This is a genomic window from Pseudoduganella sp. GCM10020061 (genome assembly GCF_042683405.1).
Lineage (GTDB): Bacteria > Pseudomonadota > Gammaproteobacteria > Burkholderiales > Burkholderiaceae_D > Telluria.
The window spans coordinates 456,898-862,620 of sequence record NZ_JBHUJS010000001.1 but is presented as its reverse complement, the minus strand read 5'-3'; the positions used below and the strand labels follow the sequence as shown (position 1 = coordinate 862,620).

The window sequence follows — 405,723 nt, the reverse complement described above, 5'->3', positions numbered from 1 at the left end:
GTCACGTTTATTTCTTGTGCGAGCGTTTGAAACAATAATTTGAGTATTCGCGGACCGAAATCCGCGGCATCTATCGTCAAACGCCCACACTTATCGACTGTTGATTGTTAAAGAACGCTGGCCCATCCGGGCTTCGGTGCTAACTTTGCTGTTTGTCGACAAAGCGTTGTGTTTGTCAGCAACAGAGAGGCGAGATTATGCGGTGTTTCGTGCAGCTCGTCAACCCCTTCTTTTCTACCGTGTCGCTGTTGCGTGTGCATCAGTTTTCGCGGCAGGGACGAGACTATAGCCCAGATTGTTGCGGTGCGCAAGGCATGAAAATGCGCGGGAGGTGCGCGGGATGAAGACCGAGGGACAGTCCCCTGCGGGGACAGTCCCTTCCTGTGTTTACAGGCCTTCGAAGTTCGGCTTGCGCTTTTCAAGGAAGGCGGTCATGCCTTCGCGCTGGGCCGGGGTGCCGAAGCCGGCGTGGAAGTAGCGGCGCTCATAGCGCACGCCGTCGGTCAGCGTCATGTCGTACGCCTTGTTGACGCAATCCTTGATCTGCATCGCGACCGATACCGGCATCTCCGCGATTTGCTGTGCAATGCCGACCACTTCTTCCATCAGCTTATCGGCCGGGAACACGCGCGATACCAGGCCGGTGCGCTCGGCCTCGGCCGCGTCGATCATGCGGGTGGTCAGCAGCATGTCCATGGCTTTCGATTTCGAGATCGCACGCGGCAGGCGCTGGGTGCCGCCGGCGCCCGGGGTCACACCCACCTTGATTTCAGGCTGGCCGAACCTGGCGCTGTCGGCAGCGACCAGGAAGTCGCACATCATCGCCAGCTCGCAACCGCCGCCCAGGCAGTAGCCAGCCACCGCGCCGATGACCGGCTTGCGGATGTCCAGGATGTGTTCCCAGTTGCGGCCGATATAGTCGGTGGTGTAGGTGTCGGGGTAGCTGTAGTTGACCATCGCGGCAATGTCGGCGCCGGCCGCGAACGCCTTTTCCGAGCCGGTCAGCACGATCACGTTGATGGCAGGGTCGGCGTCGAACTTGCGCAGCGCGTCGCCCAGTTCGTTCATCATGTTGTCGTTCAGCGCGTTCATCGCTTTCGGGCGGTTCAGCCGGATGACGGCGACTTTGCCCTGGGTCTCGATCAGCAGATCGGCGTATTGCATGGGATACCCCTTCTTATTAGTTAGGAACTGGAACCGGGAATTGTAGCCTGAGGGCGGCCCGGCATCACTGCGCCGGCGCAGCGCCCTTCGGCAGCAGCACCCAGACAGTGCCCGGCTGCTTCATGCGGCCTGCCTTGTCCGCGGCCTCCGGACCGAAGCCATAAAAGAAATCGGCGCGCACTTCGCCCCGGATCGCCCCGCCGGTGTCCTGCCCCATCACCAGCCGGCGCATCGGCACGTCGCTGCCCGCCTCGGTGGTGGCCAGGTAGATCGGCGCGCCCAGCGGAAGGAAGCTCGGGTCGATCGCAACCGAGCGGGCCGGCGTGAGCGGGACATTCAGCGCGCCCTTCGGCCCTACGGATGGATCGGCGATGCGTTCTTCGCGGAAGAAGATGAAGCTCGGGTTCGCGTTGAACAGTTCCTGGCGGCGGTGCGGATTGGCGGCGATCCATGCCTTGATCGACTGCGCCGATACCTGGTTGGCTGGCAGCTCGCCCTTCTCGATCAGCCAGCGGCCGATCGCCTTGTAGGGATGGCCGTTCTGGTCCGCGTATGAAATGCGAACGGTCTCGCCGTTATCCAGCTGGACGCGTCCCGATCCTTGCACCTCCAGGAAAAAGGCCTCGACCGGATCGTCCACCCAGAGCAGCTCGTTACCGGCCAGTTTGCCCGAGTCGATCTGTTCGCGCGCGTCGTACGGCACCACCTTCTTGCCGACCACGCGGCCGCGCAGGCGCATGTTCTTCAATTGCGGGTACACGGATGCCAGATCGATCGTTAGCAGGTCGTCGGGCACGCGGTACAACGGGGTCTGGTAGATGTCGCTGCGGATGCGCGAGCCGCGCAGCATTGCCTCGTAATAGCCGGTAATCAGGCCGCTTTGCGATCCGTCGGCGGCGCGCACCAGGTTCGGGACGAAGTTCGATTCGAAGAAGGCGCGTACCGCCGCCAGGTCCGTCGCGTTGACGCCGCGGGCGAGCGTGCACGCCTCGGCCCACTGCGCGCGCCGTCCGAGCACGCTGCACGACGCGGTGAAGGCGCTCCAGGCTTCGCGCTGGTCGTCCTCGGCCCAGCCGGGCAGTTCGGCAAAGGTCGCGGGCGTGAACAGCGGCGCGGGCGCGGGCTTGACCGGCTCCGGCTGCGGCAACGGCAGCACTTCCTTGACAGGCGGCGGCATCAGGACTGGCGGCCTCGCGGGGGCTTTCTCCGGCGCGGTGGTACAGCCGGCGACGATCAACGCCACGGCTGCCGCCGATACGAGTAAACTGCTGCGCTTAACGTTCATAGGATGAAAAGTATGTGGCTGTTGATGATCGAAGCTGCGGTGGCGCTGTTCCTGCTGGTGTTCATCGTCTGGTGGACCGCGGCGGGACGCAAGCCGGACGAGGACCCCGAGGACAAGCAGGACAAGGAATAATCAGTGCAGCGCGCGCGGCAGCGTCAGGATGAATTCCGGGATCCTGGCCTCGAACTGGTGGCCGTCCTCGGCCACGCAGAAGTATTCGCCATACATTGAACCCTGCGGGGTCGCCAGCTGCGTGCCGCTGGTGTATTCGAATTCCTCGCCGGGCTGCAGCAGGGGCTGGTGCCCCACGACGCCGAGGCCGCGCACTTCCTGCTTGTGATTGTTGGCGTCGGTGATGACCCAGTGGCGCGAGATCAGCTGCGCGCCGACGGTGCCGGTGTTCTTGATCGTGATCGAGTACGTGAACACATAGGAAGTACGCGACGGGTCGGACTGCTCCGGCAGGTACTGGGTGCGTACGGACACGGTAAATTCGTATTTGGCCATCTCGTCCCTTGGTATGAAATGCCATGATACCTGCGTTGGCGGGGACTGTCCGCAACGGGGACAAGCGGGCGCCGCGACCCGGGAAGCCAGGGCCGCCCAACGCCCCCCGATAGAGACAGTCCCCTTCCCTCGCGTAAAATAGCGGTTTTACAGTTATACGGCCGGACTTTACACAATGACCACCTACCGCATCGCTCCCAGCATCCTTTCCGCCGACTTCGCCCGCCTGGGCGAGGAAGTACGCAACGTCGTCGCGGCAGGCGCCGACATCATCCACTTCGATGTCATGGACAACCACTATGTGCCGAACCTGACGATCGGACCGCTGGTATGCCAGGCAATCCGCCCGCACGTGGATGTGCCGATCGACGTGCACCTGATGGTCAAGCCGGTAGACCGCATCATCCCCGACTTTGCCAAAGCCGGCGCCAACATCATCACCTTCCACCCTGAAGCGTCGGAACACATCGACCGCACGCTGCAGCTGATCCGCGACCACGGCTGCAAGGCCGGCCTGGTGTTCAACCCGGCCACGCCGATGCACTACCTGGAGCACGTGATGGACAAGATCGACATGATCCTGATCATGTCGGTGAACCCGGGCTTCGGCGGCCAGTCCTTCATCCCCGAAGCGCTGAAAAAGATCGCGATCGCGCGCCGCATGATCGACGAATCGGGCCGCGACATCATGCTGGAAGTGGACGGCGGCATCAAAGCCGACAATATCGCCGCCGCAGCGGCTGCTGGCGCCGACACCTTCGTGGCCGGTTCGGCCATCTTCGGCAAGCCTGACTACAAGGCGGTGATCGACGCCATGCGCAGCGAACTGGCGAAAATCTGATCATCCGGGCCGGCGGCCCGGTTTTTTTTTGGCACACAGGGCGCAAGCAATGTCGAAACCCATGTCGCAGTCCGAAGTGAGCATCACCTCCACGCTGGCGCCCTCCCCCGCGATCCGCCGCAGCCAGACCCTGGCGCTGGCCCTGCTGGTCGTCACCGGCGTCATCAACTATCTCGACCGGGCCACGCTGGCGGTGGCCAACGAGTTCATTCGCGCGGACATGGGTCTCTCGCTCGGCGAAATGGGCGTGCTGCTGTCGGCGTTTTCGTGGAGCTATGCGCTCTGCCAGCTGCCGGTCGGCGCGCTGGTGGACAAGATCGGGCCGCGCTGGCTGCTGGGTATCGGGCTGGTCGTGTGGTCGCTGGCGCAGGCGGCGGGCGGGCTGGTGTCGACCTTCGGCTACTTCGTCATCGCGCGCATCATCCTTGGCATTGGCGAGGCGCCGCAGTTCCCCGCTGCGGCACGTGTCGTCAGCAACTGGTTCCCGCTGCGCGCACGCGGCACGCCGACCGGCATCTACAACTCGGCCTCGCCGCTGGGCGTCGCGCTCGCGCCACTGTGCCTGGCGCCGCTGATCGCGGCGACCAGCTGGCACTGGGCGTTCTTCGTCACCGGCGCGATGGGGCTGGTCGCTGCCGTCATCTGGGTAGCGCTGTATCGCGATCCGGTCCACGCCAAAATGACGCCGGCCGAACGCGCCTACCTGGAAGCCGGCGAGGCGGGCGAAGCACCGCCGAAAGCGGATTTCGCATCGTGGCGCGCGCTGTTCCGCCACCGCACCACCTGGGGCATGATGATCGGCTTCTTCGGTTCCGTGTACCTCAACTGGGTGTACCTGACCTGGCTGCCAGGTTACCTGCGGGCCGAGCGCCACATGGACCTGGCCTACGCAGGGATTGCGGCATCGATCCCGTTCATGTGCGGCTTTGCGGGCGCACTGATCGCCGGCTGGGCCACCGACCGGGTCACGCGCAATGCGGCCTCGCCGGTATCGGCGCGCCGCAACGCCGTGGTGGTGGCGACGCTGGGCATGGTGGCGTTCACGATCCCCGCTGCGCTGGTGGACAGCAATGCCGTGGCAGTGGCCTGCATCTCGATCGTCATCTTCCTCGCCAACGCGTCGTCGGCGTGCGCATGGTCGCTTGCGACGGCCGCGGCGCCGCGCAACAGCATCGCCTCGCTGGGCGCGATCCAGAACTTCGCCGGCTTCCTCGGCGGTGCGCTGGCGCCGATCCTGACCGGCTACATCGCGCAGACCTGGTCTTTCGTACCGGCGCTGCTGACCGGCGCGGCCATCGCCTTCGTCGGCGCCATGTCCTACCTGTTCCTGGTGGTCCGCCCCATCCCCGAGCGCCATGAAGCCGCAGCATAAGCCGATCCGCGGCGTCATCGTCGACCTGGACGGCACGATGCTCGACACCGTGCCGGACTTCGAGGTGGCCATCAACCGCATGCGCGCCGAATTCGGGCTCGGCCCGGTCGCGGCCGAGCAGATCGCGCGCATGGTCGGCAAGGGCTCCGAAAACCTGATCCGCGGCGTGCTCGCGCTGGACTTCGACCAGGCGGGCGTCGAGCAGCGCATCGGCGAGGCGATGGCGTCCTACCACCGGCATTACATCGCCATCAACGGCGATTACAGCACCATGTACCCGGAGGTGACCGAAGGCCTGGCTGCCATGCGCGAGATGGGCCTGGCGCTCGCCTGCGTCACCAACAAGCCGATGGCGTTCGCCCAGCCGCTGCTGGCAAGGAAGGGCCTGTCGCACTTCTTCGACGTGCTGTACGGCGGCGACTCGTTCGAGCGCAGGAAGCCCGATCCGATGCCGCTGCTGGGCGCCTGCGCCAGCTTTGCGCTGCATCCGGATGAGGTGGTGGCGATCGGCGACTCGTCCAACGATGCGGAAGCTGCGCGCGCGGCCGGCTGTTTCGTGCTGACGGTCCCTTACGGTTACAACCACGGCCGCCCTGTACACGAAATCGAATCCGATGGTATAGTGACCACGCTGCTGGACGCTGCACACCGCATCCGCGAGCACAACGAACAAGCCAAAGCACACCGCTAAACGAATGTTTTTCATCAAAAAACTCAATGTCAACCAGACCGGCGCCCTTGAGGCCTGGCTGTGGCGACGCTGGCAATCCTGGGCAAACTGACCCGCTGATTGCTGTCGCCGCTCGCATGCGCGACAGGTTTTTTGAAACAAGCCACCGCCCCCCTCTATCCATCGGGCGGACCGGAGAAGAACATGACCGAACTCGAATTCAAATCGCTGGCCGCGCAGGGCTATAACCGCATTCCGCTGATCGCCGAGGCGTTTGCCGACCTCGAGACGCCGCTGACGCTGTACCTGAAGCTGGCGCAGACGCAGCGCGCGGGCGCGAACACCTTCCTGCTCGAGTCGGTCGTGGGCGGCGAGCGCTTCGGCCGCTACTCCTTCATCGGCCTGCCCGCATCGACGCTGCTGCGCAATGCCGGCAACCGCACCGAAGTCGTGCGCCACGGCGAAGTGATCGAAACGCACGAGGGCAATCCGCTCGAATTCATCGAGGCCTACCAGGCGCGCTTCAAGGTCGCGCTGCGCCCCGGCATGCCGCGCTTCTGCGGCGGGCTGGCCGGCTACTTCGGCTACGACACCGTGCGCCACATCGAGAAAAAGCTGGCGCACTCGCAGCCGAAAGACGACCTGGGCGTACCGGACATCCAGCTGATGGTGACCGAGGAACTGGCGGTCATCGACAACCTGTCGGGCAAGCTGTACCTGATCGTGTACGCCGATCCCTCGCATCCGGAAGCGTTCTCGAAAGCGCAGCAGCGCCTGAAGGACCTGCGCATGATGCTGCGCCGTGGCGTGGACGCACCGGTCACCTCTAGTTCCGTGCGGACCGAGGCGGTGCGGGAGTTTGCGAAAGAGGATTACCTGAAGGCGGTCGCCAGGGCGCACGAGTACGTGATGGCGGGCGACCTGATGCAGGTGCAGATCGGCCAGCGCATCCGCAAGCCCTACGTCGACTCGCCGCTGACGCTGTACCGCGCGCTGCGCTCGCTCAATCCGTCGCCGTACATGTACTACTACAACTTCGGCGACATGCAGATTGTCGGCGCCTCGCCCGAAATCCTGGTGCGCAACGAAAGCACGCCGGACGGCGGCAAGAAGGTCACGTTGCGCCCTATCGCGGGCACGCGTCCGCGCGGCGCCACCCCCGAGCGCGACGCGGCGCTGGCCGAGGAACTGCTGAACGACCCCAAGGAAGTGGCCGAGCACGTGATGTTGATCGACCTGGCCCGCAACGACATCGGACGGATCTCCGAGACCGGCAGCGTCGCCGTCACGGACCGGATGGTCATCGAGAAGTACTCGCACGTCCAGCACATCGTCTCGAATGTCGAAGGCCGCCTGCGCGAGGGCATGTCCAACCTGGACGTGCTGCGCGCCACCTTCCCGGCCGGGACCCTGACCGGCGCGCCGAAAGTGCGCGCGATGGAGGTGATCGACGAGCTGGAGCCCACCAAGCGCGGCATCTACGGCGGCGCCTGCGGCTACCTGTCGTTCGGCGGCGAGATGGACGTGGCGATCGCGATCCGGACCGGCGTCATTAAGGACGGCAACCTGTACGTGCAGGCAGCCGCCGGCATCGTGGCCGATTCGGTGCCCGAAATGGAATGGCAGGAGACCGAGAACAAGGCGCGCGCGGTGCTGCGCGCCGCCGAGCAGGTCCAGGACGGCCTGGACGGGGCCTACTGACATGGCCTGCGCTCTCACCGATCGTTATCGCAGATCGAAGAGCCCGTTCACTTCTGGCGGTAGCATGCGAGGGAAGCGGGCCTCCCGCGGGGCGGAGCGCCCCGGATCGCTGCGGCCCGCATCCCGTGCATCGTTCACCGGAGCGGCCATGAGCAGACTACACGCAAGCCAGGACGGATGGATCAGGATCTCGGCGGGCGCCGGCGCGGCGCCTGCCGTATCCGGCCAGGCCAGGTTCTTCAAAGGATATGCCGTGGACGGCGGCGATGGCGTGTTCGCCAAGTGGGACTGGGACGGCGAACGGCTCAGGGCCAGCACCTGCGCCACCGGCTTCCTGCCGCTGTACTACTACGCCGACGGGCAGCAGGCCGTGCTGGCGACCAGCATCGCCGGCCTGTTCGCCGCGTCCGGAAAGGCGCCGCGCATCTGCCCCGCTTCGCTCGGGGTGCTGCTGCGGCTGGGCTTCCTGGTCGGTGACCACACGCCGTTCGAAGGGGTGCGGCTGCTTGGACCGCAAGGCACGCTGACGTGGCGTCCCGGCGGCGGTCCCGAGGTCAGCTCCTCCTACCTGCAGGTGCAGGAGACACGCGCCGACCATGCCCGGGAATCCTATGCCGCGCTGTTCCGTGCCTCGATGGAGCGCATTGCGGCGGTGATGGCTGGCGATTTCGCCGTCCCGCTCAGCGGCGGGCGCGACTCGCGCCATATCGCACTGGAGCTGTACCGCATGGGCTGCACGCCCCGCTTCGCCCTCACCGCGCGCCACCTACCGCCCCGCAACGACGAAGACGTTCGCGTCGCGTCCGAACTGTGCGGCACGATGCGCTGGCCTCACCGTGTGGTGCGCCAGCCGGTGCTGGGCCAGTATGCGCAGGAATGCGCACACGCGCAGGCGGTCGACTTCATGACCTACGAACACGCCTGGACGATGCCGGTGCGCGCGGCCTTGCACGACAGCGGCGTGGCCGGGGTGTTCGACGGCGTCGGCGGCGACGTTCTTTCGGCCGGCCTGTTCCAGGACGAGCAGCTGCTCGGCCGCTACCTCGACGGCGACATCGAGTCTGTCCGGCGCGGCCTGCTGGCCAGCTGGAGCCAGCTCGGTGGCGAGGACGCGCTCGAAGACACGCTCGGACCGCTGCTCGCCGGCGCTTGCACGCCCGGCGCTGCGGAGGAACTGATCGACGCGGAACTCAGGCGCCACCTCGGGCAGCCAAACCCGCTGAAGTCCTTCTACTTCTGGAACCGCAGCCGCCGCGGTACCGGGCTGCTGCCTTTCCGGATCCTGTCGCGGCATGTGGCGTACGCGCCCTACCTCGACCGGACGCTGCTCGCTTTCCTGCTTGGCCTGCCGCCCGGCGCGACACGCGACAAGCGCCTGCACACCGACGCGATCGCGATCGCGGACCCGGTCATCGGCGCAATCCCGTACGAGGACAAGCATGCGCGCGCGCCCCGGCAGCGCCTGTCGGATAGAGTGGCCTTCTACGCGCCAATGATCGCCCGCTCGATGACATCGGGCGGCTACGTGAACGGGCGTTTCGTGGCGCCGCGCGCGGCCCGCGCCTGCCTGCTGGGCGGCGACCTGCAATCGACATGGTGGAAACCCCGCCGCGTGGCCTACCTGGCCAGCCTGGCGCGCTTCGTCCACCAATTTAACCCTGACACCCGAACGCAAGGGACGGCGAATTATGCTTTTAATGATCGATAACTACGACTCGTTCACCTACAACATCGTCCAGTACTTCGGCGAACTTGGCGAAGAGGTGGTCACGGTGCGCAACGACGAACTGACCATCGCCGATATTGAGGCGATGAAGCCGGACCGCATCTGCATCTCCCCCGGACCGAAAGCGCCGGCCGACGCGGGCATCTCAGTCGCCGTGCTGCAGCACTTCAAGGGCAAGATCCCGATCCTGGGCGTGTGCCTCGGCCACCAGGCCATCGGCGCGGCCTTCGGCGGCAATGTGATCCGCGCCAAACAGGTCATGCACGGCAAGACCTCGCCGGTCGCGCATACGGGCGTGGGCGTGTTCAAGGGACTGCCCAGCCCCTTCACCGTGATCCGCTACCACTCGCTGGCGATCGAACGCTCGTCCCTGCCGGACTGCCTGGAAGTGACCGCGTGGACCGACGACGGCGAAATCATGGGCGTACGCCACAAGGAGTACGACATCGAAGGCGTGCAGTTCCACCCCGAATCCATCCTGTCCGAACACGGGCACGCGTTGCTGAAGAACTTCCTGCAGCGCTGAATTTTTCTGATAAAGGCAAACCATGTCGATCACCCCACAAGAGGCGCTGCTGCGCTGTATCGAACACCGCGAGATCTTCCATGACGAGATGCTGCACCTGTTCCGGCAGATCATGTCGGGCGAGATGTCGCCCGTGATGGTGGCTGCGATCACGATGGGCCTGCGCGTCAAGAAGGAGACCATCGGCGAGATCACTGCGGCCGCGCAGGTCATGCGCGAATTCTCGACCAAGGTGCCGATGGCCGACACCACCAACCTGCTCGACATTGTCGGCACCGGCGGCGACAGCGCGCACACCTTCAATATCTCGACGGCCACGATGTTCGTCGCCGCGGCGGCCGGCGCGCGCGTGGCCAAGCACGGCGGACGCAGCGTGTCCTCGTCGTCCGGCAGCGCGGATGCGCTCGAATCGCTGGGCGCGAACATCAACCTGACGCCCGAACAGATCGCGCAGTCGATCGCGCAGACCGGCATCGGCTTCATGTTCGCGCCGAACCACCATGCGGCCATGAAGCATGCCGCGCCGGTGCGCCGCGAACTGGGCGTGCGCACGATCTTCAACATCCTCGGCCCGCTGACCAATCCGGCCGGGGCGCCGAACATCCTGATGGGCGTGTTCCACCCGGACCTGGTCGGCATCCAGGTGCGCGTGCTGCAGCGCCTGGGCGCGCAGCATGCGATGGTGGTATGGGGCCGCGACAACATGGACGAAGTCTCGCTCGGCGCCGGCACCCTGGTCGGGGAACTGGTGAACGGCGAGATCCGCGAATATGAAATCCATCCGGAGGACTTTGGCCTGCAGATGGTCGCCACGCGCAACCTCAAGGTGGGCAACCCGGCGGAATCGATCGCGCGCGTGATGGAAGCGCTGCGCGGCGAGCCGGGTCCGGCGGCGGACATCGTCGCACTGAATGCAGGCGTCGCCCTCTATGCGGCCGGCGTCGCACCCTCGATCGAAGCAGGCCTGGCCAGGGCTCGCGAAGCGGTGGCGTCCGGCGCCGCGCTGCGCAAGCTGGAGCAGTTCGTCCAGGTCACCCGGCAGTTGGGAGGCTGAGCGGCATGGCGGATATTCTCGACAAAATCATTGCCGTGAAACGCGACGAGGTCGCAGCGGCAAAGCAGCGGCGCGATTTCAACAGCCTGCGGCGCGACGTGGAAAGCGACAGCGCGGCGCGCGCGTCCATCCGCGGCTTCGAGCAGAGCCTGCGCAACCGGATCACGGCCGGCCACGCGGGCGTGATTGCGGAAGTGAAGAAGGCGTCGCCTTCAAAGGGCGTCCTGCGCGCGGACTTCCGGCCCGCGCAGATTGCATACAGCTACGCCACGCATGGCGCGGCGTGCCTGTCGGTGCTCACCGACGAACGCTTCTTCCAGGGTGCGGCAAGCTACCTCGTTGAGGCGCGTGCGGCATGCTCGATCCCGGTGCTGCGCAAGGATTTCATGATCGACCCGTACCAGGTGTACGAAGCAAGGGCGATGGGCGCGGACTGCATCCTGCTGATCGTGTCTGCGCTGGACCACGGCTTGATGGCGGAGCTGGAGGCCTGTGCGCACGCCCTGGGCATGGATGTGCTGGTGGAGGTGCACGACGGGGATGAGCTCACCGCGGCGCTCCGCTTGAAGACGCCGCTGGTGGGAATCAATAACCGTAACCTGCGCACGTTCGAGGTGTCGCTGGAGACCACCATCGGGCTGCTGCCGCGCATTCCGCAGGAGCGGCTGGTGGTGACGGAGTCCGGCATTCTCGGGCCGGCGGACGTGAAGCGCATGCGCGAACATGACGTGCATGCGTTCCTGGTTGGCGAGGCGTTCATGCGCGCGCCGGAGCCGGGGGTGGAGCTGGAGAGGCTGTTCGGCTGACCGGCTGCGAAGCCGGGGGCGGTCCCCTGCGGGGACAGTCCCCCGTGCCTATTCGTAGAGTTCGGCGGATGCGAGGGCGAGGCCGTTGGCGCCGGTGCCGCCGATGATCAGGACCTTGCCGTTCGAGAGCCGCGTCGCCGTGTGGTAGGCACGCGCCTGGGTCATCGCGGGTCCCGCAACCGAAACGCGGCCGGACGGGGTGTACAGCTCCGAACTCGCCAGGGTCGTTCCGAGCGTTGCGGAGCCGCCTGTTACCAGCACCCGTCCGTCGACCAGGGCGGCCGCCGCGTGCAGTGTGCGTGGAGAGAGCAGCTGCCCGCCGTCGTTGAACGCCACGGTGCCGCCCGCGATCAGCGCGACCTTCGATGCCGCCGCGCTGTCGAACGGACTCTCGCCGCCGATGACCGCAAAGTCTCCTGCCGAGGTCTTGACGACCGCCGCCGCAAGGCGTGCAGCGGCATCGAACTGCGGCAGCGTGGAAGCGCTGCTTGCCATGGTCTGCACGTCGAAGACTTCAGGCGCCGCAGCCTGGCCGGACACCGTGGAGCCACCGTAGATCACCAGCTTGTCCGCCGTTACGCGCACGGTTGCATGGCCGTAGCGCGTGGCGGCCAACGTGCCCGGCAGGCGCGTGAACTGTTCGGTTGCGGGATCGAACACATCGACCGTATTCGCAGCCGCGTTGCCGCCGCTGCTCAATCCTCCGACAAACAGTACCCGGCCATCGGCCAGCAGCGTGGCCGTGTGCAGGCTGCGCGAATGCAGCGGCTGCGTGGCCGTGGCGCGCGAGGTGCCGGTCGCCGGATCGAAGCGCTCCGCCACTGGCGTGCCCTGTAGCGTGCGGCTGCCGCCGACGATCAGCACCGTGCCGTCGGCCAGTGCGGTGGCGCTGTGGTGCATCCGGCCTGTCAAAACCGTGCCGGCCTGCGCGAAGGTGTTCGCCTGCGGGTCGTACGACATCACCGTTACCGGCGCCGCATTGGCGGCACCGTCGCCGCCGATGACCAGCACGCGGCCGTTCGGCAGTTCGACTGCCTGGTGCTGCGAGCGGGCGAAGTTCATCGCGACGGGCGTGAACCGGTTGCGGTAGGCGGTCGGCAGTGCGAGGTCGCGCGTGACTTGCGTTTGTCCCGACGTGACGACCAGGCGGTAGGTGGTCGTCGCGAGCAGCGGGCCGACTGCGACAGGCACGCCACTGGTCACCGCGATCGCGCCGGGCTCGATGCGGCCGGTGCCACCACTGAAGGTGGCTGTCAGGCTGGCCTGGTCGCCCACGAAGTAACTGGTTTTGTCGCTCGCCAGGCCGTCGATGCGGGGGCCGTTCGGGGCGGGTGGCGTAGGCGCGGACGTGGAGCCGCCGCCGCAGGCGGCAAGGGTCGCGGTCAGGCACAGCGCGGCAGTGGCGCGCAGCAGTTCTCGTCGGTTCATGGCAGCCATGTGCAGGTTGGATGGGGAGAACCGCGAGTGTAGCCAAAAAAACAGGCGCAGATTTCGGTGATTTGTCACCGAAAGGACGAAAATATGTAGCGCCGGGCGGGGCATGCATATGGCGGAATCGGCTAAAACATGGCCGATTCCGCCAAAATACTGAGCACGCAAGGGCCACGCCGGAGGTCGCAGGTGGAAGCGGGTCCGCCTGAGGGGACGTTCAGCATGGATCCCCGCGTGCGCGGGGATGATGGGAGTTAGCGGACGGCGCTGGGGCGGCGCAGGGCGGCGGACTTCTTGTCGTCGGCGAGGGTCAGCGTGATGCGCGGGATGCGCTCGCCCTGCAACGTGACCGAGAACGCCATCAGCTCGTCGCGGCGGAACACGTGCACGCTGACCGCGTCGCCGACGGCGTAGCGCGCCAGCATGGCGTCCAGGTTGCCGCCCACGCGCAGGCCGTCCAGCGCGATCAGCACGTCGCCCGCCGAGATGCCGGCAGCATGCGCGGCGCCGCCTTCCAGCACATGGGTGAACTTGACGTCGGCGCCATCGCGGGCCGTCGAGACGTCCAGCGACGGGCGGCCCGGCTTGCGCTCGTCCGCCATGCGCACGCCGAAGGCCGCATACAGGCGCGCCAGCGGCAGTTCGTCTGTGCCGCGCACATAGCGGTCGAACAGGGGCTTGAGCCGCAAGCCGGTGACTTCGTCGAAGATCGCTTCCACCTCGGCCTCGGTAATGCCCCGGCCGCCGTCCGGATAGAAGTCGCGGCCGTAGCGCTGCCAGATCGCCACCATCACGTCGTCCAGCGACTTCGCGCCGCCGGTCTTGCTCCGGATGGTCAGGTCGAACACGAGCGCGATCAGCGAGCCCTTGGTGTAGTAGCTGACGATGGAGTTCGGCGCGTTCTCGTCCTGGCGGTAGTACTTGGTCCACGCGTCGAAGCTCGATTCGGCCACGCTCTGCTTGGTGCGCCCGCTGCCGCGCAGGACGCTGGCGATGGTTTTACCGAGCAGCTTCATATAGGCCGGCTCGTCGATCAGGCCGGAGCGCAGCAGGAGCAGGTCGTCGTAGTAGCTGGTGAAGCCTTCGAACAGCCACAGGAGGCGGCTGTAGTTCTCCACCTGCAGGTCGTAAGGCGCAAACTCCGCCGGCTTCATGCGCTTGACGTTCCAGGTGTGGAAGTACTCGTGGCTGCACAGGCCCAGGTATTTGATGTAGCCGTCGCTCGGCGTGCGGCCCTGGTCGGCGATGGTCGGCAGGTCGGCGCGGTTGCACACCAGCGCGGTCGAGGCGCGGTGTTCCAGGCCGCCGTAGCCGTCGCCCACCGCCATCGTCATGAAGACGTAGCGGTCCATCGGCGCGCGCCGGGTCTTCGGTTCGAAAAAGGCGATATGGCGTTCGCACAGCACCTTCAGGTCGCGCTCCAGGCGCTCCATGTCCAGGTTGGGCACGCGTCCCGTGATCACGATGTCGTGCTCCACGCCGCAGGCGGTGAAGCTGCCGAGCGCGAAGTCGCCCATCTCCACCGGGTGGTCGATCAGTTCATCGTAGTTCGCCGCCGCATAGGTGCCGAAGCCGTAGCGCTTCGCTCCCAGTTCCGGCAGCGAGGTCGCCACGCGCCAGTAGCGCGCCGCCGCGTCCTGCGGCTTGAGCAGGTCGACCTGGTGCGTTTTTTCCTCCTGCCCGGCCACGCGCAGGTACATGCTGGTGCCGTTGAAGAAGGCGTGGGTCTGGTCCACGTGCGCCGCGCGCACCGACATGTCCCATGCGTACACCTCGTACACCACGGTCAGCGCGCCCTGCACCGGCGCAGCGCGCCAGGTGTGCTTGTCCAGCTTGTCCAGCGCGACGGGCTGCCCGTCGGACTCGGCGCGGATCTGCACGATATTGCGCGCGAATTCCCGGATCATGTAGCTGCCGGGGATCCAGGCAGGCAGCGCCAGCACCTGGCCCTCGGGCGCCGGCGCGTCCACGCGCAGCGTCACTTCGAACAGGTGCCCGGACAGGTCCTTGGGGTTGACGGTATAGAGGATGGAGGGGAGTCGTTTGGAAGCGGTCTTTTTCATGTGCGGCTGGGCCTTTCTTGTGCAGCGCACAGTGTACTTCAAACCGCCCGCAAGTCGCCGGGCGCGTCGATGTCCCTGAATATGCCCGCGTCAGGCACTTCCACCAGCGTGACCGGCCCCTCCAGCAGCAGGCTGCGCGCTCCCTCGTCGCCGCCCAGCGCCAGCAGCGCGTCGCGCCGGGACGGGCCGAACGCCACGGGGTTGCCGCGCCTTCCGTGCATCGAGGGGGCCGCGATCTGCGCGCCGTCGGCCAGCGCATCGCACAGGGCTTCGATGGTGGACGGCAGCACGTCGGGCATGTCGCCCAGCGCGATGACCCAGCCCAGCGGCGCCGGCAGCGAGGCGCGCACCGCGTGGACCAGCGACACGCCCATGCCCTGCGCCGCATCCGGGCATACGGTGACGATGCAGCCGGCCTGCTCAAGCTCGCGCGCGACAGCGGTCGCTCCGGGCGCCACTACTGCGATCACATGGGGAACCGCCGCAAGCAGGTGGCGGGCGCTCGCCCCCACCACCGTGCCGCCCGCACCGTAGGGTGCAAGCAGCTTGTCGCTGGCGCCGGTCGGGTCGAAGCGCGTGCCCCTGCCCGCGGCGAGCAGGATCCCGACCGGCGTCATGGCCTCAGGCCGAAGCGAGGTCGAACGGCAGCTTGCGCAGCCGCTTGCCGGTCAGGCGCGCGAGCGCATTGGCGAATGCCGGCGCCAGCGGCGGCAGGCCAGGCTCGCCGATGCCGGTCGGCGGCTCGGTCGAAGGCACGATGAACACATCGACCTGCGGCATGTCCACCATGCGCGCCACGGTGTAGCGGTCGAAATTCCACTGCTCCACCACGCCATCCTTGAGCGTGATCTCCGCGCCGGGCAGCGTGGTGCCGAGCGCCATCAGCGCCGCGCCCTCCACCTGTGCCGCCACCGACATCGGGTTCACCGCCAGGTTGCAGTGCACGCCGGCCGTCACCTTGTGCAGCTTGGGCGTGCCGTCCACCACCGATGCCTCGACCACGTACGCGACCACCGAATTGAACGATTCGTGCATCGCCACGCCCCAGGCGCGCCCCTTCGGCAGCGCCTTCTTGCCGTAGCCTGACTTGGCCACGGCCAATTCGAGCGCCGCCAGGTGGCGCGGATGGTCCGTGCCCACCAGCTTGCGGCGGTATTCCACCGGGTCCATCTTCGCCGCCTGCGCCGCCTCGTCGATCAGCGTCTCCATCACAAATGCAGTGTGGGTCGAGCCGACCGAGCGCCACCACAGCACCGGCACGTTGGCCTGCTCGATGTGCGTGGTGAGGTTGAGCGGCACCTTGTACGGCTTGCCCATCCCTTCGGTCATGGTGCCGTCCACGCCGTTGCGCACGCCGAACTTCTCGAACGGCGTGCCGGCCAGGATCGACTGGCCGACGATGGCATGGTCCCAGGCGACGATATTGCCCCGCGCGTCCATGCCTATGTCGGCGCGGTGCACGTACGACGGGCGGTAGTAGCCGCCGCGGATGTCGTCCTCACGGCTCCACACCAGCTTGACCGGCCCCGTGTGGCCGCCGGCGCGGTACGCCATGGCGATGTTCACCGCCTCGACGATGTAGTCCGACGAGGGCACCGCGCGGCGGCCGAAACCGCCGCCCGCCATCATCGTGTTCAGCGTCACCTTGTCCGCCGCCAGGCCGGTGGTCTTGGCAACCGCCGCATGGTCCACGGTCTGGAACTGCGAACCCACCCATACCGCGCAGCTGTCGGCCTTGAGGTCGACCAGGCAGTTGAGTGGCTCCATCGGCGCATGCGCCAGGTAAGGGAACTCGTAGACGGCCGAAATCTTCACCGGCGCGCTGGCCAGCGCCGACGTATCGGCCTTCTGCGCCACCGCGCCCGGCGCCTTCGCACGCTCGCGGAATGCCGCCATCTGCGCCGCCGTATCGACCTTGCCGACCGAGGCGGTATCCCACTCCACGACCAGCGCATCGCGTCCGACCTTGGCCGGCCAATAGCCGTCCGCAATCACCGCCACGCCGCTGCCGCCGCGATCGACGGGCACCTGCACCACTGCGACCACGCCCTTGACCGCCATCGCCCTGGACGCGTCGAAGCTCGCCACCTTGCCGCCGAAGACAGGCGGATGCGCCACCACGGCCACCTTCGTGCCCGGCAGCGTGAAATCGATGCCGAACTGCTGCTTGCCGGTGGACTTGGCGCGCGCGTCGATGCGGCGGGTCGGCTTGCCGATCACCTTGAACTGCTTGGGATCCTTGAGCGTGACGGCCAGCGGCACCGGCAGCTTCATCGCCGCATCGGCCAGCGAGCCATAGGAAGCCTTCTGCCCTGCCGGGCCGTACACGACGCCGTTCTCCGTGCGGCACTGCTCCGGCGCGACCTTCCACTGCTGCGCGGCGGCCGCGACGAGCATGAGGCGCGCACGTGCGCCGATCTCGCGGTACTGCATGAACGAGTTTTTCACCGATCCGGAGCCGCCGGTCATCTGCAAGCCCATGCCGGGATCCTTGTACGCGTCGCCGGCGGGCGCCAGTTCCGCGCGCACCTTCGACCAGTCCGCGTCCAGCTCCTCGGCGATCAGCATCGGCAGGCTGGTGTGCACGCCCTGCCCGAACTCGAGGCGGTTGACCGCCACCGTGACCACGCCGTCGGGCGTGATGTGCAGGAAGGCGTTCGGCTGCGAGATCTTGCGGGCACCGGCCTGCGCGGCGGCGAACTTGTTCGAATCCGGGATCGTGAAGCCGAGCACCAGCCCTGCCACCGCCGACGCTTTCAGGAAACCGCGGCGCGACACGCCCTCGCCTGCTGCCTGTTCTTCGGCGCCCGCGTCGCCATGCATCCATTCGTTGCGCATGACGGCTCCTTAAGCGAGGGTTTTGGCCGCGTCCTTGATGGCCGCGCGGATCCGTTGGTAGGTGCCGCAGCGGCAGACATTGCCGCTCATGGCGTTGTCGATGTCGGCGTCGGTGGGACGCTTGTTGGTGCGCAGCAGGGCCGCCGCGCTCATCACCTGGCCGCTCTGGCAGTAGCCGCACTGCGGCACATCGTGGCGCACCCACGCTTCCTGCACAGCCTTGCCGACCGTGTCGTTTTCCATCGCCTCGATGGTCGTGATCTTCTGTCCCGCAGCCGCCGAGATCGGCGTCACGCACGAGCGGACCGCCTGCCCGTTCATGTGCACCGTGCAGGCACCGCACATGGCCGCACCGCAGCCGAACTTGGTGCCGGTCATATTGAGGTTATCGCGCAGCGCCCACAGGATCGGGGTCGATGGATCGGCGTCGACCTGCATGTCGCGCCCGTTGATATTCAGTGTCGGCACCAGTCTCTCCCAGTAAAAATGGGGACAGACCCCATTTCGAAAATGGGGTCTGTCCCCATTTTTAGGACCGCGTTTCGGAAATGGGGTCTGTCCCCATTTTGATTATTTTTTGATCGAGGCGAGCTTCGCTTCGAGGGTCTTCAGGTCGATCATTCCGGAGACACGGGAGCCGTCCGCAAAGAAGATCGCGGGCGTTCCTTCGATCCGAAGCTTCTGCCCCAGCTCGACCACCTTGTCGTTCGGGTTGTCGCATTTTTTGGTGACGGTTGGCGGGACCTTGCCGTTGACCATCCAGTCGTCCCAGGTCCTGTTGCGGTCGGCAGCGCACCACACATTGGCCGACTTGACGAAGGAATCGGGCGACAGGATGTTGTACATGAAGGTGTACACGGTGATGTTGTCGGCCTGCTTGAGCGTGGTCTGGCGGAAGCGCTTGCAGTAGCCGCAGTTCGGGTCCTCGAAGATCGCGATCACGCGCTCGCCATTGCCCTTGACGGTCTTGAGCGCGAGGCCGAGCGGCAGCTCGGAGAATTTGATCCGGTTGATCTCGTCCGTGCGCGCCTTGGTCAGGTTCTGCGAGGTCTTCGCGTTGAAGATGTTGCCGATGAACAGGTACTCGGCGTTCTTGTCGGTGTAGATGATCTCGTTGCCGATGCGGACTTCATACAGCCCGGAATACGGCGTCGCCGTGATCGACTCCACCTTGGCAGTCGCGCCCAGGCGCTCCTCGATCGCCTTGCGGATCGTTACCTCTGCAGGCTGCTCTGCACCCACGCAGCCCGCGAACAGCACTGAGGCGAACGCCAGCGCTACCTTTGCTTTAACCATGACATCTCCGGATCAAACCGCTGAAAAAATTACTTTCCCATCGCCTGCGCGATCAGCTTACGCTTGATAAAGGGAAACTTATCCAGCAAGTTTAATCCGAAATTGCGAACTACGCGCAAGGGTTCGAGGTCGGTTCCGAACAAACGCTCCAGCCCGTCGGTCGCAACTTGCATAAGTAGCACGTCTTCCTTGCGCTCACGTGCATACCTTGCCAGCACCCGGCTGTCGCCGATGCTGCGGTGCGGCTCGCGGTCGGCGACCACCTTGAGCAGGTCCTGGATATCGCCAAAGCCGAGGTTCATGCCATGCCCGGCCAGCGGATGCACCGCGTGCGCGGCATCGCCTGCCAGCGCCACCCGCGGCGCCACGATCGTATGCGGGCGGATCAGCGCCAGCGGCACGGCTGCCACATCTTCCGGCGTCAGCGGACGCAGCGCGCCCAGCACCGGCTCCGCGTACTGCGCCAGGCGCACCGCCAGTTCCGACAGCGTTTCGGTCAGCAGCGTATCGGCCAGCGCATCCGGCGCCGACCAGACCAGCGATACGCGGTTGCCCGGCAGCGGCAGCAGCGCGATGATGCCTTCGGCGCAGGTGAACCACTGGTACGCCACGCCATGGTGCGGCGTGGTGCACGAAAAATTGGTGACGATCGCCCGCTGGTGGTAATTGCGGTAGTCGTAGCCGATATCGCACTGGCCGCGCACCCAGGAGTGCTTGCCGTCCGCGCCGACCACCAGGTCCGCCTCCACCTGCGCGCCATCCTCGAGCGTAATGCGGGCATGCTCGGTGGTCGTATCCAGTCGGGCCGCCCGGCCGTGCAGCATCTTGACGTTGGCCGCGAACTTGAGCGCCGCGTCCAGCGCCTGGTTGAGGTTGCTGTCTTCGACGATCCAGGCCAGCGATTCCACATGCGCGCCGAACGAATCGAAGGCCAGCCCGCCGCCGTCTTTGCCGTCGCCGCTGACTTTCATTGCCTCGACAGGGGCGATGCGGTCGTGCTCGAGCGCGCCCCACACCTTCAGCGAGGTCAGCAGCTTGTGCGCCGTGTGGTTCAGCGCATACACGCGCACGTCCCACGGCTTGGTCACGCCGGACGCAGCAGGCGGAGGCGCGCTCCCGACCATCGGGCACAGCAGCGTGACGCTGTGGCCGGCCTGCGAGAACCCGAGCGCGGCCGTCTTGGCGATCGGGCCATTGCCCACGATGCAGACGTCGCTACGGTGACGCGCTGCCAAAGATGTTGATTTGCTCATGAAAAGCATTATAAAGCCAAGCGCGTAGCGGACGCTGCACGTCCGGAGCGCTAGCTGGCCCCAAGAATTTGCGCGATGCGCTCTTGCAATATCGATTTGGCCTGACTATAATCATGCCTCTTGGCCTGGTAGCTCAGTTGGTAGAGCAGAGGATTGAAAATCCTTGTGTCGGTGGTTCGATTCCGCCCCGGGCCACCAAGAATTCAGCAAAACGCCACCTTCGGGTGGCGTTTTGCTTTTGCGCCGCCGTCCCTGGCATCCGCTGGGTCAATGCCCGCCACCCGCGGCACCGGCCTTGCCCGGCCCGCCCGACGGGACCCTCAGGTATGTGAGACTGAGGAACGCATAAAAAATCACCGTCGCAGTCAGCCCGAGCAGGATGTAATTCGTGGCGGGCAACAGCAGGGAACACCCGGCCAATACAAAGACGACCAGTGTGTTGACCAACAGGTAGAAGCGGAGTTCGGGTACCTCCATGAAGTACGCGTATTGCTTCCCAAGGAAGAAGCAGACCAGGCCGACGACCGACAGCACGCGAAAATCGTGGATGGCCAGGTCGCCCAGGATGGCATGCCGGATCAGGCTGGCAAGGATCGACAGGCCGATGAAGACGAACAAGTGCGAGTACACGACCGAATGACCGGTCGTGAGCTTTTGCCTGGTCAGCAGGTGGAAGCTGTCAAAGTAGACCCACCAGATGCTCGATATCATGACGAAGCCGGTCGCGGCGGTCAGCATCCTCTCCGCGGTCCAGCTGATGTCGGCCAGCCCGGCGGACAGGCTGTAGACGGACTCTCCCAGCATGATGATCGTGAGCAGGCCCACGCGCTCGATCAGGTGTTCGGTATGCACCGGGATCTCCTGGAGCCGGCGCGGCAGGAACAGCATGAACGCGACCAGGTCGAACACGATCCCAAGATAGAACACGGCATATCGCTGTGGCGCCGGGAACAGGATCGAAGCAAGGCTGATGGTCGCGCCTGCGAGGATTACCCAGCCAACCGCCGTGGTAAGTCCGACGCTTTCCTTATGCCGGTGTTTGGACACGAAATACATGAAGGCGATGACGTATTTCGAACCCGCGTAGCAGACGACGATGGCGTCGAATCCTGCCACGAATCGCCGGTCGATCAGGCCCGAGATGATAATCAGCAGGAACATGATGACCAGCGTGGCCAGCCGATGCTTCCGGTCGTCCGCGTCGAACCGGTTGGCATACATGGTGTGGCTGGCCCAGATCCACCACAAGGGAACGAATATCAGGATGAACTTCCAGAACTGCTGCGGATCGAGATGACCGTCGTGCGCATGGCTCAGGATATGGGTGACATCGCCGATCGTGACTACAAAAATCAGGTCGAAGAACAACTCCAGCCAAGTGGCATGGCGATGGGCATCGAAATATTTTGTGTTGTGCATATCAGCCCATCGCGCGAGATGCGCCGGGCTGGCGGTGGACGGTATGCCCATCGTTAGGGCTGACCGGGGCAGTGCCAGGGTCGGGGCCGCGCAAGCAATCGATACGAGTCTCCATCCCTGCTCCTTCGCGTGGCGGGCCGACGCGTCGATACTAGCAAAGGCTGGCGCTTGCCCGCGCACGGGCCGCCGGAGGCAGCGTGCCCCGGGCGCCGCGCGGGTGGTCCGGCTCCTTGGGCCCTCCACCTGCGTGTGCTAGATTGAATGAGCGAAGGAGGATGTCGCCATGGCTCTCTACTTGACCCGCTTTAGCTATACACCGGAGACCTGGGCCCGGTTGATGACACGGCCCGAAGACCGCCGTGAGGCCGCGCGAAAATACATTGAGTCCGTCGGCGGCAAACTGCATGGCTTCTGGTACGCGTTGGGGCCCTGCGACGGCTACAACGTGTGGGAAGCACCCGACGATGTGTCGATGGCTGCGGTCGCGATCGCGATCGGTGGAGGCGGCGCCGTGTCAAAGTTCGAGACGATCCCGCTACTCTCCGTCGAGGACACGCTGGACGCCCTGGCCAAGGCGCGCACCATCGCATACCGTCCGCCTGGCGCCACCTGATCGCACGCGTTCTTGCCGCAGCTATCGACTGTCATCGCGGCCGGATACACGCGCTAGCTGCCCATGCCCGCCAACGGCAGCCCTTCCGCGCGGGCAAGGCGCTCCATTGCCGCCTCGAGCACGGTACGCGCCAGCCCTGCTGCGTGCTCGAGGTCACGGTGCAACTGGGCATCGGCTTCGTTCCGGCTGGCGCATTGCGCACTGTAGCGCTCGAAACTGCCCGTGATCAACAGCAATTCTGCCAAATGGCGCGGGCATTCGCATTGCAGCACGTAGCTGGCGCGGGTAATCGATGCCAGCGCCTCGTCATTGAATCGCACCGGCGCGACGACCGGCGCGGGCGCGGTGTCGGGCAGCATGGGCTTGCCCGCCAGCGCGCTGCGGCACAACAGCATCAGTTCCCCCAGTTCGGCGGGCACCCGCGCGACGACGCACCCCTCCTCGCGCAGCCGCCGCACCGAAGCGCTCGGGCAGAAGCGGTACAGCACGATGACCGCGCTGATCGCAAGCACATCGCGCGCTGCCAGGATCTGGGGCACGTCCGCGTCGTTGAGTTCTGACAGCTCCACAATCAGCACATCCACCGCGGCACCCTGGAGCGCAGTACCTGCCTGAGCCAGGTTGTCGCAATGGCACTGGACATTCAGGCCGGCACCGTCGCGTTGATCGGATGCGATGCGGCGGTACAGGCTGCGGCCCACGATCGCAGCGCGCACACGCGCGGCGGCCACCACGGCACCGGCGGCGCCCGCGGCTGCCAGCTCCTCCAGTTGCTCCATCGCCAGGCCAGCCAGCACGCCAATCGGATGACCCTGGTCGACCAGTTGCTTGAGCAGCCCGAGCCGGCGCACCTGAATGGCTGAATACAAACGCTGGCCCCGCTCGGAGCGCGGTGTGTCCGAGAGACCATACCGGCGCTCCCATACACGCAAGGTTTCGACCGGGAGCCCTGCCAGCCGGGCCGCGACACCGCTGCGATAGGAAGCTGCGGGCCGGCCGGCCGGCGCCGTGGTGTCGCCTGAAGTATCATCCATGATTGAACCGTTATTGAACCGTAATTGATTCGATTTTACCGGTTCTCGCGTGATTTTTCGAGCGACATTCACGCATAATCCGTTCACACCACGGTTCAACATCTGTTCAACCCGCTGTGTGGAACTGATTACCTCACCCTACAGGAGCTCGCCATGAAAAAAGTTTTGACCGCACTCTCGCTCACGTTCGCCCTCGGCGCCGCGCAGGCTGCCGACATCGTCGATACCGCCAAGTCGGCGGGCTCGTTCAACACGCTGGTCGCAGCAGTGCAGGCTGCGGGACTGGTCGACACACTCAAGGGACCAGGCCCGTTCACCGTGTTCGCACCCACCGACGAAGCCTTCGCCAAGATTCCGAAGGCTAAACTGGATGCACTGCTCAAGGACAAGGCCGCACTGACCAAAGTGCTGACCTATCACGTCGTGCCAGGCAAGGTGATGGCCGCCGACGTCAAGCCTGGCGCCGTGAAGTCCGTCCAGGGCAGCAACCTGACCGTCAGTGCGAAGGGTGGCAAGGTCTGGGTCGACAAGGCCGCCGTGATCAAGACCGACATCGCCGCCGACAATGGCGTCATCCATGTGATCGACACGGTGGTGATGCCATAAACGACGGACGATGCGTGCACCGCATACCCTCTGATCGCATGCCAGCACAATAAAACGCCACCTTCGGGTGGCGTTTTGCAGCGGCGCGTCGCTTCATCGTTGAAACGCAGCACCCGCTAAGGAGTCGTCGACCTACGACTCGACGTTTGCTATAATCGCCCGCCTTGGCCTGGTAGCTCAGTTGGTAGAGCAGAGGATTGAAAATCCTTGTGTCGGTGGTTCGATTCCGCCCCGGGCCACCAAGAATATTCCTTACAAAACGCCAATCCATACGGATTGGCGTTTTTGTTTTCTGGACTGAAAGTCTTCGGCTCCGGTCCATTTCCGGATGCAGTAAGTATTAGCAAGCCCAATCGACCAAATTGTCCAATCGTCCGCAGAGCTGCTTAACGAGACGAATCATGAAAGCGAAAGGTAAAGACTGAAGCTTCCGCACAAACCACTCATTCCGTTGCCCAGCCAGCTTCGCTCGCGATAAAGGATATGCAATGCACAGCCAGTTCCGCGTCGCCATCGGCAATCTTCCGCTGGTCAAGCTCCGCTCGCTCGTGTCTTTTCCCGAGGATGCAATAGGCGGATGGTGTCAAGCGTGGACAATAAAGCTCTTCGATCAGGGAACTGCTTTTCGACCACGCTGCCCCATTTTGCCGAAGTCTCTTTCTTCCTGTGCGCCAATCAGAGACGAACCACTCGACGATTGCACTAGACTACTCAACCCGCGCCCGGGATAGTCCACTATAATTTACGCTGGTAGACTGATAACGATTTTGAACGACTTTGAGGCTTAAAAAGAGCGCCAATGCTATGAATTCCGAGCCGTGGGTCACAGCAATCGATGTCGCTAAGCATTTGGGCGTCGTAAAGGATACCGTTTATCGCTGGCGGGAGCGCAAGGGTTTGCCAGCGCACAAGATAGGTCGGCTATGGAAGTTTCAGCTCTCCGAAGTTGATAAATGGGTGTGAGCGGGAGGAGCTGACGAAGACGATGCGCACGACAAGCTAGATACCGACCGCCACACATCAGGGGGATAAATGGACAAGCACCAGCTCAGTGAGCGTGATATCTGCACCAAGTTTATCACGCCTGCGATTGTGCGGGCGGGCTGGCAGCAGCGTCAGTTTCGCGAGGAAGTAAATCTCACGGACGGTCGCGTCATGGTGCGCGGCAAACTTGCGGCACGTATTAAAAATCCCGATGCCAAAGGTGGCCCTAAGCGTGCGGACTTCGTTTTGTACGCCAGGTCAAACGTACCGATTGCGGTAGTCGAGGCCAAGCAAGCGCGCTTCTCGGTCGGCCACGGCATGCAGCAGGCATTGGCCTATGCGGAGATGATAGATGCCCCCTTTGCCATCAGCAGTAATGGCGACGGCTTCCTGCTGCACGACCGCACTGGCCTGACGCAGCCCAGCGAGCGCGAGCTCTCACTCAGCGAGTTTCCATCGCTGGACGATCTTTGGCCGCTTTATCAGCGATGGAAAGGCCTTGTTGAGCCTGCCGCAGTTAAGCTAATTGAGCAGCCGTTCTACACCGACGGCAGCGGCAAGGAGCCACGCTATTACCAGCGCGTCGCAATCAACCGGGCCATCCAAGCCATCGCCAAAGGACAGCAGCGCGTGCTGCTGGTAATGGCCACCGGCACCGGTAAAACCTACACCGCATTCCAGATCATCTGGCGTATGTGGAAAGCCAAAGCGAAAAAACGCATCTTGTTTTTGGCCGATCGCAACATTCTGGTCGATCAAACCATGCAGCAAGACTTCGCCCCCTTTGGCGAGGTCATGCACAAGGTCTCCAACCGCGAGGTCAAGAAAAATTATGAGATCTATCTTGCCCTTTATCAGGCGGTCACAGGCAAGGAAGAATGGAAGCAAATTTACAAGCAGTTTCCGGCCGATTTCTTCGATCTCGTCGTTGTTGATGAATGCCATCGTGGCAGTGCTGCCGATGATTCAGCCTGGCGCGATGTGCTCGAATACTTCAGCGTCGCCACACACTTGGGCCTGACGGCTACGCCGAAGGAAACCAAGGAGGTAAGCAACATCACCTACTTTGGCGACCCAATCTACACTTACTCGCTGAAGCAAGGTATCGAAGATGGCTTCCTCGCGCCCTACAAAGTGATCCGAATCGCCACTGATGTCGATGCCGTGGGTTACACCCCCGAAAAAAACAAGATCGACAAACTCGGCCAGGCAGTGGAACAGCGCCAATACAACACGAAAGATTTTGACCGCACACTGGTGCTGGAAAGACGCACCAAACTGGTAGCCAGCAAAGTATGGGAATACCTCAAGGCCACCGACCCAATGGCCAAAACCATCGTGTTTTGTGATGACCAGGACCACGCCGAACGCATGCGGCAAGAGCTGGTCAAGCTCATCCCGGCCGCTGCCAGCAACCGTCGCTACGTCATGCGCATCACGGGCGACGACAATGAAGGCAAAGCGCAGCTTTCCTACTTCATCGACAACGACGAGCCTTACCCCGTCATCGCGACCACCTCCAAACTGCTGACCACCGGTGTGGATGCCAAGACCTGCAAACTCATCGTGCTGGACCAAAACATCAACTCGATGACTGAGTTCAAGCAAATCATTGGTCGTGGCACCCGTCTGCGCGAGGACTACCAAAAGCTGTACTTCAACATCATGGATTTCAAGGGTGCGACACGACTGTTCGCGGACCCAGATTTCGACGGTGAACCGGTGGTGATATACGAGCCAAAGCCCGATGAACCCGTAGTGCCGCCTGACATCACCAACCCGCCCGGCATCAGCGAACCCGAGCCCCCACCCTATGGCCCTGGTCCGAGTGGCGGCGATGACACGCCACCCGGCGACATTACGGGCGGAGGCGGAGGCGGTGGCGGCGAAGGCCGCGTCAAATACGTGATCGACGACGTCAACGTGCGCGTGGCGGTGGAGCGCTCGCAGTACCTCAATGCCGATGGCAAGCTCATCACCGAGGATTACCGCGTTCTTTTGAAGGACGACATCAAGAAAGCGCTTCAGGCCGAGTTCGGCAGCATGACTGACTTCCTGCGCCGGTGGAACAGTGCTGAACGCAAGCAGGCCGTATTGGAAGAGCTCGCCGATCAAGGTGTGCCGATCGAAATCCTGCAACAGGCTGTGGCCAACGGCAGCGAGCTGGATGTGTTTGATCTGGTCGCCCATGTTGCCTTCGACCAAAAACCGCTCACCCGTCGCGAGCGCGCCAACAACGTGAAGAAGCGCGATGTATTTGGCAAATATGGCGAGCAGGCCCGTGCCGTGCTCGAAGCCCTGCTCGATAAGTTCGCCGACCACGGCGTGCAGGACATCGAAGATGCCAAGGTACTGGAATTGCCGCCGTTCGACCAGTTTGGCAGCAAAACCCACATCCGGCGCGGCATCTTCGGCAGCGTCGAGCAATATACCCGGGCCGTACAAGAGCTTGAACAAGCGCTCTACGACCAGAATGAACTGAAACAGGCCTGAGCCTGTAAATCGAGAACCACAAGATGAATCTTAGCAGCACCATCAAATCCATCCAGGACATCATGCGCAAGGACGACGGCGTCGACGGCGATGCCCAGCGCCTTGGTCAGCTCACCTGGATGCTCTTTCTTAAAGTGTTCGATCAGCGTGAGGAAGAATGGGAAGACGATAACCCCGCCTACAAATCATCCTTGCCAGAGCGTTTCCGCTGGCGCAACTGGGCGGCTTACAAGGCCGATGCCGACGGCAAGAAGAAGCCGCAGATCGCAGGCAGCGAATTGATCGGCTTCGTCAATAACGAACTGTTTCCCACGCTCAAGGATCAGATCGACGCGGACCGCAGCCCCCAGCATAAGGTCATCCGCGAAGTATTCCGCGATGCCAACAACTATATGAAATCCGGTCCGCAGATGCTGGCCGTGATCGAAAAGCTAGAAGAAGCCATCAACTTCCACGACTTCAAAACCCGCGCCAGTCTAGGCGATGTCTACGAGCAGATGCTCAATGATCTGCGCGGTGCGGGCAATGCTGGCGAGTTCTACACCCCACGGGCCATCACCGCCTTCATGGCCGACCGCGTGAACGCGCGGCTGGACAAACGCGAAACCGTGATGGACCCGGCTTGCGGCACTGGCGGCTTCTTGACGGCTGCCATTGACCACTTCCGCAATCAGCTTGCGACGATGAAGTCACCGCGTCCAGAAGACAAGCGCGCCATCGAGGAGCTGATCCACGGCATCGAGAAAAAGCAACTGCCTCACCTGCTGTGCACCACCAATATGCTGTTGCACGGCATCGACGTGCCCAGCCAGATCGAACACAAAAACACGCTGGGCATAGGCTGGAACGAATGGAGCGCCACCGACAAGGTCGATTGCATCATCACCAACCCGCCCTTCGGCGGTTATGAAGATGACGGTGTGGGCAGCGACTACCCGACCGATTTGCGTACGCGCGAAACCGCCGACATGTTCATGGCGCTCATCATCAAAAAGCTGCTGAAAGAGAACGGCCGTGCTGCCGTGGTGCTACCCGATGGTTTTCTGTTCGGCGATGGCATCAAAGGCACACTGAAAAAATTGCTGCTACGCGACTGCAAGCTACACACCATCATCCGCCTGCCAAAAGGCGTGTTTGCGCCTTACACCACCATCAAGACCAACCTGCTTTTTTTCACCAAGGGCGGCCCAGTCGATGACGGCACCGAACACTTCCACACCGACAACATCTGGTTTTATGAACACCGGTACCCACCGGGCTACAAGAGCTATTCCAAAACCAAACCCATCCGGCTGGAAGAGTTCAAGCCCGAGCAGGACTGGTGGGGCAGCGAGGCCAACGACTTTGCCGACCGCGTGGAAAACGAATTCGCCTGGAAAGTGGATTTCAAAACTAAACGCGAACAGGCCGAAGCCGCCGCAAAGCCACACTGGCAACGCGCCGAAGACCTGAACAACCAGGCCGTCGCGCTGGAGACCGAGGCCAAAGACCTGCGCAACAGCCTGGTCGGCACTACCGATGCCGCCTACCGCGAAAAAATCGAAGCGCAGATTGCCGAGCTACGTGCCCAAGCCGAACCCCTGCGGCTCCAAGCACGCGATGCCCAGGCAGCGGGAGACCGCCTCTATTGGCCGATTTTTAACCTCGACATCAAAAACCCCAACGCGCCAGAAGAAGAGACGCACGACCCAGACGAGCTGCTGAGGAAGTACAAAACGCTATTGGGCCAAATCGAAGAAACCGAAAACCAGCTCAAGAGTGAATTAGCTGCCGCGCTGGCGCATCACTTTGTAGGTGAGGATGCCTGATGGATGCACAGCAATTTTTGGCGGAGTTTGGTCACATTACGAACGCGCCAGGAGGTATTCGAAAGCTCCGTGCATTGATTCTGCAATTGGCCGTTCAAGGAAGATTAATAGCCTTTACGACGTCAGATGCTTCGTCTCGGGTTTTGCTTAGCGAGGTCCGCTCAATTAAAGCCGGCCTAATTTCCGATAAGAAACTTCCACGCGAGAAACCGTTTCCGGAGGTGTCGCAGCAAGAGATCGCCGCTGATGCTCCGCCGCATTGGGAATGGGCTCGTTTCGGTGAGGTCTGGCAACTATTGTCTGGCCGTGATTTGGCACCTAGCCAATACAACGATTCAAATCATGGAATCCCGTACATAACTGGTGCAAGCAATTTTGAGTGCGGGGTCATAAGCATTAACAGGTGGACGTCAGCTCCCGTTGTAGTTTCAATCACTGGTGACCTATTGATCACATGCAAAGGCACTATTGGAAAAACGGCATTCAACACTCTTGGAGAGATTCATATAGCCCGTCAAATCATGGCGATAAGGAATTTCTCTGGGAAGTTGAATACGGGATTTCTAAAGATTTGGCTTGATGGCTTCGTTGGTCAACTGGTTGAAAAATCCAAAAGCATGATTCCAGGATTTTCGAGGGATGATCTTATTTTGGCGGCTTATCCTGTGCTTCCTGTCGAAGAACAATCCCGCATCGTCGTTAAAGTCGATGAGCTAATGAGCTTGTGCGACAAGCTGGAGGCGCAACAGCAAGACCGCCGCAAGCTGCAAAACAATCTGCGCCAGACCACCCTGCAAGCTGTCTCTAGCGCCACCAGCCCGCACGAATTGCAAACCACTTGGGCGCGCCTGGCCGAAAACTTAGGAAAGTTGCTTTATGTGCCGGAGGATGTTTCAGAAATCAAGGCGCTGATCTTAGATTTGGCAATTCAGGGGCTACTGACTGATCGACAGCTCAATGACCAACCTGCTGAGGCATTGATTAGCCGATCTTTGGAAGCTAAACGTATGCGCCTCGCCTCTGGCGAAATGAAGAACAAAAAGCCTTCGGCTACTGATATCGTTGATGTAGAAATAAATATTCCGGCGCATTGGAAGAGGGTGAGCTTGGATGAGCTTTTTCAGTTTATTGACTATCGCGGAAAAACACCGGTCAAAACAAGCAGCGGTGTTGTACTTGTAACTGCAAAGAACGTGCGCCCTGGATTCATTGCGGTTGAGCCGGTGGAGTATCTGTCAGAATCCTCATATCAAGCATGGATGACCCGAGGTTTTCCTCGTGTTGGCGATCTACTAATTACCACCGAAGCTCCACTTGGGAATGTGGCGCGCATTGAAGAGCAACCTAGTTTTGCGCTCGCGCAACGCGTTATTGATCTTCAACCCTTTGCCGACCTAAATACGAAGTGCGCCATGTACTTCATGATGTCTCCACTCTTTCAGTCATTGCTAGAAGAGAACTCAACGGGGATGACTGCAAAAGGCATTAAAGCAGGGAAGCTTAAGCAGTTACTTTTGCCAGTCCCCCCAAAAGAAGAGCAGCAACGAATCGTTCAGCGGGTCGAGGAACTAATGAATATATGTTCGGTGCTGTCGTCACAGCTCGAAGCAGCCAGAAATCAATCTACTCGGCTTGCTGCTGCTTCCGTGTCCAGCCTAACCGGCATCGCCATCGAACAAGAAGAGGAGTCCATGAAAGCCCCACAAACTGAATTGATCGCGCTACTGCGGCTGGGCACCACGCCCGACATCAAAGCCCAAGCGCCGCTGGCCACTATTCTGGCTCGTCACAATGGCGAAATGAGTGCCAAGGATTTGTGGCAGCGCTTCGGCAGCGAGATCGATGCCTTTTACGCGCAACTGAAAGCTGAGGTGGCCCACGGCTGGATTCTGGAACCGGTTCCCGCTGAAATGCGCGAAAAAGCGGCCGATACGGCGAGCGCTTGATATGCAACTGCTACGTATCCGTATCCCGTCCTTTCGCAATCTACGTGATCTCGACATCGCTTTCGATACGCACTTGCAAGCCGCGGCGAGTGCGCATGGTGATGCACAGCCCAAGCCCATCCGCAGTCATGCGCTAATCGGCCAGAACGGCACCGGCAAATCCAACCTGATCGAGGCGCTGATCACCATTTTCCGCGATGTGGATCTGGACCGCGAGGCGGCCTTCGACTACACGCTGGAATACAGCATTCGCGGACACGCTGTGCGCATTGAGGCGGACACCTCCAAGCAGAAGCGTCCTTATGTATGGGTGGATAGTGACCGTGTTAGCCAAGAGTACCTGACCAAAAACGACACGCCAGGCAAAGAACCGCCTGATCATCGTCGCGGCCCCCGCTTACTGCCAACACATATTTTTGCTTACTACTCGGGCCGCAACGAACGCATTGAGGTGTTGTTTCAGGAGCATCAGCGCCGTTTCAACCAGCGCCAAGAAATCACCACGGACGAAGTGCTTTCCGAGCAGTTGCTGGAAAACTTTACTGGCTCCGAGGCGGATATTCGTGCCGTCGAAGATGCCAAACGCCGCCGCGATGCGCGGCTGAAGCAAGCGGGCGACGACCGGCTGCGCCGTCTGTTTTACTGCCGTGGCGGGCATAGCCAACTAGTGCTGCTGGCGTGTTTATTGTCCGACGACCCGGTATTCAAAAAGGTACTAAAAAATCTGCACATCGAGTCGCTGGAGTCGGCTTTGTTTGTGTTAAAAGAACCACACCGTCTGCGTGAAAAGCGTCGTAACGGCAAGTTTGACGAACAAGAACTCAACGAAGGCGACCCGCGTTTCTGGTATGCACGCGGCAATGTGGTGAGCGAGTTTCTCAACAAACTGTGGCAGGTGGCTTGGGCGCCGATTGAGCAAGAAGCCACAAAGCAAATCGACTTTCGTGGTCGCAGCGAAAAACAGAAGCAGCTTTACTTGTTCGTCCCCAGCCAGGAAAAACTCAGGGAGTTGGGCGAACTGGTCGGCGGCACCGATAGCTTCTTCCGCTACGCCGAGGGCGCCTATATTGGCGACTTGATCGACGAGGTCCGAATCACTGTTAAGAAACGCGATGAGCATGGCGGCAACGTGAGCTTCACCCAGCTCTCCGAAGGCGAGCTGCAAATGCTCACCGTGCTGGGCCTGATGCGCATCACCCGCGAAGACCATTGCCTGTTCCTGCTCGACGAACCGGACACCCACCTCAACCCGATCTGGAAGCTGCGCTACTTCGACGATATCGAAGGCGTATTGAGTGATAGTCATGTCGGTGGGTTCGACAGCGGTGCTTTTGATACATCCCTAGGGCAATCTCAAATCCTCATCACCACCCACGACCCGATGATGGTGGGCAGTCTCAAGCGAGAGCAAGTGCACATCCTTCGCCGTGATGATGGCCGCACGGTGGTAGACGTACCCGACGAACATCCGCAGGGGATGGGCGTGACTGGGCTACTTAAGAGTGAGCTGTTTGGCCTCTCGTCCACACTCGACATCGAAACTGAGCGGCGCTTGTTCCGCCGAAATGAACTTTTTGTGAAATCACCGCGCACTCCGGAGGAGGATGCTGAGTTGAGCCGTCTGTCAGCCGAGTTGTCCGATCTTGGCTTTTCGACGGCTGACTTCCGGGACCCGGATTACGCGCTGTTTGTACGAAGGATGGCGCAACACCGCCGCTTCCGCAAACCCGTGCTCGCGCCCGAGGAGCAGGCCGAGCAAGATGCGATTGCTGATTCGATCATCGAAGAAATCTTGCGAGAGGAGGATGGCCAGTGATCTGGATCGACCTGGAGCACAAGCGACCTACCGATACCGACATCCCCAATTGGGTGCCTTGGACAAAAGCGCAGTGGGATGCCTGGCTGGCGAAGTCTGCCCAACTGGTGGCCGAATTGGCTGCCCTCGAAGCGGCGGGAAAACGTGATGAACGCAATGCACTGATTGATGCCAACAGCACTCACTGGGGTGCTTTGAAGGAATGGCTGTTAGCGTTGTCTGCGGGCAAATGCTGGTTCTCAGAAGTGCGAGAGCTGTACTCACACTACGACGTGGAACACTTTCGCCCCAAAAAAGAAGCCAAGGCACTAGATACCAGTCTGCGCGACGGCTACTGGTGGCTGGCTTTCGACTACATGAATTTCCGCGTGTGCGGCAATGTCGGAAACCGCAAGAAGGGGGGCTGGTTTCCCCTCAAAGATGGCTCTCTATGCTCCACCTACGCCGCGCCCTGTGAGGAATCAGAAACGCGCTATCTGCTTGACCCGATTGATGACGATGACGTTGCGCTGGTCGCTTTTGACGAGGAAGGTAAGGTCATTCCCATGCCGGGTTCCTCCCCTTGGGAGCAGGAGCGTGTCATCGAGACCGTAAAGCGGTTCAAACTCAATGAGCACGCGCCTTTGGCAGAGGCTCGCCGCAAGGTATGGCAACAGGTGGACCGCTTGATAAACGACTTTGCGATAGCTAAAGCCCGTATTGGTGCAGGCAATAACCCAGCTGCCAAGGCTAAGTTGACCGAGGTCCGCGCGCGCATACGCGAAATGACCAATCCAACGGCTGAACTATCGGCAGTCGCTCGATGGTGCTTATTGATGCGAAACGATCCGCAGCTTTTCCGGCTGGTTTGTTAATACTTCGACATGAGTGAACTACAAGCACGGTGCCATCCATGGCGAATCGACTTCGCCACAGAAACAGAGATTTTTTGGAATATGTAAAATTGGTGAAGCAGTTTTTCCCAAACTGGGGAAGCAAGATTGGCCGATTGGGATTTACCCGCTTGTGTCGGTGGTTCGATTCCGCCCCGGGCACCAGGAACATGCAGTTCACGAGACGCCAACCCATGCAGGTTGGCGTTTTGGTTTTCAGGACGTCCGACTCTTTCCGGCATCAACCCCTCGCCCTTTGTTAAGGGTCCCGTTCTGGCGAATCGCGCTTGCGCCGGGGTGCCGCGTACCCCTTAGTGAATGAAGTCGAACGCCTGCCATGCCCGCATTGCACACCCATTTTTCCGCACCACGTATCGCTTCATCGCCAGGAGGAGGCAATCCAATGGAACAAGAAGTGAGCGCCCAAGCTGCCGCGAGGCGCTGTGGACTGGCCATACCTGCTCAAATCATTTCTAATGGCACTTTGTGCTTGGGCGGCGGAAATGCGCGGCCCAGTACTGCAAGCTCGTCTGTCGTCAGATGAATGTCCAGCGCGATCCGGTTTTGCTTGACATGCCCTGGCGTGCTGGCCTTCGGGACCGCGATCAGGTGTGCCTTGCGCAGCACCCAGGCCAGGGCGATTTGGGCCGGGGTGGCGGAATGTTCATCGGCAATGCGCCGAATGTCAGGGTCCCCTAACAGGCGGCCTTGCTCCAGCGGCGAATAGGCCATGATCGGGATGTGTCGCTGCTCGCACCATGGCATCAGGTCGAATTCAATGCCGCGCCGCATCAGATTGTAGAGCACCTGATCCGTTGCAACCGCGGCCCCGTCCGGTAGCCCGGCGACTTCCTCCATATCCGGCACGTTGAAATTACTCACGCCCCAATAGCGGATCTTGCCGGGGCGTAGCAGGTCGTCGAAACCCGCCAGCGTCTCCACCAGCGGTACCGGGCCGCGCCAGTGCAACAGGTACAGGTCAATGTGGTCGGTCCTGAGGCGGCGCAGGCTGTTCTCGCAGGCGGCGACTGTTCGTCTTCGGGCCGCATTCTGTGGAAGCACTTGTCGACGATAAAGGTCTTCTCCCTGCGTCCCTCGATCGCCTTGCCAATCATTCCTCGGCCGCGCCGTCGCCATACATTTCTGCCGTGTCGATCAGTGTCATGCCGATGTCGATGCCGAACCGCAGTGCGTCGATTTCGTCCTGGCGTTCGCCGAAACCCCAGGTCCCCTGCCCCAGCACGGGCACTTCCTCGCCCGAGGGAAGTTTGGTCTTGCGCATGATTGCTCCCTCGGCTCAATGGTGAACATCCGCGCGGCGAAGCATGCCGAAGCACGCAACCGGCAGCAGGCATCGCTCCTGGACAAGCACCAGGAGTCGATCCGGGTTTCCAGCATCGATTGATGATCGCCCACTGGACTTGGGTGCCGGACGCCTGTCCGGCTGATCTGGGAGCGGAGAATGGAAGCAGGCGATCACCAGTTCATGGCGCCTGCCGGGATCATCACCAGCCCCCCGTGCTTACGCCGCGGCGGAAGCGCGCAGCATCAGCGGCTCGCGCAGCCGGATGATCTGGCGCACATCGTCGGCGTCGATCACTTCGATGCTGACCAGTCCCATGGCGCCTTGATCGACCCAGACTTCACGCGGCTTGGGAATCAGGTGATCGAGACCCTCGACGAGAACTTCGATGAGATCGCCCTTGGGGTCGTAGGTAACGCCCAGCAATTGAATCCACTTCTGCTCGATCTGGGCGCCGATACTTAGTCCGATCACCTCAATTTCGACCTGCTTGCCGACCAGCAGCGATTTCGACATCTGATCAAACGTTTTTTGCCATGCCGCTTTTTCAAGTTTTGCCGTAGCCATGATGTTTGCCTGCCCCGTAATTTAGATCTTAATCATCCGCACAACTGGTGGCACAGGGAGCCTGCCACCATCGTCCGCATACCCAGTCGTGAGTGTGCGTTGTAATCAGTGTGTGCACGCAGCGCCGGCCCTGCCCAGTGTGGCTCGGGGCTGGGGTTCCGCCAGCTGCGGCAGGATCTCGTTGCCGATCTCTTCGAGCACGTCTCCGGCGTTGCGCGCGCCGTACTTGAAGTTAAGGATGACGTGGTCGGCCGCGGTTCGGTATCAGCATGCCGGCCATGATCTCACTCCGCGCGTTAACGTCCTTTCACGATATTCCCGTTCCGTGGCCGGTGCAAGCGCGCTCAAACGAACGCACCCCGGGCCACCAGGAATTCATTACGCAAAAACGCCAACCCATGAGGTTGGCGTTTTTCTTTCATGCTGGTCCGACGCAACCGGCGCTCCTGTTCATTGCCCGGCCACTTTCCGCAGCGCGGAGGGCTTGTGCGCCGCCTCCGCCCCCGTCTTGTCGCTGACCACCAGGTACTCGGGATTGTCCGGGGAGGCCGCCACATGATGGCCCTTGATATCGATGGGCGAAGTCAGTTTCCTTTTAACGGTGCCACGCACAGCGCCCTGCGCGGACTCCCATTCCACCTTGTCCCCTGCCTTGAACGTGACAGTCATGATCGGTCCTTTCGCGAAGTGCCGGACGGCGCTTTGCATTGTAAGTACAGGCGGCCGGGGGTGCTTGTTCCGTTGACGTTGCCGGTTTCCACGGCGATACTTCCTGCTCTGCGATAGCTGAGCTGCACACTGCATTCGGCCCTGCGCGTCAACCTGGAGTCCGCATGCAAACCGTGTCATCCCCCATGATTACCAACGATGCCGTCATTCTCGGCATGCTCATCTCCATCCTCGGCGGCGTGCTCTGGACCGCCTCGCGCCAGGATGGGTTCTGGAAGAAGTTCTACAGCTATGTGCCGGCCCTTCTGCTGTGCTACCTGCTGCCCTCGCTGCTGAACACGCTGGGCGTGATCGATGGCTCGGCCTCGAAGCTGTATCCGATGGCGCGCGACTACCTGCTGCCAAGTTCGCTGGTGCTGCTGTGCGTCGCCATCGACTTCAAGGCCATCGTCCGGCTGGGACCGAAAGCGATCATCATGTTCCTCACCGGGACGGTGGGCGTCATGCTCGGCGCGCTGGTGTCGTTCGAGGCGATGCGCGTGATCCATCCCGAAACGGTGGCGGGCGACACCTGGCGCGGCATGACCACGGTAGCAGGCGCGTGGATCGGCGGCGGCGCCAACCAGGCCGCCATGCGCGAAGTCTTCAGTGTGGACGCCACGCTGTTCGGCCAGTTCGTCGCCGTCGATGTCCTGGTGGGCAACCTGTGGACTGCGGTGCTGCTGTTCCTGGCCAGCCGCGCCAGGGCCTTCGACCGCTGGACCGGCGCCGACCTGACCGCGCTGAACAACCTGCGCGACAGTATCGAGCAGTACCAGGCGCAGCACGCCCGCATCCCGAACCTGACCGACCTGATGGTGATCCTGGCCATCGGCCTGGGCGCGACCGGCCTGTCGCATTTCCTGGCGCAGCCGCTGGTCGAATGGATCGCCTCGCTGCCAGCCGACTGGCGCCTGCAGGATTACAGCCTGACGTCCAGCTTCTTCTGGATCGTCGTGATCGCCACGACCATCGGCCTGCTGCTCAGCTTTACCAAGGCGCGCACGCTGGAAGGCGCCGGTGCATCGCGGATCGGCGCGGTGATGCTCTACGTGCTGGTCGCCACCATCGGCATGCAGATGGACCTGGCCGCCCTGCTCGACCGTCCGTGGCTGTTCCTGCTCGGCCTGATCTGGATCCTGTTCCACGGCGGATTGATGATCCTGATGGCGAAACTGATCCGGGCACCGCTGTTCATGATGGCGGTCGGCTCGCAGGCGAATATCGGTGCTGCCGCGTCGGCGCCGGTCGTGGCCAGCGCGTTCCACCCGGCGCTGGCGCCCGTCGGCGTGCTGCTCGCGGTGCTGGGCTATGCGCTCGGCACCTACTGCGCCTACATCACCGGCATCACCCTGCGCACCATTGCCGGCGGCTGATTCACACGCCGCCGGGAAGCTCCTGCACGCCACCTTCGGGTGGCGTTGTTGCGTTGGCGGTGCCTGCCGCACGACGTTCGACGTGCTCCAGCGCGAGCAGGGCCAGCGCGTGCGCGCCCTCGTATGACCTGGCGGCAGCGATGAACAGGCCGTTATGGCAGAAGGTGGCGTCGGGTACTCCCGTCACCGCTGCCAGCTCGGCATCGCGCAATCCCGCCCAGGGCTCGGGCAGGTCGGCACGGGCATCGAAATTCTCCGGACTGGCCGGGATGGTGTGGAGCAGGTAGCGCTGTTCGCCAATGCTGTGGCTGATCACGAACAGGACCTTCGGCATCTCCTTGCGTACCACCTGCGTCCAAGGCAACGCGCTGTTCTTCAGGAACAGCAGCTTGCCGCCTTGCAGGACCTCGGACTGGCGCACGTGCGAAGCTGCCAGCATCGCGCCCACACGGTACTTGACCGAATTGATCATGATGTCGGTCAGCAGCGCCATCGCGCGCTTGAATTGTTCAAGCCGGAACTCCTCCGTCGCCGCCCCGTACCCGAGCCGCTGCTCGTCCAGCCAGTTCGGATTGAAGCCGGAAACCACTGCCGACAGCCCGTACCCGCCGGGCGCGTTCTTGGCCGCACCCACATCGGACAGGTCGAGATACTGGACGATGTCGGCGTCGATCGCGTAGGCGATCTCGCGAGCCTTGTCGTCCGGCAGCGCATAGCCCATGTGCGCGGAAGACAGCGCACTGACGCAGCGCCCGCCGTATTCCCGCCAGACCAAGCCGGCGCTGGCGTAGGGAACCCCGGTGGGCCGGCACACGTCGAACCCTTTCTGGTGATGATCGAAGCGTCCTGCCGCCGGATCCCAGATGCCGCCCACGTCGACAGCGAAATCGGCCTCCTCGATGACGGCCGGGTCACGCGTGCGCACCAGCTCGCAGCCGGGGAACAGGATGTTGAGGGTGGCGGCCGCCCATGCGTCGTCTGCGTGGAACTTGCCGTTGTGCGTCACGATCATCATAAGTATTCAGTCTGCGATGGTAGTGAGCGCATGCTACGGCAAAAGCCGCTTTCATGTCCTACGGCAGCGTCCCACCCGGGTCATCGATCCGCGCCCGGTTGCTGCTACTTTGGCGTGGTTTCGACGAGTATGGCGTCGACAGGCTGCTCGAAAGCGATGAACAGGACGCATGGCTTCGCGCTGGCGCAGACCGCCTTGTGCGGCATTTTTGCGGGGCCGTAGGCGTACGAGCCGGGCTTGAGCACGGAGACCTTTTGTCCTTCATAGGTGAGGTGCAGTTCACCCTGCGTCAGGATCATGCGTTCCGCCGAGGTGTGGATGTGCATCGGCACGGACGACTTCCCCGGAACGCGGAGGAACACATCCGCGTTTGCTTTGGCAGGGTCGCCATGCAGGACGGCGAGCTGGCAGCCTTTCGGCATGAAGTCCGGGCAGGCGCCCCATTTCAGCGTGGAGTCGGCGGAGGCGATCGCCAGCGCCGGTTCGGCGGCAACCGGGCCGGATGCGAAGTACAGCATGCAGGCCGACAGCAATACGCATGGCATGGACAGGTGCTTGTGCATGATCTTCTCCTTTTGGACGACAGGTGAACGCAAGGGCTCAGGAAAGCCGTGTCGGGCAATCCAGTTACGCATTCTGCTCCTCGCTGGTGTGCGCCGGCGCGTCGTTGCGGCAGGACGAAAAAAATGCCGTTCAGTCGGAACTGAACGGCATTGCCAACAGAATGGGTCCCCGCTTTCGACGGGACGACGATTATTTGCGGGCGGAGGCGGACTTGTCGCGCGCTGCGCGGAACTCCGACTCGATCGACCAGTTCGGCCAGGTCTTCGAGTTGGCCAGGTCTGCGCCGAGCGAATACAGCACTTCGAGGTCGCGCGCCATGCCGGTAAAGGTCCAGGACGGGTCGAACTCGTCTGCCGGCTGGTGATACGCCTTTTCGTTGTATGCCGCCTCTGCCGCCTTGCCAGCTTCCACGCCGCCCTCGGCCCAGTCGTTACCCGAGCCGAACGAGATCGCAGGCACGCCGCGCTTGGCGAACGGGAAGTGGTCGGAGCGGAAGAAGTAGCCCGCTTCCGGCTTCGGATCCGGCGAGAAGCTCATATTCCACCGCTGGGCTTTGGCAACCAGTTGATCCAGCAATTCCAGCTTGGCGTTGCCGGAGATGTTGAAGTCGCGCGCCGGGCCGCGTGGGCTCAGCGCATCGAGGTTGATCACGCCCACCGTGGAGGCCAGCGGGTAGAGCGGATTCGACGCATAGTACTCGGAGCCGAGCAGGCCCTTTTCCTCCGCCGTCACCGCCAGGAAGACCACGCTGCGTGCCGGCGCGGGCGCCTTGGCATAGGCGCGCGCCAGCTCCAGGATTGCCGCGATGCCGGTGGCGTTGTCGACCGCGCCGTTGTAGATCTTGTCGCCGGTCGCGTCAGGCTGGCCCACGCCCAGGTGGTCCCAGTGGCCGCTGTAGATGACGTATTCCTTCGGCTGTTTGGCGCCCTCGCGGATCGCCACCACGTTCTTCGATTTGATGACCTGCGCATCGACCGCGTAGTTGGCAGACAGGGTCACGCCCTTCAGCTCCACCGGCTTGAACGCACGCGTCCGGGCCTGCTTTTTGAGGGCCTCGAAATCCACGCCAGCGCTCTTGAAGATGCTGGCGGCCAGGTCGCGCTGGATCCACGCTTCCATCGGCGCGTGCGACTTGCGCGGCTCCTTGCGCACGATGTCGTACATGACGTTGGTGTTGGAGTTCTTCACGGTCGGCCAGCCATACGAGGCCGGCTCGGTTTCGTGCACGATGATCGTGCCCAGTGCGCCGCGGCGCGCCATCTCTTCATACTTGTAGGTCCAGCGGCCGTAGTAGGTCATCGCCTTGCCGCCGAAGTCGCCCTGCCCGGTCTCGAAGTCCGGGTCGTTGATGAGCACCACGGCCAGCTTGCCCTTCATGTCCATGCCCTTGAAGTCGTCCCACTTGCGCTCGGGCGCGGTGACGCCATAGCCGACAAAGACCAGCGGCGCATTCTTGAAGTCGACGCTCTTGGCGCCGGTCATCGCGGCGCGCACGGCCATATCGTCGCCCTGCGACAGGCTGCGGCTTTCCTTACCGGTGTTGAGCGTCAGCTTGACCGGGCCCTTGATCTCGAAGCGGCCGAGCGGGACGTCCTGGGTCCAGCTGCGCTTGCCGCCTGCCAGGTCGCCGCCGGGCTGCACGCCGGCCGCCTTGAACTGTTCGATCAGGTAGTTGACCGTCCGGGTTTCGCCCGCGGTGTTGGGGCCACGGCCCTCGAACTCATCCGACGAGAGCACTTTGACATCCTGTGCCAGGCGTTGCGGATCGAATTTCGGCGCGTCAGCGGCATGCGCTGCTGCGGCTGCCAATCCCAGCAGTAGTAAAGTAGCGTTCTTCAATGCAGGTCTCCCATTTTCCGAAAATAGCAAGGCGGTAACAGTAGCACAAGGCGGCCGGCAGATGCGCATTCCGGCAAGCCGGAGCGCTGATAGAATGGGCTGGATATTCCCCGACCGCGCCCTCAGCTTGCAGTAATGCACCTCGTCAAATCCCTCTCCCTGGCTGCCCTCCTGTCCTGCAACGGCATCGCCTGCGCGGCGCCGCAGCCTGACCTCGTCCATCTGGTGAATGCGTACCGGGCGACGCCGGCCGGCTGCCAAGGCCAGCCTGCCCGCAGCGCGCCCCCGCTCAAGCTGGAGAAAGCGCTGTCCGATGTGCGCCTGCGGCCCGGCACGATCCTGGTAGCGGCGCTCGATGCCGCAGGCTACGAGGCGGAACAGGTCGACGCCATCCAGGTCAGCGGGCCGGAGGAAGTGCACGGTGCCTTCGACGCGCTGCTGGGCGCGCATTGCGGCACGCTGCTGCGCGCGGACTACAGCGCGATCGGCACCAGCCGCAGCGGGAATACGTGGACGGTCGTGCTGGCCCGGCCGGTGCCGGACCTTGCCCGGCTGTTGCCGGAGTGGGAAGACGCGGGGCGCGAAGTGCTGGCCGCGACCAATGCCGCGCGCGCGGTGCCGCGCATGTGCGGCAATGTGCGCTATGGCGCGGCTCCCCCGCTGGTGTGGAATGGCGCGCTGGCCCGGGCCGCGCGCGCGCACAGCGAGGACATGGCGGACACCCGCACCTTCAGCCACCGCGGCAGCGACAACAGCGATGTCGGCACGCGCGCGCTCCGGATGGGCTACGGCTGGCGCGCCATCGGGGAGAACATCTCGTTCGGGCAGCGCGCGGCAAGCGAAGCCGTGGCCGGCTGGATCGACAGCCCCGGGCATTGCGCCAACCTGATGAACCCGGCCATGGTGGAGATGGGCGCGGCGTTTGCGCTGCGTGGCGCGCCGCGGCAGGCCGCCTACTGGACCCAGGTGTTCGGCAAGCGCTAGCGGCCAGGGTGGTTCCCGCGGTCGCGGGGTGGCGGAATCCGCCATAAAAGGGGCGATTCCGCCAAAACAACGCCGAGACCTGGCGAAACGGTATTCCGGGGACCGTCCCCCTTTACCACATCAGGTCGTCGGGGATCTGGAATGCCGCGTACGGATCGTCCGGATCGATCTCGTTGCTGGTCTTGTTGACCCGCACCACCAGCAAAGGATCGCGCTCGGCGATCTTGTCGGCGATCACCCGCGGCACCAGCTCGGTGGCGCCGTTCAGGCACACGATGACCAGGCGCCCGGCGATCAGGTGCGCCTGCACATCGGCCGACACATGGATGCGGTCGATCTTGGTCCCGTGCGTGAAGTTGTACGGAATGTCACCCTTGCCCTTGGGCTGCTTGTTCTTCTGCACCAGGTCCGCGATCTGCGCGGCAATCGCCTTCTGCCTGGCCGCCGCCTCGCGCTGGGCGTTCGCCTCGCGCGCCTTCTCGGCGTTCTTGCGCTGTACTTCCAGCGCCGCCTCGCGCGCTTCGTCCACGCTCTGCGTGCCGGTGCGGCGCTCGATCTTGCGCTGTTTGTTCTTGTCCTGGCTGACCAGTTTCGCCTTGGTCTTGTCGACCAGGCCCGCCTTCAAAAATTGATCTTGCAACGAGGCCATGCCTGCTTCTCCGTGAATCGCGCACACCGCCATGGGTCCGGCGCATAATGAAGCCGCTAGCATAGCAAACCGCGGCGCCGGCAGGCCGCTTCTGCGCATGGACGAGGGAACTTCTGCCCTGCCGGCAGCTCTAAAACCGAACACTTCGATATCGCTGGCTCTTACACGAACGGGTGACGTATGGGACGCAGAACTGTCGCGCTGGCGCTCGCCGGCGGAGCAATCGTGGGCACGACGGCCATTGCGCCGTCGCTGGCAGGGCGGCAAGCCGCGGGCTTCGATCCCTTGTTCGACAACGGCGCCATCTGCGGCACGCGGCAGGCACCTCCGCCCGTGCTGCGCCAGCTGATGCTCGCGCAGGCGGAAACCGCGCCGTTCAAGCCCGGACAGCAGCTGCGCGCCCCGTCCAGCCAGGACCTCCCGCCCCTGTACCGCAACCTCGGCAACCTGCATGTGCCGGTCACCACCACCAATCCGCGCGCGCAGGCCTTCTTCAACCAGGGCATGCGGCTGGCGTTCGCGTTCAACCACGCGGAGGCGGCGCGCTCGTTCCGCGCCGCGCAGCAGCTCGATCCAAAGTGCGCGATGTGCCACTGGGGCGAGGCGCTGGTGCTGGGGCCGAACATCAATGCGCCGATGTTCCCGGAAGCGGTGGCGCCTGCGGCTGCCGCTGCGGCACGCGCGGCCGCGCTGGCCCCCACGGCCACGCCGGTCGAGCAGGCGCTGATCCGCGCGGTCTCGCGCCGCTATTCCGCCACGCCCGGCGCCGACCGTGCGCCGCTCGATGTGGCGTATGCGGACGCCATGGCCGACGCGGCGCGCGCCTTCCCGAACGACGATACGGTGCAGGTGCTGTACGCGGAATCGCTGATGGACCTGTCGCCCTGGAATTACTGGGAAGCGGGCGGCGCACGCCCGAAAGGCCGCACCGCGGACATGGTCGCGGCGCTGGAGCGGGTACTGGAACGCAATCCCACCCACCCGGGCGCGGCGCACTACTACATCCATGCCGTGGAAGCGTCCACCCATCCGGACAAGGCCCTGCCCGCTGCGCGCGTGCTGGCGCGGCAGATTCCAGGCGCGGGCCATATCGTGCACATGCCATCGCACATCTACTACCGCGTGGGCATGTACAAGGACGCGCTGCAGTCGAACCTGGATGCGATCGCGGTCGACGAGGAGTACTTCCGCCGCTCCGCGAGCGATCCTGTCTACAAGGGCGCCTACTATCCGCACAACATCCACTTCGTCATGGTCTCGGCCCTGATGGGCGGGGACGGCAGGACGGCGCTGGAATCGGCCGCCAAGCTCGATGCAGCCCTGCCGGCCGAACTCGTCAGGAACTTCAGCGGGCTGCAGCCGGTCAAGGCGGCGCCCTACTTCTCGCACGTCCAGTTCAGCAGTCCGGACACGCTGGTCGCGCTGCCCGATCCGGGACCGGAGTTCGTGCTGGTGCGCGCCATGTGGCATTACGCACGCGCTGTCGGGTTCGCACGCAAGCACGACTTCGAGCGTGCTCAGCGCGACATCCAGGCCCTCGCCAGGCTCGAGCGCGACGGGAACTTCCAGCCCATCATCGAGTGGGGTATTCCCGCGAAGGAGATCGTGCAAACGGCACAGGCGGTTGCGCGCGGCCGGCTCGCCGATGCGCGCGGCGACCTGCCGGGCGCCATCGCCGCCTACCGGCAGGCCGTCGACATCCAGGACACGCTGCCCTACACCGAGCCGCCGCACTGGTACTACCCGGTGCGGCAGTCGCTCGGCGCGGCGCTGCTCCGCGCCGGGCAGCTGGACGCTGCCGAACAGGTGTTCCGCGAATCGCTGGTGCGCACGCCCAGCAATGGCTGGGCGCTGAGCGGCCTGATGGAGGTGTACCGCAAGCGTGGCGATACTGCCGCGCTCAAGGCCGCACAACAACGCTTCGAAACGACCTGGCTGGGCAAGCAGGGGCCGCCCAGGCTGTCACTGCTATAGCCCGCGGTCCCGGTTTTCCGTCGGCAGGCCAGCCTCCAGCCATCCGGCGATCCCGGCGGACATGACGCGCACGTCGGCATATCCCATTGCCCTGGCGCGGCGTGCCGCTTGCGGCGCCTTGCGGCACAGCGGATTGGAGCAATAGAAGACCAGCCTTGCCAGCTGGTCCTGTGGCAAGTCGCTTGCGGCAAACGTGTGCGGATCCAGATTGATTGCACCCGGCACGTGCGCCGCCTGCCAGCGCTGCGGCGCGTTCACGTCGAGCACCGTGACGCGCCGGTCGTCCACCTCGCGCAGCAGTTCCGCAGGCGAAACCGATTTGACTCCCATGAGCAGGGCGAACATGGCCCTAGTCCTGCGTCCGCGCGGTGGCCGCCAGCACGCAACGGAGCGCAACCAGCGCCATCGCACTGCCCAGGACGGCGATGCCAAGCAGGGCCGCCGACGCGAGCGGCGCGAACATCCACACCAGCATGTAGCCAAGACCGCCGAGCACCATGCTCATGCCTGCAAAACGGCGCAGGGCCTGCTCGGTGGCTGGATTGCAGCGCATGGCCGCCAGCGGGACCAGCTTCTTGGGCACGTAGTTGGAATAGAACACGACCAGCGCCCCGCTCATGACCCCGACGATGCGGCGCACGAGATCGCCCTCGACCGGGCTGTACTTCAGGGCGGCGACCACGCCGAGGAAGGCGGCCGCCAACAGCAGCGGACGGACGAGCGGGTGTTTGGCGGGTGCGTCAGTCATGTTGTTGTTCTCCGTTGTGCTGCCTGGTTGGGGGATCGCCGGCGGGCCGCGAGACCTGCAAGCCGAAGGTTTGCGCGAAGCTGAGCAGGGCTTCTTCCAGCACCGACATGCGCAGCCGGTAGGTAACCGTGCGGCCCTGCTTTTCCGCCTCGACCAGTCCCGCAGCGACCAGCACCGCGAAGTGCGCGGACATGGTCGGCTTGGACACATCGAACTGGTCCGCAAGCTCACCGGCGCCGACCGGACCGGCACGCAAGAGTTCCAGGACCTTGCGGCGGGTGGGGTCGGACAATGCTTTGAAGACGCTGCTCATGGATTCGATTATTAGCTAATCATCTAACTATTGCAAGGACTTTCGACGCCACCGTTTCCCGCCGCTTCCGGCGCCGCTGGCTTGCCTGTCCCGCACGCCCCTTACAATAGATGTTTTGAAAGGTCTGTCATGCACGCTCTCCCTCCCTGCCCGCAATGCCATTCCGGGCTGACTTACGAAGACGGTTCGGGCAATTACGTCTGTCCCGAATGCGCCCACGAATGGCCGGTGCAGGCTGCCGAGGCGGCAGGCGAAAGCGCGCGCGTGTACCGCGACGCCTCTGGCAACGTGCTGCAGGATGGCGACACGGTCACCGTGATCAAGGACCTGAAGCCCAAGGGTTCGGGTGGCGTCATCAAGCAGGGCACCAAGGTGCGCAATATCCGCCTGGTCGACAGCGACCACGACATCGACTGCAAGATCGAGGGTTTCGGCGCGATGAGCCTGAAGTCCGAATTCGTCCGCAAGGCCTGACCGCGTATCTAGGCTTCCTCGTCGGCGAATCCCAGCGCCGCGAAATGCAGCACCCACTCGCGGCGCAGGTCGACGCCGATCAGCGCCGCGGCTTCGTCGTCGTAGAACGCGCCCACCGGACAGGCGGCCAGGCCGCGCGCCACCGCACCAAGCAGCCAGCGCTCGCCCACCATCCCGGCTTCGATGAAGCCGTGCCGGTATCCGCGCGCGCCCTCGGCCAGCATCGGCTCGCGTTCGGCCGACAGCACCAGCACCGCCGGCGCGTCTGCGATCACATCCTGCGACAGCGCCGCCGTTCCCGCCGCGGCCTGGAAATCGCCGCTGCGCACACGCACCAGGAAATGGCGCGGGTCGTAGCGGTACACGCCCGGCGCCAGCCCGGCCACACGGCTGGCCACCACGTTGATGCGTACCGCATCCGATAGCTGTGCCGCCTGGACCATGTCTGCCAGGATCGAGGAGAGCGATTCGAGCGGTACGGGTTGCGCGGTAAAGCGGCGCTTGCTGCGCCGCTCCGCGATCACCCGGCGCAGTTCCATGGACGCGGCTTGCGGTGACGGCAGGCGCACGATTTCGCCGGTTGGCTGCTGCGCCTGCAGCGATGTGCTTTGGTGGATGATGCCGGTCACGCCCATCGCGTTGGCGCGCACGGGTACGGCCGCATAGCGCGCCGGAGTCCGCGCAGCCGGCGGCGCAGGCCCTTGCCGGCGCAGTTCCATCACCGCCAGCACGCCCTCCTCCACACCGTCCACGCCCAGCGTGCGTGCGAATGACGCTTCGTCGAAGCGGGGCAGCAGCACCGGGCTGAATCCCGCCGCATGCGCGCCCGCGCGCAGGTTTTCCAGCAGGTGTCCGGCATCGGCCGTGACGTAGCGGTAGGCGCGGTTGCGGTATTTGTAGCCGGTGCGGCGGAACACCGAGGTCAGCACCACGGTGGCATCCGCCTCCTGCGCCACGTCTTTCGGCAAGGGGCCCAGCAGGTCCAGCCGCGCCTTGTCCGGATCGAAGTGGTAGATGCCCGGTTCCAATCCATCCACCGCATGTGCCAGCACGTACAGTTCGCTCGGGAACAGCGCGCCCGACGACGGTGCGGCGCGCAGCGCATTGCCGCCCCGGCGCAGGGTGACGCCGGCGGCCAGTTGCAGGATGTCGCCCAGTTCCGGAAGCGCCATCGCTTGCGCGCGCGGCGCCGGGCCACGCAGCGCCGCGCTCAGCCCGGCCGTGCCGACGCTGCCCCGCCCCAGCGGGATGTGGCGCGCATCCGGATAGCTCTTGAAGGGTGGCGGCGCATCGCCCCAGTCGATCCCCGGCGTGCGCCGGAACGCTTTGCCGCGCGACTCGGACGAGTACTCGTGGAAGCTGACCACGGCCGCCACGCCGTCCACCGCCCCTGCAACGGGAGCCGCCGGCCCCTGCTCCCGGCCGCCGCCTGCAAAGTACGCGGCGGTGACGGCAGCCACTACCAGCGCGCCCTTCGCCCAGGCCCGCGCGCCTCCGGCCGCCGACGGCGCCGCGTGCGGCGCGGCGCGCGGACCGCGCAGCCAGCGCACCACGATCGGAAGGTTGAACCACAGGTGCAGGCCCACCAGCAGCAGGGTCGCATAGCCGAACAGGTAGTGCCAGTCGAACACCGGCAGCTGCTGGTTGGCGACCCAGAAAATGCCCAGTCCGGCCGTCGTTAGCAGGTAGGCCATCAGGAACAGGCTGAACTGGATGTTCAGCGCGTGCCGCGCAGGCATGCGGGAGCGCACCGCCGCGGCGGCCAGCCAGGCCCCATACAGCGCCAATGGCAGCAGCACCCACGCAAGCTTTGGCATCGCCTCCCCCGGATCGGACACGTGTCGATTCTACACACGAGCGCTGCCCGCGCCGCCGCGCATCTCCCCTATACCGCGCAGAGGAAGCTTGCTACTATTGCCTTACATCAAGCGTCCATACTGCGGCCACGCCCCATGCTACCCAGCACCCTGAGCTCCACCACGAGTTTCATCGACCTCCTGCTCGACGCCGTCTGCGTGGTCGACGTGGACGGCCGCTTCGTGTATGTCAGCGCAGCGTGCGAGCAGATCTTCGGCTACACCCAGCAGGAGATGGAGGGCATGCAGATGATCGACCTGGTCGCGCCGGACGACCGCGAACGCACGCTCGCTGCCGCGAACCGCATCATGGACGGGCACCCGATGCCGCACTTCGAGAACCGCTACGTGCGCAAGGATGGGCGCATCGCGCACATCATGTGGTCCGCGCGCTGGTCCGAGGATGCGCAGGTGCGCATTGCGGTGGCGCGCGACATTACCGCCAGCAAGCGCAACGAAGCGCTGCAGGCGGCCCTGTTCGCGATTTCGGAGGCGGCGCACGCATCGAGCGACGTGCCGGCCCTGGTCCGCCAGGTCCACGCCACGGTCAGCGCACTGCTGCCGGCCGCCGGCTTCACGGTCGCGCTGTGCGGCGCCGGCGGCGCGCTCGAATTCACCTACCACGCCGGGCATACCGGGGCGGCATCGACCGGACCGGGGGACGAGGCGCGCGCGCTCTGCGCCGAGGTGGTCGACACGCGCAAGCCCATCATGCTCGGGCCGGGACAGGCGCCCGCGCCCGACGACCTGTGTTCCTGGCTCGGGGTGCCGCTGGAAACGCAGCAGGAGGCCATCGGCGTGCTGGCCGTCCACAGCGGTCCCGGCTGCACGCCGTTCTCCGACGGCGACACGGAACTGCTGCAGTTCGTATCGACCCAGGTTGCCACTGCCATCCAGCGCAAGCAGTTGCACGCGCGCCTGTCGCATATGGCGCAGTACGACGAACTGACCGGGCTGCCCAACCGGCGGCTGCTGTACGACCGCATCGCCACCGCCATCACGCGCGCGCGCCGCCAGCAGGGCCAGCTCGCACTGCTGTACCTGGACCTGGACGGATTCAAGAAGGTCAACGACATGTTCGGCCACGCGGTGGGCGACCAGGTGCTGCAGGCCTTCGCGCTGCGGACCATGCAGTGCGTGCGCGGCGTGGATACCGTCGCGCGCCTGGGCGGCGACGAGTTCGTCGTCCTGCTCGACAGCGTCACGCTGCCCGAGCATGCGGAGCTGGTCGCCGACAAGATCCGCGCCACCGTGCGCCAGCCGATCGACATCGGCCAGGGCCGTATCCTGCGCATGGTCACCAGTGTCGGCATTGCGCTGTTCCCCCAGCACGGCGACACGCTGGACCAGCTGCTGCAGCATGCCGACGGCGCCATGTACGAGGCCAAGCCGCACCGCGCCGCTGGCGAGCAGCGGTAAGCGCAGACACAACGCCCTCCCGGAGCGGGGCGGGACGACCGGGGTGCGTTAACAGCTCAGGAGGGCAGCTTTGCCATCGCCCGCTCGAGCGCGGCGAAGCAGTCGGGGTCGAGCGCGGTGCCGACGGTCTTGGACATCATCTCGAGCGCGCGCGGCACCGGAATCGCGGCGCGGTAGGGCCGCTCGGCGGTGATGGCGTCGAAAATGTCCGCGGTGGTGATGATGCGGGTCTCGATCGAGATGTCCGCCGCCGACAGGCCGCGCGGATAGCCGCCGCCGTCGAGGCGTTCATGGTGCGCCCCGGCTACCCGTCCCAGCTCGGCAAAGGCGCCGATGCGCGACAGGATGGTCTCGGTATGAATCGCATGCTGCTTGACCGCATCCCACTCGTCGCGGTCGAGCGCGCCGGGCTTGTCCAGCACGCTGTTGCTGACGCCCAGCTTGCCCACATCGTGCAGCAGCGCGCCGCGGCGCAGCCAGCGGCGCCGCTGTTCCGGCAAGCCCAGCGCCTCGGCGATCATGTCGGTGTACAGCGCAACGCGCGCGCTGTGGCCGCTGGTGTACGGGCTCTTGGAGTCGACCACCTGGCCGAAAGCGGTCGCGATGTCATCCAGGTAGTCCTCGTCCACCGGCACCTCGTGTCCTGCCGGTTCGAGCGCAAGCACGGCCGCATCGACGCCGGTGGAAGCCAGCATGGACCAGAAGCCGTCCTGCTCCGCAGCCGCCTCGAATGCCTGCACCAGCGCAGGATCGAACCAGCTGCCGGCGCGGGCGCGCGCCTCGGCCAGCGCCGCTTGCGGACCGCTCGCCGTGTGGAATACATCGATCACCTGCGACAGCAGCGCGATGCGCGCATATACGGGGATCGCATCGCCGGCCAGCCGGGCGGGCTTGCCCTTGCCGTTAAAGTGCTCGTCGAGGCTGTAGATACCGTCCGATACGCCGGCCGGAAAGCGCAGCAGGCGCGCGATCTCGGCGCCACGCTGGCAGCGCGTCGCGATCAGCTCCTGCGCGATGTTGGGGCCGTCGCGCAGGATCGTCATCACGCTGCGGAAGCGTTCCGCCAGCCCTGCCTTCAGCCCGGTGTGCGTCAGCACGAACGCCAGCACCTGCGGCAGGCTGTCGCCCACTGTCTTGAAGTCGCGCTTGAACTGGAGGTCGTCGGTCAGGTACAGCTCGCAGATGCGCGCGGCATTGCTGCTGCAGCCCAGGTCCTTGAGCAGCAGGGTGTAATACAGCTCCCACAGCGCCGCCTCCGACAGCCCGGCCTGGCGGCCGATATGCATGCCGATCCAGCACACGCGCACGCAATGGCCCGGCGGCTGCCCTTCGGTGATGTCGAGCGCATAGCTGAGCGCGCTGATCAGCTCGGAGAGGCGGATCGCGCGTGTGCGGGGCGGATGTTCCGGCGTGCGGGCGAGTGTTTCCATCATAGTAATGTGTCGGCCTTAGACGGGGCCGCCCTGATGAGGTATCAATTTTCTTCAGGAACATTATAGGCTTGCTTACCGGCACAAAACTGCCGCGAGGCATTTACGCCACGCTTGAATCGCGGAATGAAGAAAACGCACCGCCGGCAATCGGTTCATAATTGCCGATATGATTCCATTTTCCGTCCTCGACCTCGCCCCCATCAACGAAGGCAGCGATGCCGCGGCCTCGTTTCGCAATTCGCTCGATCTGGCGCGCCATGCAGAACGCCTGGGCTACCAGCGCTTCTGGATGGCCGAACACCACGGCATGCCCGGCATCGCCAGCGCGGCCACGGCCGTGCTGCTGTGCCATATCGCCGGCGGCACCTCGACCATCCGCGTCGGCGCCGGGGGGATCATGCTGCCGAACCACTCGCCGCTGCTGATCGCGGAGCAGTTCGGGACGCTCGAGTCGCTGTTCCCCGGCCGCGTCGATCTCGGACTGGGCCGCGCACCCGGTTCCGACCATGCCACCGCGCGTGCGTTGCGGCGCAACCTGGCCTCCGGCGCGGACGAATTCCCGCAGGACGTGGCGGAGCTGATCGACTACTTCTCGGACTCGCCCCGCAGTGCGGTGCGCGCGGTGCCGGGCAACGGCCTCAAGGTGCCAATCTGGATCCTGGGGTCGAGCCTGTTCGGCGCCCAGCTTGCGGCGGCATACGGCCTGCCGTATGCGTTCGCTTCGCACTTCGCGCCGCAGCAGATGATGGATGCGATCCGCCTGTACCGCGCGAACTTCCGCCCTTCCGCGCATCTGCAGCAGCCGTACGTCATGCTGGGATACAACGTGTTTGCCGCGGACACGGACGAGCAGGGGCAACTGATCGCCAGTTCCATGCAGCAGGCGTTCGTGAACCTGCGCAGCGGGCGCCCGTCGCGCCTGCAGCCGCCCGTCCCGGGCTACCTCGACAGCCTGGGCCCGGCCGAGCGGCACATGCTCGACAGCGTGCTGTCGTGCAGCGCCATCGGTTCGCCGGACACGGTGGCACGGCAGATGCAGGCCTTCATCGCGGCGACCGGCGCGGACGAGCTGATGCTCACCTCGCAAGTATTCGACCACGGGGCGCGGCTTACCTCCTACGAAATCGCGATGCGGGTGCGCAGCGCCGGCAAGGCCTGAGTCTCAGCCGGACGGCGTGCAGCGCTTGCCTTCGTACTCATGGCGGTGCAACACATAGGCCTTGCCGTTCCACCGTTCGACCGGAAAGCAGAAGCCGGGGCCGCCGACCTCGATGTCGGGCCAGCCGCCGGTGCCCTTGGTCGCCAGGAAGCGCACCATGCCTGTGCCGCCGGTCACCAGCTTCCAGCGCCCGTTTGCCTGCCGTGTCACTACGCTGTATCCCGCCGCCGTATGCCCGTAACAGAAGGTACCGCCCTCGGTAATGAGGGCTTCCGGCCGGCCGTCGCCGTTCAGGTCACGCACCTCGGCAATCTCGCCGGGCGTGTAAGAAGGCGTGGGGTCGTCGCATTTTTTCCAGTGGCTGCCGGACTTCTTGAAGCCGGCGCCCTGGAACGCGGCGGCCTGGTCGGATGCGGACAGGCCGGGCGGCGCCGCCACGGCGATGGCGCAGCAGGATAGTGCGGCGACGGCAAGCGTCGTTCGTGCGGATGTCATTGCACACCTCCGTTCCGGGCGCGGGCGGTCCCGCAGGGTCTGTCACCGTCCATGCTACGCCCTTGCTCCGCGCACGCACATGGCGCGCACGCCACACACGGCAATCGACGTCAATGTTCGCTCAATCACAGACGGCGGCGCAGGCTGCGTGCGATGCTTCATCCAGCCGACCGGCCACAGGAGTGTTGCATGCGTCCCAACCACGAATTCAAACGTCTTCCCGCCGCCCGTCCCCTCAGCCTGACCGTCAATGGCCGCCCTGCCCGGCTCAACGTCGAGCCCTGGGTCACGCTGCTCGATCTCTTGCGCGAACGCATGGGCCTGACCGGCACCAAGAAAGGCTGCGACCACGGCCAGTGCGGCGCGTGCACGGTGCTGGTGGACGGCCGCCGCATCAATTCCTGCCTGGCACTGGCGCTGATGCAGGAAGGCCGCGCCATCACGACAATCGAGGGACTGGCCGACGGTGAGCGCCTGCACCCGCTGCAGCAGGCGTTCATCGAGCACGACGCGTTCCAGTGCGGTTATTGCACGCCCGGCCAGCTGTGCTCCGCCGCCGGCCTCATCGCGGAAGGCCAGGCGCACAGCGCCGACGAAGTGCGCGAGCTCATGAGCGGCAACATCTGCCGCTGCGGCGCCTATCCGCAGATCGTGCGTGCGGTGACGCAGGTGATGGGCTTGCCGCCGGAATCCGAACGGGCGCATGCCCCGATCGTGACCGGGACGGTGCCCGGATGAGTCCGTTCGAACTGAGCACCGCCGCGGACGCCGCCGCCGCCATCCATGCCTGCAGCGGAAACCCGGCCGCACGCTTCATCGCCGGCGGCACCAACCTGCTCGACCTGATGAAGGAAGGCGTGATGCGCCCCGCACATCTGGTCGACATCAACACCCTGCCGCTCGACTTCATTCGCCCGGGCGAGTCCGGCGGACTGCTGCTCGGCGCGCTGGCGCGCAACGCCGACACCGCCTGGCATCCGCTGGTGCGCGAGCGCTATCCCCTGCTCTCATCGGCGATCCTGGCGGGCGCCTCTCCGCAGCTGCGCAACATGGCGAGCAATGGCGGCAACCTGCTGCAGCGCACCCGCTGCATGTACTTCTACGACCTGGCCACGCCCTGCAACAAGCGCGAGCCCGGCAGCGGCTGTTCGGCCATCGGCGGCTTGACCCGGCAGCACGCCATCCTGGGCGCCAGCCGCTGCTGCATTGCCACCCATCCCTCCGACATGTGCGTGGCGCTGGCAGCCTTGGACGCCGTGGTGCACGTGCAGAACGCCGGCGGCAACCGCGCCATTCCGCTGCGCGAGCTGCACCGGCTGCCGGGCGAGCATCCCGAGCACGATACCGTCCTGGAACCGGGCGACTTGGTCACCCACATCGCGCTGCCGGATGCCGCGCAGTTCGCCGCGCACAGCGTCTACCTCAAGCTGCGCGACCGCCTGTCTTACGCGTTCGCGCTGGTGTCGGTGGCTGCGGCGCTCGACCTCGACGAGGACGGCACCGTGCGCGAAGCGCGCCTGGCGCTGGGCGGCGTTGCGCACAAGCCCTGGCGCGTGCCGGCAGCGGAGGATGCGCTGCGCGGCCGCCTGCCCGACGACGACGCCGGCGCACGCGCGGCGGAGATCCTGCTGGAAGGCGCGGCCGGCCAGGGCGACAACGATTTCAAGATCGAGCTGGCGCGCCGCGCGATCTTGCGCGCGCTGAAGGTGGCGCGCACCGGCACCGTCACCAACTCGGGCGACAACACGCGCAGGCAGCAGCGCAGCGCGGCCCCTCAGCAGCGGCCCTACCCCAACGACCGGAGAGCGCCATGAGCGGGCTGATACCCGAGCTGCGCGCGCCGCGCGCGGATGCCGGGACCGGCCCGGTGCGCATCGGCGACCCGGTCGCACGCGTGGACGGCCGCGCCAAGGTCACCGGCCAGGCGCGCTACGCCGCCGAGCATCCCGCCGAAGGGCTGGTCTACGGCCTGGTTGTCAGCAGCACGATCGCGCGGGGCCGGATCGATGGCTTCGATCTTGACGAGGCACTGTCGGTGCCAGGCGTGATCGACATCGTCACGCACCTGAACCGGCCGTCCATGCGCTCGTTCAAGCTGGCGCACAAGGACATGGTGGCTCCGCCTGGAACGCCGTTCCGCCCGCTGTACGACGAGCAGGTGATGTTCAGCGGCCAGCCGGTGGCGCTCGTGCTGGCGGAGAGCTTCGAAGCGGCGCGCCACGCGTGCGCGCTGGTCCGCGTGCTCTATACGCAGGAGCAGCACAGCACCGATTTCCGCGCGGACCTTAACCGCAGCCACCCGCCGAAAAAGTCGAACACGCCGCCGGAGCGGGGCGACGCCCGCACGGCCTTCAACCGCGCGCCGGTCTTTGTCGACGTCACCGTGCACAGCGGCGTCGAGCACCACAATCCGATGGAGATGTTCGGCGCCACCGCGATCCGCGCCGCGGACGGGCACCTCACGGTTTACGACAAGACCCAGAGCTCGCAGAACAACAAGTGGTACCTGGTGAACGCGTTCGGCATTTCGCCGCGCAAGATCACCGTGCGCAATCCGTATGTCGGCGGCGCCTTCGGTTCCGGCCTGCGGCCGCAGTATTCGGTAACGCTGGCCGTGATGGGCGCGCTGCACCTGCAACGCTCGGTGCGCGTGACGCTGACGCGCCAGCAGATGTTCTCGTTCGGGCACCGGCCCGAGACCCTGGCAGCGCGTGCGGCTGGCCGCGAACGAACAGGGCACGCTGCAGGCCATACTGCACCACGCGCGCACCGAGACCTCGCGCTTCGAGGAATATGTCGAGGATGTGGTGAACTGGTCCGGCCAGTCCTATGCGTGCGACAACATCCGGCTGGAGCACGAGCTGGTGGACCTCGACGTATTCACGCCGCAGGACATGCGCGCGCCGGGCGCCGCCCATGGCGTGCACGCGCTCGAAGTGGCCATGGACGAACTGGCGTATGCGCTGCAGCTCGACCCGGTGGCGCTCCGCCTGCGCAACTACGCCAACATCGCGCCGGTGGACCAGCTGCCCTTCTCTTCCAAGATGCTGCACTCCTGCTACGAGCAGGGCGCCGGGCGCTTCGGATGGTCGCGCCGGCCCAGGGAGCCGCGCGCGATGTCGGTCGGCGATGAACTGATCGGCTGGGGCATGGCGGGCGGCACCTGGGAGGCGATGCAGCTGGTCGCGCGCGCCGAGGCGGTGCTGCACGCCGACGGCAGCCTGGTGGTCAGCAGTGCCGCCAGCGACATCGGCACCGGCACCTACACCGTGATGGCGACCATCGCCGCAGACGCGCTGGGCCTGCCGCTCGAACGCGTGACGTTCCAGCTCGGCGACTCGTCGCTGCCGCTGGCGCCGGTCGAAGGCGGCTCGTCGCACGTGGCCACTGTGGGCTCGGCGGTGTCAGGCGCCTGCGACAAGCTGCGCCGGCGCCTGTTCCGGATTGCGCAGGGCATGCCGCGCTCGCCCTTCTCGCGCCTCTCGTTCGGCCAGGTCGAATTCGCGGACGGCATGCTGCGGGCGTTCGGCGCGGGCGGGCCGGGCGTCACGCTGCAGGAACTGCTCGCGCAGGCGGGCAAGCAGGAGATCTCCGAAAAGTACCTGCTCACGCCCGACATCAGGCGCCGCCGCAAGTACGTGCGCGCCGTGCACTCGGCCGTGTTCTGCGAGGTGCGCGTGGACGAGGCGCTGGGCAGCGTGCGCGTGACACGCGTGGTCAGCGCCATCGATGCAGGCCGCATCATCAACCCGCGCACCGCGCGCAGCCAGATCATCGGCGGCGTGGTGTGGGGGATCAGCCAGGCCCTGCACGAAGAGACGCTGGCGGACCACCGCTTCGGCCGATTCATGACCCACAACCTGGCCGACTACCACGTGGCCGTCAACGCGGACATCCACGACATCGACGTCGTCTTCGTGGAACAGCACGACGATATCGTCAGCAGCCTGGGCGCAAAAGGCGTGGGCGAGATCGGCCAGGTCGGGGTCGCAGCCGCGGTATGCAATGCGATCTGGCATGCGACCGGCCGCCGCATCTACTCCACGCCGGCCACGCCGGACAAGGTGATGGCGCCGCGCTGAAGCTCGGGCCGGCTACATCGCCACCACCACCTCGAAACCGCCGTAGATCAGGCGCTTGCCGTCGAACGGATAGGTGGCGGGATCCATGTACTCGGCCAGCTGCGGATCCTTCATCACCTTGTCCATGATCGCGTCGCGGTCGGCGCGCGATGCGTACTCGATCCAGGAAAAAAAGACGATCTCGTCGTCCTTCAGATCGACGGCCTGCGGGAACGAGGTGAGCTTGCCGGGCTTGACGTCGTCGGCCATGCATTCGCGGTAGCTGATTGCGCCGTATTCCATCCAGGCTTTCCCGAACTTTTCGGACATGCGCAGGTAGGCGTCGAGTTTATCCTTCGGCACCGGGGTCACAAAGCCATCAATGTATGCCATTCCCATTCTCCTTAAGGTTCATTGCTACGGACGACCGCTCCCAGCTTGTTGACTAGCTGCCTTGTGCGGCCGCGATACGGTTCTCGCGCAACAGGCGCGGCACGTCGGCCGCTTCCACCGCCCTGCTGAACAGGAAGCCCTGGTACTCGTCGCACTTCATCGCGCGCAGCATCTCCAGCTGCTCGGCAGTCTCCACCCCTTCCGCCACCACCTTGAGGTTCAGGCCGTGGGCCAGGCTGACGATGGTCATGGCGATTGCCGCGCTGTCGTTGTCGATGCCCAGGTCGCGCACGAAGGCCGCGTCGATCTTCAGCCGCTGCACCGGGAACCGCTTTAGATAGGCGAGGCTCGAATAGCCGGTGCCGAAATCGTCGATCGACAGCCCCACGCGCAAGCGGCGGATGTCGCGCATCAGCACGTCCACCTCCTGCTCGCGGCTCATCAGCGCGGTCTCGGTGATTTCCAGCTCCAGGCTGCCGGGCGCGATGGCGTGGCGCTGCACGACGTCGGAGATCAGCCTGAGCAGGTTCTTCTGGTGGAACTGGCGCGGCGACAGGTTGACCGCCACGCTGACAGGCTCGCCCAGCTCCGCCTCCCAGGCTTGCATCTGGCTGCAGGTCCGCTCCAGCACCCAGGCGCCGATCGGGATGATCAGGCTCGTGCGCTCGGCGATCGGGATGAAGCGCGTCGGCGAAATCTCGCCCAGCAGGCCATTCGACCAGCGCACCAGTGCTTCGAATCCCATGATCCGGCCGCTGTGGATGCTGACCTTGGGCTGGTAGACGATGCGCAGCTCGTTGCGTTCCAGCGCGCGCCGCAGCTGCGCTTCCACGGTCAGGCGCTGCTCCAGGTCGCTGTGCGTGGTGGACGAGAAGAATTGCACGGTATCGCCGCCCTCGTCGCGCGCGCGGTTGCGGGCGCTGTGGGCCCGGCCATACAGCTCGTCGGCGCTGTCGCCATCGGACGGGAACACCGACACGCCGATCACCGGCCCCAGGTAGAAGTCGCGCCCCTCCAGCGTGATCGGCTCCGACAGGCGCGCCATCAGCGTGTCCGCGAGCTCCTGCATGGTGGCGCCGCAGGCGTGGGCGTCGGCATGCATGGCCGCAGCGAACTCGGCGCCGCGCACGCGCGCCACGCAAGCCGCGCGCGGCACCAGTTCGCGGAAGATCTCGCCGATCTTGCGCAGTGCCGCCTCGCCCGGCTCGTGGCCCAGCAGGTCCGTGATCTCGTGGGCGCGCTCGAGCGACACGACAAAGGTGCCCAGGCAGGCGCGGCGCGTGCGCGCGACGGCCAGCTCCGCTTCCAGGATCTGCCTGAACTGGGTCAGGTTGGGCAGGCCGGTGAGCACGTCGAAATTGGCCAGGTAGGCCAGGTGTTCCTCGGCCTTGTGGCGCTCGGTGATATCGGTCAGGACCGAGACCAGCTGGGTTTCGCCGTCCGCGTCCACCAGCCGCGAGGTCAGCTGGATGGCCGTGCGCAGCTCGCCGCGCCCGTCGCGGACCTCGGTCACGGCCTCGTTCGAGCGCGACCCTTCCAGCACCGCCTGGTAGCGCCGTTCGCGTTCGCGCGCGGTCTCCGGGTCGAGCACCTCGGCTTCGCGCTCGCCCACCAGTTTGGCGTCCCTGGTGCCGATGAAGCGCGCGAACGCCTCGTTGTACATGACCAGCCGGCGCTCCCCGTCGAGCACCCAGATGGGGGACAGCACGGCGTTGAGGATGGTCGCCAGGTAGTCCGCGCTCCTGCCGGCGCGGCGCTCGCTCGCCTCCAGCCGGCCGATCAGGTCGGACTGGCTGGCACTGTGGCGCGCCACCCGCCACGCCAGGTAAATCAGGATGGCCGAGATCAAGGCCAGCGCGGCGCCGGCGGTCCACAGCAGGTCGTACCACGAACCCAGCGCTTCAGCCTTGTTTGCGCCGGTGATGATGACCAGCGGGTAGTCGCTGACTGCGTCGTATCCATAGATGCGGCGCACGCCGTCCAGCGGGCTGACGATATCCATCACCCCGCGGCTGGCCACCGGCAGCGCCTCGCGGAACAGCGGGGTGTGCGCAAACGAACGTCCGATACCGGACGGGAATGGCGGTCCGCGCACCAGCATGGTGCCGTCGCGGTGGAACAGCGTGACCGAACCGCCCTTGCCCAGTTCCAGCAGCGTATAGATGCGTTCGAAGCGCTCGGAGTCGACCTGCGCCAGGATGGTGCCCATGCGCCGCCCGGACGCATCCGTCACCGTGCGCGCCACATTGATGATGCCCCGTCCCGTATCGGGATCGATATCGCTGATGGTGATCAGGGGCATGACGGCGCCGCGCACGGCGGGAGCGGCCGCTTGGTGCTGGCCGGCGCCCGGCGGCGCCCTGGAACCGTGCGGCCCGGCGCTCGCGGCCAGCCGGCCGGAGGCGTCGAACAGGTGCAAACCGATGATGTATTCCTGCGCCGCGCGCGCGTCGTCGAAATAATCGATCACCGGGCGCTCGGGGGTCTTGCGGTAGGCGCGCTCGGCCTGCAGCATGGCCTGGTCGATGGCCTGCATCACGCCGGAAGTCTGGGCTGCGAACGCGATCGAAATATTGCGCAGGCCGACCATCTCCAGGCGCTGCGTCTCGCGGTAGCTGACCGTCAGCATGCCGGCGGTGGCGGCGGCCAGGAATGCGATCAGCAAGGCAGCCACGGTGACCAGGCGCGCGGCGGAATAAGGCCGCAAGCCCCTGGTTCGATCCTGGTCGCCGGGAGAACGCATCATTGTGTAGTTGCAATACCTTGGGCCATGTGCCGGATGGCTGGACGATTCTACTACCCCGTCCTGAACGGTGCCGCAGCCGTGCAGCACAGCACGGGCGCGGCGGCGGCTTGCGCGACTTGTCCGTCTGCCACTACATTATCCTACCTGCCCGGCCTCCCGCCGGCCCTTGCCCGCGCGCCAATACCATGACCGACATCCTGCTGACACCCATCGTCTTCCTGCTCACTGCGGTACTTCTGGTGCCGCTGGCCCAGCGCCTGGGGCTGGGCTCCGTGCTCGGCTACCTGATCGGCGGCTGCCTGATCGGGCCCTGGGGGCTGGGGCTGGTCGCGGACGTGGACAAGATCAGCCATGTGGCGGAAATCGGCGTGGTGCTGATGCTGTTCCTGATCGGACTGGAACTGCAGCCGCGCAAGCTGGTCGAAATGCGCACCACCGTGCTGGGCGGGGGAACGCTGCAGATGGCCGCGTGCGGCGGCGTGCTGGCGGGCGGTGCATGGCTGCTGGGCATGGGCATCGCGGCCGCCGCGGTCGCCGGCCTGGCGCTGGCCCTGTCGTCTACCGCCATCGTGGTGCAGAACATGGCCGAACGCCACATCAGCAATACCGCGGCCGGCAAGTCCGCGTTTGCCGTGCTGCTGTTCCAGGACATGGCAGCGATACCGCTGCTGGTGGCCGTGCCGCTGCTGGGCGCGGCCAAAGGGGGAGCGGAATTCAACTGGCTGCTGGCGGTGGCGGTGCTCGCCGCGGTGCTCGTCGCGGGGCGCTATGCGATGCCCGCCGCGCTGCGCCTGATGGCGCGCACCCGCCTGCCCGAGATCTTCACCGCGTTCGCGCTGCTGCTGGTGCTGGGCATTGCGCAGCTGATGACGCTGGCCAGCCTGTCGATGGGCCTGGGCGCTTTCCTGGCGGGCGTGCTGCTGGCCGGATCGGAATACCGCAAGGCGCTCGAAGCCGACCTCGAACCGTTCAAGGGACTGCTGCTCGGCCTGTTCTTCACCTCGGTCGGGATGGCGATGAACCTGGGACTCCTTGCCAGCTCGCCCTGGCGCATCGCCCTGCTGACGCTGGGCTACATGGTGGTCAAGATGCTGCTGCTGGCACTGGTGGCGCGCGCGATGCCGGTGCCGGCGCTGCAGCGCTGGACCTTTGCCGGCCTGCTCGCGCAGGGAAGCGAATTCGCGTTCGTGGTGTTCGCCGCGGCGCAGGCGGCAGGCGTCATGCCGGCGCCGTGGGACGAGTTGCTGGTGCTGGTGGTGGCGGTGTCGATGGCGCTGACGCCGCTCGCCCTGATGGCTGCACAGCGGCTCACGGCTTTGCTGCACAAGGCCCCGCCGCGCCCGCCGGACCATATCGAGCCGGAGGGAGCGCGCGTCATCATCGCCGGGTTCGGGCGCGTCGGCCAGATCGCCGGGCGCCTGCTGGCCGCCGCCGGGACCAAGGTGACGGTGCTGGACAACGACCCTGACCTGATCGACATGCTGCGGCGCTTCGGGTTTCGCGTGTTCTACGGCGACGCCACGCGGCTCGACCTGCTGCATGCCGCGGGCGCGCACGAAGCCGATATCCTGATCAACGCCATCGACGACATGCAGGGCAGCCTGGCGCTGACCGATCTCGCACGCCAGCATTTCCCCAACCTGCAGATCGTGGCGCGTGCGCGCAATGTGACGCATGTGTTCGAGCTGCGCAGCCGCGGCGTGCAGGACATCGAACGCGAAACCTTCGAGTCGTCGCTGCTGCTGGGCCGCCATGCACTGCTGCGGCTGGGCGTGGCGCCGGACGAGGTGGCGCGGCTGGCCGCGCGCTTCCGCGACCACAACCTGTCCACGCTGGATGCGATCTTCCCGCACTACCGCGACGAGGCGACCATGATCTCGATCGCGCAGGCAGCGCGCAATGAGCTGGAACAGTCGATCGAACAGGACAGGTTGCGGCTGTCCGGCGATGCCGGTCACTGACACCGCCGGCAGGGGACCGCGCCCAGTCCCCCGCCTCGCGACTTACTTGACGCGCGGCGCCGGACGCTCGCGGCCGCCCTGCTTCCACAGGATGCGCTCGATCTTGCCGTCCGCGCCCTTCTCGAAGCGCACCGACGCCGAGTCGATCTGCTTGACGAAGAATTCGCCTTCGCCCAGCGCCAGCAGGTTCAGCGCCGGCTGGCCGGTGGCCTGGCCAAGCAGCTGCTCGCCGTCGCGGCGCACCTCCAGCACGAAATTCGGCGCCATCTGGTAGCTGCCCACATAGGTGTCGAGCAGCGCCGCCGGCAGTACCACGGCCTTGCGCTCGGCCGGCAGGTCGCCGGCGCGCGGGAATACGTGCGCAATGCCGTCCTGGTGGATGGTCATCTGGTTGACCTTGCCCTGCGCATCGCGGCCGAACTCGATATGCACCAGCGATTTGTCGACGAAGAAGGCGTTGTCCGCGTGCGGCAGCAGCGCCATGCGCGGGCGGCCCGGACGCTGCATCACGAGCTTGCCGTCGGCCACGGCGACCAGGCGCGGCTCCTTGGCGCCGGCTGCCTGGTAGGTGCCGGTGAACGCCTCCAGCGCCTTCGCATCCATGGCAATCTCGCGGTATTCCGGCAGCGGCTTGCCCATCGCGATGGCGGCGGCCTTGCTCGCGACGACGTCCGGCTGCACCACGCCGTATTCGGCGTTGCTCAGCACCGCGACGAACAGCTGTTCGCCGGGGATGCGCATCGTGTAGGTCGAGAAGCCGTTGGTATTGCCGCCGTGCGCCACCATCGGCGCGCCCTGCAGCTTGCCGGTCTCCCAGCCGTAGCCATAGTTGGTGCTGGCGCCGCCCTCCAGCGTGTAGGGCGTGAACATGCGCTGCCAGCTGGCCGCCTTGAGCAGCTTGCCGGACGCGATTGCGGCGTCCCAGCGGGCCAGGTCATCGACGGTCGACACCAGCGCGCCGGCCGCATAGGTCTTGCTCGGGCTGAGCGGCGCGCTCGGCGCCAGCTTGCCTTGCGCCGCCGAGTAGCCGGTGGCCTGCGCCACGCGCCCGCCCGCGCCCTCGTAGGCGGTGTGCGTCATCTTCAGCGGCGACAGGATGCGCTTCTGGACGAAGTCCGCGTAGGTCTGTCCCGACACCTTCTCGATGATCGCGCCCAGCAGGTAGTAGCCGGAGTTGTTGTACGCCCAGCGCGTGCCCGGCGCAAAGTCGAGCGGCTCGTCGCGGAAGGTCGCGATCATCTCGGCGACGCTGGCGTCCAGGTGCTGCGTGTTCCTGAAGTCGTGCTTGCGGGTATAGCTGTAGATGCCCGAGGTGTGCGTCAGCAGGTGCTCGATGGTGATCTTCTGCCCGTGCGTGGGGAAGTCCGGCAGGTGCCGGGTGATGTCGTCGGTGACATTGAGCTTGCCCTCCTCCTGCAGCATCAGGATCGCGGCAGCCGTGAACTGCTTGGTGACCGAGCCGATGCGCAGCACCATGCCGGGATCGAGCGGCTTGCCCTGCTCCAGGTTGGCCATGCCATAGGCGCGGCGGAACACCACCTTGCCGTTACGCGTCACGATCACCGCGGCGCCCGGCTCGCCGGCCTGGTAGTAGGGGGAAATGGCCGCGTCGATGCGTTGGGCCAGCGCGCTGTCCTGCGCCAGCGCCGCAGGTGCGTGCATGGCCAGCAGGGAGGCCGCGCACAGGAGGGAAGGTTTGAACATGGTCTTGTCTCTCTCGTTAGTCGTGTTGGGATGTGCCGCTGAGTGAAGCCGCGACATTACCCGCGCATGGCGGGGCGGACAACGCAGAGTTGGATAAGCGGTGGGTTTGGACGGATGAATGGTTGCGTTGCGGGGGCGAACGTCCCGGGACGGGCCGGCCCGAAGTCGGGCTGTCGGGGAAACGTCCCGTGCTAGCGGCGCAGGCCGAAGCGCTGGCGGTATTCGCGCGGGGTGGCGTGCGCCCAGCGCTTGAAGATCTTGCCGAAGGTGGAGACGTCCTCGTAGCCGCAGCGGCTGGTGATCTCCTCCATCGGCAGGGTGGTCGACTCGAGCAGCGCCTTGGCCCGCTCGACCCGCAGCTGCTGCGCGTACTGCACGGGCGTAAGGCCGACGGCGTCCTGGAAGCGGCGCAGCAGCGTGCGTTCGCTGCTGTGGCAGTGATGCGCCAGCTCCGCCATCGTCCATGCCTTGTCGAGGCGCTGGTTCAGCCAGCGGCGCGCGCGCTCGACGATGGCATTGCGGTCGCCCTGCACCAGGGCCGACGCGATGTACGGCGCCTGGCTGGCGCGGGTCGCGTCCGTGACCAGCACCTTGGCGGTGAGCTGGCGCAGCTCGTCGCCGCCGAAGTGCCCGACCAGCCACAGGGCCAGGTCGAGCGAGGACGTCACGCCGCCCGAGGACAGCAGGCCGCCGTCGCTCACCACCATCTCGCTGGTGTCGACCTGCACCTCCGGGAAGGTGCGCGCGAACCATGGCGCCAGCCACCAGCTGGTTGTGCAGCGGCGCCCGTCCAGCAGCCCCGCGCTGGCGACCAGGCAGGTGCCGGAGCAGGTCGATGCGAGCGGCCGGCCGGTGGCGGCGAAGTCCGCCAGCGCCTCGCGCTCGCGCTCCAGCGTGGCCAGCACCGTGCCGATGTCGTCGGTGGTGCGGTGGTCGATGCCGGGAACGATCAGCGCGTGGGTCGAGGCGCGCGACAGCGCCGCCGGCCGCAGCGACAGGCCGCCCACGGTGATCGGGCGCGCGCCGCGCGGGCTCACCAGGCGCCCTTCGAAGCGCACGCGCAGCGAGGCCGGCCGCAATGCGGCGATGGTGTTCGCGATGCGCAGGACATCGAGCGGAATGACCGCGCTGCTGGCCAGGCAGCCGGGATAGGCGAGGACGCCGATCGAGATGGTGGGGGTGCTCATGTTGGCGGATTTGACCATGTTTTTGTCGATTCCGCCACTGGCCGGATCATGCGCCGGAGCCCAGAATGCGCTACATCAAACCCACGTTTCGGGCAGACGATGCCCAAAGCGGACCTTGGGTCCCGTCACCCGCCGGGACGACCTCAATTGAACATGGAGCCATGAAATGAACGCCTTCCCCGCCTGGCCGGCCTTTGTCGCCGCCCTCCTCGCACTGTTTGCCAAGACCAGCGCCACCAGCGTGCTGCAGGTCGCAAGCCGCCTGCGCGCACGCACCTTCCTGCTGCCGGAAGACGCGCGCATGCTTGGGGTGAAACCGGTGGACGAGGAGGCGGAGATCGTGCGCCGCTTTGCGGGCGTGTGGCGCAACGACGTGGAAAACCTGCCGCTGTTCCTGGCGCTGGCACTGGCCTATGTGCTGGCCGGCGCGCCGGCGTCGGTCGCGTGGTGGCTGTTCGGCGCCTACGTGGCCTTGCGCTATCTGCACTCGGGCGCCTACCTGGCCAGTCTGCAGCCGGGCCGCGCCCTGTGCTACCTCGGCAGCCTGGCGGTGTGCTGGATCATCGCGGTCAGGACGCTGCTGCTGGTGCTCGCGGCCTGACGGCCATCAGGCTGCCAGCAGCGCCGCGTGCCGGCGGGCCACCGGCGCCGATGCGCGCTGGTGCGGCTCGGCGGCGACCGTGAAGGTCCCCACCAGCTGCTCGAGGCGGTCGGCCTGCTCGCGCAGCGAGGCTGCGGCGGCAGCGGCCTGCTCGACCAGGGCGGCATTCTGCTGGGTCGCGTCGTCCATCTCCACGATGGCGGCGTTGACCTGATCGATGCCGACGCTCTGCTCCGCGCTGGCGGAGGTAATTTCGCCCATCACATCGGTCACGCGCGCAATGCTGGCCACGATGTCGTCCATGGTGGCGCCGGCCTGCTGCACCAGCTTGCCCCCGGCGTCCACGCGGGCCACCGAGTCGTTGATCAGGTCCTTGATTTCGCGCGCGGCCGCAGCGCTGCGCTGCGCCAGGTTGCGCACTTCCGACGCCACCACCGCAAAGCCGCGTCCCTGCTCGCCGGCGCGCGCCGCTTCCACTGCCGCATTCAGCGCCAGGATATTGGTCTGGAATGCGATGCCGTCGATGACGCCGATGATGTCCGCAATCTTCTTCGAGGACTGGTTGATCGCATCCATGGTGGACACCACCTCGGTGACCACCGCGCCGCCGCGCACCGCAGTGGCCGATGCCGCCTGCGCCAGCGCATTGGCCTGGCGCGCGTTGTCCGCAGTCTGGCGGATGGTGGAGGTGAGTTCTTCCATCGACGACGCGGTTTCTTCCAGCGCGCCGGCCTGCTGCTCGGTGCGCGCGGACAGGTCCAGGTTGCCGCCTGCGACTTCGGTCGAGGCACCGGCGATCTCGCGCGTGCTGTGGCGCACCTCGCCGACGATCGTGGACAGGCTGTCGCGCATGCGGCTCATCGAGAACAGCAGGCTCGATGTATCGTCCGGTCCAAGCGTCACCTGCTGCGACAGGTCGCCCGAGGCAATGCGGTCCGCCACTTCAGCCGCGTAGGAAGGCTCGCCGCCCAGCTGGCTGCGGATGCTGCGCGCAATCGCCAGGGCCACGCCCACCGACAGCAGCGTCGCAACGCCTGCGAGGATCATCATCAGGCGCGAGGAGCGCTCGGCCGTTGCGCCGATCTCGTCGCGCATGGCGGCAATCGCGCTGGACTGGTGCTGCTGCATCTTCGCCAGCGCTCCCACATAGGCGTGAAGCGCCGGCTCCATGCGGGTGCGCACCTGCGTCGCTGCTTCCTCCGGGCTCGATTCCTTCAACTTGAACGCCAGGTCGCGCGCCTGCGAGTAGTCCTTGCGGCGCCGCGCCACTTCGTCCAGAAGCGCGTCTTCGGCCGCGTCCAGCGCATAGCCGTCGAGCGCCTTCTGCAGCTCGGTGATGCGCGCGCTGGTGGCCTTGATGGCCTGCTGCAGCTGGTGCACGCGCTCCGGGTTCGTCAGCTCGGTGACGGCGATGGTGCGCGCGCCGTTGATGCTGACGCTGGAACCCCATTCGGCCACCAGGCGCTCCTTGGCCATCACCACGTTGGCCATGCGTTCCGCGGTGGCGCGTCCGCTGCGCACCTGCCATTCGCTCAGCGCGACGCAGGCGAACAACATCAGCAGGATGAACGAGAAACCGATGGCGAGGCGGACGCCGACCGTGAGCGAGCGAAGGGTGTTCATGGGAGGATGGGAAACTAGGCTGAAAAGACCGCCGCTCAGCTGGCGGCGAACAGATAACTCATTGATAAAAAAGATAAAAGGCCAGGAACGAACTGCCGAACCAGTCTAGCACCGGTGTTTCCGTAAGTCACTTTTCCGCCCGCGGAGTGTTGTATTGCGGAATCAGGTCCGCGCCAGCGTGGCGCGCTGGTCGAGCAGTTCGCGCACCCTGTAGGCCAGCATTTCGCGCGGATACGGCTTGCTGAGCAGGGGCGCGTCCGGCACCAGGTCGCGCGGGCGCGACAGCAGGTTGCGCGCATAGCCGGACGTGAACAGGACGGCCAGTCCGGGCTGGCGCTCGGTGGCCATCTTCACCAGGTCGGTGCTGCTCACCGGGCCGGGCATCACCACATCGGTGAACAACAGGTCGATGCTGCCGGCCTGCTCCAGCACCTTGAGCGCCGATTCGCCATCGTCCGCGCGCAGCACCCGGTAGCCGAGGTCTTCGAGGATCTCGACCGCCATCTCCTGCACGGCGCGGTCGTCGTCCACCACCAGGATGGTCTCGCCGCGCCCGCCGGCAGCCTGGCGCCGGAACGGTGCACCGTTGTCCTCGCGCGGGGCTTCGCGCGAGCGCGGCAGCCAGATGGTGATCGTGGTGCCGCCACCCATCACGCTGTCGATCTCGATATGCCCGCCACTCTGCTTGGCAAAGCCGTACGCCATCGACAGTCCCAGGCCGCTGCCCAACCCTTCGGCCTTGGTGGTGAAGAAGGGCTCGAAGGCGCGGGCGCGCACCTCCGCCGGCATGCCGGACCCGGTATCGCGCGCCGCGATGCACACGTAGTCGCCCGGTTCCAGCTCCGCGCTGCGGGCCGAACCCGCCTCCAGCGTGACATTCGACAGCGCCAGCTCGAAGTTGCCGCGTCCACGCATCGCATCGCGCGCATTGATGGCCAGGTTGAGGATAACGTTCTCCAGCTGGCCCGCGTCGGCCATCACGTCCCACAAGTCCTGCTGCGCCAGCACGCCCAGCGTGACGCCATCGCCGACCGCGCGCTTGAGCAGGTCGTCGATATTCACCAGCAGTACCGGCAGGTTGATCGCCTGCGGCCGCAGCTGCTGGCGGCGCGCGAACGACAGCAATTGCGAGGACAGCCGCGCGCCCCGCTCCACCGCGTCGGCAATGCTGCGCAGGCGCTTGTCGCGGTCGGTGCCGATGTTGTGCATCATGAGCTGCACATTGCCGGAGATGATCTGCAGGACGTTGTTGAAGTCGTGCGCCACGCCGCCGGTCAGCATGCCGATCGATTCGAGCCGCTGCGCGCTCTCGAGCGCGCGCCGGGCCTGTTCCAGCGACTGCTGCTGCGCGCGCTCGCGCTCCTCGGCCTCGTGCCGCTCGGTCAGGTCGCGGATGAAGGCGTTGAACGACGCGCCGCTGCCGTCATCGAGCACCACCACCGACATCTCGACGAAGATCGTGCGCCCGTCGCGGTGCTGCGCCTCCATCTCGAAGCGGCGCGTGTGCAGCGGCGCGTCGTCGGCATCCAGACCGGCGATGGCCTCGTGCCATGCCGCATGCCGCGCCGGCGCGACCAGCAGCGCGGCAACCTCGCGCCCCAGCGCTTCGCCGGCGCTCCAGCCGAAGGTGTGCGCGGCCTGCTCGTTCCAGTACGTGATCCTGCCGTGCGCGTCGAAGGCGACGAAGGCGTCGTACGAATTGGAGAGGATCAGTTCCAGCCGCTTGCGCTCGGCCTGGGTACGCTCGGTGGAGGCGCGCAGCTCGCTGGTCATGTCGGTGGCCAGCATCAGCGCGCGCTGGCGCCCGCTGCCCAGCACCCACACCAGCGCCGCCAGCAGCAGGCTGGTGACGATACCGCCCGCGGCGATCAGGACCGAAGTGGCGTTGGCCGCGCGCTCCAGGAACGCCGGGTTGGCGCGGACATCGAGCAGCCACGGCCGGCCGGCGACCGTGACCGTGCTCAGGGTCGCCAGCTCATGCCGGGCCGGCTGCATCGCCGCTGCCGTGCAGCCGTACAGGCAGGCGTCGGACGAGCGTTCCGTCCCGTCGAAGATCGACAACGAGAAATCGTCCGAGCGCTCGTTGCGCAGCGCGCCGACCAGGTCGCCGATGCGGAACGGCGCATAGACCCAGCCGATCAGCGCCTGCCGGCGCTGCGCGACCGACCCGGCCGGCGCGCCCTCGCGGTAGACCGGCAGGTACATCAGCACGCCGGCCTGGTGCCCGGTCGAGCCTTCCTGCACCAGCTTCACCTTGCCCGAGAGGGCAGCGCGGCCGGTGTCGCGCGCGGTGTCCATCGCCGCACGCCGGGTCGGCTCGCTGTACATATCGAAGCCCAGCGCGCGCTGGTTCATGATGTTGAAGGGTTCGATCCGGGTAATCGCCGTGACCACCGGGCGATCGCCCAGCGGCCACACGCGGTAGGCCTCGTACCCTTCACTGCGCAGGCGCTGGATGTGCTGCTGCAACTGCCCCGGCGGCACGATCTCGGCCACGGCGATGCCCTGGATGCCGGGGTAGTTGTCGGCGATTTCCAGCGTCGAGACGTAATCGCGGAATTCCGACGGCTCCACCGCGACCGAGCCGCGGATCAGCCCCTTCGCACCGCGCAGCACCTGCTCGTAGGTCTTCATGCGGCGCGCGATCAGGATCCCGTGGGCCCGCGCCTGGAACTCGAATTCGGAGCGTACCTGGGCCTTCTTCGAGGATTGGGCGTGGTACCAGAAGCTGCCGGTGATCAGCAGCGATACCAGCAAGGTGGCGAGTGCGAGGACGCGCGGCGAAAACCGTTCCCGTACCTGCGCCGGGGCGGGGAGCGGTGCGGCAGGTGGCGGTGAAGGGTTGGGGTCGGGCATCGGCGGATCGGCAATCGATTAGCGTCCGGCGAGATTGCGGCGGTCAGGCTGCCACGGTTGAGCCGGGCTCAGGAGTAAAAAAATTATACCCGAGACGGCTTGCGCGGCATTCCCGTTTGAATGGGAGCAATAAGCGTCGTCCCTGCGGCGCGGGGACGACGGGTCCGAAATTACTTCTTGAGGTACTGGTTCAGCCAGCCGATCACGTTATGGTGCCACTGCACCGAGTTGGCCGGCTTGAGGACCCAGTGGTTCTCGTCCGGGAACACCAGCAGCTTGCTCTCGATGCCGCGGCGCTGCAGCGCCGTGAACGTGCCCAGCGCCTGCGTGGTCGGCACGCGGAAGTCGAGGTCGCCCTGGATCACCAGCATCGGTGTCTTCCATTTGCCGACATGGTGCACCGGATTATGCTTCTCGTAGGCGTTGGCCACGTTGAAGTAGGTGCCGCCGGCTTCCCATTCGGTGAACCACAGTTCCTCGGTCGAATACGCCATGCCGCGCGTGTCGAAGATGCCGTCGTGGTTGACGATGCACTTGAAGCCGTCGGACCAGTTACCCGCGATCCAGTTCATCATGTAGCCGCCGTACGATGCGCCCAGCGCGCAGCTGTTGGCGGTGTCGAGCCATGGGAACTTCTTGCCGGCCGCAGCGAGGCCCTTCTTCAGGTCTTCCAGCGGCTTGCCGCCCCAGTCGCCGCTGATCGAGTCGGTGAACTTCTGGCCGTAGCCGGTGGAACCGTGGAAGTCGATGAACACGGTGGCGTAGCCGGCGCCCGCGTACACCTGCGGGTTCCAGCGGTAGCTCCAGCCGTTGCCGAAGCTGCCCTGCGGGCCGCCGTGCACCAGGAAGGCCACCGGGTACTTGCCGCCCGGCGCCGCATTCCACGGCTTCATCACGTAGCCGTACACCGTGTCGCCGTTGGCGCCGGCGAACGAGAACTGCTCGTACTCGCCCCAGCGCACGTCCGCCAGGCGGGCCGCGTTCTGGTTGGTGAGCTGCACCGGCTGGCCGCCCAGCTTCTGCTTGAACAGCTGCGCGTCGGACTTAAGCGTGGACAGGGTGTAGGCGATGGTGTCGCCGGCGACATCGAAGGCCGCGATCGAGCCGGCGCCGGTGATCGGGGTGACCTTGCCGCTGGCGACATCGACCGCGAACAGGCGGTGCTGGCCGACGTCCTGCGCGTCGACGATCAGGGTCTTGCCGTCCGCGCTCCAGCGGATGTCCTGGGCCGAACGGTCCCAGTTCGGCGCCAGCCTGGTCTTCTTGCCGGTGGCCGCATCCATCAGCATCAGCTGGTAGCGGTCAGCCTCGAAGCCGGGACGGGCCATGGCCAGGTAGGCGATGGTCTTGCCGTCAGGGGAATAGGTGCCCTTGGCGTCCCATGCCTTGTTCTCGGGCGTGAGGTTGCGCGGCTGGCCGCCTGCGGCCGGCACGCTGTACAGGTCGAAGTTGGTGGACCAGGCTTCGCTCTTGCCTGCCACGCGCAGCGAGAACACTACCGTCTTGCCGTCCGGGCTGAAACGGTATTCCTCCTGGTCGCCAAACGGCTTGGATGGCGCATCGCCGTCGAGGGAGCCGGACAGGCTGACCGGCGTTTCGCTCACGCGGCCGTCGGCGCCAACCGGCGCGGAGAACAGCACGTTGTTGCGGCCGTCGCCCCAGCTGTCCCAGTGGCGCACGAACAGGCGGTCGTACACGCGGCCGCTGGACTTGTCCTTCACGTCCGCGTCGAGGCGGGACTTGGTGCAGGCCAGGTCCGGGCAGTCGCGGAACACGGCCATGCTCATCGCGATGCGGTCGCCGGCCGGCGACATGCGGAAGTTGTCGATGTCGAGCGGCAGGCTGGTGACCTGGACCGGGTCGCCGCCGGCTGCCGGCACGCGCCATACCTGCGAAGAGCCCGAGCGGCTCGACAGGAAGTAGACGGCATCGCCCTTCGGCGACCACTGCGGATTGCTGCTGGACGATTCGCTGAAGGTCAGGCGCTTCGGCTCGGCCTTGTCGGCGCGCAGGTCCACCAGCCACAGTTCGGTCTGGCCGCGGTTCTTGTCCATATTGGTCGAGCGCACGGTGTAGACGGCGAAGGCGGCATCCGGCGAGACGACGGGTGCGCCGACGCGCTCCATGGTGACCAGGTCTTCCACCGTCAGTCCGCGCGGCGGCGCGGCGAACGCGGTGGCGCTGGCGATGGCCGATGCCAGCAGCAGCATACGTAGTTTCATACTGTCCTCTTGGTGTATTGATGGATGGGCGCGGCCAGGCGCGCAAGGCAGCAATTTACCACGAGGCAACCGCGGAGGGATCGTCCGAGAGGGATTGACGATCGGAGGGGCCGTCGTTCCCTTGTTTTTTACCTGGATGCGGGCTGAAGATCAGGGCCGCCGAATCATGCGTGGCCTATCTCGTGCACGAAAGGCTGGCGCGTCAGCATGGCTTCGAACTCGTTGGCGGTCGACGGCTGCCCGAACAGGAAGCCCTGCATGTAGTCGCAGTCATGCTGCGCCAGCCAGTCGCGCTGCTCGCGCGATTCGACACCCTCGGCGATCACCTTCAGGCCCAGCTTGTGCGCCATGACGATGATGGTCTCGGTGATGGCCTGGCTGTCCGCGTCGCCCAGCATGCCGGACACGAACGAGCGATCGATCTTGAGGTAGTCGATGTCCAGGCTCTTCAGGTGCGTCATCGACGAATAGCCGGTGCCGAAATCGTCGATCGCCACCTCGATGCCGCCATCGTGCAGCTCGCGCAGCGTGTCGGTGGCGGCCTGGTTGAGCAGCACGCCCTCCCCGATCTCGACCGCCACGCTGTTGCGCGCCATGCCGCGCTGGCTCAGGTACTCGACCCAGCTGGCCGCAGGCAGGCCGTGCCCCTGGAACTGCACCGGCGACTTATTGATACTGATCTGGAACGGCCGCCCGAGCATCGCGCTCCAGCGCTGCGACCAGTTGGCCGCCTCGAAGAACACCCAGTTGCCCAGGTCGTGGATCATGCCGGTCTCCTCGGCGATCTCGACGAACTCGGGAGGCAGCGCCACGTTGGCGCCCTTGCGGTGCCAGCGCAGCAGCGCCTCGGCCTTGCAGATGCGGCCGGTGGCGGCGTCGATGATCGGGTGGAAGTACAGCTCCATCTGGTGCCCGGTGAGCGCGTCGCGCAGCTCGTCGGTGACCTTGAGCCGGCGCATCGCCGCCTCCTGCATGGAGGATTCGAAGAAGGTGAGCTGGTCGCGTCCCGCCCCTTTGGAGCGGTACATCGCCTGGTCCGCATTGCGCATCAGCTCCTCCGACGTGGTGGCGTCGCCGGGGTACAGTGCGATGCCGATGCTGCCTGACACGCTGACTTTCTTGATCCCGAGCGTGAACGGCACCCGCAGCGCGTCGACGATGCGCTGCGCGGTGTTTTCCACGTGCGCGACCTCCGCGGTGCTGGTCAGGATCACGGTGAACTCGTCGCCGCCCAGCCGCGCCACCGTGTCGCCCGGCTGAAGACAGGCTTCGATGCGGCGCGCCGCCTGCACCAGCAGGTTGTCGCCGGCATCGTGGCCCAGCAAGTCGTTGACTTCCTTGAAGCGGTCCAGGTCGATGAAGAACAGCGCCATCGCGCCGCCGGAAGCGCGCGCGTGCTTCATGTCCTGCTCCAGCCGGTCGCGGAACAGCACGCGGTTGGGCAGCCCGGTCAGCGTGTCGAAGTGGGCGCGCTTTTCCAGCTTGTCCTGGAACTGGCGGATGGTCTGCTCGGTGTTCTTGCGCTCGGTGATGTCGTTGGTGAAGCCGTGCCATACCACGCTGCCGTCGCGCGAGCGGGTCGGGATCGCGCTCAGCTCGCGCCAGCACTCGCCCATGCGCGGCAGGTTCACCCTGTACTCCGCGCGCCACGGCGACAGGTTCTCGGCCGAATGCAGCATGGCGCGACGCATGCGGGCCCGGTCGCGCTCATTTATGCGCGGCAGCACGCAGCGGAAATCGGCCTCGATCTCGATTGGCGAGCGGCCGAGCAGCTCGGACGCCATCGCGCTCACGTACGGGCAGCTCATGCGCCCGTCCGGATACATCACCAGCTCGAACAGCACGCCCGGCACATGCTGGGTGAGCTTGGTGAGCAGGCGCCGGCTGCGTTCCAGGTCGTGGCGCAGCTCCGTGGTGGCGGTGGTGTCCGCAATGGTGCCGACCATGCGCAGGGCATTGCCGTTCATGTCGCGCGCCACCACGCTGCCGCGTGCGTGCACCCAGATCCAGCGCCCGGACTCGTGCCACAGCCGGTGCTCGTCCACGCACAGCGTGCGGGTGCCGCGCAGGCAGCTGCGCAGCGATTCCTCCACGCGCGGCATGTCGTCCGGATGCATGCGCTCGAACCACAGGCTGAACTCGTCCTTGACGTGGCCGGACAGGCCGAGAATCTCCTTCCAGCGACGCGAGTAATGGACCTTTTCGTTGAGGATGTCCCAGTCCCAAATGCCCTCTCCCGAGCTTTCCAGCGCAAAGCCGAGCCGCTCCTCGCTGGCGCGCAAGTCGCTCGCCAGCCGGCCCTGCTCCGCCAGCGACTGGGCCAGCTCCGCGTTGGCGGCGCGCAGGACTTCCTTGGTCTGCTTGATTTCGGTGATGTCGTACACCGTGCCGATCAGGTCCGAGCAGCGGCCGTGCCGGTCCAGCACGGGCGTGAGGGACACGACGCCGTACTTGCGGCCGTTGGGGAAGTCGCGCGTCTCGGTCCACTGCACCGGCTTGCCGCTCAGCGCCGCCTGGCGGTAGTAGGCCAGCACTTCGCTGCGGCGCTCGGGCGGCATCACGTCTTCGACATCCTTGCCGATCAGGTCGGCCTGCGCCATGCCGGTCTGCGCGAGGAAGGCGCTGTTCACCGAACGCACGCGGAAGCGGCCGTCGGTGTCGCACGACAGGTGGAACACCGCCTCTTTCATCTTCGAGTACAGCACCGCCAGTTCGCTGGACTGGGCGCTGGCTTCGCGCTGGGCTTCCTCGACCCGGCGCAGCGCCTGCACCAGCGAGGTGGTCTCGATCACGACGCACAGCACGCCCACCACGGCGCCGTACTCGTCGCGCACCGGCGTCAGCGACAGCGTGCACCAGTGTTCTGTGGAGCGCTCGTTGGGCGCTGCGAAACGGCGATCGATGCTGTGGCACTCGCCGTCCTGCAGGCAAGCGCGGATCGGAACTGCCAATGCCTGCAGCAGCGAGGACCAGCTGGACGCATCGGGAGCATCCTGCACGCGCCGGCCCAGCTGCAGGCAGGCTTCGTTCATGCGATGACTCTGCCCGCCATCCCAGGCGAGCAGCATCGGCAGCGTGGACGCGGCGACGAAGTCCGCGATCACGCGCAAGGTCCCACGCAACGCTGCTTCCGTCTCCCCCGCGAATTCTGCCGCCATGAAAATGGTCCTTGCACTAAAAATTAGTACAGCGCTTTTTGCCTAGTCTATTACTTCTTTTCGTATTTGCAGGGTGGTGTCGTCAACCGTGCGACACATTCTTTTTCCCTAGAAAGCCAATAACGGCGGGCCTTCCGAGGGCGCAAGCGAGGGCAACAGTAGATATGTACTACAAGCCGTCCACGCAAATGTGCTACCCGCGCAGGACAAATCCATCCCGCATTTCAGTACGTCGGAAGGATGCGGCGTGCAGGTCCGCTCCCTACACTGGATTCCAGATCGAAGCAGTCTCCTCCAACCCAGAACCGAGCCTGGCTCAGACAGGAACACCGATGTGTAACTGGCAGCCCCTGCAAAGCGAACTACGGAACTTCCTGGCGGATGACTGTGGCGGATCGTTAATGGAATACACGCTGGTTGCTGCGCTCGTCATTGTCGTCGGCACGCTGATCGTGCTGGCGGTACGCAAGGTCACTGTTGCGCCCGTTTAACTGAACAACACGTGGAACTATGAATACCTCATCCGAATTCGCAGCATTCCTCGATCTGGCTGCCATGCTCGTCACCGATCCGCGTACCGGCGTCCTGCTTGCACTGCTGACTACCGCCGCCGTCATCGATTACCGCACGTTCAAGATCCCCAACTGGCTGACCGGCGGCGGACTGGCCTTCGCGCTGGCGTACAACATTCTGGTACCGCCGCAGTACAACGCCGCCTGGTACTTCGCCCCCGCGGGAATGATGGTTGGCCTGCTGCTGACGCTGCCAATGTACGTGATGCGGATCATGGGTGCCGGCGACGTCAAGCTGATGGCAATGGTTGGCGCCTTCCTGGGACCGGGCGAAGCAGTGTTCGCCCTCCTCTACAGCTTCATCGCCGCCGGAATTGCCGCACTGGCATTCGGCATGAACAACGGCGTGATGGGCAGGATGCTTGGCAACCTGCGCTATATCGCCACTGGCACCTGGCTGCCCGTCGCAACTTCCGGCAAGCCCTCCGCACGCACTGCATCGGTCGGTCACCTGGCTTTCGGCCTGAGCATTGCCGTGGGCACCACCGTGCTGGTGGTTGGGCGCCACTTCAACTTCATCTGAACATAGCGAGGCCATCATGCGAAACCTGAAAGCCATCATCCTGATCCTGATTGCCCTGGCGACAGGCCTGGCCGCCGCGGCGTACGCCACCGGCTGGGTCTCACGCCAGACCGGCAGCGCGAACAAGATCGTTGTTGCCGCCGTCGATGTCGAACTCGGCACTCGACTCAACTCACAAATGCTGACTACCGCCGACTGGCCCAGCGGATCCGTGCCCGCCGGCGCATTCAAGGAACTCAAGCAACTAGAAGGCCGCACGGTTAAAGCCAGCCTGACTCGTGGCGAACCGCTGCTGGAGCCGAAGCTGGCGCCAGTCGGCACGCAAGGAGGCCTGTCGGCCATCATCGCCGAAGGCAAGCGGGCGATGACCGTGCGCGTGAACGACGTGGTGGGCGTGGCAGGGTTCGCACTGCCCGGGACCTACGTTGACGTGATGGTTCACGCCCAACAAGACGAACAGGGTAACCAAGGCAAACCCATTAGTAAAACGGTCCTGGAAAAAGTCCTGGTGCTTGCCGTCGCGCAGGAGGCAAGCCGCGACGACACTAAACCTAAGGTAGTAAGCGCGGTCACGCTCGAACTGACCCCAGAAGACTCCGAGAAACTGGACCTGGCTCGCAGCGTGGGCACCCTTTCGCTAGTCCTGCGTAATCAGGTCGATAAGCAGACAGTTGCGACCAAGGGCATGACCAAAGCAGAGCTGTTTGGCTTAGTTCGCCCTGTTCCCACAGCCCCGGCCGCCACACCTCGTCCCACTGCTCGAAAAGTAGCAATGTCCAATTCCCAGTGCGTCGAAGTCATCCAGAACGGCGCCCGCATCATGAGCTGTTTCTAACCCAGGATCATTAGAGAGGAGCGGAGCCGTGAATAACAAAAATATGATGATGGCGATTGGCTTGTTGATTGCGGCAGTGTCGGTGAAGCCCGCACCAGCTGCAGCGCCGAAGTCCGCGGCGAACCAGGTTCGCAAACAATGCACTTCGGTGGTAACGCGTGACACAGTGTTTGTCACATTGGGCAAGTCAGCCATCATTCCGCTCGACGGGCTCAAGAGGCCGATCACGCGCGTCGTGGTCGATGGGCCAACCGGGATGATCGCCCCGAGCTCATCACCGGCCCCCGGAGCACCAGCCACAACGGAAAATGCCCCAATCGTCGGGGATACAGACGTCATTGTGCTGAGCCAGAACGACCTCGTCTTTCGCGGCAAGAAAGCTGGGGCGACAAATGTGATTCTCCAGGACTCAACCGGTGCATGTTTTGTACAGGACATCCTGGTCTCACTCGACTATCGCACTGTTCAGTCAAAGATTTCTGAACTAATGCCTGAAGAAAAAGACGTCCAGGTAAAAAGTGCGGAAAACGCCATTGTCTTGACCGGCAAGGTGGAGGATTCGACCAGGTTAGACGAGGTCATGCGCATTGCCACAGCCTACGGCGACGGCAAACGCGTGGTCAATCTGCTGCGTGTGAATGCCAATCAACAGGTAATGCTGGAAGTCAAGATTGCGGAAGTTAGCAAAACCCTTCTGGATAAATTCGGCATTGACTTCGCCCGCCTATTTACCACTGCCGACGGAATGACCTCGCGCGTTATCTCGGGCATCTTTGGAGGCGGTCCAGCCGTCTTTGGGCGGTTTCATCCAAATGCCGGCGGCGGGACAGTGATCGGCAACGTGGGGAGTTCCGTCTCGGGAGGCAACACGGGTGCCGGTACGTCCATGAGCACGGCCGGGAACGCTGCCACGCTGATTGGCATCGACGCTGAGAAGAAGGACGGCCTGGTCCGTGTGCTGGCAGAGCCTAACATCATGGCGATCAGTGGCCAATCAGCCAGTTTCCTCTCCGGCGGCAAGATTTTCATCCCAGTCGCACAGAGCAACCTCGGCGGTGGCGTGACGATAACGCTGGAGGAAAAAGAATTTGGCGTCGGCCTCAAATTTACCCCCACGGTGTTAGGCGGCAATCGTGTGAACCTCAAACTCGTATCCGAAGTATCGGAGCTGTCGCAAACCGGCTCCCCTTTCACGACCAATAACGGTGTGACGTCGGTGCTGCCTTCGATCACGACCCGGCGCGTGGACACGACCGTGCAGCTGAAAGATGGCCAGAGCTTCGCTGTCGCCGGACTAATCCGCAACAACGTCACAGAAACTATCAAGCGCTTTCCGGGTTTAGGTGAGGTGCCGATCCTCGGAATGCTGTTCCGCTCAAGCGAATTCCAGAAGGACCAGACCGAACTGGTATTCATCGTAACCCCACGTATGGTCAAGCCACTAGCCGAACCGGTGATGTTACCGACCGACTCGCATGTCGAACCCAATCGTGCAGACGCAGTGCTGATGGGGCGTACGGAGGGAAGCCGCACGGCGCCACCAGCCCCCAAAAAATAAGGAGAACGACGTGAAATCACAGATGATCTGCCTTCTACTCGGGCTATGCGCAGGATGTTCCACGACGCCAAATTACGACGCCCGATTCGGCGACTCCATCCGCATGACTAGATCCGCAATGATCGCGAACGCGGACGCTCCGATTGACCGCGATCCAGTTGTCGGTGTCGATAACCAGGCAGCGCGCGAGAGCTTCACGCGTTACCTCAACACCTTCAAAGAGCCACCCCCAATCGTCAACGTCATCAATATTGGTGGCGCGGTAGGCGGCGGCGCTTCGAAGTAGTCCAGCCTCGCCTGGACACATAAGAAGCCGGCACAGCCAGGCTCTTGCAGTACCCGCCAAAGCTACGCGGGAAGACAAAAGTAGCAAAGGGCAGCAGTGTAGTACGTGTAATTCACTAACCACAAAGGAAACTGAAATGAAAAACCTCGTACAGAAAGCATCGGGCGCTATTTCCACGTTCGCTAAGGAAGAAGACGGCGCGCAAGTCATCGAATATTCACTGATCATCGCCGTGATTTCGATTGCACTCGTGTTGGGCATCCAAGGCCTCAACGGCAACTTCGACGCCTTCATTACGCGCGTCGGTAACTGCCTTACCGGTGCCGGCTGCGTGGCTTAAGCAGCGACCTCGTTGGACGACGCGGCCCGGCCGCGTTGTCCGTTACCCCTGAACTTAGCGAGGCATTGTGTGTAACAAGTCCGATTTCAAGCGCTTTCTGAAGCGCTTCCTGGCTGGAAACGACGGGGCGCAAGTGATCGAATACGCGCTTCTCCTCGCGACCCTTGCGGTAGCACTCATCGTTTCATTGCAAGGCCTCGAGGGCCACTTCGATTTGCTGTTGACCCGAGTAGCCACCTGTCTTAACAACCCGTCGGCGTGCTTCTGACAAGCCACTATTCGGAAAATTGCCTGAGGAGTGCAGAATGAAACCAATGCCTGGGCGCACACTTTCACAGCCGGTCAACACCCCCGCACAGCGCGGCGCAGTGATACTTCTCGTGTGCTTCGTCCTCATTTTCCTTCTGGGGTTCGCCGGCATCGCACTTGACTTCGGACGGCTTTTCGTCGTGCGCACCGAGCTACAGACCGCTATGGATAGCTGTGCCCTCGCCGCTGCGCAAGAGCTGGACGGACAGCCGACTGCTTTGGACCGAGCACGTAGTGCTGGCCTTACGGCGGGTAACCTCAACCGTGTCAATCTTCAATCGGTCGACTGGGATGCCAAAGGCAAAATTACGAACGATGACATTGTGTTTCTCGATGCTGGTTTCAACGAAACCGCCGACTGGGCAGATGCAAAATACGCTGCGTGTGAACATTCACAGCCAGATGTTCGAATGTGGATTCTTCATGCGATGAGCGGATTCATGGGCGATGCCGCAACGAATCCGGCTGCCCGGTCTGTCTGGGCTCGCGCTGTCGCTACGCGCGGGAGTTCACAAACCACTTGCCCCATTCCCGTCGGCATGCGACCGAAGGTGGGGGGCACCGCCCCAGACTACGGCTTCCAAGTTGGAGAATGGGTAACAATTTACAGTAAAAACCTTGGAGCCGGGCCTGGCGAGATGGGGTGGTACAACCTGGACGGGAGTACCAATGCAGCCGAAACGGCGAAGGAGCTGGGCGAAGGAGGCTCCTGCGGCACGCGGATAGGCGATGTGCTTGGGACACCGGGCGCCCAGACGAGTGCGCACGGTCCGTGGAACTACCGTTTCGGGATATACAAAAACAATGAAGGACCATCGGAGCATCATCCTGACGAGACTGGCTATGCCTACACGGCCCACAACTGGAAGAACCCCGTGCCCCAAAACGCGTTTGCCGGGCAGCCCGCAATCGGTTCCCACCCGACAGCAGAAAATTACATCGCCAAGCGCGCTGCGTATGCATCGTTTGCCGATACCGGCACCGACCTCAAAGCCGGCTCGCTGATCGCTTTTGGCGACAAGAACAAGCTAAATAGTTTCAAGACTATCGCGACCCCAGGCGCGAGCGGGGAACACAAGGCCCACGGGTATAACCGGCGCCTGGCCGTGGTACCAGTACTGGACGGCGGGTCGAGGGTGATTGACTATGCGTGTGTGTTCATGCTCGCGCCAATGTCGGGCCCGAATGACGACGTCCAGCTGGAGTACCGTGGAAATGCAGGCAACGTCGACTCGCCTTGCAAGACAAATGGTCTTCCCGGCGGCTCTGCAGGGCCACTGATCCCAGTATTGGTGAGGTGATGACATGAACAGGAAACCCCAACGCGGCGTTGCACTGATTGAGTTCGCTCTGATTCTTCCACTGCTGCTTATTCTGGCCATGATTGTCACCGAATTCGGTCGAGCCCTTTATCTCTACAACAGCGCGGCAAAATCGGTACGCGATGCGGTCCGATACCTTTCATTGCAGACGCCAAAGACCCACATCACCGAGGCGAGCAATCTGGTCGTGTACGGAAATATTCATGGAGATGGCGAACCGCTGGACAATAACCTGAACACTTCCCATGTCGTGATTAATGACGACTCGTGGAAATTCGAAGGGACTGCGCCCGCCATTAATACGGTGACCGTACGCGTTACAGGCTATCAATTCCGTCCCATGTTGTCGGGCATGTTCGGCGTGACGTTCGGGACGCTGACCTTCAGCGACATCACCGCGACCATGAGGAGCCAGATATGAACCGCCCTCAGTCCGGTGCGACACTTATCGAATTTTGCCTGGTCCTACTGACTTTCCTGATGTTCATGATGGGGTTGACGGATCTGAGTCGCCTCATGTTCATCTGGAACGCCGCCACCGAAGCTACCCGGCTCGGCGCACGATACGCAGTCGTGTGTGACGACACAACCCAGAAGGACGCCGTCCTCGGGCGCATGCAGCAAGTGCTGCCAGAGATTACCGATATCGCAGTGACGTGGGAACCTGCCGGCTGTGTTGTAACCACATGCGAAGGTGTACGCGTAACCATTACAGACCTCGACTTTCAGTGGGTAACCCCGATACCCGGCTTCGTGGCGCCGAACTGGTCAGTACCGGACTTCAATAAATTTAATACCTACCTGTCGCGCGAGATCATGCGGCAGGACGATAACTCGGCAACGATCTGTAATTAAAGGATGAGTTGAAATGAAAATCGCCCTTGTATCACCAAGCCGCCAAAACCTCGACGAAATGGCACAGGTTCTAAAGGCGCACTCACCTGTCCTACTACAGGGCGGCAAAACGCGTATGCGCGAGATAGTCGAAACCGAAGGGCCAGACATCATGATTGTGGAAGGCATGTGCTGCGATATTGCCGAACTAGCCCATGTTGAATACATCACCACGCATTTCCCGCGCACGGCCGTGGTACTTGTTTGCGCTAGTGCTACTCCGGAATTCCTGATCAATTCGATGCGCGCGGGGGTACGGGAAGTACTGACCTCGCCAGTGACTCCGCCAGCATTATTCGCAGCAGTCGAAAGGATTGGCGCGAAAGTGGTGGCGGTTGCCAAGAGCCATAATGCGGACGTCCTGGCATTTCTGCCGTGCAAGGGCGGGAGCGGAGCTACCTTTCTAGCAACCAATCTTGGCGCCCAATTAGCAGAGACGCGCTCCGTCATGCTAATCGACCTGAATCTGCAGTTCGGTGACGCACTTTCTTTCGTTTACGACAGTGCGCCAGCGTCGACCATCGCCGATGTGGCCCGCGAAATTGACAGGCTCGACGCTTCGTTCCTAACGGCGAGTGCGGTGAAAATATCCGACAACTTCAGCATTCTCGCCGCACCAGAAGATCCAGCGCAGGCAATCGAAATCAAACCCGAGCACGTGGACGCGATCATTGAGCTCGCTGCTTTGCACTTCGATTACGTGTTGCTCGACTTGCCGCGACATATTGACACCATCGGAGTCAAGGCGCTTGACCGCGCAACGAAGCTTTACCCGGTACTGCAGGCCTCGTTGCCAGCAATTCGCAACACCAAAAAAATTCTCGCGGTATTCAAGACGCTCGGCTACCAGGCCGACAAGCTCGAACTAATCATTAACCGGTTCGAACGCACTGGCGAGATTGGTATCCCAGAGATTGAACGCTCGCTCGGAAAGTATCCAATCCACACCGTGCCCAACTCATACAAGCAGGTTAACGCGGCGATTAATCATGGCGATCCATTGCTGGTAAGCGCACGGAGCAATCCGGTATCGAAAAACCTAGCGGAATTCGCGCGTTCAATCAGCCCACAGCTCGAGCATGCCCCCGGGCTGTTTCAACGCTTGCTCGGCCGGCAAGGCCAACCCGTGCGTGCCGTTCGCGCTTAAGGAGGCTCCATGTCATTCCGTGAAAAACTGATCAGCCGTGAGACCGCCGCGACTTCAGCGCCGCCGAGCGCACCATCCGGAGACGGATACAAAATACTAAAGACACGGATTCACATCAAGCTGCTCGAGAAATTCGACCTATCTGCGCTGGAAGCACTGGCTCCGGACGTATTGCGATCAGAAATCGGTGCGATGGTCGAACGGCTGCTGGATGAAGAACAGGCACCGGTCAACGACCTCGAGCGCCGCTGGCTAATCCGAGACATCCAGCATGAAATGCTGGGATTCGGCCCGCTGGAGCTGCTGATGGCCGACCCGACGGTGTCCGATATCCTGGTCAATGGCTACGACAACATTTATGTGGAGCGTAAGGGCCGACTGGAACCGACCAGCGTGACCTTCACGGATGAAAAGCACCTGCTGCGCATCATCGACAAGATTGTGTCGCTGGTGGGCCGCCGAATCGACGAATCCAGCCCGATGGTCGATGCCAGGCTCCCGGACGGCTCGCGCGTCAATGCCGTGATACCGCCGATTGCCCTCGACGGGGCGATGATGTCGATCCGCCGCTTCGCACACATTCCGCTCAAGATGTCGAACCTGGTGGGCAGCGAACTGCGCAGCCTGACCCCCGAGATGGCCTACCTGCTGGAAGGCTTGTGCAAGTCCAAGGTCAACATGATCATTTCGGGCGGCACCGGGGCGGGAAAGACCACGCTGCTGAACATCCTCTCCGGCTACATTCCCCCGGAAGAGCGCATCGTCACGATCGAGGATGCAGCCGAACTGCAGCTGCAGCAGCCGCACGTGGTGCGGCTGGAGACGCGTCCGATGAACATCGAAGGAAAAGGCGAAGTCAGCCAACGCGCCCTGGTGCGCAATGCGCTGCGCATGCGCCCGGACCGCATCGTGATCGGCGAGGTCCGCGGCGCGGAAGCGGTCGACATGCTGCAGGCGATGAACACCGGCCACGAGGGATCGCTCACGACGATCCACGCCAACAATCCGCGTGATGCGCTGTCGCGCCTGGAGAACATGATCGGCATGGCCAACCTTAACCTCCCGCACAAGGCCGCGCGCCAGCAGATCGCCTCGGCGATCACGGTCATCATCCAGGGCCTGCGCCTGATCGATGGCCGGCGCAAGATCACCAGCATCCAGGAAATCACCGGCATGGAGGGAGACGTCATCACCATGCAGGAGCTGTTCGCGTTCAGACAGACGGGCGTCGCGGCAGACGGCACGGTCGAGGGCTATTTCCACGCGACCGGCGTACGTCCCAAATTTGCCGACCGGCTGCGTGCGTTCGGCGTCGCCTTGCCCGATGCGATGTTCGATCCGAGCCGCCATTATCATTGAGGAGACCGGCCATGTTTTACGAAAAAATCGGGGGCGAATCCTTTCTTGTGCTGTCGGTACTCGCTTGCGTTGCGGTGTTGCTGATGTTCGAAGGGTGCTACCTGCTCTGGAAGGGCTATCGCGGCCCGGAAGCGAAGAAGATCGACCGGCGCCTGCAAGCCATCTCGGCGGCGTCGGACATGTCGGCGCAAACCGCCCTGCTGCGCCAGAAAATGCTCAGCGAGCTACCGCTGCACGAGCGCCTGATGCGGGCCCTGCCGCAGATGCACCGGATCGACCGGTTGTTGCTGCAGGCCGATCTGCGCTGGAGCTCGGGACGCCTGATGCTGACCTGCCTTGGCGCGGGGGCCTTGGGTATGTTCGTGGCCCGTGGCATCCTGGCGCAGCCGGCGACCGTGACGCTGGGCGCGGGCGCGCTAATGGCGGCCCTGCCGGTGGCGTACGTGTTGCGGCGCCGTGCTAAGCGCCTACAACGTCTAGAGCGCCAGTTGCCGGACGCGCTGGACCTGCTCACCCGTGCGCTGCGCGCCGGACACGCGTTTTCGGCGGGGCTGCAGATGATCGGGGACGAAATGCCCCAGCCGATCGCGTCCGAGTTCAACTTCACCCATGACGAGATCAATTTCGGCGTATCGATGGAGCAGGCGCTGATCAACCTGTCGGAGCGCGTGCCCCTGACCGACCTGCGCTACTTCGTCGTTTCGGTGGTCATCCAGCGCGACTCCGGCGGCAACCTGACTGAAGTCCTGAGTAACCTGAGCCGGTTGATCCGTGAGCGCCTGAAACTGATGGGCCGCGTACGCGTACTGTCGGCCGAAGGACGGATGTCGGCTTGGATACTGGCCGTAATGCCGTTCGCGCTGGCCGGCCTGCTCCAGGCCTTCAACCCCGAATTCATGAAGCCGATGTGGAGCGATCCGATCGGAATCACCATCCTTCAGTACCTGAGCGCCATGATGGTGCTGGGTATTCTGCTCCTGCGTAAGATCACGCGTATACATGTCTGAGGTGCCGCCATGACCGTGCTACCAATTCTCGTCTTCGTCGCCGTCGCATCGCTGGTCGGTGCGCTGGCCTTCATATTGATACCGACCAGAGTTGGCGAGCGCTTGCGCAACATGTCGCCGGCGGCGCGTGCTACCGGTCCGGCATGGACCACGACGGTCGTCAGCCTAGTCGGACCGTTCGCTAACCTGTCCGCGCCGGAGGGAAAATGGGATCAGTCGCCACTGCGGCTGCGCTTCCTGAATGCCGGGCTGCGCCGCGACGACGCCCGCCTGATCTATTTCGGCCTCAAGACGCTGCTGCCCATCAGCTTCGCCTTCTGCACCTGGCTGGTGCTGCGCGGTTCGCCAATGAGCCCGATGGCACTGCTGATGAACATACTATTGGCGGCCCTGGTCGGCTGCTACCTGCCGAACTTCGCGCTGTCGATCAAACTCCGCGCGCGCAAGCGCGAATTGTTCGAAAACTTCCCGGATGCAGCCGACCTGATGCTTGTATGTGTCGAAGCAGGCCAGGGCCTGGACGCGGCGCTCGTGCGCGTCACCGAAGAGCTGAAGATGAAGAGCCGGGCCTTGGCCGAGGAACTCCACCTGACCAATCTCGAGATGCGGGCCGGCGCCAGCCGCGAGCAGTCGCTGCGCCACTTGGCGCTGCGGACGGGACTCGATGAAATCGCCACCTTCGCCACGATGCTGACTCAGTCGGACCGCTTCGGCACGAGCATCGGCGAGTCGCTGCGGGTGTTCTCGGACGACTTGCGCCACAAGCGCCAGATCTTGGCGGAAGAACTGGCGGCGAAAATACCGACCAAAATGCTGCTGCCGCTGGTGTTGTTTGTCTTCCCGTCGATCATCATGATCATCCTGGGACCGGCGATCATCCGTATCGTGCGCACGGTGATCCCGATGATCGGCCAGAGTTGAGCGCCGGCCGCGCCGGCGAAAAAAGAGGGGCGCCGGAGCGCCCCTGTTTCGTTGGGTGGCACGCGCCTAATGCACTTCCGCTTTGGCCGGCGTCGCCAGCTTGTGCTTGAGCGCATACACGTACAGCTCCAGCCGCGTCTTCACCCCCAGCTTGTGATAGATGGCAGTCAGGTGGTTGCGCAGCGTGTGTTCCGAGATGAACAGGTGCGTCGCCAGCGTCTTGTTCAGGCAGTCGCTGTGCTCGACCACGGCCTTGACGATCTTGCGTTCGCGCTCGGTCAGCGTGTCGATCTTGCCCTGCTCGGGATCCTGCGGTTGTGAAGAGCGCGGCTCCAGCATGCCGCCGAACATGCGGCTCATCGACTCGCGGTCAAGCCAGATCTCGCCGGCGTGCGTCTTTTCGATCGCCTTGAGCAGGGTCTCGGCCGGCGCGTCCTTGCCCACGATGCCGCGCGCGCCGCGCCGCACGGCGGCGTCCAGCACGGCGGTGCGGCGTTCGCCGGTCAGCACCAGCGCGCGCGATTTCTGGTTCCCCAGCATGCCAGGGAGGTATTCCACGCTGCTGTCACCGTTCAAATCCAGGTCGACCAGGATCACGTCCGGCACCAGGCTGGCGGCCATCGCCACCGCGTCGTGGCCCGTGCGCGCCACGCCCACGACCTGCATGCGCGGCCGCTCGCCCTCGATCAGCCGCTCCAGCCCCCACGACATGGTCAGGTGATCCTCGACCAGCATCACGCGGATCGGGCTCCCGTAGTTGTTATAGCCATCGCTCATATCGGTATCTCCACACAAATGGCGGTACTGTCGACCGCTCCCTGTTTGACGTACGCCCTGCCGCCCAGTGCGGCCGCGCGTTCGCAGATTGACCGGGGCGTAAAGGGCTCGGCTTTGCGCCCCCCGTTATCGTTATCGATCTCGATGTGCAGCACCGAATCGTCGCAGCGCATCTTGACGTTGCCGCGCCGCGCAGTGGTGTGACGGCAGATGTTGCTCAGGCCTTCGCGCACGATCTGCACTACTTCCGCAGAGATGCGATCGCCGAAGGCCATGCGGCCCTGCACGTCCACCGAGACGCTGACGCCGTAGCAGCGCTCGATCTGTTCGGCCTGGCGCAACAGGGCCGAGATGCACACCGGCTCGCTGCCCGCAGGTGCCCCGCGCACGCTGCCGGCAAAGGCGCGCAGTTCGGCGATGACGCCGTCCGCCATTTTCGCCAGCCGCTCCAGGTCGGCGGCCAGCGGATTGTCCGAGCCGGCCTTTTTGCGCAATGCCGCCAGGCCGAGAGTGAGTCCGATGTAAGGCTGCACCGCAGTGTCGTGCAGGTTGAGCGCGAACTTCTTGCGCTCGTCGGACGCCGCATTCGAGGCGATCCGGTCCACCAGCGCCATGTTCTCGACGATCGGGACGGCCTGGGCCACCACGTGCGACAGGAATACCGCGTCGGCGCGCGACAGGTTGGCGTCGCTGCGCACCACGTACACCCGGCCGAAGCCGTTGCGCAGCTTAACCGGCGCGCCGATCACCGAACAGGCATCGAGCAGTTCGGCGGTGCGCTCGAAGCTGTCGTCGGGCTGGCGCAGCCAGCGGCAGCGGCGCAGCTCCGCTTCCTGCCACGATGGCTCCAGCCGGAAGCGCCAGCCGTGCCGGTACAGCAGCAGCGTGTCGTCCGGCTCGGGCAGCAGCAGCTCGGCCAGATGGTCGTCGATGCTTTCTGGCGGCACCGACAACGGGCTGTCGGCAGCCACGGTCCGCACGAACGTGTGGCCATCGATGCGCACTACCGACACGCAACGCACGGCGCCGAAGAACTGGCGCGTCTTTTCCAGCATGGCAGTGATCGCGCGGTCCACGCCAAAGTGCGGATTGGCGACCTGGGTTAGCGAATGCAGCAGGTCCAGGCGGCGCCTGAGCTGGCGGCGGTTTTCGCCCAGCCGCGCCATCAGGTAGCCCAGCGCCATCAGCGCGCTGCTGCGGAACAGCAATGGCGGCAGCTCCGGTGTGCTGTCCGCGACGTGCGCGGCGGCCACGAACATGGCTGTTGCCGTCAGCGTCACCACGGCGCCGGCATCGAAGCCGCCGCGCAGCGAGGACACCAGGATGGGGAATACATACAGCATGACGAAATAACTGTCGCTGCCCCCCGATGACGCCGTAATCAGGAAATACCAGACGCAGTCGAGCCAGAACATTCCATTATGCAAGGCGATGGGGATGTGCATCTCCGCCGCGTAATAAAGAAGCGCGCTCGATAATGCGTAGCAGGCGAATATTGACGGCGCGTAATCATTCTCACTGAACAATTCACCCGGCGCCAGATACACGGCCAGCAAACCCGACATCGCCAACAGCAGCCTGACCCTGCTTGCGATGAGGATATCGCGCAGGTCCGTCGATTCGAACGCTGTCGAGAGGTTTCCGTTGAGTGAATAAGTCGGCATAGTATTATCAGATCGCAATATTTACGCGCCCTTTTCGTATTACCGAACTACCTACATCGCGTCAGACAGGACCTACAGTTGATAACCCAATGTATTGCGGATGAGACTGCTTGTTTGTCGCATTATATGTGACGATTTCCTGTAAATATCGCAAAGATGGCAATCGTGCACGAAAAAAGGTGAAAAAAATGCGACACGCGTAATTATTTGATTTTATTGGGAAATATTAAGAGCCAAAGCATTCGCGCGCAGCAATTTTTGGTTTGATTTTATGATGGGGGCATGCGACGCCGAATCCTACTGCTCACCCTGACCTTGTCAGTATTTTCCTATGCGTTTGCCCAGGAGAAACCCGCTCCCGGCGCCGCCACGGTGCACGTGACGACGACCAGGGACCCGGTCGACAAGTCCTACCGCCGGATGCTCAAGGGCATGGATCTGTTCGAACGCGAGCGGCGGCTCGCGCCGGCCGCCACGCTGCGTTTCCGCGTGCTGCCGCGGGTGCCGGGCACCAAAATGGATGGCGTCACGCTGCGGGTGGCGGGCGATACGGTATCGCTGCCGGTCGCGATCGCGCCCGATCACAGCTTTACGTTGGAGCGCAACGCGCTGGCCGCGCGCGAGGACGCCGCCGTGCTGGCCAACCGCAAGACCAGCAGCATGACCTGGCGGGCGTGGGTGCAGACCCCGGGCCTGCCTCCCGGCACGCGCCGCCTGGGCGACTTGCGGCTGGAGTGCCGGGTTGGCATGGAGGCCGGGCTGGTATCGGAAACCGCGCCGATGTTCGCGTGGCTGGACCGCATGCTCACCAGTATCGACTCCGTGTGCGGCACGCATGACGGGCGCTACCTGTTCTTTGCCGAGCGGCCGGTCTTCAATGTCATCCTCACGCATGGGGAGCGGCGCGAAGTGCTGCCGTTCCGCCAGCTGTATGCGGGCGGGCGCGAGACGCCCGAGACCCTGCCCTACTGCGACTGCCAGTCGATGCTGGACCGCGCCTACTTCGCGCCGATCTGGGACCCGTCGTGGCCGGACGACACCCTGCTCCACTTCGAATACATGGACGACGCGCCGAAGGAGCAGCCATGAGGGCGCTGATCGCCGCATTGCTGCTGGCCGGCTGCGCCAGCGCGCCGCAGCAGGAAATCCGCACCGTGCCGCTCGATGCGCTGACCGGGCAGATCGTCGCCGGGCACACCACCCGCGAGCAGGCGCGCGCGCTGGGCGAACCGGTGCAGCGCATCCGGTTCGACAGCGGCTACGAAGCCTGGCTATATAACTATCCCGGCCCGGCGGGCGCCATAGGCGAGTACGTCATCCTGTTCGCCCCGTCCGGCGTAGTGCACAAGACCCGCACCGCCATCGTCCCGCTGCCGCCGCCCTAGCGAAACCGAAATGGGGACAGACCCCGAAATGGGGACAGACCCCATTTCGAAAATGGGGTCTGTCCCCATTTTTCTTTTCCCCGGGTGCCCGAAATGGGGTCTGTCCCCATTTTGAAAATGGGGTCTGTCCCCATTTGGCGATCCGGTGTAGAGTGGGCGCATGTTTCCACAGAGAACTTTTTTTATGTTCACATTCTCCCGCGCCCTGTGCGCACTCGGCGTGGCCTGCGCCGTGGGCACGGCACACGCCGACAACCTCAGCCCGGCCGAGGAGCGCATCGTCGCCTCGGTCCGCGCCAACGCCCCGCAGGCGATGGACCTGCTGGAGCGCACCGTCAACATCAATAGCGGCACCATGAACCACGCCGGCGTGCGCGAAGTGGGCAAGATCTTTGCGCAGGAGCTGGACAAGCTCGGCTTCAAGACGCGCTGGATCGAGATGCCTGCGTCGATGCAGCGCGCCGGCCACCTGGAAGCCACCCGCACCGGCAAGCAGGGCAAGCGCCTCTTGCTGCTGGGGCACCTGGACACCGTGTTCGAACCTGACGATCCGGTGCAGAAGTTCGAGCGGCGCGGCGACCGCATCCGCGGCCAGGGCATCAGCGACATGAAGGGCGGCGACGTGGTCGTGATCGAAGCCCTGCGCGCGCTGCACAAGGAAGGCGCGCTGGACAACACCACCATCACCGTCATGTTCACCGGCGACGAGGAGGACGCGGGCGACCCGAAGTCGATCTCGCGCCGCGACATGGTGGACGCGGCCAAGCGCAGCGACATCGCGCTCGCCTTCGAGGGCACGGTGGTCGTCGACGGCAACGCCACCGGCACGGTGGGCCGCCGCTCCTCGTCGTCGTGGACGCTGGAAGTCAAGGGCCGGCAAGGCCACTCGTCGGGCATTTTCGGCCAGGGCACCGGCTACGGCGCCATCTACGAGGCGGCGCGCATCCTGGACGCGTTCCGCCGCGAGCTGCCGGAAGCGAACCTGACCTACAACCCGGGCGTGATCCTGGGCGGCACCACCACCTCCTTCTCCGAGTCGAACATGACCGGTACCGCCTACGGCAAGGAGAACATCATCGCCAACACCACGCTGGTCAAGGGCGACCTGCGCTTCCTGACCATGGAGCAGGCCGTGCGCGTGCGCGCGCAGATGCGCGAGATCGTCGCGCAGAGCCTGCCGGGCACCAGCGCCAGCATCACGTTCCAGGATTCGTATCCGCCGATGGCGCCGACGCCGGGCAACATGAAACTGCTCGACATCTATTCCAAAGCCAGCGCGGACGCCGGCCTGGGGACGGTCGCGGCCTACCCGCCGGGCAAGCGCGGCGCGGGCGACATCCAGTTCGTCTCCTCGTACGTGGACAGCCTGGACGGGCTGGGCGTGAGCGGGCGCGGCGCCCATTCGCCGAACGAGGACCTGGAACCGGCCTCTCTGGAAAAGGCCGCGGTCCGCACCGCCCTGCTGATCTACCGCCTGACGCGATGAAAGGAAGGGGCAAGGCCCCCTCCATGCGTGCGCCGGCCTGCGCAAAAGCGGCGTAGCGTCACCGGGCAGGCCGCCTTGTCTGCGGCCGACGGAGGACGCCATGCCACACGCGAGCAAACGTTTCCTCGGCGCGATTCTTGCCGCCCTCGCGCTGCTGTCCACCCTTGCCAGCTGCGGAGGGAGCACCGAAATCCGCTTCGGCAATCCACCGGTTGCCAGCACCGGCATCCTCATCGTGCGCATCACCCAGGCGCCCACGGGCACGATCCTGGTCATCCGTATCGCCGGCCCGAACGGCTTTTCCCGCACGCTCAACCAGGGCGAGAGCCTCACGGGCCTCACACCCGGCAGCTACCGCATCAGCGCCGACCCGGTGGTCTCCGGCGGCTCCACCTTCTTTCCCATCCTCACGCCCGACACGGTCAACGTCGTGGCCGGCGCCACAGCCCAGGTCGAAGTACGCTACCGCGCCGATTTCGCCAACCTGATCACCACCCACGTGTTCCTCAGCGGACTCGAGTTCCCTACTTTCCTCATCAGTCCGCCCGGCGACGCGCGCCAGTTCATCACCGAACGGCCGGGACGGATCCGCGTCGTGCGCAATGGCGCGCTGCTGGCGCTGCCATTCCTCGACATCAGCGCGCGCGTCTCCACGGCCGGCGAAGGCGGGCTGCTGTCGATGGCCTTCGCGCCCGACTACGCGAGCAGCGGCGTGTTCTACATCTACTACACGGACACGGGCAACAATATCGTGGTCGAGCGCCATACCGTGTCCACCAATCCCGACCGCGCCGACGTCACCGGCTACCTCGAGATCATCCGCATCCCCCACCCTGGCTTCACCAACCATTACGGTGGCCTGGTGGCCTTCGGCACCGATGGCTACCTCTACCTCGGCACCGGCGACGGCGGCGGTGCCGGCGACCCACCGGGCAACGCCCAGAACCGCAACGTCCTGCTGGGCAAGCTGTTGCGGCTGGATGTCAGCCAGTCCCGCATCGGCGAGCCCTACCGCATCCCCACCGGCAATCCGTTTGCCGGCCAGGCCGGCGCACGCGGCGAAATCTGGGCGCTTGGCCTGCGCAACCCGTGGCGCTTCGCCTTCGACGGGAACAGCCTGGTGATCGCGGACGTCGGCGAGAGCCGGGCCGAGGAAATCAATATCGTCAGCGCCACGCGGCCAGGCGTCAACTATGGCTGGGACATCCTCGAAGGCAGCGAATGCTTCGGCGCCGCCTCGTGCGACAAGACCGGGCTGGAGACGCCGTGGATCGAGTACACGCACGCCAACGGGGCCTGTTCGATCACCGGCGGCCTGGTCTACCGCGGCGCCGCGCTGCCGGAACTGGCCGGGCACTACTTCTACTCCGATTTCTGCAGTGGCTTCCTCAAGAGCTTCATGCTGGACGGGATCAGCCCGACGCCCCAGGTCAACTGGAACACCCCCGCGCTCGGCGGCATCGTCTCGTTCGGCCGCGACGGCGCCGGCGAGTTGTACCTGCTCCGCTCGAACGGTACCATCCACAAGATCGTCCGCGCCGCAGCGCCCTGACCCGGACGCAGCTGCCGTTCAGTTCAGCCCCGGCCGTTTGTTTTTGGCGGAATCGCCATACTTATGGCGGATTCCGCCATCCCGGGGACCGTCCCCCGATCCTTCGTCCGCCTGGGACGAAGGGTCTCCTGACGTGATTCGTTGACGACATAAAAATAATTGGAACTTTCCGGTCCCGGACCGGGAATACCATCAAAGAGCATAACGATGACCACCGAGACCGCCACCACCGATATCGAACTGCTGCGCCAGCTGCGCGACGGCTCCAGCGCCGCCTTTCAGGCGCTGTACCGGCGCCACCAGGGGCCGCTGTACCGCTTCGCGCTGCTGCGTTGCGGCTCGCCCGACACCGCCGCCGACGTGGTGCAGGAAGTCTTCCTGGGCCTGCTGTCGGGCAGTTTCGGCTACGACCCGCTGCGCGGCCAGCTGCAGAACTTCCTGTTCGGCGTGGCGCGCAACGTGGTGATGAAACTGGAAGAGACGCGCCGCCGTACCGACAGCCTGAGCTGCGCCGAAGACGAAGACGGCGAACTCGACCTGGGAGGCGACGACAGCGCCGAGCCCCTCAAGCGCATGCTCGGCAACGAACAGGCCGAGCAGGTCCGGCTGGCGCTGTCGAAACTGCCGCCGCATTACCGCGACGCAGTGATTTTGTATGAGCTGCACGACATGTCCTACCTGGAGATCGCCGACATCTGCCAGGTCGACATCGGCACGGTGCGCTCGCGGCTATCGCGCGGCCGCGCCGCACTGGCGAAAAAGTTCGCCGGCGCCGCACTGGACGCAGCCTGAAAGGCAGGAACGACATGAACACGACTGACCAACACGACGACATCCTCCAGCCCCGCTTCGCGCAATTGCGCGGCGCACTGCAGGCGCACAACGCGCCGCCGGGCGTGGAAAAAGAACTGATGGACGTCTTCCGCAAGCAGCACGCGCGGCGCCGCTGGTACCAGCGCCTGTCGCCGGGCAGTTGGGGCCTGGCCGGGGTGGGCAGCGCCTGCGCCGCCGTCCTGGTATTGATGGTCACCTTGCAGGGCGCACGCCCGGGCGCCGACGAGGCGCTGCCGCTGGTGTACCGCGACGGCGGCACCGCCTTCATCGCGCTCGACTCGCTCGAACGCATCGAAGCCGAACCGTCGCCGCGCCTGGTCGAGGCCGAGCTGCCCGGCAGCGCGCTGGCCGAAGCGGGCGTGCCGGTCTCGCCCGAAACCGCGGGCCGCACCGTGCGCGCCGAAATGCTGGTGACCGGCGACGGCGAACCGCTGGCCGTGCGCCTGACATCCGAATCACAGTAAAACCAACCGAAGAGGAACACCATGATGACCCGACAGATCCTTCTGACTGTACTGCTGGCGGCAGCGCTGGCCCCGGCGATGGCCGAAGAGACCGTGGACGCAGGCCAGGAAGTGCGCCGCGAAGTGCGCGTGGAACGCGTCGAGCGCGCCCCGCACGCCGTCCATGCCGAGGCGGCCGAGCGCTTCCGCGTGCACGCCCACGAATATGCCTTCGCCACGCACGGCGGCCACATCGCCGGCGCCTTCCGCGGCCCGCGCGGCCCGGTAAAGAACGCGCCGTACAGTGCGGAGGCGGTGTCCGAGCGCGTGCAGGTCCTCCCGGACGGCAACCAGATCGTGAAGAAGCATTCGACCATGAGCTACCGCGACAGCCAGGGCCGCACCCGCCAGGAGATCCGCGGCGAGGACGGCGACATGCGCACCATCCTGATCCAGGACGGCCCGGTCACCTTCGTCCTGAATCCGGAAAAGAAGACCGGCACCCGCATCAGCCCGGAGATCAACGAACGGGCGCGCGCACTGGCGTCGGAGGCGCGCGAACGCGCACGCGTCCACGTCGAGCGCATCCGCAAGGAGCGCAGTAAAGATGGCGAGGGCGAAGCGACCGTGGTGCGCCGCTTCGAGCACGGCATGCCGGAAGGCGCCAAGCGCGCCGAGGAAGTGAGCGTGCGCGTGGTCAAGGAAATGGAAGGCAAGGCGGAACAGCTGCGCCGCCTGGCTCCTGCGATCGCGCGCGCCTCGGCGGACAGCAAGTTTGCCCGCAACGCCACCGTCAAGGACCTGGGCACCCGCAACTTCGAAGGCGTCAAGGCCGAGGGCAAGATGAGCAGCTACGAAATCCCGGCCGGCGAAGTAGGCAATGTGCGCCCGATCGTCGTCACCGACGAGACCTGGTATTCGCCCGATCTGCAGGTGACGGTGTACTCCAAGCACAGCGACCCGCGCTACGGCGACCGCATCTACCGCCTGGAGAACATCCGCCGCGCCGAACCCTCTGCCGAGCTGTTCGCCGCGCCGTCGGACTTCGACATCAAGGACCCGGCCGAGCGCCTGAAGAAGAAGCTGGAAGAAAAAGCGGCGAAGAAGAAGGAACAGCAGTAAGAAAAAAGGACAGTCCCTCGCGGACTGTCCTTCATCGGATTCAGCACCTCGACCCGGCATGCGCCGGGTCTTTTTTTGCCGTCGTCACCGGCGCGAGACGCCGAAGCGCTCGCGGAACCACTCTTCCACCATCTGCTTCTCGTAGCGCAGCGGATCGCCCGAGAAGTAGCGGTTGATGTGGTTCAGGTACGCCATGTCGCGGATGCGCTCCTCGCCCTGCTTGATGACCTGGCCGTTTTCCGTCAGCGTGTAGCGCACGTTCATGCTCGGCCAGTCCGCGCGCCCCTTCAGGATGCGGAAGTCGTGCAGGTAGGCGTAGCCGATCTTGCGGTCGCCGGCAAGGTCGTAGTCGAGCACCTCGATCTTCAGGTCCTGGCCGGCAGGCAGGCGCGCGGCCAGCTTGATGAAGTGGTCTGCCGTTTCCTTCAGCAGCCAGTCGCGGTCCACTTCCGAGTAGGGGAAGTCGGAATAGTTCTCCGGATGCGTGAACGTCACCGTCGCGCCGCCCGCCATTGCAGTGGCGGAGGTAAGCGCGGCCAGCCCAGCAAGGGTAAGGGAACGAATCAGCGTGTTCATGGCAGTATTCCTTTCAAGGATAGGACACCAATATACTCCGGCGAGCGACAAACAATATAACAGCGGATGCCTACTTTGTATCCAAATGTTAGCCTCCGCACAGCCCGGTTCCAGGCGCCGCGCCAGAATGCAGGCATGCCTGAAGGACCATCCCTCGTCATCCTGCGCGAAGAGGCCGCCCGCTTCGAAGGACGCACCGTCGCCCGTGCCGGCGGCAACGTCCGCGCCATCGACGCCGGCGCGCTCGAAGGGCAGCGCATCGTCTCCCTGCGCAGCTGGGGCAAGCACTTCCTGATCGAACTGGACGAGGTCACGCTGCGCATCCACTTCCTCCTGTTCGGCAGTTACCGCATCGACGAGCGCAAGGAGACGCCGCCGCGCCTCTCGCTGGGCTTCGACGACGGCAGCGAACTGAACTTCTACGCCTGCGCCATCCGCTATGCCAACCTGGCCGACTACGACTGGAGCGTTGACGTCATGTCGGACGAATGGAACCCGGCCGCCGCGCGCAAGAAGCTGCGGGCCGAGCCCGGCATGCTGGCCTGCGACGCCCTGCTCGACCAGCAGCTGTTCTCGGGCGTGGGCAACATCATCAAGAACGAAGTCCTGTTCCGCATCCGCGTGCATCCGCTGTCGGCGGTCGGCGCCCTGCCCGCGCCCAAGCTGCGCGCGCTGGTCGAACAGGCCCGGGTTTACAGCTTCGACTTCCTGGAATGGAAAAAGCAGTTCGTGCTCAAGAAGCACTGGCTGGCGCACCGCCAGACAAGTTGTCCGCGTTGCCACATCCCTTTCAAAAAAGCCAATCTTGGCCGCACCCGGCGCGCCAGCTACTACTGCGAACGTTGCCAGAAGCTGTACGCATAAATACAGGGTTGGCTCTCCCCAGCAACACAAGCTTCCATAAATCTCCCCAATTATTGTTAAGTGGAAAGAGGCGTACTACAATCGATCACGCTTGCGCTAGTTGCGCCAACTCAATTTGCAGGTTCATTCCCACCCTATGTCATTCCTGTCCAAAGGCGCACCAAAAGTCATTCCCTGGAAAGTCCTGCTCGTCGACGACGAACCGGACATCCACGACATCACCAAACTCACGCTGAGCCGCTTCCGCCTCGACGGCCGCCCGCTCACCTTCCTGCACGCGTACAACACCGCGCAGGCCAAGGAAATCCTGGGCAGCGAGAGCGACATCGCGCTGGTGTTCCTGGACGTGGTGATGGACACGGAAGACAGTGGCCTGGAAGTGGCGCGCTGGATGCGCCAGGACCTGGACAACCAGTTCACCCGCATCGTGCTGCGCACCGGCCAGCCGGGACAGGCGCCGGAAGAGCGCGTGATCGTCGACTACGACATCAACGACTACAAGGAAAAGACCGAGCTCGACCGCACCAAGCTGTTCACCACCACCTTTGCCGCGCTGCGCGCCTACCGCGACATCATGAAAGTGGAAGAAGCGCGGCGCACCCAGATGTCGTACCGCGAAGGCCTGGAGCGCGTGATCGAAGCGTCGGCGCACATCTTCCAGCAGCGTAACCTGAAGGACTTCGCCAGCGGCCTGCTGCAGCAGGTGGTCGCGTTGCTGCGCCTGGAGCAAAGCGCGCTGCTGCGCCTGCGCGGCGCCTCCGTCATCCGCGGCCAGGACGAATACGAAGTGCTGGCGCAGATCGGCGACATGAACGACGTGCTGGGCGAGCAGGACCTCATCGCCCAGCTGAACGAAGCGCACCAGAACCGCATCTCGCGCCTGCATGGCGACACCTTCGTCGGCTACTTCCCGAACAGCAGCAGCGGCAAGGCTTCCCTGCTGGTACTGAAGGGCGTGGAATCCGTGTCCGAGCTGGACGAAAAGCTGCTGGAAGTGTTCTGCTCCGGCGTCGCCATCGCCTTCGACAACATCCTGCTCAACCAGGAAATCACCGACACCCAGGCCGAACTGATCCTGCGCCTGGGCGACGTGGTCGAATCGCGCTCGAACGAAGCGGGCAACCACGTGCGCCGCATGGCGCAGGTCTGCCAGCTGCTGGGCCGCAAGGCCGGCATGCCGGAAGAAGAGACGGCCATCCTCATGCACGCCTCGCCGATGCACGACATCGGCAAGATCGCCACGCCGGACGCCGTCCTGCTCAAGCCGGGCAAGCTCACTCCGGACGAATGGGAGATCATGAAGCAGCACCCCGAGGTCGGCATGTCGATCCTGGACGGCTCCTCGCGCCCGATCCTGAAAGCGGCGGCCGTGATCGCCCACCAGCACCACGAAAAATTCGACGGCAGCGGCTACCCGCAGGGCCTCAAGGGCGAGCAGATCCACCCGTATGCGCGCATCGTCGCCGTGGCCGACGTGTTCGACGCCCTCATGCACAAGCGCGTGTACAAGGACGCGTGGCCGGTGGAACAAGTCACCGACTATATGCGCGAAATCGCCGGCAAGCACCTCGATCCGAACATCGTCGGCCTCCTGATCGAGAACATGGACGCCGCCCTGGACATCACCCGCCGCTTCCCCGACTGACATCGCTCCTAGGGGACTGTCGCTACGGGACTGTCCCCTGTCTTTTGGCGGAATCCGCCATGAATTAGTCAAATCCGCCAACAGACGGGGGACAGTCCATCAGGACAGTCCCCGGGACGGCTCACGCCGTGGCGGCGCTGCGGCGGTTGCGCGGGAAGCGCAGCTGGTAGTGTAGGCCCGCGCCGGGCGCGCTGTCGACACGCACGGTGCCGCCCAGGGCGCCAGTGGCCAGGTTGTAGAGGATGTGAGCGCCAAGGCCGCTGCCGCCGGTGCCGCGCTTGGTGGTGAAGAAGGGGTCGAACAGCTGCGCGAGCGTGGCCTCGTCCATGCCGGCGCCATCGTCGCGGTAGTCGAAGGCGACGCTGTCGTCCGCCTCCGCCCGCGCGATGATCGTGATGGTGCCCGGCTGGTCGCGCTCGTAGGCGTGCAGCAGGGAGTTGACGATCATGTTGGTGACGATCTGCGAGACGGCGCCAGGGAAGCTTTCAAGCTCGATGTCGGCCGGGCAGTCGAGCTCCACTTTCACGGAACGCCCCTTGAACTTGGGCTGCAGCGACAGCAGCACTTCGTCCAGGTAGCGCTTCAGGTTGAAGCGGCGCAGGTCGTCCGAGGACTGGTCGACCGCCACCTGCTTGAAGCTGCGCACCAGCGCGGCGGCGCGCTGGGTGTTGGTGGTCATGATCCGCAGCGACTGGTCGAGGATGTCGAAGAACTGCACCAGGCTGTCCTCGGTCATCTCGCCGTTGGCCAGTTCTTCGCGCGTGAGCTTGAGTTCCTGCACGAGGTGGCTGGTGGCCGTGACGCAGATGCCCAGCGGGGTGTTGATCTCGTGCGCGACGCCTGCCACCAGACGTCCCAGCGAGGCGAGCTTTTCCTGCCGTACCAGTTCGCTCTGGGCTTCCTTCAGCGCCGCGTTCTGCTGCTCCAGCAGCGCGGTGCGCTCGGCAACGGCGCGCTCCAGGCGGTCCATGCTCTGCAGGCCCTGCAGGGCGGTGGCGACGTGGCGGGCGATGACCGCGAACAGCTGCTGGTCCTCGTCGCTGAACGTATGCCGGGTGTCGTAACTCTGGATGACGATCGCGCCCAGCGCGCGCCCATGCTGGTCGAGCAGCGGGCAGCCCATCCAGTGTTCGGCGATGCTCCCGATGCCCCACTCGGCGCCGTCGGCGCCGCCTGCGCTCTGCTCGTCGCGCGTCATCACCAGGCGCTTGCGGTTGTGGATCACCCAGTTGGTCGGCGATTCGTCCGGCGACGCCAGCCGCACCGGCACGGCCGGATCGGGCGTCTCGTCCAGCTCGTCCACGAAATACGGGAAGCGCACGGTGCCGTCCTCGCTGTCGGCCAGCGCGACGTAGAAGTTGGCCGCATACATGATGCGGCCCAGCTCGCGGTGCACGGCCCGGACGAACTCGGTGATGTCGCCTCCCGTGGTCGTCATCTGCCCGATCGCGAGCAGCATGGACTGGACGGCTTCGAGGCGGGTGAGGCGGCTTTCCATTCAGTATTCCCTCAAATGCAATGAGGAAATACTAGCAGGAGGCAGCGGCAGCGTGTTCGAAAGTTATCGCCAGGACAATCAAATAGCGGCGCTTTGCCACATTCTCATGGCAGGCAGGCCGGGCGGACGCACCGGCGGCCTGGGCAGGTCGATGCGCGGGTCGATCGCAGGTGCGGGCTGTTCGTGGCGGAACGGGTTGATGATGATGGGAGGGACAGTCGGCGGCGCGGATGGCGGGTTCTTGCCCCCCGTACTCCGGGGACGTCGTGCAGTGTACGGCATGGTCGGTGCTCCAGCTTCAACGGCAAGCATCCAGTATAGGCCGCCCTCCCTGCAATTCAAGGCAAACCGGTCCGTTGGGCGGCGGCCGCAATGCGTGCTACGCACCGACTCATCGCCGCAAACGCACACTGGACCTGCAAAAAATGCAGTCTGTCGCATTCCGATGGCACGGCAGCGCGCACAAATTTACAGTGAGCCCATACCAACTACACTTGTCACGGAGTCTCATCATGAAAAAGTTTGCTGCCGTTGCCATCCTGGTCCTGCTCGCGATGGCTGTCTGGAGCCTGGCGTTCGACGCGGGCGATGTGCACGTCGTATTCGGCGATGAGCAACTCGAAGGCCCGCTGGCCGCATTCGTCGGCGTCGTTGCCGGCGGCATCGGCATGCTGGTGGCGGGCGTGGTGCTGGTGTTTGTCGGCGTGGTTCTTGCGCTGGTGTTCGCGGGTGTCGGCGTGATGGCGATCTTCGGCCTGGCCGTCGGCGCGGTGGCGCTGGCAGTTGCGGTCTCGCCGCTGATGCTGCCGCTGCTGATCCCGGCCGCGATCGTGTGGTACGTGATGAAGCGCCGCAAGGAGCGCGCGGCGCGCGAGATCGCCGCGCCTGCAGTCGCCGCCTGAGCTGGCGGATGAATGAAAAAAACCGGCGCATGCGCCGGTTTTTTTTTCGGGGACTATCCGCCGGCTACAGCCCTTCGATCAGCCGCATCGCGAAGACCAGCGGCAGCCCCGCCGCAATCACGCGCCTGGCCGCCGCCCCGTGGTCATACGGCACCCGGAAATACGACACCTCGCGCGTCTCGTCATCGTAGATCGCGTAGCAGGCGGCGCAGTTGCCGTCGCGCGGCTGCCCCACCGATCCTGGCAGCACGAGGTACTGGTGCTGCGGACGCAGGGCGATCGGCGCGTCGTCCTCCGGCACGTGCTTGCCCATGCGCCCGTCGTCCGCGCGCCGGTACAGCGCGGGCGCGTGCACGTGGCCGGAAAAGACGACGCGGGCATGGGTCGCGCGCAAGCTGCGCTCGGCCTGCTCCACGCCCTTCACGTATTCCCACTTCGCCGGCTCGTGCGCGCTGGCGTGCACGAACATCAGCTTGTCCATCTCGGCCACCAGCGGCAGCCCGGCCAGGTAGGCGGCGTGGCTGCTACCGAGCTGGCTGCGCGTCCATTCGAGCGCTTCGCGCGCCTCGGGGTGCATCTGGGGCCGCACCGGCTGCGTGGCAAAGTAGTCATGGTTCCCCTGCACCACCACCGCGCCGCGGCTGGCGTAGTCCATCACCGTATCCACCACCCAGCCCGGGTCCGCGCCATAGCCCACCAGGTCGCCGGTGAACGCGAACTGGTCGGCGTTCTGCGCGTGCGCGTGCGCGAGGCACGCTTCCAGCGCCTCGCGGTTCGCATGCAGGTCGGTCAGCAGGGCGATGCGCATGCAGCTCCTCAGCCCTGGCGGCGCGCCGCGAATTCGCGGTAGCCGCGCGCGCGCAGTTCGCACGCCGGGCACTTGCCGCAGCCGTAGCCCCAGTCATGCAGCTCGCCGCGCTCGCCCAGGTAACAGGTGTGGGTGCCGGAGCGGATCAGGTCCACCAGCGTATCGCCGCCCAGCGCCAGCGCCAGTTCCCAGGTCTGGGCCTTGTCGATCCACATGAGCGGGGTTTCGAGGCGGGTGCGGGTCGCCATGCCGAGGTTGAGCGCGACCTGCAGCGCCTTCATGGTGTCGTCGCGGCAGTCCGGGTAGCCGGAAAAGTCGGTCTCGCACATGCCGCCCACCAGCACATCCAGGCCGCGGCGGTATGCCAGCGTGGCCGCCACCGTCATGAACAGCAGGTTGCGGCCCGGGACGAAGGTATTCGGCAGGCCGTTGTCCTGCATGGCGATGGCAACATCGCTGGTCAGGGCGGTATCGGAGATCTGCGAGATCAGCGACAGGTCCACCACGTGGTCTTCGCCCAGGCGCTCGCCCCAGGCCGGTTTCACCGCGCGCATGCTGGCCAGCAGCTGCGGCCGCACGGTCATTTCGATCGCGTGGCGCTGTCCGTAGTCGAAGCCAATGGTTTCCACCCGCTCGAAGCGCTCCAACGCCCAGGCCAGGCAGGTGGCGGAGTCCTGGCCGCCGGAAAACAGCACCAGGGCGGCATTGTGAGCTTGCATGTCTTTCTTTCAGTGTTAGCCGTTCGCCATCTTCCCAGCCGTTCCGGTAACATCCGGACGGATACTTCAGAGTGGAGCGACATGTATTTCGACCGATTCGCGGACCGGCTTGCAGTCCCGCTGCGGGGAACCAGAATTCTGGCACAAATTGCCATGACCGTGGCCGCCCTTCTGCCGGCAGCTGGCGCTTTTGCACAACCAGTCAGCTATTCCGTGGCGATCGAGGCGCCAGGCGACATCGAGGAGCTGCTGCGCGATAACCTGGACCTGGTGCGCTGGCAGGGCAACGCGCGCGTGGACCAGGAGCAGCTGGCGCGCCTGGTACGCGCCGCACCCGCGCAGGCGCGTACGCTGGTCGAGACCGAGGGCTATTACTCCGCCCAGATCACCGCGCAGCTGGACACCGGGGCCGCCCAGCCGGTGGCGCGCGTTCGCGTGGAACCGGGCGAGCCGGTGCGGGTGGCGGACGTGGATGTCGCGCTGCGCGGCTTCACGCCTTCCGAGGGCGCCACCCCGTTCGACGCGGACGCGCTGCGCGCCGGCTGGACCCTGCCGCCCGGCCGCATCTTCCGCCAGGCCGACTGGGAAGCGGCCAAGCGCAACCTGCTGCGCCAGGTCATGCTGACCCGCTATCCGCGCGCCCGCCTGGCCGCCTCCAGCGCGACCGTCGATCCGGACACGCGCCGCGCGACGCTTGCGGTCACAGTGGACAGCGGCCCGGAGATGCGCTTCGACGGCCTGAAGATCGAGGGCCTGTCGCGCTACCCCGCCAGCATCATCGAGAACCTGAATCCGATCAATCCGGGCGACGAATACAGCGAGGCGCAGCTGCAGGCCTTCCAGGCGCGCCTGCAGGACACCGGCTACTTCAGCGGCGTGGAGGTGGTCGCGGACATGTCCGGCGTGGTCGAGGCGGAAGTCGAGGAGCTGGAAGAAGGCCAGCGCCAGCCCGCGCCGCCCGTCACCTCGGTGCCGGTGATCGTGCGCGTCACCGAGAACAAATACAAGAACGTCAGCGTCGGCCTGGGTTTCTCGACCAATACCGGCTACCGCTCGCAGCTCAATTACGACGACCTGGATGTGTACGGCCTGCGCATGAAGAGCGCGCTGACGCTGGAGTCGCGCCGCCAGACCGCGATGGCGGACTTCTTCCTGCCGACTTCCGCGCGCGGCTACAACGACAGCTTCGGCACCTCCATCGAGCGCAATGACCTGAACGGCGAGGTGACCACGGCCGCCACGGTCGCGCTGCGCCGCAGCTGGGGCACGCCGCTGCTGGAGCGCTCGCTCACGCTCGAGCTGATGACCGAGAAGAAGCAGGTCGGCGACCAGGTCCGCTCGCGCAGCAAGAGCCTGCCGCTCATGTTCAGCTGGACCAAGCGCGAGCTGGACAACCTGGTATTGCCGTCGAAAGGCTACGTCCTGAACGCGCAGCTGGGCGGCGCCGTGCTGCCCATCCTGACCGACGAGCGCTTCGTGCGCGCGCTGGTGCGCGGCATCTACTACCGGCCGCTCTCGCCGCAATCGACCCTGGTGCTGCGCGGCGAGTTCGGCGCACTCGCCTCGCGCCAGAAGGACGGCGTGCCTTCCGCCTACCTGTTCCGCGCCGGCGGCGACCAGTCGGTGCGCGGCTACGGCTACCAGGACCTGGGCGTGCGCGAGGGCGAGGCTATCGTCGGGGGCCGCTACCTGGCCACCGGCAGCGCCGAGTACCAGTACTGGTTCAAGCCGCGCTGGGGCGCGGCGGTCTTCGTCGACGCGGGCAATGCCGCCGACAAGCTGCGCGACCTCAAGCCCGAGGTCGGCGTCGGCGTCGGCGCACGCTGGCGCAGCCCGGTCGGTCCGATCAACGTGGACGTCGCGTACGGGGAAGCCGCGCGCGAAGTCAGGCTGCACTTCTCGCTGGGATTCACCTTCTGATGGACGCCAACCCGACACCCGCCCCCGCTCCCGTACCGCGCCGCCGCTGGCTGCGCCGGACCGGCATCGCCGTCGCCGTGCTGGCGGCCCTGGCCGCCGGGGCCTACTGGTATGGCGGCCGCGAAACCACGCTGCAGACGGTGATGGAGCGCATCGTGCGCGCCAGCGGCGGCCAGCTCACCACCAGGGGCGTGACCGGCTCGCTCTACGGACGCATGCACATCGACCGGATCGAGCACCGCACGCCGCTGCGCATCATCGTGGCCCGGGACGTGACGATCGACTGGTCGCCGTTCCAGTATTTCTCAGGCGGCGTGGCGATCAATGCGCTGCACGCGGCGAACATCCATGTGCAGTCGCTGGGCACGGCCCCGCCCTCGCCCATGCCAAAGAGCCTGGCCGCGCCATTCGAACTGCATGTGGACGACGCGCGCGTGACGCGCCTGACCTACGCGCAGGCCAACGCGACTCCCGTGCAGGTGGACGATATTCGCTTCAAGCTGGCGGGCGGGCGCACCCGCTGGGAACTGCGCGACGCGTCCGCGCGCACGCCATGGGGCGCGCTGGCAGCGAACGGCACGCTGGGCGCGCAACTCCCGTTCAAGCTCGATGCCAGCGCCAGCCTCGCCCAGGCGCAACCGCCTGCGGGACGGCCCGCCGCAAAGCTGGCATTGCGCGCGAGCGGCAGCCTGGCGCTGGCGCAGATCGATGCGACCGGCACGGCGGGCCAGGCGCGCGGCAACGCGCACCTGACACTGGCGCCCTACGACGCGGTGCCGCTACGTGCGCTCTCGGTCAACGCGAGCGGTGTCGATCCCGGCCTGTTCAACCCGGCGCTGCCGCGCGCAGACATGAAGGTCGCCGTCGATGCCCGGGTAGATCCCGCCACGCGCAGCGTGCGCGGCACGCTCCGGCTGGATAACGAAGCGGAACCGGGCGCCATCGACCACCAGCGACTGCCGCTGCGCAGCGTGGCGGGCCGCCTGGGCGGCAGCCTCGCACGGCTGGAACTGGAGGGGATGCTGATCGACCTTGGCGCAGCCGGCAAGTTCACCGGCGGCGGCGCCATCGAACGTGGGCAGGCGTCGCGCGGCCCCGGCAGCGCCGTGTTCGCGCTGCGCACCAACGGCATCGACCTGAAGGCGATCCACTCGAAACTCAGGCAGACCAATATCGCGGGCACGATCGAGGTGGCCAGCGAAGGCGCGCAGCAAACGGTGCGCGCCGGCCTGCGCGACGCGCGCCTGAGCCTCGATGCCGTGGCGCGGCTGGAGGCCGGCGTGCTGCACCTGGAACGCGCGCTGCTCGCCGCCGGCCGCAGCCGCGTGCTGCTCACCGGCGAGGCCGGGATCTCGGGCAACCAGTCGTTTGCGGTGGACGCCGCGGTGTCGCACTTCAGCCCCGCCTCGTTCGGCGACTACATGGACGCAGACATCAACGCCAACGCCAGCGCGCGCGGCACCTACGCCCCGGCGCCTGCCGCCGAGGTGGCGTTCACGCTCAGGCCGAGCCGCCTGTTCGACCAGCCGCTGTCGGGCAACGGCAAGTTCCGCATCGACCGCGAACGCATCGCCAACGCCGACGCGGCGCTGGCACTGGGACGCAACAATGCGCGCATCCGGGGCAGCTTCGGCCGCCCGTCCGACCGCCTGGAATGGAACGTGGACGGACGCGACCTGGGCGCGCTGCGCGCCGGGATGATGGGCGCGGTGACGGCGAGCGGCGTCGCCAGCGGCAGCTTCGCCAGCCCGCAGACCACGTTCGAGGCGCGGGCGCAGGGACTGGGCTGGGCGAAGCAGGCGCGCGCCAGCGATGGCGTGCTTGCGGCCTCCGGGACTGCGCGCTACGACGGCGCCGGCCGCGCGGTCGAGGTCCGGGCGGCCGGCACCGCCAGCCGCTTCGATCCGTCCGCATTCGGCTTTGCGCTGGGCGGCAGCATCAATGGCGGCTTCGACGTGACGGCGCGCACCGGTGAGGCATGGCGCGCGCACGCGAACGTGAACATCAAGGATTCCACCCTGTCCGGCTCGCCGTTGTGGGGACATGCGCGCTTTGACGCGGACCGCCGGCGCATCTCCGGGGCGGACGTCGAGCTGCACGTCGGCGCCAACGTCGCCGCCGCCAGGGGCGGCTTCGGCACGGCCGGCGAGCGGCTGGACTGGCGCATCGACGCGCCGCAGCTGGCAGCGCTGGGGAAGGACTACGCCGGCGTGCTGCGCGGCGCCGGCAGCCTGTCGGGAACGATGGCCGCTCCTTCGCTGGCCGGCTCGCTGGAAGGAGCCAGCCTGCGCATGGCCGGGCAGCGCATCGCATCGCTGCGCGCCAGCGCCAACCTCGGCTCAGGCCGCGGCGCGCAGGACCCGCTGGCCATCGACGTGCAGGCCGCCGGGATCGAAAGCGCCGGGCTGTCGCTGGCCGAGGCGCGCCTGCAGAGCAGTGGCACGCGCGGCGCGCACACGCTGCGAGCCTCCGCGCGCGGCGACACCATGGACGCGCTGGCCGAGCTGCGCGGCGGCTGGGACGGCGCTGCCTGGACCGGCACCATCGCAGCCCTGCAGAACAAGGGCCGCTACGCATTCACGCTGCAGGCGCCGGCGGCGCTGCGCATCGGCACAGCGGGCGGCATCGCCAGCCTCGTCAATCCGGACTCACTGCAGCTGGGGAACGCCGTGATCGCCCTTCCGGCCGGATCGGTCAACCTGCAGATGCTGGACAAGTCCGCCGCGCGCTGGCGCAGCACCGGGTCCGCGACCGGCGTTCCACTGACCTACCTCGCGCAGTTCTCCGATGCGATCAGGGAGAACATGTCGGGCGACCTGGCGCTGGGCGCGCGCTGGTCGGTGGACATGCAGGCGCCGCCGGCGCAGGGCGTTCCGCCCGCACTGGCGGGCAGCGTCCACGTGTTCCGCGAACGCGGCGACCTGGTGGCAGGCGCGCTGGTGCCGGTCGCAATGGGATTGCGCACGCTCGATGCGCGCGCGGAGGTGGCCGGCAACTCGCTGCGCCTGCAGCTGGAGCTGGACGGCGAGCGCGCCGGCAGGACCCGCGTGGACTCCACCGTGCAGATGATCGGCGGACGCGTCTCGCGCGACAGCGCACTGCGCCTGAGCGCGCAGGCCGACATGAATTCGATCGCGTGGCTGGCGCCATTGGCGCGCCAGCCGGGCCTGGAGCTGGACGGCGCGCTGCGGATGGCGCTGTCCGGCGCCGGCACCATCGGCAGCCCTACCCTGACCGGCACCATCAGCGGCGACAACCTCGCGGCACGCTGGCCCGAACAGGGCGTGCGGCTGCAGCGCGGCGTGCTGCGCGCGCGCATGGCCGGGGACCAGCTGCTGCTGGAGCAGCTGGCGTTCGAAGGACTGGAGGGGCGCGCCACCGCCACCGGCAATGTGCGCTTTGCCGGCGGCGAGGCGACCGCCAACCTGCGCCTGGTCGCCGACCGGCTGGAAGTGCTGTCGCGCCCCGACCGCACGGTGGTCGTGAGCGGCGAAGCCGCCCTGCTGCGCACCGCCGACCAGTTCTCGATCACCGGCAAATTCCGCGCCAACCGCGCGCGCATCGAACTGGCGCCGCTGGAGCGCCCGACGCTCTCGGACGACGTGATCGTGCTCGGACGCGCCAAGCCGGCCAAGGCCAGCGCGCGCCGCGACGGAACGCCGCTGAACATCGACATCGAGGCCGACCTGGGCAACGACTTCTACCTCAAGGGCATGGGCCTGGACGCCCAGCTGGCGGGCGTGCTGAACCTGCGCATGACGGAGAACCGGCCCCCGCGCATCACCGGCACGGTTCGCGCGATCAACGGCACCTATGCCGCCTACGGCCAGCGGCTGGCGATCGAGCGCGGCATCATCACCTTCTCCGGCCCCTACGACAACCCGTCGCTGAACATCCGCGCGGTGCGCAAGCGCCCGGAGGGCGAGCAGCTTTCCGCGACCAATGTGGAGGCAGGCGTGGAGGTCCGCGGCACCGCGCTGGCGCCCTCGGCGCGGCTGGTGTCGACGCCCAACGTGCCCGACAGCGACAAGCTCTCGTGGCTGGTGCTGGGACACGGCATGGACCAACTGGAAGGACAGGAAGCGGGCGTACTCAGTGCCGCGGCCGGTGCGCTGCTGGGCGGACGCGGCGGCGGCCTGCAATCGCGCATCGCCAACTCGCTGGGCGTGGATGAACTGGGGCTGTCGCAGGCGAAGGGGCTGGAGAGCACGGTGCTCACGGTGGGCAAGCGGATCTCGCAGCGCGCCTACCTGTCGTTCGAGCAGGGGGCGACCAGCGCGACCAGCCTGGTCAAGCTGCGCTACCGGCTGAACGAACGCATCACGCTGCAGGTGCAGACCGGCGCGAACACCGCGTTCGACGTCCTCTACTCCTGGGCGTTCGACTGAGCCGGGGAACCGTCGCTGCCCTAATCGAAGATCGTGGGATTGTGGTCGGGGACGGGATGTTCGTCCTCCGGATCCGGCACCGGCGGATGGTGCGGGTGGGCCGGCTCCGGCATGGGATCGTCCATCGGGGCGGGTTCGGGCGCGCGGTGCGCGATCAGCGGTTCTGGCGTGTGCATGCATTCCTCCAAATCAGGATAAAACCTTACCACGCCGCCCGCCGCGCCCGCGCACGCTGGGCCGGCACCGCCATTCCTCCTGCATCGCGCTTACAATGTCACACTCTTTCCACGCCAACACATTCGTATGAATTTCGACTCGCTCAACATCGGCACGATTGCCCTGCTCGTCCTCGGTCCCCTTCTGGTCTGGCGGATTTACTCCCGCGTCAACAAGCTGATGCTGCGCCAGCAGTCGATCATGGCGCGGCACTGGACCGGGATGCTGGTGTTCCTGGCCATGATCCTGGTCACGCTGAGCGAAGTGATCGGGCGCGATGTCATGCTGATGGGGAGCTGGGCGGTGGGCACCGCGTTCGGCATCGGCTGGGCGCTGTTCGCGTTCCGGCGCTTCCGCCTGGAGATCACGCCGGAGGGCTACTTCTTCACGCCGTTCAAACCGCTGGGACTGCTGATTGCGATGCTGTTCGCGGCGCGCGTGCTGTACCTGCTGCTGGAGGTGTACATGAACCAGGGCAGCATGCCGCTGCAGCGGCTGAGCGATTCGCCGCTGACGGTGCTGGCGATTACGCTGATGGCGGGCTACTTCGGCACGATCTCGGCCGGCCTGGTGCGCTGGCGCATGCAGCACGACGTGTGAGCGGCTTGGGGCGGTCCCTTCCGGGGACGGCCCCTTTCCTTACGCGGCTTGCGCGTCGGTGCGGCGCTGCAGGACGAAGATCGGCTGCGCCCACGGCGAGTCCTTCTTCTTCTTGCTGGTGATGAGCGTCAGCTCGGACGGGTCGTAGACGTCGGTGTTGTGCGTCAGCGGCGTCGTCATCAGGTACTGCGCATCCGTGTTCTTGAGGAACTCGCCCACCAGCTGGATGTTGCGGATGTCCAGGTGCGCGAACGGTTCGTCGATGAACACGAAGCCGCCGGAGCCATCTTCCGACTTCAGCAAACCGATCAGCAGCACCAGCGACTTCATCACCTGCTGGCCGCCTGACGCCTCGCCGTCGTTCATCCCGATCTGGTCCTTGCCGTCGAACTTGAAGCGCACGTGCAGGCCGGCCTGCGCCAGCTGCACGTCGTCGTTCTCCAGCCGCACCGGATCGGCATGCACGTCGATGCCCGCCAGCTCGCCCAGCTCGCGGATGTTCTTCGCGTAGGTGCGGATGGTGTAGCGCAGGCGCTCGATGTAGGCGCCGCGCGCGTTGGCCGTCGCTTCGATCGCGCGGTTGTTCTGGTAGCGCCGCTCGTCGGTCTCGGCCTGGCGGTTGGACAGCTGATCGTTCAGGCGGTGGAACTGGTCGATGACGGTGGCGTCGAGCTCCCAGTCGTCGCGCGCCAGCGCGTGCTGCAGCCAGGTGACGCGCAGGTCGACCTGGTGGGTGTTCTTGTGCTCGGCCACCAGCGCCGCGCGGCGCGCCGGACGGCGCCAGCTGTGCGGCAGGTGGCGCCAGGTGCGGCGCAGTTCGGCCAGCGCCCTGGCATGCTCGTGGCGCTGCTCGATCTGGCGCTTGTGGCCCAGGCGCATGCCCGCTTCCCCTTCAGACAGCGCCATGCGGGCGTTGGTCAGCGCGGTGTCGGCGCGGGTGCGCGCGACGGTGGCATTCTTGGTCAGGCCCTGCAGCTCGCCCAGGCGGCCACCCACTTCCAGGCGCTCGGCCTTGAGCGGAGCGATCGCGCGCGCGGCTTCTTCGAATTCCTCGTGGCGGGCCGACAGCTCCTTGGCCGCGTCCACGCCGGCGATGCGGGCCTTGAGCGCGCCCACTTCCGATGCCAGCTTGCTGATCGCGAGCGTGAGCGTGTCTTCCTGCGCTTCCAGCGACGGCAGCGCCTTCTGCAGCGCGGCCAGGCGCTGGGTGCGTCCGGCGTCGCCGAAGCGGTAGCGCGACGCTTCCACGAACAGCGAGCGGCCGCCGCGGCGTTCGCGGTGGTACGCGTCCGGCGTGATCCATTCGTCGTCGCCGGTCTTGAAGCCTTCGTCCACCGAGTCGACGCGTGTGATGCGCGCCAGCTGGTCGATCAGCCACGCCGGCGCCGGCGCCGAGAAGCGCACCACCGACAGCAGGCTGTCATCCTTGACGCTCGGCGCGTCCACGCAGTCGGGCACGATGAAGTGGCGATAGCGTTCCTTCTCCGCCAGGCGGTAGGCCGCCGCCGCATCCCTGGCGCGTTCCAGCAGCACCACCGATGCGTAGCCGCCCAGCACGCCTTCGACGGCGCCCTGCCACTTCGCATCCGTCACTTCGACGATATCGGACAGCATCGCATGCGGAATGTTCGCGTCGTTCAGCGCGCGGCGCATCTGCCGCACGGCGTCCGGTTCCGGCATGGCGCTCTTGCCCTGCAGCGCCGAGATGGTCGACTGGTGCTCCGCAATCTTGGTGGAGATGGCTTCGCGCGCGGCGCGCTGCTTCGACAGCTCGGCCGACTTCTCGTCCAGCTGGGCCGACACTTCCGCGATGTCCGCGCCGGCATCGGCCGCCAGCTTCTGCAGGCGCTCCTTCTGTTCCAGCAGGCTGTCCAGCGGCTTGAGCTTGGTATTGACCGATGCCAGGCGCGAAGCCAGCGCGGTCGCTTCCTGCTCCAGCAGGGTTTCCTGTTCCTGCGCGTCGGTCAGGGCCTTGGCGCTGCTGGCCACCTGCGCGCGCTTCTCGGACAGCTGCGCGTCGGCTTGCGCCAGCGGCTTCCTCGCTTCGCGCAGCGCCTTCGAGGTGGCCGCCGCCTTCTCGCGCGCCTCGTGGTACTCGAGGCTCGGCATGACTTCTTCCAGCAGGTTGCGGCGTTCCTTGTTCAGGTCCTCCCACTGGTGGTAGTTGGCTACGCGCAGGCGCAGGCCTTCCAGGTTGGTCTTGGAGGCGTCCAGCTCCGCTTCGAAGCGCTTGAGCTCCGTCTCGGTGTCCTTCTGGTGGCGCTTGGCTTCGTCGTAGGCGTCCAGCACTTCCTTGTCGCCGAAGACCTGGAACACCAGGTCGAGCAGCTGGCGCGGCGCGTATTCGCACAGCTTGTCGGTTTCGCCCTGCTCCAGCGCCAGCACTTTGGACATGGCGGGCGACAGGCCCGCCATTGCCAGGCGCTTGCGGTAGTTCTCGACGCCCAGCCAGTCGGCCGCTTCCGTCACTTCCTCGATTTCGACGCGGCCCGGGCGCATCAGGTACTGGCGCTTCCAGTCGCCGCCGTTCTTCTGGATCTGGCAGAACAGCGTCACCTCGTCGTCGGAGAAGAAGCCGGAGCCGCGGAACGGCCGGTTCGACAGCTGCGAGCCGCTGGCGCGGTTGTCCACCACGGCGCGCAGCCAGGCGGTCTGCTGGCCGGAGTGGCGCGCGTAGTGCTTGTAGGTGCGGCCCATCGAGCAGTCGAGGCCGAACAGGGTGCGCAGCGCGTCCAGCAGCGTGGTCTTGCCGGAGCCGTTCTGGCCGGCGATGGTGATGATCTTCGCATCCAGCGGGATGTTCTTGATCCGCTGCCAGTAGTCCCAGTGAACCAGTTCGAGCGATTTAATGTGGAACATGGGTGAGCCTTATTCGGTATCGGATTGCGGGCTGTCGGCAGCAGCTTCCACTGCCGCTTCCGGCGCCGCTTCGGCAGGCGCTTCGGCCTGCGCATCGTTGGCGGGCGCGCGCGCCGGGCGCGGCACCACGACCTGCAGGTTCGGCGAAGCGCGGAACACGTCGGCCAGCGCGCCGTTGATGATGCGCTCCTTGAGCAGGTCGGTGTCCATCATCAGGTCCAGCAGCGGGCCTTCCAGGATCAGGTCCCCGCGCCGTTCGATGAAGCCGAGCTTGGACAGCACGCCCAGGTTCATGTCCATGCGGGTCTTCTTGCCGAGCTTTTCGCCAAAGTCGGCCAGCAGCGCGGTGTACGAGATGCCGATCGAGGTGTCCTCGGCGCGCGGCAGCGGCTTTTCCTTGCCGAAGAAATCGGTCTGGTCGTCGTCCTTGTGCTGGTGCGTCTCCTGGCGTTCGCGCTTGGGCAGGATGATCTGCGCCCAGAGCACGACCAGCAGCGCCACGCCGTCGCGCGTGAGGCCGAAGTTATTGTTCTGCCAGATGTCCTTGGCGCCGAAGATCTTCGGCTCCACCGCGCGATGCAGCGCCAGCGTGACGTGGTCGGCGTAGACGTTGTCGAGCAGCTTGAGGCCGGATTCGAGCAGGCGCTTGTCGACTTCCTCGCGGAAGGACTCGTCGGACAGCGCGCGCTTGACCAGCTTGTCGTCGCGGCGCAAGGTCTGGTGCGTGAGCAGGCGCGCGATCAGGATTTGGGAATCGTCATTCATCGGGCTGGCCGTTGTCTGGTACTTCAGTTGCGATGGAAAGGGTGGCGCGCGAAATGGCGGCGACGTGCGGATCGTCCAGCTGCACCATCTCGTCTTCCGGCGTGAACACGACCGGCAGGCGTGCCAGTTCGGCGGTGGCGCCCTGCAGGCTGGCCTCGGCGGCATCGCCCAGCAGCGGCAGCATCGACGCGCGGTAGGAGGCGACGGCAAAGCTGGCCGGCAGCAGCGAGTCCTGGATCGGCACCGACTTCGGCGCTTCTTCGCCGATCGATGGGAACACGCCGATGTTGGCGAAGTCGGACAGGCGCGACAGCCACGTATCCAGCTCCACCATGATGGCCGGGGTGTCGTTGACGGTGAGCGGCGCGTCCATGCCGGCCGGCAGGCCGCCGTCGGCGACGACGGCGCTGCGCTCGGCCATCAGTTCGGTTTCCGCCACGTCGATCATTTCGGCCGGCGTGATAAACAGCGGCACCACGGGGCGGTCGATCGCGCCCACCGCCAGCGAGGACAGGTCCTCGTGGTTCAGCAGCCAGCGCTTGACGTCGGTGGTGGACAGGCCGGACTGGCCCAGGTGCACGCGCTGGCGCTCGATCTGGTTGAGCGCGCGCGAGAACATGCCCTGCATGTTCAGCAGCGCCGACTGCGCGCGGCCGATCGCCTGCGCGGCCTTGTGGGTCGCCGCATCGGCTTTCTCGTCGGTGGTGATGGCGCGCAGGATCTCGGAACCCTTCTCGACCCAGTCGCAGGCCATGTGCCATTTGGCCTGCGAGGTGCGCAGGCGGAATTCGGAGCCGGAGGCGATCGCGTCGCGGAATTCTTCGGTCAGGTCGACCAGGCGTCCCAGCAGGTGCTTGAGCTGGTCGACGGTGACGCCGCCCACCGCCTGGGCGCCGGCGACCTGCGACAGCAGGAAGCCCATTTCGGCCTCGTCGTCGGCCTGCCCCATCGACAGCAGCGTATCGAGCGCGGACAGCACGTTGCGCGCCATCGGCGTGATGCGGTACACGCCGGCCGACGCATCCCACGCCAGCAGGCCGTGCGAGCGCAGGCGCTGCAGCACGGTCTCCAGGCTTTCGGAAGTCAGGTAGCCGAGGCGGGTATTGATGTCGGCGCGGGTGAAGCCGGCCGCGCTGGTGTCCGAGGCGAGTTCGCGCAGCACCAGCAGGCGCACGGTGACGGCGTCGCCGCCGCCGTGGAACAGCGCGGTAAACGCCTGCAGCGTCGGCTGCGCGCGCTTGAGGTGGAATACCTGCTCGATCTCGTCGGGAGCGATGCCCGGCTGGAAGTGGGCCTGGAGCGAGTCCGGGTCTTCCTGCAATGAGGGCGGTAAGTCGGCGGCAAAGGCCGCTGCTGCCAATATGTCGGTCATCGTGTTCCGGTTGCCAGTCTGTACACGCGGCGCAAGGCACGCGGGGCGACAGTATAACAGGCAGGCTGGGCAGCTATTTCCTAATTAGTTATTTCTTTGTTAACTTTGCCAGCGTTTGCTCGACATATTCGCCGTCCTTGTCGCTGAAGCGCAACTTGACGGGATACCAACCCAGGCTTGGCGCGAACCACAAATCGATGGCCTGCTCGCCCGGCTCCGGATTCGACTTGGCCAGGTGGACCGTCTCGAGCGTGCCCGCGCCGGTGGCCAGCGTCTCCTTGCCGGCGACCTTGAAGCGCCACATCTTCGCGTCGGTGCGGCCAGCCACCACGAAACTGACTTCCGCGCCCGGCGCGAACTTGCCCGGGGTGGCGCGCGCCATCGACGCCAGCTGCCACTGCGCGCTGGCGCGGTCCTGCTCGCCGCCGCGGATCTGGTAGCGCTTCTTCTTGTCCTCGCTGAACGCGACGGTGTTCGCCTCGCGGTCGAAGGTGGTGGTGAAGGGCGACTTGCGCATGCGCTTTTCGTAGAACTGGTCCGGCGCCAGCCCCGTGGCGACGATCGCGCCTTCGCTGCGGTTCTCGATGATCTGGCCCAGCAGCATGGCGCGCGTGTTGGCCACCAGCGAATAGCGGCCGTCGGCCACGCGCCAGTTCACGACCGATTCCCCGGCCAGCGAAAAACCCTTCTGCAACGCCTGGACCGTGTAGGTCAGGTCGGCGGAAGGCGGTACGTCGGCCTTGCCGTCCTGCGCCATCGCCAGGGACGACGCCTGCAGCGCCGCCAGCGCGGCGCCGGCCATCAAATGCTTCAAACCCATCTTATTTCCCTGCGCTTGTGTCGATCTTGGTAACGGCCTGGGTAGTCACAGCGCCGTTGGCTTCCGTATTGCGGATGAGGACAGGATACCAGCCAAGGGAAGGGGCGAACCAGATATCCAGTCTCGAATTGTAACTACCCGGTTTGGGCAGGCGCGCCAGGTGCACGGTCCTGAGGACGCCGAAGGCCGGGGTGTCGAGGTCTTCTTCGCCGATCATGACGAAACGGTAAATGACCGCGTCCTTTTCGCCGCCGACCTGGATGTCGACCTCTCCTGCCAGCTGCGACGGGTCCGCGCGGCCGATGGCGGCCAGCTGGAATGGCACGCTGGCCTTGTCCTGCGCGCCTGGCGACAGCGGGTCGGTGCGTTCGGACGCGGAGAAAGTGATCTTGTTCTCGTCGCGGCGGAAGTGGGTGGCGGTGAGCGCGCGGGTCAGGCGCTTCTCGGTGAACCTGAGCGGCTGGAGGCCGCCCTCGCCCACCGTTCCCTCGGAAGTGGAGACCAGCAGGTTCAGGCGCGTGACCAGCATCGAGATGCCAGCTTCCACGGTGACCTGGTAACGGGCGCCGTCGGTGCTCCAGGCGAGCGTGCCGGTGCCGGTGCGTTCGACGCCGTGCTTGTCGGTGCGCGCAACATCCATCGCCAGCCGGGCCGATGGCAGCAGCTCCACCTTGTACAGGCGCGCCTCGGGCGCCGGCGCTTCCTCCGGCGTGGCTTCAGGGGCTGGCTCCGCTGCGGGCGCGGGTTCGGGCTGCACCGGCTCCTGCACCGGTTCCTGCACCGCTTCCGGCGCCATCTCCCCGACCGGTTCCGGCGCCGCAGGCTCGGCGGCCGGCCCGGACTTTGCAGGCGCAGGCTTGGGCGCCGGCCTGGCCTTGCGCGGCTGTCGCGCCTTGCGCGGGGGCGGCGCCTCGGCCGCTGGCGCCTGCACGGGCGGCTTCCACAGCTGCGCCATGATGGCCGCCGGCTGTGCCGCCACCGGTTCGCCCAATGGCCGCACGTTCGCACTCACCCAGCCATAGGCGGCAACGTGCAGCCATAGCGTCAGGGCGGCGGCCAGGAGGATCTGTGGCCGCCTCAGGCTCGAGAGGAAAGTCGACATGCCTAAGTGTAACTGGAGTAGCAGCAATATGCCTTTCCGATAGGCATTTGCCCGCCGTTGGCGCTAGGGTCGTGCTTCCAGCTCCTGGATATAGGCCTTCATTTCGCCAATTTCCTTCCGTTGCGCAGCGATGATCTTATCGGCCAGCGCACGTACCTTCGGATCCGAGATGCCGGCGCGCTCGCTGGTGAGGATGGCAACCGAATGATGGGGAATCATGGCCCGCATGTAAGACACATCGTCGACGGTCGCCTGGCTGCGCACGAGCCACAGGGTGAGGCCGAATACGATCACGCTGCCAGCGACGATGGCTGCATTGAGCCCCTTCCTGGGGTACATCTTCCACATGAAGGCCATCATCACCGCCGCCATGGCCGCTCCCATCAGGATGGCCATGTAGGCCCGTGTCTCGCTGAAGTAGACGTGATCGATCGAATACACGTTCAGGTACATCAGGCCGAACATGACAATGGTGCCGGCGCCGATCATCTGGGCGAAGGTCGAGTATTTCATGGACGACATACCTGCACCGCCCTCGCGGTGTTCATCAGTATTCATGCGAAGCTCCTTGTTTGTCTGTCAAGATTAACAAATCACAGACAAAGTCGGCGCGCCGAAAGATAATGCAAGCATGCCAGCAAGGCAATCGACCAAACATAAGGAGGCGCGATCATGCAGAACCCGCAAATGCCAAACATGCCCGGCGCAGGATCGATGAGCGATTCGCTGGAGTTCGTGAAGAACCTGTGGGGGAACATGGGCGTGCCCGGCATCGCCGCGCCGACCTTGTCGGTGGACGACCTGGACAAGAAGATCAAGGACCTGAAGGCCGTCGAGATCTGGCTGAACGTGAACACATCCATGGTCCGCGGCAGCATCCAGGCGCTGGAAGTGCAGCGCGCCACGCTCACCGCGCTCAAGTCGATGAGCGAGGCGATGGCGAGCCAGGGCAATCCGTTTGCGGCCTTCGCGCAGCAGCAGCAGCAGCAGCAGCAGCAGGAGGCGGCGCAGCCGGCGGCGGTTGCGCCCGAGGGCGAGGCTGGCGCGGCGCAGGGCGCGCCTGGCGCTGGCGCTTCCGGTGACGCGGCGGCAGCCGCCGCCATGGGCATGGCGAATCCGGCGCTGTGGTGGGGCATGATGCAGGAGCAGTTCCAGCAGGCGCTGGCGCAGGCAGTGCAGGCGAATGCGGCCGCTGCGGCGCCGTCCCCCGCGCAGGATGGCGGCGCCGACGAGAAGCCGTCCGGCGGCGCGTCCCGGCCGCCCAAGCCGCACGCAAAGCGCAAGGCCGACTAAGGCCCTCTTACGCGGCGGCTTCGGCTTCGGCCACGGCCGGCTGGTTGAACGGGGCGAGCGCGGCCAGCTGCTCCATCAGCTGCGCAAAGCGCGGCTGCCCCGGCGCCACCTGGTCCACATGCATCAGCACCTGCAGCGCTTCGTCCGACAGTTCCGGGTCGTAGCCGTGCTGCTGCATCGCCGAGACGAGGATCTGCGCGGCGTTGAACAGGATGCGCATATTGTTCGGCAGCGCCGCGCGCGCGTCGCGCATCCACGAAATCGCTTCCCGTATCTTCCCGGTCTTCCACAGCAGCACGCCCTGGTTCATCAGGTCGGTCGCTTCGCGGCGGTTGGCCTGGATCAGCTCCTTGCCCTCGTCGCCCATGCGCGCCTTGTCGAAGATGCCCTGGATTTCTTCCAGCAGCAGCGTGTTGTCGTGGTTGTTCTTGATGAGGTAGCACAGCAGGTCGACCGGCGACTCCTTCACGCCGACGGCGAACAGCAGCGTGGCCAGTTCGATGCAGATGCGCGTCTCTGGCCGCTCGGGATTCGAGGCCAGCATCTCTTCCAGCTCGTCGCCCGCCTTGCGCGCACGGCGGTAGTCGCCGCTCTCGTGATACACCAGCCCTTCGGTGATCTTGGCGCGCAGCGGCATCTGCGCATCGGTGAATTCCTTCTGCGCGGTCGCGAGCAGCTGCAGCGCTTCCTTGGTCTCGTTCTTCATGCCGCACACGCGCGCCAGGCCAAGATAGGCGTCGCCGGTCTTGCGCACCGAGTACTCGCCGATTGCGATGCACTTGCGGTACGCGCGCTCGGCCATGCCGATATTGCCCAGCTTGAGGCAGACGTCGCCGAAGTGGCGCTGGCGTGGCACTGAATTGGGCGACAGGCGGGTGGCGCGTTCGAGGATCGAGCAGGCTTCGTCGTGCATGCCCATGCCCTGGTAGGCCAGCGCCAGCTGGTCGTAGGCGTCGATGTAGTAGCGGTTCTCGGCGATCACGGACTGGAACACCTGGCGCGCCGCCTCGAACTCGCCGTTCGCCATGCGGATCTTGGCCACGCCGGTGCGCGCCCACTGGTACTCGCGCTGCGCCAGCACCGCCTCGTAAGTCTCGCGCGCCTTGTGCAGCTCGCCGCTCTTCTCGAGCAGCTTCGCCTTCATGCGCAGCAGTTCGATCTCGTGCACGCGATTCTTTTCCATCTGCTCGTCGCACAGGCGCGCGGCGCGCAGGTAGTCCTTTTCGCCGAAGGCCTGGTCGATCTCGCGGAACACCTGCTTCTTGTGCCAGACGCGGTTCAGGCGCGTCAGCAGCACGCCCTCGGTGATCGGCTTGATCAGGTAGGCGTCGGGCTGGTGCTCGGCGGCGCCCATCACCGACTCGACGCTCTTCTCGGCCGACACCATCAGCCACACCGAGGAGGGCATCAGCAGGTTGCGCACGCGCGCTTCCTCCAGCACCTGCTGGCCGTTCTTGCCTTCGCCAAGGTTGTAGTCGCACAGGATCACGTCGTAGCGCTTGCTGGCGATCAGCCCCATCGCCTCGCCGCCGGATGCGGCCTGGTCGATGTTCCGTGCGCCCAGGTTGCGCAGGCTCTCGCGCAGCAGCTGGCGCACACCGGCAAAGTCGTCCACCACCAGGTAGTGCTTGGAGGCCCAGTCGACGCTGTCGTTCTTGTTGGGCAGCCCGTTCGGGAGATCGAACATGGTGGCCCCCTACGGCAGCGTGAGGACGAAGCAGCCGCCCCCGTAGGCCCCGCCGTTCTCCAGGCGCAGGTGGCCGGCGCGTCCGCGGTGCTTGTGCATCTTGGCCACTTCGCTGGAAAAATGCAGGCCCAGGCCCGTGCTGTTGGTCAGGAAGTTCACGCCGCAGCGGTTGCCGCTCATCGCGGAGGCGCCGGCTTCCAGCATCGCGGCCGGGTAGCCGCCGCCGTTATCCTCCACGCGGATCTCCAGGCAGCCGTCCACCACCGCGATCGCCAGGCGCACGCGGTCATGGGTGTAGTTGATGGCGTTGTTGATGGCATGGCCGATCACGCCCACGATCAGGTCTTCGTCGAAGTGCCAGACCAGCTCGGGGTCGTAGGACGTCTCCAGCGCGATGTTCTTCGAGCGCAGCAGCACCGCCCCGGACAGGATCACCTGGTCCACCAGGTGCTGCATCTCGAGCGGCTGCACGTCGAACGGGTAGTCGGGCTGGCCGATCTGCTTGTACAGCGCCAGCAGCTGGATCAAGTTGTCGTTCAGGCGCTTGGTCTGGTACAGCATGTGCGCCATCTGCGGATACGCGGCGTTGGCCTCGCCGGACGGCGGCGTTTGCGCGAGCAGCTTCTCCAGCGTCCCGCTCAGGACACTGATGGAGTTCTTCATGTCGTGCGCGGTCGAGGCGAGGAACAGCGACAGGTCGTTGGAGGTGACTGGATCGTCCATGGGGTTGGCAGTACGGAGGTTGCCGTATGGCAATTATAGCCCAGTTGCAGGCGTGGCGCTGTCGGTGTTTGCATGACCGGGGTCATGAACGGAAATGGCGGAATCGGCCCAGTTATGGCCGATTCCGCCAAAAAACCGGCAGTTCCTCCCCGGATTCTGCTAGCGCTTGCGGCCAGCGAGCAGGAAGCGGGCGGGGTCGAGCGCGCGCGCCAGCTTGTTTTCGAGCGGGACCGGTTCGCCCTCCAGCATCGCGGCCAGCACTTCGGCGGCATACGGCGCCCAGATCAGGCCGCGCGAGGCGTAGCCGAGCAGCCCGAACAAGCCTTCGTGCCGCGGCACGTCGCGCAGCCGCTCCATGCCGTCCCCTGCGCCATAGTCTGGCAGTGCACCCACCAGCGGCAGGCGGTCCGGCGGAATGCAGCGGAAGCCCACCCGTCCCGCCAGCGGCGCGTCCGAGCCCAGTTGCGGATCGCCCAGCAGCGAGCGCGCCTTGCGGATGTTTTCGTGGTGGCTGGAAGGGAGCAGGAGCGGATCGGCGATGTCGTCGTAGGTCGCCCCGGTGCTCACCACGCCCTCCACCGCCGGTGTCATGTACGCCTCGCGGCACAGCACGAACGGCAGGTTCGGCGCCGTCTTCGCTTCGAGGTGCGTGACCTGGCCGCGCACGCGTGCCAGCGGCAGCGGCGCGGTCTGCTCCATCTCCAGCGCCCCCGCACCGCTGGCGAGGACCAGGGTTGGCGCCTGCGCCACCACCGCGCCCTGCGCATCGGTGACTGTCCACTCGCCGCCGCGGCGGTCGATCCTGACGCTGCCGGTATTGAAGCGGCGCGTCAGGCGCTCGCCGCATTTTTCCAGCATCGCCTCGCACACCGAGGAGGGACGCGCCCACCCGGCCTGCGGGAACAGCCAGCCGCCTTCGGCCGCGGCAAAGCCGAGCATCGCGGCCAGTTCGTCGCGCTCGATCCAGCGCGCGAAGTCCGACGGATACGCGAATTTTGCAGCGATCTCGCGCTGCACGCGGGCGTGCGCGGCATCGCGCGCGACCTGGAGCACGCCGCAACGCCCGCCGAGGAAGCCGTTCCCCAGGTAGTCGAAGTAGCGCAGCGCGAACAGGTAAGCCGCTCGCGTCAGGCGCGTCGGGATATTGTCGTCCCTGGACAGCAGCGGCATGAAGATGCCCGCCAGGTTGCCGGACGCCTCGGATGCCGGCAGCGGATGCCGCTCCACCAGCGTGACGTCCCAGCCGCGCGCAACCAGGCGCTCGCAGGCGGCCGATCCGGCAAGCCCCGCGCCAACCACCACGGCGCGGCGCTCGCGGGCGGGCGGCGCGGGCGGCTGCGGCTTGCGGCTCGCAAAGGTGGCGCTGCGCTGGGCTTCGTCGAAGCGGAAGCCCACTTCGGTCACCGCGCGCACCTGGCCCGGGGTGAGTCCTCCGGTTGCCAGCTGGGCCCCGGGCACGCACAGCTTGGACAGCTGGCGCGCCCAGCCCTCGCCCTCCTCGCCGATGCCGTCGAGGCAGAGCGCATCGATGCGCAGCGACAGTTCGGGCACCGCCTGCGCCAGCCGCGCCGACAGCAGGTCGACGGTGACGCCGTCGCCGCGCAGCATGCGGTGCCAGCCCGGCAGCAGGTGCGGCGCCAGCGCGACGACGTGCAGCCGCTCGGCGCGCGACCGGTAGGTGTCAATCAGGCGCTGCAGGCGCTCTTCGCTGAACGCCGTGTCGAGGACGGTGAAGTGGGCCGGCGCCGTCATGCCCCGGCGCCGCGCCGGAAGCAGGCGTGGTCATGGTCGTTCACGACACCGACGCCCTGCAGGTAGGCGTAGATGATGGTGGAGCCGACGAACTTGAATCCGCGCTTGGACAGGTCCCTGGAGATGCGGTCCGACAGATCGGTCGTGGTCGGCCGGGTATGGTCATCCGGGCGGCGCACCAGCGGCTGGCCGCCGACGTGGTCCCACAGGTACTTGTCCAGCGTGAGCCCTTCCTCGCGCATGCGCAGGTAGGCCCTGGCATTGGTGATGGCCGCGTTGACCTTGAGCTTGTTGCGCACGATGCCGGGGTTCGCCAGCAGCTGCGCGATCTTGTCCTCGCCGTAGGCGGCGATTGCGTGCGCGTCCCAGCCGTCGAAGGCGGCGCGGTAGTTTTCGCGCTTGTTGAGGATGGTCTCCCACGACAGGCCGGCCTGCGCCCCTTCCAGGTTCAGCATCTCGAACAGGCGCACCTCGTCGTGGCACGGAACGCCCCATTCATGGTCGTGGTAGGCGAGGTAGAGGGGATTGGCGGGATTGGCCCAGCTGCAGCGTGTTTCGGTCATCGGATGGATCGGTGATGGGAACAGGGTGCAGTATAGATGATCGCGGCGGCCGCGATGCGGGACTCCCCGCTTGCCACTGGTGGCCTGCGGGGTCAGTCCCTTTGCTGCATCACTGCTAGCGGTTGCCGCTTTCGGTATCGGGCTTGCTGGTGGTCTTGGCCTTGCTCATCTGCTGCGCCGAGTTCAGGTGCTGCTGCACCACCGGCTTCATCTTGCCGGCCATCGCCTTCACGTCCGGATCTTTGGCGGACGATTCGATCTTGTTCAGCATGCCGTGCACGGTCCGGTGATCCTTGACGCCCGCGCGGTCCATGTAGGCCTTGTCGAAGGCGGCGCCGGACAGCGCATTGAGTTTCGCCGCTTCCTTGCGGTGCTTGTCGTCGAGCGCGGTGGGCAGCGTCACGCCTTTGGCCTGCGCCAGCGCCTGCACTTCGGCCAGCGCCTTGCCGTGGTCGTCGATCATCTGCTGGCCGAAGGTCTTGACCTGCTCGCTGGTCCCCTTGGACTGTGCCATCTTGCCCATTTCGACTTCCGCCATGTTGGCCATTGCCATATCCATGATCGCCTTGCTGTCGGCCTTGCCCAGCGCGCCGCCCGAAGCTGCCGTGCCGGCGGCGCCGGAGCGCCCGCTCATGGACTCCGGCGTGATGCCGGAGCGCGCATCCTGCGCGGCGCGCGAGCGATCGGTGGGTGCGGGAACATTCGACGGATCGCCGCGCTGCGCGCTCGACTGGCCGCTGCCGGACTGGGTCATGCCCGCCTGCGAAGACCCTGCCTGGGTCGTGCCGGCACGTGTCACCGACTGGTCCGTTTCCGATTGCGCGACGCCCGACTCCACAGTGCCTTTGTCGAAGCGGCCATTCTCCATGCCGGTCTGCTGGGTACCCGACTGGCGCGTACTCGATTGCATGACACCTTGCTGGAGCCGCGCCGCATTCGCTGCGGTGCTCGACTGCATGGTCGAGCCGGCGGTGCTGGCGCCCGATTGCGTGGTGTTGCTGGAGTCGTCGCGGGTGGTGGTCGGGGTGGTCCCGTCACGCTGGGAGTCGGTGCGGGTATCCGTTTGAAGTACCTGGGCGTGGACGGCGACCGCGGCGAACAGCACCGATACGCCAGCGATACCACGGATGAATTTGCTGTTGACCATATCTTCTCCTCGTCTTTACATGAATCGACGAGCGAGTGTATGCGCCCATGAATTGGAACAGCGCGCGGTAGCCCGGCGGAAAAAACCGCCGGTCACACAGCGATAGGCAATAGCCTACTGCTTGCGGAAAACGGAGACGACGATATCGCTTTCGAACATGCGCACCAGCGGCAGCGACACCAGTGCGGCCACATACTGGACGTAGACGCCGGCCGTGCTGGACGTGCCCGCGCAGCGGATGCGTTCGAGCAGGCCCTGCGCCCGCACCGACGGCAGGTCGATCGACAGCACCTGCTCGAAGCCATGGGATGCGACCAGCCGGGCCAGGTTCCTGCGGTCGAAATAATGCACATGCGGCGATGGCAGGTCCTTCTGCCACAGGCGCTCGAAGGGTGCCGTCCAGCCCAGGCGCGACAGCAGTTTGGCGGTGCGGTAGAAGAAGCCGCGGCTATTGGGCAGGTTCAGCACCAGCAGCCCGCCGGCGCCGAGATGCCGGTGCACCGCAGCGATGGCCGCGCGGATGTCCGGGATGTGCTCGATCACGTCGTTGAACACCACCACGTCGAATTGTTCGGCATCGTCCAGGACGGACGGGAAGAACCCCACGCGCACCGGCAGCCCCCTGGACTTGGTACGCCCGGCTACAAACTCGTCCGGCTCGATGCCGAGCACGTCGAAGCGCTGCTGCGCCGTTTCCAGGAACCAGCCGTGTGCGCACCCGACGTCGAGGAGCTTGCGCTGGGACGGCGTGCACAAGCGGTCGATGTGGTCGAGCAGATCGCGGAAATTTTCCATGCGGATCTGGCGCAAGCCGATTTCGCGCGCATCCTCGTCCACCTTTGCTTCGACCGACGCGTTGATGCACGGCTCCAGTGCGGCGCCCTCGTACGAGCATGCGGTACAGACCGAATGCCATCCGGCATGGCCACCGACAAGCTTGCTCTCGCACACGACGCAATTGCCCGACATTACTGCAGCCATCCAGTCCCCCTCTACGCTGATCCATCGAACACGCCGAGCGGTTCTGCTCCACCCGGTTATCGGACGACTGTAACAAAAAAGGCCACATTGTGCTACCGATCACCTTAAAATGTGCGCACGCATCTCATGGTATGGGCCGGACCGATGGCAGAGGAAATGGACGACAGGAAAAGTATGTACGACATCACGAGCGTCGAGGCGCTGCAGCGCCTGTATGGGGAACCGACGGAGGCGTCGGTGCGCAAGGTCGCCACGTCGATCCATCGCGTGTACCGGCCCTTCATTGACGCGGCGCGCTTCGTCGCGCTGGCGACCTCGGGCCCGCATGGACTGGACGTCTCGCCGCGTGGCGACCCGGCCGGATTCGTGCACGTGGAGGACGAGCGCACGCTGCTGCTGCCGGACCGCCGCGGCAATAACCGGATCGACAGCCTGCGCAACGTCCTGCATGATCCGCGCGTGGCGCTGCTGTTCCTCATCCCCGGCGTGGGCGAGACCCTGCGCGTGAACGGACGCGCCCGCATCCTCGCAGATCCGGAGCTGCTCGAACGCTTTGCAATGGATGGCAAGCTGCCACGTTCCATCCTGCGCATCGATGTGGAGACAGTGTTCTTCCAATGCTCGCGCGCTGTGGTGCGCGCCAGCCTGTGGGATGCGCAGCAGCATGTGCCGCGCTCCGCCCTGCCGAGCGGCGGGCAGATCCTGTCCGCACTGAGTGAAGGCGCGATGGACGGCGAGCAGTACGACCGCGAACTGCCCGCCCGTCTCAAGACGACGCTCTACTGAGCAGGGCTAGGTGTTCGCCGGCGCAGGCCCTGCGCGCACCGTCAGCTCCAGCGTGAACGCCTTGTCCGGGTCGCCTACCTTGATCGTGCCCTTCTCGTTGAGGCGGACCAGGATGCCCGGCTTCGACACCACCTGCCCGTTTGCGCTCAGCGTACTGCTCACGAACACGGTATCGCTGCCGGCCGGCGTGAGCTTCATCGTCACGCCCCACTCCGTCGTGTCGTTGCCGACCCTGAGCGTGGCCTCCTGTCCTGCGTGGACCACCATGCGCGGCGTCGAGGTGGCGCCATCGGCCGTCACCACCATCGCGATGTCGTAGGCCACCGCCGCGCCGTGCGCATCTGCCGCGCCTTGTGCGGCCCAGGCGGACCAGGCGCCGCCCGCCATGAGCAGCGTGACGGCGGCGCGGCCGGCGAAGCGGCGCAGGAGGCTTTGATGCGGGCGTTGCAGGTTCAAGATTCTCTCCTTGAGGGGATGGTGGGACTGCCATTGGCACGCGAACGGCGCTCGCGCATCGGATAACTGTGTCTTCAGCATGGCCTGCGCATACGTGCGTGCGCGGCCCGGATACGCGCGCATCACCGCCTGGTCGCAGGCCAGCTCCTGGTCCATGCGGAAGCGCCGCGCCGCGTAATGGATAACCGGGTTGAACCACCAGACGCATTGCGCCAGCGCGCAGGCGGCGTTGGCGAGCGGGTCGCGGCGCAGGGCGTGCCTGCGCTCGTGGGCCAGGATCAACTCACGTTCCGGCGCCGTGTAGCGCGTTTGGAAATCGGCAGGCAGCACCACCAGCGGGCGCAGTAGGCCCAGCAGCAGCGGACCTTCCCTGGCGCTCTCCGCGAACGCGACGCCGGCTTCACCGGCCAGAACGCCGAGGCCGCGCACGAAACGCCGGTAGCACAGCACTTGCCATCCGGCGGCCAGCATCGCAGATGCCGCCCACAAGGCAAGGATGGCGCCGGCCACCGGCGCCGGTGCCTCTGCGGCAGGCGCCCGCACCACGGTCGCCGCGGAGGCGAGCGGCACCGACAAGACCGCCACCTGCCGCGCCACCGGAGCGGCCGGCAGCGAAGCGGCGGCAATGGCGACCGGCAGCAGCAGCCATGCGGCGTAGGCCGCGCCTGCGCCGGACCAGCGGCGCAAGGCAGGGCCCACCGCGATCACGGCAAGCGCCGCGACCGACACACAGGCGGTCAGCGCCAGCAGGCAGGCGAGGATTTCATTTGCCATGGTCGTCCAGCTCCTTCACCAGGCGTTTCAATTCCTCGAGATCGCGCTTGCCGAGTTTGCGGTGGCGGCTGAAGTGCGCGACCAGCGGTGCCACGCGGCCGTCGAACAAGCGGTCGAGGAATCCCCTGCTTTCGCTATCGAGCCACTGCTCGCGGGTGAGGATGGGCGAATACAGGTAGCGCCTGCCGTCCTTCTCCGCGCGCACCGCGCCCTTTTTGAGCAGGCGGTTGAGCAGGGTCTTCACGGTGGCTTCCTGCCAGTCGCGATCGGGACGAATGGCGGCGGCGACTTCGTCGGCGGTCCTGGGACTGGCGGACCACAGCGCCTCCATGACGACGGATTCGGCTTCGCTGATGGGAATGGAAGGTGTCTTCATTGAATTCATTTACACATGTAATCGCAACTGATGATTACACGTGTAATTGTTCGTGTCAAGCGGTGGCCGGCGAACCTTGGCGGCAGCCCCGGACGAAAAAAAACCCGCCTGGCGGGCGGGTGTCCTGGCGGGCGGCTGCGGATCAGCCTTCCCATTCCTCCGGCGCCGGCGCACGGGCTGCCGGATGCGCACTGGCGATGGCCAGGCGCGCCGAGCGGCCGATACGCTGGCTTGCGCCGGCGTTGTCGAGCTTGAAGATGCTGACGATGTCCGCCAGTTCCGCGGCCTGCGCACGCATCGCTTCCGCGGCGGCTGCGGCCTGTTCGACCAGCGCCGCATTCTGCTGCGTCACCGTGTCGATCTGCGTCACCGCATGGTTGACCTGTTCGATACCCGACTCCTGCTCGTGGCTGGCGGCGGAGATCTCGCTCATGATGTCGGTCACGCGGCGCACGCTGTCGACGATCTCCTGCATCGTGGTGCCGGCTTCGTCGACCAGCTTCGCGCCCTGGTCCACGTGTTCGGCGGAGGTCGAGATCAGCTGCTTGATCTCCTTGGCCGCGGTATTCGAGCGCTGCGCCAGGTTGCGCACTTCGGATGCCACCACCGCAAAGCCGCGGCCCTGCTCGCCCGCGCGCGCCGCTTCCACCGCTGCGTTCAGCGCGAGGATATTGGTCTGGAACGCGATGCCTTCGATGACACCGGTAATGTCCGCGATCTTGCGCGACGCGTCGTCGATCGAATCCATCGCGGTGACGACTTTCGCCACCACGCTGCCGCCCTTGACGGCGACGCCGGATGCCGACAGCGCCAGCTGGTTGGCCTGGCGCGCATTGTCCGCGTTCTGCTTGACGGTCGTGGTCAGTTCCTCGACGGTCGATGCCGTCTCCTGCAGCGAGCTGGCCTGGGTTTCGGTGCGCACCGACAGGTCCTGATTGCCGGCCGCGATCTCCTGCGAGGCGGTGGCGATGCTGTCGGTACCGGCGCGCACGCGCGATACGATCTGGTGCAGGTTGCCGCGCATGCTGCTCAGCGCATGCTTCAGGCGGCCCGTTTCAGTGTGGTCGTCCTTGTCGGCGTCGAGGTCGAAGCCAAGGTCGCCCGACGATACGCGCGACGCGAAATCGATGACTTCGTCGAGCGGCCGGATGATCGCATTCTTGGTCAGCACGCCCAGCACGAGCGTGACCAGCACGGCCAGGCCGGCTACGATCGCCAGCTGGATGCGTGCGGCTGCCACCACCTCGTCGGCCCGCTGGGCGGTGGCGGTCGAATGCGCCTCCATGCGCTCGCTCAGGCCTTCCATGCTGGTTCCGAACCTGGAGAAATGCTTCTGGAAGGCCTCGAACTTCTCCTGGGCCGTGTACGGCTCGTCCCAGTTGACCGCTGCCACACCGGCGGCGCTCTTGAGGAACGCCTCCGCGTCCGGCTTGACCTGCGCGATGCCGCGCTTGAGTTCGGGATCGGTGGTGCGCGCCTCCATCGCGGCCAGCAGCTTTTGCAGGCTGTCGGCATGCTCGCGGATCTGCCTGGTCACTTCCGCGCGCTGCGCCTGGTCGCCCGAGGCCATGGCCAGCTGGGAAGCCAGCGCATCGGCGCGCAGCGCATCGTGGGCCTGATCGGCCTGCAGCTGATCCTTCATCGCCAGCGAGTTGGAGCTGATGTCGGCCATGGCGTTGTCGAGCCGGCGCACGGCGTCGAAACCGATCAACCCGACGATGGTCAGGAAGACCAGCGACAGGACGTTCGACAGGATAAGGCGGTTCTTGATGGTCAGTTTCATGATCCGGTCCGGGAGGTTAGAACTTCATCGAGAGGCCGAACGTCCAGCTGGCGTCGGCGGTACGGCTATTCAATCCGCGTGATACCGCGGTATCCACCTGCACGAGCGGCGTGAGCAGGTAGGCGACACCGCCGTTCAGGGACACTTCGGAACCGCCGTTGCGGGAAGACGCAATCGCGGGCGCGGCGATTTCGGCGAAACCGCGCAGCCGCTCGGTCAGGGCCTTGCCGAGCACGATCCCCAGGCTGCCGTTGACGTAGCGGTCGCCGTCATCGTTCTTCTCGTAGCTCACGCCCGGCATCACGCCGAACGACATCCCGTGCGGCAGCTCCCACTCGGCGACCACGCGCAGCGATGGACGGATGCCCGATCCGCGCAGTTCGGACGAGCCGGAATCGAGGTCGGCGTGCAGCAGCCAGCCGATCGAAGGCGAGCCGCCTTCGCCATCGGCGGTGTGCCATTTCAGGCCGATCGCGGTATCGGCAAAGCCGGAAGACCGGACACTGCCGGCGCCGGGTGCCCATGCTTTCGCGCGCACCCTGCCGTCGGTCTCCAGGCGCAGCTCGACCGTGTCGCTCACGCCCAGGCGCAGCAGGGTCGGCGTGCTCCAGGCAGTGGCCTTGAACCCCTTGTCGCCGAAGCGCTCATACGCGACGCTGGTCTCGAACTGGAAACGGCCTGCCCCGACCACGTTGCTTGATTCCACGTAGTCCGGACGATCCGTGACGATGGGATCGACCGTTTGCGCATAGGCCACCGGGGCGGCGACCAGGAGGGATAACAGAAGACGGCGAGGCGAGCGAAGACCAGGCATGGCGACGGAAAATGAAAAGTTGATTACAGCTGAATGGTTACCCGATGTTGCAGTCTACCCGCAGCATGTAGGAAAGCAATATCTACCATGTATCAACGGCAGAAGAAGCCGAAACATGACGTGGATGTGTGGTATCCGCGGCAGCGACGGGGGCTACGGCAATGCGTTCCTCGCCGGGGGACGCGTTAGCGTGATTGCCATCTGTGCAATTTGGGCCTACGATAAGTTACCGTCAACTATCCTTCGGCACCCCATGAAACCTGCACTCCTGATGCTGGCACTGGCCTGCGCCCCGGCCTTCGCGCTAGCCACAGATGAAACCCCAGCCCGCAGCGACGCCGGCGCCTGCGCGGTCCCGCAGATTCCCGCCGTGTCCACCTCGCAGGCGGGCGCGAACCGCATCAAGAAGGTCCTGAAAAAATGGGATGCATGCGTTGCCGCGCATCCGGGCACCGATCCGGCCGTCGTGGCGGCGGTCTCCCAGCAGGCAGCCGAGTGGAGCCGGGCCACGGTGGATTACTCGACGGGCCAGGGCAACAGCAACGTCGCCGCCCGGCACCACTCGAACGCAAAGCGCGAATTCGAGAAGGATATCCGGAACGCTGCGACCGAGCGCATGCAGGGCCGCATGCAGTAACGCATCCTCCCACGGCCGTCGCCAGCGACCCGCGCGGGCGCGCCGGCGGCCGAGATCAGTCCTGCCCGTCGGGCGGCGGCAGTCGCGTGGCCAGCACCTTGTCTATACGCAGGCCGTCGAGGTCGAGCACTTCGAACTCCCAGTGGGCCCAGGTGCATTTGTCGCCAGTGTGCGGGATGTTCCCGAACAGCAGGAGCAGCATGCCGCTCAGGGTGTTGTAGCGGCCGCGGTCTTCTTCCGGCACCTCGGCGATGCCCAGGCGGTCTTTCAGTTCGGGCGTCGGGATCAGGCCGTCGAGCAGCCACGACCCATCCTCGCGCTGCACCGCCCATGAGTCGTCCGGACGCGCCGTCTTGATCTCACCCGTGATGGCCTCCATCACATCCTGCAGCGTCACGATGCCTTGCACCTCGCCGTATTCGTCGACGATGAACGCGAGCTGCACGCCGGTACTCTTGAAGTTCTCCAGCAGCTCCATGCCTGTCAGCGATTCAGGCACGAACACGGGCGGCTGCAGGTGCTCGGTCAGGCTCAGCTGCTCCCCGCGCAACGTTTGCGCCAGCATCTTCCGCGCGTCCATGACGCCGAGGATATGGCCCCAGCCGCCCTGCAGCACCGGGAAGCGCGAGTGCTGGGTCAATTCGAAACGCTCCAGGTTGGCCTCCAGGCTGTCGTTCGCGTCGAAGAACACCACTTCGCCGCGCGGCACCATGAACGATCCGATCTGACGGTCGTCGAGGCGGAACACATTGCGCACCATCTGGTGCTCGTGGTGCTCGATGATGCCGGACTCCGAGCCCTCCTCCAGCAGCAGGTGCAGGTCTTCCTCGGTCATCATCTGGCTGGACGTCACCTTCACGCCAAGTGCGCGCAGCACCAGTTGCGTGGAAGTGGAGAGCAACCGCACGAAGGGCTTCGCCAGCAACGCGAGCAGTTGCATCGGCCGCGCGACCATGCGCGCCAGCGGCTCGGGATTGATCTGGCCCAGCCGCTTGGGAACCAGCTCGCCCAGCACGATCGAGAAGTACGTGATCGTGACCACCACCAGGCCGGTGGCGATGTACTGCGAGGCCACGACTTCGGTGCCGAGCGACTGCAGCCACAGGGCGAACGGGCGGGCCAGTGTCGCTTCGCCCACGATACCGTTCAGGATGCTGATGGACGTAATGCCGATCTGGATGGTCGAGAGGAACTTGTCCGGATCTTCGCCAAGGTGCAGCGCCGCCTGCGCCGCCTTGTCGCCCGCGTCCGCGAGCTTTTGCAGGCGCACCCGTCGCGCGGTCATCAGCGCAATCTCCGACATCGCAAAGACGCCGTTCAGGACGATCAGGCCAAACAGTAAGGCAATTTCCATATTGTCGAGCGCACTGCGCCCCAGCGTTACAAAGATGACATTCTATCCCCCCAGGCGCCCCCGTGCGTGCGGCGAACCGGCCGCGCATCGGCCGATTGCTGTGCGCCGGACGATCGCTGGCGGGAATACACTCCGGTCACCGGTGCGCGTCAATACGCAACGGCCGGCATTCTTTGTTCGCTGTTCAAGCCAAAAAAGGAGTCGAAATGAAAAAGCTTGCGATCGTTATCACCGCCGTCCTGTGTGCAGCGGCCGCACCCGCCTTTGCGGGCGGCGACAAGCACATGGGCGACAAGCACATGAGCGAGATGCACATGCAGAACATGAAAATGATGGACACCAACAAGGACGGCATGATCTCGCGCGACGAGTTCATGCGCTTTCACGAGACGAAGTGGAACGAGATGAAGAAGAACTCGTCGGGCATGGTGGACATGAAGGACATGCACATGATGCACGACAAGATGATGAAAGACGACAAGTCCGCGAAGGACAAAACCCGCTAGCGCCAGAGGGGGACTGTCCTGCGGGACAGTCCCTCGACGCGCGGCTCAGGAAAAACGCGAGAAGTCCGGTTTGCGCTTTTCGAAGAACGCGGTGAACGCCTCCTTGGCCTCGCCGGCCTGCAGCATCGAGAAGAACAGCTCGTTCTCGGTCTTCATGGTCAGGTTGATCGCCTCGTTGCGCGAGCGCTTCATCAGCGCCTTGGTGGTGCGGATCGACGCCGCCGGCAGCGCGACCAGCTTGGCGGCCTGTGCCTGCGCGTGCGGGAGCAGCTCCTCTACCGGCAGCACTTTCGAGACCAGGCCCATCTGGGCGGCTTCGGCTGCGCCAAAGGCTTCGCCGAGCAGCAGCTTCTCGGCGGCGCGCGGGTAGCCCGCCAGCTGCGGCAGCAGCAGGCTTGATGCGAACTCGGGGCACAGGCCCAGCTGCGAGAACGGCAGCGAGAATTTGGCGTTGTCGGCCGCGTAGACCAGGTCGCAGTGCATCAGCATGGTGGTGCCGATGCCGATGGCAGCGCCGGACACGGCGGCCACAACCGGCTTGTGCGCGCCGGACAACGCGCGCATGAACTGGAACACGCCGCGGTCGTCGCCGGCTTTGCCTTCCACCGGCGCGGAGTTCTTCAGGAAGTCCTCGAGGTCGTTACCGGCGGTGAAAATCTCGGGTTTGCCGGTGATGAGGATGGCGCGCACCGCAGGGTCGGATTCGGCGTCCAGGATCGCCTGCGCCATGCTGATGTACATGGCGTTGGTGATCGCGTTCTTGCGCTCGGGGCGGTTGAATTCGAGGGTAAGGATGCCGGCGGACTTGGTGCTGAGGATTTCCATTTACGTCTTCTCCAGATGTGGGAAAGGCGCTGGGGTGTGGGTTCCCAACGCCTTTTCTTCGTGCTTATTTTACCGGGGTTGCGGCTCGGTATGGGTCCCTGCTTTCGCAGGGACGACCTGCCTGATTACACGCGTTCGAAGATGCCGGCGGCGCCCATGCCGGTGCCGACGCACATCGTCACCATGCCGTACTTCAGGTTGTTGCGGCGCAGGGCGTGGATGGTGGTTGCCGCGCGGATCGCGCCGGTCGCGCCGAGCGGGTGGCCCAGTGCGATCGCGCCGCCCAGCGGGTTGACCTTGGCCGGATCCAGGCCCAGGTCGCCGATCACGGCCAGCGCCTGCGCCGCGAACGCTTCGTTCAGCTCGATCCAGTCCAGCTGGTCCTGGGTGATGCCGGCAGCCGCGCAGGCCGCAGGGATCGCGAATTTCGGACCGATGCCCATGATCTCCGGCGGCACGCCCTTGACCGCGAACGAGGAGAACTTCGCCAGCGGGGTCAGGTTATGCTCGCGCAGGATCTTCTCGCTGACGATCAGCAGCGCACCGGCGCCGTCCGACATCTGGGAGCTGTTACCCGCTGTGACCGTGCCCTTGGCCGCGAACACCGGCTTGAGCTTGCCCAGCGACTCCATGGTGGAATCGGCGCGCGCGCCTTCGTCGGTGTCGACGGTGCGGGTCTTCACGTCGATCTCGCCGGTCAGCACGTTCGGCGTGCGGGTGATGATCTCGACCGGCGTGGTCTCGTCCTTGAAGTGGCCGGCCTGCTGGCCGGCGATTGCGCGGCGGTGCGATTCGACCGAGAACGCGTCCTGCGCTTCGCGGCTGACCTTCCACTGCTCGGCAACCTTTTCCGCGGTCAGGCCCATGCCGTAGGCCATGCCGATGTTCTCGTCGGTGAACATGTTCATGTTCATCGACGGGTGGTGGCCCATCATCGGCACCATCGACATCGATTCCACGCCGGCAGCGATCATCACGTCCGCTTCGCCCACGCGAATGCGGTCCGCCGCCATCGCGATGGCAGTGATGCCCGATGCGCAGTAGCGGTTGACGGTCACGCCGCCCACCGTCTTCGGCAGGCCGGCCATCAGCACCGCCATGCGGGCGATGTTGAAGCCCTGCTCCGCTTCCGGGAACGAGCAGCCGACGATCGCGTCGGTGATCAGGTTCGGGTCCAGGCCGGGCGCCTGCTGCATGGCGGACTGGATCACGCGCACCAGCAGGTCGTCCGGGCGGGTGGTCTTGAACATGCCGCGCGGCGCCTTGCCAATCGGGGTGCGGGTCGCGCTGACGATGTATGCGTCTTGAAGTTGTTTGCTCATATCGATCTCTCTTGAGAATTCGGTTCGATCAGTTGCGCACCGGCTTACCGGTTTGCAGCATGCCCATGATCCGTTCCTGCGTCTTCGGATTGTTGAGCAGCTCGAGGAAGGCCTTGCGTTCCATGTCGAGCAGCCACTGTTCCGAGACCAGGCTGCCCTGGTCGACGTCGCCGCCGGACACGATCGTTGCGATCATCTCGCCCAGCTTGAAGTCGTGCGCGGAGATGAAGCCGCCGTCGCGCATGTTGACCAGCTGCGCCTTGATGGTGCCGAGCGTGTAGCGGCCGCCTACGGGGATCAGCTTCTTCACCGGTGGACGGTAGCCTGCGTCGGCCATCGCGCGGGCCTGCGACTTGGCCACGTGCAGCAGCTCGTAGGCGTTGAACACGATGACGTCGTCTTCCTTCAGGTAGCCCATCGCTTTCGCTTCCAGCGCCGACTTGGACACGTTGGCCATGGCCGCATTGGTAAAGCCGGTTTTGAGGAACTGGAGGATGTCGGTGCCCTTGGCATCGTTCGCCGCGCGCACCGCCGCTTCCTTCAGGCCGCCGCCCGCAGGCACCAGGCCCACGCCGACTTCGACCAGGCCGATGTACGACTCGAGCGCAGCGACGCGCTTCGATGCGTGCAGCGCCAGCTCGCAACCGCCGCCCAGCGCGATGCCGGCCACTGCAGCCACTACCGGAACGTTGGCGTACTTGAGCGACATGAACGCATCCTGCAGCTGGCGCACCGACGGGTCGATCGCCTTGGCGCCGCCCTGCATGAAGGCCGGCAGCGCTTCTTCCAGGTTCGCGCCTGCGGAGAACGGGCCGCCTTCGGCTGCATCCGTATTCCAGATCACCAGGCCCTTGAAGTTCTTTTCGGCTTCCGCCAGCGCCAGCTTCAGGCCGTCGATGACGCCCTGGCCGATGGTGTGCATCTTCGACTTGAGCGAGACGATCAGCACGTCGTCGTTCATGTGCCAGACGCGGATGTTGGCGTCTTCGTGCACGGTCACGCCGGCGGTCTTCGGATCGGCTGCGCCTTCGCCCAGTACCGGCGCGCGGAAGGCCTGGCGCTGGTACACCGGCAGGTCCGATCGCGGAACGAAGCTGTTGGACGCTGCGGAGTACGAACCCTCAGGGGTATGGACGCCGCCCTTTTGCGCCGGCAGGCCGTCGGTGACCCACGATGGCAGCGGCTCGCTGCACAGGGCCTTGCCTTCTGCGATGTCCTGCGCCACCCATTCGGCGATCTGCTGCCAGCCGGATGCCTGCCAGGTTTCGAACGGGCCGACGTTCCAGCCGAAGCCCCAACGCATCGCGAAGTCGATGTCGCGGGCATTGTCGGCGATGTCCTTCAGGTGCACCGCGATGTAGTGGAACGCGTCGCGGAAGATCGCCCACAGGAACTGCGCCTGCGGGTTGGTCGATTCGCGCATCGCCTTCATCTTCTTGACCGGGTCCTTCTCCTTCAGGATGCGGCCCACGATGTCGGCTGCCTTGGCGCCGCCCGCCACGTACTGGCCGGTGGCGAAGTCGAGGCGCTTGATCTCCTTGCCTTCCTTCTTGTAGAAGCCCGCGCCGCTCTTCTGGCCGAGCGCGCCGGCTTCGATCAGCTTGGTCAGCACCTCGGGCGTCTTGTAGACGGCGAAGAACGGATCGCCTTGCAGGTTGTCCTGCATGGTCTTGATCACGTGGCCCATCGTGTCCAGGCCGACCACGTCCGCGGTGCGGAAGGTGCCGGACTTGGCGCGGCCCAGCTTGGCGCCGGTCAGGTCGTCCACCACGTCCACGGACAGGCCGAACTTTTCGGCCTCGTGGATGGTGGCCAGCATGCCGAAGATGCCGACGCGGTTGGCGATGAAGTTCGGGGTGTCCTTGGCGCGCACGACGCCCTTGCCCAGCGTGGAGGTCAGGAAGGTCTCGAGCTGGTCGAGGATCTGCGGATTGGTCGCCGTGGTCGGGATCAGTTCGACCAGGTGCATGTAGCGCGGCGGGTTGAAGAAGTGGACGCCGCAGAAGCGCGCCTTGAGGTTGTCGTCGAAGCCTTCGGCCAGCTTGTTGATCGACAGGCCGGAAGTGTTCGAGGCGAAGATCGCGTTGGCGGAGATGTGCGGCGCGACCTTCTTGTACAGGTCGTGCTTCCAGTCCATGCGCTCGGCAATGGCTTCGATGATCAGGTCGCAGCCGGCCAGCACGTCGAGATTGTCCTCGTAGTTGGCCACTTCGATCAGCGCGGCGTCGTCCTTGTTGCCGAGGGGCGCAGGGCTGAGCTTTTTCAGGTTCTCGATCGCGCGCAGCACGATCCCGTTCTTCGGGCCTTCCTTGGCCGGCAGGTCGAACAGCACGACCGGCACCTTCGCGTTGACGCAGTGCGCAGCGATCTGCGCGCCCATCACGCCTGCGCCGAGGACGGCAACTTTCTTCACGATGAAATTGGTCATTGTTTATCCTATGTTTGGTAGGGCCGGCGCCACCCCCGTCATCCCAGCGCAGGTTCGCTGGGGCGACGGTGGCATACGCCGTGTCGTGTGTCTTAGAACAGGTCTGCGTCCAGCGCCATCAGGTTTGCCGATCCGGAGCGCGCCTGGCGGATCAGCATTGCGGTTTCCGGATACAGGCGCGCGAAGTAGAAGCGGGTGGTGGCCAGCTTCGCCTTGTAGAAGTTATCGCCCGAGTCCTCCTTGGCCAGCGCGATCTTCGCCATCTGCGCGAAGAAGTAGCTGAACACCAGGTGGCCGACCACGCGCAGGTAAGGCACCGCCGCCGCGCCGACTTCCTCAGGATTCTGGAACGCCTTCATGCCGATTTCCATGGTCAGCTTGGTGACCTTGTCGCCCAGGTCGCCCAGCGGCGTGATGAACTCGGACATGTTCTCGTCCAGGCCATTCTCTTCCACGAAGGCCTTGATCTTCTCGCCGAACTTGCGCAGCTTGGCGCCGTTGTCCATCAGGATCTTGCGGCCCAGGAGGTCCAGCGACTGGACGGTGTTGGTGCCTTCGTAGATCATGTTGATGCGCGAATCGCGCACGTACTGCTCCATGCCCCACTCGGAGATGTAGCCGTGGCCGCCGTATACCTGCAGCGCTTCGGAGGTGGCGATCCAGCCGTTATCGGTCAGGAAGGCCTTGATGATCGGGGTCAGCAGCGCGACTTCGTCGGCTGCTTCCTTGCGCACTTCTTCGTCCGGGTGGTGCAGTTCGCGGTCGATCTGCAGCGCCATGTACGACGAGAATGCGCGGCCGCCTTCGGCGAACGCCTTCGCGGTCAGCAGCATGCGGCGCACGTCCGGGTGCACGATGATCGGATCGGCCGGCTTGTCCGGCGCCTTCGGGCCGGACAGGCTGCGCATCTGGATGCGGTCCTTGGCGTAGGTGAGCGCGTTCTGGTACGCGACTTCGGTCAGGCCGAGCGACTGCATGCCCACGCCCAGGCGGGCCGCGTTCATGAACACGAACATCGCCTGCAGGCCCTTGTTCGGCTGGCCGATGATCCAGCCCTTGGCGCCGTCAAGGTTCATCTGGCAGGTGGCGTTGCCGTGGATGCCCATCTTTTCTTCGATCGCGCCGCAGAAGATCGGATTGCGTTCGCCCAGCGAGCCATCGGCGTTCGGCAGGAATTTCGGCACCAGGAACAGCGAGATGCCCTTCGAGCCTTCCGGCGCGTCCGGCACGCGTGCCAACACCAGGTGCACGATGTTCTCGGACATGTCATGTTCGCCCGCCGAGATGAAGATCTTGGAGCCGGTGATCGACCACGAGCCGTCGGCTTGCGGCACGGCTTTCGAACGCAGCAAGCCCAGGTCGGTGCCGCAGTGCGCTTCGGTCAGGCACATGGTGCCGGTCCACTCGCCGCTCGCCAGCTTGGGCAGGTAGACGGACTTCTGTTCGTCGGTGCCGTGCTCCTTCAGGCACTCGTAGGCGCCGTGCGACAGGCCCGGGTACATCGACCATGCCTGGTTGGAGGAGTTGAGCATCTCGTAGAACGAGTTGTTCAGCGCGATAGGCAGGCCCTGGCCGCCATACTGCTCGTCGCATGCCAGCGCGGCCCAGCCGCCTTCGACGTACTGCTTGTACGCTTCCTTGAAGCCCTTCGGCGTGGTGACGGTCTTGGTCGCCGCATCGTAGTGGCAGCCCTCGCGGTCGCCGGAGTGGTTCAGGGGGAACAGCACATCCTGCGTGAACTTCGCACCCTCTTCCAATACCTGGTTGATGATGTCGGCGTCGATCTCTGCGAAGTCAGGCATCGCTTTCAATTCATCGGTGACGTTCAGCAGCTCATGCAGCACGAACTGCATGTCCCTGATCGGTGCGACGTATTGACCCATAATTTATCTCCTGGCGGCTAAACGGTTAATGGCGGCGGTGGCCGTGGCGTTACTGTTTCTGGTAATTCTGTACAAGGCGTTCGAAGCCGGCGCGCGCGCGGTCCACGCTGCCGGGCATGCGCAGGAAGCGCGCATCGTGATGCAGGGCGAGGATCAGGCCGTACATCTCGAAGACCATCTGCTGCGCATCGGTGTCCGCTTTCAAGTCGCCGGTGTCGATCGCCTGCTGGACCGCGCGCAGCAGCGCGTTCTGCCAGGCTTGCACCATCGAGACCAGCTGCTCGCGGATCGGACCCGGGCGGTCGTCGTATTCGACTGCACCGCTGATGTAGATGCAGCCGGAGGCGATCTCCACGCTCACCTGCTTGATCCAGCGGGCGAACATCGATTTCAGGCGGGGCATGCCGCGCGTTTCGCGGATACTCGGGAAGAACACTTCCTGCTCGAAGCGGTGGTGGTACAGCTTGATGACTTCAAGCTGCAGGTCCTCGCGCGAGCCGAAGTGGGCGAACACACCGGACTTGCTCATGCTCATGCGGTCGGCGAGCAGGCCGATGGTGAGGCCTTCCAGGCCGTCGCGGCTGGCGATCTCGAGCGCAACGTCGAGGATGGCGGCCCGCGTCATTTCGCCCTTGCGCATGAATTTGGCAGATGTATTGATATCGATCACCCAACGTGGAAAAAATCCGAACGCTCGTACTATTATCCACCACAGTGTAAATGTCAAACGGGAAGTTTAGAGGTGCCGTTCTATTGATGTAGCGCAATTGAAGGCGACGACGCCCAGCCACCGTCATCCCCGCGAAGGCGGGGATCCATGCGGAGGAAGCAAGGTGGTTGAATGAAGCTCGCCGATACCGGGAGCTCAGTATGGATCCCGCGTCCGCGGGGATGAAGGGCTAGCTGCCGGCCTTGTCGATGAGGCGGCGGTCGCGCTTTGTGGGACGGCCGCGGATGCTGCTGCCCGGCTCGGGGAACAGGCGGCGCGCTTCGGCATTGCGCTCGCGCCGTACGATGCTTTCTTCCGTTTCGTCGTAGAGCTGGCGCGCGATGGTGGCCGAGCCGCGCGTGCCCGAGATGCCCTTGACCACCACTTCCCAACGGTCCGAGCCGTTGTCGACGTCGATCACATCGCCCTCTTTCACCGCACGCGCGGGCTTGACCGGCTGCCCTTCGATGCGCACGCGGCCGCGGTCCACCGCGTCCGCCGCCAGCGAGCGCGTCTTGAAGAAGCGCGCCGCCCACAGCCATTTGTCGATCCGTACGTTATCGTTGTCCATAATCCTCATGCGTAGCCGATGGCGAAAACGCGCATCGTCGTCTTGTAGGCAGTGTAGGCGAGACCGTATCCAAGCCTGCGCACCCAGCCGATGTTGGCGTAATCCTCAGCCCTGATGTGGACGCCCTCCGCGATCGCGGCCTCGATGTAGCCGCGCAGGGTGCGCGCAAACGCGGCATCCTTCACCACCACATTGGCTTCCTGGTTGAGGAACAGCGACAGGCCGTCGCAGTTGGACGAGCCGACCGTGGCCCAGTCGTCGTCCACCACCGCGACCTTGGCATGCAGCTGCGTCTTGCGGTATTCGATCACCTGCACGCCCGCCTCCAGCAGCTTGGGATAGAAGGAGTGGGCGACCGCGTCCTGCAGCGCGAACTCGCCCACGCCGATCAGCAGCTTGACGTCCACGCCGCGCTGCGCGGCTTTCGCCAGCGCCCGGCGGAACTTGTGCCCCGGCGCAAAATACGGGTTCGCCAGCAGCACGCTTTTTTTCGCGCGGCCCAGCGCCAGCAGGTAGGCGCGCTGGATCGTGCGCCGGTTGCGCCAGTTGTCGCGCACGACAAAGGCGGCCAGCACCGGGTTCTCCGCGATGGCTTTGGAGCTGCGCCGCATCTCGCGCAACAGGCGGATGCGGTTCACCAGGCCAATGCGGCCCGTGCGCGCCCACTGCACCTGCATCTCGTGGTGGATCTGCGCCACCAGCGGCCCCTCCACCTGCACCGCGAAATCCCAGCGTGGCGCGGCCAGCGGGCGGTCCGGGTGGTGCTCGCAGAACAGATCGTCGGTGATGTTGATGCCGCCGACGAAAGCCACGCTGCGGTCCACCACGCAGATCTTCCGGTGGCTGCGCGTGACGCCGCGCTTGAACCAGGGGTTGAAGACGCGGTAGTGCACGTTCGCCTCGGCCAGCTGCGCTTCCATCTTTGCGCACTGGCGCTGGCCCGTGCCGAACCAGTCGGTAATCACGCGTACGTGCACGCCGCGCCGAGCCGCCCTGGCCAGCGCGTCGGTGACGGCGTCGCCGACCTGGTCGCAGGCATAGATATACGTCTCGAAATAGATGTCGTACTGCGCCGCGTCGATCGCGGCGATCAAGGCGGGGAAGTAGTCGGTGCCGCAACAAAGCAGCTTGACTTCATTCTGGGCGACGAAATTTACAGTACGCATGCGGTGACGATGGTTGGGCCACACGAAGATGGTGGCGAGCTGCCGTTTATCAACGCTACGGAGCCAATTCCAGATTGGCAACGATCGGGGAATGGTCGGACAACTTTGCCCACATTGGACCATGCAGCACCTGGGCCGATTCGACCTTGAAGCCGCGCACATAAATGCGGTCCAGCTGGAACACGGGCAGCGCGGACGGGAAGGTACGGGCAGGCACCGGGCCGACCGGCGCGGGACGGCCACCCAGCGTGCGCACCAGGAAGCCCAGGCGCGGCTTGGCATTGAGCTCGTCGAACACTTCACGCACGCCCAGTTCCTTGCGCAGCCGGTCCGACAGCGTATTGCGCCAGTCGTTGAAGTCCCCGGCGATGATCACCGGCTCGCCATCGCCTGCGGACTTGTTGACCGCTTCGATCAGCGACGAAGTCTGGCGCACCCGGCCCGCCTCGAACAGGCCCAGGTGGACCACGTAGCAGTGGATGCGGCCGATTTCCGTCATCAGTTCGCAGTGCAGGATGCCGCGTTGCTCATAGGCATGGTCGGACACGTCCTGGTTGTGGGAGCGGTCGATTTCAAAGCGCGACAGCAGTGCGTTGCCGTGGTGGCCATGGTCGTACTGGGCGTTGAGGCCGTAGGCGCAGTGGTGGGAATCGTCGGCGAAGAACTCATGTTGCGCCACCTCGGGCCAGTGCCGATGGGCGCGGCTGGGATCGCCATAGCGGGCAGCCTTGATGTCGTGGCGGCCCTGCACTTCCTGCAGAAACACGATGTCCGCGCAGAACTCCTTGATCGCATTCTTCAGGGCAACCACCCGCGGAGTGCTGCGGAGGGATGAGACGCCCTTGTGGATGTTGTAGGTGGCTACGCGAATCTTCATGGGAACAATTCTAACCGCTTCAGCTAGCGTGGTCGGTTATCCAGGCCACTATTGTGCGCGGGAATGGGAACTGTCCCCTGCCGGCTGGGCGACTAACGGGGACAGTTCCCGGCGTAATTCGGCAATTGCAGGATCGCTTCGGCGTTCGATGGGGAGAAGCAGCGGTCGGCCGCTTCCAGCCATGGATGCCAGGCAAAGCGCGTGTGTTCGCGCGGGCTGAGGATGACGGGGGTGTTGTCGGGGACGCAGACGGAGAACACGTGCTCGGTGTTGCGCGTCACGCCGGGGGCGTAACGGTGGCGCCAGACGGGATAGATGTCGTAGGTGTTGGTGAGCTGCCAGTCGAGCAGGCGGATCGCTTCGCCATCGGCAATGATGCCGGTTTCCTCGAACAGTTCGCGGGTCGCGGCCTGGATCAGGGGCTCGTCCTCGGCATCGAGGGAGCCGGTGACGGACTGCCAGTAGCCGGCCTTGTCGGCGCGTTCGATCAGCAATACCTCGAGGTTCGCGGTGTGGACCACGACCAGGACGGATTGCGGGATCTTGTGCATGTGCGGGGGAGCGGGGACTGTCCCTCCGGGGACCGTCCCCTGATCTTTAGCCAAAGAGCTGGGGACAGCCCCCGTTGGGGACAGTCCCCTTCTTGATTACGCGACCTTCGGTTCGGCCGAACGCAGGCGGATGTGCAGCTCGCGCAGCTGCTTCTCGTCCACTTCCGACGGTGCGTTGGTCAGCAGGCACTGCGCGCGCTGGGTCTTCGGGAACGCGATCACGTCGCGGATCGAATCGGAACCGGTCATCATGGTCACGATGCGGTCCAGGCCGAACGCCAGGCCGCCGTGCGGAGGCGCGCCGTACTGCAGCGCGTCCAGCAGGAAGCCAAACTTCAGCTGCGCTTCTTCGGCGTCGATCTTCAGCGCGCGGAACACCTTCGACTGCACTTCTTCGCGGTGGATACGGATCGAGCCGCCGCCCAGTTCCCAGCCGTTCAGGACCATGTCGTAGGCCTTGGCGATACATGCGCCAGGGTTCGTCTCGAGCATGTCTTCGTGGCCGTCCTTCGGTGCGGTGAACGGGTGGTGGGTCGCGGTCCACCGGCCCGACTCTTCGTCGTAGTCGAACATCGGGAAGTCGACCACCCACAGCGGCGCCCACACGTCGTCGAACAGGCCGGCCTTCTTGCCGAAGTCCGAATGGCCGATCTTGATGCGCAGCGCGCCGATCGCGTCGTTCACGACCTTGGCCTTGTCCGCGCCGAAGAAGATCAGGTCGCCGTCTTCGGCGCCGGTCAGCTCCAGCACCTTGGCCAGCGCGTCGTCGGACAGGTTCTTGACGATCGGCGACTGCAGGCCGTCACGGCCCTTGGCTTTTTCATTGACCTTGATGTAGGCCAGGCCCTTGGCGCCGTAGATGCCGACGAACTGGGTGTACGCGTCGATCTCGGAACGCGGCATCGAGCCGCCCTGCGGCACGCGCAGGCCGACGACGCGGCCGCCCGTCATGTTGGCCGCTGCGTTGAAGACCTTGAATTCGACGTCCTTCATCACTTCGGTCAGTTCGGTGAACTGCAGCTTGACGCGCATGTCAGGCTTGTCCGAACCGTACATGCCCATCGCGGTGGCGAAGTCCATCACCGGGAACGGGTTTGGCAGGTCGATGTCCAGCGTGTTCTTGAAGACGACGCGGATCATGTCTTCGAACAGGTCGCGGATCTCCTGCTCGGTCAGGAACGAGGTCTCGCAGTCGATCTGGGTGAATTCAGGCTGGCGGTCGGCGCGCAGGTCTTCGTCGCGGAAGCATTTGGTGATCTGGTAGTAGCGGTCGAAGTTCGACACCATCAGCAGCTGCTTGAACAGCTGCGGCGACTGCGGCAGCGCGAAGAAGTTGCCCGCGTTGACGCGCGACGGCACCAGGTAGTCGCGTGCGCCTTCCGGGGTCGACTTGGTCAGCATCGGGGTCTCGATGTCGATGAAGCCCAGGTTGTCGAGGTACTTGCGCACTTCCATCGACACCTTGTAGCGCAGGCGCAGGTTGTTCTGCATTTGCGGACGGCGCAGGTCCAGCACGCGGTGGGTCAGGCGGGTGGTTTCCGACAGGTTGTCGTCGTCCAGCTGGAACGGCACCGGCACCGATGCGTTCAGCACTTCGACGGCGGTCGCCACGACTTCGATCTTGCCCGACTTGAGGTTGGCGTTGGTCGTGCCTTCCAGGCGGTTGTTGACGGTGCCGGTGATGCGCAGGCAGTACTCGTTGCGCACGTGCTCGGCGGCCTTGAACACTTCCGCGTTGTCCGGATGGCAGACCACCTGCACCAGGCCCTCGCGGTCGCGCAGGTCGATAAAGATCACACCACCGTGGTCGCGGCGGCGATGGACCCAGCCGCACAGGCTCACGGTTTTGCCGAGCAGCTCTTCGGTGACGAGGCCGCAGTATTCAGTACGCATCGAGGACATAGTGTTTCTCATTCGGGTTGGATTTAATCGGATTATTCTTTTGGAGCCGTTTCGTCCGGGGCGACCACGCCCATCGAGACGATGTACTTGAGCGCCGCATCGACGCTCATGTCCAGCTCCTGCACGCGGCTGCGTTCCATCATCAGGAAGAAGCCGGAAGTCGGGTTCGGCGTGGTCGGAACGTACACGCTCACGAAGTCGCCGGACAGGTAGGTCTTGACGTCGCCGCCCGGCACGCCGGTCAGGAAGCCGATGGTGTGCGAGTTCTCGTGCGGGTACGGCACCAGCACGGCCTTGCGGAACGCGTTGCCGGACGAGGAAAACAGCGTGTCCGACACCTGCTTTACGCTGCCGTACAGCGAGTTCACCACGGGGATGCGCTTGAGCAGCTTCTCCCACTGGCGCAGCAGGAAATTGCCGACCAGGTTATTGGTCAGCAGGCCGGTCAGGAAGATGATCGCGAGCGTAAGCACCGCGCCCAGGCCCGGGATGTCGAAGCCGAACATCGTGCGCGGCTGGTACTGCTCCGGCACGAACAGCAGCGACTGGTCCAGCGTGCTGATGATGATGTTCAGCACCCAGGCGGTAATCGCGAGGGGTACCAGGACCAGCAGGCCGGTGATGAAATATTTGCGCATCGGTTCCTCAGGTGCCCGTGGCCGGGGTAGCGGCCGGAGCGGGGGCCGATTCGGCCGGCTTGGATTCGGCAGCGGGCGCGCTCGCGGTGCCGGTGGACGGCGCACTGCCGCCGCGGAAATCGGTCACGTACCAGCCGGTACCTTTCAGTTGGAAGCCTGCTGCGGTCAGCTGCTTGCGGAACGACGGCTGTTGGCACGACTCGCACACCGTCAGCGGTGCGTCCGAGATCTTCTGCAACACGTCCCTGGCAAAACCGCAGGCGTCGCAGCGGTAAGCGTAAATTGGCATACTGGATTACTCCGCAAAAATCTTCAAAACCCTGAATTATAAAGCTTTTTGACCGACTTTTGCTGGCCCGCCCCCACCCAAAAATGGGGACAGACCCCATTTCCCGCCCAAAAATGGGGACAGACCCCATTTCCACGCCCTCCCCCGCGGACCGGTGGGTGGGTGGATGACTTACTGGGTCTGGTCATACTGTCCACTCAGCCAACGCGACGCAGAAAATTCCCTAAAAATGGGGTCTGTCCCCATTTTCGAAATGGGGTCTGTCCCCATTTTATGGAATCCAGCGTTCGCTGGAATGACGGGTCAGGAGCGCCGTTGCCAGAGCTGCCAGCGCTCAAAGCCGTCGAAGACCGGTATGGAGTCGGTGACCGCCATGTCTTCCAGCCGCTCGAAGTACGGAGAGAGCATTGCTTCCAGCTGGGCGGCTCCGATCCCGAATGGCGGCCCGCGCTCGGTGTCGGCGATATAGAAGAAGCCGCCGAGGAAGGCGCCCGGAGGAAGCAAGGCAGCCCAGCGCTCAACGACCGCGGGCCGCATCGCCGGCGGCAGCGCACACAGGAATGCCCTCTCATAGATGAAGTCCAGGCTGCGGCGGGGCTGCCAGGTGAAAAAGTCGGCCTGTTCGATCCGGTCGGCCCATTGACCCGCTACGGCGCGCGCGGCGGCGACTGCCGCCGGCGAAAAGTCGATGGCGGTCACCGGCCAGCCCGCATCGGACAGGTACGCCAGTTCGTAGGCCGCGCCGCAGCCGGGAATCAGGGTGGACAGCGGACGGTCGACGCGGGCGACGAAGCCGCGCAGCGCTTCCGGCACGCCTCCGCGGTCCCACGGCGTGAAGCCGCGCTCGAAGCGCTCGTCCCAGAACGCGCTGGTGTTGGGGTCGCGGCTGTCGAACTCCGGCATCGTACTTACATCCGGTCCAGCGGCACGTATTCAGCCACCAGGTAGCCGATGCCCAGCAGGCTGATCACGAGGACGAGCGCGGTCATCCGGCGGTTGGTGCGGCGCTGCTCCAGGATCAGCATTTGCAGCAGGATCGAGTCGTCCTTGCGCTCGGCCTGGTTATGCAGGGTCTGGTGCAGCAGGCGCGGGATCTGCGGGACGATGTGGGCGAAGCGCGGCGCCTCTTCCTTCAGGCGCTCGACAAAGCCGCGCCAGCCGATCTGCTCGGCCATCCAGCGCTCCAGGTGCGGCTTGGCGGTCTTCCACAGGTCCAGGTCCGGGTCGAGCTGGCGGCCCAGGCCCTCGATATTCAGCAGGGTCTTTTGCAGCAGCACCAGCTGCGGCTGGACTTCGACATTGAAACGGCGCGAGGTCTGGAACAGGCGCAGCAGCACCTGGCCGAACGAGATGTCCTTGAGCGGCCGGTCGAAGATCGGTTCGCAGCAGGCGCGCACCGCCGACTCCAGTTCGTCGACCCGGGTGTCTTTCGGCGCCCAGCCCGATTCGATGTGCGCTTCGGCCACGCGCTTGTAGTCGCGCCGGAAGAAGGCCAGGAAGTTCTGCGACAGGTAGTCCTTGTCGTAGTCGTTGAGCGTGCCGACGATGCCGAAGTCGAGTGCGATATAGCGCCCGAACGTGGCCGGCTCGACCGACACGAGGATATTCCCGGGGTGCATATCGGCGTGGAAGAAGCCGTCCCGGAACACCTGCGTGAAGAAGATCTCGACGCCGTCGCGCGACAGCTTGGCCAGGTCCACGCCTTCTGCCACCAGGCGCTCGGTCTGCGAGACCGGAATTCCGTTCATGCGCTCCATCGTGATCACGCTGGAGGAGCAGTAGTCCCAGTACATCTCGGGCACCATCAGCAGCGAGGAACCGGCGAAGTTGCGGCGCAGCTGGGCGGCGTTGGCCGCCTCGCGCATCAGGTCCAGCTCGTCGTGCAGGTATTTGTCGAATTCGGCGACGACTTCCTTCGGCTTGAGGCGGCGCGCGTCCGCCCACAGGCGCGACAGCAGGTCGGCGGCATCGTGCATCAGCGCGACGTCCTCGTCGATGAATTGCTTCATCCCGGGGCGCAGCACCTTCACCGCGACTTCGGTGCCGTCCTTGAGCGTGGCGAAGTGCACCTGCGCGATCGAGGCCGAGGCGACCGGCTCGCGCTCGAAGCTGGCGAACAGCAGGTCCGGGTGCGCGCCCAGCGAGCGGGTGATCTGGGCCACGGCGAGGTCGGACGGGAACGGCGGCACGCGGTCCTGCAGCAGCGCCAGCTCGTCGGCCAGGTCGGCCGGCACCAGGTCGCGGCGGGTGGACAGCACCTGGCCGAACTTGACGAAGATCGGGCCCAGCTCCTCCAGCGCGCGGCGCAGGCGCACGCCGCGCGGGGCGCTGATATCCCGCCAGAAGAACAGGCGGTCGATGAACTTGGCGGTGCGCGGGACGGAAAATCCGGAAATGGCAATCTCGTCGAGACCGTACTTGATCGCGACACGGAAGATTTTAAGCAGTCGTACGAATTTCCAGATCATTCAAGGTCCAGGTGTTGTTGTCCGGCGCGCGGCGCGGGCTTGGCCAGCTTCTGCTCCAGTTTGGCGATGCGCTTGGCGGCGCGCTCGACGTCGTCGCGCAGTTCGCGCACGTCCTCTCCGAAGGCTTCGGCCGCGTGGCGGTGGACCAGCACGGGCCGCTCCTCCACGAGGAACTCGGCCATATTCTCGGTCAGCTTGCGGTGCGTGGTGCGCACGCCTTCCGCCACGCTGCGGGCGCCGCCGACCACGCGGCGCGCGCCGATCGGGCCCAGGAAGGGTTCCAGGTCGTGTTCGGCCTCCCAGCGCAGGGCCTTGGACAGCTGCGAGATGGCGTTGGCGAATTCGGCGTCGCCCTCGATCTTGACATACGAAAAGGCGCGGTCGCGGTTCTGCAGGATCAGCGGCACGTCCGACACCTTGACCCGGATGGTGACGCTGGCGGGCGCCTCGGTGTTGCTGGCCTGGACCATGCCGTCGCGCGCGACCCGCAGGCGTACCGAGAAGGCGCCGGCATCCACCAGTGCTTCCTTGCCCGCGTGCAGCGCGAGCGAGTCGCGCGCCCAGGCCTCCTGGGCGAGCAGGTGGTTGATGGCGGCCGCGGCGGTGCCGGCCAGGCCGGTGAATGGCGAGGGGAAGAACATAGTGACACTGGACCCGAAAAAAAACCGCCCGGAAAGCGGGCGGTTCGATCTTACCAGACTGGCATCATATTTCGGGGACTGTCCCAACGGGGACTGTCCCTGCTGCATCAGAGCTGCTGGATGCCGGCGAGCAGCCAGCCAGCCGAACCGTTCTTCGGCTTGGTGAGGTTCCACACCTCGGCGATCGGGGTCGGCTGCGCGGTCGGCGATTCCTTGATCATGCCGGAGAAGCGCACGCTGGCCATGTGGTCGCTGCCCAGGTCTTCGATGCCCAGCATCTGCGCGTCGATCTGCACCACGTCGGTGTAGTCGTTGTCGGTGCGCTCGGACATCTGCATCTTCAGTTCGGCGAACACTTCCGGCGTGGTGAACTCACGCAGGTCGTTCACGTCGCCCTTGTCCCATGCAGCCTGCATGCGGATGAACATCGACTTGGCCTGGCGCAGGAACGCTTCCTTGTCGAAGTCGCCCGGCACGTACCAGGTCCCCTCGTTGGTCGCCTGGGTGCCAGGCACCGGCTGCACCGGCTGGAAGGCCGACGGCTGCTGGTTGAACGCACCCTGGTTCAGGCCGGAGCCGATTTCAGGCGTGGTCGAACGCGGCGCGCCAGCCGGAACCGGCTTGCTGAAGCCTTCGAACGGCGCGTTGGCCGGCGTGTCCTTGCGGCGGAACATGCGGACGATGAACATCACAGCCATGACCAGCAGGAGGATCATGAGGATCGAACCGATGGCGTTGCCCAGCGCGGACGACAGGCCCAGGCTGGAGAACAGCGCGCCGAGGCCCAGGCCCAGCAGTGCGCCGCCGAGGATGCCTTTCCACATGCTTGGCTTGGCGGCGGCGGCTGCTGCACCTGCGGCGCCAGCGGCGGCCGGCGCTGCGGCAGGACGCGTCGCGCCAGGCGCTGCGGCCGGGGCGGTCGGCGCCGCTGGCGGCGCCTTCTGGGTCACGTTAGCGGACTGGCGGCCGAACGAACGACGGCCACCCATCGGGCGCGCGATCGCGTCTGCCACCAGCGACGTCATCGTGATCGCAAGCATCAGAGTAACCAAAGACTTTTTCATTCTTAACCTCACAGTTTGATACCGGTGTGCAATGCAGCCACGCCGGCAGTTAAATTAAAGTACTCGACGCGTTCGAGGCCCGCGTCCTGCATCATGGTCTTGAGCGTTTCCTGATCCGGATGCATGCGGATGGATTCCGCCAGGTAGCGATAGCTTTCCGCATCGCCCGCGATCTTTTGTCCCAGCCACGGCAGCACCGAGAACGAATACACGTCATACGGTTTCTGCAGCGGCGCCGCGACTTTCGAGAATTCCAGTACGAGCAGCTTGCCGCCCGGTTTGAGGACGCGGCGCATTTCCGACAGCGCGGCGTCCTTGTGCGTCATGTTGCGCAGGCCAAAGGCCACGCTGACGCGGTCGAAGTGGTTGTCCGGGAACGGCAGCTTTTCTGCGTCACAGAGCAAGGTGGGGGTCGACAATCCCTTGTTCAATAGACGGTCGCGGCCCACGCGCAGCATCGATTCGTTGATGTCCGTGAGCCAGACTTCGCCATTCGGGCCCGCCTGCCTGGCGAAGGCTTTTGCCAGGTCGCCGGTGCCGCCTGCGATGTCCAGCACTTTCATGCCGGGACGCACGCCTGCCTGCGCGATCGTGAAGGTTTTCCACAGGCGGTGCAGGCCTGCCGACATCAAGTCGTTCATGACGTCGTACTTGCCGGCGACGGAGTGGAAGACCTTGGCGACTTCTTTGACTTTCTCGTCTTCGGCGACGGTCTTGTAGCCGAAATGGGTGGTGTTGGTCATGGTATGTGGCCAGTTGGTATAGGCGCAATTATACAGTCCGGCAGGCGCGCAAACCGGTGCGAAACTTCGGAAAAACCGAACCCCATATCAGGTTTTAGGGGAGGTTTTCGCCTTTGCCGGGAGGGTAAAGATCCGGAGACGGCCCCCTGCGGGACGGTCCCCTCGGGCTTTAGTGGCTGCAGCCGCGGTGGTGGGTGTGGCCGTCCGTGCCGGGGAGGACGGCGCCCGGGTCGCGGCCCGTATCGCCTTCGAAGCCGGCGGCGTGCAGGCGGTCCAGGTACTGCTGCCAGAGCTGCGCCTGTTCGGCGCCGAGCTTGTAGAGGTAGTCCCAGGTGTACAGGCCGGTGTTGTGGCCATCGGTGAACTGCGGCTGGATCGCGTAGTTGCCGACCGGCGCAACGGAGGTGATGCCGACGTCGCGCTTGCCGACCTGGAGCACCTCCTGCCCCGTTCCGTGTCCGCGCACTTCGGCGGACGGCGAATAGACGCGCAGGTATTCGAACGGGAGCGAGAACGCGCTGCCGTCCTCGAATGCGATGTCGAAGGTGCGGGACTTCTGGTGGACGGTGATGTCGGTCGGGTTCATGGTTTCTGGAGCCGGGTCACGAGTTCGTTGGCGAGCCGTGCGACCAGCGCGCGGCGCAGGTCGATCACGGCCGGATCGGGCACGCGCACGGCAGCGGCCCACACGGGGTTCGGGAAGTGCGCGTCATCGCGGTAGCGCGGAATGACGTGCCAGTGCAGGTGCGGGACCACGTTGCCGAGACTCGCGACGTTGATCTTGTCCGGACCCATTACCTCGCGCACGGCTTCCTCGACGCGCCACACCACGTCCATCAGGTGCCTGCGGTCGGTTGGCACCAGGTCCGTCATCTCCCTGACATGCTCGTTCCAGACCACGCGGCAGAAGCCGGGATAGTTCTGGTCGTCGACCATGATCACCTTGAGCTTGTCGTCGCGCCAGACCGGGTGGTACGGGCCGGACGTTTCCAGCCCCGGTTCCGCGGTCAGTTCGCACAGTTCGCAATCGCTCATACGAGTACCCTTTCGATGCCGCCGTCGTTGGCGCGCTTGACGTAGTCCGGCATCCAGTCCTCGCCAAGCAGATGGCGCGCGATTTCGACCACGATGTAGTCGGCGGTGGTGCCGGAGTCTTCATTGTAGCGCGACAGCCCCTGCAGGCAGGACGGGCAGCTGGTCAGCACCTTGACGTCGCCCTTGAAGCCGTCGCTGCGCAGCGCGTCGCTGGCCTTGACCATTTCTTCTTCCTTGCGGAAGCGGACCTGGGTCGAGATGTCGGGACGCGTGATCGCGAGCGTGCCGGACTCGCCGCAGCAGCGGTCGTTCTTTTCGATCTTTACCGCATCGGCGGTGGTGATCAACGCGTTCACGGTCTTGACGCCATCCTGCAGTTTCATCGGCGTGTGGCAGGGGTCGTGGTACATGTAGCGCACGCCGCCCACACCTTCCAGCTTGACGCCCTTCTCCAGCAGGTACTCGTGGATGTCCATGATGCGGCAGCCGGGGAAGATCTTGTCGAACTCGTAGGTCGACAGCTGGTCGTAGCAGGTGCCGCACGAGACCAGCACAGTCTTGATGTCGAGGTAGTTCAGCGTGTTGGCCATGCGGTGGAACAGCACGCGGTTATCGGTCATCATCTTGGCGGCCTTGTCGTACTGGCCGGCGCCGCGCTGGGGATAGCCGCAGCACAGGTAGCCCGGCGGCAGCACGGTCTGCACGCCCACCTCCCACAACATCGCCTGCGTGGCCAGGCCCACCTGCGAAAACAGGCGCTCGGAGCCGCAGCCGGGGAAGTAGAACACCGCTTCCGTATCGGCGGTCGTCACTTTGGGGTTGCGGATGATCGGCACGAACTTGTCGTCCTCGATGTCGAGCAGCGCGCGCGCCGTCTTCTTGGGCAGGTTGCCCGGCATCTTGCGGTTGACGAAGTGGATCACCTGCTCGCGCACGGGCGGCTTGCCGGTGGTCGGCGGCGGCGCCTTTGCCTGCTTGCGCGCGAACTTCTTGAGCACGTCGTTGCCGAGGCGCTGCGCCTTGTAGCCCCAGTCGATCATCACCTTGCGCGTGGCGTTGATGGTGGTCGGGTCGGTCGCGTTCAGGAAGAACATCGAGGCCGCGGTACCGGGGTTGAAGGACTTCTTGTCCATCTTGCGCAGCAGGTTCCGCATATTCATCGACACGTCGCCGAAGTCGATGTTGACCGGGCATGGCGATTCGCACTTGTGGCAGATCGTGCAGTGGTCGGCCACGTCCTCGAATTCCTCCCAGTGGCGGATCGAGATGCCGCGGCGGGTCTGCTCTTCGTACAGGAAGGCTTCGATCAGCGCGGAGGTGGCGAGGATCTTGTCGCGTGGCGAATACAGCAGGTTGGCGCGCGGGATGTGCGTGTTGCAGACCGGCTTGCATTTCCCGCAGCGCAGGCAGTCCTTGATGCTGTTCGCGATCTCGCCGATGTCGCTTTGCTGCATGATCAGCGATTCATGGCCCATCAGTCCGAACGAGGGCGTGTAGGCGTTGCGCAGGTCCGCGAACAGTTCCGGGTGGTTGAGCAGCTTGCCCTTGTTGAAGCGGCCTTCCGGGTCGATGCGCTGCTTGTAGTCGCGGAATTCGCCGATCTCGTCCTCGGTCAGGAATTCGAGCTTGGTGATGCCGATGCCATGCTCGCCCGAGATCACGCCGTCCAGCGAGCGTGCCAGCTTCATGATGCGCGCGACCGAGCGGTGCGCGTCCTGCAGCATCGCGTAATCGTCCGAATTGACCGGGATGTTGGTGTGCACGTTGCCGTCGCCGGCGTGCATGTGCAGCGCGACGAACACGCGGCCGTGCAGCACGCGCTGGTGGATCTCCGTGACTTCGTCGAGGATCGGCTTGAACGCGGCGCCGTTGAAGATATTGCGCAGTTCCGCGCGCAGCTCGCGCTTCCACGACACCCGTACGCTGTGGTCCTGGATGATGTCGAACACGTTGGTGGCCGGATGGCGCGCGATGCGCTGCGCCGCAAAGCCGGTGTCGACGCCGTGGCTCTCCAGCGCCTCCTGCGCCTCGGCCAGCGGCGTGTCCAGGTGCTGGAGAAGCCACTGCCAGCGCGCCCGCGTCTGCGTCAGCAGCGCCATCGCATGCGGCACGCGGTCTTCGAGGATCACCGATGCGTCCAGCCGTTCGCCGTGCGCATCGTCGCTCTTCCCGATCGGCAGGTTGCCGCCTGCGAAAAATTCGATCAGCCGGTCGGCCAGTTTCAGCTTGTTTTCGATCGACAGTTCGACGTTGATGCGCTCGATGCCATCGGTGTACTCGCCCATGCGGTTGAGCGGGATCACCACGTCCTCGTTGATCTTGAAGGCGTTGGTGTGCTTGGCGATGGCGGCGGTGCGGGCGCGGTCGAGCCAGAATTTCTTGCGCGCTTCCGGGCTGACCGCGACGAAGCCTTCGCCCACGCGGGTGTTCGCGATGCGCACCACCTCGGAGGCGGCCAGCGCCACCGCGTTCTCGTCGTCGCCGACGATGTCGCCGAACAGCGCCATCTTGGGAAGCACGCCGCGGCGCGACTTGGTGGTGTAGCCGACCGCGCGCAGGTAGCGCTCGTCCAGGTGCTCCAGGCCCGCGAGCCGCAGCGTGGCGAACTGCTCGCCCTGCGCCGGCAGGCCGTCGAGGTAGTCCTTGATCTCGACGATCGACGGGATCGCGTCGCGCGCCTGGCCGAAGAACTCCAGGCAGACCGTGCGCGCAAACTTGGGCATGCGGTGCAGGATCCAGCGCGCGGACGTGATCAGGCCGTCGCAGCCCTCCTTCTGGATGCCCGGCAGGCCGGCCAGGAACTTGTCGGTGACGTCCTTGCCCAGGCCCGCCTTGCGGAATTTGCGGCCCTCGATCTCCAGCACCTCGGTCTTGAACGGCTTGCCCCTGGCTTCGCCGCGCGAGGCCGGGTGCGTCCACTCCAGCTTGAAGCGCGCGAGCGGGGTATCGTGGATCTTCGACAGGTTGTGGTCGATGCGGGTGACGTCCAGCCAGTCCCCGTTCGGGTCCACCATGCGCCAGGAGGCCAGGTTGTCGAGCGCAGTGCCCCACAGGACCGCCTTCTTGCCACCCGCGTTCATGGCGATGTTCCCGCCGATGCAGGACGCATGCGCGGAGGTCGGGTCGACCGCGAACACGAAGCCGGCGGCTTCCGCGGCCTTGGCGACGCTGTTGGTGATGACGCCGGCGCCGGTCCAGATAGTGGCGTATTCGTGCTCGAGGCCCGGCAGCGTGACCATTTCGACCGGGCCGATCGCGATCAGCTTTTCGGTGTTGATCACGGCAGACAGCGGCGTGAGCGGGATCGCGCCGCCGGTGTAGCCGGTGCCGCCGCCGCGCGGGATGATGGTCAGGCCAAGCTCGATGCAGCCCTTGACCAGGCCGGCCATCTCGTCCTCGCTGTCGGGCGTGAGCACGACGAACGGATATTCGACACGCCAGTCGGTGGCGTCGGTCACGTGCGAGACGCGCTTCATGCCATCGAAACGGATGTTCTGCTTGTCCGTGTAGCGGCCCAGCACCTTCATCGCACGGCGGCGCAGGTCGTACATCTGGCGGAACTCGTTGCCGAAGTCTTCGACCGCCTTGCGCGCCGCAGCGAGCAGCAGTTCGACGCTGTCGCTGCGTGCCTGGGCGTCGTCGCCTGCCGCGTCCACCGCGATGCGGCGCTTGTCCACTTCCGACAGGCGGTGGTTCAGCGCGTCGATCAGGTTCTGGCGGCGCTTGGGGTTGTCGAGCAGGTCGTCCTGCAGGTAGGGATTGCGGCGCACCACCCAGATGTCGCCCAGCACCTCGTACAGCATGCGCGCGGAGCGGCCGGTCTGGCGCGCCGCGCGCAGCTGGTCCAGCAGCCGCCATGCGGGCTCGCCCAGCAGCCGGATCACGATCTCGCGGTCCGAGAACGACGTGTAGTTGTAGGGGATCTCGCGCAGGCGCGGCGCGGTGCCGTCGGGATTCTCGGCCAGCAGTGCCTGGATGTGTGCAGGGGCGTTCATTGGAATGGTTGCCAGACGCTTAAGGAAATTCATTCTAGCTTATTGCGCTGCACCATGCTGAAGAGGCAAATCTTATTTGCCAAATCTTGTCTTCGTGCAAATATTCTTTGCAGGCGGACGGTCCCCTGCGGGGACAGTCCCTACCCCAGCAATTGGCCGAGCTGCTTCCAGAACGAGTCGGGCACGTAGAGCAGCGCGGTGGTCATGGTGAGGTAGCGCATGAACTTGCCGATCGCCATGTACCCGATGCTCGGCCAGTACGGCATGTGCAGCCACCCCGCCATCGTGCACAGCGGATCGCCGATGCCCGGCACCCACGACAGCAGCATGGTCTTGGGCCCGTGCTTTTCCAGCCAGTGGAACCAGCGCGTGCTGCGCTCCTTCGCGAACGCGCGCTTGGCGGTGTAGCCGAGCCAGTAGTCGACCGCGCCGCCCAGGGTATTGCCCAGCGTGGCGACCAGGATTGCCGGCCAGAACATCGCCTCGTTGGCCTTGATCACCGCGAACACGGCGGGCTCCGAACCCATCGGCACCAGCGTGGCGGAAACGAAACTGATCAGGAATACCGATCCCAGGCCGACCGTCGGCACCGCGAGGACTTTGAGCAGCCAGAGGACAAACGATTCGATCATCGGCAGGGTCGGCTAAGGGATGAGCCATTATAATGATCCCGAGCCACTCGCTCCGTCCGGTTCGCCCCGCCCACCCTGCGGCCAGCGTACCCGCTGCTTATCCGTCGGTCACCACCGCCAAGCCAGTCCAGCGCCAACTTTCATTTCAATTGTTTGCACGATGACGACCGACTACCTCAAGAAAATCCTGACCGCGCGCGTCTACGACGTGGCCGAAGAGACCCCGCTGGAACTCGCGCCCACGCTGTCCGAACGGATCGGCAACCGCCTGTACTTCAAGCGCGAGGACATGCAGTGCGTGTTCAGCTTCAAGGTGCGCGGCGCCTACAACAAGATGGCCAACCTGTCGCAGGCGCAGCTGCGGCGCGGCGTGGTGTGCGCCTCGGCCGGCAACCACGCGCAGGGCGTGGCGCTGTCGGCTGCGCGCCTGGGCGGGCGCGCGCTGATCGTGATGCCGACCACCACGCCGCCCCTGAAAGTGGATGCGGTCAAGGCGCAGGGGGGCGCCAGCGTCGAGATCGTGCAGCACGGCGACTCGTACACGGACGCCTACAACCACGCGCTCACGCTGGGCCGCGAGCAGGGCCTGACCTTCGTCCACCCGTTCGACGACCCGGACGTGATCGCGGGCCAGGGCACGATCGGCATGGAGATCCTGCGCCAGCATTCAGGGCCGATCCACGCGATCTTCGTCCCGATCGGCGGGGGCGGACTGGCCGCCGGCATCTGCGCCTACGTCAAGCAGGTGCGGCCCGACATCCGCGTGATCGGCGTGCAGACGCTGGACTCGGACGCGATGGCGCGCAGCCTCAAGGCGCGCGAGCGGGTCACGCTGCCGGACGTCGGCCTGTTCTCGGACGGCACCGCGGTGCGCCTGGTGGGCGAAGAAACCTTCCGCCTCGCGCAGCAGTACCTGGACGACGTGATCCTGGTCGACAACGACGCCATCTGCGCCGCGATCAAGGACGTGTTCCAGGACACGCGCAGCATCCTGGAGCCGGCCGGCGCGCTGGCGGTGGCAGGGGCCAAGGCCTACGTCGAGCGTTCCGCCAGCGCCAAGATCCCGGTGCGCGGCGAGACCCTGGTGGCCGTCGCCAGCGGCGCCAACATGAACTTCGATCGCCTGCGCTTCGTTGCCGAGCGCGCGGAACTGGGCGAGCACCGCGAAGCCGTGTTCGCCGTCACGATCCCGGAGCAGCGCGGCAGCTTCCGCCGCTTCTGCGAATTGGTGGGGCCGCGCAACGTCACCGAATTCAACTACCGCATCAGCGGCGAAGATGTCGCCCACGTGTTCGTCGGCGTGCAAACCGCGGTTGTGGGAGAATCCAGCCTGCTCAAGAGAACGTTCGACCAGCACGGCTTTTCCACGCTCGACCTGACGCACGACGAACTGGCCAAGCTGCACATCCGCCACCTCGTCGGCGGCAAGAGCGCGCTGGCGCACGACGAACTGCTGTACCGCTTCGAATTCCCCGAGCGGCCCGGCGCGCTGATGCGCTTCCTGAACTCGATGGCGCCGAACTGGAACATCTCCCTGTTCCACTACCGGAACCAGGGCGGCGACGTGGGCCGCATCCTGGTCGGGCTGCAGGTGCCGCAGGCCGAGATGGACGCCTTCCGCGACTTCCTCAACACGCTGGGTTACCGTCATTGGGACGAAACCGACAACCCGGTGTACAAGCTATTTTTGTGACATGAACAATACCGCAGACCAATCGCCGCTTGGCAAGACCTCCGCCTACCAGACCCAGTACGCCCCGGACCTGCTGTTCCCGATCCCGCGCCAGTCCAAGCGCGACGAACTCGGCATCAGCGGCACCCTGCCCTTCTTCGGCGTCGACATCTGGAACGCCTACGAAATCTCGTGGCTGAACATGCGCGGCAAGCCGCAGGTGGCGATCGCCACGATCACCGCGCCGGCCGACTCGCCCAACATCATCGAATCGAAGTCGTTCAAGCTGTACCTGAACTCCTTCAACCAGACGCGCCTGGCCAATCACGAAGCGCTGCTGGCCCTGCTGCGCGACGACCTCTCGGCCGGCTTCGGCGCGCCGGTGCACATCGCCCTGACGCTGCCGGAAGACTTCGGCACGCTCAAGATGGGCGAACTGGACGGCATCCTGCTCGACCGGCTCGACATCGAAGTCGACAGCTACAGCCCTGCCCCGGCGCTGCTGAAAGCCGCCAAGGACGAGCCGCCGGTCCAGGAAACGCTGGTCTCGCACCTGCTCAAATCGAACTGCCTGGTGACCGGCCAGCCCGACTGGGCGAGCGTCCAGATCCAGTACGCCGGGCCGCAGATCGACCAGGAAATGCTCCTGAAATACCTGATCGGTTTCCGCGAGCACAACGAATTCCACGAGCAGTGCGTCGAGCGCATCTTTACCGACATCCTGCGCCAGTGCGCCCCGCACAAGCTGGCGGTCTACGCCCGCTACACCCGCCGCGGCGGCCTCGACATCAACCCCTACCGCACCAACTACACCGGCCAGCGCCCGCCCAACCTGCGTACCGCCCGGCAATAACAGCCCTATCGGTATCACCTCCGCGCGGGGTCCGGCACCCATTCCCTCGAGGATCAGGCACCTTTTCCCCTGGGGTCTGGCACCACGCCGTTCGGCGCATTTGACAGTATCGGAATACGATACCTCGTGAGGAAGCGTGGAAGTGCGTCACTTAACCGTGCTCGGGCGGGAAACGGGAAATACTGGCAGTGGCAAACAAACGGACCTGCCGGAGAGCTTGGATGTTTGGCATTTCATTGTGGTAACGCAAAACCGCCCACTTACAGATGCTTGCGAAATCGAATTACACGGGTTCAAAACAAGCCTATAATTCTGGCTCGCAAGCCCCCCTTTGTGCTTTGCAGCACCAAATTTGTCATGACGAACCTGAGCAAAATCCTGTCGCCCGAGAACGTGCTTCTCGACCTGGAAGTCTCCAGCAAGAAGCGCGCATTCGAGCAGGCAGGGCTGATTTTTGAGAATAACTGCGGTATCGCGCGTTCGACCGTGTCCGACAACCTGTTCGCGCGCGAGCGCCTCGGTTCGACCGGCCTGGGTCACGGCGTGGCGGTTCCGCACGGCCGCATCAAGGGTTCGAAGAACCTGAAGGCGCCGATCGGCGCATTCGTGCGCCTGGCCGAACCGATTCCGTTCGAGTCGCCCGACGGCGTGCCGGTCAACCTGCTGTTCTTCCTGCTCATTCCGGAGCACGTCACGCAGCAGCACCTCGAGATCCTGTCCGAGATCGCCGAGATGTTCTCGGACGAGTCGGTGCGCCAGGCACTGTCCACCGATCCGGATCCGGCATCGGTCCATGCCCGCATCACCCACTGGCAGCCCAGCCTGCACGCGCTGGGTTAAGCAATGCTCCAGACGCCGCTCACGATCCAACGCCTGTACGACGACAACCGCGAGAGCCTGGAACTCGGGTGGTTTGCAGGCTTTCCGGGCGGCGAGCGCCTGATCTCGGGCGATGTGGCGTCCGCGGCCGACCAGGTCGGCCACCTGAACCTGATCCACCCGGGCCGCATCCAGGTCTTCGGCCACCAGGAACTGACCTATTACCAGCGCCTGAAGTCCGGCTCGCGCAGCCACGTGATCGGCGAGCTGATCGCCGGCGCCCCGCCCGCGCTGATCATCGCGCAGGGCCTCGAGACGCCGCCGGACATCCTCGCCATCTGCGACGAGCAGAATATCCCGCTGTTCTCCACGCCGCTGCCGGCCGCGCAGGTGATCGACTTCCTGCGCGTGTACCTGTCCAAGAAACTCGCGCAGCGCATCATCATGCACGGCGTGTTCATGGACGTGCTGGGCGTGGGCGTGCTCATTACCGGCGACTCGGGCCTGGGCAAGAGCGAACTTGGCCTGGAGCTGATCTCGCGTTCGCACGGCCTGGTTGCCGACGACGCGGTCGAATTCTCGCGCATCGCGCCGAACATGGTGGAGGGCCGCTGCCCGCCACTGCTGCAGAACCTGCTCGAAGTCCGCGGCCTCGGCCTGCTCGACATCAAGGCGATCTTTGGCGAGACCGCGGTGCGCCGCAAGATGCGCCTGAAGCTGATTGTGCATCTCGTGCGCCGCTCGGCGCTGGAAGAGGAAGTCGAGCGCCTGCCATTCAATTTCCCGACCGAAGATGTGCTCGGCCTGCCGATCCGTAAAGTCGTGATCCCGGTTGCTGCCGGCCGCAACATCGCGGTGCTGCTGGAGGCGGCGGTGCGCAACACCATCCTGCAGCTGCGCGGCATCGACACGCTGTCCGAGTTCATGGAGCGCCAGCGCCAGGCCATGAGCGGCGACTGAGCGACGGTCCCGTTGGGACAGTCACCTCCCCTGCTGCGGCTTACGGTATCATCGCGGCTATGCGCATCGTACTCATCACCGGTATCTCAGGCTCCGGCAAATCAGTAGCCCTGAACGTTCTCGAAGACGCAGGGTTCTACTGCGTCGACAACCTTCCCCCTGCCCTGCTGCCCCAGTTGGTCGAGGCCCTGCATGAGCAGGGCGCGGAACGCGCGGCCATTGCCGTCGACGCGCGCAGCGCGGAGTCGCTGGCCGAACTGCCGCTGGTGGTGAAGGCGCTGCGCGAGCAAAGCCACGACGTGAAGGCGATATTCCTGACGGCGAACACGCATTCGCTGGTGGCGCGCTTTTCCGAGACCCGCCGCAGCCATCCGCTGTCGCACGAATTGCGTCCCGGCGAGAACCCTGCCGCGCGCCGCACGCTGATCGAGTGTATCGCCGAAGAGCGCGACCGCCTTGGCGCAATCGAAAAGCTCGGGCTGGTCATCGACACCTCCGAACTGTCGGCCAGCAAGCTGCGCGTGTGGATCAAGGAGCTGGTGGAGCTCGAGCGCGCGCCGCTGACGCTGTTCTTCGAGTCGTTCGCGTTCAAGCTGGGCGTGCCGCTGGATGCGGATTTCGTGTTCGATGTGCGCGCGATCCCGAACCCCTACTACGACCTGGCGCTGCGCCCGCTGACGGGCATGGACGAGCCGGTGATCAAGTTCCTCGAAGCGCAGCCCAACGCGAACGAGATGCTGGAAGATATCCGCAAGTTCATCGAGAAGTGGCTACCCGCGTTCAAGACGGATAACCGCAGCTACCTCACGGTCGCGCTAGGATGCACCGGTGGCCAGCACCGCTCGGTGTACATGGCCGAGCGGCTGGCTAAGCACTTCTCATCGACGGAGCGGGTGCTGCTGCGCCACCGCGAGCAGTCCTGAGGGGGGCGGCCCCCTCCCATCTCAGAGGTGGCGGAGGGGATGGGCCCAGGTAGGCCAGGCGGGCTCGAAGAAGCGATCCACCATCTCGTCGGTCACCGAATCGAGCGACGGCGGATTCCATACCGGCTGGTTGTCCTTGTCGATCACGAGCGCACGCACACCCTCCAGCACTTCGCCATGCTCGAAGTTGCGGCGCACGAGGTTGCGCTCCATGCGCAGGCAGTCGGCCACGTCCAGCGATGCGCCGCGCTTCAGCAGTTCGAAGGTTACGCGCATCATCAATGGCGAACGCTGGCGCATCGCGCCCAGCGCTTTCTGCGCGAACGGGCTGGCATCCTGCTCCAGCGAGTCCATGATGGCCTGCACCGACGCCAGCGAGAAGTGGCGGTCGATGGTGGCGCGCTCCGCCTCCAGCTGCGACGCACCGGCAGCGGCGCCGAACGATGCAATCACCTCGCGCACCCTGCTTCCATCCGCCGCAGCCAGCGCCGCCTTCAGTTCCGCCATGCGCTCGCCTGGCACGAACACGTCCGCCAGGTCCAGGTAGATGGAATCGGCCGCGCCGACGGTAAGTCCCGTCAGGCCAAGGTAGTTGCCCAGCGCGCCCGCCGCACGCGAGAGGAAGTAGCTGCCGCCCACATCCGGGAACAGGCCGATGTTCACCTCCGGCATGGCCATTTTCGTGCGTTCCGTGACGACGCGCACGCGTGCCTGCGGGCCGGCCTGCGCTATGCCCATGCCGCCGCCCATCACCACGCCATCCATCAGTGCGACGTAGGGCTTTTCGTAGTAGTGGATCAGGTGATTCAGCGCGTATTCTTCGGTGAAGAAGTCTTCCAGCAGCGCCGAGCCGCCCATCGGCGTGGCCTTGCCGGCTTCGAAGAAGAAGCGGATGTCGCCGCCCGCGCACAGCGCCTTCTCGCTGCTCGAACCCAGCACCACGGCCTGCACGCCGGGGTCGGCCTGCCACTGCAACAGCACGTCGGTCAGCGCGCGCACCATGTCGAGCGACAGCGAATTGAGGGCCTTGGGGCGGTCGAGCGTGATGAAGCCGATGCCGTTGGAGACGCGGGTCTGGACGTATTCAGTCATGGCGTGTAGTCGAAAAGGAAAGCGCTATTCTAGCGCAGCCCCACATTGAAAAAGGCACCCGGGGGTGCCTTCGGGAGCGCTCACGGCGCCCCATGCGCGGATGTTGTTATTCTGGTTTTCAGGCCGCGGACCTCTCGCCTTCCGGGATGTACTTGATGGACTCGTTATTGTGGTCCTGCACCCGGTCCTTATGCTTCATCACTTGCCTGTCCAGCTTATCCATCAAGGTGTCGATCGCTGCGTACAGGTCCTGCGCCTGGCTTTCCACGTGCACGGTCTTGCCGGACATGCGCAGGTTGACCTCCGCCTTCTGGCGTTTTTCCTTTTCGGTGAGGTTGTCGACGGAGAGGATGACGGCGATGTCGATCACATGATCGAAATGTCTGGTGATTCGCTCGAGCTTGCTTTGAACGTAGTCACGGATGGCGGAAGTTACTTCGAGATGGTGTCCACTGATGGTGAGATTCATACACACTCCTTGAAAGTTCACTTGCTCGTTCGTGCGCCCGGTGCGTAGAGGAACGCCCTGCTTACAGCTGCTACAGAGACTTTACAAAGATTTGCGCAGGCTGACGGGTGGGATCTTGAGTGCTTCGCGGTACTTGGCAACGGTGCGCCGCGCGATGACCATGCCCTGCTCCCCCAGCATCTCCGCAATCTTACTGTCGGATAAAGGATTTTTCGGGTCTTCTGCTCCCGTCAGTTGCACGATCAGAGCACGTATCGCCGTGGAGGAGGCTTCACCGCCTGCCTCGGTGGCGACATGGCTACCGAAGAAATATTTCAACTCAAACATGCCGTGCGGTGTCAGCATGAATTTCTGCGTTGTGACACGAGAAATAGTGCTCTCGTGTAAACCTAGTGTATCAGCTATTTCACGCAACACAAGGGGACGCATGGCGACCGCACCGTGCGAGAAAAAGTTCTTCTGCCGCTCCACGATGGCCTGCGCAACGCGCAGGATCGTATCGAAGCGCTGGCGCATGTTCTTGATCAGCCAGCGCGCCTCCTGGAGCTGCGCACCCATCTGCGCCTCGCCCTTGGCCTGCTTGAGCATGCTCGCGTAGACCTGGTTGATGCGCAGGCGCGGCATGACGTCCGGATTCAGTGTGACCGACCACCCGCCCTTGGCGCGCCGCACGATCACGTCCGGTACGACATAGTCTGACGCATCCGCGGCAAACGCGGCGCCCGGATGAGGATTGCACTGGCGGATGACGGCCTGCGCCTCGCGCAGGTCTTCGTCGTCGCAATCGAGGGCTTTTTTCAGCTTGCCGAAATCGCGCTGCGCGAACCAGGCCAGGTGCTGTTCGACGATCGTCAACGCCATGCGCCGCGTGACCATCGGCACGCGCTCCATGCGGCGGATCTGCAGCGCCAGGCATTCGGACGCACTGCGCGCGCCCACGCCAGGCGGATCGAAACTCTGCAGCAGCGCGAGCGCGGTGCGCAGTTCGCAGATGTCGATGTCCGCTTCCTGCGGGAGGCGCGCATGGATGTCCTCCAGCGCTTCGTCCAGGTAGCCATTGTCGTCGAGCGCATCGACGACCAGCTCCACCAGGACGCGGTCGCGCCCTTCCGGCACCGTCACGCGCGCCTGCTCCAGCAGGTGTTCGCGCAGCGTGGTCGCGCACGCTTCGAGCTGCATGCGTCCGTCGTCGTCCTCGGGGGCCTTGCCGCGCCCCGCGTCGCCCCAGTCGTCGCCGGAACTGTCGCTGTCGGCGGGCGCTTCGTAATCGTCGCCGGCGCCTTCCTGCGAGGCTTCCTGCCGCTCTCCCTGCGGCTCGCTGTTTTCCGTGGCGGTGGACGGCGTGCTGCTGGCAATGGCGCCATCGGCCAGCAGGCGCACCGAATGGTCGAGCGGATCGTCGAGGCGCTCGAGCAGGGGATTGTCGGCCAGCGCCTGCTCGAGCTCCTGGTGCAGCTCGAGCGTGGACAACTGCAGCAGGCGAATGGACTGCTGCAGTTGCGGCGTGAGCGCGAGATGCTGCGAAGTGCGCAGCTGCAGGCTTTGTTTCATGCGGCGGCGAGCTTACATGCGGAAGTGTTCACCCAGGTAGACGCGGCGTACCGACTCGTTCGAGATGATGTCGTCGGGACGACCCGACGCCAATACCGAACCCTGGTTGATGATATACGCCCGGTCGCAGATGCCAAGCGTTTCGCGCACATTGTGGTCGGTGATGAGCACTCCGATGCCGCGCTCCTTGAGGAATCGCACAATTCGTTGAATTTCAATGACCGCAATCGGGTCCACGCCGGCGAACGGCTCGTCCAGCAGCACGAAGCGCGGATTGGTCGCCAGCGCGCGTGCGATTTCGACCCGGCGGCGCTCGCCGCCGGACAGGGACAGCGCCGGATTCTCGCGCAGCTTTTCGATCTGCAATTCCGCCAGCAGGGTGTCGAGCCGCTCGTCGATGGCGTCGCCCTTGAGAGGCTTGCCGTGTTCGTCCTTCTGCAGTTCCAGCACGGCGCGGATGTTCTCCTCCACCGTGAGCTTGCGGAACACCGACGCTTCCTGCGGCAGGTAGGACAGGCCGAGCGTGGCGCGGCGGTGGATCGGCAGGCTGGAGATGTCCACGCCCGCCACTTCGATCGTTCCCGCGTCCGACGGCACCAGGCCGACGATCATGTAGAACGAGGTCGTCTTGCCGGCGCCGTTCGGGCCGAGCAGGCCGACCACTTCGCCGCATTCCACCTGCAGCGACACGTCGTGCACGACCATGCGCTTGCCGTAGGATTTCTGCAGGCCGCGTGCAATCAGGGTGCAGCCGCTGTTTTGTTCATCCATTACTTTTTATCCTGTGCTGCTGGCTGGGCCGGCTGGGCCGCCGGTGCCGGTTGCGCCGGCTGTGCCGCTTGCGTTTTGCGCGGCGCCAGGATCAGCGTTACGCGGCCCTTGCCGGGCTTGTTCTCGCCGCTGGCGTCGTTACGCACTGCGAAGACTTCCTTGCGGCTGTCGTAGGAAATGTATTCGCCATTGACCTCGTCGGTCACGCGCTTGCCGTCCAGCTGCGTAATGTTCGCTTTCGAGAACAGCTTGGCGACTTCGGTACGCTGGTCGTACTCGATGCGTTCGGCGCGGCCCTCGACCCACAGGTCGGCGCCGCCGTCGCGCTTCTGGCGGAAGGTGGCCAGCTTGCCGTTACCGCCGACCAGTGTGGCGATCTGCCAGCCGTCCGGCGTCTCGCGCACGGTCGCGCGTTCCGAGCGCATGACCAGGGTGCCGCGCTGCAGCTCGACGCTGCCGGTCAGCACGTGCGACTGGGTCACGTCGTCGAAGTCCGCCGTCTCGGCCGTGATGGTGGTCGGCTTGTTCGAGTCCGCCTTCTCGGCCCACGCCGCGGTCGCGAAGAGGCAAAGGCTGGCGATGATCAGGTGTCGTTTCATGGGCGAATTCCCGTTCTGTTAGGGTTCATGTGCAGGCAGTTCGATGCGTGCCTTGTTGATCTTGACCTGGCGGGTGGCGTTGTTGGCGCTCATGCCGACTCCGCGCACCACGGTGGCGCCGCTGGTCATCACCACCGGCAGCGCCGTTTGCATCTGGTCCTCGTCCACCAGCACCGTCAGCGCCTCGGTGCGCATCGTCATCGGCTTGGCGGTCGGCGATGCGGCGCGGCGGATGTCCACGTTACCGGACAGTTCCACCGTGTTGTTGACGTGGTCCAGGCGCGCGGTCTTCGAGTTGATGTACATCGGCGGCTTGCCGGGCGCGAAGCTTTGCAGCGCGGGCGACTCCACCGTCGAACTGTCGGTCAGCGGCAGGTGCGTCATGCGCGCGCCCGAGATGATGTAGCGCGGCGTGCCGTCCGGGGACATGCGCACTGCGCTGAAATTCTCGACGATGTAGTCCGGCTCGCCCTTGTGCGCGTCCGACAGCATCTCCATGTCTTGCACGTGCATCAGCTGGACCAGGTAGAAGCTGCCCAGCGCCAGCGCCAGGCACACGCCGAAGATGGCGCCGAAGCGCCACCGGTGTGCTGTCCGTTTCCTGTACTGGCGCGCCATGCTTATGCGAAGTACTGCGCGAGTGCGGATTCGTACGTGCCCTGCGCGCGCATCAGCATGTCGCACACTTCACGCACGGCGCCGCGCCCGCCCGGGTTTTTCGTCACGTAGTGCACGCGCTCCTGCACTTCCGGATGGCCGGTCGGCACGGTCACGGCAAAGCCCACCTGCAGCAGCAGCGGCAGGTCGATCACGTCGTCGCCGATATAGCCGCACTGCTCGCGCGTGGCGCCGGTTTCTTCCAGCAGCTTGGCGAAGGCGATGCGCTTGTCGTGGATGCCCTGGTACACGTGCTTGATGCCCAGGTCGTGCGCGCGCCTGACCACGATCGGCGAGTTGCGCGCGCTGATGATCGCGGTGGCCACGCCGGTCTTGTTCAGCAGCTGGATGCCGAGGCCGTCCAGCACATAGAAGGTCTTGGTGATTTCGCCGTCGGCCGCGTAGGTCAGGCTGCCGTCGGTCAGCACGCCGTCCACGTCGAAGATCATGACCTTGACGTTGGCGGCGCGGTTGGTGGCGTCGGTCGGGCGCACCATCAGATCACCTTGGCGCGGGTGAGGTCGTGGATGTGCAGCGCGCCGACCAGCTTGTCGTCGGCGTCGGTCACCAGCATCTGGTTGATGCGGAATTCTTCCATGATCGCGACGGCATCGACCGCCAGCTGGTCCGGGTGCACGCGGCGCGGATTCGCGTGCATCACGTCGCGGATCATCACCTTGGTAAAGTCCTGGGTGCGCTCCAGCATGCGGCGCAGGTCGCCGTCGGTGAACACGCCGACCGGGCGGCCGTCGCCATCGACGATGGCGGTCATGCCCATGCCCTTCTGCGTGATTTCCATCAGCGCGTCCTGCAGGCGCGCGTCCAGGCCGACCTTCGGCACCGCGTCGCCACTGCGCATCACGTCGCGCACATGGGTCAGCAGGCGGCGGCCCAGCGCACCGCCCGGGTGCGAGCGCGCGAAGTCTTCTTCCTTGAAGCCGCGTGCGTCCAGCAGCGCCACGGCAATCGCGTCGCCCAGCGCCAGCGTCACGGTGGTGCTGGCGGTTGGCGCCAGGTTGAGCGGGCAGGCCTCCTTGGCTACCGAGATGTCCAGGTGGACGTCAGCCAGCTTGCCCAGGCCGGAATTCGGATTGCCGGTCATCGAGATCAGCGGCGCGCCCATGCGCTTGATGATGCCGACGATCGACAGCAGCTCGGCCGCCTCGCCGGAGTACGAGATTGCAATGAAGGCATCGTTTTCGGTGATCATGCCCAGGTCGCCGTGCGCGGCTTCGGCCGGGTGCACGAACATGGCCGGGGTGCCGGTCGAGGCCAGCGTCGCCGCGATCTTGCGCGCGATATGGCCGGACTTGCCGATCCCGGAGATGACCACGCGGCCGCTGCAGCCCAGCAGCAGCTGCACCGCGCGGGCGACGGAATGGTCGGTGTCGAGGCGCGCGTTGAGCGCGGCGATCGCATCGGCTTCGATCGTCAGCGTCTCGCGCGCCAGTTGCATTGCACGCGTTATCGCGCTGTCATCAAAAGCTTTCTGCATTGTTTTTTCATCGGTTACACTCATGGCAGCAGTATAAACGATCTGGCCAAGCAAAAAACTTGCCAGACCCAACAATCCACAAGCACTGCAAGGAACCCCGCTTATATGTTTTCCGGACTAGAACTCACCCTCCTGTTGCTGGGTTGTGCAGTGTTGGGGGTGGTGGCTTTCCGGATGATGCATTTGCCGCCGATGCTCGGCTACCTCGCCGTCGGCGTGCTGCTTGGCCCGCACGCGATGGCGCTGGCCGAAAACAGCGCCATCACCCACATGCTGGGCGAGATGGGCATCGTGTTCCTGATGTTCTCGATCGGCCTTGAATTCTCCATGCCGCAGCTGGTGGCGATGCGGCGCATCGTATTTGGCCTGGGCCTGGCGCAGGTGCTGGTCACCATCGGCGGCACCATGGCGCTGGCCACGCTGATCGCATTCAGCGCGCAGGGCATGTTCAACATCAGCTGGCAGGCGGCGTTCGCACTGGGCGGCGCGGTTTCCATGTCGTCCACCGCGATCGTTTCCAAGATGCTGACCGAGCGCCTGGAGCTGGAAAGCCAGCACGGGCGCCGCATCATCGGCGTCCTGCTGTTCCAGGACCTGGCCGTGGTGCCGCTCCTGATCCTGATTCCGGCACTGGCGCGCGACACCGGCAGCCTGGCGCCGACGCTGGCGTGGGCCGCAGTCAAGGCGGCCGTGGTGCTGCTGCTCCTGTTCTTCATTGGCCACAAGCTGATGCGCCGCTGGTTCACCGTGGTGGTCAAGCGCCAGTCGCAGGAACTGTTCATGCTGAACATCCTGCTGGTGACGCTGGGCGCCGCCTGGATCACGGAGCAGGCCGGCCTGTCGCTCGCGCTGGGCGCGTTCGTGGCCGGCATGCTGATTTCCGAAACGCCGTTCAAGTACCAGGTGGAAGAGGACATCAAGCCGTTCCGCGACGTGCTGCTCGGCCTGTTCTTCATCACGATCGGCATGCTGCTGGACGTGAACCTGGTGATCGCGCACTGGTGGGTGGTGCTTGCGCTGCTGGCCGCGATCGTCTTGGTGAAGTTCGCAATCATCGCCGGCCTCGCCAAGCTGTTCGGCGCGCCGGACGGCACGGCCATCCGCACCGGCCTGGCGCTTGCGCAGGCGGGCGAATTCGGTTTCGTGCTGCTGAACGAGATCACCGGACTGCGGCTGGTGGAGCCGGCCATCCTGCAGCCGGTGCTGGCGGCGATGGTGCTGTCGATGCTGCTCGCCCCGCTGATCATCACCAAGTCCGACGAAATCGTCATGAAGATCTCGTCCAACGAATGGATGAACCGCTCGCTCCAGCTCACGCAGATCGCCACGCGCACCATGTCGGCGCAAAAGCACGTGATCCTGGCCGGTTTCGGCCGTACCGGCCAGAGCCTGGCCACGCTGCTGACCGAGGAAAAGATCGCCTACCAGGCGCTGGACATGGACCCGGAACGCGTGGCCGAAGCGCATGCCGCCGGCGCCAACGTGTCCTACGGCGACGCTGCGCGGCGCGAGGCGCTGGTTGCGGCGGGCGTGCATCGCGCCGCCGCGATGGTGATCACCTACGCCAGCACGCCATCCGCGCTCAAGGTGCTGCGGCTGGTGCGCGAGCTGGCGCCCACGCTGCCGGTGATCGTGCGCAGCCACGACGACTCCGACCTCGAACGCCTGAAGGCCGAGGGCGCGGCCGAAGTGGTGCCGGAACTGCTGGAAGGCAGCCTGATGCTCGCCTCCCACGCGCTGGTCATGCTGGGCGTACCGCTGCGTCGCGTCGTGCACCGGGTGCAGGCGGCGCGCGACCAGCGCTACTCCTCGCTGCGCGGCTACTTCGCCGGTTCCAGCGACACGGCAGAGGAAGACCTGTTCGAGCGCCTGCACTCCGTCACGCTGCCGGAAGGCGCGAGCTCGGTGGGCATGAAATTGGGAGCGCTGCAGCTGGACGAATTTGCGGCGGAAGCGACGGCGGTACGGCGCGCCGGCCAGCGCATCGACCTCTCGCCGGATACGGTGCTGCAGGCGGGCGACGTCGTGGTGCTGCGCGGATCGGCCGAAGCGGTCGCGCACGCCGAATATCACCTGCTGCGGTAAATAGGGACTGTCTTCGGATCTCAACCGCGCTTATCTGCGCCCATCTGCGCCCATCTGCGCCGGCCCGCGGCGATCCGCAGCGATCCGCAGCGATCCGCAGCGATCATGGCCGAACGTTGGCTAACTCGACGGTATTGCACGCATTTTCGGCGAATTGCCGCGAAATGGCTACGCTACAGCCTCGCTGAAGCCGACCACGCGATTGCGGCCGCCTTCCTTGGCGCGATACAGCGCCGTATCGGCTTGCGACAGCAGCTGACGCGCGCAGGCGTCGATCGCCTGGTCCTTGCTGCACAGGTCCAGCGTGGCGGCGCCGATCGACACGGTCGAATCGACCTTGAAACCGGTGGCCAGCGTCACCGGCGCGGCGCCCACGGCGGCGCGAATGCGCTCCGCCACATGGAGCGCCGAGTCCAGGTCCGCATCGATCAGCAGTGCGACGAACTCCTCGCCGCCGAAGCGTCCCAGCGCATCCGACAGGCGCAGCTCGTCCTTGATGCGGCCCGCGACCTCGCGCAGCACCTCGTCGCCGCCCTGGTGGCCGACGCTGTCGTTCACATGCTTGAAGTGGTCCAGGTCGATGTACAGGCACGAGACGGGATAGCCCTGGCGGCGGGCGCGCGCGATCTCCTCCATGAAGCGGCGGTCCATGTAGCGCCGGTTGTATACCCCGGTGAGCGAATCGGTCAGGCCGATATATTTGAGCATCTCGTTCGAGATCACGTTCTCGAGGCAGATCGCGATGATCGACGCCATGTGCTCGATGAAGTCCGTGCCCAGCGCCGGCGTGAAACGCGAGGGATCGTTGCTGCCCAGGTTCAGGCTGCCGATCACGCGCTTGTTGCGCATCAGCGGCACCAGCGCCACGCTGGCCAGGCCTTGCGGCGGCGACGGGAAGGCATGCATGTGCGCCGCGTGCTCGAAGCGGCCCATGATCGGCTTGGGGCTATGGGCGCCATCGTGCGGGAAGCGCAGGCCGTCGGCGTCCTGCGCGAACAGCAGGTCCGGGAACAGCGCCAGGTCCACGCCCAGCTTTTCCATCACGGTACGGATGTCGGCATCGACATCGACCAGCGTCAGCGTGACGGCGTCGAGTTCGGAGATGACCGGCAGGACGCGGAAGATCGTGCCGATCAGCTCCGGAAAGCCGGACGAGCCGACGATGGCCAGGTCGAACTGCTGGTGACGGCACATGATCTCGTGATTGCGTTCCGCCTGCTCGACCAGGTACGCCATACGCGCGCGCAGGCTCGCATTCTCGGCCTGGAGCGAGTCCAGCGCCACACTTGTATCGTCCGTCATCCCTTGCAAAATCCTTAACTCTGCTGTTATTTTGTGCAACAGCCGCTACCTTAGCCCAAGAAGGCCGGCTTGCATACAAAAAGCGCAAGTCCTGTGGCGCGGATACCGACGGCCTGTCAGAAGTTAAGTTGGAAGGGCAGCTGCTGGCCGGCGGTGACGGTGACTTCCTCGGCACCCTCGAGCACCGCGTTCATGCCGAAGCCTGCAGCACCTTCAAGCCTGGGATTGCTGCGGTACGTGTTGAGGATATCGAGGGGATCGGGTCCGCGCTCCCCGGTGCTCTGGTCGACCGACGGAATCGGACAGCGCGCGCACGGCTTGCACGGCCGCAGTTGCGCGTCCCCGCCCAGCGCGAACGCCGCCACGTAGTCTTCCTCGTAGGCCTCCAGCCCGTCCACGACGAGGTTCGGACGGAAGCGGTCCATCGGAAGCGCCTCGCGCCCTGCCGCCGCCAGCCGTCCGTTCAGGTCCGCGAGCGAGGCGGAACCGATCACCAGCACCGGATAGCCGTCCGCGAACATCGTCGGCCACTGCGCGCCTCCCGTCCACTTGCCGCTGGTGCAGCGCGTGGCATCCGGGTGGTAGCGCACCAGCCGGCATGGCGCGCCAATCACGTTCGCGAACCAGGTCGCAGCAAGATCGCCGCAGTCGTAGGCGAGCACCGTGTCGTCCCAGATGCGTACTGTGCGCGTGACTTCTTCATCGGGGTGCGGCAGGCCGAGCGGCAGTTCGAGGCGCAGCATGCCTGGGGCGCGCAGCTCCAGCGTCGCGGACTTCAAGCGCGGGACGACCAGCGCCAGCCTGGGGTGCTCGCGCTGGGTGAGGAACTGGCCGTCCTCCGTCACCAGCATCCACTCGCGGTCGTAGACCTGGTTCACGGCGAGACCATAGCGGGTCATGGTGGCGCTGTGGACGGAAATGCCCGCGCAGGATTTAACGGGGTAGATAACGAGGTCGGAAACGGTTGGCATAAGTTTGTGGGCGGCTGGAGCGTCATCCCCGGCCTTCGCGGGGATCCATGGGGAATCAACCAGGGAGATTACTTTATCGCACCCGGATGCTCAGCATGGATCCCCGCCTTCGCGGGGATGACGGGTTAGCGGCGTTCGTTGGCGAGGCGCTCTTCGAAGCGCTTGAGCGAGCTGGCCGCATACTCCGCACAGCCACCGCCGAGGAAGGCGTTATGCGACGGCGTCGTCGCGGCCAGCTTCTTCAAGGTGTCGGTAAAGCCCGGATGGGTCGACACGATGACGTCGCACTTCAGCTTGCCGACGCGTTCGATGGTCGAACGGAAGCTGCCCGAGACATCCGGCCTCCCGCCGCCGCCCGTGAAGCGGAAGCCATCCATCGACACTGCGGTCAGGCTGTCGGCGTACACCACGTCGTAGCACTTGCCGCCTTCGCACGACTTCCAGGTCCACGAGGTGCTGCCCGGCGTATGCCCCGGCGTCATCAGCGCGGTGATTGCCACGTCGCCGATGCGGATCACTTCGTTGTCCTTCACGGCGCGAACGTTCGCGACTTTCGGGAAATGCACCGGCTCCTTGGCGTCGTACTGCGGATCGTCCTTCTCGACGGTACCGGCTCGCATGACGCGCGCGCCCCACTCGCTCGCCAGCACCGTCGCGCCGCTCGCCTTCTGCAGCGCCGAGATGCCGCCGGCGTGGTCCCAGTGCGCGTGCGAGTTCAGGATGTACTTCACGTCCTGAATGCGGAAGCCGAGCGCCTTGATGTTCGCTTCGATCTGCGCTGCGGACTGCGGCAGCGCGCCGTCGAGCAGCACATGGCCTTGCGGCGTCGTCACCAGCATCGCGGACAGCTCCTTGGTGCCGACGTAGTAGGTGTTCCCGACGATCTTGAAAGGCTTCTGCGCGACGTTCCATGCTTCGCACGAGTTGCAGTGAATGTGGCCGGGGTCACCCGCGTTCGCGCCGAACGGCAGCCCCAATGCGATGGCAGCGGTAGCAAGTCTCTTCATTTCTTATTCTCGCTTTACATAAGAAAAGCGCCCGGACGAGGCGCTTCCTTGTTGACTGTCCCCGTCAAATCAGACGTTGAACAGGAAGTTACCGATCAAGAGCCTCCATCCATGCGGACTTTCACATCAACACCGACGTTTCATACCCGGTTCCGTACCCGGTTTGGCTCAACTACGCGATCCCCTCATATTCCGGGAACCGTTCTTTCAGTCTTTCCACGGTGGTACGCCATTTCGGCGCGCTCGGTTTGCAGACGGAGTTCTGGTTGCCGAACATACCGACCTCCTGGACCGCTTGCGTGACGGCACTGTCTTCCACCACTGCATGGAAACAAAGTACTCGCAACCGTCCGGCACCATGGCGAGCAGGTCAATAATTCCGCCGACGCCCGTGCTCTCCTGCCGGCCGATCAGCATCCACTCGTCCGAAAGCATTTTCGGCGCGGCGACAATCATGTTTTCGAGTAGCTTCTCGCTTGGCAGCTGCGCTTCAGTGAGCGCTTGAGGTTGGGCGGATACCTTCCAGAGTGCGGTGCGGATGGCCATAGCGGTTTTCTTAGGCAGCGTCGAGCGCTGTTTCTATCAAGGTTGAGGCCAGACGCGCCTGACGATTGCGCGACTGGGCGAGGTCGCCCTTGAGGCGGTCGCAGAGGGCCATCAGTTCATCGACTTTGGCGACAATGCGGTGTTGCTCTGCGAGAGGCGGAATTGCGAGAGCAAACAGCGTGACACTGTTTGCCGAAAGATTTGGCTGTGCTGATCCGTTGTCAAAGCGGAAGATTTGTGACCGACCGAAAGGACTGGTCAGATATAGGAACAAGAATCTCCTGAGCGCCGGTAGATACGGTCTCACGATGACTAACGAAGACGCAATAGCGCCTTCGGAATACGGGGTGACAAATGCCGTTTTTCCGAACGTCGCACCGCGCAAACAATACACGAGGTCATGCTGCTCAATTTTTCCGCTTCGGAGAGAATCGAATTTTTCTCTAGTAATGTAGTGCATCCCTACCGTCGCGAGTGTGCCATCGGGCTGAATATGCCCAGTATTGATCCACGGTACGCCAGTGGGAACGTACTCCTCACGATTGGGGTAATTTTTGCTTCTGTCGCCGTTGATAAGTTCGACAACCGAACCGAGTTTTACCCACTCCCAACCTGCAGGAGCAGAAAAAGTAGTCTCGCTTGCCGAAATACGGTCCAGGCTTTTTGGTGCTCGGATTTTTCCAATATGTACTAACTGAGCACGCTCCTGCGCAATTTGCTTGAGCAGGTCAATCGCTGGTTCGTCGTTCGAGTCTTGTGGCACAAGCTTGCCCATGATGGCCAGTTGCAGGATTGTCTGCTTGAGGGCTTCAAGGCTGGACTCGGTGGTAAAGAGAATATCGAAGTGTTGGGCGAGGCGTTGCCAGTTGGCGACGAGGTCAGCAGCATCGGTACTTTGGGTGAGCGTACCGAGCAGGGTATCGACGAGTTTGGCCTGAGCGGACTCGGCGTGGGCTTGCTCTGCTTCCAGCCGGTCACACAGGGCCATCAGTTCATCGGCTTTGGCGACGATACGGCGTTGTTCGGCGAGGGGGGGTAATGGGAATGGATTTGACTCCAGAAAGTCCTTGGGCAAACGTTTCTGACCAGCTGTTCCAGTCATTTTCGTTTCTCCGGCCGCTAGGAACATCGGTGCCTTGAGATACGCGAGCACGTACCTCGGCTCAAGCGTTTGCGCAAATGGTCGGATTATATGTAGCTCCGTGGTCCCTGCACCAATACCGTTTTGCAGGCCAGCGAACACACACGCCTTGCTATTTTCAAAGCACGGCGTAATCTTGGCGACACCGATATCGCCCTCGGCGAAATGAGTAAAACCTTGCTTTACCTCCCCCCACTTGCGGAGTTCTTGCTGATGCGAACCGTCAAACCGATTCCCGATCATCGCCATCGGAACAAAGGAAGCGCCAACCGAATCGTCAGCTGCATTCCTCGGGTTGATTAGGGCGATACTAGCCAAATTGGTCAGAGCCCACCCTCTCGGCAGTTCAAAAGGCTCTGCATCACTGTCTGAAAGCAACGTTTCCTTATTTTTTTTGCGTACCCCATTCGCCTCTAATCGGGCACGTTCCCGCGCAATCCGCTTGAGTAAATCGCTCGCGGGTTCGTCTTGTGGGTCTTGCAGCGCAAGCTTGCCCCGTACTGCGAGTTCCAGAATGAGACCACGCAGTTTCTGTACGCCGTCCGGTGCTGTGGAGAGCAGCGGCAGATGTTCGCTCAACACGACACTCACGCCTGGCCCTCCAGCGCAGCGGCGAGTACCGCCTTGAGCGCGTCCCGTGTCTCGCTGATCTGCGCTTGAAACTGCGCATAATCGGCAAGCAGTTCGTCCGGATCATGGCTGACTTGATCCGGGCTATGCGGATTCTTGATGTCGAGGTTGTAGTTCCGTGCCTTGATGTCGCCAACGCTGACCTTCCAAGCGAATTCGTTTTCGACACGATCGTCCCACCACGCCTTCTCCGCCGCGAATTCCTCGATGCGTATTGGCCTGGTCTTGGAGTAGTTTTTGTACCCCTCCGGGTAGGGGTGCTCGTAGAACCAGACGTCTTGCGTCGGCGTCCCCTTGGTGAAGAACAGCAGGTTGGTCTTGATTCCCGTGTAGGGGCTGAAGACGCCATTGGGCAGACGGACGACCGTGTGCAGGTTGCAGGTCTCCAGCAGTTGTTCCTTGATGCGCGTCTTGATGCCTTCGCCGAACAGCGTGCCATCCGGCAGCACAACGGCGGCACGGCCGCCGTCCTTCAGCAAATGCATGATGAAGACAAGGAACAGGTCGGCGGTTTCGCGGGTGCGGAAGGTGGCCGGAAAGTTGCTCTCGATGCCATCTTCTTCCACGCCACCAAAGGGCGGGTTGGTGACGATAACATCGACGCGGTCACGCTGTCCGTAGTCGCGCAGAGGGCGCGATAGGGTATTGTCGTGTCGCACATTGGTCGGCACGTCGATGCCGTGCAGGATCATGTTGGTAGTGCACAGGAGGTGCGGCAGGGGCTTCTTCTCAACGCCGAAGATGGATTGCTGCAGCAGTTGTTCCTGCTCGACGGTCTTAACGTGATACTTGCGCACGTATTCGATGGCGCAGGTCAGGAAACCGCCAGTGCCGCAGGCCGGGTCCATAATCTTTTCGCCGAGCTGCGGCGCAGTCATGTCGACCATGAACTGCGTAACCGGGCGCGGGGTGTAATACTCACCGGCGTTACCGGCGTTTTGAAGGTCGCGGAGGATTTGTTCGTACAGATCACCAAACAGATGGCGGTCCTGCGCCTTGTTGAAGTCGATGCCTTCAACGATCTTGTTGATAACCTGGCGCATCAGGTGGCCGGACTTCATGTAGTTGTAGGCGTCCTCGAACACGCCGCGAATCACGAAGCCGCGCTTGTCGTCACCCTTAGGTTGCAGGTTCTTCAGCGTGGGGAAGAGCTGCTTGTCCACGAAGTCGAGCAGTTCGTCCCCGGTCATGCCTTCGGCGTTGGCCGCCCAGTTACGCCAGCGCAGATGCTCGGGAATCGGCGACCGGTAATCGTCATCGAGCAGTTCATACTCGGTTTCCTTGTCGTCGTAGATCTTCAGGAAGAACATCCAGACCAGCTGGCCGATGCGCTGCGCGTCGCCATCGACGCCGACGTCCTTGCGCATGATGTCTTGGATGGATTTAATGGTGGTGCTGATGGACATAAAGCAGGTGCTTGAATTTATTGACTGATGATGGGAAGACAATCGGCAAAGTCGGCGTGCAGCGCACGGGCCGAGTCCATGGTTTCCTGGTCGCCGGTGGCTATCGCGGCAAGTTGCGACGCGAGTGCCGTGATGGCATTTGAGTTGCCTAACACGTCATAGGAAAGCTGTCGAGGATAACCCGTCGTGAAACGCGCGAGTGGGTGAAAGTCGCCATGATTATAGCTGTTGAGCGCTTTCCACATCACATCCCGGCAAGCCTCCAACTGGTCCAGCAACGCCCGTGGGGCAGACTCGGACGATCTCAAACTTTTCAACATGTCGGCGACCATCAGGACATCTTTCCCCGCTTCTGCCGCTTCTGCAGTCAGAGCCCGGCTGAGCTTTTCAATCCAGATGTCGCTGGCGGCGTACATGAACCAGATGCCGCGGACCAGCGTCTCGAACTGGGTACGCAGCAGCGTATAGCCAGGGGCGTAAAACTGATTAGCAATGAGAACAAAGGCCGCCGCGCCATGTTCCGTTGAGAGCAGCGCCGACCTCAGGGCGAGGTCATAGCGTTGCTCAGGAAACGGGGCCAACCCAACGAGGTGTTTAGCGACCCGTTCATGGAATCGGCCGTTCGTTTCCAAAAACGCGGCAAACTTCTGTTCCGTCATGTCCTGCAAAGACTGATTTTCCCGATCAACCATACAACTGGTCTTCCAACTCCCGGATCGCAGACAAGTATGCAGGCTTCCCGCCGAAAGATTGGATCAGTTCCCCCGCCGTACCCAACCGGGTGAAAGGATCGAGGGTCAGGATCTTGATGTCCTCAATAGTCTCGATGCCGGAGTCGGCATATTTCTCGACCAGGGCTTCCAGCACCGCTCTCGCCTTGTCGCCGTACTTAGCAAAGGCGTCGCGTTTCTTGACCTGTTCGGCCCGCTCCCTCCGCGTCAGCGCCGGGCGGTCAAAGGCAACGTGGCAAACGAGATCGAATGGATCGAATTCGCGTCCATCCTTCTTCGCGACCTCCTCGGCCAAGGCGTCGAGGATCACACCGTGGGCTTCCAGTTCCTCGATGACCGCCTTCTTGCGGTCGGCGCTGGTCCAGCGACGCAGGAAGTCGTCAAGCGAGGCGTACTCCTTGCGCACCGCCTGGCGGGTATAGTCCTTGAGCGATTCAGTGATCAGCTTGCCATCCGGGCCGTAGTACTGGACGCGCTCGGCAACGACATACACCGTGACTTCACCGCCCAGAACATACTTGATCCGCTTTTCACCCTCATCATCTGGCGGCAAAGGCGGCTCCGGTTGGACGGGCGGCCCAGGCTGATCGGTTTCGTCTTCAGGGGCCGCGTCATCGGGTGGCACGGGTGGCTGATCGTCTTCGGGTTCATAGACCTGTTCTGGCGGTCCGTCGAAGTCGGGATCGGCGAAGAGCTCGGTGGCCTTCTTGAAGTCCATAATAGAGAACCAGAACTTGCCGAATTCCTCGTTGATGCGGGTGCCGCGACCAATGATCTGCTTGAATTCGGTCATCGACGTGATGCGCTGGTCGAGCACAACGAGTTTACAGGTTTGCGCATCGACACCGGTAGTCATCAGCTTGCTGGTCGTGGCAATGACCGGGTAACGGCTTTCTGGGTTGATGAAGTTGTCGAGCTCAGCCTTGCCCTCGGCCTCGTCGCCGGTGATCCGCATAATGTATTTGCGGTTTTCCTTGACGCGCGCCGGGTTGAGGTTGACCAGCGCTTGCCGCATCCGTTCAGCGTGGTCGATATCTTCGCAAAAGACGATGGTCTTGGCCCAGGGATCGGTGGCGCTGAGGAATTCGGTAATCTTTCTGGCAACCAGTTCGGTGCGCTTTTCCAGCACTAGCGTTCGGTCGAAGTCTTTCTGGTTGTAGATTCGATCTTCGATCAAGTTGCCGTGCTTGTCGGTCTGCCCCTTGGCGGGACGCCAGCCTTGCAGGTCCTTGTCGATGTCGATGCGAATGACCTTGTAGGGAGCGAGAAAGCCATCGTCGATGCCTTGCTTCAGTGAGTAGGTATAGACCGCCTCGCCGAAGTAATGGATGTTGGATACTTCCTTGGTTTCCTTGGGCGTGGCGGTGAGGCCGATGTGCGTGGCACCGGAGAAGTAGTCAAGGATTTCGCGCCATGCCGAATCTTCGGCGGCGCTGCCCCGGTGGCATTCGTCGATCACGATAAGGTCGAAAAAATCCGGTGAGAACTGCTTGTAGATGTTCTTCTCTTCCTCGTTACTGGTAACGGCTTGGTAGAGCGATAGGTAAATTTCAAACGCCTTGTTGGCCTGTCGCTTCTCGATTTTGGTCATCGCCTGACCGAACGGTTTGAAGTCGTTGGTGCGGGTCTGATCGACAAGGATGTTGCGGTCCGCCAGAAAGAGAATGCGTTTTTTGGTCTTCGATTTCCACAGTCGCCAGATGATCTGGAAGGCGGTGTAGGTCTTGCCCGTACCGGTAGCCATTACCAGCAGAATGCGTTGCCGGCCCCGCGCTATCGCCTCGATGGTACGGTTGATGGCATTAACCTGATAATAGCGTGGCGTCTTGCCGCTGCCGTCATCGTAATACGGCGTTTCGACAGTTTCACGGCTCTCTTGGGTAGCAAGTCCCTTCCATGCGCAGTAACGCTGCCAGAGCTCTTGTGGTGAGGGGAACTCGGCGAGCGTGAGGCTCGTTTCTACCTGTTGCGCGTGGCCAGTGCGATCATGGAAGAGAAAGCCGTCGCCGTTGCTGCTAAAGACAAAGGGCAGATCGAGCGTTTCGGCATAACTCAAGCCCTGCTGCATGCCATCGCCGAGACCGTGCTTGTTGTCCTTGGCTTCGATGACAGCGATGGGCAGATTTGGCTTGAAGTACAGGAGATAGTCTGCGCGCTTCTTGGTGCCCCGGCTGTGCAGCTTGCCGCGGACGATGATTCGCCCGGCCGTGAAAGTGACTTCTTCGCGTATTTGCCCCGCAAAGTCCCAGCCGGCGTTCTGCACGGCAGGGGTGATGAACTGGGTGCAGATGTCGCGCTCGGAGAGGTTTTTCTTTGACATTGATTTCTCGCGGACGGAAGTTAAGCCAATAACGACATCTGTGCCGTTGTTGAGCTGGCAGTGGGAGCCACCACTGGTTCTCGCGCGACAAGCGCGACAACAGCTTCTTCATTTCCTGTGGTGATCAATGTCCACAAGGCCCGGCACTTGGCCTGTGCGTCGCACGTCACGGCCTCAAGTTGCTTGATCATTTCCAATTCCAGCTGGGCGCGTTGCGCGGCCTTGCGGCCGCCATACTCTTCGACGAGATAGTCGCCCGCCACGTTCATGGCATTGACCAGAGCGTTTTCATTGGTCTTGATTCCACGCCAGAAGAACCGGTCAGTCATGGCTTGGCGCGGGAACTCTGCGATTCCCTTCAGGAGAGCAAATGCCTGGCCCCACGGCGATGACCACTCTGACTTCTGCGACGGATTGAATGCTACGGGTGAGTACGCAACTTTGGGAATTAGCTGGTCAGCCTTCGTCTTCTCAAGTCGCAAACTGAGTTCGCTGACAATGTTCGTAACGGCGTCTTCCGGGATCTTTCCGCCAGGATGATAGGCAGCGTACATGCGCTGGGCGTCGTCGCGGATTCGGTCGCGCTGCGCCGTCAGAAAAGCTTGGATGTCATTCCCCACGGCCTCGCCGAGGAGCTTTTTTGCATCGCAGTTTGCGGCTGTCAGTGCCGCCTCGAAAAGCGGAATAGCCTGTTTGGGAATCCATCGAATACCGTCAGCAAGTGCAAACGAATAACTCGGCAATACTTCACCAGATACACGGCGTAACCTGTCGATTTTCTTGAGTGTGGTCTCGTCGAAAGGGGCAACCTTGATCGACGTCTGCGCCGTGACCATACCGGTTTGACGAAAGCTCTCCACGTCGAACCAGGATGGCTTAACAGGCGCCTCCAACGGCGGAATCCGACTCAATTTATCGACGGATACCAGCACGCCGAGCTCGAAGATGCGAGCCACATGCTCGGATAGTGGGTCGAGCTTCGGCACGCCGATAGCTTCAGTTGGCGAGGGAATCGCTTCGTCGTTGTGGTCAACAAGTACAACCTCCCCCGATTCGGGGTTGACGACGGCTCGCACGGGCGGTTCAGCAGCTGATTCCTGGGCAAGACAGCGGTGTCGGTAGTCCGCCCACAATCGCGCGGCCTCTCGATCCCCTTCAGGTAGCACCAGGTGCGGCATCGAAGACACGATATCGGGCCGCAGCGGCCCTGCGATGCCCCACAGGTAGTCGAACCATTTTCGACAAGCTTCAAGGGCCGCAGCCGTCACCGTCGAAGCCAGGTTCGCGTGCGAAGGCGACACGGGCGCAAAGCCCAGGTTTTCGGTTGGGCCGACCGAGACTGCCACATGACCGTCCGCACCGCATAAGCATAAGAGGTTCGATGACCGATCGAGCAAGGACGCCTCGGGGAAAACCCTGAAGTCAGCCCGATCGGCGTGGCGTTCGGCCAACCGAAGCAAGTGTTGGAGGTCGGACTGCGAGGTCCTGCAAGTTGGGTGAATGCTGATGACCAGCCGGAGCTTGGCTTCGGGGTGATCTCCGAGATAGCCCTCCATCCAGTTGACAGCCATAGCGTCGATTGCAGACACAACACCGAACACGCTCAACGCCGCCCGTGCGTCTGCTTCGAAAGGAAGCGCCGCCTCGTACCTGCTGAATCCTGAGCTAACGCGAGGCTCAGGCCAGACGAAGGGCATTTGTGGGATAAGTGGACTGCTCATGAATCCTCAGGTTGTCGATCCAGAAGGTGGCGCAACTGACCATGACCGTTTGCCTCCAGCAGATAGAGCGCAGTCTGTCCGCCCACTCCACGAGCATGAGGGTCTGCCCCCAATTGAAGAAGCGATGAAATCATTGCGCAGTCACCCCAAATACACGCCCACATGAGAGGGGAAAAGCCACGTTCATCAGGTCTCGAAAAGTCTAACTGAAAGGGCTTGAACAATGGTAAAACCGCGTACCGCTTTGCCTTAACGGCAGCCAACACCGGGTTAATACTTCGGAACTCCCTCCGCCCGTCGCTCTCCCAGCGATCAAGAAACTCTACCAAGTCTCCTTCTGCGCCCCGAACAACGGCATTTTCAATCGATTTTTCAAGAGCCAACTGCCGTTCTGAATGCTGCAGCTTTCCTGCAATGTCAAGATGGCTGGCATCAGCACCACAATCCAGCAGCAAAGCAGTTATGTCGTCATGCAAATTAACACAAGCAAAGTAGACGGCAGTTTGACCAAAGCTGTCTTTCGCCTCAATGTCAGCTCCAGATCTGATCAAAAAACGCACAACATCTAACTGACCACGGATCGCCGCCCATATCAGCGCGGAGTATCCCCGATCGTCGCGTTCATCGATGGCCGCGCCTGCATAGACAGCTTCGGTAACAGTTGACAATGAGAATGAGCGAATATGTCGCCACCATGGATTCCCACTCCACGTGGTCCTAGGGAAGTCCGTAGAGGTGATGACCTGTGACTGTACGTCCCACCCACAGCGGCAGTCTGGAGGATGATTAGCTGCGGTACACATGACACCTTTTCTCTATCGGCTTTCCTTCTATAACTTACGGCCACCCGCCAGAGAAGTAGCATAGTTGCCACTTCCGTTGCAAAAACTTACACCAACAATCTTAACTTGAGGTATTGTTTATTACTAGAAATTTTTCCTCTATGCGGCTTCATTTCTCCTGACGCCTGCCCACGAGTATTTACATGCCCTACTTTCTCCAAACCCCTACGGCGTTGATCGCTCCGGCGATAGTTTTGGCGCTACTTATCTTTCTATCTTGGCGCTTTAGACAACGTTACTTGCTCCCTTCACGAACACTGGCTCGTGACCTGGATAAGTGCACGAACCATATTTCGGCGATCAAGAACCAAACGCCAGCCGGACGGCGCACCGCCGCTGGTGATGTGTTTCGGGACACGCCGTTCGCCCACCACTGGAGCGAGTTCCAGGAGACGCTGCACGATCAAAACACGATCATCGATGGTGAGCCTGTGGTCGTTCGTAGTCGTGCCACCATATCCGCCTCGCATTATTTTTCGCCGCAAAGCATCGTCGACACGCCACTGCATACCGAGTACTTCAAGCATCTCCCGGGCATCCTCACTGGCCTCGGTATTATCGGCACTTTTTTTGGCCTGATGCTGGGATTGAGTGAGTTTGACCCAGGTGCGCCTGAGAAAGTACAGGCGAGCGTTAGCGGCCTTATTCGCGACGTTTTCTTCGCATTCATCGGTTCATTGGCTTCAATTGCGTGCGCCATGGTCGTTACCCATGTAGAAAAGGACCGGCTGCGCATCTGCTACGAGCACCTGGAAAAGCTTACGGATGCAATCGATCGTCTGTTCGATGCTGGCGTAGGTGAAGAGTATCTGGCAGAGCTGGTTCGGACGAGCCAGGAGAGTTCAGTGCAGACCAGGATGCTCAAGGACAGTCTGGTAACGGACTTGCGCGAAATGCTGCAAAACCTGGTCGAAACCCAAGTCCGCGAAAGCCTTAAGCTGGCGGAAACCCTGAGCGGCAGCTATCGTGAGTCGGGCGACGTGCTCGCGAACCAGATTAGCCATAGTATTGAATCGAGTTTCCGCGAGCCGTTGGAAAAGATTGCGCAGTCCGTTTCCTCGGTTAGTGGCGACCAGTCCAAGATGGTCGGCTCCATGCTGCAAGAAGTACTCGTCGCTTTCATGGCCAAGCTCGAAGGAACCTTCGGTCAGCAATTCCAGGGCCTGTCCACGATGCTGGAGCAATCCGTCACCGCAATGCAGCAGATGCAGAATGGCTTCGCTGCACTGGTGAGCGATCTACGTAGTGCAAGCGAAGCTTCCAGTCAGACGATTTCACAGCAGCTGGCCAGGACACTGCAAGACTTGCATAGCAGCCAGAAAGTCATGCAATCCGCCCTGAACAATATGGTCGAGACAATGCAGTCAGCAGTCGAAAACATGGGAAGTCAAGGTGTGGAAGCCGGAGGGAAGATTGCTGCGCAGCTTGAACGCATGTTTGCCGACGGAGAGGCTCGTCAGCAAAAGATGACGGACCAAATGGAAGCTTTTGTCCAGCACATGCAGGACAGCGTTGGCCGCGGCCAAGCCGAGACAATTAGCCAGATTGCCGGTACGATCAGCCAGCTCGAGCAGCAGATGCAAACTATGGTCAGCGGCATTGGCGTATCAATTACGAAGGCCCAGGAAGACGGGCTAAGCAGCGTATCGCAGGCATCCGAAGCACTCACCGCCCGCATAACAGATATGTTCGCAACGTTTGACCGGGGCCGCCAGGACATGGATCAGCAGGCACAATCAGCGCTCAAGCAGTTCCAGCAAGAGGCAGCATCCGCGCTGGGCGAGTTGGGCAATCAGGTGAAATCACTGGTTGGACTGGTCGAAACCGAACGTCACGCGATGCGCCAAACAGTCGACGCGCTGGGCGGCCAGACCGAGCGCAGCCTTCAGAGCATGCAAGTCGGCGCCGACAAGATGCGAGTTGCCGCCGAGCGCTTCGACAGCGCGGGTAGTAACGTCCAGACCCTCCTCCAGTCCAGCGGCGAGTTGATTTCGTCACTACGTACCAGCTCTTCCGAAATTTCCTTGTCAATGCGTGACCTGTCCTCAGTCGTTGCGGACTATCGCGTCAACCGTGACGTGACTGCACAGAGTATGGTGTCTCTGCAATCGATGATCGAAAGGGCGCAGCACGAGGCGGGCATTCGCGAGAAGACGGCCACGGATTTGATGCGCCTGAGCGAGCAGATTCACAGCCTGAACAAGGAAACCGAGGAGTACCTTCAGCAGATTTCAACAGTTGTAGGTCGCAGCTTCGACGAGTTCGGACACGGTGTTGAACGCGCCCTAATGAAGACCATGGGATCGCTCGATTCCGAGCTGGACAAGGCAGTAAAGTCGCTCGCGGGTGGTGTCGAGACGGTCGCCGAAAACATCGAAGATTTATCGGATGTTCTGGGCAAGGCCGCCGTGCGAGCAGCGAGGGTGTAACACATGTTTAGCATGCGAGCACCTGCAGCACAACGTGCAAAATCCGAGGGCGAAAAACCGTTCTGGATCTCCTATGCGGACTTGATGACTGCCCTGATGATCTTGTTCCTTGTCGTGATGGTGGCATCTCTCGTGATGATGACCAAGCGCATTGCGGACATCGAGAACGGCGAGAAAGCAAGGACCTCCGACATCTCGAATCTCTGCAACCGGCTCAAGCTAAAGGCAGGTAAACTCAACGGCAATATCATTGTTGACTGCCGTGACAACCGCATTAACTTCGGCGAAGCTGGGCGTTTCGGCTTCAACGAATACAAGTTGGGACCAAGCGGGCAAACAGCGTTGCGTCAGGTCGTGCCGCTGGTGATCGACGCAGCGATGAGTGACGAGGGCAAAAGATGGTTCAAACAAGTACTGATCGAAGGCTTTACCGATACCGACGGGTCGTACTTGTATAACCTGCACCTGAGTCTGCAACGCTCGGAGTGGGTGATGTGCGCGATGCTGGATGACCGTTTTTCTGCAACCACGGGACTCTCCCAGGTACAGAAGCAACAGGTCCGGGAATTGTTCCTAGCTGGCGGCGTTTCATTCAACAATGCAAAAGACAGCGCGGAAGCTAGCCGCCGGGTAGAGCTACGGCTACAGTTTTACGGACTGAAGGACAACGTCGCCGCGAGCCATCCTACTGTCTTCAATGTTGACGGCCCCGAGAAGTGCCTCTTGATATGATGCCGGATCGTCTCCCATTGCTGGCAGCCCTGTCGCGAGAACTAAGCCTTTCGCTGAGCCGGCTTGGCAGAGACAGCCAGGGCGTCATTCTCGACATGGCCCCTCCCTTCAAACTCAGGCAGGAGGCGGATCGGATCGCGCTGCTGTTTGAACAAGGTGCGCCGCCGGAACCTCCCCTGCAGCAACGCATCAACGCGCTCGCCCGGCTGCGCCAGGGCGAGGCCGACCTGTCGCGGCGGGAGTGGATCTTGATCACATGGGGGCTATGCGACGATTGCGGCGCCAGTGGCAAGCCGATAGAGGAGCAACCACTCTTCGATGCGGTGATGCTACACACGGCTGAATGGATCGTTCGCAGGGATGTGCCGCGCAAGGGTTGGTTCGGACTGCTGAACAGCTATTTTTCGTATAACGTCGACGAGTCTTCGCAGAAAACGAATTGGCTGCGCCTTCGTGGGCGCTTGGCCGAAACGATGCCTATCCTGCTCGGCAGTCTTAGCCGGCCGAAATTGTGGTCGCGGATCCTGGAGGAGCATCGTGACATCCTCACGGACGAGGCTGGCAGCTCACTGCGTCATCTCATATTCAATGGCTCAGCTAGCGAGCGGGAACAGCTCAAGAACGGATTGCCAATACCGCAGTCCAGCTGGCTGTGGCGAAGAGTGATTACTCGGCAGATCGAGCATCTGAATGCCGTGGACGACGGCGAGTTCATCGAAGCACTTCCGCATCTCATCGACTTCCTTAAATTGATGCCTCTGTACGCCGACGATGTGCTGGCAGCTTTACTCACGCGATATTGCCAGTCAGTGCATCGGGCTGAACCGCACGAGCTACTAAAGAGCGAATCGTTTTCCCGATGGGGTAATCCGCAACTGCGTGGCGCGACGCGATGGACCATGGTGGAACAACCAGTACGAAGCATGGTGCTGCGCTGGTTTGCCAAGGAAGACCTCGAGCATTTCTTTAGCCTGCTTCAGGGATCGGGCCAGGTTGACAAAGCGCGGCTCCGCTATTGGCTGCGCTTTGTCGACCAAATCTCGTACACGCGCATCCTGCTGGGTGCCGACGCGATGAATAGCCAGGACCCGGAATTTCGGAATTTCCGTGAAAAGAATGCATCCCGTTGCGGGAGTTTGATCGGTGGACAAAGTTATAACAACGCCTTTGTGATGCGAATCGGCGACCAGTATCTGGTTGAGTTTTCCGGAACCGGTAATGCCTGCTATGCATATCAAGAAAAGGAATTGCCATTCGACCCGGCAGCTAAGTTCCTCAATGCCAACTACGGGCTGAAGAAAGTGCTCTACGATAGGCAGCGACATGCTGACAATCGCATACTGCACATGAGCGGCTGGGAACCGAAGGCTGACCATTTCCTTCAGAATCGGGGAATACGCCCGGGCGAAGCTGCCCCTGCCGCGGCGAGCAAGGTGAAGAACTACCAGGCGCAGTTCCCGAGGGCGCACGAGCAGGCGACGCTACCTGCCCCGCCGCAGTCGACGATGCAGGTGCCACCACAACCAACCCGGCTGCGGACCGCCGACTCAGCAAATCATTCCCCTCAGCTTGGCTCATCTGTGGCCGCACTCACGATCGCCCCATCAACACAGCGCGCTATCACCATAGCTACCGAGCTTGCGCGGATCAACCAGGTCAAGATAGAGAACAATCTTCATAAGGGCGGCGCCTTCTGGCTACTCTCTGTCGGGTTCAATACGGTGCTTGGCAATGAGCTCACTAAGCTCGGAATGACATTCCACCCTGCCAAAGGATTTTGGATCAAGTGAAACTCTGGAACTTGCTTCGTGGCGAAGCATCACCCTCAGCCGCCCCGGTTATTCCTGAACCGCAAGCGATCACACCGCAATTTGACGAGAATGGTGCACTGTACCCACCCGTTACCGACGCCGACATTGCGCGGGCGCGCGGCGCCGAGCGGGAGTCGCTTGCGTACTTCAAGCAACTCGAAGAAGAGGGGTACATCACTCCGCTCGTCGAAGAATGGCTGCTGCCGTGGGATCAGGTTTATCAACTCTTGGGTTCGCAGGAACATCAGGCAAGCATTTCTCTGCTGATGCTGCCAGCGTTGCGCGCACTTCGACCGGTCGTCGCAAGCGCGGGAAGTCTTTCCGATGTCGACTTCAAGGTATTGATTCAGGGCTGGGAAACACCCGACGGCACGTTTATTCGTGGTGGCTTGGCACGCCAAGGTGCATCTTTCGCGATAGATGGGCAACGTTTCCTACTAACCGAAGCGGTTTGGAAATTCGTCAAGGCAGTCCAGGATTTGCACCGAAGCCAGAAAGACGAACCGAGCGAGAGGACGAATCAGCTTGGCTGGGCGACCGTGCGCAAGCTGGCCAAACGCGCGGAGGCCAAGATGGACGGTTTCCTCGACCGCACGGTCGTATTGCGCCCCGAATCATTGAAACTCAAACTCGACAAGCAGATGGTCGGTGATGAGCAGGTCATCGAAGTCACGCCGCAGTTCGCGGAACAGCCCGACGGTTGGCTGTCGGCCTTCGAACGCAACCAGGTTGTGCCGGACAGGTACGTGATCCCAGCGCCGAATGGGGGCCTCACGCATGTGCTTATTACGCGTGAAGTCAAGGCGGTCCTGGACGAGGTGCGCGCGATGCCCGGCCGTCGCGTCTCCGGCGACAAGGCGTCGCTGTTCCTGAAAAATCCGTACGCATTCCTTGGGCCGGAAGCTGCCCAGGTGCTCGATCCTGACGAGTACGATCACTCGCTGGAAGAAGCTGGCATCCACTTCTACACCTTTACGATCAGGCCACAGCTGAATCCCGACGGTACCATCGACACGGTCTTGCTGTGGCTGACAGCTCCCGCCGAAGCGGCCCCAGTCGAACTCGATTTCGCAGAGCCTGTGACAATGGATCGCTTCGTCCACGAAGTGGGCAGCAAGTTATTCGCTGGCTTACCATGCGCATGCTGGAAGGGATACGAACTGGAACTGGCAGGTTTCGGCAACCGCGACCTGTCTGATCTTGAGAGCCTGCAGCAGCGCTGGGTGCAGGAACGAGCCGGGCATGAGCTCGACAGTGTCCTCGACCTGAGCCAGTACGGCGACCGGGTAATCGGCATCGGTGTGGCAGAGAAGATCAGCTCGCCGTACTTGCAGAAGGCGTCAAAGGAAAATTGGCTGCCGAAGGAACTACTCAACCAGCTCGGCCTGGACGGCGAATTACTCAGCAAGTGGGATACGTCGAACCACGAGCACTACGAACAGTTCCTGAAAAACATCGCGCAAGCCAAGGCGGACGACGAGGCAACGGCGTGTCTACCCGGCCCCGATCTCGAGATCGAACTGCGAACCGCCGAGCGTATCGCCGGCATGTGGGGTGAAAAATTCATACAAAGACCGCCCGCCGATCCGAAACAACAGCAAGAACGCGAAGTCCTGCTCGTCGCGGGCAATATTGATGAAGTCGGCTTCGCACTGAACCGGGGCGACATAATCCGCCGCGGTTTGGCTGCCAACGCCGATCTGCCAGTGTCTCTACTTCCTGAGACCGTGTTGCGCGAGCATCAGCTCAAGGGCGTGGGCTGGCTGCAGCACTTGTACTCGCTGGCGCCGGACATTACATCCGGTTGCGTGCTAGCCGACGACATGGGTCTTGGTAAGACCATCCAGCTGCTCACCTTCATCGCTTGGTGCATCGAAAATGAACCGGACGGGCTTCCAATCCTTATTGTGGCTCCGGTCTCCCTCCTGGATAACTGGGAGCGAGAAATGCGCAATTTCCTGCATCCTAAGGTCGCTGAGGATGCACTGAAACTGTACGGCCGCTCGCTCATGGAAGCAAGGATGCACAAGGCAGACATCCCGCCAGCAATACGGGAGCACGGCATTCAAAACCTGCTACGTTTTGGCTGGCGTCAGAACCGGCGTGTAGTACTAACGACGTACGAGACCTTACGTGACCAAGAATTCTCGCTCGCGCGACAGGAATGGAGCATTGTGATCTGCGATGAAGCTCAGAAGATCAAGAACCCGGCCGCGCGAGTGACTCAAGCAACAAAAGCGATTCAGGCACGATTTCGGATTGCCTGCACGGGCACGCCCGTAGAGAACTCCCTTACCGACTTATGGTGCCTGTACGACTGGATCCAGCCTGGCTTGCTCGGCTCGCTAAACGACTTCGGGCGTGATTTCAGGCGGCCCATCGAAGCAAAGACTGGCGAAGACGAAGCGGCGCTTGCCCGTCTTAGGGCGATCATCGAGCCGCAACTTTTGCGCCGGACTAAGCAGGATGTCGCGAAAGATCTTCCAGCCAAGATCGAAGATAGCTCCTGCAAGTCGCTCACGATGAGTAACACCCAGAGTCGGCTGTACCGTTCCGAAATCACGGCCTACCATGACAAGCGCACAGTTCAGGAAAAGCTCGGCAACCAGAGTGCAGCCATGTTGGGACTTCTGCACACCTTGAAGTTGATCTGCGCAAACCCGCATTCAATTCGACCAGAAGGTAGTGCGGTCGAGGCATCACCAAAGCTGCGTTGGACCTTGCGAAAGCTCGGGGAAATTCGCGCACTTGGCGAAAAGGTAATTATTTTTACCGAGCTCCGGGATATTCAGCGGATGCTTCAGCTTGCAATTCTCGACGAATTTGGCTTCAAGCCTGAAGTTATTAACGGCGACACGAACTCGACCAGTGAACGAGGCCCCAGCCGTCAGACTCTCATTGACGCATTCCAATCAAAACCCGGCTTTGGGGTGATCATCCTTTCGACCACAGCTGTAGGCTTTGGTGTCAATGTTCAGGGTGCAAACCACGTTATTCACTTCACTCGCCCATGGAACCCGGCAAAAGAAGATCAAGCGACTGATCGTGCCTACCGAATCGGCCAACAGCGAGACGTGTACGTTTACTACCCAACTGTGGTCACTGATGGAATTAAAACGTTTGAACAAACACTCGATGAACTGTTGACCCGCAAACGAGTGCTCGCCACCGATATGCTGAACGGGAGTGGCGATATTGAACTGGCAGAATTTTCATCACACCTATAGTAATTCGTCGAACCATAAGCCATGAGTCTTCCCGAAATTAGAAGAGCATCAATGCTAGTGTTGTAAAACTTTATTCAGCTTGACAAAGTCTATTGAACAATAAAATCTCGACCAACCTATCTCCAGCGTTGTTTCGATAGCACTGGCGCCCCCAGCTGTAGGGCTTTTCCTTGGGCTTCGCGTTGCGGCATTGAGTATCGGTCAGCATGGCCACCCTCCGAAGGTCGAGCCGTACCCGGTTTTTGATTCCGGGCCCATGACTCCGTACTCGGTATCGTACCCGGTGCTTAAGAGTATGGCAACGGCCTCAGCCGGACAAGTGTGGCGAAAAAAAGCCCCGGCACCACAGCGGCGCCGGGGCTTTAGTTGTCCGCCAGAATCCGCCGGATTCCGACCTCATGCTTAGACGTTAAAGAGGAAGTTCAGGACGTCGCCATCTTTCACGACGTATTCCTTGCCTTCGGCGCGCATTTTGCCCGCTTCCTTCGCGCCGGCTTCACCCTTGTAGGTGATGAAGTCCTCAAACGCGATGGTCTGCGCGCGGATGAAGCCACGCTCGAAGTCGGTGTGGATCACGCCAGCCGCTTGCGGCGCGGTGTCGCCCACGTGGATGGTCCACGCGCGCACTTCCTTGACGCCGGCGGTGAAGTAGGTCTGCAGGCCGAGCAGCTTGAAGCCGGCGCGGATCAGGCGGTCGAGGCCCGGCTCGTCCATGCCCATGTCGGACAGGAAGGCTTCCTTGTCTTCGTCTTCGAGGTCGGCGATTTCCGCTTCGATCGCGGCGCAGATGGCGACGATCGGCGCGTTCTGCTCGGCGGCGTAGGCGGTCAGCTGGTCCAGCAGAGGATTGTCCTTGAAGCCGGTGTCCGACACGTTCGCCACGTACATCGCAGGCTTGGCGGTGATCAGGCACATCGGCTTGAGCAGCTCCATCTCTTCGGCGGACAGGCCGAGTGCGCGCACCGGCTTGGCGTCGTTCAGCGCAGGCATGATCTTCTCGAGCAGCGCGACCAGCTTGGCGGCGTCCTTGTCGCCCGAGCGTGCCTTCTTCTGCTCGCGGTGGATCGCCTTTTCGACGGTGCCCATGTCGGCCAGCGCCAGTTCGGTCTGGATCACGGCGATGTCGTCGAGCGGGCTGACCTTGCCGGCCACGTGCACGACGTTCTCGTCCTCGAAGCAGCGCACCACGTTGACGATTGCGTCGGTCTCGCGGATGTGGGCCAGGAACTGGTTGCCCAGGCCTTCGCCCTGCGACGCGCCGGCCACCAGGCCCGCGATGTCGACGAATTCGACGATGGCGTTGACGATGCGCTCAGGCTTGACGATTTCCGCCAGCTGCTTGAGGCGCGGATCCGGCACTTCGACCACGCCGACGTTTGGCTCGATCGTGCAGAACGGGTAGTTCTCGGCCGGGATGCCAGCTTTGGTCAGGGCGTTGAACAGGGTGGACTTGCCGACGTTAGGCAGGCCGACGATGCCGCATTTGAGACTCATGGGGGAACCTTGGAAAAATTGCGCTTAAACCCTGCATTTTACCTTAGTCAGCTGGGTGCCTGCCGCGCGAGCATCACCCTTGCGCTTGCCGATGGCTATTTGACACGAGTTATCGCGCGCCTGGCCGGGCCATTGTAGGGCGGCCGGATTTGAGACACGCGACCTGACTGCGAATCCAGGTGATAGGGCTGATGGATGTGGACCGTAAGGTCTTTGAAGTCTCGCGCATTTCTAGTGATAATCGCAATTCCCCATACTTCAGCGGTCGCTCCAATGATCGCGTCAGGGAGCTTGACCTTAGGGGGATGAAGAAGGCTCCTTCCGCGTATTTCGATCGCGACTTCCGTAATCCTCTCATCGATCGGAAGCACGACGAACGTCTCCAGAAAAGGATCCAGCCTGGATTTGTCATCAGGTCTTAAAGCCTGTCCGGCCCGGAGTTCCATCAACGTGATTACGCTGACCGCCGGCTCATCATAAGAATTGAGCTCAACAGCGGCTTGATGACAGCCGCCGAGCATATCAATGAAAATATTTGTATCGAAGAGGATCAAGGCCACTCGTTCCTGATCTGCTCCTGATATTCGACGCCATCCAGTGGAATGTCTGTGCGTTCTTTCCACATCCCTTCGACGGCTTTTAGTGCCTCGGCACGACGACGCTTTTGCTCCTCAAGGGTGCCTGTCGGTCGCCGGATGGGTACGGTCAAGTCTTTCTTCACATCAGGTTTCGCGCCCATGACGGGTCTCCGTAGACATTTCTGATGACAGAATGAGTGTACCTCAGTCGATTATGAATGTCGTCACCAGGCGAAGTGCATTTGCTTAGATCGGGGTGACGCGCGAGAGGTCGGGGTTGGCGACGAAGGCGGCGAATTCGTCGCGCAGCTGTTGTCCTTGCGATATCGCCTTTTGCCACTGGCGCGTGCGTTCGTCCTGGTCCAGCCCATAGAACTTGAAGTCCTTCCGGTCCGGCAGCTTGCCGCGCGGGAGCGTGCGCAGGAACTGCGGGGTCGGCGCGGCGATGATCACGTTGTCCAGCCAGTGGCGGTTGGGGCCCTTGTGCGCGCGGCGCCAGGGCAGCGATTTGTCCAGCCAGCCGGGCACGATCTCCGACGTGAAGTGCGGGTAGATCACCAGCTCGCCCGGTGCGAGGCGCGAATACGGCAGTGCGAGGTGGTAGTCGATGATGCCGCCGTCCCAGTACGCGCCTTCCGGCGCTTCTTCCAGTGCGCGCACGGCGGGCATGATCAACGGCAGCGTGCCCGAAGCGAGCAGTCCGGCTGCCAGGTTGCGCGGCGTGAGACTGGCGAAGTGGGTGGTGAAGACGTCCCAGCGCTCGCGCAGCCACGGCGCGGTGTCGCGCGCGTCGCCCAGCACCACGCGCTCCAGCATGGGCGCGAGGCGTTCGCGCGAGGCGAGGTTACGCAGCGCCGCTCCGGCGAAGCCCCTGATCTCGTGCAGGCGGTGCGACGGCGACGCCAGCGCGCCGCGTCCGCGGTTGGTAAGCAGGTGCAGCCGGTAGTGCGGGTGCGCGAGGATGTCTTCCTCGTGGCCGGTGACGAATTCGGCCAGCATCTTGCGGCAGACGGAATCGATTTCGGCCTGGTCGGGCCTGGCGGTATATCGCTGGCCGGCATACAGGTCGCCAAGGCGCTTGAAGCTGGCGGCGGGATCGCGCTGGCAGGCTGCGGCCATGCGCCACGCGCCGATGGACGAGCCGATCAGGGTGCGTTCGCGCGCTTCTGAAGGCAGCCACTCACCGAACATCCACTGGTCCAGGGACTGGAAGACAAGGCCCTTGGGCCCGCCCGCGGCGGCGGGAATGACGGCGACATCGCGGGCGCGCAGGCCGTGCGCGCGCAGCTGCTCCAGTGCGCGCGGACCGGCGTAGAAGTTCAGTGCACTCATGCCTGAATTATGTCGCAAACGGCGAGACGCCGCTTGCGCCCTGGCTACGAGCGGGCTGCGCTTGCCGTCGCCAGCTCCGCCAGCAATGCGGAGAGCTGCGGGATGTCGACCGGCTTGACGAAATGATGGTCGAAGCCGACTTCGGCGGTCGCGCGACGGTCCTGTTCCTGGCCATAACCCGTCACGGCAATGAGCGTGGCGCCTGCGGTTTCCGGTTGCGCGCGCAAACGGCGCGCGAGCTCGTTGCCATCCATGCCTGGCAGCCCGATGTCGAGCAGCATCACGTCCGGGCGCTCTTCGCGCGCACGCTCCAGCGCGCGCCGGGAGTCGTATTCGACCGCCACGGAATGGCCGGTCGATTCGAGGAACATGGCCAGCATGGCCGCCGCATCGACGTTGTCGTCCACGACCATCAGGCGCAGGCCGCCGCCGTGCACGCTGGCCAGCGGCCGCTCCGGTGCGCGCTCCTGTGGAGCGGGCGCCGCCACGCGCGGCAGGCGCACGATGAATTCGCTGCCCTGCCCCAGGCCTGCGCTATGCGCCGTGACCGAACCCCGATGCAGCTCCACCAGGCTCCTGACCAGGGCCAGGCCGATGCCCAGGCCCCCCTGCGAGCGGTCCGCGGTCCTCTGCGCCTGGCTGAACATGTCGAACACGCCTTCCAGGAAATCGGGCGCCAGGCCGATGCCGTTGTCCTTCACGGCGATCAGCACCTGACCGCCCTGCACCTCGATGCGCAGGCCGATATTGCCGCCCTCGGGCGTGTACTTGGCCGCGTTGTTGAGCAGGTTGGCGACCACCTGCACGAGACGGTTGGCGTCGCCCTCGATCCATGCGGGCTGCGGCGGCATATGCAATCCGATGTGGTGGCGTCGCGCCTCGATCAGCGGCCGCGCCTGTTCGACAGCGTCCGCGACGATCTTCTTGGCGTCCAGCGCGGCCGTCTCCAGCACGATGCGGCCCGTGGTCACGCGCGATACGTCGAGCAGGTCGTCGACCAGGCTGCTCATGTGGCGCACCTGGCGCGCGATCACGTCGCTGGTCTGGCGCACGTGCGCCTCGTCGATCCGGCCCAGGCGCAGCAGGTCGGCGGCAGCGCCGATCGGCGCCAGCGGGTTGCGCAGCTCGTGCGCCAGCATGGCGAGGAATTCATCCTTCCTGCGCGCAGAACGCTGCATGTCCTGTTCAAGGCGCTTGCGTTCGGTGATGTCCTTGAACAGGACCGCCACCAGCCTGGTATCCGACTCATCCGGGCGGAACGCATACAAGTCGTACCAGCGTTTCAGGTCGCGCGCCTCGTTCTCGAAGCGGACCGGCTCACCGGTGCGGGCGACGCTGCCGTAGATCTCGAACCAACGGCTCTCGTGTTCGGGCAACAGTTCGCGCACGCGCTTGCCCTCGACGTTATGCAGGCCGGTCTGCTCAACGAACATGGCGTTGACTTCGCAGTAGCGGTAATCGACCGCCCTGCCAGCCTCGTCGAAGATCATTTCGATGGTGCAGAAGCCTTCGTCGATGGAGTTGAACAGCTTGCGGTAGCGCTCTTCGCGCTGGCGCAACGAGGCTTCGAGGCGCTTCGATTCGTGCACGTCGGTCGAGGTGCCGAACCAGCGCACGATGGCGCCGGACGCGGGGTCGCGGTGCGGCTCCGCACGCACGAGGAACCAGCGGTAGTCGCCGGCGGCGGAGCGGATGCGGTGCTCGGTGATGAAGGTGCGCCCTTCGCGCGCAGCGTCCTGCCAGGCCTGCATGGTGGAAGCGCGGTCATCCGGGTGGACGAACTGCGCGGCGATTTCCGCAGCGTTCTCCTGGTTGGGCGATGCCCCGGTGTAGCGGTGCCACTGCGCATTGAAGAACTCGTGCCTGCCCTCGGAATCCGTGATCCAGACGATTTGCGGGATCGAGTCGGCCATCAGGCGAAAGCGCACCTCGCTTTCGCGCAGGCGCTGCTCGGACTTGACCTGCTCGGTCGAATCCCTGAAATACACGGCGAGGCCGGCCGGGGCCGGATAGGCATGCACCTCGTACCAGCGCGCCAGCCCGGGATAGAGGGCATTAAACGTGACGGGACGCTGATCGGCGACTGCGCGCCGGTACATGGATTCGAAGATGCTGTCGTTCGCGTCCGGGAACTCCGTCCACAAATTTTTTCCGATCAGCTCCCCGGGGTGCCGGTCGAGCGCGATTTCAGCGTGGCGGTTCAGGTAGGTAAAGCGCCACTCGCGGTCCAGCAGGAAGAACGCATCCGTGATGCTCTCCAGGATCGAGAGGGGATCTCCGACAGGCGGCTGTTCCCATTCGGTATTCCGGTCCAAGCTACCCCTCCGCGACATTGCACAATTTAACCGTGCAGTATAAAGCGCCGGCTGGAAGCGCGGCGCACGTCAGGCGCTGTGCAGCTGCATGGTTGCGATATCCATCTTGCCTTCGATGGCAAGCGGGATGATGCGCAGGCCCTTGTCGATGGTTTCCTCGATGAGGGCCTGCTCTTCCTTGCGCGGGCGGTGCAGCACGAAGTCGGCCACGGGCTGGGCCAGGCCGAGCGCGCGCGGGTGTCCGATCCCGATGCGCATGCGCCAGTAATCCTGGGTGCCGAGGGCGGCGGTGATGTCCTTCAGGCCGTTGTGGCCGCCGGAGGAACCGCCTTTCTTCATCTTGATGACGCCGGGCGCCAGGTCGAGTTCGTCGTGCACGACCAGGATCTCGTCGGGCGCGATCTTGAAGAAGCGCGCCAGTGCGCCGACCGACTGGCCGGAACGGTTCATGTAGGTCTGGGGTTCGAGCAGCCAGACTTCGCGGCCGGAGATGGTGGTTTTGGCGGCCAGGGCATTGAAGCGCGACTCGCGCTGCAGGCGGCAGCCGGGCTGCGAATTGGCGAGGTTGTCGACCAGCCAGAAGCCGGCGTTGTGGCGGGTTTGTTCGTATTCGGGGCCGGGATTGCCCAGGCCGACGATCAGGCGGATTGCCATGGAGTGCTTTGGTTCGGGAAAACGAGCATTATATGCGGGCGCGCGGGCTGCATCACGGCCATCCCCGGGCAAGCGCCAGCTCGAAATAAAAAAACCGGGCATGGCCCGGTTCTTCATTTCCCGCAAAAAGCGGGGGACGGTCCCCGATGGGGACAGTCCCCTGGACCTTAGAAGGCGACGCGCAGGCCGACGGAGACCTGGTCCACCTTCAGGCTGTCGCCTTCGCCCTTGGCGACTTTGCCGAAGTTCTCGTACTCGGCGACCAGTTTGACCGCGTCGGTGAACGCGTAGGCTGCACCCAGGCCGATGACGGCGCTGGTGTCCTTCTCTTTGGCGGTCTGGGTCACGCCGCCAATGCTGCCGCCGATTTCGGTACTGGAGCGGGCGACGCCCAGCTTGCCCAGCACGGAGAACTTGTCAGCGACCGGCACTTCGCCGACGACTGCTGCGTACAGCGACTTTGGCTTGGCCCATGCGGTGGCGCCGCCGCCCGAAACGCGGGTCTCGCCGAAGTTGACGTAGCCCAGCTCAACGCCAACGCCAGGCATGAAGTTGTGGCCGACGGCTGCCTTGAACGAGGTGTCCTTTTCCGACATCTTGGCGCCGTCCGCTTCCAGCTTGTGCTTGGCGCGGCCGACGGATGCGGAAACGTAGTTATCAGCTGCAAAAGCTGGGGCCGCGAATGCGGTTGCGATCAGTGCGATGAGTACTTTTTTCATGGGTTCTCTTTATTCGTTGTTAAAGGGAACTTGAATTATTGACCAGCTCGTCAGTTATTCAACACATAATTACACCTTGTTACGTTGTTGACAAAGTTCAACAGCAGGGCCAGGCCCCGGCCCCGAGGCACCAGCCCCGACGGAAATTGCCGGGCAAATGCAAAAAGCCCCTTGGCGCAAGGCGCACAAGGGGCTTCTCCGTCACAGGGGCGCAAGCCCCGGAACGATTACTTCTTTTCTTCTGCAGCAGCTTCAGCCGACACCTGGCCTGCCGGTACCGATGCGGTAGCGACGGTCTGGTCCATGCCGTGGGCAACAGCGGTCACGCCAGCTGGCAGGGTCAGGTTCGATACGTGGATCGACTGGCCTGCGTCCAGCTTGGACAGGTCGACTTCGATGAACTCTGGCAGGTCTTTCGGCAGGCACGACACGTCCAGCTCGTTCAGCACGTGCGAGATGGTGGCGCTGTGCAGCTTGACTGCTGGCGAGATCTCGGCGTTGACGAAGTGCAGGGCGACTTTCTTGTGCACTGGCTTCGATGCGTCGACGCGCTGGAAGTCAGCGTGCAGGACCAGCTGCTTGAATGCGTGCATCTGGAAGTCGCGCAGCAGGACTTGCTGGACGGCGCCGTCGATTTCCATGTCGAGGATCGACGAGTGGAACGCTTCTTTCTTCAGCGCGTGGAACAGCGCGTTGCCGTCGAGGGCGATCAGCACCGGGGCTTCTGCGCCGCCGTAGATGATGCCTGGGGTCTGGCCAGCATTGCGCAGGCGGCGGCTCGCTCCGGTCCCCTGCTCTTTGCGGTTGTATGCGACTACTTTCATGGTATTACTCCAAAAATGGCGGGCGGTAGGCCCGCGTTATAGAGTCCCCGCGACCAGGGACTCCTGAAAAGACGCTTGCGCGTCCAAAAACGGTAAAACCGTCACCCCAGCGTTCGCCGGGATGACGGTAGTGTGCTTCTAACTGACGTTGAACGATTACTCGTTGAACATCGAGATGACCGAGTCACCCTTGGTAATGCGTTTGAACGTTTCTGCCAGCAGCGGTGCGCAGGTCAGCTGGCGGATCTTGCCGCAGGCTGCCGCAGCGTCCGACAGCGGGATCGTGTCGGTGACGACCAGTTCGTCCAGCGGCGACGAGGCGATGCGCTCGATGGCCGGGCCGGACAGCACCGGGTGCGTGCAGTACGCGACGACTTTCTTGGCGCCGCGCTCTTTCAGTACTTCGGCTGCCTTGGTCAGCGTGCCTGCGGTGTCGACCATGTCGTCCATGATCACGCAGTTGCGGCCTTCCACTTCGCCGATGATGTTCATGACTTCCGACACGTTCGCCTTCGGGCGGCGCTTGTCGATGATCGCCAGGTCGCAGCCGAGGCGCTTTGCCAGCGCACGGGCGCGCACCACGCCGCCGACGTCCGGCGAAACCACCAGCAGGTCGTCGTAGTTGCGCTTCTGCAGGTCGCCCAGCAGGATCGGCGATGCGTAGATGTTATCGACCGGGATGTCGAAGAAGCCCTGGATCTGGTCCGCGTGCAGGTCCATGATCAGGACGCGCTCGACGCCGGCTTCTTCCAGCATGTTGGCAACCACCTTGGCCGAGATCGCGACGCGCGCCGAGCGCGGGCGGCGGTCCTGGCGGGCATAGCCGAAATAGGGAATCGCTGCGGTGATGCGGCCGGCGGAAGCGCGCTTGAGCGCGTCGACCATCAGCATGATTTCCATCAGGTTGTCGTTGGTCGGTGCGCAGGTGGACTGCAAGACGAAGACATCCTTGCCGCGAACGTTCTCGTTGATCTCGACCATGACTTCGCCGTCCGAGAATTTGGACACGACTGCCTTGCCGAGGGGAATACCGAGATTCTTTGCGACTCCTTCTGCCAGCGCCGGGTTTGCGTTACCGGTAAAAACCATCAGGTTTTCGTAAGCCATGGGAGTCCCAATGAAGAAGTGATTTTGAAAAAGCTTGAACTGGAGGGCGCGCTTGCGGCGCCTGCTTGCCGGGCCGGACACGTCGTATCGACGGCCCCGGGAAACGAATGGCAGGGGAACAAGGATTCGAACCTTGGTATGCCGGAATCAAAATCCGGTGCCTTAACCAGCTTGGCGATTCCCCTACGCAACCTACTGCTTGCTGCTGAGCCTGCTATTTTAACGTCATTCGCAGCAACAAGCCAAATTTTATTCTACAACCTGTTCACCCTGCAAGAGCGCCACCATTGGGTGCCGCTCGAGTGACCGGGCTTTCCAGGCGGTCCAGACACCGGTTGCTTTTTCAAGCACCGCATCGGCCTCGCCTTCCGTGGCAAACGCGCAGAACACGCACGCTCCGGAGCCGGTCATCCTTGCATCGCCAAACTGCCTGAGCCATTCAACCGCTTGTGCTACTGGCGGGAACAACCTGGTGGCGACGGGTTGCAAGTCGTTTTTTCCGAACTGCTCAAGCGCCTTGCGTTGCCCGATGTGTCTGGAAAAGTCCGATATTGTGACGGGTTTGGTGTCCCTTGTCAAATCCTGCGCGGAAAATACGGGACCAGTCGGCACGTGCACGCCTGGCTCGATGACAACATACCAGCACGGCGGCACGTCCACCGCCTGCATCGCCTCGCCCACGCCCTCCACGAACGCGGTGCGCCCGAACAGGAAGAACGGGATGTCGGCGCCCAGCGGCAGGCCAAGCGCGGCCAGCTCGGTACGTTCGAGCCCCGAGCCCCACAGGTGGTTGGCCGCCATCAGCGCGGTGGCCGCATCGGACGAACCGCCGCCAAGGCCGCCGCCCATAGGCAGGCGCTTGTCGACGGTGACGGAGATGCCCGGCGCTTTGCCGTGGCGGCGCACATGCTCTTCCTGCAGGCGGAGCAATGCGCGCACGGTCAGGTCCTGCTCTTCCGGCACGCCGGGCACGTCGTTCAGGCGGCGGATGTCGCCGTCGTCGCGCAGGTCGAAGTGCAGCAGGTCGGCACGATCGATCAGCGTGAACACCGATTGCAGCAAATGGTAGCCGTCCGCGCGGCGGCCGGTCACGTGCAGGAACAGGTTGAGCTTTGCCGGCGCGGGGCAGTTGTGCAGCGAACGCACGCTCATGCAGGATCGATAACGATGCGGATTTCAAGCGCCTCCGACTGCAGCGTGGCCGGACGCGACACGTCGATGCGCTTGGGGCGCACGCGCGTGGTGGCGTCGTCCTGCCAGGTGACGTAGCGCAGGCGCCAGCCGTCGCGGGTGGTGACTTCGCTGTTCGCCGGCGAGGCGACGAAGCGGCTGCCGTCCTGCGCGGTCGCATAGCCCTGCAGCCAGTCGCGCAGGCCCGACACCGGCAGGCGCCAGCCCAGCGCCTCGTTGGTCAGCGTGTCGATGTCTGGCGCGCTGCGTGCGACCTGGTCGGATTGCACGAGCGTCGCCTGCTGCGGCGTCACCGTGATCCTGGCGATGGTCTGGCCAAGCGGCGATGCCAGGCCCACGTCGACGCGCTCGCCCGCCTGTACCCAGTTGAATTTGCCGGACAGGGTTTCGGGGTTGCCGTCCTTGGTGTAGTTCACTGACAGGCGGCCATTCAGTTCGATGTTGTCGCTGTACGCAGCGACCGGGACGTCCGGCAGCCTGGCCGGAGCGGCGCAGGCCGACAGCAGCGCGGCCAGCGCAAGGGGGATCAGTGGATGAATTTTCATGCCTGCATTATCGCCCAAACATCAGAGCCTGACTTTCAGGCGGGCGAGCATGCGGCGCAGCGCCTCGTTCTTCGGGTCTCCGGTTCGCACTTCGCGCAGGATCTTGCGGGCTTCTTCCTTTTTACCGGCGTGCCACAGCACGTCGGCAAGGTGGACGCCGATCTCGGGGTCCTTGCGGCGCGACCAGGCGCCGCGCAGAAGGCGCTCGGCCTCGGCTTTTTTCCCGAGGCGGTATTCGACCCAGCCCATGCTGTCCATGATGAACGGGTCTTCCGGCGCCATCGCCATCGCCTTGGCGATCAGGCCGCGCGCTTCGCGCAGGCGAACGCCGCGTTCGGCCAGCGAATAGCCCAGGGCGTTGTAGGCATGGTGGGCGTCCGGCGCTTTCTGGATCACGGTGCGCAGCGACTTTTCCATCTCCGCGTGATGCCCTGCCCGTTCGGCCGCCAGGGCAAAGTCGTACAGCACGTCCATCTCGGCCGGGAAGCGCGCTACGGCGCCGCGCAGCAGTTCGTACGCTTCCTTGTGCATGTTTGCGTCGCGCAGGACCTGGCCTTCGGTCAGCGCCACCTGCACCTGGCCCTCCACGCCCAGCGGCTTGAGGGTCGCCAGCAGTGCGCGCGCGCCCTTGATGTCGCCCTTGCGGGCCAGCAGTTGCGCGCGCCGCAGCTGCGCCATCAGCACGGCCTCGGCATCCTCGCCATCGACCTTGTCCAGCCAGCTCTCGGCCTTGGCGAAGTCGCCGCGCTCCTCGGCTGCCTGCGCCAGCATCAGGTAGACGCGCGTGAGGTCGCGGCCTTCGTTCGGCTGGTACGACAGCGCTTCGACAAAGCGCGTCAGGTGCTTCTCGGCGGCGACGTGGTCGCCGAGGTGCATCTCCAGCATGCCAAGTGCGTACAGGGCGGCCGGGTCGTCCGGCTTGTCCTCGACGGCCTTGGCGAGTTCCGTGCGCGCCTTCGCATAGTCCTTGCGCTCGACCAGCGCGCGCGAATAGGCAATGCGCACTTCGCGCGCGTTCGGATGGGCCTTCAGGAAGCGCTCCAGCACCGCGATCGACGCCTCGTCGCCGCCGGCGGATTGCGCCAGCGCGAGCGCTGCCAGCTGCGAGTCGGGCTTCATCTCGAGCGCCCTGTTCGCATGCGTGACCGCCACTTCCCGCTCGCCCATGGTGTGCATGGCTTGCGACAGCACGATCTGGCCTTCGAAGGTGGCCGCGTAAGGCTGGGCCAGGCGCTCCATCACGCGCGCGCCGGCCTTCTTGTCGCGGCTGCGCGACATCAGCTGCTGCGCTTCGAACAGGGCCCGTCCGCGCGCGTCGCCATCGGCCCTGGCGATGCGGTCGCGCAGGAGCTGTTCGACCACGTCCAGTTCGTTCCCCTGCAGCGCCAGCGCGAGCTGGTACTGCTCCGCCTCCTCCGATGCGGGATCGAGTTCGCGCCACAGGCGCACGGCAGCCATCGTGTCGTCGAGGCGGCGCACCGCCAGCGCCATCTCGGCGGCGCGCTTGGCCAGGCGCGCGTCGCGCGACTGTTGCGCGGCGGCGTACATGGACAGGTAGGCGGCCTCGTAGCGGCCTTCGCGGAATTCCATTTCCGCCTTGGTGACGCGGTACATCAGGTCGCTGTTGGCGGCGGGTGCTGCGGGCGCGGCCTGCTTGGGCGCGGCGGCTTCAGGCGCCTGCGGGGCGACGGCGCAGGCGGACACCAGCGCGGACAGGGTTACAATGGCGAGGGCGGTTTTCAAGGCGGTTGTCGAATGAATAAAACTTGATTCTACGCCCATCGGCGCGCGCGTGTCCCCACCGGAAGCGCGGCCTAATATCCGTTTAAGAATGCACCGCGGACGGTAGCCGCCCTGGCGGCCTTATCGTCCCCCATTCCTTCACATCCAATGCCAGAACTTCCAGAAGTCGAAGTCACCCGGCGCGGTGTCGCGCCACATATCGAAGGCCGCACGGTCGACCGTGTGGAGATGCGCCGCGAAGGCTTGCGCTGGCCGTTCCCTGAGGAGCTGGACCAGTTGCTCGCCGGCCGGACGGTCCTGCACACGGCGCGCCGTGGGAAGTACCTGCTGATCGTGTTCGAGCATGGCACGCTGATCGTCCACCTGGGCATGAGCGGCCACCTGCGCGTGCTGCCCGAAGGGACGCCCGCGAACAAGCACGATCATTTCGACCTGGTGGTGCGCGATGCGCAAGGCGTGCAGGTGCTGCGCCTGACCGATCCGCGCCGCTTCGGCGCGGTGCTGTGGCATCCGGCCGGCGAAGGCCCGGTCGACGCCCACCTGCTGCTGCGCGGCCTTGGCGTCGAGCCCCTCGGCGAAGCCTTCTCCGGCGAGCTGCTGTTCCGCGCCACGCGGCGCCGCAACGCGCCCATCAAGCAGGTGCTGCTGGCGGGCGACATCGTGGTCGGCGTGGGCAATATCTACGCCTGCGAGAGCCTGTTCCGCGCCGGGATCAACCCGAAAACCGCCGCCGGGCGCATCAGCCGCGCGCGCTACGACCGGCTGGCAGAGGCCATCCGCGCCATCCTGGCGCAGGCAATCGAGCGCGGCGGCAGCACATTGCGTGACTTTATTAACGTAAACGGTCAATCAGGATATTTCCAGCAGGAATATTTCGTCTATGATCGTGCTGGTGTGCCATGCCGCGTCTGCGGCGCCCCCGTGCGCCAGATAAAGCAGGGGCAGCGCTCCACTTTTTATTGTGTAAATTGCCAGAAATAAGACGAACGAGGGCACCGTGAGCAGAATGGTCCAGGATTTTCAGGAATACGGCGCGTGGCGCGACAATGTCGCCCAGGCCCTGTCCCGCTACCAGGCGTGGGTGCAGCGCGAGGAACTCGCCGACGGCGCGTCGCAGCAGCGCATCGAGCGTGCGCTGGCGCGGCTGGCCGACGACAAGCTGTCGGTCGCCTTCGTCGCCGAATTCTCGCGCGGGAAATCGGAACTGATCAACGCGATCTTCTTTGCCGATTACGGCCAGCGCATCCTGCCCTCGGCCGCGGGCCGCACCACGATGTGCCCGACGGAGCTGATGTACGACCCGGCCTACCCGCCCAGCATCCGCCTGCTGCCGATTGAGACGCGCGCCGAGAACCTGTCCACCGGCGACTACCGCGATACGCCGGAAGCCTGGACCGTGTTCGGCCTGGACCTGAACGCGGGCGAGGCGATGCACGAGACCTTCAAGCAGGTGTCGCGTACCCGCCGCGTGCCGGTTGAAGAGGCGCGCAGCTACGGCCTGCTGGACGAAAACGATCCGCACGCGGGCGAGTCCGACGATGGCATGGTCGAGATCTCGCTGTGGCGCCATGCGATCATCAACTTCCCGCACCCGCTGCTCAAGCAGGGGCTGGTGATCCTCGACACGCCGGGCCTGAACGCGATCGGCACCGAGCCGGAACTGACGCTGAACCTGATCCCGAACGCGCACGCCGTGCTGTTCATCCTGGCTGCCGAAACCGGCGTGACCAAGAGCGACATCGATGTCTGGCGCACGCACATCGGCGCGGGTCCCGGCCGCGTGGTGGTCCTCAACAAGATCGACGCGATGTGGGACGAGCTCAAGACCGACGGCGAGAACGAGGCCGAGATCGAGCGGCAGGCCGGCAGCGTGGCGGGCCTGCTCGGCCTGGCGCGCGAGCAGGTATTCCCGGTATCGGCGCAGAAGGCGCTGGTGGCCAAGATCAACGGCGACATGCCGCTGCTGGAAAAGAGCCGCATCGCCGAACTGGAAGCGGCGCTGTTCAACGAGCTGATTCCGGCGCGGCGCGACATCATCCGCGAGCAACTGGCAGTCGAGATGGACCAGCTGGTGGCGGCGCAGAACGCGGCCCTGACCACGCGCGTGCGCGACATCGTCGAGCAGCTGCAGGAACTCAAGGGCCTGCGCGGCAAGAACCAGAACGTCATCGCGCACATGATGAAGCGCGTGGACGCGGAGAAGAAGGAGTTCGACGGCAGCCTGTTCAAGCTGCAGGGCACGCGCGCGGTGTTCACCCGCCTGTCGACGGAGCTGTACACCACGCTCGGCATGGACCTGGCCAAGCAGGAAATCGCGGCCGTGCGCGAGCAGATGGAAAGCAAGCGCTTTGGCTTCAACGCCGGCATGCGCGAATCGGTGCGCGACTTCTTCGACCAGATGAAGGCCAACCTGGACGCGTCGAACGCCAAGACCATCGAGATCTCCTCGATGATGGAATCGATGTACCGCAAGTTCAGCAGCGAGCATGGCCTGCAACTGGCCGTGCCGATGGCGTTTTCGCTGGACCGCTACCGCCGCGAGATCGACCGCATCGAAGCGGCTTACCACAAGCAGTTCGGCACGGCGACGATGCTGATGACCAGCCGCGGCGTGCTGATCGACCGCTTCTTCGACACCATCGCGTCCAGCGTGCGCAAGGTCTTCCGCAGCGCGAACGCGGATGTGGAAGCGTGGCTCAAGGTCATCATGGCGCCGCTGGAAGCGCAGATCCGCCAGCACAAGGAACAGCTCAAGCACCGCCTGGCATCGATCCAGCGCATCCACGATGCGACCGACTCGCTGGAGCAGAAGATCGCCTCCTTCGAAGCGAGCCAGGCCGAGCTCGAGGCGATGCGCGCCACCCTGTCCGACCTGGCAGGCGGCGTCTCGCTGGCGATGGATTCGCAAATGACGGCGTGGGAAGCGGCTGCGTGAAAAAAGTCGTGCTGCCCGGCGACGATGCCGCGCTGGTGGATCCCTCGTTTTCGTCCGCCGTCATCGCATGGCAGAAGCAGCACGGCCGGCACGCGCTGCCGTGGCAGAACACCCGCGACGCCTACCGCGTCTGGCTTTCCGAGATCATGCTGCAGCAGACCCAGGTCGCTGCGGTGCTCGGCTACTACGCGCGCTTCCTGGAGCGCTTCCCTACCGTGTTCGACCTCGCCGCAGCCCCATCGGAAGACGTGATGGCGCAATGGAGCGGGCTTGGCTACTACACCCGCGCGCGCAACCTGCATGCGTGCGCGAAGCGCGTGGTGGACGAATACGGCGGCGAGTTCCCGAGCGACCCCGGCCTGCTCGCGCAGCTGCCCGGCATCGGGCGCTCCACCGCTGCGGCAATCGCCGCGTTTTCCGCCGGCGTGCGCGCCGCGATCCTCGACGGGAACGTGAAGCGGGTGTTCGCGCGCGTGTTCGAGGTCGACGCCTATCCGGGCGAGAAGAAGGTCGAGGACGCGCTGTGGCGGCGGGCCGAAGCGCTGCTGCCTGGCGAAGGCATCGAAGCGTACACGCAGGGACTGATGGACCTGGGCGCGACGCTGTGCATGCGCAGCAGCCCGGATTGCGTGCGCTGCCCGCTGAAGGACCGCTGCGGCGCGCATGCGTCGGGCCGCACGGCGGAACTGCCGGTGCGCAAACCGAAGAAGGCCAGTCCGGAGAAGCAGGCTGCCATGATGATCGTGATCGACAGCGGCGAAGTGCTGCTCGAGCAGCGCGCCGATAGCGGCATCTGGGGCGGCCTGCTATCGCTGCCGGAGCTGGCGGGGCACGGTGCGCTGGACGAGGCGGCCGGCATCGATGACGTTGTCGGCGGCGCGCGGCGCTTCGGCGAAGTGGAAGAAGTCGAACCGCTGCTGCCGCTGGTGCACGTGTTCACGCACTACAAGCTGCACATCGCGCCGTACCGCGTGGCGCTCTCCCGGCGCGCCGACACGCCTGCCTCGCACGTGTGGTGGAGGCTGTCCGAGACGGATGCCGCCCCCCTCCCCGCTCCCGTGAAGAAGCTGCTCGCCCAGTTCGGCAGCGCCCGCCTGTTCTAAGGCGACGGCCCGGAGTTGGCCGTATTTGCATGCAGATCGCCGCTATACCGTCGCGTTAGCATCAATTCGGCCCAATAAAGCGGCGACATGCACCGATCCGCGCAGATCGCCACGGATCGCCGCAGATCGGCAAAGAAAGGCACAGTTAGCGACGGTCGTCGGGGGATAGCCCCCTTCGCTGCTCAAAGATCGTCGAGGGAATAGATGCGGCGGTGCTCGCGGATCGCAAAACGGTCGGTCATGCCGGCGATGTAGTCGGCGATCTTGCGCGCCTGCTTCGTTTCGTCGCCGCCCACCACGTAGTCCGGCGGCAGCAGGTCGTGGTCTTCCATGAAGGCGTCGTACAGCTCGCGCACGATGCGGCTCGCCTTCACGCGCATCCGGTTCACCATGTAGTGCCGGTACAGGTTCTTGCGCAGGAAGCGCTTGAGCTCCGTCGCGTCCTTGCGCATCGGGTCGGAAAAGCGGATCAGCGGCGGCGCCGCGCGCACGGCGTCCACGTCCTTCGGCGCGGCGTCGGCCAGCAGGCCCGCCGAGGTGTGAATCAGGTCGTCGGCCAGCGCCGTAATGATGCGGCGCAGGGTCTCGTAGATGGCGCGCCGTCCGGACAGCCCGGGATACGTGCGCTGCGTGTCCAGCCAGTGCCGCGCGAAGAAATCCACTTCCTCCAGCTGCGCGATCGTGATCAGCCCCGAGCGCAGGCCGTCGTCGATGTCGTGGCTGTTGTACGCGATTTCGTCGGCCAGGTTGGTCAGCTGCGCTTCCAGCGTCGGCTGGGTGCGGTCGATGAAGCGCTGCGCCACCGGCCCCAGTTGCTGCGCGTTGGTCAGCGAACAGTGCTTGAGGATGCCCTCGCGCGTCTCGAACAGCAGGTTCAGGCCGTCGAACGCGCCGTAGTGCTCTTCCAGCGTGTCGACCACGCGCAGGCTTTGCAGGTTATGCTCGAAGCCGCCGTGGTCCTTCATGCATTCGTTCAGCACGTCCTGGCCCACATGGCCGAACGGCGTATGCCCGAGGTCGTGCGCCAGCGCGATCGCTTCGACCAGGTCCTCGTTCAGGCGCAGGTTGCGCGCCAGCGAACGGCCGATCTGCGCGACTTCCAGGCTGTGCGTCAGGCGCGTGCGGAACATGTCGCCTTCGTGGTTGAGGAAGACCTGGGTCTTGTACTCGAGCCGGCGGAAGGCGGAACTGTGGATGATGCGGTCGCGGTCGCGCTGGAATTCGCTGCGCGATGCGTGCGACGGTTCGTTGAAGCTGCGGCCGCGGCTCGTTTCCGAATGCGCGGCGTAAGGTGCGAGATGCTGTTCGGGTCCCATCATGCTGTACATGCCTCGATCGTGGCGGTGAGCAGTTCCTGCGGCACCGGCTCGATCACTGCCTTGCCGAGCGGCTTGAGCAGGATGAAGCGGATCGCACCGCCTTCGTTTTTCTTGTCCACTTCCATCAGTTCGATCCAGCGCGCCAGCGGCATCGCCGGGGCTGCGACCGGCAGCCCGCTGGCGGCGACCAGAGCCTTGATGCGTCCGGCCTGCTGCTCGTCGATGTAGCCGAGCCGGCGCGACAGGTCGGCCGCCATCACCATGCCGCAGCCCACCGCTTCGCCATGCAGCCAGGCGCCGTAGCCCATGCCCGCTTCGATCGCGTGGCCGAAGGTATGGCCGAAATTGAGGATGGCGCGCAGGCCGCCTTCGCGCTCGTCCTGGCGCACGATGTCGGCCTTGATCTCGCAGGAGCGCGCAATCGCGTGGGTCAGCGCCGCATGGTCGTGCGCGCGGATGGCGGCAACGTTGGCCTCAAGCCAGGCGAACAGTTCAGGGTCGGCGATGGCGCCGTGCTTGATGATCTCGGCCAGCCCGGCGGACAGCTCGCGCGCAGGCAGCGTGGCCAGCGACGCGGTATCGGCCAGCACCGCCTGCGGCTGGTAGAACGCGCCGATCATGTTCTTGCCGAGCGGGTGGTTGATGCCGGTCTTGCCGCCCACCGAGGAATCGACCTGCGACAGCAGCGTGGTCGGCACCTGCACGAAGGGCACGCCGCGCATGTAGCTCGACGCGGCGAATCCGGCCAGGTCGCCGATCACCCCACCGCCCAGCGCCACCACGGTGGTCTTGCGGTCGCATTTGTTGGCAAGCAGCGCGTCGTACACCTGCATCAGGGACTGCCAGTTCTTGTGTTGCTCGCCGTCCGGCAGCACCACCTGAATCACCTGCTTGCCGGCAGCGCGCAGCGCGCCGGCGACGGCATCGAGGTACAGCGGCGCGACCTTGTCGTTGGTGACGATGGCGGCGCTGCGGCCCTTGACGTAGCGCGCGGCCAGGCCGGCGACGCCCTCCCCGATCAGGATCGGATAGCTGCGTTCGCCCAGTTCGACGGTGATGGTCTTGCTCGGTTCTTCGGTCATCTGCTTCGCCGCAGGCCGGGCCGCGCGGGCTTTCTCGTGCGCGGCCAGCTGCGTGAGTATGGTCTGGACCATCGATTGTACGTTAGGGCGGCCGGTATCGACCACGACGTGCGCAACCTCGCGGTAGAGCGGCTCGCGCTGCGAGGACAGCTCTTCCAGCCGGCGGCGCGGGTCGGCCGTCTGCAGCAGCGGACGGTTCTTGTCGTGCGCGGTGCGGGTGAGAATGGAATTGATGGAGGAGCGCAGGTACACCACGGTGCCGCGCTCGCGCAGCAGGGCGCGCGTGCCCGGATCGAGGATGGCGCCGCCGCCGGTCGCCAGCACGATGCCGTCCTGCTCGGTGAGCGAACGGATCACATCGGCTTCGCGGCGCCGGAAGCTCGCCTCGCCTTCTATTTCGAAGATCCAGGGGATCGAGGCGCCGGTGCGGGCCTCGATCTCGTGGTCGGAATCGACGAAGCGCTTGTTCAGTTTGCGGGCGAGCAGGCGACCGATGGTCGTCTTGCCCGCCCCCATGAGGCCTACCAGGAAGATGTTCCCGGTCACTCGGAGCGGAAGTTAAACGAGGTCACGACCTTGCGTGGCGTCTCCAGGGTCACCGCGAACGAGCCGGATTCGCAGGTGTCGTCCGGGGTCACGACGACCGAATGGAAGGTGCCGCCGATGGCCGACGTCGATGGAATACGGCTCGGCGCAGGCGACTTCGGCTGCAGCTTGGACGCGCCGGCAATGCCGACCACGCTATCGGCGGGCATTGGATTGTTTCTGTCGTCGAACAGGCGGAACACGATCGTTTGCTCCTTGCATGAGGTGCCAGCCACGCCGAGGATCAGGGACGGATCGCCGTCGCCACCAGTCCAGTCACGGCACACGCCGTTGCTGCAGACCTGGCGCACGAGATGCGCGTCCGAGCCGCTGAAGACCATTTCCATAGACTGGCGGATGTAGTTGATGCCCCACTTGCCGTCGCCCGCGTTGCTGTAAGTCTGGCGATTATACGGGAACGGCAGGTCGTGCTTGACCGGATCGAGCACGCCATCCAGGGTGCCGCCGGAGCGCACGCCGCTGGTGATCGCGTGGTCGCCCGTGTCGAGGAAGGCATCGGCCTGGTCGGCGAACGGCTCGCCGCCGGACGCGCAGGAATCGACCAGTGGGCGGTACACGGTGCCGCTGCCGATGACCGGATTGGCGCACGAGTACATGCCGTCGCCGTTCATGTCGGTGAAGTTCTCGATGCCTTGTGCATAAGCCAGCACGGTCACGCGGCCGTTGAGCGGACGGAATTCCTGGCTGCGCAGGGTGACCGAGCAGCCGCCGTCCAGCGTGGTGCAAGCGCCCTGCGCCGACGAGCCGATCGAGCCGCCTTCGGTGACGAAGTTGATCGCGGTGCCGTCCGAAATCGGGTTGCCGTACTGGTCCGCCATCATGACGGTGACAGTGGCGGTCGTGCCGTCGTAGTTCGCGCCTTCGATGTTGAGTGCGTTGGTGCTCATCGACATCGACTTCTGGATCGGCAGGCCGGTAGAGATGGTCAGGGTATCGGACAGGCCGCTGATGGTCGAGCCGCCGCGCGTCGCTTCCGCGACCACGCGCACCGGAGTCGGAATGGTGCCCGACGAGACCACGGTGGCCACGTTGCCCTGCGCGTCGGTAGTCGCCTTGAGCGGCGACACGGTCAGGCCGCCGGTATTGGTGGTGGCCTTGAAGTTGACGTCCACGCCGGCCAGGCCGTTGTTATGCTGGTCGACGACCTTGAAGGTGACTTGCGCCGACTCGGAGCGTCCGAGGCCGCCCGAACCGCGCAGCACGATCGACGAATTGGACACGCTGGAGCCGACGAAGTTGATCGCGCCGATCGAGGCCGGGCTGACGTCGAGCTGGATGGTCTGGACCGAGTTGCCGATCGAGGCGGTGATGGTGTCGCGGCCGCGCAGGCAACCCTTGTTCGTATAGGTCGCGGTCTGCACGCCGTTGGCGAGCGAGCCCTGGACCAGGGTCGCGGTACCGTCGCCCGCGCACAGCGAGGACAGGTTCAGGCCGGAGACGCTGTTGGCAGGCTGGCCGCCGCTGGTCACGGGCACGTTCAGCTGCACGGTGCTAAAGGCAGGCAGCGGGCCGGTCGGCACCGGCGACAGCGACAGCGCGCCCAGCGTGAGCGGAGCGGCGCCAACGGCCATGTTGACCGACGCGGAGCCGGTCAGGCCATCGATGACGGAAGTGGCACTGATCGACAGCGCGCCTGCCGCCTGGACGGAGGCCGGCGTCACCGAGGTGACCGCCACGCCGTTCGCATCGGTCAGCGCGGACGGCGGAGTGATGGAGACCAGGCCGGAGGTGGACGGGGCGAAGGTGACGACTGCGTTCGGCACCAGTGCGCCGGTGCCGGTCTTGACGGTCGCGCGCAGCGTGCCGGTCTGTGCGCCGGACAGGCTGTTGATCGCGGCGCCGGTGCCGTCGACCAGCGCCAGCGTGACGACCGGGTTGGCCGGCGTCGGGTTGGTGGTGCCGCCGCCAGGGTTGCTGCCGCCGCCGCCCGGATTGGGGACGACGCCGGTGGAGCCGGGATTGCCGCCGCCACCGCCGCAGGCGGTCAGCAGCGCGGCCAGCGCGAGGCAGGAGTAGAAGGCTGGACGGGCGAACATCGGTTTTTTCTTGGACTGCATTTTCTTATCCCTGGTTTTTCGGCTGCGGTGACTTGTTCTTCTTGATCCAGCTAACAAGCTGGGGACGGTCCCCGCCGGGGACAGTCCCCCTCCACTTTACCGGTTGGAGATGCTGTCGGTGACGATCTTCGGCGTGATGAAGATCAGCAGTTCGGTCTTGTCGTTCAGGCGGCCTTCGGTCTTGAACAGGCGGCCCAGCACAGGCACGTCGCCAAGGAACGGCACCTTGGTTTCGGTGTTGCGCTCGGACTGCTGGTAGATGCCGCCCAGGACCACGGTGCCGCCGTTTTCGACCATCACTTTGGTCTTCACGTGCTGCGTGTTGATCGCGAAGCCGGCCCGGGTGTCTTCGCCGCGCGAGTCCTTGTTCACGTCCACTTCCAGCACCACGTTGCCGTCCGGCGTAATCTGCGGCGTCACTTCCATGCGCAGGTTGGCCTTCTTGAAGGTGATCGAGGTGGCGCCGCTCGAGGTGGCGACCTGGTACGGCAGTTCGATACCCTGCTCGATCACGGCCACGGCCTTGTCTTCGGTGACCACGCGCGGGCTGGAGATGATCTTGCCCTTGCCGTCCGCTTCCAGCGCCGACAGTTCCAGGTTCAGGAAGCGGTTGGACGCGGCCGAGAACAGCGAGAACGCGACGGTGGCCGGCGGGATGGTGCCGATCGACGCGGCCGGCAAGTTCACCAGCTGGGTGTTGTTGAACGAGTTGGTGTCGAGCGCCAGCTGGTTGGTGGTCTGCCCGACGCCGTTCATGTTGCCGCCGAGGGCCAGGCGGTTGCTGTCGCTGACGCTGTAGCCCGCATCGCCGCCACGGATGGCGCGCATGTCGGCGAAGCCCAGCTTGGCGCCGAGGTTACGCGAGAAGGTGTCCGATGCTTCCACCAGGCGCGCTTCGATCAGCACCTGGCGCGACGGGATGTCGGTCTTGAGGATCAGCTTGCGGATGTCTTCCAGCTTGGAGGCGATGTCGGTCACGAACAGCTGGTTGGTGCGCGGATCGACCACGGCGCTGCCGCGCTTGGACAGCACGCTGCCGTTGCTGCCGCCAGTGCCCGGTGTGGTGGCGCCGCTCGCATCCAGGCCGAACACGGAGCGGAACGCTTCCACTTTCTGGTAGTTCAGCTGGAAGATCTCGGAGCGCAGCGGCTCCAGGTCGGCGATCTGGGCGCGCTGCTCCAGCTCCAGCTTTTCCTTGGTCAGCAGTTCTTCCTTCGGCGCGATCCACAGCACGTTGCCGTTCTTGCGCATGTCCAGGCCCTTGGCCTGCAGGACCACGTCCAGCGCCTGGTCCCACGGCACGTCCTTCAGGCGCAGGGTCAGGTTGCCGCTGACGCTGTCGCTGGTGATGATGTTCAGGCCCGAGATGTCGGCGATCGCCTGCAGCGCGGCGCGCACTTCCACGTTCTGGAAGTTGAACGAGAGCTTCTCGCCGCGGTAGCCCTGGGTGCCCTGGGTCAGGCGGTTCGGGTCTTCCTTGATCGGCTTGACGTCGATGACCAGCTGGGTGTCGCTCTGGTACACGGTCTGTTCCCACAGGCCCTGCGCGTCGATCGTCATGCGCACGTTATCGCCTTGCGGGACGGTGGTGATCGATGCTACCGGGGTGCCGAAGTCGGTCACGTCCAGGCGGCGGCGCAACGTCTCCGGCAGCGAGGTCTTGAGGAAGTCCACCAGCACCTTGTCGCCCTGCTGGCGCACGTCCACGGCCACCTGGCTGTTCGGCAGGTCGACCACGATACGGCCCTCGCCGTTGGCGCCGCGGCGGAAGTCGAGGTTCTTGAGCGCCTGGCGCGACGGCACCGGCGCCGCCTGGGCGATCGGCATGCCGCGCGAATCGACCGCCTGGGCCACGCCGCCAGATCCGTCCACGGTCACGATCACGGCGTTGCCGTCGATCGCGGTGGCGAAATTGAGCGGACGCTTCAGGTTCAGCACCAGGCGCGAGCGCTCGCCCGCTTCGACCACGTTGATGCTGCGCAGGTCGCCGAGGTTGAGCTCGCGGGTGGTGCTGCCGGTCGCGTTGACGGTCTTGCCGAAGTCAAGCGCGATGCGGGCCGGGTTGGTGATCGAGAAGCCGATCGGCAGCTTGGCCGGCGGGTTCTTCATCTGCACCTTGAGGATCACGTTGGAACCCTGCTGGTTCGCGGTGATCGATTCGATCGCGTTGTCCTGCGCCGCGACGGCGCCGCTTGCGACGGCCAGCATCACCAGCGCGCCGTAGCGGAGCGCGCGCTGTACCAGGCCATGCCCTGCGTTGAGAGTTGTTGCGATCATCAGTTCTTCTCCTTGCCTTCTAACAGCTCAAGCTTCGTCATGCGTTCGACCCAGTCGCCTGTGGCGTCCTGCACGGTTTCGCGGATATCGACCGCAGTTTCCGACACGGACGTCACGACGCCGTAGTTTTGTCCGATGCGCTGGCCCACCCGCACCTGGAACACCTGGCGGTCGATCTGCAGCAGCGCGTAGTTCACGCCGCTCTTGCGGATCGCGCCGACCATGCGCACGGTATCGAGCGGGAAGTATTCGAGCGGCTCTTTCGGCCGGTCCTGGTCGGGGCGGTTGGCGCCGCCGGAACGGGCCAGTTCGACCAGCAGCTTCTCCTGGCTGAACGGATCGACCACGTCGGTGTGCATGTAGGCGAACGGGATGAACGTCTTCGGTTCCGACAGCGGCTCCACCGAGAGCTTGGTCTGCTTCTCGGTCTTGGCCATCCACTGGCGCACTTCGGCGACGTCGCTGTCGCTGCAACCGGCCAGCAGCGCGCACGCCATCAGCGGGGCTGCGAATAATCGTGCGGTCCTGGTCATTTGGCCGCTCCCTTCTTGGTGCTCTTCTTGCCCTTCTTGCCCTTCTTGCCCTTGCCGCTCTTCTCCTCGGCCACCTTCTGCTGCGCGGCAGCTTCTTCAGGATCGAGGTAGCGGAAGGTCTTGGCGGTGGCGTCCAGCGTCAGCACGCCGTCGCGGCTCACCAGCGCCAGGTTGTTGAGCGTGACGATGCGCGGCAGGTTGGCCATGTCGCTCGCGAACGAGCCCAGGGCGTGGTAGCTGCCGGTGACGCGGATCTCGATCGGCAGCTCGGCGTAGTAGTCGCGCAGCACGACCGCGCCCGGCTTGAACAGCTGGAACTGCAGGCCGCGGCCGATGCCGGCCTGGTTGATGTCCGACAGCAGCGCGGCCATCTCGGCCTTGCTCGGCAACTGCTTCTCGAGGCGCTCGACGTAGCGGTCGACCTGGATGCGCTGCTTCTTCAGTTCTTCCAGGTTGATGGCCTGGCCGATCTTCAGCTGGTATTCCTGGCGCAGCTTGGTTTCCTTGCGCACCAGCGCCTCCAGCTCTTCGAACTGCGAATTCCAGTACAGGAAATAGCCGGCCACGGTGACCGCGGCGACGATGCCGGCGGCGATCAGCAGGCGCGGGGCCAGCGGCCACTGGCCGGGATGGCGGCCGCCCAGGTCCCGGAACTGGGACGCGAGCGATTCGCCGAGGTTCTTGAAATCGATATTCATTTGTCCTTACCTCCCCGCCGCAGTGGTGGTCGCAGCGGTAGCGGCGGTCGAGACGGCGGCCGCACCGGTCGCGGTGCCGGGCGCGCCTGCGGCGTCCTTGTCGCGCGGGCGCTTGACCGCGACGGCGAGCGTGAATTCGACCACCTTGCGGCCGGCCTTGGCGCCGCCGGGCAGGTCGATCGCCTTCACTTCGGACAGGTCCGGGCGCTCCAGCCACGGCGAGCCCGAGGACAGGTTGCGCAGCAGTTCCGCCACGCGCTCCTGAGACTGGGCCACGCCCGTCATGACGACGCGCTGGCCGTCCTGGCGGAAGTTCTTGAGGTAGACGCCGTCCGGGGTCTGGCGCACCAGCTCGTCGAGCAGGTAGACCGGCTGGTTGCGGTCGCCCTGCAGGTCTTCCACGGCCTGCTGGCGTGCCTTCAGGCCTTCGATCTCCTGCATCAGGGTCTCGATTTCGGCGATCTTCTTGTCCAGTTCAGCGTTCGCTTCGACCAGCACGCGGTTGCGCTCTTCCTGGATCGAGACGCGGCTGGCGTTGTAGGCGCCCACCAGCAGCACGATGGCCAGGCCAAGCACGCCGCCGGCGGCCAGCAGCGCGACGAAGGCCGCCTGCTTCTGCTTGCGCCGCGCCTCGCGGTGCGGCAGGAGGTTAATACGGATCATCAGTCAAACCTCCTGAGCGCCAGGCCGCATGCGACCAGGTAGGCGCTGGCTTCGGCGCGCAGCTGCGATTCACGCACGGTCGGCGCCAGCTGCATGCCTTTGAATGGTGAAACGACCGCGCTAGAAATCTTGGTGCGCCCGGCCACGATGTCCAGCAGGCCTGGCAGCATGGCGCAGCCGCCGGCCAGGTACAGCTGGTCGACGCGGGTGTACGGGGTCGAGGTGTAGAAGAACTGGATCGCGCGCGTCACTTCCAGCGCCGCATTCTCAAGGAAGGGCTGGAGCAGGTCGGCGCGGTAGTTTTCGGGCAGGTCGCCGGAGCGCTTCCTGGCTTCCGCTTCCTCGAAGGTCAGGCCGTAGGCGCGCACGATGTCCTGAGTCAGCTGGTTGCCGCCGAACGGCTGCTCGCGCTCGTAGATGGTCTCGCCGTCCAGCATTACCGAGATGTGGGTCACTTGGGCGCCGATCTGGAACAGCGCCACGATCTGGCCGGCGCCGGACTGCGGCAGCTGCGCGGTCACGCGGTCCAGCGCGGCGCGGGCGGCGTAGGATTCGATATCCATCACGACCGGCTTGAGGCCGGCCGCTTCGGCAATCGCCACGCGGTCCTCGACCTTTTCGCGGCGCGACGCGGCCAGCATCACTTCCACATCGTCCGGCGAACTGGCGGCCGGGCCGATCACGTCGAAGTCCAGGCTCACCTCGTCCAGCGCGAACGGAATGTACTGGCTGGCTTCGGATTCGACCTGCACTTCGAGCTGGTCTTCCGACATGCCGGCCGGGAGGATGATTTTCTTGGTGATCACGGACGCGGGCGGCATGCCCATCGCCACGTTCTTGATGCGCGTGCCGCTCTTCTTCCAGACGCGGCGCACCGCCTCGGAAACCTGCTCGATGCTTTCGATATTGCCGTCAACCACGGCTCCGCGCGGCAGCGGCTCGCTGGCATAGCGCTCCAGCCGCACGTCGCGGCCTTCCATGGACAGCTCGACCAGGCGGACGCTGGACGTGCTGATATCCACCCCTACCAGGGGCGGACTCTTTTGGCCGAATAATGTTCCCAGATCGACATTCACGCGCGCACTCCCTCGCTACCCGTTCCAACAGCTTGAATCCTGCAAGTATTGCCATGCAGAACTATTAAATAAAAGCCGAAATGGGGGAATTCGTTTATAAAACCGCCATTTAGACAGCATACGTAAGACACTACGTTAAATCGTAGCAATAAGCGTGCGGCAATGTAAAGGTATTTCGCTGAGGGAATATTCACCGTGGTGCCGCATTCACCACACTATATTTGCCTATCGACATGTAAGTTGTCGGTAAATTCATGCAAGTGGAAAACCGGGTGGATAGCAGGCAAGCTGTGCGCGCGGCACTGCCTTATAATGAATTTCTTCAATTTGTTTCGCAAAGCTTCACATGACTTCCAGCCCGCAGGACACCGCAACGCCCCAGCAGCCCGCAAGCCGGCGCTCGCCCAAGCGCATCGCCCTCCTTATCCTGGGCGCCATTACCGGCACCCTGATGGTGATCGTGCTCGTGATCGTATTCGCGCTGGCGATGGCCTACCCCAACCTGCCCTCGCTCGACACGCTGACCGACTACCGGCCCAAGATGCCGCTGCGCGTGTTCTCGGCCGATAACGTCCTGATTGGCGAATTCGGCGAAGAGCGCCGCACCCTGGTGCGCATCCAGGACATCCCGCCGCTGATGAAGAAGGCGGTGCTGGCGATCGAGGACGCCAGCTTCTACGAGCATGGCGGCGTCGACTACCTCGGCATCATGCGCGCGGCCGCGCGCAACCTGACCGGCGGCGCGCGCCAGGGCGCCTCCACCATCACGCAGCAGGTCGCGCGCAACTTCTTCCTGTCGTCCGAGCAGACCTACAAGCGCAAGGCCTACGAGGTGCTGCTGGCCTGGAAGATCGAAAAGAACATGACCAAGGACCAGATCCTCGAGGTCTACATGAACCAGATCTACCTGGGCCAGCGCGCATTCGGCTTCTCGTCGGCCGCGCAGATCTACTTTGGCAAGGAGCTCAAGGACATCTCGATCGCGGAAGCGGCGATGCTGGCCGGCCTGCCGAAGGCGCCATCCGCGTACAACCCGGTGGTGAACCCGAAGCGCGCGCGCATCCGCCAGCAATACATCCTGCAGCGCATGCACGAACTGGGCTACATCACCCCGGCCCAGTACGAGCAGGCCAGGAACGAGGAAATCAAGATCAAGACCGACTCCAGCGAATTCGGCGTGCACGCCGAGTACGTGGCGGAGATGGCGCGCCAGCTGGTGTACGAGCAGTTCAAGGAAGACACCTACACGCGCGGCCTGAACGTGTTTACCACGATCACCAAGGCCGACCAGGACGCGGCCTACCTCGCGCTGCGCAAGGGCGTGATGGACTACGAGCGCCGCCAGCCTTACCGCGGCCCGGAAGGCTACATCGAAATCCCCGAGAACAAGGAAGAAGCCGACGAGGCGATCGAGACCGAGCTGGCCGACCATCCGGACAGCGACAACATCGCCGCGGCGATGGTGCTGAAGGCCTCGCCGACCTCGGTGACGGCGGTGACCGCGTCCGGCGAAGAAATCAAGATCACGGGCAAGGGCCTGGACTTCGCCAAGAACTGGCTGTCGGCCAAGGCGGCGGCGAACCGCCGCATTACGCGCGGCGCGGTGATCCGCGTGATGCAGGATGCCAAAGCGGATTGGGCGATCACCCAGCTGCCGCAGATCGAATCCGCGTTTATTGCGATCGATACGCACGACGGCGCGATCCGCGCGCTGGTGGGCGGCTTCGATTACAACCGCAACAAGTTCAACCACGTCACGCAGGCGTGGCGCCAGCCGGGTTCCGCGTTCAAGCCCTTCATCTACTCGGCTTCGCTGGAGCGCGGCCTGTCGCCCGCGACCATCGTGGACGACTCCCCGATCTCGTTCGACGCCGGCCAGACGGGCGGCCAGGCCTGGGCGCCGAAAAACTACGATAACGAGTACGAGGGCCCGATCACCATGCGCCGCGCGCTGGCGCGCTCGAAGAACATGGTCTCGATCCGCATCCTGCACAAGATCGGCGCCAACTACGGCCAGGAATACGCGACCCGCTTCGGCTTCGACGCCGACAAGAACCCGCCGTACCTGACCCTGGCGCTGGGCGCGGGCGCGACCACCCCGCTGCAGATGGCGGGCGCCTACGCGGTGTTCGCGAACGGCGGCTACCGCGTCAACCCCTACCTGATCTCCAAAGTGACGGACGCGAACGGCAAGGTGCTGTCGCAGGCCGTGCCGGAGAAAGCGGGCGTGCCGGGCAACCGCGTGATCGACGAGCGCAATGCCTTCCTGGTCGACAGCATGCTGCGCGACGTGGTCCGCTACGGCACCGCGACGCGCGCGCTGCAGCTCAAGCGGCCGGACCTGGCCGGCAAGACCGGCACCACCAACGACTCGATGGACGCATGGTTCGCGGGCTACCATCCGCGCGTGGCGGCGATCGCGTGGATCGGCTACGACCAGCCCAAGCCGCTGGGCAGCCGCGAAACCGGTGGCGGCCTGGCGCTGCCGATCTGGATCGGCTACATGCAGCAGGCTCTCAAGGGCGAGCCGGTAGCGGAGCGCCAGGCGCCGGCCGGAATGCTGAATGTGGATGGTGAATGGTATTACCAGGAGAATCCGCCGGGAACCGGCGTAACGGCCCTGATCAATGGCGGCACCACGCCCGCGGCGCCGGCGCCCAAGCCGCCCGAAGCGGTCAAGAACGAGCTGTTCTAACCCGAAAATGGGGACAGACCCCATTTCCGGCCCCCGAAATGGGGACAGACCCCATTTCGAAAATGGGGTCTGTCCCCATTTTTGTTAGAGGCTGACCGGGGTGCCGGACTGGTCCTCGACCAGGTGCGACAACGCGGCAAACAGTTCGTCGCCGCTGCGCGTGTCGGTCCACTTGCCGCCTTCCATCCGGTAGTGGAAGCCGCCGGAGCGCGCCGCTACCCACATCTCCTGCATCGGCGCCTGGCTGTTGACGATGATTTTCGAGCCGTTGCGGATGAATTCGATCTCCAGCACATTGCCGCTGCGCTTGCACTCGCAGTCGACGATGTCGTCGTCGCACAGCTTGTCCATCTTGGCCTCGATGGCGTCGAGAACGGTTTCTGCCTGCACCAAAAATTCTGATTCGGTCATGCTACACTCCGGATGTCATTTATTAATACATGATTCTAAACGTGAAGCCCTCCAACGCGCTTAAATCTGCCGTAGCGTTCGTGGCGGCCGGGGTGCTCGCCGCATGCGGCCAGACCGGCGCCCTGTACCTGCCGCAGAAGCCCGCCAAGCCCGTGCAGCCCAGCGGCGCGACCGCGATTGCGCCGACCACCACGGTCACCCCTCCTCCTTCGAACTAAGCTTTATGTCGCACTTCTCCTACCAAGACGGCGTCCTGCACGCCGACCAGGTCGCGCTCGACCGCATCGCAGAACAATTCGGCACGCCCACCTATGTGTATTCCAAATCGGCGCTGCTCGAGAACTTCAACTCATATGCCGGCGCCTGCAAGGGCCGCGACGCGCTGGTCTGCTACGCGATGAAGGCGAACTCGAACCTGGCGATCCTCGACCTGCTGGCGCGCGAAGGCGCGGGCTTCGACATCGTCTCAGGCGGCGAACTGCTGCGCGTGATCGCCGCCGGCGGCGATCCGTCCAAGGTGATCTTCTCGGGCGTCGGCAAGACCGTCGACGAGATGCGCCTGGCGCTGGACAAGGGCATCCTGTGCTTTAACGTCGAGTCGATCCCCGAGCTGCACCGCCTGAACGAAGTGGCGGGCCAGATGGGCAAGAAGGCGCCGGTATCGCTGCGCGTGAACCCGAACGTGGATGCGAAGACGCACCCGTACATCGCAACGGGCCTGAAGGCGAACAAGTTCGGCGTGGCGTTCGACGACGCGCTCGACACCTACCGCACCGCGGCCTCGCTGCCTCACCTGGACGTTGTCGGCATCGACTGCCATATCGGCTCGCAGCTGCTGGACGACGCGCCGCTGCTGGAAGCGCTGGACAAGTTGATCGAGCTGATCGACACGCTGCACGGCGAGGGCATCGTGCTGCACCACCTCGACATCGGCGGCGGCATCGGCATCTCCTACGGCGAAGCCGGTGAAGCGCAGCCGGTGCCGGTGGGCGACTACGTGGCGCGCCTGTACGAGCGCATCGACGCGTGGCGCACGGAACGCCATGGCGGCAAGCCGATCAAGCTGATCTTCGAACCGGGCCGCTCGATCGTGGGCGATACCGGCGTGCTGCTGACCACCATCGAATTCCTCAAGCCTGGACAGGAGAAGAACTTCTGCGTGGTCGACGCCGCGATGAACGACCTGATGCGCCCTGCCCTGTACCAGGCCTGGATGGACGTCAAGCCGGTGCGCCCGCGCAGCGGCGAGGCGCACAGCTACGACGTGGTAGGTCCGGTGTGCGAGTCGGGCGACTGGCTGGCGCGCGATCGCGCACTGGCTGTGGAACCCGGCGACCTGCTGGCGGTGATGCAGGCCGGTGCCTATGGCTTCACCATGTCCTCCAACTACAACACGCGCGGCCGTGCGGCGGAAGTCATCGTGGATGGCGACCAGGTGCACCTCGTGCGCAGGCGCGAGAATCCGGCCGACCTGTTCGCCCTCGAATCCACCATTCGCTAAAAATACGTCATCCCCGCCTTCGCGGGGATGACGACTCAGCGGCGCGACCAGTAGATGCGCACCCCAAGCAGCACGACCACGATCACCGCAAACAGCGTCGGCTCGGCAAAGTCGTTCTTCCCCGCCTTCATCCACCAGAAGTGCAGCACGCCGAGCGGCGCCACCACGTAGATCAGCCGGTGCAGCCATTGCCAGCGCTTGCCGCCGAGGCGCCGCATCATTGCATTGGTGCTGGTCAGCGCCAGCGGAATCAGCAGCACGAACGCCGTGAAGCCGACCGTGATGAACGGGCGCTTGAGCACGTCGCGCCACATCGACGCAATATCGAAGAAGTGGTCGAACCAGATGAACGCGGTGAAGTGCAGCAGCGCGTAGAAAAACGCGAACAGCCCGATCATGCGGCGCATGCGCGCCAGCCAGTTCCAGCCGCTCAGCCGGCGCAGCGGTGTCACCGCGAGCGTGATGCACAGCATGTAGAGCGTCCAGTCGCCCGTGGCGCGGGTAATGTATTCGATCGGCTCGACCAAATCCCCTTCCAGCACGCGCCAGGCGATGACCAGGAAGGGCGCCAGCGCCAGCACGAACAGCACCCCTTTGACGGTACTGACCTGGCGCGGCGCCAGCGCGGCCAGGGAAGCTGCGCCGTTCGCCATCAGTAGTACTTCCTGAGGTCCATGCCTCCGTACAGGCGCGCGACGTCAGGATAGCCGTTGAACATGAGCGTTTCGCGCTTGCGCTTGAAGAAGCCGTCCTCGCCGATGCGCCGTTCGGTCGCCTGCGACCAGCGCGGGTGATCCACCTTCGGGTTCACGTTGGCGTAGAAGCCGTATTCGTCCGGCGCGGAGACGTTCCACGAGGTGCGCGGCTGGTCCCTGACGAAGCGGATCTTCACGATCGACTTGCCGGACTTGAACCCGTATTTCCACGGCACGATGACGCGCACGGGCGCGCCATTCTGGTTGGGCAGCACCTGGCCGTACATGCCGACGGTGAGCAGCGCGAGCGGGTGCATGGCCTCGTCCATGCGCAGGCCCTCGGTGTAAGGCCACTGCAGGATGCGGCTGCGCACACCGGGCATCTGCTTCGGGTCGGCCAGCGTGATGAATTCGACGTATTTGGCGTTGCTGGTCGGTTCGACGCGCTTGATCAGTTCCGACAGCGAATAGCCGACCCAGGGGATCACCATCGACCAGCCTTCGACGCAGCGCAGGCGGTAGATGCGTTCTTCCAGCGGGGCCATCTTGCGCAGGCTGTCGATGTCGAGCGTTTGCGGCTTTTTCACTTCGCCTTCGATCGAGACGGTCCAGGGGCGCGGGCGCAGCGTGTGCGCGTTGGCGGCCGGGTCTTCCTTGTCGGTGCCGAACTCGTAGAAGTTGTTGTAGTGGGTGGCGTCGTGGAATTCGGTCACCTTGTCCGGGGCGACGTAGGCGGCGTTGCGGCGCGCTGCGAGCCTGGTGCCGGCCTGGGCAAAGGCTTCGCGGTTGGCCATCTCCCAGAGGGCGCTGCCGGCGGCGGCGGTGGCGGCGATGCGCGCAATGAACTGGCGGCGGTTGAGGTAGACGTGCTCCGGGGTGATCTCGGAGGGAGACGGCTGAACGATGCCGTCGGGGTTCAGTTTGATCAGCATGAGGTGCTCCGGTAGTCGCTGTCGGGGACATGACTACCTTACACCATACGGCCCGGCTGAGTTGTTCGGCTACCGGAAACCCAAAAATGGGGACAGACCCCATTTATTCTTCCCAAAAAATGGGGTCTGTCCCCATTTTGAAAATGGGGTCTGTCCCCATTTTGGGGGTTACAGTTCGCCGTAGGAGTGGAGGCCGGAGAGGAACATGTTGACGCCGAGGAAGGCGAACGTCGTGACCAGCAGGCCGACCAGCGCCCACCAGGCGGCGATGTTGCCGCGCAGGCCGGACACGAGGCGCATGTGCAGCCAGGCGGCGTAGTTCAGCCAGACGATCAGCGCCCAGGTCTCCTTCGGGTCCCACGACCAGTAGCCGCCCCACGCTTCGGCGGCCCACAGGGCGCCCAGGATGGTGGCCACGGTGAAGAACGCGAAGCCGACCGAGATCGATTTGTACATCACGTCTTCCAGTACTTCCAGCGACGGCAGGCGGTCCACCAGCTTGCCGTGCGACTTGAGCAGGTAGGCGGAAGCGACCATCGCCGCCAGTGCGAAGGTGCCGTAGCCGATGAAGTTGGCCGGGACGTGGATCTTCATCCACCAGCTCTGCAGCGCAGGCACCAGCGGCTGGATCTCGGAGGCGCCGCGCGCGACCGTGTACCACAGCAGGAAGGCCACCGACGCGGTAATGATCAGCATGACGAACGGGCCGAGCTGGCGCGTCTGGTAGCGGTATTCGTAGTAGACGTAGAACATCGCAGTGATCAGCGCGAACAGCACGAACACTTCGTACAGGTTCGATACCGGGATGTGGCCGACGTCCGGACCGATCAGGTAGGACTCGAACCAGCGCACCATCATGCCGGTCCAGCCCATGACGATGGCGGCCCATGCGAGCTTGCTGCCGACCGCGCCGCCGAACGGGGAGCGCGCGACGAGGCCGATCCAGTAGAACACGGTGGAGAACACGAACAGGGTGCTCATCCACAGGATCGCGGACTGCGAGGACAGCATGTACTTGAGGAAGAAGCGCGTGTTGGCGTTATCCAGGCTGCCGTCGTACAGCGAGATGCCGAACAGCGACAGCGCGGCAACCAGCGGCACCAGCCAGCGCACCGGCTTCCAGTGCCAGCCCAGCGCGGCGAACACCGGCGCGGCGGCCAGCAGGATCACCTCTTCGTAGATGTCCATGAAGTGGCCGTAGCGCTGCAGCGCGAACAGGCTGGCGCCCACCAGCGCCAGCGCGTACAGCCAGTCGAATGCGGTCAGGCGCTTGAAGTAGCCGGGCGCCTGGGAATAGGTTTGGGTTTGGGACAGTTCCATTTGGTTCTCCAGCTTCGGCTTATGCCGTCTGCGGCAGCTTTGCCTTGATGTCGTTGAATTCCTGCTCGAAGTCGAGCGTCTTGCGCTGGGTGCTCATCGCCATCAGCGCGTGGCTGCCTTGCGCGTCGTCGCGCAGCCAGACCCAGATGCGTCGTTCGCGGATGTAGAACATGGCGAACACGCCCAGCGTCAGCAGCAGGCAGCCGATGTAGACCACGGTCTTGCCCGGCGACCGAGTGATCTGGAGCACCGAGGCCTTGACCTCGGTGAACTCTTCCAGCTTCAAGTATACCGGTGCGCCGTAAAACACGCTGTCGGCCAGTGCATTGGTGGCCAGTTGCAGGAATTGGGCGTGTTTCTGGTCGGCCGGCACCGGCGGCAGCCCATCCTTGGCGCGCGCGGCCTGCCACAGCTCCCACATGGTGCCGTTGAGGATCTTCATGTAGATGCGGGCGGCGTTCTCGCGGTCCGCTTCCGGCAGCTGGTCGAGGAAGCGCGCGACGGCGATGAAGCCGCCCTGGTCGCCCTCGACACCTGCAAAGATGTTAATGCCCTTGAGCGCCGATTGCGCGAGCTGGCCTGCCAGTTGGTCGGACGGGCCGGCGTTCGGCATGGCGCGCTCGGCGTAGCGGCGCGCGGCCTGTTCGCGCATCTCCGGCGTGTGCAGGGCGGCGCGCAGGCGCATCCAGTCGCGCACGGAGTATTCGTCGTCGGCGGGAATGCGCAGGTAGCTGAAGTTGTCCGCCGGCGAGCTGCGCATCCCGGACAGGAACATCTGGACGCCGTCCAGCGTGACCGGCTGCATGTAGTTCTGGTATTCGCGCGCCTGCCCGGTCTTGTCGCGCAGCTTGTACTGCACGCTCGGGCCGACGTTCTGCAGGTCCTTGTTGTTGGCGGTCTTGCCGGCCGAGCCGGTGGCCTGGCCCAGCGTGCGCGCCAGCTGTTCGTTGAGCGACTCGCCCTGCGTCACGGCGCGCGGGTCGTTGCCGGTCACGTTCTCCACGTTGAACGGGCGGAAGCCGGTCCATTCGATGGTGTACTCGTCGCCCGCCTGCTTGAGCGGCGTGCTTTCATGGACCACGCCGTCGATGTCGAACGGCGCGCTGGCGCTGCCGGTGAGCGGGTAGCCGGACACTTTCAGCTTGGTGCCGCCGTCCTCGAAGCTGGACTGGTACACCGCCAGCCCCTTGTAGAGCAGCGGCTGGTTGACCTTGATGGTGGCCGGGAAGGTCTTGCCGGTTTCCTTGTCGCGCACCACCACGTCGCTGGCGAACAGCTTGGGCATGCCGGTCGAGTAGAAGTCGATGTGGAATTTCTTCAGCTGGATCGTGATCGGCAGCTCCTGCAGCATCACGCCTTCGCCCTGCGGGATGATGGCGACGTCGCTGGCCTGCCCTTCCGAGATCTGGGTATTGCCGCGGAAGGTCGGGTTCTGCACGCCCAGGCGGTGCTTTTCGGGGATGGCCGAGATCAGGCCGCTGCCGGAGAACGGGGTCTTGTCGAAGGCCCACTGCTGGAAGCGGATCGGCAGCTCGGAATCGAGCATCCCGCCCAGCATGATGATGACGATGGCGCTGTGCGCGAAGATGTACCCATAGCGCGAGCCGGCGCCCTTCTTGGCCGTGACCAGGGTGGCGCCATCCTTCTCGACGATGCGGGTGGCGTAGCCGGAATGCGCCAGGCGCTCCGCGGTCTGCTGCGCCAGCGCGGGACGCGCCAGCGGGGCGACCCACTCGGCCTGGTGGTGGAAATTGCGCAGCGAGATCTCGCGGATGTTTTCGCGCCAGCTGCGCATGTCCTTCAGCAGCTTGGGCGTGGTGCGCACGATGCACAGCGAGGTGGACACCACCAGGAACGCCATGATCAGCAGAAACCACCACGCCGAATACACGGTGTACAGGTCCAGCTTGCCGAACACCTCGAACCAGAACGGACCGAACTGGTTCACGTAGTTCGGCATCGGCTCGTTCTGCTTGAGGACCGTGCCGATGACCGATGCGATCGAGATCACGGTCAGCAGGCTGATGGCAAAACGCATCGACGACAGCAGCTCGACGATGTCGGCCGACAGGCGGCTGCGCTGCCGTGCCGTTTCCTTCCCGGGGATACTACTCATAACTTGCACAACCTCTTAACAAAAAGGGCAGCACGCCTTCCAGCTGCCGCCCCTTGCGATGCTTTGAACAACGCGCCCGCGACGGGCGCCGCTGCTTACTTCAAACCGGCGATGTAGTCCGCGACGGCTTTCATCTCTTCGTCCGACATGCGCTTGGCCAGGGTGGTCATTTGCACGCTGTTGGAGCGCGCGCCTGCCTTGAAGGCCTGCAGGGTCGATACGGTGTAGTCGGCGTTCTGGCCGGCGATGCGCGGGAACAGAGCCGGGACGCCGCCGCCTGCAGGGCCGTGGCAGCTGGCGCATGCAGCAACGCCGGTGCCGGCGATGCCGCCGCGGTAGATCTTCTTGCCCAGTTCCAGGGTGTCCTTGTTGCGCGCTGCGTTCGGCTTGGCCTTCTGGGTTTCCAGGTAGGCGGCGACGTTGCGCTTTTCCTCGTCCGTCATCATCTTGGCGTACGTGGTCATGATCGGGTTCTGGCGCGCAGGCGTGGTGAAGTCGATCAGCTGCTTGTGCGTGTAGTTCGCGATCTGGCCCGACAGGCGCGGGTTGACGGCGATGGTGGAGTTGCCGCCCGCGCCGTGGCACGATACGCAAGCTGGCAGGCCGCGCGCCGCGTCGCCGGTGTCGTACAGGCTCGCGCCCTTGGCAGGATCAGCCTTGGCCGCCGGTGCCGGCGCCGTAGCGGAAGCGAAGCCGGAAACAGCCAGGGTTGCAACCAGCAAGGATTTCATAAACGGGGAAAACGCACGATTCATTCAAACACCCTGAGACAAAGTAGTAAATTAGTTTTATTCAGGCCTGCGCAGCGGGGGCGCGGCATTGCGTTGCAGCAAGTCGTAACCCCTTATTGTACAATAGCTTTCTCGGGTTAAGCCCACTTGTTGCAATTTCTGCCCCCTCCCATGTCCCTACTCTGGCAAGCCCGCTTTTTCACGACCGTCAACCACCTGCGCGACCTTCCCGACACGCAGGTGCCGGAAATCGCGTTCGCGGGGCGCTCCAACGCGGGCAAATCGTCCGCCATCAATGTCCTGACCAACCAGAAGGGACTGGCGTTCGCGTCCAAGACGCCTGGGCGCACCCAGCACATCAACTATTTCTCGATCGGCGGGGCGCACGTGGCGCAGCACCGCAAGGATCCGACCATCGTGGAAGAGATCCGCGCGCTGCTGGTCGACCTGCCCGGCTACGGCTACGCGGAGGTGTCCGGCAACGCCAAGCTGCACTGGCAGCGCCTGCTGGGCGACTACGTGCAGCGCCGCGAGCAGCTGGCCGCGCTGGTGCTGATCATGGATTCGCGCCGCCCGTTCACGGACCTGGACATCCAGATGCTGGAGTGGTTCGCGCCGACCGGCAAGCCGATCCACTGCATCCTCACCAAGGTCGATAAGCTGAACCGAAACGAAGCGACCAACGCGCTGCGCCAGGCGCAGCAGGTGCTCGACAGCTATGTGGACGAGGAAGGCAAGGGCTTCCCGTTCACGGTGCAGCTGTTCTCCTCGCTCAAGCGGATCGGGCTGGAGGAGGCCAACGACAAAATCCTGGAACTGCTCGGCCTGAACGAACCGCAGCAGCCTGACACACAAGAGGAACCTAGCGAATGACTTCTTACCCAGCTATCCGCATGCGCCGCATGCGCCGCGACGCCTTCTCCCGCGCGATGATGCGCGAGAACACGATCACGGCCTCGGACCTGATCTACCCCGTATTCATCCTGGACGGCGCGGGCAAGCGCCAGCAGGTGGGTTCGATGCCGGGCGTGGAGCGCCTGTCGGTCGACAACCTGCTGCCGGTGGCGGAGGAATGCGTGCAGCTGGGGATTCCCGTGATGGCGCTGTTCCCGCTGATCGAGGGGAACAAGACCCACAACGGCGAAGAAGCGGCCAACCCGGACGGCCTGGTGCCGCGCGCGGTGCGCGAACTGAAGAAGCGCTTCCCGGAGCTGGGCATCCTCACCGACGTCGCGCTCGACCCGTACACCAGCCACGGCCAGGACGGCCCGATCGACGAGACCGGCTATGTGCTGAACGACGAAACCATCGAGATGCTGGTGCGCCAGACGCTGGCGCATGCCGAAGCGGGCGCCGACATCGTGGCGCCGTCGGACATGATGGACGGCCGCGTGGGCGCCATGCGCCGCGCGCTCGAATCGAGCGGGCATATCCACACCCGTATCATGGCCTATTCGGCCAAGTATTCGTCCTCGTTCTACGGTCCGTTCCGCGATGCCGTGGGCTCGTCGGGCAACCTCGGCAAGAGCAACAAGCACAACTACCAGATGGATCCGGCCAACAGCGACGAAGCGCTGCGCGAAGTCGCGCTCGACATCGCCGAGGGCGCGGACATGGTCATGGTCAAGCCGGGCATGCCCTACCTGGACATCGTGCGCCGCGTGAAGGACGAGTTCCGCGTGCCGACCTTCGCCTACCAGGTGAGCGGCGAGTACGCCATGCTCAAGGCCGCCGCGCAGAACGGCTGGCTGGACCACGACAAGGTGATGATGGAATCGATGATGGCGTTCAAGCGCGCCGGCGCCGATGGCGTGCTCACCTACTTCGCGCGCGACATCGCCCGCCTGCTCAAAGCGTAATCGCTGCCGGGGACAGTCCCCCCTGCGGGGACGTCCCCTTGCCGCTTGCGTTTTCGCTATACTTCGATTATTCTGGAAGTATCGTATGGAGGTAATTATGGATGACAAGGACGTCGTAGCCGCACTGGCCGCCCTCGCGCAGGACTCGCGCCTGGCCGTGTACCGCCTGCTCGTGCAAGCCGGCCCCGAAGGCATGCCTGCAACGAAAATCGCCGATCAGCTGGCGATCCCGCCCTCCTCCCTGTCTTTCCACCTGAAGGAGCTGACGCACGCCGGCCTGGTCACGCAAACCAAGGCCGGCCGCTCGCTCATCTACGCGGCCAACTTCGCCACGATGAATGGCCTGGTCGGCTTTTTGACTGAAAACTGCTGCGGCGGGAACGCATGTTCTCCCGTCCGCGTCCCCACCTGCACAACCGAAGGAGCCTGCTCATGAAACGCATGCACGTACATGTCTCGGTCGACAACCTCGCCGAGAGCATCAAGTTCTATTCCGGGATGTTCGCCAGCGAGCCGACCATCGTCAAGCCGGACTACGCCAAATGGCAGCTGGAAGACCCGCGCGTGAACTTTGCGATTTCCAGCCGCGGCGCGGAAGCCGGCGTCAACCACCTGGGCATCCAGGTCGAAACCGCGGCGGAACTGGGCGAGATGCAGTCGCGCCTCGGGCAGCTGGACGGCGAGATCGAGACCGAAGAAAACACGGCCTGCTGCTACGCCAAGTCGGACAAGCACTGGATCAGCGATCCGTCCGGCATCGCGTGGGAGACCTTCCACACGCTCGATTCGATCCCGGTCTATGGCGGCGCGCCGGAAGAAGCCGCAGCCGATGCGGCCTGCTGCGTCCCGCTGGCCAAACCGCGCATCAAGCTCGGCGAGAAAGCGCCGTGCTGCGTCCCGACCTCCGCCGCCCAAGGCGCGAGCTGCTGCTGAACTGGAGAGAAACGCATGTCCGACAAGATCTATAACGTCCTGTTCCTTTGCACCGGCAACTCGGCCCGCTCGATCATGGCCGAGGCCCTGGTCAGCACCATGGGCAAGGGCCGCTTCCGCGGCTTCAGCGCAGGCAGCAAGCCGGGCGGACGGGTGAATCCGTTCGCGGTCGAGCAGGTGCAAAAGACCGGCTACCCGGTCGAGGCGCTGCGCAGCAAGAGCTGGGACGAGTTCGCGGGACCGGATGCGCCGCAGATGGACTTCATCATCACCGTGTGCGACAACGCGGCCGGCGAGACCTGCCCGTACTGGCCGGGCCATCCGGCCACCGCGCACTGGGGCTTCGAAGATCCGGCTGCGGTGGAAGGCAGCGACGAGGAGAAGCGGGCTGCGTTCGAGAAGATCTTCCGCCAGATCGCCGCGCGGATGCATACCTTCGTGAACCTGCCGATCGCAACGCTGGACAAGCACGCGATCCAGCGCGAGATCAAGCAGATCGGCGAGACGCCGGTGGTGGCCGGCTGATGTCGGCCCATACCACCGAAGTCGCCGGCGGCGCGGCGCCGGCCATCGGATTCTTCGAGCGCTACCTGACGTTGTGGGTCACGCTGTGCATCGTGGCGGGCATCCTGCTGGGCAGGACCTTCCCGGATGGGTTCGCGGCGATCGCGCAAATGGAAGTGGCGCGCGTGAACCTGCCGGTCGGTGTGCTGATCTGGTGCATGGTGCTGCCGATGCTGGTCAAGATCGACTTCGGCGCGCTCGGCCAGGTCAAGAGCCAGTGGCGCGGAATCGGCGTGACCCTGTTCGTCAACTGGTTCGTCAAGCCGTTCTCGATGGCGCTGCTGGGCTGGATCTTCATCCGCCACGTATTCGCGGACCTGCTGCCGGCCGACCAGCACGACAGCTATATCGCGGGCCTGATCCTGCTGGCGGCGGCGCCCTGCACGGCGATGGTGTTCGTGTGGAGCCAGCTGTGCAAGGGCGATCCCTACTTCACGCTGTCGCAGGTGGCGCTGAACGATTCGATCATGGTGGTCGCGTTCGGGCCGCTGGTGGCGCTGCTGCTGGGACTCGCGTCGATCACGGTGCCGTGGGATACGCTGGTCACGTCGGTCGTGCTGTACATCGTGATTCCGGTGATCCTGTCGCAAGTGATTCGGGCGGCCCTGCTCAGGCGCGGGCCGGCACACCTGGAGCGCGCGGTCAGGCAGTTCGGGCCGCTGTCGATCTCGGCGCTGCTGCTCACGCTGGTGCTGCTGTTCGCGTTCCAGGGCGAGGCAATCACCACGCAGCCGGCGATCATTGCGATGCTGGCGGTGCCGATCCTGATCCAGGTGATTTTCAATTCCGGCCTGGCGTACCTGCTGAACCGCAAGCTGAAAGTGCCGCATTGCGTGGCGGGGCCATCGAGCCTGATCGGCGCGTCGAACTTCTTCGAGCTGGCGGTGGCGACGGCGATCAGCCTGTTCGGCTTCCAGTCCGGGGCGGCGCTGGCCACGGTGGTGGGTGTGCTGATCGAGGTGCCGGTCATGCTGCTGGTCGTGGCGGTAGTGAACCGCTCGCAGCACTGGTACGAGTCGCGATAGAAGAGGGACGGGTCCCGGTAGGGACTGTCCCCCCTCCTTATTCGCGCGGCGGGGTGTAGTCGCGGAACATCTCTTTGTAGAGGAAGGCCATCAGCGCCTCCGTATCCTGCGGCCGCGCTGACAGCGTGACGTTCCGGTTCAGGCGGTGCGATTCCCACTCGAAGTCGCCGCTCTTTTCCTTGCGGATGATCTCGATCATCTTCTTGACGATCGCGGTCTCGATATCGCGCTCCTTGCCCACTTCAACCGTCTCCTGGCGCAGCGTGTTGCGCTTGAAGGTCTGGTTCCATCCGTTAAACTTGACCACGGCACTGTTGAAGGTCTTGTTGCTGATGCTGAAGATGCCGCCGCCGCCATCGTCGCGCGAAGCGGCGTTGGCGCGGGCGATGTTCGCCTTGATGTTGCGCATCGCCTTTTCGTTTTCGCCTTCGGACGGGGTTTCTTCCCGCGCGCCGCGCTGCTTCTTGCGTGCGGCGACGTAGGCGGCCATGTCCATTTCGGGCGTGATCTCGACCTGCGGCTTTTCCGGCGGGGTTTCGGCCGGCTTTTCATCGGGGAGCGTGATGGTGTCGGGCAGGCGCTCGATTTCGACGCGCGGCAGTGCCGGCGTGACCTGCTTGGGCAGCGGGCGCGGCGCCTGCTCGCGGGGCTTGGCCGCCTGCGGCGTTTGCACCATGACCATTACGCCGCCGGGCGGCGTGAGCGGCAGGTCCTCCTGCTTGGGCTTGACCAGGTAGGCCAGCACCAGCAGCAGGTGCAGGCCGATGGTGACCGCGATCGCGGTCTTGTTGGTGCGCTGTTCCCCATACGCGTACACCGGCCGCTCCGCAGGCAGCGGCTGGCCGCAGTGCTCGCAGACACCGGATTCGTTCATGGTATGGGAATGGTCACGCAAGGCAACAGCTTTCAGGAACGGCAGAACATCCCGCAGTTTGCCAGACTCCGCCTGGTTTGCAAAATCGTTGACTTCTGATTAAGCATCGCCTCAGTTTGCGCTACCGTCACTCAGCCGCTCGCGTCATCCCAGCGAAGGCCGGGATCCATGCCGAGTTTCATGGCCGCCGGCTCGTGCATCGCTGCAGAGCCGGCGTTCCCGGGACGACGCCCTAGCGGGCGCCGGCGCGCAGTTCGTCGTGCCCCCTGCGCTTCTTGAGCTTTTCGACTTTTTCCATCTGTTCCAGGTGGTCGTCGGTCATCGGACCGGACCCACTGTACTTGTCGAGGTAGAGGTAGATCACCGGGGTAATGTACAGCGTCACGACCTGCGAGAAGATCAGGCCGCCCACCACCGCCAGGCCGAGCGGCTGGCGCAGTTCCGCGCCGGCGCCGATGCCCAGCGCGATCGGCAGCGCGCCCATCATCGCCGCCAGCGTGGTCATCAGGATCGGGCGGAAGCGCAGCACGCAGGCTTCGCGGATCGCTTCGGCGGGCGCCATGCCGCGCTCGCGCTGCGCGTGCAGCGCGAAGTCGATCATCATGATCGCGTTCTTCTTCACGATACCGATCAGCATGAGGATGCCGATGATGGCGATGATGGTCAGCTCCATGTTGAACAGTTCCAGCGTGAGCAGCGCGCCCACCGCCGCCGACGGCAGGCCGGCCAGGATGGTGATCGGGTGGATGTAGCTCTCGTACAGCACGCCCAGCAGCACGTAGATCACGCCCAGCGCCGCCAGGATCAGGATCAGCTGCGAGGACTGCGAGCTTTCGAACACCGCCGCATCGCCGCCGTAGCTGGTGATGATCGATGCCGGCAGCTTCATGTCGATGCCCATCGCTTCGATGCGGTCGGTCGCCGCGCCCAGCGGCACGCCCGGCGCGAGGTTGAACGACACCGTGATCGCCTGCAGCTGGCCCTGGTGGTTGACCGCGGTCGGCCCGACCGTCCGCTCGACCGAGGCAAAGCTCGACAGCGGCACCAGCTTGCCGGAGCTGCTGCGCACCGAGATGCGCGATATCGAATCCTCGAAGCGGCGGTCTTCCTCGGCCGCCTCCAGGATCACGTTGTAGGTTGCTGCCGACGAGTAGATCGAGGTGACCTGGCGCTCGCCGTAGGCGGCGTACAGCGCGGTACGCAGGTCGGACAGCTGCACGCCCAGCATGTTGGCCTTGTCGCGGTCGACCCGCAGCGATGCCTGCAGCGCGCTGTTCTGCGCGTCGCTGGTAACGTCGCGGAACAGCGGATCGGCGCGCATGCGCTCCTGGAACTCGGTCGCCCACTTGTTCAGCGATCCCGGGCTCACGCTTTGCAGCGTGTACTGGTAGCGGCTCTTGGACGGACGCCCGCCCATCTGCAGGTTCTGGATCGGGCTGAAGAACACCTGCACGCCGGCCACCTGGCGGGTCGCCTTGCGCAACCCGTCGACCACCTGCGGCATCTTTTCGCGTTCGGACGCAGGCTTGAGGGTGATGAACATGCGGCCGCTGTTACCGCCGCCCGTGAACGAGGTCACGTTCTTCACGTTCGGGTCCTTGCGCACGATCTCGGCGACGCGGTTGTGCAGGATCGCCGTCGCGTAGCTGGACGTGTCTTCCGACGCCTCGACCGTGACGCGCAGCTGGCCGATGTCTTCCTCGGGGAAGAAGCCCTTCGGGATCGTGATGTACATGACGGCGGTGGCGACGAAGGTGCCGATCGCGACCAGCAGCACGATGCCGCGGTGGAGCAGCGCCTTGTCGAGCGTGCGCGCGTAGGCGTCGCGCAGCTTGCCGAACCAGCGTTCGAACACGCGCCCGATGCGGGTGGTCTCGCCATGCGCGTGCGCCGAGTGCGCCGGCATCAGGCGCGCCGCCATCATCGGCACCAGGGTCAGCGAAATGACCGCGGAGACCAGCACGGCGAGCGAGACCACCACAGCGAACTCGCGGAACAGCAGGCCGATCACGCCGGGCATGAAGAAGATCGGGATGAACACGGCCACCAGCGAGATCGAGATCGAGACGATGGTAAAGCCCATCTCGCGCGAGCCGATCAGCGATGCCTGCAGCGGACTCTTGCCCTCTTCGATATGCCGGACGATATTCTCGAGCACCACGATCGCGTCGTCGACCACCAGGCCGACCGCCAGCGTAATGCCGAGCAGCGAGATGTTGTCGAGGCTATAGCCCAGGTAGTACAGCAGCGTGAGCGCGCCCAGCAGCGAGATCGGCATGGTCACGGCCGGGATCAGCGTCGCAGACAGGCGGTGCAGGAACAGGAAGATCACCAGCACCACCAGCACCACGGTGCCGGCAAGGGTCAGGTTGACGTCATGGATCGCCTCGCGGATCGAGACCGAGCGGTCGTTCATGAGGTTGATGTCGATCGAGCCCGGGAGCTGGGCCTGGAACTGCGGCAGCAGCTTCTTGACGCCGTCGACCACCTGCACGGTATTGGCGTTCGGCTGGCGCTGCACCATCAGGACGATCGAGCGCTCGCCATTGAAGCTGCCGGCGGCCTTGACCGACTGGTAGCTGTCCTGCACGTCCGCCACGTCCTTCAGGCGCACCGGTTCGCCGTTGCGGGTGGCGATGATCAGTTCACGGAAGTGCGCGGCGTTCTCCAGCTGCGCGCTGCCCTGGATCACGAGGGTCTGGTTGGGACCGTCGATGCTGCCGAGTGGCGCATTCGAATTGGCCGAGCGCACCGATGCCGCCAGCTCGGCCAGCGTCAGGTCGCGCGCATTGAGCTGGTCCAGCTTGGCGCGCACGCGCACCGCGAAGCGCTTCTGGCCGTTGACCTGCACCTGCGCCACGCCGGGCAGGGTGGACAGGGCCGGCGCGACCAGGTTTTCCGCGTAATCGTTCAGTTCCGACAGGTCCATCGACGGCGAGGTCATGGCCAGGAACAGCACCGGCGAGTCGGCCGGGTTGACCTTGCGGTAGGACGGCAGGTCGGTCATCTCTTCCGGCAGCGCGCGCTGCACGCTGAGCAGCGCGGCCTGCACGTCCACCGCCGCTTCGTTGACGTCGACGGAGGGGTTGAACTCCAGCGTCACCGAGGTGTTGCCGCGGGTGCTGGTGGAGGTGATCACGTCGATCCCGGCCACGGTGGAGAAAGCCTTTTCCAGCGGCAGCGCGACCGAGGACGCCATGGTCTCGGGACTGGCGCCGGGCAGGTTGGCGTTGACGTTGATGACCGGCGTGTTGTAGCTCGGAAGTGCCGCCACGGGGATGGCGCGGTATGCCAGCAAGCCCGCCAGGATCAGCGAGATCGACAGCAGCACCACCATCACCGGACGGCGGATGGAGAGTTCGGAGATGTTCATGCTGGCGCGCCTTTCGCACCGCGGGCGCCCTTGCCGCGGCCTTCACCGCCGCCCTGCCCCGGCAGCATCACCTTGCCGCCGGCACGCAGGTTCTGTTTGCCCTCGGTGATTACCTGTTCGGTCCCGGCCAGGCCGGTCACGGCGGCATTGTTGCCGAACGCGTACAGGCGCTGGATCTTGACTTCCCTGGCGGTCATGTCCTTGTCCACCACGTAGACAAAGGTGCCGTTCACGCTGTTGATGATAGCAGTCTGGGGAATGACCAGCGCATCCTTCAGCATGCGGATGGTGACGCGGGTGCGCACGAACTGGCCGGGCCACAGCTGCGCGCCCGGGTTGGCGAATTCGCCCTTGACCTTGATGGTGCCGGCGACCGGGTCGACGGTGTTGTCGACGAAGCTCAGGCGGCCGGTCGCGGGCTTGCCGCCCTCCGGCGTTGCCTCGACCTCGACCGCGCCGCTGCGCTGCGCGGCCAGCAGTTCGGACAGCACCGATTCCGGCAGCGTGAACGCGACATGGATCGGGTCGAGCTGGGTGATGGTGGTGAGCGATACCGTCGGCTGCACCAGGCTGCCCGGATAGACGGTGATGGCGCCCACGCGGCCGCTCATCGGGGCGTGGATCGCGGTGTAGCTGGCCGCGACGCGGCTGGCCTGTGCCTCCGCGTTGGCCGCGCCGACCAGCGCGCGCGCCGCTTCGACCTGGCTGCGCAGGGTGTCGACCTGGCTTTGCGAAATATAGTTTTGCGCCGCCAGTTCCTGGCTGCGCTTGTACTGGCGTTCGAGGTCGGCCAGCGAAGCACGGTCGCGCGCGATCTGCGCTTCGGCGCGCTGGACGCTGGCGCGGTCGGCACGGTCGTCGAGCGAGAACATCAGCTGGCCCTTCTTCACGAACTGGCCTTCCTTGATGTGCACCGTGCGGATGGTGGAGGTAGTCTGCGGACGCAGGTCGACCGTGCTGACCGGCGTGACGGTGCCGTTCGACTGCTGGACCACCGGCACGTCCTCGCGCACCGGCTTGACCACGTTGACGACGGTCGGGCCGCCGCCGCCACGGCCGCCGCCCGGGCCGCCCTTGCCTCCGGGCGCCGCGTCACCGCCGCGATTCACGAACCACACCCCTGCCGCGACGATCGCCACGGCGCCAACGATTACTCCAATAGTGTTCTTTTTCATGCTGTCCAGCGGGCGCCCTCGGCCCCGCTTCCTGTTCAATTGTTGTGATGTCCTGTGCGCGGCGCGGCGCCGGCGCTATTTTCCGCCGTAGTACTCGGGCAGGACCAGGGTGGCCACCAGGCCGCCCTCGGGGTGGTTCGCCAGCGAGATCGATCCGCCGTGCTGTTCCACGATATTGCGTGCGATCGGCAGCCCGAGCCCGGTGCCGCCGGATTCGCGCGAGCGCGAGCCCTCGACGCGGTAGAACGGCTCGAACACGCGCGCCAGCTCGGCCTCCGGGATGCCCGGACCGCGGTCGCGCACGCGCACCACCGCGCTGCCGTCCTGGCGCTCCACGGTCACGCTGGCCTGGCGGCCGTACTTCACCGCGTTGTCGATCACGTTGCCGAAGCAGCGCCGCAGCGCGCCCGGACGGCCCATCATCGCCATGTTGGCGCGGCCCTTGAGCGTGACGTTTTGGCCGCTATCGGAGGCATCCGAGCACACCGAGTCGAGCAGCGAATCGAGGTCGAGCGAGCACATGGCCTCGCTGGTGTCGGTGCTGCGGGCCAGCTCCAGCCCTTCGCGCACCATCGCCTGCATCGCATCGAGGTCGCCGCGCAGGCGTTCCTGCAGCTCGCGGTCCTGCACTTTTTCGAGGCGCAGGCGCAGCCGCGTCAGCGGCGTTTGCAGGTCATGCGTGATCGCGGCCAGCATCTGGGTGCGCTGCGCGATGTGCTGGCGGATGCGCGCCTGCATCGCGTTGAAGGCGGCGGTAGCCTGGCGGATCTCGCTCGCGCCGGCCGGCTTGAGCGGGTCGCGGTTGATGTCCTCGCCCAGCGCGCGCGCAGCCTGCGCCAGGCGCTTGAGCGGACGGGTCGACATGCGCGCGACCACGTAGGCCACCAGCGCAATGGACAAGGTAAACAGCGTGATCGTGATGCTGTAGTCGGTTTGCGCGGACTTCGGCGGCACGCGCGGGGGCAGCACTTCGAGGCGCACCAGGTCGCCGTCGCGCAGGCGCACATTGACGCTTTCGCAGGTGCCGGTCCAGCGCGTCGGCGCGAACAGCGCGCTTTGCTCGCGCGGCGCATCGCACGCAGGCGGACGATCCCTCACCTGCTCCAGCGCATAGGCCGGTCCGAGGCGCGTGGCCAGCTGCCGCATGAACGGCGTGTGGGCGGGCGAGACAACCTTCGATGCGTCGTACGGCTCGATCCGGATTGCCGGACGGTTGGCCACCGACAGGTAGGCCTTGCGCGAGGAGGATGGCACCGTGTCCACCGCCATGATCAGCTGCTCGGCGCGTTCCAGCGCGTAGTAGTCGCGGTAGGCTTCGATCGCGCTCTGGCGCTCGTTGACCGCCACCCACTGCGCCACCGCCGCCGACATGCCGATGCCCAGTACCAGGGTCGCGAACACGCGTCCCGTCATCGATCCGAAGAAGCCTTTCACGCGGAAGGCTCCACGGTGACCTGGCCGGCCAGCACGTAACCGCCGTTACGCACGGTCTTGATGATCTGCGGGACGCGCGCATCCTCGCCCAGCTTCTGGCGCAGGCGGCTGATCTGGATGTCGATCGAGCGGTCGAACGGATCGGCGTCGCGGCCCTGGGTCAGGTTCAGCAGCTGGTCGCGGTTCAGCACGCGGTTGGGGTGTTCGAGGAACACGCGCAGCAGGCGGAATTCGGCGCCGGACAGCATAATCACCATGCCGTCGGGATTGACCAGGTGGCGCGCGGTGAGGTCCAGGGTCCAGCCGGAAAACTTCATCTGCTGGGCTTTTTCGGCCGGCGAATTCGAGGGCATCGCGTGGCTGCGGCGCAGGACGCTGCGGATGCGCGCCAGCAGCTCGCGCGGCTCAAACGGCTTGGGCAGGTAGTCGTCGGCGCCCATTTCCAGGCCGAGGATGCGGTCCAGCGGCTCGCTGCGCGCGGTCAGCATGACCACCGGCAGCGAGGACGTGGCGCGCAGCTTGCGGCACAGCGTCAGGCCGTCGTCGCCGGGCATGTTCAGGTCGAGTACGATCAGGTCGGGGCGCGCTTCGTCCAGCGTCTTCCACATGGCCTGGCCGTCGGCCGCGACCAGGGTGCGGTAGCCGTTCGTCTCCAGGTAATCGGCGAGCAGGGTGCGGATTTCGCGGTCGTCGTCGACAATGAGGATGGTAGAGGGAGTATCCATGACTGCCATTATCTACGCTAACGGTGGGCAGTGATAGCCAGATTGTATCGGCATGTATATACCGTTTTGGTCGAAACAAATTGATACAAAGAGCAGGCGCAGGGACACGGTGCGTTAACACGGCGGGCGCAAGATACGTCCCATGTGCAGTGCTTCGCTAACGAGGCGGCGCACACCACCTGAACTTGAAAAGGAACGCAAATGAACTCCATCCGCAAATCCATCCTCATCGGCCTGGCCGTCATCGGCATGGGCAGCGCGAGCCTGTCGGCATACGCCCAGGCGCCGGCGGCGCAGGAAGGCCGTGCGCAGCTGACGCAGGAACAGCGCGCAGCCAAGTTCGCCGAGCGTAAAGCGAAGCGCGCCGAACGCATGGCGCAGCGCCAGGCCAAGCTGCACGACTCGCTGCGACTGACCTCGGCACAGGAAGGCGCATGGCGCGACTACCTGGCTGCGATCAAGCCGGAGCAGCGCGGCGAGCGTCCGCGCATGGACCGCGAGGCATTCCGTTCGATGTCGGCGCCGCAGCGCATGGAAATGCGCATCGCAATGCAGAAGCAACGCACCGCCCGCATGGAATCGCGCCTGGCAGCGACCAAGGCATTCTATGCACAGCTGACCGCGGAACAGCGCAAGACCTTCGATGACGCGATGAAGATGAAGCGCCATCACGGCAAGCGCGGCCACTTTGGCCACCGCGGCGGCCATCATGGCCAACACGGCATGAAGCACGACGCAGCAAAGCAGAACTAAGCAGTTCCGGGGCGGCCCACGCGTGGGCCGCCCCCTATCCTGGCGCATCTGGAGCGATCTGCGCCGATCCCCCGTCTTCTTGCGCGAACATAGCTATTTGGCCGCGATCCCGGCCTATCCGGGCCAATCTGCGCCCAATTCTCATTTCTGCCACACATCTACATGGATCTGTGCGCATCCGCCGCAAACCGGTGTATTCTCGGTGATGCCGTGCAGCAACTGAAAGTTGCCGAAGTCTTCAACAATAAAAAAGCATCAAGAGTGCGAGGGGAAGAAATGAACACGAGTATCTACGACAAGACGGAAAAAGGACGCGAGGAGATCGCGACCCGCAAGAACCAGTTGCCGGCGCGCCTGCGCACGCTGCTGGTGATGATCGACGGGCACAAGCCTGCCGCGACGCTGCTGGCCAATACCGCAGCGCTGGGCGTGGACGAGGAATGCCTGAATGCGCTGGTAGCGGACGGCTATATCGTCCGCACCGGGCCTGAAGAGGTGGAGGCGCCGCCGGAAGCCGTGCGCCGCCCGCCCGCGCTGCGCCGCACCGCCGGCGGCTTGCGCCGCATGGCGCCTTAGCGCAGCTTTTCCAGCGAACCCAGGAACTTGTTGGCCGACTGGTAGCCGATCACGCGGCTATCGGGGATCTCTTTGCCCGCGCCGTCGAACATGATCAGCGCCGGAGGGCCGAACAGTTCAAAGCGGCGCATCATCGCCTTGTCGGCGTCGTCGTTGGCCGTCACGTCCACTTGCAGCAGCAATGCCTGGTTCATGCGCGCCTGCACGCGGGCGTCGGTGAACGTCAGCTTTTCCATCTCCTTGCAGGACACGCACCAGTCGGCGTAGAAGTCGAGGATTGCCGGACGTCCGTTTAGCTGCGCCAGTTGCGCGTCCAGGTCGGCGGTGGTCTTGATGCGCTTGAAGGTGACGCCATGGCTGGCGACCGCGCCGCCGCGCAGGTGCGCGAGCGGTTGCAGCGGGTCGCTGCCGCCGCTGGCCAGGCCCACCAGCTGGATCGCGCCCAGCACGGTGAACACCGCCCCTGCGGTCAGCGCCGCCCAGTGGCCGGAGCGGCGCAGCAGGTAGGCGCCATACCCGAGCAGCAGCACCGCCCACGCGGCCATCTGCAGCGCCACCGGCAGCACCGGCGACACCAGCCACAAGGCCATCCCCAGCATCAGCACGCCGAAGAAGCGCTTCACGGAATCCATCCAGGCGCCCGCGCGCGGCAGCAAGGAGCCCGCCGACAAGCCGACCAGCAGCAGCGGCACGCTCATGCCGACCGCCATGGCGAACAGTGCGGCGCCGCCGATCACTACGTCGCGCGTCTGGCTGATGTAGACCAGCGCGCCGGCGAGCGGCGCCGCCACGCACGGCCCGACGATCAGCGCGGACAGCGCGCCCATGACGAAGACCCCGGACAGCTTACCGCCCTGCTGGCGGCTGGAAACGCCGGACAGCCTGGTCTGCAGCGCGGCCGGCAGCTGCAGCTCGTAGTAGCCGAACATCGACAGGGCCATGCCCACCACCAGCAGCGCAAACGCGCCCAGCACCCACGGATTCTGCAAGGCGGCGGCCAGTCCCTCGCCGGCCAGGCCTGCCGCGATGCCGAGCGCCGTGTAGACGATGGCCATGCCCAGCGAGTACGCGATCGACAGCACCAAGCCACGCATGCGGGAGGCGTGCGCTCCTTCGCCCAGGATGATCGAGGACAGGATTGGCACCATCGGCAGCACGCACGGGGTGAATGCCAGGCCAAGTCCCAGCAGCATGAAGGCGGGAACGATGGCAAGCAGGCTGCCTCCGGAGAGTACGCCGCCGATGCGGGACAGGTCGGATTGCTCCGCTGCGGAAGGTGCCGCGGCGACCGGCGCGGCGGGTGGCACGGCGGCGTTGGAGGTGCTCGCGGGCGGTACGCTTTCGGCTTGCGCAGGCGCCGCTGGCTGGCCCTGCGTGGCGGCCGCTACAACCGCTGGCGCGCTTGCCGGCGGCGGCGCGGCGGAGGTGGGCGCAGGGGTCGACACCGCGGGCTCAGGGCGGTCTTCTCCGCCGATCAGGCCTTTCAGCAGTGACGTGATGCCCTTCGGTTCCGGCTCTTCCGGCGTGATGACGGCGGGGTCGAGTTTTGCGGTGTGTTGCTGCGGCGGATAGCACAGGCCTGCATCGGCGCAGCCCTGGCTGTTGGCGGTCAGCGTGAACGGGCCGCTCGCCGTGACCGGGATGCGCACGGTGACGGTGCCGCGGTGCGTCTCGACGTTCTTCTCGAAGGTCTGGTCGTATTTGACCTTGCCGGGCGGGATGACAGGGGTACCGAGCGTGGCGCCCTGCGCGGAAAACCTGAACTGCTCTCTGTACATGTAGTACTTGTCCGCGACCTTCCAGGTGACGGCGATCGTGTGCGGGTCGGCCATGCGGGCCGAGAAGCGGAAGGCGTCGGCGGGGTCGAGGTACTCCTCGTCGGCGTGCGCTGCGGTGAAGGCCGCGGCAAGGGCGAGGAGCAGGAACGCGGCGAGCGCGTACAGGGGACGAGTAGTGAGTGTTCGGAACATGGGTGCCTTGGAGCCGGCAGTTTGCGGCAAGCGAATGGTACACCGTGGCAAGGAAGCGTGCCTTATCCGGGACTTATTTTTGGCGGCCCCCGGCACGTCCCTTTCCCTTGCGAATGCGCGGCGTCCGCGCATAAAAAAAGCCGGACGCTAGTCCGGCTCTCCTTAGGTCGACTAGCGATTACTCGCCGGTGACTTCGACAGCTTCTTCGGTCGTCTCTGGACGGTCCAGCAGTTCGACGTAGGCCATCGGTGCGTTGTCGCCAACGCGGAAGCCCATCTTCAGGATACGCAGGTAACCGCCGTTGCGGTTAGCGTAGCGCGGGCCCAGTTCGTTGAACAGCTTCAGGACCATTTCGCGGTCGCGCAGGCGGGAGAATGCCAGGCGCTTGTTTGCCAGCGTGTCCACTTTGCCCAGGGTCAGGATCGGCTCGATCACGCGACGCAGTTCTTTTGCCTTTGGCAGGGTGGTTTTGATCGCTTCGTGGCGCAGCAGGGAAACGGTCATGTTGCGCAGCATCGCGAGGCGGTGTGCGGAGGTACGGTTCAGCTTACGGAGACCATGACGGTGACGCATGATGTATTACCTTTCAAGTTTTAGTCCAGCTCTTCGATCGCAAATGCGCGGGCCGGTTCTTAGGTTGGTCGGGACGGGGCAACATGCCCCGGCCTTTTTTCATCCAAAAAGGATCTGGCTCTGCCAGGCCTTTTTGGCTAATTCCACCCGAAAGCAGGTTTGTACTTTCGGGTGAACTGTCTTACTTCTCGAGGCCTGCAGGCGGCCAGTTCTCGAGCTTCATGCCCAGGGTCAGGCCGCGGGAAGCCAGGACTTCCTTGATTTCGTTCAGCGACTTGCGGCCCAGGTTCGGCGTCTTGAGCAGTTCGTTTTCCGAACGCTGGATCAGGTCGCCGATGTAGTAGATGTTTTCCGCTTTCAGGCAGTTTGCGGAACGGACGGTCAGTTCCAGGTCGTCCACTGGACGCAGCAGGATCGGATCGACCAGCGGTGCGCGCGATGGCGCTTCTGCCGCTGCCTCGGTGCCTTCCAGCGCCGCGAACACGGTCAGCTGGTCCACCAGGACGCGGGCCGACTGGCGGATCGCTTCTTCCGGGGTGATGACGCCGTTGGTTTCGATGTTGATGATCAGCTTGTCCAGGTCGGTACGCTGTTCGACACGCGCCGATTCCACTGCGTACGACACGCGGCGCACTGGCGAGAACGATGCGTCCAGGATGATGCGGCCGATGGTCTTGTTGGTGTCTTCCGACAGGCGGCGCACGTTACCAGGAACGTAGCCACGGCCCTTCTCGACCTTGATCTGCATGTCCAGCTTGCCGCCAGCGGTCAGGTGGGCGATCACGTGGTCCGGGTTGATCAGTTCGACGTCATGCGGCAGGTCGATGTCCGATGCCAGGACGGCGCCTTCGCCTTCCTTCTTCAGGGTCAGGGTCACGGAGTCACGGTTGTGCACCTTGAACACGACACCCTTCAGGTTCAGCAGCAGGTCGACCACGTCTTCCTGCACGCCGTCCAGCGAGGAGTACTCGTGCACGACGCCGGCGATGGTGACTTCGGTTGGCGCAAAGCCGACCATGGACGACAGCAGCACGCGGCGCAGCGCGTTACCGAGGGTGTGGCCATAGCCACGCTCGAACGGCTCCATCACGACTTTTGCGTTACCTGGGCCGATTGCTTCTACGTCGATGATACGTGGCTTCAACAAACTGTTTTGCATGAAATGTCCTTTTCATTACCCTCGGCTCGTTACACCGATAAGGCTGATGGCATTAGTGAAAACGCCCGCTCGTGAAAATGAGCGGGCGATGCTGCTTCTTTTACTACCGAACTACGAATTAACGCGAGTACAGTTCGACGATCAGCGATTCGTTGACGTCGTTGGCGATCTCGTTGCGCTCTGGGAAGGTCTTGAACGTGCCTTCCATCTTCTTCGCGTCAACCGAGACCCACGACGGCATGCCGCCCTGCTCTGCCAGCGACAGCGCTTCGACGATACGTGCCTGCTTCTTGGCCTTTTCGCGAACGGCGATGATGTCGCCCTTCTTGACGGAGTAGGAAGCGATGTTCACGACGTTGCCGTTCACGGTGAATGCCTTGTGCGATACCAGCTGGCGCGCTTCTGCGCGGGTCGAGCCGAAGCCCATGCGGTATGCGACGTTGTCCAGGCGGCACTCCAGCAGTTGCAGGAGGGTCTCACCGGTGTTGCCCTTGCGGCGGTCGGCTTCGGCGAAGTAGCGGCGGAACTGGCGCTCCAGGATGCCGTACATGCGCTTGACCTTCTGCTTTTCGCGCAGCTGGTTGCCGTAGTCCGAGGTACGCTGGCCCGACTTGACGCCGTGCTGGCCTGGCTTGACGTCCAGTTTGCACTTGGAGTCGAGCGAGCGGCGTGCGCTCTTGAGGAACAGGTCCGTGCCTTCGCGGCGGGACAGTTTTGCTTTTGGTCCGATATAACGTGCCACAGTAAATCCTTTTTTTAAAATCGATGACGCCCCGACTGCGGTAACCCGCACCAGGCGCTAGTTTGTGTTCGCCCCCGCGTATTCACCCGGGCGGAACCAAACGTGGCTGAATGCCTACCGAAATGGCAGGCGACAATAGCCGGGCAGTATAACCCAATTCGGGCCACGCTGCACCGGCATTTTCCTGACGCTGCCGGCCAATGCCGGCAAGTCCATTAGATACGACGACGCTTCGGAGGACGGCAGCCGTTGTGCGGCACTGGCGTCACGTCCTGGATCTCGGTGATCTTGATGCCGAGGTTGTTCAGCGCGCGGACAGCCGATTCACGGCCTGGGCCTGGGCCCTTGATGCGCACTTCCAGGTTCTTCACGCCGTATTCCACCGCGACCTTGCCAGCCGCTTCAGCCGCAACCTGCGCTGCGAACGGGGTCGACTTACGCGAGCCCTTGAAGCCAGCACCGCCGGAAGTCGCCCACGACAGGGCATTGCCCTGGCGGTCGGTGATCGTGATGATGGTGTTGTTGAAAGAAGCGTGCACGTGGGCGATGCCCTCGGCAACGTTCTTCTTCACTTTTTTGCGTACGCGAGCTGCTGCTGCGCTGCTTTGTTGCTTGGCCATGGTGTCTTCCTAAGGATTATTTCTTGAGCGACTGGGCTGCCTTGCGCGGACCTTTACGGGTACGAGCATTGGTGCGGGTACGCTGACCGCGCACTGGCAGGCCTTTGCGGTGACGCATGCCACGGTAGCAGCCCAGGTCCATCAGACGCTTGATGTTCATGGACAGCTCACGGCGCAGGTCGCCTTCGACGACAAACTTCGCGACTTCGTCACGCAGTTTCTCGAGTTCGTTGTCGTCCAGGTCCTTGACCTTCTTGTTGGTCGCGATACCGGTCGCGTCGCAGATCTTCTGCGAACGTGGACGGCCAATACCGTAGATGGCGGTCAGGCCGATCACGGTGTGCTGGTGGTTGGGGATGTTAACCCCTGCAATACGTGCCATTCGTTATTCCTCGATCAATGTAAGGTCAATTAACCTTGACGCTGCTTGTGACGTGGTTCGACGCAGATGACGCGGACGACGCCCTTGCGCTTGATGATCTTGCAGTTGCGGCAGATGCGCTTGACTGAAGCGTTAACTTTCATTTTGCACTCTCTTTTTGGTTCGTTTACTTAAATTACTTGGTCCGGAACACGATGCGGGCCCGGCTCAAATCGTAAGGCGTCAGTTCCACCGTCACCTTGTCGCCAGGGAGGATGCGGATATAGTTCATCCGCATCTTGCCGCTGATGTGGCCGAGTACCACGTGGCCGTTTTCCAGCTTTACTCGAAATGTTGCGTTGGGCAGGTTCTCGAGGATCTCACCCTGCATTTGTATGACGTCGTCTTTTGCCATTCGCTCTCCGTTGCCTGTCGCGTTACCGCGTCGGCATGCCGCCCTTGAAATTTGCCTTGCGCAGCAGCGATTCATATTGCTGCGACATCACGTAGTTCTGTACCTGGGACATGAAGTCCATGGTCACCACCACGAGAATCAGCAGGGAAGTACCGCCGAAATAGAAAGGCACTTTCCACTGGGCCTGCATGAACTCAGGCACGAGGCAAACCAGCGTAATGTACACGGCGCCAGCCAGCGTCAACCGCATCAGGATCTTGTCGATGTAGCGTGCCGTCTGCTCGCCCGGACGGATGCCCGGAACAAACGCACCGCTCTTCTTCAAGTTCTCGGCCGTCTCCTTGCTGTTAAATACCAGAGCGGTATAGAAGAAGCAGAAGAAGATGATCGCCACCGCCAGCAACAGCGCATGGATCGGCTCACCCGGTGCCATCGATGCGGACAGGTCCCGGAGGAAGCCCACCACACGATTGCTCGGATCGGCGCCCTGCGCGAACCAGTCGAGGATCGTCGCCGGGAACAGGATGATCGACGATGCGAAGATCGGCGGGATCACGCCGGCCATGTTGAGCTTGAGGGGCAGGTGCGACGCTTGTCCACCGTACACCTTGTTGCCCACCTGGCGCTTCGCGTAATTGACCAGGATCTTGCGCTGGCCACGTTCGACGAACACGACGAAGAAGGTCACGACCGCCACGATCGCCACGATGAACAGTGCCGATGCAGGGTGGATCGAGCCAGTCGACACCTGGGTAAACAAGCCGCCCAGAGCACTTGGCAGACCGGCTGCGATACCGGCAAAGATGATGATCGAGATGCCGTTGCCCAGGCCACGCTCGGTGATCTGCTCGCCGAGCCACATCACGAACATGGTACCGGTCAGCAGCGACACGACCGTCACGAAGCGGAACGTCATGCCCGGATCGATCACCAGTCCCGGCTGCGACTCCAGCATCACGGCAATGCCGAATGCCTGGAACAGCGCCAGCGCCACCGTCAGGTAGCGGGTGTACTGGGTCATCTTGCGGCGGCCCGCTTCACCTTCCTTCTTCAGCGTCTCCAGTGCCGGCACCACGATCGCAGCGAGCTGCATGATGATCGAGGCCGAAATGTACGGCGTGATGCCGAGTGCAAACACGGAGAAGCGTTCCAGCGCGCCACCGGAGAACATGTTGAACATGCCTACGATGCCGTCGGCGTTCTGATTGAACAGCGACGCCAGCTGGATCTTGTCGATCCCCGGTACCGGCACGTGAGTGCCGATACGGTACACGACCAACGCGCCAAGCAGGAACCAGAGACGGTTCCACGGGAAGCCCGCTGCCGCGCTCTTGCCAAGTTGTGAATTAGTCGCCAATTTTTGCTCCGATCAAGCGGTCAGCCAACTTACGCGACCGAGCCGCCAGCAGCTTCGATTGCCGCTTTCGCGCCAGCCGTAGCCTTGATGCCTTTGAGGTTCACCGCTTTGGTGACTTCGCCGGACAGGATCACGCGCACGTCTTTCGCCAGCACAGGCAGGATGCCCGCTTGCTTCAGGACCAGCACGTCGACGTCGCCGACTGGCAGGTTGTTCAGGTCGGACAGGCGCACTTCAGCTTTGAAGGTGGCGTTGAGCGACTTGAAACCGCGCTTCGGCAGACGGCGCTGCAGAGGCATCTGACCGCCTTCGAAGCCGACTTTGTGGAAGCCGCCCGAACGCGATTTCTGACCCTTGTGACCGCGACCGGCGGTCTTGCCCAGGCCGGAGCCGATGCCACGGCCGACGCGACGCTTAGCGTGCTTGGCGCCTTCGGCTGGTTGAATGGTATTCAGTTCCATGTATTTCTCCGTAACGTAAGCCCTAAGGCTTACGCAACAACTTTAACGAGGTACGAGACTTTGTTGATCATGCCGCGCACGGATGGGGTGTCGACGAGCTCGGAGACCGAGTTCACGCGACGCAGGCCCAGGCCGCGTACGGTTGCACGGTGGTCTTGACGCGTGCCGATCAGGCCCTTGACCAGTTTCACTTTGATAGTGTTTGCCATAGTCTTCACCTTAGCCCAGGATTTCTTCAACCGACTTGCCGCGCTTGGCAGCGATGTCAGCCGGAGTGCTCATTTTCGCGAGGCCGTTCAGGGTAGCACGCACCAGGTTGTACGGGTTCGACGAACCGGTGGACTTTGCCACCACGTCGGTCACGCCCATCACTTCGAAGATCGCGCGCATTGCACCGCCGGCGATGACGCCGGTACCCGGCTTGGCTGGCGACATCATGACGCGCGAGGCGCCGTGACGGCCTTCCACCGTGTGCTGCAGGGTGCCGTTCTTGAGCGGTACCTTGATCAGGTTGCGGCGCGCTTCTTCCATTGCCTTTTGCACGCCGACCGGAACTTCCTTCGACTTGCCCTTGCCCATGCCGATGCGGCCATCGCCGTCACCAACCACGGTCAGTGCTGCAAAGCCCATGATACGACCACCCTTGACCACTTTGGTCACGCGGTTGATCGCGATCATTTTTTCGCGCATGCCATCATCCGGCTTGTCGCTGGCCATTTTCGCTTGCATTTTTGCCATGACGATTCTTCCTTAGAACTTCAGACCGGCTTCGCGCGCGGCTTCCGCCAGCGCCTTCACACGGCCGTGGTAACGGAAACCGGAGCGGTCGAACGCTACTTCGGTGATTCCTGCTTTCAGTGCTTTCTCTGCGACGCGCTTGCCAACGATGGCAGCGGCGGCGGCGTTGCCGCCCTTGCCGGTCTTGCCAGCCAGTTCGGCGCGCACTTCCGCTTCGAGGGTCGAAGCCGAAACCAGCACTTTGGCGTCCGGGGAGATCAGGTTCGCATAGATGTGCAGGTTGGTGCGGTGTACCGACAGGCGGTTCACGCCAAGCTGCGCGATCTTGATGCGGGTCTGACGACCACGGCGCAGACGGGATTCTTTCTTGTCCATGTCGGCCCCTATTATTTCTTCTTGGTTTCTTTAAGCTTGACCACTTCGTCCACATAGCGGACGCCCTTGCCCTTGTAAGGCTCAGGGGAGCGGTAAGCACGAACTTCAGCAGCCACCTGGCCGACCTTCTGGCGATCGATACCGCTGATCACGATTTCGGTCGGGGTCGGGGTTGCGACCTTGACGCCTTCCGGCATCTGGTGCGCGACCGGGTGGGAGAAGCCGAGCGACAGGTTCAGCTTGTCGCCTGCAGCCTGGGCCTTGTAGCCCACGCCGACCAGCGACAGCTTCTTCTCGAAGCCCTTGGTTACGCCGGTCACCATGTTGTTGACCAGGGCGCGCAGCGTGCCGGACATCGCGTTCGACTCGCGGCTGTCGTCGATCACGTCGAACGTCAGCGTACCGTTGTTGTTTTCTACCTTGACCAGGCCGTTCAGCGCTTGGGTCATGGTGCCCAGCGGGCCCTTGACCGTGATCGCTGCGGCGCTGATTGCCACGTCGGTACCGGCTGGTACCGCGATTGGCATCTTAGCTACTCGAGACATCGTCTACTCCTTAAGCCACGTAGCAAATCACTTCGCCACCAACACCGGCGGTACGTGCTTTGCGGTCGGTCATGACGCCTTGTGGGGTGGACACGATCGCCACGCCCAGGCCGTTCATGACGGTCGGGATTTCATCCTTGCCTTTGTAGATGCGCAGGCCAGGACGGGACACGCGCTCGAGGCGCTCGATGACCGGACGGCCAACGTAATACTTCAAACCGATCTTCAGTTCCGCCTTGCCACCTTCGGTGGTCACTGCGAAATCTTCAATGTAACCCTCGTCTTTCAGGACGTTGGCAATCGCAACCTTGACCTTGGACGATGGCATTGCCACGGTGGTCTTTTGCACGCCTTGTGCGTTGCGAATGCGGGTCAGCATATCGGCGATAGGATCGCTCATACTCATTGCTTATTCTCCTATTACCAGCTAGCTTTGGTCATGCCCGGAATTTCGCCCTTCATGGCGAATTCGCGGAGCTTCGTACGGGCCAGGCCGAACTTGCGGAAGGTGCCACGTGGGCGGCCGGTGATCGCGCAGCGGTTACGCTGGCGGGTCGGCGCCGAGTTACGCGGCAGTGCTTGCAGTTTCAGGCGGGCTTCGTAGCGTTCTTCTTCCGTTTTGGACTGGTCATCGATGATGGCCTTCAGAGCGGCACGCTTTGCGGCGAATTTCTCCACCAGGTCTGCACGCTTCTGTTCACGGTTAATCAGTGCGAGTTTTGCCATGATCTATTAGTTCCTGAACGGGAATTTAAAGGCGGCGAGCAGAGCTTTCGCTTCGTCGTCGGTCTTTGCGGTCGTGGTGATCGAGATGTTCATGCCACGCAGAGCGTCGATCTTGTCGTACTCGATTTCCGGGAAGATGATCTGCTCTTTCACGCCGATGTTGTAGTTGCCACGGCCGTCGAACGAGCGGCCATTGACGCCGCGGAAGTCACGCACGCGCGGCAGGGCCACGGTGATGAAACGGTCCAGGAACTCATACATACGGGCGCCGCGCAGGGTCACCATCGTACCGATCGGGTAGCCTTCGCGGATCTTGAAACCTGCGATTGCCTTGCGTGCCTTGGTCACGACTGGCTTCTGGCCAGCGATCTTCGACAGGTCGCCGGTAGCGTGCTCGATGACTTTCTTGTCAGCGACTGCTTCCGACAGGCCCATGTTCAGGGTGATCTTGGTCAGGCGTGGAACTTCCATCACCGACTTGTAGCCAAACTTGGCGATCAGGTCAGCGACGACTTTGTCTTTGTAGAATTGTTGAAGACGTGCCATGTCAATTACACCTTCACTGCTTCGCCGTTGGACTTGAAGACGCGGACTTTTTTGCCGTCCACATCTTTGAAGCCCACGCGATCTGCCTTGCCCGTGGCTGCATTGAACAATGCAACGTTGGACACGTGGATTGGCATCGCCTTGTCAACGATACCGCCAGTTACGCCAGTCATCGGGTTTGGCTTCACGGCCTTCTTGGCCATGTTGATGCCGTCAACCACGACGTGCTCCGCATCGACGCGACGGGAAACGACACCGCGCTTGCCCTTGTCTTTGCCGGTCAGAACGATGACTTCGTCGTTTTTACGAATCTTATCCATTACGACTCCTTACAGAACTTCAGGTGCCAGGGACACGATCTTCATGAACTTTTCAGTACGCAGTTCGCGCGTGACTGGTCCGAAAATACGGGTACCGATCGGTTCCAGCTTGCTGTTCAGCAGCACGGCGGCATTGCCGTCGAACTTGACCAGGGAACCATCCTGGCGGCGCACACCTTTAGCGGTACGCACGACCACGGCGTTATAAATTTCACCTTTTTTGACACGGCCGCGTGGAGCTGCCACCTTCACGGTGACTTTGATCACGTCGCCAATGCCAGCATAACGGCGCTTGGAACCGCCCAATACCTTGATGCACAGTACTTCTTTCGCACCGGTATTGTCGGCCACTTCGAGCCGGCTCTCAGTTTGAATCATAGTTATCTCTTTCCCAACTTAAGCCGAAGAATTCCCACAAATGTGGGCCTGCGGTCAGTCTTGGTCCCGCCGGAGCGCCCCTGCTGGAGCACACGATTGGGTGATTGACTTACCAAAAACTACTAAATTACTGTCGTCTTCGATGACCGCAGCCACCTGGGTGACCACTTGCGGCAATACATGAACGAAGCCCGCTAGTATTACACAATACCAGCGGGCCTGCAACTTCTTTGTGCACCCCGATGTTTTTACACACCAGGGCAGCTTTTTACTGCTTTAGAGGACCTGCGCGACTTGCACCACGCGGGTCAGGGTCCATGCCTTCGTCTTCGAGATCGGGCGGCCTTCGGCGATTTCGACGGTGTCGCCGATCTTCGCCTGGTTCGCTTCGTCGTGCGCGTGGTACTTGTTGCTGCGCACGATGATCTTGCCGTACAGAGGATGTTTAACGTGGCGCTCGATCAGAACGGTAACGGTCTTGTCCATCTTGTCGGACACAACTTTACCGATCAGCGTACGCTTCAGCTTTACTTGATCAGTCATTTTGCTTCCTTCGAGTTCATTACCGTTTTCACACGTGCGATATCGCGGCGCACCTTCTTGAGCTGGGCGGTGTTGTTCAGCTGTTGCGTAGCGATTTGCATACGCAGGCCGAACTGTGCCTTCAGCAGCTCGTTGAGCTCTTTTTGCAGAGCGTCCTGGTCTTTGCCGCGGAGTTCAGATGCTTTCATATTTCACTCCTGTTATTGGCCGACCTGGCGCACCACGAAGGTGGTAGCCAGTGGCAGTTTGGCAGCGGCCAGGCGGAATGCTTCGCGCGCCAGTTCTTCGGCGACGCCGTCCATCTCGTACAGGACCTTGCCCGGACGGATTTCAGCGACGTAGTATTCCGGATTACCTTTACCGTTACCCATACGAACTTCTGCCGGCTTGTTCGAAATCGGCTTGTCCGGGAAAACGCGGATCCAGATACGGCCGCCACGCTTGATGTGACGGGTCATCGCACGACGAGCGGACTCGATCTGGCGTGCGGTGATACGGCCGCGGGCAACTGCCTTCAGGCCGAACTCGCCGAACGACACATTGGTGCCGGCGGTGTGCGAAATGCCGGTGTTACGGCCTTTCTGCTCTTTACGATACTTCCTGCGTGCTGGTTGCAGCATGATTATTCTCCTGCTTTCTCAGGTGCGGCTGCAGCAGCGGCCGGCTTGGCAGCACGGCGAGCGGCTGGAGCAGCTGCTGGCTTGGCGCCGCCTGGGCCTGGACGACGTCCAGCGCCTGGCTTGCCGTCATCGCGACGTGGGCCACGTGGCTTCTTCTCGTCCGGTGGCGTGTCGATCACTGGCGCTTCGCCCGTTGCCGAACGGTCGCCCTTGTAGACCCACACCTTGACGCCGATGATGCCGTAGGTGGTCGAAGCTTCGCTGGTGCCGTAGTCGATATCGGCGCGCAGGGTGTGCAGAGGCACACGGCCTTCGCGGTACCATTCGGTACGTGCGATTTCGATGCCGTTCAGACGGCCCGACGACATGATCTTGATACCGACCGCGCCCAGGCGCATTGCATTTTGCATTGCGCGCTTCATCGCGCGGCGGAACATGATGCGCTTTTCCAGCTGCTGCGAAATCGAATCGGCGATCAGCTGCGAATCGATTTCCGGCTTGCGGATTTCTTCGATGTTCACGTGCACCGGCACGCCCATGATCTTGGTCAGGGAAGACTTCAGTACTTCGATGTCTTCGCCCTTCTTGCCGATCACGACGCCAGGACGCGAGCTGTAGATCGTGAAGCGTGCGTTCTTGGCTGGACGCTCGATGACGATGCGGCCAACCGAAGCATTCTTCAGTTTCTTTTTCAGGAACGCGCGTGCCTTCAGGTCTTCGTTCAGCATGGCGGCAAAGTTGCCATTGCCGGCGTACCAACGCGAAGCCCAGTTACGGGTTACTGCCAGGCGGAAGCCTGTTGGATGAATCTTCTGTCCCATCGTGACCCCTTAGTTACCGACAGTCACGTAGATGTGACAGGATTGTTTGGAGATACGATCACCGCGGCCTTTGGCACGTGCCGTAAAGCGCTTCAGGATCGGGCCCTTTTCGACATAGATCTCGACAACTTTCAGCTCGTCGATGTCGGCGCCATCGTTGTGCTCGGCGTTCGCGATTGCGGACTCCAGCACCTTCTTGATGATGGTCGCGCCCTTCTTCGGGCTGAACTGAAGAATGTTGAGTGCTGCGTCAACTTTCTTGCCACGGATCATATCGGCTACAAGGCGGCCCTTCTGGTCCGACAGGCGCACGCCTTTGAGGATAGCTTTAGTTTCCATTATTTCTTCGCCTTCTTGTCAGCGGCATGACCCTTGAACGTACGGGTCAGTGCGAATTCACCGAGCTTGTGGCCGACCATGTTCTCGGAAACATACACAGGCACGTGCAGTTTGCCGTTGTGAACCGCGATCGTCAGGCCGATGAAGTCAGGCGAGATCGTCGAGCGGCGCGACCAGGTTTTGACTGGCTTCTTGTCTTTGGTCGCTTGCGCGGCTTCGACTTTTTTCACCAGGTGGGCGTCAATGAACGGCCCTTTTTTCAATGAACGAGTCATGTTTTATCCCTTATTTCTTGCCGCGGCGCGAGACGATCATCGAAGAAGTGCGCTTGTTCGAACGCGTCTTCTTGCCCTTCGTCTGTTGACCCCATGGCGACACTGGATGGCGACCAGCTGCCGTACGACCTTCACCACCACCGTGCGGGTGATCGATCGGGTTCATGACCACACCGCGGACGGTAGGACGAACACCGCGCCAGCGCATCGCGCCAGCCTTACCGATCTTGCGCAGGTTGTGCTCGCCGTTGCCGACTTCACCGATGGTGGCGCGGCACTCGATGTGCACGCGGCGCACTTCACCGGAACGCAGGCGGACCTGGGCGTAGGTGCCTTCGCGTGCCATCAGCACGACGCCGGCGCCGGCGGTACGCGCCATCTGCGCGCCTTTGCCTGGCAGCATTTCGACGCAGTGCATCGTGGTGCCGACCGGGATGTTGCGGATTGGCAGGCAGTTACCGGCCTTGATCGGCGCTTCCGAACCGTTCATCAGCGAATCGCCGACGGACAGGCCCTTGGACGCGATCACGTACTGGCGCTCGCCATCGGCGTAGCACAGCAGCGCGATGTGCGCGGTGCGGTTTGGATCGTATTCGATACGTTCCACTTTCGCAGGGATACCATCTTTCTGGCGCTTGAAGTCGACCAGGCGATAGTGCTGCTTGTGACCACCGCCGATGTGGCGGGTGGTGATGTGGCCGTTGTTGTTACGGCCAGCAGTCTTCGACTTTTTCTCAACCAGGGCTGCGAACGGACGGCCTTTGAACAGGCCCTCGGTCACAACCTTCACCATGCCGCGACGGCCTGGCGAGGTTGGTTTCATCTTAACGAGTGCCATTATTTAGCCTCCTCGGTGAAGTTGATTTCCTGGCCTGGCTTCAGGCACACGAAAGCACGCTTGGTATGGTTGCGGCGGCCGGTGAAACGGCCAGCGCGCTTCTGCTTACCTTCGCGGTTCACGGTTTGTACCGATTCCACTTCGACCTTGAACAGCAGTTCAACGGCGGCCTTGATTTCCGGCTTGGTCGCGTCAGGCAGGACCTTGAACACGATCTGCTCGTTCTTTTCCGCGACCATGGTGGCCTTTTCGGAAATGACCGGCGCCAGCAGCACCTTCATCAGGCGCTCTTCGCTATGTTTTACGACGGCGTTCATGCGAACATCTCCTCAATCTTAGCCAGTGCCGGCTTGGTGACCAGGATCTTCTTGTAGAACACCAGCGACATCGGATCTGCGTGACGCGGCTCGACCACGAGCACGTTCGGCAGGTTGCGCGATGCCAGCAGCAGGTTCTCGTCCAGGGTGTCAGTGATCACCAGGACCGAATCCAGGCCCATGCCCTGCAGCTTTTGCGACAGCAGCTTGGTTTTTGGCGCTTCGATCGACAGGTTTTCGATCACGTTCAGGCGGCCTTCGCGGGCCAGCTGCGACAGGATCGAGCAGATACCTGCGCGATACATCTTCTTGTTCACCTTGTGGGTGAAGTTCTCGTCAGGCGAGTTCGGGAAGATACGGCCACCGCCGCGCCACAGTGGCGACGACGACATACCAGCACGAGCGCGGCCGGTGCCTTTTTGGCGCCATGGCTTCTTGGTGGTGTGGCTGACTTCTTCGCGGTCCTTCTGCTTGCGGTTACCCGAGCGGGCGTTGGCAGCATAGGCGACGACGATCTGGTGGATCAGGGCTTCGTTGTAATCGCGGCCGAAAACGGTATCGGCTGCGGCGACGTTCGCGCCAGCTTGACCTTGCTCATTCAGAAGCTTGAGTTCCATCGTTTAAGCTCCCTTCTGTGCTTTAACTTTGACAGCAGGCGAAACAACAACCTGGCCATTTTTCGCGCCTGGTACGGCACCTTTAACCATCAGCAGCTGACGGTCGGCATCGATACGGGCGATTTCGAGGTTCTGGGTGGTCACGGTGACGTCACCCATGTGGCCGGTCATGCGCTTGCCTGGGAAAACGCGACCTGGATCCTGCGCCATACCGATCGAACCCGGCACGTTGTGCGAACGCGAGTTACCGTGGGTTTGACGGCCAGATGCGAAGTTGTGACGCTTGATGGTACCGGCGTAGCCTTTACCGATCGAGGTGCCTTGCACGTCGATTTTCTGGCCAACTTCGAACAGGGAAACAGCGATGGTGTCACCTGCCTTGAATTCAGCAGCTTTAGCTTCGTCGACGCGGAACTCACGGAGGAGGGTACCGGCTTCGACGCCTGCTTTAGCGAAGTGACCTGCAGCAGCTTTGTTCACGCGGGAAGCGCGACGCTGGCCGAATGCAACCTGAACAGCGGAATAACCATCCGTGTCAGGAGTTTTGATTTGCGCAACACGGTTGTTCGACACGTCCAGCACGGTGACTGGGATCGAATCCCCGTCATCCGTGAAGATGCGCATCATGCCAACCTTGCGACCGAGAAGGCCTAGGCTCATTTTTTCTCCATTCCCACCTACGATTGGGCGGGGCTGATGTTTAACTACAAAATAACGCATGGATCCAGGAAAAAGACGAATCCATACCGAAGCCGGCTAGTGTATCGCGAAAAGGGGCTTGACGCAACAAGATAGTTGGAGGTATGTCGCCTTGTTGTGCGAATGCGGCTGTACAATTAACTGTACAAGCGAGGAGGAAGTTATGGATGCAACCACCTATTCCACGGCCCGCGCCAACCTGGCGAGCCTGATGGACCGCGTATGCGACGACCATGAGCCCGTCATTATCACCCGGAATGGCCAGCAGTCGGTGGTCATGCTGTCCCTGGAGGACTACAAGGCGCTCGAAGAAACCGCCTACCTGCTGGGCAGTGCTGCCAACGCGAAACGGCTGTATGCCGCACTCGAGGAAGCGAAAGAAGGCAAGGCTGCCGAGCGCGAACTGCTGCCGTGAGACTCTGTTTCGTGAGCAGCGCCTGGCAGGATTGCCTGTATTGGCAGCAACACGACCGCAAGATGCTTGAGCGCATCAATGCACTGGTGAAGGAGACGATGCGGGAACCATTCGCCGGCCCTGGCAAGCCCGAGGCGCTCAGGCATGCGCTGGCCGGTTGCTGGTCGCGTCGCCTCGATCGGGAGCATCGGATGGTGTATCGCGTAGAGAATGACACGCTCACCATACTGCAGCTGCGCTTTCACTACGAATAGATAGCCGGCGCAAGGCCGGCGGGGAAACTGGTGGGCGGTGCAGAATTCGAATCTGCGACCCCCTGGATGTCGACCAGGTATTCTAACCAGCTGAACTAACCGCCCGGGGAGCGGCATTATAGCCACCCCTTGCCCGGACAGCAAGGAATTCAGCGTCGCCGGGGCCGTACCGCGAACCAGCTCCACAGCACCAGCAGGCCGAACGCCGTGTAGACCGCCACGAACACCCACGGCGGCGCCTGGTAGAACAGGAAGCGGCCCAGCCAGTGGGCAATGAAGTCCTCGCCTGTCACCTGCTGGCCGGCCCGCAAGCGGAAGTCCTGCTCCAGCGTCGTCAGGGCGCAGTCGACGCCGAACCAGGTCGTGAACACGACATAGGCGATGGCGGCCAGGTGCAGCAGGCGAAAGTGCCGGTTGCGGACCCACGCCCAGTGAAGGTAGCCGCCCGCGAGTATCAGGGCCAGCCCGCCCACGATGAACAGCACCACTCCGACGTGCAGCACGAGGACTGCATCGGCAAGCAGGCGGTAGGTGGAAGGGTCGCTCATGGGCGTGATCGTGGCATTGCCGAATCAGTGTAGGCCCCGCTCCACGGCTGCGCAATTGTGAACCGCGGCGCCGGCGACAGTCATACAATTGGTACTTCAAGCGGAGGCTGCCATGACTGAGGTGCAACTGTCGTTGAAGCTGGAAGATGATGCGCTGACCATCTGGCGCATCGATAACGATGCCGAGGGCGGGCACCTGCTGGGCGAGTACCTGTACCCCGAGCTGGTGTGCGCCACCGTGGATGAATGCTACGTCAAGATAGGCCGCGTGATCGTGGAAGGCCTGCGCGACGAGATCTTCAACAAAATCGCGACGCCCGGCGCCGAGCCGGTGGCGCGCGGCCTGACCGATGCCGACGTCGCCTCCTACCTGATCGACATCTCGATCAAGACCCAGACCCGGGCACATGTGGATACCATCGCCGCGCTGCTGGACGAAGACAGCGACGATCCGCAGCTGGCCCACCTGCGCGCATCATGGCCGACGGTGCGCGACCGCCTGGAGTCGTTCCCGGAATAGCGGCACGGCAGACCTGCTCTTCAAGGAAGCATGGGGGCGGCCCAGCATGGGGAGTGCACTCTGCGGCAAATGCCTCGTTTCTGCTCGTTTGTCCTCATTTTTCCACGCTCGTCACAATCGTCTGCTCCCGCTTTTCATTCGGGAGATCGTCATTTGCCGGGAAGTGGCACGAGGTTAAACGAGCAAATGCCGGGTTAAACGAGGCATTTGCTCACAGGGAGCACCTCCCTCCCCTCGCAGGCGCTGCGGGAGAGGAAGGATGAGTGACGCGGCCGGGACGCCGCGCCGGATCATTTCAGGTTACGGGCAGCCTGAACGTACGGTGCGGTTTTCTTGTTGGCTTCGTTCCACTTTGGCGCGGTGGTGCTGTTTGCGAGCGTGGCGATGCCGGCTGCGACCATGCGCGTCACGCGGGTCATGTTGTCGTAGTCGATCTTGTCCCAGGTGTCGTCCTTGCCGTGGTAGTCCGCGAAGGCGTAAGCGACCGACATGGTGTGCGACGGGATGCCTTGGTCCGCCAGCGCCTGGTTGTCGCTGCGGCCGAAGAACTCGTCGCTGAACTTCTCGTGCTTGAAGACTTTGATGCCCATCGATTCGCCGGTCTGTTGCATGATTGCGCCCATGTCGGTGAAGTCGAAGCCGGTCATGGCGGCGCGATCGATCTGCGGGCCTTCCATATCGTCGGTGCGGCCCATCTGCTCGAGGTTCAGGTTGGCGACCGTTTTCGCCAGCGGGAACACCGGGTTGCGGCCATAGTAGTTGGAGCCGACCATGCCCAGCTCTTCGCCCCACAGTGCGAGGAAGACGACGCTGCGCTTCGGACGCTGCTTCGATTGCATCAGGGCGCTGGCGACTTCGATCATGGATGCGACGCCGCTGGCATTATCGTTGGCGCCGTTGAACACTTCGCCGTTGGTGGTGCCGACGTGGTCGTAGTGGGCGCTCAGGATGACGTAGGTGTCCTTGAGGGCAGGATCGGAGCCCGGCAGCACGCCGATCACGTTGCGCAGCTTGACCGGCTTCTCGGCGCCAGCCGGGATCGCAAAGCTGACGCGCGCGCCGGCGGATTCGATGGCGGCTTTCGCCTCCGCTCCATGGACGGAGATCACCGGTGGACGCGGTGCGGCGGGCTTGGCGGCCGGATCGACCAGCCAGCCGTCGGCGCCGCCGTTGCCGGTAGCGCGCTTGCTGTCGACCAGGACCACCGCTGCCGGCTTGGCGCCTGCGGCCATCATCTTTTGCAGGGTGCTGTACGGCGAGGTGTTCGGCGCGGCCTCGAGGAACAGGACCTTGCCGTCGGCGTTCTTCGGGTTGGCCAGGGCGGCAGCTGCATCCATGCGCACGACTGGCGTGGCCGGCAGCTGGTGCGCGGATTTGTAGGTATAGCTGACGTGCGTGTGCGGGACCGTGACGGTCTTGCCGCCAGCCTCGATCGCCATCCTGAAATCGGCCGCATTGCGCTGCGCGTAGTTCCAGTTTGCGGTCTGGAAGTAGCCGTCGTCACCCGCCGGGGTCAGGCCGGCGCGGCGGAACTGGGCTGCGATGTATTCGGCGGCGACGTCGTGGCCGCGCGATGGCGTGGCGCGGCCTTCCAGCGCGTCGGAAGCGAGGAACGAGACGTGCGCGCGCAAGGCGTCAGGCTTGATCGACTGGAGGTCCGCGCTTGCCGACGGGTTGGCGAAGGCGATGGCTGGAGCGGCGGCGAAGAGCAGTACGGCAGTCAGTCTGGTCACGATCAGCTTTCTGTGCAGTGTAAAAGGATGCACAGTTTGCATCGTCAGGACTGCCGGGTCAACGCATCCGTAATGCATATACCCTGCCCTGCTACCGCACCATCGCGGTCGTTTTCGACGGGGACCGGGCGGTTTCGACCATCTTCACCTGGAGCATCGGCACCAGGGGGACATCGCTACCGAACACTTCTGCGAGCACGTCATCGGTAGCGTGGCGGCGGTTGACCTCGCAGTGTCCGTCGAAGAAGGGTGCGTAAGCTCTGGCAAAGTCCGCGCCATGCGGGCCGCCTCGTCCCGCGCAGACCAGATGCCGTCCCGGGCAGTGCGGTCGCCGCTCATCCCATTATCGTTCAAGGTGATCGTCTGCTCCCCGGATGTGAGCGTGACGTCGCCGGTGACGGTGCCGGCGATTGCCACCTCGTACAGCGCCAGCTCCTTAGGTGGCGATTGATGCGTGCTGCTCCCGGAGGCGCCGCATGCTGCGACCGCAGCCATCAACAGCGCTGCAGCCCCAGTACGGAAACGTGTCATTCCCATCCGACTGGCCATCTGTAACTCTCGGTAGTCTGAAAGCCACCGACTTTACACGGATGCGCGTCCGAAAACTGTCCAAAAATTGTCCCAAGCCTTGTTCAGCGCGCGACAAAGTGCATGAGCAGCGGGCGATCGATTGGGGGAAATGACTATCTTGTCCCGCAGCGCGAGCCGTTCTTGCGGCACATCAAGGTTCGCCGTCGCCCTGGAAGCCGCCAGCGCGCCAGGTCAGCACGAGCGTGTCGCGGTGGCCGGCTTCGCCCAGCGGCTGGATCGGAGTCGATTCGTGGATCACGCGTGCGTCGTCGAGCAACAGCAGGGTCCACGGTTCGTCCATCGTGAAGCGTTTGCCGTTGGGTCCGTCGGCCTCGAACACGCGCGTCTCGCCGCCCTTGATGCCGGTGCGGCTGACCAGCAGCACAGCCACGAAGTCCACGCCGTCACGGTGCGCGCCTTCCGGTGTCGGCCTGCCGATGCCGCCCGCGGTATCGATGCGGAACTGGTGCGCCTCGACGTACCAGTGCGGCACCCCGGCCACTTGCGAGCAAATGCGTCCCAGCGAAACGATCAGGTGCTGCCACGCCGCTTGCGCCACCGTCTCCCCCGCGACCGGGGCGAACAAGCGGTGCATGCCGCCGTGCAGCGCGTTGTATTCGACCGGCTGCCAGTGCGGCCGATGCGGGGCCTGTTCGAGCTGTTCGCCGTTCTGGATGAAGCAGGCGTGGCGACGGCGGCGATAGCGTCCTCCGTCCTTGAGGTAGTTATCCGGTTCCAGCTGGTCCCAGGTCTGCGCCAGCCGCGCGAGTTCCGCATCGCTGACGCTGGCGAGCGCGCGCACGTCGGCGGGCTGGAGAACCACGTAACCGTCCGTCTTTAATGCTTCTGCAAGACGGGCGGGATCGGTGTAAGGCGGTTGTGCATGTGTCATGGCAGCAGCGTAACACCTGGCATGGCCCCTGAGAAGGCGGCAGCTGGAATGAGCGATATCACTGCAGGAAATGAGGAGGACGACCCTGCGGCCGTCCGCCCTCGCCTGTTCACGGTGCCGCTGCAGGGGCTCCGACCCGGTACCAGTTGATATTCCGGGTGGTGACCATTACCGCCGCAAGTACTGCAAACAACAGCAGGCTTCCAAGCATCAGTGCCATGTCCTCCGAGACCAGGAGGCCGTACAGGGCGCCGTACAGCACGGACAGCGCCGCGCCGAAGCCGAGCGCGCGCAGCCAGTGCCCCATGACGAAGCGCAAGTAGAAAGTGATGAGCGCGATGCAGCCTGTGCTTGCGATGAGGTAGGCGCTCGCGAAAGGAATCTTCTCGGACAGGCTGACCAGCAGCAGGAAGAATAATGCAAGCGCCAGTCCCACGAGCGCGTACTGCACTGGGTGGATCTGGAGCTGCCGGAGCATTTCGAAGACGAAGAAGGCGGCAAACGTCAGCGCCACGAACATCAGGCCATACTTGGTCGCGCGGTCGGCGAGCGAATACACGTTGACCGGCTCAACGAAGCCCACTGCGAACCGGTCCACTGCCCCACGGGCAGCCGCCACGTCGTTCGGGTTTGCCGACTCGGCATTGAGGAACTGCTGTTGTGCGTTCGACGCCAGCGACGATACGCGCCACGTGGCGGCAAAGCCGTCCGCGCTGATGGTCCGGTCGCGCGGCGATGGCAGGAAGCGGCCCGTGAACTGCGGATGCGGCCATGGTGAGCTGACGGTCACTTCGGTGTTTTTCGCAATCGGTACGAATTCCTGGCGCTCGATTCCGTCGAGGTTGACGCTAAAGGCGAACCTGGCGCGGCGCGCGGTAACGAGATCGAAATCCGGGAGTGGCGCATGCACGCCGCTGCTGTAGGTCCGCAGGTTGGCGCCCTGCTGGAATTCGGCCTTGCGCCCGTCGAGCGTGAGCACCGGCGAGTTGCGCAGGCCGCGTACGTCACCCACATGCACAGCCACGAATGGCTGGCCGAACGTAAGCACCGAGTTCGGATATTTCGCCTTCAGCTGCGCCGCCGAGGGCACGTCGATGTCGCCGGAGACAGCGTACTGGCCCGAGTAGACCAGCACCTCGTGGATGCCACGGTAGCGGCGGTCGGTATCGACCGCACCTTTAACCTTCAGCTCATTCGGGAACACGATATGCCGGCGCTGCACCGAACGCTTTTCCATCGAGACCTGCCTGCCGCCCGGTGTATCGACTTCGCGCTTCTCCTGGAACTCCTCGGTGAACGGGATGACCAGCACCGGTCCGGCCAGCGCCTGCGGGCCAACCGAATCCTCCGCGATGCTCCTGACCGCCATCGCATGGAACTCGCTGCGCTCCTCGATGACCGCGTTGATCATGATGAGGGAAATCCCGATCAGCACGAGGACTGCGGCGATCATGCCGAACTTCAGAAACAGTGATTTTTGCATTGGCAGCTCCTTGATGATGAGCCGCCAGTGTAGGAATCCCGTGTGCGCGGACGATGCAGTCAGTGTGAAGTCAGCACGCCAATCAGTCCCGGTCCGGCGCCCCTAGCGGGAACAGATGCCGATACGGCCGCGCCTCGTTGACCGCCCGGGCAAAGGCGGGGCGGTTCAGCAAGCGCGCCCGGAAGGCGCGCAGGACGGGACAGGACGCCGGAATCGGGTGCGTCCAGTCGGCATAGAACAAGGAGGGAGCGGCGGCGCAGTCCGCCATCGTGAAGTCTTCGCCAGCGCACCACGTCTCCGTGCCCAGCCGCGTTTCCAGCCACTGGTAGGCCAGATCGAGTTTCGCCCGCGCGAAGGCAAGGCCTTCCTCGCGCTTGACGGGGTCGCCCGTCATCGCTGCGGTCACAGCATGCTGGACGGGAGTCATGACGTGCAGGTCGAAGAATCGGTCGAGGAACCGCACCTCCAACGCTGCCATCGGGTCCGTTGGCAGCAGGACGACGGGACCAGGGTGGGCAAGCTGAAGGTACTCGATGATGATGCTGGTTTCGGCGACGCTGCGCTCCTTGTCCATCAGGACGGGGAATTTCCGGAGCGGCCATTGCCCCAGCCATGCTTGCACATGATGCGGCGTATCGGGGGCGATGAGGCGAAATTCGAACGGTATGTCATTTTCGTAGAGTGCGAGCAGCACCTTTTGAGTGTACGAGGAAAACGGATGACCATAGAGTGCCAGTGACATGTGCTATCTCCAGTTTGACGGCGTCATGCGCGCGGCAGGATCACGGTGGACCGCGCGCCAACGCCAGGTGCGTTGCTTACTTCAACGGATCCGCCGTGCAGCGTGCAGACCTCACGCACGAACGGGAGGCCCAGGCCGGTGCTCTTTACGCCGTTGGCCCGGGGTAGCGAGTAGAAGCGCTCGAAGATGCGGCTCCCGGCATACTCGGGGATGCCCGGTCCGCGATCGGCAATCTCGATCAGGCCACCGGCACCGTAAATACGGGCCGCGACCTGGACGGAACTGCCCGCGGGCGAGAAATCGATCGCGTTGTCGAGCAGGTTGTCGAGCGCCTGGCGCAGCATCAGCGGGTCGCCCTCCACCTGGAAGTCCTCGATCTCGACATCGACCTTCACTCCTCCGGCATCGAGCCTGGGGCGCGCATCTTCCAGCACCCGTCCGAGCAAGGTGCGAACCTCGATGCGCTCCGTGACCGCGAGGCGCTGTTGCTTCTCCACCCGCACCAGCGCGAGCAGGCGGTCGATCAGCTGGCGCTGGCGCATATTCTGTTCGCGGATGTTCGCCAGGAAGCGGTGGCGCTCCTGCGCCGGCATGTCTTCGTCCAGCAGCTCGGCTGACGCCTGGATCGCCGCGATCGGGCTCTTGAGCTCATGGGCCAGCGTGTGCATCAACTCTTCCACGTACTCCTTTCCTTCGAGCTTGTGGCGCATGGCGTCGAGCGCGCGGCCAAGGCGGCCGATCTCGTTGTTGCCGAGTTTGGGCAGCGCGACCTTCTTCCCCGCCTCCACGTCGGCCGCGTAACGCGCCAGCTTGCGCAGGCTCATGACGAGCCACAGCGTGAACACGATGCCGATGAGGAGCGACAGCCCGAGCAGGATCCAGCCGTAATTGCGGATCTGGCGCTGGCTGCGTTCGATGAAAGGCTGCACGGTGGCGTTGGGCTTGGCGACCGTGAGCACGCCGATGATCCTGTCGCCGTCCTTGATGGGCGCGGCGACGTGCATCACGGTACTCATTTCGTCGTCCGGATTGGAGCGCGTGCTGCGTGCGCCGTAGCGGCCGCGCAGCGTCAGGTACACATCGTTCCAGCGCGAGTAGTCCTTGCCTACGGCCTCGCCCTGCGAATCGAAGATCACGATGCCACGCGCATCGGTCATGTAGACGCGGTAGTCGAGCGTGGTCTTGGTGACGTCGTGGATGCGCGCGTTGATGCCGCGCTGCGCGTACGCCTGCATCCGCTTGAGGAGCGCGGAGTTCCCAGCGCCCTGCTTCACGTCTTCGCTGACCATCACGGCGAGCAGGTTGGCGGTGTCGTTCAGCGTGTTCTCGAGCGTCGAACGCACGCCGGGCTTCACCTGTTCGACAAATACGTTCATGAGGAACCACGCGGCCAATCCCACGATCAGGAAGTAGCCGAGCAGGATCCGCAGCCCGATCTTCATTCGGGAACCACGCTGTAGCCGAGGCCCCGGTGCGTCTTGATCGGGTCGGACGTTTCGTCTACCGCGCGCAGCTTGGCGCGCAGCGACTTGATGTGCGCATCGACGGTGCGGTCCAGCGTGTCGGGCGCGTCGGTCCACACGCGGTCCATCAGGTGCGCGCGCGAGAACACATGGTGCGGGTTCTCCGCCAGCGTCTTGAGCAGCAGGTATTCGTAGCGGGTGAGGTCAAGCGGCCTGCCACGGTACAGGATGCGCGCTTCCGCAGCGCGGACTTCAAAGCCGTTGACGGCAGGCGCGGCGGCACCATTCCCGGCCACCGGGCGCGGAGCGAGGCGGCGCAGCACCACCCGCACGCGCGCCACCAGCTCACGCGGCGAGAACGGCTTGGTAACGTAGTCGTCGGCGCCGATCTCCAGCCCGACGATGCGGTCCACCTCTTCGTTACGTGCTGTCAGGAAGATGACGGGGATGTCCGAGAACTGGCGGATCTGGCGGCATAGCTCGAAGCCGCTGATGTCAGGCAGGCCGACGTCGAGGATCGCCAGGGCGACATCTGATTTCTCACCCTGCAGCACCTTGAGCGCATCGGCACCGAGCGTGACGTGGACCGGCGCGAATCCATCGGTGCGCAGCGCATAGGCCAGGCTGTCGGCGATAGCCGGTTCGTCTTCGACGATCAGGATGGTGCGGGATGCGGGCGGAATCATCCCGGCAGTATCAGCGCACCTCTTTATTTCGTCAACAATGCTGGCTTTGCAGGGGCGGACGTCCAATAGAAGCGAAGACAGGAATCTTCCGCGGCATACTTGACGTTCAGGTCGTGCAGGATGGAGGCGAAACCTGATTGGTAGATGTGACTCAGGGCGTCCGATGGGATGCTGAGAACCCCGCCGGCCCGGTCGCTGTATGCTGACGCCCTGCACAGCATCTCCTCCGAGGAAGTCCACAGCCTTTGCAAGTGAGCCTGGAACAAAGGAAGCCCTTTGAGCGCCTGAAACCCATCGGGATCGGTCGATTTCAACGCGTGGAGGTAGGCAAGCGTGAAGAGCATGAAGTCCGCGCTTCCACCGACATTCGAGTTGATCGAGATTGGCCCATCCGGTCGATGCGATGGAAATAGCTTTGTGCGCGCCAGCTTTATCTCCAAGTTGGCCGTCTCGACATATGCGTTTAACTCGCTCAACAGAACGGACAGATCGTTCGCGAAATGCTCCCGGCTCCCTTCTATGTAATGCTGGTAGCGATTCCCGGGCCTGGCTTGCTTGAACTGCCGGGGTATGCCGGCCGCCACGATTGAATAATTGGCGGTCCAGGTGAGCGCTCTCTCGACAGGCCAGCCGCTCCCTCGAAAGTAATATTGCAGAGGACTGCCACATCGATAGGCGATGTCCCAGAATGCGTGCGCGGTTTCGTGGGTAGCGACGCCAAGGGAGAACATCGAAACCTCGCCGAGAGACCGCATCCACCACATAAACTCATCGGGCAACACCTCGAATAGCTTTAAGGTGCTGTCGTCGTTTGCATCGCGCAGCAGCTGGAATACGGCCATTGCGTCTCGTGGCTGATTGCTGATCCGTCCCGTTACCCTCTTTTGCAGATGGCTGCAAGGGACGGTGCCCAAGTCACGCCGCTTGGTCGGGGGACGTAGCTTGATGTCGGGGTTTCCATCCCCGATATTCGCCGAGCGAACGTCGCCGCTGCGCAGGAGGAGAAGTACGCACAGCGATGCCAGCACGGCTGCGGGCAAAAAACGTGGCATGTTTGCGGTCTCCTTTGCTCTCGGGTGTCACAACTCCAGCCGTCGGGGTAGTGGATGGGGGAACCGCCAATCTAGACGAACGGCAGGGATTGATTCTTACGAGAGCGCAATTTCTTGTGCGCTGAGCCGGCGTGAAAAGTGGGGGACGCTCAGTATGGGTCCCCGCATGCGCGGGGACGACGGGAGATGGCGGAAACGGTCATAAATGGGGCGATTCCGCCAACAAAGCTGGGGACGGTCCCCGCTGGGGACAGTCCCCATACGCAAAAAGAAAAAGCCGGAGGCGCGTGAGCGGCTCCGGCTTTTTCGCGATGCGGGCGCGCGGCCCGCGTCGGATTATTGCAGTTTGATTTCGACGTCTACGCCAGCTGGCAGGTCCAGCTTCATCAGCGCGTCAACGGTCTTGTCCGTTGGGTCCACGATGTCCATCAGACGCTGGTGCGTACGGATTTCGAACTGGTCGCGCGAGGTCTTGTTCACGTGCGGGGAACGCAGCACGTCAAAACGCTGGATGCGGGTTGGCAGTGGGACTGGGCCCTTGACGACGGCGCCGGTGCGCTTCGCGGTCTCGACGATTTCCAGTGCGGACTGGTCGATCAGCTTGTAGTCGAACGCTTTCAGGCGAATGCGGATTTTCTGGTTTGGTGCGGACATGGTATTTCCTTAAAAGAGCGAACCGGACCGAAAGGGTGCCGGCAATATGAATAAGGTACTACGACTGCTACTGCTCAACAAAAAGCAGGGGGCACAGTATAACCTGTTCCCCCCGCCTTTGTTCAGATCGGGCTTAAATTAATTAAGCGATGATCTTTGCAACAACGCCTGCGCCGACGGTACGGCCGCCTTCGCGGATTGCGAAGCGCAGACCTTCTTCCATCGCGATCGGGCTGATCAGCTTGACGGTGATCGACACGTTGTCGCCTGGCATGACCATTTCTTTGTCTGCTGGCAGCTCGATCGAGCCGGTCACGTCAGTCGTACGGAAGTAGAACTGTGGACGGTAGTTGTTGAAGAACGGGGTGTGACGGCCGCCTTCGTCTTTCGACAGGACGTAGATCTCACCGGTGAAGTGGTTGTGCGGCTTGATCGAGCCTGGCTTTGCCAGAACCTGACCACGCTGGACGTCTTCACGCTTGGTACCGCGCAGCAGCAGGCCGACGTTGTCGCCAGCTTGACCCTGGTCCAGCAGCTTGCGGAACATTTCCACGCCGGTGCAGGTGGTCTTGACGGTGTCAACGATACCGACGATTTCGATTTCTTCGCCGACCTTGATCACGCCACGCTCAACACGGCCGGTCACCACGGTACCGCGGCCCGAGATCGAGAACACGTCTTCCACTGGCATCAGGAAGGTGCCGTCAACTGCGCGCTCTGGGGTCGGGATGTAGGTGTCCAGGGCTTCAGCCAGCTGCATGATCGCCTGTTCGCCCAGTGGGCCGGTGTCGCCGTCCAGCGCCATACGTGCCGAACCTTTGACGATCGGCAGGTCGTCGCCTGGGAACTCGTACTTCGACAGGAGTTCGCGGACTTCCATTTCGACCAGTTCCAGCAGTTCTGCGTCGTCGACCAGGTCGCACTTGTTCAGGAACACGATGATGTATGGAACGCCAACCTGGCGTGCCAGCAGGATGTGCTCGCGGGTCTGTGGCATTGGGCCGTCAGCTGCGGAGCAAACCAGGATCGCGCCGTCCATCTGCGCTGCACCGGTAATCATGTTCTTGATGTAGTCGGCGTGGCCTGGGCAGTCAACGTGAGCGTAGTGACGGTTTGCGGTCTCGTACTCGACGTGCGCGGTGTTGATGGTGATGCCGCGTGCTTTTTCTTCCGGAGCAGCGTCGATCTGGTCGTATGCTTTAGCTTCGCCGCCGAACTTCTTCGACAGGACGGTTGCGATCGCAGCGGTCAGGGTGGTCTTGCCGTGGTCGACGTGACCGATGGTGCCAACGTTCACGTGCGGTTTAGTCCGCTCGAACTTTTCTTTTGCCATTTCAATCTTCCTTAAAAAGAGCGATTTTACTAATTACTTGCTTCGGGGGCGAGCCTCGCGGCCCGCCCCTTCCGCTAAGGATGTGTATTACTTAGCTTTTGCGGTGACGATCGCGTCGATCACGTGCTTAGGCGCTTCAGCGTAGTGCTTGAATTCCATCGTGTAGGTTGCACGGCCCTGCGTTGCGGAACGCAGCGTGGTCGAGTAACCAAACATTTCGGACAGCGGTACTTCGGCCTTGATGATCTTGCCGCCGCCGCCTGGGATTTCGTCCATGCCCTGCACCATACCGCGGCGGGACGACAGGTCGCCCATCACGTTACCGGCGTAGTCTTCCGGGGTCTCCACTTCGACCGACATCATCGGCTCGAGGATGACCGGGTTCGCGCGCTTGCAGCCTTCCTTGAACGCCATCGAGCCCGCCATGCGGAACGCGTTTTCGTTCGAGTCGACGTCGTGGTACGAACCGAAGGTCAGGGTGACTTTGACGTCAACGACCGGGTAACCAGCCAGCACGCCGGCGGTCAGGGTTTCGCGCACGCCCTTCTCGACTGCAGGGATGTATTCGCGTGGAACCACACCGCCCTTGATCGCGTCGATGAACTCGAAGCCCTTGCCTGGCTCTTGCGGTTCGATGGTCAGGACAGCGTGGCCGTACTGGCCGCGGCCGCCCGACTGCTTGACGAACTTGCCTTCCACGTCGGAGACCGACTTGCGGATGGTTTCGCGGTACGCAACCTGTGGCTTGCCGACGGTTGCTTCCACGCCGAATTCGCGCTTCATGCGGTCGACGATAATTTCCAGGTGCAGCTCGCCCATACCACCGATGATGGTCTGGCCCGATTCTTCGTCGGTACGCACGCGGAACGACGGGTCTTCCTGTGCCAGGCGGTTCAGCGCCAGGCCCATTTTTTCCTGGTCGGCCTTGGTCTTCGGCTCGACTGCCTGCTGGATCACCGGCTCAGGGAACACCATCTTTTCGAGGATGATCGGTGCCGAAGGATCGCACAGGGTTTCGCCGGTGGTCGCTTCTTTCAGGCCGACTGCTGCAGCGATGTCGCCTGCGCGGACTTCCTTGATTTCTTCGCGCTGGTTCGCGTGCATCTGCAGAATACGGCCGACGCGTTCCTTCTTGCCCTTGATCGGGTTGAAGACGGTGTCGCCCGAGTTGATGACGCCCGAATAGACGCGGAAGAAGATCAGCTGGCCGACGAACGGGTCGGTCATGATCTTGAATGCCAGCGCAGCGAACTTCTCGTCGTCCGACGCCTTGCGGGTGGTCGGCTGGTCGTCTTCGTCCGTGCCCGAGACCGGTGGGATGTCCACTGGCGACGGCAGGTATTCGATGACCGCGTCCAGCATTGCCTGCACGCCCTTGTTCTTGAATGCGGTGCCGCACATCATCGGAACGATTTCCGAAGCGATGGTACGGTCGCGCAGCGCCTTCTTGATCTCGGCTTCCGACAGGTCGCCTTCTTCAAGGTACTTGTTCATCAGCTCTTCCGACGCTTCAGCGGCGGTTTCGACCAGCTTCTCGCGCCATTCCTTGGCGGTTTCCAGCAGTTCTGCCGGCACGTCGCGGTAGTCGAACTTCATGCCCTGGGACGCGTCGTCCCAGTAGATCGCCTTCATCTTGACCAGGTCGACCACGCCTTTGAAGTTGTCTTCGGCGCCGATCGGGATCTGCAGAGGGATCGGGTTGGCCTTCAGGCGAGCGCGCATCTGGTCGTAGACCTTGAAGAAGTTCGCGCCGGTACGGTCCATCTTGTTGACGAACGCAAGACGTGGGACCTTGTACTTGTTAGCCTGGCGCCACACGGTTTCCGACTGTGGCTGCACGCCGCCGACTGCGCAGTAAACCATGCAGGCGCCGTCCAGCACGCGCATCGAACGTTCCACTTCGATGGTGAAGTCGACGTGGCCCGGGGTATCGATGATGTTGAAGCGGTGCGGCTCGAAGTTGTTCGCCATGCCCTTCCAGAAGCAGGTCGTCGCAGCCGAGGTAATCGTGATGCCGCGCTCTTGTTCCTGCTCCATCCAGTCCATGGTAGCGGCGCCATCGTGCACTTCACCGATCTTGTGGTTCACGCCGGTGTAGAACAGGATGCGCTCGGTGGTGGTGGTCTTACCGGCGTCGATGTGAGCGGAGATACCGATGTTGCGGTAGCGCTCAATGGGGGTAGTGCGTGCCATAATGTAATCCTAAATCTTTGAATGGACAAAACCGAGCAGCATTTTGTTGTCCAAAATGAGCCCGGCCTGAACGACTGACTGGCCAGCCCGGCGAACCAGGCCGGCCAACATTGTGCTTAGAAGCGGAAGTGCGAGAACGCGCGGTTCGCTTCTGCCATGCGGTGAACTTCATCGCGGCGCTTCATTGCACCGCCGCGCATTTCAGCGGCTTCCATCAGTTCGCCACCGAGGCGTTGTGGCATGGATTTTTCGCTGCGCTTGTTTGCGGCTTCGCGCAACCAACGCATAGACAGCGCCATGCGACGGACTGGACGAACTTCCACTGGCACCTGGTAGTTGGCGCCGCCGACGCGGCGGGATTTCACCTCGACCATCGGCTTGCAGTTGTTCAGTGCAGCCGTGAACACTTCCAGAGGGTCCTTGCCGGACTTCTGCTTGATGTGTTCGAACGCACCGTAGATGATGTTTTCAGCGACCGACTTCTTGCCGGACAGCATGAGAACGTTGACGAACTTGGCGACATCGGTATTGCCGAATTTTGGATCTGGCAGGATCTCGCGCTTGGGTACTTCACGACGACGTGGCATTTCAATTCCTTCCTTGTCTTCAGTTGAGTGCTAATTCCGCACTCGCGTCGGACCATCATGATCCGGACACTTACTCGGCCTTCCGGCCGGCTCAACTCATTAAATTGCGAAAAAAGTGGATTACTTCTTCGCCTGTTTTGCGCGCTTCGCACCGTACTTGGAGCGAGCCTGCTTACGGTCTTTCACGCCCTGGGTATCCAGTGCACCGCGGACCATGTGGTAACGCACACCTGGCAAGTCTTTCACACGACCGCCGCGCAGCAGCACGACCGAGTGTTCCTGCAGGTTGTGGCCTTCACCGCCGATGTACGAAATGACTTCGAAACCGTTGGTCAGGCGCACCTTGGCGACCTTACGAAGCGCCGAGTTCGGCTTCTTCGGCGTGGTGGTGTACACACGGGTGCACACGCCGCGCTTTTGCGGGCAGTTTTCAAGTGCCGGCGACTTACTCTTCACAACCGCGGCAACGCGCGGCTTGCGAATCAGTTGATTGATGGTTGGCATCGTTATAAATCCAACAAAATGAACTACACATTAACAAATCCGGATTCTCATCCGGGGACTAAAACTTGGGTCCCGAAGCACACATGGGAGACGCCGAAAGCCACTCACTGGGGAGCGGCGCCGCAATGCGTAAACGATGTGCAGAATAAAATCGAGAACTCGCGAGTATAGACCGGACCTATGGCCGGGTCAACTTGTTTACCGCTCGCGGGGCGGCCGGCGGGGTGGCCGGGGCGTTATTGTATCGCAGGCACGACAGGATGTATCGCAGGCACGACAGGAGCGGCTCGGGGCTGCCTGTATATATATGAGGCGTTCACCGATACAATACGCCGCTGCCGGGGACTGTCCCCTTGGGGACCGTCCCCAGCTTTTTAGCCTAATCCGTCCTGACACCAGAAAAGCTGGGGACGGTCCCTACGGGGACAGTCCCCGCCCATATTCATGCGATCACTGCTGCGCCCCATCAACCTGTACCTGCTGCTGACCTACCTGGCGCTGTCGGCGATCCCGTTCGTGCCCCTGCTGTTCGGCCGCACGGTGGCGCGCCCCTGGCAGGTGATCGGCGTCGAGGTGCTGGCCTGGATCGCGGTCTGGGCCGTGCTCAAGCGCCCGGCCTGGTTCCACGCGCTGCTGCTGCCCGCCTTCCTGGCCCTGCCGACCGAGGTGTACCTGTTCCGCTTCTACGGCCAGGGCATCTCCACCCACCACCTGGGCATCATCGCCGAGACCAGCCCGATGGAGGCGATGGAATTCCTCGGCTCGACCGTGTGGCTGATGGTGGCGGTGCTGGTCGGCGTGGTGGCGTGGTGGGGCGCCACCTTCCGCCTCGCGCTGCGCACGCGCGACCTGGACTGGGACGACTCCTCGCGCTGGCTGGGCGTGGCGGCGATGTCGCTGGCGGCCTTCGTGCTGGCGTACGGCTATGAATTCGGCATCGCGGGGCGGCCCGCGCCTGCCTCGCCTCCCCCCGGCATCCACCAGGCCAAGGGAAGCGCGCCGCCGAGCGCCGACGCCGATCCGGACAGCGCCAGCGTCCCGGGCGCCGCCAGGACGGGACTGGAGTGGCCGCAGCTGCCGCATTGGGCGCGGCTGCCGTTCGAGTTCGAGGCCTTCGCCCAGTCCTGGCCGTTCGGCGTCATGGCGCGCGGCGTGGACTTCTACAACGAACGGGTCTACCTAGCCGAACTGGACCAGCGCTCGCGCGCCTTCCGCTTCGGCGCGCAGCAGCGCGCGGCCGACAACGCACCCGAGATCGTGGTGATGGTGCTGGGCGAATCGGCGCGCGCCGACCGATGGAGCCTGAACGGCTACGCGCGCGACACCAACCCGCTGCTTTCCCAGCAGGCCAACCTGGTCAACCTGCCGGACGTGATCACCTCCGTCTCGGCGACCCGCCTGTCGGTCCCCGTGATCATCTCGCGCAAGCCTGCCACGCAGAGCCTCAAGGACGGCTTCGTCGAAAAGTCCTTCCTGACCGCGTTCCGGGAGGCGGGCTTCAAGACCTTCTGGCTGTCCAACCAGATCTCGTTCGGCAAATTCGATACGCCGGTCTCCGTGTTCGCGCGCGAGGCGGACGTGGTGCAGTTCCTGAACCTGGGCGGCTTTACCAACAACTCCAACCACGACGCGATCCTGTTCGATCCGCTGAAGATCGCGATGGCCGACCCGTCGCCCAAGAAGCTGATCGTACTGCACACGCTGGGCAGCCACTGGAACTACAGCCACCGCTACCCGCGCGAGTTCGACCGCTGGCAGCCCTCCCTGTTCGGCGTGGACAAGCCGGCCTACACCAACCTGGCCATCAAACCGCAGCTGAACAACAGCTACGACAGCTCGATCCTGTACACCGACTGGTTCCTGTCCACCGTGATCGACCGGCTCAGGGAATCGAAGCAGCTCACCTCGATGCTGTACGTGGCCGACCACGGGCAGACGCTGTACGACAAGAGCTGCACCCTGGCCTTCCACGGCCACAACACCAAGTACGAATTCCACGTACCGGCCTTTGTCTGGTACTCCGACCAGTTCGCGGGGCGCTACCCGGACAAGGTGAAGCAGCTGCGCACGCACCGCAAGGCGCGGCTATCGACCGAGAACATGTTCCACACCCTGCTCGACATGGGCAACGTGCACTACCCGGGCGAACGGCTCGAGTGGAGCTTCGTCAACCCGCAATTCAAGCTGCACAAGCGCTACGTCGACAGCTACGGCTGGACCAACTACGACAACGCGGTGATCCGCGGCGACTGCGCCGAAGTCATCGACAAAGGCAAACCCATCAAACAATAATGGGGACAGACCCCATTTTGATGTGACTTTCTTCTCGCGCGGCGACACAAAAAAATGGGGTCTGTCCCCATTTTGGGGGCGGCGAAACAAAAAAAATGGGGTCTGTCCCCATTTTGATGTGACTTTCCTATCGGGCGGAGACACAAGAAAATGGGGTCTGTCCCCATTTTGGCTGGTAGCATGGTCAGATAACAACTGAGGGGGCGCGATGGGCAAAGCGGCACGGGTACCGGCGATCGATGTGCTGCGGGGTCTTGTCATCGCGCTGATGGCGCTGGACCATGTCCGCGACTTCTTCGGCGTCGCGCTGTTCGCTCCGGAGGACCTCTCGGCCACGAGCCCAGGCTGGTTCTGGACGCGCTGGGTCACCCATCTGTGCGCCACCACTTTCATCCTGCTGGCCGGCAGCTCGGCCTATCTGCGCGGCACCGCATCCGGCATCCCTGCCCTGTCCCGCTACCTCCTCACGCGCGGGCTGATGCTGATCGTGCTCGAAGCGACCTGGATCTCGTTCAGCTGGCAGCTCGCCTACGACATCATGATCTTCCAGGTGATCTGGGCGATCGGCGTGGGCATGGTGGTCCTCGCGGCGCTGGTGTGGCTGCCGCGACCCGTCATCGCGCTCATCGCGGCATTGCTGATCCTCCCGCACAACCTGCTCGACCAGGTCAAGTCGGACTCGCCGCTCTGGATCCTGTGGCACCAGTCGGGCTTCATTCCGCTGCAGGCGGGGATCCAGGGCATCTTCGTGCGCTATCCGCTGATGCCGTGGATCGGCCTGATGGCGGCCGGCTACGCGATCGGTCCATTGTTCCAGGCTGCGCCGCCACGGCGCCAGCGCATCCTGTGGATCACGGCCGCGATGCTGCTGGCAGGCTTCCTGCTGCTGCGCGGCTTTAACGTGTACGGCGATCCGCGCGACTGGGCGCCAACAGGGCGCGGGCCGATGTTCGACCTGATGGCCTTCGTGAACGTGGAAAAGTATCCGCCGTCGCTGCTGTACCTGTTGGTCACGGGCGGCATCGGGCTCGCGCTGCTGGCAGTCTTCGACCGCGTCAGGCCGGTGGGCTTCCTGCAGCTGTTCGGGCGCGTGCCGATGTTCTTCTACGTGATCCACATCGCGCTGTTCCAGGTCCTCGGCAAGATCTACTACCAGCTGCGCTTTGGCAGTACGCCGCATTTCGATGGCAACAGCTTCGTGCTGCCCAAGGGCTATGAGCCTTCGCTGCCGGTGGTCTACGCGGCCTGGATCGCGCTGCTGGTGCTCATGTACTTCCTGTGCCGCGCCTGGGTGGCGTACCGCCAGCGCCCTGCTCCCGCCTTGGCGGAATCCGCCATAACCTGACCGATTCCGCCAAGGCGGAAAGTCGACGCCCCCATGTCCGCGGGGTGTCCGCGACGGGGTGTACGGACACGCGGACAGCCGTGTCCGTGAACGCATTTCGTTAAGAATCAACGAGTTAGCGTATGGCACGGTTCGTGCATAAGTGATGGCATTCAATCACCATCGACTGACCCGAAGCCATGATTCGCGATACTTCTCACCAGGACACCGTCATCGCCCCGCCGGCGGGCCTCAAGAACAGGAAGCGCATGCTGATGGCCGGCGGCGCCGGTGCCGTCGTCATTGCCGCCGCGCTGGTGCTCTCCGCATGGAACAACAGCGACGCCTCGGTCAACGCCGCGCGCGTGCGCATCGCGGAAGTGGGACGCGGCACGCTGGTGCGCGACGCTTCCGTCAACGGCCGCGTGGTCGCCGCCGTGAGCCCGACCCTGTTTTCCACCGCGCCTGCCACCGTCACGCTCAAGGTGGAAGCCGGCGACACCGTCAAGAAGGGCGACGTGCTGGCGATCCTGGAATCGCCCGACCTGTCCGACGCGCTCAAGCGCGAGCAGTCCAGTTACGAGCAGCTGGTGGCCGAGGTGGCGCGCCAGGAGATCCTGGCCAAGAAGCAGCGCCTGCTGGCCCAGCGCGAGGCCGATACCGCCGAGATCGCGCGCCTGTCCGCACAGCGCACGCTGGAGCGCTACGAGAGCGTGTCCAACGAGGGCATCATCGCCAAGATCGACTTCCAGAAGGCCAAGGACGAGCTGCGCTCGGCCGAGATCCGCGCTAAGCACGCCTCCAGCGCCGCCGCACTGGAAAAGGACGACGTGGCGCTCGAACTCAAGACCAAGATCAGCCAGATGCAGCGCCAGAAGCTCGCCATGGACAACGCCCAGCGCCGCGTCGACGAGCTGACGGTGCGCGCGCCGGCCAACGGTTTCATCGGCACGCTGAACGTGCAGAACCGCGCGGTGGTCCCGGCCAACGCACCGCTGATGACGCTGGTCGACCTGTCGCGCCTGGAAGTGGAACTGGAGATCCCGGAGACCTACGTGGACGACATCGGCCTCGGGATGAACGTCGAAATCATGATCGGTTCGGTCAAGGCGATGGGCAAGCTGTCCGCGCTGTCGCCCGAGGTGGTGCGAAACCAGGTGCTGGCGCGCGTGCGCTTCGAAGGCCAGCAGCCGCCGGGCCTGCGCCAGAGCCAGCGCGTGACAGCGCGCCTGCTGATCGAAGAGAAGCCGAACGTCGTCATGGTCGCGCGCGGCCCGTTCGTCGAAAGCGAAGGCGGACGGTTCGCCTACGTGGTGCAGGACGGGGTCGCGGTGCGCACCCCGGTCAAGCTGGGCGCAACCTCGATCTCCTCCGTGGAGATCCTGTCCGGCGCCAAGCCGGGCGACAAGATCGTCATTGCAGGTACCGACACCTTCGAGAACGCGGAGCGCGTCTCGATCAATCAATAAACAGAACCCTTACGTAGAAAGGACACGACCATGCTGCGCATGAAAAATCTCTCCAAGGTGTACCGTACCCACATGATCGAAACGCACGCGCTGCGCGGTTTCGAGATCACCGTGAATCAGGGCGAGTTCGTCACGGTGACCGGTCCTTCGGGGTCGGGCAAGACCAGCTTCCTCAACATCGCGGGCCTGCTGGAAGACTTCAACGACGGCGAGTACATCCTCGACGGCGTGAACGTGAAGGGCATGGACGACAATGCCCGCTCGCGCCTGCGCAACGAGAAGCTGGGCTTCATCTTCCAGGGCTTCAACCTGATCCCTGACCTGTCCCTGTTCGACAATGTGGACGTACCGCTGCGCTACCGCGGCTTCAATGCCGCCGAGCGCCGCGAGCGTATCGAGGACGCGCTGTCCAAGGTCGGCCTGGCTTCGCGCATGAAGCACTACCCGGCCGAACTGTCCGGCGGCCAGCAGCAGCGCGTGGCGATCGCGCGCGCGCTGGCCGGCTCGCCCAAGCTGCTGCTGGCCGACGAACCAACCGGCAACCTGGATACGCAGATGGCGCGCGGCGTGATGGAGCTGCTGGAGGAGATCAACGCGCAGGGCACCACCATCCTGATGGTGACCCACGACCCTGAACTGGCGACCCGCACCCAGCGCAATGTGCACATCATCGACGGCCAGGTGTCGGACCTGGTGCGCAAGGCCCCATCGCTGGTGGCATAAGGAGCGCGCACATGTTCAGCTATTACTTCAAGCTAGGCGTGAAGAGCCTGCGCCGCAACCCGGCGCTGACCGCGCTGATGGTGCTGACGCTGGCCGTCGGCGTGGCGGCGTCGATCTCCACGCTGACGATCCTGCACGTCATGTCGGGCAATCCGATACCGCACAAGAGCGACCGCCTGCTGGTGCCGATCGTCGACAACGGCCCGCTGGAAGGCTACACGCCGTCGGACCGTCCAGACGACATGCAGCTCAGCTACAAGGACGCCACCAATTTCCTGGCATCGGGCCAGGGCGAGCGCCGCACGGCGGTCTACGGCATCAGCGCCGCAGTCGAACCGGAGCGCAAGGACATCGGCGCCTTCAATGCGACCGGCCTGGCGCCGACCAGCCACTTCTTCCCGATGTTCGAGACGCCGTTCCGCTATGGCCAGCCATGGGGCGAGGCCGAGGACAAGGCAGGCGCCGACGTGGTCGTGCTGTCGCGCGAGCTGTCCGAGCGCCTGTTCGGCGACGCCAACCCGGTCGGCAAGCAGGTCCGCATGATGGGCTTCTCGTTCCAGGTGGTCGGCGTGGTCGACCACTGGAAGCCGCTGCCGCGCTACTACAAGATCATCGGCGGCCCTGGCGCGTTCGGCGCGGAAGACGAGTTCTATATCCCGTTCGCCACCGCCATCCGCCACGAGACCTCGCACAACGGCAGCATGAGCTGCAACAGCGAACGCGAGCCGGGCTGGCAAGGCCTGCTCAATTCGGAGTGCACCTGGTTCCAGTTCTGGTTCGAGACCGCGTCCGCCTCCGACCGCGACGAGCTGAAGGCATGGCTGGACAACTACGCGGCCGAACAGCGCAAGCTGGGCCGCCTGATGCGCAATGCGCCGAACCACCTGTTCGACGTGATGGAATGGCTGGAAGAGATGAAGGTGGTCGGCAACGACGCCAAGCTGTCGGCGTGGCTCGCGTTCGGCTTCCTGCTGCTTTGCCTGGTCAACACGATGGGCCTGCTGCTGGCGAAGTTCTCGGTGCGCGCGGCCGAAGTCGGCATCCGCCGCTCGCTCGGCGCCTCCCAGCGCGACATCTTCACCCAGTTCCTGGTGGAGAGCGGCGTGATCGGGCTGGCGGGTGGCATCCTGGGGCTGCTGCTGGCCTTCGGCTCGCTCGCGCTGATCGGCATGCAATCGAAAGGCATGGCGAACGTCGCGCAAATGGACTTCGTGATGCTGGCCTTTACCTTCGTGCTCGCGGTCGCGGCTGCGCTGCTGGCCGGCCTGCTGCCGACCTGGCGCGCATGCCAGGTAACGCCGGCCGTACAACTCAAATCGCAATAAGGATCCGATCATGGAAATCCGTCCTATTTTCTCTGCGCTCCTGCGCAACAAGACCGGCGCGATCCTGGTCGCGGTGCAGGTGGCCATCAGCATGGCGATCCTGGCCAACGCGCTGCACATCGTGAACGTGCGCCAGGCGGTTGCGGCGCGCCCGAGCGGCATCGTGAACGAATCGGAAGTCTTCTTCATCAACGTCCGCAACCTCACGCGTGGCGGCCACGAGGAGCAGCTCGCCACCCAGAAGCGCGAAGCGGCGACCCTGCGTTCGGTTGCCGGCGTGACGTCGGTGGCCAAGGTGAACCAGGTCCCGCTGTCGCGCAGCGGCAGCACCAACAGCGTCGCGGTCGACCGCAAGCAGGTGAACCAGACCACCGGCGCCTCGTTCTACCTGAGCGCGGACGACATCGTGTCCACCTGGGGGCTCAAGATCATCGAAGGCCGCAATTTCACTGCCAACGACGTGATGGAGATCGACCAGCAGGCCAGCGAAGACTTCCCGGACAAGGTCATCATCACCAAGGCGCTGGCCGAAAAGATGTATCCGGGGGAGACCAACATCGTTGGCCGCGAGATGTACTTCGGCACCGGCGAAGGCGCCAACGCGTCGCGCATCGTCGGCGTGGTTGAGCGCCTCCAGTCGCAAAACGCGCAGGTGGCGCCGGAGGCGGAGTATTCGACCATCGTTCCGGTGCGCCTGTCCGGCGACACGGTCAACCTCTACACGGTGCGCGCCGAAGCCGGCCAGGTCGAGCGCGTGATGCGCGAAGCCGAAGCAGCCCTGCGCGCGGCGTCCCCGACGCCTGTCATCGTCAAGACCCAGACGATGGACGAGACGCGCCTGAACCGCTACAAGAACGACCGCACCATGTCGTGGATGCTGGTGATCGTGTCCGGCCTGCTGCTGCTGATTACCGCCAGCGGGATCGTCGGCATCGCCAGCCTGTGGGTCACGCAGCGGCGCAAGCAGATCGGCGTACGCCGCGCGCTGGGAGCACGCAAGGTCGATATCCTGCGCTACTTCCTGACCGAGAACTTCATGATCACCACCGCCGGCATCGTGGCCGGCGTCATGATGGCGATCAGCCTGAACCAGCTGCTGGTCTCCAAGCTGGAGATGGACCGCCTGCCGATCTCCTACCTCGTGGCAGGCAGCGCGGTGTTCTGGGCGCTCGGCGTGCTGGCCGTCTACGGCCCGGCGTGGCGCGCGGCGAGCATCTCGCCGGCCCTGGCCACCCGCAGCGCGTAAGTGGAAAGGGGACGGTCCCCGCAGGCCTTCCCCTCACGCAAAAAAGCTGGGGACAGTCCCCAAGGGGACGGTCCCCGGTGATATGCTACCCGCCATGCCCACCGTACTGATCATCGACGACAACGCCGCCGTCGCCGTCGCGCTCGAGGTCCTGTTCTCGCTGCACGACATCGCCGCGCTGCGCGCCGCCTCTCCGGAAGAGGGCCTGCAGATGCTGGCCCGCCATCGCGTGGACCTGGTCATCCAGGACATGAACTTCACCGCCGACACCACCTCCGGCGAAGAAGGCGTCGCCCTGTTCCGCGAAATTCGCGCGCGCCACCCCGACCTGCCGGTGATCCTGCTGACCGCATGGACCCATTTGGACGCGGCGGTGGACCTGGTCAAGTCGGGCGCCGCCGACTACCTTTCCAAGCCATGGGACGACCAGCGCCTGCTCGCGACTGTCACTAACCTGGTCGAGCTGGGCCAGGCCAACCGCGCCCTGCAGCAGCGCGTGCAGCGCGAGCGCCGCGAAAAGCGCGAGCTCGAAAGCCGCTACAAGCTGTGCGGCATGGTGTGGGAAGACCCGGCCACCGAACGCGTGCTGCAGCTGGCCTGCCAGGTCGCGCGCGCCGACGTGCCGGTGCTGATCACCGGCCCGAACGGCACCGGCAAGGAACGCATTGCCGAAATCATCAAGGCCAATTCCTCGGTCGCAGACGGGCCGTTCGTGGTGCTCAATTGCGGCGCGCTGCCGGCGGAACTGATCGAAGCGGAGCTGTTCGGCGCCGATGCGGGCGCCTACACGGGCGCTTCCAAGGCGCGCGAAGGCAAGTTCGAAGCGGCCGACGGGGGCACCCTGTTCCTCGACGAGATCGGGAACCTGCCGCTGGCCGGCCAGATGAAACTGCTGCGGGTTCTGGAGACTGGCCGGTTCGAACGCCTCGGGTCCAACCGCGAGCGCCAGGTCAAGGTGCGCGTGATCAGCGCCACCAATGCCGACCTGGCCGCCATGATCCGCGCGGGCACCTTCCGCGAAGACCTGTTCTACCGCCTCAACGTGATCGAGCTGCGGCTGCCCCCGCTGGCCAGCCGCCCGGCGGACATCCTCCCGCTGGCCAACAGCTTCCTGGGCGGCCGCAAGAAGCTGGACGCCGCTGCGCAAGCTTCGCTACTCGCGCACTCGTGGCCGGGTAATGTGCGCGAACTGAAGAACGTGATGGCGCGCGCCGGCCTGCTCGCCACCGGCGACTTCATCGGCGCGGCCGACCTGGGACTGCCGCTGGTCGCACCTGCTGCGGGCGTCGACATGGAGCCGGACCGCGACACCATTGCGCAGGCGCTGGCGCGCGCCAACGGCGTGGTCGCACAGGCAGCTGCCGACCTTGGGCTGTCGCGCCAGGCGCTGTACCGCCGCATGGAGCGGCTCGGCATCGCCCGCCCCTAAGCGATGAAGCCGAACGCGCCGCCGGGCGGCTACCGCTTTTCGCTGGTCACGCGCTGGTCCGTACTGGTCGGCACCCTGCTCGCACTCGGCATCGTTATCGCGATGGCGCTCGATCATCTGCTGCCGGGCCGCCCGCTGCTCGTCTTCAGCATCTGCCTCGCGCTCGTCGTGCCGGTCGCCATTATCACGATCCGCTCGCAGATCCAGCTCATCCTGTCGCTGTTCCGCGCGCTGCAAGGCACGGTCACCAGCTACAAGGACGGCGACTTTTCGTTCAGCCTGCACTGGGACCGGAACGACGAGCTGGCCGATCTGGTGGCCGCGCACAACGCGCTGGGGCATGTCCTGCGCGAACAACGCCTGGATCTCGTGCAGCGCGAACTCCTGCTCGATACGATGGTGCAGAACACGCCGGTCGCCATGCTGCTGGTCGCGCGCGAGCACCGCATCGCGTTCGCCAACATCGCCGCGCGCCAGTTGCTGGCGGAAGGCCGCAAGCTGGAAGGCATGCAGCTGCAGGACATCCTGTCGGGTGCCGCGCCGGCGCTGACCGAAGCACTGGCCAAAGGGAAGGACGGCCTGTTCGCCGTCAGCGCGGCAGACGGCACGGAAGAAGACGTGTACCACCTGGCGCGCCGCACCTTCAGCCTGAACGGCCGCAAGCACGAGCTGATCCTGATCCGCCAGTTGACGCAGGAGCTACGCCGCCAGGAAGTGCAGACCTGGAAGAAGGTCATCCGTGTCATCAGCCATGAACTGAACAACTCCCTCGCGCCCCTCACCTCGCTCGCGCATTCGGGCGCGGAACTGGTGCGCCGCGGGCAGACCGAACGGCTGCCCCAGATCCTGGAGACGATCACCGAACGCACCCGGCACCTGGAGTCGTTCATCTCGGGCTATGCGCGCTTCGCCAAGCTGCCGACGCCGCGCCCGGAGAGCGTAAGCTGGGACCTGTTCGCGGAACGGCTGGCCTCCGAAGTACGCTTCCGCATCGTGGGCGAGCTGCCGCAGGAGCGCGCGGTGTTCGATCCGGCCCAGATGGAGCAGGCCCTCCTCAACCTGCTGAAGAACGCCCACGAATCGGGTTCCGCTCCGGACAAGGTCGAGCTGAGCGTGCGCCTGGCGCAGGGCTTCTGGCGCATCGAAGTGCTGGACCGCGGCCAGGGCATGAACGAGGCAGTGCTGACCAATGCGCTGGTGCCGTTCTACTCCACCAAGCGCAGCGGCACGGGCCTGGGACTGGCGCTTGCGCGCGAGATCGCGGAAGCGCACGGCGGGCGCATCCAGCTGGCCAATCGCGACGGCGGCGGCCTGGCCGTGACGATGATCCTGCCGGCGGCTGCTACACTGTCGTAATGTCGTCACCCGATCCACGTTTTTCCGCACCGGGGCATCCGCCCGCGACCATCACCGAATTCAAAGGCGTGCGCTTCCTCCACCTTGGCACCTCGTGGGTGCAGGGCGCGATGCGCCTGTCGCGGCCGGACGCGATCGAGCTGGAATACGTCCAGATGATGATGATGTGGATGCTGTTCATTGAGCAGCCGCGCCGCATCGCGCAATTGGGGCTGGGCAGCGGCGCGCTCACCAAGTTCTGCTACCAGCGCTTCCCGCAGGCGCGCGTGTCGGTCGCCGAGCTCAATCCCAACGTCGTCGCCATCAACCGCGCGTTGTTCGGGCTGCCGCCCAACGACGCGCGGCTGGACGTGCGCGAGATGGACGCGCTCGACTTCGTCAACGATCCGGCCAACCGCGGCCAGCTCGATGTGCTGCAGGTCGACCTGTACGACGAAGAAGCGCGCGGCCCGGTGCTGGACACGCCCGAGTTCTACCAGGCCTGCGCGGACTGCCTGAAAGATGGCGGCATCATGACGGCAAACGTGTTCGGGGACTTTTCCAACTACGACAAGAACCTGCAGGCGATGGAGTCGGCGTTCGACTCGGTGGTCTGGCTGCCCGAGGTGCACGATGCGAACATCGTCGTCATCGCTTTCAAGAACTCGCCGCAAGTCGACTTTGCCGCGCTATATAAGCGCGCGGGCGACATCCGGCGCGAGTTCAACCTGCCCGCCAAGAACTGGGTCAACGGCCTCAAGGCCTGGATGCACGACCACGCCTAGTCGCGCCGGCACGCAAGGGGACCGGTCCATCCTTTTGGCGGAATCGGCCATGTTGTGGCCGATTCCGCCAACACCATCCTGCTATCGCCGTTCGCGCCACCACAAGCCAAGCATGGCCGCCACGAACGCCAGTGCAAACGGCCACTCCGGCAGCGGCGTGCGTCCGGCCGGGACCCGCTCCGGCGTACGCGCCGCGTACAGCGCGGTGGCGTCGCGCCGCTGCGCCGCCTGCCACATCGGCCAGTCCTGGTCTTCGTACACGTACACGGCGCTGCGCGCCTCGCCCTTGGCGCCGGTTTCCATCGCCAGCCATCCCTCCTTGCGCGGCCACACCGCCACGCACGAGGCGCCGGCCTTGTCCGGACGGCGCTGCCATTCCAGCGACTGGTCGAGCGACGGGAAACGCACGCTGCCCTGGACGCCGGTCGCGCAGACTTCCAGGCGCTGGCCCGCGAGCGGCATCTCGGCCGGCGCCAGCCAGTTCATGTCCACCTTGCGGCGCACGCCCGCGGCATCGACCACCTGCTGCCACCACAGCGCCAGCGCCTTCGGCTGCGTGATCGCGTGGCGGTGCCAGTCGGCCAGCGACAGCCACGTGATGCGGCCCTGCTGCCATGCCCGCGTGGCGATGCGCTCGCCGCCATCGCGCCACGTCCCCTGGGCCTGGGCGGCCAGCGCAGGCACGGCCATTTTCAGCTCGCCGCGCGTCTCGGTGCCGTCCGGCTGGGAGGCCAGCGCCAGCTGGAACTCGCGTTGCCACAGCGAGCGGTCGGACGCATTCGCGCCCAGCACGATCAGCGGAACGCCGCTTGCGGTCTGCGCCATGAGTTGGGCACGCGCGCTCGCGGGCAGGCGCTCGACGTAGGCCGCGTCCACGACAACCACGTCGGGCCTGGCGATCGCTTCGCGCGAGGTCTGCGCACGCGTGATCGTCTTTCCGAGCACGACGCGCCAATCGAGCACCGCGTGCGACTGCTGCAGCAGCCGCGCCAGCACTTGCGCGTCGAACGACGGCGCGCCGAAGCGGCCTTGCACGCGCAGCGGTTCATTGTCGGTCACACGGAACGGCACCGGGCCTTCCGCAACAGGCTTGCCGTCCTTGCCGAGCAGGCGCGCCCGCAGCACCAGCGATTCGGCGATCGGCGGCATCCATTGCACGGAAATGGTCCGGCCCTCGCCCTTCGATTCGGCCAGCAGCGCACCGTTCTCGGCCAGCAGTTGCAGGCGTGCGGGGCCACTCTCGCCGCGCTCGACCGCCAGCGTGAAGATACGGCCGCGCACCATCTCGTGGGGGAAGTCGAGGCGCAGCACAGGCGTGTCCGGCGCGCTCCAGCGCAGCGGACGCGCCGGCAGGTCATGCCACTGCGCCGCGCGCAGGCCGTCGCCGTCCACCGTCACTTCGGCCGCGTGCGCGATGTCGCCGGATGCTGCATCGGCCGCAGGCCCCCTGCCGGCAGGCAGGCTGAAACCATTGACCAGCGCTGCCAGCGCGGCGCCCGCGACCAGCGCCAGCGCAGCATCGATCCACTGGCGGCGCCACAGGTACGCCGCCGCGCTGGCCAGCGCCACCGCTACGGCTGCAATAGCCAGTTCAATCATTTGCGGCCTCCGCCTTGCAATGCTTTCGTGAACGGCGTCTCCGCGACCGGCTTTGCCTGCAGCAGCACAGGCGCAGTCTCGATGGCGCCGCGCAGCCAGGCGCGCAGCGCCGGACGGCATTTGACGCATCCGTCCGCGACGTCCTGCACCGCGCGCTGCGCGGACAGGCGCTGGTCGTCGTCGCGGATGCGCTCACGGATCCAGTCGTTGGCGTCGCGCGACCACAAGGCCGGCAGCGCGCCCTCTTCGGACAGTGCGGCGATCAGCTTGCGCACCGTGGCGGGAACCACATCATCGGATCCGGCCTGCTCGCGCTGGTACGACGCTGCGCCATCCAGCTCGCCGGTCATGCGCTTCTCTTCCTTGATCGGCGGCGGTGCGAACGCGGTCTTGTGCAGGTAGATGCGGTCGGCCTGTTGCAGCTCCTTGATCGCCAGCAGGGCCTTGTTCTCCGGCGCCAGCGCGGACCGGGGCTCGATCGCGCGCAACGACTTTTCCGCGTCCCACATCGCCGACAGCGCGCGCCGCAGGATCTTCTTTGTCTCTTCGTCGAACAGCGTCGCGTTCTCGGCCTGGTCGTGCGCGTGGCCGTAGTCGTGCAGCACATCCATGCCGCCGCCCTCGCCTTCGCCGGCATGGTCGTCTCCAGCCGCGAACAGCGACGATTCCTCGCCGAGGAACTGGCCGTAGCGGCGGCGCAGCACGCCCTGGTCGCCGGCGATCGCCTCGCTGCGCGCCCGGATCGCCGCCGCCGGCATGCGCGGGTTCGCGCGCATGTCGGCCAGCAGCTGCTCGGTGTCGATGATGATCTGGCGCTGGCTGCGCAGGTTCTCCGGCTTGACCAGCATCGGCAGCGCGGTCGACTGCTCACCCTCGGCCTGCGGTCCGGGCAGGCGCAGCGTATAGGTGGGCGACTGCGTCATCTGCGGCGTGCCGGCGTTGTCCACCGCGCGCACGAAGAAGTACAGTTCGTCGCCCGGCTCCATGCCCAGTTCGGCCAGCGTGAAGCGGCGGTCGAAGCGGCGCTGCTTTGGATTGCTCCCTGCCGGGATCGGCATTTCGCGGTCGGAGAAGCGCACGTTCTCGCCGCTGCCGCGCGCCAGCGTCATGTGCAGCGTGGCCCGCACCACCCGGTAATCGTCCTGCACCGCCAGGTTGATGTGCGCAGAGGTGGTGCCGGCCGGGAGGATGGTCAGGATGTCCTTCGGCGCCGCAATCGTGACCACCGGGGCCACGTCGGGCGTCACGCGCAGGTTGTGGCGAATGCCGTTCCAGCGCCAGAACACCGATTCGGTCGCCTTCCACTGCGCACAGGCGCGCTCGAACCTGAGCACATTGCCGTCGGAGAGCTCGACCGGCGCGAGCGGCTCCACGCCGTTCTTCACGCACCAGCGCACGGTCGAAGTGGACGGCACCTGGAGGTCGCGCGGCGCGCTGTCGTAGGATGCAAGTCCGGTGTAGCCAGGCGGCTCGACACGCAGGCCGATCGTCGGCGCCGGCTTCTCCGCGGCCATGGCAATCGGGGCGGAAGGCGTCGCGGCTGCGACCGTGCGCTGCTGCCATGCCCACAGCGACGCGGCGATGACCAGGCTCGGCACCACCCAGCCAAAGCCATGGCCGATATGCTGCCAGGCGACCCGGCCCGCTTCGCCCTGGCCCAACAGCTCTTCTGCGCGGCGGAGCACGCGCGCCTGCTGCAGGCGCGCCACCGGGGTCGACGCGTCGAGCAGCAGGCGGCTGCTGTCTTCCATCTCCGGCCACTGTGCGTCCAGCCAGGCGGTCCACTGCGCGGCGACCTTGCGACGCACGCGCCAGAGGTCGAAGCCGGCCACCAGCACGACCGCTGCAATCCCGATTACAGAGCGCAGCGCGATCCACGGCAGCAGCGCGAGCAGCCACGCCAGCGCGCGGCGGCGCATGGCCAGCAGTTGAAGGCGCGAGACGATATCAGCGGCGGCGGACATGGGTCAGGATCCGTTCGGCTGCAAACAGGGCGATCAGCAGCATATTGAAGAAGGAACGCAGGGCGCCGCTGCCGCTCGCCAGCGGCGCACCGGCGAATGCCTGCAGCGTGTGCGAGGGCACGGTGTACGGCACCGGCGCGTAATGGAGGCGCTGCCAGGTCTCGAACAGGCGTCCGGCGGCATCGGCATCAGCCGGCGGCAGGCTGTTCGCGGTCCAGACCCGGCCCTGCGGCGTATCGGCATAGCGGAAGCCGGCGATCCCGGTTGCCGGCACGGGGCGCGCCTGCGCCAGTTGCGGGAACGCGGCAGGCCGGGTGACCCACCACAATCCGGCCTTGCGGTCCGCAGGCGGCGCGGCAGCGTTGTCCCACACCGCCAGCTCGGCCGCACCGGTCGCCGCCACATATGGCTGGCCGCTCGCAGAGGCGGCATCGAAGAACGCGCGCCATGCGGCAGCGCGCTCGCTCGTCACCAGCACGCGGCGCGGCTCGGGCTTCGTGGCCGATGGGCGGGTACGCAGGATGACGGTATGGCGCAGGCGCGGCATCTGCGCGGGCATGGCGACGTCGCCAACGACCAGCACGCGGGCGCCGTCGTTCCATTCGCGTTCGTGCGCGGCAAACCAGGCCAGCACGTCGCGGCCATCCATTTGCATGCGCGGCGCGCTCGCCATCCCCACTGCTGCGGCTTGCCGGTCGACCCACCCCGCGTCCGTGCCCGGCGCGACCAGCACGGCATCGCCGCGCCACGGGAACATCAGGTCCGCAAGCCGCACGATCACCGCCACGAGCAGCAGGCAGCGCAGCAGGAGCAGGAAGCGGTCGGACCATTTCCATACGCGCACCTGGCGCGGGTCGGCCTGCGGGAGGAAACGCGCCGTCGCCAGCGGCACGGCCTTGACGCTCTCGCGCTTCTGGCGGTGCCACCAGACCGGCAGCAGCAGGATAGGGAGTGCGAACCACCAGAGGCTCATATGCGCCCCGCCTTGCGCATCCATGCGCGCAGCACCGCGCCGGGTGCGTCTTCAATGGTGGCCATCAGAGCCGGTATGTCGTGCTTTTTCCATTCGGCGGCGACGGCATCGAAATGTCCGGTGCGGCGCTCGCGGTACTGGACCTGCGCGGCGGCATCGAAGCGGAACACCGCACCCGCATGCTCCGGATCGCGGTAGGGACGCGCGGCGTCGAAGCCCGCGTCCACCTCGGCCTGCGTCTGCAGCCCGACTACGCGCACGTCGTGCTGCATGTGGCGCAGTCGTACCAGCGCCGACGAGAGCGCCGACGGAAATTCAATGAAATCGCCGGCAGCAAAAACCAGGCTGGGCGAGCGGGCGAAATGCAGGCTGGAGCGCAGCAGGTCCTCCGGCGGCAACTCGCCCGACGGTTCGGCGCGCGACAGCGCCGCCAGCACGCGCTGGAGCTGGCGCGGTCCGCGCGAGGCCGGGGTGAACTGCACCTTGCCGCCGCTGAGGACCAGCAGGCCGAATGCGTCGCCCTGGCGCTGCGCGATCGACGCGATGCATCCCAGGAGCGTGCGCGCGAACCACATCTTGTCCAGTCCCTTGACGCTGCGGCTTGGCTCGGCCATCGATGCGGTGGCGTCCAGCACCAGCCAGGCCGCGACGTGGCTGTCGCGCTCCGCCTCGCGCACGAAGTAGCGGTCGGCGCGCGCCAGCAGCTTCCAGTCCACGCGCCGCCATTCGTCGCCCGGCGCATACGCGCGGTACTCCGAGAATTCCACGCCCGCGCCGCGCTCGCGGCCGGCGTGGATGCCATGTCCGAGCCCTGCCAGGACGTGACGAATGACGAGGCCGAGATCGGCCGTGTGCGCGACCAGCGCCGATGAAGCGATCATGCTTGTCAGGCGACCGGGATCTCGTTGTGCAGCGCCTGCAGGATGTCGGCGATGGCGATGCCGTCCGCTTCCGCCTCGAAGTTGCGCAGGACGCGGTGCGCCAGCACCGGCAGCAGCATGGCGCCGATGTCCTCGCGGGTGGCCGCCAGGCGGCCCTGCATGAGCGCGCGCGCCTTGGACGCCAGCACCAGCGCCTGTCCGGCGCGCGGGCCTGCGCCCCAGCCGACGTGCTTCCGGACCGCGGCGACGGTGGTCTCCGACGGGCGCGTCGCGCGCACCAGGCGGGTCGCGTAGCGCACCAGGTGCTCGCCGATCTCGATGTCGCGCACCAGCCGCTGCAGGCGCAGCAGCGTTTCGGTATCCATCGCCTGCTCGGCGTCGCGGAGGCCGGCATGCGTGGTGGCCGACACCATCCGCACTTCCTCGTCCTCGGTCGGGTAGACCACGTCGATGCGCAGCAGGAAGCGGTCGAGCTGCGCCTCCGGCAGCGGATAGGTGCCGGACTGCTCGATCGGGTTCTGGGTCGCCAGCACGAAGAACGGCTTGGGCAGCTGGTGGGTCTGGCCGGCAAACGTCACGGCGCGCTCCTGCATCGCTTCCAGCAGTGCGGACTGGGTCTTGGGCGGCGCGCGGTTGATCTCGTCGGCCAGCAGGACCTGGGTGAACACGGGCCCCTGCTGGAAGCGGAACACGCGCTGGCGGGTGGCGTGGTCTTCTTCCAGGATCTCGGTGCCGACGATATCGGACGGCATCAGGTCCGGCGTGAACTGGACGCGGTTGAAGTGCATGCCGGTGGCCTGCGCCAGCGACTTGACCAGCAGCGTCTTGCCCAGTCCCGGAACGCCTTCGACCAGCGCATGGCCGCCGGCCAGCAGGCAGATGATCAGCGAGTCCAGCACCGATTCCTGACCGATGATGACCTTGCCCATGCTGGCCTTGAGCGCGCCAACCTTGCGCGTCAGTTCGGCCACATCGTTTTCGTTCCAGGCTACCGCTTCCATCATGCTCCCAATGCGTATTGAATGATATTGACCGCGAAGCGCGTGTTGTCGATGACAAGGTAGCGCTTGTTGCGGAAGTCGTAATCCCACTCGCAGCCGTAGTCCTTGTTGGAGTACAGCACGCGCACGCGCCCGTCGATCTCGATCGCCTTCAGGTAGTCGTGCACCAGGTCGTCGCCCCAGCCGTTCAGCTCCACGCCGGTATTGGGCGGGCCGTCGAACTTGAAGAAGCTCGAATAGATGGGATGGTTGTTGGGGATTTTCTTCAGCGCCTTCGGGCCGAAGATGCGCGCCATCTCCGCTTCGAAGGACTTGGCGAACAGGCCGTCGATGTCATGGTTGCAGTCGTCCACGAACACGAAGCCGCCGCCGCGCACGTAGCGCTCGAAGTTGCGCCGCTCGGCCGGCGAGAACTGCACCAGCTTGTGCCCGGCCATGTAGACGAACGGCGCCTCGAGCACCTTGGGATCGGACAGCGGCACCATCCGCTCGACCGGGTCGACCCGCAACGTGGTGTACTCGACCAGCGAGTTCAGCACGTTGCTCGGCATGCGGATATCCACATCCCAGTCGCCCGAATCGTAGATCAGGCGCGTGAAATAGAAATCGAAAGCTGCCACTGCGGTTTAGCCGATCTTGCGCGCCGTGTTGATGACGTTGATGCCGTCGAAACGCGTGGTCGACGAACCGTGCGACACCGCGGAGACCTGCCCCGGCTGGCCTTTGCCGTCGAAGAAGGAGCCGCCCATGCGCCAGTCGCGCTCGTCGCAGATCGCGCTGCACGCATTCCAGAAGTCCTGCGTGTTCGCCTGGTAGGCCACGTCTTCCAGCATCGGGCCGATCTTGCCGTCCTTGATCTCGTAGTACAGCTGGCCGCCGAACTGGAAGTTGTAGCGCTGCTGGTCGATCGAGTAGGAACCGCGGCCGAGGATGTAGATGCCCTTCTTGACGTCCTTGACCATTTCGTCCGGCGTCAGGCGCTGCTTGCCCGGCGCCAGCGACACGTTCGGCATGCGCTGGAACGCGACGCTGCTCCAGCTGTCCGCGTACGAGCAGCCGTGCGATTCGTTCTGGCCGATCATGTGGACCTGGTCGCGCGTGGCCTGGTAGTTCACCAGGATGCCGTCCTTGATGATGTCCCAGCGCTTGGCCGGCACGCCGTCGTCGTCGTAGGCGACGTTGCCAAGCGAGGTCGGCTCGTTCTTGTCGCCGGTGAAGTTGACACGTTCGCTGCCGAACTTGAATTTCTTCGACTGCCACTTGTCCAGCGTGAGGAAACTGGTGCCGGCGTAGTTGGCCTCGTAGCCCAGCACGCGGTCCAGTTCCGTCGGGTGGCCGACCGATTCGTGGATGGTCAGGAACAGGTGGTCGGGCGAGAGCACCAGGTCGTACTTGCCCGGCTCGACCGACTTGGCGCTCAGCTTCTCGCGCGCCTGGCGTCCGGCCAGCTTTGCCTCCGCGACCAGGTCGTAGGATTTGGTGTACAGCGTGGCGACGCCGCCGGCGGCGCGCACCTTGTGCTCCGGCCTGGCGTCGAAGTATTCGTAGCCCATGCCGACCGGGGAGCCGAGTCCCTCGCGGTTGCGGAACTTGCCGGTGGCCTTGTCGACCGCGGTGGCGGTCAGCGGCGCCCACAGGCGGTGCACGTCCTGGTCGATGTAGGAGCCGTCGGTGGACGCGAAATACTTCTGCTGGTTCACCTGGAACAGCTGCGAGCGCATGAAGCTCGCGCCGGCATCCAGGCCGGCCTTGTTCGCGGCCAGCAGCATCTCGGCCTTTTCCTTGATCGGCACGGTGCGCCAGTCGCGCGTGTACGGGGTCGCCCACGACACTTCGCCGACGCCCTTCACAGGCGCCAGCACGACCGGTTCGGACTGCAGCTTCGAATTGGCCTTGGCGATGGCGACCGCGGTACGTGCGGCGCTGGCGACGCCGTCCGGCGTCATGTCATTGGTGGCGGCAAAGCCGTAGGCGCCATTGGCGACCACGCGCACGCCGACACCGGTCGATTCGGTGTTCACCACGTTTTCGACGTTCAGGTCGCGCGTGGTGATGAACTGGTTGAGGTAGCGGCCGATGCGAACGTCGCAATACGATGCGCCGGCCTTGGTGGCCGCGTTCAGCGCGGCGTCGGCCAGCGCTTTCTTGAACCTGACTTCCATCGGGCTGGTGAGCTGTTCGGCCGCGATGGCGTTGCCGAATACCGGTACCAGCAGGGTGCCGGCGATTCCGCCGAGCTTGAGAAAACTGCGTCGTTCCACGATCTACTCCAAAAGCGGGGTTGGGGACGGCCCCGCCGGGGACCGTCCCCTTTTTGATTACACGGCGTCGGACAGCGACGTGAAGTTGAAGTCGCGTACCTTCATCGGCGGAATCATCATCGAGTAGTTCGACTCGTCGCCCGCGATCACGACCGGCTTGCCGATTTCTTCGATGTTGTTGAGCATGGTGATCGGGCTCTCGTTGAAGCGGAAGTTCTTCACCGGGTACATGATCTTGCCGTTCTCGATGTAGAAGGTGCCGTCGCGGGTCAGGCCGGTCAGCAGGACCGATTGTGGGTCGACCATGCGGATGTACCAGGTGCGGGTGACCAGGATGCCCTTCTTGGTGGACGCGATCAGGTCCGCGGTGCTCTTGTCGGTGCCGGCCATGATGATGTTGCCGATCGAGCCGACCGGACGCACGCCCTTCTTCTGCGCCCAGAACAGCGAGTAGTCGAGCGCACTGACCTTGCCGTCCTTGATGACCGGGAAGCGCTCGCGCGCCAGCATCGAGTTGCCGGCCCACGGGGTCACGGCGACATTCGGATCCCACGGGTCGGTCCAGATGTTGACCTTCTCGTCGAACAGCTTCTCGCCCAGGCGCGTGCCGCCGCCTTTCTTGGACAGGAAGCTGCGGCCTTCGTCCGCGTTGCGGGCGTCGAAGCCGTTCAGCATGAACGAGATCAGGCCGGCGGTGGCAGCCGGCTCCAGGATCACGGTGTAGCGGCCCGGCTCCAGCGCCTTGGCGTCGACCGAGCGCAATGCTTTTTCGATCGCGATGTCGGCCGCCTCGCGCGGATTGAACTTGGCCGCGTCGATCGCGGTGCTCTTGGCCCAGCCCGAACCGCGGCCGTCTTCGGTGCGCACGGTGCAGGTGAAGTCGAGCGAGGTCGCATCCTGGTGGCCGAACACGCCCTTGGAGTTGGCGATGGTCTGGAACTCGGTGTTATCGCTGAAGAAGCCTGCGCACACCAGCTTGTTCTTGCGGCTCGCCTCGATGCTGTAGGCAGCGACGGCGGCGCGGAACTCGGGGTCGATGTCGGCAGTCTTCTTGCTGAAGGTCGGCGACGGCTTGTACTGCTGGTTCGACACCGCCGGCACGAACTCCGGATTCTCCGGCGCCAGGCGCGCCAGGTCTTCCGCGCGGCGCACCGCTTTTTCGATCGACTTCTCATCGAACTCGTTGACGGTGGCGGTGCCCTGCTTCTTGCCGAAGGCGACCGACACGCCCATCTGCGTGTTCTCCACCAGGCCGGCGGTCGACACGGCGTTGCGCGCAAAGCGGATGTTGCCTTCGCGCGAACCGTTGATCGACACCTGGCACTGGTCGGCCTTGGTATAGGACATTACGCGGTCGGTAATGCGCTTGGTTTCTTCTTGGGTCAGAAATTTCATGTGCGTGTTCCCTGCTTAGCCAATTTTGCGTGCGGTGTTGATGACGTTGATGCCGTTGAAGCGCGAGGTGGACGATCCGTGCGAGACCATCGATACCTGCGACGGCTGGCCTTTGCCATCGAAGAAGGAGCCATCCATGCGCCAGTCGCTCTGGTCGCAGATCGCCGAGCAGGCGTTCCAGAATTCCTGGGTGTTGGACTGGTAAGCCACGTCCTCCAGCATGCCTGCGATCTTGCCGTCCTTGATTTCGTAGAACAGCTGGCCGCCGAACTGGAAGTTGTAGCGCTGCTGGTCGATCGAGAACGAGCCGGCGCCCACGATGTAGATACCCTTCTTGACGTCCTTGATCATCTCGTCCGGAGTCAGCTTTTTCGTGCCGGCCTTGAGCGAGATGTTCGGCATGCGCTGGAACTGCACGCTGCTCCAGCTGTCGGCGAACGAGCAGCCCTGCGATTCTTCCAGTCCCAGCACGTGCGCCTGGTCGCGCGTGGCCTGGTAGCTCACCAGCACGCCGTCCTTGATCACGTCCCACGACTTGGTCTTCACGCCTTCGTCGTCGTAGCCGACCGCGCCCAGCGAACCCTGGCGCACCTTGTCGGCCTCGATGTTGACGATCGGGGAACCGTACTTGAAGTTCTTCGACTGCCACTTGTCGAGCGTGGCGAAGCTGGTGCCGGCGTAGTTGGCTTCGTAGCCGAGCACGCGGTCCAGTTCCGTCGGGTGGCCGACCGACTCGTGGATCGTCAGCCACATGTGTTCTGGCGACAGCACCAGGTCGTACTTGCCCGGCTCGACCGACTTGGCGGTGAGCTTCTGCTTGGCGTGCATGCCTGCGGCGCGCGCGTCTTCGACCACGTCATACGCGCCGTTGTACAGCGTGGCGACGCCGCCTGCTGCCTTGATCTTGTTGTGCGGCTTGGCGTCCAGGTATTCGTAGCCCATGCCCACCGGCGCCGACAGGCCCTGGCGGGTGCGGAACTTGCCGGTGCCACGGTCGACCGCGGTGGCGCTGAGCGGCAGCCACAGACGGTGGATGTCCTGGTCGATGTAGGAGCCGTCGGTGGAAGCGAAGTACTTCTGCTGGTTCACCTGGAACAGCATCGACTGCATGAAGTTCGCGCCGCCGTCCATGCCGGCCTTGTTCGCGGCCAGCAGCATATCGGCCTTTTCCTTGATCGGGACGAGGCGCCAGTCCTTCTTGATCGGGGTCGCCCAGCTCACTTCGCCCACGCCCTTGACCGGCGCGAGGCGCACGGGTTCGGACTGCAGGCGCGCATTCGCCTTCGCGATCGCCACGGCCTGGCGCGCGGCGTTGGCCACGGAGTCCGGCGTCATGTCGTTGGTGGCGGCGAAGCCGTAGGCGCCACCGGCCACCACGCGGATGCCCACGCCCGCGGACTCGGTGTTCACCACGTTCTGCACCGTCATGTCGCGGGTGGTGATGAACTGGTTCAGGTAGCGGCCGATGCGCACGTCGCAGTAGCTCGCGCCAGCCTGCGTGGCGGCCGTCATCGCCGTGTCGGCGAGTGCTTTCCTGAGTTTGTTATCGACTGGTTTGACCAGTTCTTCTGCAGCGATGACGCGCCCGGCAACCGGGAGCATCATCGATCCCAGGGCCATACCGCCGATGTTTAAAAAGGTACGACGTTCCATTCTGTCTCCTGTGCTTTTTTGCTTTGATGGACCGAAAAACCGCAGGCAACCTTAGCAGTAAAACGGAGAAATTACCACGCAAAGTTTGTGCCAAACGGGCAGCCGTTTCATTCTCTTCACAGGGTGTATGCACACTGTATGGACGGCCTCATGTCCGCGTACGTCCGCATGCTGTCCGGCGCCGCCGCGCGGACACGTATGCATGCATACACCGCACACATTCGCTTGACGCAGCAGCAGGCTTGCCAGATGATCGCCGTCATCGATTAACCAACAAGAACGGAGTAACGATGAAACGACTGATCCTCGCTGCGATGATGGCCATTGGCGCCGCCGGCGCCGCCCACGCGCAAGACCCGCTCAAGGCCGCGATCGAAGGCGCGCACCGCACCCCCGCCAACGTCGCACGCGACAGCGCACGCCACCCGTACGAGACGCTCAGCTTCTTCGGCATCCGTCCCGACATGACGGTAGTCGAACTGGAGCCGAGCGGCGGCTGGTACACCGAGATCCTCGCTCCCTACCTGCGCGAGAAGGGCAAGCTGATTGGCGCGGCCGAAGAGATGAAGCCGGAGAACCGCTACGCGATGGCGTTCAAGAAGAAGATCGATTCCAACCCGGCGGTGTACGACAAGGTCGCGGTAGGCCTGTTCGATCCGGGCAAGCAGTACAACATCGCGCCGGCCGGCAGCGTCGACATGGTGCTCACCTTCCGCAACATGCACAACTGGATCGGCCAGGGCGACGAGAAGATGCGCGAGCTGCTGAAGGCGGTGCACACGGTGCTCAAGCCGGGTGGCGTGTTCGGCGTGGTGGACCACCGCCTGCCGGCCTCGATGAAGCAGGATGAGCGCGCGTCGTCGGGCTACATGCACGAGGCGTGGGTGATCAAGACGGTGGAAGCGGCGGGCTTCAAGCTGGCGGCCAAGTCGGAAGTGAATGCCAATCCGAAGGACACGGCGAACCATCCGAAAGGCGTGTGGACGCTGCCGCCGTCGTACGCGTTGAAGGATGTCGACCGCGAGAAATACATGGCAATTGGCGAGAGCGACCGCATGACGCTCAAGTTCGTGAAGCAGTAAGACCGCGGGGACTGTCCCTGCGGGACTGTACGCTGATCTTTCCTGCGCTTGGATAATGGGGACTGTCCCGCGAAGGGACAGTCCCTTTTTTCTTACTTGGCTTTTTTGGCAGGCGTGAACGACAGGTCCTGGAAGTCGTAGCTGAAGTCCGTTTCCGACGAAATCGGCGCCATCTTCATGCGCTCGATCGAGCCGTCCGGGTTCAGCGCAAACGTCACGTAGGCGTCCGCATTGAAGTTGCGCTCCTTCCAGCGCACGATGAAGGTGTCGTATTGGAAGTGTTCCAGCTCACCCACCAGGTCGGGCGACTTCGAGAAGCTCATCACGCGCTTGCCGTTCACCGGCTTGATCGACACCGTGCCGTACCACGCGTCCTCATACTCGCCGTCGTACGAAGCCATCGGCAGCGACGGCGCCGACCTGGCGCGCGTTGCGTTCTCGGTCTTCAGCTTGGCCATCTCCTTCGCGTGCGCTTCCATTTCGACGTCGTGGACCAGCTTGATCCAGTCGCTCGGCTGCGCCTTGAGGTAGTGGTCCAGGATGCGGTACTGCAGCGCGGTCATGGCGCCGCCGCTCTCCGCGTTGGTCAGGATTGCGATCCCCAGCTTTTCTTCCGGGACCATCAGCACGCGCGAGTAGAAACCCTGCAGCGCGCCGCCGTGCATGGCCAGCATGCGGCCCTTGTAGTCGCGCAGCTGGAACCCCAGGCCGTAGGCGAAGTAGTTCGGGCGCGTCGCCGCCAGCGCCGGCTTCGGCTCGCTGATCTTGATCGGCGTCTGCGCGGTCCACATTTCGCGCGCCTGCTTTTCGCTGAACAGGCGCTTGTCCGAACCGGGGATCTTGCCGCCGTCGAGCAGCGCGATCATCCACTTGGAGATGTCCTCGGCGCCCGTGTTGATGCCCACCGCGCCGATGGCGTTCGACACCGGCACCTGCTTGACCAGGGTGGCCTTGCCGTTGATCTTGGAGTGCGCGCCCGCCACGTTGGTGAAGGCTGCGTTTTCTTCCAGGCTGGTGGTGGTCGCGGTCATGCCCAGCGGCTTGAGGATCCGCTCGTGCATCGCCTGGCCCCAGGTCATGCCCATCTTCTGCGCGACGATCTTGCCGGCGACGATGTACAGCAGGTTGTCGTAGGCGTAGCTGGCGCGGAAGCTGGTCGCCGGCTTCACGTAGCGCAGCTTGTGGATGATTTCGTCGGTGGTGAAGGTGGTCGTCGGCCACCACAGCAGGTCGCCCGCGCCCAGCCCCAGGCCGCTGCGGTGCACCAGCAGGTCGCGCACCGTCATCTCGTTGGTGACGTACGGGTCGTACATGCGGAAGTCCGGCAGGTGCTTGATGACCGGGTCGTCCCAGGCCAGCTTGCCCTCGTCCACCAGCATCGCCAGCGCGGCCGCGGTGAAGCCTTTCGAGTTCGAGGCGACCTCGAAGATGGTCTTGCCGTCCACCTTCTCGGGGTGGCCCAGCTTGCGCACGCCGAAGCCCTGCGCGGTGACGACCTTGCCGTCCTTGACGATGGCGATGGCGATGCCCGGCACGTCGAACGTGCGCAGCGCGCGGTTGACGTCGGCCTCGAGGTTGAACGCGGATTGCGCCTGGGTGCTGGCGGCTGCGGACGCGCCCTCCGCCGCGTGGGCGGACAGGCTGGCGAATGCGATGAGCAGCGCGCTGGCGATGCGGGTCATTGGTTTCACTTGCATGGTTCCTTTATTTCTTCGGCATGACGCGGGCGACGCTGGCCTGGGTCTCCGGGTGGTAGCGCTCGCGCGCCTTGGCGAATACGCCAACTGCGAATGCGCGCTCTTTCGGGTCCTGCACCAGCGCGGTGTACAGCGGCACCACGAACTTCTGGCGGCCGACGCTCATGAGGAAGGCGCGCAGCGGCTCGCGGATCGCGTCCGTGTAGCCCGCGTGGATGGCGGCGCGGTAGAAGCGGAACGCGACTTCGTTGTTCTTCGTGGTCGCCAGGCCGAACGCCTGGTCCAGCTCCTTGAGTCGCGCCGCGCTCACCTTGGTGTCGATGTCGTTCAGGAACTTCATCCACTCGGTGGCGGTCCAGCCTTTCACCGGCAGCTTCGAGGTCGCGATGTCGCCCTTGATCCAGCCGGCGATGGCCGCATCCAGCCGCGCCAGGCGTTCCGAGTGCGCGCGCTTGGCGCTCTTCGGGATGCCGGGGCCGTACATCCACTCGTCCAGCTCGGCCTCGCTCATGATCTGCGGATTCGCGGCCAGCAGGTTCTTCTGCAGGTACTCCCTGAACTGGTCGTTGGTCACGCTCTGGAATGCGTGGTTGTCGAACCAGCTGCGCAGGAACTTGTCGAACCGCGCGCGGCCGGCGCGCTGCTCCAGCGTGTGCAGGAACCATGCGCCCTTCGGATAGGCGAGTCCCTCGTCGGTGTAGTTGGCGTTCGAGGTGTCAGGATCCCTGGTGAGCAGCGCCTGCTTGGCGACCGGGATGTCGGCCAGCGATGCCAGCGCTTCTTCCTGCTCCAGCTGCAGGTTCATCAGCGCGACTTCGGTGCCGTACAGCTTCTCGAGGATGCGGGTGGTGACATAGGTGGTCACGCCTTCGTTCAGCCACCAGTGCTTCCAGGTCGCGTTGGTGACCAGGTTGCCGGACCAGCTATGCGCCAGCTCATGCGCGACCAGGTCGACCAGGCTGCGGTCGCCGGCGATCATGGTCGGGGTCAGGAAGGTCATGCGCGGGTTTTCCATGCCGCCGATCGGGAACGATGGCGGCAGCACCAGCATGTCGTAGCGTCCCCACCGGTACGGGCCGTACAGCGATTCGGCCGCGTCGATCATCTTTTCCGTGTCCGCCAGCTCATAGGCGGCCGCCTTCATGCGCAACGGTTCGGCATAGACGGCGGTGCGCGGGCCGAGGGATTTGCCTTCCAGCTCGCCGATGCCGATCGCGATCATGTAGGCCGAGACGGGCTGCGGCATCTTGAAGGTCCAGCCGCCCTTGCCGGTGGCTTTCGGGTCGTTCTCCGCGCTCATCACCACGCGCAGGCCGGCCGGCGCGTCGATGTGCGCGCTGTACGGGAAGCGCACGGCCGGCGTGTCCTGCGACGGCACCCACGAGCGCGCGTTGATCGGCTGGTTCTGGCTGAACATGAACGGGTGCTTGCCGGACATGGTCTGCGCGGGGGTCAGCCACTGCAGCGCCTTGGCGGTCGGCGCGGTCTTGTAATGGATACGCACCTTCTTCGGCTGGTTCGGCAGGTCCACCTGCAGCGCGCTGCCCTTTTCGGCGTCGAAGGGTCCCAGCTTGTAAGTCACCGGCGCCCACTGGCCGCGCGCGTCCTGCGCCTCGATGCGGGAGATCGCCAGGCTGTGCGTGTCCAGGTCCAGGGTCTTCGCGGACTTGTCCAGCCATTCCAGAGTCAGTTCCGCGAAGCCGCCGAGGCTTTTGCGTTGAAAGTCCGCTTTCAGGTCCAGGTGCAGCGCGCTGGTTTTCACCTGGTCATAGCGCGCGTAGGAGAGCGGGTCGAGGGCGCTGGCCGGACCGGCCAGGACGAAGAAGGCGCATGCGGCGATGCGCAGGGTCTGGGAGGTTTTCATGGTGCTGGAGAATAGCACTTTGCGATGGCGGGCGAAAGCTGGAGCCTGTAATGACGCGCCGCCCTGCTATCATTGCCTGCTCGATCACACTGGCAGCACTCATGGAAGCATTCATCGTTTCGACCGGCATCGTCGCCCTGGCGGAAATTGGCGACAAGACCCAACTCCTCGCATTCCTGCTGGCGGCCAAGTTCCGCCGCCCCGTCCCGATCATCCTTGCGATCCTGGTGGCCACGCTGGCCAACCACGCGGTAGCCGCATCGGTCGGCGCCTGGGTCTCGGCGCAGCTGGGACCGGAGGCGATGCGCTGGATCCTGGGCGTGGGCTTCCTGGCCATGGCGGCATGGACGCTGATCCCCGACGAAGTGGACGAAAAGGCAAAACTGCCGCGCTACGGCGTATTCCTGACCACACTGATCGTGTTCTTTTTGGCGGAAATGGGCGACAAGACCCAGGTCGCGACCGTGGCGCTGGCTGCACGCTTCGACGCGCTGCTGGCGGTCGTCGCGGGCACGACGCTGGGCATGATGATCGCGAACGTGCCCGCGGTGCTGTTCGGCGAACGTATCGCCGCAAAGGTGCCGCTCCGGCTCGTGCACGGCATCGCCGCCGCCATCTTCGCGCTGCTGGGCGTGGCCACGCTGCTCGGCGCGGGCGAACGGCTCGGCTTCTGATCAGTCCAGCGGCGCGCCGGACTGCTGCTGGCTCACCCACACCGGGGCAGACCACAGCACGTTGCCATCCTCCTGCGTGACCTTCGCGTAGTAGAAATGCTCGCCGGGCGCGGGCGTGAAGTACGCGTCGGCGACGCGCGCCAGCTCGGTGACGGTGCCGTTACGGCCGGGAACTCCCTCGTACAGCACGACCGCGGCGGCGCGCTTGCCCGCCGCGTTCGCAAATCCCACCAGGAGACGCAGCGGCCCGCTGTTGGCGAAGCGCTCGCCCATCATCCGCCCGTTCGCCGTCAGCACCACCTGCGATCCCTTGTCCATGGTCGCGAATACGCGCCGTGCGCGGATCGCGTCCATCAGCGCCGCTTCGCTGAACGGCACGCCGGACGGCACCAGGATGCCCGTGCGGTTGGTGTAGGAGGCGCCCCAGTTGGCGCAGTGGTTGTCCTGGTTGCTGGAGAAGGCGACGCGGAAGCCCGCCTCCAGCACCTTGTTGCACGCGCCTTCGAAGCTTGACCGCCGCGTCTCCGACTCGCTGGTGCTGGTCGAAAAGGCGGAGGTGTTGAGCACCTCGCACAGCGCCATGGCGTCGCCGCCGTCGTCCGTGTAGCCGAACGCGACGCCGCCGACCTGGAACTGGCCGCGCCAGCTGGGATGGTTGAACTGGCCCAGCCAGCCGCGCTGCCGCATCAGCGTGTACAGCGCCGCGTAGTCGTTCTTCGGCGTGAGCGTGTCGCCCAGCAGTTCGCCGCTGTCGTTGCGCTCCCATCCCAACAGCTCCCCTGCTCCCAGGATGTTCACATGGCCTCCATTGCTAATCACGCCCCACTCCATTCCATACAACGCGACAAAGCCGGGGCTCGCGGCGGTGAAGGCGCTGGCGATCGCCAGGCCGTCGCGGTACAGCGCCCGCGCCTCGCCCGGATCGGCCTGCGGATCGTGCCCGTCGGCGCCGTCGTACATGTGGTTGTGTTCCGACGCCATCAGGAAGTCGAGGCCGCGCCCGCGCGCGTAGGTGAATGCATCGAGGGGCCCGTGCGGAGAAGCGCCGGGCTCCTGCGCGCCGCTGCAATCGCCGACGTCCGCGCCGCCGTCACTGTGGTTGGTCTGGCTGTGCAGGTTGCCGTAGTAGACCTGGTACGGCAGCGCGCCCGCAGCGTTAGCGGCGCCGGCGGGCCAGCGCAAGGACGGCGCGGACATCGGCGCGGCGCCGGCCATCCGCATCGTAGTCACCGGGCCGAGCACGACCTCCCATGCCTGCTCGATCAGCTCTCCCTCAGGCGCGTGCGCCGCGCGCGGCCTGGCCCGGGCACGCATGCGCACCGTGTACCGTCCGTCCGCGGCCTTGCCTTCGATTCGCCCGCGCCACGGCACGCGCACGCTGGCGCCATTCTTCGGCAGCCGCAGTTCTCCCGACCAGGTGCGCAGCACCTCGCCGCGCTGACCTTCCAGCGCCAGCGTCCAGTGCACGGACAGTTCCTGGTGTGCGGTCGGATGGTCGAAGCTGAGCGTGAACGTGCGCGCACCGCCTGCATCGTCCCCCTGGTAGGGCGCGTGCAGGGTCGCTTCAAAGCCGTGGTGGTTCCGGTCCGCCAGCGCGGCCGGCGATATCGACAAGGCGCCGGCGGCGGCGAGTGTGGCGAGGCAGGGGCGAGGCATGCGTCCTCCGGTATGGTAGCGGCGAGTCCGCTACTTCCACTTTAGACAGCACACCGAAACCGGCTTGATGCTTATTAACTATTTACTAACAAGTTGACATGACGGGATGCGCCCAGGAAACAGTCACCGTGTTCATACGGCAGGGGCGGGGCCGATGCAGAGGTTGACCAGGTGCTGTTCACCGTCGTCCTCCAGGACGATGCAGCTGCCGTCCACCGGCTTGCCATCCAGCGTCAGCGATGGCGTGGCCGCGCGGCGCACATCGATCAGGTACAGCGCCGTGCCGTGCCGGTAACGCACCGTGAACCCGTCCCACTGCTCCGGAAGCAGGGGCGAGAGCGCCAGCGCGCCGTCCCTGAGCCGCACGCCCAGCAGCGATTCGAGGATCAGCCGGTACATCCAGGCCGCCGAGGTGGTGCACCAGCTGCGCTCTCCGCGCCCAGCGTCCGGACCAAGCGCGCTGATGCCGCCGGCCATGGCGTAAGGCTCGACCGCATATGCCCGCGCGTCGTCGCGATTGCCGGAGCGCGCCAGGGGGTTGAGCATGCGCTGCAGTTCCCACGCGCGCTCCGTGTCGCCCAGCTGCGCAAACGCCATCGCCACCCATACGGCGGCATCGGTCGATTGTCCGCCGTTCCAGCCTACGCCCGGAGGGAACGCGCGGACGCTCCCGGGATCCGGCACGGCGCGTTCGAACGGCGGGTCGAACAGCTGCACCAGACGCTGCTCCGTGCGCACCAACTGGCCGGCGACCTGCGCCATCGCCATGCGCGCCCGCTCGGGAAGCGCCGCGCCGGACAGCACGCTCCAGCTCTGCGCCGTCGAGTCGATGCGGCAATCGGCGCCGGCGCCCGATCCCAGCGGCGTGCCGTCGTCGTGGAATGCGCGCAGGTACCAATTGCCATCCCAGCCGTGTTCCTCGACCGACTGCGCCAGCTGCACCGCGTGTTCGCGGCACGCGATGGCAAACACGTGGTCGCCGTGGCGCTGCGCCACCTCGCCGAACCGGGTCAGCACATCCACTGTGAACCAGGCCAGCCATATGCTCTCGCCCCTGCCCTCGCGTCCGGCCATGTCGAGCGATTCGTTCCAGTCGCCGCTGCCGATCTGCGGCAGGCCGTGCGGGCCGGTCCGCCATGCATTCCTGATCGCGCGCACGCAGTGTTCGTACAGGGTGGCCGATGCGGTCGCGCGGCCGGGCACGTCCTCGTATGACTGCTCACCGGGGTTGAGCGGGCGCCCGTCCAGCCACGGTGCGTGCTCCGACAGCACCGCGTCATCGCCCGTCGCGCCCACATAGTGCGCAACCGCATACGGCAGCCACAGGTAGTCGTCCGAACTGCGGGTGCGCGCGCCGCATCCGGACGGCGGATGCCACCAGTGCAGCACATCGCCCTCGCTAAACTGGTGCGCCGCGCACAGCAGCAACTGCTCGCGCAGGAGCTGGGGCTGGGCGTGCACCACCGCCAGCGCCGCCTGCAACTGGTCGCGGAAGCGGCACGCTCCTGCGCCGTGGCCCGGTTCGATGCGCGACCACATGCCGTTGGCGATCGCTTGGTACAGCAACCAGCCATTGGCCAGCGCGTCCAGCGCGGGGTCGGGGGTGGTGACCCGGACCGCACCCAGCACATCCTCCCAGTGCTGGCGGACCTTTTCCAGGGCGCGGTGCGCCGCCTCGCTGCTGCCGCAGGTTTCGATCACATGCGCGGCATCGGTGGTGCGGCGTCCGCCAACGCCCAGGACGAACACCAGCTCGCGCTCTTCGCCGGGACGCAGCGCGAACGGAGCGCAGAACGCGGCGCATGGGTCGAGCGCGGCGCCGGTACGGCCCGACAAGCGCCTGCGCCGCATGGCCGCCGGATGGGCGAGCGAGCGGGTGCGGCCGACAAACTCCTGCCGGTCGCACGTCACCGTGCGGATCTGCGCGTTCACATAGAAGAATCCGACCCGCCCGCCCAGGTCGGGATTGAACGCATTGCGCGCGAACAGCGCGCCGCTGTCGGCATCGAGCCCGGTGACGATGTGCATGGCGCTGCGCTCGCGCAGCTCGCCCAGCACCCATTCAACATAGCCGGTGACGGACAGCCGGCGCAGCGAAGGACCGTCGTTGCGGACGCGGATGATGGTGTACTTGAGCGGCGCGTCGGGAGCGACGAAGACCGTCATCTCGCTGTGGATTGCGTCCTGCGCATGCTCGAACGTGCTGTAGCCGAACCCGTGGCGCGTGATGTAGTCGCCGCTGCCGGTCGCGGGCAGCGCGGAGGGCGACCAGAAGCGCCCGGACTGCTCGTCCCGGATGTAGAACGCTTCGCCGGAGGCATCTCCATCCGCTGGCGTGAGGCGGAACCGGCCGGCGTTTTCGTTCCAGGTGAATCCGTGACCGCTTTCGCTGACCACGCAGCCGAACGAGGGATTGGCCAGCACGTTTTCCCAGGGGGCCGGGGTGCGTGCGTCCGCGCGGCTGCGGATCACATATTCGCGTCCGTCCGGCGCCAGCCCGCCCATGCCGTTGAACAGCTGGAGCTCGGGCAGCGGCATCGGTGACTGCCGGTAGGGCGTGGCGTCCACGTCCGGCTCCGGCGCGAGCGGGCCGTACCTGGGCGCCTCGGCAAACGCCTGCGCCACCTGGTCCGCCAGCGCGCCGTCGGCGTCGTCGAACACGATTCGCGCCGCTGACATCATCAGCAACTGGTCGTCCGGCGACACCTGGTCCAGGCCGCGCACGAAGATCCCGCCCGGCTGGCCGGATGCAGCCATGCCGAGTCCGGCGTTGACCATGCCGATCAGCTGGTCGCGCAGCGGCTGCGCGTTGTTGTCCTGGTACCAGAGCACGAGGTCGACCGGCAAGCCCTTCATGCGCCAGTAGGCGTGCGCCTGGATCAGCTGGCGCGCCATGCCAATGTTCGCGGCGTCGCGCAACAGCAGCAGGAGGATCGGCAGGTCGCCGGAAACGGCATATGCCCACAAGCCGGACTTGCCGCGCTGGTTGCGCGCAAGCGTGGCGGGATCGGCGCGCAGCGGCGCTTGTGGATAGATCACGCCGGCCGCCAGTTCGGCGTAGAGCTGGGCGGAAGCGTCGTCGATATCCAGCTGGCGCAGGACGGCCTGGCCGTGCGTGCGCGCCAGTCCAAACACGCGGTCCGCCAGATGGGCGTCCTGGTATTTGCCGGCCAGCTGCACGGCGGATTCCCGGCCTGCCGCTGCGCCGGTTACGAAATCGACGGTGGCGGCCTCCCCCGGCTCCAGCACGAACCGGCAGCGAATCGCGGCGATGGGGTCGCGCAGCGCGCCGCAAGCGCCGCTGAGCGCGCCCTCATGGCGCATGGCGCCGGGCATGGAGACATCGTTGCCGTGCCCGGTGAAGGACGCGCCGCTGGTCGCGAACGACATCACGGCGCCAGCCGCATCGCGCGCACACGCAAGGTGCAGGATGTGAAGAACAGGCTCGCCGTCCGTGCGTGGACGGCGCTGCCAGAGGATGGCGTCCTCGCCGTCCAGGATCTCCGCCTGCAAGGGCAACGCGGACAGGGATGGGCTTGCGGCATCCTCCGCGTGCGCGGCGAGCGCCACCTCCGCGTAGCTGGTCAGCTCCAGCGTGCGGGCGACACCCGAGTTGTTGGTGACACGGGTGCGGCGCAGCTCGACATCGTCCTCCGGCGACACGGCCACCTCGGTATGCAGGTCGATGCCGTGGTCGTGGCGGCGGAAGCTGGCGCAGCTCTCCGAGAACACCGCCTCAAAACTTTCCGGCTGCACGCGCGTGGGCTGATAGGTGGTGGACCAGACTGCGCCCGAGCCGCAGTCGCGCACGAAGCAGAAGCTGCCCCAATGGTCGCGCGTTCCGTCCTCGCGCCAGCGCGTCACGTCGATACCGTTCCAGCGGCTGTAGCCGCCTCCCGCGCTGCTGACCATCACGTGATAGCGGCCGTTCGACAGCAAGTGCACGCGCGGAACGGGCGTCACTGCGCGGCCGACCGTGCGCGGAGGAGATCCCGCGTCCGGTGCGGCGCCTGGCGCAGGTACGCCGCGGGCAGCACGGAACGCGGCAGCCGGCGAAATGCGCTCCTGCAGCAACGACAGCGTGGCGCGCAGCTCGGGAGCCGACGCAAAGCGGCGCTGCATGGCGCGGTCGCACAGCAGGTGATCCAGTGCCGCCAGCGCGATACCCTGCTGCCGGGCCGAGAATGCATGTGTCGGTTCCAGCGCGCCGTCGACGCCGGCCGATGCCCCATCGTGCAATCCGTAGCGCCCAAGCAGGCCGATGCCGGCCATGCGCTGCAGGTTGCGGATGGCGCGATCGTGGCCGCCAATCAGGCCGAGCAGCGAAGCCGATGGCGTGCCAGCGATGCTGTCCGGGCTGTCGCCGGCGGCATCTTCTCGACCGTCGCCGTCGTCCAAGCCTGAAGCGCCCCGGGGCAGGCCGGCACGGCGTCCGTGGCCCACCAGCGCACGCACGGCCGCGCGCCCGCTATGGTCCAGCAGCGTGCCATGGCAGGCCGGCATCACCAGGTGGGGAAGCAGGTGATCGGACAGCGCTCCGTGGCGCGATTGCAGCACTTGCTCGTGATGCACCCAGAGCAGCTTCCGTCCGAGCGCATACCAGTGCTCGCGCGGCAGCTGTCCCTGCGCGATGGCGACGAAGCTGGCGAGGCGGCTCTCCGACGCGAGCAGGTCGTGCTGGCGCGCGTCCAGGCGTCGCTCGTCCACGTCATAGCCGGCGCACAGGAAGCGCGTGGCGCGGTTGTACAGGCAGCCGAAGTCCATGCACGCTGCGGCGCGCGCCTGCTGCGCCAGCGCTTCGAGCCGCGCCACGCGGGCGGCCGCCCGCTCCCTGCCCTCCCCCACCAGCTTGTCGATGCCGGCGGAACGATCGCCGGACCGCTCCGGCAGGGAGAAGCCTGCCAGTTCCCGCAACGTCGGCATCCGGGTCAGGTGCGAATCGAGCACGTACTGGTCGGCCCGCGCGGCCCAGGGGGCCAGTTCCGACAGCTCCTCCAGGAATGCGGCGCACTGGGCGCGCAGCCGCTCGCTCCAGTCGACCAGATCCGGCACGCCGCTCTGGGCTGCGGCGGCGACCTGCGCGGCGTGGCGGCACAGCTGCGCCAGGCGGTCCGCGAAGCGGGGCAGCGTCTGCGCGCCGGCCTGCTCGCTGCCCCGCCCCAGTTCGGCGCGCATCGCCGCTACCGCTTCGGCGACGCCGGCACCGGCCTCCTTCGCGTGCTCCTCCACGATATCCAGCGTGGTGGCGATGCCCTGGAACGCCTGCGGTCCGACCAGTGGCGCGTCGGCAGCCTGCTCCAGGCCGGGCGCGAGCGCCAGCAGGTGGCCTGCCAGGTTGCCGCTGGCAGCGGTGGAGACATAGCGCCGCTCGAGCGGCTCGAGCGTCAGCGTGTCGTACCAGTTGAACAGGTGCCCGCGGTGGCGCTCGATGCCGCGCACCGTCGCCAGCGCGCCCTCGCAGCGCGCCAGCAGCTGCCCGGTCGTGACATAGCCGAAGTCCCACGCGGACAGGTTGGACAGCAGGGACAGCCCGATGTGCGTGGGCGAGGTGCGATGGTCAACCGCCTCGCGATCGCTCGCGTGCGCGCGATCGGGCGGCAGCCAGTTCTCCTGCGCGGTCACGTAGGTCTCGAAAAAGCCCCAGCTGCGGCGCGCCAGCTTATGCAGGAAACGCGCATCCGCCGGAGCGATTTCCGATGCCGCTTTGGGCAGCGGCAGGCTCACCCACCATGCCACCAGCGGCGACAGCAGCCACGCGAGCAGGAATGGCCCTGCCAGCAGCAGCGCGGGAGGATTGGACAGCTGCAGCGCCACCGCGCACAGCACGGCCAGCAGCGGCGCGAACCACATATTGCGGGCATTGCTGTGCAGGTTGGCGGAAGAACGCGACAGGCTCGCCGGCCGCCATTCCAGCAGGCGCCGGCGCGACACCAGCATGCGCCAGCAGGTGCGCACGATCGCATCGAGGTTCACGAACGCCTCGTAAGGCAGGAACACCAGCGCCAGGCCGGCATGGCCGATCGACATCGCGGCGTTATGCCACACGTTGGACCAGTGCTGCGGCCACGGCACACCCGCCGGCTTCTCGATCAGGTTGAACAGCGCCGACACCATCGGCGGCACGAAGATCGCCGCCAGCACTGCTGCGGTCCAGAACCAGTCCACCGGAATCACCGGCCACGATATCACCAGCAGGGCTGTCAACGCGGGCGCCACCAGGCTGCGGCGCAGGTTATCGAAGATCTTCCAGCGCGACAGCGGAGTGAGCGGATTCGGCAGGCGAGCGCCATCCGGACCGGGAACGGTCGGACGCAGCCAGCCCGCGATTTGCCAGTCGCCGCGCACCCAGCGGTGGCGGCGGCCCACGTCCTCGCTGTAGCGCGACGGTGTCGGCTCGTACAGCAGCTGGTCCGCCAACACGCCCGAGCGCAGGTAGCAGCCTTCCAGCAGGTCGTGGCTGAGTATGCGGTTCACGGGCAGGCGCTTGCCGAGGACGCGCTCGTAGGCATCGACATCGTAGATGCCCTTGCCGGCGAACGAACCTTCCCCGAACAGGCTCTGGTAAGCGTCGGGCAGGCTGCGCGTGCGCGGATCGACGCCGTGGGCGCCGGCGCACAGGCCCTCGTAGCGGGACGACAGCGTGGCAGGCAGGCGCACCGCCATCCGCGGCTGCAGCATGCCGTAGCCGTCGAGAACGCGCGAACCGTCCGGCGCCACCTGCGCCTGGTTCAGCGGATGCGCCATGGTGGCGACCAGCTCGCGCGCCGCATCGCGAGGCAGCATCGTATCAGCGTCGAGCGTGATCACGTAGCGAACCGCATGCAGCTGGTCGACCTGGCCCACCATCAGCTCGAATCCCGTGCGCGGGCCGCCGCGCAGCAAGGCGGTGAGCTCGGCGAGCTTGCCGCGTCGGCGCTCGTGGCCCATCCACACCCCTTCCTGCGGGTTCCAGCGGCGCGCGCGATGCAGCAGCAGGAAGGGCTGCACCTGCTGCGTGTGCTCCGCCGCCGTGCCGTCTTCGTCATAGGTCGTGACCGTGCGCTCGAATGCGTGACGGCCGTTCAGCGCGTCGATGCGCGCGCGCGCCAGCGCCAGCAACTCGTCGTCGCCGTGCACGTGCTGCGCGTCGGCGTCCGCAAAATCGGTGAGCAGGCAGAAACGCAGATTGGGGTCGCGGTTCGCGAGGAAGTGCACTTCCAGCGTGTCGCACAAGGTGTCGACGTCCGCCGGCGAATAGAGCATCGATGGCACGGCGACCAGCGCCTGCGCGTCGTCCGGCACGCCGTCGCGGAAATCCATGCGCGGCAGGAGGCGCGGCCTGGTCAGCTGGCCGGCAATGAAGCTGACGAGCGCAACTGCCAGCTGGCTCGCGCCGACCGAGAACACCAGCGTGAACAGCGCAGCCAGCACCTCGTCCAGTGCGCTGTCGCGGGCGCGGTCCATCGCCGCGACGGTGAACAGCGTGGTGAACACGAAGATCGCACCGAGGAAAGCGAGCAGGCGTGAGCGCTGCGAGGCAAACGGACTGGCGCGCGGGGCCAGCCCCAGGCGCTCTTCGAGCAAGGGCGCACCACGCCCGACCAGGTAGTGGCCGACGTGGCGGGTGCGCGGATCCAGTCCGCCGGCGCTCGGTGCGCGCGGCTCGCGCGCCAGTGCCACGGCGGCCTGCGCCACCTCCAGCTCGGGGCGGCCGCTGCGGCCAGCCAGCAGCGCAACCTTGCGCCGGTAGGTTTCCCGCGTGCCGGCGTCCATGCGCGGATAAGTGCCGTCCGGATCGCGCCCGAGCTCCTGCTCGACGTGGCTGAGCCGCGCGACGAAGGCCTGCCAATCCACCGTTCCCAGCAACCGCAGGGTCGCCGCCGCGTTGTCAACCGATGCCTGGTCGGCGGCCTGCTGCGCGATCTCGTCCAGCACCTCCTGCTCGACCGTGCGGCCGGTCTTGGCCAGGTTGGCGGCCAGCCACTGCATCGCCAGCGTCGCGCTCTGGCCCTGCAGGCGGCGCGACAGTTCGGCCACGAAGCTGCGGGTGCACGGCGGCTGCGAGCGTGCCATGTCGGCCACCAGCACCAGCAGGCGGGCGGGCTCCGGGGCCGCTTGTGCCAACCGGTCTGCCCATTGGTTCGCGAGGCGGCGCTCGTTCAGGCCACGCAGCGTGGCGCCGGCAATGCGGCGCAGCGCCTCGACCAGGGCGACGCGCAGCATCGCCGGGAACAGCTGCAGTTCGGCCAGCGTCAGGACGTGGGTTTCCTGGTAGGCGGCGAGAAACCGCGCCGCGTTGTCGACATCGACCTTCCCATCGGTGTGCGCGACCAGCTCCAGCGCCAGTTGGTAGATGCGCGGCTCGCCGGCGCCCTCGCCGCCGGCGAGCCGCGGCAGCGTGCGGCGCAGCTTGCGCGGCATCTCGCGCCTGGCGCGCAGCGCCTGCTCCCCGATCAGCGTGGCGTGCTGCAGCAGGCATTCGGCAGCCGGCGTGAGCGCGAGCCCGCCCTTGCTCGCAGCCGCGATGCCATCGCAGGCCTGCACGATGGCCCCGGCATTGGCGGCGAGGCGCGGCAGCAGGCGCACGGGCGGCGTGCGCTGATCGATACGGTGGAGTGAAGCGAGCTCGCGCCCGTGTTGCGCCATCCGGGCCGCGCCGAACAACTCGGCGCGCAGCGGCTGCTCATCGGCGAGACCGCGAGGGCTGGACGGATCTGGTAGCGGGGGCGTTTCCTGTTTCAATGGCTGCCTCGTAATGCCGCGCAACACGGACCGCGACATACGCGCCGCCACATGCAGCCCCGGCGTGGAATGGACTAGCCATGGTAAGCCGGCATGTTGCCTGCGACTGTGCGCCATCGAACACACTCAGCAGCCACCAGGGTCCCACCGGGGTCAGGCACTCCCCTGCGGGCGGGCCTGACCCCAAGCTTGATCCAACGCAAACGATGTGCAGGTATTGGTTGGCACCGGGGTCAGGCACCCTCCTGCGGGCGTGCCTGACCCCGCGCTTGATCCAACGCAAGCGATGTGCAGGAATTTGACGGGAAAAGTAGCGCGGCGCGACACCGCTGCAATCGTGCGCGCCAAAAGTCGTGCGGAATGCGCCCGATGCCTGACCCCAGCTCATCAATGCGGGCCTGACCCCGGGGTTGATGTAGATCAGGCGGCGAGCAGGGCGCCGCCGAGGGCGAGGCCGCCGCTGAGTTGCCAGGCGTTAAGGTAGCCGAGGCGGTGCAGGCAGCGGGCGGCGCGGGCGCTGCGGGCGCCGCTGCGGCAGTAGAGGACGAGGGGGCGCTGGTCGGCACCGAGCCAGCCAGGGAGGTGGGAGGCGAGCTGCGAGAGCGGGACGCTTTCGACGGGGATGCCGCACGAGGGGGCGGGGCCTGCCAGGAATTCGTAGTGCTCGCGCAGGTCGATCAGGCGGGCGCCGGGGTGCGAGGCGAGGAAACGGTCGAGCGCGGAGGCGTCGAGCTGCAGCAGGCCGGAGACGGTGTCGTCGCACGAGGCAGCGGCGGCGCGGGCGAACGGCAGTTCGTCGCCCCGCGGGCAGCACAGGAGCGTGTCGCCGCCGATGCGCGCCGCGATGGCGGGGTCGGCTGCGGCGTCGCCAAAGGCGTAGCGGATGGCGCCACCATCCAGGCGGGCGCGGCGCGCGCTGCCGAGCAGGTAGGCGCTGGCGCCTCCGGCTTGCTGGCGCACGAGTCGGTGCTCGGAAAGGGCGATCGAGCCGGCGATGGCGCCGTCGGCCAGTTCGATCGGGGCGCTGGTCAGCGGCCAGCCGTCGGCGTCGCATTCGCCCAGCACGGCGCCGCACAGCTGGGCGAGCCGGTCGCGGGCGGCGCCGGCTTGCGGTCCGGGCTGGGTGAGGACGATGGCGCGCACGCTGCTGCGCGAGGCATAGGTCATGTCGGCGATGCGCTGGCACAGTGCGTCGGCAGGGTCGATGACGATGCAGCCGCCCTCCTCGGCGATGATCCAGCTGTGGGCGCCGCCCGCGGAGAGGTGGGTGACGAGCGGCAGCTGCGGTGCGGTGCGCCCGCCAATGCCGGCAGAGCGCAGGGCCTGGCCGCACCGTTCGATGCGGGCGCAGGCGGCGTCGATGAAGGCGTCGTCGGCCAGCGGGCCGAACGACATGCGCACTGAGGCCCTGGTGCGCCACTCGTCGGCGCCCATCGCCTGCAGGACGTAGCTCGGCGCGGCGGAGGCGGCGGAACATGCGGAGCCGGCCGAGACGCGCACGCCGGCCGCGTCGAACAGGTCGAGCAGTTCCTTGCCCGATACGGACGGCACGGCGAAGCTGATGGTGGTCGGCAGCGCGTGCGCGAACGGGACGTTGAAGACGATGTCGGGGAAGGCGCTGCGCAGCGCTGCGGCCAGGCGCTCGCGCATCGCCGCCATCTCGCTGTGGGTGCGGAAGGCCGCGCCATCCTCGAGCGCTTCGAGCACGGCGCCCAGCGCGGCGATCCCGGCCATGTTTTCGGTGCCGCTGCGGTCGCCCGCTTCCTGCCCGCCGCCCATGCACAGCGCGGTGAACGGGGCGCCCTCGCGCACGTACAGCATGCCGATGCCCTTGGGCGCGTACAGCTTGTGCCCGGAGAACGGGGCGTAGTCGATGCGGCTGTCGTCCAGTTGCAGCGGCAGTTTGCCCAGCGCCTGGACGCAGTCGACCATCCACAGCGGCCGCTGCGGCGCCTGGTCGAGCGCCGCGCCGATGGCGGCGAGGTCGGTGACGACGCCGCTCTCGTTGTTCGCGGCCATGGTGCAGACGAAGGCAGCCTGCGGCAGCAGGTCGCGCAGGACGTCGATGCGGTGGCGGCCTTCTGCGTCGACCGGCAGCGCGCGCAGTTCGAAGCCGGTGCCAAGGACGGCGTTCCAGTGTGCCAGCGCGTACGGGACGGCCTTGTGTTCGGTGGCGCCATACACGAGCAGGCTGCCGACCGCTTCGCCGGCCGCCCGGCGCGCACGCAGCGCGCACAGGGCGGACAGCACCGCCGTCTGGATCGCTTCGGTGGCGCCGCTGGTGAAGATGACCTTGCCCCGGGGCGCGCCCAGCACCCGCCGCGCGCGCGCCCGGACGCCATCGAGCATGGCGCGCGCGCGCAGGCCGGTGGCGTGGGTGCTGCTCGGGTTGCCGAAGCCGTCGCGCATGGCGGCCAGCGCCGCGTCGATCGCGGCCGGCATGACCGGCGAGGTGGCGTTGGCGTCGAGGTAGATCTCCTGGCTCATTTTGTTTCCGTGTATGTATAGATGGGATGCTTAACTTTGGTTAATATGGTACCGCCCCCGGCGCGTTAATACGTGCCATAATTTCCGCGTTTTGCGTAGAATGGAGCACATCCATACTCAATCGGGCGAAAGGTGCAAATGATTTCTCTCGACAAATTCGACTGTGCCATCCTGGCAGCACTGCAGGCGGACGCGACACTTTCCATCGCCGCGCTGAGCGAAAAGGTGGGGCTTTCGAGTACCCCGTGCTGGAAACGGGTGCGCCGCCTGGAGGACGAGGGCTACATCCAGGCGCGCGTCTCGATCATCAACCGCCACAAGGTGGGGTTGCCGGTGACGGTGTTCGTCAGCGTGCGCACCACGGAACACGACGAGAAGTGGCTGACGACTTTCGCCGAGGCGGTTACCAACATGCCGGAGGTGCAGGAGTTCCACCGCATGAGCGGGGATGTGGACTACCTGCTCAAGGTGGTCACCAACGATATCGACGGCTACGACCGCTTCTACAAAAAGCTGATCAAGGCGGCCAGGCTGTCCGGCGTGTCCTCGGCGTTCTCGATGGAGCAGATCAAGTCCACGACCGCCCTGCCGCTTGACCTGGTGAGCCAGCGCCTGCCCGCGTAAAGCTGGTTCCTGCGCGCTTCTTTTCATGCGATGATTGCCGCTGTTTATAGAACAGTTGGAGACACCCCGCATGTATTCGAAGACTTACACGGCGCCGCTGGCGCTGGCCGCGCTGCTGCTGGCGCCAGCCGCACAGGCGCAGGAACAGGTTGTAAAGATCGGCGTGAGCAGCCCGCTTTCGGGCTCGAACGCGTTCGCCGGCAAGGACAATGAGAACGGCGTCCGGCTCGCGGTCGAGGAGCTGAACGCGAAGAAGATGACGATCGGCGGCAAGCCGGTGCGCTTCGAACTGCGCGCGGAAGACGACCAGGGCGACCCGAAGGCCGGCGTGATCGTGGCGCAGAAGTTCGCCGATGCGGGCGTGAAGTACGTGCTCGGTCCGTACAACTCGGGCGTGGCGATCCCCGCCTCGCGCGTCTATAACGACAACGGCATCGTGATGTCGACGGTCGGCACCAATCCCAAGATCACCCAGTCCGGCTACAAGCGCGTGTTCCGCATTGTCGCCAGCGACACCCAGGCCGGCGCCGCGATGGCGCAACACGCCGCCTCCGCGCTCAAGCTCAAGAACGTCGGCGTGATCGACGACCGCACCGCGTTCGGCCAGGGCGTGGCGATGGAATTCGTGAAGCAGGCGCGCAAGGCCGGCATCAAGGTCGCAGGCCACGAGTACACCACCGACAAGGCGACCGATTTCGCGGCGATCCTCACCAAGCTCAAGTCGCAGAAGGTGGACGCGATCTTCTTCGGCGGCTATGCGCCGCAGGCAGCGCCCATGGCGCGCCAGATGAAGGCGCTGGGCCTGAATGCGAAGCTGCTGGGTGGCGACACGCTGTGCAGCCCGGAGATGGCCAAGCTGGGCGGCGACGCCGTCGGCGAGAACGTGCTGTGCGCGCAAGGCGGCGCCATCCTGGACCGCCAGGCCGGCGGCCCGGCGTTCGAGGCGCGCTACACCCAGCGCTTCAAGCGCAAGCCGGACGTGTACGCGCCATCCTTCTATGACCAGACCATGTTCATCGCGCAGGCGATGAAGACCACCAATTCGACCGACCCTGCCGTCGTGGCGCAGGCGCTGCACACCCAGACCTACAAGGGCGTGGTGGGGACGTATGCGTACGACGCGGCCGGGAACATGAAGCAGTCGGCGGTCACGATCTACACCTTCCGCAATGGTGCTCCAGCGCCGGTATCCCAATGAGCGCGCGGTTTTCGCTCGGCCTGCTCGCGGCAGGCTTGATGGCGTGCGCGCCGCTGGCGGGCGCCGCCCAGCTGGCGCCGCAGCTTGCGCCGCTGGCGGCCGATTCGAAGCAGGTCATGCCGGTCCTGGTGGAACGTTTCCGTCTCGATTCGCGCAGCATGGGGCGCCTTTACACGGTCGACAACGGCGCCGTGCTGGGTACCAGCTACAAGCGCTTCTATGACGAATGGCTGGCAGAGCTGGACCGGCTGCCCTTCGACAGCTTCGGCGTGGACGACCGGCTGGACTGGGTCATGCTGCGCAACCAGATCCAGTTCCAGCAGCGCGAGCTGGAGGCTGCCGGCAAGCGTTACCAGGAAGCGGAACCGCTGGTGCCGTTCCTGCGCCCGCTGATCGACCTGGCCGAAAAGCGCCGCCTGATGCAGGCGCAGGACGGCGCTGCCAGCGCCGCGGTGCTGAACACGGCCATCGCGGACGTGCAGAAGGCGCAGGACGCGCTGCTGGCGGCGCCGGGCTTCAAGAGCCCGAAGCCGCTGGCATCGCGCAGCACCGCCAGCCGCGCCATGCTGATCCTGAATGCCGCGTCGGCGGACCTGAAGGCATGGCATGACTATTACGCGGGCTTCGACCCGGTCATGACCTGGTGGATCAAGCGCCCTTACGCGGACCTCGACAAGGCGCTGTCCACTTATGCCGAAAAGCTGAATGAGCACCTGGTCGGCAAGTCCTCGCCCGCGCTGCTCAACGTGGCGGGCGATCCGATCGGCCGCGACGGGCTGGTGAGCGCGCTGCAGCGCGAGCTGATCCCGTACACGCCGGAAGAGCTGATGGCGCTGGCCGAGAAGGAGTTGGCATGGGGCGAAGCGGAGCTGCGCCGCGCATCGCGCGAGATGGGATTCGGCGACGACTGGCACGCCGCGATGGAGAAGGTGAAGACGCTGCACGTCGGCCCCGGCGAACAGACGGAGCTGGTGCGCAACCTGGCCAAGGAAGCGATCGACTACGTCACCGGCAATGACCTGATCACGGTGCCTGAACTGGCGCGCCATACCTGGCGCATGGACATGCTGTCGCCCGAGGCGCAGCTGGCCAGCCCGTTCTTCCTGGGCGGCCCGACCATCCTGGTGGCCTACCCGACCGACACCATGACGCACGACCAGAAGCTGATGACGATGCGCGGGAATAACCCGCACTTCTCGCGCGCGGTGGTGCACCACGAGCTGATCCCGGGCCACCACCTGCAGGGCTTCATGGAGGAGCGCTACCAGCCGCACCGCGGCCTGTTCGATACGCCGTTCATGTCGGAAGGCTGGGCGGTGTACTGGGAGTTCCTGCTGTGGGACCGCGGCTTCGCCAAGAAACCGGAAGACCGCATCGGCATGCTGTTCTGGCGGAACCACCGCGCGGCGCGCATCCTGTTCTCTCTCGGCTTCCACATGGGTAAGCTGACGCCGGAGCAGGCGGTGGACATGCTGGTCAAGCGCGTCGGCCACGAGCCGGACAACGCGCGCGCGGAAGTGCGCCGTTCGTTCAACGGCAGCTATCCTCCGCTGTACCAGGCGGGCTACATGATCGGGGCGCTGCAGCTGTATGCGCTCAAGCGCGAGCTGGTCGATGCCGGCAAGATGACCATCAAGCAGTTCAACGACAGCGTCCTGCAGTCGGGTGCGATGCCGGTCGAGATGCTGCGAGCACGGCTCAAAGGCGAGCGCATTCCGCGCAATTACACCGCCTCCTGGAAGTTCTACAAGTAACGCGTCCCCCGGGGACGGTCGCCATGCGTGGACCGTCCCCCTACCCACCGCAAGCACATCCTATGATCACATCCAACATGACTCTCCGGGCCGCGTGCATCGCGATCGCGCTGGCCTTCGCACCATCCGCTTACGCAGAAGCACCCGCCGCGCCGGCGCAGGCCGCGCAGGCGAGCGCCAGGCAGCAGCTCGACACGCTGGCCGACCGCTACTACACCGCCCTCGCCCGCTTCGATCCGATCGGCTCGACCCAGGCCGGCAGCGCGCGCCACGACGACCAGATCGGCATGGGCATAGTGCCCGAGGTGCGCGCGCAGCACTACGCGGCCTACCGCAAATTCCAGTCCGAGCTGCACGCGATCGACCGCGCGGCATTGGGACCAAAGGACCAGGTCAACTACGACATCCTCGAGGACGAGCTGAAGCACCTGGTCGCATTCGAGCAGTTCCCGACCCACCTGCTGCCGGTCACGCAGATGGGCAGCACGCCGGTCACGCTCGCGAACTTCGCGGGCGGCCAGGGCGCGCAGCCGTTCGCCACGGTGAAGGACTACCGCGCCTACCTGAACCGCCTGGCGCAACTGCCGGCGTGGATCGACCAGGCGATCGTCAACATGCGCGAGGGGATGCGTACCGGCGTCGTGCTTCCGCGTCCGCTGGCCGTGTCGGCGCTCCCGCAATACAGGAAGCTGGTCAGCGCCAGCGCGCAGGAAAGCATCTACTACACGCCGGTGAAGAACATGCCGGGCGCGTTCAGTGCGCAGGACAAGGCGGCGCTGGCAAAGGAATACGAAACGGTCATCGGCGAGAGGCTGATGCCGGCGCTGGCGCGCCTCGCCACCTTCCTCGAGGCCGAGTACCTGCCGGCCACGCGCACCAGCACCGGCATCGACGCGCTGCCGAACGGGCGTGCATGGTACCTGGCCAGCGTCGCCGAGCAGACCACGACGACGCTCACGCCGGAGCAGATCCACGAGACGGGACTGAAGGAAGTGGCGCGCATCCAGGGCGAGTTTGCCAAGGTCGGGCCGCGCATGGGTTATACCGGTCCCGCGGCAGGGCTGCCGGGCTGGGTGTCTCAGCAGGCGAAGTTCAAGCCGTTCAAGCACGAGGACGAGATCATCGCGGAATACCGCCGCCTGGACGGCGTGCTGCGCACCAAGCTGCCGGCGCTGTTCACGCTGATGCCGAAAGCGCCGCTGGACCTGCGCCTGGAGCCGGAGCTGTCGCGTGCGACGGCGTCCGACCATTACACGGCGCCGGCGGCCGACGGTAGCAGGCCAGGCGTGTTCTGGTCGGTCGTGAACGATCCGGCCAAGTACGACAGCACGCAAATGGTGACGCTGTTCCTGCACGAGGGGCAGCCGGGGCACCACTTCCACATCGCGCTGCTGCAGGAGCTGGACCTGCCGGACTTCCGCAAGTTCGGCGGCAATAACGCGTACACGGAAGGATGGGCGCTGTATGCGGAGACGCTGGGCAAGGAGATGGAACTGTTCGGCAAGCCGGAGCACTACTTCGGGCACCTGAACGACGAGATGCTCCGCGCGGTGCGGCTGGTGGTGGACACGGGCATGCACGCGAAGGGGTGGACGCGCGAGCAGTCGATCAAGTACATGCAGGACACGCTGGGGTATCCGGAGCGGCTGGCCAAGTCCGAGACGGAACGCTATATGGCGTGGCCGGGGCAGGCGCTGGGGTACAAGGTGGGGTCGCTCAAGATCGCGGAGCTGCGGGCGAAGGCGACCAAGGCACTGGGGGCGAAGTTCAGCCTGCCGAAGTTCCACGAGGTGGTGCTGAACGACGGGACGGTGCCGTTGTCGCTGCTGGAGGCGAAGGTGGATCGGTGGATCGCGTCGTCTAAGTAGCGCGGCGGGGACGGTCCCCGGAATTGGCGGAATCGGTCAATTCATGGCCGATTCCGCCAAAAGCGAAAAGAAAAGGGACAGTCCCTCAGGACTTTCCCTTTTTCATTGCGGAGCCGGGTAAGGATCGGGGGGACCGGTCCCCGTTGGGGACAGTCCCCTTCTTCGTTAGAACACGGAGAGGACGGGGTAGCGGCGGCACTCGGGCTCGGCCCAGCGCTGGCAGTTGAGGAAGATGAAGTCGAGGACGGCCGTCTGGTCCGACAGCTTGTCAGGGTTCGCGGCTTTCCATTTGTCGAAGGCGGCGGCCAGCTCCGGTTCGGTGCGCAGCAGTTCTTCGGCATGGTCTTCGAAGACGTAGTCGGAGTACGCTTCCTTCTTTTCCAGCACGCCGTTGAAGAAGCCCCAGCGGAAGAAGCTGTCGTGCGCCTGCGGCTCCAGAGTTTCGACGGCGTAGCGCGCGTTCTCCTGGTCCAGCGGGATCCACCAGTCGCCGGCCTTGAGCTGCATGGTGCCGCAGCGTGCTTCCAGCTGCACGTCGTCGTGGAACATGTGGCCTTCGTACGCGTTCGGGCGGGAGGTGACGCCGCATACGCTGTAGTACTGCACTGCCTCCAGCTTGTCTTCGGTCAGGCGTTCCATCTTCACGCCGTTCCACTGCAGGCGCTCGGCCACTTCGCGCCAGGCTTGCGGCAGGACGTAGGCGCGCGGCGCGCGCACGGTGACGTCGGCCTCAAAGCGGTTGAAGTAGTCGATGTCGCGTTCCCACGGCTCGTTGCGGTCGTAGGACAGGCGCGTGTAGTTGCCCAGGCGGCTCGGGCTGTATTTGGCGGCGTAGCCCTTGAAGCGGAACTTGCCCGGATTGGCTTCGTCCATGACCCAGTGCACCGGCCATTCGGCGCGTGCCTCGGTTTTGGCGGCGCGGCGCAGCACCTGGATGCGGTCGGCGTTGGCGACCGTGAAGGCGAGCGCGCTTTCCACCAGCGCGCGCATCGATTCGTAGCGGTCCGCGAACGGCTTGAGCATGTGCGTCTCCGGCATGAAGCCGATGGTGTGGTGCAGCGCCGCGTAGCCGGTCGAGAAGCGTGGGGTCTCGAGGAACTCGGCGATGCCGTGGTCCGGGCAGTCCTTGACCGGGTTCACGTACGGGCACATTGGCCAGCCGCGCTGCTCCATGTCCGCGAACAGCGCGGGCAGCATGTCGTCGCGCAGGAAGGCGCCGAGCGCGCCGCCCAGCTTGTCCGCCTGCGTGTGGATCAGCGTCATGGTGTAGGTGTAGTCGGCGCCGTTGGAGGTGTGGGTGTCCACCATCACGTCCGGGTCCCAGGCCGTGAACAGCTTGTTGAAGACTTGCGCGGTCAGCGAGTCGCACTTGACGAAGTCGCGGTTCAGGTCGAGGTGGCGGGCATTGCCGCGGAAGCCGAACTGCTCGGGGCCGTCCTGGTTGACGCGCGAGGTGTTGGCGCGGTTATGGCTGCCGTCCACGTTGTACAGCGGGACGAACAGGAAGACGGTGCGGCCCAGCGCGGCCAAGCGCTGCGGGTCGAGGCAGAAGTCGCGCACCAGCGCCATGCAGGCGTCCACGCCCTCCGGCTCGCCCGGGTGGATGCCGTTGTTGTTGAAGAAGACCGGACGTCCGGCGCGCTTGATCTCCTGGCGGTCGAACACGCCGTCCGCCGTGACGACGCCGGCGTGGATCGGGATGCCGGCATCGGAGGTGCCGACGACGTCGAAGCGCAGCACGTTCGGGAAGCGGCGCGCCAGTTCTTCGTAGAAGGCGATGCACTCGGCGTGGGTGGTGGTCTGGTTACGGTTGCCCTTCTCGTAGGGCGTTTGCAGTTCAGTCAACATTTTGCTGTTGGGGTGATGGCGAAACCTCTACGATACAGCAAGCGGCAGGCTGATGGCGATGGTGGTCCCCTCCGCCGGCGCCGAGCGGATGCCGATGTCGCCGCCCATCGCGACCACGCGCTCGCGCATGCCGATGATGCCGATGCCCTCCGAGGCGAGCGTGGTGTCGAAGCCGCCGCCGTTGTCGCTGATGACGATGTCCAGCGTGTCGTCGCCCATGGTGAGCCTGACGCTGGCGTGGCTGGCGGTGGAATGCTTCATGATGTTCGACAGCGCTTCCTGCACGATGCGGTAGGCCGAGATGGCCAGCTCGTTGCCCAGCTTCGCGAACTCGCCATCGGACTCGAACTCGAAGCTGCACGCGCCGCCGCTGTTGTAATGGCGGAGCATCTCCTCGACCGCGCCATGCAGGCCGAGCATGTCGAGCACTTCCGGGCGCAGGCGGCGCACCAGCCGCCGCCCGCTCGCGTACAGGTCGAGCGTCAGCTTGGTGATCGCCTGCGACTTCTGCTTGATCTCCTCGATCTCCGGTCCCGGCGGCAGCTTGTCCGCCAGCTGGTGGATGGCCTGCGATTCCAGGCGCGCCGCGATCAGCGATGCATTCAGCTCATCGTGGATCTCGACCGCGATGCTCTTGCGCTCGTCCTCCACGATCGAGTTGACCTTCTGGATCAGCTTGCGCTTTTCGGCGTCGGCGCGCAGGGCCTCGTTGCGCGATTCGAGCAGGTCGCGGGTGCGCTCCTCGACCTTGTTTTCCAGGTCCTGCTTGGAGCGGTCCAGCGCCACCGACATCTCGCCGATCGACGCCTGCAGTTCGCCCAGCTCGCCGCCGCTCGTCACCGGCAGCGTGACGAGGTAGTCCCCGCCGCGGATCTTGCGCAGCGCGCGCGTGGCCATGCGCAGCGGGTCGGCCATGCTGCGTGCCAGCAGCACGGCAAGCGTGGCGGCGACCATCAGCGCCAGCGCCGCCATGGCCAGCTCGACGCGGAAGCGCGCCACCTGCTTGGCCATCATGTTGGTCGGGGACATGGTCACGCGCACGTACCCCACCTCCTCCATCGTCATGGTCGGCGGCTTGCTGTCGCTCGATCCGGTGACGTGGGGCGCGCCGTTTTCCTGGAACAGGTTCACCCAGATCATCTGCTTGCGGATGGGCGCCTCGAACGCGCGCTGCTCCGCGTCGCGGCCGGCGTCGCCCGTCACGCTGACCACCTCGCGCCGTTTCGCGTCCAGCACGTCGATGCGGTAGATGCTGCGGTCGGTCTGCACCAGGCCGTCGATGGTCAGGCGCAGGTCGGCCAGATTGCCGGAGATGACGTTGTATTCGCTGGTCTCGGCCAGCGCGCGCGCCAGCACGCGGCCCCGCTCGGACAGTTCTTCTTCCACCAGCGAGCGGTGCGAGAACCACGAGTACCAGATGAAAGAGCAGAACAGGTAGGCCACCGGCAGCATGGAGATGAACACCATGCGCCGGCCGATGCTCCAGTTATGCCAGAAGTGCGTCCACTTCATCGCGCAGCTCCCGGACGGCGTTCAAAGGTGCGCGCGGCATCGCTGACCGGCACCTTGAGCGAGCGCGCCAGCCCTTCGTTGATCGCGGTGCGGAAGTAGCGCGGAAACTGCGGCGGGCCAAGCTGGCCGCTGGCCTCGTACTGGGCGAGCGTCTCGACGATCTGGATGTTGATGTCCTCCGGCGTCGAGTAGGTTGTGGCGAGCGCGCCGGAGCTGACCATGTCGGCCGAAAAGCCGATCACGCCTTGCCCGTGGCGGTAGGTGGACAGCAGGATATTGCGCACGTTCTCCGAGTTGAACACCGCGCGGTCGGGCCAGGCCAGCAGCACCGGGACGTCCGCCACGCGGTTGAGGGCCTGGTTGATGTCGCCGCCCTCGGGCGCAATGCGCTCCAGCGTGAGCCCCGGCACCAGCGTGGACAGGAACTCGGCCTCGGCGCTGACGATGGCCGCCACCGCGACCGGCCGCTTGTACAGCAATGCGATCAGCTGCAACTGGTCCATCGGCGACGGCTCGGCGTAGATCCCGCTGATATAAGGCTCGTCGACCTTGGCGATGACCTGGTGCAGCACCTGGCTGGAGGTGTAGGCCGAGAACACCATCCCCTCCCTGCGCTGGGTGACCGCGCGGCGCAGCGCGACCGGGCCGATGGCGATGGTGACCTTCTGCGGCAGCCTGGCGATGCGCGCCAGGCGCGCGTACAGGTCGCGTTCGATGCGGCGCGTGAGTTCGCTGTCGTCCGCAGTGACGACGGACCATCCCGGCGCGGCCGCGCGTGCGGGCGCCGCCGCGATCGTGATGCAGCATGCCAGCGCCAGCGCGAACAGGGAGGCTGCGCGCCGCATGTTCAGGGATCGATCAGGCCGTGACGCACTGCCAGCTTGGTGATGTAGGCCTGGCGGTCCACGCCCAGTTTCTCCTTGATCGACTGGCTGATGTTGCTGATGGTCTTGGTGGACAGGTTGAGCTTTTCCGCGATCTCCGCGTTGGTCAGTCCTTCCGCCATCAGTTTGAAGATCTCCAGGCCGCGCTGGTCCAACTGCGACTGCGGCGACACGTCGCCGCGCACCGACAGGTTGGCCAGGCGCTCGGCGATATGCGGCAGGAAATACAGCTTGTCCCGGTGCGCATTGCGCACCGCGCTGGCCAGGTCGGCCGGGTCGCAGTCCTTGGTCACGAAGGCGCGCGCGCCCAGGCGGTAGGTTTCCTTGATCAGGCTGTCCTGGTCGAACTGGCTGAGGAAGACGATGCGCGCCTTGGGAAATTGCTTGAGGATATTCCGCGCCGCGTCCAGCCCCGTCAGTTCGGTGCCGAATCGAATGTCCATCACCAGCACGTCCGGCTGCAAGGTTGCGAACATTTGCTGGGCTTCATCGGGAGAGCGGGCCTGGCCTGTCACCTCCATGCCGGTGGCGGAAAGCGACATCGCAAAGCCAGTCATCACGATCGGGTGATCGTCCGCGAGCAGGACGCGGATCGGTTTTTCTTCTGTATTCATAGCGTCTGTAACCTCTGCTTACCATTTGATGGAAGGTATGTGTGCCAGCGAACGGCAGCCCCCTCTCGTGTTAGCGATTATTCCACACAACAGGCCGGTGTTGCGCAGATTACAAACGGATACGAATTTTCTGCCGTGCTCGCTCAACAATGCTATATGATGGAATCATCCACTTCCATTTGATAGCAATTATGATTTCTTAGTAGCAGCAAGCCCCGGCACTCACCACCAGCGAGCACGACAACAAGAGGAGACGACGATGTCCATGAACTTTGCCGAAACAGCAGGTCACGCTAATCCGACCAAAAAGATGTCGAAGGTCGCCATTGTGGGACTGGTGCACGTAGCGCTGGGATACGCCTTCATCCACGGCTTGGCGGATCGCGACATCGTGATGCCCAAGTTGATGGACGAAATGATTACCCTGGTTCCGCCGAAGATCACGCCGCCGCCGCCTCCTCCGGAACCGCCGAAGGCCAAGCCGAAGACGGTGACGCCGCCCAAAGCCCTGGTGCCGCCGCCGGAAGTGGAAGTGGAACCGCAAGTCGAGCCGGAACAGACGATCGCGGCAGAAGTAATGCAGGAACCGGCGCCGTTGGCAGAGCCATCGAGCCAGGGGGAAGCGAGCCCTAACACCGACAGCAACGCGACCGGGACCATGCGTACCGCCGTGTTTTCTGAGGGCTGCGCCACCCCGGAATACCCCGCCCGTGCGGCGCGGAACGGCGAGTCCGGCACCGTCCGGCTGGCCCTCCTCGTCGGAGCAGACGGCCGGGTGACCAGTTCCAGGGTGAGCCAGTCGAGCGGCTCGCGCGACCTGGACCGGGCAGCAGTGCAAGCGTTGTCGCTGTGCAAGTTCCAGCCAGCGGTCAACAATGGTCAGGCAGAAGCCGGCTGGGCGCAGATCGACTACGTCTGGAAGCTGGAAGGCTGATCCAAGATACCTTGACAGGTTATCGCCCCGTCCGACTCCAAGCGGACGGGGCATTTTTTTTGGAACAGCCCCGTCAGTACACTCCCCTCCTCCGCGTGCTTTCCTTGGGGAATGGCATACAATGCCAGTCCCATTCCACGACATCCAAGTCCTATGCAAAAGATGATCTCCATGCTGGTAGCGAGCCTCGCGGTCGCGCTGCCGGCCGGCGCTGTCGACAAATCGGCGACCGTCCAGGAAGCGCCCCTGCGCGCCCACCTCGAATTCCTGTCCAGCGACCTGCTGGAAGGACGCGGCACCGGCCAGCGTGGCGGCGACCTCACCGTCGCCTACCTCGAGGCGCAGTCGAAGGCGATCGGCCTCAAGCCCGCCAACGGCAGCAGCTACCGCCAGCCCGTCAAGATCGCCGGCATCAAGGCGCGCCCGCAAGACAGCACGCTGTCCCTGCAGGCAGCCGGCGCAGCCATGCCGCTGACCTACGGCCAGGACTGGGTGTGGGGACCGGGCGACGCCAAGGAAGCGCGCTCGTTCGACCATGAACTCGTGTTCGCCGGCTACGGCATCACCGCGCCGGAAGAAGGCTGGAACGACTACGCGGGCCTGGACTGCACCAACAAGGTGCTGGTCGTGATGGTCAACGATCCCAAGCCGACTGCCGCCGAGGCCAACCGCTTCAACGGGAAGGGCCTGACCTACTACGGCCGCTGGACCTACAAGTTCGAGGAAGCCGCGCGCAAGAAGTGCGCAGGCATCCTGCTGGTCCACACCGACGAATCCGCATCCTACGGCTGGAGCGTGGTGCAGAACAGCTGGATGGCGGAACGCTTCCAGCTGGCGCAGGGCGAGCCGGGCGCGGGCCTGGAAGGCTGGATGACCGACGCGACCGCGCGCAAGCTGTTCGCAGCGGCCGGCCAGGACCTCGACAAGCTGCGCGCAGCGGCCGAAGTCAAGGGCTTCAAGCCGGTGGCACTGAACGCGCGCATCAAGGGCGACATGAAAGCCGTGGTGCGCAAGATCGAACAGTTCAACGTGGCCGGCGTGGTGCCGGGCACCGATCCAAAGCTGAAGGACGAAGTCGTCATCTACACCGCGCACTGGGACCACCTGGGCAAGCAGGGCACGGAAGGCGACACCATCTACAACGGCGCGGTGGACAACGCATCCGGCACCGCGGGCCTGCTCGCGATGGCGCAGGCGGCGGTCAAGTCGCCGGCCAAGCGCAGCCAGATGTTCCTGTGGGTGGCTGCCGAAGAACAGGGCCTGCTGGGCAGCGCGGCTTACGCCAGCGCGCCCCTGTGGCCAGTCGAGAAGACTGCCGCGGCGCTGAACAACGACTCGCTGAACTTTACCGGCGCGGCGCGCGACATCGGCGCGCAGGGCAGCGACCGCACGGAGCTGGGCGCAATGGCGCATGCAGTCGCGAAGAAGATGGGCCTGGTGGTCTCGCCGGCCAAGCCTGACCTGTCGGGCGGCTACTTCCGCAGCGACCACTTCAGCATGGCCAAGGCGGGCATTCCTGCGTTCTCGGTGGGTGGCGGCAGCGACATCATCAAGGATCCGGAGAACGCGAAGAAGCTGCGCGCGCAGTATTCGAAGAACTACCACCAGGTGGGCGACGAATACGATCCGAACTGGGACCTGGCCGGCATGGTGCAGCAGGCGCAGTTCACGCTCAACCTTGGGCGCGCGGTAGCGGATGCACCGAAGATGCCGCAGTGGAAAGCGGGCGATCCGTTCGGCGCCGTGCGCGCGAAGAAGTAAACGTGATGGGGACTGTCCCGGCCACGGGACCGTCCCCTGATCTTTAGCCGGCCGCAAGGCCAAGCCCGTCAGCAGGACTGGGCAATCCCTTCCGCTCTATGCCGTGCGGCTTTCCATCCGCACCGCACTTTCCCCGTTTCGTCGCAATTCCCGGCGTCCTGTCACGGCTGGCGATATAGTCATCGCCACGACCACACCGATCACAGGAACGCCCCATGAGCCGAACCATTCTCGGACTGATCGCCGGCCTGCTGTCCGCCGGCGCTCTCGCGCAAACTCCCCTCGCCGACCACCACCAGCACGGCTTCAGCGGCCCGATCCTGGCGCTGATCAATGCCGGCGCCGACGGCCCGCCAGCGATCAGCGGCGCCGACATCGTCAGGCACCTCGACGACGCCGGCATAATGCGCGCAACCGTTCTCTCGACCGCCTACATGTTCGGCAAACCCGGCCGCGCGGTGGAGAACGAACTGGCCAAGGTGCGCGCGGAGAACGACTGGACGATTGCGCAGGCCGCGCAGTTCCCGGACCGCCTGGTGGCGTTCTGCGGCATCGCGCCGCAGAAGGATTACGCGCTGGAGGAGATCGCGCGCTGCGCCGCCAACAAGCACGTACGCGGCATCAAGCTCCACCTCGGCAATTCCGACATCCAGCTGGAGAATCCGGAGCACGCCGCGCGCCTGGCGCAGGTGTTCGCCGCCGCGAACAGGCACCACCTGGCGATCGTGGTGCACATGCGCGCAAGCTTCAGCAAGAAGCGTCCGTATGGCGCGGAGCAGGCGCGCGCGTTCATTGAAAAGGTGCTGCCGGCTGCGCCTGACGTGGTGGTGCAGGTAGCGCACATGGCAGGCACCGGGCCGGGCTACGACGATCCGCCCTCGCAGGCGGTGATGTCCGTGCTGGCCGATGCGGTGGCCAGGGGCGATTCGCGCACGAAGAACCTGTGGTTCGACGTGGCGTCGAACGCGACCGACGTGACGCCCGAGCAGGCGGCGCAGCTGGTGCGGCATATCCGGCAGGTTGGCACAAAGCGCATCCTGTACGGCTCCGATGCCGCCACCAGCTCGAACAAGCCGCCCCGCGAAGCGTGGGCCGCATTCCGCAAGCTGCCGCTGACCGATGCCGAGTTTGCGACGATCGCGGGCAACGTGGCGCCTTACCTGCGCTAGCCGCCGGAACTGTCCCGCAAGGGCAGTCCCTGCGCTGCTCAGGGAGTATGTCCCGCTGCCGGTTGGTGGCGCGGCTCGCGCGCGTAGCTGACCGTGAGCGCTTCCCACACGTGGCCGCCAGGCTCGCTCCAGTACACGATCTTGCCGCCATGCGAGGTGTTGACCAGCGAGTCGTTCGGGCCATGTGGCGTGCTGCGGAACGGGATGTTCGATTCCGCCAGCCGCGCCAGGATGCCGTCGAAACCGGCGTCGTCGACGCGGAAGCAGTAATGCAGCTTGGGGTAGTCGCCCTGGGCCTCGTCGAAATCGAGCGTCAGGCCGTCGTTCACATAGACCGGCGAAAACGGGCCGATGCCGGACTCGCCGGCCCACGACACGCCGAGTATCCATGCCAGTTCATGCGCTGCGCCGACCCGGTCCCGCACGGGTATCAGCACATGGTCGAGTTCCATCGTCATCCGGCCCTCCCTTTTGTCTGGTTCGCCCGCTGCCCATATTACGCCTGCTGCGCGGCTGCCCGCGCGCCACAGCGACGCCGTTACCAGCGGCGGTACAGCGATGCGGACACGCCCCGCTCGCGCCCACCGCTGTCCTGGCGCGCAAAGGTCGCGCCGACGCGGTAGCCCCAGTGGCGCGTGACATAGCTGACGAAGTTCACGCTGCGCTCGCCCGAACTGCTGCGGCCACCGGACAGGGACAGCGGATCGTCGCTGCGGCCACGGCTGGCGGCCGCTTCGATGTAGCTGTCCGCATCGCCCCGGTAGTAGTAACGGACCAGCGCGCGGTCGCCCGTGCTGGACGAGCCCGATGACTTGATGTCCGTGTGGCGCAGCAGCAGGTAGAAGTTGCCCACGTACTTGGCGACGCCCACGCCGTGGATGCGCACGCGCGACGTATCGAAGTCCAGCCTGTCGGTGCTTGCCGACAGTTCCCAGCCGTTGCCGACGCCCTGGTACAGCTCCGCGCGCCATGACGTATCCGGGAACAGCCGGCCGACGGGTGCGCGCTGGTAGCGCAGGTTGGCGTAGGCGCGCGGCCACAGTGCGACGTAGCCGTCGAGTGCCCACGCATGGTCGCGCTGGTCGAAGCGGCTGGCGGACAGCGCCTCGACACCCAGCGAGCCGTAGCGCGTGTAGCGGCGCACCGCGATCGTCTGGTCGTTCCAGCGCTGGCTGTTGAGCGACACGCGCGTGGCGCTGGCCGACAGGCTGGCGGACCAGTCGAATTCGGTGGACAGCGCATCCGGCGTGGCCGGCCGCTGATCGGTCGGCGCAGCGCCTGGCGCGGCTGGCGGCGTGACCGCAGGCTGCGGTGCCTGGGCTTGCGCTGCCTGCGCTAACGCTTCCCGTCCCGCACGCGCATCGGCGTCATCGGGCCGGATCGCCAGCACGCGATCGTATGCCTCCGCGGCCTGTGCTGGACGACCGGTCCAGCGATAGAGATTACCGAGGGCGAGCCACACGTCCGCATAGTTGGGCGCGGCAGCGCTGGCCGCCAGCAGGTCGGCCTCGGCCTCCGCGTATCGATTGGTGCGCGAATAGACAAGTCCCCGCCCGAGCAGCACATCCGCATTGCCTGGCGAACGCTCCAGCAGCGCCGAATACGCCTGGATCGCCAGTTCCGGCTGGCCGCCGTTTGCCCAGGCGCGCGCCTGCGCGTACTGCGCGTCGAACGATGACGGCGATTGCGGGACTGTAGCGGTGGTAGCCGCGGCCTGCGCCGCCGGCATGAAGGTGGAAAGGGATCCGAGCGCGAGTAGTTCGATCAGCATGTGGAGCGGGAGTAGTTGGAAAGACCCGAGGGCGGGCCGCGTCGGGGATCAAGGTACCGGCCTATCCCACCCCCGTCAACCCAAAGCACGCAACCGTGCCGCACTACACCCCGCTCGATTCCATCTGCCCGCCCGCCGACTGCGGCTGCGACCCCATGACCTGTTCCAGCGTCGGATAATCGACATACCCTTCCGGCCCGCCGCCATAGAACGTCTTCCGGTTCGGCGGATTGAGCGGCGCATGCATCCGGAACCGCTCCGGCAAATCCGGATTCGCGATGAACGCCTGCCCGTACGCCACCAGGTCCGCATTCCCCGACTCGAGCACCCGCTTGCCCTTCTCATGGTCGTAGCCGCCCGCGACGATGATCGTCCCCGGATACATCGGCCGGAAGAACGCCACCGACAGGTCCGGCATCGGATGCTCGCCCACCGGTTGCACCGGCTCGATCAGGTGCAGGTACGCGAGCTTTCGCTTGGCCAGTTCCCGCACCACATAGCCCCACGTCTCCTGCGGGTGCGCGTCGCACATATCGTTGAAGGTGCCGCCGGGCGACAGGCGCACGCCCACACGGTCGCTGCCCCACACCTCGATCACCGCGTCGGTCACTTCCAGCAGCAGGCGCGCGCGGTTCTCCACGGGGCCGCCGTACTGGTCGTTGCGCCGGTTGGTGCAGTCCTCCAGGAACTGGTCGAGCAGGTAGCCGTTTGCGCCGTGGACCTCGACGCCATCGAAGCCGGCCTGGCGGGCGTTGCGCGCGCCCTGCTGGAAGTTCTCGACGATGCGCGAGACCTCGTGCGTCTCCAGCGCGCGCGGCGTGGGCACGTCCTTCATCTGCCCATCCGGCGTGTAGGTCTGCACGCCTCGCGGCGCGATCGCCGATGGCGCGACGGGCAGCTCGCCGTCGAGGAAATCCGGATGCGAGATGCGGCCGACGTGCCAGATCTGCAGGAAGATCAGGCCGCCCTTGGCGTGCACGGCATCGGTCACCTTCTTCCAGCCTGCGATCTGCTCGGGCGAATGGATGCCCGGCGTCGAGATGTAGCCCTGCCCGTGCGGCTCTGCCTGCGTCGCCTCCGCGATGATCAGGCCCGCGCCGGCACGCTGGCTGTAATAGTCCGCCGCGTACCTGGAGGGCACGTTGCCGGCCTCCGCGCGGCTCCGCGTGAGCGGGGGCATGACCATGCGGTTCTTGAGCTGAAGTGGCCCCATCTTGTAGGGCTCGAACAGATCGGTCGATGTGTCGCCATTCGTGTTCATGTTGGATCCTCCTCAGGCCTGCTCTCCTCAGTATATGCACGCAGGTGAAGAGGGGGCGCGTCGATTCGGCGCGGCAAATAAAAACGGCACCCGAAGGTGCCGTCTTGCTGTGCCGCCGAGAAGCGCTTAGTTCGACGCGCCCGTTGCCGGCGCCGCAACGGCGGTGATTGGCGCGACCGGCGTCGGTGCCTCATCCATGTTCACGGTAATCAGCGACGGGTAGTCGTACGCGGCGCCGGTGCCGACGTCCACCGCCGCGCCGATCACGCCGCCGAAGATGGCGTTACCAAACGCCATTGCCTTGGTGCTCGACTTGACCGCGAGGATGCCGGTCGACACGCCGGCCTTTTCGCACTTGACGCTCAGGTCGTCGTACGCGCGGTGGATGGTGACGGTGCCAGGCGTGGTGACGAAGAACGTGCCTTTCGGATTGACGAGCTGGCAGGTGGCGCCGGCGAGTGGCTGGCCATTCAGACGCGTCTCAACGGAGACGACCTGGTTGCTGCCATTGACGATGGACGCGCAGCCAGTCAGTGCCAGGCACACACCCAGCACGCCAACTTTAATGAGGAACTTCTGCATAACTGTCTCCTTGGACGAGTGGCGGCACTGCCGCCTTGTTGTAATGCAACTCATCATAAGGACAACCCAAACAATTGGCAACAAACCAACACAGGATGCGTTGGCTTAGCAACAGCGGTCTGTTGAGGCACGTCACAAATTTGCATCGAACTTCAGACAATTTGCAGACACGTTGCCAGATAAAATGCTCGCTCGACCAGTATCCACATGCCTAAGACCATGCACCTGATCCTTGATGATGTTGAGATCGCGTACGACTACGCGAAGACGAATAACGACACGCCCGTTCTCTTCCTGCATGGCGCGCTCGGCTCGCGCGGCGGCTTCGATGTGCTGCGGAAGAGCTTTGCCGAACGCTCGCATATTGCGGTGGACTTCGCCGCCCACGGCGACAGCGACACAATGCGCAGCGCCATGAACGCCGAACTGCTCGCGAGCGATACGCTGGCGCTGCTGGATGCGCTGGACGTCGAGCGAGTCGACATCATCGGGCATAGCCTTGGCGGCTACGTGGGGCTGGTGCTGGCACACCTGGCGCCATCGCGCGTGCGCAGCGCCGTTACGCTGGGGACCAAGTTCTACTGGACGAAAGACGCGGTCCAGACGACGCTGCAGGACCTGGACGCTGATCTCCTGCGTAAGAATGCGCGCGCCTACGATGCGCTCGCATCCCTGCACACTGCCACCGGCATCGACAAGACCCTGGGCCTGATGCAGAGCCTAATCGCGGACTTCGACCGCTGGCAACTGGATGAGGCCACGGTGAAATCGATCCAGGCCCCGCTGCTCGTCAGCGCCGGCGACCATGATGGCTTTGTTCCGCCATCGGAGGTGACCAGGCTGTTCGATGCACTGGAGAAGAAGCGTAATGCGATGGCGATCCTGCCGAGTACGCCCCACGCACTGCACCACGTCGCGGTTGCCTGCTTCGAGCAGGCCGTCCGACGATTCTGGGAACGTTGCGGCCTGACCGCCTGACCATGAAAAACGGCGCCCGAAGGCGCCGTCGCTTTTTTCACGCTTGGTGTCAGAAGGTTTCCCATTCTTCTTCTGCCACCTTCGCCGGCTTGCGCGCAGCCGCAGCCGAACGCACCGCCGGAGCGACTGGCAAGCGCGCTGCCGGAGCGCCTGGCGTAGCGCGCCGCGCCACCGCACGCGCCGCCTGTGCCGGCATCTCCTGGCCGGTCTGGAAGGTGCCAACCAAGGCACTCAGCTCCCGCGCCTGATCCTGCATGGCGTCTGCAGCAGCAGCCGCTTCCTCCACAAGCGCAGCGTTCTGCTGGGTTACCTGGTCCATCTGCGCGATCGACTGGTTGACCTGTTCAATACCGGCGCGCTGTTCATCGCTCGCTTCGGCAATCTCGCCTACCAGATCGGTCACGCGCTTGATGCTCGCAACCACTTCACCCATCGTGTTACCGGCCTGGTCCACGAGACGCGATCCGGCTTCCACCTGGCTGACCGAGTCCCCGATCAGCTCCTTGATCTCCTTGGCTGCCGCGGCAGAACGCTGCGCCAGGTTGCGCACTTCGCTCGCGACGACCGCAAAGCCGCGGCCCTGCTCGCCGGCGCGAGCAGCTTCCACTGCCGCGTTCAACGCCAGGATGTTGGTCTGGAATGCGATGCCATCGATGACGCTGATGATGTCCGCGATCTTGCGCGACGATTCGTTAATCGAACCCATGGTGGTGACGACCTGCGCCACCACATCGCCGCCACGGTCGGCAGTTTCCGACGCCGCTGCGGCCAACTGGCTGGCCTGGCGTGCGTTGTCGGCGTTCTGGCGCACGGTCGTCGTGAGTTCCTCCATCGACGACGCCGTCTCCTCCAGCGCGCCAGCCTGCTGCTCGGTGCGCGAGGAGAGGTCCTGGTTGCCAGAGTTGATTTCGCCGGAGGCGGTGGCGATCGACTCGGTTCCGTTGCGCACGCGGGTAACGATATCCAGCAGGGAAGCGTTCATTTCCTTCAGCGCTCCCATCAGTTGGCCGGTTTCGTCGGCGGAGGTGACTTCCACCTGCGCGGTCAAATCGCCCTTCGCTACCTGGCGTGCGACCTCGACTGCCCTGCTCAGCGGCGCCGTAATGTTGCGCGCGATCCATAAAGCAGCAGCAATGCCGAGCAGCGTGGCAATGATGCCGCCACCGATCAGCGTGCGCGACATCGTCGTCGCCAGCTCGTCCGCGGCAATGGCCCGCTCACCGAGCAAGCTGCTTTCTTCCGCCTGGATGTCGGACACCAGCTTGCGCATGGCATCCATGCCGCGCTTGCCCTTGCCCTCTTGTACCAGCGCGAGCACCGGCGCGATGTCGGCGTCCGACGTCGTGCTGCGCAACGCGATGACCGGGTCGACAGCGGATTCGAGCCAGCGCTTCTGCTCTTCGCCCAGTTGCTGCAGGCGTGCCTGCTGGCGCGGGTTATCGGCTGTGAGTTTGCGCGCTGCGGCCAGATGAGTTTGGAATGCTTCCTTGCCTGCCTTGTAGGGCTCCAGCGAACCGTCGCGGCCGGTGAGCGCATACCCGCGCTGTCCGGTTTCGATATCGATCAGGCTCCGGAGGGCGCCATCTACCTCGGCCAATACCTGGTAGGTGTGCACATTCATATCGTTTGCCGTACCCATCCGTGCGAAGTTGCCGTAGGACAGGGTCACCAGCAGGACGAGCACGGCGATCACCGCGCCGAACCCGGCGTACAGTCGGGTACCAATTTTTAAGTCAGAAAATCTCATGGGAAAGCAGGGGATGAAAGGTTAATAACGACGCCGCGGCGGTGTAACAAATACTTTGCGGCAATATACCTTACCAACCGGAAAATTTGCTTCGGTTTGTGACCGTCTGTTGCCCAGAGGCGTCACTTATTCCCGAGAAATGGAATGAATGACCACGAAACGGAAGAGCGAAACAACTTGAAGAACGCGCCGGGCGTGCTCGGTGACCAAAATCGCGATTCGAAAGATGGACGTCACAGCCGTCGGTGGAAACCTCATCGGACTACCTCAGCACGCGTTGCGCCGCGCCCCTTTGGCCGCGACGCCAAGCGGTTTCGTCCTTGGAAGCTAGCTGCACTGAATATTTGGCCCACCTACTGTTACGGGCTGCACCCATGATCCGGTCAACCGAAGGACATTTCCGCGCCAAGGTTCAATGGTTTCGCCATTCTTCCTTGCGGCCTTTACAACGAAATGCCCGCTTTCGCTCCGCAACTTCTTTGTGCCGAAGTCCATGTACTCGAATGAATACGTCACCGAGCACGAAAACTCGCGCTGCTCAGAATTCGTCGCATCGATAAAGAAATGTGAGCCGGACCAATATGAATTGAACGATGGGTCGGCAAATGCCAGCCCCGGCAACCCAAGCAGTCCGCTCAACATGATTGACCGATAAACTCGCTTCATTTGACATCTCCTCCTGATAAGTGAGTTCGGGAGTTTCTCCGCGCCGCTCGAGCCAGAAGAAGCGCATAGCTACTTTTGGACACTTCGTGACCGTTTAAGTTCGCAAGTCAGGATCGGTCCGCACGATTGATGATCTTGTTGGGATGGGGCTATTGACTCCCCGTATGCTTTGCTTTGTGGGCCTGAGCGCCGCGCGTCTGGAATCGCTATCAAGCTCGCTAGCACATCATGCTGCAGCGATGCAAAACAAAGTGGCTAAATGGGGCTTGCAACTGATGGATCACGTGACGCCTGATCCTGTCGCGGCGGCCAATTCCGCTGCGAATTGCCTGTCGTCGCGCAGGATGTGGAGCGACAGCCAGTCGCGCAGCAGCGCTGACACCTGGGCCGCGACCGTGACATGGCCGGCATCGAAGCGTGCCTTCAGTTCCAGCACCTGGCGAAGGAGATCCTGATGCAGGCGCGTATGCTCGGCAGCCTTTGAATATTGCACCCGCTGCATGTGGTGCTCTTCACGTTGGAAATGCTGTTGCGTGTAGGCGAATAGCCTGTCGAGGATGGCGCCGACCACCTCCCTCCCTTCGCCTCGACTGGTCGCCGTGTGCAAGTCGTTGACAAGGGCGACCAGCACACGGTGATCGTGGTCGAGCAGCGTGTTGCCGACGCTCATATCGCTGGTCCACGAAAAATAGCTCACGCTGCCATGCTCCTCAATACTCTTCCCATTCTTGTACGGACCCCGGCCGTGCGTTCGCCAGGCGCTTGTACTGCGCCGGCTGCCGGGACTGTGGAGCGGGACCCGGCACCGCCGGCTTCTGCGGCAACACAGCGATAGCTGCGACTGGCTTTAACGGCTCACTCTCGCCGCGCAGCAACACCGATTCATCCACCTTGAACACGGCCACTGTCCTGGCCAGGCTTGCCGCCTTGGCTTCCAGCGAGGCCGCTGCGGAAGCGGATTCCTCCACCAGCGCCGCGTTCTGCTGGGTTACCTGATCCATCTGGCAGATGGCTTGATTAATCTGGCCTATGCCGGCTGTCTGCTCATCGCTCGCGCCTGCAATTTCACCCATGATGTCGGTGACACGTCGGACGCTCACGACAATCTCATCCATCGTGCTGCCTGCCTGTTCGACCAGCCGGCATCCCGCATCCACCTTGTCCACGGATGCGCCGATCAGCGACTTGATCTCTTTGGCTGCGGCCGCCGATCGCTGGGCCAGCATACGTACCTCTGAGGCGACGACCGCAAACCCACGCCCCTGCTCGCCGGCGCGCGCAGCTTCCACTGCCGCGTTCAGCGCCAGGATGTTGGTCTGGAAAGCGATGCCGTCGATGACGCTGATAATGTCCGCAATCTTTTTCGACGACTCGTTGATGGAATCCATCGTCTGCACCACTTCCGCCATTACCGCGCCGCCCCTGACTGCGACCTGCGATGCGGACGATGCCAGTTGATTGGCCTGCAGGGCATTGTCGGCGTTCTGCCTGACCGTGGCGGTGAGCTCTTCCATCGACGCGGCTGTCTCTTCGAGCGAGCTGGCCTGCTCTTCCGTGCGGGCCGACAGGTCCAGCGTCCCTGCCGCAATCTGCGCGGAGGCGGTCGACACCAGGTCGGTACCGCTGCGGACCTCGCTGACCACGACCGCGAGGCTGTCGTTCATGTCTTTCAGCGCGCGCAGCAGCTGGCCGGTTTCGTCGGTCGCGGTCGAATCGATGACGCAGGTCAGGTCGCCCGCGGCCACGGTCTTTGCCACGCCGACGGCGCGATTGATCGGCCGGGTAATCGAGCGTGCAATCACGTAAGCGAAGATGACGGCCACGAGCAGCGCGCCGATCCCGAGCGCGATCATCAGCCTGCTGCCAAACGCGACCTCGGCCTTGACGTGGTCTGCACTTTGCGTTGCCAGCCTCTTCTGCAGGTCGGTCATGTTGTTCACTGCTAGCTGCAAGCGGTCCAGAATAGGCAACGTCTCTTCCATCATGGTTCGCCGGGCTTCTTCCACGTTCCCATCCTCGATCAGCTGGCCAACCTGGGTAAAGGACGCGACGTAGCGCACGCGCTCGGCCTTGATGGTGGCCATGATCGCCTTGCCTTCGGGGAGATACAGCAAGCTATCAAGCGTCTCGATGGCCTCGGTGATGATCTTCTTGTTGCTTTCGATGTGCTCGTGAACCTTTGCGCGGTACGCCTGGTCCGGCGCCAGGAACAGCTCCATGTTGCGGCGGGCCTGATCGCGGGTGCGCGCATTGATCGTGCTGGCCGCGTCGGCCTTTGCCCAATCCTTCTCGACCAGTTTCACGGTGGACGTTTCGATGCTGGCAAACAGGGTCAAGGCAACGACGATGAGCGCGGACATCAGCGTCAGCACGAGACCGTAGCTGACACCAAGGCGCGTGCGGATTTTGAAGTTGTGGAGCTGGAAGGCAGTTTGGGATTTCACGATCACACCTGGTGGCAACTGTGCAGTTTCTAAGCGGGCTGTGACATCACAATCCCAAACATGCATTTCAATTGTATCTTATAGGAATGTTGCGTTGCCACACGGAAATCTCAGGTTTCTTGATCATGATCAAGCGCTCGAAACGTCACCGTGCGCGATGAAAAACAAAGTGGCTAAATGGGAAGCACGCACTTTGTTTTTTCTACATTTCTATTTGCATGCAAGCGCAATTGTTCAAACAAGAATTCCAAAGGAGGGATCGTGGAACGGCGCCATGATGACGAGCTTACTGCCCGATTAGAAGAAATTTTGACGCGGGGCTGCACCTTCATCAGCTGGAACGAACTCTACGTGTGGTACGACGTGCAGAAGATCGCCGCCAAGACGTACCGCGACCTGAGCGATCGATGGGACGAACTCACGGCCCGCGCCGACACGGATCGACCGCTGGGGAAGCTGAGCTTCGTGCAAAGCCCGATGGGCCGTGTAACGCCGGGGCTGTTCCTGTTCGGCAGTGAGATGCCCAGCCTGGTCAGCCCGGCAGCCGAGTAAGGCAGCGGCGGGCGCCTGAACAACCAAAATACGCATAGAGGCATGCTGGTTCCTATCGACCGGTTGAGAGCGGCGCCTCTACTTCCGGGCTGGCCGCTTCGCCGAATAACTGATCGAATTGCCGTCGTAGATCCAGATGCGTCCGGGACTGGCGCGGTCGAAACCAACCTGCCATTTCTTGTTCTCGACGCGATCGTCCAGCACGATCGGGTAGTCCGTATCGTTCGACGTGCTCCAGCGGCCCTTCTTGCCGCCGTAGGAATTCCACACATAAGTCCCGTTCGGGTAAATGACCAGTAGCCCGGCCATTGCGCCTGGAGAAATATGCAGGTTCTCCCAGCCTGGGATTGAAGACGGAGAGGTCCACACAGCGCCGCTGACGCCCGACTGCCATGCTCCCAGCAGTCCGCGCACGTTTGCAGACACCTGGGTCGACGCCGGTGCCTCCGAACGAGCTGGCGGCCGCGCTTCCTCCCGCCTGGGTTCTTGTTCCACTGCGCCGGGTTGGTAAGGCTTGATGTCCTGTGCTTGGTAGGGCTTTACGGCTTGCGCCTGGAACGGTGCAATATCCTGAGCGCCAGTCGGGAGACTGACGACGAAAATGAGGCACAACAATAGTCGGCGGGTAGACATCGCAATCTCTCCTTTTTATCTGAGCTCAGCCGGGTAGCTAGCAAAGAGATTACAACAATGCAATTGTCATTTCAATGTGCCAACTAATCGGAGAGGCTTCATCCACGTTTCTAAGTGATGAGTCCGGCTTCGTTAAATTCTGTGGATATTCCGCGAAAGTTGCCGTATTGAATTACTCAATCGAAGACTTACTACTGACCGAAATGAGCACACAACTTTTCTTCCTCGGCGCCGCGCTGGCGATTCTGCTTGTGATAGCGGGGATTGCGATCGTCGCAAAGGGTAAGTCCAAGGGCCTTCCCTATGAGACAACGGACGCGCTGTTCTCACCAGCTGAGCGCTCCTTTCTCGGCGTGCTGGATCAGGCCGCAGGATCAGACTATCGCGTATTCGGGAAGGTTCGCATCGCGGACGTGGTCGCGGTACGCAAAACAGTAAATAGCTCGGTTCGGGCAAGCGCGTTCAACAAGATCAGCAGCAAGCATTTTGACTTTGTTCTCTGTCGTGCCAACGATCTGAAGGTCGTCTGCGTAATAGAGCTGGACGATAAATCGCATAATGCGTCAGGCGTAAAAAAGCGGGACAGCTTCGTAGCGGGAGTCTGTGCCGCGAGCATGCTTCCGCTGCTTCGCGTGCCAGCAAAATACGCCTACACGGTCACTGAACTGAGGCAGGCGCTGATTGCCCTCATTCAGCCTGAAGAAGCAGTTAAGCCATCGGCTGGCCTAAAAGATGCCGTCCCCTGTGGAACCCCTGCAGACACCTCAGGCGTACAGCCGTCTACTGACGCACCGATCTGCCCGAAATGCGCGTCCGGCATGTTACTGCGTCAGCTCACAAGCGGCCCCAAAGCAGGAACAGCGTTTTGGGGATGCAACAATTTTCCACGCTGTCGGGGATGTATTCCAGCTTAGGCGACACGTTACCTAACCCGCGCCGGAGCTGCCGACACCTCCCCGATGGGCACCCGACGACTCAGTGTCGTGACCGCGTGTTGGCTTGGTTTGCAACGGGAAAAGGCCACGCTGCTGCATTCACTGCGACAGAGGGTTTTAGTCGGCGTTTCACAGGTTTGGCGGCCTTGGAAGAAGGATTGACAAGCGCCTTCTCGGCCAGTTGCGCACAGTGATATTGCGCATAGAACGTAGGCCTCTTTCGCATGACCCGCTGGGATAGAACACAAGCCGCTATCTGGACAAATTCATCGCGCAGAAGCCGTTCGAGATGATCCGCACCCCAGGCATGCAAGGTGATCTGGTCGTCACCTGCATCGCGATAGTCTCTAATGCTGAGTTCAACTTCGGGATGTAGTTCAGAAAATTCTTCTAACGTCAGGAAGTAAGACAGCGCATCGACAGAAACGTTGAGGAAGCCATGTAAAAACGCAGGGTTCGCGCTGTCCGCCATGACAACGAATAACTCCATACTTGCGGCGCTGACGCAGAAGAGGCGCGGAAACTTCGTGCCTCCTGAACTGGGCATGCAGCTGACATTCCAGAACGAATACTCGGTTCGCACTGGCGCGACGATGCTGTTGATAAGGTAGGTCCGGAGCAGTTTCAATGCGATTTCGGATTGCGGATGCCGCTCAAAGCGGCGAAATCGCTCGGCGTATCGATCCAAATGACTTTGGGGAAACTGAATCCTGGGAGAAATATCTTTCTTGAAGTAGCGCTTTGCGTTCGTCACCCACTTGCGCTGCTGGTCCTCGGGGATAATTAAGTCGAGGTCGGCTTCACCGTCCACGCACGTCGTGTGGATCACGTTACGTAATCGGAGGCCCAGTTCCTCCGCCTGCCGGATTTTGTTGAACTCTACTTCGTCCAGATCTGTAGGCTTGACACGTATGAACGCGAACGCAACGATTTCATGATTCTTGCAGTGTTGTGCAAACCGCCGGACCACCTCAACACTTTGGCCCACGTAGTAACAGCCATCGGCCAGCTCAAGCAGGTAAAGGCCACATCGACTCCCCTTTCGCGCCGAAGTAAACAGATGCGCGATCGATTTAAATGTCGCGACGTCAGTTAATGGAGGGAAGCCCAGTTTGAGGCAAAGTTCCTTTGACATTTCCTCTCCGGTCGACAAGTGGTCGCTATAAATCAGCTACTTCTAGATTATCAGGTGCCATGCAGACTTGGCGCACTGATGAGAAGTCAAAGGTCCGAAGGAAGAAACCGACTACTCATCCCGACTGCTCGCTAGGACGGGCGCTTTGGCGAAAGGTGTAAGTGGCCTTGATGACTCGCGGTTATTACGCAACTCCGCTGTCAGCAGATGCTCCCGCCGATGCTCTTTCCCGTGACCAGATCAAAGCCGAGCTTGCAGATGTACTCGCCTTCAACGCGCATGCAGATGAAGTTATCGCTATCGCGCTTACGCGCTCGGTTGGACGACCATCGGTGCGCCTGGTGTGCTTGCCCTGCGCGTGCCGTCAGCAAATTATTCCCCCGATACTCTTTCCAGTTCGTAGGTCGAAGCCGAAATTGCATTGATATTCTCCCTGCTTGGAACGCATGCAGTAGAGCCTTTCCCCATCGCGCTTACGAACACGATTACCGTCCTCTGGTGAACAGATATCTTTCGCGTCTGGCCCCATCCCATCGAACATGGCTTTTGCAGCCGGCCCATCGATGGAGAACATGATCTTATGGTCTGTCTGGGTCGGCTTCCATGGATCACCAAGTCCGCCACCGTAAGTTGCATAGACTCCCCGGATCGGCTTGAGTTCGTATGTCCACTCATAGGCCAGCGTAGTTGCCCCTAGCGCTAACAGCACGACGGCCGCCAGGAAACGAACCCTATAACTCAATATGGAAGTGATCATCGTGTCCATTCCAGTAGTGCACCTTGGCGATGCGTCGATCATTGAAAAGGATGCGTTTCGTTTCCCTCGATCGGAAGAACAGCTCGATTAGTTTTCGCGTCCCGTCGAAATCGTATTCGGGAGACCTGATCGAGCATGGAAGTTGCGCACCGTCTTTCCGCAAAGGCCGGACGTCCACCTGCAGGCCATTGCGATGACTCTTATGGCCGGCTCTTGAATCCATGCGCGAGACTGAAATTGCCGACGCCGAACTTGCGATGATCAATCGCGCACCAGTCTCTGGCAACCTGAAGTAGCAGCGAGATCATCTTAGGGTTCGCATATTGAAAAGCGCCACCGTCAGGCGTGCCGTATGTGTAATAGCCTCCGCCTTCGTATGCTTGGGGGATGATGAAAAACCGGCGGCAATCCTGTGTTAGCGGCGGCATAAAGCCCTCCCTGAGCGATTCGAGGAACCATGCTGACAGGAAAGCACAGTGCGACCATTGCGAGACGTCAACGAGAGCTGCTCATCTGGCGCCAGCGGGTCGGTATATTCGACCGCTAACTCAGGGTTGTGGGGGTTCCACCTTTGGCGTTCCGGCGGCCAGCTGACTGCGGACAAAGTTCCGTGGTGTCCGCGTGGCGGACGTAACCCCGCGCTCCGCGATTGTCTGACCTGCCCCCCGCGCTCCGTGCTACCCGCCCTTCGTCCTCGACCCTTGCCGTACACGGAATATCCTCGACCGCCGTCAAATTAGTGATCGCTCGCCTGGCCCGCGGAAGCACGACCAATTCGAGGCGTCGTAGTTCCACAATGTCCACTTGCCGGAACTGTCCCTTTCGCTGGAACTCATCGATCCCAGCATTCACGAAGGGCAATATGTTACGTCATTTCTCAACACGTAGCATGACTAGCCAGATCGATCAAAACGTGTGACGCAGTCCGCATAAGTGAGGCGGAGACAGTTGAGACATCAAAGTGTTCAAATATGTCTGATCGCCGGATCCGCTTGCACGCACTGCGCTCCACCGATATTGCTGCCACATGCACTAGCCCACTGCACCAAAGGCGAGTAGAATTGCCATTTTTCTATTACACTTCCTCTTGAAATGGGCCCTACCCGTATCGATCCCAAGATGCTCATTATTGCTCTGCTCTCAGAGCTAATCGTGCTGCATGTCGTCTATTCGATGGTTTATTCATACTCGGATATTAAAAGCATCGTAGACGCTTTCGCTTTCGGGGGGACTCTGGTCGGTCTGCTGGTGGGTGTAATCGCCATCATCTATGCGTTCTACCAAGGCGCGGCTCAGCAGCGCACCAACGAGACAATGATCGTTGAGATATGTAAATTAGGTGCAGTAAAAGATGAAATTGCCACCGCAGCAAGTACTTTAGCTGAGCAGTTAAGGCACATCGATACATTGAAAGAACACGTCGCCCGTATAGATAGCAATGTCAGCAATTCACTCGATGATATTCGTAACCAACTCAAAACGACACCGGCTACAGCATTGTTTGATGCCACGTCCGTAGAGACGACGACAAACGGTACAAACGTGGATTTGCTCTTAGATTTCGTTTCAGTTAGGCGCCCCTTCTACCTATGCTTTGATGCTTATGCCCTGAAAGATACGCCAGATGCGCTGGATATGGCGGGCCATGCGAAGAGAATGTTCGAGGTTCTTCAAGGTTCGGTAGCAATCTTCAAAGACGAACCATTTGAAACTCATGAGACCATGTTTGTTGCTGTACTAAACACCGTAGTAAGTTTCTACCGCGCTGCACGCATCTTAACTCCAAAGTTTGCGACAGACGGCTCGGATATTGTGCACTGGACCTTGGTGCCGGAACGTTTAGACGACATCGGCAAACTTCGTTCCCGGATAATGAATTGCGTTGACCCTATTTTTGCGTCTGGGGCTAAGTCCCTCTTGGATCGCCCATGATTGTTGTTTGACGGCGAGAGAGCAGCGCCTGTAAGCGGCTGTCATTGAACTTATCGGTCGAGCAGTTGTCGCCCAACCGCAAGCACGAGGACGACAGGGAACCCCGACACCCGCGCGGCTATGTGGTGCTTCCGCGACCGCAGCCGCATGAAAAGTTCCGCCGTGTGTGCATTTCAGGCCTGACCCGCGCGCCTTGGGATCTCGCGCAAGAATGAACCGCAAGGGCCGACATAGCAGTAGACTCCTAGCAGATCGGTTAAAGGTCACCGCGCAGTCGCACAACTCAGACGAGGACAGTTGACACATCAAAAGGTGCCAACGTGTGCGATCGTTGAAACCGACCCTCGCCTCCCTCTTAGCCAAGCATAGAAATTGTCGGCAGCAGCCATTGATATAATATGTTGCCCGCGACCCCGTACGAAGTACCCTTAACCGCTTCCCCAAGCTCATATAGCACAGAAGATGAGTTTGCAGCAATCACTTGGACCGCTGCATCAATATCGCTCTTGTCACCCTCGCACAATCCCGCCTCAAGTTTTTGTTTAATAAACTGCAGGGACTGGGTGACGGCAAGATCCGAAGAATAATTTCTGATCAGGTTATCAAGACTATTCCCAGAACTTTCGATCTGCGCCACTATGATATCCCTATGACACCTGACCTGAGACGAAATTATCTTATGCGCCTTGTCCATACTAGTGAGCTGCGTCCCAAGCTGTTGACGGAGGAAGTTCACATCTTCTTCTAGGCTCGAAAGTCGGCCAGCGTACATTTCGTGCGTCAACTGCAAGATTTCACGTGTTTGCTTAACTTCTAGAGTAGCAAGCGCTAATTTATTCTGAAGTTGTAAAATTTGAATCTTGTTATCAAACAGGGATTCAGGGGCCGCCTTATTAGAAATTACGAGTGAATACTCCTCTAGTGTTTTCTCGACAACGCTTTTCATACCGTCGGGTGTTTCCACATGCATTCGCACGAAGTTCCCGTCCTGCTCGATCCGAACTTTCACCTCCATTCCAGGATGCTTTTGCTCTAGCACCTCTCCGAAATACGCCAGAATAGACATCCCTGCCTGATACTGCTCAGGCTTGAATTCAATGCATCTTTCAATGAGGTTAGGATCAGCAATACTACGATCTGTGAATATCTCATATACTTCTACTGGAACCGAGTGCTCGCCAAACCCTACAATCACGAAGGGCACTATTGTGCGCAAAGGTTGTAGTGCGTCCAAATAATCTCGCGCCACAGTAAAATTAAAAGCCGGCATATGTCTATTCCCAAGTTCATACAGCTCTGTCAGCTCTTCCATTGGGACAAGAAGTACCGCGACATCAATGACGCCCAAATCAAACGATCTTTGGGATTCGAAGAATAACCAATTAGGAAACTGCGTGGTGTCGCTCGCCAAAACTTTTAAGGAGATCTTTGCTTTTAGCGCGCGTAAAAATAGACGATGCGTCTCACTCTGCGTCACCCGGTGAGGCAACCACCCATTCCTTTTACATTGCGAATCCCACGCCCGGTGAATGGAAAGGGCGCTTACCGTACCTGCCCGGAAGGAATAACGAGTTCGGAGTTCCTCTGCGGTAATACGTTTTAGAAGTTCCTGTATCTCAGAAAACTGCGCGGCATGGCCGCCGGTAAGCTCATTCCAGCCACCATTACAGGTCAATACTTTATCGATAAACATAGAACTCCGTCCTGGACCTTCAATCACATTGAAGCGGTGGGTCTGCTAACCTAAGTGTTTCATCCCTCGTATTATGTCACGGATGAAATATGCAGTTCGATCAGATCGATGATTAAAAAAACGGCACCCGAAGGTGCCGTTCTTGTTTGCGATGAAGCTGATTACGCTTCGTCGTCGTGATGCTGCTGCGCAGCCACGGAAGCATCTTCCAGCGCCTGCAGTTCCGAAGCCATGTTCAGCTTCTCCTGCTCCAGCAGCGCCTTGCGCTCTTCCGCTTCCCACACTTCCTTCTCGCGGCGGGCGCGGTGGAAGGCGAGACCCGTACCGCCAGGAATCAGGCGGCCGACGATCACGTTTTCCTTCAGGCCACGCAGGCCGTCGCGCTTGCCCATGATCGCCGCTTCGGTCAGCACGCGGGTCGTTTCCTGGAACGACGCTGCGGAGATGAACGAGTCGGTCGACAGCGATGCCTTGGTAATACCCAGCAGCACGTTCTCGTACGTCGCAGGCAGCTTGTTCTCTGCCACCATGCGGTCGTTCTCTTCCAGCAGTTCCGAACGCTCCACCTGCTCGCCGACGATGTAGTCGGTGTCGCCGGCGTTGGTGATCTGGACACGGCGCAGCATCTGGCGAACGATCACCTCGATGTGCTTGTCGTTGATCTTCACGCCCTGCAGACGGTACACGTCCTGCACTTCGTCGACGATGTAGCGAGCCAGCGCTTCGATGCCCAGCAGGCGCAGGATGTCCTGTGGATCGGCCGGGCCGTCCACGATCATCTCGCCCTTGTTCACCACCTGGCCGTCGTGCACCAGCACTTGCTTGTCCTTGGTAATCAGGAACTCGTGCTTGTTCCCGTCCATGTCGGTGATTTCCAGGCGCTGCTTGCCCTTGGTCTCTTTGCCGAACGCCACGGTACCGGTGACTTCCGCCAGCATGCCCGCGTCTTTCGGCGAACGTGCTTCAAACAGTTCCGCCACGCGTGGCAGACCGCCGGTAATGTCGCGGGTCTTCTGCGATTCGGTCGGGATACGCGCCAGAACCTCACCCACGGACACTTGCTGGCCGTCCTTCACCATGATCAGCGCGCCGACCTGGAAGCCGATGGTCACGCTGTGTTCGGTGCCGGCGATCTTGACTTCTTCGCCTGCCTCGTTCAGCAGCTTGACCTGCGGACGCACGGTCTTGCCCACGGAACCGCGGCGCTTCGCGTCGATCGCCACCAGGGTCGACAGGCCGGTCACTTCGTCCACTTGGCGAGCGACGGTGACGCCCTCTTCCACGTTTTCGAACTTGATCGTGCCCGCGTACTCGGTAATGATCGGACGGGTCAGCGGATCCCACGTTGCCAGCGGCGTGCCTGCTTTCACAGTCATGCCGTCCTTGACGTTCAGGGTCGCGCCGTACGGCACCTTGTGGCGCTCGCGCTCGCGGCCATGGTCGTCGGTGATCAGCACTTCGCCGGAACGGGAAATGACGATCTGGGCGCCCTTGCCGTTGGTGACGTAACGCATTGCCGCGGTAAAGCGGATGGTGCCGTTCGACTTGGCTTCCACCGACGATGCCACTGCTGCACGCGATGCCGCACCACCGATGTGGAAGGTACGCATGGTCAGCTGGGTACCCGGCTCACCGATCGACTGCGCTGCCACCACGCCGACTGCTTCGCCGGAGTTGACCAGCAGGCCGCGGCCCAGGTCACGGCCGTAGCACTTCGCGCACAGGCCATAACGGGTGTCGCAGGTCAGCGGGGTGCGGACCTTGACTTCGTCGATGCCCAGGCGCTCGATCTCTTCGACCATGTCTTCGTCCAGCAGGGTGCCGGCTTCGTACACGGTTTCCTGGGTCTCAGGATTGACCACGTCGTTGCCCGCCACGCGGCCGAGGATACGGTCGCGCAGCGCTTCGATGACTTCACCGCCTTCGACCATCGCCTTCATCAGCGTGCCGTTGGAAGTGCCGCAATCGTCTTCGGTCACCACCAGGTCCTGGGTCACGTCGACGAGTCGACGGGTCAGGTAACCCGAGTTCGCGGTCTTCAGCGCGGTGTCGGCCAGACCCTTACGGGCGCCGTGCGTCGAGATGAAGTACTGCAGAACGTTCAGGCCTTCGCGGAAGTTCGCGGTAATCGGCGTTTCGATAATCGAACCGTCCGGCTTGGCCATCAGGCCTCGCATACCGGCCAGCTGGCGGATCTGGGCTGCGGAACCACGTGCACCCGAGTCGGCCATCATGTAAATCGCGTTGAACGATTCCTGCACGCCGGTGCTGCCGTCGCGCTTGACGACGTCTTCCACCTTCAGCTGGTCCATCATCGCCTTGCCGACTTCATCGGAGGTCTTGCCCCAGATGTCGACGACCTTGTTGTAACGCTCGCCCGCGGTCACCAGACCGGATGCGTACTGCTGTTCGATCTGCTTGACTTCCGATTCCGCAGTCGCGATCAGGGTCGCTTTCTGCGGCGGGATCAGCATGTCGTCCACGGCGATCGAGATACCCGCGCGGGTCGCCAGGCGGAAGCCCGACTGCATCAGCTTGTCGGCGAAGACAACGGTTGCACGCAGGCCGCACTTGCGGAACGAGGTGTTGATCAGCTTCGAGATTTCCTTCTTCTTCAGCGCGCGGTTCAGCACGGAGAATGGCAGGCCCTTCGGCAGGATCTCGGACAGGATCGCACGGCCGACGGTGGTCTCGTAGCGGGTCACGGTGCGCTCGAATTCGCCGGTCTCGGCGTTCTTCGGGAACTCCACGATACGCACGGTGATACGCGTGGTCAGCTCGACTTCCTTGTTGTCGTACGCGCGGATGACTTCCGACACGTCCGGGAACAGCATGCCTTCGTTCTTCGCGTTGATCGCTTCGCGGGTCGCGTAGTACAGACCCAGCACGATATCCTGCGACGGAACGATCGACGGTTCGCCGTTGGACGGGAACAGGATGTTGTTCGATGCGAGCATCAGGGTGCGCGCTTCCATCTGTGCTTCGATGGACAGCGGCACGTGGACTGCCATCTGGTCACCGTCGAAGTCAGCGTTGAACGCTGCGCAGACCAGCGGGTGCAGCTGGATTGCCTTGCCTTCGATCAGGACCGGCTCGAACGCCTGGATACCGAGACGGTGCAGCGTAGGCGCACGGTTCAGCATCACCGGGTGTTCCTTGATGACGTCTTCCAGGATGTCCCACACGACTGGTTCCTGCACTTCCACCAGCTTCTTGGCGGCCTTGATGGTGGTCGCGAGACCCATCAGTTCCAGCTTGTTGAAGATGAATGGCTTGAACAGTTCCAGCGCCATCAGCTTTGGCAGGCCGCACTGGTGCAGCTTGAGCTGAGGACCGACCACGATGACCGAACGGCCCGAGTAGTCGACGCGCTTGCCCAGCAGGTTCTGACGGAAACGGCCGCCTTTACCCTTGATCATTTCAGCCAGCGACTTGAGCGGACGCTTGTTCGCGCCGGTCATCGCCTTGCCGCGACGGCCGTTGTCCAGCAGCGAGTCGACTGCTTCCTGCAGCATGCGCTTTTCGTTACGCGTAATGATCTCCGGAGCGCGCAGTTCCATCAGGCGCTTCAGGCGGTTGTTACGGTTGATGACGCGGCGATACAGGTCGTTCAGGTCGGAGGTCGCAAAGCGGCCGCCGTCCAGCGGGACCAGCGGGCGCAGTTCCGGCGGCAGCACCGGCAGCACTTCCATGATCATCCACTCAGGCTTGATGCCCGAACGCTGGAATGCCTCGAGCACTTTCAGGCGCTTGGCGTATTTCTTGATCTTCGCTTCGGACTTCGACTCTTTCAGTTCCACGCGCAGCGCTTCGGCATCGCGGTGGATGTCGATCGAGCGCAGCAGCTCACGGATGCCTTCGGCGCCCATGAATGCGGTGAAGTCGTCGCCGTACTCTTCGTACTTGGCGGCGTAGTCGTCTTCCGACATGATCTGGCACTTCTTCAGCGGAGTCATGCCAGGATCGGTCACGACATATGCTTCGAAGTACAGCACGCGTTCGATGTCGCGCAGGGTCATGTCCAGGACCATGCCCAGGCGCGACGGCAGCGACTTCAGGAACCAGATGTGCGCGGTTGGCGAAGCCAGTTCGATGTGGCCCATGCGCTCACGGCGCACCTTGGCCAGCGTGACTTCGACGCCGCACTTCTCGCAGATGACGCCGCGGTGCTTCAGGCGCTTGTACTTGCCGCACAGGCACTCGTAGTCCTTGATCGGGCCAAAGATCTTGGCGCAGAACAGGCCGTCGCGCTCAGGCTTGAAGGTGCGGTAGTTGATGGTTTCCGGCTTCTTGACTTCGCCGTAGGACCACGAACGGATTTTCTCGGGCGAGGCCAGACCGATCTTGATCGCGTCAAAGCTCTCGTTTTGTTGGACTTGCTTGAATAGATCGAGCAGTGCTTTCATCTATCACTCCAGTAAATTCGTAATGCTTCGTTGGGGAGACTTCTACTACAAAGGCATGGGGCAGGTCCCGGAGGGACAGACCCCTTCCCCAATTAGTTGCGCTCGAGGTCCATGTCGATACCGAGCGAACGGATTTCCTTCAGCAGGACGTTGAACGATTCCGGCATGCCGGCGTCGATCACGTGGTCGCCCTTGACCAGGTTCTCGTACACCTTGGTACGGCCGTTCACGTCGTCCGACTTCACGGTCAGCATCTCTTGCAGCACGTACGATGCGCCGTACGCTTCCAGTGCCCACACCTCCATCTCACCGAAGCGCTGGCCGCCGAACTGGGCTTTACCGCCCAGTGGCTGCTGCGTGACGAGCGAGTAAGGACCGGTCGAACGCGCGTGCATCTTGTCGTCCACCAGGTGGTGCAGCTTCAGCATGTGCATGTAGCCCACGGTGACCTTGCGCTCGAATGCTTCGCCGGTGCGGCCGTCGTACATCGTGACCTGGTTCTTGGACGGGGTCATGCCCAGCAGCTTGGCGATCGGCTCCGGATACGCGAGGTCGAGCATGCGCTTGATCTCGGATTCGTGTGCACCGTCGAACACCGGGGTCGCGAACGGCACGCCCTTCTTCAGGTTCTCCGCCAGCGTGACGATTTCTTCGTCGCTGAAGTTTTCGATGTCTTCCGGCTTGCCGGTTTCGTTGTAGATCTGGATCAGGAACCTGCGCAGGTCGTCGATCTTGGCCTTCGCCGCAATCATCTCGCCGATACGCAGGCCCAGGCCCTTCGCTGCCCAGCCGAGGTGGGTTTCGAGGATCTGGCCGACGTTCATACGCGATGGAACGCCCAGCGGGTTCAGCACGACGTCTGCCGGGGTGCCGTCTGCCATGAATGGCATGTCTTCCACCGGAACGATACGCGAGACCACACCCTTGTTACCGTGGCGGCCTGCCATCTTGTCGCCCGACTGCAGGCGGCGCTTGACAGCCAGGTAGACCTTGACCATCTTCTGCACGCCAGGCTGCAGCTCGTCGCCTTGCGTGAGCTTCTTGCGCTTCTCTTCGAAGGCCAGGTCGAACTGGTGGCGCTTCTCGCCGATCGATTCCTTGATCGCTTCGAGTGCGGTCGCCGCATCGTCGTCCGCAGGGCGGATGTCGAACCAGTGGTACTTGTCCAGGTCGTCCAGGTATTCCTTGGTGATCTTGGCGCCCTTGGCCAGCTTCTTCGGACCGCCGTTGACGGTCTTGCCGATCAGCATGCGCTCCAGTCGCTGGAAGGCGTCGCCTTCCACGATACGCAGCTGGTCGTTCAGGTCGAGGCGATAGCGCTTCAGTTCATCGTCGATGATCTGCTGTGCGCGCTTGTCGCGGACGATGCCTTCGCGGGTGAACACCTGCACGTCGATGACGGTGCCGACCATGCCCGAAGGCACGCGCAGCGAGGTGTCTTTCACGTCCGATGCCTTTTCGCCGAAGATCGCGCGCAGCAGCTTCTCTTCCGGCGTCAGCTGGGTCTCGCCCTTCGGCGTAACTTTACCGACCAGCGTGTCGCCAGCCTGCACTTCGGCGCCGATGTACACGATGCCCGATTCGTCCAGGCGTGCCAGCTGGTTTTCAGCCAGGTTCGAGATGTCGCGGGTGATCTCTTCCGCACCGAGCTTGGTGTCGCGGGCTACCACCGACAGCTCTTCGATGTGGATCGAGGTGTAGCGGTCGTCCTTGACCACGTTTTCCGAGATCAGGATCGAGTCTTCGAAGTTCAGGCCGTTCCATGGCATGAACGCCACCAGCATGTTCTGGCCGAGTGCCAGTTCGCCCAGGTCGGTCGATGCGCCGTCGGCGATGACGTCGCCGCGCGCAACGCGGTCGCCCACTTGCACGATCGGACGCTGGTTGATGTTGGTGTTCTGGTTCGAACGGGTGTACTTGATCAGGTTGTAGATGTCCACGCCGACTTCGCCAGCCTGCGCTTCGTCGTCGTTCACGCGGATCACGACACGGCCCGCGTCGATGTAGTCGACCACGCCGCCGCGCAGTGCCTGCACGGTGGTGCCGGAGTCGACTGCCACGGTGCGCTCGATGCCGGTACCGACGAATGCCTTCTCAGGACGCAGGCAAGGAACTGCCTGGCGCTGCATGTTGGCGCCCATCAGTGCACGGTTCGCGTCATCGTGCTCGAGGAACGGAATCAGCGACGCTGCGACGGACACGATCTGGCCTGGAGCGACGTCCATGTACTGGATGCGCTCTGGCGAGACCAGGATGGTTTCGCCGGCTTCACGTGCCGACACCAGTTCGTCGATCAGCTGGCCTGCTTCGTTGATCTTGGCGTTTGCCTGGGCGATGATGTAGCGGCCCTCTTCGATCGCGGACAGGTAGTCGATCTTGTCGGTGACCTTGGAACCTTCGACCTTGCGGTACGGGGTTTCCAGGAAGCCGTATTCGTTCAGGCGCGCGAACAGTGCGAGCGAGTTGATCAGGCCGATGTTCGGGCCTTCAGGCGTTTCGATCGGGCACACGCGGCCGTAGTGGGTCGGGTGCACGTCGCGCACCTCGAAGCCTGCACGTTCGCGGGTCAGGCCGCCAGGGCCCAGTGCCGAGACGCGGCGCTTGTGGGTGATCTCCGACAGCGGGTTGGTCTGGTCCATGAACTGCGACAGCTGCGAGGAGCCGAAGAATTCGCGGATGGCAGCCGAGATCGGCTTGGAGTTGATCAGGTCGTGCGGCATCAGGTTGTCCGCTTCGGCCTGGCCGAGGCGTTCCTTGACGGCGCGCTCGACGCGCACCAGGCCGGCGCGGAACTGGTTTTCCGCCAGTTCGCCGACGCAACGCACGCGGCGGTTGCCGAGGTGGTCGATGTCGTCCACTTCGCCACGGCCATTGCGCAGCTCGACCAGGATCTTGATCACGGCCAGCACGTCTTCGTTCGACAGCGTCATCGCGCCGGTCAGTTCGTCGCGGCCGATGCGGCGGTTGAACTTCATGCGGCCGACGGCCGACAGGTCGTAGCGCTCGGCGCTGTAGAACAGGCCGTTGAACAGGGCTTCGACCGATTCTTCCGTTGGCGGCTCGCCAGGACGCATCATGCGGTAGATCGCGATGCGCGCGGCCATCTGGTCGGCGGTGTCGTCGATGCGCAGGGTCTGCGAGATGTACGCGCCCTGGTCCAGGTCGTTGGTGTACAGCGTCTGGATGTCGGTGATGTTGGCGTCGCGCAGCTTGGCCAGCAGTTCGTCGGTCAGCTCGTCGTTCGCGTTGGCGATGACTTCGCCGGTTTCAGGATCGACGATGTTCTTCGCCAGCACGCGGCCCACCAGGTAGTCTTCCGGTACCGAGATGTGCTTGATGCCCGCGCCTTCGATGTCGCGCACGTGCTTGGAGTTGATGCGCTTGTCCTTGGTGACGATGGTCTTGCCGGACTTCGGATCGACGATGTCGAAACGCGCGACTTCGCCGCGCAGGCGCTCGGCCACGAATTCCAGCTCGGCGCCTTCGGAGCGCAGCTTGAAGTTATCGAACACGAAGAAGTTCGCGAGGATCTGCTCGTGCGTCATGCCGATGGCTTTCAGCAGGATCGTCACAGGCATCTTGCGGCGGCGGTCGACGCGGAAGAACAGGATGTCTTTCGGGTCGAACTCGAAGTCCAGCCACGAGCCGCGGTAAGGGATGATACGGGCCGAGAACAGCAGCTTGCCGGACGAGTGCGTCTTGCCGCGGTCGTGTTCGAAGAACACGCCCGGGGAGCGGTGCAGCTGCGAGACGATGACACGCTCGGTGCCATTGATAACGAACGAACCGGTGGTCGTCATGAGCGGCAGTTCGCCCATGTAGACTTCCTGCTCCTTCATTTCCTTGACCACTGGCTTGGTTGGCGATTCCTTGTCCAGGATCACCAGGCGCACTTTGGCGCGCAGCGGGGAAGCGAAGGTCAGGCCACGCTGTTGGCATTCCTTGACGTCAAACGCAGGGTCGCCCAGCACGTAGGACAGGAATTCGAGACGGGCAAAACCGTTGTGCGAAACGATCGGGAAAATCGAGCTGAAAGCGGATTGCAGGCCTTCGTTCTTGCGAGACGACGGTTGTGCGTCGGCCTGTAAGAAGTTCTCGTAAGATTCGAGCTGGGTAGCCAGCAGGAAGGGAACGTTGTGAACGTTGGCGCGCTTCGCGAATGATTTGCGAATGCGTTTCTTCTCAGTAAATGAGTAGTGCATGGACACTCCGTGAGTGACAGAAAGGATGAGAATTCAGGGTTACACAGTCCTCGGCTAACTATGTAATCCTCAAGTCTCGCGCTCCCGGCCGGGTGAAAGAAGACTTTACTACTATCGCCATCGCGCGACACTTCGATGACGTACTGCTAATACTTCAGAGACGACAAAAGAGCCAAAGCCGACCACCCTTCCTTACGGAAGAGTGGTTCGGGCTTTGACTCCAAGGCGAAACCTTCTCGCCTGGGACTGCAATTACTTGAGGTCGGCCTTTGCGCCAGCTTCTTCCAGCTTCTTCTTAGCTGCTTCAGCGTCTGCCTTTGCCATTGCTTCTTTAACGGTCTTCGGTGCGCCGTCAACCACGTCCTTGGCTTCTTTCAGACCCAGGCCGGTGATTTCGCGAACTGCCTTGATGACGCCGACTTTGTTTGCGCCGACTTCGGTCAGGACCAGGTTGAACTCGGTCTGCTCTTCAGCTGCTGGAGCAGCTGCGCCGCCGCCTGCTGCTGGTGCTGCCATTGCAGCTGCCGACACGCCGAACTTTTCTTCGAATGCCTTGACCAGGTCGTTCAGGTCCATTACGGACATTTCGCTGACTGCGTTCAGGATATCGTCTTTGGTGATTGCCATTTAAAACTCCTAATTTTTTCGAATGTGATACTTAGATTGGTTTTGATCGAAGAAAGAAACGAGCAGCTTAAGCCGCTTCGGTTTCCTTCTTGGCTGCCAGGGCAGCCAGACCACGTGCAAAGCCCGACACCGGAGCCAGCATCACGCCCAACAGCTGCGAGATGAGGACTTCACGCGAAGGAATGCTTGCCAGCGCTGCAACACCTGCTTTATCCAGGTTCTTGCCTGCGTAGTTACCTGCCTTGACGACCATCTTGTCGTTGGTTTTAGCGAAGTCAGCGATGACTTTAGCTGCTGCAACGGCGTCATCCGAGATCGAGTAGATCAGCGGACCGGTCATTTCGTCGGCCAGGTTGGCAAACTGCGTGCCCTCGACGGAGCGACGTGCGAGCGTGTTTTTCAACACGCGCAGGTACACACCTTGGGAACGCGCGGTAGCACGGAGTTTCGTCAAGTGACCAACCTGGATGCCACGATACTCAGCCACGACGATCGTTTGCGCGGTTGCTACTTTCGCGGAAACTTCAGCGACGACGGCCTTTTTGTCATTCAGATTGAGACCCACGGTCAACCTCCTTAAATGATGAACAGCACATGCTGCCATCGGTTCGAACAACGGCGTCCGAGGTTAGGAGTCCTTTGGAGACTGCAAAACTTGATCGGGTACACCATCTGCGTTGGGAGAACATCTATTAACCTCCAGCCTGCCTGCTGCCTTCGGCCCAACGGTCTTTGATTGCCTGGCTGCGGTCTTCTTGCGTACCGCAACCAGCCCAAAGATTCGCCACACAGGTCAGGGACCTGCGTGGACTTGATTCATTACGCTGCCAGGGAACCCTGGTCGACACGCACGCCAGCGCCCATGGTGGACGAGATGGCGACGCGGCGCAGGTACACGCCCTTCGACGATGCTGGCTTGGCCTTGTTCAGGGCTTCGATCAGCGCAACCAGGTTGGACTTCAGGTCCGCGTCGGAGAACGACTTGCGGCCGATGGTTGCGTGGATGATGCCTGCCTTGTCGGTACGGTACTGGACCTGACCGGCTTTGGCGTTCTTGACTGCATTTGCGACGTCAGGGGTCACGGTGCCAACCTTCGGGTTTGGCATCAGGCCGCGTGGGCCCAGGATCTGGCCCAGGGTACCGACGATACGCATCGTGTCTGGCGACGCGATGACGATGTCGAACGGCATGTCGCCGGCTTTGACGCGCTCTGCCAGGTCTTCCATGCCGACCACGTCGGCGCCAGCTGCCTTGGCAGCTTCAGCCTTTTCGCCGGAAGCGAAGACAGCCACGCGAACGGTCTTGCCGGTGCCTGCTGGCAGGACCACGGAACCACGAACCACCTGGTCCGACTTCTTCGGGTCCACGCCGAGTTGCACAGCAACGTCGATCGATTCGTTGAACTTGGCGGTTGCGAACTCTTTGACGAGTGCGACTGCGTTGTCGAAGCCATAGACCTTGTTGCGGTCAACCTTGGCCTTCATTGCTTTTACGCGCTTGGACAGTTTTGCCATGATTAGATACCTTCCACCGTGATGCCCATCGAACGTGCCGAGCCAGCGATGATACGCACAGCGGCGTCCATGTCGGCAGCGGTCAGGTCAGGCTGTTTGGTCTTAGCGATTTCTTCTGCCTGGGCACGGGTCAGGGTACCGACTTTGTCGGTGTGCGGCTTGGCCGAACCCTTGGTGATGCCGGCGTACTTCTTGATCAGGTAGGTCGCTGGCGGGGTCTTCATGTCGAACGTGAAGGACTTGTCCGCGAACGCAGTGATCACCACTGGAATCGGCATGCCAGGTTCCATGCCCTGGGTCTTGGCGTTGAACGCCTTGCAGAATTCCATGATGTTCAGGCCACGCTGACCCAGCGCTGGGCCGATCGGTGGGGATGGGTTTGCTTTACCAGCTGGCACTTGCAGCTTGATGAAGCCAATAATTTTCTTTGCCATTCAGGCACTCCTTTACTGGATGAGTAGTAGCGCCCCACCTGCCGGACTGCATCCGGGGCGGGGCTCCTCTGGGACGGATTGGCTTTTGAGGGCCGCGCTCCGAATGGGCGCTTGCTGCTTAGACTTTTTCGACCTGGCCGAACTCGAGTTCGACCGGGGTCGCGCGGCCGAAGATGGTGACCGAGACGCGCACTTTGCTCTTCTCGTAGTTCACTTCTTCCACGTTGCCGTTGAAGTCGGTGAACGGACCATCCTTGATGCGGACCTGCTCGCCCACTTCGTACAGCACTTTCGGGCGCGGCTTCTCGACACCTTCCTGCATCTGCTGCATGATCTTTTCGATCTCGCGCGCAGGAATCGGGGTCGGCTTGTTCGACTTGCCACCGATGAAGCCGGTGACCTTGTTCGTGTTCTTGACCAGGTGCCAGGTCTCGTCCGTCATTTCCATCTCGACCAGGACATAGCCCGGGAAGAAACGACGCTCGGTGACCGACTTCTGGCCGTTCTTGACTTCTACCACTTCCTCGGTCGGAACCAGGATGCGGCCAAACTGTTCCTGCATGCCGGCGCGCTCGACGCGCTCGTTCAGCGCACGCTGGACGCTCTTCTCCATGCCGGAGTAAGCATGCACCACGTACCAGCGCTTGTTGCCGGTCGGGGCGCTCAGCATCTGGCTGTCGTCTGCCGGCTTGCCGTCGTTTTCCACGTTATCGCTCATGCTTAATTCCCGAGAATCAGTGCGTTCAGGAGGAACTGGAGGATCTGGTCCGTGCCCCACAGGAAAATCGCCATCACGGCCACAAAGGCGAACACGACGCCAGTGATCTGGCCGGCTTCCTTAGGCGTAGGCCATACGACCTTCTTGGTCTCGCGGACAGCTTCCTTGGCAAAATTCAGGAAGTCGCGGCCGGTGCTGGAGGTCCAGAGAATTGCGACGGAAACGAGCAAACCAGCTACGAGCGCGCCTGCGCGCACCAGAGCTGGTTTGTCGGCCAGGAAAAAGAACCCGACTACGCCTGCAATCACTGCAACCACAGCCAATGCGACTTTCAGCTTGTCGCCCGGCGTGCTAACGGTTTGCACGGATTGATTAGACATTTCTTTACTTTCGGTGCCCTGCACCTTTGACGGTGGCAGGGGCGGAGGGCATCGAACCCCCAACCTTCGGTTTTGGAGACCGACGCTCTGCCAATTGAGCTACGCCCCTACATAAAACCACAAGTGGAATCAGGCATTATATCACTGGCTGCAGCCAGTTGTACAGCGCCTGGTCCGGCGATGCTGGTGAACAGCAACGGCCGCTTACTACTTTACTCGCAACAGGGGCCGGGACGAATCCCGGCCCCCGTCAAATTACTGCTCGCTATTAGGCGATGATCTTGGCAACCACGCCTGCGCCGACGGTACGGCCGCCTTCGCGGATTGCGAAGCGCAGACCTTCTTCCATTGCGATCGGGCTGATCAGCTTGACGGTGATCGACACGTTGTCGCCTGGCATGACCATTTCTTTGTCTGCTGGCAGCTCGATCGAGCCGGTCACGTCAGTCGTACGGAAGTAGAACTGTGGACGGTAGTTGTTGAAGAACGGGGTGTGACGGCCGCCTTCGTCTTTCGACAGGACGTAGATCTCACCGGTGAAGTGGTTGTGCGGCTTGATCGAGCCTGGCTTTGCCAGAACCTGACCACGCTGGACGTCTTCACGCTTGGTACCGCGCAGCAGCAGGCCGACGTTGTCGCCAGCTTGACCCTGGTCCAGCAGCTTGCGGAACATTTCCACGCCGGTGCAGGTGGTCTTGACGGTGTCAACGATACCAACGATTTCGATTTCTTCGCCGACCTTGATCACGCCACGCTCAACACGGCCGGTCACCACGGTACCGCGGCCCGAGATCGAGAACACGTCTTCGACTGGCATCAGGAAGGTGCCGTCAACTGCGCGCTCTGGGGTAGGGATGTAGGTGTCCAGGGCTTCAGCCAGCTGCATGATCGCCTGTTCGCCCAGTGGGCCGGTGTCGCCGTCCAGCGCCATACGTGCCGAACCTTTGACGATCGGCAGGTCGTCGCCTGGGAACTCGTACTTCGACAGGAGTTCGCGGACTTCCATTTCGACCAGTTCCAGCAGTTCTGCGTCGTCGACCAGGTCGCACTTGTTCAGGAACACGATGATGTATGGAACGCCAACCTGGCGTGCCAGCAGGATGTGCTCGCGGGTCTGTGGCATTGGGCCGTCAGCTGCGGAGCAAACCAGGATCGCGCCGTCCATCTGCGCTGCACCGGTAATCATGTTCTTGATGTAGTCGGCGTGGCCTGGGCAGTCAACGTGAGCGTAGTGACGGTTTGCGGTCTCGTACTCGACGTGTGCGGTGTTGATGGTGATGCCGCGTGCTTTTTCTTCTGGAGCAGCGTCGATCTGGTCGTATGCTTTAGCTTCGCCGCCGAACTTCTTCGACAGGACGGTTGCGATCGCAGCGGTCAGGGTGGTCTTGCCGTGGTCGACGTGGCCAATGGTGCCGACGTTAACGTGCGGCTTGGTCCGCTCGAATTTCTCTTTTGCCATTATAGACTCCTAACTAGATGAGATTGACCAGGCACTGCCTGACGATGTCGATTGAAACTGCTACTTGTTTGATGCGAATTCTGGTGCCCTTGACGTGGATTGAACACGTGGCCTCTCCCTTACCAAGGGAGTGCTCTACCACTGAGCTACAAGGGCTAAATATTTGGAGCGGGTGAAGGGAATCGAACCCTCGTCATAAGCTTGGAAGGCTTCAGCTCTACCATTGAGCTACACCCGCGAGGTCCAATTCACTTCCGCTACAGATCCCGCGTTTTGGTGGTGGGGGCTGGATTCGAACCAGCGTACTCAGAGAGAGCAGATTTACAGTCTGCCGCCTTTAACCACTCGGCCACCCCACCCTGCAAGGAGCCGCAGAGTATGAAGCAACAAAAAAAAACTGTCAACCTAATTCACCGGGACAAATCCCGTTGAATGGGTTGACCGTCGCTTCGGGGCGAGATTGTAAACGGTCGAAGAAGGAACGACAAGGGTGATTTTTTACTTTCGTCACCGGGGGCGCGAAAAGCATGGCGCCGTATGGGTCCCCGCCTGCGCGGGGACGACGGTCAGGGCGAGAGGGCGGCGATGACCTGGCTCTTGAGGGCCTTGATCAGTGCGGCTTCGTCGGGCGTGATGCCTTCCGGCGCGGTGGTGTCGCGGTCGGCGTAGAACAGCCCGGCGCGCATCCCGTTCACCACCAGCGGCAGCACCACGAAGCTGCGCGCCTCCGGGCGCAGCTTGCGGTACCACGCCGGCAGCAGCTCGCGCATCTTCTGCGTGAACGCGTCGGAGATGGTCAGGTCCGCATCGTTCTCCATCGACAGGTGGAAGATGTCGCGCGCCGACTGCACCGGAAACACGAACTCCGCCTGCACCTGGGCATGGCGCTCGCCGAACGACACCCGCGCGCGGTACTGCATGTTGCGCGCGTCCTTCATCACGACCGTCGCGAAGCGGAAGCCCAGGCTGCGGTACAGGCCGTCGAGCACCGCCAGGATCACGTCGTTGGCGGTGCACTGGCCGCCCGCGCGCAGCTGGGTCACGTCCTGCACGCAGGCCAGCAGCAGTTCGTGCGCGTTCATCGGCTTGCCGCTCGGGTGCGTGCCCGGGTTGCGCTGCGGCGCCGACTCCATCGTGGCCAGCTGCAGGAAGTCCGGCAGCGAACCGGGGTCGTCCGGCTCCTCCACCACGCGCGGCTTGCGTTCCATGTTCATGCTCTGCAGCATGGCGTTCATCTCGTCCTGCACGGTCTCGAACAGTTCGGCCAGCGGCTCGGCCCGGAGGCTGAGCGCGGCGCCGTAGCGCACCAGCATCTCGCGCGCTTCGTTGGACGCGGCCGGGTTCGCGCTCTTGCCCAGCAGGCGCGCGACGTCGTGGCTGAACGCCGCCACCTGGCGCATCCATTCGCCGCGGTTCAGCGCCGGCTTGAGCGGGCCGGCGGCGGGCGATACCAGCGCGCGCACGATCGGGTCGGGGATCTGCCATTCGGCCAGCACCGCTTCCGACAGCGCGTCGTAGCTGCAGCCGAGGATCATCTGCGCAGCCTGGTTCGGCGTGTGCTTGCCGTCGGCGACGATCAGGTTGATCTCGCGGTAGCGCTCATGCTCATGCGTGGCCACCAGCAGCGGCCCGAGGTTCTTGAAGAGCGCGCCGATCGACGCCTCTTCCGCGCCCTGATAGGTGCTGAAGCGCGCCATCTCGCGGCCCACCAGGCTCGCGCACAGTGCCGCTTCCAGTTCGACGCGCACGCTGTTCGCATGCGCGCTGTTGGACAGCGCGTCGACCAGCAGCATGGCCAGCGCGGTCGTCTTCACATTGTCGAAGCCGAGCAGCGAAATCGCGCGCGATACCGTCGTGACGGGCGTGCCCGAGCGGCGGCGGTACTGCGCGGTATTCGACAGGCGCAGGATGCGCTGCGTGAGCGCGACGTCGGACAGCACGTAGTAGGCCAGCTCCTGCGTGCCCTGGTCGTCCGACGATGCCATCTGCACCACGCGGGCGATCGAACTGCCGAGCGCGAACATCTCGTCGTCGCCGCAGACTTTCTTGAGCAGCGCGGCGCGCACGCGGCGCGTGTCGGCCGACGCTTTGGGTGGGTATTCCGGGAGCATATCGTTGTTGTTTTGTTGGGGTCCGTGGCGTGGAAAGCGGCGCCGGCAAACGCCGGCGCCACACCATTATGCGTCCACGGCGACCTTGCGGTACTTCTTGAGGATCTGCGTGTGCAGGCCGTCCAGGGCCGGCAGCTTGGGATTGACGGGGTCGCGCCGGCGCACGGTGTCGATCAGCGACAGCGCCTGCTGGCCAAGACGCTCGTCCCAGCCTTCATTCTCCAGGCACTTGAGCACCGCGACGGCGGCGTTGAAGACGACCTGCGGGTTGTCAGGGAGCTTGGCGACCGCTTCGAGCATCAGCTGCACGGCGCCGCGGTAATCGCCATCGCGCGCGCGGCTCGCGCCGGTGGCCACCAGGTCCACCACGTGCTGGCGCGCCTGCTGCGCCATCGTGGTCGCCAGCTCGGCGCGGCCCGCTTGTTCCAGCACCGCCATCGCCTTCGCCATCGCCGCGCTGTTGCCCGCGTTGCGCATCACCTCGCCGAGCACTTCCGTCGCGCCCTCTTCCTTGTTGTTCTGCAGGCAGGTGCGCGCCAGTTCCAGCTTGACGCTGTCGGACAGTCCGACCGCATCGCGGCAGGCAGCCAGCGCCTGGCCGAGCGCTTCGTCGAGGCGCTCTTCGTTGCCCGTGTATTCGTGCACCATGGCCGACGAGATCGCGCTGCAGGCGGGCGTATTCGGCTGTCCGTTCATCGAACGTTCAAGGTCGCGGATCACGGCTGCGGCCTGCACCGGGTCGCCTTTCTTGACCAGGGTCTGGACCAGTTTGACGTGGTCTTCGGGATCGCGGAACTCGGAGTACTTGGCCTTGCTCACCACCTGCTTGAGGGTGCGCTCGGCGGTGTCGACGTCGCCCGTCTCCAGCGCGGTCTCGCCCAGCTTGCGCAGGCGGCGCACCGCATGCGGCGACACCGCGACCGCGTCGGCCAGCACCTGTTGCGACTTGCCCAGTTCGCCCATCGCGGCGTGGGTCTTGGCCAGCCAGTCGTAGGCGTCGACGAACTTGTTGTTGGAGGCGACCAGTTCGGTCAGCACCTCCTGCGCCTCGTCGAAGCGCTCGCGCATGTACATGGTCTTGGCCAGGCCGAGGCGCGCCCAGGCGATGGCCTTGGCTTCGAACAGCTGCTTGTAGATCGGCTCCGCTTCCGCAGGCTCGCCCAGGAACATGTGCAGCTCGGCGCGCAGGCGCAGGAAGTCGATGGCGTAGCGCGGATTGGCCGGCAAGCCCTGGATGCAGGCCTCGATCGCGCGGCGCGGCTGGCCCGATTCCATCAGGCGGTACACCGGCATGAACACGTTGCGCTTTTCGAGCGCGCGCGCAATGCGTTCCAGCAGGCGGTCGGCCGCGAACGGCTTGAGGATGTAGTCGGTGGGCGCCAGCTCGGCCGCGCTCACCACCTTGCTGTAGTTGCCTTCGGCGGTGACCATGAAGAACATGGTGGCCAGGTTGATCAGCTTGTGGTGGCGCAGGTCTTCCAGCAGCTGCTGGCCGTCCTGGCCGCCATCCAGGTCGTATTCGCACAGGATGATGTCGAACTGCTTCAGCCCAAGGTGCTTGATGGCGGCGTTGGAGCTGCCCGCGTGGTCGACCTTGTTCAGGCCGCACAGGGTCAGCATGTTGTGGATGCTCGCGCGCATCCCCGCATGCGGCTCGATGATGAGTGCTGTCAGGCCGTCAAGTACAGTCATTGCAATGTTTTCCATGATAGCGCTCACTAACTAGCGGCGCTTTGTTTCTACCCTCGGTGGGCTCGTCTCCGTCCCCCGTATATTACGGCACGGCAACGAAATTCTGTAGGGCGTCATGACGCTTTCGGCTTGTGGCGGATCGAAGTGATGGGTGGGCGCGACACCTGTTTAACTTTCGATCACGGAATCGGTGCGGGCGCGTTGTTTGGAGCGATATTTGCGGCCGGGGCGCTCGTATTCGCGCACGCGTTCTGTTACCCTTGATAAACATACGGCCGCGTGCAGCGGCGCGATCTACAGCAAGGAAACGCAATGAACATGAATATCAAATCGGACTCGCAGCGCGACGGCGCGGAACACCTCGGCAACGGCCAGGAATTCCTCGCGTTCAAATTGGGTAATGAGGAATACGGCATCGACATCCTGAAGGTCCAGGAGATCCGCGGCTACGAAGCGGTCACCCGGATCGCCAACGCACCGGAGTTCATCAAGGGCGTGATCAACCTGCGCGGGATCATCATCCCGGTGGTGGACATGCGCATCAAGTTCAACCTGGGCACGCCGGTATACGACCAGTTCACGGTCGTGATCATCCTGAACATCAAGGGCCGCATCATGGGCATGGTGGTGGACAGCGTGTCGGACGTGACCACGCTGACGCCCGAGCAGATCAAGCCGGCGCCGGACATGGGTTCGTCGTTCGATTCGAAGTACATGATCGGGCTGGGCACGCTGGACGAGCGCATGCTGATCCTGGTCGACATCGACCGGCTGATGTCGTCGGGCGAAATGGGCCTGATGGACAACCTGGCCGTCTGATGGGCTGGGGACCGGGAACGGTCCCCTGAAGGAGCGGCCCGTCGCTTTTCCGGTTTAGTTGGCCGGCAACGGGTCCGGCATCAGCGCGCTGGCGTCGGCCTGCTGCAACTGGCGCCGCCTTCCCGCACACTCCGCCTCGGTCGCGCCGACTTCCACGTTCTGGTAGCGCACCTCGTACTTCCCCGCCTGCAGCCGGTCCACCGTCATCGATTCGCGCGCCCGCACGTACAGGTGCCGCACGTTCGCGTGGCGGTCCAGGTCGTGCACCTTGACGAACACCGGCGCCATATTCCCGGAGTTGTCGATCACCAGCTGCATTTCATTGCCGTCGTTCGCGAGCGGGTAGCCCTCGAGATAGCCGGTCTGCTGCGGCCAGGGCGCGCCGTTCGGCGCCTGCAGCGAAGACAGCTCCTGCTCGCAGTCCGGCGTCTGGGCCGGGATCACCAGCTGGGTCACTCCCAGCGCGCGCACGGCGCTGGTGCGCAAGGGCTCGCCGGCACGGCCTTCCGACTTGGCCCACAGGTCCACGTCGTCCACCTCCTCCACCGGGGCAGGCTCGGGCCGCGGCACACTGGCCGCATTGGCGCTCGACATGGGCGCCTGCGCGCCGGCCAGCGCTTCCGGCAGGATCGCCGGCTGGGTCGAAATCAGCACTCCCGCCACGCAGCCGGTTGCAGCGGCCACCATCAGCGCCCCCCACCACTTCGGGTCGCGCACGGGACGGTAGCCCGCATGGTCGGACGCCACCGGCTCCTGCCACTGCTGCACGACCTCGTGGCGGGCGCCGCGTTCGTCCTGGTGGGTGCTCTCCAGCCATTCGACTTCCCATTCCTCCGACGCGATCCAGTCGTCGTGCTCCTTGCGGCGCACGGGGTCGGACAAGGTGTCGTAGGCGGTGTTGACGATGGCCATGATCCGGGCGGCCTTCTCGTCGCCCGGGTTCTTGTCGGGGTGATACTTCTGGGACAGCGCTTTGTAGGCCGCACGAATCACTTCCTGCGGCGCCTGGCGGGCAACCTTCAGGTTGTCATAGTGAGTGTGGATCTTGGCCATGGTTGAAGTTGCTGGTTTTCTTTCATGATAGCCGATTGGCAAAATCCGGCCAGTGCGCACGCAGCATAGCTGTGAATGTATCCACAGTGCAAGAAATGCAAGCTCAGAGGCGGATGCTGCGGTCGGCGCGCGCGATCTGTGGCGGCAAGGCGACGCCGTGGCCGGCGACCAGCACCTTGAACAGTTCGCCCATCTCCGCCGGGGAGACCAGCTTTTGCACCGCATTCGCCTTGGGCAGGAAGGTCATCGCGTCGCCCGGGTCGGACCGCATCAGAAGTTCGCCGATGCCGGCCGCCAGCAGGAACGAAGCCTGGTTCATATAGGCGAGCACCTCCAGGCCGTTATCCTGCGCCGCCAGCGCCATCGCGGTGAAATCCACGTGCGCGGTCACGTCCTGCAGGCCGGGCAGGAAGAACGGATCCGGATGCGCCTGGTGCCGGTAGTGGCACATGAGCGTGCCGCCGATCCGCTGGGGCACATAGTATTCGTGGGCCGGGAAGCCGTAATCGAACAGCACCGCGGCGCCCTTCCCCGCCCTGAGCATGGCGGCGATGGACGCCATGAAGCCGGCGCCGGCCGCATGCACCTCGGTCGTGTAGTCGTCCGGCAGCGTGGCCGGATCGGGCAGCTGGCGGGCGGCCTGCGCGAGCAGCGCGGCGCCGGGTGCACGCGGGATGAACGCGAAGCGGCCGTCCAGCACGGTGACCGCTAGCTCGCTCCATGCGCCGTCCACGTTCTTTACCAGCTGCACCGGCATGGCGTCGAGCACCTCGTTGCCGAGCACGACGCCATGGAACGCTTCAGGCAACCGCTCCAGCCAGCGCACCTGCGGGAAGCCGCGCAGCAACTCCTGCTGGCGCGCGCGCAGCTCTCCGGACAGGTCGATGATCGAGTAGCTCTCGATGGCGATGCCGGCGGCCTGCGCCTCGGTCAGGATGTCGAAGGCGAGGCGGCCGGTGCCCGCGCCGAACTCCAGCACATGGGGCGCGCTCTGCGCCATGACGTGGCCGGCGACGTGCGCCAGCGTGGCGCCGAACAGCGGCGAGATCTCGGGTGCGGTGGTGAAGTCGCCGCTGCTACCGAGCTTGGCGGAACCTCCGCTGTAGTAACCCAGGCGTGGCGCGTACAGCACCAGTTCCATGAACCGGTCGAAGCCGATGGCGCCGCCGGCGCCGGCAATGTCGGCGGCAATCAGGTCGGCAAGTTGGTTGGACGCGGCTTGTGCGTCCGGGTCGGGTACGGGCAGGGACATGCCGACATTGTAAACAATCGCCGCGCGCCGCCGGTTGCGGCTGCCCCGGCACGGGTAAAATGCGCACGTGCTTCCCAGGCGGGATGCGCAAATGACAAGGATTCGGATGGCATCGATATTCGTGAATGAGCAGGGCACGGTTCGCAACGGATGGCGCGCAGTCGCCTTCCTGCTGCTTGCCGTGATCGTGGTAACCGTACTGATCGCGGCAAGCCGGGAACTGCCCGGGCATATCGCCTACTGGCTCCCCGAGGTCTACCTGAGCGCGCTGGGCGTGCTGGCCGTGACGTGGCTGTTCATGCGCCTGGAACGGCGGCCCATCGCCGACGTCGGGCTCGAGCTGTCGCGGCGCGCCGCATGCCAGTTTGGCGTGGGGATGGCATATGGCGCAGGACTGGTGCTGGCGACCGCGCTCCTGGTGGTGGCGCTGGGCGGGCTGCATTTCGAGATTGCGCCTCAGGTCAGCGTGATCGACATCGTCAAGACCGGGCTGTTCATGTCCGGCGCGGTGCTGTTCGAGGAGACGCTGTTCCGCGGCTACGCCTTCCAGCGCACGGTGGAAGGCATGGGCCACCGCTGGGCGCTCGCGCTGTTCGCCGTCGTGTTCCTGCTGGCCCACCCGATGGAGGAAGCGATGCCGCCGGAGCTGAGCACCATCGCCAGCGCCAACCTGGTGCTCGCAGCGGTGCTGCTCGGGCAGGTCATGCTGCGCAGCGGCGGGCTGGCGATGCCGATCGGCCTGCACCTGGGCTGGAACTGGATGCTGCAGACGCTCGGCTTTTCGATCAGCGGCAAACTGGCGTTCGACTCGATCTGGCACCCGGTGTTCGACAGCGAGGTACAGTGGCTGACAGGCGGCGACTACGGCATCGAAGCGTCGGTACTGAGCCTCGTGGTGCTGCTGGCGGCCGTGCTGTGGTTCTCGCGCGGGCAGCCGGCGGTAAAATCGGCCGCATGAACGCACCCACCACTCCGCGCATCGCACTCGTCACCGGCGCCGGCCGCAGGATCGGCCGCGCGATCGCGCTCGGCATGGCGCGCGCCGGCTGGGACATGGCGCTGCACTACCGCAGCGCGGAAGGCGAAGCGCAAGCGCTAGCGCGCGAAATCGAGGCGCTGGGCCGGCGCGCGGTCCTGCTCCAGGCAGACCTTGCGGACGCCGCGCAGGCGTCGGCGCTGGTGCCGCGCGCGGTCGACGCGCTGGGCGCGCTGCACTGTGTAGTCAACAATGCATCGTTGTTCGAATACGACAGCGCAACGGAGTTCTCCCCGGCCCTGCTGGACGCCCACATGCGCACCAACCTCGCAGCGCCGCTGCTGCTGGCGCAGGCCCTGCACGCCGCCACGCCGGAAGGATCGCAGGCTTGCGTGGTTAATTTGCTGGACCAGAAGCTGTACAATCTCAATCCGGATTTTTTGTCGTACACGCTGTCGAAAGCCGCGCTGCACACCGCCACCACCATGCTGGCGCAGGCGCTGGCCCCAAAACTGCGCGTCGTGGGCGTTGCGCCCGGCCTGACCATGGTGTCGGGCGACCAGACCGGCGAAGGCTTCGCGAAAGCGCACACGGCCACGCCATTGGGACGCAGCAGCCTGCCCGACGACATCGCGGACGCGGTGGTGTATGCAGCCTCCGCGCGCGCCGTCACCGGCACCACCCTGCTGGTCGATGGCGGCCAGCACCTGGTCCCGCTCCAGCGCGACGTGATGTTCCTCGCAAAATAACGTAATCAACCAAAGGCCCTTATGCTGTCCGCCCTGCACCACCCGAAGCTCGCCGATTGCCGTCGCCTGTTCCTGCGTAACTATGAGGTGATGATCAACATCGGCGTGCACGACTTCGAAAAGAAGGGCGAACAGCGCGTGTTCGTCAACGTGGACCTGTACATTCCGCTGGCCGTGTCGACGCCGACCGCCGACCAGCTCGAAGAAGTCGTCGACTATGACTTCATGCGCGAGACCATCGCGCGCCGCATGGCCGAAGGCCATGTGCACCTGCAGGAGACGCTGTGCGACGACGTCGCGCGCGCCATGCTGGCGCACCCGAAAGTGCGCGCCGTGTGCGTCTCGACCATGAAGCCGGACGTCTATCCCGATTGCGATGGCGTCGGCGTCGAAGTATTCCAGATCAAGGATTAAGAAATGAACGCAGTAGCCGAGGACATCCTCGACCCGAAGAAAGCCGAAAAGATCGCGCTGGAGAACAACAAGCTGCACAAGCGCCTGTGCCGCCTGGTCGGCCAGGCCATCGGCGACTTCAACATGATCGAAGACGGCGACAAGGTGATGGTGTGCCTGTCCGGCGGCAAGGACAGCTACGCGCTGCTCGACATCCTGATGACGCTGCGCGAGCGCGCGCCGATCAGGTTCGACATCGTCGCGGTCAACCTGGACCAGAAGCAGCCGAACTTCCCGGCCGACGTGCTGCCGGCCTACCTGACCAAGCTGGGCGTGCCGTTCCACATCGAGAACCAGGACACCTACAGCATCGTCAAGCGCGTGATCCCCGAAGGGAAGACCACCTGCTCGCTGTGCTCGCGCCTGCGCCGCGGCATCCTGTACCGCGTGGCCGATGAACTGGGCTGCAACAAGATCGCGCTGGGCCACCACCGCGACGACATCCTCGAGACCTTCTTCCTGAACATGTTCTTCGGCGCCAAGATCAAGGGCATGCCGGCCAAGCTGGTGTCGGACGACGGCAAGCACATGGTGATCCGCCCGCTGGCCTACGTGAAGGAAGAAGACACCGAGCGCTACGCCGAGGTCAAAGGCTTCCCGATCATCCCGTGCGACCTGTGCGGCTCGCAGGAAAACCTGCAGCGCAAGCAGATCAAGGCGCTGATGCGCGAATGGGAAAAGAAGCATCCGGGCCGCGTCGAGAACATCTTCTCCGCGCTGTCGACCGTGGTGCCTTCGCACCTGATGGACCGCGACCTGTTCGGCTTCACCGACCTCAAGACCGATGGCGTCGCCAACCCGCTCGGCGACATCGCCTTCGACGAGGAGCCATGCTCCACGCCGACGCCGGTGAATACGATTTCCCTTCAACGACTGTAAAGGCTGACCATGCACCTGTCCGCGCGTCTCCTGCTTGCCGCATCGCTCACGCTGGCCACGCTGGCCCCGCTCCCGGCGCTGGCCGAACCGTCCGTGATCTATCTGGTGCGGCATGGCGAGAAGGCAGCGGACAGCAAGGATCCTGACCTCACCGAACAAGGCAAGGCGCGCGCGCAGAACATCGCCACGATCCTGCAGAAGACCGGGATCACGAGCATCTACAGCAGCACGACCAACCGCACGAAGCAGACCGCCCAGCCGCTCGCGGCACGCAGCGGCCTCGAAGTGCAAACCTACGACCCGTCCGCACCGAAGGCCTTGGTGGAAAAGGTCAAGTCGCAGAACGGCGCGGTGCTGGTGGTGGGACATTCGAACACGCTGCCGGAACTCGTGCGCCTGTTCGGCGGCACACCTGGCGCGGACATCAGCGACAACGAATACGACCGCTTATACCAGCTGATCGTCGGTCCGAACGGCGCTATCACCACTGTCCTCCTGACCTCCATCCCTGCAACCGGCCCTGCCAAGTAAACCCGAAATGGGGACAGACCCCATTTTGCGCAGACCCCATTTTGGGATACGAAATGGGGTCTGTCCCCATTTTGAGGTACACAAAAGCGGGGGACGCGTTTACCATTCTTGTTTTTTTGAACACACATCAATACAGGGGTGGGAATGGCAGTCCAGGAAATCGCGAAGCACACCAAGAATGTCGTTGATCTGGCGCGCAACGAAGGTCACGGCTGGCCACACAAATTGCGCGAGATTGCGCTGGAAATCTTCATCATCGTGTTTGCGGTGACGCTCAGTTTCTGGCTGCATGGCCTCGGCGAGCACCAGCATGAGCAGCAGCAGGTGAAGAGCTTCCTGCTTGGCCTGAAACGCGACATCCAGAGCGACATCGAACAGATTGACAGCGTCGTCAAGTCGCACCGGGCCTTCGACGCCAATTACCAATACCTGGCGTCGCTCGATCCGGCCATGCCGCCCGATAGCAAGCTCTTCGACGATGCGTACGAGAAAATCACCTACAACAGCTTCCTCGTGCCGCAGGTGAGCCGCTACGATGGCTTCAAGTCCAGCGGAAAGCTGATCAACATCGAGGACCCGGAACTGCTCCAGAAGATCGTAACGCTGTACCAGTACGACATTCCGAAAGTCGAGATGTCCTTCAGCGGCTGGGCGGGCAACCACCGGAAGCTCACTTCCTACCTGGAGGATCATGTCGACGATGGCGATACGCGCGAGGGCCGCCTGCGCGCGCTGACCTCCACGAAAGGCAAGCGCCTGCTGAAACGCATGCAAACCTACCACCAGCTTTACGAGCGCTACGACACCATCGTGCGCAACGGTACCGCCATCATCCAGGCGATCGACAAGGCCTATCCGGAAGGCTGACCGCACCTCCCCCGCCGCCAGCCTCCGCCGGTCCAGGCAGTCCCGGTCCCGACCCCGACCCGGGACCGGACCGGGCGGCGGCGTAGCGATCCCCGTCGAGTCGCCGCCACGGTTGCACCGACTGCAGCGCCGCACCAGCATGCCTGGCGCTCGCTCCATTACCCCGCCACTTCAGCCCCCTTCACGTCAGCACCCCATTTTTCCGTTCTCTTTTTTGGCGAGGAATTAGTGTCGGTGACATAGCGATACCGACCGGCCGTGTGTTATTCTGCGTGGCAATAACAATAAGACATACCTCCAAAACTTTAAGGGAAAAAATCAATGGAATTGGCCGAGAAATCGACTGCCAAGGGCGTCACTCCGCTGGGCGCCGTCGTCAGCATGTTGTATGAACCAACCAGCACCTTCGCGCAACTGGAAACCCGCCGCTCGACCTGGGTGCCACTGCTGCTAGTCATCCTGTCCGCGATGCTGCTGGCGACGTGGTACTACCAGTTCGTCGACTACGCCTGGCTGCAGGAGCGCATGCTGTCGGTGATCGAAGACCCGGCCGTGCGCGACAAGCAGCGCGGTTCGCCAATGCCACTCACCACGCTCACCGGCGTGACGCTGGTCGGCATGCTGGTGGCCTACCTCGTCGGCTTTACGCTGACGGCGGTCTACCTGCTCATCGTCAGCAAGGTGCGCAACTTCCCGTTCACGTTCGGCCAGGGCTTCTCGCTGGCGGTGTGGTCGTCGGTGCCGCTGCTGATCATGCTGCCGCTGGGCGCAATGCAGATCCTGCTGGCGTCGAACAACCAGATGGCGTTCGAAGCGCTCAATCCGGTGACGCTCAACCAGCTGTACTTCCAGTACGAAATGGGCCACCCGCTGGCAGGCCTGTTCGAAGGCATCTCCCTGCTGATGATCTGGAATATCGTCCTGCTGGTGATCGGTTACCAGGTCTGGGCCAAGGTCTCGCGCGCGACAGCCATCAAGGTCGTGATCATTCCCTACATTGTCATCTACGGCGCGTGGCTGGCCTTTGCTCTGAGCCGATAACATGAAACGTAAGAAGCTTATTGTCGGCATCGGCGTTGCGGCCCTGCTGTGCATTCCCCTGATTGCAAAAATGAGCCGCGGCGAGCCTGCGCGCACGGTCGAAACGGAAGCGGTGGCCTACCGCGAGGTGCGCTCGTCGATCCTCGCGTCCGGTCACCTGGCGTATGAAGAACAGGTGCTGCTGTCGCCGGAAGTGATCGGCAAGGTCAGCAGCATCCACGTGCGCGAAGGCCAGCGCGTCACGGCTGGCGATCCCCTGCTGGTGCTGGACGACCAGACCTACCGCGCCGACGTGGCGCAGCAGCAGGCCGTCGTGCACCAGCAGCGCATCAACATCGAACAGCAGCAGCTGAACCTGAAGAACCAGGAAAACCAGTTCAAGCGCAAGCAGGAGCTGCACAAGATGAAGATGCTGGCCGATTCGGCGATCGACGACGCGCGCTTTGCGCTCGACAGCGCCAGGATGGAGCTGCGTAACAGCAGCGCGCGCCTGCAGCAGGCCGAGGCGGTGCTCAAGCAGTCGAACGAGCGCCTGGCCAAGACCAATATCCGCGCGCCGATCTCGGGCACCATCACGTCGATGGACATCAAGGTCGGCGAGACGGCGGTGGCGAGCCAGGTCAGCATCGCCGGTTCCAGCCTGATGACGATTGCGAACACCGATTCGATGATCACCGAGGTGAACGTCGACGAAACGGACATCGCCAAGATCGCCGTCGGCCAGGAAGTCGCGATCCACACCGCGGCCTATCCGGACGTGGCGCTCAAGGGCAAGGTGTACGAGATCCCGCTGTCGCCGAAGGCTGCCCCGCAAGGCGCGGGTTCGTCCGCTGCGCTGTCGCGCACCTACAGCATCAAGGTCAAGCTGGTCGACACCAAGGGCCTGGCACTGCGCCCGGGCCTGACGTGCCGCGCCGAGATCTTCACGGCCGGCACCGGCAAGTCGCTGGCGGTTCCGCTGCAGGCGGTCATGTCGAACAACGACGACTACGCAGAGCTGTCCGCTTCCAAGAAGGGCGCGAAGAAGCCTGTCATCAAGACTGAATACCATGTTTTCGTGAACAAGGACGGCAAGGCGGAGAAGCGGGTCGTCGCGATCGGTATCTCGGACGATAGCCAGCAGGAGATCAAGAGCGGCGTCAAAGCCGGCGAAACGGTGATCACCGGTCCTTACAAGGTCCTGCGCTTCCTGAAGAACGGCGACCAGGTGACGGCTGCCGCATCGGCCACTTCCGCGACTGCGGCTGAAAAGCCTGCGTCATGAGCCAGGCAGAATCCCTGATCCGCCTTGAAGGTATTGCCAAGCACTACCAGATGGGCGGGGAGACCATTGCCGCGCTCAATGGCATCGACCTGCATGTGGCGCGCAACGATTACGTGGCCTTCATCGGGTCGTCGGGCTCCGGCAAGTCGACCATGATGAACATTCTTGGCTGCCTCGATACGCCGACCATGGGCAAGTACTTCCTGAACGGGCGCGATGTGGCCGGGATGAGCGAGACCGACCTGGCGCGCACGCGCAACGAGGAAATCGGCTTCATCTTCCAGAGCTTCAACCTGCTGACCCGCGCGACCGCGCTGCAGAACGTGATGCAGCCGCTGATCTACCGCGGCATTCGCCCTGCGGAGCGGGCGAAGCGTGCTGCCGAAGCGATGGCGCGCGTGGGACTGGAAAAGCGCATGGATCACTTGCCGAACCAGCTGTCCGGCGGCCAGCGCCAGCGCGTAGCGATCGCGCGCGCGCTGTGCAGCGAGCCGTCCATCCTGCTGGCCGACGAACCCACCGGCAACCTGGATTCGGCTACCGCGGCCGACATCATGGCCCTGTTCGACACGCTGCATGAAGAAGGACAGACCGTGATCGTGGTGACCCACGAGCCGGACATTGCGGCGCACTGCCAGCGTGTGGTGCGGCTGGCGGACGGCAAGGTGCAGAGCGATACCGTGAACCACCAGCGTACGCGCTTCCACAAGCGGGAGCTGGCCAATGTTTAGCGTGATCGAAAGCTTCCGCTCGGCTTTGCAGAGCATCCGCGCCCACAGCTTCCGCAGCTTCCTGACCTCGCTGGGCATCATCATCGGCGTGGCTTCCGTGATCGCGGTGGTGTCGATCGTGCACGGCCTGTCGACCTCGATCAGCGAGGAATTCAAGGGACTGGGCTCGAACAGCCTGACGGTGCGCTCCGACACCAGCTTCGAAGAAGCGATGCAGGGCAAGCGCAACGTGTTGAGCCTGCGGGACTACAACAACATCGTCGAGCATATCGACGGCATCAGCAACGTGTCGCCGACGTTCTCGCCGTTCGGTTTCGCGTCGACTGTCCGTAATGGCAGCCAGTCCGCCTCGACCCGGGTCAGCGCGGTGACGCCCGCCTACCGCGACGCCAACCAGGTGTTCCCTGCAATGGGCCGCTTCATCACGGCGGGCGACAACCAGTCACGGCGCCGCGTGGTCGTGATCGGCTCCAAGGTGATCGAAAACCTCAAGCTCCCGGAAAACCCGGTCGGGCAGTTCCTCGAGATCGGCGGCGAGTGGTTCAAGATCATCGGCGTGACCGAATCGAAGGGCGAGTCCTTCGGCTTCAGCCAGGACGACTACGCCCTGATCCCGTTCACGACAGGCCAGGCGGTGGCGGGCAACGACGTCAAGCTCGATATCGCCATCACCTTCAATGTCAACGACATCGAACAGCTCGAAGCCGTGCAGGGCCGCCTCACCTCGATGCTGCGCCAGTCGCACAAGCTCAAGCCGGGCGAGCGCAACGACTTCGAGGTGCAGTCCGCGCAGCAGCTGACGGACAGCTTCGACAGCATTATCACCACGATTACGCTGGTGCTGGGCGGGATTGTCGGGATCTCGCTGCTGGTCGGCGGCATCGGCATCATGAACATCATGCTGGTGTCGGTGACCGAGCGTACGCGCGAAATCGGCATCTGCAAGGCGCTGGGTGCGCAGCGGCATCACATCCTGATGCAGTTCCTGATCGAGGCGACCACGCTGTCGCTGCTGGGCGGCCTGATCGGCCTGGGACTGGGCTACCTGCTGGGGTTCGGCGCGGCCAAGCTGATTCCGAACTTCCCGGATGCGGTGGTGCCGTGGTGGGCGATCCTGATGGCGTTCGGTTTCTCGAGCGGGATCGGGATGCTGTTCGGGATCATGCCGGCGGCAAAGGCGGCGAACCTGAATCCGATCGACGCCCTGCGCTACGAGTAAGGGATGCGGCTGTCCCCGCGTTCGCGGGGACGGCCGGCTATTTACTGCGGGGCGGCGTTGGCGCGCAGGACCGGATACAGGTTGAAGCGCTTGTCCCAGGCCGGGTGGCGGCGCGCAAAGAAATCCAGCCGCGCAAACGCGCTCTTGGCAAATTCCGGATCCGTTTCCACGCGCTTGCGGAATTCTTCCGCCAGCTTCGGATCGGCCGCCATCATCTGGCGCGCAACATCTTCCGCCACGTAGTCTTCCATGTACTCCTTGCGCTCGAAGGCATTGTTGAACATGCCCCACGCCGCAAGCGAATCCGGCGCCTGCGGTTCCATGATCGCCATGACCAGGCGCGATTTCGGCTGCGCGACCGGCACGAACAGCGCGCCCTTCGCCACCGGCTGCGCTTCCTTGCGCCATGCGCCTTCCAGCGTCAGCCGCTGGTGCCCTTCAAACGAACCGGCGCCGAATTTGGCTTTGGTGGCGCGGAAGGTCTCCACGTCGGCCGCCGCGATGTCGGCGGACAGCTTGCGGAAGGCGATCCCGTGCAGCCTGAGCTTGGCCGCCACCGCATCGGCGTGCGCTGTCGGGACGATGTAGCCGGCTGCCGGCACGCTCACCTGCAGGTCAGGCACGATCTCGTCGCGCACCGGCACCCGCCATACCTGCGGTTTGGTTTCGTCGTAGCGGGTCATCAGTGCGCCCGATACCTCGGACGGCGTGCGGGTGTACTCATAGCCCTGGAAGTCGACCATGCGTGCCTTGTCGGTGGTACGGTAGGTCAGCGGCACGGTGGCGAGCTTCTGCGCGCGCAGGTCGGCATCGCGGGCGATCTTCTGCCACTCCTTGCCGTGGCGCGCCACATGCTCCAGCGTCGAGACGATGGTGTCGTGCGTGACGCGCACGCGGGTCGGGTAATCCTTCCACGAATGGGTTTCCACCAGCATCGCCATGCGGTTACGCAGCTGGAAGTAGCCGGTGGAGAAGCGCGGGTCGGACACGCTGTCGACAAAGCCCGACATCGGGTCGTCGGTGACGGCGAAGGACATGTAGAACGGCTGCGGCATCGCGCCTTTTTTCGCGATGTCGGCGAGCACGCCGTCGCGCAGCGCCAGGCCGGCCGCGCGCAGCTGGTCGTCGCCGGCGAACACCGGCTCGACCTGCACCGAGACGTCGTGCTGGAACTTGGCGCCGTCGGTCACGTGCAGGTCCACATAGGCCAGCGGGTCCCATGCATTGACCATGTTGAGCATGGCCGCCATCTCCGGGGAGTCGGCCTTGACGTAGTCGCGATTCAGGTTGAAATTCTGGCCGGTGGTGCGCCAGCCCATTTCGACAGGGCCGCGCTGGTTCGGACGGTTCCAGGCGCTGAACATCTCGTGGCCGTCCACGTTGAACACGGGGACGAACACCAGCACCTGCTTGTCCAGCGCTCCCTTGGCCAGGCGGCCTTCGAGGATTTCGCGCAGCGCCAGGAAGCCGGCGTCCTTGCCATCGATCTCGCCCGCGTGGATCCCGCCCTGCATGAACACGACCGGCAGGCCCTGTTTTGCGGCAGCCTCCGGGGTCAGCGCGCCCGTGTTGTTGACGGCCAGCGCCATCATCGGACGGCCTTCCGGCGAGCGCCCGAATTCGAAGCACTTGACCTGCTTTGGATAGGAAGCCTGGAAGGACTGGCACAGGCGCAGCACTTCGTCGTAGCGGCCGGTACGCGTGAAGCCCGAGCGTTCGGAAATGGTGGTCAGGTCTGCGGCGGCTTGCGCCATCGGGAAGGCGGCAAGCAGCGCCAGCGCGAACGCGGTACGGAACATCAGGGCTTCTCCAGGTTAAGTAAAGGCGAGGCAGATTATATATGCGCCCCGCCTTCCCTCACCTAGCGGTCGAGGATGCCGACCTCGTGGACTGGATGGCGCACCAGCTCCAGCGGCGCCACGCGCGCGCTCGAGAAGGTGGTGTCGCACTGGCCGGTCTCGCGCAGGCGCAGCGCTGCGGCCAGCATGCCCTCCGAGCGGTCGCCCAGCGGGCGCGACAGGTCGTCCGGCACCGTGCAGGTGGCGGCAAAGCCGTCGGCGTAATCGCCGAAGCCCTTGTGGTTCGCGCCTTGCAGCTCGATCGCGAAGTAGGTCGTTCCGCAGTTGTCCTTCGGGACGAATCCATACGGCTTGCCGCAGGTGCGCGCGCCCACGATGTTCACTTCCACGTCGATGCCGCGCAAGCCGTTGATCACAGCCTCGCTGGCCGAGCAGGTGCCGCTGGTGGACAGGATCGTGATGCGCTTGAGGCCAAGCCATGGCAGCGGCTGGCCGGCCGGCATCGGGTTCGGGCTCGGGAAGCCCAGCGTGTTGGACACGAACGGCACCGGGTCGAGCACCTGGCGCTTGTCGTTGCGGATCATGCGTTCGAAGACCTTGCCGCTGCTCTGCGCCGGCCCGGCGATCATGTAGCCCAGCTGGCCGGCCAGGTACAGCAGGCCGCCGCCGTTGTAGCGCATGTCCAGCACCAGGTCGCTGACGTTCTGCTGCTTCAGGTAGTTGAAGGCATCGACCAGCTGGCGCTCCGCCACGGCGTTGTGGCTGTTGAAGGTCATGTAGCCCACCTTGCCGGTCGGCGTGTCGATCACCGAAGTGTTTTGCACCGGGGTCGCGGCGACGTTCGAGGCGGTCACGCTGATGGTGTACTGCGTACCGTCCCTGCGCGCCAGCGTGAAGCCATGCCGTTCGCCCTGGTTCATCGGGAACAGGCCGGCGTTGATGCGATTGACGTTGTCCGCGCCGGTGGCGTTGGTGAAGTCGACGTTGTCCACCATGACGAGGCGGTCGCCACGCTGCACGCCGGCCGCCGCCGCGGGCGAGCCCGGCTCGACCATGCTGGCGTACCAGGTGCGCGGCGCCGAATTCGCCAGCCGCGACCACGTGATGCCGTAGCCGAGCGAGACGCCGGCCGACTGCAGGCTTTCCCACTCCGCGGTCGAATAGGTAAAGTGGAAATCGTCCTTCGGCTTGCCGCTCGCGGTCATCAGCGGCGTCTTGAGCACATTGAAGTAGTCGATCGCAGTGGGGTACGCGGCCGGATTGAGGTTGGTGGGCACCTCGCGGTACCACAGGTATTCCTCGTCGATCCAAGAGCGCAGGAAGCTCTTCTCGTTCGCGATCGAACCCTGGCGGTCGGGGAAGGCCTGACCCTTGCTGTCCACGCCGGTGCGCGGCGCCGCGCACATGTTGGCGTAGCTTGCCGACGGCAGCAGGGCAACCGGCGGGTTGGTGGTCGGCGTGGGTGACGTGGGCGCGGTGGCGGTCGCTGAAGAACCGCCGCCACCACCGCATGCGGCTAGGGTTGCAGCAATTGCCAGGATGGCCAGCGGGGAGCGGTATGGGATCTTCACGCGGACGATTATAGTTGGGTCCGCTCAGCCTTTTGTAGCAATGTGTAAGTGTCGGAATTCCGCCATATCAGCCTGCTAACGCAGGGGACTGCCGCCGGCAGCCCCCTGATGCGCGATGGCGTCAGGCCACGCGCGCGGCCGGGGCGTGGAAGGCGGCGATGAGCGACGCCTCCCTGGCCTTGGCCGCCTTGACGTGGCGTTCCTTGACGTGGCCGAAGCCGCGGATCTCCTCCGGGATGCAGGCGATCGCGACCGCCTGCGCGAGGTTGTCGGCGGTCAGCTGTTGCAGCAGGCCGGACACGGTGGCGCGGTACTCCTTGATCAGGGCGCGCTCCATCTTGCGCTCATCGGTGTGGCCGAAGATGTCGAAGGCGGTGCCGCGCAGGCCCTTGAACTTCGCCAGCACGCCGAACGCACCCATCATCCACGGGCCGAACTCGCGCTTGACCAGGTGGCCCTGCTTGTCCTTCTTCGCCAGCAGCGGCGGGGCGAGATGGAACTTGAGCGTCACTTCGCCATCGAACATGCCGGCGACCTTGTCGGCAAAGGCGCCGCTGGTGTACAGGCGCGCGACCTCGTACTCGTCCTTGTAGGCCATCAGCTTGTAGTAGTAGCGTGCGACCGCTTCCGACAAGCGGGTGCCCTTGCCGAGCTTCTCTTCGCTGGCGCGCACTTCGTCCACGAATGCCTTGTACTGCGCGGCGTAGGCAGCATCCTGGTAGGCGGTGAGCAGTTCGACGCGGCGTGCGACGACCTGGTCGAGCGTTTCGCTGCGCTTGAATTCGATGTCCTTGGCAGGCGTTGCCGCCTTGCTCACGGATGCGAGGTCGTGCGCCGCGCTGCGCCCCCAGTTGAAGGCGGACTTGTTAAAGCCGACCGCCACGCCATTGAGTTCGATCGCTTTCATGATCGACGCTTCGGCCAGCGGCACGCGGCCCTTCTGGAACGCGAAGCCGAGCATGAACATGTTGGTGGCGATCGAGTCGCCCATCAGCGCCGTGGCGATCGCGCCCGCATCGACGAAGTCGACGTTGGCCTGGCCGCAGGCACGCACGATTTCGGCGCGCGAGGACTCGCCCGGGAACTGCCAGTCCGGGTTCTTGACGAAGGCCGCGGTGGTGGCGCCGGTGGAATTGATGGCGGCGTAGGTGCGGCCCTCACCCATGCGCGACAGCGCATCGCGGCTGGCGGTGACGATCTGGTCGCAGCCGATCACCAGGTCCGCGCTGCCGGTGCCCACGCGCGTGGAGTGCAGGTCGGCCTGGCGCGCGGCGATGCGCACGTGCGACATGACCGGCCCGCCCTTCTGCGCGAGGCCGCTCATGTCCAGCACGATGGCGCCCTTGTTCTCGATGTGCGCGGCGACCGCAAGGATCTGGCCCACCGTGACTACGCCGGTGCCGCCGATGCCGGTGACGATGATGCCGTAAGGCTGGTCGGCCGACGGCATCGCCGGGGTTGGCAGCGCAACCGGCGCTTCGGCCGCAGCAGCCTTCTTCGGCTTCTTCAGCGTGCCGCCTTCTACCGTCACGAAGCTCGGGCAGAAACCGGTAGTGCAGGAGAAGTCCTTGTTGCAGGAGGACTGGTTGACCTGGCGCTTGCGGCCCAGTTCCGTCTCCAGCGGTTCGATCGACAGGCAGTTCGATTGCACCGAGCAGTCGCCGCAGCCTTCGCACACCGCTTCGTTGATGACGGCGCGCTTGGCCGGGTCAGGGAACTCGCCCTTCTTGCGGCGGCGGCGCTTTTCGGATGCGCAGGTCTGGTCGTAGATCATGGCGGAGACGCCCTTCACTTCGCGCAGTTCGCGCTGCACGTCCATCAGCTCGGAGCGGTGGCGCACGGTGACGCCCGGCGCCCAGGCGTAGTCGGCCGGGTATTTTTCAGGCTCGTCGGTGACGACGATGATCGGGGAGACGCCTTCGGCCGCGATCTGGCGCGAAATCATGCCCGGATCGAGCGGGCCGTCGACGTTCTGGCCGCCGGTCATCGCGACCGCGTCGTTGTAGAGGATCTTGTAGGTGATGTTCACCTTGGCCGACACCGCCGCGCGGATCGCCAGCAGGCCGGAGTGGAAGTAGGTGCCGTCGCCGAGGTTGGTGAAGACGTGCTTCTCGTTGGTGAAGTCGGCCTGGCCCACCCAGGTCACGCCCTCGCCGCCCATGTGGGTGAAGGTCGCGGTCTCGCGGTCCATCCACTGCACCATGTAGTGGCAGCCGATGCCGGCCAGCGCGCGCGAGCCTTCCGGCACCTTGGTCGAGGTGTTGTGCGGGCAGCCGGAGCAGAAGAACGGGGTGCGGTCCTTTTGCGGGTCGGGCTTGGTGTTGATGGTCTTGAGCACCAGTTCCTTCGCTTCCAGGAAGGCGACGCGCTCCTGCACGCGCTGCGCGACCGGGTGGCCGGCGCAGTAGTGCGAGATGCGGCTGGCGATGGCGCGCGCGATCTGCGCCGGGTTCAGTTCGTAGGTCGCCGGCAGCAGCCAGTCGCCGTGGCCGGTGTTGTCGTGGTTGTTCCACTCTCCGGTGTCGTCGAACTTGCCCACCACGCGCGGACGCTCGCCGTCCGGCAGGTTGTACAGCGCTTCCTTGAGCGCGTATTCGAGGATCTGGCGCTTCTCTTCCACCACGATGATTTCGTCAAGGCCGCGCGCGAATTCGTGCACGCCGTCCGCTTCCAGGGGCCAGGTCATGCCGATCTTGTACAGGCGCAGGCCGATGTCGGCCGCCGCCTGCTCGTCGATGCCAAGGTCGGCCAGCGCCTGGCGCGTGTCGATGTACGATTTGCCGGCGGTGATGATGCCGATCCGCGCGTTCGGGCTGTCCCAGATGATCTTGTTCAGCTTGTTGGCGCGCGCGTACGCCAGCGCGGCGTACCACTTGTACGAGTTCATGCGCGCTTCCTGGTCCAGCACCGGATCTGGCCAGCGGATGTTCAGGCCGCCCTCCGGCAGCTCGAAGTCGGTCGGCATCGCGATCTGCACGCGGTCCGGGTCCAGCTCGACCACCGCGCCCGATTCGATGATGTCGGTGACGCACTTGAGCGCGACCCACAGGCCGGTGTAGCGGCTCATCGCCCAGCCGTGCAGGCCGTAGTCGATGTACTCCTGCACCGAAGATGGATAAAGCACCGGGATGCCGCAAGCGTTGAGGATGTGGTCCGACTGGTGCGCCACCGACGACGACTTCGCCGCGTGGTCGTCGCCCGCCACCACCAGCACGCCGCCGTGCTTCGAGGAGCCAGCGCTGTTGGCGTGCTTGAAGACGTCGCCGCAGCGGTCCACGCCCGGGCCCTTCCCGTACCACATGCCGAATACGCCGTCGTACTTCGCACCCGGGAACAGGTTGGTCTGCTGCGTGCCCCACACGGCGGTCGCGGCCAGGTCCTCGTTGATGCCCGGATTGAACTTGATGTGATGGGCGTCGAGGTGCTTCTTCGCCTTCATCGCCGTCATGTCCACGCTGGTCACTGGCGAACCGCGGTAGCCGGAGATGTAGCCGGCGGTGTTCAGGCCGGCCTTCAGGTCGCGCTCGCGCTGCATCATCGGCAGGCGGATCAGCGCCTGGGTGCCGGTCATGAAGGCGCGGCCGCGCTCCAGCGTCCATTTGTCGTCAAGCGAAATGCCGTCAGCCGGCTCGATTTGCGAGCGGTCCAGGGGTGCGTTCATTGCGTGTCTCCGGTAATGCGGGGCGAGGGGGACTGTCCCCGCGGGGGACCGTCCCCGGCTCTTTTATATGCGGGGGCGTTCTTTGCGTGCTGGCTAAAAAGCTGGGGACGGTCCTGTTCCGGGACAGTCCCCTTTTCTTACTTGGCGGTGGTGTCTTCGAGGACGCCGCGGCGGATCTGGTCCAGCTCGATCGATTCGAACAGGGCGCGGAAGTTGCCTTCGCCGAAGCCCTGGTCGCCCTTGCGCTGGATGATCTCGAAGAAGATCGGGCCGATCACGTTCTGCGTGAAGATCTGCAGCAGCAGCTCGCGGCCCTTGTCGTCGGAGTGGCCGTCGATCAGGATGCGCATGCGCTTGAGTTCTTCCACATTCTCGCCGTGGTTCGGCAGGCGGCGGTCGACCAGCTCGTAGTAGGTCTCGATGGTGTCCTGCATTGGCACGCCAGCGCTGATCAGTTCCTGCACGCTGTGGTACACGTCGTCGGTGCCCAGCGCGATGTGCTGGATGCCTTCGCCCGAATACTGGTCCAGGTATTCCGCGATCTGCGACTTGTCGTCCGACGATTCGTTGATCGGGATGCGGATCTTGCCGCATGGGGAAGTCATCGCCTTGGACTTCAGGCCCGTGTGCTTGCCGGCGATGTCGAAGTAGCGGATCTCGCGGAAGTTGAACAGGGTCTCGTAGAAGGCTGCCCATTCCTTCATGCGGCCACGATAGACGTTGTGGGTCAGGTGGTCGATGTAGGTCAGGCCCTTGCCGACCGGGTTCTGGTCCACGCCCGGGATCGCGACAAAGTCCACGTCATAAATCGAAATGTCGCCGATGCCGCCGGTGGTGCCGTTCTTGCCGCGCCAGCGGTCGACGAAGTACAGCAGCGAGTCGCCGATGCCCTTGATGGCCGGGATGTTCAGCTCCATCGGGCCGTTCTTGTTGTCGAAGCCCCAGGCGCCCAGTTCCAGCGCGCGCTTGTAGGCGAATGCGGCGTCGTCGACGCGGATCGCGAAGGCGCAGACGGACGGGCCGTGCTTGCGCGCGAAGCGCTGCGCGAACGAGTCCTTCTCGGCGTTGATCAGGAAGTTGATCTCGCCCTGGCGGTACAAGGTCACGTCCTTGGTACGGTGGCGCGCGATCGCGGTAAAGCCCATCTGTTCGAACAGCTTGCCCAATGCGACCGGGTCCGGCGCAGCGTACTCGACGAATTCGAAACCGTTCGTCCCCATCGGGTTGTCCCAAGGCGTGAATTGCATAAGTCCCTCCAGTTTTTATCCGCACAGTATAAACGGGTGCGTCCAGAATAAAATTGCAAACCTTGCCCGCAGGAGGGCTGGTTGAGCAATAATATTGCGCTCGGTTAGATCAAAAGAGGATTTTATGCCAAAGGTGTCGCTGGATAAAACGGACCGCAAGATTCTCGCCATCCTGCAGCAGGACGGGCGGCTGTCCAACCAGGAGGTGGCGGAACGCGTCAGCCTGTCGCCGTCGCCCTGCCTGCGGCGCATCAAGCGGCTGGAGGAAGCGGGAGTGATCCGGCAGTACGTGGCCCTGCTGGACCCGGCCCAGATCGGACTGGGCCTGATCGCCTACGTCAACGTGCGGCTGGAAAAGCACAGCGCGAGCAGCAGCGCCAGCACGCCGCACGCGGAGTTCGCCAAGTCGGTCGAGAACTGGCCCGAGGTCGTCGCCTGCTACGCGATGACGGGAGAAATGGACTACCTGCTGCGCGTGCACGTCGAGGACATGGACCACTTCTCGCGCTTCATGATGAAGACGCTGCTCACCCACCCGGCCGTCGCGGACGTGAAATCGAGCTTTGCGCTCCAGCGCATCAAGGACACCACCGCCCTGCCGATCGTCTAGGCCGGCCGCCTCATTCGCTGTCCCGGCCAGGCCGCTTGCGCGGCGGTTCGAACAGCTTGGTGGCGGCGCGCACCTGCGCCTTGAGCGTGTAGTCGATGGTGGCGAACTGCTCCTGCAGCGCTTCCTGCAGCACGCTGCCGGGACTGGGCGGCAGGATCTTGAGGTAGGCTTCCGACTCGCTGAAGTCGCGCTCGACCTGCATGCCCGCCTTTTGCGCGATGTGCATGATCGCCTTGTTGCGGGTGAGGTAGTGCATGTAGAGCGTGTCGACGTCGTTGTTGCGGCAATGGATGGCGGCGCGCTCGAACAGCGCCGATCCGAGGCCCATGCCGCGCGCGTGCTTGAGCACCGAGACGCCGAACTCCGCGATCATCTCCTTCTCGGTATCGAAATGGCCCGGCACCGCGGTCTTGGGCGCGAACGCCAGGTGCGCCACGGCGTCCAGGCGGAAGGTGCGGTTGTACACGCCGTACAGGGTGTCGCGCTTGAAGTCGAGGCGGTCGACATAGTCGATGATCTGCTGGTCGCCCAGCTTGTTGCCGAAGCGCAGAAGGCGGTCCGCTTCGTCCAGGGCCAGGAAGTGTTTGCGGACGCGATGCCGGTCGCGCTCGCCCAATTCCTTGACCAGCACCGCGCGGCGCGGCCGCTGGCCGTCCTCCTCCCGCGAGGAAAGGAAATGGCGCAATGGGTTGCGGAACAGCTTGGTCATCGGGTCTTCCCTCCCGGCATCAGGACAGGATTTGTGCAGTGCAGCAATGCGGGTATTTTACCTCAAGCTTGCGGCGCTCCCCGTCACGCACCGGTCCCGTGCAAGGCCTGCACGGCCGCGATGCGGGCCTGATGGATTGCCGCCGGGATGGCATCGCGCCCGCCGGCCGCTCCGGCCGCGATGGCGCCGGCATCGATCCCGCGCGCCACCGCCAGCGCCTGCAGCAGCCGGCGGTGCTGCCGCAAGAGCTCGTCGCCGCCGAGCGCGCCGCATTCGCAGGCCAGCAGCAGCTGCGCGAAGCGTTCCGGCTTGCGGAAACCGTCGCAGCGCTCGAACAGCCTGACCGTCGCCTCGGCGTCCAGCGATGCCGCATGGTCCACGGCGTTCCGTTCGCGCAGCGCCATGACAGCCAGGTCGCGGCAGTCGTTGGGCACGCGCAGGCGCCGGCTCACTGCGTCGATGCGCGCCAGCCCGCCGGCCTCGCCGCCTTGGCCGCCCACCCCGAGCATCAGCGCGGCGAACCTGACGCACAGCCCGTACCCGTGCGCTGCCGCGCAGTCGATCACCTGCATCATGTGCGCGCCGGCGCCGGGCGGAGCATCCCACGCCGCATCCAGCTCAGGCAGGATGCGCGCGAGCGCGCCGCAATCGCGCAGCACTTCGAACATGCGCGAAGGCTTTTCCTCCATCAGCCCGCGCGCCAGCTCCTGCCAGACGCGCTCGGCGACCAGCGCATCGACTTCGCCCGCATCGACCATGCGCCGCATCAGCGCCAGGGTCTCCGGCGCGACGGTGAAGTCGGGGAAGCGCGCGGCGAAGCGGGCCAGGCGCAGGATGCGCACCGGATCTTCCGCGAACGCGCCGGACACGTGGCGGAATACGCGCCGCTCGATGTCGGCACGCCCGCCAAAGGGATCGACCAGCGTGCCATCCTCGTCCTGCGCGATGGCGTTGACGGTCAGGTCGCGCCGCACCAGGTCGTCCTCGAGCGTCACGGTGGGCTCGGTATGGAACACGAAGCCGTGGTAGCCGGGCGCGGTCTTGCGCTCGGTGCGCGCCAGCGCGTATTCCTCCTGGGTGCGCGGATGCAGGAACACGGGGAAGTCCTTGCCGACCGGGCGGTAGCCCAGCCGGACCATCTGCTCGGGCGTCGCGCCGACGACGACGTGGTCGCGGTCCTTGACGGGGAGCCCGAGCAAGGCGTCGCGCACCGCGCCGCCGACCACATAAGTCTTCATTACTGTGGGGGCTCGTCTTCGTGGAAGGCGGCGCGCTCGGTTTCGGCGAGCGCCTCGCTGACCCAGCGTGCCACCGCCGGGTGCGCCTGCACCCGCTCGCAATACGCCTGCAGCGCCGGCGCGAGCGACACGCCGTAGGTCCTGAAGCGCATCACGACCGGCGCATAGAACGCATCGGCAATCGAGAAGTCGCCGAACAGGAAGCGGTGGTGGCCGAAGCGCGCCAGGCATTCTTCCCAGATTTCGCAGATGCGGCCGATGTCGGCCTGCGAATTCGGCGTCCTGCCCCGGCCCGGCAGGCTGGCGCGGATGTTCATCGACATCGCGTTGCGCAGGTCGGCGAAGCCGGAGTGCATTTCGGCGACCACCGAGCGCGCCATCGCCCGCGCGGCGACGTCCTGCGGCCACAGGTGCTTTTCCGGGAACTGCTCGGCGATGTATTCGCAGATGGCCAGGCTATCCCAGATCGACATCTCGCCGGCGACCAGCACCGGCACACGGCCGGCCGCCGAATACTCGGCGATGCGCGACTGCGTCTCGGGCTGGTCGAGCAGGATGCGCACTTCGGTGAACGGGATGCCGAACGCCGTCATCGCGACCCACGGCCGCATCGACCACGACGAGTAGTTCTTGTTGCCGATGACGAGGGTCAGGCCCGGGCTGCGCGCGGCATCGAAGGCCTGGCTGAGCGCCGGATGGAGTTTGGTGGTGTGCATGGGATCGTGGTCAGGTTAGCGGCCGGCGCGCGCACGCAGGTCGTCGAAGCGGTGGTCGGCGCGCAGGTAGTGCGGCGCGACGGCCTCCAGCGCGGTCAGGCGGATACCCAGCGCGGCGGCGGTGCTGCGCTGGATGGCCGGATCGACCACGTTATCGACCTTCATCGAATCGAGGTTGTCGCGGCTCATGAGCGGCTTGCCCGGCAGGAGCTCCAGGAAGGCTGCCACGATGCGGCCCAGGCCCATCGGCATCTCGAACACGCGGCGCGGGTTGCCCGAATACCGGCCGGCCAGGCGCACCAGGTCGCCCAGCGAGTAGATGGTCGGGCCGCCGAAGTCGTACACCAGGTGGCGCGTTTTCACGTCGGTCAGCGCATGTGCGAAAGCGCGCGCGACATCGCCAACGTACACCGGCTGGAAGTCCACCGATGCGCCGGGGATCCACAGGAAAGGCATGAAGCGCTGCACGCGCGCGAACACGTTGAGGAATTTGTCGCCCGGCCCGAACACCACCGACGGGCGGAAGATCGTGGCGGCGACGGTCGGCTCGGAACGTGCGGCCATTTCGCCGTCCGCCTTGGAGCGCTGGTATTCGGAAGGGCCTTCGGCTGCGGCGCCCAGGGCGCTCATGTGCAGGAAGCGCGGCACGCCTTCGGCTGCGCAGGCCGCGACGATCCGGCGGGGCAGCTCGACGTGGGCACGCTTGAAATCCGGGCCGTACGGGTTGCCGCGGCGCGAATGCAGGATGCCGACCAGGTTGATGGCGGCGTCCTTGCCATGCACGAGGCGGCGCAGCACGGCGTCGTCGTTGATGTCCGCTTCGACCACTTCGACGCCCGGCAGCAGGATCAGGTGCTTGCCGCTTTCGTAGCGGCGGGTGGGAACGACCACGCGGCAGCCTTGCTCCGCGAGGTGGGCGACAAGGTGGCTGCCGATGAAGCCGGAACCACCGAATACGACAACTGAAAGCTCTTTCATTATTGTTGTTCTCCCTAGGGTTGTGCGCCGCTGCCCTCCACCGGCATGACCTTGCCAAGGCGTGCCTTGAGCGACTGGGGCTTCTTCTCGAACATTGCAGCGTAATTGGTCGCGTTGGCCATCACGTTCTTGACATAGCCGCGCGTCTCCGAGAACGGAATCGTCTCGGCGAACACGGCGCCTTCGATCGCGGCGGTCATCTTGTTGCGCCAGCTGCGCGCGCGGCCGGGCCCTGCATTGTACGCCGCCGTGGCCAGCACTTGCGAGCCTTCGAAGCGGCCCATGATCATGTTGAGGTAGTTCGATCCCAGCACCAGGTTGGTGCGCAGGTCGGTCAGCTTGCCCGGCCTGTATTCGTCCAGTCCGATCTTGCCCGCGACGTATTTACCGGTCGATGGCATGACCTGCATCAGGCCGGAGGCGCCGACGTGCGAGCGCGCATCGCTGTTGAAGCGCGATTCCTGGCGGATCAGGCCATACACCCAGGCCTTGTCCAGGCCCAGCTCGTGCGTGGCCGGGCCGAGGATGTCCGCGTGGGGCGCGGGGAAGCGCTGGCTGTAGTCGGCGTCGCCCTTCATGCGCTCGGCGGTGTGCACCATGCGGTCCAGCACGTCGTTGCGGCGCGCGAATTCGGCGGCCGCGCGCAGGGCGCGCTCGTCCATGCTGCGCAGTTCCCAGTTCCACTCGCGCAGGCCTTCCAGGCGCAGGCCGATGTCGAAGAATTTCAGGGCGCGGCGAAAGCCCTGGTTCGCCTGCACCGCCGCCATTTCCGCCGCTGTCGGCGGTGCGGGCGGCACCGGTTCCACCACCATGCGGCCCAGTTCCTCCAGCGCCAGCTGGCCGTAGAAGGTGCCCTGGTCGGCGATGTACTGGTACAGCTCGCGCGCCTGCTCCGGGCTGCCGCCGGTGGCCTGCAGCGCGCGCGCCTGCCAGTACAGCCAGGCGTGGTCGCGGCGCACCGCCTCGGGCATTGCTTCGATGGTGGCGCGCAGCAGGCGCCAGTCGCCGCGGCGCAGCGCGGTGCGCGCCTTCCACTGCTGCGCTTCGCGCGACAGCGGCGCATTGCCCGCCTTTTCCCAGTATGTGTGCGCGTCTTCGTGCAGCTGGATCGATGCCGGGAGCGCGAGCGTCGCCCAGGCTGCCTCGCGCTCGGCGGGCGTCAGCCTGGACGCAACCCGCTCCAGCGCGGCGGTCGCCAGTTTGAGGCTGCCGCGCGCGGTGCGGCCCAGCGCCACGATGTACAGCTCGCGCTCGACGCGGGTGTCGCCGGGGCCGCGCGCCAGCGCCAGCGCAGGCGCATCGACCGCCAGGCCGGCATGGCGCTCGGAGCCGCCCAGCAGCACGGCGGTGCGCTTGGCCGGTCCGGTAGCGTCGTATTCCCCGGCCAGGCGCAGCTGGGTGACCAGGTCGTCCTCGCTGAACTGCCTGGTCTCGTACAGCCGGGCGATCAGCGCGGCGCAACCTTCGACATACGATGGCGGATTGACCAGCAGCGCGCGCGCTTCGGCCGCGACGTTCTGGCCCTTGACGGCGCGCGACAGCAGTCCGTAGCACTTGACCTGGGTGTCGTCCTTGAGCACGAACTGGGGGAAATGGAAGTCGAAGTTGGCCCAGTCGCGCCGCTTGCCGAGCACCAGCAGCCAGTCGTTGCGCAGGCGGTCCGCGATCGCGTGGTTGGGATATTTGGCGAGGAAGGCGCGCACCTCCTGCTCGGAGGCGTCCGCCAGCCGCGGTTTCAGCCGATAATAGTCAACGTAGGATGGGATTTCGTACGAGGGGATGCGCGACGCCAGCGCATTGGCGAGCGCCGCGTTGTCCTTGCGCGCTGCCTCGCGCAGCTGGAGAAAGGTGTCATCCTCCGCGCGTGGTTGCGCCGCACCTTCGGTCGCTTGTGCGCTGGCGGTCAGGCAGGTTGCGGCGAGCAGCGAGCCGGCCAGGAATCGGGACAGGAACTTCAATGTTGTCACTCTTAATCTAGTCAGTATGAGCTGCGATCAAAGAATACCATGCGATGGCGAGGCCCGCCCAGCGGGAGCCCGATTGGACAAGGCTGAATTAAGGCGCGAGATGTCGGCGCGCCGGCGCGCGCTCGAGCCGGCAGTCAAGGCGCGCTACGACGCGGCGATCTGCGCGCGGCTGGTGCAGTGGTGGCAAGGCGCGCAACCGCGTTCGGTGGCGGTGTACTGGCCGCTGAAGGGCGAGCCGGACATCGGGCCGGCGTGCGCACAGCTGCAGGCGCTGGGCGTGCAGCTGGTGCTGCCGGTGGTGGTGGCGCGCGACGCGGCGCTGGCGTTCGCCGAGTGGACGCCGGGCGAAGAGATGATCAAGGACGAGATGGGGGTGGCGATTCCGGCGCATGCGCGCATGGCGCCGCAGCCGGAGGCGGTCGTGATCCCGTGCCTGGGCTATAACGAAGGGCGCTTCAGGCTGGGGTATGGGGGCGGGTACTACGACCGCACGCTGGAAGCAACGCCCAGACCGATGACGGTCGGCGTGGCGTATTCATTTTCGAAGGTGGAGTTCGACAGCGCGGAACATGATGTCGCGCTGGACGTCATCATTACCGAATAGCGTCAGGGGGACTGTCCCTGCAAGGGACTGTCCCCTGATCTTTGGCGTGCTCAGCGGCCATGCTTGCTAAAGATCGGGGGACGGTCCCCGTTGGGGACAGTCCCCTTCCTCAGACCAGGCGTTGCCAGATGGCGGTGGTGGCGGCCGCCTGGTTCATGCTGTAGAAGTGCAGTCCGGGCGCGCCGCCCTTCAGCAGGCGTTCGCACAGCGCGCTCACCACGTCCAGGCCGAATGCCTTGATCGAGGCGGAATCGTCGCCGAAGCTGGCCAGCTTGAGGCGCACCCAACGCGGGATCTCGGCGCCGCACATTTCCGAAAACCGCATCAGCTGCGTGTAGTTCGTGATCGGCATGATGCCGGCCACGATCGGCACGTCGATCCCCAGCTTGCGCGCATTGTCGAGGAAGGCGAAGTAGGCGTCCGCATTGTAGAAATACTGCGTGATCGCCGCGTCCGCGCCGGCCTTGACCTTGCGTTCGAAGTTCTTCAGGTCGTCCTGCGGCGAGCGGGCCTGGGGATGCATCTCCGGATAGGCCGCGACTTCGATGTGGAACCAGTCGCCCGTCTCGGCGCGGATGAATTCCACCAGCTCGTTGGCGTAGCGCAGTTCGCCCGCACCGCCATAGCCGCTCGGCAGGTCGCCGCGCAGCGCGACGATGCGGCGGATGCCGTGCGACTTGTACTCCGCCAGCACGGCGCGCAGCGATTCGCGCGAGCCGCCGACGCAGGACAGGTGCGGCGCAGCCTGCTGGCCCGCTTCCATGATCTCGAGGACCGTGGACAGCGTGCCCTGCTGCGTGCTGCCGCCCGCGCCATAAGTCACCGAGAAGTACTTCGGGTTCAGCTCGGACAGCCTGGCGCGCGCGGTGCGCAGCTTCTCCGCGCCCTCGGGCGTCTTGGGCGGGAAGAACTCGATGCTGAAGTTATGGTCAGTCATTTTTCTTCAACAGCAGCGTGGACAAGGCCCACGAGATGATGGAGTACAGGATCGCGGCGCCCATCGCGGACCAGAAGCCGGCCACGTTGAAGCCTTCGATCACTTCGGCCACGAACCAGAACAGCAGCGCGTTGATCACCAGGATGAACAGGCCGAGCGAGACCACGGTGACGGGCAGCGTGAGCAGCACCAGCAGCGGGCGGATCAGCGTGTTCACCAGCCCCAGCACCAGCGCGGCGATCAGCGCGGTCGGGATGTCGGTGACGGTCACGGAGTGCATCAGGTAGGGCAGCGCCATCAGCGCAATGGCGTTAATCAGCCAGGTAAGAACGAGTCGCATGAGTGAGCTCCATTACGCCAGCCCTGCGCCGGCAGGGATCCATGCTGAGTTAATGCGAGCGGCAAAACCGGCTCAGTATGGATCCCGGCCTGCGCCGGGATGACGGTGTATTAATAGCGGTAGTGTTCCGGCTTGTACGGGCCTTCCACCGATACGCCGATGTAGGCGGCCTGCTCTTCGGTCAGCTCGGTCAGCTGCGCGTTGAGCTTCTTCAGCTGCAGGCGCGCGACCTTCTCGTCCAGGTGCTTCGGCAGCGTGTACACGCCGACCGGGTAGTCCTTGGTGTTCGCGTACAGCTCGATCTGCGCGATCGTCTGGTTGGCGAACGAGGAGCTCATCACGTAGGACGGGTGGCCGGTGCCGCAGCCAAGGTTCACCAGGCGGCCTTCGGCCAGCAGGATGATGCGGCGGCCCGACGGGAAGATCACGTGGTCGACCTGCGGCTTGATGTTCTCCCACTGGTACTTCTTCAGCGAGGCGACATCGATCTCGTTGTCGAAGTGGCCGATGTTGCAGACGATCGCCTGGTCCTTCATCTTCAGCATGTGCTGTTCGGTCAGGACGTTGTAGTTGCCGGTGCAGGTGACAAAAATGTCGCCGTGCTCGCAGGCGTAGTCCATGGTGACGACGCGGTAGCCTTCCATCGCGGCCTGCAGCGCGCAGATCGGGTCGATCTCGGTGACCCACACTTGCGCCGACAGCGCGCGCATCGCTTGCGCGGAGCCCTTGCCGACGTCGCCGTAGCCGGCGATGACCGCGACCTTACCGGCGATCATGACGTCGGTGGCGCGCTTGATGCCGTCCACCAGCGATTCGCGGCAGCCGTACAGGTTGTCGAACTTGGACTTGGTGACCGAGTCATTGACGTTAATCGCCGGGAAGTGCAGGCGGCCTTCCTTGTGCATCTGGTACAGGCGGTGCACGCCGGTGGTGGTCTCTTCGGTCACGCCGAGGATGTGCGGCAGGCGCTTGGAGTACCAGGCCGGGTCGGCGGCCAGGTGCGACTTGATCGAATTGAACAGGCAGATCTCTTCGGTGGAGGTCGGGTTGTCCAGCACCGAGATGTCCTTCTCGGCGCGCGCGCCGAGGTGCAGCAGCAGGGTTGCGTCGCCGCCGTCGTCCAGGATCATGTTCGAATACACCGGGCCGGTGGCATCCGACGGCCATTCGAAGATGCGGTGGGTGTAGTCCCAGTATTCGTCCAGGGTTTCGCCCTTGACGGCGAACACCGGCGTGCCTGCTGCGGCGATGGCGGCGGCGGCATGGTCCTGGGTCGAGTAGATGTTGCAGGAGGCCCAGCGCACTTTGGCGCCCAGCGCTTCCAGCGTGCGGATCAGCACCGCGGTCTGGATGGTCATGTGGAGCGAGCCGGTGATGCGCGCGCCCTTGAGCGGCTGGCTGGCGGCGAATTCCTCACGGATCGCCATCAGGCCCGGCATTTCGGTTTCGGCGATCTTGATTTCTTTTTCGCCCCATGCGGCCAGGCCGATGTCAGCGATGATGTAGTCTTGGGAAGCTTTGAGTACGGCGGCGTTCATCACGCCCTCCTTTCAGTGAATTGAAAAAAGTAACGTGAGCGCGGTTGGGGTGTGGTCTCCGAGCCTGGCGGACATGGTCCGTCGCAACGCTCCTCGGAATCGCGAATTTTAGCACAAGATCAATGCAGATCGGCACGGATCGCGGCGGATGCGCCTTGATACACGCGGATCGCGTGCGATCGGCACAGTTGGCGCCAGATCGGCACAGTTAGCGTAAGAAGGGGACAGTCCCGTCGGGACAGTCCCCGTTCTTTGCTTACTTCAGGCCGGCGGCGTCGCGCAGGATCGCAGCCTTGTCGGTGCGCTCCCAGGTGAACTCCGGCTCTTCGCGGCCGAAGTGGCCGTAAGCCGCGGTCTTGGCGTAGATCGGGCGCAGCAGGTCCAGCATCTGGACGATGCCTTTCGGGCGCAGGTCGAAGTGGTCCATCACCAGCTGGGCGATCTTCTCGTCGGAGATGATGCCGGTGCCTTCGGTGTACACGGTGATGTTGATCGGACGCGCCACGCCGATCGCGTAGCTGACCTGCACCTGGCACTGGCGCGCCAGGCCCGCCGCGACGATGTTCTTGGCCACGTAGCGCGCCGCGTAGGCTGCCGAGCGGTCCACCTTGGACGGGTCCTTGCCCGAGAACGCGCCACCGCCGTGCGGCGCCGCGCCGCCGTAGGTGTCGACGATGATCTTGCGGCCGGTCAGGCCGCAGTCGCCCTGCGGGCCGCCGATGACGAAGCGGCCGGTCGGGTTGACCAGGTAACGGGTGCCGTTCAGCCATTCCTTCGGCAGCACCGGCTTGATGATCTCTTCGATCACCGCTTCCTCGATCTGCGACTGCGAGATCTCCGGCGCGTGCTGGGTCGACAGCACCACGGTGTGCACGCCGACCGGCTGGCCGTCCACGTAGCGCAGCGTGACCTGCGACTTGGCGTCCGGGCGCAGCCATGGCAGGCGGCCATCCTTGCGCAGCTGCGACTGGCGCTCGACCAGGCGGTGCGCGTAGTAGATCGCGGCGGGCATCAGCTCCGGGGTTTCGTCGCAGGCGTAGCCGAACATCAGGCCCTGGTCGCCGGCGCCCTGGTCGTGGTTCTCGAACTCGTCCACGCCCTGCGCGATGTCGGGCGACTGCTTGTCGTAGGCGACCAGCACCGCGCAACCCTTGTAGTCGATGCCGTAGTCGGTGTTGTCGTAGCCGATGCGCTTGATGGTGTCGCGCGCGACCTGGATGTAGTCGACGTTGGCGTGGGTGGTGATTTCGCCCGCGAGCACCACGAGTCCGGTATTGCACAGGGTCTCGGCGGCGACGCGCGCGCGCGGGTCCTGCGCCAGGATGGCGTCGAGGATGGAATCGGAAATCTGGTCCGCGACTTTGTCGGGATGGCCTTCCGAAACGGATTCGGAAGTGAAGAGGTAATCATTGGCAGACATCGCAAGCTCCTGGATCGGTAACAAAATAAACTGTCGCAGCGACTCATGTAGCTTGCGACGCTTTAGCGACACTTATATACCGCTTCGCAAGTTGTCTATTAACTCAGCGGTTACTACGAACGTGGTATTTTACGCTCCTTGCAAAATTTTTGCTAAGGTGGCGTCCCTTCGCACTTAAGATTTGTCATGTTAGTACCACTTTTCCGATTCCTGTCCCTGTTCCCCCTGCGATTCCTGCATGCCCTTGGCGCGGGACTGGGGTGGCTTGTCTACGGCCTGTCGCCCTCCTACCGCCGCCGGATGCGCGACAACATGGCGCTGGCCGGTTTCAGCCAGCACCTGTCGCAGGCCGTGTCCGAATCGGGCAAGGCGATCCTGGAACTGGCCTTCGTCTGGTGCGCGAAACCCGAACGCGTGAACGCGCACGCCACGGTGGAGAACTGGGAGCATGTGCAGTCGGTGCTGGACGCGGGCCGCGGCATCGTGTTCCTGACTCCCCACCTGGGCTGCTTCGAGATCACCGCGCAGCAGATCGCACTGCGCACCCCGATTACCGTCATGTACCGCCCGCCGCGCAAGTCCGCGCTCAAGCCGCTGGTGGAAGGCGCGCGCGCGCGCAACAACCTGCACCTGGCGCCGGCCAACCTGTCCGGCGTGCGCATCCTGGCCAAGACCCTCAAGAAGGGCCTGCCGGTCGGCGTGCTGCCCGACCAGGTGCCGCAGGAAGGCGAAGGCGTGTGGGCCGACTACTTCGGCCGTCCCGCCTACACGATGACGCTGCCGGCCAAGCTGGCGCAGCTGGGCCACGCGGAAGTGATCCTGGTGTACGCCGAGCGCCTGCCGAAGGGCCGCGGCTTCGTGGTGCGCTTCGTGCCGTTCGAGGGCGACCTGACCGGCACCCCGGCCGAGCAGGCGCGCGCCGTGAACAAGGCGATGGAAGACCTGATCGCGCGCGCCCCGGCGCAGTACTTCTGGAGCTACAACCGCTACAAGCAGCCTGACGGCGTGGAGGCGCCAGCCGAAGAAGGGCCGGCTGCATGAGGGTCCTGGTCTGGTTGATGTGGCTCATGCACTGGCTGCCGCTGCCGGTGCTGGGCCGGATCGGCGACGCGACCGGCGCGCTGCTGTTCGCCCTGCTGCGCAAGCGCCGCCATATCGCGCTCACCAACCTGCGCCTGTGCATGCCCGAAGTGACGGAAGAAGCGCGCGTGGCGATCGCGCGCCAGCATTTCCAGGGCTATGCGCGCAGCGTGTGGGAGCGCGGCATCCTGTGGTGGGCGAGCGAACAGCGCCTGCGCCGCCTGATCAAAGTCGATGCGCCGGGCGTGCCGCTGGCGCAGATCGAGTCCGGCCCCACCATCCTGCTGTGCCCGCACTTCGTGTGCCTGGACGTGGCCGGCGTGGCGGTGATGCTGGAATCGTCGCTGTGCTCGATCTACGTCGCGCAGAAGAACAAGGTGTTCGACGAAGTGCTGCGGCGCGGGCGCTCGCGCTTCCGCCCGGTGCAGCTGTTCTCGCGCAAGGAAGGCGTGAAGCCGATCATCCGCGCGATGAAGGCGGGCCTGCCCTACTTCATGCTGCCGGACATGGACTTCGGCGACAAGGACGCGGCGTTCGTGCCATTCTTCGGGATTCCGGCGGCCACGCTGACCGCACCCGGCAGGCTGGCGCAGGCGACCGGCGCGAAGGTGATCCCGGTGGTGGCGACCTTCCTGCCGAACTACCAGGGCTACCGCGTGACCTTCTACCCGGAGTGGCAGGACTATCCGGGCGGCGACCTGGAAGGCAGCGCGCGCCGCATGAACGCATTCATCGAAGCGCGCGTGCGCGAGGCGCCGAGCGAATACTTCTGGACCCACAAGCGCTTCAAGACCCGGCCGCCCGGCGAGCCGGGTGTGTACTGAGGACAGCATGAAACTCACCTTTACCAAGATGCACGGCGCGGGCAACGACTTCATCGTGGTGGACGCGATCAACCAGCAGGTCGACCTGACGCGCGAGCAGTGGGCGCGGCTTGCGGACCGGCGCTTCGGCATCGGCGCGGACCAGATCCTGATCGTCGAGAAGCCGACCATCGAAGGCTGCGACTTCCGCTACCGTATCTTCAACAGCGACGGCGGCGAGGTAGAACAGTGCGGCAACGGCTCGCGCGCGTTCGTGCGCTTCGTGGTCGAGAAGGGGCTGACGCAGCAGCGCAGCATCCGCGTGCAGACCATGGGCGGGATCATTGCGCCCCGACTGGAGGACGACGGCAACGTCACGGTGGACATGGGCGCGCCGGTGCTGGACCCGGCGCAGGTGCCGTTCGACGCGGCGGGGCTGGACGGGCAGGCGCAGGGACGCGATACCGTGTGGCCGCTGGCGCTCGCGTGCGTGGAGCAGCCGGTGCTGGTGTCGGTGGTCTCGATGGGCAATCCGCATGCGGTGCAGGTGGTAGACGACGTGGATACGGCGCCCGTGGAAGCCTGCGGGCCGGAGATGGAACGCCATCCGCGCTTCCCGAAAAAGGTCAATGTGGGCTTCATGCAGGTCGTTGACCGGCATCACATCCGCCTGCGCGTGTTCGAACGCGCGGCGGGCGAAACGCTGGCGTGTGGCACGGGCGCGTGTGCGGCGGTGGTCGCGGGGATCCGGCGCGGGCTGCTCGACTCGCCGGTGCGGGTGGATGCGCGCGGCGGGGTGCTGTCGATCGCGTGGCAGGGCGAGGGGCAGCCGGTCATGATGACCGGGCCGGCCGTCACCGTGTTCGAAGGCGTCGTCGAGGTATAGGGTTGGGGGACTGTCCCTACGGGACCGTCCCCGGACTTTTTTTATCCGTACTCCAGGTGAAAGACAGGGGACAGTCCCGCAGGGACAGTCCCCGGCTGTGGCTCTACGCGAACTCGCGGTGCGTGGCGGCGTAGTCGGGGACGATGATCGGGCGCGACGGCGCGGGCTGCGCCTGCGAGGCCAGCCAGGTCTTGAGGCGGTACAGGCGCTGGCGGTAGTTGCCCTCGGGGCCGGTATTGGTGCTGTCGATGCCGTCGAACAGGCGCTGCGCATGCGCCAGCACCGTGCGCTGGCGCTCGGTCTGCACCATCACCAGGCGGCGCTTGCCGCGTCCATAGCTGGAACGGATGTCCACCACCAGGCAGTGGCCGTGATTGGCCGAGTTCACGTCCAGCAGCAGCGCCTCGGCGCGCGAGAGCCCGAACGCGCCGGCCAGCGCCAGCCGCGCGGCCAGCAGGGGCTGGCGTTCGGCCAGCCGCTCCAGCTGCTGGGGCGGCGGCAAGTCGGGCGACGCACCCGGGCGCGGCGCAATCTTTTCCATCGCTTCGAGCGCCTGGCGGCAGCCCTGCACCGCCGCCTTCTTCAGCCAGTACAGCGCGCGTACGTCGTTGTCTTCCTTCTCGCGGCGCGCACGCCATGTGGCCAGGCCCAGCTCCAGCTGCGCGTCGCGGTAGCCCATCTCCGCGGCCCGCTCCAGGAAGCGGCCCGCTTCCTGCAGGCTGCGCTGCGAGAACTCGGACTTGATGTAGATGCGCGACAGGGCGTACCAGGCTTCGGCCAGTCCCTGCTCGGCAGCCGCGGTCAGCCAGCGCACGGCCTTGCGGAAGTTGGCCGCGCCCGACGCGGCAGGAAGGCGCTCGCCATCGAGCCGCATGCGCGCGCAATGCAGGCCGACCGCCAGCTGCGCGTGCGGTTCGTTCTCGTTGGCCGCCAGTTCGTAGAAGCGCAGCGCCTCCGCGCTGTCGTAGCGCCCGGCCGCGCCCGATTCGAGCGCGCGGGCGCAGCGCGACAGCAGCAGCACGCTCTGCGGCGACGCCGCGGCCAGGACGGTGCCGCCGCAGTGCGCGCTGGCCGCCAGCTCGCGCGCCAGCGGCAGCGCCTGCGCGATGAAGCTGTCGGTGTCGCCCTCCTCCCAGGCATGGTTGGCCAGCGCATACCTGGCTTCGTGCACCCCGCTCCCGGCGGCGTGCTGCAGCCAGGCGTCCTGCGCGCGCGGCGAGGCGGCATGGCTGGATCCTGCCAGCGTGGACAGCATCCACTGGGCGTCGGGGAAGCCGGCGCGGGCGCCGTCCTCGAGCGCGTGGCGGGCCTTGCGGCGGCGCTCTTCCGGCGCCGCGCCGTCTTTCAGCACCAGCTGTGCGAACACCACGCCGGCGCGCGCCAGGCCGCCCTCCCATGCCCGCTCGAACCAGGGCGCGAGGCGGTCGCCGTGCTGCTGCGCGGTTTCAAACGGCACGTGCGCGCCGATGGCCATCCATGCTTCTTCGCAGCCTTGCCGGGCGGCGCGCTCCAGCCAGTGCAGCGCGGTGGTCGCGCTGCGGGGCAGGCCCGCGCTGCCAAACAGATAGAGCTTGCCAAGCTGCAGCTGCGCGTCCGCCTTGCCGCTGCGGGCCATCCGGATGATGCCGAGTTCTTCGCGATTCGCCATGGAGCCACCTTCTGCGTTTTGATTTTCCCTAGGGCAAGTTGTGAAACCACAACATTTCGCCCCGACTGATTTCTTGTAAGCACAGTCTAGCCCACCGGAAATCATGCAATTTGGCAAACCAACAGTTTATTGAGCCTGCGCAAATCCGATGCGTCTTGGGGCGTGGCAACCTCCGCTTTGTGGCGCGTTGTCCGGCAGAAATCTGATGGAAACGGCGACCCGATGCGCGCTCCTTCAAGGTGGGCTAACCAATAAGGACGGACTATGAAAAAACATCTCCTGGCCCTGGTCATCCTGGGCGCATTCGCCAGCGCGGCGCCAGCGCAAAGCAACGTCACACTCTATGGCACCATCGACGCGGGCCTGATCAAGCGGACCGACCAGCGCGTCGCGGTCGGCAAGCGCGCCAACAACACGCTGGGTTTTCGCGGAACCGAAGACCTGGGCAACGGCCTGAAGGCGCTGGTGCACCTTGAAATCCGTTACGAACCCGACACCGGCACCAACGAGATCGGCGCCAACGGCGCCCAGCGCCCCCTGTTCCAGGGCCAGTCGCGGGTGGGCCTGCAGGGCGCGTTCGGCATGGTGCGGCTGGGCCGCGGCCTGACGGCACTGCAGGAAAGCATCATCAAGTTCGAGCCCTTCCACGGCCTGCCGCACACGGCCGGCTTCTATACCGACCTGGCGATCGCCGGCTACACGTCCGAACCGCTGAACATGGCGGGCAACTCGAAGAACCGCTTCTCCAACGCGCTCTGGTACAACTCGCCGGAGGTGGGCGGCTTCCAGCTGAACGCCACCATTTCAACGCGCGAGGCGAACGGCGGCCCGGCCGTCGTAGGGCGCGGCACGCCTGCCCTGCCGCAATACCCGGCCAATTCGCAGGCCTCGACCAACCCGTATTCGATCAGCGCCACGTTCAAGCGCGGCCCGGCCGCGTTCATGGCGGCAATGGAACGCAATGCCGTGGAGACGGACCTGTGGTCGGTAGCTGCAAGCTGGTATGTGATCCCGTCACTGAACCTGATGGCGTCCTACCAGCGCCAGGATGAAGAACACACCCGCCTGTTCAACCAGGAAACGCGTGCATGGGTGGTCGGCCTGAACTGGACCTTGGGTCCGGGCAAGCTGCTGGCCGGCTTCGGCCGCAAGAAACCGGACGGACTGCCGAGCACCCGGCAGCTGTCGATCGGCTACGAATATTCCCTGTCCAAGCGCACCTACCTGTACGCCGACGCCTCCAACAAGAAGAACCAGACCGACGCCCGCTACTACGCGGTCGGCATCAACCACGCTTTCTGAGGCATCTTTCACCCCATACGCCCTGTGCTGCGCCCGGCAGCACAGGGCGTGTTGTTTTATCGACTCATTTTGAAAATACAACAAGAGCCGCGGGGAAACTTGCTGTACAAGCAAGTTGAAGAATGGCATATTTAATGAATACGGATTAGTACGCGCGTTCGTTTATTGAATTTTTTGGAGACCTAATGAAAGCAAAACTCATCGCTGGCGTGATTGCCGCGGCCTTCGCAGCACCTGTCATGGCACAGTCCAGCGTGCAGATCTACGGTATCGCAGATGCCGGCATCCACAAGTCGACCGGTTCGAAAATCAAGATTGCCTCCGGTATCGCTGACGGCTCGCGCATCGGCTTCAAGGGCACCGAAGACATGGGCGGTGGCTACAAGGCCATCTTCAACCTGGAAGCGCGTGTCGAGCTCGACACCGGTACCCAGCAGCCAACCCTGATGTCCGACAACCCGGGCCTGTACCTGACCAAGGGCATGGGCGCACTGCCGGCACCAATCGTGGCCGGCCTGCGCAACGCCATCCAGCCGTTCGGCGCACCAGCCGTGAACATGGAACGTGCCCTGTTCGACCGTACCGCCTACGTCGGCCTGATCACCCCGGGCGGCGCGATCCTGATGGGTCGTATGTACACCCCTGGCTACGAAGTGTTCGCACTGGCTGACACCTTCGAATCCGGCACCGCCGGCACCTGGGGCAGCATCACCGGCGGCACCGCCGGCTACTCGGCATTCGGCGCGGACATCCGCTCGCAGAAGTCGATCCAGTACCGCATCGCCACCCCGAACGGCTTCAACGCTGCGCTGATGTATGGCGGCAAGGGCTCGGGCTACCTGGGCCGCTACAACAAGTTCGTCGGCCTGAACGCCATCTACAAGGCCAACGGCATCGAGTTCGGCTACGGCTTCAACCGCGGCTACGACCAGAACGACAACAAGTCGCTGACCAGCCACACCCTGGGCGGTTCGTACACCATGGGCGACTGGAAGTTCTTCGCTGGCGCCCTGGACCAGGAAAACCGGAATTCGGTCCTGATGCGCGACTACATCGGCGGCTGGGATACCGTGATCGCTCCGCAAGTTGCCCCACTGGGCGCGGCTACCGCGGCGGCGCTGCGTAACATCTTCGTCACCAACATCGGCCGCAACTCGCAGATCGATGCAACCAGCTACCAGATCGGCGCGCACTACCGCATCGGCGCTGGCCGCATCATGGTGTCGGCAGCGACCCAGAACGACCACACCGCGAACAACAGCGATGCGAAGCAGTTCTCGATCGGCTACGACTACAACCTGTCGAAGCGCACCGACGTGTACGCAGTCACCTCGTTCATCTCGAACCAGAACGACGGCCAGTACGTGCCGGGCACCGCTGGCGCACCTGGCGGCTTCGCCAAGGTTCCTGGCGAGAACACCCGCGCGATCCAGCTGGGCATCCGTCACCGCTTCTGATCCTTCGGGACCGGAACAAGAAAGACGCCTTCGGGCGTCTTTTTTTATCCTGGCATACGCAATCAATCGGTCCACCTGCGCACATGCCGGCGCCGATCGGCTCCAGCCATCCAGGGCACGGTTCCCCGCCAGGTGTCGGCGCGCGTCCATACCTCGCTCGCGCTGCGCCTGATCCAAAGATCCCGCCACGGGTTGCGTACTGTGCCGGTCACCATCAGCACAAAACCGCGCGGTGACACGGGATCGCTGCAATACATGAGCTGGTCACCCTGCACAGCCGCGTAATAGAAGATCCCGCGGTAGCGCATGCGCAGCTCAGTGCCATCAGGAAGGAACAGCTCTTTCCATTGGTAGCCAGCGCCTTTCCTGCGCGGGCTGGACCGCAACCAGTTTTTTAGCGCCAGCGCCACGACGTCATCCGGGGTGCGCTGATCTCCGCTCTTGCGAAGGTGCGCAGCCACGTCCACGAACAGGCCTGTGGGCACCTGCACGGACAATGCCTCCTCTCTCATCGTTTATCCTCCTTTTTACTCGCGTGTCACATTCGTTAGACCAGCGGTTTCACTCTGGAGTTCAACAAAATCGCGAATCCGGCGCGAGGTTAAACGAGCAAATGCCGGGTTAAACGAGGCGTTTACTTACGGGTAACAGGCATGTGCTCCCGCCGCCCTGCACAAGGTGCCACAACTGCATGCGAAGCACGTCTTTTTATTGCCGTCGGGATCACGGCGTCGGTTAGAATTGCTCACCTTGACCCTCCTGTATGCATTCCCGATGATCGACACCCTGGACTCCGCACTCGTCGCCCAATACCTGGCCGACAATCCACAGTTTTTTGAAGAGCACGCCGCCCTGCTGGGCCACGTGAAGCTGTCCAGCCCACTGACCGGGAAGACCATCTCGCTGCAGGAGCGCCAGATGGAAGTCATGCGCGACAAGTACCGCACGCTGGAACTGCACATGTCGGACCTGATCCGCACGGCGCAGGAGAACGCGGCGATCGCCAACCGCTTCCACGCCTGGACCCAGGCGCTGCTGCGCAACCGCGACGCCGCCGCGCTGCCGCAGGTGCTGGTGGACAGCCTGAAATCCTCGTTCAACGTACCGCAGGCCACCCTGCGCCTGTGGAACCTGGCCGGGCAGCACGAGGGCGCCTGGTACACCGAAGGCGTGTCGGAAGATGCGCGCCTGTTCGCCTCCAGCCTGATGGCGCCCTACTGCGGCAGCAACAACGACTTCGAAGCGGTGCGCTGGCTGGACGACGCGGCCAGCGTGCAGTCCACTGTGATCCTGCCGCTGCGCGACGGCGACACCGCCTTCGGCCTGCTGATCCTCGGCTCGCCCGACCCGGAACGCTTCAGCGCCGGCATGGGCACCGACTTCCTGGTCCACATCCGCGACACCGCGAGCGCCGCCCTGGCCGCGCTGCGCGCATAAGCGAACCCCGATGGACGGCGGCGGCAAGGCTGCCTTCGCGCAGCGCTACCTCGAGCACCTGCGCACCCAGCGCAAGCTGTCGCCGCACACGCTGGTCAACTACCGGCGCGACCTGGATGAACTGGCCGCGCTGACCGAAGGCCAGGACTGGACCGACCTCTCCCACGCCGACCTGCGCCGCGCCACCGCGCGCCTGCATTCGCGCGAACTGAATCCCCGCTCGATCGCGCGCAAGCTGTCGGCCTGGCGCGGCTTCTTCGGCTGGCTCTCGCACCAGGTGGCCTTGCCCGCCAACCCGGCAGAGGGCGTGCGCGCGCCGCGCAAGGCGAAGACGCTGCCCAAGGCGCTGTCGGTGGACGATGCGGTGCACCTGGTCGGCTCCCCCAGCCATGCGCATGCAGGGCCCGAACCGGCCGACCTGTGCAACCGCGCGATGTTCGAACTGATGTACTCGAGCGGCCTGCGGGTGTCCGAGCTCACCGGCATGGACGTGCACTACACCAAGGACTGCGCGGGCTGGCTGGAGCGCGACAACGGCGAAGTGGTCGTTACCGGCAAGGGCGGCAAGATGCGCCGGGTGCCGGTCGGCAGCCACGCGCTGGAAGCGCTGGCGGCTTGGCTGGCGGTGCGCGAGACGCCGCGCGACGGCTCGAACGCGCTGTTCGTCACCGCGCGCGGGACCCGCATTTCGCCGCGCGTGGTGCAGCAGCGCCTGAAAGCGCATGCGCTGCGCACCGGCACCGCGGTCAACGTGCACCCGCACGTGCTGCGCCACTCGTTTGCCTCGCACATGCTGCAGTCGTCCGGCGACCTGCGCGCGGTACAGGAGATGCTGGGCCACTCCAGCATCGCGTCCACCCAGGTCTACACCTCGCTCGACTTCCAGCACCTGTCCGAGGTCTACGACAAGGCGCACCCCCGGGCCAAGTCGAAGTAGCCTGCCCCGTCATCCCGGCGAAAGCGGGGATTCCGGCACATGATCTGCATCAAGCAAGCCCACGCGAACCAGTGGCGATTTTCAAAATCCGGCATAATCGGCGGTTAAAAGTTGTATTCGGAAAAACAATGGCACTGACACCCACCACCATCCTCACCGGCTTCCTCGGCGCCGGCAAAACCACGCTGCTCAACCGCATCCTGCAGGAGCAGCACGGCATGCGCATCGCCGTGATCGAGAACGAATTCGGCCAGGAGAACATCGACAACGAGATCCTGGTGCAGGACAGCCAGGAACAGATCGTCGAAATGAACAACGGCTGCATCTGCTGCACCGTGCGCGGCGACCTGATCGAGGCGCTGACCAGCCTGGCCCGCAAGCGCGCCGCCGGCGAGATCGCCTTCGACCGCGTCGTGATCGAAACCACCGGCCTGGCCAATCCCGGCCCCGTGGCCCAGACCTTCTTCGTGGACGAGGAAGTGAACGCCTACTACATGCTGGACGCCGTGGTCACTGTGGTGGACGCGCGCCACGCCATGCAGCAGCTGGACGAACACGAGGAGGCGCAGCGCCAGGTGGGCTTCGCCGACAAGATCCTGCTGTCCAAGACCGACCTGGTGGACGCCGCCCAGCTCGATGCGCTGAAGGCGCGCCTGAAGCGCATCAACCCGCGCGCGCCGCTCACCCATTCCGATTTCGGCAAGGTGGCGATCTCCGAAGTCCTGGACATCAAGGGCTTCAACCTGAACGACAAGCTGGAGCTGGACCCGGACTTCCTGACCGCGGAGGAAGCCTACGGCCACGAGCAC

Annotated in this window: 352 protein-coding genes, 8 tRNA genes, 2 pseudogenes and 1 riboswitch (1 of these 363 only partly in view); of the genes and pseudogenes, 128 read left to right on the top strand and 234 right to left on the bottom strand. The window is 64.3% G+C overall.

The window, feature by feature from the left end; genetic code table 11:
* Positions 1-387: 387 nt before the first annotated feature.
* From ACFSQR_RS03835 to apaG, 3 genes are all read right to left on the bottom strand, one after another.
* Entirely contained in the window at positions 388-1,164 is a 777-nt protein-coding gene (locus ACFSQR_RS03835) for an enoyl-CoA hydratase (protein ID WP_377728282.1), read from the bottom strand.
* Between the two features lie 64 nt (positions 1,165-1,228).
* On the bottom strand, positions 1,229-2,449 hold the full coding sequence (locus ACFSQR_RS03830) for a murein transglycosylase A (protein WP_377728281.1): 1,221 nt from the start codon (positions 2,447-2,449) through the stop codon (positions 1,229-1,231).
* A 132-nt stretch (positions 2,450-2,581) separates the two neighbouring features.
* Positions 2,582-2,956 (bottom strand): Co2+/Mg2+ efflux protein ApaG, encoded by a 375-nt coding sequence (gene apaG, locus ACFSQR_RS03825; RefSeq protein WP_377728280.1) that lies wholly within the window; start codon positions 2,954-2,956, stop codon positions 2,582-2,584.
* A gap of 175 nt (positions 2,957-3,131) precedes the next feature.
* Between apaG and rpe the strand changes: the two genes are divergently transcribed.
* The 8 genes from rpe (at position 3,132) to trpC (ending at position 11,652) form a co-directional block, all read left to right on the top strand.
* Positions 3,132-3,797 (top strand): ribulose-phosphate 3-epimerase, encoded by a 666-nt coding sequence (rpe, locus tag ACFSQR_RS03820; protein ID WP_377728279.1) that lies wholly within the window; start codon positions 3,132-3,134, stop codon positions 3,795-3,797.
* Between the two features lie 49 nt (positions 3,798-3,846).
* Positions 3,847-5,169 (top strand): MFS transporter, encoded by a 1,323-nt coding sequence (locus ACFSQR_RS03815; protein WP_377728278.1) that lies wholly within the window; start codon positions 3,847-3,849, stop codon positions 5,167-5,169.
* On the top strand, positions 5,153-5,860 hold the full coding sequence (locus ACFSQR_RS03810; RefSeq protein WP_377728277.1) for a phosphoglycolate phosphatase: 708 nt from the start codon (positions 5,153-5,155) through the stop codon (positions 5,858-5,860). Before ACFSQR_RS03815 ends, ACFSQR_RS03810 begins: the two co-directional genes overlap by 17 nt.
* 183 nt (positions 5,861-6,043) lie before the next feature.
* Positions 6,044-7,540, top strand: a complete 1,497-nt coding sequence (trpE, locus tag ACFSQR_RS03805) for an anthranilate synthase component I (protein ID WP_377728276.1) — start codon at positions 6,044-6,046, stop codon at positions 7,538-7,540.
* A gap of 148 nt (positions 7,541-7,688) precedes the next feature.
* A complete protein-coding gene (locus ACFSQR_RS03800) occupies positions 7,689-9,248 on the top strand; it encodes a hypothetical protein (RefSeq protein ID WP_377728275.1) in 1,560 nt (519 codons plus the stop codon).
* Positions 9,229-9,792, top strand: coding sequence for an aminodeoxychorismate/anthranilate synthase component II (locus ACFSQR_RS03795; protein ID WP_377728274.1), 564 nt, complete (start codon positions 9,229-9,231; stop codon positions 9,790-9,792). The genes ACFSQR_RS03800 and ACFSQR_RS03795 overlap by 20 nt, the downstream gene beginning before the upstream one ends.
* Before the next feature lie 22 nt (positions 9,793-9,814).
* The gene (trpD, locus tag ACFSQR_RS03790) at positions 9,815-10,846 is read left to right on the top strand and encodes an anthranilate phosphoribosyltransferase (protein ID WP_377728273.1); all 1,032 of its coding nucleotides are present in this window, start codon (positions 9,815-9,817) and stop codon (positions 10,844-10,846) included.
* Positions 10,847-10,851: 5 nt separating this feature from the next.
* Complete coding sequence (gene trpC, locus ACFSQR_RS03785; RefSeq protein WP_377728272.1) at positions 10,852-11,652, top strand: indole-3-glycerol phosphate synthase TrpC; 801 nt, start codon at positions 10,852-10,854, stop codon at positions 11,650-11,652.
* A gap of 48 nt (positions 11,653-11,700) precedes the next feature.
* On the opposite strand, the gene ACFSQR_RS03780 is transcribed toward trpC, so the two are convergent.
* The 7 genes from ACFSQR_RS03780 to ACFSQR_RS03750 all read right to left on the bottom strand — a co-directional run bounded on the left by ACFSQR_RS03780 (position 11,701) and on the right by ACFSQR_RS03750 (position 20,533).
* Positions 11,701-13,080: a Kelch repeat-containing protein gene (locus tag ACFSQR_RS03780; RefSeq protein ID WP_377728271.1), complete on the bottom strand. Its 1,380-nt coding sequence runs from the start codon at positions 13,078-13,080 to the stop codon at positions 11,701-11,703.
* Between the two features lie 257 nt (positions 13,081-13,337).
* Complete coding sequence (locus ACFSQR_RS03775) at positions 13,338-15,146, bottom strand: M61 family metallopeptidase (protein ID WP_377728270.1); 1,809 nt, start codon at positions 15,144-15,146, stop codon at positions 13,338-13,340.
* A 38-nt stretch (positions 15,147-15,184) separates the two neighbouring features.
* On the bottom strand, positions 15,185-15,763 hold the full coding sequence (locus ACFSQR_RS03770) for an NTP transferase domain-containing protein (protein ID WP_377728269.1): 579 nt from the start codon (positions 15,761-15,763) through the stop codon (positions 15,185-15,187).
* A gap of 4 nt (positions 15,764-15,767) precedes the next feature.
* On the bottom strand, positions 15,768-17,984 hold the full coding sequence (locus ACFSQR_RS03765; RefSeq protein WP_377728268.1) for a molybdopterin cofactor-binding domain-containing protein: 2,217 nt from the start codon (positions 17,982-17,984) through the stop codon (positions 15,768-15,770).
* 9 nt (positions 17,985-17,993) lie between these two features.
* Positions 17,994-18,452: a (2Fe-2S)-binding protein gene (locus tag ACFSQR_RS03760; RefSeq protein ID WP_377728267.1), complete on the bottom strand. Its 459-nt coding sequence runs from the start codon at positions 18,450-18,452 to the stop codon at positions 17,994-17,996.
* A 102-nt stretch (positions 18,453-18,554) separates the two neighbouring features.
* On the bottom strand, positions 18,555-19,280 hold the full coding sequence (locus ACFSQR_RS03755) for a DsbC family protein (protein ID WP_377728266.1): 726 nt from the start codon (positions 19,278-19,280) through the stop codon (positions 18,555-18,557).
* Between the two features lie 29 nt (positions 19,281-19,309).
* On the bottom strand, positions 19,310-20,533 hold the full coding sequence (locus tag ACFSQR_RS03750; RefSeq protein ID WP_377728265.1) for an FAD-dependent monooxygenase: 1,224 nt from the start codon (positions 20,531-20,533) through the stop codon (positions 19,310-19,312).
* A 122-nt stretch (positions 20,534-20,655) separates the two neighbouring features.
* Between ACFSQR_RS03750 and ACFSQR_RS03745 the strand changes: the two genes are divergently transcribed.
* Positions 20,656-20,731 (top strand) — tRNA-Phe (locus ACFSQR_RS03745).
* Positions 20,732-20,800: 69 nt separating this feature from the next.
* Here the strand turns inward: ACFSQR_RS03745 and ACFSQR_RS03740 are convergent.
* A complete protein-coding gene (locus ACFSQR_RS03740) occupies positions 20,801-22,003 on the bottom strand; it encodes a low temperature requirement protein A (RefSeq protein ID WP_377728264.1) in 1,203 nt (400 codons plus the stop codon).
* Between the two features lie 232 nt (positions 22,004-22,235).
* On the opposite strand from ACFSQR_RS03740, the gene ACFSQR_RS03735 reads away from it, so the two are divergent.
* On the top strand, positions 22,236-22,565 hold the full coding sequence (locus ACFSQR_RS03735) for a GYD domain-containing protein (protein ID WP_377728263.1): 330 nt from the start codon (positions 22,236-22,238) through the stop codon (positions 22,563-22,565).
* Positions 22,566-22,618: 53 nt separating this feature from the next.
* Here ACFSQR_RS03735 and ACFSQR_RS03730 read toward each other — a convergent pair whose 3' ends face one another.
* Positions 22,619-23,701, bottom strand: a complete 1,083-nt coding sequence (locus ACFSQR_RS03730) for a MerR family transcriptional regulator (RefSeq protein WP_377728262.1) — start codon at positions 23,699-23,701, stop codon at positions 22,619-22,621.
* A 51-nt stretch (positions 23,702-23,752) separates the two neighbouring features.
* Between ACFSQR_RS03730 and ACFSQR_RS03725 the strand changes: the two genes are divergently transcribed.
* From ACFSQR_RS03725 to ACFSQR_RS03690, 8 genes are all read left to right on the top strand, one after another.
* Positions 23,753-24,205: a fasciclin domain-containing protein gene (locus tag ACFSQR_RS03725; RefSeq protein WP_377728261.1), complete on the top strand. Its 453-nt coding sequence runs from the start codon at positions 23,753-23,755 to the stop codon at positions 24,203-24,205.
* Positions 24,206-24,371: 166 nt separating this feature from the next.
* Positions 24,372-24,447, top strand: a tRNA-Phe gene (locus ACFSQR_RS03720).
* A gap of 562 nt (positions 24,448-25,009) precedes the next feature.
* Positions 25,010-25,168, top strand: coding sequence for a helix-turn-helix domain-containing protein (locus tag ACFSQR_RS03715; RefSeq protein ID WP_377728260.1), 159 nt, complete (start codon positions 25,010-25,012; stop codon positions 25,166-25,168).
* A 69-nt stretch (positions 25,169-25,237) separates the two neighbouring features.
* Positions 25,238-27,682, top strand: a complete 2,445-nt coding sequence (gene hsdR / locus ACFSQR_RS03710; protein WP_377728259.1) for an EcoAI/FtnUII family type I restriction enzme subunit R — start codon at positions 25,238-25,240, stop codon at positions 27,680-27,682.
* A gap of 23 nt (positions 27,683-27,705) precedes the next feature.
* The gene (locus ACFSQR_RS03705; protein ID WP_377728258.1) at positions 27,706-29,490 is read left to right on the top strand and encodes an N-6 DNA methylase; all 1,785 of its coding nucleotides are present in this window, start codon (positions 27,706-27,708) and stop codon (positions 29,488-29,490) included.
* Positions 29,490-31,436, top strand: a complete 1,947-nt coding sequence (locus ACFSQR_RS03700; RefSeq protein ID WP_377728257.1) for a restriction endonuclease subunit S — start codon at positions 29,490-29,492, stop codon at positions 31,434-31,436. Before ACFSQR_RS03705 ends, ACFSQR_RS03700 begins: the two co-directional genes overlap by 1 nt.
* A 1-nt stretch (position 31,437) precedes the next feature.
* Positions 31,438-33,252 (top strand): AAA family ATPase, encoded by a 1,815-nt coding sequence (locus ACFSQR_RS03695; RefSeq protein ID WP_377728256.1) that lies wholly within the window; start codon positions 31,438-31,440, stop codon positions 33,250-33,252.
* Positions 33,249-34,106, top strand: coding sequence for a hypothetical protein (locus tag ACFSQR_RS03690; protein WP_377728255.1), 858 nt, complete (start codon positions 33,249-33,251; stop codon positions 34,104-34,106). Before ACFSQR_RS03695 ends, ACFSQR_RS03690 begins: the two co-directional genes overlap by 4 nt.
* 480 nt (positions 34,107-34,586) lie before the next feature.
* On the opposite strand, the pseudogene ACFSQR_RS03685 reads toward ACFSQR_RS03690, so the two are convergent.
* From ACFSQR_RS03685 to ACFSQR_RS03675, 3 genes and pseudogenes are all read right to left on the bottom strand, one after another.
* A pseudogene (locus tag ACFSQR_RS03685) lies at positions 34,587-35,406 on the bottom strand (aldo/keto reductase).
* 240 nt (positions 35,407-35,646) lie between these two features.
* Positions 35,647-35,994 carry a DUF5335 family protein gene (locus ACFSQR_RS03680; RefSeq protein ID WP_377728254.1) on the bottom strand — a complete coding sequence of 116 codons (348 nt, stop codon included), beginning with the start codon at positions 35,992-35,994 and terminating at the stop codon, positions 35,647-35,649.
* Positions 35,995-36,444: 450 nt separating this feature from the next.
* Positions 36,445-36,663 (bottom strand): DUF2945 domain-containing protein, encoded by a 219-nt coding sequence (locus ACFSQR_RS03675; RefSeq protein WP_377728253.1) that lies wholly within the window; start codon positions 36,661-36,663, stop codon positions 36,445-36,447.
* Between the two features lie 164 nt (positions 36,664-36,827).
* Here ACFSQR_RS03675 and ACFSQR_RS03670 point away from each other — a divergent pair, with 164 nt between their 5' ends.
* The gene (locus ACFSQR_RS03670) at positions 36,828-38,078 is read left to right on the top strand and encodes a DUF819 domain-containing protein (protein ID WP_377728252.1); all 1,251 of its coding nucleotides are present in this window, start codon (positions 36,828-36,830) and stop codon (positions 38,076-38,078) included.
* 1 nt (position 38,079) lies between these two features.
* Here the strand turns inward: ACFSQR_RS03670 and ACFSQR_RS03665 are convergent, their stop codons facing one another.
* From ACFSQR_RS03665 to ACFSQR_RS03655, 3 genes are all read right to left on the bottom strand, one after another.
* Positions 38,080-39,093, bottom strand: coding sequence for an MYG1 family protein (locus tag ACFSQR_RS03665; RefSeq protein WP_377728251.1), 1,014 nt, complete (start codon positions 39,091-39,093; stop codon positions 38,080-38,082).
* 104 nt (positions 39,094-39,197) lie between these two features.
* Positions 39,198-39,656 (bottom strand): cupin domain-containing protein, encoded by a 459-nt coding sequence (locus tag ACFSQR_RS03660; protein ID WP_377728250.1) that lies wholly within the window; start codon positions 39,654-39,656, stop codon positions 39,198-39,200.
* A 190-nt stretch (positions 39,657-39,846) separates the two neighbouring features.
* Positions 39,847-41,496, bottom strand: coding sequence for a M28 family metallopeptidase (locus ACFSQR_RS03655; RefSeq protein ID WP_377728249.1), 1,650 nt, complete (start codon positions 41,494-41,496; stop codon positions 39,847-39,849).
* Positions 41,497-41,631: 135 nt separating this feature from the next.
* Between ACFSQR_RS03655 and ACFSQR_RS03650 the strand changes: the two genes are divergently transcribed.
* Positions 41,632-42,480: a CAP domain-containing protein gene (locus tag ACFSQR_RS03650; RefSeq protein ID WP_377728248.1), complete on the top strand. Its 849-nt coding sequence runs from the start codon at positions 41,632-41,634 to the stop codon at positions 42,478-42,480.
* A 112-nt stretch (positions 42,481-42,592) separates the two neighbouring features.
* Here the strand turns inward: ACFSQR_RS03650 and ACFSQR_RS03645 are convergent, their stop codons facing one another.
* Positions 42,593-43,129 carry a DUF2058 domain-containing protein gene (locus tag ACFSQR_RS03645; RefSeq protein ID WP_377728247.1) on the bottom strand — a complete coding sequence of 179 codons (537 nt, stop codon included), beginning with the start codon at positions 43,127-43,129 and terminating at the stop codon, positions 42,593-42,595.
* Positions 43,130-43,309: 180 nt separating this feature from the next.
* Between ACFSQR_RS03645 and ACFSQR_RS03640 the strand changes: the two genes are divergently transcribed.
* Complete coding sequence (locus ACFSQR_RS03640) at positions 43,310-45,103, top strand: tetratricopeptide repeat protein (RefSeq protein WP_377728246.1); 1,794 nt, start codon at positions 43,310-43,312, stop codon at positions 45,101-45,103.
* On the opposite strand, the gene ACFSQR_RS03635 is transcribed toward ACFSQR_RS03640, so the two are convergent.
* Genes ACFSQR_RS03635 through ACFSQR_RS03625 form a run of 3 tightly spaced genes read right to left on the bottom strand, consistent with a single transcriptional unit; the run spans position 45,098 to position 46,164 of the window.
* Positions 45,098-45,448, bottom strand: a complete 351-nt coding sequence (locus ACFSQR_RS03635; RefSeq protein WP_377728245.1) for a rhodanese-like domain-containing protein — start codon at positions 45,446-45,448, stop codon at positions 45,098-45,100. The two genes, ACFSQR_RS03640 and ACFSQR_RS03635, sit on opposite strands and share 6 nt — an antisense overlap.
* Before the next feature lie 4 nt (positions 45,449-45,452).
* Entirely contained in the window at positions 45,453-45,851 is a 399-nt protein-coding gene (locus ACFSQR_RS03630; protein WP_377728244.1) for a hypothetical protein, read from the bottom strand.
* Entirely contained in the window at positions 45,844-46,164 is a 321-nt protein-coding gene (locus ACFSQR_RS03625) for an autorepressor SdpR family transcription factor (RefSeq protein ID WP_377728243.1), read from the bottom strand. Before ACFSQR_RS03625 ends, ACFSQR_RS03630 begins: the two co-directional genes overlap by 8 nt.
* 129 nt (positions 46,165-46,293) lie before the next feature.
* Here ACFSQR_RS03625 and ACFSQR_RS03620 point away from each other — a divergent pair, with 129 nt between their 5' ends.
* Positions 46,294-46,638 carry a zinc ribbon domain-containing protein YjdM gene (locus ACFSQR_RS03620; RefSeq protein ID WP_377728242.1) on the top strand — a complete coding sequence of 115 codons (345 nt, stop codon included), beginning with the start codon at positions 46,294-46,296 and terminating at the stop codon, positions 46,636-46,638.
* Positions 46,639-46,646: 8 nt separating this feature from the next.
* Here the strand turns inward: ACFSQR_RS03620 and ACFSQR_RS03615 are convergent, their stop codons facing one another.
* Positions 46,647-48,455, bottom strand: a complete 1,809-nt coding sequence (locus ACFSQR_RS03615) for a SagB/ThcOx family dehydrogenase (RefSeq protein WP_377728241.1) — start codon at positions 48,453-48,455, stop codon at positions 46,647-46,649.
* Positions 48,456-48,590: 135 nt separating this feature from the next.
* Here ACFSQR_RS03615 and ACFSQR_RS03610 point away from each other — a divergent pair, with 135 nt between their 5' ends.
* Entirely contained in the window at positions 48,591-49,913 is a 1,323-nt protein-coding gene (locus ACFSQR_RS03610) for a diguanylate cyclase domain-containing protein (RefSeq protein ID WP_377728240.1), read from the top strand.
* A 56-nt stretch (positions 49,914-49,969) separates the two neighbouring features.
* Here the strand turns inward: ACFSQR_RS03610 and ACFSQR_RS03605 are convergent, their stop codons facing one another.
* Entirely contained in the window at positions 49,970-51,343 is a 1,374-nt protein-coding gene (locus ACFSQR_RS03605) for an HD domain-containing phosphohydrolase (protein ID WP_377728303.1), read from the bottom strand.
* A gap of 169 nt (positions 51,344-51,512) precedes the next feature.
* Here ACFSQR_RS03605 and ACFSQR_RS03600 point away from each other — a divergent pair, with 169 nt between their 5' ends.
* On the top strand, positions 51,513-52,505 hold the full coding sequence (locus ACFSQR_RS03600) for an LLM class flavin-dependent oxidoreductase (RefSeq protein WP_377728239.1): 993 nt from the start codon (positions 51,513-51,515) through the stop codon (positions 52,503-52,505).
* A 3-nt stretch (positions 52,506-52,508) separates the two neighbouring features.
* Here ACFSQR_RS03600 and ACFSQR_RS03595 read toward each other — a convergent pair whose 3' ends face one another.
* The gene (locus ACFSQR_RS03595; RefSeq protein WP_377728238.1) at positions 52,509-53,000 is read right to left on the bottom strand and encodes a hypothetical protein; all 492 of its coding nucleotides are present in this window, start codon (positions 52,998-53,000) and stop codon (positions 52,509-52,511) included.
* 189 nt (positions 53,001-53,189) lie between these two features.
* Here ACFSQR_RS03595 and ACFSQR_RS03590 point away from each other — a divergent pair, with 189 nt between their 5' ends.
* The 3 genes and pseudogenes from ACFSQR_RS03590 (at position 53,190) to ACFSQR_RS03580 (ending at position 57,082) form a co-directional block, all read left to right on the top strand.
* A complete protein-coding gene (locus ACFSQR_RS03590) occupies positions 53,190-53,738 on the top strand; it encodes a (2Fe-2S)-binding protein (protein WP_377728237.1) in 549 nt (182 codons plus the stop codon).
* Positions 53,735-54,814: an FAD binding domain-containing protein gene (locus tag ACFSQR_RS03585; protein WP_377728236.1), complete on the top strand. Its 1,080-nt coding sequence runs from the start codon at positions 53,735-53,737 to the stop codon at positions 54,812-54,814. Before ACFSQR_RS03590 ends, ACFSQR_RS03585 begins: the two co-directional genes overlap by 4 nt.
* Positions 54,811-57,082 (top strand): annotated as a pseudogene (locus ACFSQR_RS03580) (xanthine dehydrogenase family protein molybdopterin-binding subunit). The gene ACFSQR_RS03585 and the pseudogene ACFSQR_RS03580 overlap by 4 nt, the downstream one beginning before the upstream one ends.
* A gap of 12 nt (positions 57,083-57,094) precedes the next feature.
* Here ACFSQR_RS03580 and ACFSQR_RS03575 read toward each other — a convergent pair.
* Both ACFSQR_RS03575 and ACFSQR_RS03570 read right to left on the bottom strand, forming a co-directional pair.
* Positions 57,095-57,454, bottom strand: coding sequence for a DUF1428 domain-containing protein (locus tag ACFSQR_RS03575; RefSeq protein WP_377728184.1), 360 nt, complete (start codon positions 57,452-57,454; stop codon positions 57,095-57,097).
* A gap of 52 nt (positions 57,455-57,506) precedes the next feature.
* Positions 57,507-60,200, bottom strand: coding sequence for an EAL domain-containing protein (locus ACFSQR_RS03570; protein ID WP_377728182.1), 2,694 nt, complete (start codon positions 60,198-60,200; stop codon positions 57,507-57,509).
* 185 nt (positions 60,201-60,385) lie between these two features.
* Here ACFSQR_RS03570 and kefC point away from each other — a divergent pair, with 185 nt between their 5' ends.
* A complete protein-coding gene (gene kefC / locus ACFSQR_RS03565) occupies positions 60,386-62,161 on the top strand; it encodes a glutathione-regulated potassium-efflux system protein KefC (RefSeq protein ID WP_377728180.1) in 1,776 nt (591 codons plus the stop codon).
* A 42-nt stretch (positions 62,162-62,203) separates the two neighbouring features.
* Here the strand turns inward: kefC and ACFSQR_RS03560 are convergent, their stop codons facing one another.
* Positions 62,204-63,865 carry a serine hydrolase gene (locus ACFSQR_RS03560; protein ID WP_377728178.1) on the bottom strand — a complete coding sequence of 554 codons (1,662 nt, stop codon included), beginning with the start codon at positions 63,863-63,865 and terminating at the stop codon, positions 62,204-62,206.
* Between the two features lie 191 nt (positions 63,866-64,056).
* Complete coding sequence (locus ACFSQR_RS03555) at positions 64,057-65,052, bottom strand: GlxA family transcriptional regulator (RefSeq protein WP_377728176.1); 996 nt, start codon at positions 65,050-65,052, stop codon at positions 64,057-64,059.
* 166 nt (positions 65,053-65,218) lie between these two features.
* On the opposite strand from ACFSQR_RS03555, the gene ACFSQR_RS03550 reads away from it, so the two are divergent.
* Complete coding sequence (locus tag ACFSQR_RS03550) at positions 65,219-65,653, top strand: MAPEG family protein (protein WP_377728174.1); 435 nt, start codon at positions 65,219-65,221, stop codon at positions 65,651-65,653.
* Between the two features lie 6 nt (positions 65,654-65,659).
* Here ACFSQR_RS03550 and ACFSQR_RS03545 read toward each other — a convergent pair whose 3' ends face one another.
* From ACFSQR_RS03545 to ACFSQR_RS03530, 4 genes are all read right to left on the bottom strand, one after another.
* Positions 65,660-67,276: a methyl-accepting chemotaxis protein gene (locus tag ACFSQR_RS03545; RefSeq protein ID WP_377728172.1), complete on the bottom strand. Its 1,617-nt coding sequence runs from the start codon at positions 67,274-67,276 to the stop codon at positions 65,660-65,662.
* 162 nt (positions 67,277-67,438) lie between these two features.
* Positions 67,439-70,132, bottom strand: a complete 2,694-nt coding sequence (locus ACFSQR_RS03540; RefSeq protein ID WP_377728170.1) for a CHASE domain-containing protein — start codon at positions 70,130-70,132, stop codon at positions 67,439-67,441.
* A gap of 170 nt (positions 70,133-70,302) precedes the next feature.
* A complete protein-coding gene (locus tag ACFSQR_RS03535; RefSeq protein WP_377728168.1) occupies positions 70,303-72,354 on the bottom strand; it encodes a prolyl oligopeptidase family serine peptidase in 2,052 nt (683 codons plus the stop codon).
* A gap of 164 nt (positions 72,355-72,518) precedes the next feature.
* Positions 72,519-75,512, bottom strand: coding sequence for an EAL domain-containing protein (locus ACFSQR_RS03530; protein ID WP_377728166.1), 2,994 nt, complete (start codon positions 75,510-75,512; stop codon positions 72,519-72,521).
* 510 nt (positions 75,513-76,022) lie between these two features.
* On the opposite strand from ACFSQR_RS03530, the gene ACFSQR_RS03525 reads away from it, so the two are divergent.
* The 12 genes from ACFSQR_RS03525 to ACFSQR_RS03470 all read left to right on the top strand — a co-directional run bounded on the left by ACFSQR_RS03525 (position 76,023) and on the right by ACFSQR_RS03470 (position 86,585).
* Positions 76,023-76,607 carry a prepilin peptidase gene (locus tag ACFSQR_RS03525; protein ID WP_377728164.1) on the top strand — a complete coding sequence of 195 codons (585 nt, stop codon included), beginning with the start codon at positions 76,023-76,025 and terminating at the stop codon, positions 76,605-76,607.
* A gap of 16 nt (positions 76,608-76,623) precedes the next feature.
* Complete coding sequence (cpaB, locus tag ACFSQR_RS03520; protein ID WP_377728162.1) at positions 76,624-77,442, top strand: Flp pilus assembly protein CpaB; 819 nt, start codon at positions 76,624-76,626, stop codon at positions 77,440-77,442.
* Positions 77,443-77,470: 28 nt separating this feature from the next.
* A complete protein-coding gene (locus ACFSQR_RS03515; protein ID WP_377728160.1) occupies positions 77,471-79,000 on the top strand; it encodes a type II and III secretion system protein family protein in 1,530 nt (509 codons plus the stop codon).
* Between the two features lie 10 nt (positions 79,001-79,010).
* Positions 79,011-79,286: a hypothetical protein gene (locus tag ACFSQR_RS03510; RefSeq protein WP_377728158.1), complete on the top strand. Its 276-nt coding sequence runs from the start codon at positions 79,011-79,013 to the stop codon at positions 79,284-79,286.
* 136 nt (positions 79,287-79,422) lie between these two features.
* Positions 79,423-79,626, top strand: a complete 204-nt coding sequence (locus ACFSQR_RS03505; RefSeq protein ID WP_377728156.1) for a Flp family type IVb pilin — start codon at positions 79,423-79,425, stop codon at positions 79,624-79,626.
* A 305-nt stretch (positions 79,627-79,931) separates the two neighbouring features.
* Positions 79,932-81,236, top strand: coding sequence for a pilus assembly protein TadG-related protein (locus tag ACFSQR_RS03500; RefSeq protein WP_377728154.1), 1,305 nt, complete (start codon positions 79,932-79,934; stop codon positions 81,234-81,236).
* Between the two features lie 4 nt (positions 81,237-81,240).
* On the top strand, positions 81,241-81,678 hold the full coding sequence (locus tag ACFSQR_RS03495; RefSeq protein WP_377728152.1) for a TadE/TadG family type IV pilus assembly protein: 438 nt from the start codon (positions 81,241-81,243) through the stop codon (positions 81,676-81,678).
* A complete protein-coding gene (locus ACFSQR_RS03490; RefSeq protein WP_377728151.1) occupies positions 81,675-82,112 on the top strand; it encodes a TadE/TadG family type IV pilus assembly protein in 438 nt (145 codons plus the stop codon). The genes ACFSQR_RS03495 and ACFSQR_RS03490 overlap by 4 nt, the downstream gene beginning before the upstream one ends.
* Before the next feature lie 13 nt (positions 82,113-82,125).
* On the top strand, positions 82,126-83,298 hold the full coding sequence (locus ACFSQR_RS03485) for a CpaE family protein (RefSeq protein WP_377728149.1): 1,173 nt from the start codon (positions 82,126-82,128) through the stop codon (positions 83,296-83,298).
* 9 nt (positions 83,299-83,307) lie between these two features.
* Positions 83,308-84,657 carry a CpaF family protein gene (locus ACFSQR_RS03480; RefSeq protein ID WP_377728148.1) on the top strand — a complete coding sequence of 450 codons (1,350 nt, stop codon included), beginning with the start codon at positions 83,308-83,310 and terminating at the stop codon, positions 84,655-84,657.
* An 11-nt stretch (positions 84,658-84,668) separates the two neighbouring features.
* Positions 84,669-85,664, top strand: coding sequence for a type II secretion system F family protein (locus ACFSQR_RS03475; RefSeq protein WP_377728146.1), 996 nt, complete (start codon positions 84,669-84,671; stop codon positions 85,662-85,664).
* A gap of 9 nt (positions 85,665-85,673) precedes the next feature.
* Entirely contained in the window at positions 85,674-86,585 is a 912-nt protein-coding gene (locus tag ACFSQR_RS03470) for a type II secretion system F family protein (protein WP_377728144.1), read from the top strand.
* Between the two features lie 66 nt (positions 86,586-86,651).
* Here the strand turns inward: ACFSQR_RS03470 and ACFSQR_RS03465 are convergent, their stop codons facing one another.
* Together ACFSQR_RS03465 and ACFSQR_RS03460 are read right to left on the bottom strand one after the other, a co-directional pair.
* Entirely contained in the window at positions 86,652-87,362 is a 711-nt protein-coding gene (locus ACFSQR_RS03465) for a response regulator (protein ID WP_377728142.1), read from the bottom strand.
* A complete protein-coding gene (locus ACFSQR_RS03460; protein WP_377728140.1) occupies positions 87,359-88,777 on the bottom strand; it encodes a sensor histidine kinase in 1,419 nt (472 codons plus the stop codon). The genes ACFSQR_RS03465 and ACFSQR_RS03460 overlap by 4 nt, the downstream gene beginning before the upstream one ends.
* Before the next feature lie 531 nt (positions 88,778-89,308).
* Here ACFSQR_RS03460 and ACFSQR_RS03455 point away from each other — a divergent pair.
* From ACFSQR_RS03455 to ACFSQR_RS03425, 7 genes are all read left to right on the top strand, one after another.
* A complete protein-coding gene (locus ACFSQR_RS03455) occupies positions 89,309-90,115 on the top strand; it encodes a hypothetical protein (RefSeq protein ID WP_377728138.1) in 807 nt (268 codons plus the stop codon).
* Positions 90,112-90,411: a hypothetical protein gene (locus ACFSQR_RS03450; RefSeq protein WP_377728136.1), complete on the top strand. Its 300-nt coding sequence runs from the start codon at positions 90,112-90,114 to the stop codon at positions 90,409-90,411. Before ACFSQR_RS03455 ends, ACFSQR_RS03450 begins: the two co-directional genes overlap by 4 nt.
* Before the next feature lie 184 nt (positions 90,412-90,595).
* Positions 90,596-91,897, top strand: a complete 1,302-nt coding sequence (locus ACFSQR_RS03445; protein WP_377728134.1) for a M20/M25/M40 family metallo-hydrolase — start codon at positions 90,596-90,598, stop codon at positions 91,895-91,897.
* A gap of 100 nt (positions 91,898-91,997) precedes the next feature.
* Positions 91,998-93,449 carry a PQQ-dependent sugar dehydrogenase gene (locus tag ACFSQR_RS03440; RefSeq protein ID WP_377728133.1) on the top strand — a complete coding sequence of 484 codons (1,452 nt, stop codon included), beginning with the start codon at positions 91,998-92,000 and terminating at the stop codon, positions 93,447-93,449.
* Between the two features lie 207 nt (positions 93,450-93,656).
* Positions 93,657-94,241 (top strand): RNA polymerase sigma factor, encoded by a 585-nt coding sequence (locus ACFSQR_RS03435; RefSeq protein ID WP_377728131.1) that lies wholly within the window; start codon positions 93,657-93,659, stop codon positions 94,239-94,241.
* A 14-nt stretch (positions 94,242-94,255) separates the two neighbouring features.
* Complete coding sequence (locus ACFSQR_RS03430; protein ID WP_377728130.1) at positions 94,256-94,747, top strand: hypothetical protein; 492 nt, start codon at positions 94,256-94,258, stop codon at positions 94,745-94,747.
* Positions 94,748-94,768: 21 nt separating this feature from the next.
* Complete coding sequence (locus tag ACFSQR_RS03425; protein ID WP_377728128.1) at positions 94,769-95,848, top strand: hypothetical protein; 1,080 nt, start codon at positions 94,769-94,771, stop codon at positions 95,846-95,848.
* 84 nt (positions 95,849-95,932) lie between these two features.
* Here the strand turns inward: ACFSQR_RS03425 and ACFSQR_RS03420 are convergent, their stop codons facing one another.
* Positions 95,933-96,424 (bottom strand): DUF3016 domain-containing protein, encoded by a 492-nt coding sequence (locus ACFSQR_RS03420; RefSeq protein WP_377728127.1) that lies wholly within the window; start codon positions 96,422-96,424, stop codon positions 95,933-95,935.
* A 135-nt stretch (positions 96,425-96,559) separates the two neighbouring features.
* On the opposite strand from ACFSQR_RS03420, the gene ACFSQR_RS03415 reads away from it, so the two are divergent.
* Both ACFSQR_RS03415 and ACFSQR_RS03410 read left to right on the top strand, forming a co-directional pair.
* Complete coding sequence (locus ACFSQR_RS03415; RefSeq protein ID WP_377728125.1) at positions 96,560-97,288, top strand: DNA-formamidopyrimidine glycosylase family protein; 729 nt, start codon at positions 96,560-96,562, stop codon at positions 97,286-97,288.
* 136 nt (positions 97,289-97,424) lie between these two features.
* A complete protein-coding gene (locus ACFSQR_RS03410) occupies positions 97,425-98,933 on the top strand; it encodes an HD domain-containing phosphohydrolase (RefSeq protein ID WP_377728123.1) in 1,509 nt (502 codons plus the stop codon).
* A 121-nt stretch (positions 98,934-99,054) separates the two neighbouring features.
* Here ACFSQR_RS03410 and ACFSQR_RS03405 read toward each other — a convergent pair whose 3' ends face one another.
* Entirely contained in the window at positions 99,055-100,431 is a 1,377-nt protein-coding gene (locus ACFSQR_RS03405; protein WP_377728121.1) for an ATP-binding protein, read from the bottom strand.
* 512 nt (positions 100,432-100,943) lie between these two features.
* Between ACFSQR_RS03405 and ACFSQR_RS03400 the strand changes: the two genes are divergently transcribed.
* Entirely contained in the window at positions 100,944-101,333 is a 390-nt protein-coding gene (locus ACFSQR_RS03400; RefSeq protein WP_377728119.1) for a hypothetical protein, read from the top strand.
* 64 nt (positions 101,334-101,397) lie between these two features.
* Here ACFSQR_RS03400 and ACFSQR_RS03395 read toward each other — a convergent pair whose 3' ends face one another.
* Positions 101,398-102,141 (bottom strand): metallophosphoesterase family protein, encoded by a 744-nt coding sequence (locus tag ACFSQR_RS03395; protein WP_377728117.1) that lies wholly within the window; start codon positions 102,139-102,141, stop codon positions 101,398-101,400.
* A gap of 8 nt (positions 102,142-102,149) precedes the next feature.
* On the bottom strand, positions 102,150-102,860 hold the full coding sequence (gene queC / locus ACFSQR_RS03390) for a 7-cyano-7-deazaguanine synthase QueC (RefSeq protein WP_377728115.1): 711 nt from the start codon (positions 102,858-102,860) through the stop codon (positions 102,150-102,152).
* Positions 102,861-103,013: 153 nt separating this feature from the next.
* Between queC and ACFSQR_RS03385 the strand changes: the two genes are divergently transcribed.
* Positions 103,014-104,780 carry an autotransporter assembly complex family protein gene (locus ACFSQR_RS03385; RefSeq protein ID WP_377728113.1) on the top strand — a complete coding sequence of 589 codons (1,767 nt, stop codon included), beginning with the start codon at positions 103,014-103,016 and terminating at the stop codon, positions 104,778-104,780.
* On the top strand, positions 104,780-109,168 hold the full coding sequence (locus ACFSQR_RS03380) for a translocation/assembly module TamB domain-containing protein (RefSeq protein ID WP_377728111.1): 4,389 nt from the start codon (positions 104,780-104,782) through the stop codon (positions 109,166-109,168). The genes ACFSQR_RS03385 and ACFSQR_RS03380 overlap by 1 nt, the downstream gene beginning before the upstream one ends.
* Positions 109,169-109,188: 20 nt before the next feature.
* Here ACFSQR_RS03380 and ACFSQR_RS03375 read toward each other — a convergent pair whose 3' ends face one another.
* Positions 109,189-109,344: a hypothetical protein gene (locus ACFSQR_RS03375; protein WP_377728109.1), complete on the bottom strand. Its 156-nt coding sequence runs from the start codon at positions 109,342-109,344 to the stop codon at positions 109,189-109,191.
* 127 nt (positions 109,345-109,471) lie between these two features.
* On the opposite strand from ACFSQR_RS03375, the gene ACFSQR_RS03370 reads away from it, so the two are divergent.
* Positions 109,472-109,984 carry a hypothetical protein gene (locus ACFSQR_RS03370; protein WP_377728107.1) on the top strand — a complete coding sequence of 171 codons (513 nt, stop codon included), beginning with the start codon at positions 109,472-109,474 and terminating at the stop codon, positions 109,982-109,984.
* A gap of 39 nt (positions 109,985-110,023) precedes the next feature.
* On the opposite strand, the gene ACFSQR_RS03365 is transcribed toward ACFSQR_RS03370, so the two are convergent.
* The 6 genes from ACFSQR_RS03365 to ACFSQR_RS03340 all read right to left on the bottom strand — a co-directional run bounded on the left by ACFSQR_RS03365 (position 110,024) and on the right by ACFSQR_RS03340 (position 117,460).
* Positions 110,024-112,843: an ATP-binding protein gene (locus tag ACFSQR_RS03365; RefSeq protein WP_377728106.1), complete on the bottom strand. Its 2,820-nt coding sequence runs from the start codon at positions 112,841-112,843 to the stop codon at positions 110,024-110,026.
* Between the two features lie 9 nt (positions 112,844-112,852).
* A complete protein-coding gene (locus ACFSQR_RS03360) occupies positions 112,853-113,608 on the bottom strand; it encodes a hypothetical protein (RefSeq protein WP_377728104.1) in 756 nt (251 codons plus the stop codon).
* The gene (locus tag ACFSQR_RS03355; protein ID WP_377728102.1) at positions 113,601-114,980 is read right to left on the bottom strand and encodes a hypothetical protein; all 1,380 of its coding nucleotides are present in this window, start codon (positions 114,978-114,980) and stop codon (positions 113,601-113,603) included. Before ACFSQR_RS03355 ends, ACFSQR_RS03360 begins: the two co-directional genes overlap by 8 nt.
* 88 nt (positions 114,981-115,068) lie before the next feature.
* Positions 115,069-115,800: a DUF3108 domain-containing protein gene (locus ACFSQR_RS03350; RefSeq protein WP_377728100.1), complete on the bottom strand. Its 732-nt coding sequence runs from the start codon at positions 115,798-115,800 to the stop codon at positions 115,069-115,071.
* A 1-nt stretch (position 115,801) separates the two neighbouring features.
* Positions 115,802-116,902: a DUF3108 domain-containing protein gene (locus ACFSQR_RS03345; RefSeq protein WP_377728098.1), complete on the bottom strand. Its 1,101-nt coding sequence runs from the start codon at positions 116,900-116,902 to the stop codon at positions 115,802-115,804.
* Between the two features lie 63 nt (positions 116,903-116,965).
* Positions 116,966-117,460, bottom strand: coding sequence for a DUF305 domain-containing protein (locus ACFSQR_RS03340; RefSeq protein ID WP_377728096.1), 495 nt, complete (start codon positions 117,458-117,460; stop codon positions 116,966-116,968).
* Between the two features lie 114 nt (positions 117,461-117,574).
* Between ACFSQR_RS03340 and ACFSQR_RS03335 the strand changes: the two genes are divergently transcribed.
* Positions 117,575-118,195, top strand: a complete 621-nt coding sequence (locus ACFSQR_RS03335) for a PhaM family polyhydroxyalkanoate granule multifunctional regulatory protein (protein WP_377728094.1) — start codon at positions 117,575-117,577, stop codon at positions 118,193-118,195.
* A gap of 7 nt (positions 118,196-118,202) precedes the next feature.
* Here the strand turns inward: ACFSQR_RS03335 and ACFSQR_RS03330 are convergent, their stop codons facing one another.
* From ACFSQR_RS03330 to ACFSQR_RS03305, 6 genes are all read right to left on the bottom strand, one after another.
* Positions 118,203-119,882, bottom strand: a complete 1,680-nt coding sequence (locus ACFSQR_RS03330; protein WP_377728092.1) for a response regulator — start codon at positions 119,880-119,882, stop codon at positions 118,203-118,205.
* A gap of 9 nt (positions 119,883-119,891) precedes the next feature.
* Positions 119,892-120,605 carry a sensor histidine kinase gene (locus ACFSQR_RS03325; protein ID WP_377728090.1) on the bottom strand — a complete coding sequence of 238 codons (714 nt, stop codon included), beginning with the start codon at positions 120,603-120,605 and terminating at the stop codon, positions 119,892-119,894.
* A 159-nt stretch (positions 120,606-120,764) separates the two neighbouring features.
* Complete coding sequence (gene mnmC / locus ACFSQR_RS03320; protein WP_377728088.1) at positions 120,765-122,357, bottom strand: FAD-dependent 5-carboxymethylaminomethyl-2-thiouridine(34) oxidoreductase MnmC; 1,593 nt, start codon at positions 122,355-122,357, stop codon at positions 120,765-120,767.
* Positions 122,354-122,920 carry a DNA-3-methyladenine glycosylase I gene (locus tag ACFSQR_RS03315; protein WP_377728086.1) on the bottom strand — a complete coding sequence of 189 codons (567 nt, stop codon included), beginning with the start codon at positions 122,918-122,920 and terminating at the stop codon, positions 122,354-122,356. Before ACFSQR_RS03315 ends, mnmC begins: the two co-directional genes overlap by 4 nt.
* 115 nt (positions 122,921-123,035) lie before the next feature.
* Positions 123,036-124,067, bottom strand: coding sequence for a DUF4142 domain-containing protein (locus ACFSQR_RS03310; RefSeq protein ID WP_377728084.1), 1,032 nt, complete (start codon positions 124,065-124,067; stop codon positions 123,036-123,038).
* Between the two features lie 114 nt (positions 124,068-124,181).
* Entirely contained in the window at positions 124,182-125,048 is an 867-nt protein-coding gene (locus ACFSQR_RS03305; protein WP_377728082.1) for a class I SAM-dependent methyltransferase, read from the bottom strand.
* Between the two features lie 174 nt (positions 125,049-125,222).
* Between ACFSQR_RS03305 and ACFSQR_RS03300 the strand changes: the two genes are divergently transcribed.
* Positions 125,223-125,834, top strand: coding sequence for a pyridoxamine 5'-phosphate oxidase family protein (locus tag ACFSQR_RS03300; RefSeq protein ID WP_377728080.1), 612 nt, complete (start codon positions 125,223-125,225; stop codon positions 125,832-125,834).
* 6 nt (positions 125,835-125,840) lie between these two features.
* Here ACFSQR_RS03300 and ACFSQR_RS03295 read toward each other — a convergent pair whose 3' ends face one another.
* The 4 genes from ACFSQR_RS03295 to ACFSQR_RS03280 all read right to left on the bottom strand — a co-directional run bounded on the left by ACFSQR_RS03295 (position 125,841) and on the right by ACFSQR_RS03280 (position 130,037).
* Positions 125,841-127,064 carry a M56 family metallopeptidase gene (locus tag ACFSQR_RS03295; RefSeq protein ID WP_377728078.1) on the bottom strand — a complete coding sequence of 408 codons (1,224 nt, stop codon included), beginning with the start codon at positions 127,062-127,064 and terminating at the stop codon, positions 125,841-125,843.
* The gene (locus ACFSQR_RS03290; protein ID WP_377728076.1) at positions 127,054-127,440 is read right to left on the bottom strand and encodes a BlaI/MecI/CopY family transcriptional regulator; all 387 of its coding nucleotides are present in this window, start codon (positions 127,438-127,440) and stop codon (positions 127,054-127,056) included. The genes ACFSQR_RS03295 and ACFSQR_RS03290 overlap by 11 nt, the downstream gene beginning before the upstream one ends.
* A gap of 142 nt (positions 127,441-127,582) precedes the next feature.
* Entirely contained in the window at positions 127,583-129,223 is a 1,641-nt protein-coding gene (locus ACFSQR_RS03285; protein ID WP_377728074.1) for a methyl-accepting chemotaxis protein, read from the bottom strand.
* Between the two features lie 16 nt (positions 129,224-129,239).
* On the bottom strand, positions 129,240-130,037 hold the full coding sequence (locus tag ACFSQR_RS03280; RefSeq protein ID WP_377728072.1) for a transporter: 798 nt from the start codon (positions 130,035-130,037) through the stop codon (positions 129,240-129,242).
* 253 nt (positions 130,038-130,290) lie between these two features.
* Between ACFSQR_RS03280 and ACFSQR_RS03275 the strand changes: the two genes are divergently transcribed.
* Positions 130,291-130,674, top strand: a complete 384-nt coding sequence (locus ACFSQR_RS03275; protein ID WP_377728070.1) for a hypothetical protein — start codon at positions 130,291-130,293, stop codon at positions 130,672-130,674.
* 55 nt (positions 130,675-130,729) lie between these two features.
* Here the strand turns inward: ACFSQR_RS03275 and ACFSQR_RS03270 are convergent, their stop codons facing one another.
* Positions 130,730-132,028, bottom strand: a complete 1,299-nt coding sequence (locus ACFSQR_RS03270; protein ID WP_377728068.1) for a hemolysin family protein — start codon at positions 132,026-132,028, stop codon at positions 130,730-130,732.
* Positions 132,029-132,234: 206 nt separating this feature from the next.
* On the opposite strand from ACFSQR_RS03270, the gene ACFSQR_RS03265 reads away from it, so the two are divergent.
* Positions 132,235-132,534 carry an EF-hand domain-containing protein gene (locus ACFSQR_RS03265; protein ID WP_377728066.1) on the top strand — a complete coding sequence of 100 codons (300 nt, stop codon included), beginning with the start codon at positions 132,235-132,237 and terminating at the stop codon, positions 132,532-132,534.
* Positions 132,535-132,579: 45 nt separating this feature from the next.
* Here the strand turns inward: ACFSQR_RS03265 and ACFSQR_RS03260 are convergent, their stop codons facing one another.
* From ACFSQR_RS03260 to ACFSQR_RS03160, 21 genes are all read right to left on the bottom strand, one after another.
* Positions 132,580-133,359: an enoyl-CoA hydratase gene (locus ACFSQR_RS03260; RefSeq protein ID WP_377728064.1), complete on the bottom strand. Its 780-nt coding sequence runs from the start codon at positions 133,357-133,359 to the stop codon at positions 132,580-132,582.
* A 125-nt stretch (positions 133,360-133,484) separates the two neighbouring features.
* A complete protein-coding gene (locus tag ACFSQR_RS03255; protein ID WP_377728062.1) occupies positions 133,485-134,681 on the bottom strand; it encodes an acetyl-CoA C-acyltransferase in 1,197 nt (398 codons plus the stop codon).
* A 28-nt stretch (positions 134,682-134,709) separates the two neighbouring features.
* On the bottom strand, positions 134,710-137,109 hold the full coding sequence (locus tag ACFSQR_RS03250) for a 3-hydroxyacyl-CoA dehydrogenase/enoyl-CoA hydratase family protein (protein ID WP_377728060.1): 2,400 nt from the start codon (positions 137,107-137,109) through the stop codon (positions 134,710-134,712).
* Between the two features lie 92 nt (positions 137,110-137,201).
* Positions 137,202-138,992, bottom strand: a complete 1,791-nt coding sequence (locus ACFSQR_RS03245) for an acyl-CoA dehydrogenase C-terminal domain-containing protein (protein ID WP_377728058.1) — start codon at positions 138,990-138,992, stop codon at positions 137,202-137,204.
* A 49-nt stretch (positions 138,993-139,041) separates the two neighbouring features.
* Positions 139,042-139,632: a TetR/AcrR family transcriptional regulator gene (locus ACFSQR_RS03240; RefSeq protein ID WP_377728056.1), complete on the bottom strand. Its 591-nt coding sequence runs from the start codon at positions 139,630-139,632 to the stop codon at positions 139,042-139,044.
* Between the two features lie 259 nt (positions 139,633-139,891).
* Positions 139,892-140,272, bottom strand: coding sequence for an RNA-binding S4 domain-containing protein (locus ACFSQR_RS03235; RefSeq protein ID WP_377728054.1), 381 nt, complete (start codon positions 140,270-140,272; stop codon positions 139,892-139,894).
* Positions 140,273-140,277: 5 nt separating this feature from the next.
* On the bottom strand, positions 140,278-141,438 hold the full coding sequence (clsB, locus tag ACFSQR_RS03230; RefSeq protein ID WP_377728052.1) for a cardiolipin synthase ClsB: 1,161 nt from the start codon (positions 141,436-141,438) through the stop codon (positions 140,278-140,280).
* A 55-nt stretch (positions 141,439-141,493) separates the two neighbouring features.
* Positions 141,494-142,315, bottom strand: a complete 822-nt coding sequence (locus tag ACFSQR_RS03225; protein WP_377728050.1) for an endonuclease/exonuclease/phosphatase family protein — start codon at positions 142,313-142,315, stop codon at positions 141,494-141,496.
* A 92-nt stretch (positions 142,316-142,407) separates the two neighbouring features.
* On the bottom strand, positions 142,408-142,866 hold the full coding sequence (nudB, locus tag ACFSQR_RS03220; RefSeq protein WP_377728048.1) for a dihydroneopterin triphosphate diphosphatase: 459 nt from the start codon (positions 142,864-142,866) through the stop codon (positions 142,408-142,410).
* A 96-nt stretch (positions 142,867-142,962) separates the two neighbouring features.
* Positions 142,963-144,759 (bottom strand): aspartate--tRNA ligase, encoded by a 1,797-nt coding sequence (gene aspS / locus ACFSQR_RS03215; protein ID WP_377728302.1) that lies wholly within the window; start codon positions 144,757-144,759, stop codon positions 142,963-142,965.
* 41 nt (positions 144,760-144,800) lie between these two features.
* The gene (locus ACFSQR_RS03210) at positions 144,801-145,406 is read right to left on the bottom strand and encodes a DUF502 domain-containing protein (protein WP_377728046.1); all 606 of its coding nucleotides are present in this window, start codon (positions 145,404-145,406) and stop codon (positions 144,801-144,803) included.
* A 7-nt stretch (positions 145,407-145,413) separates the two neighbouring features.
* Complete coding sequence (locus ACFSQR_RS03205) at positions 145,414-145,695, bottom strand: FmdB family zinc ribbon protein (RefSeq protein ID WP_377728043.1); 282 nt, start codon at positions 145,693-145,695, stop codon at positions 145,414-145,416.
* A 303-nt stretch (positions 145,696-145,998) separates the two neighbouring features.
* A complete protein-coding gene (locus ACFSQR_RS03200; protein ID WP_377728041.1) occupies positions 145,999-146,598 on the bottom strand; it encodes a methyltransferase in 600 nt (199 codons plus the stop codon).
* A 5-nt stretch (positions 146,599-146,603) separates the two neighbouring features.
* On the bottom strand, positions 146,604-148,163 hold the full coding sequence (ubiB, locus tag ACFSQR_RS03195) for a ubiquinone biosynthesis regulatory protein kinase UbiB (protein ID WP_377728039.1): 1,560 nt from the start codon (positions 148,161-148,163) through the stop codon (positions 146,604-146,606).
* On the bottom strand, positions 148,160-148,804 hold the full coding sequence (locus ACFSQR_RS03190; protein WP_377728036.1) for an SCP2 domain-containing protein: 645 nt from the start codon (positions 148,802-148,804) through the stop codon (positions 148,160-148,162). The genes ubiB and ACFSQR_RS03190 overlap by 4 nt, the downstream gene beginning before the upstream one ends.
* Positions 148,805-148,911: 107 nt before the next feature.
* Complete coding sequence (locus ACFSQR_RS03185) at positions 148,912-149,856, bottom strand: Tim44 domain-containing protein (RefSeq protein ID WP_377728033.1); 945 nt, start codon at positions 149,854-149,856, stop codon at positions 148,912-148,914.
* 20 nt (positions 149,857-149,876) lie between these two features.
* Positions 149,877-150,611, bottom strand: a complete 735-nt coding sequence (gene ubiE / locus ACFSQR_RS03180) for a bifunctional demethylmenaquinone methyltransferase/2-methoxy-6-polyprenyl-1,4-benzoquinol methylase UbiE (protein WP_377728031.1) — start codon at positions 150,609-150,611, stop codon at positions 149,877-149,879.
* Between the two features lie 169 nt (positions 150,612-150,780).
* On the bottom strand, positions 150,781-151,197 hold the full coding sequence (locus ACFSQR_RS03175; RefSeq protein WP_377728029.1) for a gamma-butyrobetaine hydroxylase-like domain-containing protein: 417 nt from the start codon (positions 151,195-151,197) through the stop codon (positions 150,781-150,783).
* Positions 151,194-151,646, bottom strand: coding sequence for an HIT family protein (locus tag ACFSQR_RS03170; RefSeq protein WP_377728026.1), 453 nt, complete (start codon positions 151,644-151,646; stop codon positions 151,194-151,196). Before ACFSQR_RS03170 ends, ACFSQR_RS03175 begins: the two co-directional genes overlap by 4 nt.
* Positions 151,643-155,641 (bottom strand): DUF3683 domain-containing protein, encoded by a 3,999-nt coding sequence (locus ACFSQR_RS03165; protein ID WP_377728023.1) that lies wholly within the window; start codon positions 155,639-155,641, stop codon positions 151,643-151,645. Before ACFSQR_RS03165 ends, ACFSQR_RS03170 begins: the two co-directional genes overlap by 4 nt.
* Positions 155,642-155,781: 140 nt before the next feature.
* A complete protein-coding gene (locus ACFSQR_RS03160) occupies positions 155,782-156,273 on the bottom strand; it encodes a YqaA family protein (protein WP_377728022.1) in 492 nt (163 codons plus the stop codon).
* A gap of 160 nt (positions 156,274-156,433) precedes the next feature.
* On the opposite strand from ACFSQR_RS03160, the gene ilvA reads away from it, so the two are divergent.
* From ilvA to rapZ, 5 genes are all read left to right on the top strand, one after another.
* Positions 156,434-157,966 (top strand): threonine ammonia-lyase, biosynthetic, encoded by a 1,533-nt coding sequence (gene ilvA / locus ACFSQR_RS03155; protein WP_377728019.1) that lies wholly within the window; start codon positions 156,434-156,436, stop codon positions 157,964-157,966.
* Position 157,967: 1 nt separating this feature from the next.
* Positions 157,968-158,798, top strand: coding sequence for an NADPH-dependent 7-cyano-7-deazaguanine reductase QueF (gene queF / locus ACFSQR_RS03150; protein WP_377728018.1), 831 nt, complete (start codon positions 157,968-157,970; stop codon positions 158,796-158,798).
* A gap of 357 nt (positions 158,799-159,155) precedes the next feature.
* On the top strand, positions 159,156-159,638 hold the full coding sequence (locus ACFSQR_RS03145; RefSeq protein ID WP_377728016.1) for a PTS sugar transporter subunit IIA: 483 nt from the start codon (positions 159,156-159,158) through the stop codon (positions 159,636-159,638).
* A 3-nt stretch (positions 159,639-159,641) separates the two neighbouring features.
* Entirely contained in the window at positions 159,642-160,577 is a 936-nt protein-coding gene (gene hprK, locus ACFSQR_RS03140; protein WP_377728014.1) for an HPr(Ser) kinase/phosphatase, read from the top strand.
* A gap of 59 nt (positions 160,578-160,636) precedes the next feature.
* Complete coding sequence (rapZ, locus tag ACFSQR_RS03135; protein ID WP_377728011.1) at positions 160,637-161,500, top strand: RNase adapter RapZ; 864 nt, start codon at positions 160,637-160,639, stop codon at positions 161,498-161,500.
* 21 nt (positions 161,501-161,521) lie between these two features.
* Here rapZ and ACFSQR_RS03130 read toward each other — a convergent pair whose 3' ends face one another.
* The 8 genes from ACFSQR_RS03130 to ACFSQR_RS03095 form a co-directional block, all read right to left on the bottom strand.
* Entirely contained in the window at positions 161,522-162,592 is a 1,071-nt protein-coding gene (locus ACFSQR_RS03130; protein WP_377728009.1) for an enoyl-CoA hydratase/isomerase family protein, read from the bottom strand.
* Between the two features lie 118 nt (positions 162,593-162,710).
* Positions 162,711-163,061, bottom strand: a complete 351-nt coding sequence (gene hpf, locus ACFSQR_RS03125) for a ribosome hibernation-promoting factor, HPF/YfiA family (RefSeq protein ID WP_377728007.1) — start codon at positions 163,059-163,061, stop codon at positions 162,711-162,713.
* 81 nt (positions 163,062-163,142) lie between these two features.
* Entirely contained in the window at positions 163,143-164,612 is a 1,470-nt protein-coding gene (locus tag ACFSQR_RS03120) for an RNA polymerase factor sigma-54 (protein WP_377728005.1), read from the bottom strand.
* Between the two features lie 12 nt (positions 164,613-164,624).
* Positions 164,625-165,383 (bottom strand): LPS export ABC transporter ATP-binding protein, encoded by a 759-nt coding sequence (lptB, locus tag ACFSQR_RS03115; protein ID WP_377728003.1) that lies wholly within the window; start codon positions 165,381-165,383, stop codon positions 164,625-164,627.
* Positions 165,383-165,982, bottom strand: a complete 600-nt coding sequence (gene lptA, locus ACFSQR_RS03110; protein ID WP_377728001.1) for a lipopolysaccharide transport periplasmic protein LptA — start codon at positions 165,980-165,982, stop codon at positions 165,383-165,385. Before lptA ends, lptB begins: the two co-directional genes overlap by 1 nt.
* Before the next feature lie 18 nt (positions 165,983-166,000).
* Complete coding sequence (lptC, locus tag ACFSQR_RS03105; protein WP_377727999.1) at positions 166,001-166,600, bottom strand: LPS export ABC transporter periplasmic protein LptC; 600 nt, start codon at positions 166,598-166,600, stop codon at positions 166,001-166,003.
* Positions 166,601-166,602: 2 nt separating this feature from the next.
* On the bottom strand, positions 166,603-167,136 hold the full coding sequence (locus tag ACFSQR_RS03100) for a KdsC family phosphatase (protein ID WP_377727997.1): 534 nt from the start codon (positions 167,134-167,136) through the stop codon (positions 166,603-166,605).
* On the bottom strand, positions 167,136-168,134 hold the full coding sequence (locus ACFSQR_RS03095; protein WP_377727996.1) for an SIS domain-containing protein: 999 nt from the start codon (positions 168,132-168,134) through the stop codon (positions 167,136-167,138). The genes ACFSQR_RS03100 and ACFSQR_RS03095 overlap by 1 nt, the downstream gene beginning before the upstream one ends.
* Positions 168,135-168,239: 105 nt before the next feature.
* Between ACFSQR_RS03095 and ACFSQR_RS03090 the strand changes: the two genes are divergently transcribed.
* Complete coding sequence (locus ACFSQR_RS03090) at positions 168,240-170,219, top strand: cation:proton antiporter (RefSeq protein ID WP_377727994.1); 1,980 nt, start codon at positions 168,240-168,242, stop codon at positions 170,217-170,219.
* A gap of 168 nt (positions 170,220-170,387) precedes the next feature.
* Here the strand turns inward: ACFSQR_RS03090 and ACFSQR_RS03085 are convergent, their stop codons facing one another.
* The 10 genes from ACFSQR_RS03085 to ACFSQR_RS03040 all read right to left on the bottom strand — a co-directional run bounded on the left by ACFSQR_RS03085 (position 170,388) and on the right by ACFSQR_RS03040 (position 182,662).
* Positions 170,388-171,521: a DUF484 family protein gene (locus tag ACFSQR_RS03085; protein WP_377727992.1), complete on the bottom strand. Its 1,134-nt coding sequence runs from the start codon at positions 171,519-171,521 to the stop codon at positions 170,388-170,390.
* Between the two features lie 116 nt (positions 171,522-171,637).
* Complete coding sequence (locus ACFSQR_RS03080) at positions 171,638-172,492, bottom strand: MOSC domain-containing protein (RefSeq protein WP_377727990.1); 855 nt, start codon at positions 172,490-172,492, stop codon at positions 171,638-171,640.
* A gap of 125 nt (positions 172,493-172,617) precedes the next feature.
* Entirely contained in the window at positions 172,618-173,499 is an 882-nt protein-coding gene (gene bla / locus ACFSQR_RS03075) for a subclass B3 metallo-beta-lactamase (protein ID WP_377727988.1), read from the bottom strand.
* Positions 173,500-173,706: 207 nt separating this feature from the next.
* Positions 173,707-174,045 carry a hypothetical protein gene (locus ACFSQR_RS03070; RefSeq protein ID WP_377727986.1) on the bottom strand — a complete coding sequence of 113 codons (339 nt, stop codon included), beginning with the start codon at positions 174,043-174,045 and terminating at the stop codon, positions 173,707-173,709.
* Between the two features lie 10 nt (positions 174,046-174,055).
* The gene (locus ACFSQR_RS03065; RefSeq protein ID WP_377727984.1) at positions 174,056-175,777 is read right to left on the bottom strand and encodes a restriction endonuclease subunit S; all 1,722 of its coding nucleotides are present in this window, start codon (positions 175,775-175,777) and stop codon (positions 174,056-174,058) included.
* Positions 175,774-177,222, bottom strand: coding sequence for an N-6 DNA methylase (locus ACFSQR_RS03060; protein ID WP_377727982.1), 1,449 nt, complete (start codon positions 177,220-177,222; stop codon positions 175,774-175,776). Before ACFSQR_RS03060 ends, ACFSQR_RS03065 begins: the two co-directional genes overlap by 4 nt.
* 17 nt (positions 177,223-177,239) lie before the next feature.
* Positions 177,240-177,914: a DUF6988 family protein gene (locus ACFSQR_RS03055; RefSeq protein ID WP_377727980.1), complete on the bottom strand. Its 675-nt coding sequence runs from the start codon at positions 177,912-177,914 to the stop codon at positions 177,240-177,242.
* Entirely contained in the window at positions 177,907-180,273 is a 2,367-nt protein-coding gene (hsdR, locus tag ACFSQR_RS03050) for an EcoAI/FtnUII family type I restriction enzme subunit R (protein ID WP_377727978.1), read from the bottom strand. The genes ACFSQR_RS03055 and hsdR (ACFSQR_RS03050) overlap by 8 nt, the downstream gene beginning before the upstream one ends.
* Positions 180,274-180,293: 20 nt before the next feature.
* Positions 180,294-181,994, bottom strand: a complete 1,701-nt coding sequence (locus tag ACFSQR_RS03045; RefSeq protein ID WP_377727976.1) for a hypothetical protein — start codon at positions 181,992-181,994, stop codon at positions 180,294-180,296.
* A complete protein-coding gene (locus ACFSQR_RS03040) occupies positions 181,991-182,662 on the bottom strand; it encodes an ankyrin repeat domain-containing protein (protein WP_377727974.1) in 672 nt (223 codons plus the stop codon). Before ACFSQR_RS03040 ends, ACFSQR_RS03045 begins: the two co-directional genes overlap by 4 nt.
* Before the next feature lie 317 nt (positions 182,663-182,979).
* Here ACFSQR_RS03040 and zorA point away from each other — a divergent pair, with 317 nt between their 5' ends.
* Genes zorA through ACFSQR_RS03020 form a run of 4 tightly spaced genes read left to right on the top strand, consistent with a single transcriptional unit; the run spans position 182,980 to position 191,035 of the window.
* A complete protein-coding gene (gene zorA / locus ACFSQR_RS03035; RefSeq protein ID WP_377727972.1) occupies positions 182,980-185,265 on the top strand; it encodes an anti-phage ZorAB system protein ZorA in 2,286 nt (761 codons plus the stop codon).
* Positions 185,266-185,277: 12 nt separating this feature from the next.
* Positions 185,278-185,997: a flagellar motor protein MotB gene (locus ACFSQR_RS03030; RefSeq protein WP_377727969.1), complete on the top strand. Its 720-nt coding sequence runs from the start codon at positions 185,278-185,280 to the stop codon at positions 185,995-185,997.
* Positions 185,998-186,014: 17 nt separating this feature from the next.
* Positions 186,015-187,787: an EH signature domain-containing protein gene (locus tag ACFSQR_RS03025; RefSeq protein ID WP_377727966.1), complete on the top strand. Its 1,773-nt coding sequence runs from the start codon at positions 186,015-186,017 to the stop codon at positions 187,785-187,787.
* Positions 187,784-191,035 carry a DEAD/DEAH box helicase gene (locus ACFSQR_RS03020; RefSeq protein WP_377727964.1) on the top strand — a complete coding sequence of 1,084 codons (3,252 nt, stop codon included), beginning with the start codon at positions 187,784-187,786 and terminating at the stop codon, positions 191,033-191,035. The genes ACFSQR_RS03025 and ACFSQR_RS03020 overlap by 4 nt, the downstream gene beginning before the upstream one ends.
* A gap of 402 nt (positions 191,036-191,437) precedes the next feature.
* Here ACFSQR_RS03020 and ychF read toward each other — a convergent pair whose 3' ends face one another.
* The 13 genes from ychF to ACFSQR_RS02955 form a co-directional block, all read right to left on the bottom strand.
* Positions 191,438-192,529 carry a redox-regulated ATPase YchF gene (gene ychF / locus ACFSQR_RS03015; protein WP_377727961.1) on the bottom strand — a complete coding sequence of 364 codons (1,092 nt, stop codon included), beginning with the start codon at positions 192,527-192,529 and terminating at the stop codon, positions 191,438-191,440.
* A 95-nt stretch (positions 192,530-192,624) separates the two neighbouring features.
* Complete coding sequence (locus ACFSQR_RS03010; protein ID WP_377727959.1) at positions 192,625-193,083, bottom strand: PIN domain-containing protein; 459 nt, start codon at positions 193,081-193,083, stop codon at positions 192,625-192,627.
* Entirely contained in the window at positions 193,080-193,268 is a 189-nt protein-coding gene (locus ACFSQR_RS03005) for a hypothetical protein (protein ID WP_377727958.1), read from the bottom strand. Before ACFSQR_RS03005 ends, ACFSQR_RS03010 begins: the two co-directional genes overlap by 4 nt.
* An 85-nt stretch (positions 193,269-193,353) precedes the next feature.
* Positions 193,354-194,439 carry a patatin-like phospholipase family protein gene (locus tag ACFSQR_RS03000; RefSeq protein ID WP_377727955.1) on the bottom strand — a complete coding sequence of 362 codons (1,086 nt, stop codon included), beginning with the start codon at positions 194,437-194,439 and terminating at the stop codon, positions 193,354-193,356.
* Positions 194,440-194,483: 44 nt separating this feature from the next.
* Positions 194,484-196,754 (bottom strand): PAS domain S-box protein, encoded by a 2,271-nt coding sequence (locus ACFSQR_RS02995; RefSeq protein ID WP_377727952.1) that lies wholly within the window; start codon positions 196,752-196,754, stop codon positions 194,484-194,486.
* A gap of 69 nt (positions 196,755-196,823) precedes the next feature.
* Positions 196,824-197,408, bottom strand: coding sequence for an aminoacyl-tRNA hydrolase (gene pth, locus ACFSQR_RS02990; RefSeq protein WP_377727950.1), 585 nt, complete (start codon positions 197,406-197,408; stop codon positions 196,824-196,826).
* A gap of 167 nt (positions 197,409-197,575) precedes the next feature.
* The gene (locus ACFSQR_RS02985) at positions 197,576-198,127 is read right to left on the bottom strand and encodes an outer membrane protein (RefSeq protein WP_377727948.1); all 552 of its coding nucleotides are present in this window, start codon (positions 198,125-198,127) and stop codon (positions 197,576-197,578) included.
* Between the two features lie 227 nt (positions 198,128-198,354).
* Positions 198,355-198,951, bottom strand: coding sequence for a 50S ribosomal protein L25/general stress protein Ctc (locus ACFSQR_RS02980; protein ID WP_377727946.1), 597 nt, complete (start codon positions 198,949-198,951; stop codon positions 198,355-198,357).
* A gap of 156 nt (positions 198,952-199,107) precedes the next feature.
* Positions 199,108-200,058, bottom strand: a complete 951-nt coding sequence (locus tag ACFSQR_RS02975; RefSeq protein ID WP_377727944.1) for a ribose-phosphate pyrophosphokinase — start codon at positions 200,056-200,058, stop codon at positions 199,108-199,110.
* A 108-nt stretch (positions 200,059-200,166) separates the two neighbouring features.
* A tRNA-Gln gene (locus ACFSQR_RS02970) sits at positions 200,167-200,243 on the bottom strand.
* Positions 200,244-200,307: 64 nt separating this feature from the next.
* On the bottom strand, positions 200,308-201,210 hold the full coding sequence (ispE, locus tag ACFSQR_RS02965) for a 4-(cytidine 5'-diphospho)-2-C-methyl-D-erythritol kinase (RefSeq protein ID WP_377727942.1): 903 nt from the start codon (positions 201,208-201,210) through the stop codon (positions 200,308-200,310).
* Complete coding sequence (locus tag ACFSQR_RS02960) at positions 201,207-201,794, bottom strand: outer membrane lipoprotein LolB (RefSeq protein WP_377727939.1); 588 nt, start codon at positions 201,792-201,794, stop codon at positions 201,207-201,209. Before ACFSQR_RS02960 ends, ispE begins: the two co-directional genes overlap by 4 nt.
* A gap of 21 nt (positions 201,795-201,815) precedes the next feature.
* Complete coding sequence (locus ACFSQR_RS02955; protein WP_377727937.1) at positions 201,816-203,537, bottom strand: tetratricopeptide repeat protein; 1,722 nt, start codon at positions 203,535-203,537, stop codon at positions 201,816-201,818.
* A 147-nt stretch (positions 203,538-203,684) separates the two neighbouring features.
* Between ACFSQR_RS02955 and mutM the strand changes: the two genes are divergently transcribed.
* From mutM to mutY, 3 genes are read left to right on the top strand one after another with little or no spacing between them, the layout of a single operon-like run.
* A complete protein-coding gene (gene mutM, locus ACFSQR_RS02950) occupies positions 203,685-204,518 on the top strand; it encodes a bifunctional DNA-formamidopyrimidine glycosylase/DNA-(apurinic or apyrimidinic site) lyase (protein WP_377727934.1) in 834 nt (277 codons plus the stop codon).
* Between the two features lie 25 nt (positions 204,519-204,543).
* Complete coding sequence (locus ACFSQR_RS02945; protein ID WP_377728301.1) at positions 204,544-206,472, top strand: dynamin family protein; 1,929 nt, start codon at positions 204,544-204,546, stop codon at positions 206,470-206,472.
* Complete coding sequence (mutY, locus tag ACFSQR_RS02940) at positions 206,469-207,575, top strand: A/G-specific adenine glycosylase (protein WP_377727932.1); 1,107 nt, start codon at positions 206,469-206,471, stop codon at positions 207,573-207,575. Before ACFSQR_RS02945 ends, mutY begins: the two co-directional genes overlap by 4 nt.
* Before the next feature lie 182 nt (positions 207,576-207,757).
* Here mutY and ACFSQR_RS02935 read toward each other — a convergent pair whose 3' ends face one another.
* The 8 genes from ACFSQR_RS02935 to ACFSQR_RS02900 all read right to left on the bottom strand — a co-directional run bounded on the left by ACFSQR_RS02935 (position 207,758) and on the right by ACFSQR_RS02900 (position 217,832).
* Positions 207,758-208,891 carry a deoxyguanosinetriphosphate triphosphohydrolase gene (locus ACFSQR_RS02935; protein WP_377728300.1) on the bottom strand — a complete coding sequence of 378 codons (1,134 nt, stop codon included), beginning with the start codon at positions 208,889-208,891 and terminating at the stop codon, positions 207,758-207,760.
* Positions 208,891-210,492, bottom strand: coding sequence for a bifunctional shikimate kinase/3-dehydroquinate synthase AroKB (aroKB, locus tag ACFSQR_RS02930; RefSeq protein WP_377728299.1), 1,602 nt, complete (start codon positions 210,490-210,492; stop codon positions 208,891-208,893). The genes ACFSQR_RS02935 and aroKB overlap by 1 nt, the downstream gene beginning before the upstream one ends.
* Positions 210,493-210,518: 26 nt before the next feature.
* Positions 210,519-212,639 (bottom strand): hypothetical protein, encoded by a 2,121-nt coding sequence (locus tag ACFSQR_RS02925; RefSeq protein WP_377727930.1) that lies wholly within the window; start codon positions 212,637-212,639, stop codon positions 210,519-210,521.
* A 96-nt stretch (positions 212,640-212,735) separates the two neighbouring features.
* A complete protein-coding gene (pilQ, locus tag ACFSQR_RS02920) occupies positions 212,736-214,847 on the bottom strand; it encodes a type IV pilus secretin PilQ (RefSeq protein ID WP_377728298.1) in 2,112 nt (703 codons plus the stop codon).
* Positions 214,848-214,915: 68 nt separating this feature from the next.
* Entirely contained in the window at positions 214,916-215,449 is a 534-nt protein-coding gene (locus ACFSQR_RS02915) for a pilus assembly protein PilP (protein ID WP_377727927.1), read from the bottom strand.
* A complete protein-coding gene (locus tag ACFSQR_RS02910) occupies positions 215,446-216,147 on the bottom strand; it encodes a type 4a pilus biogenesis protein PilO (protein ID WP_377727924.1) in 702 nt (233 codons plus the stop codon). The genes ACFSQR_RS02915 and ACFSQR_RS02910 overlap by 4 nt, the downstream gene beginning before the upstream one ends.
* A gap of 6 nt (positions 216,148-216,153) precedes the next feature.
* Positions 216,154-216,810: a PilN domain-containing protein gene (locus tag ACFSQR_RS02905; RefSeq protein WP_377727922.1), complete on the bottom strand. Its 657-nt coding sequence runs from the start codon at positions 216,808-216,810 to the stop codon at positions 216,154-216,156.
* Positions 216,810-217,832 (bottom strand): pilus assembly protein PilM, encoded by a 1,023-nt coding sequence (locus tag ACFSQR_RS02900; RefSeq protein WP_377727920.1) that lies wholly within the window; start codon positions 217,830-217,832, stop codon positions 216,810-216,812. The genes ACFSQR_RS02905 and ACFSQR_RS02900 overlap by 1 nt, the downstream gene beginning before the upstream one ends.
* 400 nt (positions 217,833-218,232) lie before the next feature.
* Between ACFSQR_RS02900 and ACFSQR_RS02895 the strand changes: the two genes are divergently transcribed.
* Complete coding sequence (locus ACFSQR_RS02895) at positions 218,233-220,581, top strand: penicillin-binding protein 1A (RefSeq protein ID WP_377727918.1); 2,349 nt, start codon at positions 218,233-218,235, stop codon at positions 220,579-220,581.
* 84 nt (positions 220,582-220,665) lie between these two features.
* On the opposite strand, the gene cyaY is transcribed toward ACFSQR_RS02895, so the two are convergent.
* Complete coding sequence (cyaY, locus tag ACFSQR_RS02890; RefSeq protein ID WP_377727916.1) at positions 220,666-220,992, bottom strand: iron donor protein CyaY; 327 nt, start codon at positions 220,990-220,992, stop codon at positions 220,666-220,668.
* Between the two features lie 41 nt (positions 220,993-221,033).
* Between cyaY and ACFSQR_RS02885 the strand changes: the two genes are divergently transcribed.
* The gene (locus ACFSQR_RS02885) at positions 221,034-221,210 is read left to right on the top strand and encodes a lipoprotein (RefSeq protein WP_377727913.1); all 177 of its coding nucleotides are present in this window, start codon (positions 221,034-221,036) and stop codon (positions 221,208-221,210) included.
* A gap of 5 nt (positions 221,211-221,215) precedes the next feature.
* Positions 221,216-222,493, top strand: coding sequence for a diaminopimelate decarboxylase (gene lysA / locus ACFSQR_RS02880; RefSeq protein ID WP_377727911.1), 1,278 nt, complete (start codon positions 221,216-221,218; stop codon positions 222,491-222,493).
* A gap of 35 nt (positions 222,494-222,528) precedes the next feature.
* Here lysA and ACFSQR_RS02875 read toward each other — a convergent pair whose 3' ends face one another.
* From ACFSQR_RS02875 to ACFSQR_RS02855, 5 genes are all read right to left on the bottom strand, one after another.
* Complete coding sequence (locus ACFSQR_RS02875; protein WP_377727909.1) at positions 222,529-223,146, bottom strand: sulfite oxidase heme-binding subunit YedZ; 618 nt, start codon at positions 223,144-223,146, stop codon at positions 222,529-222,531.
* Entirely contained in the window at positions 223,146-224,120 is a 975-nt protein-coding gene (gene msrP, locus ACFSQR_RS02870) for a protein-methionine-sulfoxide reductase catalytic subunit MsrP (protein ID WP_377727906.1), read from the bottom strand. The genes ACFSQR_RS02875 and msrP overlap by 1 nt, the downstream gene beginning before the upstream one ends.
* Positions 224,121-224,288: 168 nt before the next feature.
* The gene (ccsB, locus tag ACFSQR_RS02865; protein WP_377727903.1) at positions 224,289-225,440 is read right to left on the bottom strand and encodes a c-type cytochrome biogenesis protein CcsB; all 1,152 of its coding nucleotides are present in this window, start codon (positions 225,438-225,440) and stop codon (positions 224,289-224,291) included.
* Between the two features lie 19 nt (positions 225,441-225,459).
* Positions 225,460-227,556 carry a cytochrome c biogenesis protein ResB gene (locus tag ACFSQR_RS02860; protein WP_377727901.1) on the bottom strand — a complete coding sequence of 699 codons (2,097 nt, stop codon included), beginning with the start codon at positions 227,554-227,556 and terminating at the stop codon, positions 225,460-225,462.
* Positions 227,557-227,651: 95 nt separating this feature from the next.
* Entirely contained in the window at positions 227,652-228,311 is a 660-nt protein-coding gene (locus tag ACFSQR_RS02855) for a c-type cytochrome (protein ID WP_377727898.1), read from the bottom strand.
* 147 nt (positions 228,312-228,458) lie between these two features.
* Between ACFSQR_RS02855 and yihA the strand changes: the two genes are divergently transcribed.
* The 6 genes from yihA (at position 228,459) to arsB (ending at position 232,668) form a co-directional block, all read left to right on the top strand.
* A complete protein-coding gene (gene yihA / locus ACFSQR_RS02850; RefSeq protein ID WP_377727896.1) occupies positions 228,459-229,160 on the top strand; it encodes a ribosome biogenesis GTP-binding protein YihA/YsxC in 702 nt (233 codons plus the stop codon).
* Positions 229,157-230,146: a porphobilinogen synthase gene (hemB, locus tag ACFSQR_RS02845; protein WP_377727894.1), complete on the top strand. Its 990-nt coding sequence runs from the start codon at positions 229,157-229,159 to the stop codon at positions 230,144-230,146. The genes yihA and hemB overlap by 4 nt, the downstream gene beginning before the upstream one ends.
* A gap of 97 nt (positions 230,147-230,243) precedes the next feature.
* Positions 230,244-230,582, top strand: a complete 339-nt coding sequence (locus ACFSQR_RS02840) for an ArsR/SmtB family transcription factor (RefSeq protein ID WP_377727891.1) — start codon at positions 230,244-230,246, stop codon at positions 230,580-230,582.
* The gene (locus ACFSQR_RS02835; protein WP_377727889.1) at positions 230,579-231,079 is read left to right on the top strand and encodes an ArsI/CadI family heavy metal resistance metalloenzyme; all 501 of its coding nucleotides are present in this window, start codon (positions 230,579-230,581) and stop codon (positions 231,077-231,079) included. Before ACFSQR_RS02840 ends, ACFSQR_RS02835 begins: the two co-directional genes overlap by 4 nt.
* 15 nt (positions 231,080-231,094) lie before the next feature.
* A complete protein-coding gene (locus ACFSQR_RS02830; RefSeq protein ID WP_377727886.1) occupies positions 231,095-231,604 on the top strand; it encodes an arsenate reductase ArsC in 510 nt (169 codons plus the stop codon).
* Entirely contained in the window at positions 231,604-232,668 is a 1,065-nt protein-coding gene (gene arsB / locus ACFSQR_RS02825) for an ACR3 family arsenite efflux transporter (protein ID WP_377727884.1), read from the top strand. Before ACFSQR_RS02830 ends, arsB begins: the two co-directional genes overlap by 1 nt.
* Before the next feature lie 37 nt (positions 232,669-232,705).
* Here arsB and ACFSQR_RS02820 read toward each other — a convergent pair whose 3' ends face one another.
* The 5 genes from ACFSQR_RS02820 to ACFSQR_RS02800 all read right to left on the bottom strand — a co-directional run bounded on the left by ACFSQR_RS02820 (position 232,706) and on the right by ACFSQR_RS02800 (position 240,249).
* Positions 232,706-233,542: a hypothetical protein gene (locus ACFSQR_RS02820; protein WP_377727881.1), complete on the bottom strand. Its 837-nt coding sequence runs from the start codon at positions 233,540-233,542 to the stop codon at positions 232,706-232,708.
* A gap of 232 nt (positions 233,543-233,774) precedes the next feature.
* Positions 233,775-236,915 carry an efflux RND transporter permease subunit gene (locus ACFSQR_RS02815; RefSeq protein WP_377727880.1) on the bottom strand — a complete coding sequence of 1,047 codons (3,141 nt, stop codon included), beginning with the start codon at positions 236,913-236,915 and terminating at the stop codon, positions 233,775-233,777.
* Complete coding sequence (locus tag ACFSQR_RS02810; protein WP_377727878.1) at positions 236,912-238,090, bottom strand: efflux RND transporter periplasmic adaptor subunit; 1,179 nt, start codon at positions 238,088-238,090, stop codon at positions 236,912-236,914. Before ACFSQR_RS02810 ends, ACFSQR_RS02815 begins: the two co-directional genes overlap by 4 nt.
* Before the next feature lie 75 nt (positions 238,091-238,165).
* The gene (locus ACFSQR_RS02805) at positions 238,166-239,524 is read right to left on the bottom strand and encodes an ATP-binding protein (protein WP_377727875.1); all 1,359 of its coding nucleotides are present in this window, start codon (positions 239,522-239,524) and stop codon (positions 238,166-238,168) included.
* Positions 239,521-240,249, bottom strand: a complete 729-nt coding sequence (locus ACFSQR_RS02800) for a response regulator (protein ID WP_377727873.1) — start codon at positions 240,247-240,249, stop codon at positions 239,521-239,523. Before ACFSQR_RS02800 ends, ACFSQR_RS02805 begins: the two co-directional genes overlap by 4 nt.
* A gap of 201 nt (positions 240,250-240,450) precedes the next feature.
* Here ACFSQR_RS02800 and ACFSQR_RS02795 point away from each other — a divergent pair, with 201 nt between their 5' ends.
* Positions 240,451-241,002, top strand: a complete 552-nt coding sequence (locus ACFSQR_RS02795) for a Spy/CpxP family protein refolding chaperone (RefSeq protein ID WP_377727870.1) — start codon at positions 240,451-240,453, stop codon at positions 241,000-241,002.
* 276 nt (positions 241,003-241,278) lie between these two features.
* Positions 241,279-241,578, top strand: a complete 300-nt coding sequence (locus tag ACFSQR_RS02790) for a hypothetical protein (RefSeq protein WP_377727868.1) — start codon at positions 241,279-241,281, stop codon at positions 241,576-241,578.
* Here ACFSQR_RS02790 and dsbD read toward each other — a convergent pair.
* From dsbD to rplC, 29 genes are all read right to left on the bottom strand, one after another.
* On the bottom strand, positions 241,575-243,548 hold the full coding sequence (dsbD, locus tag ACFSQR_RS02785) for a protein-disulfide reductase DsbD (RefSeq protein ID WP_377727866.1): 1,974 nt from the start codon (positions 243,546-243,548) through the stop codon (positions 241,575-241,577). The genes ACFSQR_RS02790 and dsbD overlap by 4 nt on opposite strands.
* 178 nt (positions 243,549-243,726) lie before the next feature.
* The gene (gene rplQ, locus ACFSQR_RS02780; protein ID WP_377727864.1) at positions 243,727-244,122 is read right to left on the bottom strand and encodes a 50S ribosomal protein L17; all 396 of its coding nucleotides are present in this window, start codon (positions 244,120-244,122) and stop codon (positions 243,727-243,729) included.
* A gap of 181 nt (positions 244,123-244,303) precedes the next feature.
* Entirely contained in the window at positions 244,304-245,281 is a 978-nt protein-coding gene (locus ACFSQR_RS02775) for a DNA-directed RNA polymerase subunit alpha (RefSeq protein WP_377727861.1), read from the bottom strand.
* 118 nt (positions 245,282-245,399) lie between these two features.
* Positions 245,400-246,023, bottom strand: a complete 624-nt coding sequence (rpsD, locus tag ACFSQR_RS02770) for a 30S ribosomal protein S4 (RefSeq protein WP_377727858.1) — start codon at positions 246,021-246,023, stop codon at positions 245,400-245,402.
* Between the two features lie 215 nt (positions 246,024-246,238).
* Positions 246,239-246,643 carry a 30S ribosomal protein S11 gene (rpsK, locus tag ACFSQR_RS02765; RefSeq protein WP_377727855.1) on the bottom strand — a complete coding sequence of 135 codons (405 nt, stop codon included), beginning with the start codon at positions 246,641-246,643 and terminating at the stop codon, positions 246,239-246,241.
* Positions 246,644-246,659: 16 nt separating this feature from the next.
* Complete coding sequence (gene rpsM / locus ACFSQR_RS02760; RefSeq protein ID WP_036208931.1) at positions 246,660-247,025, bottom strand: 30S ribosomal protein S13; 366 nt, start codon at positions 247,023-247,025, stop codon at positions 246,660-246,662.
* Between the two features lie 29 nt (positions 247,026-247,054).
* Complete coding sequence (gene rpmJ / locus ACFSQR_RS02755; protein WP_005663407.1) at positions 247,055-247,168, bottom strand: 50S ribosomal protein L36; 114 nt, start codon at positions 247,166-247,168, stop codon at positions 247,055-247,057.
* A gap of 32 nt (positions 247,169-247,200) precedes the next feature.
* Positions 247,201-247,419 carry a translation initiation factor IF-1 gene (gene infA / locus ACFSQR_RS02750; protein ID WP_005663428.1) on the bottom strand — a complete coding sequence of 73 codons (219 nt, stop codon included), beginning with the start codon at positions 247,417-247,419 and terminating at the stop codon, positions 247,201-247,203.
* Between the two features lie 22 nt (positions 247,420-247,441).
* Positions 247,442-248,776, bottom strand: a complete 1,335-nt coding sequence (gene secY, locus ACFSQR_RS02745) for a preprotein translocase subunit SecY (RefSeq protein ID WP_377727851.1) — start codon at positions 248,774-248,776, stop codon at positions 247,442-247,444.
* A gap of 29 nt (positions 248,777-248,805) precedes the next feature.
* The gene (gene rplO / locus ACFSQR_RS02740) at positions 248,806-249,237 is read right to left on the bottom strand and encodes a 50S ribosomal protein L15 (RefSeq protein ID WP_377727849.1); all 432 of its coding nucleotides are present in this window, start codon (positions 249,235-249,237) and stop codon (positions 248,806-248,808) included.
* Positions 249,238-249,266: 29 nt separating this feature from the next.
* Positions 249,267-249,446, bottom strand: coding sequence for a 50S ribosomal protein L30 (gene rpmD / locus ACFSQR_RS02735; RefSeq protein WP_377727847.1), 180 nt, complete (start codon positions 249,444-249,446; stop codon positions 249,267-249,269).
* Between the two features lie 10 nt (positions 249,447-249,456).
* Positions 249,457-249,975, bottom strand: a complete 519-nt coding sequence (gene rpsE, locus ACFSQR_RS02730; RefSeq protein WP_377727844.1) for a 30S ribosomal protein S5 — start codon at positions 249,973-249,975, stop codon at positions 249,457-249,459.
* Between the two features lie 12 nt (positions 249,976-249,987).
* A complete protein-coding gene (gene rplR, locus ACFSQR_RS02725; RefSeq protein WP_377727842.1) occupies positions 249,988-250,350 on the bottom strand; it encodes a 50S ribosomal protein L18 in 363 nt (120 codons plus the stop codon).
* An 11-nt stretch (positions 250,351-250,361) separates the two neighbouring features.
* Positions 250,362-250,895 (bottom strand): 50S ribosomal protein L6, encoded by a 534-nt coding sequence (gene rplF / locus ACFSQR_RS02720; protein WP_377727841.1) that lies wholly within the window; start codon positions 250,893-250,895, stop codon positions 250,362-250,364.
* A gap of 10 nt (positions 250,896-250,905) precedes the next feature.
* The gene (rpsH, locus tag ACFSQR_RS02715; RefSeq protein WP_377727838.1) at positions 250,906-251,301 is read right to left on the bottom strand and encodes a 30S ribosomal protein S8; all 396 of its coding nucleotides are present in this window, start codon (positions 251,299-251,301) and stop codon (positions 250,906-250,908) included.
* A 14-nt stretch (positions 251,302-251,315) separates the two neighbouring features.
* Positions 251,316-251,621 carry a 30S ribosomal protein S14 gene (gene rpsN / locus ACFSQR_RS02710; RefSeq protein WP_056449167.1) on the bottom strand — a complete coding sequence of 102 codons (306 nt, stop codon included), beginning with the start codon at positions 251,619-251,621 and terminating at the stop codon, positions 251,316-251,318.
* 6 nt (positions 251,622-251,627) lie between these two features.
* Positions 251,628-252,167: a 50S ribosomal protein L5 gene (gene rplE, locus ACFSQR_RS02705; protein WP_377727834.1), complete on the bottom strand. Its 540-nt coding sequence runs from the start codon at positions 252,165-252,167 to the stop codon at positions 251,628-251,630.
* Positions 252,168-252,172: 5 nt separating this feature from the next.
* Positions 252,173-252,487 carry a 50S ribosomal protein L24 gene (gene rplX / locus ACFSQR_RS02700; protein WP_377727832.1) on the bottom strand — a complete coding sequence of 105 codons (315 nt, stop codon included), beginning with the start codon at positions 252,485-252,487 and terminating at the stop codon, positions 252,173-252,175.
* A 9-nt stretch (positions 252,488-252,496) separates the two neighbouring features.
* Complete coding sequence (gene rplN, locus ACFSQR_RS02695) at positions 252,497-252,865, bottom strand: 50S ribosomal protein L14 (RefSeq protein ID WP_377727830.1); 369 nt, start codon at positions 252,863-252,865, stop codon at positions 252,497-252,499.
* Between the two features lie 276 nt (positions 252,866-253,141).
* Positions 253,142-253,408, bottom strand: coding sequence for a 30S ribosomal protein S17 (gene rpsQ, locus ACFSQR_RS02690; protein ID WP_377727827.1), 267 nt, complete (start codon positions 253,406-253,408; stop codon positions 253,142-253,144).
* Positions 253,405-253,596, bottom strand: coding sequence for a 50S ribosomal protein L29 (rpmC, locus tag ACFSQR_RS02685; RefSeq protein WP_377727825.1), 192 nt, complete (start codon positions 253,594-253,596; stop codon positions 253,405-253,407). The genes rpsQ and rpmC overlap by 4 nt, the downstream gene beginning before the upstream one ends.
* Positions 253,597-253,608: 12 nt before the next feature.
* Positions 253,609-254,028 (bottom strand): 50S ribosomal protein L16, encoded by a 420-nt coding sequence (gene rplP / locus ACFSQR_RS02680; RefSeq protein ID WP_377727823.1) that lies wholly within the window; start codon positions 254,026-254,028, stop codon positions 253,609-253,611.
* A 2-nt stretch (positions 254,029-254,030) separates the two neighbouring features.
* Complete coding sequence (gene rpsC, locus ACFSQR_RS02675) at positions 254,031-254,849, bottom strand: 30S ribosomal protein S3 (protein ID WP_377727820.1); 819 nt, start codon at positions 254,847-254,849, stop codon at positions 254,031-254,033.
* A 9-nt stretch (positions 254,850-254,858) separates the two neighbouring features.
* On the bottom strand, positions 254,859-255,191 hold the full coding sequence (gene rplV, locus ACFSQR_RS02670) for a 50S ribosomal protein L22 (protein WP_377728297.1): 333 nt from the start codon (positions 255,189-255,191) through the stop codon (positions 254,859-254,861).
* On the bottom strand, positions 255,188-255,463 hold the full coding sequence (rpsS, locus tag ACFSQR_RS02665) for a 30S ribosomal protein S19 (protein WP_335556596.1): 276 nt from the start codon (positions 255,461-255,463) through the stop codon (positions 255,188-255,190). Before rpsS ends, rplV begins: the two co-directional genes overlap by 4 nt.
* Before the next feature lie 10 nt (positions 255,464-255,473).
* Complete coding sequence (gene rplB / locus ACFSQR_RS02660; RefSeq protein WP_377727818.1) at positions 255,474-256,301, bottom strand: 50S ribosomal protein L2; 828 nt, start codon at positions 256,299-256,301, stop codon at positions 255,474-255,476.
* Positions 256,301-256,618 carry a 50S ribosomal protein L23 gene (gene rplW, locus ACFSQR_RS02655; RefSeq protein ID WP_377727816.1) on the bottom strand — a complete coding sequence of 106 codons (318 nt, stop codon included), beginning with the start codon at positions 256,616-256,618 and terminating at the stop codon, positions 256,301-256,303. Before rplW ends, rplB begins: the two co-directional genes overlap by 1 nt.
* The gene (gene rplD / locus ACFSQR_RS02650) at positions 256,615-257,235 is read right to left on the bottom strand and encodes a 50S ribosomal protein L4 (RefSeq protein WP_377727813.1); all 621 of its coding nucleotides are present in this window, start codon (positions 257,233-257,235) and stop codon (positions 256,615-256,617) included. Before rplD ends, rplW begins: the two co-directional genes overlap by 4 nt.
* Positions 257,236-257,238: 3 nt before the next feature.
* Complete coding sequence (gene rplC / locus ACFSQR_RS02645; RefSeq protein WP_377727811.1) at positions 257,239-257,895, bottom strand: 50S ribosomal protein L3; 657 nt, start codon at positions 257,893-257,895, stop codon at positions 257,239-257,241.
* Between the two features lie 202 nt (positions 257,896-258,097).
* Between rplC and ACFSQR_RS02640 the strand changes: the two genes are divergently transcribed.
* Both ACFSQR_RS02640 and ACFSQR_RS02635 read left to right on the top strand, forming a co-directional pair.
* Positions 258,098-258,349 carry a type II toxin-antitoxin system Phd/YefM family antitoxin gene (locus tag ACFSQR_RS02640; protein WP_377727808.1) on the top strand — a complete coding sequence of 84 codons (252 nt, stop codon included), beginning with the start codon at positions 258,098-258,100 and terminating at the stop codon, positions 258,347-258,349.
* A complete protein-coding gene (locus tag ACFSQR_RS02635) occupies positions 258,346-258,603 on the top strand; it encodes a Txe/YoeB family addiction module toxin (protein WP_377727806.1) in 258 nt (85 codons plus the stop codon). Before ACFSQR_RS02640 ends, ACFSQR_RS02635 begins: the two co-directional genes overlap by 4 nt.
* Before the next feature lie 28 nt (positions 258,604-258,631).
* On the opposite strand, the gene ACFSQR_RS02630 is transcribed toward ACFSQR_RS02635, so the two are convergent.
* Positions 258,632-258,708, bottom strand: a tRNA-Val gene (locus ACFSQR_RS02630).
* A 44-nt stretch (positions 258,709-258,752) separates the two neighbouring features.
* Complete coding sequence (locus tag ACFSQR_RS02625; RefSeq protein ID WP_377727803.1) at positions 258,753-259,151, bottom strand: DUF2784 domain-containing protein; 399 nt, start codon at positions 259,149-259,151, stop codon at positions 258,753-258,755.
* A 112-nt stretch (positions 259,152-259,263) separates the two neighbouring features.
* Between ACFSQR_RS02625 and ACFSQR_RS02620 the strand changes: the two genes are divergently transcribed.
* A complete protein-coding gene (locus ACFSQR_RS02620) occupies positions 259,264-259,671 on the top strand; it encodes a hypothetical protein (RefSeq protein ID WP_377727801.1) in 408 nt (135 codons plus the stop codon).
* A gap of 290 nt (positions 259,672-259,961) precedes the next feature.
* Here ACFSQR_RS02620 and ACFSQR_RS02615 read toward each other — a convergent pair whose 3' ends face one another.
* The 13 genes from ACFSQR_RS02615 to rpsL form a co-directional block, all read right to left on the bottom strand.
* Entirely contained in the window at positions 259,962-261,404 is a 1,443-nt protein-coding gene (locus ACFSQR_RS02615) for a M28 family metallopeptidase (RefSeq protein ID WP_377727799.1), read from the bottom strand.
* Between the two features lie 144 nt (positions 261,405-261,548).
* Positions 261,549-261,899 carry a choice-of-anchor X domain-containing protein gene (locus ACFSQR_RS02610; protein ID WP_377728296.1) on the bottom strand — a complete coding sequence of 117 codons (351 nt, stop codon included), beginning with the start codon at positions 261,897-261,899 and terminating at the stop codon, positions 261,549-261,551.
* A 226-nt stretch (positions 261,900-262,125) separates the two neighbouring features.
* Positions 262,126-262,866: a 2OG-Fe dioxygenase family protein gene (locus ACFSQR_RS02605; protein ID WP_377727798.1), complete on the bottom strand. Its 741-nt coding sequence runs from the start codon at positions 262,864-262,866 to the stop codon at positions 262,126-262,128.
* 109 nt (positions 262,867-262,975) lie between these two features.
* Positions 262,976-264,349, bottom strand: coding sequence for a cell envelope integrity protein CreD (gene creD, locus ACFSQR_RS02600; protein WP_377727796.1), 1,374 nt, complete (start codon positions 264,347-264,349; stop codon positions 262,976-262,978).
* A gap of 82 nt (positions 264,350-264,431) precedes the next feature.
* Positions 264,432-265,091 carry a glutathione S-transferase family protein gene (locus ACFSQR_RS02595; protein ID WP_377727793.1) on the bottom strand — a complete coding sequence of 220 codons (660 nt, stop codon included), beginning with the start codon at positions 265,089-265,091 and terminating at the stop codon, positions 264,432-264,434.
* Positions 265,092-265,114: 23 nt separating this feature from the next.
* Positions 265,115-266,533, bottom strand: a complete 1,419-nt coding sequence (gene creC, locus ACFSQR_RS02590) for a two-component system sensor histidine kinase CreC (RefSeq protein WP_377727791.1) — start codon at positions 266,531-266,533, stop codon at positions 265,115-265,117.
* Entirely contained in the window at positions 266,530-267,240 is a 711-nt protein-coding gene (creB, locus tag ACFSQR_RS02585; protein ID WP_377727788.1) for a two-component system response regulator CreB, read from the bottom strand. Before creB ends, creC begins: the two co-directional genes overlap by 4 nt.
* Before the next feature lie 23 nt (positions 267,241-267,263).
* Complete coding sequence (locus ACFSQR_RS02580; RefSeq protein ID WP_377727785.1) at positions 267,264-268,292, bottom strand: hypothetical protein; 1,029 nt, start codon at positions 268,290-268,292, stop codon at positions 267,264-267,266.
* Between the two features lie 336 nt (positions 268,293-268,628).
* Positions 268,629-268,946, bottom strand: a complete 318-nt coding sequence (gene rpsJ, locus ACFSQR_RS02575) for a 30S ribosomal protein S10 (protein WP_010394389.1) — start codon at positions 268,944-268,946, stop codon at positions 268,629-268,631.
* Positions 268,947-269,088: 142 nt separating this feature from the next.
* On the bottom strand, positions 269,089-270,279 hold the full coding sequence (gene tuf, locus ACFSQR_RS02570; RefSeq protein ID WP_377727628.1) for an elongation factor Tu: 1,191 nt from the start codon (positions 270,277-270,279) through the stop codon (positions 269,089-269,091).
* An 87-nt stretch (positions 270,280-270,366) separates the two neighbouring features.
* On the bottom strand, positions 270,367-272,472 hold the full coding sequence (fusA, locus tag ACFSQR_RS02565; protein WP_377727782.1) for an elongation factor G: 2,106 nt from the start codon (positions 272,470-272,472) through the stop codon (positions 270,367-270,369).
* A gap of 116 nt (positions 272,473-272,588) precedes the next feature.
* Positions 272,589-273,059: a 30S ribosomal protein S7 gene (gene rpsG, locus ACFSQR_RS02560; RefSeq protein WP_377727779.1), complete on the bottom strand. Its 471-nt coding sequence runs from the start codon at positions 273,057-273,059 to the stop codon at positions 272,589-272,591.
* Positions 273,060-273,179: 120 nt separating this feature from the next.
* Positions 273,180-273,563 carry a 30S ribosomal protein S12 gene (gene rpsL / locus ACFSQR_RS02555; RefSeq protein WP_377727777.1) on the bottom strand — a complete coding sequence of 128 codons (384 nt, stop codon included), beginning with the start codon at positions 273,561-273,563 and terminating at the stop codon, positions 273,180-273,182.
* Between the two features lie 444 nt (positions 273,564-274,007).
* On the opposite strand from rpsL, the gene ACFSQR_RS02550 reads away from it, so the two are divergent.
* The 9 genes from ACFSQR_RS02550 (at position 274,008) to ACFSQR_RS02510 (ending at position 285,491) form a co-directional block, all read left to right on the top strand.
* Positions 274,008-275,855: a phosphoethanolamine transferase gene (locus ACFSQR_RS02550; RefSeq protein WP_377727774.1), complete on the top strand. Its 1,848-nt coding sequence runs from the start codon at positions 274,008-274,010 to the stop codon at positions 275,853-275,855.
* A 208-nt stretch (positions 275,856-276,063) separates the two neighbouring features.
* Complete coding sequence (locus ACFSQR_RS02545) at positions 276,064-277,200, top strand: DUF1624 domain-containing protein (protein ID WP_377727771.1); 1,137 nt, start codon at positions 276,064-276,066, stop codon at positions 277,198-277,200.
* Positions 277,201-277,379: 179 nt separating this feature from the next.
* Positions 277,380-278,648, top strand: a complete 1,269-nt coding sequence (locus tag ACFSQR_RS02540) for an efflux RND transporter periplasmic adaptor subunit (RefSeq protein WP_377727768.1) — start codon at positions 277,380-277,382, stop codon at positions 278,646-278,648.
* A gap of 30 nt (positions 278,649-278,678) precedes the next feature.
* Positions 278,679-279,371 (top strand): ABC transporter ATP-binding protein, encoded by a 693-nt coding sequence (locus ACFSQR_RS02535; protein WP_377727766.1) that lies wholly within the window; start codon positions 278,679-278,681, stop codon positions 279,369-279,371.
* A gap of 11 nt (positions 279,372-279,382) precedes the next feature.
* Entirely contained in the window at positions 279,383-280,696 is a 1,314-nt protein-coding gene (locus ACFSQR_RS02530; protein ID WP_377727764.1) for an ABC transporter permease, read from the top strand.
* Between the two features lie 10 nt (positions 280,697-280,706).
* Positions 280,707-281,942 (top strand): ABC transporter permease, encoded by a 1,236-nt coding sequence (locus ACFSQR_RS02525; protein ID WP_377727762.1) that lies wholly within the window; start codon positions 280,707-280,709, stop codon positions 281,940-281,942.
* Between the two features lie 94 nt (positions 281,943-282,036).
* On the top strand, positions 282,037-283,371 hold the full coding sequence (locus ACFSQR_RS02520; protein WP_377727760.1) for a sigma-54-dependent transcriptional regulator: 1,335 nt from the start codon (positions 282,037-282,039) through the stop codon (positions 283,369-283,371).
* Positions 283,372-283,374: 3 nt separating this feature from the next.
* Positions 283,375-284,727, top strand: a complete 1,353-nt coding sequence (locus tag ACFSQR_RS02515; protein WP_377727757.1) for a sensor histidine kinase — start codon at positions 283,375-283,377, stop codon at positions 284,725-284,727.
* Positions 284,727-285,491 (top strand): fused MFS/spermidine synthase, encoded by a 765-nt coding sequence (locus ACFSQR_RS02510; protein WP_377727754.1) that lies wholly within the window; start codon positions 284,727-284,729, stop codon positions 285,489-285,491. Before ACFSQR_RS02515 ends, ACFSQR_RS02510 begins: the two co-directional genes overlap by 1 nt.
* Positions 285,492-285,572: 81 nt before the next feature.
* Here the strand turns inward: ACFSQR_RS02510 and ACFSQR_RS02505 are convergent, their stop codons facing one another.
* The 9 genes from ACFSQR_RS02505 to ACFSQR_RS02465 are packed head-to-tail and all read right to left on the bottom strand — an operon-like array spanning position 285,573 to position 297,218.
* Positions 285,573-287,090: a hypothetical protein gene (locus tag ACFSQR_RS02505; protein WP_377727751.1), complete on the bottom strand. Its 1,518-nt coding sequence runs from the start codon at positions 287,088-287,090 to the stop codon at positions 285,573-285,575.
* Entirely contained in the window at positions 287,087-289,054 is a 1,968-nt protein-coding gene (locus tag ACFSQR_RS02500) for a hypothetical protein (RefSeq protein ID WP_377727748.1), read from the bottom strand. Before ACFSQR_RS02500 ends, ACFSQR_RS02505 begins: the two co-directional genes overlap by 4 nt.
* A complete protein-coding gene (locus ACFSQR_RS02495) occupies positions 289,038-290,027 on the bottom strand; it encodes a BatA domain-containing protein (protein ID WP_377727745.1) in 990 nt (329 codons plus the stop codon). Before ACFSQR_RS02495 ends, ACFSQR_RS02500 begins: the two co-directional genes overlap by 17 nt.
* Positions 290,024-290,908: a DUF58 domain-containing protein gene (locus ACFSQR_RS02490; RefSeq protein ID WP_377727743.1), complete on the bottom strand. Its 885-nt coding sequence runs from the start codon at positions 290,906-290,908 to the stop codon at positions 290,024-290,026. Before ACFSQR_RS02490 ends, ACFSQR_RS02495 begins: the two co-directional genes overlap by 4 nt.
* A 5-nt stretch (positions 290,909-290,913) precedes the next feature.
* Complete coding sequence (locus ACFSQR_RS02485; RefSeq protein ID WP_377727741.1) at positions 290,914-291,912, bottom strand: AAA family ATPase; 999 nt, start codon at positions 291,910-291,912, stop codon at positions 290,914-290,916.
* Positions 291,909-292,529, bottom strand: a complete 621-nt coding sequence (locus tag ACFSQR_RS02480; RefSeq protein ID WP_377727739.1) for a DUF4159 domain-containing protein — start codon at positions 292,527-292,529, stop codon at positions 291,909-291,911. The genes ACFSQR_RS02485 and ACFSQR_RS02480 overlap by 4 nt, the downstream gene beginning before the upstream one ends.
* Before the next feature lie 6 nt (positions 292,530-292,535).
* On the bottom strand, positions 292,536-294,170 hold the full coding sequence (locus ACFSQR_RS02475; RefSeq protein WP_377727737.1) for a TldD/PmbA family protein: 1,635 nt from the start codon (positions 294,168-294,170) through the stop codon (positions 292,536-292,538).
* Positions 294,171-294,227: 57 nt separating this feature from the next.
* The gene (locus ACFSQR_RS02470; RefSeq protein ID WP_377727734.1) at positions 294,228-295,565 is read right to left on the bottom strand and encodes a TldD/PmbA family protein; all 1,338 of its coding nucleotides are present in this window, start codon (positions 295,563-295,565) and stop codon (positions 294,228-294,230) included.
* A gap of 15 nt (positions 295,566-295,580) precedes the next feature.
* Complete coding sequence (locus ACFSQR_RS02465) at positions 295,581-297,218, bottom strand: TldD/PmbA family protein (protein ID WP_377727732.1); 1,638 nt, start codon at positions 297,216-297,218, stop codon at positions 295,581-295,583.
* Between the two features lie 290 nt (positions 297,219-297,508).
* On the opposite strand from ACFSQR_RS02465, the gene ACFSQR_RS02460 reads away from it, so the two are divergent.
* Positions 297,509-298,300, top strand: coding sequence for a class I SAM-dependent methyltransferase (locus ACFSQR_RS02460; RefSeq protein ID WP_377727730.1), 792 nt, complete (start codon positions 297,509-297,511; stop codon positions 298,298-298,300).
* A gap of 92 nt (positions 298,301-298,392) precedes the next feature.
* Here ACFSQR_RS02460 and ACFSQR_RS02455 read toward each other — a convergent pair whose 3' ends face one another.
* Both ACFSQR_RS02455 and ACFSQR_RS02450 read right to left on the bottom strand, forming a co-directional pair.
* On the bottom strand, positions 298,393-299,997 hold the full coding sequence (locus ACFSQR_RS02455; protein WP_377727727.1) for a serine hydrolase: 1,605 nt from the start codon (positions 299,995-299,997) through the stop codon (positions 298,393-298,395).
* A 7-nt stretch (positions 299,998-300,004) separates the two neighbouring features.
* Positions 300,005-301,861 carry a M1 family metallopeptidase gene (locus ACFSQR_RS02450; protein ID WP_377727724.1) on the bottom strand — a complete coding sequence of 619 codons (1,857 nt, stop codon included), beginning with the start codon at positions 301,859-301,861 and terminating at the stop codon, positions 300,005-300,007.
* 101 nt (positions 301,862-301,962) lie between these two features.
* Here ACFSQR_RS02450 and ACFSQR_RS02445 point away from each other — a divergent pair, with 101 nt between their 5' ends.
* Positions 301,963-302,535, top strand: a complete 573-nt coding sequence (locus ACFSQR_RS02445) for a TMEM165/GDT1 family protein (RefSeq protein WP_377728295.1) — start codon at positions 301,963-301,965, stop codon at positions 302,533-302,535.
* On the opposite strand, the gene ACFSQR_RS02440 is transcribed toward ACFSQR_RS02445, so the two are convergent.
* The 3 genes from ACFSQR_RS02440 to ACFSQR_RS02430 form a co-directional block, all read right to left on the bottom strand.
* Positions 302,536-304,191: a CehA/McbA family metallohydrolase gene (locus ACFSQR_RS02440; RefSeq protein WP_377727721.1), complete on the bottom strand. Its 1,656-nt coding sequence runs from the start codon at positions 304,189-304,191 to the stop codon at positions 302,536-302,538. It lies immediately after the preceding gene.
* Positions 304,192-304,323: 132 nt separating this feature from the next.
* Entirely contained in the window at positions 304,324-312,816 is an 8,493-nt protein-coding gene (locus ACFSQR_RS02435; protein WP_377727718.1) for a GH36-type glycosyl hydrolase domain-containing protein, read from the bottom strand.
* 516 nt (positions 312,817-313,332) lie between these two features.
* The gene (locus ACFSQR_RS02430) at positions 313,333-315,399 is read right to left on the bottom strand and encodes an aminotransferase class V-fold PLP-dependent enzyme (protein ID WP_377727716.1); all 2,067 of its coding nucleotides are present in this window, start codon (positions 315,397-315,399) and stop codon (positions 313,333-313,335) included.
* A 138-nt stretch (positions 315,400-315,537) separates the two neighbouring features.
* Here ACFSQR_RS02430 and ACFSQR_RS02425 point away from each other — a divergent pair, with 138 nt between their 5' ends.
* The 4 genes from ACFSQR_RS02425 (at position 315,538) to ACFSQR_RS02410 (ending at position 320,843) form a co-directional block, all read left to right on the top strand.
* Entirely contained in the window at positions 315,538-316,023 is a 486-nt protein-coding gene (locus ACFSQR_RS02425; protein WP_377727713.1) for an Lrp/AsnC family transcriptional regulator, read from the top strand.
* 70 nt (positions 316,024-316,093) lie between these two features.
* Positions 316,094-317,221, top strand: coding sequence for a branched-chain amino acid ABC transporter substrate-binding protein (locus ACFSQR_RS02420; protein WP_377727710.1), 1,128 nt, complete (start codon positions 316,094-316,096; stop codon positions 317,219-317,221).
* Positions 317,218-318,975, top strand: coding sequence for a DUF885 family protein (locus tag ACFSQR_RS02415; RefSeq protein WP_377727708.1), 1,758 nt, complete (start codon positions 317,218-317,220; stop codon positions 318,973-318,975). Before ACFSQR_RS02420 ends, ACFSQR_RS02415 begins: the two co-directional genes overlap by 4 nt.
* 62 nt (positions 318,976-319,037) lie before the next feature.
* Positions 319,038-320,843 carry a DUF885 domain-containing protein gene (locus tag ACFSQR_RS02410; RefSeq protein WP_377727705.1) on the top strand — a complete coding sequence of 602 codons (1,806 nt, stop codon included), beginning with the start codon at positions 319,038-319,040 and terminating at the stop codon, positions 320,841-320,843.
* 165 nt (positions 320,844-321,008) lie between these two features.
* On the opposite strand, the gene ACFSQR_RS02405 is transcribed toward ACFSQR_RS02410, so the two are convergent.
* From ACFSQR_RS02405 to ACFSQR_RS02390, 4 genes are read right to left on the bottom strand one after another with little or no spacing between them, the layout of a single operon-like run.
* Positions 321,009-322,691 carry a M14 family zinc carboxypeptidase gene (locus tag ACFSQR_RS02405; protein WP_377727702.1) on the bottom strand — a complete coding sequence of 561 codons (1,683 nt, stop codon included), beginning with the start codon at positions 322,689-322,691 and terminating at the stop codon, positions 321,009-321,011.
* 27 nt (positions 322,692-322,718) lie between these two features.
* Positions 322,719-324,203 (bottom strand): ATP-binding protein, encoded by a 1,485-nt coding sequence (locus ACFSQR_RS02400; protein ID WP_377727699.1) that lies wholly within the window; start codon positions 324,201-324,203, stop codon positions 322,719-322,721.
* Entirely contained in the window at positions 324,200-325,048 is an 849-nt protein-coding gene (locus ACFSQR_RS02395) for a hypothetical protein (protein ID WP_377727697.1), read from the bottom strand. The genes ACFSQR_RS02400 and ACFSQR_RS02395 overlap by 4 nt, the downstream gene beginning before the upstream one ends.
* A gap of 2 nt (positions 325,049-325,050) precedes the next feature.
* Positions 325,051-325,701 (bottom strand): response regulator, encoded by a 651-nt coding sequence (locus tag ACFSQR_RS02390; protein ID WP_377727695.1) that lies wholly within the window; start codon positions 325,699-325,701, stop codon positions 325,051-325,053.
* Between the two features lie 259 nt (positions 325,702-325,960).
* On the opposite strand from ACFSQR_RS02390, the gene ACFSQR_RS02385 reads away from it, so the two are divergent.
* From ACFSQR_RS02385 to ACFSQR_RS02375, 3 genes are all read left to right on the top strand, one after another.
* On the top strand, positions 325,961-326,635 hold the full coding sequence (locus tag ACFSQR_RS02385; protein WP_377727693.1) for an energy transducer TonB: 675 nt from the start codon (positions 325,961-325,963) through the stop codon (positions 326,633-326,635).
* 153 nt (positions 326,636-326,788) lie between these two features.
* Positions 326,789-328,396: a M28 family peptidase gene (locus ACFSQR_RS02380; RefSeq protein ID WP_377727691.1), complete on the top strand. Its 1,608-nt coding sequence runs from the start codon at positions 326,789-326,791 to the stop codon at positions 328,394-328,396.
* Positions 328,397-328,611: 215 nt separating this feature from the next.
* Positions 328,612-329,565, top strand: coding sequence for an amidohydrolase family protein (locus tag ACFSQR_RS02375; protein ID WP_377727689.1), 954 nt, complete (start codon positions 328,612-328,614; stop codon positions 329,563-329,565).
* A gap of 38 nt (positions 329,566-329,603) precedes the next feature.
* Here the strand turns inward: ACFSQR_RS02375 and ACFSQR_RS02370 are convergent, their stop codons facing one another.
* The 4 genes from ACFSQR_RS02370 to ACFSQR_RS02355 all read right to left on the bottom strand — a co-directional run bounded on the left by ACFSQR_RS02370 (position 329,604) and on the right by ACFSQR_RS02355 (position 333,179).
* Positions 329,604-330,023, bottom strand: a complete 420-nt coding sequence (locus ACFSQR_RS02370) for a VOC family protein (protein WP_377727687.1) — start codon at positions 330,021-330,023, stop codon at positions 329,604-329,606.
* 80 nt (positions 330,024-330,103) lie between these two features.
* Positions 330,104-331,336 (bottom strand): YaiO family outer membrane beta-barrel protein, encoded by a 1,233-nt coding sequence (locus ACFSQR_RS02365; protein WP_377727684.1) that lies wholly within the window; start codon positions 331,334-331,336, stop codon positions 330,104-330,106.
* A gap of 103 nt (positions 331,337-331,439) precedes the next feature.
* A complete protein-coding gene (locus ACFSQR_RS02360; RefSeq protein WP_377727681.1) occupies positions 331,440-332,597 on the bottom strand; it encodes an alkene reductase in 1,158 nt (385 codons plus the stop codon).
* A 126-nt stretch (positions 332,598-332,723) separates the two neighbouring features.
* Positions 332,724-333,179: a hypothetical protein gene (locus tag ACFSQR_RS02355; protein ID WP_377727679.1), complete on the bottom strand. Its 456-nt coding sequence runs from the start codon at positions 333,177-333,179 to the stop codon at positions 332,724-332,726.
* 207 nt (positions 333,180-333,386) lie between these two features.
* Between ACFSQR_RS02355 and ACFSQR_RS02350 the strand changes: the two genes are divergently transcribed.
* Positions 333,387-334,157, top strand: a complete 771-nt coding sequence (locus ACFSQR_RS02350; protein ID WP_377727677.1) for an alpha/beta fold hydrolase — start codon at positions 333,387-333,389, stop codon at positions 334,155-334,157.
* Positions 334,158-334,206: 49 nt separating this feature from the next.
* Here the strand turns inward: ACFSQR_RS02350 and ACFSQR_RS02345 are convergent, their stop codons facing one another.
* From ACFSQR_RS02345 to ACFSQR_RS02330, 4 genes are all read right to left on the bottom strand, one after another.
* Positions 334,207-335,904 (bottom strand): methyl-accepting chemotaxis protein, encoded by a 1,698-nt coding sequence (locus ACFSQR_RS02345; protein WP_377727674.1) that lies wholly within the window; start codon positions 335,902-335,904, stop codon positions 334,207-334,209.
* A gap of 327 nt (positions 335,905-336,231) precedes the next feature.
* Positions 336,232-336,570, bottom strand: a complete 339-nt coding sequence (locus ACFSQR_RS02340; RefSeq protein ID WP_377727671.1) for a hypothetical protein — start codon at positions 336,568-336,570, stop codon at positions 336,232-336,234.
* A 280-nt stretch (positions 336,571-336,850) separates the two neighbouring features.
* Complete coding sequence (locus tag ACFSQR_RS02335) at positions 336,851-337,267, bottom strand: bacteriohemerythrin (RefSeq protein ID WP_377727668.1); 417 nt, start codon at positions 337,265-337,267, stop codon at positions 336,851-336,853.
* Positions 337,268-337,280: 13 nt separating this feature from the next.
* The gene (locus ACFSQR_RS02330) at positions 337,281-339,014 is read right to left on the bottom strand and encodes a methyl-accepting chemotaxis protein (RefSeq protein WP_377727666.1); all 1,734 of its coding nucleotides are present in this window, start codon (positions 339,012-339,014) and stop codon (positions 337,281-337,283) included.
* Positions 339,015-339,275: 261 nt separating this feature from the next.
* Between ACFSQR_RS02330 and ACFSQR_RS02325 the strand changes: the two genes are divergently transcribed.
* Positions 339,276-339,566, top strand: a complete 291-nt coding sequence (locus tag ACFSQR_RS02325; protein ID WP_377727663.1) for a hypothetical protein — start codon at positions 339,276-339,278, stop codon at positions 339,564-339,566.
* 78 nt (positions 339,567-339,644) lie between these two features.
* On the opposite strand, the gene ACFSQR_RS02320 is transcribed toward ACFSQR_RS02325, so the two are convergent.
* The gene (locus ACFSQR_RS02320; RefSeq protein WP_377727660.1) at positions 339,645-340,199 is read right to left on the bottom strand and encodes a hypothetical protein; all 555 of its coding nucleotides are present in this window, start codon (positions 340,197-340,199) and stop codon (positions 339,645-339,647) included.
* A gap of 203 nt (positions 340,200-340,402) precedes the next feature.
* Here ACFSQR_RS02320 and ACFSQR_RS02315 point away from each other — a divergent pair, with 203 nt between their 5' ends.
* Positions 340,403-341,113: a DUF2726 domain-containing protein gene (locus ACFSQR_RS02315; protein WP_377727655.1), complete on the top strand. Its 711-nt coding sequence runs from the start codon at positions 340,403-340,405 to the stop codon at positions 341,111-341,113.
* Positions 341,114-341,174: 61 nt separating this feature from the next.
* On the opposite strand, the gene ACFSQR_RS02310 is transcribed toward ACFSQR_RS02315, so the two are convergent.
* Both ACFSQR_RS02310 and ACFSQR_RS02305 read right to left on the bottom strand, forming a co-directional pair.
* Entirely contained in the window at positions 341,175-342,269 is a 1,095-nt protein-coding gene (locus ACFSQR_RS02310) for a hypothetical protein (RefSeq protein ID WP_377727652.1), read from the bottom strand.
* Between the two features lie 364 nt (positions 342,270-342,633).
* Entirely contained in the window at positions 342,634-343,035 is a 402-nt protein-coding gene (locus tag ACFSQR_RS02305; RefSeq protein WP_377727650.1) for a hypothetical protein, read from the bottom strand.
* Between the two features lie 1,110 nt (positions 343,036-344,145).
* Between ACFSQR_RS02305 and ACFSQR_RS02300 the strand changes: the two genes are divergently transcribed.
* Positions 344,146-344,958 carry a hypothetical protein gene (locus tag ACFSQR_RS02300; protein WP_377727648.1) on the top strand — a complete coding sequence of 271 codons (813 nt, stop codon included), beginning with the start codon at positions 344,146-344,148 and terminating at the stop codon, positions 344,956-344,958.
* A gap of 355 nt (positions 344,959-345,313) precedes the next feature.
* Here the strand turns inward: ACFSQR_RS02300 and ACFSQR_RS02295 are convergent, their stop codons facing one another.
* The 16 genes from ACFSQR_RS02295 to ACFSQR_RS02220 form a co-directional block, all read right to left on the bottom strand.
* Entirely contained in the window at positions 345,314-346,651 is a 1,338-nt protein-coding gene (locus tag ACFSQR_RS02295; protein WP_377727645.1) for a hypothetical protein, read from the bottom strand.
* Positions 346,652-346,812: 161 nt separating this feature from the next.
* Positions 346,813-351,057: a DNA-directed RNA polymerase subunit beta' gene (gene rpoC, locus ACFSQR_RS02290; RefSeq protein ID WP_377727643.1), complete on the bottom strand. Its 4,245-nt coding sequence runs from the start codon at positions 351,055-351,057 to the stop codon at positions 346,813-346,815.
* Between the two features lie 92 nt (positions 351,058-351,149).
* Positions 351,150-355,259 (bottom strand): DNA-directed RNA polymerase subunit beta, encoded by a 4,110-nt coding sequence (rpoB, locus tag ACFSQR_RS02285; protein ID WP_377727641.1) that lies wholly within the window; start codon positions 355,257-355,259, stop codon positions 351,150-351,152.
* Between the two features lie 252 nt (positions 355,260-355,511).
* Positions 355,512-355,886 (bottom strand): 50S ribosomal protein L7/L12, encoded by a 375-nt coding sequence (rplL, locus tag ACFSQR_RS02280; protein WP_377727639.1) that lies wholly within the window; start codon positions 355,884-355,886, stop codon positions 355,512-355,514.
* Between the two features lie 67 nt (positions 355,887-355,953).
* Positions 355,954-356,490, bottom strand: a complete 537-nt coding sequence (gene rplJ / locus ACFSQR_RS02275) for a 50S ribosomal protein L10 (RefSeq protein WP_377728294.1) — start codon at positions 356,488-356,490, stop codon at positions 355,954-355,956.
* Between the two features lie 215 nt (positions 356,491-356,705).
* Positions 356,706-357,401: a 50S ribosomal protein L1 gene (rplA, locus tag ACFSQR_RS02270; protein ID WP_377727637.1), complete on the bottom strand. Its 696-nt coding sequence runs from the start codon at positions 357,399-357,401 to the stop codon at positions 356,706-356,708.
* 2 nt (positions 357,402-357,403) lie between these two features.
* Positions 357,404-357,835, bottom strand: a complete 432-nt coding sequence (gene rplK / locus ACFSQR_RS02265; RefSeq protein ID WP_377727634.1) for a 50S ribosomal protein L11 — start codon at positions 357,833-357,835, stop codon at positions 357,404-357,406.
* A 118-nt stretch (positions 357,836-357,953) separates the two neighbouring features.
* Complete coding sequence (gene nusG, locus ACFSQR_RS02260; protein ID WP_377727632.1) at positions 357,954-358,553, bottom strand: transcription termination/antitermination protein NusG; 600 nt, start codon at positions 358,551-358,553, stop codon at positions 357,954-357,956.
* Between the two features lie 2 nt (positions 358,554-358,555).
* The gene (secE, locus tag ACFSQR_RS02255) at positions 358,556-358,933 is read right to left on the bottom strand and encodes a preprotein translocase subunit SecE (RefSeq protein ID WP_377727630.1); all 378 of its coding nucleotides are present in this window, start codon (positions 358,931-358,933) and stop codon (positions 358,556-358,558) included.
* A gap of 33 nt (positions 358,934-358,966) precedes the next feature.
* A tRNA-Trp gene (locus ACFSQR_RS02250) sits at positions 358,967-359,042 on the bottom strand.
* Between the two features lie 159 nt (positions 359,043-359,201).
* Positions 359,202-360,392: an elongation factor Tu gene (gene tuf, locus ACFSQR_RS02245; RefSeq protein WP_377727628.1), complete on the bottom strand. Its 1,191-nt coding sequence runs from the start codon at positions 360,390-360,392 to the stop codon at positions 359,202-359,204.
* An 81-nt stretch (positions 360,393-360,473) separates the two neighbouring features.
* Positions 360,474-360,548 (bottom strand) — tRNA-Thr (locus ACFSQR_RS02240).
* Positions 360,549-360,556: 8 nt separating this feature from the next.
* Positions 360,557-360,630: transfer RNA gene (locus ACFSQR_RS02235), tRNA-Gly, on the bottom strand.
* A 36-nt stretch (positions 360,631-360,666) separates the two neighbouring features.
* Positions 360,667-360,751, bottom strand: a tRNA-Tyr gene (locus ACFSQR_RS02230).
* Positions 360,752-360,958: 207 nt separating this feature from the next.
* A complete protein-coding gene (locus ACFSQR_RS02225; RefSeq protein ID WP_377727626.1) occupies positions 360,959-362,503 on the bottom strand; it encodes an HDOD domain-containing protein in 1,545 nt (514 codons plus the stop codon).
* 66 nt (positions 362,504-362,569) lie between these two features.
* On the bottom strand, positions 362,570-364,195 hold the full coding sequence (locus tag ACFSQR_RS02220) for a tetratricopeptide repeat protein (protein ID WP_377727623.1): 1,626 nt from the start codon (positions 364,193-364,195) through the stop codon (positions 362,570-362,572).
* Positions 364,196-364,513: 318 nt separating this feature from the next.
* On the opposite strand from ACFSQR_RS02220, the gene ACFSQR_RS02215 reads away from it, so the two are divergent.
* On the top strand, positions 364,514-365,014 hold the full coding sequence (locus tag ACFSQR_RS02215; protein WP_377728293.1) for a chemotaxis protein CheW: 501 nt from the start codon (positions 364,514-364,516) through the stop codon (positions 365,012-365,014).
* 54 nt (positions 365,015-365,068) lie between these two features.
* On the opposite strand, the gene ACFSQR_RS02210 is transcribed toward ACFSQR_RS02215, so the two are convergent.
* Together ACFSQR_RS02210 and ACFSQR_RS02205 are read right to left on the bottom strand one after the other, a co-directional pair.
* Complete coding sequence (locus tag ACFSQR_RS02210; RefSeq protein ID WP_377727621.1) at positions 365,069-366,067, bottom strand: J domain-containing protein; 999 nt, start codon at positions 366,065-366,067, stop codon at positions 365,069-365,071.
* A 103-nt stretch (positions 366,068-366,170) separates the two neighbouring features.
* Positions 366,171-367,319 carry a class I SAM-dependent methyltransferase gene (locus tag ACFSQR_RS02205; RefSeq protein WP_377727618.1) on the bottom strand — a complete coding sequence of 383 codons (1,149 nt, stop codon included), beginning with the start codon at positions 367,317-367,319 and terminating at the stop codon, positions 366,171-366,173.
* Positions 367,320-367,425: 106 nt separating this feature from the next.
* On the opposite strand from ACFSQR_RS02205, the gene ACFSQR_RS02200 reads away from it, so the two are divergent.
* The 10 genes from ACFSQR_RS02200 to ACFSQR_RS02155 all read left to right on the top strand — a co-directional run bounded on the left by ACFSQR_RS02200 (position 367,426) and on the right by ACFSQR_RS02155 (position 376,029).
* Positions 367,426-368,277 carry a CPBP family intramembrane glutamic endopeptidase gene (locus ACFSQR_RS02200; RefSeq protein WP_377727616.1) on the top strand — a complete coding sequence of 284 codons (852 nt, stop codon included), beginning with the start codon at positions 367,426-367,428 and terminating at the stop codon, positions 368,275-368,277.
* A complete protein-coding gene (locus ACFSQR_RS02195; protein WP_377727614.1) occupies positions 368,274-369,044 on the top strand; it encodes an SDR family oxidoreductase in 771 nt (256 codons plus the stop codon). Before ACFSQR_RS02200 ends, ACFSQR_RS02195 begins: the two co-directional genes overlap by 4 nt.
* Positions 369,045-369,065: 21 nt before the next feature.
* Positions 369,066-369,458 (top strand): dihydroneopterin aldolase, encoded by a 393-nt coding sequence (locus ACFSQR_RS02190; RefSeq protein ID WP_377727611.1) that lies wholly within the window; start codon positions 369,066-369,068, stop codon positions 369,456-369,458.
* A gap of 3 nt (positions 369,459-369,461) precedes the next feature.
* On the top strand, positions 369,462-370,376 hold the full coding sequence (gene ttcA, locus ACFSQR_RS02185; RefSeq protein WP_377727609.1) for a tRNA 2-thiocytidine(32) synthetase TtcA: 915 nt from the start codon (positions 369,462-369,464) through the stop codon (positions 370,374-370,376).
* A gap of 9 nt (positions 370,377-370,385) precedes the next feature.
* Entirely contained in the window at positions 370,386-370,907 is a 522-nt protein-coding gene (locus tag ACFSQR_RS02180; RefSeq protein WP_377727607.1) for a SixA phosphatase family protein, read from the top strand.
* 144 nt (positions 370,908-371,051) lie between these two features.
* Complete coding sequence (locus ACFSQR_RS02175) at positions 371,052-371,774, top strand: hypothetical protein (RefSeq protein WP_377727605.1); 723 nt, start codon at positions 371,052-371,054, stop codon at positions 371,772-371,774.
* A 321-nt stretch (positions 371,775-372,095) separates the two neighbouring features.
* Complete coding sequence (locus ACFSQR_RS02170; protein WP_377727602.1) at positions 372,096-372,815, top strand: YIP1 family protein; 720 nt, start codon at positions 372,096-372,098, stop codon at positions 372,813-372,815.
* Between the two features lies 1 nt (position 372,816).
* The gene (locus ACFSQR_RS02165) at positions 372,817-374,079 is read left to right on the top strand and encodes an efflux RND transporter periplasmic adaptor subunit (RefSeq protein ID WP_377727600.1); all 1,263 of its coding nucleotides are present in this window, start codon (positions 372,817-372,819) and stop codon (positions 374,077-374,079) included.
* Positions 374,076-374,810: an ABC transporter ATP-binding protein gene (locus ACFSQR_RS02160; RefSeq protein ID WP_377727597.1), complete on the top strand. Its 735-nt coding sequence runs from the start codon at positions 374,076-374,078 to the stop codon at positions 374,808-374,810. The genes ACFSQR_RS02165 and ACFSQR_RS02160 overlap by 4 nt, the downstream gene beginning before the upstream one ends.
* The gene (locus tag ACFSQR_RS02155; RefSeq protein ID WP_377727596.1) at positions 374,803-376,029 is read left to right on the top strand and encodes an ABC transporter permease; all 1,227 of its coding nucleotides are present in this window, start codon (positions 374,803-374,805) and stop codon (positions 376,027-376,029) included. Before ACFSQR_RS02160 ends, ACFSQR_RS02155 begins: the two co-directional genes overlap by 8 nt.
* Before the next feature lie 41 nt (positions 376,030-376,070).
* Here the strand turns inward: ACFSQR_RS02155 and ACFSQR_RS02150 are convergent, their stop codons facing one another.
* The 4 genes from ACFSQR_RS02150 to hppD form a co-directional block, all read right to left on the bottom strand.
* Positions 376,071-377,828, bottom strand: coding sequence for a M14 family metallopeptidase (locus ACFSQR_RS02150; protein WP_377727594.1), 1,758 nt, complete (start codon positions 377,826-377,828; stop codon positions 376,071-376,073).
* A 62-nt stretch (positions 377,829-377,890) separates the two neighbouring features.
* On the bottom strand, positions 377,891-379,399 hold the full coding sequence (locus tag ACFSQR_RS02145; protein WP_377727592.1) for a S41 family peptidase: 1,509 nt from the start codon (positions 379,397-379,399) through the stop codon (positions 377,891-377,893).
* 121 nt (positions 379,400-379,520) lie between these two features.
* On the bottom strand, positions 379,521-383,060 hold the full coding sequence (locus ACFSQR_RS02140) for an indolepyruvate ferredoxin oxidoreductase family protein (RefSeq protein WP_377727589.1): 3,540 nt from the start codon (positions 383,058-383,060) through the stop codon (positions 379,521-379,523).
* A 137-nt stretch (positions 383,061-383,197) separates the two neighbouring features.
* Positions 383,198-384,307 (bottom strand): 4-hydroxyphenylpyruvate dioxygenase, encoded by a 1,110-nt coding sequence (gene hppD / locus ACFSQR_RS02135; protein WP_377727586.1) that lies wholly within the window; start codon positions 384,305-384,307, stop codon positions 383,198-383,200.
* Positions 384,308-384,431: 124 nt separating this feature from the next.
* Between hppD and ACFSQR_RS02130 the strand changes: the two genes are divergently transcribed.
* Positions 384,432-384,917, top strand: coding sequence for an Lrp/AsnC family transcriptional regulator (locus tag ACFSQR_RS02130; protein WP_377727584.1), 486 nt, complete (start codon positions 384,432-384,434; stop codon positions 384,915-384,917).
* Positions 384,918-384,927: 10 nt separating this feature from the next.
* On the opposite strand, the gene ACFSQR_RS02125 is transcribed toward ACFSQR_RS02130, so the two are convergent.
* The 5 genes from ACFSQR_RS02125 to ACFSQR_RS02105 form a co-directional block, all read right to left on the bottom strand.
* The gene (locus ACFSQR_RS02125; RefSeq protein WP_377727581.1) at positions 384,928-385,626 is read right to left on the bottom strand and encodes a GNAT family N-acetyltransferase; all 699 of its coding nucleotides are present in this window, start codon (positions 385,624-385,626) and stop codon (positions 384,928-384,930) included.
* An 83-nt stretch (positions 385,627-385,709) separates the two neighbouring features.
* The gene (locus tag ACFSQR_RS02120) at positions 385,710-386,864 is read right to left on the bottom strand and encodes a multifunctional CCA addition/repair protein (RefSeq protein WP_377727579.1); all 1,155 of its coding nucleotides are present in this window, start codon (positions 386,862-386,864) and stop codon (positions 385,710-385,712) included.
* Positions 386,864-387,580, bottom strand: a complete 717-nt coding sequence (locus ACFSQR_RS02115; RefSeq protein WP_377727576.1) for a glutathione S-transferase family protein — start codon at positions 387,578-387,580, stop codon at positions 386,864-386,866. The genes ACFSQR_RS02120 and ACFSQR_RS02115 overlap by 1 nt, the downstream gene beginning before the upstream one ends.
* A gap of 15 nt (positions 387,581-387,595) precedes the next feature.
* On the bottom strand, positions 387,596-388,558 hold the full coding sequence (locus ACFSQR_RS02110; RefSeq protein ID WP_377727573.1) for a complex I NDUFA9 subunit family protein: 963 nt from the start codon (positions 388,556-388,558) through the stop codon (positions 387,596-387,598).
* A gap of 14 nt (positions 388,559-388,572) precedes the next feature.
* Positions 388,573-390,525 carry a transglycosylase SLT domain-containing protein gene (locus ACFSQR_RS02105; protein WP_377727570.1) on the bottom strand — a complete coding sequence of 651 codons (1,953 nt, stop codon included), beginning with the start codon at positions 390,523-390,525 and terminating at the stop codon, positions 388,573-388,575.
* A 73-nt stretch (positions 390,526-390,598) separates the two neighbouring features.
* Here ACFSQR_RS02105 and ACFSQR_RS02100 point away from each other — a divergent pair, with 73 nt between their 5' ends.
* Complete coding sequence (locus ACFSQR_RS02100; protein ID WP_377727568.1) at positions 390,599-391,129, top strand: 5-formyltetrahydrofolate cyclo-ligase; 531 nt, start codon at positions 390,599-390,601, stop codon at positions 391,127-391,129.
* Between the two features lie 109 nt (positions 391,130-391,238).
* On the opposite strand, the gene metF is transcribed toward ACFSQR_RS02100, so the two are convergent.
* From metF to metK, 4 genes are all read right to left on the bottom strand, one after another.
* The gene (gene metF, locus ACFSQR_RS02095) at positions 391,239-392,066 is read right to left on the bottom strand and encodes a methylenetetrahydrofolate reductase [NAD(P)H] (protein ID WP_377727565.1); all 828 of its coding nucleotides are present in this window, start codon (positions 392,064-392,066) and stop codon (positions 391,239-391,241) included.
* Entirely contained in the window at positions 392,059-392,406 is a 348-nt protein-coding gene (locus tag ACFSQR_RS02090) for a phage holin family protein (protein ID WP_377727563.1), read from the bottom strand. The genes metF and ACFSQR_RS02090 overlap by 8 nt, the downstream gene beginning before the upstream one ends.
* Positions 392,407-392,516: 110 nt before the next feature.
* Positions 392,517-393,944 (bottom strand): adenosylhomocysteinase, encoded by a 1,428-nt coding sequence (gene ahcY / locus ACFSQR_RS02085; protein WP_377727560.1) that lies wholly within the window; start codon positions 393,942-393,944, stop codon positions 392,517-392,519.
* 29 nt (positions 393,945-393,973) lie between these two features.
* Positions 393,974-394,043, bottom strand: a riboswitch (S-adenosyl-L-homocysteine riboswitch).
* A gap of 157 nt (positions 394,044-394,200) precedes the next feature.
* Positions 394,201-395,364 carry a methionine adenosyltransferase gene (gene metK / locus ACFSQR_RS02080; protein ID WP_377727559.1) on the bottom strand — a complete coding sequence of 388 codons (1,164 nt, stop codon included), beginning with the start codon at positions 395,362-395,364 and terminating at the stop codon, positions 394,201-394,203.
* Positions 395,365-395,550: 186 nt separating this feature from the next.
* On the opposite strand from metK, the gene ACFSQR_RS02075 reads away from it, so the two are divergent.
* Genes ACFSQR_RS02075 through dapF form a run of 3 tightly spaced genes read left to right on the top strand, consistent with a single transcriptional unit; the run spans position 395,551 to position 398,133 of the window.
* Positions 395,551-396,405: a lysophospholipid acyltransferase family protein gene (locus tag ACFSQR_RS02075; RefSeq protein WP_377727556.1), complete on the top strand. Its 855-nt coding sequence runs from the start codon at positions 395,551-395,553 to the stop codon at positions 396,403-396,405.
* The gene (locus tag ACFSQR_RS02070) at positions 396,402-397,268 is read left to right on the top strand and encodes a lipid A biosynthesis acyltransferase (protein ID WP_377727554.1); all 867 of its coding nucleotides are present in this window, start codon (positions 396,402-396,404) and stop codon (positions 397,266-397,268) included. Before ACFSQR_RS02075 ends, ACFSQR_RS02070 begins: the two co-directional genes overlap by 4 nt.
* A 7-nt stretch (positions 397,269-397,275) precedes the next feature.
* Positions 397,276-398,133 (top strand): diaminopimelate epimerase, encoded by an 858-nt coding sequence (gene dapF / locus ACFSQR_RS02065; RefSeq protein WP_377727551.1) that lies wholly within the window; start codon positions 397,276-397,278, stop codon positions 398,131-398,133.
* A 103-nt stretch (positions 398,134-398,236) separates the two neighbouring features.
* On the opposite strand, the gene ACFSQR_RS02060 is transcribed toward dapF, so the two are convergent.
* Positions 398,237-399,781 (bottom strand): SEL1-like repeat protein, encoded by a 1,545-nt coding sequence (locus ACFSQR_RS02060; RefSeq protein WP_377727548.1) that lies wholly within the window; start codon positions 399,779-399,781, stop codon positions 398,237-398,239.
* A gap of 264 nt (positions 399,782-400,045) precedes the next feature.
* On the opposite strand from ACFSQR_RS02060, the gene ACFSQR_RS02055 reads away from it, so the two are divergent.
* Positions 400,046-401,083 (top strand): porin, encoded by a 1,038-nt coding sequence (locus tag ACFSQR_RS02055; RefSeq protein WP_377727547.1) that lies wholly within the window; start codon positions 400,046-400,048, stop codon positions 401,081-401,083.
* 185 nt (positions 401,084-401,268) lie between these two features.
* Complete coding sequence (locus ACFSQR_RS02050; protein WP_377727544.1) at positions 401,269-402,540, top strand: porin; 1,272 nt, start codon at positions 401,269-401,271, stop codon at positions 402,538-402,540.
* Positions 402,541-402,602: 62 nt separating this feature from the next.
* Here the strand turns inward: ACFSQR_RS02050 and ACFSQR_RS02045 are convergent, their stop codons facing one another.
* Positions 402,603-403,052, bottom strand: a complete 450-nt coding sequence (locus ACFSQR_RS02045; protein WP_377727543.1) for a hypothetical protein — start codon at positions 403,050-403,052, stop codon at positions 402,603-402,605.
* Positions 403,053-403,314: 262 nt separating this feature from the next.
* Here ACFSQR_RS02045 and ACFSQR_RS02040 point away from each other — a divergent pair, with 262 nt between their 5' ends.
* From ACFSQR_RS02040 to ACFSQR_RS02030, 3 genes are all read left to right on the top strand, one after another.
* Positions 403,315-403,977, top strand: a complete 663-nt coding sequence (locus ACFSQR_RS02040; protein ID WP_377727541.1) for a DUF484 family protein — start codon at positions 403,315-403,317, stop codon at positions 403,975-403,977.
* Positions 403,978-403,987: 10 nt separating this feature from the next.
* Positions 403,988-404,914, top strand: a complete 927-nt coding sequence (xerC, locus tag ACFSQR_RS02035; protein WP_377727538.1) for a tyrosine recombinase XerC — start codon at positions 403,988-403,990, stop codon at positions 404,912-404,914.
* Between the two features lie 128 nt (positions 404,915-405,042).
* On the top strand, positions 405,043-405,723 hold the 5' portion of the coding sequence (locus ACFSQR_RS02030; protein ID WP_377727535.1) for a CobW family GTP-binding protein. Its footprint extends 363 nt past the window's final position; only the first 681 of its 1,044 coding nucleotides appear in the window; it begins with the start codon at positions 405,043-405,045; its stop codon lies beyond the right edge, outside the window.

Coding starts and splice junctions, on each gene's coding strand:
- ACFSQR_RS03835 (WP_377728282.1), bottom strand. CDS start 1,164: ATGCAATACGCCGATCTGCTGATCGAGACCCAGGGCAAAGTCGCCGTC.
- ACFSQR_RS03830 (WP_377728281.1), bottom strand. CDS start 2,449: ATGAACGTTAAGCGCAGCAGTTTACTCGTATCGGCGGCAGCCGTGGCG.
- apaG (WP_377728280.1), bottom strand. CDS start 2,956: ATGGCCAAATACGAATTTACCGTGTCCGTACGCACCCAGTACCTGCCG.
- rpe (WP_377728279.1), top strand. CDS start 3,132: ATGACCACCTACCGCATCGCTCCCAGCATCCTTTCCGCCGACTTCGCC.
- ACFSQR_RS03815 (WP_377728278.1), top strand. CDS start 3,847: ATGTCGAAACCCATGTCGCAGTCCGAAGTGAGCATCACCTCCACGCTG.
- ACFSQR_RS03810 (WP_377728277.1), top strand. CDS start 5,153: ATGAAGCCGCAGCATAAGCCGATCCGCGGCGTCATCGTCGACCTGGAC.
- trpE (WP_377728276.1), top strand. CDS start 6,044: ATGACCGAACTCGAATTCAAATCGCTGGCCGCGCAGGGCTATAACCGC.
- ACFSQR_RS03800 (WP_377728275.1), top strand. CDS start 7,689: ATGAGCAGACTACACGCAAGCCAGGACGGATGGATCAGGATCTCGGCG.
- ACFSQR_RS03795 (WP_377728274.1), top strand. CDS start 9,229: ATGCTTTTAATGATCGATAACTACGACTCGTTCACCTACAACATCGTC.
- trpD (WP_377728273.1), top strand. CDS start 9,815: ATGTCGATCACCCCACAAGAGGCGCTGCTGCGCTGTATCGAACACCGC.
- trpC (WP_377728272.1), top strand. CDS start 10,852: ATGGCGGATATTCTCGACAAAATCATTGCCGTGAAACGCGACGAGGTC.
- ACFSQR_RS03780 (WP_377728271.1), bottom strand. CDS start 13,080: ATGAACCGACGAGAACTGCTGCGCGCCACTGCCGCGCTGTGCCTGACC.
- ACFSQR_RS03775 (WP_377728270.1), bottom strand. CDS start 15,146: ATGAAAAAGACCGCTTCCAAACGACTCCCCTCCATCCTCTATACCGTC.
- ACFSQR_RS03770 (WP_377728269.1), bottom strand. CDS start 15,763: ATGACGCCGGTCGGGATCCTGCTCGCCGCGGGCAGGGGCACGCGCTTC.
- ACFSQR_RS03765 (WP_377728268.1), bottom strand. CDS start 17,984: ATGCGCAACGAATGGATGCATGGCGACGCGGGCGCCGAAGAACAGGCA.
- ACFSQR_RS03755 (WP_377728266.1), bottom strand. CDS start 19,280: ATGGTTAAAGCAAAGGTAGCGCTGGCGTTCGCCTCAGTGCTGTTCGCG.
- ACFSQR_RS03750 (WP_377728265.1), bottom strand. CDS start 20,533: ATGAGCAAATCAACATCTTTGGCAGCGCGTCACCGTAGCGACGTCTGC.
- ACFSQR_RS03740 (WP_377728264.1), bottom strand. CDS start 22,003: ATGGGCATACCGTCCACCGCCAGCCCGGCGCATCTCGCGCGATGGGCT.
- ACFSQR_RS03735 (WP_377728263.1), top strand. CDS start 22,236: ATGGCTCTCTACTTGACCCGCTTTAGCTATACACCGGAGACCTGGGCC.
- ACFSQR_RS03730 (WP_377728262.1), bottom strand. CDS start 23,701: ATGTTGAACCGTGGTGTGAACGGATTATGCGTGAATGTCGCTCGAAAA.
- ACFSQR_RS03725 (WP_377728261.1), top strand. CDS start 23,753: ATGAAAAAAGTTTTGACCGCACTCTCGCTCACGTTCGCCCTCGGCGCC.
- ACFSQR_RS03715 (WP_377728260.1), top strand. CDS start 25,010: ATGAATTCCGAGCCGTGGGTCACAGCAATCGATGTCGCTAAGCATTTG.
- hsdR (WP_377728259.1), top strand. CDS start 25,238: ATGGACAAGCACCAGCTCAGTGAGCGTGATATCTGCACCAAGTTTATC.
- ACFSQR_RS03705 (WP_377728258.1), top strand. CDS start 27,706: ATGAATCTTAGCAGCACCATCAAATCCATCCAGGACATCATGCGCAAG.
- ACFSQR_RS03700 (WP_377728257.1), top strand. CDS start 29,490: ATGGATGCACAGCAATTTTTGGCGGAGTTTGGTCACATTACGAACGCG.
- ACFSQR_RS03695 (WP_377728256.1), top strand. CDS start 31,438: ATGCAACTGCTACGTATCCGTATCCCGTCCTTTCGCAATCTACGTGAT.
- ACFSQR_RS03680 (WP_377728254.1), bottom strand. CDS start 35,994: ATGGCTACGGCAAAACTTGAAAAAGCGGCATGGCAAAAAACGTTTGAT.
- ACFSQR_RS03675 (WP_377728253.1), bottom strand. CDS start 36,663: ATGACTGTCACGTTCAAGGCAGGGGACAAGGTGGAATGGGAGTCCGCG.
- ACFSQR_RS03670 (WP_377728252.1), top strand. CDS start 36,828: ATGCAAACCGTGTCATCCCCCATGATTACCAACGATGCCGTCATTCTC.
- ACFSQR_RS03665 (WP_377728251.1), bottom strand. CDS start 39,093: ATGATGATCGTGACGCACAACGGCAAGTTCCACGCAGACGACGCATGG.
- ACFSQR_RS03660 (WP_377728250.1), bottom strand. CDS start 39,656: ATGCACAAGCACCTGTCCATGCCATGCGTATTGCTGTCGGCCTGCATG.
- ACFSQR_RS03650 (WP_377728248.1), top strand. CDS start 41,632: ATGCACCTCGTCAAATCCCTCTCCCTGGCTGCCCTCCTGTCCTGCAAC.
- ACFSQR_RS03645 (WP_377728247.1), bottom strand. CDS start 43,129: ATGGCCTCGTTGCAAGATCAATTTTTGAAGGCGGGCCTGGTCGACAAG.
- ACFSQR_RS03640 (WP_377728246.1), top strand. CDS start 43,310: ATGGGACGCAGAACTGTCGCGCTGGCGCTCGCCGGCGGAGCAATCGTG.
- ACFSQR_RS03635 (WP_377728245.1), bottom strand. CDS start 45,448: ATGTTCGCCCTGCTCATGGGAGTCAAATCGGTTTCGCCTGCGGAACTG.
- ACFSQR_RS03630 (WP_377728244.1), bottom strand. CDS start 45,851: ATGACTGACGCACCCGCCAAACACCCGCTCGTCCGTCCGCTGCTGTTG.
- ACFSQR_RS03625 (WP_377728243.1), bottom strand. CDS start 46,164: ATGAGCAGCGTCTTCAAAGCATTGTCCGACCCCACCCGCCGCAAGGTC.
- ACFSQR_RS03620 (WP_377728242.1), top strand. CDS start 46,294: ATGCACGCTCTCCCTCCCTGCCCGCAATGCCATTCCGGGCTGACTTAC.
- ACFSQR_RS03615 (WP_377728241.1), bottom strand. CDS start 48,455: ATGCCAAAGCTTGCGTGGGTGCTGCTGCCATTGGCGCTGTATGGGGCC.
- ACFSQR_RS03610 (WP_377728240.1), top strand. CDS start 48,591: ATGCTACCCAGCACCCTGAGCTCCACCACGAGTTTCATCGACCTCCTG.
- ACFSQR_RS03605 (WP_377728303.1), bottom strand. CDS start 51,343: ATGGAAACACTCGCCCGCACGCCGGAACATCCGCCCCGCACACGCGCG.
- ACFSQR_RS03600 (WP_377728239.1), top strand. CDS start 51,513: ATGATTCCATTTTCCGTCCTCGACCTCGCCCCCATCAACGAAGGCAGC.
- ACFSQR_RS03595 (WP_377728238.1), bottom strand. CDS start 53,000: ATGACATCCGCACGAACGACGCTTGCCGTCGCCGCACTATCCTGCTGC.
- ACFSQR_RS03590 (WP_377728237.1), top strand. CDS start 53,190: ATGCGTCCCAACCACGAATTCAAACGTCTTCCCGCCGCCCGTCCCCTC.
- ACFSQR_RS03585 (WP_377728236.1), top strand. CDS start 53,735: ATGAGTCCGTTCGAACTGAGCACCGCCGCGGACGCCGCCGCCGCCATC.
- ACFSQR_RS03575 (WP_377728184.1), bottom strand. CDS start 57,454: ATGGCATACATTGATGGCTTTGTGACCCCGGTGCCGAAGGATAAACTC.
- ACFSQR_RS03570 (WP_377728182.1), bottom strand. CDS start 60,200: ATGATGCGTTCTCCCGGCGACCAGGATCGAACCAGGGGCTTGCGGCCT.
- kefC (WP_377728180.1), top strand. CDS start 60,386: ATGACCGACATCCTGCTGACACCCATCGTCTTCCTGCTCACTGCGGTA.
- ACFSQR_RS03560 (WP_377728178.1), bottom strand. CDS start 63,865: ATGTTCAAACCTTCCCTCCTGTGCGCGGCCTCCCTGCTGGCCATGCAC.
- ACFSQR_RS03555 (WP_377728176.1), bottom strand. CDS start 65,052: ATGAGCACCCCCACCATCTCGATCGGCGTCCTCGCCTATCCCGGCTGC.
- ACFSQR_RS03550 (WP_377728174.1), top strand. CDS start 65,219: ATGAACGCCTTCCCCGCCTGGCCGGCCTTTGTCGCCGCCCTCCTCGCA.
- ACFSQR_RS03545 (WP_377728172.1), bottom strand. CDS start 67,276: ATGAACACCCTTCGCTCGCTCACGGTCGGCGTCCGCCTCGCCATCGGT.
- ACFSQR_RS03540 (WP_377728170.1), bottom strand. CDS start 70,132: ATGCCCGACCCCAACCCTTCACCGCCACCTGCCGCACCGCTCCCCGCC.
- ACFSQR_RS03535 (WP_377728168.1), bottom strand. CDS start 72,354: ATGAAACTACGTATGCTGCTGCTGGCATCGGCCATCGCCAGCGCCACC.
- ACFSQR_RS03530 (WP_377728166.1), bottom strand. CDS start 75,512: ATGGCGGCAGAATTCGCGGGGGAGACGGAAGCAGCGTTGCGTGGGACC.
- ACFSQR_RS03525 (WP_377728164.1), top strand. CDS start 76,023: ATGAATACCTCATCCGAATTCGCAGCATTCCTCGATCTGGCTGCCATG.
- cpaB (WP_377728162.1), top strand. CDS start 76,624: ATGCGAAACCTGAAAGCCATCATCCTGATCCTGATTGCCCTGGCGACA.
- ACFSQR_RS03505 (WP_377728156.1), top strand. CDS start 79,423: ATGAAAAACCTCGTACAGAAAGCATCGGGCGCTATTTCCACGTTCGCT.
- ACFSQR_RS03500 (WP_377728154.1), top strand. CDS start 79,932: ATGAAACCAATGCCTGGGCGCACACTTTCACAGCCGGTCAACACCCCC.
- ACFSQR_RS03495 (WP_377728152.1), top strand. CDS start 81,241: ATGAACAGGAAACCCCAACGCGGCGTTGCACTGATTGAGTTCGCTCTG.
- ACFSQR_RS03490 (WP_377728151.1), top strand. CDS start 81,675: ATGAACCGCCCTCAGTCCGGTGCGACACTTATCGAATTTTGCCTGGTC.
- ACFSQR_RS03485 (WP_377728149.1), top strand. CDS start 82,126: ATGAAAATCGCCCTTGTATCACCAAGCCGCCAAAACCTCGACGAAATG.
- ACFSQR_RS03480 (WP_377728148.1), top strand. CDS start 83,308: ATGTCATTCCGTGAAAAACTGATCAGCCGTGAGACCGCCGCGACTTCA.
- ACFSQR_RS03475 (WP_377728146.1), top strand. CDS start 84,669: ATGTTTTACGAAAAAATCGGGGGCGAATCCTTTCTTGTGCTGTCGGTA.
- ACFSQR_RS03470 (WP_377728144.1), top strand. CDS start 85,674: ATGACCGTGCTACCAATTCTCGTCTTCGTCGCCGTCGCATCGCTGGTC.
- ACFSQR_RS03465 (WP_377728142.1), bottom strand. CDS start 87,362: ATGAGCGATGGCTATAACAACTACGGGAGCCCGATCCGCGTGATGCTG.
- ACFSQR_RS03460 (WP_377728140.1), bottom strand. CDS start 88,777: ATGTTCTGGCTCGACTGCGTCTGGTATTTCCTGATTACGGCGTCATCG.
- ACFSQR_RS03455 (WP_377728138.1), top strand. CDS start 89,309: ATGCGACGCCGAATCCTACTGCTCACCCTGACCTTGTCAGTATTTTCC.
- ACFSQR_RS03450 (WP_377728136.1), top strand. CDS start 90,112: ATGAGGGCGCTGATCGCCGCATTGCTGCTGGCCGGCTGCGCCAGCGCG.
- ACFSQR_RS03445 (WP_377728134.1), top strand. CDS start 90,596: ATGTTCACATTCTCCCGCGCCCTGTGCGCACTCGGCGTGGCCTGCGCC.
- ACFSQR_RS03440 (WP_377728133.1), top strand. CDS start 91,998: ATGCCACACGCGAGCAAACGTTTCCTCGGCGCGATTCTTGCCGCCCTC.
- ACFSQR_RS03435 (WP_377728131.1), top strand. CDS start 93,657: ATGACCACCGAGACCGCCACCACCGATATCGAACTGCTGCGCCAGCTG.
- ACFSQR_RS03430 (WP_377728130.1), top strand. CDS start 94,256: ATGAACACGACTGACCAACACGACGACATCCTCCAGCCCCGCTTCGCG.
- ACFSQR_RS03425 (WP_377728128.1), top strand. CDS start 94,769: ATGATGACCCGACAGATCCTTCTGACTGTACTGCTGGCGGCAGCGCTG.
- ACFSQR_RS03420 (WP_377728127.1), bottom strand. CDS start 96,424: ATGAACACGCTGATTCGTTCCCTTACCCTTGCTGGGCTGGCCGCGCTT.
- ACFSQR_RS03415 (WP_377728125.1), top strand. CDS start 96,560: ATGCCTGAAGGACCATCCCTCGTCATCCTGCGCGAAGAGGCCGCCCGC.
- ACFSQR_RS03410 (WP_377728123.1), top strand. CDS start 97,425: ATGTCATTCCTGTCCAAAGGCGCACCAAAAGTCATTCCCTGGAAAGTC.
- ACFSQR_RS03405 (WP_377728121.1), bottom strand. CDS start 100,431: ATGGAAAGCCGCCTCACCCGCCTCGAAGCCGTCCAGTCCATGCTGCTC.
- ACFSQR_RS03400 (WP_377728119.1), top strand. CDS start 100,944: ATGAAAAAGTTTGCTGCCGTTGCCATCCTGGTCCTGCTCGCGATGGCT.
- ACFSQR_RS03395 (WP_377728117.1), bottom strand. CDS start 102,141: ATGCGCATCGCCCTGCTGACCGACCTGCATGCGAACCGCGAGGCGCTG.
- queC (WP_377728115.1), bottom strand. CDS start 102,860: ATGCAAGCTCACAATGCCGCCCTGGTGCTGTTTTCCGGCGGCCAGGAC.
- ACFSQR_RS03385 (WP_377728113.1), top strand. CDS start 103,014: ATGACCGTGGCCGCCCTTCTGCCGGCAGCTGGCGCTTTTGCACAACCA.
- ACFSQR_RS03380 (WP_377728111.1), top strand. CDS start 104,780: ATGGACGCCAACCCGACACCCGCCCCCGCTCCCGTACCGCGCCGCCGC.
- ACFSQR_RS03375 (WP_377728109.1), bottom strand. CDS start 109,344: ATGCACACGCCAGAACCGCTGATCGCGCACCGCGCGCCCGAACCCGCC.
- ACFSQR_RS03370 (WP_377728107.1), top strand. CDS start 109,472: ATGAATTTCGACTCGCTCAACATCGGCACGATTGCCCTGCTCGTCCTC.
- ACFSQR_RS03365 (WP_377728106.1), bottom strand. CDS start 112,843: ATGTTCCACATTAAATCGCTCGAACTGGTTCACTGGGACTACTGGCAG.
- ACFSQR_RS03360 (WP_377728104.1), bottom strand. CDS start 113,608: ATGAATGACGATTCCCAAATCCTGATCGCGCGCCTGCTCACGCACCAG.
- ACFSQR_RS03355 (WP_377728102.1), bottom strand. CDS start 114,980: ATGACCGACATATTGGCAGCAGCGGCCTTTGCCGCCGACTTACCGCCC.
- ACFSQR_RS03350 (WP_377728100.1), bottom strand. CDS start 115,800: ATGGGTTTGAAGCATTTGATGGCCGGCGCCGCGCTGGCGGCGCTGCAG.
- ACFSQR_RS03345 (WP_377728098.1), bottom strand. CDS start 116,902: ATGTCGACTTTCCTCTCGAGCCTGAGGCGGCCACAGATCCTCCTGGCC.
- ACFSQR_RS03340 (WP_377728096.1), bottom strand. CDS start 117,460: ATGAATACTGATGAACACCGCGAGGGCGGTGCAGGTATGTCGTCCATG.
- ACFSQR_RS03335 (WP_377728094.1), top strand. CDS start 117,575: ATGCAGAACCCGCAAATGCCAAACATGCCCGGCGCAGGATCGATGAGC.
- ACFSQR_RS03330 (WP_377728092.1), bottom strand. CDS start 119,882: ATGTTCGATCTCCCGAACGGGCTGCCCAACAAGAACGACAGCGTCGAC.
- ACFSQR_RS03325 (WP_377728090.1), bottom strand. CDS start 120,605: ATGGACGATCCAGTCACCTCCAACGACCTGTCGCTGTTCCTCGCCTCG.
- mnmC (WP_377728088.1), bottom strand. CDS start 122,357: ATGACGGCGCCGGCCCACTTCACCGTCCTCGACACGGCGTTCAGCGAA.
- ACFSQR_RS03315 (WP_377728086.1), bottom strand. CDS start 122,920: ATGACCGAAACACGCTGCAGCTGGGCCAATCCCGCCAATCCCCTCTAC.
- ACFSQR_RS03310 (WP_377728084.1), bottom strand. CDS start 124,067: ATGGTCAACAGCAAATTCATCCGTGGTATCGCTGGCGTATCGGTGCTG.
- ACFSQR_RS03305 (WP_377728082.1), bottom strand. CDS start 125,048: ATGGCTGCAGTAATGTCGGGCAATTGCGTCGTGTGCGAGAGCAAGCTT.
- ACFSQR_RS03300 (WP_377728080.1), top strand. CDS start 125,223: ATGTACGACATCACGAGCGTCGAGGCGCTGCAGCGCCTGTATGGGGAA.
- ACFSQR_RS03295 (WP_377728078.1), bottom strand. CDS start 127,064: ATGGCAAATGAAATCCTCGCCTGCCTGCTGGCGCTGACCGCCTGTGTG.
- ACFSQR_RS03290 (WP_377728076.1), bottom strand. CDS start 127,440: ATGAAGACACCTTCCATTCCCATCAGCGAAGCCGAATCCGTCGTCATG.
- ACFSQR_RS03285 (WP_377728074.1), bottom strand. CDS start 129,223: ATGAAACTGACCATCAAGAACCGCCTTATCCTGTCGAACGTCCTGTCG.
- ACFSQR_RS03280 (WP_377728072.1), bottom strand. CDS start 130,037: ATGCCTGGTCTTCGCTCGCCTCGCCGTCTTCTGTTATCCCTCCTGGTC.
- ACFSQR_RS03275 (WP_377728070.1), top strand. CDS start 130,291: ATGAAACCTGCACTCCTGATGCTGGCACTGGCCTGCGCCCCGGCCTTC.
- ACFSQR_RS03270 (WP_377728068.1), bottom strand. CDS start 132,028: ATGGAAATTGCCTTACTGTTTGGCCTGATCGTCCTGAACGGCGTCTTT.
- ACFSQR_RS03265 (WP_377728066.1), top strand. CDS start 132,235: ATGAAAAAGCTTGCGATCGTTATCACCGCCGTCCTGTGTGCAGCGGCC.
- ACFSQR_RS03260 (WP_377728064.1), bottom strand. CDS start 133,359: ATGGAAATCCTCAGCACCAAGTCCGCCGGCATCCTTACCCTCGAATTC.
- ACFSQR_RS03255 (WP_377728062.1), bottom strand. CDS start 134,681: ATGAGCAAACAACTTCAAGACGCATACATCGTCAGCGCGACCCGCACC.
- ACFSQR_RS03250 (WP_377728060.1), bottom strand. CDS start 137,109: ATGACCAATTTCATCGTGAAGAAAGTTGCCGTCCTCGGCGCAGGCGTG.
- ACFSQR_RS03245 (WP_377728058.1), bottom strand. CDS start 138,992: ATGGGTCAATACGTCGCACCGATCAGGGACATGCAGTTCGTGCTGCAT.
- ACFSQR_RS03240 (WP_377728056.1), bottom strand. CDS start 139,632: ATGCGCAAGGGCGAAATGACGCGGGCCGCCATCCTCGACGTTGCGCTC.
- ACFSQR_RS03235 (WP_377728054.1), bottom strand. CDS start 140,272: ATGGACAACGATAACGTACGGATCGACAAATGGCTGTGGGCGGCGCGC.
- clsB (WP_377728052.1), bottom strand. CDS start 141,438: ATGCGTACTGTAAATTTCGTCGCCCAGAATGAAGTCAAGCTGCTTTGT.
- ACFSQR_RS03225 (WP_377728050.1), bottom strand. CDS start 142,315: ATGAAGATTCGCGTAGCCACCTACAACATCCACAAGGGCGTCTCATCC.
- nudB (WP_377728048.1), bottom strand. CDS start 142,866: ATGCACAAGATCCCGCAATCCGTCCTGGTCGTGGTCCACACCGCGAAC.
- aspS (WP_377728302.1), bottom strand. CDS start 144,759: ATGCGTACTGAATACTGCGGCCTCGTCACCGAAGAGCTGCTCGGCAAA.
- ACFSQR_RS03210 (WP_377728046.1), bottom strand. CDS start 145,406: ATGCGCAAATATTTCATCACCGGCCTGCTGGTCCTGGTACCCCTCGCG.
- ACFSQR_RS03205 (WP_377728043.1), bottom strand. CDS start 145,695: ATGCCAATTTACGCTTACCGCTGCGACGCCTGCGGTTTTGCCAGGGAC.
- ACFSQR_RS03200 (WP_377728041.1), bottom strand. CDS start 146,598: ATGCCGGAGTTCGACAGCCGCGACCCCAACACCAGCGCGTTCTGGGAC.
- ubiB (WP_377728039.1), bottom strand. CDS start 148,163: ATGATCTGGAAATTCGTACGACTGCTTAAAATCTTCCGTGTCGCGATC.
- ACFSQR_RS03190 (WP_377728036.1), bottom strand. CDS start 148,804: ATGTTCTTCCCCTCGCCATTCACCGGCCTGGCCGGCACCGCCGCGGCC.
- ubiE (WP_377728031.1), bottom strand. CDS start 150,611: ATGACCAACACCACCCATTTCGGCTACAAGACCGTCGCCGAAGACGAG.
- ACFSQR_RS03175 (WP_377728029.1), bottom strand. CDS start 151,197: ATGAACCCGACCGACATCACCGTCCACCAGAAGTCCCGCACCTTCGAC.
- ACFSQR_RS03170 (WP_377728026.1), bottom strand. CDS start 151,646: ATGAGCGATTGCGAACTGTGCGAACTGACCGCGGAACCGGGGCTGGAA.
- ACFSQR_RS03165 (WP_377728023.1), bottom strand. CDS start 155,641: ATGAACGCCCCTGCACACATCCAGGCACTGCTGGCCGAGAATCCCGAC.
- ACFSQR_RS03160 (WP_377728022.1), bottom strand. CDS start 156,273: ATGATCGAATCGTTTGTCCTCTGGCTGCTCAAAGTCCTCGCGGTGCCG.
- ilvA (WP_377728019.1), top strand. CDS start 156,434: ATGACGACCGACTACCTCAAGAAAATCCTGACCGCGCGCGTCTACGAC.
- queF (WP_377728018.1), top strand. CDS start 157,968: ATGAACAATACCGCAGACCAATCGCCGCTTGGCAAGACCTCCGCCTAC.
- ACFSQR_RS03145 (WP_377728016.1), top strand. CDS start 159,156: ATGACGAACCTGAGCAAAATCCTGTCGCCCGAGAACGTGCTTCTCGAC.
- hprK (WP_377728014.1), top strand. CDS start 159,642: ATGCTCCAGACGCCGCTCACGATCCAACGCCTGTACGACGACAACCGC.
- rapZ (WP_377728011.1), top strand. CDS start 160,637: ATGCGCATCGTACTCATCACCGGTATCTCAGGCTCCGGCAAATCAGTA.
- ACFSQR_RS03130 (WP_377728009.1), bottom strand. CDS start 162,592: ATGACTGAATACGTCCAGACCCGCGTCTCCAACGGCATCGGCTTCATC.
- hpf (WP_377728007.1), bottom strand. CDS start 163,061: ATGAATCTCACCATCAGTGGACACCATCTCGAAGTAACTTCCGCCATC.
- ACFSQR_RS03120 (WP_377728005.1), bottom strand. CDS start 164,612: ATGAAACAAAGCCTGCAGCTGCGCACTTCGCAGCATCTCGCGCTCACG.
- lptB (WP_377728003.1), bottom strand. CDS start 165,383: ATGGATGAACAAAACAGCGGCTGCACCCTGATTGCACGCGGCCTGCAG.
- lptA (WP_377728001.1), bottom strand. CDS start 165,982: ATGAAACGACACCTGATCATCGCCAGCCTTTGCCTCTTCGCGACCGCG.
- lptC (WP_377727999.1), bottom strand. CDS start 166,600: ATGGCGCGCCAGTACAGGAAACGGACAGCACACCGGTGGCGCTTCGGC.
- ACFSQR_RS03100 (WP_377727997.1), bottom strand. CDS start 167,136: ATGGTGCGCCCGACCGACGCCACCAACCGCGCCGCCAACGTCAAGGTC.
- ACFSQR_RS03095 (WP_377727996.1), bottom strand. CDS start 168,134: ATGCAGAAAGCTTTTGATGACAGCGCGATAACGCGTGCAATGCAACTG.
- ACFSQR_RS03090 (WP_377727994.1), top strand. CDS start 168,240: ATGTTTTCCGGACTAGAACTCACCCTCCTGTTGCTGGGTTGTGCAGTG.
- ACFSQR_RS03085 (WP_377727992.1), bottom strand. CDS start 171,521: ATGACGGACGATACAAGTGTGGCGCTGGACTCGCTCCAGGCCGAGAAT.
- ACFSQR_RS03080 (WP_377727990.1), bottom strand. CDS start 172,492: ATGCCAACCGTTTCCGACCTCGTTATCTACCCCGTTAAATCCTGCGCG.
- bla (WP_377727988.1), bottom strand. CDS start 173,499: ATGAAGAGACTTGCTACCGCTGCCATCGCATTGGGGCTGCCGTTCGGC.
- ACFSQR_RS03070 (WP_377727986.1), bottom strand. CDS start 174,045: ATGGCCATCCGCACCGCACTCTGGAAGGTATCCGCCCAACCTCAAGCG.
- ACFSQR_RS03060 (WP_377727982.1), bottom strand. CDS start 177,222: ATGTCCATCAGCACCACCATTAAATCCATCCAAGACATCATGCGCAAG.
- ACFSQR_RS03055 (WP_377727980.1), bottom strand. CDS start 177,914: ATGGTTGATCGGGAAAATCAGTCTTTGCAGGACATGACGGAACAGAAG.
- hsdR (WP_377727978.1), bottom strand. CDS start 180,273: ATGTCAAAGAAAAACCTCTCCGAGCGCGACATCTGCACCCAGTTCATC.
- ACFSQR_RS03045 (WP_377727976.1), bottom strand. CDS start 181,994: ATGAGCAGTCCACTTATCCCACAAATGCCCTTCGTCTGGCCTGAGCCT.
- zorA (WP_377727972.1), top strand. CDS start 182,980: ATGCCCTACTTTCTCCAAACCCCTACGGCGTTGATCGCTCCGGCGATA.
- ACFSQR_RS03030 (WP_377727969.1), top strand. CDS start 185,278: ATGCGAGCACCTGCAGCACAACGTGCAAAATCCGAGGGCGAAAAACCG.
- ychF (WP_377727961.1), bottom strand. CDS start 192,529: ATGAGTCTCAAATGCGGCATCGTCGGCCTGCCTAACGTCGGCAAGTCC.
- ACFSQR_RS03005 (WP_377727958.1), bottom strand. CDS start 193,268: ATGGGCGCGAAACCTGATGTGAAGAAAGACTTGACCGTACCCATCCGG.
- ACFSQR_RS03000 (WP_377727955.1), bottom strand. CDS start 194,439: ATGAGTGCACTGAACTTCTACGCCGGTCCGCGCGCACTGGAGCAGCTG.
- pth (WP_377727950.1), bottom strand. CDS start 197,408: ATGGCAATCCGCCTGATCGTCGGCCTGGGCAATCCCGGCCCCGAATAC.
- ACFSQR_RS02985 (WP_377727948.1), bottom strand. CDS start 198,127: ATGAAAAAAGTACTCATCGCACTGATCGCAACCGCATTCGCGGCCCCA.
- ACFSQR_RS02980 (WP_377727946.1), bottom strand. CDS start 198,951: ATGAAAGTAGTCGCATACAACCGCAAAGAGCAGGGGACCGGAGCGAGC.
- ACFSQR_RS02975 (WP_377727944.1), bottom strand. CDS start 200,058: ATGGCTTACGAAAACCTGATGGTTTTTACCGGTAACGCAAACCCGGCG.
- ispE (WP_377727942.1), bottom strand. CDS start 201,210: ATGAGCGTGCGTTCGCTGCACAACTGCCCCGCGCCGGCAAAGCTCAAC.
- ACFSQR_RS02960 (WP_377727939.1), bottom strand. CDS start 201,794: ATGAAAATTCATCCACTGATCCCCCTTGCGCTGGCCGCGCTGCTGTCG.
- mutM (WP_377727934.1), top strand. CDS start 203,685: ATGCCAGAACTTCCAGAAGTCGAAGTCACCCGGCGCGGTGTCGCGCCA.
- ACFSQR_RS02945 (WP_377728301.1), top strand. CDS start 204,544: ATGGTCCAGGATTTTCAGGAATACGGCGCGTGGCGCGACAATGTCGCC.
- ACFSQR_RS02935 (WP_377728300.1), bottom strand. CDS start 208,891: ATGGGACCCGAACAGCATCTCGCACCTTACGCCGCGCATTCGGAAACG.
- aroKB (WP_377728299.1), bottom strand. CDS start 210,492: ATGGGGGCGGGCAAGACGACCATCGGTCGCCTGCTCGCCCGCAAACTG.
- ACFSQR_RS02925 (WP_377727930.1), bottom strand. CDS start 212,639: ATGCAGTCCAAGAAAAAACCGATGTTCGCCCGTCCAGCCTTCTACTCC.
- pilQ (WP_377728298.1), bottom strand. CDS start 214,847: ATGCTGGCCGTCGCAAGCGGCGCCGTCGCGGCGCAGGACAACGCGATC.
- ACFSQR_RS02915 (WP_377727927.1), bottom strand. CDS start 215,449: ATGACCAGGACCGCACGATTATTCGCAGCCCCGCTGATGGCGTGCGCG.
- ACFSQR_RS02910 (WP_377727924.1), bottom strand. CDS start 216,147: ATGAATATCGATTTCAAGAACCTCGGCGAATCGCTCGCGTCCCAGTTC.
- ACFSQR_RS02905 (WP_377727922.1), bottom strand. CDS start 216,810: ATGATCCGTATTAACCTCCTGCCGCACCGCGAGGCGCGGCGCAAGCAG.
- ACFSQR_RS02895 (WP_377727918.1), top strand. CDS start 218,233: ATGACTTCCAGCCCGCAGGACACCGCAACGCCCCAGCAGCCCGCAAGC.
- cyaY (WP_377727916.1), bottom strand. CDS start 220,992: ATGACCGAATCAGAATTTTTGGTGCAGGCAGAAACCGTTCTCGACGCC.
- lysA (WP_377727911.1), top strand. CDS start 221,216: ATGTCGCACTTCTCCTACCAAGACGGCGTCCTGCACGCCGACCAGGTC.
- ACFSQR_RS02875 (WP_377727909.1), bottom strand. CDS start 223,146: ATGGCGAACGGCGCAGCTTCCCTGGCCGCGCTGGCGCCGCGCCAGGTC.
- msrP (WP_377727906.1), bottom strand. CDS start 224,120: ATGCTGATCAAACTGAACCCCGACGGCATCGTTCAGCCGTCTCCCTCC.
- ccsB (WP_377727903.1), bottom strand. CDS start 225,440: ATGGAACTGTCCCAAACCCAAACCTATTCCCAGGCGCCCGGCTACTTC.
- ACFSQR_RS02860 (WP_377727901.1), bottom strand. CDS start 227,556: ATGAGTAGTATCCCCGGGAAGGAAACGGCACGGCAGCGCAGCCGCCTG.
- ACFSQR_RS02855 (WP_377727898.1), bottom strand. CDS start 228,311: ATGAATCGTGCGTTTTCCCCGTTTATGAAATCCTTGCTGGTTGCAACC.
- yihA (WP_377727896.1), top strand. CDS start 228,459: ATGTCCCTACTCTGGCAAGCCCGCTTTTTCACGACCGTCAACCACCTG.
- hemB (WP_377727894.1), top strand. CDS start 229,157: ATGACTTCTTACCCAGCTATCCGCATGCGCCGCATGCGCCGCGACGCC.
- ACFSQR_RS02840 (WP_377727891.1), top strand. CDS start 230,244: ATGGATGACAAGGACGTCGTAGCCGCACTGGCCGCCCTCGCGCAGGAC.
- ACFSQR_RS02835 (WP_377727889.1), top strand. CDS start 230,579: ATGAAACGCATGCACGTACATGTCTCGGTCGACAACCTCGCCGAGAGC.
- ACFSQR_RS02830 (WP_377727886.1), top strand. CDS start 231,095: ATGTCCGACAAGATCTATAACGTCCTGTTCCTTTGCACCGGCAACTCG.
- arsB (WP_377727884.1), top strand. CDS start 231,604: ATGTCGGCCCATACCACCGAAGTCGCCGGCGGCGCGGCGCCGGCCATC.
- ACFSQR_RS02820 (WP_377727881.1), bottom strand. CDS start 233,542: ATGAACGAATCCGGTGTCTGCGAGCACTGCGGCCAGCCGCTGCCTGCG.
- ACFSQR_RS02815 (WP_377727880.1), bottom strand. CDS start 236,915: ATGAACATCTCCGAACTCTCCATCCGCCGTCCGGTGATGGTGGTGCTG.
- ACFSQR_RS02810 (WP_377727878.1), bottom strand. CDS start 238,090: ATGAAAAAGAACACTATTGGAGTAATCGTTGGCGCCGTGGCGATCGTC.
- ACFSQR_RS02800 (WP_377727873.1), bottom strand. CDS start 240,249: ATGGATACTCCCTCTACCATCCTCATTGTCGACGACGACCGCGAAATC.
- ACFSQR_RS02795 (WP_377727870.1), top strand. CDS start 240,451: ATGAACTCCATCCGCAAATCCATCCTCATCGGCCTGGCCGTCATCGGC.
- ACFSQR_RS02790 (WP_377727868.1), top strand. CDS start 241,279: ATGAACACGAGTATCTACGACAAGACGGAAAAAGGACGCGAGGAGATC.
- dsbD (WP_377727866.1), bottom strand. CDS start 243,548: ATGTTCCGAACACTCACTACTCGTCCCCTGTACGCGCTCGCCGCGTTC.
- rplQ (WP_377727864.1), bottom strand. CDS start 244,122: ATGCGTCACCGTCATGGTCTCCGTAAGCTGAACCGTACCTCCGCACAC.
- ACFSQR_RS02775 (WP_377727861.1), bottom strand. CDS start 245,281: ATGCAAAACAGTTTGTTGAAGCCACGTATCATCGACGTAGAAGCAATC.
- rpsK (WP_377727855.1), bottom strand. CDS start 246,643: ATGGCCAAGCAACAAAGCAGCGCAGCAGCAGCTCGCGTACGCAAAAAA.
- rpsM (WP_036208931.1), bottom strand. CDS start 247,025: ATGGCACGTATTGCAGGGGTTAACATCCCCAACCACCAGCACACCGTG.
- rpmJ (WP_005663407.1), bottom strand. CDS start 247,168: ATGAAAGTTAACGCTTCAGTCAAGCGCATCTGCCGCAACTGCAAGATC.
- infA (WP_005663428.1), bottom strand. CDS start 247,419: ATGGCAAAAGACGACGTCATACAAATGCAGGGTGAGATCCTCGAGAAC.
- rplO (WP_377727849.1), bottom strand. CDS start 249,237: ATGGAACTGAATACCATTCAACCAGCCGAAGGCGCCAAGCACGCTAAG.
- rpmD (WP_377727847.1), bottom strand. CDS start 249,446: ATGGCAAACACTATCAAAGTGAAACTGGTCAAGGGCCTGATCGGCACG.
- rpsE (WP_377727844.1), bottom strand. CDS start 249,975: ATGGCAAAAATGCAAGCGAAAATGGCCAGCGACAAGCCGGATGATGGC.
- rplR (WP_377727842.1), bottom strand. CDS start 250,350: ATGGACAAGAAAGAATCCCGTCTGCGCCGTGGTCGTCAGACCCGCATC.
- rplF (WP_377727841.1), bottom strand. CDS start 250,895: ATGTCTCGAGTAGCTAAGATGCCAATCGCGGTACCAGCCGGTACCGAC.
- rpsH (WP_377727838.1), bottom strand. CDS start 251,301: ATGAGTATGAGCGATCCTATCGCCGATATGCTGACCCGCATTCGCAAC.
- rpsN (WP_056449167.1), bottom strand. CDS start 251,621: ATGGCAAAACTCGCACTGATTAACCGTGAACAGAAGCGTGCAGACCTG.
- rplE (WP_377727834.1), bottom strand. CDS start 252,167: ATGGCACGTCTTCAACAATTCTACAAAGACAAAGTCGTCGCTGACCTG.
- rplX (WP_377727832.1), bottom strand. CDS start 252,487: ATGGATAAGATTCGTAAAAACGACGAAGTCATCGTTCTGACCGGCAAA.
- rplN (WP_377727830.1), bottom strand. CDS start 252,865: ATGATTCAAACTGAGAGCCGGCTCGAAGTGGCCGACAATACCGGTGCG.
- rpsQ (WP_377727827.1), bottom strand. CDS start 253,408: ATGACTGATCAAGTAAAGCTGAAGCGTACGCTGATCGGTAAAGTTGTG.
- rpmC (WP_377727825.1), bottom strand. CDS start 253,596: ATGAAAGCATCTGAACTCCGCGGCAAAGACCAGGACGCTCTGCAAAAA.
- rplP (WP_377727823.1), bottom strand. CDS start 254,028: ATGCTGCAACCAGCACGCAGGAAGTATCGTAAAGAGCAGAAAGGCCGT.
- rpsC (WP_377727820.1), bottom strand. CDS start 254,849: ATGGGACAGAAGATTCATCCAACAGGCTTCCGCCTGGCAGTAACCCGT.
- rpsS (WP_335556596.1), bottom strand. CDS start 255,463: ATGACTCGTTCATTGAAAAAAGGGCCGTTCATTGACGCCCACCTGGTG.
- rplB (WP_377727818.1), bottom strand. CDS start 256,301: ATGGCACTCGTTAAGATGAAACCAACCTCGCCAGGCCGTCGCGGCATG.
- rplW (WP_377727816.1), bottom strand. CDS start 256,618: ATGAACGCCGTCGTAAAACATAGCGAAGAGCGCCTGATGAAGGTGCTG.
- rplD (WP_377727813.1), bottom strand. CDS start 257,235: ATGGAACTCAAGCTTCTGAATGAGCAAGGTCAAGCTGGCGCGAACGTC.
- rplC (WP_377727811.1), bottom strand. CDS start 257,895: ATGAGCCTAGGCCTTCTCGGTCGCAAGGTTGGCATGATGCGCATCTTC.
- ACFSQR_RS02640 (WP_377727808.1), top strand. CDS start 258,098: ATGGATGCAACCACCTATTCCACGGCCCGCGCCAACCTGGCGAGCCTG.
- ACFSQR_RS02625 (WP_377727803.1), bottom strand. CDS start 259,151: ATGAGCGACCCTTCCACCTACCGCCTGCTTGCCGATGCAGTCCTCGTG.
- ACFSQR_RS02620 (WP_377727801.1), top strand. CDS start 259,264: ATGACTGAGGTGCAACTGTCGTTGAAGCTGGAAGATGATGCGCTGACC.
- ACFSQR_RS02610 (WP_377728296.1), bottom strand. CDS start 261,899: ATGGCTGCGGTCGCAGCATGCGGCGCCTCCGGGAGCAGCACGCATCAA.
- ACFSQR_RS02605 (WP_377727798.1), bottom strand. CDS start 262,866: ATGACACATGCACAACCGCCTTACACCGATCCCGCCCGTCTTGCAGAA.
- creD (WP_377727796.1), bottom strand. CDS start 264,349: ATGCAAAAATCACTGTTTCTGAAGTTCGGCATGATCGCCGCAGTCCTC.
- ACFSQR_RS02595 (WP_377727793.1), bottom strand. CDS start 265,091: ATGTCACTGGCACTCTATGGTCATCCGTTTTCCTCGTACACTCAAAAG.
- creC (WP_377727791.1), bottom strand. CDS start 266,533: ATGAAGATCGGGCTGCGGATCCTGCTCGGCTACTTCCTGATCGTGGGA.
- creB (WP_377727788.1), bottom strand. CDS start 267,240: ATGATTCCGCCCGCATCCCGCACCATCCTGATCGTCGAAGACGAACCG.
- ACFSQR_RS02580 (WP_377727785.1), bottom strand. CDS start 268,292: ATGCCACGTTTTTTGCCCGCAGCCGTGCTGGCATCGCTGTGCGTACTT.
- rpsJ (WP_010394389.1), bottom strand. CDS start 268,946: ATGTCCGCACCAAACCAGAAAATCCGCATTCGCCTGAAAGCGTTCGAC.
- tuf (WP_377727628.1), bottom strand. CDS start 270,279: ATGGCAAAAGAAAAGTTCGAGCGGACTAAACCGCACGTGAACGTTGGC.
- fusA (WP_377727782.1), bottom strand. CDS start 272,472: ATGGCACGCACTACCCCCATTGAGCGCTACCGCAACATCGGTATCTCC.
- rpsG (WP_377727779.1), bottom strand. CDS start 273,059: ATGCCACGTCGTCGTGAAGTACCCAAGCGCGAGATCCTGCCAGATCCA.
- rpsL (WP_377727777.1), bottom strand. CDS start 273,563: ATGCCAACCATCAATCAACTGATTCGCAAGCCGCGCGTTGCCGCGGTT.
- ACFSQR_RS02550 (WP_377727774.1), top strand. CDS start 274,008: ATGCGATCACTGCTGCGCCCCATCAACCTGTACCTGCTGCTGACCTAC.
- ACFSQR_RS02545 (WP_377727771.1), top strand. CDS start 276,064: ATGGGCAAAGCGGCACGGGTACCGGCGATCGATGTGCTGCGGGGTCTT.
- ACFSQR_RS02540 (WP_377727768.1), top strand. CDS start 277,380: ATGATTCGCGATACTTCTCACCAGGACACCGTCATCGCCCCGCCGGCG.
- ACFSQR_RS02535 (WP_377727766.1), top strand. CDS start 278,679: ATGCTGCGCATGAAAAATCTCTCCAAGGTGTACCGTACCCACATGATC.
- ACFSQR_RS02530 (WP_377727764.1), top strand. CDS start 279,383: ATGTTCAGCTATTACTTCAAGCTAGGCGTGAAGAGCCTGCGCCGCAAC.
- ACFSQR_RS02525 (WP_377727762.1), top strand. CDS start 280,707: ATGGAAATCCGTCCTATTTTCTCTGCGCTCCTGCGCAACAAGACCGGC.
- ACFSQR_RS02520 (WP_377727760.1), top strand. CDS start 282,037: ATGCCCACCGTACTGATCATCGACGACAACGCCGCCGTCGCCGTCGCG.
- ACFSQR_RS02515 (WP_377727757.1), top strand. CDS start 283,375: ATGAAGCCGAACGCGCCGCCGGGCGGCTACCGCTTTTCGCTGGTCACG.
- ACFSQR_RS02510 (WP_377727754.1), top strand. CDS start 284,727: ATGTCGTCACCCGATCCACGTTTTTCCGCACCGGGGCATCCGCCCGCG.
- ACFSQR_RS02505 (WP_377727751.1), bottom strand. CDS start 287,090: ATGATTGAACTGGCTATTGCAGCCGTAGCGGTGGCGCTGGCCAGCGCG.
- ACFSQR_RS02500 (WP_377727748.1), bottom strand. CDS start 289,054: ATGTCCGCCGCCGCTGATATCGTCTCGCGCCTTCAACTGCTGGCCATG.
- ACFSQR_RS02495 (WP_377727745.1), bottom strand. CDS start 290,027: ATGAGCCTCTGGTGGTTCGCACTCCCTATCCTGCTGCTGCCGGTCTGG.
- ACFSQR_RS02490 (WP_377727743.1), bottom strand. CDS start 290,908: ATGATCGCTTCATCGGCGCTGGTCGCGCACACGGCCGATCTCGGCCTC.
- ACFSQR_RS02485 (WP_377727741.1), bottom strand. CDS start 291,912: ATGATGGAAGCGGTAGCCTGGAACGAAAACGATGTGGCCGAACTGACG.
- ACFSQR_RS02470 (WP_377727734.1), bottom strand. CDS start 295,565: ATGAAATTTCTGACCCAAGAAGAAACCAAGCGCATTACCGACCGCGTA.
- ACFSQR_RS02465 (WP_377727732.1), bottom strand. CDS start 297,218: ATGGAACGTCGTACCTTTTTAAACATCGGCGGTATGGCCCTGGGATCG.
- ACFSQR_RS02460 (WP_377727730.1), top strand. CDS start 297,509: ATGAAACGACTGATCCTCGCTGCGATGATGGCCATTGGCGCCGCCGGC.
- ACFSQR_RS02455 (WP_377727727.1), bottom strand. CDS start 299,997: ATGCAAGTGAAACCAATGACCCGCATCGCCAGCGCGCTGCTCATCGCA.
- ACFSQR_RS02450 (WP_377727724.1), bottom strand. CDS start 301,861: ATGAAAACCTCCCAGACCCTGCGCATCGCCGCATGCGCCTTCTTCGTC.
- ACFSQR_RS02445 (WP_377728295.1), top strand. CDS start 301,963: ATGGAAGCATTCATCGTTTCGACCGGCATCGTCGCCCTGGCGGAAATT.
- ACFSQR_RS02440 (WP_377727721.1), bottom strand. CDS start 304,191: ATGCCTCGCCCCTGCCTCGCCACACTCGCCGCCGCCGGCGCCTTGTCG.
- ACFSQR_RS02435 (WP_377727718.1), bottom strand. CDS start 312,816: ATGGCGCAACACGGGCGCGAGCTCGCTTCACTCCACCGTATCGATCAG.
- ACFSQR_RS02430 (WP_377727716.1), bottom strand. CDS start 315,399: ATGAGCCAGGAGATCTACCTCGACGCCAACGCCACCTCGCCGGTCATG.
- ACFSQR_RS02425 (WP_377727713.1), top strand. CDS start 315,538: ATGATTTCTCTCGACAAATTCGACTGTGCCATCCTGGCAGCACTGCAG.
- ACFSQR_RS02420 (WP_377727710.1), top strand. CDS start 316,094: ATGTATTCGAAGACTTACACGGCGCCGCTGGCGCTGGCCGCGCTGCTG.
- ACFSQR_RS02415 (WP_377727708.1), top strand. CDS start 317,218: ATGAGCGCGCGGTTTTCGCTCGGCCTGCTCGCGGCAGGCTTGATGGCG.
- ACFSQR_RS02410 (WP_377727705.1), top strand. CDS start 319,038: ATGATCACATCCAACATGACTCTCCGGGCCGCGTGCATCGCGATCGCG.
- ACFSQR_RS02405 (WP_377727702.1), bottom strand. CDS start 322,691: ATGTTGACTGAACTGCAAACGCCCTACGAGAAGGGCAACCGTAACCAG.
- ACFSQR_RS02400 (WP_377727699.1), bottom strand. CDS start 324,203: ATGAAGTGGACGCACTTCTGGCATAACTGGAGCATCGGCCGGCGCATG.
- ACFSQR_RS02395 (WP_377727697.1), bottom strand. CDS start 325,048: ATGCGGCGCGCAGCCTCCCTGTTCGCGCTGGCGCTGGCATGCTGCATC.
- ACFSQR_RS02390 (WP_377727695.1), bottom strand. CDS start 325,701: ATGAATACAGAAGAAAAACCGATCCGCGTCCTGCTCGCGGACGATCAC.
- ACFSQR_RS02385 (WP_377727693.1), top strand. CDS start 325,961: ATGTCCATGAACTTTGCCGAAACAGCAGGTCACGCTAATCCGACCAAA.
- ACFSQR_RS02380 (WP_377727691.1), top strand. CDS start 326,789: ATGCAAAAGATGATCTCCATGCTGGTAGCGAGCCTCGCGGTCGCGCTG.
- ACFSQR_RS02375 (WP_377727689.1), top strand. CDS start 328,612: ATGAGCCGAACCATTCTCGGACTGATCGCCGGCCTGCTGTCCGCCGGC.
- ACFSQR_RS02370 (WP_377727687.1), bottom strand. CDS start 330,023: ATGACGATGGAACTCGACCATGTGCTGATACCCGTGCGGGACCGGGTC.
- ACFSQR_RS02365 (WP_377727684.1), bottom strand. CDS start 331,336: ATGCTGATCGAACTACTCGCGCTCGGATCCCTTTCCACCTTCATGCCG.
- ACFSQR_RS02360 (WP_377727681.1), bottom strand. CDS start 332,597: ATGAACACGAATGGCGACACATCGACCGATCTGTTCGAGCCCTACAAG.
- ACFSQR_RS02355 (WP_377727679.1), bottom strand. CDS start 333,179: ATGCAGAAGTTCCTCATTAAAGTTGGCGTGCTGGGTGTGTGCCTGGCA.
- ACFSQR_RS02350 (WP_377727677.1), top strand. CDS start 333,387: ATGCCTAAGACCATGCACCTGATCCTTGATGATGTTGAGATCGCGTAC.
- ACFSQR_RS02345 (WP_377727674.1), bottom strand. CDS start 335,904: ATGAGATTTTCTGACTTAAAAATTGGTACCCGACTGTACGCCGGGTTC.
- ACFSQR_RS02340 (WP_377727671.1), bottom strand. CDS start 336,570: ATGAAGCGAGTTTATCGGTCAATCATGTTGAGCGGACTGCTTGGGTTG.
- ACFSQR_RS02320 (WP_377727660.1), bottom strand. CDS start 340,199: ATGTCTACCCGCCGACTATTGTTGTGCCTCATTTTCGTCGTCAGTCTC.
- ACFSQR_RS02315 (WP_377727655.1), top strand. CDS start 340,403: ATGAGCACACAACTTTTCTTCCTCGGCGCCGCGCTGGCGATTCTGCTT.
- ACFSQR_RS02310 (WP_377727652.1), bottom strand. CDS start 342,269: ATGTCAAAGGAACTTTGCCTCAAACTGGGCTTCCCTCCATTAACTGAC.
- ACFSQR_RS02305 (WP_377727650.1), bottom strand. CDS start 343,035: ATGGACACGATGATCACTTCCATATTGAGTTATAGGGTTCGTTTCCTG.
- ACFSQR_RS02300 (WP_377727648.1), top strand. CDS start 344,146: ATGCTCATTATTGCTCTGCTCTCAGAGCTAATCGTGCTGCATGTCGTC.
- ACFSQR_RS02295 (WP_377727645.1), bottom strand. CDS start 346,651: ATGTTTATCGATAAAGTATTGACCTGTAATGGTGGCTGGAATGAGCTT.
- rpoC (WP_377727643.1), bottom strand. CDS start 351,057: ATGAAAGCACTGCTCGATCTATTCAAGCAAGTCCAACAAAACGAGAGC.
- rpoB (WP_377727641.1), bottom strand. CDS start 355,259: ATGCACTACTCATTTACTGAGAAGAAACGCATTCGCAAATCATTCGCG.
- rplL (WP_377727639.1), bottom strand. CDS start 355,886: ATGGCAATCACCAAAGACGATATCCTGAACGCAGTCAGCGAAATGTCC.
- rplJ (WP_377728294.1), bottom strand. CDS start 356,490: ATGGCAGCATGTGCTGTTCATCATTTAAGGAGGTTGACCGTGGGTCTC.
- rplA (WP_377727637.1), bottom strand. CDS start 357,401: ATGGCAAAACTGTCCAAGCGCGTAAAAGCAATGAAGGCCAAGGTTGAC.
- rplK (WP_377727634.1), bottom strand. CDS start 357,835: ATGGCAAAGAAAATTATTGGCTTCATCAAGCTGCAAGTGCCAGCTGGT.
- nusG (WP_377727632.1), bottom strand. CDS start 358,553: ATGAGCGATAACGTGGAAAACGACGGCAAGCCGGCAGACGACAGCCAG.
- secE (WP_377727630.1), bottom strand. CDS start 358,933: ATGTCTAATCAATCCGTGCAAACCGTTAGCACGCCGGGCGACAAGCTG.
- tuf (WP_377727628.1), bottom strand. CDS start 360,392: ATGGCAAAAGAGAAATTCGAGCGGACCAAGCCGCACGTTAACGTCGGC.
- ACFSQR_RS02225 (WP_377727626.1), bottom strand. CDS start 362,503: ATGCTCCCGGAATACCCACCCAAAGCGTCGGCCGACACGCGCCGCGTG.
- ACFSQR_RS02220 (WP_377727623.1), bottom strand. CDS start 364,195: ATGACTGTACTTGACGGCCTGACAGCACTCATCATCGAGCCGCATGCG.
- ACFSQR_RS02215 (WP_377728293.1), top strand. CDS start 364,514: ATGAATATCAAATCGGACTCGCAGCGCGACGGCGCGGAACACCTCGGC.
- ACFSQR_RS02210 (WP_377727621.1), bottom strand. CDS start 366,067: ATGGCCAAGATCCACACTCACTATGACAACCTGAAGGTTGCCCGCCAG.
- ACFSQR_RS02205 (WP_377727618.1), bottom strand. CDS start 367,319: ATGTCCCTGCCCGTACCCGACCCGGACGCACAAGCCGCGTCCAACCAA.
- ACFSQR_RS02200 (WP_377727616.1), top strand. CDS start 367,426: ATGGCATCGATATTCGTGAATGAGCAGGGCACGGTTCGCAACGGATGG.
- ACFSQR_RS02195 (WP_377727614.1), top strand. CDS start 368,274: ATGAACGCACCCACCACTCCGCGCATCGCACTCGTCACCGGCGCCGGC.
- ACFSQR_RS02190 (WP_377727611.1), top strand. CDS start 369,066: ATGCTGTCCGCCCTGCACCACCCGAAGCTCGCCGATTGCCGTCGCCTG.
- ttcA (WP_377727609.1), top strand. CDS start 369,462: ATGAACGCAGTAGCCGAGGACATCCTCGACCCGAAGAAAGCCGAAAAG.
- ACFSQR_RS02180 (WP_377727607.1), top strand. CDS start 370,386: ATGCACCTGTCCGCGCGTCTCCTGCTTGCCGCATCGCTCACGCTGGCC.
- ACFSQR_RS02175 (WP_377727605.1), top strand. CDS start 371,052: ATGGCAGTCCAGGAAATCGCGAAGCACACCAAGAATGTCGTTGATCTG.
- ACFSQR_RS02170 (WP_377727602.1), top strand. CDS start 372,096: ATGGAATTGGCCGAGAAATCGACTGCCAAGGGCGTCACTCCGCTGGGC.
- ACFSQR_RS02165 (WP_377727600.1), top strand. CDS start 372,817: ATGAAACGTAAGAAGCTTATTGTCGGCATCGGCGTTGCGGCCCTGCTG.
- ACFSQR_RS02160 (WP_377727597.1), top strand. CDS start 374,076: ATGAGCCAGGCAGAATCCCTGATCCGCCTTGAAGGTATTGCCAAGCAC.
- ACFSQR_RS02155 (WP_377727596.1), top strand. CDS start 374,803: ATGTTTAGCGTGATCGAAAGCTTCCGCTCGGCTTTGCAGAGCATCCGC.
- ACFSQR_RS02150 (WP_377727594.1), bottom strand. CDS start 377,828: ATGTTCCGTACCGCGTTCGCGCTGGCGCTGCTTGCCGCCTTCCCGATG.
- ACFSQR_RS02140 (WP_377727589.1), bottom strand. CDS start 383,060: ATGAACGCACCCCTGGACCGCTCGCAAATCGAGCCGGCTGACGGCATT.
- hppD (WP_377727586.1), bottom strand. CDS start 384,307: ATGCAATTCACGCCTTGGGACAACCCGATGGGGACGAACGGTTTCGAA.
- ACFSQR_RS02130 (WP_377727584.1), top strand. CDS start 384,432: ATGCCAAAGGTGTCGCTGGATAAAACGGACCGCAAGATTCTCGCCATC.
- ACFSQR_RS02125 (WP_377727581.1), bottom strand. CDS start 385,626: ATGACCAAGCTGTTCCGCAACCCATTGCGCCATTTCCTTTCCTCGCGG.
- ACFSQR_RS02120 (WP_377727579.1), bottom strand. CDS start 386,864: ATGAAGACTTATGTGGTCGGCGGCGCGGTGCGCGACGCCTTGCTCGGG.
- ACFSQR_RS02115 (WP_377727576.1), bottom strand. CDS start 387,580: ATGCACACCACCAAACTCCATCCGGCGCTCAGCCAGGCCTTCGATGCC.
- ACFSQR_RS02110 (WP_377727573.1), bottom strand. CDS start 388,558: ATGAAAGAGCTTTCAGTTGTCGTATTCGGTGGTTCCGGCTTCATCGGC.
- metF (WP_377727565.1), bottom strand. CDS start 392,066: ATGACTGACCATAACTTCAGCATCGAGTTCTTCCCGCCCAAGACGCCC.
- ACFSQR_RS02090 (WP_377727563.1), bottom strand. CDS start 392,406: ATGCGACTCGTTCTTACCTGGCTGATTAACGCCATTGCGCTGATGGCG.
- ahcY (WP_377727560.1), bottom strand. CDS start 393,944: ATGAACGCCGCCGTACTCAAAGCTTCCCAAGACTACATCATCGCTGAC.
- metK (WP_377727559.1), bottom strand. CDS start 395,364: ATGTCTGCCAATGATTACCTCTTCACTTCCGAATCCGTTTCGGAAGGC.
- ACFSQR_RS02075 (WP_377727556.1), top strand. CDS start 395,551: ATGTTAGTACCACTTTTCCGATTCCTGTCCCTGTTCCCCCTGCGATTC.
- ACFSQR_RS02070 (WP_377727554.1), top strand. CDS start 396,402: ATGAGGGTCCTGGTCTGGTTGATGTGGCTCATGCACTGGCTGCCGCTG.
- dapF (WP_377727551.1), top strand. CDS start 397,276: ATGAAACTCACCTTTACCAAGATGCACGGCGCGGGCAACGACTTCATC.
- ACFSQR_RS02060 (WP_377727548.1), bottom strand. CDS start 399,781: ATGGCGAATCGCGAAGAACTCGGCATCATCCGGATGGCCCGCAGCGGC.
- ACFSQR_RS02055 (WP_377727547.1), top strand. CDS start 400,046: ATGAAAAAACATCTCCTGGCCCTGGTCATCCTGGGCGCATTCGCCAGC.
- ACFSQR_RS02050 (WP_377727544.1), top strand. CDS start 401,269: ATGAAAGCAAAACTCATCGCTGGCGTGATTGCCGCGGCCTTCGCAGCA.
- ACFSQR_RS02045 (WP_377727543.1), bottom strand. CDS start 403,052: ATGAGAGAGGAGGCATTGTCCGTGCAGGTGCCCACAGGCCTGTTCGTG.
- ACFSQR_RS02040 (WP_377727541.1), top strand. CDS start 403,315: ATGATCGACACCCTGGACTCCGCACTCGTCGCCCAATACCTGGCCGAC.
- xerC (WP_377727538.1), top strand. CDS start 403,988: ATGGACGGCGGCGGCAAGGCTGCCTTCGCGCAGCGCTACCTCGAGCAC.